Origin of the sequence: Brachymonas denitrificans, from assembly GCF_907163135.1 — a bacterium.
Lineage (GTDB): Bacteria > Pseudomonadota > Gammaproteobacteria > Burkholderiales > Burkholderiaceae_C > Brachymonas > Brachymonas denitrificans_A.
In genome coordinates, this window is the sequence record NZ_CAJQUA010000001.1 from 916,412 (window position 1) to 1,365,735 (window position 449,324).

The window sequence follows — 449,324 nt, forward strand, 5'->3', positions numbered from 1 at the left end:
GTGCGCCTGAACAAGGTGCTCCAGGTCATCCAGGCTTTGGGCGCGCGCCTGCAGATGCAGGGCGTCCCGCTGGCCGATGACGTTGCCGATACCGACGACGCCTGAACAGACAAGGAGAAGGGATGACCAGCCAAGCGCGTTCCACCATCAGCCTGCAGGTTCTGCTGCACGACGAGCCCGTAGGCCTGCTCACCAATCGTGGAACGCCGGCCAGATCATCCGGCAAGGGCAGTCCGCTGGCCGCGCCCAGCCAGGGCTGGCTGCAGTTCTCCTATGCGCCCGAATGGCTGGAGCGGACGGACGCAGTCCCGCTGTCGCTGCATCTCCCGCTGCAGGACAAGCCTTTCGATCACTGGGCCAGCCACGCGTTTTTCGCGGGCCTGCTGCCTACCGGGGCCTTGCGTCAGGCGCTGGTGAACCAGCTCCATATCGCTCCGGATGACGATCTGGCCCTGCTCGAAGCCCTCGGTGCCGACTGCCTCGGCGCTGTTTCGCTGCGAAAGGCACAAAGCGGGCGCAAGCGCTATGCCATGGATCTGGTCAGCAGCATCCTGCCGGCGGCCAGTGCCGCCCCGCAGTTGCCGCTGTTCGAAGAGGGACAGGCGGAATCCGGCCAGGGGCAGGCCGCAGAACAGGCCTTGCTCCATGCCTGCGGCGAACTGATTCTGGGCCGCGAACCCGCCCACCGTGCCGCCTGGCCCGCCGGCGACACCGTCGTGCCGATCTGGCAGGAGGACGAGGCAGGCACCGCGTCCGAACTGAGCAGCCATGTTTTGTGGATGGCCCCCGGGGGACAGGACGCAGCGCTGCTGCAGCGCGCCTTCACCCTGAAACTGCTGCAGAAGCTCGGTGTGCCGGTGCTGCCGGGCCAGTTGATGCAGTCCGAATCCATCACCACCTTGCTGCAGCTGCGCCCCGATCGCCAGCTGGGCGAGGATGGCTTGGTCACACGCGTGCAGACCGAAACCCTTGGCCAGGCCCTGGGACTGGCCCCCGGAGCCGCCACATCGCGCCAGGCTGCCGGCTGGGCCGCCAGCTTCGCCGTGCTGCGTGAACATGCCCATCCCAGCGTTCTGCCGGTGCTGCAACTGCTCGACATGGTGATCGCCTTTGCACTGGTGGGCGACGCCACGGCATCCCCGCACCGCCTGCTGCTGCAACGCGCGCAAACGTCCGGCAATTGGCAACTGGCACCGCTGTGGGATGTATGCAGCACGCTGGTAGCATCCGCTCCACACCTGCCCGAGCCCAGCCGCATGGCGCTGTCCATTGGCAGGCACAGCAGCACAGGGGCTCCCTCCGACGCTGCCTGGGACGAATTTGCCCAGCAGTGCGGGCTTTCGCCCAATCAGGTGCGCAAGCGCGTGCGCACACTGGCGCAAGCCATGCGTACCGCGCTGCCGCAGGTGCTTGAGGATGAAACCCACGCGCAAGCCTGGCAGCATCCTGCCGTCAGCCAGCTTGCATTGCACCTGCGCGCTCGTGCCGACCAGATGGCACGCAGCGCAGGCTGAAACCGCTCAGATATCTTCCAGCAGGGCGTAGGGCAGGGGCTGCAGCTGCAGTTCCGGGCCGTCCGCAGCACCTGCACGCAAGGTGGCGCGGCCTTGCACGGCATCGTCTGCACAGCTGTTCTGCAGCGAGGCCAGCAGGGCAAAGCCGCCATCCATGGGCGCCACCTGCGCAATGACACCGCAGGGCTCGGGCTCGCCGCCATCGCTGGCAATGCGCCATACATCCTGGCCGGCCTGGGGCAAGGCGGCACCGGCAGCCAGAGCACCCACTGCGGGATGGGCGCGACGCTTGATTGCGCCCCGGAACTGGCTGCGCGCCACCACCTCCTGGCCCGGGTAACACCCCTTCTTGAAGTTCACGCCGCCGACGCTCTCGTAGTTGACCATCTGCGGCACAAAGGCTTCATAGCTTGCCTGGCTCACCGTGGTCACGCCGCTGCGCACTTCCGCCAGCTCCCACAGCGAAGCATCCAGCGGTGCGCCGGCGGGAGCCGGCAGTTCGCTGGCCTGCACGCACAGCGCGCGCGGCAGACGCGCATCGGGTTCTGCGGCCGGATACAGCCACACCAGATGGCGTCCGTCGTGGTAGCGGTAGTCCCACGGCTGCGCGCCGGTGGCGCCCTCGCCCCAGGCCGTTTCGGCCGCTTCGCCCAGCAGGCCGTACAGGGACAGGCCCTCGCCCACTTCTTCCAGCGTGACCTTGCTGCGCAGCACGAACATGCGCAGGCGCTTGAGTACCGTCGCCAGCAGATCCTTGCGGCATACCAGCAGATAGCTCGCGCCTTCCGCATCCTGCGCCGTGCGCAGCGCGACGAAACTGGCCTGCATGCGGCCCTTGGCGTTGCAGAAGGCAGCCAGACGGGCCTGGTCTGGCTGGAGCAGGGCAAAATCGTGGGTGAGCTGCGCCTGCAGGAAGCGTGTGGCGTCCGCGCCCTGGACGCGGATCATGCCCCAGTTGCTGTCGGCGCCGCTGAGCAGCACCACGCCATCGGGGAGCGAAAGGCCGGCCAGCCCTGCTGCCGGAGGAGTCGGATTCGGTACGGAAGTCATGCGTGAATTATCATGTCGTTCCACCCGCTTCCCGGGTGGAACCGTAGAGTCATTGAATAGCAAGGATAACGCGTGCGCAAACTCATCATTACCATCGTGGCCTTCCTGCTGCTGGCTGCAGCCGCCGGCTACTGGTGGAGCGGGCAGCCCCTGGCCCTGAAACAGCCCGTGATCGACCTGCAGGTCAAGCAGGGCGACGGCGCCCAGCAGATCAGTGCCAGTGCCGTGCAGGCAGGCGTGGACACACCTTCCTGGCTGCTCGACCTGTGGCTGCGCATCGGCGGCCGCATGGGCAATTTCAAGGCGGGTGCCTACGAACTGAAACGTGGTGACACCCCGCGCAGCTTCGTCAACAAGCTGATCAAGGGCGAATTTGCCATGCGCAAGGTACGCATCGGCGAAGGCTGGAACATTCGCCAGGTGCGCGCCGCCCTGGCCAAGGCAGAAGCCCTGCGTCACGATACGCAGGACATGAGCGATGAGCAGCTGATGGAGGCGCTGGGCCGTTCCGGCCACCCGGAAGGCATGTTCTTCCCCGACACCTACAAGTACGCCAAGTATTCCTCCGATGTGGAGCTGCTCAAGCTGGCCATGCGCACCATGGATCGCAAGCTCGAAGCCGCCTGGGAAGGCAGGGATCCCGAACTGCCGATCAAGAACCCGTATGACCTGCTCAAGCTGGCCAGCATCATCGAAAAGGAAACCGGCCACAGCGCCGACCGCACACAGGTGGCGGCAGTTTTCAGCAACCGCCTGAAAATCGGCATGCGCCTGCAGACCGATCCCACGGTGATCTACGGGCTGGGCGAGAGTTTTGATGGCAACCTGCGCCGCAGGGACCTGGAAAGCGACACCCCCTACAACAGCTACACGCGCGCCGGCCTGCCGCCCACGCCCATCTCGATGCCGGGCGCCGCCTCGCTGGCTGCAGCAGCCAATCCTGCGGACAGCAAGGCCCTGTATTTTGTGGCGCGGGGCGACGGCACCAGCCAGTTCAGCGAAACCCTGACCGAGCACAACCGCGCGGTCAACAAGTACATCCGCGGCAGGTAAGGCATGAACGCTTCTTCCCAAGGCCTGTTCATCAACTTCGAAGGCATCGACGGCGCCGGCAAAACCACCCATATCGGCACCCTGGCCGAGGCCTTTGCACGCCAGGGCCGCGTGGTGCTGCGCACGCGCGAGCCTGGCGGCACAGCTCTGGCCGAAAAACTCCGTGCGCTGGTGCTGCATGATCCCATGGGCGCGTTGACCGAGGCCTTGCTGGTGTTTGCCGCGCGCTGCGACCATGTGCAGCAGGTGATTGCGCCCGCGCTGGCCCGCGGCGAAGTCGTGCTGTGCGACCGTTTTGCCGATGCCACCTTTGCCTACCAGGGGGCAGGACGCAATTTCGACTGGGACACGCTGCATGCACTCGAAGCCATGGTGCTGCGCCAGGAAGACGGCTCGCAACTGCAGCCCGACCTGACCCTGTGGTTCGACGTTCCCCCCGCCATTGCGGCCCGGCGTCTGGCCGATGCCCGCCAGCCTGACAAGTTCGAGTCCGAATCGGGTGCTTTCTTCGAGCGCGTGGCCTCCGGCTACGCACGCCGCATGCAGGAGGCGCCGGCACGCTTTGCGCGCATCGATGCATCCTGCACGCCCGGACAGGTCTGGGAGCAGGTAGCCGCTGTGATGAAGCGGAAAGGCTGGCTGGCATGAGCCGTACACGCAGCACAGCAGCAGAAGTGGCTCCGGTGGAGCGCGACCGGCCTTTGGCTCCCTGGCTCCGGCAGCAGGCGGTAGCCCTGCTGCAGCAGCGCGGCCATGCCTGGCTGCTGCAAGGGCCCACGGGACTTGGCCAGTACGATCTGGGCCTGGCGCTGGTGCAGGCCTGGCTGTGCGATCATCCCCAGCCGGACGGTATCGCCTGCGGCCAGTGCGAAAGCTGCCATGCCATTGCCGTGCGCACCCATCCCGATCTGCAGGTGCTGATGCCGGAAACGGACATGCTGGCCTATGCCTGGCCGCTCGACGAAAAGGCGCAGAAGGAACTGGACGACAAGAAGCGCAAGCCCAGCAAGGACATCCGCGTCGAGGCCATGCGCGATGCCATCGAGTTTGCCCAGCGCACCAGCAGCCGCGCGCGCGGCAAGGCGGTGCTGATCTATCCGGCCGAACGCATGAACCACGTTACGGCCAACGCCTTGCTCAAGACGCTGGAAGAGCCGGTCGGCAACGTGCGTTTCGTGCTGGCGACCGAGGCTGCGCATCTGCTGCTGCCCACCATCCGCAGCCGCTGCATGACGCATACCCTGGACTGGCCCCGGCAGGCCGAGGCACAGGTCTGGCTGAAAGAGCAGGGTCTATCGGAAGAGGACGCCCAGGTGCTGCTGCGTGCCGCCGGCGGGCGGGCAGCAGATGCCCATGAACTGGCCCGGTCCGGCGTGCGCGCCGCCGACTGGCGCAAGCTGCCGCAGGCGGCCTGCCAGGCGCACGTTCAGGCGTTTGCCGGCTTTGCGCCGGCGCAGGCGATCGACGTGCTGCAGAAGATCTGTCACGATGCGCTGGCCGTCAAGGCGGGCGCTGCGCCGCGCTTCTTTGCCAGCGAGGATTTTCCGGCAGCAGGGCGCCTGGCCGGCTGGCGCGCCATCAGCCAGTGGGGCAAGCGCCTGGCGCAGGATCGCCGCTCCGCCGAGCATCCCTACAACCCGGGCCTGTTCCTGGAAGACCTGGTGGCCCAAGCGGGCAGGGCGCTGCTGGCGCCGTCCACCGGCGCTGGCCAGCGGCCGCGGATGGGGCGCTAGAGCGCTGCATCACCAACCGGAAATACCCTCCAGATGGCCTGCGAAAGAACAATAATTTACTTGAAAAAATCAATCCAGAAGATTGATTGTTAATGATGTTTGTCGATTCCCACTGCCACCTCAACTTCCCCGAACTGCGTGACAAGATCGAGTCCATCCGTGATTCCATGAACGAGGCGCAGGTCGACCGTGCACTCGTCATCAGCACCACGCTGGAGGAATTTCCGGACGTGCATGCGCTGGCCATGCGCTACGACAACTTCTGGGCCACCGCAGGCGTGCATCCGGACACCGAGGGCCTGGAAGAGCCTACGCTGGACAAGCTGCTTGAACTCGGCAGCCTGCCGCGCGTGCAGGGTATCGGCGAAACCGGCCTGGACTACTATCGCCTCAACGGCCGCAGCCTGGCCGACATGGAGTGGCAGCGCGAGCGCTTCCGCACTCACATCCGCGCCGCGCGGCAGCTCGGCAAGCCGCTGGTCATCCACACCCGCAGCGCGTCCGAAGACACGCTGGCCATTCTGCGGGAAGAGGGCGAGGACGGCAGCGCGGGGTCTGCCGGCGGCGTTTTTCATTGCTTTACCGAAACCGAGGCCGTGGCCCGCGCCGCGCTCGACATGGGTTTCCACATCTCCTTCTCGGGCATCGTCACCTTCCGTAACGCCCAGGATCTGCGCGATGTGGCAGCATTCGTGCCGATGGATCGCCTGCTGATCGAGACCGACAGCCCCTATCTGGCACCGGTGCCGTACCGCGGCAAGATCAATACGCCCGCCTACGTGCCGCATGTGGCCCGCCAGCTGGCTGAAGTGAGGCAATGCTCCATAGAGCAGATCGCCGAGGCAACTTCACGTAATTTCGAGCTTTTGTTTCTCATGGAACAGGATCTCGAAAGAGCTTGAAGCAGGATCATGAATAAACGGCATCTTGATGATTTCATTGAAGTCAATGAAACCATGAAATGACGCCAAACCAGAGAAATTACTTTGGGAGTGAAATCGAAAGATGATGAAGAAAATCCTTTATTCCTTTGTTTTTATGTTTGTTTCTGCTGTCGCATTGGCTGCCCCGGTGGATGACCTGATGGTGGCGGTGAAACGTGACAGCGACGTCACCGCGCGTGAGCTGATCCGCCGTGGCGTCGACGTCAACGCACTGGACCAGAACGGCCGCACGGCGCTGACGGTAGCCATCCAGGAACAGTCGGCCAAGGTGCTGCCGGTGCTGCTCAACGCCCGCGGCATCAACCTCAGCACTCCGAACAAATTCGGCGAGTCGCCTTTGATGATGGCCATCATCGGCAACCAGACCGAACTGGCCAAGCAGCTGATTGCCCGTGGTGCCGCCACCAACAAGGGGGGCTGGTCGCCGCTGCATTACGCTGCCACGCGCGGCAACGTCGAAATCATGCGCCTGCTGCTGGCGCGCGATGCCTATATCGACGCCAAGGCGCCCAACCTGGCCACGCCGCTAATGATGGCGGCACAGTATGGTAGCGAGGATGCTGTGCGCTTCCTGCTCTCGCGCCAGGCCGACCCCTGGGATCGCGACACCCTGGGCCATACCCCGCTGGAATACGCGAAGCGAGGCGGCAAGGAGGACAGCATCGCGCTGATTGCAGCTGCCCAGCGCAAGCGCAGGGATCCAGGCAAGGTCAGGCCGCTCGCTCCGCTGTCACCGGCGTCTGCAGCCGAACTGCGTGGAGAGCCGATACCGGAAAATCCGGAGTCCATTCCCATGATCTATCCGCCCGGACAGGAGCCGGCAGCGCCCGCTCCGTTGCCCTGAGACCCTGCTGCGAAGGTCTTTCTACCGGGTCCTGTTCCTTGGGAAGGGAGCAGGACCTTTGTGCTTGCCGGTCCAGCCGAGGGCAGGGTACCCCTTGCCGGCCATTGCCGTTTACGTTGCTATTTCCTCACACAATTGCGCCAGATGCTGGTATTCAAGACCGCGAAAGTGAAAGAAGGGGAGGCAATTCACGATATATCTTGACATCAAGATATTGTGCGGCGCAACATCGGGAGTATAGTTACAAGAAAAGAAGTCTTCGGAGTATGCCCCCATGCGATCAGCTACCACTCCTGTCGTATCCGGCCAGCGCGCCTCAAGCTGGCCTGCCGCCCTGGATCTTGTCCAGAGTCTTTCCGGCCTGGCGCTCGGCCTGTTCATGTGGTTCCACATGGGCTTTGTCTCCACCATCCTGATCAGCGAGGACCTTTTCTGGATCGTGGCGCGCATGTTCGAAGGGTATTTCATCTTCGGCAAACCGTATTACTGGATTGTTTCCATTGTCGTGGCCGCGGTGTTCATGCTGCTCGGCCTGCACGCCTTGCTCGCGCTGCGCAAGTTCCCTGCAGACTGGGCCCAGTACCGCAGCATGGGCAGGCACAGCAGCCGCCTGCGCCACGGCGACACCTGGCTGTGGCTGATCCAGGTAGCGACCGGTTTTGCGCTGTTCTTCCTGGCCCCGGTGCACCTCTACACCATGATGAGCCACCCCGAACTGATCGGCCCGTACGAATCGGCTGACCGGGTCTGGACCGGCAATTTCTGGCCGCTGTACCTGATCCTGCTGTTCGCCGTCGAGCTGCACGCCACCATCGGCCTGTATCGCCTTGCGCTCAAGTGGGGCTGGCTGCCTTCGGCTGATTCCGAAGCAGGTCGCCGCCGTCTGGTGCGCATCAAGTGGGCGCTGACGGCCTTCTTCCTGGTGCTTGGTCTGGCTTCGCTGGCCGCCTACATCAAGCTGGGTATCGAGCATGCCCCCAACGCAGGTGAGCTTTATACGCCGGCATGGATCCAGGAGGAAGCGCAATGAAAATCCGGCATACCGATGTGCTCGTGATTGGCGGTGGCCTGGCCGGACTGCGCTGCGCCGTAGGGGCACGCCGCCGCGGGCTGGACGTGCGCATCCTCTCGCTGGTGCCTGCCAAGCGCTCCCATTCCGTGGCCGCCCAGGGCGGCATGCAGGCAAGCCTGGCCAACGCCATCAAGGGCGCCGGCGACAACGAGGATGTGCATTTCGAGGATACGGTGCGCGGCTCCGACTGGGGGTGCGATCAGCTGGTCGCCCGCATGTTCACCCACATGGCGCCCAAGGCCGTGCGCGAACTGGCCGCCTGGGGCGTGCCGTGGAACCGCGTGCGCAAGGGCGACCACGAAGCCGTCATCAACGGCCAGCGTGTCACGCTGACCGAGCGCGACGAAGCCCACGGCCTGATCACCGCGCGCGATTTTGGCGGCACGCGCAAATGGCGCACCTGCTACACCTCCGACGGTACCGGCCACGCCATGCTGTACGCGCTGGGTGACCGTGCCGTGGCGGAGAGCATTCCCGTGGACGAGCGCGTGGAAGCGATTGCGCTGATCCACGACGGCGGCCGCTGCCAGGGCGCGGTGGTGCGGGATCTGATCACGGGTGAACTGACTGCCTGGATGGCCGAAGCCACCGTGATGGCCACCGGCGGCCATGGTCGCATCTATGGCGTCTCCACCAACGCACTGATCAACGAAGGCATGGGCGCCGCCCTGGCTCTGGAAACCGGCGTGGCCCGTCTGGCCAACATGGAAGCGGTGCAGTTCCACCCCACGGCCATCGTGCCGGCCGGCATTCTCGTGACCGAGGGTTGCCGTGGCGACGGCGGCCTGCTGCGCGACGTGGACGGCCACCGTTTCATGCCCGATTACGAGCCGGAAAAGGCCGAACTGGCCTCGCGCGACGTGGTTTCGCGCCGCATGGCCGAGCATATTCGGCGCGGCAAGGGCGTTCCTGGCGATGCGACCAAGCCCGAGCACCTGTGGCTGGACATCACCGGCCTGGGCGCGGCGCATATCGACAAGAACCTGCGCGAAGTGAAGGACATCTGCCAGTATTTCCTGGGCATCGATCCCGCGAAGGACTGGATCCCGGTGCGTCCCACCCAGCACTACTCCATGGGCGGCATCCGCACCAACCACCGCGGCGAAAGCCCCTGGCTGCGCGGCCTGTTCGCCTGCGGCGAGGCGGCTTGCTGGGACCTGCACGGCTTCAACCGCCTGGGCGGCAACTCGGTGGCAGAAACCGTGGTCGCCGGCATGCTGGTAGGCGAATACGTCGCCGACTATGTGGAGCAGGAGGGCGGCCGACTGAGCATGAGCCCCGGACTGGCGCGCGAGGCGCTGGCCCGCGAGGAGGCCCGCATCGGCGCCATCCTGGCACGCCCGGGCCATGAAGATGCGCAGGCCATCCGCCGCTCCATGGAAGACATCATGACGCGCCAGGTCGGCCTGTTCCGCGACGAGGCCGGCCTGAGCGAAGCCGTTGACAGCCTGCAGAAGCTGCTGCAGCGCTCCGAACAGATCGGCACGCGCTACAAGGGCCGCGATGCCAGCCCGGAACTGGTGCTGGCCATGCGTCTGCCGCGCATGCTCAAGCTGGCGCTGGTCACCGCGCAGGGCGCGCTGGCGCGCCAGGAAAGCCGGGGTGCGCACGCCCGCGAGGATTTCCCGCAGCGCAACGACCGCGACTGGCTGTGCCGCACGCTGGTGAGCTGGAAAGAGGGCGGGGCGCCCGCCTTCGAATACGAACCCATTGCCATCGACACGATGGAACTGCCGCCCGGTTTCCGTGGCTACGGCGCCCGCAACATTCTTGAAAACCCGGCAACTGCAGACCGCCAGGCCGTGGTGGACGCGATCCGTGCCGACCACACGGGCCAGCCGCGTACCGCCGTGCAGGAGCAATTGCTGCCATTCCGCGAAAGTCTTCCGGCCCGTTACCGGGGAGACAACGCACGTTTGCCCGAGGTGCAGCCATGAGCCGAACCCTGACGTTCTCCATCTTTCGTCACAACCCGCGCGATCCGGCGTCCACGCCGCGTGTCGAAAACTACCCGCTGACCGAAGCTGCCGGCATGACGCTGTTCATCGCGCTCAACCAGATCCGCGAGAACCAGGCGCCCGACCTGAACTTCGACTTCGTCTGTCGTGCCGGCGTCTGTGGCTCCTGCGCCATGCTGATCAACGGCCGCCCGGGCCTGGCCTGCCGCACGCTCACGCAGACCCTGCCGGAGCAGATCACGCTCTATCCCTTGCCGGGATTTGCGCTGATTGCCGATCTGTCGGTCAATACCGGCATCTGGATGCGAGAAATGGCTGAACGCCTGCAGACCTGGGTGCATGGCCACGACGACCCCGACGTGGATGCCATGGAAACGCCCATGGAGCCTGAAATGGCCGAAGCCATCTACGAACTGGACCGCTGCATCGAGTGTGGCTGCTGCGTGGCAGCCTGCGGCACGGCGCAGATGCGCCCCGACTTCGTTGCGGCCGTCGGCCTCAACAAGATCGCGCGCTTCCGCCTGGATCCGCGCGACCAGCGTACCGATGCGGACTACTACGAGGTGGTTGGCAACGACCAGGGAATTTTCGGCTGCATGAGCCTGCTGGGCTGTGAAGACCTCTGCCCGAAGGGTCTGCCGCTGCAGACGCAGCTCGCCTATATGCGACGCAAGATGGCCATGCAGGGCGTACGCAAGTGGATTCCGCTTGCGCGCGCCTGATTAGATCATTCTGAAAAGAAATTTCTTTTCATAACAATGCGGTATCACGCACTGTTAAAGTAAAAGGCCATGACAAAAGTCATGGCCTTTTGCATGCAGGCGCCCGGAAACAGGGCGCTTGCGAAGAGGGCGCTCAGGCGCGTACCACCTCGATGATCTGGTACAGGCCGCCAAAGTAGGTCTTCTTGCTGATGCTCGCGGCCTTGAACTCGGCCGGGAACCAGTCGGTGATCTCGCGCTTCCACAGGTCAAGCGCATAGGGTTCGAGCGTCTTGAGCACCAGGTGCATCACCGGGTACAGCGGATGCAGGCGACTGGGCTTGTGATAGTCCACGAACACGATCTTGCCGCCGGGCTTGACCACACGGAAAGCTTCGCGCACGGTCTTCACGCGCACATCCTCGGGCTGCTCGTGCAGCAGGAAATACAGCAAGGCACGGTCGTAGCTGCCATCGGCCTGCGGCAACGCAGCGCTGTTGGCCTGGATGATGCCAACCTTGCTCTGCGTGCCCAGCTTGCGCTTGAGGTTCTCGATCTGCACCGGCAGCACGTCGATCACGTCCAGCTGGCTTTCGTCGGCGTGGCGGGCCGCCATGCGTGCCGTCAGGTCGCCGTAGACGCAGGCCACCTGCAGGCTGCGGCCGGCAAGCTGCTGGCCGAAGGCATCCAGGGCCATGTCGCGCAGACGCGGGAAGTTGCCCCACAGGATCAGGTTGACCAGCCACTGACGCTCGAAGCGCTGTACGGCTTCGGGCGTGACGTAGGCCCAGGAATACGTATCGGACAGGTACCGCGGCGGTGCAGACATGGCGCTTACGGCTACGGCTTGGGGATGAGTCTTGACGTCAGGCACGGGAGGTGGCTTTCCTATACTGCTTGTAGGGATTAGGGAAAACCATGTTTTACCATGCTGGCGTGACGGCTTTCCTCCTGAAGTGTAGTAGATGACAGTTTCAGTCACCCTGAATGACAATTTGCCGCACATTCGGTCGAAAGTTGGGCAGAAAGCGTTGCTGCAATGCAGCATAAGCCCGCCGACTTTATTTGATACGATGTATATTATGTCAAATTACATGTGGGACAGCGTCAGCAAGGCAATGCGTGGCTCACCCACAATCCGCCCTGTTCCTACATCACTCCACCGTTTCGACCAGCCACAATGGCGCCGTCAACAACACGGCACAGGCACCATGGCTGAATGGTTCTCCCGCTTCGACTGGCTGCAATGGCTGGCCATGTTCATCACCGTGGCTGCGGCCTGGTTCACCGCCTCGTCGCGCGAGGAGCGCCGCCGCATCGGTTTTTGGACCTTCCTGCTCAGCAACGCCGTATGGGCCTGGTGGGCCCTGCAGCACGATGCGCCTGCCTTGCTGGTGCTGCAGATTGCCCTGGCCTTCATGAATATCCGCGGCGCACGACGCAACGCCGATGACGACAGCCCCTGAAGCCCTGCGTGGAGCTTCACAAACCCATGAAAATCTCCTCAAGCGGGGTTTTCCCCGACCTGTCGTGCATTTCCGCCGGGTAACAGCGCTCTCAAGCCGTAAAATGCGTTGCTCCCCGTCATTGTGATGTCAGCTGACTCTGGCAGCCAAAATGCAATGCGCGGGCACTATGTAGTCGTTTTCCCGGAGACACCATGTCCTTGCTCCTGCAACTGTCCAGGGCCATTGATGCGCTCAACCGCTTCGTCGGCAAGTTCGTCATCTGGCTGATCCTGGCTTCCACACTGATCAGTGCCATCAATGCCGTGGTGCGCAAGCTGTTCAACGTCAGTTCCAATGCCTACCTCGAAATCCAGTGGTACCTGTTTGCCTGGGCCTTCCTGGTCGCCGCCGGCTACACGCTGCTGAATCAGGAACACGTGCGTATCGACGTGCTCAACAGCAAGCTCTCCAAGCGCGCCCAGATGTGGGTGGATATTGCAGGTTTTGCCCTGTTCCTCACACCGCTTTGCCTGGTGGTGCTGTATTTCGGCATCCCGATGCTGATCCAGCAGTACCAGACCGGCGAAATGTCCGGCAACCCCGGCGGCCTGATCCGCTGGCCGGTATGGGTCGCACTGCCACTGGGCTTTGTGCTGCTGTTGCTGCAGGGCTGGTCAGAACTGATCAAGCGCGTCGCGTTCCTGCAGGGTCGCATTCCCGATCCCACGATCAAGGAAGGCGAGAAAAGCGCCGAAGAAGCGCTGGCCGAGGCCATCCGCAAGAATGAAGAAAACAAGAATGCCTGAGCGGAGCGCCTGAACCATGGAATTCATTACCTCCAACTTTGCCCCGATCATGTTTGCGGGGTTGATCGTCTTTCTGCTGATCGGCTTCCCGGTTGCCTTCAGCCTGGGAGCCTGCGGGCTGTTCTTCGGCTTCATCGGTATCGAGCTGGGCGTTCTGCCCGCTTCGCTGATGCAGGCCCTGCCCCTGCGTCTGTTCGGCATCATGCAGAACGATACCCTGCTGGCTGTGCCCTTCTTTACGCTGATGGGCCTGATCCTGGAACGCAGCGGCATGGCCGAGGACCTGCTGGATACCGTCGGCCAGGTGTTCGGTCCGATGCGCGGCGGCCTGGCACTTGCCGTGGTGTTCGTGGGCGCCCTGCTGGCCGCAACCACCGGCGTCGTGGCTGCGTCGGTCATTTCCATGGGCCTGATTTCCCTGCCCATCATGCTGCGCTACGGCTACGACCGTCGTCTTGCCAGTGGCGTGATTGCCGCCTCCGGCACGCTGGCGCAGATCATTCCGCCTTCGCTGGTGCTGATCATCATGGCCGACCAGCTGGGGCGCAGCGTGGGCGACATGTACAAGGGCGCCTTCATTCCCGGCTTCATGTTGATGGGCCTGTATGCGGTGTACGTCATCGTGCTCGCGATCTTCAAGCCCTCGCGCGTCCCTGCCCTGCCGCCCGAGGCGCGCATTTACCGCGAGCCCAACGGCAGCGGCGGCTACCAGTCGCTGCTGGTGCTGACCGTGCTGTCCACGCTGGTGGCCGTGTTTCTGGCGCGCCACATGGCCGATATCCATACCTGGATCGAAGGCAAGCCCGTGACCAGCGTGCCCACCGACGAGAAAATCGTCGTCGCCATGTGTGGCGGCGTGTTTGTGGCCTGGGTGATCGCCATGGTCAACAAGGTGACCGGCATGGGCCTGCTGTCCAAGCTGGCCGAGCGCGTGACTTTCGTGCTCATCCCTCCCCTGCTGCTGATCTTCCTGGTGCTGGGTACCATCTTCCTGGGCATTGCCACCCCGACCGAGGGCGGTGCCATGGGCGCCGTGGGTGCCCTGATCATGGCGCTGGCACGCGGCCGCATGAGCTTCGATCTGCTCAAGCAGGCGCTTGCCTCCACCACCAAGCTGGCCAGCTTCGTGATGTTCATCCTGATCGGCGCAACGGTGTTCAGCCTGGTGTTCCAGGGGGCGGACGGCCCGCGCTGGGTGGAGCACCTGTTGTCCGACCTGCCGGGCGGCGCCGTGGGCTTCCTGATCCTGGTGAACGTCATGATCTTCTTCCTGGCGTTCTTCCTGGACTACTTCGAGCTGTCCTTCATCGTGGTGCCGCTGCTGGCCCCCGTTGCTGAAAAACTGGGTATCGACCTGATCTGGTTCGGTGTGCTGCTGGCGGTGAACATGCAGACCTCCTTCCTGCACCCGCCCTTCGGCTTCGCCCTGTTCTTCCTGCGCTCGGTGGCTCCGGCCAAGCCCTATCTGGACAAGGTCACACAGAAGGTCACCCAGCCGGTCACTACCATGCAGATCTACTGGGGTGCCGTGCCCTTCGTGCTGATCCAGCTGATCATGGTGGGCGTGCTGATCGCCTTCCCGGGCTTGGTGACGGGCAACCTGGATGCCAAACAGACCTACGATCTGGACAAGGTCGGTGCGCAAATGCGTGACAGTCTGGGCGCTCCGCCGCTGGAAGGCATGGATGCGCCGGCCGGTGGCACCACCATGCCCACGCCTCCCGCCGGCGGCGGTCTGGCCCCGGCGGACGATCTCGTGCCGACGGATCCGGTGATTGGTGCGCCGGGAGCAGCGTCAGCGGCGAGCGCGCCGGCCCCTGCCCAGGCGCCCGCTCCCGCTCCGGCGGCGAAATCCGGCAGTGCGGATCCGCTGGCTCCGCCTCCGGCCGCTGGCGATGGCAGCGGCTTCAGTGATGATCCGATGGCAGCCATGAAGCGCAGTGTGCCGAAGGCGCAGTAAGCGGCCTTGCCCCCCTCCCCTGCACGCCCCCTCGCGGGGCGTTTTTCATGCCTGGGGTAAAGATCCGCCCACAAAAAAGCCGCCCCGAAGGGCGGCTTGACTCTCCTGAAAGGCCGAAACGGCTTACAGGTTGTTCAGCGTAGCCATGTAGCTGTTGTAGCGGAACTCGGAGAAGCGGTTCCACAGGATCTGGTCACGCTGGAACGCGCGCATGTCCTGGTGCACTTTCTTGAATTCGGGCGACTTGGCCTCGTGCTCGGCGAACACTTCCATGGCGGCCTTGTAGCCGGCGTCCATGATTTCCTTGGAGAACGGCATCAGCTTGGTACCGGCTGCCACCAGATTCTTCAGGGCGATCGGGTTCTTGGCGTCGTACTTGGTGGTCATGTCGCGGGCAGCCACCTTCATGGCCGCAATCACGATGGCCTTGTTGGTCTCGGACAGCGCCTCGAAGGCCTTCTTGTTGACGAAGAACTCCAGGTCTGCGCCACCCTCCCACCAGCCGGGGTAGTAATAGTACGGAGCGACCTTGTTGAAGCCCAGCTTCTCGTCGTCGTACGGGCCGACGAATTCGGTGGCGTCCAGCGTGCCTTTTTCCAGCGCCTGGTACACATCGCCGGCGGGCATGTTCTGCGCCACCACGCCCAGCTTGGCCATGGTTTCACCGAAAATGCCGCCACCCAGACGCATCTTCAGGCCCTGCAGGTCGGCCACGGTCTTGATTTCCTTGCGGTACCAGCCACCCATCTGGGTGCTGGTGTTGCCGGCGCTGGCAGAGAAGAAGTTGTACTTGGCGTAGAACTCGTTCATCAGCTTGCCGCCATTGCCCTGCTCTTTCCAGGAATCCATCTGGCGGGCCGTCAGACCGAAGGGAACGGCGCAGCTGAATGCGAACAGCGGATCCTTGCCGGTGAAGTAGTAGGAAGCGGTCTGGGCCATTTCCACGGTGTTGTTCTGCAAGGCATCCACCACGCCGAAGGCAGGCATCAGCTCGCCAGCCGGGTGCACGGACACCTCGAACTTGCCACCGGACAGTTCCTTGACCGTTTTGGCGAACATTTCGGCGCTGCCGAAGATGGTGTCGAGCGATTTCGGGAAGCTGGAAGCCAGACGCCAGCGCACGGTGTCGCCAGTCTGGACGGCGGGAGCGCCGCCGGAAGCCGCTGCAGCTGCAGGAGCTGCTTCTTCCTTCTTGCCGCAGGCTGCCAGTGCGCCCGCAGCGACGGTAGCGCCAGCAATGCCCAGGTTTTTCACAAGTGAACGACGATCCATTCCAATCTCCGGTTACAACAAGAAACAGTCAAATTTGACTGCAAAATTATACGGTCGACGCTGTCAGTTTCTGTTCAGGGTTTTTTCTTAAGACGCACGTTCGATCGGAGATTTTTGCAGCAGTTCGCCGAAACGGCGCTCCACGCTGGCCCTGATGCCCGCTGCGTCCAAGCCCTGCAACTGCAGCAGCCTGGCCGGATCGCCATGCTCGATGAAGACGTCCGGGAAGCCCAGCTGCAGCACCGGGCAGCCAATGCCCTTCGCCTGCAGGTATTCAAGTACGGCGCTGCCGGCACCCCCCATGATGCAGCCATCCTCGATGGTGACGATGGCATCGTGCGTGCGCGCGACCTCATCCAGCAAAACGTGATCCAGGGGCTTGGCCCAGCGCATGTTGGCCACGGTGGCGTCGAGCTGCTCGGCGGCTTCGAGCGCGGGATACAGCAGCGTGCCGAAAGCCAGCAGTGCAATGCGCTGGCCCTTGCGGCGGATTTCTCCCTTGCCGAACGGCAGGTCTTCCAGGTTGGTGGCCGGCACCGTGCCCACACCAGCGCCGCGCGGATAGCGCACGGTCACCGGGTGATTCTGGCGATAGGCAGTGGTGAGCAGTTGACGGCACTCGGCCTCGTCTGCCGGGCAGGCCACGCTCATGTTGGGAATGCAGCGTGTAAACGCAATGTCGTAGTTGCCGGCGTGGGTAGCACCATCGGCACCCACCAGGCCGGCGCGGTCCAGTGCAAACACCACGGGCAGATTCTGCAGCGCCACGTCATGCACCATCTGGTCGTAGGCGCGCTGCAGGAAGGTGGAATAGATCGCGACCACCGGCTTGAGCCCTTCGCAGGCCAGACCACCGGCAAAGGTCACGGCATGCTGTTCGGCGATGCCGACGTCGTAGTAGCGCTTGGGGAAACGGTGGTGGAATTCCACCATGCCCGAGCCCTCGCGCATGGCCGGCGTGATGCCCACCAGGCGTTCGTCGGCCGCAGCCATGTCGCACAGCCACTGGCCGAACACCTGGGTAAAGGTGGTCTTGGGCGGCGTGGCAGGTTTCTGCAGGCCGATGCTGGGGTCGAACTTGCCGGGACCGTGGTAGGCGATCGGATCGGCCTCGGCCAGCTGGTAGCCCTGCCCCTTGCGCGTGACCACGTGCAGGAACTGCGGACCCTTGAGGTGCTTGATGTTTTCCAGCGTGGGAATCAGCGAATCGAGGTCGTGACCGTCGATGGGGCCGATGTAGTTGAAGCCGAACTTCTCGAACAGCGTGGCCGGCACCACCATGCCCTTGGCCTGCTGTTCCAGACGCTTGGCCAGCGACAGCAGCGGCGGCGCGTTCTTGAGCACGGTCTTGCCGACATTCTTGGCTGCCGCATAGAACTGGCCGCTCATGAGCTGGGCCAGATAGCGGTTGAGCGCACCCACCGGCGGGCTGATGCTCATGTCGTTGTCGTTCAGAATCACCAGCAGGCGGATGTCTTCCTCCACGCCGGCATTGTTCAGTGCCTCGAAGGCCATGCCCGCGGTCATGGCGCCATCGCCGATCACGGCGATGCTGTAGCGCTCGTCCCCCTTCTGGCGCGCGGCAATGGCCATGCCCATGGCGGCCGAGATGCTGGTAGAGGAATGGGCGGTACCGAAAGTGTCGTATTCACTTTCATCACGCCGCGGGAAACCGCTCAGGCCGCCGAGCTGGCGCAGCGTGCCCATGCGGTCGCGGCGACCGGTGAGGATCTTGTGCGGATAGGTCTGGTGGCCGACGTCCCAGACGATGCGGTCTTCGGGCGTGTTGTAGACATAGTGCAGCGCGACCGACAGCTCGACCGTGCCTAGGTTGGAACTCAGGTGCCCGCCGGTTTGCGACACGCTGTCCAGCAGGAATGCCCGCAACTCGTCGGCAAGGGACTGCAACTGCTGGCGCGGCAGATTGCGCAAGTCTTTCGGGGAGTGGATGCTGTCGAGCAATGCGGACATCGAGGAGGAATCCTGAAATTCTTGTAGTCGGGCCTGCCCTGCCCCGTGGCGCGGCGTCATGACACACCGGCCCCGGCTGCGGGCGCATGGCTGAATTGTACCGGTGGGCTGCGGCGCTTCGCTCAGAAAGCGCGTTCAATCACCAGATCGGCCAGGGCCCGCAAGATGTCTGTGCGTTCGAGGCCACTGGCCTGCAGGGCCTGCAGCGCTTCGTCGTGCAGCTGGCGGGCGTAGGCGCGCGAGGCATCCAGGCCCAGCAGCGAGACATAGGTGGGCTTGTCGTTCGCGGCATCCTTGCCGGCAGTCTTGCCCAGGGTCTGCGAGTCGGCTGTCACGTCGAGGATGTCATCGACCACCTGGAAGGCCAGGCCGATGGCGGCGCCATACTGCTGCAGCGCGGTATGGGTATCCGATGATGCATTGCTGCAGGCTGCGCCCATGACCACGCTGGCCTGCAACAGGGCACCCGTCTTGAGGGCGTGCATGCGCTGCAGCTCGGAACGGCTCAGCGCCACGCCGACACTGGCCAGGTCGATGGCCTGGCCGCCGGCCATGCCGTGGCCGCCAGCGGCGCGCGCCAGCAAACGGCAGAGGGTGGCCTGCATGGCGGAGGGAATGTCCTCTTCGGCAGCATCCGGCGTCAGCAGTTCGAAGGCCAGGGCCTGCAGGGCGTCGCCCGCCAGCAGGGCCGTGGCTTCGCCGTAGGCGACATGCACGGTGGGCTTGCCGCGGCGGAGCACATCGTTGTCCATGCAGGGCATGTCGTCGTGCACCAGCGAGTAGGCGTGGATCAGTTCAACGGCACAGGCGCCGCGCAGGGCTGCGGCCCGCAGGCCACCGGTGGCTTCGCAGGCGGCCAGCACCAGCAGCGGGCGCAGGCGCTTGCCGCCGTCGAGCACGGCGTAGCGCATGGCTTCGCCCAGGTCTTTGGGAGCGTCACGCCCTACCCAGTCGGACAGCGCCTGCTCGACGCGGTCGAGCTGCTGCTGCATCCATTGCGCAAATTCGGGAGTGGATGCGCTCATGTGTTGTCCTCTTCCAGGGCACGCGTGCCGATGCCTTGCGAACCGGACTCGAGCACGCGGATCTGGTCCTCCACTGCCGTGAGCTTCTGCTTGCAGAATGCCAGCAGCGCCGCGCCGCGCTGGTAGCTGGCGAGCAATTCGTCGAGCGGGGTCTGGCCCGATTCCAGGGTCTGGACCAGATTCTCGAGTTCGGTCAGCGCTTCTTCGTAGGTATCAGGCAATGGCGTGGCGGTGGAGGGAGGCAGGCTGCTCATCAGGGAGGGACTTCACTTTCGGATGGAAGGATGATTGTACGCCCCGCGCCACGTGGGGCAAGCTGCCCCATCGCCTCGCACGAAGCCCGCCAGCGGCCGCAACAAGGCCTTCAAGCGACTGTCATGTGACATGCATGAAAATCTGTCGCAAAAATCCATAAGATGTTGATTTCCATGCGAAATAGCGGCGTTTTGTGGCGCTCCCGCTGCACAAATCCGGGGGGCGGGATACAATACGCCTTCGCCGGTGGGGGCATGGTGGCATGTGCTTCCTTCGCATGTGGTTCATCCATGCTTCACACCTTTTCGCGCGCCAGCGCACCCTGCCCCTTCATAGGGGGAGTCTCAGGTCAGGACAAGATGTCTGATTTAAGTCTTCAATTACAGCAGGCCACAAGCCAGTTCCCCGTCAGCAGTTATTTCAGCGAGGCGCTTTTCAAGCGTGAACTCGAAACAATATTCGCCCATGGTCCGCGTTACGTGGGCCATGCTGCCGCCGTGCCGAACGTGGGCGACTATTACGCGCTGCCGCAGGAGAACGAAGGCCGTGCACTGGTGCACACGCCCAATGGCATCGAGCTGGTGTCCAACGTCTGCCGCCACCGTCAGGCCGTCATGCTCAAGGGACGCGGCAATCTGGGAGCCGAGGCCGGCGGCAATATCGTCTGCCCGCTGCACCGCTGGACCTACAACAGCAGCGGCAAGCTGCTGGGTGCGCCACATTTCAGCCATGATCCCTGCCTGAACCTGAACAACTACAAGCTGCACAACTGGCACGGCATGCTGTTCGAGGACAACGGCCGCGACATCCACGCGGACCTAGCCAACATGGGGCCGGCGGCCGCACTCGATTTCGACGGCTTCGTGCTGAGCCATGTCGAATCGCATATCTGCAACTACAACTGGAAGACCTTCATCGAGGTCTATCTGGAGGATTACCACGTCGGCCCGTTCCATCCGGGCCTGGGCAACTTCGTCACCTGCGACGATCTGGCCTGGGAGTTCAAGCCCGAGTATTCGGTGCAGACGGTCGGCATTGCCAACCAGCTCAAGAAGCCCGGCAGCGCCGTGTACCAGAAATGGCACGAAGTGCTGATGCAGTACCGCAACGGCGAACTGCCCGAGCATGGCGCCATCTGGCTGACCTACTACCCGCACATCATGGTGGAGTGGTATCCCAACGTGCTGACCGTCTCCACGCTGCACCCGCTGGCCGTGGACAAGACGCTGAACCTGGTGGAGTTCTTCTACCCCGAGGAAATCGCCGCATTCGAGCCGGAATTCATCGAGGCGCAAAAGGCTGCCTATATGGAAACCTGCATCGAGGACGACGAGATCGCCGAGCGCATGGATGCCGGCCGCAAAGCGCTGCTGGAGCGGGGCGACAACGAAGTCGGCCCCTACCAGAGCCCGATGGAAGATGGCATGCAGCATTTCCACGAATGGTATCGCCGCAAGGTGGGCAACCCCGAGGAACTGGCGACCGACGCCCTGCGCTGATCGCCCCGGACCCGCCGCGGTTCCTTACAATAGCCAGCAGACGCCAGCCGCTGCTGGCTATTTTCTTGCCCCCTTCCTTCTACTCCGCAGTTTCTTCATGCAAGCCCTCTGGATGGCGCTCGGCGCCCTGTTCTTCGCCATCATGGGGGTGTGCATCAAGCTGGCGGCGCAGGCGGGCTATGGCACGCTGGAGATCGTGTTCTACCGCGGGCTGACGGGGGTGGTGCTGTTCAGCGCCCTGCTCTGGCTGCGCGGCACTCCGCTGGCCACTCCCGTGCCTTTGCTGCATGTTCGGCGCAATGTGGCGGGCATCACGGCGATGTCGCTGTGGTTCTACGCGATCGGGCATCTGCCGTTTGCCACCTCGATGACACTCAACACCATGAGCAGTGTCTGGCTGGGTACGCTGGTGATCGTGGCTGCATGGTGGAAGACGCGGCGCATTGCCTATCCCTGGCTGTTCGTGGCGGTGCTGTGCGGTTTTGTGGGCGTGGTGCTGCTGCTCAATCCGCGCATGGCAGGCAATGACCCGCTGGCAGCCCTGCTGGGACTGGTTTCGGGAATGATGTCGGCGCTGGCCTATCTGCAAGTGAGCGCGCTGGGGCGTGCCGGTGAACCCGAGACGCGCACGGTGTTCTATTTTTCGCTCGGCACCACGCTGGTGGGACTGGTGGGTACCCTGCTGTTTGCCGGGTTTTCGTTGCTGGAATGGCGCACGGCCTGGCTGCTGCCGGCCACGGGGATCTTTGCCTCGCTGGGCCAGTGGTGCATGACGCGCGCCTACACGCGCGGCTCGACGCTGGTGGTGGCCACCCTGCAGTATCTGGGCATCGTCTATGCTTCGCTGTTCAGCCTGTGGCTGTTCCATGAGCGGCTGGAGCCGGCGGCCTGGCTGGGCATGGTTATCATTGTGCTTTCCGGCATAGCCGCCACCTGGGTGCGTCAGCACCAGGCCATGCAGCAGGCCGCCCGGAATGCAGGCTGACAGCCCCGACCAGAACAATAGCGGAGACACCGATGTACACCACCCTCATCACGCCCACCCAGCTGCACGAACTCCAGAGCCAGGGCAAGCCCCTGATGGTGTTCGACTGCAGCTTCGACCTGATGCAGCCCGATCTGGGCGTGCAGCAGTACCTGGAAGCCCATGTGCCGGGTGCCCTTTATGTGGACCTGGATACCTATCTCAGCTCCAGCGATCCGGACAATGCCGCCAGTGGCGGCCGTCATCCGCTGCCGGTACGCTCGGATTGCGTGCACGCGCTGCGCCGCGTGGGCTTTGCCAACGACATGCAGGCGGTCGTCTATGACCGTAGCGGAAACAATTATTGCGGACGCCTGTGGTGGATCATGAAGTGGCTCGGCCATGACAACGTGGCCGTTCTGGATGGCGGCCTTGCGGCCTGGCAGGAAGCCGGTTACCCGGTGGAATCCGGCCCGCACCCGATCAGCCAGCAGATGGAAAGCGGCGCCTACGCCATGGTGGACAAGCCCTTTGAGCTGAACAAGCCGCTGGTGCGTCTGGTCTCCACCGACGAAGTGGCGCAAAGCCTGGGCAAGGGGGAGTGCACGCTGATCGATTCCCGTGCAGCGGCGCGCTACAGCGGCGAGGAAGAAATGCTCGATCCGGTTGCCGGCCATATTCCGGGCGCGCTGAACCGGCCGTATGCCGAAAACATGGACGCCAGCGGTCGCCTCAAGCCTGCCGAGGTATTGCGCCAGGAATTCGAGGCCCTGCTGGCCGGGCGCGACGCCAGCCGCGTGACCGTGTATTGCGGCAGCGGCGTCAGCGCCATTCCGAACGTGCTGGCGATGGAAATCGCCGGCCTGCCCCGCCCTGCCCTGTATGGCGGCAGCTGGAGCGAGTGGTGCACGACGAAGCCGGAGCTGCCGGTGGAGCGCGGTTGAACTGTGTGCCTGACGCAGCGCGCTCTTGCCCCGGCGAAGCGCGCAGCAATGGAAGAACCGACCCCTGGTGGGGCGGCCCGGTTTCTTTACTGAGCCTGATTCAGGCTACTCCATGCTGGCGGAACCAGGCCAGCATGCGTTTCCAGCCATCCCTGGCTGCCGCCTCGCGGTAGCTCGGACGGTAGTCTGCGTGGAAAGCATGGGGGGCATCCGGATACACGACGAAGCTGCTGGCCGCTGCGGCGCGGTTGCCTTTCGCGCCCGCTTGCTGCAATGCCGTTTTCATGCGCTCAACGGTATCGAGCGGAATCCCGGTATCTGCGCCGCCGTACAGTCCCAGCACCGGACCGTGCAACTGTCCGGCCACATCGACAGGATGGCGCGGTGCCAGCGGTGAGGCATCGCCTGCCAGTCGCCCATACCAGGCCACGCCGGCCTTCACTGCGGGGTTGTGCGCGGCATACAGCCAGGTGATGCGGCCACCCCAGCAGAACCCGGTAATTCCGAGACGCGAGGTATCGCCACCATGTGACGCTGCCCAACGTACCGTGGCATCCAGGTCAGCCATGACCTGGGCATCCGGCACCTTGGCAATCACCTCCCTCATCAGCTTGGGGATTTCGGTGTAGCTGCCTGCATCGCCCTGACGCACGAACAAGGATGGGGCGATGGCCAGATAGCCTTCATGCGCCAGACGGCGGGCCACGTCCGCGATATGCGCATGGACGCCGAAGATTTCGGAGACCACCAGCACGACCGGCAAGTTGCTCTTACCCGCAGCAGCAGCCCGATAGGCCGGCATGGCAAAGCCGTTGATATCGATCAGCACATTGCCGGCGTCCAGTCCGATAGCAGAAGTTTGTTGCTGCGTGGGAGCGACGCAACCGGATACTGCAGCCGCCAGCACAGCACTCGCGGCGGCAGCGGTTTGCAGCATGCTGCGGCGCGTCGGCTCGGCTGCACCGGTCAGCAGGGTTTCGGCATCCTTTAGCTGGTTCTGGTTCATGCTTTTCTCCTTCCGGGGTTGAAAATCGGGGATCAATCCTTCCTAATCAACTGCATTAACGGGCTGGTGGACTGGAAATGCTCCAGCTAATCCCCCCCCGGCAATAGGCCGGTCAGCGACAGTATGAGGAAAGAGCGCCCCTCCCAGCCCACACTCTGATCAGTGCGCCTGCTCCCAGTTGGGACCGACGCCGATTTCGGCCACCAGCGGCACACGCAGTTCCGCCACGCCGGCCATGATGCGCGGCACTTCGCTGCGCACCCAGTCGACCTCGGCCTCGGGCACCTCGAACACCAGTTCATCGTGCACCTGCAGGATCATGCGGGTGGCGGCCTGGCGCTCGTCCAGCACGCGCTGCACCTCGATCATGCTCATCTTGATCAGGTCGGCGGCCGTGCCCTGCATGGGGGCATTGATGGCGGCGCGCTCGGCGCCAGCGCGGCGCGGGCCATTGGGGCTCTTGATATCGGGCAGGTAGAGGCGGCGGCCAAAGACGGTTTCGACATAGCCCTGCTCGCGTGCCTGGTCACGCGTGCGCTCCATGTATTCACGCACGCCCGGGTAACGCTCAAAGTAGCGCTGGATGTAATTGCGCGCCGCGGTGTTGTCGATGCCGAGCGACTTGGCTAGACCAAAGCTGCTCATGCCGTAAATCAGGCCAAAGTTGATCACCTTGGCGTAGCGGCGCTGTTCGCTGCTGACCTGGTCCGGCGCCACGCCGAACACCTCGGAGGCGGTGGCGCGGTGCACGTCGGCGCCGCTTTCGAAGGCATGGATCAGGGCGGCATCCTGGCTGATGTGGGCCATGATGCGCAGTTCGATCTGGCTGTAGTCGGCACTGGCAATCACGTTGCCGGCGCCGGCGACAAAGGCTTCGCGGATGCGCCGCCCTTCTGCCGTGCGCACGGGGATGTTCTGCAGGTTGGGATCACTGCTGGACAGGCGCCCCGTCACGGCCACGGCCTGTGCGTAGTTGGTGTGCACGCGCCCGGTGCCCGGGTTGGTCATGCCCGCCAGCTTGTCGGTATAGGTGTTCTTCAGCTTGGACAGGCTGCGGTATTCCAGGATGGTGCGCGGCAGCGGAAAATCCTCGGCCAGCTTTTCCAGCACTTCCTCGTCGGTGCTGGGGGCGCCGGTGGAGGTTTTCTTGATGACCGGCAGGCCCAGTTTGGTGAAGAAGATTTCGCCGATCTGCTTGGGGGAACTCAGGTTGAAGCTCTGCTCGGCCATTTCGTGGGCGCTGCGTTCCAGTTCCAGCATGCGCAGGCCGAGCTCGTTGCTCTGTCGCGCGAGTTGCTGGGCGTCGATCTGCACGCCGTTGCGTTCGATGCGGAACAGGATTTCGCTGGCGGCGATCTCCAGTTCATAGATGCGGCGCAGTTTCTCGTCCTGCGCGATCTGCGGCCACAGGGCCTGATGCACCTGCAGGGCAAAATCCGCATCCTCGCAGCCATAGACGGTGGCCTGCCCGACCGGCACCTGGCTGAACGGAATCTGGCTGGCGCCCTTGCCGCACAAATCCTCGTAGCTCAGGCCCTGGCGGCTGATATGGCGCTGAGCCAGGCTTTCCAGGCCATGCGGCTTGTGCGCTTCCAGCACGTAGCTTTGCAGCATGGTGTCATGCGCGTAGCCATGCACCTGGATGCCGTGATTGGCAAAGACATGGCGGTCGTACTTGATGTTCTGGCCGAGCTTGAGCTTGCCGGCATCTTCCAGCCACGGGCGCAGGCGCTGCAGCACCTCGTCCAGCGGGAGCTGTTCAGGGGCATCCGGGGCTTCATGCCCGAGCGGGATGTAGACGGCCTTGCCCGGCTCCACGCTCAGGCTGATGCCCAGGATGCGGGCCTGCATCGGGTTGAGCGAGGTGGTCTCGGTGTCGATGGCGGTGAGCGCAGCCTGGTCGATGCGCGTCAGCCAGGCATCGAAATCCGTCCAGGTGGTGATGGCCTGGTAGTCGGAGGCGTGGCCGGCGCTGTCGGCCCCGCTGGGGCGAGCCTCGCTGAACAGGTCGCCGGTGCCGCCCACGGCAGGCGTAGAGGGAGCAGCAGCGCCCTCTTTCTCCAGCAGGGTCTTGAGCAGGCTTCGGAACTGGAAACGCTCATAGAAAGCGCGCAGTTCCTCGAAGCGGCGGGGATGGCGTGCCAGCTGGCCCAGATCGGGCAAGCCGTGCACATGGCCGCTCAGGTCGCAGTCGGTCTTGATGGTGACCAGCTGGCGGCCAATAGGCAGCCAGTCCAGCGCCTTGCGCAGGTTTTCTCCCACCACGCCTTTCAGCCCGGGCGCCTCCTCGATCAGCTTGTCCAGCGAACCATAGGCATTGAGCCACTTTGCCGCAGTCTTGGGGCCGACCTTATCGACCCCGGGCACGTTGTCGACCGCATCTCCCACCAGCGTCTGATAGTCGATCATCAGCGACGGCGGCACGCCGAATTCGGCGGTGACACCGGCCACGTCGCGCTTCTTGCCCGTCATGGTGTCGATGATGGTGATGTGCTCGTTGACCAGCTGGCTCAGGTCCTTGTCGCCGCTGGAAATGATGACGCGTTTGCCCTGCTGCGCGGCCATGCCGGCCAGCGTGCCGATGATGTCGTCGGCTTCCACCCCCTCGATGCACAGCACGTGCCATCCGAGCAGCCGCACCACCTCATGGATCGGCTCGATCTGGCTGCGCAGGTCGTCGGGCATGGGCGGACGGTGGCCCTTGTAGTCGGGATAGATCTCGTTGCGGAAGGTCTCGCCCTTGGCATCGAACACGCAGACGGCGTAGCGCGTGGGATATTCGCGCTCCAGCGACTGCATCATGTTGATCAGGATGCGCAGCGCACCGGTGGGCTGGCGGGTGCCGTCGGGCAGCGTCACGCTCCAGTCGCCTCCGGCATGGAAGGCCCGGTACAGGTAGCTGGATCCGTCCACCAGCAGCAGGGTGTCGTCGGGCGCGTCCACCACGGGGGCGTTGTCGGGAGAAATCTGTTCTTGCATAGGCCTGCCATTGTGCCTGCAAAGCCCGGTGCGGCAATGCGGCATTCCCCGCCCTGTGCGCGCGGACGGCTGGGGAAAAGCAGTCTTATGCCCTAAAATCGCTGCATTGCGCCCCGTGCGGCGCCCTGTTCCGATCTTTCCAAGCACCATCGCCATGAAAACTCCCCTGTCCGTCTCCATCCTGCTGGCTGCCGCCGTGTTTTCCCATACCGCGTGGACGCAGACGCACGGAGTGGCTGCGGCCAGCGCCCCGGCTGTCGTGTCTGACCAGCCTGGCGTTGCCGAAGGCGACGGCCAGCTGCGCGGTGACCAGCGCATCGAGCGCCTGCACCACCAGGACAGCGGCTCCACCATCGACGAACTGCGCGTGGGTGGCGAATCGCAGATCATCACCGTCAAGCCGAACAACCGCGCACCGGCCTACGAGATCAATCCCGAACGCACCAATCCCACGGCCAACTCCGGCCAGCGCATGTGGAACCTGCTGAAATTCTGATTCTTGCGCGCTTGACTCCACCATGGCTGTATTTACCGAAGTCTCGCTCGAGGCTGCCCGTCCCCTGTTCGAAGAATTGCAACTCGGCACTCTGCTGGAGCTGCGCGGCATCCAGGGCGGCATTGAAAACACCAACTATTTCGCCACGACCGACCGTGGCGAATATGTGCTGACCCTGTTCGAGCGTCTGACGCACGCCCAGCTTCCGTTCTACCTGTACCTGATGCAGCATCTGGCGCTGCGCGGAATCCCCGTGCCGCAGCCGGCGAACAATGCCGAAGGCGAGGTGCTGTTCACCTTGTGCGGCAAGCCCGCTGCCGTGGTCAACAGGCTGGCCGGCAAGAGCCAGCTGCAGCCGCAGGCGGTGCACTGCGCCGCCGTTGGCACCACGCTGGCGCGCATGCATCTGGCCGCCCGCGACTACGAGCGCGAGCAGCCCAACCTGCGCGGCCTGCCCTGGTGGAATGCCACGGCGCCCGAGGTCTATCCGCACATGGACGAGGGTCAGCGTGCGCTGCTGCAATCCGAGCTGGCCTACCAGAACCACATAGCCGCCAGCGCCGCCTATCAGGCCCTGCCGCGCGGCCCGGTGCATGCCGACCTGTTCCGCGACAATGTGATGTTCGACGGAGAGACCCTGACCGGCTGCTTCGATTTCTACTTTGCCGGAGTGGATACCTGGCTGTTCGACCTGGGCGTGTGCATCAATGACTGGTGCATCGACCTGGCGAGCGGTGCACTCGATCCGGCACGCACCCAGGCGCTGCTGGATGCCTATCAGGCAGTACGGCCGCTGGAAGCGGCCGAGCGCGAACTGCTGCCCGCCATGCTGCGTGCCGCGGCACTGCGCTTCTGGGTATCGCGGCTGTGGGATTTCTACCTGCCGCGCGAAGCCAGCATGCTGGTGCCGCATGATCCCACGCACTTCGAGCGCGTGCTGCGCGAGCGCATTGCGCATCCGCTGACGCTGCATACGCCGCAGCATGCCTGAGCAGGCATGGCTGCACGGTTTGTTCCGCACCGCGCCTGACCGGGCCCGGCTGCGGAACCCTGACTGAATTTCTGCCCATGCGACTGAACATCGTCCCTGCCAGCCAGGGCATCCAATGGATGAAGCAAGGCATCGCCACCTTCCGCAAGAAGCCGCTGGCCATGCTCGGACTGTTCTTCATCTTCCCGACCGTGGTGAACCTGCTGTCGCTGATTCCGTGGCTGGGCATCGCCCTGGCGCTGGCCATGCTGCCGGCGGCCACGCTGGGCTTCATGACGGCGGCACGCGAAGTGGCGCAGGGCAACTACCCCATGCCCACCGTGCTGCTCACCGCCTTTCGCGCCGGCCAGCAACGCGTTCACGCCATCGCCGTGCTGGGCATGCTGTATGCCGTGCTGTTCGGCCTGAGCATGGCCGTGACGCAGTGGGTGGACGGCGGCCAGTTCGTGCGCATCTACCTGCTGGGTGAGAGCATCACGCCGGAAGCGCTGCGCGAGCTGATGTCCAAGGGCGATTTCCAGATGGCTGCCATGCTGGCCGGTACGCTCAACGTGGTGATTGCCATGCTGTTCTGGCATGCGCCGGCACTGGTGCACTGGCACGGCGTATCGCCGGTGAAAAGCCTGTTTTTCAGCATTGTGGCCTGCGTGCGCAATTTCCCGGCGTTTTTCGTCTACCTGATGGCCTGGATCGGCCTGACCATGCTGGTGGCGCTGGGCGCCTCGTTGCTGTTCACGGCGGCGGCCGGGCCAGTGATCGGCTCGGTGCTGATGCAGCTGACGCTGATGGTGATCACGGCCATGTTCTTCACGTCGCAGTACTTCAGCTATCTGGACTGCTTTGTCGAGGCGCGCGAGTCGGGCATCGAGGTCTGAGCGATCAGCGTTTGCCTGAGTCCGCGAAGCGCGCCAGGGTGGTCTTGTCTGCCTTGTCCAGCAGACCCTGGCTGCGGGCGCGCTCGATCAGTTCCGGGCGGTGCCGTGCGGTCAGTTGCAGGCTCTGGTCGCGTCGCCAGCGGGCGATGGCGGCATGGTTGCCGCCCAGCAGCACTTCGGGCACACCCTGCCCCTGCCATTGCTCGGGACGCGTGTAGTGCGGGCAGTCCAGCAGGCCATCGAGTGCGGGATTGAAGCTGTCCTGGATATGGCTGGCCTCGTCCTGCAGCACGCCGGGCTGCAGGCGCGCCACGGCATCCAGTAGCGCCACGGCGGCGATCTCGCCGCCCGAAAGCACGAAGTCGCCCAGGCTGAGCTGGTGCGTGACATGGGCATCGACAAAGCGCTGGTCGATGCCTTCGTAGCGGCCGCACAGCAGGATGGCGCCTTCTCCCTCTGCCCATTGCGTGACCACGCCGTGATCCAGCCGCGCGCCGATTGGCGTGAACAGCACCACGGGGGCCTCGCTGCCCTCGGCATCGGCACGGTCCTGGCGGATGGCCTGCAGGCAGCGTGACAGGGGTTCGGCCATCATTACCATGCCGGGGCCACCGCCAAACGGACGGTCGTCCACGCGACGGTAGTTGCCTTCGGCAAAATCCCGCAACTGCCACAGTTTGACCTGCACCTGCCCGCTGGCGTAGGCGCGGCGCGTGACGCCGGCCTCCAGATAGGGCTGGATCAGTTCGGGGAACAGGGTGATGATGTCGAAGCGCATGCGGTGCGATCAGTAGTCGGGCTGCCAGTCGACCACGATGCGCTTGCCGGGCACGTCCACGCTGTCGACGAAAGCATCGACAAAGGGAATCAGGCGCTCCTGCGCCTTGCCTTCGGCATCAGGGCCGGCGTCGAGTACCAGCGTGGTTTGCGGGCCGGTGGCAAGCAGGTCGCGCACGGTGCCCAGGGCCACGCCCTCGCGGTTGCTGACGGCGCAGCCAATCAGGTCGACCCAGTAGTATTCGCCCTCTTCCGGCGGCGGGAAGCTGGAGCGCGGCACCAGGATGCGGGCGCCCTTGAGCAGTTCGGCAGCGTTGCGGTCCATGATGGCGGCGGCGCCGGCCACCAGACCATCGCCATGTTCGCGCACCTGGCGGATCTGCAGCGTGCGGGCGCCCTCGAAATGGCGTGCGCCACGCTCGGCCGGCAGCAGGAACCATTGTTTGGCGCTGAACAAGGCCTCGGGCAGGCTGCTGTAGGGAATGATGCGGAACCAGCCACGCACGCCCCAGGCCTCGCCGATGCGGGCGACCTCGACAGCGTCTTCGGGCAAGGTGGCGGGTTCGAGAATGGAGTTCAGATCAGCGGACATGCGGTGATTGTGTGCGTGCGGAACAGAAAAAACAAAGCCCAGTGGCATGCACTGGGCTTTGCATCAGACCGGCAAGGTCTGTGGAGATCAGGCAGCAGCCTTGGCAGCTTGCTTGACCAGGCGTTCCACGGTGGGAGAAGCCTGGGCGCCAACGCTCTTCCAGTAGGCAATGCGGTCCTGGGCGATACGCAGGCCTTCGGTGCCTTCCTTGGCGCTGGGGTTGTAGAAACCAACGCGCTCGATGAAGCTGCCATCGCGGCGCACGCGCTTGTCGGCAACGACGACGTTGTAGAACGGACGGGCCTTGGAGCCGCTGCGGGAGAGTCGAATAACGACCATGTTGAAATCCTTCGGGTGGTAAAAATTCTTCCAGCGTTTGAGACACGCGACTGGCCACCCGGCCAGCGACACGCTGAAAACATTCAATTATAAAGCCAATCCGGTGCAATGAACAGGCGCAGCCCTGCTTTTTGCCGCTGCGCCCGTCATTTGTGTGGCGGCAAGGTCAAAACGCCCTGCCCACGCTCACTGGAAGATCAGCAGGCTGAGCCAGTACGCGCCTGCCGCCACAACGGCAGCGGCCGGAATGGTCAGGATCCAGGCCCAGACGATGCCGCCGGCCACGCCCCAGCGCACGGCACTGGCGCGCTGCGTGGACCCCACGCCGACGATGGCGCCGGTAATGGTATGCGTGGTCGAGACCGGAATGCCCAGCGCGGTCGCAAAGAACAGCGTGAGGGCCCCGCCGGTTTCGGCGCAGAAGCCCCCTACCGGCTTGAGCTTGGTGATCTTCTGGCCCATGGTGCGCACGATGCGCCAGCCGCCGAACATGGTGCCCAGGGCGATGGCGGCATAGCAGACCAGGATGGTCCAGGTGGGCGGACTGGCTTCGCCGGCCTTGGCGTAGCCGGTGGCAATCAGCAGCATCCAGATGATGCCGATGGTTTTCTGCGCGTCGTTGCCGCCGTGGCCCAAGCTGTAGGCGCCGGCCGAAAGCAGCTGCATCTTGCGGAAATGCTTGTCCACCTTGTAGGGCGAGGTACCGCGGAACAGCCGCGCCACCAGCACCATCATGACCGAGCCCAGCAGGAAGCCCAGCAGCGGAGAGATGACTATGAAGGCCACGGTCTTGCTGATGCCCTGCCAGATCAGGGCGTCGGTGCCGCCCTTGGCCATGACGGCGCCGACGATGCCGCCGATCAGCGCGTGCGAGGAGCTGCTGGGAATGCCGTAGTACCAGGTCAGCAGGTTCCAGCTGATGGCACCGACCAGAGCACCGAATACCACATGGGTATCGACCACCTCGGGCAGGACGATGCCCTTGCCCACAGTGGCCGCCACACTCAGGTGGAAGACGAAAATGGCGATGAAGTTGAAGAAGGCCGCGAACACGACGGCATGGCCGGGACGCAGCACACCGGTGGAAACAACGGTGGCAATGGAGTTGGCTGCATCGTGGAAGCCGTTCATGAAATCGAACAGGACGGCCAGGACCACGAGCATGATTACAACCCACAGCGCGCTTGGGATGACTTCCATGGGAAAGAGTCTTGTATAGGTTGGGGGGTGCAGGGGCAACGCGTGCCCGGTCAGGCGTTTTCCAGCACGATGCCTTCGATCAGCTCGGCAACGTCCTCGCAGCGGTCGGTCACGGCCTCGAGCAGGTCGTACATGGCCTTGAGCTTGATGAGTTCGCGCACGTCCGGCTCTTCGCGGAACAGGCGGCTCATGCCCTGGCGCATCACGTGGTCGGATTCGGACTCGAGCGCATCCACTTCGGCGCACAGCAGCAGCGCCTGCTGGGCAGCATCGCCCTTGCCCAGGCGCATGAGCAGCTTGATGGCCTGGTCCATGCGCTCGCAGCACAGCAGGCTGATTTCGCTGAGCTTGGCCAGCTCGGGGGTAACGGCCTGCAGGTCGTACATGGCCATGGTTTCGGCGCTGTCGCGCAGCAGGTCGATCACGCCGTCCATCAGGCCGATCAGCTGGTGCAACTGCTCCCGGTCGACCGGGGTAATGAAGGTCTTGTGCAGCGCCGTGTTGAACTCGCGCAGGATGGTGTTGGCACGGACTTCGGCATCGCTCACCTTGGCGGCCAGGGCGATGCGGACGTCGCGGTCGGGGTAGTTCACCACGAGCTGACAGAAGTTGCGTGCACCTTCGACGATGCAATCGGCGTGGCGGCTGGTCAGTTCAAAGAAGTTGCCCTCGTGAGGGAGCAGTTTGCTGAATATCATGAATGGGTTGCGGGTGATTTCAGGAGACAATCCCGTCGGCCTTCTTGGAGAGCCAATTTTTACGGTTTTGTGACAAATTTCAAGTTTATCCGTTCTTTTGCGCCGGCCACCAGTTGCCAGATTTTTTCATGTCCCCCAATTTTCCGGATACTGTTTTAACGCCTGACGACGGCACACGCGCGGCCGCATCAGGCGTTGTTATCCTGCATCAGGACGCCCACCTGATCGTGCTGGACAAGCCCGCCAATCTGCTGGCTGTGCCCGGTCGGGGTGAGGAAAACCACGATTCGCTCAGCGTGCGCGTGCAATGCCTGTTTCCGGATGCGCTCATCGTGCACCGCCTGGACATGGGCACGAGCGGGCTGATGGTGATGGCGCGCACCCCGCAAGCCCAGCGCCGGCTGGGCGATGCCTTTGCGCGGCGGCAGGTGCACAAGCGCTATGTGGCGATCGTGCAGGGTCATCTGCAGTCGGTCGGTGATGCCTGGCAAACCATCGATGCGCCCCTGTGCGTGGATTGGCCCAACCGGCCGCGCAGCAGGATCGATCGGGAACATGGCAAGCCGAGCATAACGCACTGGCGCACGGTGCCTGTGCCGGAGGTTTTTCCCGGCCTGGCTGAAGAATTCCTGCGCCCGCAGGGGCTGCACAGCGTGGTCGACCTGGAGCCTGTCACGGGGCGCTCGCACCAGTTGCGCGTGCACCTGCAATCGCTCGGCCATCCGATTGCGGGCGATCTGCTCTATGGCGATGCGGCCAATCAGGCAATGGCGCCGCGCCTGCTGCTGCATGCCTATGCCCTGTCGCTGCCGCATCCGGAGACCGGGGCGCTGATGCACTGGCATTGCCCTGCCCGCTTCGATCTGCTGGAGGGATTGCCGCAATATCGCACGGTGCAAGTCCCCCCGGCACAGAGGGGTTTGAACACTCCCCCATAAATGGGGCCACAATTCACTCCATGCAGGTATTGAACGACGTATCTTCTTCCTCCCGCCATCAGGACTCGCGCCGGCTTGTGGACCGCTTTGGCCGCAGCATCGATTACCTGCGCGTGTCGGTCACCGACCGCTGCGATCTGCGCTGCTCCTACTGCATCCCCAAGGGCTTCCGCGATTTCGAGGAGCCGGAGAACTGGCTGACCTTTGACGAGCTCACGCGTGTGGTGGCTGCCTTTGCGCGTCTGGGTACCACGCGTTTCCGCCTGACCGGTGGCGAGCCGCTGCTGCGCCGCAATCTGCCGGATCTGGCGCGGCGCATTTCGGCGCTGCCGAATGTAGAGGATCTTTCGCTCACCACCAATGGCACGCAGTTGGGCAAGCATGCCAAAGCCTTGCGCGAAGCAGGCGTGATGCGGCTGAACGTAAGCCTGGATTCGCTGCGCGGCGAATGCGTCGAGCAGATCACCGGCAGCGACAGCCTGCAGAAGGTACTGGACGGCCTGCGCAACGCGCGCGAGGCGGGCTTTGACCGCATCAAGATCAACATGGTGCCGATGCAGGGCGTGAACGATGGCGATATCGACGCCATGGTGGCCTTCTGCATGGAAAACGGCTTTGTGCTGCGCATGATCGAGGCCATGCCGATGGGCCATACCGGGCAGGACACGCAGGGCCTTTCGCTGACCGCCCTGCTCTCGCAACTGGAGAAGAAATACGAACTGGTGCCGACCACGGTGCGGCTGGGCGGTGGTCCGGCACGCTACTGGGTGAGCCCCGGTACCGGATTCACGCTGGGCCTGATCACGCCGATTTCGCAGCACTTCTGCGAAACCTGCAACCGGGTACGCCTGTCGGTGGATGGCACGCTCTATATGTGCCTGGGGCAGGATGAAAGTTTCGAACTGCGCCCCTTGCTGCGTGCGGGTTGCAGCGACGAGGAACTGGAAGCCGCCATCCGTGAAGCCATCGAACTCAAGCCGGAGCGGCACGAGTTTGTCGAGCGGCCGGAAAAAACCGTCCGCTTCATGTCGATGACGGGCGGCTGAGCCCGCTGCTTCTTCGAAGCTTGTGCACCGCCGCGATCCTGCGGCGGGCCACTGCGCTTACTTCTTCTTCGGCCGGAAGGCGTTGACGACCTCGCTGCGGGTGTCGATATAGGGGCCGCCCATCAGTTCGATGCAGTACGGCACCGAGGCGAAGATGCCATGCACCACCACCTGGCCGTCGGCGTTCTTCACGCCTTCCAGTGTTTCCTGGATGGCCTTGGGACGGCCCGGCAGGTTCAGGATCAGGCTGGTACCGCGGATCACGCCCACCTGGCGCGACAGGATGGCGGTGGGAACGTAGTACAGGCTGACCTGGCGCATCTGTTCGCCAAAGCCTGGCATGACGCGGTCCGCCACCGCCAGCGTGGCTTCGGGCGTGACGTCGCGCGGTGCCGGGCCGGTTCCGCCCGTGGTCAGGACCAGGGCGCAGCCTTCCTGGTCGGCCAGGGTGCGCAGGGTGTGCTCGATGACGGGCTGCTCATCGGGGATCAGGCGCTCGACAAATTCAACCGGGTTGCGCAGGGCACGTTCCAGCCAGGCGCGCAGCGAAGGCAGGCCTTCGTCCTGATAGACGCCGCTGCTGGCGCGATCGCTGACCGAGACGAGTCCGATGCGGATGACGGGCAGGTTTTCCATCAGAACCATCCTTTTCCTGGCAGGGGGTAGATCGTGACCGGATCGCCGACGGCGACCGGGGTGTCAGGGGTGATTTCGGCCAGGACGTTGGCCTGCACGCAGGCCGAGAGCATGGCGGAGCCCTGTCCTTGCAGCGCGTTGACGTGCCAGCGGCCATCGGGGCCGGCATGGGCCACGGCGCGCAGGAATTCGCGGCGCGGCTCGCGCTTGGTGCGCTCGAAGCCGGACACAGCCTGCACGGCCAGCGGTTCGGGCTGTGGCATGCCCTGCAGCTTGCGCAGCGCCGGGGCAACCAGCATGAAGAAGGTGACGAAGGTCGCGACCGGGTTGCCCGGCAGCATGAAGACATGCGCGTGTCCGGCACGGCCCCAGGCGAAGGGCTTGCCGGGCTTGATGGCGAGTTTCCAGACGTCGAGCTGCCCGATGTCGGCGAGGGCGGCACGGATATGGTCTTCTTCCCCCACGGAGACACCGCCGCTGGTCAGGATCACGTCGGCCTGCTGCGAGGCGGCCTGCAGGCGTTCGCGCGTGACGGCGGCGTTGTCGGGCAGGCATTCGCTGGACACCACCTCGACCGGCATGCCGGCCAGCCAGGCAAGCATCTGGTAGCGGTTGGCGTCGAAGATCTGGCCGGGGGCGAGTTCGGTGCCCGGTTCACGCAGTTCGTTGCCGCTCGAGAATACCGCCACACGCAAGGGGCGCAGCACCGGCAGCGTCGCATGGCCCTGGCTGGCGGCGAGTGCGACGGCGGCCGGATCGAGCAGCGTGCCCTGCGGCAGCAGCACGCCGCCAGCCGCGTATTCTTCGGCGCGATGGCGGATATGGGAGCCCACAGGGGCCGGTTTGGTCAGGACCACCGCTTCGCCCTCGGTCTGCACGTCCTCCTGTGCAACCACGGCGGTGGTACCGGCAGGGACCGGAGCGCCGGTGAAAATGCGTGCGGCCTGGCCGGGCTGCAGCGTCAGGGAGGTGCTTTCGCCGGCGGCGATACGGCCAGCCAGCGTGAAGCGTGTGCCGTTGCCATCGGGATCAGCCAGGGCGTAGCCGTCCATGGCGCTGTTGTCGAATTGCGGAGTGTCGTGCAGCGCGGGCAAGTCGGCGGCCAGCACATGGCCGCAGGCCTGCGCCAGCGGAACGGACATCGTGTCGGAGATCGGCTGCAGGGACGCCAGCAGCTGACGCAGGGCGTCGTGGTAGTCAAGCATCATGGGATAACAGGTGTTCGAGTTGAAGCAAGGCGGCAGGGTCGTTGGCGTTGGCAAACGCTGCTGCATCGTCGAAGGCAACGGCTTGTGCGGCGCGGCTGGCGATCCAGCCGCGCAGGCTGCGCTGGCCGGAGGCCAGATACGCCGGAACGCTGGCCAGTGTCGCGCATTTTGCCAGCGCCATGGCGGGTTGCGGGCGATCGCCGCATTGCGGGTAGGCGATTTCAAGCGCGGGGTTCTGCTGCAGAGTGGCGAGCAGATCGTGCACCAGATGGCCGGGGAGCAGCGGTGCGTCGCAGGGGGCCAGTTGCACGTAGCCGGGGGTATGCGCCAGCGTGGCAGCCAGAGAGGCAAGTGCAGCCATGGGGCCCATGCTCTGCCAACGGGTTTCGTCCGTATGCACCGGATAGCCGAGGGCGGCGTAATCGGGCAGGTTGCGGTTGGCGCTGATCAGCAATTGCTGCACCTGCGGGCGCAGGCGCGCGATCACGTGATGCATCAGGGGCTGGCCGGCAAGCCGGGTCATGCCCTTGTCCTGCCCCCCCATGCGCCGCCCTTCTCCTCCCGCAAGGATGAGTGCGGTGACCGGCAATGCGTCAGACATCGTTGATGCGTACCGGTGAAGCGGCAGCGGCAAGCGCTCTGCCCGGGGTGCTTGAGAAAGCCTGCTGCAATGTCATTGCGGTCCGGCCTCGTCGCTCCAGCGCGCGCGCGCGGCATCGTCGCTATCCTTGGCAGCCACCCAGCTGGTGCTGCCGTCGGCAAACTCCTCGCGCTTCCAGAACGGCGCTTCGGTCTTGAGGTAGTCCATCAGGTATTCGGCGGCGGCGAAGGCGGCGCGGCGGTGGCCCGAAGAGACCAGTACCAGTACGATGCCTTCACCCGGTTGCAGACGGCCCACGCGGTGCACCACGCGACAGGCGGTAACCGGCCAGCGCGCGCCGGCCTGACGGGCGATGCGTTCGATTTCGCTTTCGGTGACGCCGGGGTAGTGCTCGAGATGCAGGGCGGCCAGCGCATCGGCCTGGTCGTGCGCGCGCACCATGCCCTGGAATGCGACGAGTGCACCGGCATCCCCGGCATGCTGGCGCAGCGCCTGCTCTTCGGCACCAAGGTCAAAGGCCTGCTGCTGGACGGAAACGGTCAGCCACATGCTCAGCCTCCGGTAACGGGCGGCAGGATGCCGACTTCGGCACCATCGGGCACGGGCATTTCGCCATAGGCCATCTGGCGGTTGAGGGCCATGCGGAAGACCTGGCCGGGCGCCAGCGCCTCGGCCCATTGCGGGCCACGCTCGCGCAGGTGCTGCAGCAGCGCATCGGTGCTGCCGCCGTTCCACTCCAGTTCTTCGCTGTCGCGGCCGACGCGGTCGCGCAGCACGCCAAAATACAGAATCCGGATCATCTCGCTCCCTGATCGGTTGAGGACATGCCGGCCATCATAGGCGAAAGGCTGCGGCCCTTCACTCCGCCGGGCTGCCAGCAGGCTCCTTCGTTCGGCGTAGCTCCGGCGCGGGTGCCCTACTTCCTCCGGCGGGGACATGTCTTGTCTTGCAGCCCTGGGAGCGGTGTTGTGGCCCACCTGGGGGCAGCTGCGTGGAACAAGCCACTACACTAGGGCGCTACGCAACCCTTGCTACTGGAACCTCATGTCTTCCCTCACCCATTTCGATGCCACCGGCCAGGCCCACATGGTGGACGTGGGCGAAAAAGCGGAAACCCGCCGCCGCGCCACCGCCACTGGCCATATCACCATGCTGCCCGAGACCTTTGCCCTGCTCGACCAGGGGCAGGCGAAGAAAGGCGATGTGCTGGGCGTGGCGCGCTTGGCGGCCATCCAGGGCACCAAGCACACCGCCCTGCTGATTCCGCTCTGCCATCCGCTGGCGCTGACGCATGTGGGGGTGGAATTCGAGAAGGAGGTTGCACTGCACCGGGTGCATATCCGTGTGACGACGGAAACGGTGGGCCGCACGGGCGTGGAAATGGAGGCACTGTCCGGTGCCATGGCCGGACTGCTGACCGTGTACGACATGCTCAAGGCCGTGGACCGCGGCATGCGCATCGATGGCGTGCGACTGCTGGAAAAGCTGGGCGGCAAGAGCGGGCACTGGCAGGCAGGGGAAGGTGCTGCCGGCTGAACAATCCTGCTGGGGTCAATGACGCCCGGTAAATTTACCAGGAACGCACGCGGCCGGTATCGACGTGCACGAACTGGCTGTCAGGATAGTAACCAACGCCGCCTGCTTTCAGCGACTTGGCGGCATCGCGCAGTTCGGCCAGCGGCACGCCGGGCAGGCGCACGTCGATGGCCTTGCCTTCCATGTGCAGGCTCTTCCTGGCGACGCCACCACCGCGCGTATTGCGCAGGGTGCTGTTGGTGACCGGGCTGCGGTAGCCGGAAATCACATCGAAGGTCTGGCTGGTGCCAAGCGCCTGGCGCACGCGGTACAGCAGGTCGAACAGCGTGGGATCCATGGAGCCGACGATGCCGCTGTAGTGGTCGCGCAGGAAGGTGTTCAGGCGCGTCATGGATTGCGGCAGGAAATTGTCGCCCACGGCATAAACCAGCGAGATGCGCTCGTTGGTATGCAGATTGTTGAAGGAAAGGCCGCGGGACGAGGGAATGGAAGCGAGAGCGCTGCCGCTACCGACAGCGAGGGTTCCGGCGGCAGTGGCGCGGAGGGCGGAACCCAGAAAATAGCGGCGGGAAGGAGTCTTTGTCTGGATCATGAATTCAAGGCAACCTGGATAGCGTGCGGGACAACCTGACTTGGAGCGGCTTGTCGCGTCAGAAGTTGCATGCAGCGCACAAAAAACAGGAAAAAGCAGGTGGCCGATTCACTATTGCAACAGACTACCTGCCCCATGTAACAGTCATGAAAAACTGTCGATGGAGCTTATTGTAGGGATGGCGCGCTCGCGGCGCTACTGTTTTTTTGTAACGCCGTCGCTGACTTAGGCTGAATTCTTGTTGTTTTACCTTGAGCCAGCAAGTCGGCCAGCTTGCGGTCGTGGCCGTACAGGTCGGGGAAGAACAGCAGCTGCCCGTTACTGACCACGGTGGTCATGTAAGTGATCACAACCGGCAGCGGTTCCTTCAGGCGCACCGTGCTGGCCTTGCCTGCCCCCATGGCCTTGCGGATGCGTTCTTCCGTCCAGGCCGGGTCGTCCTGCAGCACGAATTTGGCCAGCTGCACCGGCTCCTCCACCCGGATGCAGCCGTGGCTGAAGTCGCGTCGGGTGCGGTTGAACAGGCCGGGCGACGAGGTGTGGTGCAGGTAGATATTCTGGTTGTTCGGAAAAACGAACTTGATGTCGCCCAGCGCGTTGCTCCGGCCGGGCTTCTGGCGGATGCGCGCCGTGCCGTTGAGCACGCCCTGCAGGCCGCCCTGCCCCACGATCTCGAAGCCGTTGCGGGCCATGTAGCCCGGATCGCGGCGGATCTTGGGGATGGTTTCGGAGCGCGCGATGGAGGGCGGCACGTTCCAGTAGGGGCTGAATTCGATGTAGCGCATGTCCTCGTCGAAAAGCGGCGTGCGCGTGTCCAGCGCCTTGCCGACGATCACGCGCATGGAAATCCTGGGTTCTTCCTGGCCATTGGCGTTGTCATAGGCGCGCAGGCGGAACTCGGGCACGTTGACCACGATGGTGCGATGGCCCTGCAGCATCGGCGTCCAGCGCAGGCGCTCCATGGCCAGCGCGATGCGGTCGGCACGCTGCCTGGGGGATTCATTCAGCTTGTCGAGCGTGGCCTTGTTGAGGATGCCGTTTTCGGGCAGGCCATAGCGCTGCTGGAAGGCTTTGACGCCGGCCTGCAGGGTGCTGTTGTAGGTGGCCGGGGCCGCGGTGCCGGCGGGCAGGTCGCCCAGGGCGATCAGGCGCTGCGTCAGCATGGGCAGACCGGCCCAGGCCTGGCTGTTGCCGAGTTTTCCGCCCTTGGGCAAGGCAGGGAGTGTTCCCGCCCAGGCGGGATCATTGGCCAGCTGGCGCTCGCGCTCGAGGGCCTTGCGCAGTTCGGCATACATGGGTACGCGCGGTGTGGCCGCATCGAAGGCGCTGCCCAGATTGCCCATGCCCAGGGCTTCGCGCAGGGCCGTCGGGGCATCGAAGGCCTTCCAGTCGGTCTTGTTGGCGTCGTAGTTCGTGCCGAGCTGGCGCGGATCGACGCGGCCGTTGCGCAGGTGATGCAGATACAGTTCGAGCTTGTCGGTCAGTTGTGCATCCAGACTGGCAGCGGTGGCAGGATCGAGCGCCCTGCCCTGGTTGGCCTGGATGGTCTGCAGCAGTTGTGCGCCACCATAGTGATTGGGGTTCATGCCGTCGTTGGCGGCATTGGCCAGACGCCGTGCAGCATCCAGGGCAACCGGGCGCAGCATGTTCTGCTCATTGACCCAGAGCGATGCCCAGGCCTGCGGAGCAGCCATCAGGCCGGCCAGGACAAGCGAAGCGGAAACCAGTCGGGAAGGGAGGTACGAGAACTGCGCCATGGATCTAACCTGAAAAAAAGCGGGCCGCAGACAAGAGTCCGGAGCCCGCAAAATGTAGCACACCCGTGCTCATTGACGAAGCAGGGTTAGCACCCTGCCCTTGTTTCGTTGCGCCCTTACATCCCCAGGTAGGCCTGGCGTACTTCATCGTTGGCCAGCAGCTCGGGGCCGGGGCCGCTCAGCGTGACCGAGCCGGTTTCCAGCACATAGCCACGATCGGCAATGGCGAGCGCCGCGGCCGCGTTCTGCTCGACCAGCAGAATGGTCATGCCGTGCGACTTGAGCGACTTGATGACGTTGAAGACTTCTTCCACCAGCAGCGGGGCCAGGCCCATGGAAGGTTCATCCAGCAGCAGCAGCTTGGGACGCCCCATCAGCGCGCGCCCAATGGCCAGCATTTGCTGCTGGCCGCCGGAGAGCGTGCCTGCGGGCAGATTGCGTTTTTCCTTCAGGATCGGGAACATGCCATAGACCTTCTCCATGTCCTCCTGCAGGTTCTCTTTAGGCTGGGTGAAGGCACCCAGGCGCAGGTTGTCCTCGATGGAGAGCGGCCCGAACACCTGGCGGCCTTCGGGGCTCTGGCAGATGCCGCGGCGCACGCGCAGGTCGGCACGCAGCCGGGAAATGTCTTCGCCTGCAAACATGATCTTGCCGGCCGACATGGGCTGCACGCCGGAAAGTGTGCGCATGAAGGTGGTCTTGCCAGCCCCGTTGGCGCCGACCAGCGCCACCAGTTCACCCTTGTGCACTTCCACATCCAGCCCCTTGAGCGCCTTGATGCGGCCGTAGCAGCTTTCCATGCCGCTGACGGAGAGCAGCAGCTCGCCGGTCGGTTTGGCCTTGCCGGTGGTGAGATTGCCGGCCTCGTGTGCGCCCAGACCCACGGATTCCGGTGCCAGGTTGACCAGGCGGTGGAACAGCTGGCGGAACTCTGCCCTGGCCTCGCCGCCGAAAACGGGATCGGCATTGTTGCCGAAGGCCTCGTCGATGGATTGCCAGTCGTCATCAGTGAGCGAGGCGCGGGCCAGTGGCATCACGTCCTTCTCTTCGGTGCGGATGTGCGCCTTCACGCTTTGGGCATAGGTACGCAGCGCCTCGACGAAATCGTTGCGGTGCGCCTCGCTCTGCATGGCGCTGCCCATTTTGCTGCGCAGTGCGAGCAGCATTTCCGGTCCGTTGCGGTGTTCGGCCTGCAGGCGATCCAGCACCGCCGCGGCTTGCGGGCTGCGCTGGCGCAGCGCCGGGAACAGGTGGTGGTCTTCCTTGGCATGGTGGCAGCCATCCATGAACTGGTCGATGTAATCGAACAGCGCCGTGAAAAAGCCGGCGTCGACTTGCTGGCCCTGCTCGATGTCGCCGGCGAGCGAGTCGAGCGTGGCCGCGACGCGCCACAGGTTCTGGTGTTCTTCGATGATGATGCGCAAGGCTTGCATGGGGTTTCCTTCGGCCGGCTCAGGCATGTGCGCCCAGGTAGGCGGCAATCACGTCCGGGTTGTTGCGGACTTCCTCGCGCGTGCCTTCGGCCAGCTTGCGGCCGTAATCGAGCACGAGAATGCGTTGGGACAGGTTCATCACCATCTTCATGTCGTGTTCGACCAGCACGCAGGTCACGCCGTTTTCGGCCACCTTGCGGATCAGCTCGTCGATTTCATGCGTTTCGGTGTGGTTGAGGCCGGCTGCGGGCTCGTCCAGGAACAGCAGCTTGGGCTGCATGGCCAGCGCGCGGGCAATTTCCAGGCGCTTGAGCGCGCCGTAGGACATGCTGTCGGCGCGGGCCTTGACCTGGCCGCCCAGGCCAACGAAGCGCATCAGCTCGGCCGCCTCCTCGCGCAATTCGGCATCGCGCCTGGTGATGGACGGCAGGTGCAGTGCGCCCTTGAACAGGTTGCGGTCCAGGCGCAGGTGCGCTCCCACCATCACGTTCTCCAGAGCCGACATGTTCATGCACACCTGCAGGTTCTGGAAGGTGCGCGCCATGCCGCGGCGGGCCAGTTCGTCGGACGATTTGCCCTGGATTTCCTCGCCATTGAGCTTGATGGTGCCGGTCGTGGGCTTGTACACACCGGTGATCAGGTTGAACAAGGTGGTCTTGCCGGCGCCATTGGGGCCGATCACCGCGTAGATCATGCCGGGGTCGATCGAGAAGGACACGTCATTGACGGCCTTGACGCCCCCGAAATGGATGGAGAGGTTCTTTACGTCGAGCATGGACATGGTCAATGGCCTTTCTTGCCGAACTTGCTGGCCAGCGTGGGGACAATGCCCTTGGGCAGGAAGATCATGAACAGCATCAGGATCGCGCCGAAGATAACGGTTTCCCAGCCTTCCAGGGTGGCCAGGGCCTGCGGCAGCGCCGTGAGCAGCGCAGCGCCCAGCAGCGAGCCCCAGACGGAGGCCATACCGCCCACCACCACCATGGTCACCAGTTCGATGGAGTGGAAGAAGTCGGCAAAGCCCGGCGTCACCATGCCGATGTAATGCGCCATCACGCTGCCCATGATGCTGGCAAACACCGCCGACATGGTGAAGATGCTGACCTTGTAGCGCACCACGTTCACGCCTACCACGCGCGAGGCCACTTCCGAGCCGTGCAGCGCACGCAGCGCGCGGCCGAACGGGGAGTCGATCAGGTTGAGCGAGGCCCACACGCTGACCACCAGGAAGGCGGCGACGACCCAGTACCAGTGGCGGTCGCTGCTCAGTTCGAAGCCGAACAGGCCCATGGTGGGCAGCGGCATGCCGTCCGGGCCGCCCGTGAGCTGCGCCTCGTTGCGCAGCACGATGTTGACCAGGATGCCCAGGCCCAGCGTGGCCATGGCGAGATAATGGCCCTTGAGACGGAAGATCGGGCGCGCAATCGCTGCTGCCAGCACGCCGCAGATCACGGCGCCCGCCCCCATCGCCAGCAGCGGATGCCAGCCGAAATGCGTGGGCAGAATCGCCGAGGCATAGGCGCCGATGCCCAGGAAGCCGGCATGGCCCAGGCTGATCTGGCCGGCAAAGCCGATCAGCAGGTTCAGGCCCAGCACCACGATGGCGTTCATGGCGATGCGGATCAGCAGGTCGAGATAGAAGGCGTTGCTGATGACGAAGGGAGCGATCACCAGCGCCAGCGCGAGCACCCCGATGGAAATGTACATGGTTGTCTTGCGCATGGTTACACCCGGTCGGTAGATTTGCCGCCGAACAGGCCGCGCGGCATGAAGAACAGCACCAGCAGGATCAGGATGAACGGGATCGCATCCTTGTAGGCCGAGGAGATGTAGCCGGCGCCCATGGATTCCAGGATGCCGACCAGCAGGCCGCTGACGACTGCGCCGAGGCCGTTGCCCAATCCGCCCACCACGGCGGCGACGAAGCCCTTCAGGCCGAGCATGATGCCGACGTCGTAGGAGGTCATGGTCACCGGCGTGAGCAGGATGCCGCCCAGGGCGCCCAGCGCTGCCGACAGCGCAAAGCTGACGAACAACACCTTGCTGGTGTTGATGCCGACCAGCTGCGCCGCCGTCTGGTTGACGGAGGTGGCCAGCATGGCCTTGCCGGACAGCGTGCGGTTGAAGAAGTACCACAGCGCCACCACCACGATGGCCGTCACGCCCAGCACCCACAGGCTCTGCGGCTGGATGGCGGCACCCAGGATGTAGATCGGCTTGTCGCCCGAAAAGGCCGGCAGGCTGAAGGTGCCCTTGCCCAGCCAGACCTGGATCAGGCCGCGGATGAACAGCGAGGCGCCGATGGTGATGATGATCAGCGTCACCGTTTCGGCGCCCTTCACGGGCTCGATGGTGACCTTTTCCATCACGATGCCGACGATGGCCGGAATCAGGATGGCGAGGATGAAGGCGACCGGCAACGGCAGGCCGGCGTTGGTGAAATACACCGCCAGCATGCCGCCCAGCATGATGAATTCACCCTGCGCGAAGTTGATGACGTTGCTGGAGTTGTAGATCAGCGTGAAGCCTAGGGCCGCCAGCGCGTAGGTCGAGCCTACGGTGATGCCCGAGAACAGGTACTGCAGGAACTCTGCCATGATGGGTCTCCCTTGGGTCGGTGGGTCCTGCAGCTCAGGCTTGCGCCATCCACTGCGGTGGGCGTTTGTCGAGGAAGGCGGTGATGCCGTCCTTCGCTTCGTCGGTGGCGCGCTGGCCGGCGATGCGGCGGGCGGTTTCCTCGGTGGTGGCGTCGTCGATCGGGCGCGCGGTGACGGCGCCGACGAGTTGCTTGGCAGCGAACTGGGCGCCAGGGCCGCAGGTCAGCAGCGTGTCGGCCAGTTTCTGCACGGCGGCGTCCAGATCCTGCAGCGGCACCACTTCGCCGACCAGGCCCATCTCGAGCGCGCGCTGCGCACCGATGCGCTCGGCGCTCTGGAAGTAGCGCAGGGCGTGGCGCGGGCCGATGGCGCGCAGCACATAGGGGCTGATGACGGCGGGAATGATGCCAAACTTGACTTCGGAGGTGGCAAAACTGGCGTCTTCACTGGTAATGGCCATGTCGCAGGCTGCCGTCAGGCCGGTGCCGCCGCCCAGGGCAGCGCCCTGCACGCGGGCAATGGTCGGCTTGCGCATGCCGGAGAGTGCGCGCAGCATGCCGGCAAAGCGCAGGGCATCGGCATGGTTCTCGGCCTCGGTATAGCCGGCGGCGCGCTTCATCCAGTTCAGGTCGGCGCCGGCCGAGAAATGCTTGCCGCGGCCGGCCAGCACGACGACGCGCACGGAAGCATCGGCGTCCAGCGCGGTGCAGGCGGCATGCAGATCGGCGATCAACTGCTCGTCGAAGGCGTTGAACACTTCGGGACGGTTCATCCAGAGCGTGGCGACAGCGCCCTGCCGCTCGATGTCAAGGGTTTGGTACATGACTCTTGTCGAAGGTCGGTGGGCCAGGGGCGCGTGTAGCGCCCTGCCCCGGGAATCTGGGGGAATCCGTGACAGGAGGCGGGTTCGGGTTGATCCCTGCCCCGCTGTCACGATCCCGTTATCAACGGCGCGGAGCCTGCCGCGCTGGCGTGGATCAGCCGATTACTCGACGAGCGTCCACTTGCCGTCCTTGACCTCCAGCATCTTGAATGCGGACAGGTCCAGGCCGTTGTGGTCTTCGGCAGACATGTTGAAGATGCCGCCGGTGCCGACAAAGCCCTTGGTGGCTTCGATGGCGTCACGCACCTTGGCCTTGTCGGTGCCGCCGGCGGTCTTGATGGCTTCCACCGCCATCATCAGGCCGTCGTAGGCGTGGCCACCGAAGGCGGACGGCTCCTGGTTCCACTTGGCACGGAAGGCATTGTTGTAGGCCTCGACCACGGGCTTCTGCTTGTCGTCGGCCTTGAGCGCTTCGGGAGCGAGCTGCGGGGAGGCAGGCATGCGCACGCCGTTGGCGGCATCGCCGGCCAGCTTCAGGAACTCGTTGGACGCCACGCCATGGGACTGGTACAGCGGCTGCTTGATGTCGAGCTGGCGGTAGTTCTTGGTGGCCACGGCCGGGCCCTGGCCCAGACCAAAGATCAGCACGGCCTGCACATCAGGCGTACCCTTGATCTTGGTGAGCTGGGCGCTCATGTCGGTGTCCTTCGGGCCGTAGGTTTCGTTGGCCACGATCTGGATGCCGGACTTGGCGGCCACGCCTTCGGTTTCCTTCTTGCCGGACTGGCCGAAGCCGCTGGTCTCGGACAGCAGGCCGATCTTGCTGATGCCGCGCTTCTTCATGTCCTCGAACACCTTCTCGGCCGCCATGCGGTCGGTGTGCGGGGTCTTGAACAGCCACTTCTGCGTCGGCTGCGTGATCACCACGGCGCCGGCCAGCGAGATCATGGGCACGCCGGCCTTGTCGACCAGCGGAGCGATGGCCATGGTGGAGCCGGTGGTGGTGCCACCGACGATCACGTCGACCTTGTCGTCCTCGATCAGGCGCTTGCCGAAGCCGTTGGCCTTGTTGGCATCGCTTCCGTCGTCATAGTGCACCAGCTGCAGCTGGCGGCCGTTCACGCCGCCCTGCTTGTTGATGTCCTCGACGTACATCTGCAGGGTTTTCAGTTCCGGATCGCCCAGGAAAGAGGCGGGGCCGGTCACGGACAGCACGGAGCCGACCTTGATCGGGCCGTTGGCGTCACCGCCGGCAGCCGGGGCGCCACCTGCGGCGCTTGTGCCTTCGGCCGGCTTGCTGGCCTCCTTGGAATTGCAGGCCGTCAGCATGGTAGCAGCGCCAGCCAGCATCAAGGCGGTCACAGCGAGCGAGCTGCCGGTCTTCAGGGTGTGCATGGTCATCATCTCTTGTCTCCTTTGGGTGGTTTTCTTCGTTCAAACGCGCTCGATAATCAGGGCAATGCCTTGCCCGACTCCGATACACATGGTGCACAGGGCGTAGCGGCCGCCCCGTCGTTGCAACTCGTAGGCGGCGGTGGTCACCAGGCGCGCGCCGCTCATGCCGAGCGGGTGGCCGATGGCGATGGCGCCGCCGTTGGGATTGACGTGGCCGGCGGTGTCCGGCAGGCCCAGATCGCGCAGCACGGCCAGTGCCTGCGCGGCAAAGGCTTCGTTCAGCTCGATCACATCCATCTGGTCCAGGCTCAGGCCGGTCTGGCCGAGCACCTTGCGCACGGCCGGTGCCGGACCGAAGCCCATGATGCGCGGCGCCACGCCGGCCGTGGCCATGCCGACCACTCGGGCGATCGGCTTGAGGCCGTAGCGGCCGGCGGCCTGTTCCGAAGCGATCAGCAGTGCACAGGCACCGTCATTCACGCCGGAGGCATTGCCTGCCGTCACCGTCAAATCGGGGCCGTTCACGCCCTTGAGCCTGGCCAGCATCTCCAGCGTGGTTTCGGGACGCGGATGCTCGTCGCGGGTGAACATCTTCGGGTCGCCCTTCTTCTGCGGAATGGCAACCGGAATCAGCTCGGCATCGAAACGGCCAGCAGCATCGGCGGCCGCCCAGCGCTGCTGCGAGCGCACGGCGAAGGCGTCCTGGTCCTCGCGGGAGATGTTGAAGTCCTGCGCCACGTTGTCTGCCGTCTGCGGCATCGAATGCGTGTCGTACAGCTTCTTCAGCACCGGGTTGGGAAAACGCCAGCCGATGGTGGTGTCGTAGATCTGCGCGCTGCGCGAGAAGGCGCTTTCGGCCTTGCCCATCACGAAGGGCGCGCGCGACATGCTTTCCACGCCACCGGCGATCATCAGGCCGGCTTCACCCGCCTTGATGGTGCGCGCGGCCAGGCCCACGGCATCCATGCCGGAGCCGCACAGGCGGTTGACGGTAGTGCCCGGCACCTCGATCGGCAGGCCGGACAGCAGCCCGGCCATGCGCGCCACGTTGCGGTTGTCCTCGCCAGCCTGGTTGGCACAGCCGTAGATGATGTCGTCCACCGCGGTCCAGTCGACGCCGGGATTGCGCTCCTGCAGCGCCTTGATCGGCAGCGCAGCCAGATCGTCGGCACGCACGCTGGCCAGGGCACCGCCGTAGCGGCCTATCGGCGTGCGGATGGCATCACAAATGAAAGCCTGCGTCATGACGGATTACCTTTCCTTGGCACGCTGGTCGAGGATGCGCACGGCCTTGCCGGTCAGGGTGCGCGGAATGCCGTCGGGCTGCATCACGGTGATCTTGGTCGAAACCCCGATCAGTGTCTTGATGTGGTGCTGCAGCTGCTTGACAATATCCCGGATATCGGCATCGGGCAGGTCGGCGGCATCGCGCTGCAGTTCGCAGCGCACTTCCAGGTTGTCCATGTGGCCATCGCGGCTCACCACCAGCTGGTAGTTGCCGGCCAGGCGCTTGTCGCGCAGTATCTGCTCTTCGATCTGTGTCGGGAACACGTTCACGCCACGGATGATCAGCATGTCGTCGGAGCGGCCGGTGATCTTGCCCATGCGGCGGAAGGAGCGCGAGGTGGGCGGCAGCAGGCGCGTCAGGTCACGCGTGCGGTAGCGGATGACGGGCATGCCCTCTTTCGTCAGCGAGGTAAAGACCAGTTCACCCAGCTCGCCGTCAGGCAGCACGCGGCCGGTATCGGGATCGATGATTTCGGGATAGAAGTGGTCTTCCCAGATCACCGGGCCATCCTTGGACTCGATGCATTCGCTGGCAACGCCCGGGCCCATCACTTCGGACAGACCGTAAATATCAACCGCATCCAGGCCCAGCTTCTTCTCGATTTCGGCGCGCATGCCCTCGCCCCAGGGCTCGGCACCGAAAATGCCCACCTTGAGCGAGCACTCGGCCGGATCCAGGCCCATCTTCTCGAACTCTTCCGCGATCACCAGCGAGTAGGAGGGGGTCACCATGATGATGTCCGGCTTAAAATCCTGGATCAGCTGCACCTGCTTCTCGGTCTGGCCGCCGGACATGGGCACCACGGTGCAGCCGGCGCGCTCGGCCGCATAGTGTGCACCCAGGCCGCCGGTGAACAGGCCGTAGCCATAGGAGATGTGGCAGATATCGCCGGGACGGCCACCTGCAGCGCGGATCGAACGTGCGCCGAGGTCGGCCCAGTTGCTGATGTCGTTCTTCGTGTAGCCCACCACGGTCGGCTTGCCGGTGGTGCCGGACGATGCGTGCAAGCGGCTGATCTGTTCACGCGGCACGGCAAACATGCCGAAGGGATAGTTGTCGCGCAGGTCCTTCTTGGTGGTGAAGGGGAACTTGGCCAGATCGGCCAAGGTTTTCAGGTCATCCGGATGCACGCCGGCTTCGTCGAACACCTGCTTGTAGTGCGGCATGTTCTCGTAGGCATGGCGCACCGTCCATTGCAGACGCTGCAGTTGCAGGGCCGCAATCTCGTCGCGGCTGGCGGTTTCTATCGGCTCAAGATCGCCGGGCTGGGGTTGCTTGACAGTCATGGTTCTCCTCCATCCTTGTTATTGCGGTGGGCCCAGGCTCAAACGGCCTGTTGCAGCCCCGCGATCACTTCGCCCTGAATGCGGTAGCTCTTGCCGCGGAACAGCGCCACGGTCTTGCCGCCGGCCACGCGCACGGTGATGTCGTACACGCCGGTGCGGCCCGAGAGCGAACGTTCCACCGCCTCGGCTTCGAGCAGATCGCCCTCCTTGCCCGGAGACAGGAAGTCGATATGGCAGGCCGAAGCCACGGTGTTGTGGTTGTAGCTGTTGCAGGCGTAGGCAAAGGCGGTGTCGGCCAGTGTGAAGATCAGGCCGCCGTGGCAGATGTGGTGGCCGTTGACCATGTCGGGCCGCACCTTCATCGTCAGCACCGCGTAGCCGGGGCGTACCTCGACAATCGCCATGCCCAATGCCTGCGCCGCCTGGTCGCGCGACCACATGGCTTCGGCCACATCCAGCGCGAGCTGCTGCTCTGCCGTGTTGTTATTCATGGAACTTCCTTCCTTCATCGATGCGTTGCTGCAGCAGCGGGGAGATGCGATAGCGATCCTCGCCGTAGATATTTCCAAGATGGGCCAGCGTGTCGCGCACGGCGTTCAGGCCCACCTGCTCGGCCCACAGCAAGGGGCCACGCGGGTAGTTCACGCCGAGCTGCATGGCGGCATCGGCATCGCCGGCACTGCATACGCCCTGGTTCACGGCATCGGCGGCCTCGTTGGCCAGCATGGCCACGGTCCGCATCACGGCCAGGCCGGGAACGTCCTTCAGCGGCGAAACCATCAGCCCGGCGGATTGCAGCAGGCCCACGGCATCCTGCACCGCCTGCTCGCGGGCGCTGGCGGCGGCCGTCAGGGCAACACGGCTGGCCTGGGTGTAGTCCAGCGCGAGGTCGATCAGCACGGTGTTGTCCACACCGTTCTGCGCGGCGCGCCGGGCGGCCGTGCGGCCATCCGTCAGGTAGATTACGGCTTCGCCGGCCTCGGCAATGCGCCCGTCCGCATGGACCGGCTTGCGCGAGAAATCGATGCCCTGCAGATGCAGGCGCTGCGCCAGACCAGCCGCGGCAGGCGACTCGCCCACGATGGCAACGTCTGCAGGCGCCGGCATGGCAGCAAAAGCCCGTGCTTCGGGACGCACGGCCCCTTCGCGGTAATCGAAAAAGCCCCGGCCGTTCTTGCGGCCCAGAAAGCCCGCCTCCACCAGCTCCTGCTGCAACAGCGAGGGCTGGAAGCGCTTGTCGTAGAAATAAGCACTCCACACCGACTTGGTCACGGCAAAGTTCACGTCGTGGCCAATCATGTCCATCAGTTCGAACGGCCCCATGCGGAAGCCCCCCGCATCGCGCATCACGGCATCGATAGTGGCATGGTCGGCAGCACCCTCCTGCACCAGGCGCAGCGCCTCGGCGTAGTACGGGCGTGCCACACGGTTCACGATGAAGCCCGGCGTGGACCTGGCATGCACGGCGCGCTTGCCCCAGGCGGTAGCCGTATCGAACAGGGTCTGCGCCACGCCAGCATCGGTCGCCAGGCCGGACACGATCTCCACCAGCTTCATCAGCGGCGCCGGATTGAAGAAGTGCATGCCCGCCAGCCGCTGCGGATGCTGAAGCGCCGAACCAATTGCCGTCACGGAAATCGAGGACGTGTTCGTGCCGAAAATGCAATCCTGCCCCACGATGCCTTCCAGTTCGTTGTACAGGCCTTGCTTGGCCTCCAGCTTCTCGACAATGGCTTCGACGATCAGACCACAACCGGCAAGCTCCTGCAGGCTATTCACGGCGGTGAGACGGCCGGCAGCAGCTGCAGCATCGTCCTGCGACAGCTTGCCCTTGACCGCCAGCTTGTCGAACTGCTGGCGGATGCCGGCCACGGCCTGCTCGGCCGCACCGGCGCGGTTGTCGAACAGGCGCACCGGATGGCCAGCGGCCGCTGCCACCTGGGCAATGCCGGCGCCCATGGCGCCGGTGCCCACCACGCCGATCACGGTTTGCAGAGGCAATGCCGCCATGCTCATTCCCCCTTGAACTGCGGCGCGCGCCGGGCCATGAAGGCGGCGACGCCCTCGTTGTAGTCGTGGCTCCAGCCCAGCTCGCGCATGAAACCGCCTTCCATGGCCAGTTGCTGCTCCAGCGTATGGCCGGCAGCGGCGTGCATGGCCTGGCGCGTACGCACCAGCGCCTTGGTCGGCGCCTGCACCAGCATTTGCACCAGCTTGTCGACGTGCGCCGCAAACTCCTCGTCGGCCACAGCGGCCCAGATCAGGCCCCAGTCGGCCGCCTGTTGCGCAGGCAGCTTCTCTGCCAGCAGCGCCAGACCCATGGCGCGCGCCATGCCGACGCGTTGCGGCAGGAACCAGGTGCCTCCGGTATCCGGCACCAGCCCGATCTTGCTGAAGGCCTGCAGGAACGAGGCAGATTGCGTGGCAATCACCAGATCGCAGGCCAGCGCCAGCGAGGCGCCGGCACCGGCTGCAATGCCATTCACGGCCGCCACGGTCGGCACGCGCAGGTTCTGCAGACGCAGGATCAAGGGCCGATAGTTGCGCTCGACAGCCGCTCCCAGATCCGCCGGCTTGCCGTCCACCGGGGCCACATCGGGATCCGCCAGATCCTGCCCCGCGCAAAAGCCGCGGCCGGCGCCGGTCAGCAGCAGCACGCGCACGCCGGCGTCCTGCTCCAGCTGGTCGAGCGCATGGCGGATTTCCGCATGCATGGCGCCAGTGAAGCTGTTGAGCTTGTCGGGGCGGTTCAGCGTCAGGCGGGCCACGCCATCCTGCACGCTGTAGAGAATGTTCTGGTAGTCCATGCCGCCCTCACGCATGCTCGCGGTACTGCACCACCACGAAGCGGTTGGCGACAAAACCCAGGTCGGTATAGGAGGCGTTGGCACCGGGGTTGCCGCCCGTGCCGTGGTAGTCGGAGAACGCCGCCGACTGATTCACGAACACGCCACCCGTCAGGTTGATCGACAGCGCCACCTTGGAGCGCTGCGTCGCCTTGATCATGGCGTTGATCACATCGCGGCTGGTGGAATACACGCTCACCGTCAGCGCACCGCACTCCTTCACCAGACGCTCGGACAGCGCAATCGAAGCCGCCGTATCCGCCGTCTTCACCACAAAGCTGATCGGGCCGAAGCGCTCTTCCATGTAAGCCTTCTCGTCCGCAGCATCCACGGCAATCAGCACCGGCGTGCTGACCGAAGCGTGCGGAAACTCGGGGTTGTCCAGCTTCTGCGGCGCCAGAATCACGCGACCATGGTGGCCGGCAGCCGCTTCGGCAATGCGGTCTGCCGTCGCGTCGGACTGGATCGCACCCAGCACCGCATGCGCCACTTCCGGCTTGGACAGGAAGCCGCTCACCGACTTGGCCAGGTCATTGCAGACATCGTCGTAGCTCTTGTGGCCTTCATCCGTCTCGATGCCGCCGGCCGGCACCAGAATCGCCTGCGGCGTGGTGCACATCTGGCCGGAATACAGCGACAGCGTGAACGCCAGATTGCGCAGCATCGCCTTGTAGGCATCGGTGGAATCGATCACCACGTTGTTCACGCCGGCCATTTCGGCGTACACGGTGGCCTGCTTGCAGTTGTCGATCAGCCAGTGGCCAAAGCTGTTGCCGCCGGTGAAATCCACCGACCTGACAGCCGGATGCGTCACCAGCTTCTGCGTATCGGCATGACCGCCGGTCACGCACAGGCTTACCAGGTTGGGATCGACGCCCTGCTCCTTCAGCACCTCGCGCATGGTGCGCACGGTAATGGCAGCCGGCAGGATCGAGTTGCTGTGCGGCTTGACGATCACGGCATTGCCCGTGGCCAATGCAGCAAACAGGCCCGGATAGGTATTCCACGTGGGGAACGTGCCGCAGCCGATCACCACGCCCACGCCCTTGCCGACCAGCTCGAAATGCTTCTTCATCACCAGCGGCGGATTCTTGCCCTGCGGCTTTTCCCAACGTGCACTGGGCGCAGACAGCATCTGCACCTGATGTGCCGCCACCACGGACTCCAGGCCGCGGTCCTGCGCATGCGGGCCGCCCGCCTGGAACGCCATCATCCAGCCCTGGCCAGTGGTCTGCATCACGGCGTGGGCAATTTCGAAGCTCTGCTTGTTCAGGCGCTCCAGCATTTCGAGACACACACCGGTACGGCCTTCCAGGCCCAGCGCCTGCCAGGACTCCATCGCCTTCTCGGCCGCAGCCACCAGCGTATCGACATCGCACGCCGGGTATTGCACGTTCAGCTCGATGCCATACGGCGACTTTTCGCTGCCCTGCCAGCCGCTGCTGCCGGGCTGGTCCAACTCGAACTGCTTGCCCAGCAGATCGTCAAAGGCCTGTTTGCCGGCTGCCGGTGCCTCTTCGCCATAGACCTTGGGACTGGGCATCTCGTTGTAGGCAGACCAGTAGCTGCGCTCGCCGAAGGCCTTGAGGCCTGCCTCCAGGGTGGCCTTGTGCTTCTCGTACAGGGGATGGCTCATTGTTCTCGTCTCCAGTTCAGCAGCAGTCGGTTCGCTGCGGGTTTGGCACTTGTCGTGCTACACGAATCGTTGTTGAGGCAAATTTTATAGTATCAATTGAACAAATCCACACTAGGGTTTACGATTAGTGAAACACATTTCGAAGGAAGTAAAAATAGCGTAAATCCATTGATAAATCATGTGGATAAATCATCATCAACACTTCTTAAGCGATCATGAAACCGGCCAAATTGGCTCTATTCTTTGCTTATGTGATACATGATCTTGTTGTTTTTATTTTTCTGTGTGTTATAGTTTTTCCAGACCAGCCGAGGCAGGCTGGCATTGCACCGTACCAACCTATGAGGAGATGAGACATGGCCAGCCATAAGGAACGCTTCGCGGACAAGATGGAATTTCCGCCCGAGATCGAACAACCCAACGTGTACCCCCTGTCGTGGGAATCGCACACCCAGAAGCTGCAGGAAGTCTGGGAAGCCGCCCTGCGCGAGAACTGGGAACCCGAAAAACTGCCTTGGGACACGCTGGACGTGGACAGCTACTCCTGGGAAGAGCGCGAGGCCATCGCCTACTGGTGGACCCTGCTCTCCGTATTCGACGCCTCCGCGCCGCCGGTTTTCGCCGAAGCCCTGATCAAGACCTACGAAGTGCACGAGGAAGATCCGGTGCGCAAGTGCTTCTTCTCCGTCCAGCGTGACGAGCAGAACCACGAAATCATGTGTGGCCTGGCCATCACCAAACTGCTGGGCCACCCGGATCCCATCACCTACGAGCCCAAGACCGAACTGGGCAAGCGTCTGCAGAAGAACACCAAGTGGCTGTACTTCAACGGCTCGCGCTACTGGACCGGCTACAAGCAGGCCGTGCCGAAGTACTCCCTGGCCGTGCTGTTCAGCTCCTTCCTGATGGGCGAAATCGCTGCCGCCACCATCTTCAAGCAGATGTACGAGAACAGCCGCGAGGCCGTGTTCAAGGAAGGCTTCAAGAACATCGGCCGCGACGAAGGCCGTCACATGGCCATCTGCATGGCCGTGATGGAGCGCGACTATCCGAAGATCGCCGAGGAAACCAAAGCCGTGGTCACCAAGCAGATCCGCGCCGGCTATTTGTTCCTGTCTGCCGTGCTGTTCGAGCCCCCGATGGAATTCTGGGACCTGCCCGAAGACTTCATCGCCAACCAGCGTGAAGCCGAGGAAGTGGCGCGCATGGCCGGTTTCGGCATCCCCACCTACGAAGCCAAGCTGGAAAACTGGAAGAACGCCATGCTCAACCTGAAAGGCGTGCTGGACCGCTACAACATCCCGTTCCCCGCCATCCCCGAAGTCGGCATCACCGGCCAGGAAGTGTCCGACATCGACATGGAAGACATCATCCCGGTGTTCTGATCCCGGAATACCGTCCGCAAGGTGCCGCCTCGCGCGGCATCTGCCGGTCACCGCCCTCGCGGCGGTTTCCCGGTGCGCTTCTTTCGCAGGAAGCGCACCCGAAAACCCCCACAAGCAGACGATAACCAGAAACATTCAGGAGACACACATGGCCCGCATCGTGATGCAGCCTTCCGGCAAATCCGTCGAGTGCGCTTATGGCGACACCGTGCTCATGTCATTGGAAAAGGCCGGCTTCGCCCTGCCCAACAACTGCCGCGCCGGCGCCTGCGGCGAATGCAAGGTCAAGGTTCTCTCCGGCCAGTTCGATCAGGGCATGGTGCTCGACATGGCCCTTTCGCAGGAAGACCGCCGCCAGGGCTTCGGCCTCATGTGCATGGCCAAGCCCATCTCCGACGAACTGGTGATCGAATGGGGCACGGAAGACGCCAAGCCCAAGCTATTCCCGCCACGCGAAAACGCCCTGTTCGTGGTGGTGGACAAGCGCATCGTGGCCGCCCGCGTGGTCGAACTGCGCCTGCGCCCGGTCGGCAAGCCGCTGCGCTACTGGCCCGGCCAGTACGTCACGCTCGGCCCCGGCAGCAACAACATCCCGGCCCGCGCCTTCTCCATCGCCAACGCCCCGCGTCCCGATGGCGAAATCACCCTGCAGATCGCCCGCTCCGATGACGGCCCCACCAGCCAGTGGGTGCACGACACCCTCACCATCGGCGACAACGTCAAGCTCTCTGGCCCCTACGGCACCTTCATCGGCGACCCGGCGGTCGATACTCCCATCCTCTGCCTGGCCGCAGGCACCGGCCTGGCCCCTATCATGGCGCTGGCCGAAACCGCGCTGCGCCGCGGCTTCCGCAAGCCTGTCACCCTGCTGTTCTCCGCCCGCACCGAGCCCGACGTGTACGGTCACGGCATGATGGCCTGGTGGCGCACCAAGCACCGCAACTTCGACTACAAGGTCACCCTCACGCGCGAACAGAAGGACGGTTTCCTGCACGGCCGCGTCAACGAGGTGCTGCCCTCCATGTTCCCCGACCTGTCCAAACACACCATCTTTGCCGCCGGCAGCCCGGAGTTCGTCGCCACCTGCGTCGATGCCGTCAAGGCGCTCGGAGCACAGGACGGCATGATCTACACTGAAGGCTTCTTCGCCCAGCAGCAGCCTACGGTGGCCGACGCCTCCCATCTGCTCAGCACGGCGAACTGACGCCTGCCCCCGATCGAGGCGCGGGGGCGGCTGTCTCCCCGCGAACGGTGCGGTGCCTCTGCACTGCACCGTTTTTTCATTGACCCAGGAGGATGCGCTTCATGATCCAGCCAGGAAAAGACAGCAAGAGCGGCGTGCAATCGCTGGAAATCGGCCTGTCCGTGGCGCGCGTGCTGGTCAACAGCCAGGGCCCGATGATGCTCAAGGACATCGCCCTGCAGGCCGACATGCCACCGGCCAAGGCGCACCGCTATCTGGTCAGCCTGATCCGCGCCGGCCTGGTCATGCAGGACCCCGCCACCTCCCACTACGATCTGGGCCCGTTTGCTCTCAACATCGGTCTGGCCGCCGTCAACCGCATCGACCGCATTCGTCTCGGCCTGGAAGCCATCTCCCAGCTGCGCAACCAGATCAACGAAACCACCGCCCTGGCAGTCTGGAGCGCCAACGGCCCGGTCATCGTGCGCTGGGAACGGCCCCGCCGGCCCATCACCGTCAACGTGGTCACCGGCGTCAGCGTAGAACTGCTCAACAGTGCCAGCGGTCTGGTGTTTGCAGCCTGGCTGCCCGAGCGCCGCACCTCGGCCCTGATCCAGGCCGAACTGGCCCGTCAGCCCGCCGACGCCCCCATGCGCACCATGGCAGACGTGCAACAGCGCCTCTCCCAGATCCGCGGACAAGGCGCCGTGTCCATCGGCGAGCACTACTTTGCCGGCGGCGTGCAGGCACTCGGCGCACCGGTGTTCAACTTCCGCAACGAAATCACCATGGCCCTGGTCGTCGTCGGCATCGCCGGCATGAGCGACCTGGGCGAAGACAGCCCGGCCATGCACGCCTTGCGCGAAGCCGCGCAAGCCCTCTCACGGCAGCTCGGCTCCACCGCTCCCGACCCCTCCGCAACCAGGCCAGGCTGACTCGCCCGCACGCATCGCGAGGGCATCGCCCATGCACAAGGGCATGAAACACCTTGGCACCTTCGCACCCGCCAGGCATCCAGGGTTCGTCCCTGCGCGCCGGCAAATCCACGCTGCCTTCCGCACCTCCCGTCCGCCCTGTCCGGAAGACCCTGGCGCTGCTCCGAAAAGCCAGCTGCCGCCTTCCTATAATGATGCATTTGACCCAGCGCAACCCGCCGCATGCCCGCCACCCTCATCCAGGCCCATCTCGACGCCTTCAGCCAGCAACGCCGCATCCGCGCCGGATCGCTCATCATCTCCGCTTTCGGTGATGCGATCTACCCGCGCGGCGGTCGCATCTGGCTTGGCAGCCTGATCCGCCTGCTGGAACCCCTGGGCGTGGGTGAGCGCCTGATCCGCACCACCGTCTTCCGCCTGGCGCAGGACGGCTGGCTGCGCACCGAAGCCTTCGGCCGCCGGGCCGACTACCTGCTTACCCCTGCCGGCCAACAGCGCATCGAAGATGCCGCGGGCCACATCTACGCCTCCAGCACTCCGGTCTGGGACCGCCGCTGGCGCCTGATGCTGGTCGTCGGCGACATCGCCGCGCGCCAGCGCGAGCAACTGCGCCGCGCCCTGTTCTGGCAAGGCTTCGGCCTGCTCGGCACCGACTGCTTCATCCACCCCAGCGCCGACCTGGACGCCGCCTCCGATGCCCTGATGGCCGACGGCCTCGGAGAACTGCTGCAGGAACTGATGCCGCTGCTCGCCGTGGAAAACCACTTCGGCAACTCCGCGCGCGATGTCGACATGGTGCTGCGCGCCTGGAACCTGGAGCAACTCGGCAACGATTACACCGCCTTCGTGGAGCGCTACCGCCCGCTGATCGAGGCGCTGCGCCAGAATCTTGGCGACGTGATCCCCGACGAAACCGCCTTCCTGCTGCGCACCGTGCTGATCCACGAATACCGCCGCCTGCTGCTGCGTGATCCCGAACTGCCCGCCGAACTGCTGCCGCACGACTGGCCCGGCAACGAGGCGCGCCTGATGTGCCGCGAGTTCTACCGCCGCCTGCTGCAGGCCTCCGAGCGTCATCTCGACCAGCACCTGCAATGCGCCAACGGCCACGTACCCCCGGCCCAGCCGCTGCTATACCAGCGCTTCCAGACCGAAGACCCGTTCCAGAACCTCCCACGCACCACACCCTGAGGGAGTTGCGCGAGCAGGACTTCGAGAGGGCCTCCTGCGCACAACACCCTGAATGTAAGGGGATGGTTTATGACAGGTCGGTCACAATAGTGACATGCAAGCTACCCAGAATTGTGCTTGAACTCCTCACCAGCACCTGGGTGCCATCATGCAAGAAAACAAAGACCTGCACTACCAGCTCGCCACCTGGAAAGCCATCGCATTCGCCGCTGCCGACTGCCTGATGGAACGTTGCGACAATCCCGGCCAGACCTACGCCGAAATGGAAGCCTCCCTGCTGGACTTCCCCTCCTCCACCGGCATGCCCGAACTGAACAAGCCGATCCAGCAAGCTCTGCGTGAACTGAAGGAAATGGCGCTGCGCGAAACCAGCGTGGCCTGACTATCCCCGCCTGCACGATTCGCAGGTATCACGCGCACCATTCATCCCCTGTCACCTCCCCTTGCATCAGTAGCGGAGCGCCCCGAGACGGATTGCAAATCCGTCCAGCCGGGTAGCCGTTTGCACGCATGCCGCACAGGCAAAGAAAAAGCACCCAGGCCATAAGACGCTAAGTGCTTGAATGTGCTGTGTTTTTTTGGAGGCGCGACCCGGAGTCGAACCGGGCTAGACGGATTTGCAATCCGTTGCATAACCGCTTTGCTATCGCGCCCTGTCTGGGACAATGCCCAGCCATAGGCTGGACAAAAAAGGGAAGCTTTTGCGAGCTTCCCCTTTGAATATGGAGCGGGAAACGAGGCTCGAACTCGCGACCTCAACCTTGGCAAGGTTGCGCTCTACCAACTGAGCTATTCCCGCGTGAAGCTAAGATTATAGCAAGAAATCAGCGAGTTTTACAAGTCTTCTGATTTTTTGCAGTGTGATGCCACTCACATCTCAACTACGCTTCGGCGCACATTTCTGCATCGCCGAAGCCTTAGATTATATACCGAATTTTCAGTGTTTTGTAGCCGGACGCTTGGCTCGCACGGTTTTTACCGGAGCCGTGGCCGCCGGGTCGATCGGCACACCGGCAGACTCCGCCATCTCCAGCGGCTGCGGCTCGCGCTCCAGCGCAATCGCCAGCACCTGGTCGATCCACTTCACCGGAATGATCTCCAGGCCTTCCTTCACATTGGCCGGAATTTCCTGCAGATCCTTCATGTTGTCTTCGGGAATGATCACCTTCTTGATGCCACCGCGCAACGCCGCCAGCAGCTTCTCCTTCAGGCCGCCGATGATGGTCACCTCGCCGCGCAGCGTGATCTCGCCGGTCATGGCCACATCGCTGCGCACCGGAATGCCGGTAATCGCAGACACCAGCGCCGTCGTCATGGCCGCACCCGCGCTCGGGCCGTCCTTGGGCGTGGCGCCATCCGGCACGTGGATGTGGATGTCCTTTTTCTCGAACACCTCGTCCGCAATGCCCAGGCGTGCCGCACGGCTGCGCACCACGGTACGGGCCGCCTCGACCGATTCCTTCATCACGTCGCCCAGCGAACCGGTACGCAGGATATTGCCCTTGCCCGGCATGATGGCAGTTTCGATGGTGAGAAGATCGCCGCCCACTTCCGTCCAGGCCAAGCCCACGACCTGGCCGATGCGGCTGGCTTCGTCGGCACGGCCATAGGTATAGCGGCGCACACCCAGATAGTCGTTCAGGTTATCAGCCGTCACCACCACCTTGTCGCTCACCTGCTTGAGTTGCACCGCCTTTACCACCTTGCGGCAGATCTTCGACAGCTCGCGCTCCAGCCCGCGCACGCCGGCTTCGCGTGTGTAGTAACGCACGATGTCGCGCACCGCGTCTTCGGTGATCTCCAGCTCCTCGGCCTTCACGCCGTTGTTCGTCATCTGCTTGGGCAGCAGATAGCGCGCGGCGATATTGACCTTCTCGTCTTCGGTATAACCGGACAGGCGAATTACCTCCATGCGGTCCAGCAACGCCGCGGGAATGTTCATGGAGTTCGACGTCGCCACGAACATCACGTCGCTCAGGTCGAAATCCAGCTCGACGTAATGGTCGTTGAAGGTATGGTTCTGCTCGGGATCCAGCACTTCCAGCAGCGCGCTCGACGGGTCGCCGCGGAAGTCCGCACCCAGCTTGTCGATCTCGTCCAGCAGGAACAGCGGGTTGCGTGCTCCTGCCTTGGTCAGGTTCTGCAGCACCTTGCCCGGCAATGCGCCAATATAGGTACGACGGTGACCGCGGATCTCGGCCTCGTCGCGCATGCCGCCCAGCGCCATGCGCACGTACTTGCGGCCCGTGGCCTTGGCCACGGACTGCCCCAGCGAGGTCTTGCCCACGCCCGGCGGGCCGACCAGACACAGGATAGGCGCCTTCACCTTGTCCACACGCTGCTGCACGGCGAGGTATTCCAGGATGCGGTCCTTGACCCGCTCCAGACCATAGTGGTCCTCGTTCAGGATGCGCTCGGCCTCCGCCAGATCCTGCTTGATCTTGGTCTTCTTGCTCCACGGCAGGCCGACCAGCACATCCAGATAGTTGCGTGCCACGCCTGCCTCAGCCGACATGGGCGACATCAGTTTCAGCTTCTTCAGCTCGGCTTCGGCCTTGGCCAGCGCCGCCTTGGGCATGCGCGCAGCCTTGATCTTGCGCTCCAGCTCTTCCAGATCGGCGCCCTCTTCGCCATCTCCCAGTTCCTTCTGGATCGCCTTCACCTGCTCGTTCAGATAGAAGTCGCGCTGGTTCTTTTCCATCTGGCGCTTGACGCGGCCGCGGATGCGCTTGTCGACGTTGAGGATGTCGACCTCGTGCTCGAGTTGGCCAAACAGCAGTTCCAGACGTTGCTGGATATCCATCTTCTCCAGCACTTCCTGCTTGTCTTCCAGGTTCAGCGGCAAGTGCGCGGCGATGGTATCGGCCAGGCGGCCGGCATCGTCGATGCTGCCGATGGAGGACAGGATTTCCTGAGGAATCTTCTTGTTCAGCTTGACGTACTGCTCGAAGGACTGCATCAGCGCACGGCGCAGCGCCTCGATCTCGCTCTGCGCTTCGCGCGACAATTCCTGCGCAACAGCCGCATCGGCTGCTGCAGGCAACACGGTGGCGGTAAAGAACTTCTCGCCCTCTGCAATGGACTGCACCTGCGCGCGCTGACGCCCTTCCACCAGCACCTTCACCGTGCCGTCCGGCAGCTTAAGCAGTTGCAGAATGGAGGCAATGCAGCCGGTGGCGAACATGTCGTCGATGGCGGGCTCGTCCTGGGCGGCCGTCTTCTGGGCCACCAGCATGACGGAACGGCCCGCTTCCATGGCTGCTTCGAGCGCAGCAATGCTCTTGGCGCGCCCGACGAACAGCGGAATCACCATGTGCGGGAACACCACCACGTCCCGCAGGGGAAGCATGGGCAGTTCCACGCTTTCGGGGGGCAGGTAGACAAAGTCAGACATCTCGAACTTCTTTCACAAAAGGGGCTGGATAGCCTGTTATGAGGCCATACACCCTGTTTTCAAGCAGTGCAACGCAGGCGCAACACCGAAAGCGCAGACCGCAAACCCAATGTCCCACAACTCCTCCGGCACGTCATCGCCCGGGGCAATAACCCTGTGCACGGGGCGTGTTGCGAGACCACGGCGCCGCACATGAAAACCGGCTCGCAGGGGAGCCGGTCAGACATCGGATGCAGCGGCTCAGGCCTGCTGCTTTTCCTTGTTGCGGTACACCAGCATCGGCGGCTTGGCGTCGTTGACCACGGATTCGTCCACAACGACCTTTTCCACATTCTGCATGCCCGGGAGGTCGAACATGGTGTCCAGCAAAGCCTGCTCCAGAATCGAGCGCAGACCACGGGCGCCAGTCTTGCGCTCCATCGCCTTGCGCGCAATCGCCTGCAGCGCCTTGGGCGTGATTTCCAGCTCCACGTCTTCCATCTGGAACAGCTTGCCGTACTGCTTGACCAGCGCGTTCTTGGGCTCGGTCAGAATCTTGATCAACGCCTTCTCGTCCAGCTCGGCCAGCGCCGTCACCACGGGCATGCGGCCGATCAGTTCGGGAATCAGGCCGTACTTGATCAGGTCTTCCGGCTCGATATTCTGGAAGATCTCGGTCAGCGTGCGGCTTTCCTTGCTGCGCACCTCGGCGCCAAAGCCGATGCCGCTGCCCGCCGTACGGCGCTCGATCACCTTTTCCAGGCCGGCAAAGGCGCCGCCGCAGATGAACAGCATGTTCGTCGTATCCACCTGCAGGAAATCCTGATTGGGGTGCTTGCGCCCGCCCTGCGGCGGAATGCTGGCCATGGTGCCTTCGATCAGCTTGAGCAGTGCCTGCTGCACGCCTTCGCCGGACACGTCGCGCGTGATGGACGGGTTGTCGGATTTGCGCGAAATCTTGTCGATCTCGTCGATGTAGATGATGCCGCGCTGCGCCTTCTCCACGTCGTATTCGCAGCTCTGCAGCAGCTTGGTGATGATGTTCTCGACGTCTTCACCCACGTAGCCGGCTTCGGTCAGGGTGGTGGCATCGGCCATCACGAAAGGCACGTTCAGCATGCGCGCCATGGTCTGCGCCAGCAGCGTCTTGCCGGAGCCGGTGGGGCCGATCAGCAGGATGTTGCTCTTGCTCAGCTCCACGTCATCCTTGCCGAGCTGCTCCTTGTGCATCAGGCGCTTGTAGTGGTTGTACACCGCCACCGCCAGCGTGCGCTTGGCGGCTTCCTGGCCGATCACGTAGTTGTCGAGGTTTTCCTTGAGCTGCGCGGGCGTGGGCAACTGCTCGCCGGCGGGCGCAGCGGCAGCCGCCTGGCTGGCATCCTCTTCCAGGATCTCGTTGCACTGGGAGATGCACTCGTTGCAGATGAATACGGACTGACCGCCGTAGCTGCCGGACACCAGTTTGTCCACCTCGTCCTGCGTCTTGCCGCAGAAGGAGCAGTGCATGGTCTTGCCGGGGGCGTCTTTTTTGCTAGTCATGGAGTGCGATTGTAGGTTAGAAAACGTTTCTAACCGTCAGTATTTACACAGTATTGTGGTAGATCAGGCCTGCCGCACCACAGCACGGCAAGCCCGACGGCAGCCGCGTCAGACGGCTTCGCCGCGATGCTTGATCACGCGGTCGACCAGACCGTAGTCCTTGGCTTCATGGGCAGCCATGAAGTAGTCGCGCTCGGTATCGCGCTCGATCTTTTCCAGCGGCTGGCCGGTGTTCTCGGACAGGATCTGGTTCAGGTCCTTGCGCAGGCGCAGGATCTCGCGCGCGTGGATCTCGATGTCGGTGGCCTGGCCCTGCGCACCGCCCAGCGGCTGGTGAATCATCACGCGCGAGTTGGGCAGGCTGAAACGCTTGCCCTTGGCACCGGAAGACAGCAGGAAGGCACCCATGCTGGCCGCCATGCCCATGCACAGCGTGGACACGTCGGGCTTGATGAACTGCATGGTGTCGTAGATCGACATGCCGGCGCTCACCGAGCCACCCGGGGAGTTGATATACAGGGAGATATCCTTGTCCGGGTTCTCGCTCTCGAGGAACAACAACTGGGCCACCACCAGATTGGCTGTCTGGTCGTTCACCGGGCCGACCAGGAACACCACGCGCTCCTTGAGCAGGCGGGAATAGATGTCGTACGAGCGCTCGCCCCGGCCGGATTGTTCGACCACCATCGGGATGAGGCCGAGGGCTTGGGCATCGAGGGCACTGTTGCGCGTGAATTGCATGCGTTGACTCCGGAAAATGGCTTTGTGGCAGATCATTCGCCGCATCTGCTGGCAGAAGACGACGCTGTCACATTATGGCAAGAATGATGCCCCAATAAATAAGGCCTGCGCGGCAGACTGCAAGCCCGCCGGCAGGCCTTTGGTTCGAGTGCGTTGCTATCGCAGGGACAGGACGCCTCGTCCAGGCGATCAGGCCTGGCCCATCAGCTCGTCGAAGCTCACCTTCTTCTCGCTGACCTTGGCCTTGCCAAGCACGAAGTCGGTGACGTTATTCTCGGTCACGACGGCTTCGATCTCGGCCATGCGCTGCTGGTCACCGGTGTACCAGCGGGCCACGTCCTCGGGCTTCTCGTAGCTGGCAGCCAGTTCCTGCACGTGGGCCTGCACCTGCTCGGGCGTGGCCAGCAGGTTGTTGGCACGCACCAGGTCGGCCACGATCAGGCCCAGGCGCACGCGACGCTCGGCCTGGTCCTTGAACAGGTCGCCGGGGATCGGAGCCTTGTCGGCGTCCTTGATGCCGCGCTGCTTCAGGTCGGCACGGGCATTGGCCACCATGTTGTTGATCTCGGCCTGCACACTGGCCTTGGGCAGGTCCAGCTCGGCGTTGGCCACCAGGGCATCCATCACAGCCGTCTTGTTGCGGGCCAGCACGCGGTACTTGACCTCGCGCTCCAGGTTCTTGCGGATGTCGGCACGCAGGCCGTCCACGGTGGCTTCGGCCACGCCCAGCTGCTTGGCGAACTCGTCGTTCACTTCGGGCAGGTGGGCGGCTTCCAGCTTCTTCACGGTCACCAGGAAGTCTGCCGTCTTGCCAGCCACGTCCTTGCCGTGGTAGTCCTCGGGGAAGGCCAGCGGGAAAGTCTTGCTCTCGCCGATCTTCATGCCGCGCACGGCGTCTTCGAACTCGGCCAGCATCTGGCCTTCGCCGACCAGGTACTGGAAGTCTTCGGCCTTGCCGCCGGCGAACACTTCACCGTCGATCTTGCCTTCGAAGTCCACGGTCACGCGGTCGCCGTCCACGGCCGGCTCGTCCTTGCCGCGCTGACTGAAGGTGCGGCGCTGCTTGCGCAGGATGTCGATGGTGCGCTCGACGGCAGCATCGTCCACCTCGGCGGTCAGCTTCTCGACTTCGGCTTCGGCCAGATCCTTGAACTGCACTTCGGGGTACACCTCGAACACGGCGTCGAACAGCATCTCGCCTTCGGCGGCACCTTCCTTCTCGCTGATGGAGGGCTGGCCGGCCACGCGCAGATCGGCTTCGGTGGCAGCCTTGAAGAAGGCTTCGCCAACCTTGTCGTTGATCACTTCATACTGGACACCGGGGCCGTACTGGTTGGCCACCACGCTCAGCGGCACCTTGCCAGGACGGAAGCCGTCCATCTTGACGGTGCGGGCCAGACGCTGCAGGCGCTTGGTCACTTCATCCTGCACTTCCTTGACGGGCACGGACAGGACGATCTTGCGCTCCAGCTTTTCCAGGGTTTCGACGTTCACGGACATGGGTGTGTTCCTTTGATCAGGCTAATGCAAGCGGCGCCGGGGACGGGCTTGCCATGAAAAGAATCTGTGGTGCGCGGGGGGGGACTCGAACCCCCACACCATTGCTGGCGTCAGGACCTAAACCTGGTGCGTCTACCAATTTCGCCACCCGCGCTTGCGTTTGCGGATCAGTCACACCTGGGGCGGCTTCACCGAAAACGGGTAACATGCGATTTTAGCTGGCAAAAAGCCCGGTTTAGGGGCCCGGACAGATAATTCTGCCCTGCCACCCCGGTTTTTACTGTTACCTTCCGCATCCGTGCCTTCTCCCACCCCGCCACCTGTCACGCATTACGAGAACTTTCCGGTGGCGAGCCTGCTGTGCCCGAAGCCACTGCGACCGGCGGTGGCAGCCATCTATCATTTCGCGCGCACTGCCGACGATCTGGCGGATGAAGGCGAACTGGAGGCCGGCGAGCGTCTGCTGGCGTTGCACCGCTATCGCCGGGCGCTGGAACTGGCCACTGCGCCTGCGCCCTACCCGGCTGATGGCGACTGGCCGGACGTGATGCCCCCCCTGCAGCATGCCGTGAGGCAACACGATCTGCCCGCGGCTCTGCTGCACGACCTGCTCACGGCCTTTGAACGTGACATCCTGCATTCGGAAGCCGTCGCCGTCTACCCCCGCCATGATGACCTGATCGACTACGCCCGCTATTCCGCCAATCCGGTGGGACGGCTGATGTTGCACCTGTATGGCGTGCGCTCGGAGCCTGCGCTGCGACAGAGCGATGCCATCTGCACCGCGCTGCAGCTGTTCAACTTCTGGCAGGACATCTCGGTGGACGTGTCCCGCGGCCGCTACTACCTGCCGCAGGATCTGGCGGATCGCCATGGCGTGGATTGCCGTGACCCCATGCATGCACCGGCAGCGCAGCGAGCAGCCCTGCTGCAAGAATTGCTGGAACGCGCGCGCGGGCTGATGTCGCAAGGGGCGGCGTTGCCGGAAGCCGTGGCTGGTATCGCCGGCCGCAAGGCCGCCTGGGAGCTGCGCCTGGTCATGCAAGGCGGGCTGCGCATCGGGGAAAAAACCGCGAAACTGGGAGCGGAAGCCTTCAGCAAGCGACCTCGCATCGGAGCCATGGATGGGCTGCTCATGCTCGCCCGCAGCCTGCAGCCCTTGCGCTGAACGTCCTGCACACGGCAGAGCAAGCCCCCCCCCGTCACGCCGGCGCCCCATTTGCATGGGACAATAGCCGCCACTCCCACTGAGCGCACCCATGTCCGAAACCACGCCCGCCACGCCCCAGCAGTACGTCCAGCAAAAAGCCGCCGCATCCGGCAGCAGCTTCTACTATGCGTTCCTGTTCCTGCCCGCCGAACGACGCGCCGCCATCACGGCCTTCTATGCGTTCTGCCGCGAAGTGGATGACGTGGTGGATGAAGTGAGCGACCCGAGCCTGGCACAGACCAAGCTGGCGTGGTGGGAAAACGAGGTGCGACAGTCCTTTGCCGGCAAGCCCACGCATCCCGTCATGCGCGCCCTGATGCGGCACGCCCCCACCTTCGGAATCGAGCAGCGTCACCTGATGGCGGTGATCGAAGGCTGCCAAATGGACCTGCAGCAAACGCGCTACCTCGACTTTGCCGGGCTGCAGCGCTACTGCCACCTTGTCGCCGGCATCGTCGGCGAAGTCTCGGCCCGCATCTTCGGCCAGACCGAACAGCAAACCACCGAATACGCACACCAACTCGGCCTGGCGCTGCAGCTCACCAACATCATCCGCGACGTCGGCGAAGACGCCATGCGCGGCCGCATCTACCTGCCCATCAGCGACCTGCAGCACTTCGGCGTCAAGGCCAGCTCCATTCTGGCACGCGAATACAGTCCGGAGTTTGTCGAGATGATGCGCTACCAGGCCCAACGCGCACACCAGTACTACGACAAGGCTCTGGCCCTGTTGCCCGCGTCAGAGCGCCGCGCCCAGAAACCCGGCCTGATGATGGCCAGCATCTACCGCACCCTGCTGCGCGAGATCGAACAGGAAAACTTCCAGGTGCTGCACCAGCGCATCAGCCTGACGCCGCTGCGCAAGTTCTGGCTGGCCTGGAAGGTGCAGGCGCTGGGAGCGCACCGGATCTGAGGGCGGGTAGCAGTGACTCGGAAGGCGAACAAAAGCCCGCGCACGTCCGGCGACCTGGGCCTATGCCGGAGCCACTGATATGAGAGTGCCACAGCCCGACACGTTCGCAACCGTGGGTCCGGAAATGCAAATGCCACTGCAAGTCGCGGTTATCGGCGCCGGCTGGGCAGGATGCGCCGCGGCCGTGGCCGCAACACGCCAGGGGCACGCGGTGACGCTCTTCGAAGCCGCTGCCGAACCCGGCGGCCGGGCGCGCAGCGTCACGCTGCCGGACGGCACTACGCTGGACAACGGCCAGCACATTCTGATCGGCGCCTACCGCGAATCCCTGCGTCTGATGCAGGAGCTTGGCGTGGATACACAGAGCGCCCTGCTCCGCCTGCCTCTGGATCTGCGCACACCCGATGGCCATGGACTGTGCATGCCTTCACCCGCCGGCCACCCGCAGCTCGATGTACTGCGCGCCATCCTGCGGGCGCGCGGATGGAGCTGGGCGGCGCGGCTCTCGCTGCTGCGGGTTGCTGCCCGCTGGCAATGGCAGCGCTTCCGCGCAGCGGAACGCGCAACGGTGCAGGACGTGTGCCATGGCCTGCATCCGCGCGTGATGGCCGATCTTGTCACGCCCCTGTGCATATCCGCTTTCAACAGCCAGCCTGCAGACACCAGTGGCTCGGTATTTCTGCGCGTACTGCAGGATGCCCTGCTGGCCGAACGCGGTGGTTCGGATGCGCTGATTGCACGCGAGTCGCTCGGCGAACTGCTGCCCCGCCCCGCCGCACAGTGGCTGGAACGCAAGGGAGCCAGCGTCCATCTCGGCTGTCGCGTACGAGTGATCCATCGATCACATCAGGGAATGTGGGAGCTTGCGCACGACTGCAAGGCAGCGGCCTCACAGGTCGGGCGTTTTGACCGCATCATTCTGGCCGTACCCGCACGTGAGGCAGCGCGCCTGGTCAGCAGCATTGCCCCGAAATGGGCCGACGTTGCCCGGACTTTGCAGCATGCGCCCATCGCCACTACCTACGCCCGGTACGTTGGCTCCAAACCGCTGCCCCCCATGCAGGCCCTGCGCGACACCCCGGAACGCCCCGCACAATTCGTCTTCAGCCACGATGCGCAGGCGAGAACAACAAGTGGCGGCCGCAAGGAACAACTGCTGGCTTTCGTGACCAGTTGCTGCGAACTGGAGCGAGACGCCCTGGAAAACGCCATCCGGGCACAGGCCAGCGAGCAACTCGGCCTGGAGCAGCTCGACATCATCGCCACGCTGGTAGACAAGCGTGCGACCTTTATGTGCCACGCTGGGGTGCTGCGTCCTCCGGCCGGTATCGCTGCAGGTCTGCAAGCTTGCGGGGATTACGTGGAAGGTCCTTATCCGGCGACTCTGGAAGGCGCCGTCCGTAGTGGCCTGGCTGCGGCAACAGCCTTGCCTGCCGCATCGGTTAACTGCTGACTACTGACTGCTGACGACAGACCGCAGACCGCAGACCGCCAGCTTACTCCTTGTCCGCGTACGGGTTGTGCGAGGTTTTCATCTCGATGCGCAGCGGCGTGCCGATCAGGTTGAACTGCTTGCGCAGCCGGCCTTCCAGATAGCGCTTGTAGGCATCGGTGACGTGTTCCAGCGAATTGCCGTGCACCACCACCACCGGCGGATTCATGCCGCCCTGGTGCGCATAGCGCAGCTTGGGACGGAACATGCCCGAGCGCTTGGGCGCCTGGAATTGCACTGCCTCGTGCAGCAGTCGCGTGAGCTGCGGCGTGGACATCTTGATGTTCGCCGCCTTGTGCGCCTGGATGATGGACTGCCATACCGGGCCCAGACCCTGGCGCTTGATGGCAGAAATATAGTGCAGCGCGGCAAACTTGAGGAATGCCAGCCGCGTCTCCACCGAACGCAGCACCAGCTCGCGCTGGTACTCGTCAACTGCGTCCCACTTGTTGATCGCCACCACCACGGCGCGACCACTTTCCAGGATGAAGCCGGCGATATGCGCGTCCTGGTCCGTCACGCCCTGCGTGGCATCCAGCAACAGCAGCACCACGTTGGCCGACTCGATCGCCTGCAGTGTCTTGACCACCGAGAACTTCTCGATCGCCTCGAACACCTTGCCCTTGCGCCGCAGGCCGGCGGTATCGATCAGCTCGAATTTCTGGCCGTTGCGCTCGAAAGGCACGCTGATGGCATCCCGCGTGGTGCCCGGCATGTCGAAGGCCACCAGGCGCTCCTCGCCCAGCCAGGTGTTGATCAGCGTGGACTTGCCGACGTTCGGACGGCCGGCCACGGCCAGCTTGATGACGCCTTCGCTTTCATCCGGCGCATCTTCGTCCGGCTCGGGCATGCCGATGCTGTCGAGTGCAAAATCGATCAGGCTGCGAATGCCCTGGCCGTGCGCCGCCGATACGGGGTACACCTCGCCCAAGCCGAGCTCGTAGAAGTCGACCAGTTGCTGGCCTTCCTTCATGCCCTCGGCCTTGTTGGCCACCAGGATGGCGGTCTTGCCCAGGCGACGCAGGTAGTTGGCAATGTCATGATCCTGTGCCGACAAGCCGGCACGCGCGTCCACGATGAACAGCACCACATCCGCCTCGGCCACGGCCTGCTGCGTCTGGCGCGCCATTTCGCGGAAGATGCTGCCTTCGCCCGCATCGGGCTCGAAGCCCCCCGTATCGATGACGATGTATTCGCGTCGCCCCTGGCGGCCGTTGCCATAGTGGCGGTCCCGCGTCAGGCCGGCAAAGTCGGCCACGATCGCGTCCCGCGACTTGGTCATCCGGTTGAACAGCGTGGATTTGCCCACATTGGGCCGCCCGACAAGGGCAATGACAGGTTTCATGACAAACAATCAGGATCAGCGGGCTTGAATGGCGGTGACGGTGCCCTTGCTGCCCACGACAATCACCGAGTTGCCGGCCAGCACCGGCGCCACCCGGATCGGGGCACCATCGGTGGCAACACGGTTCACCAGGGCGCCGCTCTGGCGCGCCAGCACATGCACATAACCCTGTGCGTCACCCACCAGCACCTGGTTGCCGGCCACCAGCGGCGCGCCCAGGCCGCGGTAACGCAGCGTGGTGTTGTTCCACACCGGATTGCCGTTGGCACGTTCCCAGGCCACCACGTTGCCGGAGTCATCGCTACCGACCACGATCTGGGCATCGCCGGAAATGCCGGTCGACCCCGTGCTGGGCTGGCTCCACACGGTGTTGCCGCCGCCACCCAGCACGGCACAGCTCACGCCGGCCTGGAAGGTGCGCGTGCACAGGCTGCCGCCCTCGCGCGATGCGGGAGCCAGCACGTCGCCCATGCGGGCCACGTCGGTACCGCCACGGGCGCTGGCAACGCTGACCTGCATCAGCGGGGTGCCGTCGTCGGGATTGAACGCCACCACGCGGCCAGACACGCCTGCCAGCAGCGCACCACCAGCGGCAGTCAGCAGCGAGCCCTGACGCAGCACCAGCCCGTCATCAGCGGCACGGGCCTTCTGCGTCCACAGGCGGAAGCCATTGCCGCCATCGTAGGCGGCCACGCTGCGGTCGGCACCCAGCACGAACACACGGCCACCCGCCACCAGCGGCGCAGTATAGACACGCGTATCCAGCGGGATGCGCCATTGCTCCTTGCCACCCCGCAGGGCGACCAGTTCGTTGCGGTCGGTCACCACGGCTGCCGTGGTGCCATCGCTGCCGACACCGGCGCTGATCCCCTTGCCGACGGAAGCCTGCCACAGCACGGAACCGCTGCCGGCCTGCATGGCCTGCACGTTGCCGCGGCTGTCAGCCACCACAATCTCGTTGCCAACCGTTGCTACCTGCAGCGGGAAATTCACCTCGGCAGGCAGCTTCTGGCTCCAGGCCACGCCGGCCGGCACGCTGGCCGGGTTGGCCTGCAGCGGCGACGGCGGCGGAGGCTTGTTGCCGGAACAGGCCGCCAGGACGGCCACCGTGCAGGATGCCAGCAGCCAGCGGCCAGCGGAGGACTTCAGGGAGCGACGCGGGATCATGCTGTCTCCTTCGGAAAATGGTCGGACGGATTCTTGGCGATCAGCCGGCAGAAGCCGGTGCGCTGGCAGGCGCAGCTGCGCTCGAAGCGGCAGCGGAGGCTGCGGGTGCTGTGATACTGGCCGGTGCTTCTGCAGGGGCAGCCTCCTCGGCAGCATCCTGCTTGCCGAAATTCGGATCGATGGTGCTGACGTCTACGCCCAGCGCCGTCAGCTTCATGGCGATCATCTGACGGTACGGCTGGCCGGCTTCGATGCCCTTGAACGCGGTGGTATAGGACTTGATGGCCTCGGCATTCTTGCCCTGCAGCGACTGCACATCACCCAGGCGATCGGCGGCCAGAGCGGCAAATTCGGGCTGGATGTCGGTGGAGAGCTGCTGCACGGCCTGATCGTACTGCTTCTGCTGCGTCAACAGCGAGGCCAGTTGCAGCCTGGCCAGGCTTTGCAGGCCCTTGTCGGTCGAGGAAGCGGCAGCAGCCGACAAGGCATTACGCGCCTGGTCCAGCTGACCCTTCTCGAAGAACACCTTGGCTGCCAAAAGGTTGGCCTGCTGTGCATAGGTGGTCGACTTGTAATCATCCTGCATGGCCTTGAGCGAACTGGCCAGCTTGGTCGTATCGCCCGCCTCGGCGTTGGCCTGCACCTGGTCGTACAGACCGGAAGCCTGGCCCGCCTGGCGCGACTGGTACCAGTCGTAGCCACGCCAGCCGGCAAAACCCAGCAGCGCCACGATGAGCACGCCGCTGATCAGGTTGCCCCAGCGCTCCCAGAAGTGCTTGAGCTTGTCGAGTTGTTCCTGTTCTTCCAGGTCGAGGTTCTGAATCTGAATCGCCATGCTTGTTCGAGCGTCCTGTCAAAAATGTCGTGATGCAAGGCCATGCCTTGCCCACGCGTCAATCCGATGATTGTAGGCGGTTCGCCCACTGCGCAATTTCGGCCAGCGGTTTTTTCTCCTGCGCGCCGGCTCCGTCACGCAGCGATTTCACCGTAACGCAGCCTTCGGCCACTTCGTCGGCACCGAACACGAGCGCATAACGCGCCCCGCTGCCGTCTGCCTTCTTGAATTGCGACTTGAAGCTGCCCATCTCGGCCGTGGCGCTGGCATGCATCTGCACCGAGACCCCCGCCATGCGCAGCTGCTGGATGGCCTGCATCGCCACCGGCAGGCTGGCCATGTCGGGAATCACGGCATAGGCATCCGGCACCGGGATGGCCGGCAGCAGGTTCTGCTCCTTCAGCAGCTCCAGCACACGTTCCACGCCCATGGCCCAGCCCACGCCAGGGGCCGGCTTGCCGCCCACCTGCTCGACCAGACCATCGTAACGGCCGCCGGCGCAGATGGTGCCCTGGGCGCCCAGGCTTTCTGTAATGAATTCAAACACGGTCAGGTTGTAATAGTCCAGACCGCGGACCAGACGCGGGTTGATGGTGAACTCCACGCCGTTGCTGCGCAGGATGGCCTGCAGCGTCTCGAATGCCTGCAACGAGGCTTCGCCCAGGAAATCCAGCAGGCGCGGGGCAGATTCCACCACCGGCTTCATCGCCGGATTCTTGGTATCCAGAATGCGCAGCGGGTTGCTGTACAGACGGCGCTTGCCGTCCTCGTCCAGCAGGTCGGCATGGGCCTCGAAATGGCGGATCAGCGCCTCGCGGTGCGCCTTGCGCTCGTCGGGCTGGCCCAGGCTGTTGATTTCCAGCCGAACATCGCGCACGCCCAACTGTTGCCACAGGCTGTGTGCCAGCAGGATCAGCTCGGCATCGACATGCGCACCGGCAAAGCCCAGCGCTTCGGCGCCTACCTGGTGGAACTGGCGGTAGCGGCCGCGCTGCGGGCGCTCATGGCGGAACATGGGGCCCATGTAGTACAGGCGCTTGCCACCTTCGTACAGCAGGTTGTTCTCGACCACGGCGCGCACCACGCCGGCGGTGTTCTCCGGGCGCAGCGTCAGCGCCTCACCGTTGAGCTTATCCTCGAAGGAGTACATCTCCTTCTCGACCACGTCCGTGACTTCGCCAAGGCTGCGCACGAACAGGCCGGTGGGCTCGACGATGGGGGTGCGGATGTTGCGGTAGGCAAAGCGCGCCATTACCTCGCGCACTTGCTGTTCCAGCCATTCCCAGTGCGCCGACTGCGGCGGCAGCACATCGTTCATTCCCTTGATTGCGGTAATTTTTTCAGCCATGGTATGCATTGCGGCCGGCTCTGGCGCGCAATGCGCACATCAGGCCGTGCCGGTGTTTTATTGGGCGCCGCTGGCGCCGAAACGGTTTTCGATATAACGGGTGACGAGCTGCTCGAACTCGGCAGCGATGCCCTCGCCGCGCAGCGTGAGGGCTTTCTCGCCGTCGATGTAGACAGGTGCAGCGGGCGCCTCGCCGGTGCCGGGCAGGCTGATGCCGATGTCGGCATGCTTGCTTTCGCCGGGGCCGTTGACGATGCAGCCCATCACGGCAACCTTCATCTTTTCCACGCCCGGATACTGCTCTCGCCAGACCGGCATCTGCGCGCGCAGGAAGTCATCGATCTGCTTGGCCAGTTCCTGGAAAGTGCTGCTGGTGGTGCGGCCGCAGCCCGGGCAGGCGGTAACGCTGGGAACGAAAGTGCGCAGGCCGAGCGCCTGCAGGATTTCGGACGCGATCACCACTTCCTGCGTGCGCGGCTCGCCCGGCTGCGGCGTGAGCGAAACGCGGATGGTGTCGCCAATGCCTTCCTGCAGCAGCACCGACAGGGCTGCGGTGGAAGCCACGGTGCCCTTGGTGCCCATGCCGGCCTCGGTCAGGCCCAGGTGCAGCGGGTAGTTGCAGCGCTGCGCCAGGGCGCGATAGACGGCGATCAGGTCCTGCACGCCACTGACCTTGCAGGACAGCAGGATCTGGTTCTTGGGCATACCCATCTCGACGGCACGCTGGGCGGAGCCGATGGCCGACGCCATCAGCGCCTCGTACATCACCTGCTGGCCGCTCCAGGGATTGGCGCGACGGCTGTTCTCGTCCATCATGCCGGCCAGCAGCTCCTGATCCAGGCTGCCCCAGTTCACACCGATGCGCACCGGCTTGTCCCAGCGCATGGCGGCTTCGATCATCTGGCCGAACTGCTTGTCCTTCTTGTCGCCCTTGCCCACGTTGCCCGGGTTGATGCGGTATTTGGACAAGGCTTGCGCACAATCAGGAAATTCTGTCAAAAGACGGTGGCCGTTATAGTGAAAATCCCCGATCAGCGGCACATCGATGCCCATTCGGTCGAGCTGCTCGCGCACATACGGCACGGCCTGCGCGGCCTCGGGCGTGTTGACGGTAATGCGCACCAGCTCGGAGCCGGCCTGCGCAAGCTCCTTGATCTGGATGGCCGTACCAACGGCGTCCACCGTATCGGTATTGGTCATCGATTGCACACGCACCGGCGCATCGCCGCCGATGGTCACCACGCGCTCGCCATGGCGCACAACGGCCTGCAGCGTGGCATGGCGGGCCGGAGCAGCAACCGGTACGGGATCGGTAGTCAGCAGCATGAGGAATATTCCGTTTACTTGAGTTCGAAACGTGCCACGCCGATCGAGGCCACGCTGGCCATGTCGAAGGGCTGGCCGCGGTCAGTCAGCTGCACGTTCTCGGCACGGCCGATGGTGACACGCACCGGATAGGCGGCAATGGCAACCTGATCGCTTTCGCCCGCCTTGAGCGTGCGCTCGTAGACAGTCTTGCCCGCGGCAGAACGCACCTGGACCCAGGTTTCGCCTACCGCGCGCAAAGTCAGGCCTTCGCCGGCGGGTGCCGGGGCCGCAGCAACGGCACTGGCGGCTGCGTCTGGTGCCGAGGCGGCCGGTGCCGGCTGCAGAGTCAGGGGCGCCGGCTGCAGGTTGGACGGAGCGGCCGCGGGCGAAGCCTGCAGATTGGTCAGCGAACCCTGCGCCGGCGCCGCGGATGCGGCATCAGCCGCCGGAGCCGCACTGGCAGCGCTGGCTGCAGCACGGGCACTGCCGAGCTTGCTGCTCAGCGTGGGATACAGGAACAGCACCAGCGCGCCTGCCGCCAGCACGCCGGCACCAACAATCGCCCAGGGCGGAATGCCGCCGGAGCGCATGCCGGAACCGAAGCGGTGCGGGCTGAACGGCGCGTTGATGGATTCGTCATCGGTGGCGATGCGTGGCTTGTCATCGGGCAGCTTGGCCAGCACCGGATGCGGGTCGGCATCGAGGTAACGGCAAATATTGGCCGACAGGCCGCGGGCAAAGTATGCCGGCAGCGAAACGAGGTTGTCCTGCTCCAGCGCCTCGATCTTCTGCGGCGGCACCTTCATCGCCGCGGCGAGCACCTCGAGCTCCACACCGGCATGCTCCCGCAGGCCGCGCAGCATCTGGCCAGCCGTCTGGCTGGAATCGAATTGGTAGGAAGCTTTGACTGCTTGATTCATGGTGCGTCGTTCTGTCGTTAATCGTTCCAAGCCTGGCGCTGGTAACGCTGCATTTCTGCGGAATCAGGAAACTGCTGCTGCAGGCGGCGGGCATAGTCGCTGACTGCCTGCGCATGGCCCAGCTGGTGTTCGGCACGCATGCCCAGCCACAGCGAGGCCGCACTCGGTTGCTGTTCGTTGGCTGCTTTGGCATGGCTGGCCGCCTGCGCCGCCTGCCCCGCCTTCAGCGCACAGGTGCCGGCTGCCAGATGGGTGCGCGGCTTGCCCGCATAGGCGGGCTCGGCCAATGCCTGCGCAAATTGCTGCACCGACTCTTCGTAGACGCCCTGCTCACACAGCAGCAAACCCAGATTATGCCGCGCGTCTGCGTCATGTCCGTTAAGGCGTACGGCCTGGCGCCAGCTGCGCTCCGCTCCGGCTCGGTCGCCCTGTTGCAGCAGGATCAGGCCCTGCAGGTTGTAGGCCGGACCATGGCGAGGGTCGGCAGCCAGTGCCTGCCGGACTTCTTCGAGCGCCACGGCGGATTGTCCGTTCTGGAAATAACCCAGGGCCAATTCCATGCGCAAGCGGGCACGCTGCTGCGCGCTGGTATCGGAAGCGACTGTGCCGGCGGTATTGCTGCACGCCCCCAGGCCCACCATCAGGACCAGGGCACCCAGCCAGAACGGCAGGCCCAGGCGCCGACAAAGCATTGCGCGAACCCGGCCCTCAGTCGCCACGGGCTTCCTCGCCTGCGGCACGGACAGCGATATCGGCCTTGCGCTGCAGCACGATGCGCTGCTCGACACGGGTGCGGTCCTTCACGTCGCCCGCCAGCTGGCCGCAGGCGGCGTCGATGTCATCCCCGCGCGTCTTGCGCACGGTGGTGACGATGCCCGCCTCATTGAGCAGGCGGCCGAACTCCTGCACCACGGCGTTGGAAGAGCGCTTCAGGCCCGATGCCGGGAAGGGGTTGAAAGGAATCAGGTTGAACTTGCACCAGGCGCCCTTGCCCGAACTGCGGACCAGATCGATCAGCTGGCGCGCATGCTCGGGCTGGTCGTTGACGCCATCAAGCATGCAGTATTCGAAGGTGATGAAGTCGCGCGGGGCGAACTCCAGATAGCGCTGACAGGCCTGCATCAGCTCGGCCAGCGGGTATTTGCGGTTGAGCGGCACCAGATGGTCGCGCAGCGCATCGTTCGGCGCGTGCAGCGATACTGCCAGCGCCACGGCGCAGTCCTGCGAGAGGCGGTCCATGATGGGCACCACGCCCGAGGTGGACACCGTCACGCGGCGGCGCGACAGGCCATAGCCATGGTCATCCAGCATGATGCGCAGCGCCGGCACCAGGGCGCCATAGTTCTGCAGCGGCTCGCCCATGCCCATCATCACCACGTTGGAGATGACGCGCTCATCGGTCTGCAGGTGCTTGCGCAGAAAATGTTCGGCAAACCACAGCTGCGCCATGATTTCGCCAGTGGTGAGGTTGCGGCTGAAGCCCTGGTGTCCGGTAGAGCAAAAGCGGCAACCCACCGCACAGCCCGCCTGCGATGAAACGCACAGCGTGCCGCGATCGGTTTCGGGGATGAAGACGGTTTCGACGGCGTTGCCGTCGCCCACGTCAAACAGCCATTTGATGGTGCCATCGGCAGACATGTGCTGCGACACCACGGGCAGCGGCTCTACTACCGCCACACCGGCCAGTTTTTCACGCAGGGATTTGGCCAAGTCGCTCATCTGCGCGAAGTCGGATACACCCTTCTGGTGGATCCAGCGGAACAGCTGGGTGGCGCGGAAGCGCTTCTCGCCCAGCTGGCCGCACCACGCCACCAGCCCTTCGAGGTCGAAATCGAGCAGGTTGATGGCGGTGGTCATGCGTACAAACTCCGGATTAACGGGAGTAGACGTTCATGCCCGGGAAGAAGAAGGACACTTCCACGGCAGCGGTTTCGGGGGCGTCGGAGCCGTGCACGGCGTTAGCGTCGATGCTGTCGGCGAAGTCGGCGCGGATGGTGCCCTTGTCGGCCTTCTTGGGATCGGTAGCGCCCATCAGCTCACGGTTCTTGGCAATGGCGCCTTCGCCTTCCAGCACCTGGATCATGACGGGGCCGGAGACCATGAAATCCACCAGATCCTTGAAGAAGGGACGCTCCTTGTGCACGGCGTAGAACTGCTCGGCTTCGCCGCGGGACAGGTGGGCCATCTTGGCAGCGATGACCTTCAGGCCGGCGCCTTCGAAGCGGGCGTAGATCTGGCCGATGACGTTTTTGGCCACTGCGTCGGGCTTGATGATGGAGAGCGTGCGTTCGATTGCCATGGTATTTCCTGTGGGTCGGTTATGAGGATTCGTATGGGATTTGCGCGGGCACGGCGGCTTCTGCCACCCTGCATCTGCAAACATTGCATTTTAGCGCGCGCAAGAGCCAAAGCACGGGACTTGCGCCACGGATTGGGGATTACTTGCGGCGCTTGCTGCCTTGGCCCATCCAGCCGCCGGGAGCGCTGCGGCCACCGCCACCCTTGCCGCCACGGCTGGCGCCGCGGCCATCCATGTAGCCGAAAGACGTCTGCATCGGATCGGGCTGCTGCTGTTGCGTGGAAGAACGCGGGCTGCGGCGCGGCGCGCTGGCACGCGCAGGCCCGGCTGGCAGCGAGGGGCGCTTCTTGCCGGCACCGCCCCGGTCGGGACTGCGGCGGCGCGTCTGCACTTCCTGGCGTTCCTGAATCGCCCGGCCGGGGTCCTTCATGCCCACCATGGCCATCAGGGCCTTGATGTCGCGATCGCCCAGCTCGATCCAGTGGCCGCGGCGCAGATTGCGCGGCAGAGCCATGGCGCCGTAGCGGATACGGATCAGGCGGCTCACCGCGTGGCCAACGGCCTCGAACATGCGGCGCACCTCGCGGTTGCGGCCTTCGGAGATGGTCACGCGGTACCAGCAGTTGGCGCCTTCACCGCCACCTTCCTCGATGCTGCCGAACTGCGCCATGCCGTCTTCCAGCTGCACGCCGTCGAGCAGGGTCTGCTTTTCTTCGTCGGTCAGGGCACCAAGCACGCGCACGGCGTACTCGCGCTGCAGGCCGAAACGCGGGTGCATCAGCTGGTTGGCCAACTCGCCGGAACTGGTGATCAGCAGCAGGCCTTCGGTGTTCAGGTCCAGACGGCCGACCGATTGCCACTTGCCCTGCGGCAGGCGCGGCAGCTTGCGGAACACCGTGGGACGGTTCTGCGGATCGTCGTGCGTGACCAGCTCGCCCACCGGCTTGTGGTAGGCGATCACGCGCGGCGGCGGGGGCGCAATGCGCAAGCGGATCGGTTTGCCGTTGATCTTGACGACGTCGCCGAACTGGATGCGCTGGCCGACGTGGGCCGGCTCGTTGTTGACGGAGATGCGGCCTTCGGTGATCAGCTGCTCCATTTCCAGGCGCGAACCCAGGCCGGCCTGTGCCAGCACCTTGTGCAGCTTGGGAGCGTCGGGCTGGGGCAGCAGCACGCGCTTGGCGGGGCGTTCGGCCTCGCCTTCATCGCCGCTGTCAAACTCGCCGGAGACGACGGCGGCGAACAGGTCTTCAGGTTGCCCGGATGTCTTGCCGGATGGAGCCGGAACGTGATCGCCCTCCTCCTTCGGTTGCGGATCGGGATGTTGCGAAGAACTGGAGGTCATGGTCATGGCAAGGGAAAACAGGTCTGCACGGGCATGGGCCGCGTGGACGGTCGATGAAAAACAGGACTGGCAAGGCACGGAAAATCCGGCCGGGTCATGCAGAAAGTATGGGCAAGGCCCGAGATAGAAGTACGAAGTCTGGCAGGAAGCTGCAGGAAAAACGTATCAGACCGGCCCGGAGCCAGTCGTCCCGGAATCGGGAGAATCAGACGCGACGGGCATGCCGTCCGGCGTCGGAACTGCTGAATGGTGCGATGGCGTATTGTCGCCTGCATCGGGCTGCGGGGCAACTGCCGGGGTTTCCGATGCAGCCCCGGTTGGCGTGGCCGCCACAGCGGGGATGGATTCGGCTGTCTCGGTGGCAGCTGGCTCTTCGAGCGGCAACGGGGTTTCCAGAGATTCGAGCTGGGCAAACACGGCGCCCTGGTCAATATCCTCGAGCGCGGGGAGCTGGTCCAGCGAGGCGAGACCCAGGTCGTCCAGAAACTGGCGCGTGGTGGCGAGCAGGCCGGGACGGCCGGCCGTTTCACGGTAGCCGATGGTTTCGACCCAGCCGCGGTCTTCCAGTTGCTTGATCAGTTGCGAGTTGACCGTCACACCGCGGATATCCTCGATATCGCCGCGCGTTACCGGCTGGCGATAGGCAATGATGGCCAGTGTTTCCAGAGTGGCGCGCGTGTAGCGTGGCGGCTTTTCCGGGTGCAGGCGATCGAGAAAGGGGCGCATTTCCGGTCGGCTCTGGAAACGCCAGCCGCTCGAGACGCACACCAGTTCCACGCCCTTCTGCTCCCACTCCTGCGCCAGCTCGTGCAGCAGCTGGCGCAGCGTATCGGCGCCCAGCGCGTCCTCGAACAGCGTGCGCATGTCGCGCAGCGTCAGGGGCTGCTGTGCGCAGATCAAGGCGGTCTCGAGGATGCGTTTGGCTTGCGCGGAGTTCATGGCTGGACAGGAAAGAATGCAGGCGCCTGCGGCGGCAGCCCCATGGCCTGCAGGGCATCGTGCATGTCGGCAGGCAGCGGCGCCACGCATTGTAAGGGCTGCCCCGTAACGGGATGCCGCAGCGAAAGCCGGAAGGCATGCAAGGCCTGACGCTGCATGCCCCAGGCCTGCGCACCGCCATAGGTGGCATCGCCCAGCAGCGGATGCCCCAGATGCTGCATGTGCACGCGGATCTGGTGTGTACGCCCGGTGTGCAGCTTGCACTGCACCCAGCAGGCCGGTGCGCCGCCGGTGGTGCTGTTGCCGACGAGCGTGATGTCGGTACGCGCGGTCTTGCCGGACTGGTGCGCCAGATCCACCACAGCCATGCGCAGCCGGTTGCGCGGATCGCGGCCGATGGCGGCATCGACGCTGCAGGCCTGCTCCGACCCGCGTTTCCAGTGCCCCTGGCCTATCGCCCAGTATTCGCGCCCGACTTCGCGTGCCGCAATCTGCTGCACCAGCTGGTCCATCGTGCTGCGGTCGCGGGCTACCACCATCAACCCGCTTGTGTCCTTGTCGAGCCGGTGCACGATGCCCGCGCGCGGCACCTGAGCTGCTTCCGCATAGCGGTGCAGCAAGGCATTGAGCAAGGTGCCGCTCCAGTTGCCGGCCGCCGGATGCACCACCATACCTGCCGGCTTGTTGATGATGACCAGATGCGCGTCTTCATGGACGATGTCGAGCGGAATGTCCTGCGCCACAAAGGCCTGCGACTGTGCCGTGGCGCGCAGCACCAGCGCCAACCGGTCGCCCGCCCGCAGCTTGGTCGCGGCCTTGCTGCAGGGCTGGCCATTGCGGGTCAGCAGGCCTGCCTCGATCAGTTGCTGCAGATAGCTGCGCGAAAACTCGGCAACGGCACCGGCCAGAAAGCGGTCCAGCCGCTGGCCGTTGCCGGCCGCGTCGACCATCAGCTCACGGGTTTCATCGTCGGCCTCGAGCGCGGACTCATCGGCCGCCGCGGCATCGGCCAACAGGGTGTCATCGACCATTTCAGGGGAATCGGGAAGCAAGGGAATGGGTCCTCCGGGCATGGAATCCGCCCGCACAGCGCGCTCGCCGGCAAGCTGCCGAACCGTGCCGGAGCAGTGCCGCAAACGCTTGCAAATTCATGGCTTAGCAGTGACAGGGAGCTGGCTATAATCTTTCGAGTACTTGACTGCCACAGAGCCCTATTCCATGCAAAAAACAATGCGTACCGGTCCATTATCCCGCGTTTACAGCCCGGCCCTGCTCGCCGGCTGCATGGCAGTGCTGCTGTCCGCATGCTCCGCACCGCCCACGCTGCAGGAAAAAACCTCCAGCTGGAGCCCCAACAAGATCTACAGCGAAGCCCGCAGCGAGAGCAACTCGGGCGGCTTCGAGCAGGCCATCCCCCTGTACGACGTGCTCGAAGGCCGCGCCGCCGGCACCCCCTTGGCACAGCAGGCCCAGCTGGAAAAGGCCTACGCCCAGTTCCAGAACGGCGACATCGCCGAGGCCAGTGCCACGCTGGACCGTTTCATCCGCCTCAACCCCTCCAGCCCGGCACTCGATTACGCCATGTACATGAAGGGTGTGGTCAACTTCAACAACAAGGAAGGCTGGCTGACCTTCCTGAGCACGCAGGATCTGGCCGAGCGCGACATGCAGGCCGCCAAGGACTCCTTCGAGGCCTTCCGCGAGCTGGTCACGCGCTTCCCGGATTCCCGCTATGCGGCCGATGCCCGCAAGCGCATGACCTACATCGTCAACGCCATGGCCAAGTCGGAGGTGGCGATTGCCTCCTACTACTTCAAGCGCGGCGCCTATGTGGCCGCCATCAACCGTGCGCAATCCACCATCAGCAACTACCAGGGCACGCCGGCCCAGGAAGAAGCACTGGCCATCCTGATGAGCTCCTACGACCGCCTCGGCCTGGAGCAGCCGCGTGACGATGCCCAGCGCGTGCTGGCGCAGAACTTCCCCGAGAGCCGCTACCTCGAGAAGGGCTACAAGGCCGAGCGCAAGTCCTTCTGGAAGCTCTGGTAATCAGTCCTGGCCGTGCCTGCAGGCCAGTTCCTGCAGCACGGCATCCAGCTCCGCCCTGCTGGCCAGCAGGCGCATCGGCGGCAAGGCCTTGAGCAGGCGCTTGCCGTAACTCATCTGCAGCAGACGCCGGTCGCACACCACCAGTACGCCCGTATCGTTCTCGCGCCGGATCAGGCGCCCTGCCCCCTGCTTGAGCATGACGGCGGTTTCAGGCAGGAAATAATCGCGGAACGGGCTGCGCCCCTCCAGCTCCAGCCGGCGCGATCGCGCCTCCACCAGCGGATCCTGCGGCGGCGGAAATGGCAGCTTGTCGATCACCACCAGTTGCAGGCCGTCGCCCGGCACATCCACCCCTTCCCAGAACGAGGCCGAAGCCACCAGGATGCAACCCGGCAGCCTGCCCTCGTCATCCCCCTGGCGGAAGCGCTCGATCAGACGGCGCTTGGTGGATTCGCCCTGCACCAGCACCTCGATACTGTCCTTGCCTTCGAAATGGCGACGCAGGGCTTCGCCAATCAGGCGCAGACTGCGCAAGGTAGTGGTGAGCACCAGGGTGCGACCACCGAGCTGGCCGGCAGCGTCGGCAACCAGTCCTGCCACGGCAGTCGGGTGATCCGGCGCATTCGGCAAGGGAAAATCGCCGGGCACATGCACCCCGGCATGCGTGGCATAGGCGAACGGACTTTCGACCTGCAGCGTGGCGACATCGCCCATGCCGCAAGGCTCGGTAAACCAGCGCAACTGAGGCTCGTCACCCAGGGTTGCAGAGGTAAAAATCCAGGCCCTATCCTGTCTTACTGGCAATTCTTCATGATTTTTTTCAACTTCGTCCCAGGCTGAATCCTGCTTGATGCTGGCGCCCCGTTTCAGCATCCGCGTACGCACCGTTTCTGCAATATCCAGCGGCGATTGCACCAGACGCAACTGGGCTGACACATCCACCCAGCGCACCGCGTCCGGCGGGCAGGGTTGCTGGAACAGGTCGATGCGCTCCTGCATGGACGTGGCGCGCTGGTGCAGGCGCACGAAGTCCGGACCCAGCTCCGACATCATGTCCAGCGATGCAGCGGCATCCTCCAGCGCCGCACGTACTGCACGCAAGGCGCCCGGCCACTCGTCCGGATTCAGGGTGTCGGGCACCGGCTCGGTCCAGCGCAGCTTGGTGCCGGCGGGCCGTTGCCCCACTACCAGGCGCAGTTCGCGCACCGCATGCTCCAGCTGGCGCGCCAGCGTCTGCCAGTCCGCCAGCCCGCGCGCCGACTGCATGCCGGTGGCGAGCATGTCGCGGCAAAGGTCCAGCAAATGGCTGCTGCCCAGCTGCATGCCCATGAACTGCGTGCCAATTTCGTTGAGTTGGTGCGCCTCGTCAAAGATCACCGTATGCACGGACGGCAGCAACTCGGCCATGCCCGATTCACGCACCGCCAGATCGGCGAAGAACAGATGGTGGTTGACCACCACCACGTCCGCTGCCAGAGCCTCGCGCCGCGCCACGTTGACATGGCATTGCCGGAAGTGCTCGCAGGAGCTGCCCAGGCAGTTTTCGCGGGTGGAGGTAACCAGCGGAATGGCTGGAGAACGCTCATCCAGCCCTTCCAGTTCGGACAGGTCGCCCGTGCGCGTGACCTGGGCGAAACGCTCGATGCGGCTGATGGTGTGCAGCAGGACGCCGTCCGAACGCAGCACGCTGTGCCGCGCCTGCTGCAGCCGGTGCAGGCAAAGGTAGCTGCCCCGCCCTTTCAGCAAGGCCAGGCGCAAGGGCAGCCCGAGCAGATTGGCCAGATACGGCAGATCGCGGGTGAACAGCTGGTCCTGCAGGGTCTTGGTCGCCGTCGATACCAGCACGCGCTCGCCGGCCAACAGCGCAGGGACCAGATAGGCAAAGGTCTTGCCGACGCCGGTTCCCGCCTCGACCACCAGTGCATCGTGCCCGGCAATCGCGCGCGCCACCGCCAGTGCCATGCGCAACTGGCCGCTACGTTCGCGGTAGTAGGGGTCGTGCTGGGCCAGCGCGCCGCCGGGCGCAAAAAACTCGATGACTTGCTGCTCGAGTGCGCTCGCCGGCACTGTCTGAGGAGGCTCGTGATGAACCTGATCCTGAAGACTGGACATCAACTGATCGGAGACTGGCGCTGCAGCTTCCACAACAGCTGGCGCTCGGCTTCCAGCTGGGCATGCAGCGACTGCAGCGGCGCCTGCCGCAGCAACTCGCGCGCCAGTTGCACGGTTTGTGCGGCATGGCGATTGAGGTGTGCAGCATCCGCCAGCGCATGATCCAGAGCCTCGCCCTGCCCCACCAGCATGCCGATCAGGCCTGCCTGCAGCAACTGCTCCGGCTGGATACGTGCCGCGCTGCCCAACAGCAACTGGCTGGCCAGCGATTGCGGCAGGTGCTGGCCCAGAAACCAGCTCAGACCGGAACCCAGGCCATGCTGCCCCGGCTCCTGCACCAGACGCATGGAGCGGCTCACCACCACGCGCTCGCAGGCCAGTGCCAGGGCAAAGCCCATGGCAGACACCTCGCCCTCAAGCGCTGCCACCACCGGCCGGGTGCCGGTATCCACCGTTTCGAGGACGGTATGCCATCCCTCGACCCAGGCCTGCGCCTCCTGCGCCGGCAAACCGGAAGGCAATGCCAGCGAGCGCAGAAATCCCTGATGGCCTGTCAGCACGATGCTGCGCACCTCCTCGCTGCGCTCTGCCTCGCTCAGGATCTCGACCAAGTTGACGAAAAGCTCTCCCGCCGAAGGCGCATGGAGGGTGTCGCTGATCCGGATCAGCAGCGTGTGGTCCTGGTAGTGGGTCGTGATATCGGCCATGGGGCAGGCGGGATGGTGGATGTGAGGGGATTTTGCCTCTGCAACGGACGGGCGGCCTGTTATTTTGCCGGCATGGGTGAGCGCGTACTGGCGGGAGCTGCGGCAAAAGCAGAAGTCCGTGCCGGGGCAACAGCCGCGCCAATGGGTGCGGGAGCGGATGCAGGTACGGCCGTTACCTCGGCCGCCGCCCCTGCTGCATCCTGCGCGTTCTGCTGGATGCGCAGCTGACGGTCGATTTCCTTGAGCAGCCGCTCCTGGCGATTGAGCTCCAGATCCTGCTTGCGCAGCACGCTCGCCTCCATACGATAGGTGCTTCGACTCTCGGCAATGCAGCGGTTCACGAAAAAGCGCTGGTAGCACTCCACCTTCTCGGCCGCATGGCGGGCTTCGATGGCCTGGCGGCGCTGCGCCACCTTGTCACGCCATTCGGCGATCTGCTCCTGGGTCAGTTGCTGGCCCAGGAAGGGAACCTCTTCCACCGTTGGCTGCAGGCTGGGCAGCTTGGGCGGCGTACAGCCAGCGAGAAAGGCCAGCGCAACCAGCCCGAATGCTGCCAGGCAGGAGCGGGCCGGGATATGCCAAAAACAATGCATGCAGGAAAATGCCTCAGGTCAGGGTGATATCTACCGCACGGTGCTCGAGCGCGAGGTATTCGGCCGACTGCATTTCTTCCAGACGGGATACGGTGCGCACGAATTCATGTGCCAGCATGCCCTTGGTGTAGAGCTGCGCCGGCGGCACGGCCGCGGAGATCATGAGTTTTACCCGCCTATCGTACAGCACGTCTACCAGCAAGGTGAAACGGCGTGCAATCGAGGCCATGCTTTCGTTCATCTCGGGCACGCCGGACAGCACCACGGTCTGGAACTCGGTCGCGATCTCGAGGTAATCGTTTTGCGAGCACGGTTTGCCACACAGTTCGCGGAAGTCGAACCAGATCACGTCGCCGGCACGGCGGCGCGCCTGAATCTGGCGCGAAGCCAGATGGAATACGGGCTCCTCGTCCTTGCCGGTCACCAGCTTTTCGAACGCAGCATTCAATTCTGCATCGGTCTCGGGCGTGAGCGGCGTGAGGTACAGATGCAGCTTTTCCAGCGTACGCTGGCGGTAGTCGGTGCCGTTGTCCACGTTCAGCACTTCCAGCCGTTCGTTCAGCAAGGCAATGGCGGGCAGGATGCGGTCGCGGTGCAGGCCGTTCGGATAGAGGTCGTCCGGCTTGAAGTTGGAGGTGGTGACAAAGCCCACACCATTCTCGAACAGCGCCACCAGCAGGCGGTGCAGGATCATGGCATCGGTCACGTCGGCCACGTGGAATTCGTCGAAGCAGATCAGCTTGAAGCGCCTGGCCATCTGCTTGCCGAGTGCGTCCAGCGGGTTCTCGGTGCCCTGCAGCTTGCCGAGTTCGCGATGCACCTCGCGCATGAATTCGTGGAAATGCAGGCGCGTCTTGCGCTTGATCGGCACGGCCTCGAAGAAGCAGTCCATCAGGAAGCTCTTGCCGCGCCCCACGCCGCCATACATGTACACCCCGCGCGGAATCGGCGGGTTGTTGAACATCTTCTTGAGCTTGCTCGAACGCTTGCTCTTGTAATGGGTCCACTCATGGGCACAGCGCTCCAGCGCCGCAATGGCGCGGAGCTGTGCCGGATCACTCTGGAAGCCGCGCGCGGCCAGCTCCCGCTGGTACACGCGCGCGACTGGTCCGTCCTTCAACGCAGCGGTCATCAGAAGTTCAGCGTGCGCTTGTCGACGGCCAGCGCCGCTTCCTTGGTGGATTCGCTCAGGCTCGGGTGAGCATGGCAGATGCGGGCGATGTCTTCGCTGCTGGCGCGGAAGGCCATGGCGACGCAGGCCTCGGCGATCAGTTCGGAAGCCATCGGGCCGACGATGTGCACGCCCAGGATTTCATCGGTGGTGGCATCGGCCAGGAACTTCACCATGCCGGTGGTATCACCCAGCGCACGCGCACGGCCGTTGGCCATGAACGGGAAGGTGCCGGCCTTGTAGGCCACGCCGTCGGCCTTGAGCTGCTGCTCGGTACGGCCGACCCAGGCGATTTCGGGGCTGGTGTAGATGACCCAGGGCACCAGAGCGAAGTCGACGTGACCGTGCTGGCCGGCAATGCGCTCGGCCACGGCAACGCCCTCTTCCTCTGCCTTGTGCGCCAGCATGGGGCCACGCACCACATCACCCACTGCCCACACATTGGGCAGATTGGATTTGCAATCGCCGTCCACGACGATGGCACCGCGCTCGTCCAGCTGCAGGCCCACGGCTTCGGGGTTCAGACCGTTGGTATTGGGCACGCGGCCGATCGACACGATCAGCTTGTCGGCTTCCAGCTTCTGGTCTTCGCCCTTGGCGTTCTTGTAGGCGATGCTCACGCCCTTCTTGCCGGTGGTGATGTCACCGACCTGCACGCCCAGCTCGATTTTCAGGCCCTGCTTGTCAAAGGCCTTCTTGGCCTCCTTGGCGATCTGCTCGTCGACTGCGCCCAGGAACGTGGGCAGGCCTTCGAGGATCGTCACGTCGGCACCCAGGCGGCGCCACACGGAACCCATTTCCAGGCCGATCACGCCGGAACCGATCACGGCCAGCTTCTTGGGAGCGGCGCCGATGCGCAGCGCGCCGTCGTTGGACAGGATGTTCTCTTCATCGAACGGAGCCTGCGGCAGCGGACGGGCGTTGGAGCCGGTGGCCACGATCACGTGCTGACCGGTGATGACCTCTTCCTTCTCGCCGGAGACCTTGACTTCGTAGCCACCCTCGACGGCCTTCACGAAGGAGCCGCGGCCGTGGAAGAAGGTGACCTTGTTCTTCTTGAACAGGTACAGGATGCCGTCGTTGTTCTGCTTGACCACCTCGTCCTTGCGGGCAATCATCTTGGCCACGTCCATGGACAGGCCCTTGACGGAGATGCCGTGGTCGGCGAAGTGGTGCGCGGCATGCTCGTAATGCTCGGAGCTCTGCAGCAGCGCCTTGGACGGGATGCAGCCCACGTTGGTGCAGGTGCCGCCGGGGGCAGCACCGCCCTTGGCGTTTTTCCATTCGTCGATACAGGCCACCTTCTTGCCGAGTTGTGCCGCGCGGATGGCTGCAATGTAACCGCCGGGGCCGGCACCGATGACGACGACGTCGAATTGTTGGGACATGATGAAATCCTTTGATCAATTACAAAAACGGGCGGCAGTGCCACCCGTTTGATGCCATGCAATGGCTTAGATGTCGAACAGCAGGCGAGCCGGATCTTCCAGCGCTTCCTTCATGGTGACCAGACCCAGCACGGCTTCGCGGCCGTCGATGATGCGGTGGTCATAGGACATGGCCAGATAGTTCATCGGACGCACCACGATCTGGCCGTTCTCGACGACGGCACGGTCCTTGGTGGCGTGCACGCCCAGAATGGCGGACTGCGGCGGGTTGATGATCGGGGTCGACATCATGGAACCGAACACGCCACCGTTGGAGATGGAGAAGGTACCGCCGGTCATCTCTTCGATGCCCAGCTTGCCGTCCTTGGCCTTGGTGCCGAACTCGGCGATTTTCTTCTCGATGTCGGCGAAGCTCATCTGGTCCGCATTGCGGATGATCGGCACCACCAGACCGCGCGGGCTGCCCACGGCGATACCGATGTCGAAGTAGCCGTGGTAGACGATGTCGTTACCGTCCACGGAGGCATTCAGCACCGGGTACTTCTTCAGCGCGGCCACGGCAGCCTTGACGAAGAAGCTCATGAAGCCCAGCTTGACGCCGTGTTCCTTCTCGAACTTCTCCTGGAACTTCTTGCGCATTTCCATCACGGGCGCCATGTTCACCTCGTTGAAGGTGGTCAGGATGGCGTTGGTGGACTGGGACTGCAGCAGACGCTCGGCCACGCGTGCACGCAGGCGGGTCATCGGCACGCGCTGTTCCGGACGGTCGCCCAGATTGGGAGCGGGAGCGGCAGCCTGCGGCAGCGCGGAAGTCGGCACGCCCGTGGGAATGACGGCAGCCGGAGCCGCCTTGGCACCACCGGCAACGGCACCCAGCACGTCGCCCTTGGTCACGCGGCCATCCTTGCCGGTACCCGGCACGGAGCCAGCGGCCAGGTTGTTGTCAGCCATCAGCTTGGCTGCTGCGGGCATGGCCACGCCGGCCATGCTGCCGCCGGTGGCAGCCGGAGCCGCAGGCGCTGCAGCCGGGGCTGCCGGAGCAGCGGCCGCAGGGGCTGCAGCCGCCGGAGCGGCGCCCGCCACGCCTTCGGTATCGATGCGGGCGATCAGCTGTTCGGCAGTGACCGTGGCACCGTCCTGCTCGATGATCTCGGCCAGCACACCGCCAGCGGGCGCAGGCACCTCGAGCACGACCTTGTCGGTCTCGATCTCGATCAGGATTTCATCAACGGCGACGGCCTCGCCGGGTTTTTTCTTCCACTGCAGCATCGTTGCCTCGGCAACGGATTCGGACAGCTGCGGAACTTTGACATCTACGATAGCCATGATTTTGTTCTTTCTCTTGAATCTTTGAAGTAATTACCAGCGGCGGGCCCATCAGCGGGTCAGCACGAAGCCTTTCAGGCGGGCGAAGGCACCTTCGACCAGCGATTTCTGCTGGTCCTGGTGCAGGTGCGCATAACCCACTGCCGGGGAGGCAGAGGCAGCACGACCGGAGTAGCCCAGCTTCTGGCCGGGAGCCATGTTCTCGAAAATCGAGTGCTGCACGAAGAACCAGGCACCCTGGTTCTGCGGCTCGTCCTGGCACCACACCACTTCCTGGCAGTTGGGGTACTTCTTGAGTTCTGTCGAGAAAGCCTTGTGCGGGAACGGATAGAGCTGTTCCACACGCAGGATGGCGACGTCGTTGTCCTTGCGCTCTTCACGCTTCTTGACCAGGTCGTAGTACACCTTGCCGGAGCACACCAGCACGCGCTTGACCTTGTCGGCCTTGTTCTGCACGTCGGCGTTCTGCTCGGGGATGACGGTCTGGAAGCCGCCCTTGGTGAACTCGGACAACGGAGAAGTGGCATCCTTGTTGCGCAGCAGCGACTTGGGCGTCATGATGATCAGCGGCTTGCGCAGATTGCGCACCATCTGGCGACGCAGCACGTGGAAGATCTGGCTGGCCGTGGTCGGCTGCACGATCTGCATGTTGGCGTCTGCGGCCAGCTGCATGAAGCGTTCCAGACGGGCCGAGCTGTGCTCGGGACCCTGGCCTTCGTAGCCGTGCGGCAGCATCAGCGTGATGCCGTTGATGCGGCCCCACTTCACTTCACCGGAAGCGATGAACTGGTCGATCACCACCTGGGCACCGTTGGCGAAGTCGCCGAACTGGGCTTCCCAGATCACCAGCGACTGCGGGTCGTTGGAAGCGTAGCCGTATTCGAAGCCCAGCACCGCCTCTTCGGACAGGATGGAGTCGATCACGACGAACGGAGCCTGGTTCTCGGAAATGTTCTGCAGCGGGATGTAGATGCCCTCGTCGAACTTCTCGCGCTTCTGGTCGTGCAGCACGGCGTGGCGGTGCGTGAAGGTACCGCGGCCGCAGTCCTCGCCCGACAGGCGCACCGGGAAGCCGCTGGCGCACAGGGAGGCAAAAGCCATGTGCTCGCCCATGCCCCAGTCCACCGGGATGTCGCCACGGCCCATGGCCGCGCGGTCATCCAGCACCTTCTTGACCAGCTGGTGCACGTTGAAGTTTTCCGGCACCGTGGTGATGCGCTCGGCCAGACGCTTCCATTCCGTGACGGGAATGGCGGTGTCGCCGGCATCGGTCCATTTCTTGTCCAGATACGGCGTCCAGTCCACTGCGTACTTGCTCTTGAAGTGGCTGAGCACCGGGTCGACCGTGTGGCGGCCTTCGTCCATGGCAGCGCGGTAGGCCTTGACCATGTCGTCGCCCAGCGTCTCGCCCATGCCCTGCGCAGCCAGCTTGTCGGCGTACAGCTTGCGCGTACCGGGGTGCTTGGCAATCTTGGTGTACATCAGCGGCTGGGTGAGCATGGGGGTGTCCTGCTCGTTGTGGCCCAGTTTGCGGTAGCAGACGATGTCCAGCACCACGTCCTTGCGGAACTCGCTGCGGTACTCCATGGCCCACTGCATGCACAGCGCCACGGCTTCCGGATCGTCGCCGTTCACGTGCAGCACCGGAATGTCCATCATCTTGACCACGTCGGTGCAGTACAGCGTCGAGCGGCTGTCGCGCGGATCGGAAGTGGTGAAACCAATCTGGTTGTTGATGACGATATGCACGGTACCACCGGTGTGGTAGCCACGCGTTTCGGCCAGTGCCAGCGTTTCCATGACCACGCCCTGGCCGGCAAAGGCCGCATCGCCGTGCACCAGCACCGGCAGCACCTGCTTGCCCTGGGGATCCTTGCGGCGGTCCATGCGGGCGCGTACGGAGCCTTCCACCACGGGGTTGACGATTTCGAGGTGGGACGGGTTGAACGCCAGGCTCAGGTGCACCGGACCACCTTCGGTGGACACGTCGGAGCTGAAACCCTGGTGGTATTTCACGTCGCCGCTGGGCAGGTCTTCGGGAGCCGTGTGGTCGAATTCTGCGAACAGGTCGCGCGGCATCTTGCCCAGGGTGTTGACCAGCACGTTAAGGCGGCCGCGGTGGGCCATGCCGATCACGATTTCCTGCACGCCCTTGGCGCCGGCCTGGTTGATCAGTTCGTCCATGGCCACGATGAAGCTCTCGCCGCCTTCCAGCGAGAAGCGCTTCTGGCCCACGTACTTGGTGTGCAGGAAGCGCTCGAGGCCTTCGGCTGCGGTCAGGCGCTCGAGGATGCGCTTCTTCTTCTCGGTGTTGAACTGCGGCTTGCCGCGGGAGGATTCGAGCTTCTGCTGCCACCAGCGCTTCTGGTTGAAATCGCTGGTGTGCATGAATTCGGCGCCGATGGTGCCGCAGTAGGTTTCACGCAGGGCGTTCAGCAGGTCGCGCAGGGCCATGCGCTCCTTGCCGAAGAAGGTATTGCTGGTGTTGAACACCGTTTCCAGGTCGGAATCGGAGAAATCGTAGAACGCCAGGTCCAGTTCGGGGATGTTGGGACGCTCGCTGCGCTTGAGCGGATCCAGATCGGCCCAGCGGGTGCCGGAGTTGCGATAGGCTGCAATCAACTGCTGCGCGGCGGTGCGCTTGCGGCCCAGTTCCACGTCAGGGTTGGCAAACACCACCTGGGTGCCACCCTGCTTGGCGCGCTCGGCAAACGCATTGATGACCGGCATGTGCGGAATGTCGCGGCTGTTGGTTCCGTCGACCGCAGGCAGGTGCTGCAGGTTATCGAAATACTCGCGCCAGCTGTCCGGCACGCTGCCGGGATTGGCCAGGTAGTTTTCGTACATTTCCTCCACGTACGGGGCGTTGCCGCCAAACAGGTACGTGTTGGACTGATAGGCTTTGAATACCGATGAATCGCTCATCTTGCGCTTACCTCCGTGCCCCTGCAGGGCACATTAGCTGGTTGGGAAAACCTTCCGCGACACGGCTGAACCGGTTGGCGGATGCGACAGTGACTGGGAAGGATGTGCGGAACGCGTACGCGTTGCGCCGAACTGGGGAGTGCAACCTCACGAGTCAGGCGAGTATTGTGCCACCGTTTGACTGACCACGCGCTTACTTTGCGCATGATCCGACGCTGGCCGCAAGGCAGGCTGTTGCCAGCCTGCCTGCCTTTCTGGGGTCAGACCATGCTCTTGATGGCCATCAGCGAAGACGGGTCGTCAATCGTGGTCAGGTCTCCCGGGTCGCGGCCTTCGGCCACGGCCTGCAGCGCGCGGCGCAGCAGCTTGCCGCTGCGCGTCTTGGGCAGGGCCGTCACGATCATGACGCGTGCCGGACGCGCCACCGCACCCAGGTCGCCATCGACCTGGCGCATGATTTCCTGCTCCATTTTCTTGACGCCTTCGGGCGTGTCCAGACCTTCGGAAGACTTGGCCGTGACGAAGGCGAGAGCCACCTGGCCCTTGACGTCGTCGGCCACCCCCACCACGGCCGCTTCGGCCACGTTGGGGTGAGCGGCAATGCTCTCCTCGATCTCGCGCGTGCCCAGACGGTGGCCGGCAACGTTGATCACGTCGTCGGTGCGGCCCAGGATGAAGTAGTAGCCATCGGCATCACGGCGCGCCCAGTCATAGGTGCTGTACACCCAGCGGCCTTCGCCCGTGGCGGCGTCTTCCATCTTGTTCCAGTAGGTGCTGACGAAACGCTTGTCGTCGCCCCACACGGTTTGCAGGCAGCCGGGAGGCAGCGGGCCCTCGACCACCAGCACGCCCTTGGCATCATCGCCCTCGACGGCCAGGCCGGTTGCCTCATCCACCAGGCGCACGTTGTAGCCATAGGTGGGAAAGCCCGGGCTGCCGAAGCGCGGCTGGTTTTTCTCGACGCCGTCAATGCCGTTGGAGATGCCCAGAATAGGCCAGCCGGTTTCGGTCTGCCAGTAGTTGTCGATGATCGGCTTGCCATTCAGGCCATCGGAAATCCACTTGGCCGTGGGCTCATCCAGCGGCTCACCGGCCAGGAACAGGGCCTTGAGGCTGGAGAGATCGTGCTTGGTGAGGTGCGCGGGGTCCTGCTTCTTGAGCACGCGGATGGCCGTAGGCGCGCTGAACATGACGCTGACCTTGTACTTGTCGACCAGGCGCCACCAGATGCCGCCGTCGGGCTGGTGATCAAAGCCCTGCGTGGGCAGGCCTTCGTACATGATGGTGGCCATGCCGCCCAGCAGCGGGCCATAGATGATGTAGCTGTGACCCACCACCCAGCCGATGTCGCTGGTGGAGAAGAAGGTTTCGCCGGGCTGGCCGCCGTAGATGTAGGGAATGCTGGTTGCCAGCGCCACGGCGTAGCCGCCCGTGTCCCGCTGCACGCCCTTGGGCTTGCCGGTGGTGCCGCTGGTGTACAGGGTGTAGCTCGGAGCGGTGGAGTCGAGCCAGACGCAAGGCACCTGTGCGTCCATGTGTCTGGCACGCAGATCACCCCACAATACGTCGCGGCCTTCGACCAGATTCATGGGGGTCAGGCCACGATCGACGAGCAGCACGGCGGCCGGCTTGTGCTGCGCCAGGTTGATGGCTTCGTCCAGCAGAGGCTTGTAGGGCACGGGCTTGGCGCCGCGGGAACCCCCGTCTGCACTCACGATGACCTTGGGCTGCGCATCGTCGATGCGGGTGGACAGGGAGCCGGAAGCAAAGCCTCCGAACACGACCGAGTGAATGGCGCCGATACGGGTGCAGGCCAGCATGGCAAAGCAGGCCTCGGCGATCATCGGCATGTAGATCAGCACGCGATCGCCCTGCTGCACGCCCAGATCCAGCAGCGTGGCGGCCATGCGCTCGACTTCACGCTGCAGCTCGGAGAAGCTATAGGTCTTTTCGGTATTGGTTTCGGTGGAAACCGCGATCAGGGCGGCATCGTTGGGGCGCTTGGCAGCGTGGCGATCCACCGCGTTGTGGCAGATGTTGGTCTTGCCGCCGACGAACCAGCGGGCAAACGGCGGGTTGCTGTAGTCGCAGATCTGCTGGGGCGGGGTTTCCCAGTCAATGCGCTTGGCCTGCTCTGCCCAGAAGGCGTCGCGGTTGTCCAGAGACTGTTGATGGAAGTCTGCGTAACTCTGCATGAGGGCTCCTTGTGTCCGTATTTTTATCTGCAGCATTATGTGACATCTTTTCTTGCGCGCGGCTGACACTCCAGAGGAGAAATGCTGCTTTCGTGGGCGCGCAAAAGCAGAAACCGGGTTAGTCCTTAGACCCGGCCGAATGCTTACTTGATGAGGGCCAGCACATCGCGGAATTGCGGATGCTCGGCAGTGCGCATCCATTCGAAGGCCACCATCTCGGTGGTCACCAGTTCGGCGCCGGCGGTGGCCAGGCGATCGAAGCCGGCATCGCGGTTGCGCTCGGTGCGGGAACTGCAGGCGTCGGTCACGACCCAGACGTCGAACTCGTCCTCCAGCAGGCCCAGGGCGGTCTGCATCAGGCAGACATGTGCCTCGCAGCCGGCGATCACGATGGTGTTGCGCTCGGCCGGCTTGTCGATGTTCTTCTGCAGGTGGCGCGGCAGGCTGCGTGCATTGCCCGAAACCGGCCGTGCCGGCGGACGCAGTGCGTCGGACAGGCCATCCTCGCAGGCATTGAAGTACATCTTGGACAGGGTCTTGTCGCACAGCTCGCGCACCTCGGGCGCATTCGGGCCCAGGCGCGAGGGGTTCTCTTCGGTGCCCCAGACGGGGACTTGCAGCATGCGGGCGATCTTGCCGAGGCGGACGGCGTTGCGCACCACCATGTCGCCTTCGTGGATGAAAGGCATGAGGCGTTCCTGGTAATCGACCAGGACGAGCTGGGATTCTTCGACGTTGAGCAGCATGGGCGTGTCCTTCTGTTCTGGTTCATTCGGGGTATCCATGGGATTATGGGCTGCTTTTCCCCTGCCCGTCCCGATGCGGCCTAGCGGATATCCCCTACGCACTTTGAGCGCAGGCATATATCACAAATCCTGACAAGGGATTGACGAAAAAGGGTACTGTCAGGCTTGTTTCAGGAAAAAATGGTCTTTTGATACAAAAAAGCGGGTAAAAGTCGGTTATCTCTGTGTATCCGTGTCGGATTTCACCTACATGTCCGATAAACTACGCTCCCATGAAGAAATTGCCTGTCCTCCTGTTCGTGGGTCTGTTCGCTTCCGTGGCCCATGCTTCCCCCTCCGATGAACTTGACAGCTTCCTCCAGGAACGCAGGATCAGCTCCCAGATCCAGAACGTAGGACAGAACGTACGCAATACCGCGTCCGACCTGGTCAGCACGGCCATGGGCTTCATCGGTGTGCCGTACCGATATGGCGGCACCTCGGCCGAATCCGGCTTCGACTGCAGCGGCTTTGTTCGCGCCACCTATGAAAAGACGCTGGGTCAGGTGCTGCCCCGTCGTGCTGCCGATCAGGCCGCGGCCACCCAGAGCATCTCCCGCTCCGAGCTGCGTCCGGGTGACCTGGTGTTCTTCAATACCATGCGTCGCGCCTTCAGCCATGTGGGCATCTACGTGGGCGACGGCAAGTTCATCCACGCGCCCCGCTCCGGCGCCCGCGTACGCGTGGAAAGCATGGATGGCAGCTATTGGTCTTCCCGCTTCAACGGCGCCCGTCGCGTTCCGGGCAGCGAAGGCGTGGCCGGCACCATCACCACGAAGACGGCATTCGATATTGCCTCGCAGATGGGCAACTGATCGCCCGGCGGCTTCACAGTTTCTTCACACGAAAGCGACCCTGGTGGTCGCTTTCCTGTTTCTGGAGCGGCAGGACATGAAAAACGCCGGCAGCCCTGGGGCGACCGGCGTTTCTTCTGTCAGGTCTTTCCGTACTTACTTGCGCCTCTGCGGCGGCAAGTCGGTACAGCTGCCATGCGCGGCTTCCGCTGCCATGCCGATGCTTTCGCCCAGCGTGGGATGCGGATGGATGGTCTTGCCAATGTCGACCGCATCGGCCCCCATCTCGATCGCCAGTGCGATTTCGCCTATCATGTCGCCCGCATGCGTGCCGACGATACCGCCACCGACGATGCGGTGCGTTTCCTCGTCGAACAGCAGCTTGGTGAAGCCTTCGTCGCGGCCATTGGCGATAGCGCGGCCGGAGGCCGACCACGGGAACAGGCCCTTGCTGACCTTGATGCCCTGTGCCTTGGCCTGCTCCTCGGTGAGGCCGACCCAGGCCACTTCGGGATCGGTGTAGGCCACGCTGGGAATCACGCGGGCATCGAAGGCGGCGGCTGCCAGATCCTTGTCACCCTTGAGTTCCCCTGCAATGACTTCGGCTGCCACATGGGCTTCATGCACCGCCTTGTGCGCCAGCATGGGCTGGCCGACGATGTCGCCGATGGCGAAGATATGCGGCACGTTGGTGCGCATCTGCACGTCGACCGAGATGAAGCCGCGGTCGCTGACGGACACGCCCGCCTTGTCGGCAGCGATCTTCTTGCCGTTGGGACTGCGGCCCACGGCCTGCAGCACCAAATCGTAGGTTTGCGGAGCCGGAGCCTGGCCGCCCTCTTCCGCTGGTGCAAACGTCACCTCGATGCCCGCTTCGGTCGCCTTGGCAGCCACCGTCCTGGTCTTGAGCATGATGTTGTCGAAACGGTGGGCGTTCATCTTCTGCCAGACCTTGACCAGATCGCGGTCGGCGCCCTGCATCAGGCCGTCCAGCATCTCGACCACGTCCAGACGCGCGCCCAGCGTGCTGTACACCGTACCCATTTCCAGGCCGATGATGCCGCCGCCGAGGATCAGCATGCGCTTGGGCACTTCCTTGAGCGCCAGCGCACCGGTGCTGTCGACCACGCGCGGATCTTCGGGCATGAAGGGCAGGCGCACGGCCTGGCTGCCAGCGGCAATGATGCACTTCTGGAAGCCGATGGTGGTGATCTTGCCCGTCTTTTCCTGGCTGGTGCCGGTGGTTTCCTCGACCTGCACATGGTTGGGGCTGACGAAGGCGCCGTAGCCGCGTACCACGGTGACCTTGCGCATCTTGGCCATGGCGGCGAGGCCGCCAGTGAGCTTGCCGATGACTTTTTCCTTGTGGCCACGCAGCTTGTCGATGTTGACGACCGGTTTGCCGAATTCCACGCCGAGGTCGGCCATGTGGCTGACTTCGTCCATGACGGCTGCCACGTGCAGCAGTGCCTTGGACGGGATGCAGCCCACGTTCAGGCAGACGCCGCCCAGGGTGGCATAGCGCTCGACAAGCACCACATTCAGGCCCAGATCGGCGGCGCGGAAAGCGGCGCTGTAGCCACCGGGGCCGCCGCCCAGCACCAGCACGTCGCATTGCTGGTCGACCTGGCCGGTGTAGCTGGAAGCTGCGGGCGCTGGCGCAGATGCGTCTGGCGTGGACGCGGCAGCAGAGCCGGCGGCCCCGCCTGCCTGGGCAGGGACGGCACTGGCCGTGGCTGCCGCTGTCTGTCCAGCCGCCGGAGCAGCGGCCGCACCCTGCTCCTGCACCTCCAGCGTCAGCAGCACGGAGCCTTCGCTGACCTTGTCGCCCAGTTGCACCGCCAGTGACTTGACCACGCCGGCATGGCTGGACGGGATTTCCATCGAGGCCTTGTCGCTTTCGACAGTGACCAGGCTCTGCTCCACCTTGATGGTGTCGCCGGGCTTGACCAACACCTCGATCACGGCCACTTCGGCGAAATCGCCGATATCGGGAACCTTGACTTGCACTTCGCTCATCTTCAGCTCCTTAGAGTGCCACGCGGCGGAAATCAGCCAGCAGCTGCGCCAGGTAGACGTTGAAACGGGTAGCCAGTGCACCGTCGATGACGCGATGGTCGGCCGTGAGCGAGAGCGGCAGCGTCAGGCGCGGCACGAACTGCTTGCCGTCCCACACCGGTTTCATGGCGCTCTTGTTGACGCCCAGAATCGCCACCTCGGGAGCATTGACGATGGGCGCAAAGTAGGTGCCTCCAATGCCGCCCAGGCTGGAGATAGTGAAGCAGGCACCCTGCATGTCGGCCGGGCCCAGCTTGCCGTCGCGCGCCTTCTTCGCCAGTTCGCCGGATTCCTGGGCAATCTCGAACACAGACTTCCGGTCGGCGTTCTTGATGACCGGTACCACCAGACCATTCGGGGTATCGGCGGCAAAGGCGATGTTGAAGTACTTCTTCAGCACCAGGTTGTCGCCATCCAGCGAGCTGTTGAACTCGGGGAACTTCTGCAGCGCCTTGACGCAGGCCTTGATCAGGAAGGCGAGCATGGTGACCTTGATGCCGGCCTTCTCGTTCTCTTTGTTGAGCTGGACGCGGAAGGCTTCCAGTTCGGTGATATCGGCATCCTCGTGGTAAGTAACCGCGGGGATCATCACCCAGTTGCGCGACAGGTTCTGTGCGGAAATCTTCTTGATGCGCGACAGCGGCTGCGTTTCGATTTCGCCGAACTTGGCGAAATCGACCTTGGGCCAGGGCAGCAGGTTGAGTTCGCCGCCACCGGTCACGCCGCCGCCGGCCGGAGCCTTGGCCGCCTGCGCCTGCGTCTGCAGCGCACCGGACATGACGGCCTTGGTGAAGGACTGGACGTCTTCCTGCGTGATGCGGCCCTTGGGACCAGTGCCCTTGACCTCGGCAATCGGCACGCCCAGCAGGCGCGCGAACTTGCGTACGGAGGGCGATGCATGTGGCAGCTTGCCGCTTGCGGGTGCTGCAGCAGGGTTATGTGCTGCGGCCGGGGCGGCTGCCTTGGGGGCTGCGTCCTGCGTTGCTGTCTGCACCGAGGGCGCTGCTGCCTGTGCAGGAGCGGCTGCGGCTTGCATCGGGGCTGCAGCACTCTCTGAATGTGCAGCGGCCGGAGCCGGCGCGGATGCGCCAGCGGCAGCCCCCAGAATCACGATCAGGTCGCCCTGGTTGATCTTGTCGCCCAGGTTGACCTTGACTTCCTTGACGGTACCAGCGTGGCTGGACGGGATCTCCATCGATGCCTTGTCGCTCTCCACGGTGAGCAGGCTCTGCTCGACCTTGACGGTATCGCCGGGCTTGACGAACAGCTCAATGACGGCGACATCCTTGAAATCACCAATATCGGGCACGCGCACTTCGACGCTGCCGCCCGGGGCGGCATGCGCCTGCTGTTGCAGCACGCCGGCGCCGGCCGTGTCGGCGGCGCGTGCTGCGGCAGATGCTTCGCTCGCCCCCGGAACCACTTCGCTGCCCCCCACCGGCGGCTCGGCATTGGCCGGGGAAGGCGCGGCCGCCCCCTGCCCTGCGTCTGCATCGGAGGCTTCCAGCAGCAGCACCACGGAGCCTTCGCGCACCTTGTCGCCCAGGCTGACCTTGACTTCCTTCACCACACCAGCATGGCTGGAGGGAATTTCCATGGAGGCCTTGTCGCTCTCCACCGTGATCAGGCTCTGCTCCACCTTGACGGTGTCACCGGCCTTGACCAGCACCTCGATCACTGCCACATCGGAAAAATCACCGATATCCGGCACCTTGACTTCGATCGTTGCCATAGTCTGTCTCCTTTCGCGCCGGATCAGGCGTACAGCGGGTTGATCTTGTCGGCGTCGATGCCGTATTTGGCGATGGCTTCTGCCACCTTGGCCACCGGCAGCTTGCCCTCGTCGGCCAGCGAGCGGAGCGCGGCCAGCACGATGTAGTGGCGGTCGATCTCGAAGTGCTCGCGCAGGCGGTAGCGGAAATCGCTGCGGCCGAAGCCGTCTGTGCCCAGCACGCGGTAGCTGCGACCGGCCGGGATGAACGGACGGATCTGCTCGGCGTAGGCCTTGATGTAGTCGGTGGAGGCAATCACCGGGCCGGTGCTGCCTTCCAGTTGCTGCTGCACAAAGGACTTGCGCGGCGTCTCCAGCGGGTGCAGCAGGTTCCAGCGCTCGGCGTCTTGGCCGTCGCGACCCAGCTCGTTGAAGCTCGGGCAGCTCCAGACGTCTGCGGCAATGCCCCAGTCCTGCGCCAGCAGGGCCTGCGCTGCGATGCTCTCGCGCAGAATGGAGCCGGAGCCCAGCAGCTGCACGCGCTGCTGCACGCCTTCGGCGCCGGGCTTGCACAGGTACATGCCCTTGATGATCTGCTCTTCCGTACCGGGCGTCAGGCCAGGCATGGCGTAGTTCTCGTTCAGCAGCGTGAGGTAGAAGAACACGTTGTCCTGCTTCTCGACCATGCGCTTGAGGCCGTGGTGCAGGATGATGGCCACTTCATGCGCGAAGGTCGGGTCGTAAGTGACGCAGTTCGGGATGGTGCCGGCCAGGATGTGGCTGTGGCCGTCCTCGTGCTGCAGGCCTTCGCCGTTGAGCGTGGTACGGCCGGAGGTGCCACCCAGCAGGAAACCGCGCGCCTGCATGTCGCCAGCCGCCCAGGCCAGATCGCCCACGCGCTGGAAGCCGAACATGGAGTAATAGACGTAGAACGGGATCATGATCCGGTTCGACGTGGAGTAGCTGGTGGCAGCGGCAATCCAGCTGGACATGCCGCCGGCTTCGTTGATGCCTTCCTGCAGGATCTGGCCGTCGGTCTGCTCCTTGTAGTACATCACCTGGTCGCGGTCGACCGGGGTGTAGTTCTGGCCAGCGGGGTTGTAGATGCCGATCTGGCGGAACAGGCCTTCCATGCCGAAGGTACGGGCCTCGTCCACCAGGATGGGCACCACGCGCGGGCCCAGGGCCTGGTCGCGCAGCAGCTGCGTCAGGAAGCGCACATAGGCCTGCGTGGTGCTGATCTCACGGCCTTCGGCAGTGGGCTCGAGCACGGCCTTGAAGGTTTCCAGCGAAGGCACGGTGAAGCTCTCGTCGCTCTTCGCGCGGCGGTGCGGCAGATAGCCCCCCAGTTCCTTGCGGCGGGCGTGCAGGTACTGCATCTCGGGCGTGTCATCCGCCGGCTTGTAATACGGAATGCTGGGCAGCTCGCTGTCCGGGATCGGGATGTTGAAGCGGTCGCGGATGTAGCGGATATCGTCATCGCTCAGCTTCTTGGTCTGGTGCACGGTGTTCTTGCCTTCACCGGCCTTGCCCATGCCGAAGCCCTTGATGGTCTTGACCAGCAGCACGGTGGGCTGGCCCTTGTGCTCGTTGGCAGCATGGAACGCGGCATAGACCTTCTGCGGATCATGGCCACCACGGCGCAGTTCCCAGATCTCGTCGTCGCTCATGTGCTCGACCAGCTTGGCCGTTTCGGGGTAGCGGCCGAAGAAGTGCTTGCGCACGTAGGCGCCGTCGTTGGCCTTGAAGGACTGGTAGTCGCCGTCCAGCACCTCCATCATCAGCTGGCGCAGCTTGCCGTCCTTGTCGCGGGCCAGCAGCGGATCCCAGTTGCTGCCCCACAGCAGCTTGATCACGTTCCAGCCGGAACCACGGAATTCGCCTTCCAGTTCCTGCACGATCTTGCCGTTGCCGCGCACCGGACCGTCCAGGCGCTGCAGGTTGCAGTTGATCACGAAAATCAGGTTGTCCAGCTTCTCGCGCGAGGCCAGGCTGATGGCGCCCAGGCTTTCCACCTCGTCCATCTCGCCGTCGCCCAGAAACACCCAGACCTTGCGGTTTTCGGTATTGGCAATGCCGCGGGCGTGCAGGTACTTCAGGAAGCGCGCCTGGTAGATGGCCATCAGCGGGCCCAGACCCATGGACACCGTGGGGAACTGCCAGAAGTCGGGCATCAGCTTGGGGTGCGGGTAGCTGGACAGGCCCTTGCCGCCGACTTCCTGACGGAAGTTGTCGAGTTGCTCTTCGGTCAGACGGCCTTCCAGGTAGGCGCGGGCATAGATGCCGGGCGCGCTGTGACCCTGGATGTAGAGGCAGTCGCCGCCGTGGTTTTCGCTTTCGGCGTGCCAGAAGTGGTTGAAGCCGGCCCCCAGCATGCTGGCCAGCGAGGCGAAGGAGCCGATGTGGCCACCCAGATCGCCGCCGTCAGCGGGGTTGAGGCGGTTGGCGCGCACCACCATGGCCATGGCGTTCCAGCGCATGAAGGAACGCAGGCGCTTTTCGATGGTGACGTTGCCGGGGTTGCGGGCTTCCTGCTCGGGCTCCAGCGTGTTGACATAGGCCGTATGGGCGGAAAACGGCATGTCCATGCTGTGCTGGCGGGCCGTTTCCAGCAGGTGCTCCAGCAGGAAATGGGCGCGTTCCCTGCCCTCGTTGGCGATCACCGCAGCCAGGGCGTCTACCCATTCCCGGGTTTCTTCCCTGTCGGTATCCGGAATGATGTGACCGTCCACCGGCATCTGTGCGTCTGGCATGGTTGTCTCCTGTGTTTGTGGTTCTCAAGGGATTGTGCATAAATGCACAGGCAGTATCTCACAAGGAAACCCCTATTTCAAAATATGATGATTGTTTTTATATTATAAAAATATGACCAATCGATCACATTCTGTAAGGCCCATACAAAGCTGGGCTGGCATGATGGGCGGCTGAGTTCTCTTCAAACCGTCGTCGCACAAGGTCAATCATCGTTTTCATGGGCAACAGCACCAGATCCCGGCGGGGCAAGCCCCTGACTTCGCTGCAGTGGTGGCGCGACCTTCCCGCGCACCGGCAGGACCGTTTCATGGGCCTGTTTCCGGTGCTGGCGGTGCTGCTGTTCGTGATGGCGGTGGTGGCCGCCATCAGCTATCTGCGCATGGAAGAGATGCAGGCCGAGCAGCAATCGGTGCAACGCGATGGCGAGCATTCGCGCCAGCGCGTCAACTTGCGCCTGTCCGAGCGCCAGGAGCAATTGCAGAAGTTCGGGCGCGAACTGGATCCCGCCCGGGTTTCAACCGGGATGTTCACCCAGCAGGTAAGCCGTATGGCGCTCGACAACCCCGAGGTGCTGGACATGACCTGGCTGGACGCCGACGGCAACACGCGCGCCTCGCGGGAAATGCATGATTCCGGGGCCTACACCCTGGCCCGTCCGGGCGCCACCCTGCCTCTGCCCCAGGAGCGCAGCCTGCTCGAGGCCGTGCGCGAAGCACGGCAGGCGCGCTATGTGCTCATCACACGCCACGAAGGCGAGGACGCATTCCTCGCTTTCATGCTGCCACTGGGGCAGCGCGACGCACCGAATGGCTATCTGTACGCGCGCTACAACCTGTCATCGCTGCTGTATTACGCCATCCCTTCGGACGTGTTCGCCCAGTACGCCGTCTCGCTGATGGATGCGCACAAGCGCGTGGTAGCCGGCCAGAACGTCGATCCCGATGAAAAAGTGGCCTGGTGGCAGCTCTGGTCTTCCATGCACAACAGCGTGTACAACGCCCCGCTGGCAACAGTGGATAACGTGCTGACCCTGCATTTGCGCGCCTACCGTGCCAGCAGCAGCATGACCAACCGCGGCCTGTTCCTGCTGGTGCTGGCCCTGAGTGCACTCACTGCCTGGATGCTGATCGCCAACTGGCGTCACCTGCGCCGTCGCCAGCGTTCGCAGCAGGAACTGCTGTCCGAAACCAGCTTTCGCCGCGCCATGGAAAACTCGCTGGTCATCGGCATGCGCGCACTGGATCTGGACGGACGCATCAGCTACGTGAACGCGGCCTTCTGCCAGATGACCGGCTGGAGCGCGGAAGAACTGATCGGGCAGCGCCCGCCCTACTCCTTCTGGCATGAGGATGACCATACACGCCACCACCGCATCCTGAGCAAGACCCTGCAGGACCAGATCCCGCAGGGCGGCTACATCATGCGTGTGCAGCGCAAGAACGGCACCACCTTCGAGGCGCGCATCTACATGTCGCCGCTGATCGGCGTGGATGGCCGGCAGACGGGCTGGATGTCGTCCATGACGGACATCACCGAACCGAACCGCATCAAACGCCAGCTCACGAACGCCTACGAACGCTTCACCCGCGTGCTGGATGCGCTGGACGTGAGCATTTCCGTTGCGCCGCTCGGCAGCAACGAACTGCTGTTTGCCAACCAGGCCTACCGCCATTGGTTCAGCGACGACAACGCGGCAGGCCACATGCGCATGCTGACCAAGGCTGGCAGCCCCGGTGGCGACGCGACCGGCACCCCCCGCAGCGGCGAAGACCCGCTCGCCGGACTGCCGACCGCCGCGCTGCACGATGCCAGCAACAACACGGAAATCTACCTGTCGCAGCTCGACAAGTGGATCGAGGTGCGTTCGCGCTATCTGGAATGGGTGGACGGCCGGCTGGCACAGCTGGTGGTCGCCACCGACATCACCGCTCGCCGCCAGGCCGAGGAGCAAAGTGCCCAGCACGAGGCGCGCGCCCAGGCCGCGAGCCGTCTGGTCACCATGGGGGAAATGGCCTCCAGCGTGGCGCACGAGCTCAACCAGCCGCTCACCGCCATCAACAACTACTGCAACGGCATGATCAGCCGCCTGCGCAACGGACAGATCGACCAGGAGGCACTGCTGGGCGCACTGGACAAGACCTCGCGCCAGGCCCAGCGCGCCGGACAGATCATCCAGCGCATCCGCACCTTCGTGAAGCGCAGCACACCCAACTATTCGGATGCCGACGTCGAGACCATGGTGGTCGAGGCCGTGGAACTGGCCGAAATCGAGATGCGCCGCCGCAATGTGCGCCTGCAGTACAGCGTGGAGCGCGGCCTGCCCATCCTGCGCGTGGACAAAATCCTGGTGGAACAGGTGCTGATCAACCTGCTCAAGAACGCTGCCGAGGCCATCGACCAGGCAGGCATGCTGGCCGACCGCCGCCACGTACGCCTGGAGGTTTGCAGCACCGTGCGCGAAGACCGCCCGGTGGTGGAATTCAGCATCCAGGACCAGGGCACCGGCTTGTCGCAGGAAACGCTGGACCACCTGTTCGAGGCGTTCTACACCACCAAGGCCGAGGGCATGGGCATCGGCCTGAACCTGTGCCGCAGCATTGTTGAATCGCACCAGGGCCGATTGATGGCCGAGAACATCTACAATGACAATATGGTGACTGGGTGCCGATTCACTTTCTGGCTGCCCATCCCCACCACCCCTGTTCCCAGCGACTCACAGACGATCACATCATGAGCTTGATTCCAGAAAAAGGCACCATTTACGTCGTGGATGATGACGAGGCCGTACGCGACTCGCTGCAGTGGCTGCTTGAGGGCAAGGGCTACCGCGTGCGCTGCTTCGACTCCGCCGAGACCTTTCTCAGCCGCTACGACCCGCGCGAGGTCGCCTGCATGTTCGTGGATATCCGCATGGATGGCATGAGCGGCCTGGATCTGCAGGATCGCCTGATCGAGCGCAAATCGCCGCTGCCCATCGTGTTCATCACTGGCCATGGCGACGTGCCCATGGCGGTCGAGACCATGAAAAAAGGCGCGCTCGACTTCATTCAGAAGCCTTTCCGCGAGGAAGACCTGGAAGCCCTGGTCGAGAAGATGCTGGATCGTGCGCGCGCCGCATTTGCCGAACACCAGCAGGCCAGCACACGCGAATCGCTGCTGGGCAAGCTCACCAACCGCGAAGCCCAGGTGCTGGAGCGCATCGTGGCCGGCCGCCTGAACAAGCAGATTGCCGATGACCTGAACATCAGCATCAAGACGGTGGAGGCGCACCGCGCCAATATCATGGAAAAACTAAACGCCAATACGGTGGCCGACCTGCTCAAGGTGGCACTGGGTTCCAACGCCCCCAAGTCCTGAGCACGCCCCACCCTGCACCAGCATTCCCGCCCGAGCGGGAATGTTTTTTTGATCAATCCATTTTTCCAGGATCTCCCATGACAGCCCAACTCATCAACGGTAACGAACTCTCCCGGAAACTGCGCGGCGAAGTGGCCGAGCGCGCCGCTGCGCTCAAGGCCAGGGGCATCACGCCCGGCTTGGCCGTGGTGCTGGTGGGCGACAATCCGGCCAGCCAGGTCTACGTGCGCAACAAGGTCAAGGCCTGCGAAGACAACGGCCTGCACTCCGTGCTCGAAAAATACGACGCCTCAATGACCGAAGCCGAGCTGCTGGCCCGCGTGGACGCCCTGAACAACGACCCGTCCATCCACGGCATTCTGGTGCAACTGCCGCTGCCTGCACACATCGATGCCCAGAAAGTGATCGAGGCCATCAGCCCGGCCAAGGACGTGGACGGCTTCCATATCGCCAGCGCAGGCGCCCTGATGACCGGCATGCCCGGCTTCTGGCCCTGCACGCCCTACGGCTGCATGAAGATGCTGGAAAGCATCGGCTACGACCTGAAAGGCAAGCACGCCGTGGTGATCGGCCGCAGCAACATCGTGGGCAAGCCGATGGCACTGATGCTGCTGGCCAAGGATGCCACCGTCACCATCTGCCACAGCCGCACCGCCGACCTGAAGGCGCAGACCCTGCAGGCCGATGTGATCGTCGCCGCCGTGGGCAAGCGCAACGTGCTGACGGCCGACATGGTCAAGCCCGGTGCCGTGGTGCTGGACGTGGGCATGAACCGCAACGACGAAGGCAAGCTCTGCGGCGACGTCGACTTTGAGGGCGTGAAGGACGTGGCCGGCTACATCACGCCGGTGCCGGGCGGAGTCGGCCCGATGACCATCACCATGCTGCTGGTCAACACCATCGAGGCGGCCGAGCGCGAGGCGGCTGCGCGCTGAATCAGCGCTCATGAACGCGGGCGGCTCTCTACCCTTGAAGGGCCGGCGTTCAGCCTTACATGGGCAGGATGACTGCATCCACTCCTGCCTCTCCCAGCCCTTCCTCCAACCCCCTGCTCGACTTCGGCGCCCTGCCGCTGTTCGACCAGATCCGGCCTGAAAACGTCGCGCCCGCCATCACCCAACTGCTGGCGGATGCCGATCAGGCACTGAGCACCGTCACGGCGCCGGAGTTTCCCGCCAACTGGCAGCAACTGGCTGCCACGCTGGACGTTGCCACCGAAAAACTGGGGCGTGCCTGGGGTGCGGTCGGCCATCTCAAGAGCGTATGCGATACCCCCGAACTGCGTGCTGCCTACAACGCCATGCTGCCGGCCGTGTCCGATTTCTGGACGCGCCTGGGTGCCGATGAACGCCTCTACGCCAAATACAAGGCGATTGACGCCAGCAGCCTGAACGCCGAACAGCAGCAAGCCCTGAAGAACGCCTTGCGCGGTTTCGTTCTGAGCGGTGCCGAACTGCAGGGCGCCGCCCGCGAGCGCTACGCCGCCATCCAGGAACGCATGGCCGAGCTGACGCAGAAGTTCAGCGAAAACGCCCTCGATGCGACCGACACCTGGGCCTATTACGCTAGGCTGGAAGAGCTGCGGGGTGTGCCGCAGGATGTGATCGACGCAGCACGCGCAGCCGCCGAAACCGACGGCAAGCAGGGCTACAAGCTGACCCTCAAGATCCCGAGCTACCTGCCCGTGATGCAGTTTGCCGACAGCAGCGCCCTGCGCCAGAAGCTCTATCGCGCCTACAACACGCGCGCCTCGGAGCAGGCCGAAGGCGATGCCGTGAAGTACGACAACAGCGCCGTCATGGCCGAGATTCTGGCCCTGCGCCAGGAAGAAGCCGCGCTGCTGGGCTTCACCAGCTTTGCCGAGGTCTCGCTGGTGCCCAAGATGGCCGACCGGCCGGACGAAGTCATCGGCTTCCTGCGCGATCTGGCCTCCAAGGCCCGCCCCTATGCCGAAAAGGACGTCGCCGACCTGCGCGAGTTTGCCGCCACGGAACTTAAGCTGCACGATCCCCAGCCCTGGGACTGGCCCTACATCAGCGAAAAGCTCAAGGAAGCGCGCTATGCCTTCAGCGAGCAGGAAGTGAAGCAGTACTTTCCGGCACCCAAGGTGCTGGCCGGCCTGTTCAAGATCGTCGAAAACCTGTTCGACGTCAGCATCCGGCGCGACCATGCGCCGGTCTGGCACGACAGCGTGGAGTTCTACCGTCTGGAACGCAACGGTGTGCTGGTGGGCCAGTTCTACCTCGATCCGCCCGCACGCCAGGGCAAGCGCGGCGGCGCCTGGATGGACGACGTGCGCGCCCGCTGGGTGCGCCCGGACGACGGCAGCCTGCAGACCCCGGTCGCCCATCTGGTCTGCAACTTTGCCGAAGGCGTGGGCGGCAAGCCGCCGCTGCTGACACACGATGACGTGATCACGCTGTTCCACGAAACCGGCCACGGCCTGCACCACATGCTGACGCAGGTGAACGAGCACGATGTTTCCGGCATCAGCGGCGTGGAATGGGATGCTGTGGAACTGCCCAGCCAGTTCATGGAAAACTTCTGCTGGGAATGGAGCGTGCTGCGCGACATGACGGCCCATGTGGATACCGGCGAGCCGCTGCCGCGCGAACTGTACGAGCGCATGCTGGCCGCACGCAACTTCCAGAGCGGCATGCAAACGCTGCGTCAGGTGGAATTCGCCCTGTTCGACATGCTGCTGCACAGCCAGAATCCGGCGCCGACCGACGTGATGCCGCTGCTGCACGCCGTGCGCCAGGAAGTAGCCGTGATCCTGCCGCCCGAGTGGAACCGCATGGCGCACACTTTCAGCCATATCTTTGCCGGCGGCTACTCGGCGGGATACTACAGCTACAAGTGGGCCGAGGTGCTGAGCGCCGATGCCTACGCCGCCTTCGAGGAAACCGCCGCCTTCGACGGCACACCCGACCCGGCCACGGCCCGCCGCTTCCGCGAGGAAATCCTGGAGCGCGGCGGCAGCCGTCCGGCCATGGAGTCCTTCAAGGCCTTCCGCGGCCGCACGCCCAGCATCGAGGCGCTGCTGCGGCATCAGGGCATGGCCGAGCCGGCCTGAGCGGTTTCGTCAGCCTGGCGTGACCCAGGGCATTGACTGAATCTCACCCCGGTCGCCGTAATACATCATGCAATCCCGAGCGCGCGTGGAGGCTTCCACGCGCGCTTCAGCGTATCGTCACGGCAACATTTTGGCTTGACGCATCCGTAACAATGGTGCGCTGCATCAATTCGTGGCCCAAAAGTGTCCATGGATGCTTTCGACGTCTGTAAAATTCACCTGCAAAGTGTGATGCGGACGAAGTTCTGACGGCCTTTGTGGCAGGTTAATACCTGCCCTGATCCGGAAAGAGCGCAGGATTGTGTCGTGTGTGTGCGGGACGGTGCGCCTCTCCGGGGGTTTATATCTCCTCACGATACGGGCACGACAAGATGCTACAAAACACCTCCCTCGACTCTTTCCTGGCCACGCTGATCAAGCGCGACCCCAATCAACCCGAATTCCTGCAGGCGGTCAAGGAAGTGTTGTCGAGCCTGTGGCCGTTCGTGCAGCAGAATCCGCGCTACGCCCAGCAAGCCCTGCTCGAGCGTCTGTGCGAACCCGAGCGCGTGATCCAGTTCCGCGTGAGCTGGCAGGATGACAAGGGCCAGACCCACGTCAACCGCGCTTTCCGCATCCAGCACAGCAATGCCATCGGCCCGTTCAAGGGCGGCATGCGCTTTCACCCCTCCGTCAACCTGTCCATCCTGAAGTTCCTGGCTTTCGAGCAGACCTTCAAGAACGCACTGACCACGCTGCCCATGGGCGGCGGCAAGGGCGGCTCCGATTTCGACCCCAAGGGCAAGAGCGACAACGAAGTGATGCGCTTCTGCCAGGCCTTGATGACCGAGCTGTACCGCCACATCGGCCCCGACACCGACGTGCCTGCTGGCGACATCGGCGTGGGCGCGCGTGAAGTGGGCTTCATGAACGGCATGATGAAGAAGCTGTCGAACAACACCGGCACCGTCTTCACCGGCCGCGGCCTGACCTACGGCGGCAGCCTGATCCGCCCCGAAGCCACCGGCTACGGCACCGTGTACTTTGCCCAGGCCATGCTGCAGCATGCCGGCAACTCCATGGAAGGCAAAACCGTCTCCGTGTCCGGCTCCGGCAACGTGGCCCAGTACGCCATCGAGAAGGCCATGGAATTCGGCGCCAAGGTGGTGACCGCTTCCGACTCCAATGGTACCGTGTATGACGCCAACGGCTTCACGAAGGAGAAGCTGCTGGCCCTGATGGACCTGAAGAACGAGAAGCGCGGCCGCATGAGCGAGTTTGCCGAGCAGTTCGGCCTGCAGTACGAAGAAGGCAAAACCCCGTGGCACATCCCGGTGGACATTGCCCTGCCCTGCGCCACCCAGAACGAACTCAACGAGGAAGACGCCAAGACCCTGGTGAAGAACGGCGTGATCTGCGTGGCCGAAGGTGCCAACATGCCCAGCACGCTGGAAGCCGTGGAAGTGTTCCTGGCCAACGAAAAAGTGCTGTACGCACCTGGCAAGGCCAGCAACGCCGGCGGTGTGGCCGTGTCCGGCCTGGAAATGGCCCAGGGCGCCCAGCGCCTGTACTGGAGCAGCCAGGAAGTCGACGCCAAGCTGCTGAACATCATGACCGACATCCACAGCAACTGCGTGGCTTACGGCAGCAAGGACGGCAAGGGCCGCGTCAACTACGTGGACGGTGCCAACATCGCCGGCTTCGTCAAAGTGGCCGATGCCATGCTGGCCCAAGGCGTTTGCTGATTGCCTGATGCGGCTGCTGCCCTCCTTCACGGAGGGCTGACAAAAGAAAAAACCCGGAAGGTTTGCACCGACCGGGTTTTTTCATGGGTTAATCGGGCGATCAGTAGAGCAGTGTCTCGACGCCCTGCTCCGTGCCCAGAAGGCACACATGCGCCTTCTGGTGCGCAAACACGCCCACGGTGACCACCCCTGGCCACTGGTTGACCAGATTCTCGAAGGCAAGCGGATCGGTGATGCGCAGGCCGTGCACATCGAGGATATGCTGGCCGTTGTCAGTCACCAGCGGCACGCCGTCCTTGAGGCGGACGCTGGCCTGTCCGCCCATTTCCTCGAACTGGCGCATGATCCGGCCGGCGGCCATGGGGATGATCTCGACCGGCAGCGGGAAAGCGCCGAGCGCCTCCACGCGCTTGCTGGCATCGACAATACAGACGAAACGGCGGCTTTGCGCGGCAACGATCTTCTCGCGCGTCAGCGCCGCGCCGCCGCCCTTGATCATGTAGCCGTGGCCGTCAATCTCGTCAGCGCCGTCGATATACACATCCAGCCATTCCACCTCTTCCGCAGGGAACACCGGAATGCCCAGCGCCTGCAGACGCTCGGTGGAAGCCACCGAACTGCTCACCGCGCCCTGGATCTGGTCCTTCATGGTGCCCAGCGCATCAATGAACTTGTTGACGGTGGAACCCGTCCCCACGCCGACGATGGTGCCGGGGGTGACGTAGTTGAGGGCGGCCTGGCCGACCAGGGTTTTGAGTTCGTCTTGGGTCATGGGCTGCTTTTCCTGCAAAGGATTTGGGACAATACGCATATTGTGCCCGCTGCAGCAGGCACACCAACAACTAGAACACAGCAATATGTCCCTGATCCCCTACTCCCTGTCCCGCTCCGTGCTGTTCCGCCTGGATGCGGAAACCGCCCACGAAACCACCATCGACATGCTGGCAAAGACCCAGCACTCCTCGCTGCTGCGCCGCGCCTATACGCAGCCCTTCGTGGACGATCCGGTGATGCTGTGCGGGCTGCGTTTTCCCAACCGCGTGGGCCTGGCCGCCGGTCTGGACAAGAACGCGCGCTGCATTGCGGCCTGGGAGGCGATGGGGTTTGGCTCGATCGAGGTGGGCACCGTCACGCCCAAGGGCCAGCCGGGCAACCCCAAGCCACGTATTTTCCGGCTGCCCAAGGCCAACGCGTTGATCAACCGGCTGGGCTTCAACAACGAGGGGCTGGAGGCCTTTGTGCGCAATGTGCAGCGCACACGGCCAGCCAATAGCCGCAGCCTGCTGGGCCTGAACATCGGCAAGAACGCGAGCACGCCGATCGAGCAGGCGGCGGACGACTACCTCATCTGCCTGGATGGCGTCTATCCCTGGGCCGATTACGTGACGGTGAACATCAGCAGCCCCAACACCAAGAACCTGCGTGCGCTGCAGAGCGACGAGGCGCTGGATGCCCTGCTGGACACCCTGATGCAGCGCCGCGCCGCGCTGGCGCAACAGCATGGCAAGGACAAGCCGCTGTTCATCAAGATCGCCCCGGATCTGGAGCAGGACCAGATCGAGTTGATTGCCACCACGCTGCGCCGCTATGGCTGCAATGCCGATGGCAGCCATGCCGGCAAGCTGGGCGTGATTGCCACCAACACCACCATCGGGCGCGAGGCTGTGCAGGGCCTGCCCCACGCGGAGGAAACCGGCGGCCTGAGCGGCGCACCCGTGCTGGAAAAGAGCAACCACGTCATCCGCGAGCTGCGTGCGAAGCTGGGCAAGGACTTCCCGATCATCGGCGTGGGCGGTGTGCTGAGCGGCGAGGATGCGCGCAGCAAGCTGGCTGCAGGAGCGGATCTGGTGCAGATCTACACCGGCCTGATCTATCGCGGGCCGGCGCTGGTGCATGAGGTGGCGAAAGCGTTGAAGCGTTAAAGCGCGGGCGCCCCCGGCCGGTCAGCGGCTCAGTCCTGCCGCTGCTTCAGGATATAGCGATCCGCCAGCACGCCGGTGATCAGGCTGCCGTCCTTGTTCAGCAGGCGGGCCGAGCCGCCCAGCACCTGGTAGCGGCGGTTCTGGGCATTCTGGTCCAGCTGCACCACGGTGTGATCGGCATTCCAACTGAAGGCTCCCCGCATGATGCTGGGCAGGCTGTTGCTGCCTTCGCGTTTCATGCTGAGGATATAGGTGTGGTTCTCGTACAGCGACAGTAGCGTGCGGATGCCCTCGCAATCGCCACAGGGCAGCATGCCGTCGTAGTGGCCGACCCAGGACAGGTCCTGCGCCTGGGCCTCCGGCTCGGATGCGACCGGAACGCGCGGCAAAGAAGCATCCTGCACCGGCGTGACGACGACGCCGGCATCTTCCAGCTGGTCCTGCACGGAGGGCGGCGGCGGAACGGGCGCTGGGATGCGGGATGGAGCAGTACTGCGGGTTTCAATGGGCGCGGAGCGGCGGCCATCGACCGGCGGCCAGCCCGGATTGTCGAGCGACACGGTGGCGCAGCCGGCCAGCCAGGCGGCTCCGGCCAGTGTCAGGGTCATTTGCAAGGTGCGGGACAGGGCTCGCATGGGGAATCTCTCCTGGTCAGTCTGATTCGTGCATCGGCCCTATTGTGCATCGCGCGGACGGGCCGGTGCCGGAACGGGTTCAGTCGATCGGCGTGAGCTTGGCGACGCTCAAGGCCAGCCACTTCACGCCGTGGCGGCTGAAGTTGATCTGCGCCTTGGCATCGGCGCCGCTGCCTTCCAGCATCTGCACCGTGCCTTCGCCGAACTTGGTGTGGAACACGCGCATGCCTTTCTTCAGGCCATGCGCCGGTTCGGTCTTGCGCACCACTTCGGCTGCGCCCTGCCCCACGGCCTGGCGCACGTCGCGGTTCCAGCTATCGCCCTGGCTGCCGCCCCAGCGGCCTTCGTAGCCCGGCATGGCATCGGCAAAGCCGGCGCGCTTGGGGGTGATCCACTTGAGGCATTCCTCGGGCAGTTCGTCGAAGAAGCGGCTGCGGATGTTGTAGCGCGTCTGGCCGTGCAGCAGGCGCGTCTGCGCGTGGCTCAGGTAGAGGCGCTGGCGTGCGCGGGTGATGGCCACATACATCAGGCGGCGCTCTTCTTCCAGACCGTCGTAGTCGTTGAGGGAGTTCTCGTGCGGGAACAAACCCTCTTCCAGGCCGCTGATGAACACGTTGTTGAATTCCAGGCCCTTTGCGGCGTGCACGGTCATCAGCTGCACGGCGTCCTGGCCAGCCTGAGCCTGGTTGTCTCCGGCCTCCAGAGCCGCATGGGTGAGGAAGGCGGCCAGCGGAGACAGGGTTTCGCCATCGGGCAGCACGTCGGCCGCACTGGCCGTGATCGCCGCATCCTGCGCGGCGGCCTCGCTCTCGCCGGGCCAGGCGGGTGCTGCGCTGGTATCGAGCTGGTGCATGCCGGCGCTTTCCTTGCCAAAGCCTTCCAAACTGACAAAGCTTTCGGCGGCGTTGACCAGTTCCTGCAGGTTTTCCACCCGGTCGGCGCCGTCGCGCTCGTTGCGGTAATGCTCCAGCAGACCGCTGTTTTCCAGCACCAGCTCGACGATTTCCTTCAGCGTGATCTGGTCTGCCTGCTCGCGCATGGCATCGATTTTGGCCACGAACGAGGCCAGATTGGCCCCGGCCTTGCCGGGCACCTGCTGCACCGCATCCACCAGCGCGGTATTGCCGCCGCGGGCGGCATCCTGCAACTGCTCCAGCGTGCGTGCCCCGATGCCGCGCGGCGGAAAGTTCACCACGCGCAGGAAGGAAGTGTCATCGCGCGAATTGTCCAGCAGGCGCAGGTAGGCCAGCGCGTGCTTGATCTCAGCTCGCTCGAAAAAGCGCAGGCCGCCATACACGCGGTAGGGAATCGCATGGTTGAACAGCGTCGATTCGATCACCCGGCTCTGCGCGTTGCTGCGGTAGAGAATGGCGACTTCCTTGCGCGCACTGCCGTCGCGCACCAGTTGCTTGATCTCGTCGACGATCCACTGTGCCTCGGCCAGATCGCCAGGCAGCTCCACCACGCGGACCGGCTCGCCGCAGCCCTGGTCGGTACGCAGGTTCTTGCCCAGGCGGCGCGTGTTATGACTGATCAGTGCGTTCGCACTGTCCAGAATGTTGCTGTAGCTGCGGTAGTTCTGTTCCAGCTTGATCTGGTGCTGCACTTTCAGTTCGGTGACGAAATCGTTCATGTTGCCCACGCGCGCACCGCGGAAGGCGTAGATGCTCTGGTCATCGTCGCCCACCGCGAAGATGGCATTGCGCGGCACCGGACTGCCCGCCTCGGGCACGAACTGCTTGAGCCAGAGGTACTGCAGGCGGTTGGTATCCTGGAACTCGTCCACGAGAATGTGGCGGAAGCGGCGCTGGTAATGCTGGCGCACCAGCGGATAGTCACGGAGGATTTCGTAGCTGCGCAGCATCAGTTCGCCAAAGTCCACCACGCCTTCGCGCTGGCACTGCTCCTCGTAGAGCTGATAGATCTCTACCTTCTTGCGGCTTTCGGCATCACGCACCGGCACGTCGCCCGGGCGCATGCCCTCTTCCTTGCAGCCGCCGATGAACCACTGCATCTGCTTGGCGGGGAATTGGTCATCATTGATGTTGAACTGCTTGTACAGGCGCTTGATGGCCGAGAGCTGGTCCTGCGTGTCCAGGATCTGGAAGCCCTGCGGCAGGTTCGCCACCTTGTAGTGCACACGCAGAAAGCGGTTGCACAGACCGTGGAAGGTGCCGATCCACATGCCGCGCACGTTGATGGGCAGCATGGCCGACAGGCGCGCCGCCATCTCTTTGGCCGCCTTGTTGGTAAACGTCACGGCCATGATGCCGCCGGGCGATACGCGCTGCTGCTGCAATAGCCATGCAATGCGTGTGGTCAGCACGCGCGTCTTGCCGGAGCCGGCACCGGCCAGAATCAGGGCATGCTCGTCGGGGAGCGTGACGGCCCGCATCTGCTCGTCGTTCAGGCCGCGCAGCAGGGCATCGCCGGCGCCTGCCATGGGGGCGGCGGGCGCAAAGAAATCATCGTCGAATAGGGAAGACATGGTGCTATTGTAGAAAGCTGAGCGCCCCATGCACGATGTGCCGATCAAGGCTAGAATCAACTACCGGGCCCAAGTATTTGCGCCCGGTTTTTTGTGCCTGCTTCACAGGCATGACCGGGGACCGCGGTGCAATCCAAGTGCCTTTCTTTTTGTCTGTTTCGTCGCAAGCAAAGGACTTGGAATTCCATGGAAATCTTCGACTACGACCACGTACTCCTGCTGCCGCGCAAATGCCGCGTCGAAAGCCGCAGTCAGTGCGACACCAGCGTGCAGTTCGGCCCGCGCAGCTTCAAGCTCCCCGCCGTGCCCGCCAACATGAAAACCGTGGTGGACGAGCCGCTGTGCATCTGGCTGGCACAGAATGGCTATTTCTACGTGATGCACCGTTTCGACCTGGATTCGGTCGCCTTCGTGCGCCGCATGCACGAACTGGGGCTGTATGCCAGCATCTCGCTGGGCATCAAGGAGGAGGACCGCGCCACCGTCGACACCTTGGCTCGGGAGGGTCTGGTGCCCGAATACATCACCATCGACATCGCCCACGGCCATGCCGATTCGGTCAAGCACATGATCGGCCACATCAAGGACAGGCTGCCGCAGAGTTTCGTGATTGCCGGCAACGTCGGTACGCCCGAGGCGGTGATCGATATGGAGAACTGGGGCGCTGACGCCACCAAGGTCGGCATCGGTCCGGGCAAGGTGTGCATCACCAAGCTCAAGACCGGCTTCGGTACCGGCGGGTGGCAGCTCAGCGCGGTGAAATGGTGCGCACGCGTGGCTACCAAGCCGCTGATTGCCGATGGCGGCATTCGCAGCCATGGCGATATTGCCAAATCCATCCGCTTCGGCGCCACCATGGTGATGGTCGGTTCGCTGTTTGCCGGCCATGAGGAATCCCCCGGCCGCACGGTGGAAGTGGACGGCGAGCTGTTCAAGGAATACTACGGCTCGGCCAGCGATTTCAACAAGGGCGAATATCGCCATGTGGAGGGCAAGCGCATTCTGGAGCCCATCACGGGCAAGCTGGCCGACACCCTGCTGGAAATGCAGCAGGATCTGCAAAGCTCCATCAGCTATTCGGGCGGACGTGCCTTGATGGATATCCGCAAGGTAAATTACGTCATACTGGGCGGCGACAATAATGCCGAACACCTGCTGATGTAATTGATGCACCGCTCCTTCAAACTGCTTGCCGCCCTGCTGCTGGTCCTGCTGCTGCAGGCCTGCGCCTCCGTCCAGTACCAGCCGCTGGCAACCATCGACCGCATAGCCCCTCAGGAAGGCTACCGCCTGCGCCAGGCCATTACGCGCCAGCAGTTGCCGGGCAATGCGGACGACATCTTCATGGTGGTGATGTTCTCCGGGGGGGGTTCGCGCGCGGCGGCGCTGGGCTATGGCGTGCTGGACGAACTCCGCAGGCAGCAGTTCGAATGGAATGGCAAGACGCACCGGCTGTTCGACCAGGTGGATCTGACCTTCGGGGTTTCCGGCGGATCCATCCTGTCTGCCTACTACGCGCTGCATGGCGAAGACATGTTCGGCGATTTCGAGCGGGATTTTCTCAAGCAGAACCTGCAGGGCAATATCGCGCGCAAGGCTTTCACCATTACCAATTGGTCGCGCCTGACCTCGCCCCAGTTCGGGCGCGGTGACCTGCTGGAGGAACAGCTGAACCTGGCCCTGTTCCGTCACGCCACTTTTGGCGATCTGGCGCACAGGCGCAAAGGCCCGTTCACCGTTATCGGCAGTACCGACATGGCCTCGGGCACGCGGCTGGATTTCACGCAGGAGGCCTTCGATCCGCTCTGCCTGGATCTCTCTGCCCTGCCGCTGGCGCGGGCCGTGGCGGCCTCCAGCGCTGTACCGCTGGTATTTTCGCCCCTCACGCTCAACAACAACGGCGGGCATTGCGGCTACGCCGTGCCTGGCGAGATGGAGCAGGCCGTGTTCTACGCCGACCCGAACGCCCTGCAAACCACCACCCGCCGCGAACTGCTCGACAATGTGCTGAGCTACGGCAACCGCGAGAAACGTCCCTATATCCACCTCCTCGATGGCGGCCTGGTGGACAACCTCGGCATGCGCAGCCTGCTGGACATGACGCAGCTCTACAGCAACAAGCAGCTGTATGACCAGTTCACGGTGCACAATACACGCAAGATCGTGGTCATCAACGTCAATGCGCAGAACCGCATGGACACCACCATCGACCGTAGTGCCGACGTGCCGCGCCTGCGCGAGGTGGTACAGGCCCTGATCAACATCCCGATCGACCGCAACTCACAGGAAAGCGTGCGCCAGTTCCGCCGCCTGGCCGACAACTGGCGCAAGGACGAGGAACGGCGCGTGCAGCTGCAAGGCGGCGAGCCGATCGAGTTGTACTTCATCAGCCTCACACTGAAGGATCTGGCCGACTCCGCATTGCGCGAGGAAATGCTGAATGTGCCAACCTCGCTCTACCTGCCGGGGCCGACCGTGGAAAAGCTCAAGCGCGCGGGGGCAGACCTGCTGAACCAGTCCGAGGAGTTCGGACAATTGCGCAAGGCGCTGGGCTTGCGACGCGACGAGCGCTGACGCGTACGGATCCAGCCGCTATCATTGCCGCATTCGCCGCCCTGCGGCGCCCCGCTTCTCCTGTTCATGACTGATTCCCCTTCCGATCATCCTGTGCTGGCCCTGCTTGGCACGGGTGCCATGGGCTTTCCCATGGCCCGCCGCCTGTGCCAGGCCGGCTTTGCCGTCCACGTCTGGAACCGCACGGCCAGCAAGGCCAACGGCCTGACCGAATATGGCGCCATCGTCCACCCCACCGCTGCCGAAGCCGCCGCGCGGGCTCATATCCTCATCAGCATGCTGGAAAACGGCCAGGTCGTGCGCGAAGTGCTATTCAACCAGGGCGTGGCCGATGCCATGCGTCCCGGCGCCCTGTGGATCGACATGGCCAGCATCGCCCCCACGGAAGCGAGGGAACATGCACAGCAGTTGGCAGTCCTTGGCTTACGTGCACTGGACGCGCCAGTGTCAGGAGGCACGATTGGAGCCGAACAGGGCACGCTGTCCATCATGGCAGGAGGGTCTGCAGCTGATTTTGCCGAAGCCCAAATCGTGTTCGCCCCCCTCGGCCGATCCACGCACGTAGGCCCGGCTGGCAGCGGCCAGCTTGCGAAAGTGGCCAACCAGATGATCGTCGGCACCACCATCGGCGCCGTTGCCGAGGCCCTCATCCTGTGCGCCAAGGGCGGCGCCGACATGGGCAAGGTGCGCGAGGCCCTGATGGGCGGTTTTGCCGACAGCCGCATCCTGACCCTGCACGGCGAGCGCATGGTGCAGCGCGATTTCGCCAAACGCGCCCGCATGGATGTGCAACTCAAGGACATGCGCAACGCCATGAGCACGGCAGCAGAGCTGGACTGCACGCTGCCCATCGCGTCGCTGGTGGAGCAACTGTATGGCGAAGCCATTGCCCACGGGCTGGCCGAACTCGACCATTCCGGCCTGTTCGTGGAACTGGCGCATCGCAATGGGGTGGAATGAATCAATGACCGATCTGCGCCATCAACCTTTGTTGCTAACGTGCCGTCTTGCGGCATATCGCGCCATGCCGCTTGGCACACCTTCCGTGGATAGATCGGGAACATATTCAACCAATTCCGTATTTGTTCCTGATCAGGGCTTTATTCTCGGTAACGGAGTCTATGGAAATAACCCAGAATCAAACTCACCCAGCCGATTTTCCATTCCGATGGCTGCCGAACCGGACGGCTGCGAATGGCATGAAACCTGGCTGAGCCAGACACCCGTCCACCCCCTGCAGTACGGAAATTACGCCTGCCGCCACAACACCGAAGTGCTGTGGGGCTGCACCTCCATCGTCATGCCCGAACAGGGTGCATGTGCGCCTGCAGTCGCGGCCGCCTACATGGAGCTGTTCCGGCTGCTGCAGGACAGCGGCTTCCCGCACCTCTGGCGTATATGGAACTACATTCCGCGCATCAACCAGCCCAACAGCGAGGGGCTGGAGGTGTACCGCGATTTCAACTCCGGCCGGGCGCAGGCCTTCGCCGCTGCCTACGACCAGGATCTGGTCCAGATGCCCTGGGCCACGCGCCATATGCCGGCAGCAACGGGCATCGGCTGCGACGGAGACAGCATCCGCATGTATTTCCTCGCAGGCCGCAACCCCGGCACGCATGTCGAGAATCCGCGCCAGGTTGCCGCCTACCGCTACCCGTCCGATCACGGCCCGCGGCCGCCCTGCTTTGCCCGCGCCAGCACTGCGCGGCTGCCGGGCGGTCGGCCCTTCTTCGTCTCGGGCACCGCCAGCATCATCGGTCACCAGACCGTGCATATCGGCGACATTGCGGCGCAAACTCGCACCGCCATCGATAACATCGCCCTCGTGGCGCGCAATGCCGGCTCCAGTCTGGAGCAGCTGACGCTGTACAAGGTCTACGTGCGTCATGCGCGTGACCTGGAACAGGTCCGCCGGATCTGCATCGAGCGACTGCCCCCACAGGCGCAGGTGGCCTATTTCGTGGCCGACATCTGCCGCTCCAACCTGCTGATGGAAATCGAGGCCATGCAGAACTGAGCTGCACCGGGCTCTGCCGCTTCGACCACACCATGAAAAACACCCCAAAGTTGGTGTCCAACTTTTGGGGTGCAGTTCAATCAGCAGGACTTCGTTTTTGGCCGGGTTGGCAACTGCGGCGGCCAACCCGTGATCGATTGCCTGGGCCACGAACCTGCGCGACCCGACACCTGTCAGCGGCCGCGCTTGCCCGAATGGTGGCCAGCTGCCATGGCACCGCCGCGCATGCCACCGCCTTCACGACGCGGGCCGTTGCCGCCGAAGGATGGACGGCCGCTGCCGCCAAACTCCTGGCGCTCCGGACGGCGACCGGCATGGTGTGCCGCCTCGCGTTGCGGACGGCCCCAGCTGCCACCACCCTCGGCACCGGCGCGAGGCTTGCGCGGAGCCGGCGCTTCGCCAAAGCCGCCGAAACCGGCCACACGACCCTGGCTGAAGCCCTTGCGCGGACCGTTGCCACCAAAACCACCTTTGCCGCGGCCGCCACGGCCTTCACCGCCAAAACCGGCGCGGCCCTTGCCCTTGGGCGGATGGCGCGTCGGCGTGCGCTGCTCGGGCTCCAGACCCGGCACCACGGCCGTCATGAACGGCTGCTTCGTATAGTCCTCGATGTCCCACACGCGGTTGCGGTCGCGGAACTCGGCAAAGGTCACGGCGATGCCGCTGCGGCCGGCACGGCCGGTGCGGCCGATGCGGTGCGTGTAATCCTCTGCCTTCATCGGCAGGCCGAAGTTGAACACGTGCGAAATGCTGGGCACATCGATACCGCGCGCCGCCACATCGGTAGCCACCAGGAATTGCACCTTGCCCTGGCGCAGCGCCATCAGGCGGCGGTTGCGCAGGCCTTGGCTCAGGGCCCCATGCAGCGCCACGGCAACAAAGCCGGCCTGCTGCAGGTCTTCGGCCAGGCCGTCGCACTCGATCTGCGTGCTGGCGAACACGATGGCCTGCTCAATGGAAGGATCACGCAGCCAGTGGTCCAGCATGGCGCGCTTGTGCGCGAAGTTGTCGGCCCAGTAAAGCTTCTGCTCGATCGAGGCGTGCTTCTCCTGCGGGGAATCGATCTGCACCTTCTGCGGGCTACGCATCACGCGCGCAGCCAGTTGCTGGATGCGCGGCGCGAACGTGGCGCTGAACATCATGGTCTGGCGGCGGTCGGCCGTCAGCTGGTGAATCTCGGCCAGGTCTTCCTGGAAGCCCAGATCCAGCATGCGATCGGCCTCGTCCACCACCAGAAACTGCACCTTGTCCAGCTTGATCTGCATGGAGCGCTGCAGGTCCAGCAGACGGCCGGGCGTGGCCACCACCAGATCGGCGTTCTGCAGACGCGCCACCTGCACGGCGTAGGGCATGCCGCCCACCACGTGCGCAATGCGCAGGCCCTTGCAATGCTTGACCAGGTCGATAGCATCATGCGCCACCTGTTGCGCCAGCTCGCGCGTGGGGCACAGCACCAGCGCGCCCGGCGTGGCCGCCTTGAAATGGCGGCGGTCGGTCGGGTTCTTGCGGCGCGGCCTCTTCGGCGGCTCTTCGCCGTTGGCGATGGCCTCGTCGATCTTGCGCTGCCACTCGGCCTTCTCGGCGGCGATGGCTGCCTGTTGCTGCTCCAGCAGCGTGTGCAGCACGGGCAGCAGGAACGCCGCCGTCTTGCCGGAACCGGTCTGGCTGGACACCATCAGGTCCACATAGTTGTGGCCCTCGGCATCCTGCTCGGCCAAGGCCAGCGGGATGGCGGTGTTCTGCACCACGGTCGGCTGGGTGTAGCCCAGGTCCAGACAAGCCTGTACCAGCGGCTCGGCCAGGCCCAGCTTGACGAAGCCATTGTCGCCGTCGGCTACCGGCGCCAGGGCGTCAGCCGCCAGCGGCGCATGCAGATGCGGATCCGGAATGGAATTGTTGGTCTCGGAAATGGCCTGCAGCGCGGCATCGGCCATGGAAGATTCGGACTGCGCCAATGCGGCAGCCCCAGTGGTCTGGTTTTGAGTCATTTTTTTTACTCGCACGCACGCAAAAAACCCGTTGCGGGCTGCGTGTGTCAGGGTTGAAAAAGTGCATCAACCGTCTGACAGCATTCACCACGAAAGATGTGGGAGAAGGCCAAGTGGCCTGAGGTGCTAGATGGGAGATGTACTGCGAATGGCGCGGGCATTTTGCACCGTGCTCGCCAAAGAGATGGGATTATCGTTCAGATTGGTGTTTTCACCAAGTATTTTTCTCGACGTTGTTTGTTGGCACATCGGACGCTTGCGTTGTGCGCAAAGTGACAGGCCTATAATTCTTGCCACATGGAAAGGAATCCCGTATGCACGCAACGTTCAGGTTTACGCGATCCAAAAACATTTTTTTCTGTACGCTGTTCCTGCTGGGCGCATCCGGGATGGCCTCTCAGGCCCATGCCTTGGATGCTGGCCTGGTCGCCGGCTCCGCAGTAGATGACGATGTGGCCAAGGTCGGGCTGGTGCTGGGCTGGGACCACTCCGCCGAACCGCTCTGGCAAGGCCGCAACTGGCATCTCGACCTGCGCCACGAAGTGACCGCCTCGCAGTGGCTGGTCAAGCAGCACAAAGATGTGTTCGAGGTCGGCTATTCGCCAGTGCTGCGCCTGTACCGCAACACGCCGCCAGAGCAGGGGCGCTTCTTCGCCGAAACCTCCATCGGCCTGCGCCTGCTGTCGCGCACGCAGGTAACGGCCGACAAGACGGTATCCACGGCATTCCAGTTTTCGGACATGATCGGCGTGGGCTATCAGTGGGGGCAGAACGCACGGCACACCGTCGGATTACGCTATCAGCATATTTCGAACGCCAGCATCAAAAAGCCTAATCCAGGCGTGAATTTTGGCGTGCTGTATTACCAGCAGAGTTTTTGAGGTGACTCGCCGTGCAGGAGTCACTCTGCATCAACAAATCCTGTGCCTTCTCCTCGGGAAGGCGCTGCGCCGGTGCTATGCTGCAATTATAAGGAGCAAAGCACTATGACGACACTTTCCAGTAACGCATTTTCCATCGCCCCTGACAACATCCGCACCCTGGCGCTGACCGGTGCTGTGGGCAGTGGCAAGACCACGCTCGCCGAAGCCCTGCTGGTGCAAGCCGGCGCCATCGCCTCCGCCGGCAACGTGGAGCGCGGCAGCACCGTCAGCGACCATGACTCGCTGGAAATCAAGGCGCAGCATTCGCTGCAGTCGTCCCTGATGCACATGCAATGCGGCGACACCCGCATCCACATGATCGACACCCCCGGCCTGCCCGACTTTGCCGGCCAGATCCTGCCCGCACTCGAGGCGGTGGAAACCGCCGCCATCGTGATCGACGCCGCCAAGGGCATCGAGCCGATGACGCAGCGCCTGATGCAGTACGCCGCCGGCTGCAAGCTCGACCGCATCATCATCGTCAACAAGATCGACGCCCCCGATGCCGACCTGCCCGCCCTGCTGCAGCAGATCCAGCAGACTTTCGGCAAGGAGTGCCTGCCGCTGAACCTGCCCGACGCCGGTGCCAGCAAGGTAGTGGACTGCTTCTTCAACCGCGAAGGCCACAGCGACTTTGGTGCGGTGGCCGATGCCCACCAGAACCTGGTGGAACAGGTGGTGGAAGTGGATGGCGACTTCGTCGAACGCTACCTGAACGAAGGTGATGTGGACGCCTCCGAACTGCATGCTCCGCTGGAACAGGCCATGCGCGAAGGCCACCTGATTCCGGTGTGCTTCGTCTCCGCCCGCACCGGAGCCGGCGTGGCCGAACTGCTGGACATCATCGTGAAGATGCTGCCCAACCCCTCCGAAGGCAACCCGCCCGATTTCCTGCGCGGCGAAGGCGACGATGCCGTGCCCGAGCACGCCACGCCCGACCCGGCCGCCCATGTGCTGGCCCAGGTGTTCAAGATCAGCATCGACCCCTACGTGGGCAAGCTCGCCATGCTGCGCGTGCACCAGGGCACCATCCGCCGCGACAGCCAGCTGTTCATCGGTGATGGCCGCAAGCCGTTCAAGGTGGGACACCTGTTCCTGGTGCAGGGCAAGGAGCATATTGAGGTGCCCCAGGCCGGCCCCGGCGACCTGTGCGCCATCGGCAAGGTAGACGAACTGCACTACGATGCGGTGCTGCATGATGCCGCCGAAGACGCGCATTTGCGCCTTGCCCCGCTGCCCTTCCCGGTGCCGGTGTATGGCGTGGCCATTTCGCCCAAGCGCCGTGGCGACGAGCAGCGCATGTGGGAAATCATGGGCAAGCTGGTGGCCGAAGACCCGTGTCTGCGCATCGAGCATGTGGCTACCACCAACGAGACCATCATCTACGGCCTGAGCGAATTGCACATGCGCGTCATGTTCGACCGCATGCGCGAGGTGTACAAGTTCGAGGTCGATACCAAGCCGCCGCGCATCGCCTACCGCGAAACCATTACCCAGGGCGCGCAGGCCCAGTACCGCCACAAGAAGCAGACCGGCGGCGCCGGCCAGTTCGGCGAGGTGCATCTGCGCATCGAACCGCTGCCGCGTGGCGCCGGCTTCGAGTTTGCCGACGAAGTCAAGGGCGGTGCGATTCCCTACCAGTTCATTCCCGCCGTGGAAAAAGGCGTGCGCGAAGCGCTGGCAACCGGCGCCATTGCCGGCTACCCGGTGGTCGACGTGCGCGTGGTGGTGCATGATGGCAAGCACCACCCGGTGGACAGCAAGGAAATCGCCTTCGTCACGGCCGGCCGCAAGGCCTTCCTGGAAGCCATGCGCGCCGCCCGCGCCGTGGTGCTAGAGCCGATCGCGAAGATGCAGGTCACTGCGCCTGAAAGCGCCGTGGGCGCCATCACGGGCGACCTGTCGACGCGCCGGGGCATGGTGACCGGCACCGACGGTGCCAATCTGGGCAATATGGTGGTGCAGGCACAGGTGCCGCTGGCCGAGATTGCCGGCTACCAGGCACGCCTGCATGCCATGACGGCCGGTCAGGGCACCTACTCGGTCTCGCTGTCGCACTACGAGATCGTGCCGCCGAACGTGCAGCAGCAACTGGTGTCCGAGTACAAGGTGCAGGACGAGGACTGAGGGTTCGCACCAGTCAGGCGCCAGCTTTTCTGGCGCCTGATGGATGAACTTGAGCGGTTAGCCTTGCTGTGACAGGCCGCTTCGTTGCGGGCTGCGCATCAAGCAGCAATCCTTTGGACCAATGGAGCGCGCAGCAGGCCTGCGCTTCGGCTTATCCGCGCTTGCCACGCCCGACAGGACTGCCGCGCTTGGCGTCGAGGCGCGTACGCGCATCCGGCGTGCGTGCGGTCTGGCCAGCCCGACCCTGCCGAGCGGGCGCCTTCGCTCCCAGTTCGCGTGGCGGCAGGCCCGTATGCTGGGTCAGCAGCGTTCCCTTGGCAGGCTTGCCGGCAACGCTGGCGCGCTTGGGCGTCGTGGCGCCCCCGGCCGGAGTGGCCACAGTCGCCCTTTTTCCGGGCATTGTCCCCGTCGTCGAGTTGGTGCGTCGCGGGCTTTGGTAGCCCCCGTCTCCCAGCGGCTGCCAGGTCGGAATCAGATGCTGCTTGCCATTGCCGATCAGGTCGGCACGCCCCATGCTCTTGAGCGCCTCGCGCAGCAAGGGCCAGTTGTTCGGATCGTGATAGCGCAGAAAGGCCTTGTGCAAGCGGCGGCGACGCTCGCCCTTCACCACATCCACCTCCTCGGCCCGGTCGGCATTCGGGCCATCCGGGCGGTGAATGCCCTTGAGCGGGTTCAAGCGCGAATGGTACATGGCCGTGGCAGTGGCCATCGGGCTCGGGTAAAAGGTCTGCACCTGATCGGCACGGAAGCCGTTGCGCTTGAGCCAGAGCGCAAGATTCATCATGTCCTCGTCGCTGGTGCCCGGATGCGCAGCAATGAAATACGGAATCAGGAACTGTTCCTTGTGCGCTTCCTTGCTGTACTTCTCGAACATCTGCTTGAAGCGGTCATAAGTGCCGATGCCCGGCTTCATCATCTTGGACAGCGGCCCCTGCTCGGTATGCTCGGGCGCAATCTTGAGGTAGCCCCCCACGTGGTGCTGCACCAGTTCCTTCACGTACTCCGGCGACTTCACCGCCAGGTCGTAACGCAGCCCGGAACCGATCAGCACCTTCTTGATGCCCGGCAGCTTGCGCGCGCGCTTGTAGATCGCGATCAGTGGATCGTGGTTGGTGGTCAGGTTCTGGCAGATGCCGGGGTAGACGCAGCTCGGCTTGCGGCAGGCGGCCTCGATTTCCTTGCTCTTGCAGCCTAGGCGGTACATGTTCGCCGTGGGACCGCCCAGATCACTCACCACGCCGGTGAAGCCCTGCACCTTGTCGCGCATCTCCTCCACCTCGCGAATGATGGAGTCTTCGCTGCGGCTCTGGATGATACGGCCTTCGTGCTCGGTAATCGAGCAGAAGGTACAGCCGCCGAAGCAGCCACGCATGATGTTGACCGAGAAGCGGATCATCTCCCAGGCCGGGATCTTGGTGGCGCCGTCGTGGCGGCCGTTTTCATCGGCATAGACCGGATGCGGGCTGCGCGCGTACGGCAGATCGAACACCCAGTCCATCTCTTCGGTGGTGAGCGGGATGGGCGGCGGGTTGAGCCAGACGTCGCGTGCGGTGTGGCCTTCGCCGTGCGCCTGCACCAGCGCGCGGGCGTTGCCGGGGTTGGTTTCCAGGTGCAGCACACGGTTGGCGTGCGCGTACAGAACCGGATCGGCCTTGACCTGTTCGTAGCTCGGCAGACGGATCACGCTGCGCTCGCGCGGAGGCGGGGCTACGCGATGCGGTTGATCTGCTCCTGATGGTGTGGCGCTGGAAGCAACCGCGCCTGGCTGCAGTTGCACCGCAGGACGATACGCATTCTGGTCTGCAGCTGTCTGCATGGGCATGGGTTCTGCCGACGGAGCATCCGCGTTCAGGCCTTTGGCATTCTTGCGGCGCACGACGCGCACCACCTGCTCGCCTGCCTGCTGCGACGAAGCGCAAGCCTGCTCCTGCGCACGCTCGCCCGTGGTCTGGTAGGGATGCACATGCGCATCCACCCTGCCCGGCTGGTCCACCTCGGTGGAATCGATTTCCTGCCAGCCTTCCGGGCTGCTGCGCATCACGAAAGCCGTGCCGCGCACGTCGGTAATGCTCTCCACCGGCTCGCGTTGCGCCAGGCGATGCGCCACTTCCACCAGCGCGCGCTCGGCATTGCCGTACAGCAGCAGATCGCACTTGCTGTCCACCACCATGCTGCGGCGGACCTTGTCGCTCCAGTAGTCGTAATGCGCGATGCGGCGCAGGCTGCCTTCGATGCCGCCCAGCACGATGGGCACGTCCTTGTACGCTTCGCGGCAGCGCTGGCTGTAGACGATGGCCGCGCGATCCGGGCGCTTTCCCGCGGCTCCGCCTGGCGTGTAGGCATCGTCGCTGCGAATCTTGCGATCAGCCGTGTAGCGGTTGATCATGCTGTCCATGTTGCCGGCCGTCACGCCCCAGAACAGGTTGGGCTTGCCCAGCGCCTTGAACGGCTCGGCACTCTGCCAGTCCGGCTGCGCGATGATGCCGACGCGAAAGCCCTGCGCCTCCAGCACACGGCCGATCACGGCCATGCCGAAACTCGGATGGTCGACATAGGCGTCGCCAGTCACCAGGACGATGTCGCAACTGTCCCAGCCCAGCTGCTCCATCTCGGCACGGCTCATGGGCAGGAAAGGAGCGGTGCCGAAACGCCTGGCCCAGAAGGGCTTGTAGCTGGTGAGGGGTTTGGCTGACGAACGGGAAGAAGAGGCGCGCGAAATACTGCGGGCGCTGGTAGCAATCATGCGCGCATTCTAGTTTGTGGCGGGTTTTGGCGCCAGCTGCAGCAGGCAACGCCCTTGCGCGGGCACGGCCATGCGCAGCGGTTTTGCTACACCACCCGTACTCCTCACGGCCCCTGCAGCCCCTAGCGCGGATTCTCGAAAAACACCATGTTGGTGTAATCGCTGATCTCGAAATACACCTTGCGTTCGTTCGGGTCGGCCACGAAATTCAGGTTTTCATCCAGCACACCGTAACCGAAGCGGTAGTTACGCGCGCGGCTATCATCCGTGCCCATGGCGGTGCTCATCTTGTCGATCTTGAGAAAGCGGCGCACCAGCTTGTCTCCCGCGTAGATCTCGAGCACGCCATTGGTGCCCGTCCAGTTCTGGATGTCGCGGCTGATCTTGTTCTGCTGTTCCTGCGTGCATCCGCCAGCCAGGGCCAGCGCAGCCACGCACGTCGCCAGGCACACCTGTCGCAATGTCATACGCCCTCCTCTGCTGTCACGCCCATCCGTGTCTCACCCAGCAGCAACTCAGGCAGGCATTCGGCTGCCTTGCAGCGGATCCCGCAGTCTGCCAGGTCATCCAGCTCGGTCGGGCCGGTGTTGATGATGACCACGCGCGCACCGGCGCGGCGCGCCACATCGGCCAGGCCGGCCGCCGGATACACCAGACCCGAGGTGCCGATTACCAGCATCAGGTCGCAATTGCCCGCCGCCTCGTCGGCACGGAACAGCGAAATCTCGGGCAGCGCCTCGCCAAACCAGACGACGGCCGGACGCAACTGGTTGCCGCACACATCGCATTTGGGCGGGCGCCCTTCCGTGGCGGTGGCCGGCTCGCAATCGCGCTCGGAGAAACGCTCTCGCGGACAGGGACGCAGCCAGCGGTCCTGCCGGATATTGCCATGCAGGGCCAGCACATCCTCGCTGCCCGCCTGCTGGTGCAGGCCGTCAACGTTCTGGGTAACCAGCGTCAGCCGGCCGGGATGCTGCCTGCCAAACTCGGCCAGCGCATGGTGCGCCGCGTTCGGGCTCACGTTGGCGACCAGCTCGCGACGCCAGGCATACCAATCCCAGACGCGCTGTGGATCGTGGCGGAAGGCCGCCTCCGTCGCCAGATCCTCGGGCTTGTAGCGCGCCCACAGACCGGTCTGCGCATCACGAAAAGTCGGCACGCCGGATTCGGCGCTGATGCCGGCGCCAGTCAACGCCACGACGCGCTGGGCCGACTGGATCCAGCCGCGCACCTTCTGCATTTTTTCCTGCAAGGGCATGGGGCTCTCCTTTTACTACTCCGGGTGGCTCAGGGCAACGAACGCTGGCGCAGGGCTTCGTACAGACAGACGCCGCTGGCCACCGACACGTTCAGGCTCTCCACTGCGCCCTGCATGGGGATGCTGACCAGTTCATCACAGGTCTTGCGCGTGAGCTGGCGCATGCCGGGGCCTTCGGCACCCAGCACCAGGGCCGTGGGCGTGCGCATATCGACCTGGTACAGCATCTTGTCAGCATCGCCGCTGGTGCCGATGATCCAGATATTGCGCTCCTTGAGCTCGTTGAGCGTGCGCGCCAGGTTGGTCACCATGAAATACGGCACCGTATCCGCCGCCCCGCTGGCCACCTTGGCCACCGTGGCATTGATGCCGGCGGCATGGTCCTTGGGCGCAATCACTGCATGCGCACCGGCGCCATCGGCCACGCGCAGGCAGGCGCCCAGGTTGTGCGGATCGGTCACGCCGTCGAGCACCAACAACAGCGGCGGTTCGTCGAGGCTGTCGAGCAGGTCGTCCAGCGACTGCTTGAGCTGGATCTCGCTCACGCGCGCCACCACGCCCTGATGACCGTGGCTGCCGCTCAGGCGCGACAGGCGCAGGCCATCGGCCTCCACCAGCTGCACCCTGGCCTCCTTGGCACGCTCGATGAACTGGCGCATGCGCGCATCGCGCCGGCTGGGGTCTACAAACACCTCCAGCACCGACTCGGGCGCCATCTTCAGGCGCACGCCGACGGCGTGGAAGCCGAAAACAATCTTGTGGGATGAGGACATGCTGGAATTATCGCCGCTGGGGCAATAAAAAACCGCATGCGATCCAAGGATCTGCATGCGGAATGAACCGCTCCAGGGTGGTTCCCCCACCCTGACGGGAGCTCAAACGCGGTGCTTATTGCTGGATGCCGGACACTTCCACGTCGACGCGACGGTTGGGTGCCAGGCAGGCAATCAGCTCGGTGCGGTTGCGCTGCGAGCATTGCACCACCGGCTGGCTTTCGCCCATGCCGGCGGCACGCATATTGCCGGCCGGCAGGCCCTGTGCGATCAGGTACTCACGCACAGTGTTCGCACGCAGTTGCGACAGGCGCTGGTTGTAGGCATCGCTGCCCAGGCGGTCCGTGTGACCGACGATGTTCATGCGGGCATCCTGCCCCAGTTCCTTCAACTGCCCAGCCAATTTGTCCAGTTCGGCACGGCCTTCGGGACGCATGTCGGCAAGGCTGTAGCGATCAAACGCAAACAGGGCATCGGCCTTCAGGCTGATCACGCGGGGAGCAACCGGAACGCCACCGATAAAGCGTGCGCACTCGGAGGGCTTCCAGTGGAAGGACTGGCCCTTCATGTTGCCATCGAAGATGACCTTGTACTGGCACACCGTCACCGGGCCGTTGACCGACTCGCGGAACTTCATGACGTAGTCCCACTCGCGGGCGCCCTTCATCTCGCGGAAATGCGGGCGACCGATCAGGTAGTACAGGTCATCCTTGGTAACGCCGGGGCCGATCTTGCGCATGTTCTCCACGTTGGGGAAGATGCCTTCCGGCACGCCGGAAGTCTTGTCCAGATCAGGGAAGACCACTTCCTGCGCCTGGCCCTGGTCGTTCACTCCCTTGCTCACCGTGGAGGTGCAGCCCACCAGACCCAGTGCAGCCAGTGCCATGCCAGTGGCAACCCATTTGATGCTTGTGTGCTTTTTCATCACAAATCCCTTCAATGTGTTGATTCAAAGAATATCCGGCATCCTGCCCCGGCACAGGCCGGGACAGGAATCAGGCAATTACCACTGGTATCCGGCACCCACGGTGGCGCCGACATGGCCCTTGTTGTTGCTGTTGACGCTGCCCTTGAGCACCCATTTGCCGTTGTCGGTAATGGTGGACACACCCAGCGCGAAACCGGTGGCGCCACGGTAGGTGGCACCACTCATGGCTACCATGCTCTTGCCGGGCAGGTAGGCCTGGGGCAGACCCGCTGCGGCCATGGCACTGGCGGTACCTGCGCGTGCTTCCTTGTCGAGGGTGTCATAGCGCTGGTTCAGGTTGTTGATGGCCTGGTTGGTCTGGTACAGCTGCGAGCCGTTGATGGCTTCCTTGCTGGTGGGAGACACCTCTCCGGGCGCAACACCGGTAATCTTGCCGCTGCCTCCATCGTTGATGGTGACCTCACCAAATTTGGGCGAATCCGCCATTTGAAGATTGATCGTTCCGGTCCGGGGATCGGTCACCGTCTTCAGGTTGGCGCCACTGTAAGTACCCGCAGTGGTAGCCTCTCCCTTGATCGTCAATGTCTGGCCGAGGTTACGGTGCACCGTGTCTCCGTCATTGCCGGCAAAGTCCATGCCCTTCTTAGTCAAGTCATTCGTGTAGTCTTTCAGTTGCCCCAGATTGACCGCATCACTATCTTTGACACCATCCGCCAGATTGGTAATCTTGTCACCGTTCATATTGATGCCATCCCCATTAAGGATGGGGCCATTTGTGATGGTCAGGCTGTCAGCAACCAGGTCCTTTTTGGTGCCGATAGTCACCGTAGTCGTCTTTCCATCGGTGCTCGTAGTCTGGGTAATTTCCATGTTGGTGCCGGCAGTCAGATTAACCGTGTCATTCGGCATGATGGTGGACGGCCCAGTGGTAGTCTCACCGGTCGTCGTTGTCAAATTCCAGCCGGTGCTGGTGCCATCGCCCAGCAGGGCATTAACGCAGGCTTGTTGTTCCGCAGCCGTCGCGCCTTTTATTACGCTGATTTTCAGCGACGCGTTGCCGTCCCAGGTAAATGTACATTCATCAGCAGCCATCGCTCCCGTAGGCCCGGCCAACAGCATGACGCCACAGACGATCGGAGCAATGCGCAGTACGTTTCGAGATTTCTTTGCGATAGAACGGGTTTTCATGATCTCCTCCTTAACAAATTCAAACCGAAGGACATATGCGCGCCAAGGCTGCTTGCCGAGCACTAACATACATTTACAATTCCATCATAACAGTTCTCGTTGCGACGAAACCAGTTGTATCTGCCACGTGTGCAAGATATCTATTGCATACGCGCTCGCGTATATGTACTGATAGCTGCGTACCGGCGCCGCATCAGGTCAATCCTCGCAATCCCCCACGTTACCCTCATGAATCCGCAGGCGCCTGCCACAACGGCTTGCCAGCGCCTCGTCGTGCGTCACCAGCACCAGCGTGGCCCCCTGCTCCACATTCAGTTCAAGCAGCAATTCCAGAATCCTTTCCCCCGTTGCGCCATCCAGACTTCCGGTAGGCTCATCCGCCAGCAGAATTTGCGGACGCTGTACAAACGCCCGGGCCAGCGCCACACGCTGCTGCTCTCCTCCCGACAACACCCGCGGATAGCTTTGCACCCGTGCAGCCAGCCCGACACGGTCCAGCATGGCAAGCGCCCTTTCCCTGGCATCCCGTTTTCCTGCAAGCTCCAGGGGGAGCATGGTATTTTCCAGCGCTGTCAGGTTGGGCATCAACTGGAAATTCTGAAAGACAAACCCCATGGTCTGCGCCCGCAGGGCTGCGCGTCCGTCCTCGTCCAGCGCAAACATGTCCTTTCCGCCCAGAAAAACCGTACCCGAACTTGGCGTATCCAGACCAGCCATGATGGCCAGCAGGCTGCTCTTGCCCGATCCGGATGCGCCGACAATCGCCGTCACGCTTCCACGCTCCAGTTCAAAACTGATGTTGCGCAGAATGTGCAGCGTGCCATCGGCTTGCGTCACACTCTTGGACACATCTCTCACACTGAGAATACTATTGCCGGGAGATTGTTTCATGACAATTTTCACTTGTATTTGCTGATATTGCGTCCATGGTAACCCTGTACCTGCCTGTGCCGTGGCTGCACAACCGCAAGGGAACTCGAAAACCTGTCGCTACTCCAAGAATCATGTCGCAATCTACCTCCCCCCGCCTTTCGCGCCGCAATGGTCTGCTCATTTCACTTGCCGTGCTGGCAAGCGCGTTGAGCGCACCGGCCCATGCCTCCAGTCAGGCAACGGTCCTTGTCGTTGGCGACTCCATCAGCGCCGAATACGGCCTGCCCCGCGGCACCGGTTGGGTCGCCCTGTTGCAGAATCAGCTCGACGCAGGCAGGATTCCGGCCCGCCTCGTCAATGCCAGCATCAGCGGCGACACCACCGCAGGCGGCCGCGCGCGCCTGCCGCAACTGCTCAAGACGCATCAACCCAAGGTGCTTTTGCTAGAGCTGGGTGCCAACGATGCCCTGCGCGGCCTGCCGCTGGCGCAAACCCAGGCCAATCTGACGGCCATGACGCAACTGGCACAGCAATCCGGCGCCAAGGTACTGCTGCTGGGCATGCAGGTGCCGCCCAACTACGGCGCCAGCTACACGCGCCAGTTCGCCCAGGTATTTGCCGACGTGGGCAAGGCGCAGAAGGCAGCCGTGCTGCCGTTCCTGCTCAAGGGCGTGGCCGATGCGCCCGATGCACTGCAATACTTCCAGTCCGACCGCATTCACCCGAATGCGAAGGCACAAGCCCGAATTGCCGGCAATGTGCTGCCCGAGCTGAAGAAACTGCTGCTGAAGTAAGCTGGCACGCAATCTGCCCTGCGCAGGGCCGCGTCGCCCCCCTCGATCTCCTTGCAACGCCGGTCCGCTCCGGACAATGGCTTCGGTCCCGGGGGGCCGCTAGAACCTGTTGCCTCAGACCGGCAAGGTCAGCAGCGCCTGTGCCAGATCCGCCTCCAGGTCGCGCGGGTCTTCCAGCCCGATGCACAGGCGCACCAGCGTGCCGCGCGCAATATGCTCCGGCCAGGCATCACGCATGGTTTCCAGTTCGTACGGCATCACCAGGCTGACCGGTCCGCCCCAGCTGTAGCCGATGCGGAACAGGCGCAGGCTGTCGCAGAAGGCATCGATTTCGTCCTGGGTATAGTGCGGCTCGAACACCACGCTCACCAGCCCGGCGGCCGCGCCATGCGGCTGCTCGGGCGTGACGCACAACGCTTTCCAGTAGTCGTGTCCGGGCGCATCAGGCAGGCTGGGGTGCAATACCTGCGCAAACTGCGGCTGCCCGGTACACCATTGCGCCACGTGACGCGCCGAGCGGTCGGCCGCCTGGTAGCGCAAGGCCATGCTCGGCAGGCTGCGCAGCACCGCTTCCACGTCGTTCATGCCCACGCCAAAGCCGAGACGCATATGGCTGAGCAGGATGCGCTTGTGCAGCGCCGGGTCGCGCGTGATCACGCTGCCCATCAATACGTCGCCGCCGCCGCTGGGATACTTGGTCAGCGCGTGAATGCTGATGTCCACACCGATTGCCTCCTCATCGCCACTGCGCAGCAGATCGAAAGGCTGGAAGGCCAGGCCGGCGCCCCAGGTGTTGTCCAGCGCAGTCAGCACGCCCAGTTCACGGCAGGTGCGCACCTGCGCCAGCAGATCGGGAAACTCCAACGTAACCGAGCCGGCCGCTTCCAGCCACACCAGACGCGTGTTGGGGCCGATCTTGTCCGCCAGATCGTTCACGTCCATGGGGTCGTAGGTGCGGTAGGCAATGCCCCAGTGGTCCAGCTCGCCGTCGGCCAGCGTTCTGCTGGGTCCATAGGCATTGTCCGGCAGCAGCACTTCGTCCCCGCTGTGCAGCAGGGCCATGTTCACGCAGGCGATGGCTGCCAGCCCGCTGGGCACCAGCACCGCGTGGCGCCCGCCTTCCAGCGCACACAGACGCTCTTCCAGCGTGTAGCTGGTGGGCGTGCCATGCAAGCCATAGGTGTAGCCGCTCTTGTCGAGCCAGGTGCGCTCGCGCATGGCGGCCACGTTCGGAAAGAACACCGTGGAGGCCTTGCAGACCGGCGGTTGCGGCGCCTCGAATTCTGCAGGAGGCTGGTAGTCGTGATGGATGAGGTCAGTGCTGGCGTGGCGTTTCATGCCGGCATGATAGCGCGCAACTGGTGTCAGCCGCCGAGACCTCTGTCACGCTACAGCAACTCCCTAGAGCGTCAGGCATGCAACTGGCTATTCCTTGCCGGAGCGCATCTTGTACCACTGATGCGCAGACCAGATCAGGCTGATCAGCACATAGGCGAGCAGCCCGCCGCTGACGGCAAGTATCGCCAGGCCGACCATCAGCGGCTTGCCCATCATCTTGATGCCTTGCCAGAAGCCGACCTTCTCGGAGCCGTGGATAGTCTGGTGCAACTCGGTGGCCTTTTGTTCGGCTTCGCTGTCTTTTTCCGAAGCGCTCTTGGGGGCAGTGGGCTCCAGCACCATGTTGCCCAGGCGATAGGCCAGGTAATACACCGGCGCAAAGGTGACCGGGTTGCTCACCAGCGTGCTGGCTGCTGCTGCCGGCAGGTTGGCACGCAGCACGATGGCCGCCACCGCCGAGGCCGGAATCTGTGCCACCGGCACCAGCATGCCGAAGAAGATGCCGATGGAAACGCCCAGCGCCACACCATGACGCGACCAGACCCACAAGGCAGGCTGCCCCAGCCAGGGAGCCAGCCAGGCCAGCCAGCGGCTGCGCTCCAGCGTTTCCTGATCGGGGATCCAGCGGCGGAAGAAGCTCATGGTCGCGTCGTTTTCACTGCAGGCTATGAGGCCAGCCTGGAGGCCAGCACATGGGGCCGGATCGAGTCGTAGTTCTCGAACGGCTGGTGGATCCACGGGCTGGTGGGCAGGTGTTCGACGGAGTAATCGGGCTGGTAGGCCGAAACGCCCTTGGTCCACAGCACGGCAGAGCGCAGCTCGACGATTGCGGGGTATTTCTCGCGCAGGTTCTGCACCACGGCCTGCAGCGTCACGCCGCTGTCGGCCAGGTCATCCACCAGCAGCACGCGCCCGGCAATCTGGCCGCGCGGGGTGGTAATGTAGTGGGCAATGTCCAGCGTGCCCTGGGTCTTGCCGTCGTTCTCGCGGTAGGAACTGGTGGACATGATGGCCAGCGGCACTTCGAAGATACGGCTCAGCACATCACCCGGGCGCATGCCGCCACGCGCCAGGCACAGGATGGTATCGAACTCCCAGCCCGATTCGTGCACCATCAGCGCCAGGCGCTCGATCAGGCGGTGGTATTCGTCGTTGGTGATATACAGATGCTTGCCGTCTTCCGTCAACATGGCCGGACCTCCCAGTGAAGAACCGGCCTTGTGGGCCGGTGTGTTTTTGTTATCAGCAGCCGGATGCAGGAGCTGCAAACGGATGCTGCATCATGATGGTGTGATCGCGATCGGGGCTGGTCGAGATCACGTGCACCGGCACGCCGGTGGTTTCCTCGATGCGCTGCAGGTACTTGCGTGCCTGTTCCGGCAGCTTGTCGTATTCGGTCACGCCCACGGTGGTGTCGGTCCAGCCCGGCAGGGTTTCGTACACCGGCTTGCAGCGGGCGATGTCATCGGCACCCAGCGGCAGGATGTCGACCTGTTCGCCGTCCAGCTCGTAGCCGACGCACAGTTGCAGTTCGGGCAGGCCGTCCAGCACGTCCAGCTTGGTGATGCACAGGCCGCTCAGGCCGTTGACCTGGGCGCTGCGCTTGAGCAGCGCGGCATCGAACCAGCCGCAACGGCGGCTGCGACCGGTGGTCACGCCCTTCTCCGCACCCACGGTGGCCATGTGCCAGCCGGGCGTGCCTTCGGTTTCCCAGTCCAGCTCGGTGGGGAACGGACCGCCGCCCACGCGCGTGCAGTAGGCCTTGGTGATGCCCAGCACATAGTGCAGCATTCCCGGGCCAACGCCAGCGCCGGCGGCGGCGTTGCCCGCCACGCAGTTGCTGGAGGTCACGAAGGGATAGGTGCCGTGGTCGATGTCCAGCAGCGTGCCTTGGGCGCCTTCGAACAGCAGATTGCCGCCCTCCTTGTGCACCTCGTTCAGCTCGCGCGAGACGTCGGCAATCATCGGCTTGACCTGCTCGGCCTGCTGCATGGCTTCGGCATACACGGCGTCGTACTGCACCTGGCCGTTGACCAGATAGGGCTTGAGCGCCTCGCCAAAGTCCACGTCGGCGGCGTGCAGCCAGCTGGACAGGATGTGGTTGTACAGCTCGATCAGTTCGCGCAGCTTGGCGGCAAAGCGCTCGGGATGCTTCAGGTCCTGCACGCGCAGGGCACGGCGGGCGATCTTGTCCTCGTAGGCGGGGCCGATGCCGCGGCCGGTGGTGCCGATCTTCTCGGCGCCGGCGCGCGTCTTGGCAGCTTCGCGGGCAATATCGAGCACAGCGTGGAACGGCAGGATCAGCGGGCATGCCTCGCTCACGCGCAGACGCGAACGCACCTCGACGCCGGCTTTTTCCAGGCCGGCGATTTCTTCCAGCAGCTTGGTCACGGACAGCACCACGCCGTTGCCGATGTAGCACTTCACGCCCGGACGCATGATGCCGCTCGGGATCAGGTGCAGCGCGGTTTTCACGCCGTTGATGACGAGCGTGTGGCCGGCATTGTGCCCCCCCTGGAAGCGGACGACGCCATTGGCGCTTTCGGTCAGCCAGTCGACCAGCTTGCCCTTGCCCTCGTCACCCCACTGGGTGCCGACCACCACGACGTTGCGGCCCTTGGCGGCCTGGCCAGCCAGATTGTTGCTCATTGCATGTTCCTTCAATCAAAACAAAGGGTTATGGGGATCGCGCGAACAGCGATCCGCTCAGGCGGCGGACATGGGCTGCACCACCCATTGTCCGCCTTGCTCGACCAGCGTACGGTCGCAGCAGGCAGTGTCTTCCTCGACGCCCTGCCCCGGGAAAGTGACGATCACGGTTTCACCTGCGGCACGCAGCGCGCGCACGGTCTGGCGCCAGTCCAGCGCCTCGCGCCACTCGGCGCGGATGGCGGCCGGGCGTGCCGGTGGCGTGGACATGCGCGCCAGCGCCTTTACGTCCAGGCTGAAACCGACCGCCGGACGATTGCGGCCGAACACGGCGCCCACCTCGTCATAACGGCCGCCCCGCACCAGCGCTTCGCTGCAACCTCGCAGGTAGAGCGCGAACCGCGGGCCGCTGTAGTAGGCATAGCCGGCGGCATCCGCCAGGTCGATCAGCAGGGTGATATCCGGATGGGTGCGCTGGATATGCTCGCACAGCCATTCGAGCTGGTCCAGCGCTTCGCCGATCTGCGGCAATGCCGGCAGGGCCTTGCGCGCCTTGCCGATCACGGACACATCGCCGTACAGGCCGAGCAAGGCATGCAGCTGCTGGCGCACCGCGGACGGCAGCGCCTGGGCCGCCAGCTCCAGCGCATCGGCGTTCTTGGAAATCAGGGCATTCTGCAGGCGGTCGATGTCGACCACCACTTCCGGGGCCTGCTGCAGCAGGGCCGGCACGATGCGCGCATCGGTCAGGTCAGCCACCAGGCCGCGCTCGGTGGGCGTGTGCACGCTCTTGAGCGAATCGAGCGCCAGGGACAGGATTTCAAGCTCGGCCCCGGAGCCACTGCAGCCGTAGATTTCCGCGCCGAACTGGAGCGGCTCGCGGCTGGCATGGGGTTGTTCGGGGCGGGTATGCAGCACCGGGCCGCAATAACACAGGCGGGCCACACCTTCGCGGTTGAGCAGGTGCGCATCGATGCGGGCGACCTGCTGCGTGGTGTCGGCACGGACGCCGAGCGTGCGGCCGGACAGTAGATCGACCATCTTGAAGGTCTGCAGATCCAGCGCCTCGCCGGTGCCGGACAGCAGGGAATCGATATGCTCGACCAGCGGCGGCACCACCAGCTCGTAGCCATAGCTGCGCGCAGTGTCCAGCAGGGTACGCCGGTAGTCTTCAATCAGTCGTGCCTGCGCAGGCAGCACATCAGCGATATGGTCGGGAAGTACCCAGGCGGACATTGGAAATATCAGGTCTGTTAAAAAACCGGATTTTACAAGCAATCCATCAGGTTGACACAAACCGTCACCCGATGCCCGAGTTCAGTTGCTGATGATCCAGTACAGCAGCAGCCCGCCGACCACACTCAGGAAGCCGAACAGGCGGATGCGCTGGTCCGGCAGGCGCGTGAGTTCGCTGAACACTTCGCGCCAGCGTGCCGGCATCAGCAGCGGGAACAGGCCTTCGAACATCAGCATGAAGGCCAATGCCAGCCACAGCACATCGTCCTGCATGTGGCCTGATCAGTTGCCGCCGCCCACAGAGGCGCCACCCTGGCGCAGCGACTTGAAGAAGTCATTGCTGGCCGGGTCGACCACCATCACGTCGTTCTTGTTCTCGAAGCTCTTGCGATAGGCTTCCAGGCCGCGGTAGAAGTTGGCGAACTGCGGGCTCTTGCCGAAGGACTCGCCGTAGACGCGGGTAGCCTCTGCATCGCCCTCGCCTTTCACGCGCTGGGCGTCACGGTAGGCTTCGGCCACGGTGATGTCGCGCTGGCGGTCGGCATCGGCACGGATTTTTTCGCCTTCGGCGGTACCGGTGGAACGCAGCTCGTTGGCCACGCGCTCACGCTCGGCCTGCATGCGTCGATAGACGGATTCAGTAATCGCCTCGGCATAGTCGGCACGGGTGATGCGCACGTCGACGATTTCCACGCCCCAGGTCTTGCCGCCGGTCGTTACGGCCTGCACCACTTCGGCCTTGACGTTCTGCATCAGGGCCTCGCGCTTGCCGGAGAGCAGCTCGCGCACGGTGTACTTGTTGATTTCTTCCTGGAAGGCGTTGCGCACCACGCGCAGCAACTGGTTGGCGCCCGCGGTTTCGTCCGTGCCCACGTTGCGGATGTAGGCCTGGGGATCGGAAATGCGCCAGCGCACGTACCAGTCGATCACCACGCGCTGCTTCTCGGCCGTCAGCATGGTCTCGTTGTCCTGGCTGTCGAGCATGAGCAGGCGCTTGTCGACGAAGCGCACGTTCTGGAACGGCGGCGGCATCTTCACGTAGAGGCCGGGTTCGGTGACCACGCGCTTGATCTGGCCCAGGGCATAGACCACGCCGAACTGGCGCTGGTCGACCACGAACAGGACGGAGCTGGCGGCCAACAGGGCAATCACGAGGGCCAGGCCGGCAGTAATGAGTTTATTCATCGGACAGTGTCTCTTTCAGCGGAATGCGGTTGTCGAGGCCATGGCTCAGCGTTCGCGCGAGCGGTCGGAGTCGCGCGCGCGGGCGTCGGCTGCGGGCGCTGCGGCAGGGGCCGGAGCCGGCGTTTCAGCCGCCGGGGCTGCGGGCTTGGGCGCCGGCGTGGAGCCGGATGCCGCGGCCTGGTTCTGCAGGATCTTGTCCAGCGGCAGATAGAGCATGCTGCCTTGCTTGGCATCCACCAGGATCTTGGTGACCTTGCTGTAGACGTCCTTCATGGTGTCGTTGTACATGCGGTCGCGCGTGGCCTGCGGCGCCTTCTGGTATTCGGGCAGGATGGCGGAGAAGCGCGAGGCATCACCCTCGGCCTGTGCCACCACCTGGGCCTTGTAACCCTCGGCCTCGGCCTTCAGGCGCGAAGCAGTACCGACGGCCAGCGGAATCACGCGGTTGGCATAGGCCTGCGCCTCGTTCTTGGCGCGTTCGCGCTCCTGGCCGGCTTTCAGCACGTCGTCAAACGCGGCCTGCACCTGTTCGGGCGGACGCACACCGCCCTGCTGCAGGTTCACGCCGACCACGTCCACGCCCAGCTTGTAGCGGTCGAGGATGACCTGCATCAGCTTGCGCACGCGCGGGGCGATCTGGTCGCGCTCTTCGGCCAGGGCGGCGTCCATGCGCATGCTGCCGATCACTTCGCGGATGGCGGTTTCGGCGGCCTGCACCACGGCCTGGTCGGGGTTGCGGCTGGCAAACAGATAGTCGCGCGCATTGCTCAGGCGGTATTGCACGGCGAACTTCACCTCGACGATGTTCTCGTCGGCGGTAAGCATGGCAGAGTCGCGCAGGCCGGTGCTCTTGATCACGGCATCGCCGCCGATGTCGACGGAGCGGATCTGCGTGACGTTGACGGTTTCGTGGCGCTCGATGGGATACGGCAGGATCCAGTTGATGCCGGCGCCCACGGTGGACTGGTACTTGCCGAAGCGCGTGACCACGGCCTGCTGCCCTTCCTGCACGATGAAGAAGCCGCTCAGCAGCCAGATTACCAGCGCCGCGCCGGCAATCATGCCGATGCCGATGCCGGCGCCCTTGCCGCTTGGAGGCTGGCCACCGGCAAACGGGTTCCAGCGCGGATCGCCACCGCCACCGCCACCGCCGCCGCTACCACCCTGGCCGCCACGGCCGCCGAACAGGTTGCCCAGCTTGCGGTTCAGGTCCTGCCACAACTCGTCCAGATCGGGCGGGCCCTGCTCGGGGCGCTTGCCGGGATGCTGCTGCGGGCGGTCGTCGTCCTGCTGGTTGCGCGGTTCGTGCGCGGCAGCCGGGCGGTCGTCCGCATCATCCTCGTTGCGCCCCCAGCGGGGATCGTTCAGGTTGAACATGCGCTGGAATGCGGGCGGCAGGGCCAGCGCCAGACGGCGCAGCCCGGAAGCGCCAGGTTTGGCGCGACCAGAGGAAGAGTAAGTGGTCTCGTTCATTGAATCCATGGTGTCTGGGGCGACTTCTCAGGAGCTGGCAGGCAGGTGCGCATGTTTCGCGCGAAGCAGGACGCTCCAGCACGGCCGGTGCCATGCACCGGTATGCGAAGGGATATGGGGCCGATCCGCCGGAACTAAAGACTATACCAGCAGGGAAAAGACAAATTCTGCGCAGGGATCAGGGCGCCGGAGGATTCGCGCGGCCATCGCCATCGCCATCGCCATCGCCATCGCCATCGCCATCGCCATCGCCATCGCCATCGCCCTGCCCCGGCCAGGCCTGTTCCCATTTGGCCTGGGCCGCCTCGGCCATCCGGTCGCGCAGCGCATCCAGCCCGACGCCCTTCCAGGCGCTGAGGTACAGGCGCGGCACCTGCACGCCGTCGATGGCATAGGTGTCTGCCAGCAATACCGGCGCACGGTCGGCCGTGAGGGCATCGAGCTTGTTGAACACCAGCAGCTGCGGGATCTTGTCGGCGCCGATTTCGGCCAGCACGCGCTGCACCTCGTTGATCTGTTCCACCCATTCCGGGCTGGAGGCATCCACCACATGCAGCAGCAGGTCGGCATCGACGGCTTCCTGCAGCGTGGCCTCGAAGGCCTCGACCAGGCCGTGCGGCAGATCGCGAATGAAGCCCACCGTGTCGGACAGCGAGATGCTGCGGCCGATCTGCGGCAGGAACAGCTGGCGCGTGGTGGTGTCGAGCGTGGCAAACAGCTGGTCGGCCGCATAACTGCGCGCCTTGACCAGGGCATTGAACAGCGTCGACTTGCCCGCGTTGGTGTAGCCGACCAGCGAGACGGCAAAGGTGTCGGTGCGCTGGCGCTGGCGGCGCTGCGTGGCACGCTGGCGCTTGACCTTTTCGAGCCGCTCCTTGATGCGCTTGATCGATTCGGAGATCATGCGGCGGTCCAGCTCGATCTGGGTTTCGCCAGGGCCGCCGCGTGTGCCGGTGCCGCCCTGCTGGCGCTCCAGGTGGCTCCAGCGACGCACGAGGCGCGTGCTCAGGTATTGCAGCCGCGCCAGTTCGACCTGCAGCTTGCCCTCGTGGCTGCGCGCACGCTGCGCGAAGATTTCGAGGATGAGCATGGTTCGGTCGTTGACCGGCATGCCGAGCGCGCGCTCGAGGTTGCGCTGCTGCGCGGGGCTGAGCGCCTGGTCGAACAGGATTTCGGAGGCGCCGGTCTGCTCGGCGAGCAGCTTGATCTCGTCGGCCTTGCCGCTGCCCACGAACAGGGCTGGATCGGGCGCGCGGCGCTTGCAGGTGACCCGCGCGACCGGTTCGAGGCCGGCAGTCTGGGCCAGCAGGCCGAGTTCTTCGAGTTCCGCATCGAAATGCGGAAGGCCAAAATCCACCCCCACCAGAACGGCGAGAGGGGCGGCATTCTTGTCTTGCATCAGGGAATCAGGGCACCAGGAGGAAGGTGGAGCCCGCCGCGCGAACGCGGCCGGGGCTGAAAATCACGCAGCAGCGGAACCGGCAGATTCGCTGGCCTCGGGCGCGACGGAAAAATTGACCGCGCGACCCGGAACGATGGTGGAAATGGCGTGCTTGTAGACCATTTGCGTGACCGTGTTGCGCAGCAACACGACATACTGGTCGAAGGACTCGATCTGACCTTGCAGCTTGATGCCGTTGACCAGGTAGATGGACACCGGCACGTGCTCGCGACGCAGGGTATTCAAAAAGGGATCCTGCAGCAATTGACCTTTATTACTCACGATATTCTCCGTGTTTGTTTATTGTGGAAAGAGGCACACGATAACATAGCTGGGGACAATTGCCTGCGCTGCAAGCAGATAGTCCCACTTTTTGTGCAACAGGCTGCGAATGCGGCGTGTCGGTGGGTGATTTGCCCGTCTGCGACAATAGGCCTCTTCTGCCGGCGCCGTCCGGCCTCCATTCTTATCGCCTCCCTCTGCATGACTTTTCGCGCTGAACCTGCCTACCAACACGGCCGCAAGGCCGGAACGGCCATTGTGCTCTGCAACCTGGGCACGCCCGATGCCCCCACGCCCGCGGCAGTGCGCCGCTATCTGGCCGAATTCCTCGGCGATCCGCGCGTGGTGGAAATCCCTGCCGCGATCTGGAAGCCCATTCTGCACGGGGTGATCCTGCGCACCCGCCCGGCCGTTTCTGCAAAGAAATACGAATCGGTGTGGATGCCGGAGGGTTCTCCATTGCTGGTCTGGACACAGCGGCAAGCGCAGCTGCTGCAGGAATGGCTGCAGGCACGCAACCACGCGGTGACGGTGCGCGCAGCCATGCGCTACGGGCAGCCCGGGCTCGATGCCACGCTGGATGCGCTCAAGGCCGAAGGGGTGCAGCGCATCCTCGTGCTGCCGGCCTACCCGCAGTATTCGGGCACGACCACGGCCAGCGTGCTGGACAAGGTATTCCAGTGGAGCGCACAGGCACGCTCGGTGCCGGAGTGGCGCTTCGTCAACCGCTACCACGACCATCCCCTGTATATCCAGGCGCTTGCCAACAGCGTGCGCCGGCATTGGGAAGCGAACGGCCAGGGCGAGCGCCTGGTGCTGAGTTTTCATGGCGTGCCCGAACGCACCCACGTGCTCGGCGATCCCTACCACTGCGAGTGCCGCAAGACGGCGCGGCTGCTGCAGGAAGCGCTCGGCCTGCCGTCCGAACGCGTGCTGATGACGTTCCAGTCGCGCTTCGGCAAAGCCAGGTGGCTGGAGCCCTATACCGAACCTTCCTTGATTGCGCTGGCACAGCAAGGCGTGCGCCATATCGACGTGATGTGCCCCGGATTTACTGCCGATTGTCTGGAAACGCTGGAAGAGATCAACATGGAAGTACGCCATGCCTTTACCGGGGCGGGTGGCGAGCGCTTTGGCTACATCCCCTGCCTGAATGCCGATGCCGACTGGATAGAGGCGCTGGGCGCGATCAGCGTGCAGCATCTGGCAGGCTGGGAGACGCTGCAGGGCAACGCACTTGCAAGGGAGCAGGAGCGTGACGCCCTGGCCGCTTCCGCCGCCAGGGCGCGGGCTCTGGGTGCCGCGCAGTGAGTGATGCAGGCGCTTCGCTGCTGCCGGGCTTCCAGCTGCCGGACGCAGGCGCCTTGCTGCTCTCGCTGGGCGCCTGGAAGCCGGTGCTGACAGCGCTTGTCCTGCCTCCCACACTGCCCCTGCTGGTGCTGCTCGCGGGCTTCTGGCTGCTGTGGCGTGCACGGCCTCTGGTGTACTGGCCAGGGCGTCTGCTGGTGTTCACCGGATTTGCCGCGCTGTGGCTGCTGTCGTGCCAGAGCGTGGCGGTGTGGCTGGACCGCACCCTGCTGCCGCAATATCCGGCGCAAACCGCGGCGCACTTGCAGCAGCGGCAGATACAGGCCGTGGTGGTACTCGGAGGCGGCATATCGGTGGATACTCCCGAACATGCCGGTCCGCAACTCAACGCCATGAGCATGGAGCGCCTGCGCTACGGCGCGCTGCTGGCACGTGCGCTGAAGCTGCCACTGGGCTACGCAGGCGGTGTGGGCTGGGGCAATGCCGACAAGACGAGCGCAGGTACGCTCACGGCGCCCCTGGCAGAAGCAACGCTGGCCGAACAGGCTGCGCCGCAGACCTATGGCATTTCGGTGGCGTTTGCCGACGCCCGTTCGCGCGACACGCGGGAGAATGGCGAGAACATGGCGCAACTGCTGCGCGAGCGCGGCATCACCCGGATCGCCCTGGTCACCCACGCATGGCATATGCCGCGCAGCATGGCGGCCTTTGCGGGCAAGGGGCTGGACGTGGTGCCGGCTCCGATGGGGTTTACCGGCCCGTATGAGCGCCCGCTGCTGGATGCTCTGCCCAGCGGCCATGGCCTGGCAGCGAGCCGGCGCGTGCTCCGGGAGTGGCTGGGGCTCCGGCTGGGAGCACATTGAGCCGGCGCGTCAGCGCCGTTCAGCACCCTTCATGCGCGCGGCTGACCGGGCCGTGCTCAGCTCCCACATCCGCTGACGCCACCAGCCAGGCCGGCTTGCCCCAGCAGCTGGCGGCGGATGCGTGATCCCCAATCCTGCATGAGTTGCTGCTGGGCCGCCACTGCATCCTGCACGGTGTTGCCGGACAACGGGCGCTGCCAGCTTGCACGGCAAACGACAGGTGCACCCGACATTCCGGCAGGCAGGCGCTGCAGGCTCCAGGTGGCGTCCAGCCGCGCGTACTGGCCCAGAGCCAGATCCATGCGGTCCACACCCAGATGCAGCGCGTATTGGGGGATGGCGCTGCCCTGTGCATAGCCGGCCGCTGGCGCCTGGGCGATGCGGCCATCGGCCAGGACGGCTCCCATTACGGCCGTCCTAACTTCTTCGCCGAACTGGCTGCGCCAGAGATCGGTCGGCAGGGGAATCACCTGCTGGGCACCGCTCAGCACCACCACTTCGGGCTTGTCCAGGGCATCCGGAACACGCACCGGGCCCGGAATCACCAGCACACTGGCGGCGCGCACGGCAGGGGTCATGGTCGCCTCCGCGGGCGATTGCAGGGTGTAGAAACTGGGCTCCTTGCCACCGGCACAGGCCACCAGCGCCAGCACGGCCATGCAGGCCACCACTGCCAGCAGCGGAGAGCGCGTCAGACCTTGCGCGGCCGCCCCCTGAACGCAGCGGCGCCCGGCACATGCAGCCCTTGTGCCCACTTGCTGTTCTGCGGTTTCGTGTATTCGCATGGCGACTCCTTACTCGCCGCCTTGCGGGGCATTGTTCATCGGAACAGGCGCCGGCGCAGGAGCCGAGCCGCTGCGTCCACGCAGCAGCGCGTCCGGATGGGTCTTGAGATAGTCGGTCAGGCTGCGCAGTGATTGTGCGGCCTTGCGCACCTCGAGCAGTGCTTCGTTGGCCTGATCCGGAACGCCGCCTGGGCCCATGGCGGGTTGCACGGCAACCATGGTGGATTCGGCCGACTTGAGCGCCTTCTGCGCATTGAGCAACATCACTCGCGCCTCGGGCGTGAGGTTGTTGAGCGAGCGGTTGGCCGTATCGAGCGCACGGCTGGCCGACTTGAGGCTGTTCTGCAGATCGCTGCCGATCTCGTCGAACTTGACCTTTTCCAGACGGTTGGCGATGTTGGAGAGTTGCGTCTGCAATTGCTCCATGTTTGCGCCCTGCACCGTCGGGAATGGCACCGGCAGCACGTCATAGCGGCCGGCGAACACAGGCGCTTTGGGCACGCGCTCGATATTCACATAGAGCTGGCCGGTCAGCAGGTTGCCGGTCTTGAGCTTGGCACGATAGCCGTGCTCCACCAGATAGCGGATGAAGGCACGGTCCTGGGACCTGGCATCCTGGCTTTTCGCACCCGCCTCCTCGATCAGGCGCAGGAAGGCATCGCCCATCTGGCGCGGGTACAGCAGCGCATCGACCCAGACGAAGAAATTCTTGCGCTCCTGATCGAAGTCCAGACTGGTTTCGAGCACTTCGCCGATGGGCTTGCCGCCCAACTCGACCGGAGCGCCAATGGTCAGGCCGCGCACCGACTGGTCATAGCGCATGCGCACCACCACCGGGGCTTCGGCACGGCTGGTCATGGCAATCTTGGGATTGTCATACAGCTGGAAGCGCGTGCCTTCCGGCGCGGTGTCGGCCTGCGCCCGGGCAGCCTGTTCGGCAGCGACCGGCACCGCGGGCTCGGGCGGCTCGCCAAACGCCACACCGCCTGCCACGATGGCGGCCAGCGATTCCGTATTGACCTTGACGCCATCTGAGCCAACCGAGAAGTCGATCCCCGAGGCATTCCAGAAACGCGTGCGCGGCGTCACGTAGGCATCGTAGGGCTGATCGATGAAAATTTCGACCCCGAGACCCTTGCCATCCTTTGCCAGGGCGTAGGACGTGACACGGCCGACCTGCACACGGCGGTAGAACACGGGCGAACCGATGCCCAGGGAGCCCAAGGTGTTGGTCATCAGGTAGTAGCGCTTGCCCTTGCTGTCACGCGTGACGGCGGGGGGCTGCTCCAGCCCGGTGAATTCGGTCTGTCTGGGATTGGCATAGTCGCCTGCGTCCGTCCCAATATAGGAGCCGGACAGCAAGGTGCTCAGCCCGGTCACGCCGCCCAGGCCCAGTTGCGGGCGCACCACCCAGAAGCGCGTTCCGGAGTTGGCCACCTTGGCCGCCGTGCCTTCCAGCTGCACCTGCACCACCACGCCATCGCCCCGCTCCGCCAAGGAAATGGCGCGCACGGTGCCGATCACTACCTCCTTGTAGCGCACCTGGCTCTTGCCGGCCACCAGCCCTTCGGCCGTCTGGAAGTGGATGGAAATGACCGGCCCGGTCTGCAACCAGTTGTGCACGGCCATCGACAGTGCGATCAGCACGGCAACGAGCGGCAGCAGCCAGATCAGCGAGAAACGCGGACGACGCGTCTGGGCGCGGATGACGGGTTGCGGCGGCAGCACCGTGTCGTGCTCGCCATTGCGCTGTCCGTCGATGCTGCAGCTGGCGGCATCCGTGCCCTGCTGTGCTGCCTGCGGGCCTGGCACGGTCCGGGCCGGCGCTGCACTGGCTGGCTGCGGTGCATCGTTCGGGGTGGAAGAATCTTGACGTGGGTCCATGTCGGCAGATCAGCGGGCTCGAAGCGCAGGCTTCATGCCCTTTCATGCATATCCGAAGCCGGATGCGAACGGTCCATTGTGCCGCGAGAGTCGCCGTTCTGCGCGTCGGCGCAGGCCTCGTCGTAGGCATCCCACAACAGGCGCGGATCGAAATGCTGGGCTGCGAGCATGGTGAACACCACCATGGTGCCGAAAGACCAGGCCGCGGCACCGATCCTGACTTCCATCAGTCCGTCGAAGTGCACCAGTGCGGCCAGCAGCACCACGACGAACACGTCCAGCATCGACCATTGCCCGATCAGCTCCATGGCACGAAACAGCACGGCATTCTGCGACACATTGCCCAACCACTTGAACTGGATGGAGAGCAGCAGCCAGCCAAGCACCAGGAACTTGATCACCGGCACCGCCAGGCTCGCCACGAACACCACGATGGCAATGCCCCAGGATCCGGAGCGATAGAGGTCGACCACGCCGGAGAGGATGGTGTGCTCGGTAGGCGGCTCGTTAAGCGTGCCGGTGGCCATGATGGGCAGCAGGTTGGCCGGGATGTAGAACACCAGGGCAGTGAGCAGCAAGGCCCAGCAACGCGCCAGACTGTGCTTCTTGCGGTGGCGCAGCGTGGCGCCGCAACGCATGCAGGCGGGCATCTTGCCCTGCTCCTGCAGATCCTCCTGCGGGGCGCTGTGCACCATGCCGCAACTGTGGCAGATCAGGTACCTGCGATGCCAGCGCGGATCGCTGGTGTCCAGATCGAGCGGGAGATGGCTTTGCGGCACCAGGCCGTTTTCTTCTGCCATGCGCCACAGGGTATGTGCATCCACGCGTGCCAGCACGGCCAGCAGCACGACCAGCACGGACATCGACACCAAGCCCAAGCCGATATCCAGAGAACCGATCGTGGTCAGCTTGATCAGCGCCACCAGCACCCCGAGCAGGAACACCGCCAGCATGTTCCAGTTGCGTGCCACCTCCACCGCACGCAGCGCCCAAACCAGCACGCGCGGGTAGGCGCGCGCGCTGATGCACCAGAGTGCACTGGTAATTACTGCCAGTTCCGACACCGGCAGCAATACGGCCGTGAGGAAGGTCATCCAGCCCACCACCATGTTGCCGCTTTCCCAGGCGAACAGGATGCTCTCCCAGATCGAGGTGGACTGCAGATTGCCGCGCACGTCGAGCGTGACCAGCGGATAGGCCAGAACGTGCACCAGCATGATCCAGGCGGTGAGGCACACGGCGAGCAACTGGCGCGGGCTCCAGCCGTGGAAACGCTCCAGTTCGTGTCCGCAACGGCCGCAGCAGGCGGTTTCGCCCTTCTGCAGCGCGCTCAGGCCCACCACGCTATCGCATTGCGAACACACCTCCAGCCGCGTGATGTCGTCGGCGAGCGGGGGCATGGCGGCGGAGGGTTGAACAGGCATGGTTCCGTTAAATGGGGGCGCCCGGCATACAATGAAAGCCCTCTTTCATCGGACAGCGAGCACCATGTTTACAGGCATTATTACCGGAGTTGGAAAAATCGTGGATGTGCAGAATCTGGGCGCAAGCAGCGCCCACGGCAAGCGCCTGGCCATCGATACGCCTGCCGGCTATCTGGACGACGTGGCGCTGGGCGACAGCATTGCGCTCAACGGCGCCTGCATGACGGTGGTGGCATTCGACGCGGCGGCCAACCGCTTCAGCATCGACATCTCGGCGGAATCGCTGGACAAGACGGCCGGACTGTCCGTGACAGGGCCGGTCAATCTGGAAAAGGCACTGCGCTCGCATGACCGCCTGGGCGGACATATCGTGAGCGGCCATGTGGACGGCATTGGCGAAGTGGCCAGTTTCGAGCCGGTGGGCGAAAGCATGGAACTGCGCATCCGCGTACCGGCTGCGCTGGCGCGCTTCCTGGCCTACAAGGGTTCGATTACCGTCAATGGCGTGAGCCTGACCGTGAACCGTGTGGAGGACATGCCGGTGGATACGGACGGCTTTGGTTGCGAGATCAGCATCAACCTGATTCCGCATACGGTGCAGAACACGGCGCTGCATGTGCTGAAAGCCGGCAGCCGGGTGAATCTGGAAATTGACCTGATTGCGCGCTATGTGGAGCGGATGCTGACGGCGGGCAAGTAAGCAGGCGGTTCAGCCCTGCATGAACGCAAGAGCCGGCCCTGCCCGGCTCTTTGCTTTGTGCGGCCCGCGGATGCCTGGCTGCCCTTACTGGTGGCCCCACACCAGCAAGCGATCACGGCCCTCGGCGGCCATCTCCACCTTGGCGCCCACAGGCAGCAGCACCTTGGTCGGCACATGGCCATGCGGCAGGCCGGTAAAGACAGGAGTTTTGGTGCGCGTGCGCAGCCACTGCACCACGGCCTTCATGCCGAAGCCCTTGTCATGCGGAATCAGCTTGTAATCGCTGAACTGGCCCAGCACGATGGCCTGCTGCCTGTCCAGCACACCGGCCAGCAGCAGTTGCGTGAGCATGCGCTCGACGCGGTAGGGATGCTCGGCCACATCCTCCAGAAACAGCACGCCCTGTTCCACCTGCGGGAAATAAGGCGTGCCCAGCAGGCTGGTCAGCACGCACAGATTGCCGCCCCACAGCGTGGCGTTGTCGATTGGCTCGGGCAGGGTCACCAGTTCGGCATCCGGCTCTTCGCGCTTCGTCACGTACCATCCTGCGCCTTCGCTGCTGCCGTCCAGCATCTCCTCGAAACAGGCCTGCGTGATTTCGTCCGGCTCTTCGGTCTTGCCCCAGTCGTCGATCAGCAGATTGCCGGCCCAGGTGACGGCCTCGTTGCCGACTTGCGCCAGCAGCGCCAGTTGCAGCGCCGTGAAATCGCTCAGACCGACGAAGCGGGTCCCCTTGTCAATGGCCTTGGCTAGCTGCTGGTAGGGAATGTCGGGCAGGATGCGCGTGAGGCCATAGCCGCCGCGCGTGGTCAGCGCCACATCGGCGCCACTGGCGGCAGCCCGGCCAATGGCAGCGAGGCGCGTGGCATCGTCGCCGGCGAAGCGCTGGAAGCTGGTGAGCGCATCAGGATCCACCTCCACCTCGTGCCCCAGCGCCTGCAGGCGCCTGATGCCACGGCGGAATGCCGTCTTGTCGCGCACTGCGCCGGAGGGGGAATAGATGTAGATGTGGGCCATGGTCAGGATGCGGACCGGGCAGCGCGGTGCTGCTCCAGCCATTGAAGGATCTGGGGAGTATTGTGCCGCAGGGCGGCGCGGATGCGAGCGCCGGGTTGCGGGAGCTTGACCGGGGCCGGCTCCAGCGGCTGCACGGGAAGGCGTCGGCCGTGGTGCTGCCACCAATCGAAATCATCCGCGCTCGGAGGCTGGCCAGCAAACAGCTGCCAGCGCAGCGCGCCACGGTGGCCCGGGTCGGGATAGCATGCTTGACACAGAACTTCCAGCGCAGGCTGATCGTCGAGCGCCCAGTGCTGCGGCAGATCGAAGCGCGGGCTGCGTTGGCAGCGCAGGCGCCAGTCCTGGGCGGCTGCCCGACCCGTCGTGTGGTCAGAAGAAGCCAGGATTGGGTCGTCTGGCCACGCAATGGGTGCCTCCCCCGATTCGAGTGCCAGGACACGGCTGGGGGGAAGATCCCCGGGTACAAGCAAGGCGGCCTGATCAAGAGTGACCAGCAACCAGCCTGTCGGCAAATTCTGGTGCTCCAGCCACGTCTGCAGCATCGCCTGATGCCACGGCAGACTATGCAAGGCCGGTTGGCGTGGCTTGTCACTGAGGCCATGGCCGGGCAGATCAGGAGCCAGCGTGCGCCAACCGGCGTGGGCCAGTTCATCACTGAGCTCCTGCCAGAGTCCGGCGTGGCCGGCGTAGCCATGCAGCACCACCACAGTGGGTGCAGCAGGATCGCCCTGCTCCAGGTGATGCACGCGCCAGGCAGCAGTTGTCGGGGTACCGGGGTCTGGTACCAGCGTCCATCGCGACCCGGGCTGCAGAACGCCCTCTTCTTTCAGCGACTTGGCCGATGGGCGAAGCGCATCTTCCCGCAGCGGCGCACTGGCTGCGTGCTGACGCTGCTGCGCCTGCTGCTGGCGGCGCGCGCGGAAAAAGCCGGTGAGCAGATCGGCGCATTGCTGCCTGAGTTGCAAGCCGCCCTCAGTGTCTGACAGCAAGCTGGCCGTGGTCTGATGATTGATGCCAGATGGAGCGAACAGGTCAAGCACAGACCCTGCAGCGCCCGTACGCGGATCAGGCACGGCGTAGATGACATGCTCCAGACGCGCGTGCAGCATGGCCCCACTGCACATGGCACAAGGCTCGAGCGTCACGTAGAGGGTGCAGCCGTCGAGCCGGTAGTTGCCCAGTGTGCGCGCTGCTTCACGCAGTGCCTGGATCTCGGCGTGGGCAGACGGATCATGATCGGCAATGCAACGGTTGTGTCCCTTGCCCAGAATGATTTCTCCGTCAGGAGCAACGACGACAGCACCTACGGGGATTTCGCCTTCGGCAGCGGCCTGGCGTGCCTGGGCCAGCGCCTCTTGCATGTGGCTCAGGGTCAAGGAAGTTTGCCTGCTGGACATGGCATGACTCTATCGCAACTTGGTTCACTCAACCGACTGCCAACGCGCCAAATTCGCCCTCGCGGCCAAAGACTGCGTCAACCATGCTGTGAGAGGATTTCATCCTGCGTTTTCGCATTGCCTTCTGCCAAATGCTACACTGGCCCCATCAGTTTTCAGCTGATCGCGGGCTTTATTGCACTACTTGGCGCCGCGTCACCAACGCCTAAAGGTCGCACGCCGAGCTCCTCCCCGCCTCGCATGCCTCCTGAATCAAGGCTCGCGGGGATCCACGGAGCACCTCATGGCAAACACCCAAACCACCCCGGCCTGTCAGCTCGACGCCATCGTCAAGCGTATCGACGGAGATCAACACCATCTGCTGATTTCGTCGTTTGTGCCTTCCGCTTGCTGGGCCGACCACCGGGTGCGCTTCAGCGGCATTCTTTCCACCGACGAGTTGTTGCGCTTGCGTGAGGCTATTGATGGCGCCTTGAACTTGCCCGCCTGATCGTGCGGGATGACTACAGAGCAAATCTCACTGAAAGCACAAAGCCCGCTGAGTCTTGACGCCCTCGAACTTGCCTTGGAACATACTGCTCGCCGCCTGCTTACGGCGGCATCGCACCGAGCGTTCTCGCCGCCTGCTCAAGCCCGCCCAGGATGGCATCGCCGACACGCGGTGAGAAGTCCGGTGGCATTTCGGCTTGCACTTCAGCAATGACCGCTGGAGTCAGGGCGAGAAGCTCTTCGATGATCGGCTCGGCAGTCGCGGCATAGCCAACTTTCTGTGCAGTGCCATTGAAGTGCCTGCGTTGGATACCGTGCATGTCGTAGTGCCGGTTTTTGCCGAGCAGCGCCATGGCCAACTTGATCTCATACTGAGACCACTGGTTGGGGCCATCGCCCAACACGGGGTAGACCGACATCACGTCATACAGCGGAGTCAACTGGAAACGCCCGCGTGGCAGGAGCTGGATGCTGAAGTTCTTGGCATGGCCGTCGGGCGCTCGCAGCAACCAGAACAGCACCTGCGCCGCCATCAGCGTTTTCATGTCGGCCTCGGCGTTCACCGATTGCCGCAGCGTGCCGAACAAGACCTTGAGCCCCGGACCGCCCTCGTTCTCGTACTTGCGCAATGGCGAGCAGCCCTGGACCTGGCAAAAGTCTTCCTGTGGCAGACGCATGAGCCACTGCCCATTGGGCGCGACCCGCCGGTCGAAACGCTCCACCACCAGCACACGCTGTCGGCCAAAGGTCGCAATGCGGGCGTCAGCCACGGGCAATCCATAGGCTTTCAGCAGTCGCAGGCACAGCCATTCGTTGTCCACGGACGTGTTGAAGTCCGCCCGCCGCCCGCCCATCAGGCCGAGCGGGAGTTTGAAGATGTGGCTCGTTGGCGTGGCACCACGCGGCACGAGCCATTGCCCGCCCCACCACAGAAAGGCCGTCTTCTCCTGCGCTCCGGCCAGAGAGATACGGAAATCGGCATCCGGGTCCTGGCCCGCAGCGAAGGCCTGCGGCGAAACGGTTTCGATCAGGTGCCGCTCGATATCGTCCTCGGACAATGGCACGCCCTCTATGCGATCGAAGTCGGCGGGCACCTCGTCCTCATCCAGGATTTGGACGGCGCCCACGCAATCGCGCCCGATGGCCTTCAACAAATCGAACGGGTCGGTCGAGCCCGTCCGGAATCGCTCGGCCACACGGCGGCGGATCGTGTCGCTGTCCGGAAGCAGGTTGTCGAAGTAGTTGGCAACCTTCTGGCCCTTGACCGGCAGATTCTGGAGATTGAACGGCAGCGACAACGACAGCGGTCGGCCGATATCAGCCCCCGTCCAGCCCGAGTCGTACTGCAGCTCCATCTCACCGCGGGCGGGGATCGTCCACCGCCCCACGCGAACACCGTTGGTCCAGATAGACAGGCTGCGGCTGTGCGATCGACGTCCCATGTCACCAATCCGTGGTCGGTATTGGCGACACTGCTGCGCTACCCCGGGTCCCGATTGCCAATTCCAGGTCCAACGCTGCGCACCATGCCAGAAGCTGCTCCACACTCAGTTCGTGGGCGTTGAGCTCCAGATGAGAGACCCGTGACTGGCTCAGACCGATACGACTGGCCAGCGCCGACTGGGTCAGCCCCTGAGCCTTGCGCGCAGCCTGCAGCATCGACCCAAGTTGACCTGTAGTGACCAGCGGATGTGACGTCGGCGGCATGGCCAATACCCGAGATGCAAATAAATGCAAGATATCCGAAAAACAAATATATGTCAAATATCTGAAATTCAACTACGATGCGTTCACAGCCCCCAGCGCCCGCTGTCAAGCTTCGCCAATCCTTGAAGGACCTAAATTCACTCCCACTCAATCGTCGCCGGCGGCTTGGAACTCACATCGTACGTAACGCGGTTAATCCCCCGCACCTCATTGATGATCCGCCCGCTCACCCGCTTCAGCAGGCTGTACGGCAGCTCCGCCCAGTCCGCCGTCATGAAGTCGCTCGTCTGCACCGCACGCAGCGCCACCACGTAGTCATACGTGCGGCCATCGCCCATCACGCCCACGCTCTTCACGGGCAGGAACACGGTAAATGCCTGCGAAGTCAGGTCATACCAGCTCTTGCCGCTGTTCGGTTCGATGGTGGAGCGCAGTTCTTCGATGAAGATCGCATCCGCACGGCGCAGCAGATCGGCGTATTCCTTTTTCACTTCGCCCAGAATGCGTACACCCAGGCCCGGGCCGGGGAAGGGATGGCGGTACACCATGTCGTGCGGCAGGCCCAGCGCCACGCCCAGTTCGCGCACTTCATCCTTGAACAGGTCACGCAGCGGCTCCAGCAGCTTCAGGCCCAGCTGCTCGGGCAGGCCGCCCACGTTGTGGTGGCTCTTGATGACCACGGCCTTCTTGCTCTTGGCGCCGCCCGATTCGATCACGTCCGGATAGATCGTGCCCTGCGCCAGGAAGGTGGCACCCTTGTGGCCGCCATCGCCCGCCTTCAGCTTCTCCGCCTCGGCCTTGAACACATCCACGAACAGGCGGCCGATGATCTTGCGCTTCTGCTCCGGATCGCTCACGCCGGCCAGTTCGCCCAGGAACAGTTCGCTGGCATCCACGCGCACCACCTTGGCGTGCAGCTTGCCCTCGAACATCTCCATCACCATGTCGCCTTCGTTCAAACGCAGCAGGCCATGATCCACGAACACGCAGGTGAGCTGGTCGCCAATGGCGCGGTGGATCAGCGCCGCCGCGACGGAAGAATCCACGCCGCCGGACAGGCCCAGAATCACTTCCTCGTCGCCCACCTGCTCGCGGATGGCCTTGACGGCCTCCTCGATATGGTCGCGCATGATCCAGTCGGGATTGGTCTTGCAGATGTCCAGCACGAAGCGATCCAGCATCGCCCTGCCCTGCACCGTGTGCGTCACCTCGGGGTGGAACTGCACGGCGTAGTAGCCGCGCGCCTCGTCAGCCATGCCGGCAATCGGGCAGCTCGGCGTGGACGCCATCAGCTTGAAGCCCTCCGGCAGCACGGTCACCTTGTCGCCATGGCTCATCCACACCTTGAGCATGCCGTGGCCTTCGGGCGTGGTGAAGTCGGCGATGTCCTTCAGCAATGCGGTGTGGCCATGGGCGCGCACTTCGGCGTAGCCGAACTCGCGCTGGTGCCCGCTTTCCACCTTGCCGCCCAATTGCAGCGCCATGGTCTGCATGCCGTAGCAGATGCCCAGCACCGGCACACCCAGTTCGAACACGGCGTCGGGTGCCTTGTCGGTGCTTTCCTCATACGCGCTGGCATGGCTGCCGGACAGGATCACGCCCTTGAGCTTGCCGTCGGCGGCAAACTCGCGCACCCAGTCGCTGCTCACGTCGCAGGGATGGACCTCGCAATACACATGCGCCTCGCGCACGCGGCGGGCAATCAGCTGCGTCACCTGGGAGCCGAAATCGAGAATGAGGATTTTGTCGTGTTGCATGGGAATGTCCGTTAAACCAAAAAGGGCTGAGCCACCATTTCAGGTGCGTCCCAGCCCGTGTTGACGCCGCATGGCGACTCAGTCCGCGCGATAGTTCGGCGCTTCCTTGGTGATCTGCACGTCGTGCACGTGGCTCTCGCGGATACCGGCTGCGGTGATCTCCACGAACTCGGCCTTTTCGCGCATCTCGTCGATGGTGGCGCAACCACAGTAGCCCATGGATGCACGCAGGCCGCCGGCCATCTGGTAGATGATGTTGAGCACCGAGCCCTTGTAGGGCACGCGACCTTCGATACCTTCGGGCACCAGCTTCTCGGTGTTCGGGTTGCCGCTGGTCGCTTCCTGGAAGTAGCGGTCGGCACTGCCCTGCTGCATGGCGCCGATGGAACCCATGCCGCGGTAGCTCTTGTAGCTGCGGCCCTGGAACAGGATCACTTCGCCCGGTGCCTCTTCGGTGCCGGCGAACATGCCACCCATCATCACGGTGTTGGCTCCGGCAGCAATGGCCTTGGCGATGTCGCCGCTGAAGCGGATGCCGCCGTCGGCGATCAGCGGCACGCCCGTGCCCTTGAGCGCGGTGGCGACGCTGTCTACCGCCATGATTTGCGGCACGCCCACGCCGGCCACGATGCGCGTGGTGCAGATGGAGCCGGGGCCGATACCGACCTTGACGGCGTCTGCGCCCGCCTCGACCAGTGCCTTGGCAGCAGCACCGGTGGCAATGTTGCCGCCGATGACCTGAATATGCGGATAGTTCTGCTTGACCCAGCGCACGCGGTCAATCACGCCGGCGCTGTGGCCATGGGCCGTATCGACCACCACGGCGTCCACGCCAGCGGCAGACAGCGCCTCGATGCGCTCTTCGGTGCCCGGGCCCACTCCCAGCGCCGCGCCTACCAGCAGGCGGCCGTTGTCGTCACGGGCGGCATTGGGGAAATTGGTCTGCTTGTTGATGTCCTTGACCAGGATGAGACCCTTCAGTTCGAAGGCATCGTTCACCAGCAGCAGGCGCTCCAGCTTGTGCTCGTGCAGCTTGGCCTTGGCATCTTCCAGCGAAATGCCTTCAGGCGCGGTGACCAGGCGCTCGCGCGGGGTCATGATGTCCTTGACCTGCACATCCAGGCGTGTTTCGAAGCGGATGTCGCGGTTGGTGACGATACCCACCACCTTGCCGCCATCCAGCACCGGGAAGCCGGACACGCCCAGCTCCTCGGACAGGCGCTTGACTTCCAGCACGGTCGTGGTCGGTGTGATCACCACCGGGTCGCGCAGAATGCCGCTTTCGTGGCGCTTGACCTTGGACACATGCGCGGCCTGGTCCTGCGCCGTCATGTTCTTGTGGATGATGCCGATGCCACCCTCCTGCGCCATGGCGATGGCCAGGCGTGCCTCGGTGACCGTATCCATGGCGGCCGACACGAGCGGGAGGTTGAGTTGGATGTTGCGGGTGAACTGGGTGCGCAGCGAGGTGTCCTTGGGCAGGACTTCGGAGTATGCGGGCACCAGGAGAATGTCGTCGAACGTGAGTGCTTTGCCGAGCAGGCGCATGGGGATTCCTCCAAAAGCAAGATTGTACTCGCAGGCGTCTGTCCCTGTAACAACGGAGGCTTTAGCGCCTGCCGGGGTGTTGCAGGCGGTCAACCACGGGCCGGTTTACCGGCGATGCAATGCACCTTTCATCGGTTCAGCGTATGCCAGTAGACCGCGCAGCCGGCCGGCATTTCCGGGGCGACGCAGTGCTCGCGCCTGAGCTGGCGGTTGACGTTGAAGGTGTAGCCCTTGTCGTTCATGCAGGCAAACTGGCTGGCGATGGCCTTGGTGCCGATGCTGAAGCGGTCGACGTAGCCGCAGGCCTGCAGCGCCTGTTGCGTATCCTGCAGCGTGGCACCGGGCTTGGTCCAGGTTTCGGCAGCCGCAGGCACAGGGCCCTGGCCCGGCAGGGTGCTGGCACAGCCCGCGAGCAAGGCGACAGCGGCAAGCGTAGACAGGGCGAGACTCTTGCGAAAAGCGAAGGGATGCAGCATGAACAGTCCTTTTCTGCGTGCAGGCACGCCGGGTTTGTCAGTATCCGGGCTTGGCCCCTGCCCTGCGGCGGGCAAACAGGCCAGCCGTGCGGGCGCCCTGGCTGGCAAAGCGCTCGCGCCGCGCCACCTTGGGGTCCACCTGGAGCATACGATACAACTCTACGCGATCCTGCGCACGTAGGACATGGTCCAGCGCCACCTTGCGGCCCCAGATGCCGCATTGCAGCGTTTCATCCGCACCATCGGCAGCCAGCCAAGCCTGGACTTCAGCATGCTGCCACAGCGCCAGTGCCTCCCGCACCGTGCTGCCCGCAGGCAGATCGGCATGCTGGCTGATCACCGAGCGCGGCGCCGGCGCATAGGCCAGTTCCACCGGAATGCAGCCAGTCTCAGCCATAGACCTTCTTGGCGCGCTGGATAAAGGCGTCGACAAAGGTGCTGGTAATCTTCTCGAAGATCGGCCCCACCAGCATGGCCAGGGTGCGGCTGGAGAAATCGTATTCGATATCGAAATGGACGCGGCAGGCGCGCTGCGTACCATCACCCACCGGCTCGAAGCGCCAGCGCCCCTTCAGGTGCGAGAACGGGCCGCGCACCAGATTCAGTTCCACCTCGCGGTCGGGAACGTGCACATTGCGCGTGACGAAGCTCTGCTTCAGGCCCGCCATGGCAATGCCGATTTCCGCCACCATGCCATCGGGCGTATGCTCGAGCACACGGCCGAAATCGCACCACGGCAGAAACTGCGGATAGTCTTCGCACTTGATGACGAGCTGGTACATTTCCGCCGGGCTGTACCAGATGAGAACGGATTTGTGGACTGTTTTCATAGAATGCTGCTTTATGCCATTGTAAACACGGCATATGACAGGTAGTATGGCCGGCTTTCCCTGTGGCTCGGGCGGCCGTGACCTGTGTCCTCCCGGACCGGTGCAGTCGGCTTGATCCTCGGCACATAGCCCCCACCTGCCACAGAAGCACCCGCTCCACGTTTCCGGCGCGGCAGACCAGAACAACAAGATTCGCGCATCCGTCATGGCCACCAAGAAAAAAGCCCCCCCGCAAACCCGCATTGCAGAGAACAAGAAAGCTGCCTTCAACTATTTCTTCGAGGAGAAATACGAGGCAGGCATGGTGCTGCAGGGCTGGGAAGTGAAAGCCGTGCGCGAAGGCAAGGTGCAGCTCACCGACGGCTACGTGGTGGTGCGCGATGGTGAACTGTTCGTGATCGGCTGCCAGATCAACCCGCTCAAATCGGCGTCCACCCACGTCACGCCGGATGCCGTTCGCACCAAGAAGCTGCTGATGCACAAGAACGAGATCGAGCGCCTGATCGGCAAGGTCGAGCAGAAAGGCTACACGCTGGTGCCACTCAACCTGCACTGGAAGAACGGCCGCGTCAAATGCGAAATCGCCCTCGCCAAGGGGAAGGCCGAGCACGACAAGCGCGACACCATCAAGGAACGCGAGGGCAAGCGCGAGGTGGAACGCGCGATGAAGAGCCGCAACCGCTGAAAACGCGTCCTGCGCCGCAGGACGACCGGCCCAGCCGTTCACCATGAAAAAGCCCCGCAGCAAATTGCTTGCGGGGCTTTCTTGACCGGGCTTCAGCGTCAGACGTTCTCGGGCACTTCCGGCAGATGCGCCATGGCCTCGGCCATCGCCTCTTCCGCGTACACCTCGTTCTGCAGATCGCCTTCGAAGTAGCGGGTGTAGGCCGCCATGTCGAAGTGGCCGTGGCCGCTCAGGCAGAACAGGATCGTCTCGGCCTTGCCTTCACGCTTGCAGCGCAGCGCTTCCTCGATCGCGCCCTTGATGGCGTGGTTGGATTCAGGCGCCGGCACGATGCCTTCGTGGCGAGCGAACAGTACGCCGGCCTCGAAACACTCGCGCTGGCCGTAAGCCACCGCTTCCATCAGGCCCAGTTCCTTCACATGCGACACCAGCGGCGCCATGCCGTGGTAGCGCAGACCACCAGCGTGGAAGCCCGGCGGCGTGAAGGTGGAGCCCAGCGTATGCATCTTGGTGATGGGCGTCATGTGGCCGGTATCACCAAAGTCGTAGGCGTACTTGCCACGCGTGAGCGACGGGCAGGCCGTGGGCTCGACCGCCACGATGCGCGGCTTCGGCCCGCCACGCAGCGCCTGGCCCATGAACGGGAAGGCAATGCCGGCAAAGTTGGAGCCGCCGCCGGTGCAGCTTAGCACCACGTCCGGATAGGCATCGGCCATCTCCATCTGCAGCATGGCTTCCTGGCCGATGATGGTCTGATGCAGCAGCACGTGGTTGAGCACGGAGCCCAAGGCGTATTTGGTGTCGTCGCGTTGTGCGGCAATTTCCACTGCCTCGCTGATGGCGATGCCCAGGCTGCCGGTGTGGTTCGGGTTCTCGGCCAGCACCTTGCGGCCGTATTCCGTCTCGTTGGAAGGCGAGGCGATGCAGCGCGCACCGTAGGTTTCCATCACGGCGCGGCGGTACGGCTTCTGGTCGTACGACACGCGCACCTGGAAGATTTCCACGTCCAGGCCATAGAGCGAACCGGCAAATGCCAACGAGGTGCCCCACTGGCCAGCACCGGTTTCGGTGGTCAGGCGCTTCACGCCGGCTTCCTTGTTGTAGAAGGCCTGCGGAATGGCAGAGTTCGGCTTGTGGCTGCCAGCCGGGCTCACGCCCTCGTACTTGTAGAAGATCTTGGCGGGCGTATCCAGCGCCTTTTCCAGTCCGTGGGCACGGTAGAGCGGCGCCGGACGCCACAGGCGGAACACGTCACGCACGGGTTCGGGAATCTCGATCTCGCGCTCGGTGCTGACTTCCTGCTGGATCAGCGACATGGGGAACAGCGGCGACAGGTCATCCGGACCCACCGGCTGCATGGTGCCGGGGTGCAGCACGGGCGGCAGCGGCACTGGCAGGTCGGCCTGGATGTTGTACCAGAACTTGGGAATCTGCTCTTCGTCGAGCACGTACTTGGTTTGCTTGCTCATGGGGAACTTTCAAAATCGGCGCAAGGACGCAACCGGGAGCGCTGTGGCTCCCGGTTCCGGCGTTTACTTCAGGGATGCGAGCGGGTGCACGCTGGCCGGCCAGGGGCTCTCGAAAAAGGCCTCGATCATCTCGGGCGTGACGTCCTCGACGCGCGGGGGATCCCACTGCGGGTTGTTGTCCTTGTCCACCACCAGGGCGCGGATGCCCTCGATGATTTCGCTGCTCACCGCCTTGCGGCCCATGTGCTGCGGGAAGAAGCAGTGGCGCACCAGATCACGCTCCATGCGCAGGTCTTCGGCCAGCGTCATGCCGCGGGCGCGGCGGATCTGCTCGAACACCACATGCAGCATCAGCGGCGAACGCTTGCGCAGTGCCTGGGCGGTTTTCTGTGCCCATGCGTTGTCGGTAGCGGCCTCCAGAGCCTTCAGGATGGCGTTGAAATCGCCGGCACCGAAGAATTGCTCGGCCTCCTCGCGCGCCTTGGTAAAAGCCTCGCTCACGGCGGGAGCCGGTTCGCACTGGCCGCGCAGCCATTGCCGGGCCGCCTCACCGGACGAAAAGTCCTGCTCGCCCAGCGCCTGCCACACTTCAGCCTGGCGGCTGCTGGAAAGGAAATGGTCACCCCAGCCGATGCTCAGACCGTCGCCGCCCATCACGTGGTCGCCAGCCAGACCCAGCCACTCTCCTGTGTGGCCCGGGCAACGGCTCAGGAAATAGCCGCCACCCACATCGGGGAACAGGCCGATCAGGGTCTCGGGCATGGCCATGCGCGTGCGCTCTGTCAGGATGCGGTCGGTACCGCCCTGGCTGATGCCCATGCCGCCACCCATCACAATGCCGTCCATGAAGGCGATATAGGGCTTGCCCAGGTTCGGGATCAGATTGTTGAGGGTGTATTCCTCGGTGAAGAAGTCCTCGATCTCGGGGTTGCCATGCTCGGCCTGCTCATGGAAAAAGCGGATGTCGCCACCGGCACAGAAGGCGCCGAAGGGGCCTTCCTTGTTGCTGCCGCGGATCGCGATGGCCTTGACTGCCGGGTTGTCCTTCCAGTCCAGCAGGATCTCGTACATGGCGCGCACCATGGCGAGCGACAAGGCATTGAGCGCCTTCGAACGGTTGAGGGTGATGAAACCGACACCACCTCGTACTTCTTCCAGCACGTCCGTGGTGGCCCATTGTCTCGCTTGCGTCATTCCGATTGTCTCCATCCGAGGATTTCATTGAGGGCGAGCGCGACTATGACCAGCGCGCCGCCGATGGCTACGTTGGGGCCAGGAATTTCGCCCGCACCCCACCAAGTCAGAAGTATGCCAAAAATTATCTCGAGCAAAGCCAGAAGCGACAGTTCCGGTGCATGCAATACGCGCGAAGCCACCACCGCCATGCTGCAAGGAATGGCCAACTGCACCATGCCGAGCAACGCGAGCCAGCCCATGTCCGCAAGAGTGGCCTGAAAGGGAATGGCAAATGGCAGACATATCAGTGCCGAAAGCGCGGCGCCGATCAGCAGTGCAGGAACCATGTCGCGGATGGCCGGAGCGGGCATCTGTTGAGGCAGGACGTCTTCTGTTGGTAGCACTTGCGCCTTGCTCCCTTGATCCGGCATAACGCCCTGCTCGATCAGCAATTCGGTCGTAAGCCGCTGTGGCGTCAGTCTACGAACGCGCTGCTGCTCGCGCTGCATCAGGATCCATTGCGCGGAAGCGCCCACCGGAACCAACAGCGCAATCAGCGAACCGATCAGCTTGCGATCGTGCCCCAAGGTAAGCTGCGCGGCGTAGATGTAGAAAATTCCAGCTCCTGCCGTCGCAATGGCCATCCAGGTGCGGCGCGGCAAGGGGTTGCCGAGTACGAAGCGGTTCACCAGCGCCGTGAATACCGGCCCGAGCGCCGAAAGCACCAGCACGTTGGCCACGGTGGTAAAACTCAGCGCCATCATGAAGGCGGTAAACATGGTGGCCCAGCACAAACCGGACAGCCACAGCACCGGTTCGCGCCATGGAATGCGGCCGAAAAATCCCGGCCCGCGCCACCAGCGAAGCAACAGCAGCATGGAAGCCAGCGCCAGCACGCTGCGCCAGAAGGTGATCTCGAAACCCTGTGCCCCCGTGATCTGGCGCGTGAACACCCCCGCCGTAGCCCACAGCAGCGTGGCCAGCGTCATCACGACAACCGCGCGCCGGTGGCTCATGGCGGCAGGCAACAGGGAACGCAACAACATCGCACACCAGACGGAAAAAAGCGGAGCCGAGGCTCCGCAGATTCAGGAAACCGGGAATCCTCCCGGTCGGGATCAGACGGCGCTCTCGCGACTGGCGCGCTTGCGTTCGTGCTCTTTCAGATGACGCTTGCGCAGGCGGATGCTCTTGGGCGTGATCTCCACCAGCTCGTCGTCCTCGATGAACTCCACGCCGTATTCCAGCGTCAGCTCGATCGGCGGCGTGATCTTGATCGCGTCTTCCTTGCCGCTCACGCGGAAGTTGGTCAGCTGCTTGGTGCGCGTGGCGTTCACCACCAGGTCGTTGTCGCGGCTGTGGATGCCGACGATCATGCCTTCATACACCGGGTCGCCGGCCTTCACGAACATGCGGCCGCGGTCGTCCAGCTTGCCCAGCGCGTAGGTGAAGATTTCGCCATCATCCATGGAAATCAGCACGCCGTTCTTGCGGCTGCCGATCTCGCCACGGTGCTCCTCGTAGCCGTCAAAGATGTTGGCGATCAGGCCGGAACCGCGCGTCAGGTTCAGGAATTCGTTGGTGAAGCCGATCAGGCCGCGCGCCGGAATGCGGTATTCGAGGCGCACACGGCCACGGCCGTCCGGCTCCATGTTCACCAGTTCGCCCTTGCGCTCGCCCAGGGCCTGCATCACGCCGCCCTGGTGGCCTTCCTCGATGTCGGCGGTGACCAGCTCGATCGGCTCGCACAGCACGCCGTCAATTTCGCGGAACACCACGCGCGGCTTGGACACGGCCAGCTCGTAGCCTTCGCGGCGCATGTTTTCCAGCAGGATGGTCAGGTGCAGTTCACCACGGCCGGACACTTCGAAAATGCCGTCCTCGTTGGTTTCCTTCACGCGCAGCGCCATGTTGGCCTGCAGTTCCTTCTGCAGACGGTCCCAGATCTGGCGGCTGGTCACGAACTTGCCTTCGCGGCCGGCCAGCGGGCTGGTGTTGACGCAGAAGTTCATGGTCAGCGTCGGCTCGTCGACCTTCAGCATGGGCAGCGGGCGCGGATCGTTGACGTCGGTCACGGTCACGCCGATGCCGATCTCGTCGATCCCGTTGATCAGCACGATGTCGCCGGGACGGGCTTCCTTGACCTGCACGCGGTCCAGACCCTCGAAGGTCAGCACCTGGTTGATGCGGCCCTTGGTCTGCTTGCCGTCCGGGCCTTCCATCACCAGCACATCCATGCCGGGGCGCACGGTGCCGGAGTTGACACGGCCCACGCCGATGCGGCCCACGAAGGTCGAGAAATCGATGGCAGAAATCTGCAGCTGCAGCGGCTCGCTGGCATCCCCTTCGTGCGACGGCACATGCTTCAGGATGGTGTTGAACAGGGCCGACATATCCTTGCCCCACTGCTCGCCCGGCACGCCCTCTTCCAGCGACGACCAGCCGTTGATGCCGGAAGCGTACACCACCGGGAAGTCCAGCTGCTCATCAGTCGCGCCCAGCTTGTCGAACAGGTCGAAAGCGGCGTTGATCACCTTGTCCGGATCGGCGCCCGGCTTGTCGACCTTGTTCACCACCACGATGGGCTTTAGGCCCAGCGCCAGCGCCTTCTTGGTCACGAAGCGTGTCTGCGGCATCGGGCCTTCCTGGGCGTCGATCAGCAGCACCACGCCGTCCACCATGGACAGCGCGCGCTCCACCTCGCCACCGAAGTCCGCGTGGCCGGGGGTGTCGATCACGTTGATGTGGGTGCCTTCCCAGCTCACGGCGCAGTTCTTGGCCAGGATGGTGATGCCACGCTCGCGCTCGATGGCGTTGTTGTCCATCACGGTGTCGACGACTTTTTCGTGATCGGCAAAGGTGCCGGACTGGCGCAGGAGCTGGTCGACCATCGTGGTCTTGCCATGGTCGACGTGGGCGATGATGGCGATATTGCGGATTTGGGTACTCATGGAAACAATGCTTTTTGGAAGATGGGAGATTTGTTTGTTATAGGGTGGCTCAGGCCGGCAAGTCGGGAGGGTGCTGCGCCAAGGCCTGGGTGATTTCGAGCGGGCTCAGCAGCCGAGTCGGAATCAGCTGGCCGGCGTGGGCATGGGCGGTGCCCAGCAACACACGCTCCACGGCAACACCGGGCGCAGGCGGCGGTCCGTACACAGCAAGGTGGTCGGCATCCGGCCATGTGCCGCGACGGCGCAGGCCGGTCAGAAAGCGTGCTGCATCATCTGCAGCGAGCATGACAGGAGCATGGCCGGTGAGCAGAATGTCCACCGGCTGCAACGCCTGCAGGCGCTCCGCCTCGTTCATGGCTTCGAGCGCTTCCAGCGTGACGCAGCCCTCCAGACCGAACACGCCGGTCTGCACGCGGCGCAGGCCGATCAGGTGGGCGCCACAGCCAAGTGCGGCGCCGATGTCTTCGGCCAGCGTGCGGATGTAGGTGCCCTTGCTGACGGCGGCATACAGCTTGATGACGGTGCCCTCGGGATGAGCCTGCAGGATGTTCTCCGGCACTGCCTGGCGCTCCAGGCGGAACACGGTGATAGAGCGTGCCGGTCGTTCCACCGTCTCGCCGGCACGCGCGTATTCGTACAGCGCCTTGCCGTCCTTCTTGAGGGCCGAATGCATGGGTGGCACCTGCTGCTGCGCGCCCGTGAAACGCTCAAGCACGGCAGCGATATCGGCATCGCTCACGGCAACCGGCTGCTCCTGCAACACCTCGCCCTCGGCATCGCCGGTGGTCGTGGTAATGCCCAGACGCAGCGTCGCCTCGTAGGCTTTGTCGGCATCGAGATGCATCTGGCTGAACTTGGTCGCCGCGCCAAAGCACAGCGGCAGCACGCCGGTGGCCAGCGGATCGAGCGTGCCGGTATGGCCGGCCTTCTCGGCGCGCAGCAGCCACTTGACCTTCTGCAAGGCCTGGTTGCTGGACAGTCCGAGCGGTTTGTCGAGCAACACCACCCCATGCACAGGGCGGCGCTGCACCCTGGTACGTGGAGCAGCAGTCATGGTTTATTCCTCGTCTTTGGAACGGGAAGAGACTGCCTTGGCAATCAGTGCGTTCATGTCGGCCGCGCGCTCCTGCGTGCGGTCGTAGATGAAGTGCAGCGTCGGCACGGTATGGATGTGCAGGCGCTTGAACAGGCCGTTGCGCAGATGGCCGGCCGCGTGGTTGAGGGCTTCCTCGGTCTGCACCGGGTCGCCGGTGAGCACGCTGAAGTACACCTTGGCATGGGCGTAGTCAGGCGTGACTTCCACGCCCTGCAGCGTGATCATGCCGACGCGGGGATCCTTGAGCTCGCGCGCGATCAGTTCCGCCAGATCGCGCTGGATCTGGTCGGAAACCTTGTAGCTGCGGTTGGTCGGGGATTTCTTCTGTGCCATTTACAGCGTACGCGCCACTTCCTTGACTTCGAAGAATTCGAGCTGGTCGCCTTCCTTGATGTCGTTGTAGTTCTTGAGCTTGATACCGCACTCGAAGCCTTCCTTGACCTCGCGCACATCGTCCTTCATGCGCTTGAGGGAGTCCAGCTCGCCGGTATAGATCACCACGTTGTCGCGCAGCAGGCGGAAGTTCGCGCTGCGCGTGACATGGCCGGAGGTGACCATACAGCCCGCCACGGTACCGATCTTGGACGCCACGAACACGGTACGAATCTCGGCGTGACCAATGATCTCTTCCTTCTTGTCCGGCGTCAGCATGCCGCTCATGGCCGCCTTCACGTCATCCACGGCGTCGTAGATGATGTTGTAGTAGCGGATGTCGATGCCGTTGCCTTCGGCCGCCTTGCGGGCGTTGGCGTCGGCACGCGTGTTGAAGCCGATCACCACCGCGTTGGAAGCGATGGCCAGGTTGATATCGCTTTCGCTGATACCACCCACGGCCGCGTACACCACCTGCACCTTGACTTCGTCGGTGGACAGCTTGATGAGCGAGGATGCCAGCGCTTCCTGCGAACCCTGCACGTCGGCCTTGATGATGATGGGCAGGGTCTTGACCTCGCCCGCCTCCATGTTGGCGAACATGTTTTCCAGCTTGGCGGCCTGTTGCTTGGCCAGCTTGGTATCGCGGAACTTGCCGGAACGGTAGGTGGCGATTTCGCGCGCACGGCGCTCGTCGGCCAGCACCTGGAATTCGTCGCCGGCCTGCGGCACTTCGGTCAGGCCCTGGATTTCCACCGGGATGGACGGGCCGGCCGACTTGGTCGGCTTGCCGTTTTCGTCGTTCATGGCCCGCACACGGCCCCAGGTCTGCCCAGCCAGCACCACGTCGCCGGTCTTGAGCGTACCGGACTGCACCAGCACGGTGGCGACCGGACCGCGGCCCTTGTCGAGCTGGGCTTCCACCACCAGGCCCTTGGCCATGGCATCGATCGGCGCCTTCAGTTCCAGCACTTCAGCCTGCAGCAGCACGTTCTCGAGCAGCTCGTCGATGCCCATGCCGGTCTTGCTGGACACGGCAACGAACGGCGAGTCGCCACCGAATTCTTCCGGCACCACTTCTTCGGCCACCAGTTCGCCCTTGACGCGCTCGGGGTTTGCTTCGGGCTTGTCTGCCTTGGTCAGTGCGACCACGATCGGCACACCGGCCGCCTTGGCGTGTTTGATGGCTTCACGCGTCTGCGGCATCACGCCGTCGTCGGACGCACAGACCAGAATCACGATGTCGGTTGCCTGGGCACCGCGGGCACGCATGGCAGTAAACGCCTCGTGGCCGGGAGTATCCAGGAAGGTGACGATGCCACGCTCGGTCTTGACGTGGTAGGCACCAATGTGCTGCGTGATGCCGCCAGCTTCTGCGGCCGCAACCTTGGCGCGGCGGATGTAGTCCAGCAGCGAGGTCTTGCCGTGGTCAACGTGTCCCATCACGGTCACGACCGGGGCGCGCGGCAGCAGTTCGGCATTTTGTGCTTCCACCTCTTCTTGGGTGAAAGCTTCCGGATCGTCCAGCGCCGCCTGCACCGCCACATGGCCCATTTCTTCCACCACGATCATGGCGGTGTCCTGGTCCAGCGGCTGGTTGATGGTGACCATCTGGCCCAGCTTCATCAGCACCTTGATCACTTCGGAGGCCTTGATGGCCATCTTGTGTGCCAGTTCGGCCACGGTGATGGTCTCGGGCACGTGGATCTCGAGCTGCTTGAACTCGGCCGGTGCCTGCGGCTCGCGACGCTCGTCACGGCCACGGTCGTTGCGGCGACCGCCGCCACGCGGGCCGGAGCGCCAGTTGCCACCGCCACGGTTGCCGGCAGAGGTGTCGCCACGGGTCTTGATTTCGCCCTTCTTCTTGCTGTCGCCGTCGCCGGCCCAGCTGGAGGAAAGCTTGGCGGATTTGACTTCCTTGGCGCCTGCGCCAGCGGCGGGAGCGGCTGTGGCACCCGCCTTGGGGGCGGGCTTGGCATCGGCCTTGGCAGCCGGCTTGTGCAGCGTGCCCTTGGCAGGCTTGGGTTCTTCCGGCTTCTTGGCCGTCAGCACCTTGGCCGGCGCATTCATCATGGCACGGATGGCTTCTGCCTCGGCCAGGGCCTTGCGGCGACGCTCTTCCAGTTCCTTGGCGCGCTTGGCTTCCTCGTCCACGCGTGCCTGGCGCTCGGCCTCGGCCTTGGCCTTGGCTTCGGCCACGGCAGCTTCCGCCTGGGCCTTGGCATCGGCAGCAGCGCGCTGGCGTGCTTCGGCAGCCTCACGCGCAGCCGCTTCACGCTCGGCGCTGGCAGCACGTGCACTCTGGATGGCAGCCACTTCGGCCTCGGCGCGGGCGCGGGCTTCGGCACGGGCCTTTTCCGGATCCACCGGCTCGGCGGCCTTGCGGGCCGCTTCAGCCTCGGCAGCGGCGCGCGCCTGGGCAGCAGCCTCGGCTTCGGCACGGGCACGCTCCTCGGCTTCGCGCGCTTCCTGCTCTTCGCGCTGGCGGCGGCGCTCGGCCAGCTCTTCCTCCTGGCGGCGGATCAGCTCGGCCTGGCGGCGGGCTTCTTCCTCGCGGCGCAGCAGCTCTTCCGTATCCACGGCAGGAGCGGCGGGTGCAGCAGCCTCGGTAACTTCGGCCTCGTATTCGTCACGCTTGATCAGCGTGCGCTTCTTGCGCACTTCCACCTGGATGGTGCGGGCACGGCCGGTTGCGTCGGCCTGCTTGATCTCGCTGGTGGACTTCTTGGTCAGCACGATCTTCTTGCGCTCGGCGCCCGTTCCGTGGGCGGCACGCAGGTAATCACGCAGCTTCAGCTTGTCGGACTCGCTCAGGGTATCGGAGGCGGCGTTCTTGTTCACGCCGGCGCTCTGGAGCTGGTCCAGCAGGGCCTGCGGCGTCTTGTTCAGTTCTGCTGCAAATTCGGCGACGGTTGTATTTGTCATATGGTTGCTCACCCCTTTCCTTACGCCTGATCCTGGTCGAACCAGTGCTCGCGGGCTTTCATGATGAGCGCAGTCGCCTCATCCTCAGTTTGGCCGGTCATCTCGACCAGTTCATCAGTCGCCAGATCGGCCAGCTCGTCACGCGTATGCACGTTGCCTTCGGCCAGCTTGGCCAGCAGTTCGGGCGTCATGCCTTCCAGGTCGCGCAGGTCGAGTGCAGCGTCTTCCACGCTCTCCTCCTGGGCGATTTCCATGGTCAGCAGGGCATCCTTGGCACGGGCACGCAGCTCGTTGACGGTGTCCTCGTCGAACGCCTCGATTTCCAGCATTTCCTGCAGCGGAACGTAGGCGACTTCTTCCAGGCTGGTAAAGCCCTCTTCGATCAGGATGTCGGCGATTTCTTCGTCCACATCCAGCTTGCTCATGAACAGCGTGCGCAGCTCGTGCTGCTCGTTGGCCTGCTTCTCGGCAGACTCGGCCGCGTCCATGATGTTGATTTTCCAACCGGTCAGGTCGGAGGCCAGACGCACGTTCTGGCCGCCACGGCCGATGGCCACGGCGAGGTTTTCCTCGTCCACCACCACATCCATAGCATGCTTTTCTTCGTCCACGACGATGGACTGCACGTTGGCCGGAGCCAGCGCGCCAATCACGAATTGCGCAGGATCTTCACTCCACAGCACGATGTCCACGCGCTCGCCGGCCAGCTCGTTGGTCACGGCCGTCACGCGGCTGCCGCGCACGCCGACGCAGGTGCCGATCGGGTCGATGCGCTGGTCATGGGCGACCACGGCGATCTTGGCACGGCTGCCGGGGTCACGGGCGCAGGATTTGATCTCCAGCAGACCCTGTTCGATTTCGGGCACTTCCTGGCGGAACAGCTCGACCATGAATTCGGGCGCGGAACGCGACAGCAGGATGGGCGCGCCACGCAGCGTGGTGTCCACTTCCATGATCATGGCGCGGATGCGGTCGCCGGTGCGGAAGTTTTCCTTCGGGATGGTTTCGCTGCGGCGCAGGCGGCCTTCCACGCGGCCGCTCTCGACGATCAGGTCGCCCTTGTCCATGCGCTTGACGGTACCGGTGAAGATCTTCTCGCCACGCTCCATGAATTCGCGCAGCAGCATTTCGCGCTCGGCATCACGGATGCGCTGCAGCACGACCTGCTTGGCCGTCATGGCGCCGATACGGCCGATCGGCACGGACTCGACCTGCTCTTCGATGAAATCGCCCACGGCGATATCGGCGATGCGGTCTTCCGCATCCATCAGCAGTTCTTCGGCATCGGGGTTCTGCAGGCCGGCCTCGTTGGGCACGACCAGCCAGCGGCGGAAGGTTTCGTATTCGCCGCTCTCGCGGTCGATGGCGACACGGATGTCAACCTCGCCGTTGTACAGCTTCTTGGTGGCCTGGGCCAGCGCCATTTCGATGGCGCCGAACACCACGTCACGCTCGACGTTCTTTTCGCGGGCAATCGCCTCGACCAGCATCAACAGTTCGCGATTCATTGTGGTTTACTCCGTATCTTGTGCGTCGTTCTCGGGACGGGGTTGTTCTTGCGCGGGGTTGGCAGCGGCCGGCTTGCGGCGGCCCTTGAAATCGACCACGGGAGCCAGACGGGCCTCGCGCACCTCATCGAGCACGAAACCCAGAGCCTGTAGCGGCGGCGGCGCCTTCTTCTTGCTGACGCGCTGACCCGGCTTGACCGGCGGCGCATCGCTCCACACGATCTGCCAGCCGCTGTCGGTCTGCTCCAGCGTGCCGCGGAACTTCTTGCGGTTGGCTGCGATGCTGGATTCGTTCGGGCCGATCGGCTCTTTCAGCGTGATGTCGACTTCCTCGCCGACGAAACGCAGGAAATCGTTGCCGTGGCGCAGCAGGCGATCAATGCCGGGCGAGGACACTTCGAGGCGGTTGTAATCGATGCCGTCCACTTCCAGTGCGTACTGCAACTGGCGGGTGACTTTCTCGCAATCCTCGATGGTGACGAACTGCTCGGGCAGGGCCGCGTGCTCGGGCATCCAGGGCAAATCAATGGTGATGCGCAGCAATCCGCCTGCCGAGCGTTCAATCTCGACCAGATCCAGGCCCAATCCTTGTACTGTTTGCTCGACCAGACTTTGTAGCGACACGCCTTGCCTTTATGTTCCCGTGTTTAGAAAATTACGGCAACCTGTTGATTCTGCAAACAAACTTCAGGCCGCCAAGCCCCCATTTCCGAGCATGAACAAAAAAAATGGGCGGGTAAAAACCGGCCCATTTTGCGTGCACGCTTGGTGGTGATGGACGAAATTATAGCCGAGGCGCGCCCTCTGTACAAGGGAGCCTGCACGTCTGTGCGTTGTGGCGACGCCATGCTTTTGGTGCCCTGCCACCCCGAACGCATGTCCCGAGACTTCCGATAGCCCTATCGGCCATGCTACAATGCACACTTTGCAGACCCGCGCACGGAGGCAGATGCTGTCTTCGGCTGGCATTGGTGCTGCCCGATTACCGCTATTTTCCCATTCAGACATTACAAGAGGAAGAATTCCATGGGTTTCCTGTCCGGCAAGAAACTGCTGATTACCGGCGTGCTCTCCAACCGCTCGATTGCCTACGGCATTGCCAAGGCCTGTCATGAGCAAGGCGCCGAGCTGGCCTTCAGCTACGTGGGCGAGCGCTTCAAGGACCGCATCACCGAATTTGCCGCAGACTTCGGCTCCAGCCTGGTGTTCGACTGTGATGTCGGCGACGATGCCCAGATCGAGAAGCTGTTTGCCGACCTGTCGCAAGTATGGCCCAAGTTCGACGGCTTCGTGCACAGCATCAGTTTTGCACCCCGCGAAGCGATTGCTGGCAACTTCCTGGACGGCCTGAGCCGCGATGCCTTCAAGATCGCCCACGAGATCAGCGCCTACAGCTTCCCGGCCATGGCCAAGGCAGCCCTGCCCTACCTGAACGACAAGTCGTCCATGCTGACGCTGACCTATCTGGGCGCCATGCGTACCATCCCCAACTACAACACCATGGGCCTGGCCAAGGCCTCGCTGGAAGCATCCGTGCGTTACCTGGCCGAAGCCGTGGGCCGCACCGAGGATGGCCGCTCCATCCGCGTGAACGGCATCAGCGCCGGCCCGATCAAGACGCTGGCTGCCAGCGGCATCAAGGACTTCGGCAAGCTGCTGGCCTTCATGGCCACCAACGCCCCGCTGCGCCGCAACGTCACCATCGAGGAAGTGGGCAACGTCGCCGCCTTCCTGCTGTCGGACCTGGCTTCCGGCATGACGGCCGAGATCAGCTATGTGGACTGCGGCTTCAGCCAGACGGCCGGCCTGAGCTCCGACTACGAGTAAGCGAAGCGACCGGTCAGGATGCCGAGGCGTCCTGGCAATCCGGCCTTTTGGCTGGGCCACGCCTCTCGGTGAGAGTGATTCGCGTAACCTTCACTGAAGACGCTGCGATTCAACTCTCCGCCCCAACAAAAAGCGCCTGGTGTCCCAAGACACCAGGCGCTTTTGCTTGGCCAAACCGTTCGTCAGAACTGGCTGGTGAACGGCGTGTGCTGCTGCGCGGCGATCATGTCGTCCATGGTCAGCGGGCGCGCGGCCTTGGAGCGCGAACGACGGCGGCCCGGCACCGGCTCTTCCATCACACAGTCGGCATAGAAGCGCACTTCGCCCTTCTCGTCCAGCTGCTTGACCAGACCGTGGATATCGGTCTCGAAGCCGGGGCACTGCTTGGCGAACTCACGCGCAAACTTGAGGTAGTCGACGATCTGGCTGTTGAACACCTCGCCCGGAATGAGCAGCGGAATGCCAGGCGGGTACGGTGTGACCAGTCCCACAGTCACGCGGCCTTCCAGATGGTCGATCTCCACACGCTCGGTCTGGCGACGGGCGATATGGTCGTAGGCGTCCGAAGGCGTCATGGCCGGCGTCAGCTCGGACAGGTACATGTCGGTCGTCAGGCGGGCAATGTCGTACTTGGCGTACATCTCGTGCACGTACTGGCACATGTCTCGCAGGCCCATGCGCTCGTAGCGGCGGTGCTGCTGGCAGAACTCCGGCAGGATGCGCCACATCGGCTGGTTCTTCTCGTAATCGTCCTTGAACTGCTGCAGCGCGGTGAGCAGCGTGTTCCAACGGCCCTTGGTGATGCCGATGGTGAACATGATGAAGAAGCTGTACAGGCCGGTCTTTTCCACCACCACGCCGTGCTCGGCCAGGTACTTGGTGACGATGCTGGCCGGGATGCCGTTCTGCTCGAATGTGCCATCCAGCTTGAGGCCGGGCGTCACGATGGTGGACTTGATCGGGTCCAGCATGTTGAAACCATCGGCCAGTTCGCCGAAGCCGTGCCATTGCTGCGACTTCTTGCCCTTGCCCTTGGAATGAATCACCCAGTCATCGGCACGGCCAATGCCTTCGTCGGCCAGCTCGTCCGGACCCCAGACCTGGAACCACCAATCGTTCTTGCCGAACTCTTCCTCGACCTTGCGCATGGCACGGCGGAAGTCCAGCGCCTCGACGATGCTCTCTTCCACCAGCGCGGTGCCGCCAGGCGGCTCCATCATGGCGGCAGCGACGTCGCAACTCGCAATGATGCTGTACTGCGGCGAGGTGGACGTGTGCATCAGGTAGGCTTCGTTGAACAGGTAGGTGTCCAGCTTGCGTTCCTGCGAATCCTGCACCAGCACATGGCTGGCCTGGCTGATACCGGCCAGCAGCTTGTGGATGGACTGCGTGGAGTACACCATGGTCTTCTGCGGACGCTCGCGCTTGCGGCCCATGGCATGGAAGGTGCCGTAGAACGGGTGGAAGGAAGCGTGCGGCAGCCAGGCTTCGTCGAAGTGCAGGTTCTCCACGTAACCGTCCACCAGGTTCTTGATGGTTTCGGTGTTGTAGAGCACACCATCGTAGGTGGACTGCGTCAGCGTCAGGATGCGGGGCTTGACCTTCTTGGGATCGACATCCTTGAGCAGCGGGTTGGCCTTGATCTTGGCCATGATGGCCTCGGGCTCGAACTCGCTCTGCGGGATCGGGCCGATGATGCCGTAGTGGTTGCGCGTGGGGCGCAGGAACACCGGGATCGCACCCGTCATGATGATGGCGTGCAGGTTGCTCTTGTGGCAGTTGCGGTCCACCACCACCACGTCGCCGGCAGCCACAGTGTGGTGCCATACCATCTTGTTGGAGGTGGAAGTGCCGTTGGTGACGAAGAAGCAGTGGTCGGCATTGAAGATGCGCGCGGCGTTGCGCTCGCTCTCGCCAATGGCGCCGTTGTGGTCCAGCAGCTGGCCCAGCTCTTCCACCGCGTTGCAGACGTCAGCACGCAGCATGTTCTCGCCATAGAACTGGTGGTACATCTGGCCGATGGGCGACTTCAGGAAAGCCACGCCACCGGAGTGACCCGGGCAGTGCCAGGAGTAGGAGCCGTCTTCGGCATAGTCCAGCAGCGCGCGGAAGAATGGCGGCTGGATGCTTTCCAGATAGGCCTTGGCTTCGCGGATGATGTGGCGCGCCACGAATTCGGGCGTGTCCTCGAACATGTGGATGAAGCCGTGCAGCTCGCGCAGCACATCGTTGGGCAGGTGGCGGCTGGTCTTGGTTTCGCCGTAGACGTAGATCGGCACGTCCTCGTTCTTGCGGCGCACTTCCTCGATGAAGGTGCGCAGGTTGAGCACGGCGGGATCTAGATCAGGGCCGGTGGAGAACTCCTCGTCGTCGATCGACAGGATGAAGGCGCTGGCGCGGCTCTGCTGCTGGGCGAACTGGCTCAGGTCGCCGTAGCTGGTCACACCCAGCACCTCGAATCCCTCGCTCTCGATGGCCTCTGCCAGGGCGCGGATGCCCAGGCCGGAAATGTTCTCGGCGCGGTAATCCTCGTCGATGATCACGATGGGAAAGCGGAATTTCACGGACAGACTCCAGTTCTGGAAAACAGCAATTAGACGATAAGGCAGAATGATACGTGCGTGCACCGTGTTGCAGCGCCGCAAACTGCAATTTCGTACCCTCGGGCAGTGGTAAACGCCCCGGGTTGCAGCAAGCATGCCACCATGGCGGCCGGATGCGCGGCCGCAGTGGCCTTTTTCCGTGGACAAGGAGCCTGCATGGACAACGCGACTCTCTGGTGGATCACTGCCGCACTGCTGGTTGGTGCGGAGCTGCTGACCGGAACCTTTTTCCTGCTGATGATTTCGCTGGGCGCCGTGATGGCCGCCCTGCTCTCCTATCTCGGGCTGCCGCTGTCGGGGCAGATTGCCAGTGCAGCCATCGTCAGCAGCCTGGCCGTGGTGATCTGGTTTGTGTTGCGCAGCCGGCGCAAGGGAACGCCTGCACCAACGCGTGCCAACGCAACGCGCAACAAGCTGGATATAGGCGGCACGGTGATGGTGGAGCAATGGCTGCCCGATGCTACGGCGCAGGTCTTCTACCGCGGTGCACCGTGGACGGCAGTTGCCGCCCATGCCGACGCCGGTGGGCAGCCCGGCCAGCACCGGGTGGTCGACATTGTGAACAACCGGCTGGTGGTCGAGCCAATTGCGCCTGCCGGGCCCGTGTGACGAGGCTTGTCACGTGCGTAGGCTATAGTGCAAGCCTTGTGCCGTCCTTGTGAACGGCGTTCCTGTTTCCAAACCGGAGATTTGCAGATGGAATACGCCATCGTCCTGCTCGCCGTCGCCGTCATCTTCATCGCACAGACGCTCAAGGTCGTGCCCCAGCAAAATGCCTGGGTGGTGGAGCGCCTCGGCAAATACCATGCCACGCTCAACCCCGGCCTCAACTTCCTGCTGCCCTTCATCGACCGCGTGGCCTACAAGCACAACCTGAAGGAAATTCCGCTGGACGTGCCCAGCCAGGTCTGCATCACGCGCGACAACACGCAGCTGACCGTGGACGGCATCCTCTACTTCCAGGTGACCGACGCCATGCGCGCCAGCTATGGCTCGAGCAACTACATCATGGCCGTGACGCAACTGGCGCAGACCTCGCTGCGCAGCGTGATCGGCAAGCTGGAACTGGACAAGACCTTCGAGGAGCGCGAGATGATCAACGCGCAGGTGGTCAATGCGATCGACGAAGCCGCGCTGAACTGGGGCGTGAAGGTGCTGCGCTACGAGATCAAGGACCTGACGCCGCCGGCAGAGATCCTGCGTGCCATGCAGGCGCAGATCACGGCGGAGCGCGAAAAGCGCGCCCTGATTGCCGCGTCCGAAGGACGTCGCCAGGAGCAGATCAACATCGCCACCGGTGAGCGCGAGGCCTTCATTGCCCGCTCCGAGGGCGAGAAGCAGGCTGTGATCAACAACGCAATGGGTGAGGCGGCTTCCATCACGGCGGTGGCAGATGCCACGGCCCAGGCGATCGAACGCGTGGCTGCAGCAATCCGTCAGCCGGGTGGCGAGCAGGCCGTGCAGCTGAAGGTAGCCGAAAAGGCCGTGGAAGCCTACAGCCGCGTGGCGGCGGACGCGACCACCACGCTGGTGGTGCCCGGCAACATGACGGAAGTGTCGACCCTGATTGCCTCCGCCATGAAGATGGTGCAGGCGCAGCGGCCACAGTGAGTGTCTTTTTTCAGAAAACTTGCGCGGCCGGTGACAAGCAGGGTTTTTCCCTGCTAGAATAGCGGTCTTCTGGAGAGGTGGATGAGCGGTTTAAGTCGCACGCCTGGAAAGCGTGTGTAGGTTAATAGCCTACCGCGGGTTCGAATCCCGCCCTCTCCGCCAGAACACGAAAACCCTTGCAAATCATTGATTTGTGAGGGTTTTTTATTTTGGCAATGGCTCGCCTCGCCGCTCGAAAGCTCCCACGTGGCGGATCAATGCAATCCGAATTGATATTGCATTGCAGCATCGCCACCACGCTTCACAGTTCTGCCACAGAAGCGTCACCCCGATTTAATACCACGCCGGTAACTTACCGGACATGCAACAAGTCCAGTCCATCTTCATCTCCGACATTCATCTGGGCACGCGTGCCTGCCAGGCCGATCGCCTGCTGGATTTCCTGCAGGAGCACCACGCGGAAAACATCTTCCTGATTGGCGATGTGGTGGACTTCTGGGCCATGAGCCGCAGCATCTACTGGACACAAACGCAGAACCACGTCGTCCAAAAACTGCTGCAGCGCGCCCGCGCCGGCACCCGCGTAGTGCTCATTCCCGGCAACCACGACGAAATCCTGCGCGAATACTGCCAGACCGTGTTCCTCGAGATCGACGTGCAGCGCGAACTGGTCCACCAGACGGTCGATGGCAAGCGCTACCTGCTGATCCACGGCGACCAGTTCGATCAGGTAACGCAGCACCACAAGTGGGTCGCCGTGCTTGGCGACAAGGCCTATGAAGCCCTGGTCAACCTCAATACCTGGTTGTCGTGGGTGCGCCGCAAGCTGGGCATTTCTGGCTACTGGTCCCTGGCCGGCTACGCCAAGCGCAAGGTCAAGACGGCGCTCAACTTCATCTTCGATTTCGAGGAGTCCGCCACCTATCACGCGCGCGAGCGCAATCTGGATGGCGTGATCTGCGGCCACATCCACTGGGCTACCATCCGCGAAATCGACGGCCTGCAGTACGTCAATTGCGGCGACTGGGTGGACTCCTGCACCGCCATCGTGGAGCATCTGGACGGCCGTCTGGAACAGATTACCTGGGATGACCGCGAAACCTCGCGCACGCCCGCAACTCCCATGGGTGCTGCGGTCGAGGCCTGAATGCGGGTCCTGATGGTATCGGATGTCTATTTTCCGCGTGTCAACGGCGTCTCCACCTCGATAGAAACCTTCCGCACCAGCCTGCCCAGGCATGGCGTGCAGGTGCACATGGTGGCTCCGCGCTACGGCAACGAAGCCGACACCGCAGACATCGAACGGGTCCGCGGCTGGCAGGTGCCCGGCGATCCCGAAGACCGTCTGCTGCACTGGCGTGCCATGCATCGCGCCGTGCTGCTTGCCGCCGGGGATTGCGATCTGATCCATATCCAGACCCCCTTCGTGGCCCACTATGCAGGCCTGAAGGCGGCACGCGCCCTGAACAAGCCTGTCATTGCCACCTACCACACGCTGTTCGAGGAATATCTGCACCACTATGCGCCCATGCTCCCTGCACGCTGGCTGCGCGGACAGGCGCGCGCCTGGTCGCGCCGGCAGTGCAATGCGCTCGATGCCGTCGTGGTGCCCTCCTCCGCCATGCGTGCGCGCCTGCAGGAATACGGCGTGACCAGCGCCATGCATGTGTTGCCCACGGGCATACCGGTGCAGAACTTCGCCAATGCCGACGGTACCGCGTTTCGTGCCAGGCACGGCATTGCGGCAACGCGGCCCGTGGCGCTGTTCATCGGCCGTGTGGCGCACGAGAAAAATATCGGCTTCCTGTTGCAGGCGCTTCAGCACGCCCTGCCCCTCCGCCCGGATCTGCTGCTCGTGATTGCCGGCGAAGGCCCGGCACGCACCAAACTGCAGCAGCAGGTGGCACGGATGCAGCTGCAGGATTCCGTGCAGTTTATCGGCTATCTGGAGCGCGAGCGCGAACTGCCTGCCTGCTATGCCGCCGCCGACGTGTTTGCCTTTGCCTCGCTCACCGAGACGCAGGGTCTGGTGCTGCTGGAGGCCATGGCCGCGGGCACGCCCGTGATCGCCCTGGCAGAAATGGGCACCGCCGACATTCTGGATGCTGCCCCCTGCGCTATCGTTCCACCGGCGGATCCCGCCGCTTTCGGCCAGCAACTGGGCGAGCTGTTCACCAAGCCACAGCGCCTGGACCGGCTGCGTCAGCAGGCACACGCCTATGCCAATGCCTGGTCGGACAGCGCCATGGCGGGCAAGCTGGCCAGGCTGTACCGCTCGCTGGCCGAAGCCTGACTGATCAGCATCAGGCCTCGCAGACGAAGCGCCCTGCACCCCGAGAGCGCGGAAGCAAGGGCGTAACGCCCACGCCCCCGCAATCAGAACATCAATACTTGAGGTTGAGCTGCATCACCGTAGTGCTGCCGCTCACTTCATTGCCCACCAGCAGCAGCGGCTTGCCATTGGGCGACTGCTTTGCCGGGATGAATGCCAGGCCCTCCGGGCCCAGATCGCCTGCCGCCACGGTGGATGGATCCTTGGTCGTCCAGTCCTCGCGCGTATTCAGGTAGTCGACAAACGTCGGCGCGGACGGATTGGTGATGTCATAGGCCAGCACACCCCCCATGCGCTCGAGGCCGACAAAGGCAAAGGTCTTGGTGCCGATCTTGCCAACCACCACGCCCTCGGGTTCCGGACCCTTGTTGTCGCTGCGGTTGTCCATCGAACTGCCTGCTTCGTGGTTGGAGTTGAAAAAGTCCTTGCAGGCGACGGTACGCCCCGCCCCCAGCTTGCAGGCATCGCTGGCAAAGAACTTCTCGATGGCGTCGCCCGAATCCCAGACGAGCTCGCCCTTGTCATTCCAGATCGAGAAGGAGCGCGCACCGTAGGCGTACAGCTTGTCGTACATCAGGCGATCGCCAGCCGGATCCTGCACTCCTTTGGCGTTGTAATACACCGGCTTGCCATCGGCACCCCTCTGGTAACCCTGGATCCAGGTAACCGTCAGGCGGCCGAGGTTGCCATCATCACGGCAGGCACCCGGATTGCCGGCGATGGCGCCGCAATAACCGAAGACAGCCGGATTGAGCAAACCACCCTTGGCCAGCGCATTGAGCTGCGGCGGCAAATCGTCTCCGGCACGGCCGCTCCAGCCCTTGGCATTGATCAGGTGCTTGACGCGGAATTCTTCCACAAACCCCTTGCCGGCATCCCCTGTCCAGTAGGCGTCGTCGTCTTCGCCCCAGGCGCGGGCATCCCCTTCGTTGGCAGTCACCAGATAGGTCTTGCCACCTGCACTGTAGGAGGCAATGGCATCGGGCAGATACATGCCCAGCACGCCCGGCCAGGTGCGGATATCGGCCTTCAGGTCGGCATCCGATGCATCCAGGCCCTTGCCCTCGGCACCATGGTCCTTGTAGCCAAACGGCACCACATCGCGCACCTTGGCGGCATCGATGTCGATGATGGCCAGGGCATTGTTTTCCTGCAAGGTGGCCCAGGCCGTCTTGCCGTCTGCGGAGACGGCGATGTACTCGGGCTCGAAATCGCTGGCGGCATTGGCGCCAGGACCGAAGATGCGGATACCCTTGGCGCGCAGCTCATCTTCACGCCCGTTGTAGGCAGTGAAGTCGGCGGTGCGCACGACCGGATTCCGGACGTTGTCGATATGGATGATGCTGACCGAGCCTTCCGGATCGGTCTGGTAATCGTTGCTGGGTTCGGCTTCGTTGGCCGTGAGTACGCGACGTCCATCCGGCGTAAATGTGATCATGTCGGGCTGCGCGCCAACGGCAACATGGCTGAGCAGCGTCAGGTCGGAAGCACGGAAAAACGCAACGCGGCCGCCTTCCGTCTTGGGCTGCGCCTGGATGGCTACGGCGACAATGCCGCCATGCACCGCAACGCTGTTGATTTCGGAATCAGCCAGTACCGCTGCGGATGCCAGTTCACCCACTTTCTTCGGCTTGGCAGGGTCGCTCAGGTCCAGCACATCCACCTTGCCGGACTGCGCATTGACCACGAACGCGCGCCTGGAGGCGGCATCATAGGCAGGAATTTCCGCCGCACTCTTGCCGAACACCCCAGTTTCGAAGCCACCGATTTTCTCCAGCGTGAAAGAGACCGGCGTTGCCTCCTCGGCCGGCTTGACCGGACCGACACCTCCTCCCCCGCCACAGGCAACAAGAGCTGCAGCAGACAACACGCTGATGGAAAACGCCTGGACAATGGAGCGTACTTGCATTGAAATGACCTCTTTGCTGGATGAAGTTCGGGAATGGTTACATACAGTAACCACTCCATGTTTCAGTCCGGTGACAGCTCTCCGTCCATGTCCTTCACTGCCGACCTTTTCGAGCCCGCCGACGCTGCCGAGCGCATTCCGCTTGCGGCCCAGGCCGTGCTGCTGCGTGGCTTCGCGCTGCCGCAGGCCGAGCAACTGCTGCGGGATATCGCCCGCCTGCATGCCCAAACGCCTCCGCGCTGCATGCAGGTTCCAGGAGGAAAAACCATGTCCGTCGGCATCAGTAACGCGGGCGCCGCAGGCTGGACATCGGACACGCGCGGCTATCGGTATACCGCCACCGATCCCGCCAGCGGCAATCCCTGGCCGGCGCTGCCTGAGAGCTGGAAAGTGCTGGCGCAATCCGCCGCACAGGCAGCCGGCTTTGCCGGTTACGAACCCGACGTCTGCCTGATCAACGAATACCCGATGGGCGCGCGCATGGGCCTGCACCAGGATCGTGACGAACGCGACCTGCAGGCGCCCATCGTGTCCGTCTCGCTGGGCATGAGCGCCACTTTCCAGTTTGGCGGCCTGCGACGCAGCGATCCCGTGCAGCGCGTGCTGCTGCACCATGGCGATGTGGTGGTGTGGGGAGGCGCAGACCGGCTGCGCTACCACGGCGTGCTGGCCGTGCGGGGCGAGCCGCACCCGCAAACCGGCGCGCGCCGGCTCAACCTGACCTTCCGCAAGGCGCTCTGAACACCTTTGTTGCCGAGCACAAAGCAAAAAGCCAGTGCAATTGCTTGCACTGGCTTTTCTTGTATGGAGCGGGAAACGAGGCTCGAACTCGCGACCTCAACCTTGGCAAGGTTGCGCTCTACCAACTGAGCTATTCCCGCGGAAGCCGCTATTGTATGCTGATTTTTTCGATTTTTGCAAGCAAGGCAAAAAATTCCGGAAAAATCTCAGGCGGCGGCCTTGGCGCCGTGGTGAACGATCAGCACGGAGTTGTGGGCGTGCGAAACCACGCGCTGTGCCACGCTGCCCAGCATCAGCTTCTCGACGCCGCGGCGACCATGCGAGCCCATCACGATCACGTCGGCGCCGACTTCGTCGGAGGTGTCGATGATGCCCTTCCACACGGCGTAGGCATCCACCGTCACGGTGTCGACCGTCACGCCTTCGGCTGCGAATGCTTCTGCCACTTCCTTCAGGGCCTGCTCGGCTTCGGTATTGACTGCGGACAGGTACTGGGCCTGGCCGAAGGCAAAGTCGGGGCCTGCGCTGGCGAAGGGATACGGATCGAGCACGTAGAGCGCCGTCACCTTGCTGCCGAAGGCCTTGGCCATGGCAAGAGCCTTGGTAACGGCCAGCGATGCAGTGCTGGAACCATCGACCGGCAGAAGAATGTGCTTGAACATGTTGACTCCTCTCTATAGTTGAAGGGCTGCGCACAGAGCCAGCCAATGCGTTGTTTCTGTGCCTAGTGTAACCGCAGCCGTCCCCCTGTTCCTGACCGGCATCAAGCGACGTGCACAACGCTGTGATTACACTATCGACTGACATCCGGAATGCATAGGGAGAAGCATGTGAGCACACTGCAATGGAGCGATGATCTGGCGCTGGGCGTAGGCGCCATGGACCAGACCCACATCGAATTCGTGGATCTGCTGGCCGAGGTGCAGCAGGCCCCCGACGACACCCTGCTGGCCAAGTGGGCAGAACTGATCGATCACACCCAGGTGCACTTCGACAACGAAAACCGCTGGATGGTGGAAACCCGTTTTGCCGCCGGCAACTGCCACACCACGCACCACAAGGCGGTGCTCGACGTGATGCGCGACGGCCTGCGCTATGGCCAGCAAGGCCACCGCAACATCGTGCGCCAGATGGCCGCCGAACTGACCACCTGGTTCCCGCAGCATGCCGACAGCATGGACGCCGCGCTGGCCTGGCACCTCAAGCGCGTGGGCTACGACCCGGTCAGCGGCAGCATCGCCCACCCCGAGCTGTTGCCCGGCGAGCTGATCCATGGCTGCGGCGGCGAAACCTGTTCCGACGAAAACGTGCCTGCCGCAGACACGGCCCCCACTCCTGCCAGCGCCTGACCCGCCGCCGCCTGCCGGCCAGATTGCTGTGCCCCTGATGCGCAGGCTGCGTGCCTGCGCCGCGCTGTATCATCCACGCCATGATGGAACTCAACTGGGAATGGCTGCCTCTGCTGGCGGCCTTGGCGCTGGCTTTCAGCCTGCGTCCTTGGCGCATGCTGAGCGGAGGCAATCTGGCCACTCCGCTGCTGGCCAGCCTGGTGTTCTTTCCGTGGCTGTGGGCGCTGCCGCGCATGCACAGCATGCCGATCCCCCTGATCCTGTCGGGCTCCTGCCTGATCCTGCTGATGCTGGGCTGGCCGCTGGCCGTGCCGGTGATCTGCCTGATTGCCGCCTTGTCCGGCCTGGTAGCCCCGGCTCCGGTTGAAGCGCTGATCGCCAACGCCTTCTGGATCGGCGTGCTTCCCGCCACCATTGCGCTGTGGCTGGGAGCCCTGCTGCGGCGCTATATCGGCCCGCATGTATTCGTGTATACGCTGGGCCGCGGCTTCATCGTGACGGCAGTGAGCACTTTTGGCGCCAGTCTGCTGGGCGAATGGGCGGGTGCCGATCTCCCCAATATAGAGCCCGGCCTGGTCACTACCGCGCACTGGATGATGGCCTGGGGCGAAGCCTTCATGACCGGCATGTTCAGTGCCATCTTCGTTGCTTTCCGCCCCCAGTGGCTGGCCACCTGGTCCGACAACCTCTATCTGCACAAATGACACACACTGCCTCCACCCTCCCTGACACTGGCTGCATCACCCGGGTGCGGGGATTGCAGGTGGGGCACTTCACTTCGGATCTGCGCCCGACGGGTTGCAGCGTGGTGCTGACGCCGCAAGGAGCGGTCGCCGCCGTGGATGTGCGCGGCGCCGCGCCCGGCACGCGCGAAACCGATCTGCTGCGCCCCGGCAATCTGGTGGAACAGGTGCACGCCGTCGTGCTCAGCGGCGGCAGCGCCTGGGGACTGGCAGCCGCCACCGGAGTGGCCGAATGGCTGGAAGAACAGGGCTACGGCCTGGATGTCGGCGTTGGCCGTGTCCCCATCGTGCCGGCGGCAGTGCTGTTCGACCTTACCGTGGGCGATGCGGCAATCCGGCCGGACGCTGCAGCCGGGCGTGCCGCCTGCCAGGCAGCCGGAAACACGCCCTGCGCGACCGGCAACGTCGGCGCCGGTGCCGGTGCCACGGTGGGCAAGCTGTTCGGCCATGGTTGCGCCATGAAGGGCGGCATCGGCTCCGCCAGTGTGACGGTGCATGGCGTGACGGTGGGCGCCCTGGTGGCGGTCAACGCCGTGGGCGACGTGCTGGCACCGGACGGCAGCATCCTGGCCGGCGCGCGTACGGCCGATGGCAGTGCCCTGCGCGACACTACGCGCAGCCTGCTGGAGGGAGAGCATCCGCAGTTTGCCTTGCCCGGCACCAATACCACCATCGGCGTGATTGCCACCGATGCACGCCTGGACAAGGCGCAACTGCAACGCCTGGCGCTGGCCGGGCATGACGGCCTGGCGCGCTGCATCACGCCGGTGCATACGATGCTGGACGGGGACACCCTGTTCGCTCTGTCCACCGGCGCTGCCGGTGCGGAGCAGGCGCCCGACATGATCACCCTGGGCGCCATGGCCGCCGAAGCCACTCAGCGAGCAGTGCAGGTGGCTCTGCGCAGTGCGCGCACGGTGCACGTGGGGGATCTGGCCTTGCCGGCGGCCAGCGACTGGCAGACGGTGTAAGAGCCGAAGGGACAAATGCTGCCGTGCATCCGGGGCGCACGCAAATCCGTGACACAATCGGCAACTAGTACGGCAGTCTGCATTGCCCCACCCTGATACCGCATGTTCCTCAATCTTCCCACCAGCCTGACCTGGGCGCGCATTGTTGCCATACCGCTGCTAGTTGCGGTGTTCTATCTGCCTCTGTCGCCGGGCGCACAGAACGTGCTGGCCGCCGGCCTGTTCATTGCGGCTGCCGTCACCGACTGGTTCGACGGCTTTCTGGCCCGCCGCCTGAACCAGACGTCGGCCTTCGGTGCCTTTCTCGATCCGGTCGCCGACAAGTTTCTAGTCTGCGCAAGCATGCTGATCCTGGTGCACCTGGGCCGTGCCGACGTCTTTGCCGCCCTCATCATTATCGGCCGCGAAATCGCCATCTCCGCGCTGCGTGAATGGATGGCGCAGATCGGCGCTTCGCGCAGCGTGGCCGTGCACATGATCGGCAAGCTCAAGACCACGGTGCAGATGGTGGCCATTCCGTTCCTGCTGTACGACGGCGTGCTGCTCGAGAGGATCGACACGCGCCTGTGGGGCTACTGGCTGCTGTGGGCTGCGGTGATTCTCACGGTGTGGTCCATGGGCTACTACCTGCAGAAGGCGCTGCCCGAAATCCGCGCCAAGGTGAAATAAGCGGCGCGCTGCCGGGCGCGTCGTCCAGTTGCAGCGGCCGGACCCGTCCCGCCGCATCGGGAGGGGGAGATGTTCGAAGGATTCACCCGCTTTGATGTGACACGCCGCGGCGTGCGGCTGCACAGCCGCATCCGCCGCCACAGCGATGACCATGCGCCCGCGCTGGTACTGCTGCACGGCCACCCGCAGACCCATGCGATCTGGCACCGGATCGCAGCTCCGCTGGCACAGCATTTCCACGTGGTGCTGATGGACCTGCGCGGCTATGGCGATTCGGACAAGCCGCCATCCGATGCCCAGCACCTGCCCTACAGCAAGCGCGAAATGGCGCTCGATGTACTGGCCGTAATGCTGCACCACGGCTTCGGACGCTTTCATGTGCTGGCGCACGACCGCGGCGCACGCGTGGCGCATCGCCTGGGCGTGGATCACCCCCATGCAGTCGAACGCATGATGCTGCTGGACATTGCGCCCACGCTTGCCATGTACCAGGGCACAACAGAGGCCTTTGCGCGTGCCTACTGGCACTGGTTCTTCCTGATCCAGCCTGCGCCCTTGCCCGAAACACTGATCGGCGCCGATCCGGTGGCCTATCTGCACAGCGTGATGGGCAGTCGCCACGCGGGCATGGAGGGTTTTGCGCCCGAAGCCCTGCGCGAATACGAGCGCTGTGCCTTGCAGGAAGGCTTTGTGCACGCCATGTGCGAAGACTACCGCGCCGCCGCCAGCATCGACCTGGAGCATGACCGCGAAGACGTGGCCGCAGGGCGCAAGCTCACGCAAACCCTGCGCGTGCTGTGCGGTGCGCAAGGCGTGGTGCATCCCAGCTTCGACGTGCTGGCGCTCTGGCAGCAGCGCGCCGAAAACGTCAGCTACGGCACGCTGCCCAGCGGCCACTACATTCCCGAAGAGGCACCGCAGCCCCTGCTGGACGAAGCCCTCGCATTCTTTCTGGAGACTTCCGCATGAGCAAGGCACACCGCATTGCCGTGATTCCCGGCGACGGCATCGGCCAGGAAGTGATGCCCGAGGGCCTGCGTGTGCTGCAGGTGGCAGCACGCCGTTTCGACATCCCGCTGGCGTTCGACCATTTCGACTTTGCCTGCTGGGATTACTACGAGCGTCACGGCCGCATGCTGCCGGACGACTGGAAGGAGCAGATCGGCCGGCATGACGCGATCTTCTTTGGCGCTGTTGGCTGGCCGGAGAAGATTCCGGACCACATCTCGCTGTGGGAATCACTGCTGCTGTTCCGCCGGGAGTTCGACCAGTACATCAACCTGCGCCCTGCCCGCCTGATGCCGGGCGTGATCGCCCCCGTGGTGCGCAAGGATGGAAGCCCGCGCCAGCCCGGCGAGATCGACATGCTGATCGTGCGCGAAAACACCGAAGGGGAATATTCCGCCATCGGCGGGCGCATGTTCGAGGGCAGCGAACGCGAACTGGTGATGCAGGAAACTGTCATGACGCGTGTGGGGGTGGACCGGGTGCTGCGCTTCGCCTTCGAGCTGGCGCGCTCGCGCCCCAAGAAGCACCTCACCAGCGCCACCAAGTCCAACGGCATTGCCATCACCATGCCCTACTGGGACGAGCGCGTGGCGGCCATGGCGAAGCAGTATCCGGAAGTGGTGGTGGACAAGTTCCACATCGACATCCTGACCGCCCACTTCGTGCAGCGGCCGGACTATTTCGACGTGGTGGTGGCAAGCAACCTGTTCGGCGACATCCTGAGTGACCTGGGCCCGGCCTGCACCGGTACCATCGGCATTGCACCGAGCGCCAACGTCAATCCCACGCGGCGCCTTCCCTCGCTGTTCGAGCCGGTGCACGGCTCGGCGCCGGACATTGCAGGGCGCGGCATCGCCAATCCAATCGGCCAGATCTGGGCCGGGGCGATGATGCTGGATTTCCTCGGCTATCGCGCTGCACACGATGCCATCGTGCGCGCCATCGAAGCGGTGCTGCAGCCGGACAGCGGGGCGCCACGCACGCCTGATCTGGGCGGCAATGCCCGTACCGGCGACCTGGGGCGCAGCATCGCGGAACAGCTGGAGCGTGGCTGAAGACGGTTTATCGGGAGCGCAAGATTGACTTGCGTCAAGCTGTCCGTGCGTTTGTCACAGGCATGTCGCAACGCCCTGCCAGCCCTGCCCGGAGAGGGGCAGAAAGCCGGCTACAATGCGTCATACTGCCGAGCGCTGGCACAAGCCGGCAAGCGGTTCGCCCAGCCGCCCGTGCCTGTGCGCAACGCGCCCTCGGAAGTACCGGTTTCGTTGCTATACTAGCCGACTTTCCCGCGGTGCCTCCCTTGCCGGAAGCACCCGACGGGCAACAAAGAACACAAGGGGATTTTTGTGAACAAGACCGAACTGATCGAGCACATTGCCAAAAATGCCGACATCTCCAAGGCTGCTGCCACGCGCGCGCTGGACGCTGCCATCGGCGCAGTGACCACCACCCTGAAAAAGGGCGGCACAGTGTCGCTGGTGGGCTTTGGCACGTTTGCCGTCGGCAAGCGCGCTGCTCGTACGGGTCGCAATCCTCGCACCGGCGAAGAAATCAACATTAAAGCTGCTAGAATTCCGAAATTCCGTCCCGGTAAAGGCCTGAAAGACGCCCTGAATTGATCGGTTTTCAGATGGGGTGCTTAGCTCAGTTGGTAGAGCGGCGCCCTTACAAGGCGTAGGTCGGCGGTTCGACCCCGTCAGCACCCACCATCCATCTGAATGTAAAAAAGGCGAACATCGGTTCGCCTTTTTTATTGCCCCACACACCCAAAACGCAGGATTCAATGCATGTTTGAAACGATTCGCAAGCACAACAAGTGGATGATGATCCTGCTGTTCGCGCTCATCATTCCCTCCTTCGTGTTCTTCGGCATCGAAAACTACCAGCGCATGAACGATGCCAGCCATGCCGCCGTGGCATTGGTCGATGGCAACAAGATCACCCAGGGCGAATGGGACGAACAGCACCGCCGCGAGGCCGAGCAGCTGCGTGCCGCCAACCCCGGCATCGACCCAGCCCTGCTGGATTCGCCCGAAGCCAAGTTCGCCACGCTTGAACGCATGATCCAGCAGCGCGTGCTGGCCGGCGCCGCCAACAAGCTCAAGCTCTACGTGAGCGACCAGCGCCTGGCCAAGGAATTGATGGCCGATCCCGCCATCGCTGCGCTGCGTGGCCCCGATGGCAAGCTGGATGATGCCCGCTACAAGGAACTGCTGGAGCGCCAGGGCATGACCCCGCAGGGCTACGAAGCGATGACGCGTGCGCAACTGGCGCAGCGCCAGGTGGTGCTGGGCGCCGTCAACGCCGGTGGCTGGATTCCGGCGGCTTCTGCCGATCTGGTGATGCGCCCATTCTTCGAGCGCCGCGAGATCCAGGTAACGCGCTTCAACCCGGCCGACTTTGCCGCACAGGTGAAAGTGGATGATGCCGCCCTGCAAGCCTACTACACGCAGCATGCGGCGCAGTTCAAGACGGCCGAACAGGCCAGCATCGAATACGTGGTGCTCGACCTGCCCGCCGTCGAAAAGCGCATGACCATTGCCGAAGGCGACCTGCGCACCTATTACGAACAGAACAAGGATCGCCTGGGCCAGGCCGAACAGCGCCGTGCCAGCCACATCCTGATCGAAGCCAATGCGGCTGTCGACCCGGCAGCCCGTGCCGCCGCACGCAAGAAGGCCGAGGAAGTGCTGGCCGAAGTGCGCAAGAATCCCGCAGCATTTGCCGAACTGGCGAAGAAATACTCGCAGGACACCGGTTCCGCTGTGAACGGTGGCGACCTGGGTTTCTTCGATCGCCAGGCCATGGTCAAGCCCTTCTCCGACGCCGTCTTCGCCCTCAAGCAGGGAGAGATCAGCGGTGTGGTGGAATCCGACTTTGGCTACCACATCATCCAGCTGACCGGCATCCAGGGCGGTGCGGCAGGTGATTTCGAAAGCCACAAGGCCGAAATCGAAGCCGAACTGCGCAAGCAGCAGGCACAGCAGAAGTTCGCCGAAGCCGCCGAAGAACTGTCCGACGGCGTGTTCAAGGATCCGCAGGCACTCAAGCCCATTGCCGACAAGCTGGGCCTGCAGGTGCACACCGCTTCCGGCATTGGCCGCGCTCCCGCTGCCGGCGCCGAGGGCGCACTGGCCAACACGCGCTTCCTGCAGGCCGTGTTCGCGCCCGAGTCCCTGAGCAAGAAGAACAATACCAACGCCATCGAGATCGGCCCCAACCAGATGGCCGTGGGCCGCATCCTGAGCTATGCACCGGCACAGACCAAGCCGCTGACAGAGATCAAGCCGCAGGTCACCCAGGCCTTTGTGCAGACCAGGTCTGCCGAACTGGCCAAGGCCGCTGGCGAAGCAAAGCTGAAGGAATGGCGCGCCAATCCGGCGCAGGCTGCTGCCGGCGGCGAAACGCTGACCGTCGCCCGCGTGATGACCACCAACCAGCCGTCTGCCGTGGTAACAGCCGCCCTGCGTGCAGACCGCGCCAAGCTGCCCGGATTCGAAGGAGCTGACCTGGGCAAGCAGGGCTACGCTGTGGTGCGTGTGAACAAGGTGCTGGCACCGGAGGGCGGCATGGCCGAGCTGCAGAAGCAACAATACCCGCAGGTGGCCCAGGCCCAGAACGAAGTGGAACTGCTGGCCTACTACGAGTCGCTGAAGAAGCTGCTCAAGGTGGAATACAAGGTGCAGAAGCCTGCCGCCAAACCGGCAAGTGCAGCATCTGCTGCCTGATCGCAAAAATTTTGGAAACTGGTAAAAATCAGGCTATAATTCTCTCTTTCTGGTGGCTGTAGCTCAGTTGGTAGAGTCCAGGATTGTGATTCCTGTTGTCGTGGGTTCGAGCCCCATCAGCCACCCCAGATAAAAAAGCCTTGCAATTCAATGAGTTGCAAGGCTTTTTCTTTTTCAGGATGGCTTGAATCCGGGCGGCCGGCCGCCCTGCTTTGCCGTTTTGGCTAAATCCGATCGCCAACGCCGCCGCGCCGACCACGTCCAGCCGGCTCCCCTCAATGCAATGCCCGGTAAATCTGACCTGCCAGCTCCTCGGAAATCCCCTCGACGCTCGCCAGATCTGCCTCGGAGGCTCGCGCCACCCCCGCCACACCGCCAAAGCGCTGCAGCAGGCGTGCACGGCGCTTGGGGCCGATACCGGGAATGTCTTCCAGCCGGCTGCCACCCGTGCGTACCTTGGCCCGGCGGGCACGCATGCCGGTAATGGCAAACCGGTGCGCTTCATCCCGTATCTGCGCCACGAGCATCAGCGCGGCCGAGTCCTTGCCCAGCCAGACCTTGTCGCGGCCATCGGCAAACACCAGTTCTTCCAGGCCTACCTTGCGTCCCTCCCCCTTTTCCACACCGACAATGCGGGACAGTTCGATGCCCAGTTCCTGGAACACCTCGCGCGCAACCGCCACCTGGCCTTTGCCACCGTCGATCAGCACGATGTCGGGCCAGCGCAGCGCAGAGCGGGACGTACTACCGGCCCCGGCATTTGCAGGGGCCGCTGCCGCCGTTTCCGGACTTGCAGCTGAATCCAGCGCAATCTCTGCGCCCACATTGTCTGCAGCGACTTCTCCGTCTGAAGGCAATTGCTCCTGCCCGCCCAGCTCCCGCATCTGCTCGGCCAGCTTGCCATAGCGGCGCAGCAGCACTTGGCGCATGGCAGCGTAATCGTCGCCTGGCGTGATGCCCTGGATGGTGAAGCGACGGTACTGGCCGGACTGCATGGCGTGCTGCTCGAACACCACGCACGAAGCCTGCGTTGCCTCGCCCGCCGTATGCGAAATATCGAAGCATTCGATGCGCAACGTGTCCAGTTGCTCGGTCTCCAGTCCCAGCGCGTCGGCCAAAGCCCGGGTTCGCGCCTTCTGCGAGCCTTCTTCGGCCAGCAGGCGGGCCAGTTGCAGCGCCGCGTTCTGTTCGGCCATCTGCAGCCAGACGCGGCGATGCTCGCGTGGCTGGTGGATGGCGGTAACCTTGTGGCCGGCCTGTGTTGCCAGGGCCTCGACCAGTGCCGGCGACAAAGGGACGTTCGTGACCAGCACCGGCGGCATGTCGGCCCCCAGGTAGTGCTGCGCAACGAAGGCCTCCAGCACGGCCTGCTCCAGCCGGTGCTCGGGCTGTTGGGCGCCCTCCTGCGCTTCCAGTTCCACCAGCTTGGCGGCGTCATCGAGCTGTGACGGAAAATGCGGCTTGTCGCCCAGATGACGCCCGCCTCGCACCATGGCCAGGTTGACACAGGCCTTGCCGCCCTGCAGGCGAATCGCCAGCACGTCCACATCCTTGTCGGACGAGGTGGACTCCACCGCCTGCTGGTGCAGGATGCGGCTGAGCGCCGCCAGCTGGTCGCGCACTTCGCCGGCCTGCTCGAATTCCAGCCGTTCGGAATGGGCCATCATCCGCTTCTGCAGCTTCTTCATCACGCTGTCGGTGGCGCCGTCGAGAAAATCGCGCGCATGGGCCACGTCCTGGGCGTAGTCTTCCGGCGTGATCAGGCCCACGCAGGGGCCGCTGCAGCGCTTGATCTGGTACAGCAGGCAGGGCCGCGTGCGGTTGGCAAACACCGAGTCCTCGCAGGTACGCAGGCGGAACACCTTCTGCATCAGCTGGATGGTTTCCTTCACCGCCCAGGCGTTCGGGTACGGGCCGAAGTAGCTGTGCTTGCGGTCAGTGGCGCCGCGGTAGTAGGCCATGCGCGGGTAGTCGCCGGGCTGCGGGGAGTCGTCGGCGCGCGGCGTGGCAGTGACGGCCGTGAGTTTCAGGTAGGGATAGCTCTTGTCGTCGCGGAACAGGATGTTGTAGCGCGGCTTGAGCGTCTTGATCAGGTTGTTCTCGAGGATGAGGGCCTCGGCTTCGGAGCGCACCACGGTCACTTCCAGCCGGGCAATCTTGCCGACCATGAAGCCGATGCGCGTGCCGCCATGGTCCTTCTGGAAGTAGCTGGACACGCGCCGTTTGAGATGCACGGCCTTGCCGACATAGAGCACCTGGTCATCGGCATCGAAGTAACGGTACACGCCGGGCAGCGACGGCAAGGCGGCGACCTGGGCGAGCAGTTCGGCGGAGTGGCGGGAGGGGGCCGGCGCCTGTTCTTGCTCCTGCACCTGATCCGCTCCATGCGCTCCTTCGGATGCGCCCGTCAACACCTCTTCGACTTGCGGCACGCGGTTCGGCGCAGGCAATTCGGGAGCTTCGGAGGGCGGTGCAGAGGATCGTCGCGGCATGTTCCGCATTGTAGAAGGCGGCGGCACCGACGATGCAATCAGGGACAATGCAGAGCATGCGATTTCCCGCTTTCATTCCCCTACCGTCCTGCATCCGAGAGTGTGCGGATTTTCGGTCCTGGCAATGGGACATTTTCTGCACCGTGATCGACAACTACGGCGACGCCGGCGTCTGCTGGCGGCTGGCGGCCGGGCTGGCGGAGCGCGGGCAACGCGTGCGCCTGTGGATCGACCAGCCGGAGTGCCTGCATTGGATGGCGCCGCAAGGGGCAGCCGGCGTGGACATACGTCGCTGGCAAGCGCCGCTGAACGCCCAAGAGCTGCCGGACAGGGCAGGCGACGTGCTGATCGAGGCCTTTGGCTGCACACTGGAGGACAGCGTCCAGGCCTGGTGGGCCGCCTCGCACGATCCATCCGGCCCTGCGCGAACAGGGCTGTGGCTGAATCTGGAATACCTCTCGGCAGAGGCCTACGTGGCACGCTGCCATGGCCTGCCTTCACCCGTCATGCAGGGGCCCGCTGCGGGTTTGGTCAAGCAATTCTTCTACCCCGGCTTTACCGCTGACACAGGCGGCTTGTTGCGCGAAATGGCCCTGCCGCAGCGACAGCAGCGGTTCCCGGCCTCCCGGTTTCTCGATGCCTTGAACGGTGAAAGTGCCACGCCTGTCGCTCATGATCCGGCGGCCGCCACGAAGCCGGGAGCCGAAGCCGAGCCTCTGGTCGTCAGCCTGTTCTGCTACGAGCCCCAGCCCTTGCCGGCGCTGCTCGCACAGCTTGCCGAGCGCCCGAGCACATTGCTGGTATTCCAGGGCCGTGGCCATCAGGAACTGCTGCGCATCCTGGGAACCAGCACCCTGCCCGAACACCATGGCCAGTGCCGGCTCGCTCCCCTGCCCTGGCTGGACCAGAGCGGATTTGACGAAGTGCTATGGAGCAGCCATGTCAACTGCGTCCGCGGCGAAGACTCGCTGGTGCGCGCGCTGTGGGCGGGCCAGCCCTTTGTCTGGCACATCTACCCGCAGGACGACGATGCGCACCATGCCAAGCTCGAAGCGTTTCTGGACTGGCTGCAGGCGCCGGACGATCTCCGCGAGTTTCACCGGATTTGGAACGGCATCACCGAGGGGCCGTTGCCGGTGCTCGTTCCGGCGCGTCTTCGGGATTGGCAATCCTGCGTGCAGGCCGCACGCACACGCCTGATGGAGCAGGACGATCTGGTGAGTCAAGTGCTGTCACTGGCTGGCAAGGCCCACGCTATGCCGCTTACAGGCACGGCATCGCCATAAGCCAGCCACGCAGAAGTCAGATGCTCTTCCAGCGGGCTTGCTCAAGCCCGCATGGTATCCGGCAGGCGGCGCGCGATCTCCGCCACCAGTTGCTGCGCCAGCACGCGCTTGCTGGCATGCGGCAGTTCGGTTGTGCCCTGCTCATCCACCAGCAGCAAGGCATTGTCATCCTTGCCGAAAGTGGCAGGCCCGATATTGCCCACCAGCAGCGGCACCTGCTTGCGCAGGCGCTTGGCCTGGGCATTGGCCTCCAGATCGTGGCTTTCGGCCGCAAAGCCCACGCAGTACAGCGTGCCGGCCTGCGCCTGCGGGGTGCGTGCCACTGTCGCCAGGATGTCGGGGTTTTCGACAAATTGCAGGGCCGGCGGCTGGCCGCTGCCGTCCTTCTTGAGCTTCTGCTCCGACACATTGGCCGTGCGCCAGTCGGCCACCGCTGCGGTTGCGACAAACACGCCATATTCCGGCAACACACGCTGCACCGCCTCCAGCATCTGCTGGGCCGACTGCACGTCGATGCGGATCACGCCCTGCGGCGTCGGCAGATGCACCGGCCCGGCCACCAGCGTGACCTTGGCACCCGCCTCCTGTGCGGCACGCGCAATGGCAAAGCCCATCTTGCCGCTGGAATGGTTGGTAATGCCGCGCACCGGATCAATCGCCTCGAAGGTCGGACCCGCAGTGACCAGAACGTTTTGCCCCGCCAGCACCTTGGGCGCAAAGCTGGCCACGATGAGGTCGTGCAGTTGCTGCGGCTCGAGCATGCGGCCATCGCCCACCTCGCCACAGGCCTGCTCGCCATGGCCCACGCCCAGCACCTGCGCGCCATCCTGCATGATCTGCGCCAGATTGCGCTGCGTGGCCGGATGCGCCCACATCTCGCGATTCATGGCCGGCGCCACCAGCAGCGGCTTGCCTGCCGGGCGCGCCAGACAGGTCAGGCTCACCAGTTCGTCCGCCCTGCCCTGCGCCAGCCGGGCAATGAAATCGGCACTGCAGGGGGCCAGCACGATCATGTCAGCCTCGCGGCCCATCCGGATATGCGGCATGTTGTCCGGGCTGCGCGCGTCCCACTGGCTCAGCACCACCGGCCGGCCGGACAGCGCCTGCATGGTGACCGGCGTGATGAACTGGCAGGCTGCCTCGGTCATCATCACCTGCACGGTAGCGCCGCTCTTGATCAGCAGGCGGCACAGCTCGGCCGATTTGTAGCAGGCCACGCCGCCGGTCAGCCCCAGCAGCACATGGCGGCCGTTCAGTTCGCTCTGGGCAGCGCCCAGCACAACGGGAGTAATGGTGTCCATGGCGTCCTCGCTCAAGCCTGCCACTGCTGCAGGCCCTCGATGGCCAGCGCATAGCCCTGCACGCCCCAGCCGCACATCACGGCCCTGGCGACAGGGGAAATATACGAATGATGGCGGAATGCCTCGCGTGCAAACACATTGCTGATGTGCAGCTCCACCAGCGGCACGCCGGCGCCCTTGATGGCATCCATCAGCGCAATGCTGGTATGCGTATAGGCCCCGGCATTGAGCACCACGCCTGCCAGTTGCCCTGCAGCGTGCAGCCGGCCCGCCTCATGGATGGCATCCACCAGATCGCCCTCGTGGTTGCTCTGGCGAAAATCCAGCGCCCAGCCGTGTCGCTCGCAGGCGCTGCGGCACAGCTGTTCCACGTCGGCCAGGGTGGCCGAACCGTACACGGCCGGCTCGCGCGTTCCCAGCAGGTTGAGGTTGGGGCCGTTGAGCACGACCACGGTCTTGGTAGCAGCTGATGTCATGTTCGGAACCACGAAAGTCATGCGCAGATGATACCCCGAGGCGGCTAGCGCCCCAGAACCTGGTCCACGCCCTTGTTGGCCAGCGCATCGGCTTTTTCGTTGCCGGGGTCGCCGGCATGGCCACGCACCCAGTGCCATTCAATCCTGTGCTTGCCGCCGTGCACCAGCGCATCGAGTTCCTTCCAGAGCTCGGCGTTCTTCACCGGCTGCTTGCTGGCAGTGATCCAGCCCTTCTTCTTCCAGCCGTGAATCCACTCGGTAATGCCCTGGCGCACGTACTGGCTGTCGAGGTACAGCGCCACGCGGCACGGGCGCTTGAGCGCCTGCAGGCCGCGGATCACCGCCATCAGTTCCATGCGGTTGTTGGTAGTTTCGGCCTCGCCGCCGAACATTTCCTTGCTGTGCGGCCCCGACTGCAGCCACACGCCCCAGCCGCCCGGCCCCGGGTTGCCCTTGCAGGCCCCATCGGTATAGATGGTCACGTTATCCATTGCACCTGTTCTCTTTGTTCGTCCTGGATGCCGGGGCCTGAATGGCAGCACGGCAAAGGCGCAGATTATGACCGGGGATTGGAGTCACGCGCCGGCGGACGGCAATGCGTGGCCTGGCGTTCGCCCTGAGCCAGCGGCACTGTTCCGCGCGCCTGCTTGGCCTGTTTCCAGCGCGGCTGGATCATGCGCACGCCGCGTACCCGCTTCACCGCCTCGATGAAGTACACCCCGCCCAGGATCGGCCACCAGCGGTCACCCGCATGCTCCATCCAGCTCAGGCGCTCGTACCAGCGGGCGCTGCGCAACCCCGGGCGGTAGCCGCCAAAGCGTCCGCCGTCCACCTCCAGGTTGAGCAGACGCAGCCAGTCGCGCAGGCGTCGGTGGCCAATGAGGTCGTCGATGTCCGGAATGAACGGCGGCGCCGCACTGCCCATGCGCTGGGCCCAGCGGCTGTGCCACTGCTGTGTGCCCCACAGGCTGGAGGGATTGAAGCCGATCACGATCAGCCGTCCCTCCGGCACCAGCACCCGCGCTACTTCGCGCAGGGTGGCATGCGGATCGGCGCTGGCCTCCAGCGTATGCGGCAGCACCACCAGATCCAGGCTGCTCTCGGCAAATGGCAGCGCCGTCGGCTCGACCACCAGGCTGAGCGGTATCTGCCCCTCGTGCGCCAGGTCGCCCATGCAGGCCTGGCCCTCCAGCTCCTCTGCCAGCGTGGCATCCACCGCCTGTGGCACCTCGACCGGCAAGCCGTGATCGGCAGCCAGCGCCGGCTCGGGCGTCTCGATACCGGCCAGCCAGCGCCGCTTGACGCGGCTGTTGCGCAGCAGGGGCAGCGTCTCGCCACCAATTTGCAACGCATGGTAACCAAAGCAGTCGGCCACCGCCTGATCGCAATGCCGCAGCTCCCACTCGCGCAAATAGCGGCCAGCGGGGGTATGGAACCATTGTGCCAAATCTATAATCTGCTCCGACATGCCCTGACTTGATTGAATCTTCCTCCGGACCCACCCCATGCATCTGGTTGCGCTGCCCGTACTGAATGACAACTATATCTGGATCCTGCACAACGGTGAAGCAGCCCTGGTGGTCGATCCGGCAGTATCCGAACCTGTGGCGGCAGCGCTGCAGCAGCACGGCCTGAAACTCGATGCCATCCTGATCACGCACCACCATGCCGATCATGTCGGCGGGCTGGATGGCCTGTATCAGGCCTGCGGCCATGCAGGCACGCAAGTCTTCCTGCCTGCCGGCGACGGTCTGGCGGTGACACAGTTCCCCTCCGTGCCTGCAGCCGCCATGCACTGGTGCAGCGGCGACGACACGGTCTCCGTGCTGGGTGTGGAGTTCCAGGTAATGGATGTGCCCGGCCATACCGCCGGTCACATTGCCTATTTTGCTGCGGCTCCTGCAGGTCAGGAGCCTTTGCTTTTCTGCGGCGACACCCTCTTCTCCGGCGGCTGCGGCCGCATCTTCGAGGGCACGCCGGCGCAAATGCACGACGCACTGTCCCGGCTGGCCGCCCTGCCGCCGCAGACGCGCGTGTGCTGCGCACACGAGTACACTCTGTCCAACCTGCGTTTTGCGGCCGCCGTCGAAACCGGCAATACCGACATGCAGGCCTACACCCGCCACTGCGAAGCCTTGCGCGCGCAGGGGCTCCCGACGGTTCCTTCCACCATCGGCCAGGAACTAGCCATCAATCCCTTCCTGCGGGTGTGTGAGCCTGCGGTGCAACAGGCTGCCCGGCAGCACGACACCGCCGCCACCGACCCGGTGCAGGTCTTCGCCGTGCTGCGCGAGTGGAAAAACCGTTTCTGAGCGCACACCGGCCCGATCCCGAGATTCCCCTTCATGTTTTTCCGTTATGTGATGAGCCTTTGCGCCATCGCCGTGCTGGCAGGCTGTGCCACCGGCGGCGGCCAGAATGCCGGCTCCGTCGGCATCCGCATGTCCGACGTGGACGGCAATGTCTTCAGCGGCAAGAGCTCCAGCCGCTTCGGCCTGAGCAGCCCCAACGACATGTGGGAACGCGTGCAGCGCGGCTTCTCCATGCCCGACCTGGACAACGCCGTGGTGCGCGACCGCGAAGCCTGGTACACGCGCAACCCGAACAGCATCAGCCGCATGCTGGGCCGCTCCGACAAGTACCTGTTCCACGTCGTCGAAGAGCTGGAGCGTCGCAACATGCCGACCGAGCTGGCCCTGCTGCCCTTCGTGGAAAGCGCCTTCAACCCGCAGGCGGTGAGCAGCGCCAAGGCGGCGGGCATGTGGCAGTTCATCCCCAGCACCGGCAAGCAGTACGAGCTGGCGCAGAACCGCTTCCTCGATGACCGCCGCGACGTGCTGCGTTCCACCCGCGCAGCGCTCGACTACCTGCAGCGGCTCTACACCATGTTCGGCGACTGGCACCTGGCCCTGGCCGCCTACAACTGGGGCGAGGGCAACGTGCAGCGCGCCATCAACCGCAACATCGCGGCCGGCCGGGGCACCAGTTACGAAGAGCTGACCATGCCGCAGGAAACGCGCCAGTACGTGCCCAAGCTGCAGGCCATCAAGAACATCATCCGCAACCCGGCCACCTTCAATACCGCGCTGCCCAACGTGGCCAACCATCCCTACTTCGACCAGGTGAAAATCTCGCGCGACATCGACGTGGCCATGGCTGCGCGCCTGGCCGAGATCAGCGTGGATGACTTCAAGGCACTCAACCCCTCGCTCAACAAGCCGATGGTGATTGCCTCGCTTACGCCGCGCATCCTGCTGCCCTGGGAGGCTGCCCCGCGCTTCCGCGAGAATCTGGCGCGCCTGGGCAACAACCGCCTGGCCAGCTGGACGCTGTGGACTGCCCCCACGACCATGACGGTGGCGCAGGCGGCCGAGCAAACCGGAGCCACCGAAGACCAGCTGCGTGAAATCAACCGCATACCGCCGCGCATGATGGTACGCGCCGGCTCTGCCCTGATGGTGCCGCGCCCGGACTGGCACAACACCGAAATCTCCAGTGCCGTGGCCCGCAGCAGCAGCATCAGCTTCGCACCCGAGGTGGTACTGCGCCGCATCACGCTCAAGGCGCAGGACGGCGACACGCTTGCCAGCTTCGCCTCGCGTCATGGCGTGCCGGTGCAGGATGTGGCGAACTGGAACAACCTGTCTGCCAACGCATCGCTGGCGGAAGAACAGTCTGTCGTGCTCAACCTGCCGCAGCAGCAGGCCACCCGCCTGCTCAACCAGCAGCGCGCCGAAGAAGCACTGGCAGCGCGCACCCAGCGCCTGGCGGAACGCCAGCGTCAGCGTGAGGAATCCATTGTCCGCGTATCTGCACGCAAGGCGGCAAGCCGCAACCGTGACAACGATCCTGATCAGGAAGAGACTGCAGATCGCAAGAGCGCTGGCAACAAGCGCAATGCAGTTGCCCAGACGAAATCCACGCGCAACGAAGAGCGCTCCGGCCGCAGCGCCAAGGCCGCACGCGAGGAGGAACGCAGCCCGCGCAACGCCAGGTCTGCACGCGACGACGAACGGAATGCGCGCAATGCCAAGGCGGCACGGGACGAGGAGCGCAGCAATCGTCGTGGCAAACCGGCCCAGGATGAGGATCCCCGTGCAGCCAAGGGCAAGGCCGCACGCGAGGACAGCCGCGACAAGCGCCGGAATGCGCCCGAGGACAAGCCGGAGCGCAACAACAGGAACCAGGCAGCCGACAAGCCAGCCAGCCGTCGCGCCAAGGACGCCGAGGCGGCTCCCGGCAGAGGTCGCAACACGGTAGCCGGCAAGGAAGAAAAGCCTGCCAAGGGCAAGGAAACCCCCAAGACTGCCAAAGGGGGCAAGGACAGCAAGGCCGACAACAAGGACAAGGCACGCAAGGGCAAGTAAGCCCCACCGCGCCTCAGAACGCCCCGAGCAGCAGGATGGCCACGTTCACGGCAAAAGCGGCCGTCCACACCAGGCTGCGCAGCGTGGCCTTGTCTGCGACATAGGCCCACACATACACCACGCGCAGCAGTACGAACGCTGCGGCGAGCAGGTCCAGCCAGGGCTGGCTGGCCTGCAACTGGTGCGCGATGATGACCGCGCCGATGAAGAAGGGCAGCACCTCGAATCCGTTCTGCTGGGCCGCATTGGCACGGGCGGATGCCCCCCTCTGCCGCTCCAGCCAGGCGCGTGGATCGCGGTTGTCGAAGCCGCCGCTCTCGCGTGCACCCAGCTTCTTGGCGATGCCGGCGCTGACGATCGGCAGCAGCGAAGCCACGAGCACCATGCCATAGGCCCAGGTGAAACCATCAGCCATGCGTCCCTCCTTCGGAAAAATGGGCGTCGAGCCGGCTGGCCAGCGCCTGCTCCAGCGCAGGCAGTGCCTGCACCACTGCAGCGATTTCCGGCTGGGGCGACAGGCGCAATTCCGCACCCCAGACCGGATTCGGAAAATGGCTGTCCCAGCCGAAGCGCGCAATCACGTGCCAGTGCAAATGCGGCACCACGTTGCCCAATGTGGCCAGATTGATCTTGTCCGGTTGCAGATGCTCCCGCAGGAGGCACTCCACGAGCGTTACCGCCTCCATGGCCAGGGCACGTTCGGATGCGGGCAGATCGCTCCACTCGGCCACATGCCGGTTGCAGATCAGGCGGTAGAACGCCGGAAACGCCGCTTCGCCTGCATGCACCAGCCGCCATCCCTCCGAGCGCCACACCACCCGGCCACCGTCTTCGTTGCACAAGGGACACTGCCCTGTCTGGCTCGCATGCATCGTTCTGCTCCGTTCGTACAAATGGATGCAGACGCAACACCCCATGGTGTGCGCCTGACGCTTTCCTATCTTAATATGCGCAGCAAGGCTGCCCTTTCCTGCCGGCAGCAAAGATTGACACTCCCTGCACCAACAAGAATGCGCTTTTCTGTTTCCTCCTCCCGCCGCCATCTGCTTCCCGCCGCCGTCGCCGCTGCCGGCATGCTCAGCGTCACCGGCTGTTCCGGCATGTTCTCCGGCGAGCAAACCGTCTTCATCGATGGCAGCAAGCTGCAGCAGAAGCTGGACACGCGTTTTCCGGTCGACAAGCGCCTGCTCGGCATGTTCGACGTCACGGTGAGCAACCCGCGCCTGAGCTTCGACCCTGCGGCCAACAAGCTGGGTACGCGCCTGACGCTGGCCACGCCCGCCGTGTTCGGCCTGATGCCGGCCATGAAGGGCAATGTGGACCTGGCCTACGGCCTGCGCTTCGAACCCAGCGACAACAGCGTGCGCATGACCAATGTGGAGGTCAAGTCGGTCGACCTGAAGGACGAAAAAGGCCAGGGCAACAGCCGCGCCAACAACGCACTGGCGATGGTTGGCGAGCAGATGTTCCAGGATTACACGCTGTACAAGTTCACCGCATCCGACCTGGAAAAGGCCAGCAAGTACAAATACACCCCGACAACAATTACGGTCAAACGTAATGGTGTCGACGTGCTTCTGGTACCGAAGAAATAATGGAAGGTGCTGCACCGGCCGTGGCCGGACTGCATGCCAGAGGCGGGCACAAGCCCGCTTTTCCATGAACCCTTTTCTTTTGCAGGAGTACCCATGAGTTTCTGGGACCAGAGCTACAGCGCCGTTGATGGCTACAAGTACGGCGAGGCGCCCAATGCCTTTTTGCGCGAGCAGGCAGCCCGGCTGGAAGCCGGCTCCCGCATTCTGGTTCCGGGCGATGGCGAGGGCCGCAATGGCGTGTGGCTGGCTGAACAGGGCCATGCCGTGCAGTCCGTGGACAGTTCTGCCGTGGGACTGGCGCGTGCGCGTGAACTGGCACAGCGCCGCGGCGTGAACCTGGACACCGTGCAAGCCGATCTGGCCAGCTGGCAGCCCGAGCCTGCCAGCGTCGATGCCGTAGTGCTGATTTACCTGCACCTGCCGCCCGCCCTGCGCCCCGCCGTGCATGCCAAGCTGGTCCAGGCACTCAAGCCGGGCGGCCTGCTGCTGCTGGAAACCTTCCATCCGAAACAGCTTGGCTACAGCAGTGGCGGCCCGAAGGACGAGGCCATGCTCTACACGCTGGACATGCTGCGCTCCGACTTTGGCGAAGGGATGGAAGAACTCATGGCCGAGGAAGGCCCGGCCACGCTGGACGAGGGTCCCGGCCACCAGGGGCCGGCCTGGGTCACGCGCTGGATCGGCCGCAAGATCGCGGCATAAGACTGCCCTCTTCCTCGCCTCGTCCGGGCCCAAAAAAGGAAAAAGGCTGAAGAAGCTCCCTGCTTCTCCAGCCTTTGTTTTCAGCAAGGCCTGTGTGCTTACACCAGCACGCGCTCGATACCGCCAGCGTTGGCGGCATCCACATAGCCCTTCATCCAGTCCTCCCCGAGGATCTGGCGCGCCATTTCCACGACGATGTAGTCGGCTTCCATCAGGCCGTTCGGCAGGTCTTCGCCGTAGCGGCTCAGGCCCTGGAAGCAGCTCGGGCAGCTGGTGAGCATCTTCACCTTCGGATCGCCGTTGCGCAGCGTGGGCGCCTTCAGGCCATGCTCTTCCTGCAGCCTGGCCAGCTCGACCGCGTTCTTGCGGATCTCCTCGGTCTTGCGGAAGCGCACCTGAGTGGAGATGTCCGGACGGCTCACGCCCAGCGTGCCCGACTCGCCGCAGCAACGGTCGCTTTTGACCACAGCATCGCCCAACAGACCTTTCACCGTCTTCATCGGGTCCTGCAGCTTGAGCGGCGTGTGGCAGGGATCGTGGTACAGATAGCCTTCCGGTTTGGGCAGCGTGATGCCCTTTTCCAGCAGGAATTCGTGGATGTCGATGATGCGGCAGCCGGGGAAGATCTTCTCGAACTGGTAATCCTGCAGCTGGTCGTAGCACGTGCCGCAGCTCACCACTACCGTTTTGATATCCAGATAGTTGAGCGTAGTGGCCACGCGGTGGAACAGCACGCGGTTGTCGGTGATCATCTTCTCGGCCACGTCGAACTGGCCGGCTCCGCGTTGCGGATAGCCGCAGCACACATAGCCCGGCGGCAGCACGGTCTGCACGCCGGCATGCCACAGCATGGCTTGGGTAGCCAGGCCCACCTGGCTGAACAGGCGCTCCGAACCGCAGCCGGGGAAGTAGAACACTGCCTCGCTGTCGACCGAGGTGTTCTGCGGATCGCGGATCACCGGCACGTACTGGCGGTCCTGGATGTCCAGCAGCGCACGTGCGGTACGCGTGGGCAAACCGCCCGGCAGCTTCTTGTTGACGAAGTGGATGACCTGCTCCTTGACCGGAGCCGTGCCCACCGTGGCCGGCGGGCGCGCTGTCTGGTGGCGCCCTGCCACCTTGAAGAAGTCCACCGCCGCGCGTTGCGCCTTGAAACCCACGTTCACCATGCCCGCGCGCAGCAGGTTGATGGTGGACGGCTCGGTCGCGTTCAGCATCAGCATGGCGGCCGACTTGCCCGGACGCGTGCTCTGCTGCCCCATCTTGCGCAGCAGGTTGCGCATGTTCATGGAGACATCGCCAAAGTCGATATCCACCGGGCACGGTGCAAAGCACTTGTGGCACACCGTGCAATGCTCGGCCACGTCCTCGAACTCGCTCCAGTGCTTGACGCTGATGCCGCGACGCGTCTGCTCTTCATACAGGAAGGCCTCGACCAGCAGCGAAGTCGACAGAATCTTGTTGCGCGGGCTGTACAGCAGGTTGGCGCGCGGCACATGGGTGGCGCACACCGGTTTGCACTTGCCGCAGCGCAGGCAGTCCTTCACGCTGTCGGCAATCGAGCCGATGTCGCTCTGCTGCATGATGATGGATTCATGCCCCATCAGCCCGAAGCTGGGCGTGTAAGCGTTGGTCAGGTCGGCCAGCGCCGTGGTGCCGGCATAGACGGCACGCTGCGTCTCGCTCATTACTACCGGGCGCAGCAGCTTGCCCTTGTTGAAGCGGCCCTCGGGGTCGATGCGCGCCTTGTAGTCGGCAAACGGCGCCAGTTCCTCGTCCGTCAGGAATTCGAGCTTGGTGATGCCGATGCCGTGCTCGCCCGAAATCACGCCGTCCAGCGAACGCGCCAGCGCCATGATGCGCTTGACTGCCTCGTGCGCCAGTTGCAGCATGTCGTAGTCATCGCTGTTGACCGGGATGTTGGTGTGCACGTTGCCGTCGCCCGCGTGCATGTGCAGCGCCACCCAGACGCGGCCCTTGAGCACGCGCTGGTGCACGGCATCCAGCGCCTCCAGCAGCGGCTTGAACACCTCGCCGCTGAACAGCGTATGCAGCGGGTTGCGGATCTGCAGCTTCCAGCTGGCGCGCAGGCTGTGGTCCTGCAGGGCCTCGAAATGCTGGTCGATATTGTCCAGCCAGCCCTGCCATAGCGCACGCACGCCGATGATCAGCGCACGCGCCTCGCGCACGCGCGTGGCCAGCAGGTCGGCCGGATCGCCCGGCTCCATGGCAGCCGTCTCGGCATCGAATTTGCCCAGCGGCAGGTGCGGCTGCTCGAAGAATTCCAGCAACTCGTCCGCAAGGCGGATCTTGTTGCGCAGGCTCAGCTCGATGTTGATGCGCTCGATGCCGTCGGTGTACTCGGCCATGCGCGGCAGCGGAATCACCACGTCCTCGTTGATCTTGAAGGCGTTGGTGTGGCGGCTGATGGCGGCGGTGCGCTTGCGGTCGGCCCAGAATTTCTTGGCGGCCTCGCGCGTGGTGGCAATGAAGCCTTCACCGCTGCGGCTGTTGGCAATGCGCACCACTTCACTGGTGGCGCGGGCCACGGCATCGGGATCATCGCCCACGATGTCGCCAATCAGCACCATTTTGGGCAGGCCATTGCCGCCCAGCTCGCCGGTGGCGCCACGCTTGCTCTTGGTGGCATAGCCCACGGCCTTGAGGTAGCGGTCGTCCAGGTGTTCCAGGCCGGCCAGCAGCACGCCGCTGCGCTTTTGCTCCTCGAACATGTAGTCGCGGATCTCGACGATGCTGGGCACGGCCAGCTTGGCGCTGCCGAAGAATTCCAGGCAGACGGTGCGGCTGTGCGCCGGCATGCGGTGCACGATCCAGCGCGCGCTGGTGATCAGGCCGTCGCAGCCCTCCTTCTGGATGCCGGGCAGGCCGCTCAGGAACTTGTCAGTCACGTCCTTGCCCAGGCCTTCCTTGCGGAAGGTGGCGCCGGGAATGTCCAGGCGTTCGGTGCGGATCGGCGTCTTGCCGTCGGCCTCGAAATAGCGCAGCTCGAAGCTGGCCACGTCCACATCGTGGATCTTGCCCAGGTTGTGATTGAGTCGATGCACTTCCAGCCATTGCGCATCGGGCGTGACCATGCGCCAGCTGGCCAGGTTGTCCAGCGCAGTGCCCCACAGCACGGCCTTTTTGCCGCCGGCGTTCATGGCAATGTTGCCGCCGATGCAGGAGGCCTCGATGGAGGTCGGATCGACCGCGAACACGAAACCGGCACGCTCGGCCGCCTCGGCCACGCGAATGGTGACCACGCCGGCGCCACTCCACACGGTGGGAACGGGCTCGGCCACGCCGGGCAGTTGCACCATCTCGACTTCGGTCACGCTGTCGAGCTTTTCGGTGTTGATGACGGCGCTCTTCCAGGTCAGCGGAATGGCACCCCCCGTGTAACCGGTACCACCACCTCGCGGCACGATGGTCAGGCCCAGGTCCACACAGCCCTTTACCAGATCGGCCATTTCGGCCTCGGTATCGGGCGTGAGCACGACGAAGGGGTATTCCACGCGCCAGTCGGTGGCGTCGGTCACGTGGCTGACGCGGCTGAGGCCGTCGAACTTGATGTTGTCCTTCTGCGTGAGCTTGCGCAGGCGGCGCAGCACCTGCTGGCGCAGCTCGATCGTCACGCCGAACGAGCGCTCGAAACTGTTGACGGCCTCATGCGCCAGGGCCAGCACCTCGCCCACCGCGTCGTCACGCTCCTTGTCCTGGGCAGCGGTGCGGCGTTTCTGGATTTCACCCAGGCGGTGGCGCATGGCCTCGATCAGCTGTGCGCGGCGCTTGGGGTTGTCGAGCAGGTCATCCTGCACGTAGGGGTTGCGCTTGATCACCCACATGTCGCCCAGCACCTCGTACAGCATGCGCGCGGATCGGCCGGTTTCGCGCTCGCCGCGCAGCATGTTCAGCAGTTCCCAGCCGTGGCGGCCAAGCAGGCGCTCGACGATCTCGGCGTCGGAGAAGCTGGTGTAGTTGTACGGAATTTCGCGAATACGCTGGGCAGCGTGCTGAAGAGCCAGCACGTTCTTGTGCAGTACGGGAGCGTTCATGGGCAGGTAAAGCCTCGTCGGCGCGTCAGGGAACAGGCCCGGGCGCGTGGTGGAAGGAGCACGAGTACGAATTTTAGTCCAGTAGGGACTGTCCCTACGCCGTCAGGGACATGCGATGCGTTCAAGGCATGGCGTGCGGCAGCACTGTGGTGTTAATGCCGCGGGGCATCTCCCTGGTGCCAGGAGGCAACAGGGATTTCACCCGTTCCGGCCTGCGGTTCGTCACTGCGGCGGAAGTGGCGCAACAGCCATTGTTGCATGCCGCCCATGCCCAGGGCCAGCGCTACATAGGTCAGCATGGCGCCATCGTGCTGCTGCAGCAGCAGGCCGAGCAGCAGGATCAGCACGCCACAGCCGAAAAGCCACAGCCATTCGCGCTGCCAGCGCAGCGTCACGTCGCGCCGGCGTGCCAGCACGCGGTGGGTAATCAGCAACAGGCTGGCCAGCCAGAGGGCCGGAAGCACGAAGTTGAGCAGGTGGTTGAGGAGAGCAAACAGTCCCATGGAACAGCATTTTCGCGCAAACGGGAGCACGATATGACACAGGTCCCGCCAGAGTCTAGAGCGTCGTCAAGACAGGCGGCCATCTTCGATTTTATAATCCCTGCCATGTCAGTCTGGGCTCTAGGCATCAACCACCACACCGCACCGCTGGATTTGCGCGGCCGCTTCTCGTTTGCGGTCGACCAGATGGGCCCTGCGCTGCACGGCCTGCGCCAGGCCTTTGCGCACCATCCCGAAGCAGCCATCATCTCCACCTGCAACCGCACGGAGGTGTACTGCGCCAGCGACCGCGTCGATATCGACCATACCCTGGCCTGGCTGGCCCGTGCCGGCAACGTGCCCGAGCACGCCCTGCGCGACTACACCTATACCCTGCAGAACGATACGGCCGCGCGCCACGCCTTCCGCGTCGCCAGTGGGCTCGACAGCATGGTGCTGGGCGAGGCGCAGATCCTCGGCCAGATGAAGGATGCCGTGCGCGCCGCCGAGGCAGCCGGCAGCCTGGGCACCACGCTCAACCAGCTGTTCCAGCGCAGTTTTTCCGTGGCCAAGCTGGTGCGCAGCAGCACCGAGATCGGCGCGCACAGCATCAGCATGGCTGCTGCCGCGGTGCGTCTGGCCTCGCAGCTGTTCGAGGATCTGAGCCAGATCCGCATCCTGTTCGTGGGTGCCGGCGAGATGATCGAGCTGGCGAGCACGCACTTTGCCGCGCGCAACCCGAAGCAGATGGTGATTGCCAACCGCACCATGGAGCGCGGCGAGGCGCTGGCCAAGCGCTTCGGCGCCAGCGTGATGAAGCTGGCCGATATTCCCGAACGCCTGCATGAGTTCGATGCCGTGGTGAGCTGCACCGCGAGCACCCTGCCCATCATTGGTCTGGGAGCTGTGGAACGCGCGCTCAAGAAACGCCGCCATCGCCCCATGTTCATGGTCGATCTGGCCGTTCCGCGCGATATCGAGCCCGAGGTGAAGGCGCTCAATGACGCCTATCTCTACACGGTGGACGATCTGGCCACCGTGGTGCAGACCGGCCAGGCCAACCGCCAGGCTGCCGTGGCGCAGGCCGAAGCCATCATCGATGAAGGCGTGCGCAACTTCATGCACTGGCTGCAGCAGCGCGATCCCAACTACGGGGCCGTGTCGCTGATCCGTCAGGTACACCAGCGTGCCGACGAATGGCGCGAGGCAGAAATCGCCAAGGCGCGCAAACGTCTGGCCAAGGGTGATGATGTGGAAGCCGTGCTCGAGGCGCTGTCGCGCGGCCTCACGCAGAAGATGCTGCACGGCACCATGAAAGAGCTGCAGAGCACCGAAATGTCGCGCCAGATCCAGGCGGCGGAAACGGTGCAGCGCCTGTTCCTGAACAAGCAGCGCTAGCTGCGGTCGCGCCTGGTGAGCCTTCGCAGGTGCGTGGCTCACCGCAGGCGTTGCGGCCACGCCCGCCGCAACGCTCCTCCCTCCGATTCCGGCGCAGCGCGCCCGTTCGCCCCCTTCCCGCCCAGCCCCATCCGCATGAAACCGTTTCTCCGCAACCAGCTCGCCCGCTACGCCGAACGCCTGCACGAGCTGGATTTCCTGCTCAGCCGCGAAGACATCATGCAGGACATGGCACAGTTTCTCGCGCTCTCGCGCGAGCACAACGAGATCGGGCAGATCGCCGGCCGTTTCACGCGTTACCGCCAGGTGGAGGCGGATATGGCCGCCGCGCGCGACATGCTGGACGACCCGGACATGGCCGAGATGGCCGAGGAGGAAATCAGCGGTGGTGAAGCCGAGCTGGCAAAGCTGGAAGACGAGCTGCAGCGCCTGCTGCTGCCCAAGGACCCCGATGCCGACCGACCGGCCTATGTGGAAATCCGCGCCGGCACCGGCGGCGACGAATCCGCCCTGTTTGCCGGCGATCTGGCGCGCATGTACACGCGCTATGCCGAATCGCAGGGCTGGCGTGTGGAAACCATGAGCGAATCGCCGGCCGAACTGGGCGGCTACAAGGAAATCGTGCTGCGCATGGAGGGTCCGGACAGCAGCGATACGCACCAGGGCGTCTACGGCACGCTGATGTTCGAATCCGGAGGCCATCGCGTACAGCGGGTTCCGGTGACCGAATCGCAGGGCCGCATCCATACCAGCGCCTGCACGGTGGCCGTGATGCCGGAGCCCGATCCCGCGCAGGCCATCACGATCAATCCGGCCGACCTGCGCATCGACACCTTCCGCGCCAGCGGTGCCGGCGGCCAGCACATCAACAAGACCGACTCGGCCGTGCGCGTGGTGCACCTGCCGACCGGCATCGTGGCCGAATGCCAGGACGGCCGCAGCCAGCACAGCAACAAGGCCAAGGCCCTGCAGGTACTGCAGGCGCGCATCCAGGAGAAGGAGCGCAGCGAACGCGCCGCCAGGGAAGCCGCCATGCGCAAGGGACTGGTCGGCAGCGGTGACCGCAGCGACCGCATCCGCACCTACAACTTCCCCCAGGGCCGGCTGACGGATCACCGCATCAACCTGACGCTGTACAAGCTGGGCTACATCATGGAGGGCGACCTGTCGGAAGTGCTGCAGGCGCTGCGCCATGCGCGCGATGCGGAGCAGCTGGCGGAGCTGGAAGTCAACGGCTGACCAGCCGCCCTGCGCCGGCAAGCCAGCCCCCTTGCCCCCGAATCAGGCATGCAAATCCCTGTTGACGTGCGCTTGTGTTTGCCGCAACAATACTTGCCAAAGCAATTATTGAATCAGCAACAAATGCAGCCTTCTTCCCCCGCGCGGCGCCAACCCGTTTCTCCCCAGCAGGCCGAATTGCTGGGCAGCACCCTGTTCCTGCTGCGCAACGGCCTGTCCGAAGCGATAGAGAGGGAGCTGGCACGCGGCGACTCCGGCTTGCGCATGAGCCAGGTGCAGGTGCTGTTGCGCCTGGGCAATCACGACAGCCTGACTGCCGGAGAGCTTGCACGTGCCATCGGCCACGACCCCGGCGCCCTGACGCGTCTGGTGGACCAGTTGGTGAAAAAACAGCTGGTGGAGCGCCATCCGCATGAGACGGACCGCCGCGCGCTTCGGATCGCCCTGACTGCACGGGGCCGCGACACCTATCGCATGCTCTACGGCCTGCGCATGCAGGTGATGGAGCGCATGTTGCAGGACTTTGACGAGGATGAACGCTACCGGGTGATGGACTTCCTGCAGCGCATGCTGCAGGGCTTGCAGGCGCACCCGCCCAGTTCAGGCTGAGATGCCGCCGTGAAACGCCGCCCGGGCGCGCCTTCTGCCGGGCGGCAGTGCATGCAAGGCCCTCAGGCAGTACCGCCCTTGTCCCTTTTCCCCGTCTTATCATGACCCACTCTTCCAGCGCCGCTTCCGCAGCGACCATTCCCGATGCCGCAGCATCACCGCGACACATCCATCTCGACCCCGACCACAAGCCGCCCGGAACCAGACTCTCGCGCGAGCAGAAGCGCCGCCGCGCGTTGACGCTGCTCACGCTGTTCGTGCTGCTGGCCGCAGGTGCGGCCATCGCCTGGTATCTGCTGGTGGGCGAGTGGAACGAAAGCACGGATGACGCCTATGTCGCCGGCGACATGGCACAGATCAATAGCCAGATCCCCGGCACGCTGGTGAGCGTGAAGGTGCGCGATGGCGATAAGGTGCAGGCGGGCGACGTGCTGGCCGAACTGGACCCCACCGACACCGCCGTGGCGCTGGCGCAGGCCAAGTCTGCCCTGGCCAATGCCGTGCGGCAATCGCACGGGCTGTTCAACCAGGCCAACAGCGCACAGAGCGACCTCGCCGCACGCGCACAGGCCCTGTCGACGGCGCGCAGCGACTATGAACGCCGCGTGACGCTGGCCAGGACCGGCGCCGTTTCCAGCGAGGAAGTGGACCACGCCCGCCAGTCCCTGGCAGCCGCTCAGGCCGCCTACAACGCAGCCCGCCAGCAATATGACGCCCGCCGTGTGCTGGTGGCCGGCACCGAGCTGAGCACCCAGCCGGCCGTGGAAGTTGCCGCCGCACAGCTGCGCGCCGCCTACCTCAACAGCCGGCGCAACGCCATCCTGAGTCCGCTCGACGGCTATGTGGCGCGCCGCACGGCCCAGGTCGGCCAGCGCGTGCAGCCGGGCCAGGCAATGATGACCATCGTGCCGCTGCAGGATGTGTGGATCGACGCCAACTTCAAGGAAACCCAACTGCGCAAGATGCGCATCGGCCAGCCTGCCACCATCGAAACCGACCTGTACGGCAGCAAGGTGCGCTACACCGGCAAGGTCGCCAGCCTGGGCGTGGGCACCGGCAGCGTTTTCGCCCTGCTGCCGGCGCAGAATGCCACCGGCAACTGGATCAAGATCGTGCAGCGCATCCCCGTGCGCATCACGCTGGACCAGCCGCAGCAGCTGGAGCAACACCCGCTGCGGCTCGGCATGTCCACCACGGTGGAGGTGGACATTCACAACCAGAGCGGCCCGCTGCTGGCACAGCAGCCCGCCCCCGGCGCGGTCCAGACCACCGACGTTTACGCCCGCTACAACGCGCAGGCCGACGCCCTGATCGCCCAGGTGATTCAGGAGAACCGCCCCGGCACCGCCGGCAAAAAAGGCTGATCCGTGCCGGAAGCCACCACCCTGCCCGGGAAGGGCACATCGCCGCCCGCACAGCCGGCAGCCCTATCCGCGGCAGCCCGGGGCGATGCGCCCGCCTTCGTGCCGCGCAACTTCGGCCTGACGGTGTTCGCGCTGTGCCTGGCCACCTTCATGCAGGTGCTCGACACCACCATTGCCAACGTCTCGTTGCCGACCATTGCCGGCAACCTGGGGGTGAGCATGAGTCAGGGTACCTGGGTGATTACCTCGTTTGCCGTCTCCAATGCCATCTTCCTGCCGCTGACGGGCTTTCTCACACGCCGCTTTGGCGAGGTGCGCCTGTTCATTTGGGCCACCCTGCTGTTTTCGCTCGCGTCCTTCCTGTGCGGCATTGCCACCCACATGACGGAGCTGATCATCTTCCGTGCGCTGCAGGGCGCAGTAGCCGGGCCGATGTACCCCATCACGCAATCGCTGCTGTACTCGCTGTTCCCGCCCTCCAAACGCGGCATGGCCATGGCCATCCTGGCGATGGTGACCGTGGTGGCACCCATTGCCGGGCCGCTGCTGGGCGGCTGGATCACGGAAAGCTATTCCTGGGAATGGATTTTCATCATCAACGTTCCGATTGGTATTTTTTCCAGTTTTGTGGTTGCCTGGCAAATGCGATCCCGTGCAGCCAGCACCGAGCGCCCGAAGATCGACTATGTCGGGCTGCTCACGCTGGTGCTGGGCGTGGGCGCGCTGCAGCTGGTGCTCGATCTCGGCAATGAGCACGACTGGTTTGCCTCGGGCACCATCATCTGGCTCACCGCCTTGTCGGTAGTCAGCCTGCTCGTGTTCCTGATCTGGGAGCTGACGCAGGATGATCCCATCGTGGATCTGCGCCTGTTCCGCCACCGCAACTTCCGCAACGGCACGGCGGCGCTGGTAGTGGCCTATGCCGCCTTCTTTTCGATCGGCCTGCTGGTGCCGCTGTGGCTGCAGCGCACTGTCGGCTATACCAGCATCTGGGCGGGCATGGCGGCAGCGCCGATCGGCATTCTGCCCATCCTGCTGACGCCCTTCATCGGCAAATATGCCGTCAAGACCGACCTGCGTCTGCTCGCCACCGGCGCCTTCATCGTGATGTCGGTAACCTCCTTCATCCGCTCGGGCTTCTTCATCGGGATCGACTTCTTCCACATCGCGGCGGCGCAATTCCTGCTGGGCCTGGGAGTGGCACTGTTCTTCATGCCGATGATGACGATCCTGCTGTCCGACCTCACGCTGAAGGAAATTCCGGCCGGCTCCGGCCTGTCCACCTTCCTGCGCACGCTGGGCGGCAGTTTCTCGGCCAGCATCACGACTTACGTCTGGGAAAAACGCGCAGTGGTGCATCATGCACATCTGGCCGAGCACATTTCCCCGTCCAATCCGCAAGCCATGCAGACCCTCGAACAGCTGAGCCAGGCCAACGGCGGCGACCCCGCCCCCGGCCTCGCCCTGATCAACCAACTGATCACCCAGCAGGCCTACCAGATCTCGTTCAACGAGCTGTTCCATGTGCTTGGCTGGCTGTTCCTGCTGCTGATTCCGCTGGTCTGGATGACCAAGCCTCCCTTCAGCGCCAAGCACGGCGGTGGCGATGGCGGGCACTGACACTAAGATAGTGTCCTCGTTCCAGCATCCGCTTTACCGCCCATGAGCCAGCCCCCTCTTTCCATCGCCGACGCCCTGCGCCAGGCGCAACTGCAGCAATTGCCCCGCCTGGATGCCCAGATGCTGCTGCTGCATGTGCTCGGACAGTCGCCCCGCGATCGCGCCTGGCTGCTGGCGCATGACGACGATCTGCTGGATACGGCCACGCAGGCGCGCTGGGAGGCCCTGTGCCTGCGCCGCCTGGCCGGAGAGCCCATGGCCTATTTGCTCGGCCAGCGCGAGTTCTTTGGCCTGGAGCTGCAGGTGGACGCCCGCGTGCTCGACCCGCGTCCGGATACGGAAATTCTGGTGGAGTGGGCGCTGGAGCTGCTGCCTTCCCTGGCCTCCAGCCCCGCCATTGCCGATCTGGGCACCGGCAGCGGCGCCATTGCCTGCGCCATAGCCGCGCATGCCCCCGGCGCACAGGTTTTCGCCTGCGATGCCAGCGACGATGCCCTGGCGGTGGCCCGCAGCAATGCGGAACAGCTGCAGCTTCCCGTGCAGTTTGCCCATGGCTGCTGGCTGCAGGCCTTCGCGCCAGCCACTCCGCGCTTCGACCTCATCGTGAGCAACCCGCCCTACATCCGCGCTGACGATCCGCATCTGCAGGCACTGATGCACGAACCCCTGTCTGCCCTGGCCAGCGGCATCGACGGGCTGGACGATATCCGCGCCATCATCGCGCAGGCCCCGGCCTGGCTCAAGCCGGGCGGCTGGCTGCTGCTCGAACATGGCTACGACCAGTCGGAAGCTGTACAGGCATTGTTGCGCCAGCAAGGATTTGCAGCCGTGCAATCACGCCAGGATCTGGCCAGTATTGCCCGCTGCACCGGCGGTCGCTGGGCTGCATCAAGCCCGCAGCTTGATCCAGAGCAGGCCAGCATCGTCTGAAGCCCCGCAACAAGCAAGGTCTGCCCCTCGCAGACGGGGAGATTGCCACAATATCCCTGATAATTGACCGACTCGGGCCAGCCCATGCTTGGCTGTGCCCATCTCCGAACATCTGATTTCCCAGCGAATACACCATGAACGAAACCCAACAACGCATCGACACCCTGGTCAAAGGCAGCCCCATCGTGCTGTTCATGAAGGGCAACGCCAGCTTCCCCATGTGCGGCTTCTCCGGCCGTGCCATCCAGATCCTGAAGGCCTGCGGCGTCGACCCCAAGGCGGTGCAGACCGTGAACGTGCTGGAAGACGACGAAATCCGCCAGGGCATCAAGGACTACAGCAACTGGCCGACCATTCCCCAGCTCTACGTCAAGGGCGAGTTCATCGGCGGCTCCGACATCATGATGGAGATGTACGAAAGCGGCGAGCTGCAACAGCTGCTGCAGGGCTGATCTGCCCCTGCCGGGCCGCTTGCCCGGCTTCGTGGTGACCGCAGGGAGTGAGCGATGGCACAGGCGCATCGCCGCGGTCACCGGTGTCCGACCCAACGGGACCTTTATGAGTTTTACCCAGAGTCTTGTCATCCTGCTGGCCCTGATCGCGGCCTCCTCCTTCTTTTCCATGGCGGAAATCTCGCTGGCTGCTTCGCGCCGCGTCCGCCTGCGGCAAATGGCCGATGACGGAGACCCCCGCGCAGACACTGTCATGCATGTGCAGGAACAGCCTGGGTATTACTTCACCGCCGTCCAGATCGGGCAGAACGCCGTCGCCATCCTGGGCGGCATCGTGGGGGAAGGCAGTCTTTCCCCCTATATCGCCGATGCGCTGTACTGGATCAACAATCCCGTCGTGCTGCGCCACCTGAGCGCCGCCCTCTCCTTCATCGCGATCATCTCGGCCTTCATCCTGCTGTCCGACCTGCTGCCCAAGCGCATTGGCATGAGCCAGCCGGAAAAATTTGCCGTGCGCCTGATCCGCCCCATGCAGGCCTGCGTTGCGCTGCTCAAGCCCATCGTGTGGTTCTATAGCCGCATCACCGATCTGGTGCTGCGCGTATCGGGCATGCCGGCACAGCGCGATGACCGCGTCACGCCCGACGACATCCTCTCGCTGGCCGAAGCCGGCGCACAATCGGGCCTGCTCGCGCGCAACGAGCAGCGCGTGATCGAAAACGTGTTCGAACTGGACAGCATCACCGTGGCCAGCGCCATGACCACGCGCGACCGCATCGCCTGGTTCAATGTCGACGACTCCGACACCATCATCCGCGTCCGCATCACCGAAGAGCCCTACTCCACCTACCCCGTGGTGCAGGATGACCTGGACCACGTGATCGGCTATGTGGATGCCAAGGACCTGTTCCAGCGTGCCCTCAAGAACGAAGCCATCGACCTGCACGACCCCGCCCTGCTGCACAAGGTGCTGGTGGTGCCCGCGCAGCTGACCCTGGCCGAAGTGCTGGAACAGTTCCGCCAGGTGCACGAGGACTTTGCCGTGGTGGTCAACGAATACAGCATGGTTGTCGGCGTGGTCACCCTCAACGACGTGATGAGCACGGTGATGGGCGATCTGGTGGCCATGGACGAAGAGGAAATGATCGTGCGCCGGGATGACAGTTCCTGGCTGATCGACGGCATCACACCCATTGGCGACGTGCAGCGCGCCCTGGGCATCGACACCCTGCCGGAAGACGACAGCTACGAAACCCTGGCCGGCTTCCTGATGGTGATGCTGCGCCGCATCCCCAAGCGGACCGATACGGTGACGGTGGGGAATTTCACGTTCGAAGTGATGGACGTGGACAGCTACCGGATTGACCAGGTGATGGTGACGCGCACCACCCTGCAAGATAGCGTGTGAATCTGGTAGGCCGTGCAGGACTTGAACCTGCGACCAAGGGATTATGAGTCCCCTGCTCTAACCAACTGAGCTAACGGCCCGCAGCGCAAGGCAGCCGCATATTGTACCTGCCAGCCGCCTCAGCCAGCCACTGTCACATCACGCGCAGCGGTCTGCTTAGTGCCTGCGTCATCGGTCCACACCATGTTCAGCGTGCCGGACTTGTCCGCCACGAACACGAACTCGATGTAGGGATCGATCGCCACCGAGATCTGCGGGTTCCATTCGAACAGCGGCTGACCACCGAGCGATGCCTCGAACCGGTTCACGATGTTGCGCAGAATGGCCTTGCCGCCATCGTCGTTGCGCAGGCCCGTTTCCATGCGATGCGTCACCTGCGCTCGCACGCGCACACGTTCGCCCTTGGCCGGGGTCGCATTGCTGATCCAGATACGTGGGGGTTTGATCATGCTTGCTCCTCTCTCACAGCCCGCAGCTGCCGGGTGCCACCTGGATGAACTGCCGCACCATCAGCACGCGGCCATCATTCATGCGTGCCAGGGCGCGGATATTCTGCGAGGCAATCAGACGCAGGCGAACCGCCGCCTCAGCCGTCCCCATGGCCGGGAAAAACCGGAAGCGGCTCGCCAGCGGCACCGGATTGCTCTCGGCAATCAGTATCAGCTCCTCGCACCAGTTCCTTGCGTCGATCGGCAAGGTCAAGCTCACCTTGATCGGCACCGAGGACGGGTTGTCGCCCAGCACCGGAAGGCCCAGCTTCAGGCCTTCGCCCAGCGGCTTTCCGCCCTTGAGAAAGTCATTCACCAGTGCAGTCACTGCCGGGCTCACCGGTGCATCCGCATTCTGCGCCAGCAACACCGGCGACAGCACGCCCAGCCCCGCCCCTGCCGCAGCGCCCTTCATCAGCTGGCGACGCATCGGCATCGCCAGCCCGCGCTCAGAACAGGAAGTCATCAAACCGCCCCTTGATCCAGGCAAAGTCTTCCTTCACCATCTCCGTGGTCCGCACATCGATGTCGACCTGCGTCTGGTGCACGTGGCCGCTGGCCTTGTCCACCTCATACTCGAACTTGACCGCAATTTCTTCCTGCGGATCGCCGTTCACCATCATGTAGCAGAGGTTGTCCGGCAGCCTTGCCACCACTTCCTTGCCAGCCACACGCTCCGAGATGTTACGCGCCACGATCTTGCCGATGGCGTTGGCCACGTGCCCGCTCTTGGGGTAGTAGCCGAACTGCGGCGAAATGGCACCCATCAGGTCGCCCACGAAATAAACGCGGTCGTCGGAGCGGGCCGTGTAGAAACGCGGATCCATGTCCGCCCAACCTGTCGGCTTGCCCTGCTCGGTCTTGCCGATCAGGCCGGCATGCCAGACCATGTCGGCCGCCTGGTGCTGTGGCATCAGGATGGCCTCGTCGAAGTCATATTCGCCAGCCGCAGTGACAATGCGCTTCTTGTACGGATCCAGGCTCTTCACGCCGGCATTCGGCACATGCGTGATGATCTCCGGATACAACTCCTCGAACGCCTGGCGGTAGCCCTCCCCGATCGGTCCGATCTTGGGCTTGGGATCCAGAATCACGATCTTGCCCGGAATTTTGTTCTTCTTGATATGCCATGCAATCAGGCAGGCACGTTCGTAGGGGGACGGCGGGCAGCGGTGCGGCGGCGGCGGCAACGTCATCACCAGCGTGCCGCGCTTGAAGTTCTTCACCCTGCTCTTCAGCGCCAGCATGCGGGCGTTGGGGATGTAGGCGCTGTTGAAGCGCTGGCTGGTATAGGCGATAGCTTCCCGGTCTTCACCCAGCCAGCCCTCGAAGTTGTCGCGGATACCGCCGGCCAGGATCAGGTAGTCATAGTCCAGCTGGCCATGCGCCGTACGCACGATACGCTTGGCGCGATCAAAGCCGCTGACCTCGGTCTGAATCAGGCGATAGCCATACTTGTTCGCCGCGTGCGACATGTCGTGGTGCACGAAATCGGTGTTGACAATGTCCACCAGCCACTTGTTGCTCATGGGGCCGGACCAGAACGTCGGGTTGCGCTCCAGCACCACGACATCGGCATTGGGAACCCACTGGCGCAGGTAGCGTGCAGCGGTGAGCCCACCCCAGCCGCCGCCACAGACGACGATGCGCGGCCCCTTGGCATGGCGAGGCAGCAAGCGGGTATCAGGAGTCAGGACGGCGGGAGCCGCCAGTGCGGACAAGGGTGTGCTCGCTGCGGCGCCCAGCGCAATAGCCGGCGGCGCAGCCATGAAGGTTCTGCGTTTCATAGTAAAGAATGAAGGTGTATGCAACAAAAGGGTGACAAGGCGACAGGGCAAGTCCCCGCCAGCAAGCTCGTCGCCCCCGATCATAGCCAGATTGAAGCCGGCTCCCGGGCCTGGCACCCTGAAAAATCAGGGACTTACCCTTGGTTCGATATCATCCGCCCCAGATATCGCCGGTAATGGCGCTGTACCAGCCTTGGCCGTACAGCGCCTCCATGCGGCGGAAACGGGCGTCTGCATCCAGCGGACTCACACCCCCCGAATCCGGTGCCTCGACCACCCGGCTTCCTTCGGCCTTGTAGACACCGGCAACGGAGATGCCGTAATCCGGCCCGATCAGGCTGTAGCAGGTATTGGAAAACGATGCCTGTGGCAACGCCTGGCCGCGCAGCTGCGCCGCAATCACGGCTGCCACCAGCTTGCCCTGCGTATTGGCCGCAAAGCCCGACTTCGGCATGGGAGCGGCAATGCTCGCATCGCCCACTACGAACACGTCCTGCACCTGGCTGGATTCGAAGGTGCCTCCATGCACCGGCACCCAGCCGCTTGCGTTGGTCACGCCGGCGCGTTCTGCGATCAGGCCCGCCTTCTGCGGCGGAATGACGTTGAGCACATCGGCCCGGTGCTTCTGGCCAAAGGCCGTCTCGACCTCGCGCCGGCGTGCATCCACGCGCACAACCTCGCCATCGTCCACCTGCCCCACCCATTCGATCATGTTGCCGTACAGCGCCTTCCAGCCCTGCATGAACAGTGCCTGCTTGGAGAACGCCGTCTTGGCATCGAGCAGGAGGATCTTGGACTTCGGCTTGTGCTGCCTGAAATAGTGCGCCACCATGGCCGCACGCTCATACGGGCCGGGCGGGCAGCGGAACGGATTCTCCGGAATCGTCATGATGAAGGTGCCACCATCCTTCATGGCCTGCAATTGGCGCTTGAGCAACTGCGTCTGCGCACCGGCCTTCCAGGCGTGTGGCGCATGCTCGGCGGCTGCCTGGTCATAGCCCTGCAGCTTGTTCCATTGCATGTCCACGCCGGGGGACAGCACCAGCTTGTCCCAGCGCAGGCTACTGCCGTTGGACAACTTCACCGTCCTGCCCCTGGCATCAAGCTGCTCTGCGCTCGCGTGCACCACCTCGATGCCCTGCTTGCGCAAGCCATCAAAGCCATGGCCGAGACTGTCCCACTCGCGCAATCCCGCCAGGTACAGATTGGAAAACGGGCAGGTGTAAAAGCGCTGCGCCGGCTCGACCAGAGTGATCTGCACATCCGGATGGTAGCGGCGCAGATAGCGCGCTGCCGTTGCCCCGCCAAAGCCTCCTCCGACCACCACCACGTGGGCAGATGCCTGGCGCGCCTGCACCAGCGCAGGAGCGCCCAGCAGCATGCCACCGGCCGCCATGCCGCCCAGAACCTGGCGGCGGGAGATGCTGTTGTCATGTGGTTTCATCGGGGCACCTCCGAAAAATATCCGGCGAGATCTCTCAACTCGTCCTCGCTGTAGCCTTTCATCAGGCGCGTCATCACCGTGGCACGCGGATCAATGCCGGCCTTGAAATCCTGCAAACGCTGCAACAGCCTGTCTTTCGGCTGACCGGCGATGGAGGGGATGATTCCGGGCGAACGGCCATCCGTGCCATGACAGTTGGCACAGGTGGCTGCCGCAACCGCCATGGACGACAAATGCGGCTGTTGCTGCGCCATCACCACAGCAGCCGGCGCCAGGCCCAGCAGCAAGGTCGCGATATGAACACTTGCGCTTCCGTAGCGCGCAAGCTTGAAAGGCGTTATTCCACGCCGGGGGGGAGATGAATGCAGATCCAACTGGACACCTCATGACTGATAACTGCGATGGCCGCCGGATCAAAGACGGCAGCCTGTCTGATGATTGCAAGCCGTATGCCCGCGTCGGGATCATAACTGTCTTGCCATGAGGAACCACGCCCTTCCAACTGTTCGTTCTATGCGTGGTTTTTTTAAAAAATCCTGGCTCCACCGCAAAAACTACGCTATACTTCGATGCTTCAGCGGCTGTAGCTCAGTTGGATTAGAGTACTTGGCTACGAACCAAGGGGTCGTGGGTTCGAATCCTGCCAGCCGCGCCAACATTGCAGAACGCCTATCCAGGCGTTTTGTTTTCCTTTCAGCGACTGTAGCTCAGTTGGATTAGAGTACTTGGCTACGAACCAAGGGGTCGTGGGTTCGAATCCTGCCAGTCGCGCCAGAAAGTTCAGAAACGCCTTGCAGCAATGCAAGGCGTTTTTGTTTTTTCCGCTCAGCGCTGGCTCAGCGCATTGCTCACCAGCCGTGAAGCGATGTCCACAATCTCCACCATGCGCTGATACGGCATGCGCACCGGCCCGATCACTCCCAGCGTGCCCACCACCGTGCCATCCACGCTGTAAGGCGCACTCACCACCGAGAGCTCCTCCACCGGCACCACCTGGCTCTCGCCGCCGATGTAGATATGCACGCCCGCCGCCTGGCTCGATTCGTCCAGCAGACGCATCAGTGTGGTCTTCTGCTCGAACAGGTCAAACGCGCGGCGCAACTGCGACATGTCGCTGGAAAAATCGCTCACAGACAGCAGGTTGCGCTCCCCTGCAATCACCACATCCTGCTCATGCTCCTGCATGGCCTCGGTGCTGGCCGCGATGGCGGCCTGCATCAGCGCGGCAATTTCACCACGCAGGGTTTCCACCTCGTCCTTCAGGCGCACGCTCACCTGCTCCAGTGCAAGCCCGCTGTAATGTGCGTTCAGATAATTGGCGGCTTCCACCAGCTGGCTCTGGTCGAAATCGGTTTCGGTAAACAGGACGCGATTCTGCACATCCCCTTCCGGCGAGACGATGATCACCAGCACCCGTTTTTCCGACAGGCGCAGGAATTCGATATGCCGAAAGACGGACCCGCGCCGCGGGCTCATCACCACGCCCACGAACTGCGACAGGCTCGACAGCATGTTGGCAGCATTGGCGATGACCTTCTGCGGCTGCTCGGGCGGCAGGGCGAGCGTGGGCATGGAAACGGACAGATGCGCCGGATCGGCCGTGAGCATGGTGTCCACAAACAGCCGGTAGCCGCGCGCCGTCGGGATGCGCCCTGCGGAGGTATGGGGGCTGGCGATCAGGCCCAGGTTTTCAAGGTCCGCCATCACGTTGCGGATGGTGGCCGGCGACAGTTCCAGCCCCGCGGTTTGCGAGAGCGTACGGGAACCCACGGGCTGGCCGTCCGCGATGTAGCGGTCGACCAGGGTCTTGAGCAGCAACTTGGCACGATCGTCGAGCATGGCGTCACATTTTAATGATCTAATGTAAGTATGAAGCCCCAATTTCACCACGTCGGACTGATTGGAAAATTCCTGCAAAGCAATAACCTGCAGCAGGCTTCTCATTCCGAAGGCACTCCCCCCGAAATCATGCTGGCCGTGGCCGAATGTCTGGAACGCAACGGCTGCCAGGTGGCCATGGAATTCCGCGCGGCCGAGATGACCGGCCTCAATGCCCGCTACCCCTCGCTGGAGATGGTCGAGATCGGCGAACAGTGCGATCTGGCCGTGGTGGTGGGCGGCGACGGTACCATGCTCGGCGCTGCGCGCACGCTGGCTCCTGCCAAGGTGCCGCTCATTGGCATCAACCAAGGACGCCTAGGCTTTATTACTGACATTCCCCTGGGCCGCATCTGTGAAACCCTGCCCCCCATGCTGCGCGGCGAATACATCGAAGACCACCGCAGCATGATGCTGGGCCAGGTCAAGCGTGGCGAAAGCACCGTGTTCGAGGCGATTGCCTTCAATGACGTGGTGATCAACCGCGGCAGCACGGCGGGCATGGTGGAACTGCGCATCGAGGTCGACGGGCATTTCGTGTCCAACCAGCGCGCCGACGGTCTGATCGTGTCCACCTCCACCGGCTCCACGGCCTATTCGCTGTCGGCCGGTGGTCCGCTGCTGCACCCGTCGGTGGCCGGATGGGTGCTGGTGCCGATTGCCCCGCACACCCTCTCCAACCGCCCCATTGTGCTCAGTGATTCGAGCGAAATCAGCATCGAGGTGGTCTCCGGCCGCAAGGCCAGCGCCAACTTCGACACGCAATCGCTTTCCTCGCTGCAATCCGGCGATCGCGTGGTGGTGCGCCGCTCGGATCACGAAGCTCTGTTCCTGCACCCGCGTGGCTGGAACTATTTCGACACCCTGCGCGAAAAGCTGCACTGGAACAGCGGGAGCAACTGACCATGGCGCTACGGCGTATTGCCCTGCAGGATTTCGTGATCGTGCAGGCTCTGGATCTGGACGTTCACAACGGCTTTACCGCGCTCACAGGCGAGACCGGCGCGGGCAAATCCATTCTGGTGGACGCCCTGCAACTGGTGATGGGCGCCCGTGCCGATGCCGGCTTCGTGCGCGAAGGCTGCAATCGCACCGACATCACTGCACATTTCGACATCACCCCTGCGCTGGCACCTCTGCTGGACGAATACGGCATCGAGGCGGATGCCGAAGAAGGCCTGCTGCTGCGCCGCGTGGTTGACAGCCAGGGCAAGAGCCGCGGCTGGATCAACGGCACGCCCGCCACCGCCACGCAGTTGCGTGCGCTGGGCACCCTGCTGGTGGACATCCACGGCCAGCACGCCTGGCAAAGCCTGATGCAGCCGGCAAGCACACGCGCCCTGCTCGACGGCTACGGCCGCATTGACACCACGGCCATCCGCACGCTCTGGCAGCAATGGCAAACTGCCCGCGAGCAGCTGGAGCAGGCCACCCAGGGCCAGGAACAGCGCCAGCAGGAACGCGAGCGCCTGCAGTGGCAGGTCGCCGAAGTCGACAAGCTCGGCCCCCAGGCCGATGAATGGCCCGAACTCAACAGCGAACACCAGCGCCTGGCCCATGCCCAGCAGTTGCTGGATGCCGCAGGCACCGCCCTGCAGGCACTGGAAGGTGAACAGCACGGTCTGCTCGACACCCTGCACACCGCCGTGCACGCACTGCAGGAGCAGGAGCATATCGAGCCGGCCTTTGCCGAATGGACTGCCCTGCTCGCCAGCAGCCAGACCCAGCTGGAAGAGGCCCAGCGTGGCCTGCACGCCTATCTGCACCGCACCGAACTCGACCCGGACCGCCTGGCCCAGCTGGACCAGCGCATGTCCGGCTGGATCTCGCTGGCACGGCGTTTCCGCGTGCAACCAGAAGAACTGGCCGCCACCTGGACCGGCTGGCAGCAGCAGCTGCAGGCGCTGGATGCCGCCGAGGATCTGGAGGCCCTGCAGCAAGCCGAACAGGGGGCCAGCGCCGCCTATCGGAAGGAAGCCACACGCCTGACCGGCCTGCGCAAGCAGGCGGCAGACCAGTTGGGCGAAAGCATCACCAGTGCCATGCAGCAGCTCGGCATGCAGGGCGGCCGCTTTGTGGTGGACGTTGCCCCGGCTGCGCAAGCCGGCAGCAGCGGCGCCGATGCCATCGATTTCCTGGTGGCCGGCCATGCGGGCAGCACGCCGCGGCCCATCGCCAAGGTGGCCTCCGGCGGCGAACTGTCCCGCATCGCACTGGCCATTGCCGTCACCACCAGCCAGCTGGGCACGGCGCCCACGCTGATCTTCGATGAAGTGGATGCCGGCGTGGGCGGCAAGGTCGCGCACACCGTAGGCCAGCTGATGCAGCAACTGGGGCAGGACCGGCAAGTACTGGCCGTCACCCACCTGCCGCAGGTAGCCGCGTGTGCCAACCACCATCTGCGCGTGTTCAAGACCGCGGGCGGCACGCAGCCCGCCACCGTCAGCAGCGCCGAAATGCTGGCCGAAAACGAACGCCTGCACGAAATCGCCCGCATGCTGGGCGGTGACGCCGAATCGTCCACCACCTTGGCCCACGCCGGCGAAATGCTGCTCAAGGCCCGATCCCGCACGCCCGCGTAATGCATCCGATCACTGGAAGCGACATGACCGAGACCTCCGCCCTGATCGCCCCCGAGCCGCAGACCGATATCCATCTGGTCATCATCAGCGGCATGTCCGGCTCCGGCAAGTCGATTGCGCTGCACGCACTGGAAGATGCCGGTTTCTACTGCGTCGACAACCTGCCTCCGGAGTTGCTGCTGCCATTCATCGAGGTCGAGAAAACCAAGGACGGCAACAAGATCGCCATCGCCATGGACGCGCGCAGCGCCACCTCGCTGCCACTGATTCCGGTACAGATCAACGCCTTGCGCCACAGCGGCATCCACGTGACGCCGCTGTTCCTGGACGCGAGCGACGAAACCCTGGTGCGCCGCTTCTCCGAAACACGCCGCAAGCATCCGCTCACCAAGGTCAGCACGCACGATCAGGTGCACGACCTGCGCGACGCCATCGCCCAGGAACGCCTGCTGCTCGCCGCCTACCGCGAACAGGCCGAGGTGATCGACACCACCATGACGCGCGCCTCGCAGCTGCGCAGCCAGATCAAGAGTCTGCTGGCCGTGCAGCACAGCCAGCTCACGCTGGTGTTCGAATCCTTCGCCTTCAAGCGCGGTGTGCCAACCGATGCCGACTATGTGTTTGACGTGCGCATGCTGCCCAACCCGCATTACGAGCCCGGCATGCGCGACCTGACCGGCCGGGATGCGCCCGTGATCGACTTCCTGCAGCAGCAGCCCGCGGTCACGCTGATGCGCCAGCACATCCGCGAATTCCTGCAGCACTGGCTGCCCGAGCTGTCCAACGACCATCGCAGCTATGTGACGGTCGCGGTGGGCTGTACCGGCGGCCAGCACCGCTCGGTCTATCTGGTGGAGCAGCTCTACAACGACTTCAAGGACGAGTGGGTGTGCATCAAGCGGCACCGGGAGATGGAGGCGGTCTGACGCGAAGCTGCCTGCCGAAAGACAGGCACCCTGCGTTCAGGCCACTCGACCAGGCTATACGCTCAATCCCATAGCTCGCGGGTGCCGGGCGCTGTTGCCTCCTGCTGTGCCTTCAGCCATTTGCGCAATGGTGCCGGCAGGCCCACCGTCTCCCAATCGGCAATCCAGCGGCCCTCCAGTCCAGCAAAGGGAACGGCTGGCGCAGGCTCTGCCACCACGTTGCCCTGCAATTCCAGCACGACGGGGTGCAGATAGAGATCCTTGTGCGTCAGCACATGCTTGAATGCCGGCAGATGCTGCAGCCTTGCCGCGCTCCCTGCCACCGCCTGTTGCAATGCCGACTCGTCCGCGAACAGCGGCACGCAATGCAGGCCGGCCCAGATGCCCTGAAGCGGCCTGCGCTGCAGCCAGATGCCCTGCGGTGAGTGCAGCACCAGCATCCACCAGTTCTCGGCAGAGCGCTTGAGCTTGCTGCTGCGCACCGGATAAACCAGCTGCGTGCCCTGCCCCGCCGCCACGCAGATGTCCTGCATCGGACAGGCGGCGCAGGCCGGCTGGCGCGGCGCGCAGATGGTAGCGCCCAGATCCATCAGGCCCTGGGTGTAGGCAGACATCGCATCCGGCCCCGCATCACCCGGAATCAGCGCGTTGGCCCGCTGCCACAAGGCGCGCACCGCCCTTACGCCGGACAAATCCTCGCCAAACCCAAGCACGCGGCTGAGCACGCGCTGCACATTGGCATCCAGGATGGAACTGCGCTCGCCAAAACAGAACGCTGCAATCGCAGCCGCCGTGGAAGGCCCGATGCCCGGCAGCGTCGCCAGCTCCGCACTGCTGCGCGGAAACTCGCCCCCATGCGTGCCGCACACCTCCTGCGCACAGCGCAACAGGTTGCGCGCCCGGCTGTAGTAGCCCAGCCCGCTCCACAAGGCCAGCACCTCGTCCTGATGTGCCTGCGCCAGCGCCTGCACATCCGGAAAGGCCTGCAGGAAACGCTCGTAATAGCCCAGTACCGTCACCACCTGGGTCTGCTGCAGCATCACTTCCGACAGCCAGACCCGATAGGGGTCGCGCGTCTGCTGCCAGGGCAAGCCGTGGCGGCCGTGGCGGCGCTGCCATTGCACCAGCCGCTCGAAGAACACACCCCCCAAGGATTCCGCCATCTCACGCCCCCTTGAAGCGCGAGGCCGGCATCTTCTGGCAGCGCGGACAGACGTAGGTGGAACGCTGTCCCTGGCGCAGCATGCGGATCGGCGTGCCGCATTCGCGGCAGGGCTGGCCGGCCCGGTCGTACACCATGGCCTGCAGCTGGAAATAGCCGTTGCGCCCTTCCGCGCTGGAAAAGTCGCGCAAGGTACTGCCGCCCTCGTCGATCGCCCACTCGATGATGTAGCGGATCGCTGCCCAGAGTCGCTCCACCTGCGGCCGCGTCAGCGCACGCGCGGGCGTGGTCGGATCGATACGCGCCCTAAACAGCGCTTCGGACGCATAGATATTGCCCACGCCAACCACCACATCCCCCGCCAGCAGCACCTGCTTGATCGGCGCGCTGCGCACCTTGAGCCGGGCGGCAAAGTACGGCAGGTCGAAGGCATCGTCCAGGGGCTCGGCCCCCAGGTGTGCCAGCAGCTTCTGCGCGCGCGGATCGCTCTCGGCCTGCATGTACATCACGGCACCGAAACGACGCGGATCATTCAGCCGCAGCAGGCCCAGGCTGGTATCCATCTCGAAATGGTCATGCACGCCTGGCGGCGGCAACAGCGTATCGAAGCGCAGACTGCCCGACATGCCCAGATGCACCATCAGCAATCCGCCACTCAGATCCAGCAGCAGGTACTTGCCGCGGCGGCGCACATCCTGCACCTCCTGGCCGAGCAGCACTTCCGGCTCGGCGCCCAGCGGCCAGCGCAAGGGCTTGCCCATGTGCACGCCGGCAACGCGCGCCCCTCGGATGCGGTCGACGAAACTGCGTCGCGTGACTTCGACTTCGGGCAATTCAGGCAAGAAAACTCCTCGGCACGGCGGCCCCACGGTTGCAACTGCATACGGACGCATCCCCCACTGCGCAGGCCTTGCGTCCAAGTTCCTTTATTATCCATGGGACGGTCGTCCGCCTTGCCCTGCAGGGGCAAGCGGCAGAGCTTACTTTCAGGACAACACCTTGCGCCTCTCGCCCATTGCCCTCAGCCTGGCCCTTGGCCTGGCAACGCTTTCCAGCCAGCCGGTGGTCGCAGCCCCGGCACGGCCTGCCGCCCTGTCGCCCGAGCGCACCAACACGCAGGTCGACGCCGACCGCCGGATTCGGCAGGATGCGGCACTCGACACCATCATCCTCAATTCCACCGCGCTCTACGATGCACTGGTTGGCGAGCTGTATTACCAGAGCCGCGAGCCTGGCAAGTCCTACGCCTACCTGATGGAGGCAGCGCGCCGCAGCGGCGATACCCGGCTCTATGCACGCGCTGCCGAGGTCGCCATCCAGGCACGCTCGCCGGATGCCGCGCTGCGTGCCGTGCAGGCCTGGCAAAAGCTCAAGCCCTCCGATTCCGAAGCCAGCAACTACCAGTTGCAGATCCTGCTGCTGCTCGGCCGTATCGAGGAAAGCGCCGGTCCGCTGGCCCAGGCCCTGAACAATGCCCCACCCGAGCGGCGCCTCAAGCTGATCCACGCCACCCCGGTGCTGTACGGCGAAATCCACAACCAGGAACTGGTATTGCGCACCGTGGAGCCGGTGCTGCAGACCTGGGCCGAACAGCCTGCCACGGCCTTTGTCACCAACATCAGCCTGGCGCGCATGCAACTGACCGCGCGCCAGTATGCACAGGCCATGGATTCGCTGGAGAAGGCGCGCGCCGCCCAGGTTCCTGCCGAGCGGCTGGGCACCGTGCTCCCCAACCACGAGTTGCCTGCCCTGGTGGCGCTCGATGTGATGCGCCTCTCGCGCACCACCACCCCCTACGCCGCCAGCCACGCGGAAGAATTCGTACGCCAGGCCGTGCGTCAGGCCGATGTGTCACAGGAACTGCGCATCAGCTACGCCAAGGTGCTGATCGAGTCTCGCCGCTACGATGACAGCCTCACCCAGCTGAAGGAGCTGCTGCGCAAGCATCCCGGCTACGCCATGGGCTGGCTGCTGCAAGGCGGCGTCCAGCTGCAGACCAGGCAATACAAGGCAGCCGAAAGCTCGCTGCAGCGCTACCTCACCCTGCGCAGGGTGGATGACAGCATTCAGCCGCACGGCGAAACCCCCTCGCTGCTGGGCATGGCCTCTGCCGGCAGCGACGTGCAGGCCTATCTGATGCTGGCCGAAATCGCCGACCAGCGCAACGACGCAGCTGCCGCAGCCAACTGGCTCAAGCGCATCCAGTCTCCCGCTGCACGCAACGCCGCCATCCTGCAGCGCGCCGAAGCACTCAACAACCAGGGCAAGCCAGAGCAGGCCCTGCAACTGGTCAACGCCCTGCCGGGCGACAGCGTGAAGGAACGCTCGCTCAAGGCGCTGGTGCAAGTGCAGATCCTCGAGACTGCCGACAAGCTGGCTCCCGCGGAAAAGGTTCTGGGCACCGCCCTGGCCGAAGATGCCGACAACGCAGAACTGCTCTATGCCCGCGGCATGATCCGCGAGCGCCTGGGCAACCGGGCCGGCGCCGAAGCCGACCTGCGCAAGGTCATCACCCTGAGCCCGGATACCCCGGCCGCCTACAACGCCCTCGGCTATTCTCTGGTCGAACGTGGCGAGCGGCTGGAAGAAGCACGCACGCTGATTGCACGCGCACTGGAACTGATGCCCAACAGCGGTGCCGTCCAGGACAGCATGGGCTGGGCCGAATACAAGCTCGGCCGCCTGAAGGAAGCCCGCCGCTGGCTGGAAAAGGCCTTCGACAACGAGCCCAATGCCGAAATCGCCGCCCACCTGGGCGAAGTGCTCTGGAAGCTGGGCGACCAGACCAAGGCGCGCGCCATCTGGCAGGAAGGCCTAAAGCTCGACGCCAAGGACGAGGTGCTGCTGCGCACCATGCAGGAGTTCGGCGTGAAGCCGGCACCATGAAACCGCCCTGCCCCCTGTTTAATCACTGATTTTTCCCATGAACGATTTCCCAGGCCTCAACCGCCGCCAGGCTGCCAGCCTGCTGACTGTTTCGCTGATCGGCGCCACGCTGGCCGGCTGCGCCACGCCGCCCCGCCCTGCCACGCCCGATGTTGCTGCCTCCACCTGGAGCGGCCGCCTGTCGCTCACGGTGGACCAGGAGCCGCCGCAGTCCTTCTTCGCCAGCTTCCTGCTCAAGGGCACACCGCGCCAAGGCACGCTGGACCTCTACAGCCCGCTGGGCAGCACCGTCGCCCAGGTGCGCTGGTCACCCACCGAGGCCATCGCCCAACAGGGCAAGATGGCACGCGAATATCCCTCGCTCGATGACCTGATCATCGACTTGACCGGTGCCAACGTGCCGGTGCCCGCCCTGTTCGACTGGCTCGCCGGCCGCAACACCAGCGTGCCCGGCTGGCAACCCGACCTGAGCCGCCAGCCCGAAGGCCGCATCAGCGCGCGCCGCCTGCAACCGCTGCCCACGGCGCGCCTGCAGGTCGTGCTGGACCAGAACCCGGCCTGACAGGGCGTTCCATGGCCGAAACCGCCTTTCACAAGCTCCCCGCTCCTGCCAAGCTCAACCTGTTCCTGCACGTGGTGGGCCGGCAGGACAACGGCTACCACCTGCTGCAGTCGGTCTTCATGCTGATCGACTGGCAGGACTCGCTCGACTTCACGCTGCAAGCCGGCGGCACCATCACCCGCACCGAAGAAAGCGAACTACCGCTGCCGGCCGAAGACCTCTGCGTGCGCGCCGCGCGCAAGCTGCAGCAGGCCACGGGCTGCACGCTGGGCGCCCATATCCACCTGCGCAAGCAGATTCCCGCCGAAGCGGGCATGGGCGGCGGCTCATCCGACGCCGCCACCTGCCTGATGGCGCTGAATCGCCTCTGGAACCTCCAGCTCTCGCCCGAACAGCTGGCCGCCATCGGCGTGGAGCTGGGCGCAGATGTGCCCTTCTTCCTGTTCGGGCGCAACGCCTGGGCCGAGGGCATCGGCGAGAAGCTGCAGCCGGTGGAACTGCCTGCTTCCCGGTGGATCGTGGCCAAGCCTGACCAGGGCGTGCCGACCGGACCCATTTTTTCTTCACCCGACCTGAAACGCGACACAAAACCTGCTACACTCTCGGCTTTCGTTGCAGACGCTGACCCGTTTCATTACGGACACAACGACCTGCAACCGGTCGCCGAAAGGCTTTGCCCGCCGATCACCCAGGCCATCGCCTGGCTCGATCAGCAAGGACTGCAGGCACGCATGACCGGTTCAGGCAGTGCAGTGTTTGCACAATTGCCCGCAGGGTTTGATGCCGACAAATTGCAACAGTCGGCCCCAGAAAAAAACTGGAAAATCAGAGTCTGCAGCAATTTGAGCCTCCATCCTCTGCTACAATGGAGAGCTTAACGAAACGCACAAACGCTGGTTGCTTGCAGCAGCTGGCGTGTGTAGGGGAGTAGCCAAGTCGGTTAAGGCACCGGATTTTGATTCCGGCATGCGAGGGTTCGAATCCTTCCTCCCCTGCCACACACCTTGTTCTCATCACCCAAAGTAAATCGGCCATCATCGTGTTTCCACTGTTGATGGCCTTTTGTATTGCCGGAAGCTGACATGCAAAACTTCGATTCCGATTTCCTCGTCTTCACCGGTAACGCCAACCCCAGTCTGGCGGAAGAAATCGTCAAATCGCTCGGCACCTCCCTGGGTGAGGTTCAGGTCGGCCGCTTCTCCGATGGCGAAGTCACCGTCGAGATCAAGCAGAACGTGCGCGCCCGCGACGTATTCATCGTCCAGCCCACCTGCGCCCCCACCAACGAAAACCTGATGGAACTGCTCATCATGGTCGACGCGCTCAAGCGTGCATCGGCCGAGCGCATCACGGCAGTCATTCCCTACTACGGCTACGCCCGCCAGGATCGCCGCCCGCGTTCCACCCGCGTGCCGATTTCCGCCAAGGTCGTGGCCAACCTGCTGCAGACCGTGGGCGTGCACCGCGTACTCACCATGGACCTGCACGCCGACCAGATCCAGGGCTTCTTCGACATTCCGGTGGACAACATCTACGCCTCCCCGGTGCTGCTGAGCGACCTGCGCCAGAAGAACTACGAAGACCTGATCGTGGTCTCGCCCGACGTGGGCGGCGTGGTGCGCGCACGCGCCCTGGCCAAGCAGCTGGGCTGCGATCTGGCCATCATCGACAAGCGCCGTCCCAAGGCCAACGTCAGCGAAGTGATGAACATCATCGGTGACATCGACGGTCGCAACTGCGTGGTGATGGACGACATGATCGACACCGCCGGCACACTCGTGAAGGCTGCCGAGGTGCTCAAGGAGCGTGGCGCCAAGAGCGTATACGCCTATTGCACGCACCCCGTGTTCAGCGGCCCCGCCATCGAACGTATCGTCCAGGGCACGGCGCTGGACGAGGTCGTCGTGACCAACACCATTCCGCTGTCGCCGCAGGCGCAGCAGTGCAAACGCATTCGCCAGCTCTCCGTGGCTCCGCTGATCGCCGAGACGATCACGCGCATTGCCCACGGCGAGTCGGTCATGAGCATGTTCTCGGAGTAATTCCACTCCGGAACCAATCGGGTGCACCGGATATCCGGTGCACTTTTACAACCTGGGTACACACTGGTCGCGGTGGTACCCCCAATGGAGAAAACCCATGAAAGTCGTCGCTTTTGAGCGCGCCAAGCAAGGTACGGGTGCGAGCCGCCGCCTGCGCAATGCTGGCAAGGCCCCCGGTATCATCTACGGTGGCACCGCCGAACCCCAGCTGATCGAGCTGGATCACAACGCCCTGTGGCACGCCCTGAAGAAGGAAGCATTCCACTCTTCCATCCTGGATCTGGAAGTTGCCGGCAAGACCAGCCAGGTCGTGCTGCGAGACGTGCAGTACCACCCCTACAAGCAGCAAGTGCTGCACGTGGATTTCCAGCGCGTGTCCGCTACCGAAAAACTGCAGTTCAAGGTGCCGCTGCACTTCCTGGGTGAAAACGACTCCCCGGCCGTCAAGCTGGAGCAGTGCATGGTCGCCTACATCGTGACCGAACTGGAAGTCAGCTGCCTGCCGGCCGACCTGCCCGAGTTCATCGAAGTGGACCTGACCAAGGTCGTCAAGGGCGACGTGGTCAAGCTGAGCCAGATCCAGCTGCCCAAGGGCGTGGAAGCCATCGCCCACGGCGAAGAAGACCCGGTGCTGGCCAGCGTTGTGGCCCCGAAAGGCCCCGGTGCCGACGAAGAAGCTGCCGAAGGCGAAGAGCCCGCAGCCGAGTAATTCCGGCCTGCATCGTCAGCAAGAAGCCCACTTCGGTGGGCTTTTTCATGCCCTGCACTTACACTATCTCGCCATGATTCAATTGATCGTCGGCCTGGGCAACCCGGGCCCGGAATACGAAGCCACCCGCCACAATGCCGGTTTCTGGTGGGCCGAAGCAGCAGCGCGCAAGCTGGGCATCACGCTCAACCAGGAGCGCAGCTATTTCGCCCAGGTGGGCCGCACCAACGTCGCCGGCCATCCGGTGTGGGTGATGCTGCCGCAGACCTTCATGAACCGTTCAGGCCAGGCTGTGGGTGCGCTGGCGCGCTTCTTCAAGATTCCGTCCGAGAACATCCTGGTGGTGCATGACGAACTGGACCTGGAGCCCGGCCAGGTCAAGCTGAAAAAAGGCGGCGGGCATGCCGGCCATAACGGGCTGCGCGACATCCATGCGCAACTGGGTACGCCGGACTACTGGCGCCTGCGCCTGGGCATCGGCCATCCTGGCGTGAAGTCCGAAGTGGTGAACTGGGTGCTGAAGAAGCCCTCGCTCGATCACCGCATTGCCATCGAGCAGGCCATCGACCACAGCCTGCGCGCCCTGCCCGACCTGCTGGCGGGCGACATGGTGAAGGCGACCAAGGACATCCATACGGCGCCTTGACGACGGCTGCCGCGCACCGATGGCGTGGCGCCTGCCTGCGTCAGGCGAGCGGCGCCCTGTACGCCGGGAGTCGCCCGGCCGAAATCAGCCGCGGCTCTTCAGGGTTTCCTGCTGCAGGCGCTCGTATTTCTGCATGAGCTGCTCGCGGCTTTCCACATGCTGCGGGTCGACCGGGATGCAGGCCACCGGGCACAGTTGCACGCACTGCGGCTCATCGAAGTGGCCGACGCATTCGGTGCACTTGTCCGGATTGATCTCGTAGATGTGCTCGCCCAGATAGATGGCTTCGTTCGGGCACTCGGGTTCGCATACATCGCAGTTGATGCAGTCGTCGGTGATGATCAGTGCCACAGTAGCCAGTCCTTCCTTTCAGGGGGTCCCTCGGTCGAAGGACAAAACGCCGCTATTATCGCAAGTGCGGCGGCGCCTTGCCGCCATTTGCTGTCCGTATCCACTTCTGCCTCATGGGTCTGTATCTTGCCAAACGCCTGCTCAGCCTGCTGCTGACCCTGCTGTTCACATCGGTGGTGGTGTTTGGCGTGCTGGAAGTGCTGCCCGGCAATGCCGCCCAGGTGATGCTGGGGCCGGACGCCAGCCCCGAAGCCGTGGCCGAGCTCTCGCGCCAGCTGGGGCTGCATCTGCCAGTGCATACGCGCTACCTGGCCTGGGCCGGCGGCCTGCTGCAGGGCGACATGGGCATCAGCCATGCCTACAGCAGCCCGGTCTGGCCGCTGATTGCCGAGCGGCTCGCACTCACCATCCCGCTGGCCGTGTTTGCCATGCTCATCACCAGCGTGCTGGCACTGGTGATCGGCATCTATGCGGCTTCTCGCCACAACAAGCCGGCCGATATCGCGGTGATGGGAATCAGCCAGATCGGCATGGCGGTGCCCAATTTCTGGTTTGCGATCGTGCTGATCCTGGTGTTTTCGGTGCAGCTGCAGTGGTTCAGCGCCGGCGGCTTCGATGGCTGGCGCGCAGGCTTCTGGAGCGGCTTGCAGAGCCTGTTGCTGCCGGCGATTGCGCTGGCGGTGGTGCAGACAGCGATTCTGGCGCGCATCACGCGCTCGTCGGTGCTGGAGGTGATGCAGGAGGATTTCGTGCGCACGGCACGCGCGCGCGGCCTGAGCGAGCGCGCGACACTGTGGCGCCATGTGCTGCGCAACGCCATGATTCCGGTGCTGACGGTGATGGGGCTGCAGTTTGCCAACCTGCTGGCGGGCACCATCGTGGTGGAGAACGTGTTTTTCCTGCCTGGGCTCGGGCGGCTGATTTTCCAGAGCATTGCCAACCGGGATCTGGTGGTGGTGCGCAACTGCGTGATGCTGCTGGCCGCGATGGTGATCGTGGTGAACTTCGTGGTGGATGTGCTGTATGCGGCGATTGATCCGCGCCTGCGCCACCGGGGGGGGAGCAGCCAGTGAACACGCCAGCCAAGGTTTCCGGCTCCCATGCCATGACACCCGCCGCGACCACCGTGACCAGTGCACCGCGCGTGAACCGCCTGCGTGCCCGTGCCTGGCGCCATCCGGGCCTGTGGATCGGTGGCGGGCTGACGCTGCTGCTGGTGTTGGCCGCCCTGCTCTCCTACGTCTGGACCCCTTGGCCGCCGCTGGAGATGCACCTGGAACGCAAGCTGCTGCCGCCCAGCGCCAGTCACTGGCTTGGCACAGACGTGATGGGGCGCGACGTGGTGTCGCAGCTGCTGGTAGGCGCGCGCAGCTCGATCTTCGTGGGGGTGATTGCCGTGGGTATCGGTCTGGTCATCGGCACGGCTCTGGGCCTGCTGGCCGCCGCGCGGCGTGGCTGGGTCGAAGAACTGATCCTGCGCATGACCGACGTCACCTTCGCATTTCCGGCCATCCTCACCGCCATCATGCTGGCCGCCGTATGGGGACCGGGCATGGTCAACGCCATGATCGCCATTGGCATCTTCAACATCCCGACCTTCATCCGGGTGACGCGCGCCGGCGCCAATGCGTTGTGGACGCGCGAGTTCGTGCTGGCGGCGCGCGCCTGCGGCAAGAACCGCTGGCGCATTACCTGGGAGCACATCCTGCCCAACATCCTGGCCATCCTGATCGTGCAGGCCAGCATCCAGTTTGCCATTGCCATCCTGGCCGAGGCCGCGCTGTCCTACCTGGGCCTGGGCACGCAGCCGCCGCAACCGAGCTGGGGCCGCATGCTGGCCGATGCACAGACGCTGATGTTCAGCCATCCCATGCTGGCGGTGTATCCGGGGGTGGCGATTGCGCTGGCGGTGCTGGGGCTGAACTTCCTGGGCGACGCCCTGCGTGACCTGCTCGACCCCAAGATCAGCGAGGGAGGCCGCTGATGGCATTGCTGGAAGTCCGCGACCTGAACGTGATGGTGCGCACCCATCGGGGTGTGGCAGCCGCCGTGCGCAACATGCGCTTCACGCTGGAGCGCGGCGAAACCCTGGGCGTGATCGGCGAATCGGGCAGCGGCAAGACGCTGGCCATGCTGGCCCTGATGGGCCTGCTGCCGCGCAACGCCTGGGCAGAAGGCAGCATCGTGTTCAATGGGCAGGAGCTGGTAGGAGCCAGCGAAAAGACATTGTGCGCCCTGCGTGGCGATGATTTGGGGATGGTGTTCCAAGAGCCCATGACGGCACTGGATCCACTGCAGCGCATCGGCGACCAGGTGGCCGAGCCGCTGCGCCAGCACCGCGCCATGGACCGGCGGGCAGCGTTGGCCCATGCGGTCGAACTGCTGGACCGGGTCGGCATTCCCGATGCACGTGAGCGGCTGAACGACTATCCGCACCAGTTTTCCGGCGGACAGCGCCAGCGCATCATGATCGCGGCCGCGCTGGCCTGTGACCCGGATGTGCTGATCGCCGACGAGCCAACCACGGCGCTGGACGTGACAGTGCAGGCGCAGATCCTGAACCTGTTGCGCGACCTGGTGGCCGAACGCGGCATGGCGCTGATCCTGATCAGCCATGACCTGGCCGTGATTGCGCGCAATGTGCAGCGCATGATGGTGCTGTACGCAGGTGCCGTGGCCGAATCGGGCAGCACGAGCGAAGTCTTTGCGCGCATGGCGCACCCCTATACCCGTGCGCTGCTGGCGGCACGCCCGCGCATTGGTGCGCCACGCGGTGCGCCCTTGCAGACCATTCCGGGTCGCGTGCCGGACATGTTCACGCCACCGCCCGGATGCCGCTTCGCCGGCCGCTGCAGCTTCGTGCAGGACGATTGCCGTGGGCAGGAGCCGCCGCTGTTCGCGGTACCCGTCCATGCAACCCCGCAAGCAATACACGGCGGCACACCAGAGATATTGTCAGCGCAGGCGGCCATAGCGGTAGACACAGGGCGCCAGACACCGTCTGTCCCTCATCTGGCGCGTTGTTATCACATGCAGCTCACGCCATGACGACTCCGCTGCTCCAGGTTACCGATCTCAAGCGCCACTACCGGCAGCGCCGGCAGAGCCTGTTCGTGCCGCCGCGCATCACGCGGGCGCTGGATGGCGTGACGCTCAGCCTGCAGGCCGGCCAGAGCCTTGGCATCGTGGGCGAATCGGGCAGCGGCAAGAGCACGCTGGCCCGGCTGGTGATGGCGCTGGACCAGCCGACCAGCGGCACGGTGGAGATTCTCGGGCGCAAGGTGCATGCGCTGCCGCCGCGTGAGCTGCAACAGGCCCGACGGGATTTCCAGATGGTGTTCCAGGATCCCTATGCCTCGCTCGATCCGCGCCAGGATATCGAGCGCATCGTGACCGAGCCGCTGCACACCTACGGCGCAGGAACCGAGGCGCTGCGCGCCCAGGCCATCGACGCCCTGCATGCCGTGGGCCTGCAGGAAGCCGACCTGGACAAGTATCCGCACGAGTTTTCGGGCGGCCAACGCCAGCGTATCGCCATCGCACGCGCGCTGATCAGCAGTCCCAAGCTGATCGTGGCGGACGAGCCGGTGAGCGCGCTGGATGTGTCGGTGCAGGCGCAGGTGCTGAACCTGATCCGGCGGCTGCAGACCGAACACGGCATCAGCTTCATGCTGATCAGCCACGATCTGGCCGTGGTACACCATGTGTGCGACCAGATCGCGGTGCTGTATCAGGGCAAGGTGGTGGAATATGCGCCGACCGAGCAGTTGTTTGCCGAACCGCAGCATCCCTATACGCGCCAGTTGCTGGCCGCCGCACCACTGCTGTAAGGCCGGGTTTCGGAAACGGAGAGGCACCCACAAGAAGTGGGCGCCTGTTCACGCAATGTCAAAAAGCGTCACCGCTACAGGCGGGCGCTCCGGCAAGCCATCAGCCCCACGACAGCGCCGACAGGTCGTTGACAAACACCGGCATGTCCTTCCACACGCCCTTGAGCTTGCTGCTGCCCACGGTGATCCACTGCGGCTGGTACAGGTAGGCGCTGACGGCATCCGACGCCACGAGGCGCTGCGCCTCGGCGAGCTGGCGCGCGCGCTGCTCGGGATCGGCCGTCTGGTTGATGCTGGCAAACAGCGCGTTGAAGGCCTCGGACTGGTAGTTCCAGTAGTAGTCCGGCTTGGCGAAGTTGCCGAAATCGAAAGGTTCGACATGGCTGATGATGGTCATGTCGTAGTCCTTCTGGCCATAGACGTTGCTCAGCCACTGGGCCCACTCGATGTTTTCGAGCCTGGCCGTGATGCCGACCTTGGCCAGCATGGCAGCGATCACCTCGCCGCCCTGGCGCGCGTAGGGCGGCGGGGGCAGCTTGATGGTGATTTTGAGGTCCTTCACGCCAGCTTCCTGCAGCAGCAGCCTGGCCTTTTCGGGATCGTAGGGGTTGACGCCGGTGGTGTCCACGTAGCCCAGCGCGCCCGGCACATAGTAGCTGCCGATCGGCACGCCAAAGCCGTCTGCCGCACCGTCGATCACGCCCTTGCGGTCGATGGCCGCGGAAATGGCGCGGCGCACGCGCACATCGTCCAGGGGCTTGCGCGCGTTGTTAATGGCCAGGATGGTCTTGGCACGCGAGGCACCCACCAGTACCTGGAAGCGCTTGTCGGTCTTGAACTGGTCCAGGCTGCGCGCCACCTGCACGCGCGAGAACAGATCCACGTCGCCGGACAGCAGCGCCGCAGCCTGCGCCGCGGTGTCGGAGATGAAGCGGAAGGTTGCGGCCTGGATGGCAATCTTGTCGGCCGCACGGTATTCGGGCCATTTCTTCAGCGACAGCGATGCGCCCTTGCGCCACTGGTCCAGCAGGTACGGGCCGGTGCCCACCGGAGCCGTGGCGTTGCTGGCCACGCTCTTGGGTTCGACGATGATGGCCGTGCCCTGCCCCAGCAGGAAAGGCAGATCCGGATTGGGCTCGGTGCCCTGCAGCACCACGGTGTATGCGTCGGGCGTGCTGATGCCGCTGAAGCTGGCAAACAGGCGCTTGTCCTTGTTGGTGCTCTTCTCACCGGCTGCGCGCTCGAAGGAGAACTTGACGGTTTCGGCATTGAAGGGCTCGCCGTTGTGGAACCTCGCATCCTTGCGCAGATGGAAGGTCCAGGTCTTCTGGTCGGCCGACTCCCACTTTTCCGCCAGCAAGGGCTGCACCGAACCGTCGGGCTGGATCTTGGTGAGCGTTTCGAAGATGTTGTAGAGCGTGATCTCGGAAATGGCCGAGGCCGCGCCGGCCGTGGGATCCAGCCCCGGCGGCTCAAGCACCATGCCCAACGTCAGGTCGCTCTTGCGCTCCTTGGCACAGCCCGCCTGCAGGCTGAGCGCACCCGCGCCCACCGTCCAGGCAAGACCCGAAAGCAGTACTGATCGACGATCCATTCCGATTCTCCCAATGGCCCGCCATGCGGGCATGCATGCTGCACTGCAGCGTTTGAGGGTTTTATACCACTGCTATGCCGCCCGGGAAGCCCGAAATGCGGATTGCGGGGGCGATGTGACTTATTGCACGATCCACAGGCCCGGTGCCCCGTTGCGGTGAATGCCTGGTGTGGCAGGGCTTCAACGCCCCCGCAATTTGCGCTGGTCGTAGCGCGGCTGCTCCGGCAGATCGGCCACATGGCGGGCATCGGCCCAGTCGTGCAGATGGAAACGCCGGCCATCCCAGCGCATGTGGTTGAGCCCCACGTTGGGAATCTCGCAGGTGCGCGGGCCGGACAGCGTCTGTCCGGTCAGGTGGCGCCAGGCCATATCCACCACGCCGCCGTGCGAGAACACCAGCACGCAGCTGTTTTCGGGGGCTTTCTGGTGATGCGCCAAGGCAATGTCGTTGAGGGCGCCCATCACGCGCTCGTGAAACTGGCGGGTGCTTTCGCCGGACGGCAGCGCGTAGTCGGCGCTGAATTGCATCCAGCTTTCCACGTCATCGGGATAGGCTGCCCTGGCCTCTTCGAAAGTCAGCCCTTCCAGCACGCCGAAGCTCTGCTCGCGCAGGGCCGGTTGCAGCATGGGAGCGGCATGCGGCGTCTGCTGCAGCGAAGTCTGGGCAGTCTGCACGGCGCGTTGCAGGTCGCTGCTGTAACTGGCGGCCACCCGGTGCAGGATGCCGTTGTTGCGAAAAGCCTGTGCCAGCCGGCCGGATTGCAGCAGGCCGGTGGCATTGAGCGGGATATCCGCATGCCCTTGGAAGCGCAAGGAACGGTTGGCATCGGTTTCACCGTGACGGATCAGGATCACTTCAAGCATGCCTTGATTCTACGGGAGGCGATGACAAAGATTTGTCAGGGTTTTGTGACGGTGTGGATGGTTGTTTTTGTTAAAATATTACTACTTTTATAGTATATTTATTGGGTATCATGCAAGCCCAGCCCCTGTTTCCCCATCGCAGCGCCCCGGGACCGTCCATCGTGCCTGCAGCCGCTTCCGACTCCGACGAAGCCTCGGTCGTCACGCTGCTGCACGACTTGCTCGAACAGGCCATTGCCCTGCGCAGTTCCGACCTGCATTTCGAGCCTTACGAGGACCGCTACCGCGTGCGTTTCCGCATCGATGGCGTACTGCAGGAACGCATGGCGCCGCCGCTGGCGCTGCGCGAGCGGCTGGCCGCGCGCATCAAGGTACTGGCCCGGCTCGACATTTCCGAGCGCCGCTTGCCGCAGGACGGGCGCATCAAGTTCCGCCTGGGACCGGAGCGCATGGTCGACCTGCGCGTGAGCACGCTGCCGACACTGTTCGGCGAGAAAGTGGTGATCCGGGTGCTCGATGCCGCGCATGTCGGCCTGACCCTGGAGGAACTTGGCTATCCGGCGCACGACCAGGCCCTGATGGAAGAAGCGATTGCACGCCCGCACGGCATGGTGCTGGTGACCGGCCCCACCGGCTCGGGCAAGACACTCTCGCTGTACGCTTGCCTGCAACGGCTCAACCAGCCCGGCGTGAACATCGCCAGCGTGGAGGATCCCTGCGAGATCCCGCTGCCCGGCATCAACCAGGTCAATGTGCACGAGAAAGCCGGGCTGGGCTATGCCAGCGCCCTGCGCGCCTTTCTGCGACAGGACCCCGACGTGCTGATGGTAGGGGAAATCCGCGACCTGGAAACGGCCGATATCGCGCTGAAGGCGGCGCAGACAGGGCATCTGGTGCTATCCACGCTGCATACCAACGATGCCCCCTCCGCCATGACCCGGCTGCGGCACATGGGCGTGGCGGCCTACCATCTGGCTGCCAGCCTGAGCCTGGTCAGCGCGCAGCGGCTGGTACGGCGCCTTTGCGAGCAATGCCGTAAACCGGTGCAGCTGTCACCGGAACAGATGCTGGCGGCGGGATTTGCACCGGAGGCGGTTGACGGGCCCCGCCTGGCTTATCGCCCGGTGGGCTGCCCGGCGTGCAGCAATGGCTACCGCGGGCGCACCGGCATTTTCCAGGTGATGCCGGTGAGCGATGCGCTGCGCACCCTGATGCTGGCCGATGCCCCGCTGACTGCCCTGGAGACGCAGGCACGCGCCGAAGGACTGCGTTCGCTGCGTCAGGCCGGGCTGGACAAGGTTCTGCAGGGCGCAACCTCGCTGGCCGAAGTGCTCACTGCCACACATGGATAAGCTGGCTGTTTCCCTTCATGCTGCGCCTGCCTTGCGCAACTTCCGCTGGCAGGCGCTAGACCGGCGTGGACAGCGCCAGCGCGGCCTCTGGCAGGCCGCCTCCCCCGCCGAACTGCGTACCCGGCTGCTGCGGCAGGGCATGCAGCAGATCCGCATCCGTCCCGCGCCATTCTGGGCCAGGCAGCGGAGCAGCGCTGCAGAGCTGGCCCGCTTCACGCGCCAGCTGGCCACCATGCACCGTGCCGGTGTGCCCCTGCTGCAATGTCTTGATCTGGCCGGCCGCAGCAGCCCGCCCGCCCTCGCCGGTGTGCTGCAGACCGTGCGCGAGGGCGTGGAACATGGTCAGCCGCTGCACCGCGTGCTGCGCCAGCACCCACGCCATTTCGATGCGCTGTACTGCAGCCTGGTGGAGGCCGGCGAGCTCTCCGGAACGCTGGATGCCGTGCTGGCACGCCTGGCCCAGGATCTGGAACAGGCTTGTGCCCTGCGTGCCCGAGTGCGATCTGCCCTGCTCTACCCGTTCACCGTGCTGCTGGTCGCCATCGCTGTCGTCACTGCGCTGATGCTGTGGGTGATTCCCTCCTTCGAACAGACCTTTGCCTCGCTCGGCGCCGCCTTGCCCTGGCCCACCCTGCTGGTGATCGAGGCCAGCCGCTGGGTGCAGGCGCAGGGTGGCTGGCTGCTGCTGGCTTTGGCTGGCAGCGTGCTCGCGTTTCGTGCAGGGCTGCGCCGCCATGCCACAATGCAGCACACCATGGATCGTCTGCTGCTGCATCTCCCGCTGCTTGGCCCCCTGGCGCGCAAGGCCGTGACTGCGCGCTGGGCGCGCACGCTCGCCACGCTGTTTGCTGCCGGCATTCCGCTGGCCGAGGCACTGCCTGCCGTTGCCGGCGCTTCGGGCAACCTGGTGTTTGCACAGGCCAGTTTGCGTATCCGCCAAGCGCTGCTCGGCGGGCGCAGCTTTTCGCAGGCGCTGGAGGAACAGCAGCTGTTTGCCCTTCTGGTGGTGCAGATGGCGGCTGTCGGCGAGGAATCAGGCGCACTGGACACCATGCTGGCCAAGGTGGCCGATTACGAAGGCAGCGAACTCGACGAAGGCCTGCGTGGTCTTTCCAGTTTGCTGGAACCGGTCTTGATGGTGGTGCTGGGCCTGCTGGTGGGCGGCGTGATATTGGCGATGTACCTGCCGGTATTCAGCCTGGGGCAGGCGCTGTGATGCCGCTGGGCTGGCCCCAATGGCTGCTGGCAGTCCTGCTGGGACTGATCGTCGGCAGCTTCCTCAATGTGCTGATCCACCGCCTGCCGCGCATGCTGGAAGTGGCCTGGGAGGCGGATCATGCCGCATGGCTGCTTGCACAGCAGGATGTGCCAGGGCATCGTGCAACTCACCAGACTGCACAGCGCTTCGACCTCTGGCTGCCCGCCTCGCACTGCCCTGCCTGCAACACCCCGCTGCGCTGGTTCGAGAACATCCCCCTGCTCGGCTACCTGTGGCTGCGCGGTCGCTGTGCGCATTGCCAGGCAAGGATTTCGCCCCGCTATCCGCTGGTGGAACTGTCCTCTGCCGCACTGGCGGCTTACTGCGCGTGGCGCTACGGCCTGACATGGCCGGCGCTGGCCTGGTTCTTCTTTGGCGCCATCCTGCTCAGCCTGGCACTGATCGATTGGGCCACCACTTACCTGCCCGACAGCCTGACCCTTCCCCTGCTCTGGGCCGGCCTGCTGGCCGCAGCAACAGGGCTCACGGGCACCCCCTTGCCGCAAGCCGTCTGGGGAGCCGCCATCGGCTATGCCAGCTTGCGTCTTGTGTACGAGATCTTCCTGCACCTCACCGGCAGGGAAGGCATGGGCCACGGCGATTTCAAGCTGTATGCAGCCATCGGCGCCTGGCTGGGCTGGCCTGCCCTGCTTCCCGTGTTGCTGGTGGCCTCGGTCAGCGGCCTCGTCGTCGGTCTGATGCTGAAATTCTACGGTCGCTTGGGCGAACAGGGACAGCTGCCGTTTGGCCCCTTTCTGGCCTTGGGCGGCGCACTCGGATGGATTATGGGCAGCAACTGGCTGCTGCAATTGCTGGCACAGGCCCGCTAGCAGTTATATTTGCAGCATGCGCCGCCCGCAGCAGGACGGCCCGCACAAGAACCATCCGCAGACGCGGGAGACACGACACATGCACACCTGGCATATCGGCCTGACCGGTGGCATCGGCAGCGGCAAGAGCACGGTGGCCGAGCTGTTCCAGCACCATGGGGCGTTCCTTATCGACGCCGACGCCATTTCGCGCGCCACCACCGCCGCGGGAGGCGCCGCCATTACGCCCATACGCCAGACCTTTGGCGACCGCTTCATCCAGCCCGACGGCGCGCTGGACCGCAACGCCATGCGTGAACTGGTGTTTGCCCAGCCCGATGCCAAGCGCCAGCTCGAGGCCATCGTGCACCCGCTGGTGCTGCAGCAGATCCAGGACAGCGCGGCGCAAGCCATCCACCAGCAGGCGCGCGTGGTGCTCTATGACATCCCGCTGCTTACCGAATCCAGCCACTGGCGCAAGCGCCTGCAGCAGGTGATCGTGGTCGATTGCGACACCGACACGCAGATCGCCCGCGTGATGCGCCGCAACCAGCTCGCGCGCGAGGCGGTGGAAGGCATCATCGCCAGCCAGGCCACGCGGCAGCAGCGCCACGCCATCGCCGATGCCGTGGTGCAGAACGGCAGCAACATCACGCTGGAGCGTTTGCGCGCACAGGTGCAGGCCCTGGCGCGCCATTTCCACCTTATCATTGGCCCCAAAGGAAACGCCGCGTGATCTTGTTCGAATACCCCTTCAATGAACGCATTCGCACCTATCTGCGGATGGAGCGCCTGCTCGACCGGTTCAACGAACTCGCCGCCCGCACCACGGCCATCGACCACCACTTTGCCCTGATCACGCTGTTCGAGTTGCTGGAAGTCTCCAGCCGCTCCGACCTGAAAGGCGAGATCATGCGCGATCTGGATCGCCAGAAGCAGCACCTGGCCGGCTACCGCGGCAATCCGGCGGTGGAAGAATCCATGCTGAACCAGATGATCCGCACCGCGGAAGACTGCTTCCAGCGGCTGGAGCAGATGACCGGCAAGATCGGCCAGCCGCTCACCGACAACGACTGGCTGATGACCATCCGCAGCCGCGCGGCGATTCCCGGCGGCACCTGCGAATTCGACCTGCCGGCCTACCACGCCTGGCTGCATCTGCCCGAGAGCCAGCGCCAGTACGCGCTCAAGGGCTGGATCGGCGCCTTCAAGGCGGTGGAAGACAGCGTGCGCATGCTGCTCTCGCTGCTGCGCAACAGCGGCCATACGCAGAAGGTCAGCGCATCGAACGGCCAGTTCCAGCAGAACCTGCCGCAGAACCGCAACTTCCAGCTGCTGCGCCTGAGCATCGACCCGAACCGCCGCGTCGTGCCCGAGATCAGCGCCAACCACCTGATGGTGGCCGTGCGCATGATGCGCGAGGATGCCGAAGGCCATCTGGCCCTGCATCCGGCCGACATCGATTTCCAGCTCACCCTCTGCGCCTGAAGTCGCCATGGCTGCATCGACCCCACCCCAGGAAGTCGCGCCGGCCAAGATCGTCGTCTGCCCGCAATGCGGCGGCGACAGCGTCTATGCGCCTTCCAACCCCTACCGCCCGTTCTGCAGCGAACGGTGCAAGAAAATCGACCTGGGTGCCTGGGCCAGCGAAAGCTACCGCATGGAGCAAAAGCCCGGCACCGAAGAGGAAGGCTACGAGCCGCCTGATTCCTGAGTTTTCCGGACAGGCGGCCATGGCTCCCGCAAGGAGTGCGGCCACTGTCCGCTTTCCTGATTTGCCCCATGTCCTCCCCTGAAATTTCCATCTCCTCCACCGGCGATCAATCTGCCCTCCCCGTCGTCATCGTGGGCGCCGGGCTTGCGGGCCTGGCCGTGGCCCTGCATCTGGCGCCCAGCGTTCCCGTCATCATGATTGCCAAGCGCAAGGTGGAGGAATCCGCCACCACGCGCGCCCAGGGCGGTATCGTCGGCGTACTCGGCGCCGATGACAGCATCGAAAGCCATGTGCACGACACCCAGGAAGCCGGCGCCGGCATCGTGGATGAAGACACGGCCCGCTTCATTGCCGAAAACAGTGCCGAGGCCATTGAATGGCTGGTACAGCAAGGCGTTCCGTTCACCCACGACCCGAGCGGCCCGCTCGGTCTGCACCTGACGCGTGAAGGCGGCCACACCGTGCGCCGCATCGCCCACGCGGCCGATGCCACCGGCAAGGCCATCCACGAAGCGCTGCTCGATGCCGTGCGCAAGCACCCCAACATCACTCTGCACGAGCGCTGGATGGCGATCGACGTGATTACGGACAAGCACCTGGGCGATGCCGGCCAGCACCCGATCAAGAACTGCTACGGCGTGTATGTGCTCAACATCGACGAAGGCAAGGTGCTGACGATTCCCGGGCGTGCCGTGGTGCTGGCCAGCGGCGGCGTGGGGAAGGTCTACCGCTACACCACCAACCCGGAAACCTCCACCGGCGACGGCATCGCCATGGCCTGGCGCGCCGGTTGCCGCATCGGCAACATGGAGTTCATCCAGTTCCACCCGACCTGCCTGTATCACCCGCTGGAGCGCAATTTCCTGATCACCGAGGCACTGCGCGGCGAAGGCGGCCTGCTCAAGCTGCCGCTCAAGGATGCGGATGGCAACATCCACACCGAGCGCTTCATGCCGGCGCACGACCCGCGCGCCGAGCTGGCACCGCGCGACATCGTGGCCCGCGCCATCGACTTCGAGATCAAGAAGCACGGCCTGGACCATGTGCTGCTGGATGCCACCCATCTGGGCGAGGCTTTCCTGAAGGAACACTTCCCCACCATCTACCAGCGCTGCATGGAGCTGGGCATCGATATTGCCAAGGATCCGATCCCGGTCGTGCCGGCCGCACACTATACCTGCGGCGGCGTGGTCACCGACCTGAACGGCCAGAGCGATCTGCACGGCCTTTATGCCGTGGGCGAGACCACCTACACCGGCCTGCACGGCGCCAACCGTCTGGCCAGCAACTCGCTGCTCGAATGCGTGGTGCTGGGCAAGAGTTGCGCCGAAATGATCATGCAGAAGGCCATTCCCAGCCAGCCGAAGCTTCCCGAATGGGATGAGAGTCAGGTGGAGGATGCCGATGAACAGGTGGTCATCGCCCACAACTGGGACGAGTTGCGCCTGGTGATGTGGAACTATGTGGGCATCATGCGCACCACGCGCCGTCTGGAGCGTGCACAACATCGCATCAACATGCTGAAAGCCGAGATCGACGACTATTACGCCAACTTCAAGGTCAATCGCGACCTGCTGGAACTGCGCAACCTGGTCGACTGCGCCGACCTGATCGTGCGCAGCGCCATGAGCCGCCACGAAAGCCGCGGGCTGCACTATGTGCGCGACTATCCTGATCTGCTGCCGGCCAGCTTCCCGACCATCCTGTTCAAGAACGTGAACAAGCGCGGCGGCAAGAAGGCCAAGAAGCTGCGTTGAGCATGGACATGCTGCTGTCTCCTGACGTCGCCATAGGGTTCTTCGGCATCGCCGTCCTGCTGGCACTTTCGCCCGGCCCGGACAATCTGTTCGTGATCACCCTCTCGGCCCTGCGCGGCGTGCGTGCGGGGCTGTGGGTGGTGCTGGGGCTGTGCAGCGGGCTGATCGTGCATACGCTGGCGGTGGCCTGGGGCGTGGCCGCCTTGTTCGCCGCCTCGGCCACGGCGTTTACGGTGCTCAAGCTGCTCGGCGCCGCCTATCTGCTGTATCTAGCCTGGGGTGCCTGGAACGCGCCAGCCAGCGTGGTGGACGATAGCGGCGGCCCGTCGGTGCCGGACATGACACCGATGCAGGCCTGGCTGCGCGGTGTCATCATGAACCTGACCAACCCCAAGGTGATTCTGTTCTTCCTGGCCTTCCTGCCGCAGTTCAGCAATCCCGCGCGTGGCAGCGTGGCCGTTCAGACCTTTCTGCTGGGATTGATCTTCATCCTCGCGGCCGGACTGACCTTTTCCACGCTGGCCCTGCTGGCCGGGAGCATCGGGCGCAAGCTGCAACGCTCCGCCAGCGCGCAGACCTGGCTCAATCGGAGCGCCAGCGTGGTGTTTGCCGGGTTGGCACTCAAGCTGCTGGTGTCGCAGCGCTAGGCGCTCAGCGGGCGCGCATCACCGGATCGGCAGCGGCCGTGAACAGCACGTCGGTCGAGGAGTTCAGCGCCGTCTCAAACGCATCCTGCAGCACGCCGATCACGAAGCCGACACCAACGACCTGCATGGAAATGTCGTTGGGAATGCCGAACAGGCTGCACGCCATCGGGATCAGCAGCAACGAGCCGCCCGCCACACCGGAGACACCGCAGGCAGCGATGGACGCCACCACGCACAGCAGCAACGTGGTGCCGAAATCCACCGGGATGCCCAGGGTATGCACGGCTGCCAGTGTCAGCACGTTGATGGTAACTGCCGCTCCGGCCATGTTGATGGTGGCGCCCAGCGGCAGCGAAATGGCGTAGGTGTCGCGGTTCAGGCCCAGACGCTTGGCCAGCTCCATGTTTACCGGAATGTTGGCCGCCGAGCTGCGCGTGAAGAAGGCCGTCACGCCGCTCTCGCGCAGGCACGTGAAGACCAGCGGGAAGGGATTGCGGCGCGTCATGACGGCAACGATGATGGGGTTCACCACCAGCGCCACCACCAGCATGCAGCCGATCAGCAGCCCCAGCAGGGTCAGATAATGCACCAGCACATCCCAGCCGGAAGTCAGCACGGAGTCGGCCACCAGACCCATCACGCCGAACGGCGCGAAGCGGATCACCAGACGCACCACCCAAGAGACGGCATCGGAGACGTCGACCAGGATTCTGTGCGTGGCGCGATCGGCATGGCGCAGGCCCAGGCCGAGCACGATGGCCCAGGTCAGCACACCGATGTAGTTGGCATTCATCAGGGCCTTGAACGGGTTGTCGACCATGCTCAGCACCAGGTTCTTCAACACCTGGATCACGTTGCCCGGGGGCGAGAGCTCTTCGGTGACAGGCTTGAAGGTCAGCTCCATCGGGAACAGGAAGCTGCCGCCGGCCGCGACCAGGGCGGCGGCAAAGGTGCCGACTGCATACAGGACCAGCACGGTGCGCATATTGGTCTGCACGCCTTTTTCATGGTTGGCGATGGAGGACATCACCAGCACAAATACCAGCAGCGGTGCCACAGCCTTGAGCGCCCCCACGAACAGCGTGCCGAACAGAATCGTGGCCCGGGCTGCATCGGGCCACAGGATGGCGAGCGCAATGCCCACCATCAGGCCCATGAAAATTTGCGTCACCAGCGAACCATGCCGGATGAAATGCTTGATCGAATCCATCATCAGAAAGCCTCCCTGGATGGCGGCCGGATCACGGGACGCCATCGGTCGTTATGCCAGCCGGGCCGGATGGGGGCCTGACCGGAGAAGCGGCAATTTTAGGGGAAACCTTTAACGAAACTGACAAATTTTCTTGCAGCCGGCACAGGCGGCTGTGGCTCGCACGCCACCACTCAGGGAAAACGCCTAAACGTTGCAGGGCGCTCCTGCCGTCAGCCGACGATACGCAGAGAGTAATCGGTGGCCACCACGTCCTTGGTCAGCTTGCCGATGGAAATGCGGTCAACACCGGTCGCGGCGATCTCGCGCATGGTATCCAGCTGCACGCCACCCGAGGCTTCCAGCAGAGCGCGGCCGGCCGTCAGCGCCACGGCGTCGCGCATGGCCTGCAGGGTGAAGTTGTCCAGCAGCACACTGGTGGCACCGGCCTCCAGCGCCTGCTGCAGCTGGTCGAGGTTTTCGACCTCGATCTGGATCTCCACGCCGGCATCGAGCGCGCGGGCGTTGTCCAGCACCTGCGGAATGCCTCCAGCGGCGGCGATGTGGTTCTCCTTGATCAGGATGCCATGCCACAGCGCCATACGCTGGTTCTGGCCGCCACCGACACGCACGGCGTATTTCTGCGCCTGGCGCAGGCCGGGAATGGTCTTGCGCGTGTCCAGCACGGCACAGCCCTTCTCCGACACGCCGGCAATCGCATCCACATAGCGGCGCGTGAGCGTCGCGGTACCACTGAGCAGTTGCAGGAAGTTGAGCGCCGCGCGCTCGGCGGTAAAGATGGAACGCGCCTCGCCGCGGATGTGGCAGACATCGGTGTTGGCGGCCATCCGGTCGCCTTCCTCGTAGTGCCACTCCAGCGTCAGGTCCGGATCGACCCCGCGCATGCAGCCCTCGAACCAGGCACGGCCGCACAGCACGGCCTCTTCCCGCACCAGCACGCGAGCTGTCACCGGCTTGGGAACCGGAACCAGCTGGCCGGTCCAGTCGCAGACACCGATGTCTTCCGTGAGGGCATCGCGGATATTGCGGATGCGGGCTTCGTCGAGGGATTCGTTGAATTCAAACATGATGGGCTACAGCAGATCAGGTAGAAAATCAGGCGGCGCCGATGCCGGGCGTCATGCCCGCCAGACGTCCGCCGTCCTTGACGACCAGCGCCTCAGGGTGCTCCTTGACAAAATCCAGCATGCGCGTAATGCAGCCCGCTGCCTTGCGGCCCACCTCGGGGTCGACAAATACCTCGCCGCTGCCCTGCTCCAGGCAATCGACCACGCCCTGCAGCGCGTTCATGGCCATCCAGGGGCAGTGCGCGCAGCTCTTGCAGGTAGCGCTGTTGCCGGCGGTAGGCGCCTCGATCAGCGTCTTGCCGGGTGCCAGCTGGCGCATGCGGTGCATGATGCCGTTGTCGGTGGCAACGATGAAGGTTTCGCCCTCGGCACCGTCGATCACGGCCTTGAGCAGCTGCGAGGTGGAACCAACCACGTCAGCCTGCTGCACCACGCTGGTGGGCGATTCGGGATGTACCAGGATTTTGGCGCCCGGATACTGCTTGCGCAGCAGATCCAGCTCCAGGCCCTTGAATTCGTCGTGCACGATGCAGGCACCCTGCCACATCAGCATGTCCGCGCCGGTCTGCTGCTGGATGTACTTGCCCAAATGGCGATCGGGCGCCCACAGGATTTTCTCGCCCTTGTCCTTCAGGTGGTTGACGATGGCGAGCGCACAGGAGCTGGTCACCATCCAGTCGGCACGCGCCTTCACCGCCGCGCTGGTGTTGGCATAAACCACCACCTTGCGATCCGGGTGGGCATCACAGAAGGCGCTGAATTCGTCGATCGGGCAGCCCAGATCGAGCGAACAGGTCGCGTCCAGATCTGGCATCAGCACGGTTTTTTCCGGGCTCAGGATCTTGGCACTCTCGCCCATGAAGCGCACGCCGGCCACGACCAGCGTCTGTGCCTCATGGTCGCGGCCGAAGCGCGCCATTTCGAGCGAATCGGATACACAGCCGCCCGTGGCCAGCGCCAGATCCTGCAAATCGCCATCCACGTAGTAGTGCGCCACCAGCACGGCATTGCGCGCCTTCAGCAGCTCGGCGCTTTTCTGCATCAGCGCATCGCGCTCGGCCTTGTTCAGCTGCGGCGGCACCTTGGCCCAGGCGTGGGCGGTGCATGTGACGCCTTCTGCGTTCTGCAACGGGTAGTCAAACTCCTTGCTGATGGGAATGGGCGTGGAAGCGGTCATGGCTTGTCTCTGGTCTCTCGATGTGTTCCGGCAACAGTTGCTCCGGCAACGTGCGTGGTGCGCTATTGTGACGCAGAAAGCCTGTGCCGGAAGAGAACAGGTTTGGTCGAAAGGACGCATTACAATGCCTCGCAGCACTGTTCCGTGATCACTTGCACGGATTTTTTCCTCCTTCTTGCATGTCCGCGCCGCAGCAGCCCGACCATCCCCCGCACCGCTCCGCTTCAGCCCCTGCCAGTGCCGGAAATCCCCTGCTGCGCCTGTATGCGCCGGTGGCCATGGTGATCGGCCTCGTCTCGCTGGCGGCGATCTGCCTCACCTGGTATCCGTTTGCCATGCTGGTGGGCCTGTTGCCGCTGCCGGGCACGCTGCGTCGCCGCATCGGCCGCGGCGCGATCTTTGCCGGCACACGCCTCTACACCTGGATCCTGCGCAGCCTCTGCTTTGTGCGGCTGGACCTGAGCGCGCTGCAACAGCTGCGGCAGGAGCGCGCGCTGGTCGTCGTGGCCAACCACCCTTCCCTGCTCGACGCCATCCTGTTCATGTCGCAGCTGCCCAATACGGTGTGCGTGATGAAGGCCTCGTTGCAGCAGAACATCCTGTTCGGCGCCGCCACGCGGCTGGCGCATTACGTCAGCAACGCCTCGCCAATGCAGATGGTCCGCCAGGCCTGCGACGAGTTGCGGCGCGATGCGCATCTGGTGATCTTTCCCGAAGGCACGCGCACCTCGCAGTGGCCGATCAACCCCTGCAGCCCGGCCAGCGCCATCATGGCGCAGCGCGCGCCTGCGCCCATGCAGCAGGTATTCATCGAGATGAGCACGCCGTACCTGGGCAAGGGCTGGCCGCTGTTCAAGCCGCCGGTGCTGCCGCTGGTCGTCACTATGCGGCTGGGCCAGCGCATCGAGGCGCCGGGCGAGCAGGTGGCGGCCGACATCGCCCGCCAGTTCGAGCAGGACATGCGCGAACATTTCGCAGCCCCTTCCAGTTCCAGCCATGTCTGATACCCCGAGCGCTGCCGGCGCGCCCCTGCCTTCACGCACCCATCTGGTGCTGATCCCGAGCTACAACCCCGGGCCGAAAGTGCGCGAAACCGTGCTGGGCGCGCGTGCGCAGTGGAATCCGGTCTGGGTGGTGGTGGATGGCAGCACCGATGGCAGCGCCGCCCTGCTGCAGCGCATGGCGGACGAGGACAGCGGGCTGAAGGTGCTGGTGCTGCCGCAGAACAGCGGCAAGGGCTCTGCCGTGCTGCACGGCCTGCGCCGCGCGGCCCAGGAAGGCTTCACCCATGCGCTGACCATGGATTCGGACGGCCAGCACCCTGCGCACCTGATTCCGGCATTCATGCAGCAGTCGCAGCAACAGCCGGAGGCCATGGTGCTGGGCAAGCCGGTGTTCGATGCCGGCGCGCCGCGCCTGCGCGTGAACGGGCGCAAGGTGTCCAATTTCTGGGCCAACCTGGAAACGCTGTGGAACGGCATCGGCGACTCGCTATACGGCTTTCGCGTCTATCCGATTGCCCCGCTGGCACGCATCATGCAGCGGCAGCGCTGGATGCGCCGCTTCGATTTCGACCCGGAGGCGGTGGTGCGCCTGTCGTGGAGCGGCGTGCCTGCGCTGAATATCGATGCACCGGTGCGCTACTTCCAGGCCAGCGAAGGCGGCGTGTCGCACTTCAAGTATTTGCGCGACAACACCCTGCTCACCTGGATGCACACGCGGCTGTTCCTGGGGTTTGTGCTGCGGCTGCCGCTGCTGATCTGGCGCAAGCTGGCGCGTTGAGCGCTAGTCCGCCGTCACTTCCTCCGGCACATGGGTCTTCACCTGCCGGTAGCCCAGCTTCGGCAGGTAATGCCGCAACACCGGCGTGGTGATCACCGTGCTCACGATCGCCATGATGACCAGCATGGTGAACACGTTCTTCGAGATCACGCCCAGGTCGTAGCCGATGTTGATCACGATCAGCTCCATCAGTGCGCGCGTGTTCATCATCACGCCGACGATCTGCGACTCCCCGTGCGACATGCCGGCTGAACGCGCGGCCAGGTAGGACGGCAGATACTTGCCGATGCAGGCGGCCAGCACCACGATGGCACACCAGCCCCACAGGCCCAGACTGTCCAGCCCGCCGATGTCGGTGCGCAGCCCGGTGTAGGTGAAAAAAATCGGCAGAAAGAACACGTTGACGAACTGCCCGATGTGACGCCGCCAGGCTTCCACGAATTGCGGCTGGTCGTGCAGCAGCACCCCCAGCATGAAGCCGCCGAAGATGGCAAAAATGCCCAGCTTGTAGGTCACGATGGCACTGAGGAACACCAGCACCAGAATCACGCCCAGCAGGTTGTTGCTCCAGTCTTCGCCCCCGCCCAGGTGGCGCACACACCAGCGCAGCAAGGGCCGCACGCCCCACCAGCACACTGCCACGTACAGCACCAGCAGCGCCAGGGTGGAGCCGAATTGCGCGGCATCGAAACCGGACACCGCCAGCATGGTCACCAGCGCCAGCAGCAGCCAGCCCACCACGTCATTGATGGCGGCCGCGCTGATGGCAATCACCCCCAGCGGCTTGCGCGCAATGTCGAACTCGATCAGCATGCGCCCCAGGATCGGCAGTGCCGTGATCGAGAATGCCGTGCCCACGAACAAAGCCGCTGCCGTGGGATTGGCCTGTGGCGTGAGGATGGGCGTCATCCAGTAGCCCAGCGCATAGCCGAAGCCGAACGGCACCACCATGCTGGCCACGGCGATGCGCGTCACGCTGCGCCGATGTTCCTTTTCAGCGAGGTGGGAGAATTCAAATTCCATCCCGATCTGGAACATCAGCAGAATTAACCCTATCTGTGAAAGAATCTGCATCGCGTCGCCCGGCGTGGAGCGGAACACGAAATTGAAGGCATCCGGCCACAGCCAGCCGAACAGCGTCGGGCCGAGAACAATGCCGATGATGATCTCGCCCACGGCGGCAGACTGTCCCCAGCGCAAGGCCAGGTTGGCACCAATGCGGCCGGCCAGCACGATCACGCACAGCTGCAGCAGCGTGAAGAACAGCAGCAGTTCGCTCTTGTGCACCCCGGACAGGGCTTCGCTGGCGACGCTCATGCGTACAGGCCCCCGTTGATGGAAATGGTCTGGCCGGTGATGTAGGCAGCTGCGTCCGATGCGAGGAAGGCGACCAGTTCAGCCACCTCTTCCGGCTTGCCGGCGCGTTTGGCGGGCACCATGTCCTTGATCAGCTTGTCGTCGAACACGCCTTCGGTCATGCTGCCGGCGATGATGCCGGGCGCCACGGCATTGACCGTGATGTTGCGGCTGGCCAGTTCCAGCGACAGCGCGCGGGTGGCTGCCTGCAGCCCGCCCTTGGCAGCGGCATAGTTCACCTGCCCACGGTTGCCGGCCAGCGCCGCCACCGAGGAAATATTGATGATGCGCCCCCAGCGCTGGCGCACCATGGGCATGGTCAGCGGCTGTGTGACATGGAAGAAACCATCCAGATTCACCTGCAGCACGCGCTGCCACTGCGCGGCCGTCATGCCGGGGAAGGCGGCGTCGTCATGCACGCCGGCGTTGTTGACGAGGATGTCGATGGGGTGCTGCTCCAGCAGGGTGGCGAGCGCCTGCTGTACGGCAGCCGCATCGGTCACGTCGAACACGACGGGATCGGCACTGCCGCCTGCCGCGCGGATCGCCTGCACCACGGCATCTGCACGGGCCGGCTGGCTGCTGGCATGCACCCAGACATGGCAGCCGGCCTGGGACAGACGGCGGGCGATGGCGGAACCGAGATCGCCGCTGGCGCCGGTCACGAGCGCATGGCGCTGACGGGAAGAGGAAGAGGACATTGCGGGAAAAGTTCAGGTCTGTAAGGGAGCCGCCACATCCAGCATGGCGGCAATGCGCCCCTGCACCAGCAGGCTCTCGCCGGCATGCAGGCTGAACTGGTACATGGCCGTCTGTTCGCTGGCGGCGATGCGCTCGGCGCGCACGGTCAGGGGTTCGGAGCTGGCATCCAGCGTTTCGGCATGCAGTTGCACGTCGCGCACGCTGGTCAGGTAGCCGCCACGCGGGCGCTCGCCCTGTTGCTGTTGCAGGGCGCAATGCAGGGCCATGGCCTGCGCTGCATACTCGATGCCCAGCGCAGCGCCCATGCGGCCGTTCTCGCGCATGGGGTTGGCGGCATCCAGATGGGTGCGGGTGGTGCAGACGATGTGCTGCTCATCCAGCTCACGCACTTCCTGCAGCAGGCACATGCTGCCCTGGTGCGGGATGCGTGCGGCGATCTCGCTCTGGCTCATCAGCATGGCGTGACATCCACCTGCAGCCACTGGCCGGGCAACGACGGCAGCAGCACCCTGCCCGCCTGGCCGCTGGCCAGTTGCTGCAGCAGCGGCAAGGCGCGCATGGCGGGAATGCTGGTGCGCAGTTGCTCCAGCGCGGGGTCGGGCAGGCTCTGGCCGTTCACGCTCGCCGCCTGCGCCGCGGCATCGCTTCCCAGCCAGCGGATATCCAGGCGCGCCAGCGCCCCGGCATGCGGCTGCGGGCGCAGCACCATGGCGAGACCGGCCGCGTCGGGCACCGGACGCGTTGCACGCAGGGGTTCGGGATAGTCAGCGTCATAGGCCACCAGCAGCATGTCGCGCGCTTCGCAAACACCCTGCACGGCTGCCTCCAGCAGGCCGGCGGCAAAGCTGGCATCGTAGGCCGCCAGCACCTGGCACGGGCCGGTTGCCTGCGCGGCAATGCACCAGTAGCCGGCTGCGGTGTTGTGCACCGAGTTGTGGAAACGGGTGGGCGATACGTCGCGCTGGTCGCTGGCCAGCACCTCGCAAATGGCATGGTAGTTGTGGCCATCGCCGGTGGACGAGCTGAACACCGATGCCAGCGCGGAGGGAGCCATGCCGGCTTGCGCACAGGCCTCGGTGCCCAAGGCCATCACGAGCTTGATGACGCGGCTGGAACGACGGCGTTCGGCCGGGGGCAGCATCTCGGGGACCGGCAGCACGGTGGCAGCGGGGACATAAGCCTCCTGCCCCGACAGAACCGCCTGTGCCTGCGGCCAATTGGCCAGCCCCGGTCCCAGTACGGCAAGGCCATGCACCCACAATTGCAGAGACGATGTGGTCATGCGCTACCTCCCACGCGGCTGAACACCAGACTGCAGTTGCTGCCGCCAAAGCCGAAGGAGTTGCTCAGTGCATGCTGCAGCGGCAGCGTTCGTGGCTGCAGCAGATAGTTCAACGGCGCAATGGCCGAATCCAGCGCCTGCGTACCGGCACTCCCCGGCCCCAAGCCGTGCGTGAGCGCCAGCGCACACACCACCGCCTCGACGCCGCCCGCGGCACCCAGCGTATGGCCGGTAAAACCCTTGGTCGAGCTGCAGGGCGTCTCCGCGCCAAACACTGCGCGCACCGCCTTGCCCTCGGCCAGGTCGTTGCTCGGCGTGGCGGTGCCGTGCAGGTTGATGTAGCCGATATCCTGCGGCTGCAGCCCGGCCATCTGCAGAGCGGCCTGCATCGCGGCCTGGGCACCTGCCCCTTCTGGATGCGGCGCCGACATGTGATGGGCATCGCTGGTTTCGCCATAGCCGGTGAGCAGAATGCTGCCTGCCGGCAATGCCTGCCGGTCTTCCGGTGCACGCTCCACCAGCGCAAAGGCCGCCGCTTCGCCAATCGAGAGGCCGTCACGCGCGCCGTCATAGGGACGGCAGGCGTTTGCGGAGGTCAGGCCCAGCGAGCGGAAGCCATACAGCGTTGTGAGGCACAGGGTGTCCACGCCCCCCACCACCACGGCATCGATCAGCCCGGCCTGCAACAGGCGGGCCGCACTGGCAAACACCTTGGCCGACGAGGAACAAGCCGTGGAAACCACCTCGGCCGGCCCCTGCAGGCTGAACCAGTCCTTGACGAAGGCGCCGACCGAATAGGTGTTGTGGGTTTCGGCGTAATGGAAATGTAAAGGCAGGACCCCGGTCTGTGCGTCGCGCTCACGGTAGGCCAGCTCCGTCGAATAGATGCCGGCGGTGCTGGTGCCCAGAACCACCGCCACCCGATCGGCGCCATGGCGCTGCATGGCCTGGCGCACGGCGTCGGCAAAGCCGTCTGCCTGCAAACCGAGCTGGGCCAGCCGGTTGTTGCGGCAATCGTAGTGCTGCAGGGCTTGCGGCAAGGCCACTTCGTCCAAGCTGGCGACGGTGCCGGCCCAGGTCGGAAAATTGACCGTATCGAAATCGCACGGCGCCAGCCCGCTGCGCATGTCGCGCAGGGCCTGCAGCAGCGCTGCATTGCCGACGCCCAGGCAGGTGGTGGCCGTGTAATGGGTGAGAAGGATCGGGTTCACGGATCTTGAGGTGAAAGGTGTGCGTGCAGGGGTTGTGCCGGGCTCATGGGTAGCGCAAGGGGCTGCGCGGCGAATGCCTGGCGCAAATGCACCGGCTGCAGCCCGGCGGCTTCCAGTTGCTGCAGCAATTGTGGCAGGACTTCCAGCACGACTGGCCGCCCTGCAGGCGTTCGGGCGCTGTTGCCGTCGTGCAGCAGCAGAATGTCGCCCGCTGTCAGCCCGCGCGTCAGCCGTGCCAGCACGCGCGAAGCATTGCCGTCGCGCGTGTCAAAACTGCGACGCGACCACATCGCCAAACGCAGGCCCATGCGCGCCAGCACGGGATCGAGCAAGGGATTGCGGAAGCCCGCCGTGGGCCGGAAAAATCGCGCCGGAGCCACGCCGGCCTCCTGCAGCGCTTGCTGCATGGCAAGCAGATCGCGCCGCATGCGCGCCATGCCCCACAGGGCAAATACGGGCGAATGGGCATCGCCGTGGTTTTCGACAGTATGGCCACGCGCGACAATCTCGCGCACCAGTTCCGGGTGCTGGCGCACATGTCGGCCAATGCAGAAGAAGCTGGCACGCGCGCCATGGCGATCGAGCAGATCAAGCACCTGCGGGGTGACTTCCGGGTCGGGACCATCATCAAAAGTGAGCGCCACCTGCGCACGCGCTGTGGCCTCGGCCGGCAGGCGCGTGAGGTTGCGCCCGATCCAGGCATTGCGCGGGAGAAAGACCAGCGCCGTCAGCAACAGATGATTGAGCGCAGCCAGGCCCAGCCACCAGGGCCATGCAGCCGGTTGACGGATCAGGCCAAGCAGGCAGAGACTGTGCCAGGCCACGCTGACCCATACCAAAGGGACAGGACGCCAGCGCGCCGCCGGGGCAACGGCGGCTGAGGCGGACTCCGGCGCCCCTGGTTCAGCACGGATTTCCGGTGCCACGCCACGATTGGCCGCTCGAAGCTCGGGCACGGCACTCATGCCTGCGCCTCCCCGCTGGACGCCGCTGCCCCCGTCTTGCGCGTCAGGATCGCCGCGAACAACAGCGCAATTACCGCCCCTGGCCCGACCGTGGCGCCAATGGCCCGGAGCACCGGCACCTGCGAAAACGCCAGCACGCCAAAGCCGAATACGGCAGCCAGGTTGGCAACCAGCAGCGACACCATGGTGATGGATTCGCTCTCATTTTCCAGATCGTAGCGGTCGAAGAACAGCGTGTAGTTGGAGCCCACGGCCACCACCAGCAGCAGGCCGATCAGGTGCAGCAGCGTCAGGCGTTCGCCCAGCAACACCAGCCCTGCGACCACGACGATCTCGGCCAGCAGGATGGGCGTCAGCACGCGCAGCAGGCGCTGGCCGCTCTTGAGTGACCAGGCCAGCAGCACCACGATGGCCAGCAGGCCGGCCAGCGACAGCAGCAGTGCCTCATTGAAATAGCGGGAATACAGGTCGCGCGTTTCGGTGGTGATGTCCAGGAACAGCACCTCCGTGCCGGGCAGCGGGGAAGCACCCGCATCCAGCACCCGCTGCACCGCAGCTCCATCGATCTCCTGCGACTTGCCCTGCGCATCCACCGGCGAGCGCAAGGGCAGCAAGGCCGACCAGCCGTTCTCGCGCTGCACCAGCATGGCTTCGAGCGTCAGCGCCAGCGCCGTGCCCTTGAGGCTCTCCGGCGTGATCAGCGGTTGCTGGCGCGCGCGCTCCAGATCCTGCGCAAAAGGCTGCAGGGTGTCGGCACGCACCGGCAAGGGCTCCAGCGCCTGCTCCAGGCGGGCCTGCAGTTCTGCAGGATCGGGCATGGCGGCACGGCGGGCATTCTGCGTGGCGGCACTGGGCAGGTAGCGCGTCGGCGTTTCAAAGCCGGAAATGGTCTTGTCGTCCACCAGTTGCAGCAGGCTGCTGCTCACCTGCTCGGTGCGACGCAACAGCGTCTCCTGATCCGGCGCAGACACCACCACCAGATAGCGCAAGTCCGGCTGCCCCAGGTCGCGCCGCAGCGACTCATCCAGATCCTGCGCCTCCTGCGATACCGGACTCAGGCCGGACAGAGCACGGTTCCAGATACTGCCATGCAGCGAGGTCCAGACCAGCACGCCCGCTGCAAGCAGCGCCACCAGCAAGACCAGCGGCCGCAGGCGGCGCAGGGCCGCCACACGCCGCGTCAGCCACTGCCCCAGACGGCGTGCCGGCCCCAGATTGACAGGCCGGGCAGGCAGCTCCGGCAGCACATAGCGCGTGACCAGCGCCGCCGTGCAAAGGCCGGTAATCGAATACAGTCCCAGCTGCGCCAGGCCGGGAAAGCCCGCAAACACCAGCGCGGCAAACCCGAAAACGGAAGTCAGCACTCCCAGCCGGATGGTGGGCCAGAAACGTTTCGCCCACGAGGCACTGCCCGCCGCCCCGCCAGAACCCGTTTTCCCGGACTGCACGAAATAGTAGATGCTGTAATCCACCGCCTCGCCGATCAGCGTGGTACCGAACCCCACCGTGATGCCATGCACCACGCCAAACACCAGGCTGACCGCGGCAATGCCCATCACCACTGCCGTGAACACCGGCACCAGGCTCATGCCGACCGTCAGCGGCGAGCGATACACCAGCAACAGCAGCGTCAGCACCGCCAGAAAGCCCGCCACCGACAGCCGCATGGCCTCGCTGCGGATGGTGTTGCGCGCATCCACCGAAAACACCGGTGCACCGGACAGCAGCAGCCTGACCGGCTGCAATGAAGCGTCCTTCGCCTGCACCTCGGCAAACGCCTGCCGCACGCTGGCCAGCGCCTGCTCCTGTGCATCCGTATCCGAGCCTGCGGCACGCGTCTGTGCCATCAGGATGGCCCGCCGGCCATCCTTCGACAGCCACACATTGGCTCCCGCCGGACGATCCGCACTGTCAAGCTCATCCACCAGCGCCAGCAACTCGCCCGTGGGATCACGGGGGAAAATCTCCTTGAGCAGCATGCCCGCAGGCGAGCCCAGCATGTCGACGGAGTGCGTGACGGACTGGCGCAGCCCCTCCACGCTGAAATGCCCTTCGCTTACAGCCGGGCTGAGCAGATAGCGGTTCTCGAACAGGAACACGCGGTCCTTCTCGAAGGCCTCTGCCGAACCATTGGCCACGATGGAGAAGCGGTCGCTGGCGCGCATCTGCCCCGCGAGAGCCTGCGATGCCGCCTCGCGCTGCTCCTGCGTACCGCCTTCCAGCCCCACCAGCAGCATGCGCGAGACGCTGCCCACGGTGATCTGGTCCACCAGCAATTGCTGCTGCTTGCTCGGGCTTTGCGGCAGAAAGGCCGACATGTCGGTGGTGAAGGTGCTGCGGACAATGACCAGCAGGCCGACCACCAGTGCCAGCATCCAGATCCAGACTACCCTGCTACGCCAGAAACCCATGAAGCCCTTCCCGCCTTGTGCGCCGAAAAGCCCACATTGTCACAGAGAAAGCGCTACCAAAGCCTGCACGACTGCCGGAATGCCGCGCGGCAGCCATCGCTCAGGCTGCCAGCAGACGCTCGTAAGTCTGCAAATCGCCCGAGGAGAAGCAGCAGAACAGTACGTGCTCCACGCCGGGCGCCTGCGTCAGCGTGGCGCGCACGGTTTGCACCGCAATCGCGGCGGCATCGGCGTGCGGATAGCCATACACCCCGGTGCTGATGCCGGGAAACGCGATGCTGCGTACCCCGTTGGCCTGGGCCAGCAGCAGCGCGTTGCGGTAGCAGGAGGCCAGCAGGCCGGCCTCGCCCTGAGCGCCCCCATGCCAGACCGGACCCACGGTATGGATCACATGCCGCGCCGGCAGCCGGTAGCCCGCCGTGATTCTGGCCTCACCGGTCGGACAGCCATGCAGCATGCGGCATTCCGCCAGCAACTCCGGCCCGGCGGCGCGGTGGATGGCACCGTCCACCCCGCCTCCCCCCAGCAGGCTGTTGTTCGCAGCATTGACGATGGCATCCACCGGCAGCGTGGTGATGTAGGCCTGGATCGCCTCAAGCACGGCAGCCATCGATGCCTCCTCAGCGCTTGGCCAGCGGCTCGATCACCATCACCGAACGGTCGCCGTCGGCCTGCTGGTACTCGATGGTGCGCACCTGCTCCTTGTCGCCGCTGGCAATCACCTTGCTGATGATGGCCTTCATTCTGGCATCCTTGGGCACCATGGCCAGCGTCCACTTCTTCGCCGTGCCCTTGAGCTCATAGTCGTAGCTGCGCTCCAGCTTGCCGGCATCGCCCGTCAGCAGGCCGACGATCACATCCACGAAGGCCGCCGCCTGTGGCTGGCTCGACAGGCGCACGTTGTAGGTCTTGCCACCGCGCTCCACGCGCAATGCATCGCCATCCACGCGCAGCAGTTCGGCCGCCGGCTCGACTGTTTTCTTCTCGAACAGCTGCGGCGCCACATAGCGCACCTCGCCACTGCTGCGCAGCGGCTTGTCCAGCACCTTCATGTGCCTGGTCTCGACGAAGCGGCCGGTGCGCTCCTTGTACTGGCCCATGTTCTGCATCAGCTGTCCCATGTCCAACGCCCAGGCGGGAGCCGACAGTGCAACACCGGCAGCCAGCAGCGCGGTGCGGCGCAGAAAACGGGAAAAAAGACCTTGTGCTTGCATGCGAAAAACCTCGGAAAAATCAGGAACGGGGATCAGGCGCCGTCACGCCCGGCACGGATTGGACAGGCTTCGGGGGCGAAGGTTTCCAGAAATCGAAAAAATTGAACCAGTTGTGCGGAGCAGCCCGGCACTGCGCCTCCAGCTCGGCCACATAGGCCTGCTGGGCCGCCTGCAGCCGCTGCCCACGCTCCGCGCGCGGGCAATCGGAAAAATCGGCCAGCGGCACGGCATGCACGCGATAGCGGTTGCCTTCCTCGTACACGCCGGCCAGAAAGAACACCGGACAGCGCAGCATGGCCGCCAGCCGCAAGGGGCCGGCGGGAAACGACGCTTCCTCGCCCAGAAATGGCAGGCGAACCACGTCATCGTCATCCAGCCCGCGATCCGCCAGCAGCCCCAGCATGTCGCCCTGCTCCAGCTTTTCGCGCGCCAGCAGCATGGAATCGACCCGGTTGAGCGCAATAATGTGGCGCGGCGCATCCGGATTGATGGCGGCCAGAATGCTGTTGATCTTGCTGGCGTTTTCTTCGTACATCAGCATGTGGGCACGCCGCTGGTGCGCATCGCCAAAGGCCTTGAGCATGGCAAAGCTGCCGAAGTGCGCTCCCATGATGATCAGCCCGCGCCCCCGCGACAGCGTGGCCTCCAGCGCCTCGCGTCCCTCCAGACGGATGTCGAACAGTTCCATCTGGCCGTTGAGCACGAACACGCGGTCATGAATGGTGGTGGCAAAGCTCAGGAAGTGGCGATAGAGCTGCCCCCAGCCGGCCGGCCGCTGCCACAGGTGCCGGTAGAACTGCTGCAGCGCCTTGCGCGCGCCCGGCGAGAACAGCAGGAAATACAGGGCGATGCCGCGCAGCACCAAGCGGCTCAGCGGCCGCCCCAGCAATAGCGACAGCCAGACCATGAAGCGCACCACCGGCACCTGGCTGCGCTCGCGGCGCGTGGCCCATTCGGCACTGGCTTCGCCCTGGCTACTCATGCGTTTTCCTGCGCTGGCGCAGACAATGCCCGCAAGGTGCCGCTGGCCACGGTCTCCTCGCCGCGAAGCACCCTGAAGCTGGCCGCAAACGGCTTGCCAGGCGCTTCCACAGGCTCCAGCCGGATGTCGAGAACATCACCCGGCCCGCAGGGCAGCAGGAACTTGGCCTGCTGCACGCTGCAGGCCTGTCCGCGTGCTTGCGGCAGCGCGCGCCACGCATCCACACAGCGCTGCAGCAGCAGGGCCCCCGGCACCACCGGCTGGCCCGGGAAATGGCCGGCGAACACTGGATGATCCACCGGCACCTGCCAGCGCAAATCGGGCTTGTGCGCAGCCGCATGCTGCCGCAACTGGTGCTCGGCATACAGCCCCTGCAGAGCCTGCTGCGGCAGCTTGCTCGTCTCGTTGCGCGGCATGCGCTCCACCAGAATCAGTGGACGCGGCAGGAACACCGCCTCCACATAGGGGTGCAGCGCATCCAGGATGTCACGCGCGCTCATGCCCGGCGCCTGGGCCACCAGACACAGCCGTTCCACCTCCGGCACCAGCGGCGCATGGCCACCCGGAACATCCACCGGCTTGGGGAGAAAAAAGGCACCATCCTGAATGCCAGGAATCTGTGCCAACTGATGATTCAGATAGGCCAGTGACGAGCGGCGCCCCGCGATATTCACCATGTCGGTCTTGCGGCCGTGCAGGATGAAGCCATCCTCTCCCACCAGCTCGATCACATCCGACATGGGCACCCGCCCCTCCACATGGCCGCCACTGGCAAAGGTCGTATCCCCTTGTTGCTCCAGCCGCACGCCCGGAAACAGGCGCCAGGCCGGGCCCTCCAGCGGCCGGCGCACGGCCAGCTGACTGGTTTCGGTGCTGCCGTAGATTTCGCGCAGCGGAGCGCCAAAGTGTGCCTCGGCCTGCCCGGCGAGTGCAGGCGCCAGCGGCGCCGTGGCGCAGAGCAACTGGTCCACCGGCGGATAGTCCAAACCGGCATCCACCAGCACGCGCAGATGCACCGGCGTGGTCACTAGCATGCGCGGCTGCGGCACGGATGCCAGCGCCTGCGCCACGTCTGCCGGGTAGAACGGCCTCCCCGTCCAGAGGCTGCAACCGGCCAGCAAGGCCAGCAGCATTAACGATTCAAAGCCATACATGTGCTGGGAGGGCACCGTCCCCACGATGCAGGTCTGCGACCCCTGATCCAGCCCCAGCATTTGCGCTTCGGCCAATGCATTGAGATGCAGCTTGCCCCAGGTCTTGGCATGCGGCACCGGCTGGCCGGTCGAGCCCGAGGTGAATACCAGCGACACCACCTGTTCCGCGGGAATCTGCGGAATCTCCACATCCTGTGCCTTCGACGGAACCAGTTGCCGCACGACCGGCAGCAAGGGCATCAGTGCCTCCAGCCCTTCGCTCTCCCCGTCATGCAGGCAGACCGGCCGGGGGGCGTGCTGCAGCAGGTGACGCACCGCCTCCGGCGCAAGCGACGAGGGTTGCAGACTGACACGTCCGCTTACGATGCCGGCGCCGAAACCGACCAGAAACAGGTAGCGGTTGCGACAGACGTTGAGGACGTGGGTGCAGTCCGCCGGCAACCCTGCCGCCAGCGCGTGCACGTCATGCAGCCACTGCCGGACCGTGATCGGCCCGTCGGCATCGCGTGCCAGCACCGCATCAGGCTGCGCATGGCCGCACAGGGGCCAGAAGGAACGTGCATTCATTGCTGGCGCTCCTCACCCCTGGCTTGCACCGTCTGCGACGGGCTGGCGGAAAAGGTGCGCCAGTCCACCGAACGCATGGCCCGCAGTGTGTCCCGCAATCCGCTGCGGTCTGCCGGCGGCAGCAGCCAGCGGCGCGCCAGCACTTCCAGCACGAACAGCGCCACCATCAACGCCGGAGACAGCACCGACGAATAAAACGCCCAGGCCGTCGGCGTCCCGAACACGAACAACCCGGCAGACACCAGCCATACCAATGCAATCGTGAGCGCCCACAGCCAGGTGATGGCGCGGGTGTAGCGCAACTGGGCCAGCGACAGCACCGGATGCACCATGCCCGCCATCGCCGTGCACAGCGGGGTATGGCCGGCTCGCAGCGTATGCGCAAAGGCCCAGAACACCAGCCCCAGCAGCAGGGTTTCCTGCAGGAAATAGTACAGGCGCACCTGCTGTGGCTGCACCAGGCCATCGTGACCCGCAGGCACCAGCCAGGCGAGGCCTGCAGACAGTGTCGCCAGCAAGCCCGCAGCCAGCGCGAATTGCCAGATCCGTCCCCCCAGGCGGGACCCTGCAAGCACCCCGCCCCACACCGCCAGCGGCGCCAGCATGGGCAGCAGCGACCACCAGCGCGGCTCACGCTGCACGCAGGCCCAGAACACCAGCGCGGCATACGCCAGTACGGCCAGCCCCTTCAACAGGGCCGGCAGGGACGGGCGCGGCAATTCCGCCGGAGAGGAAAGCATGTAGGAAGCAGGCATGGAAAACCGCCCCGCCGGACACGGGGCAACACGCCTCAGGCGGTGCGGTGCATCACGATATGGCCGGCCAGCGCACGCAGCGAGGCAAACACCTTGGCATTGTCGGCATCGCCAGCCTTGATCTGCAGGCCATAGCGCTTGGAGACCACCAGCGCGATCTCGAGGATGTCGATGGAATCCAGGCCCAGGCCGTCACGGTACAGCGGAGTATCCGGTTCGATCTCGGCTGCGGGAATATCTAGGTTGACTGCCTCGACGACCAGCTCTGCCAGTTCGGGCAGCAGCGCGTCAACGGCGGCGGCGTCAGGGGTGTGTTGTACGTCGCTCATGGCGGTTCCTGTGTGCTACAAAGTTAGAATTATAGGATTCGCCGGCGCCGAGCCAGTCCTTGCCCTGCCTTGCATCTGTTGCTGTTCATTGCAAACGTATCGCGTGAAAGCCGGCAGCCGGCACTGCCTTTCGACTTCTTACTGCCCAGGCCCTGACAGCCCGGTTTGCACCCATGCTGAAACAACTGATCCTCGACTATCTTCGCCAGCAACCCGACGTTCCGGTCGACAAGCTCGCCGATCCCGCAGCCAGGATGGGCGAACTCGGCCTCGATTCCCTGGGCCTGGTCGAAATGCTGTTCGAGATCGAGGACAAGTACGGCTTCCAGATCGAGGAGCCGATGCGCTACGGCAGCATGACGCTGGACGAAGTGGTCGCTGACCTGGAGCAGACCATCCGCGCCCGCAACAACGGCGAGATGCCCGAGCTCCCGGCCCAGGCAGGCCCTGCCGGCCATGCGTGAAGTCGTCGTCTCCGGCATCGGGCTGATCACCCCCTCGGGGCTGACGCGCGATGCCAGCTTCGCCGCCTGGCTCGAAGGCCGCAGCGCCGTCACCCAAGCACCCGAAGCCGTGCGCCGCTGGCTGCCCAACGCCCTGGCCGCCCCGCTGCCGCCCGGACTGGACGCCCGCCTCGACCGCGCCGACCAGGGCCTGGACCGCGCCACCCAGCTCGGCATGGTGGCCGCTGCCGAAGCCCTGCACGATGCCCGCTTCTCGCGCGACACCGTCAATACCGATCGCGCCGGTGTCTACGTTGGTGTGGGCCTGGCCGGCGCCGAAACGCTGGAAGCGCTCTATTCCACCTTCTACCAGCGCCTGTACGATCCCGAAGGCAACGGCCACCGTAACCCCACGGTGCTGCACCCGCTGACCGTACCGCGCCTGATGGCCAACGCCACGGCCGCAGCGGCCTCCATGCGCTACGGCCTCAAGGGCGCCTCGCACACCTATAGCGTGGCCTGCGCCTCGTCGGCGGTTGCCATCGGCGAAGCGTGGCGCGCCATTCTGGCCGGCCATGCCGACACCATGCTGGTGATCGGCACCGAGGCCCAGCTCACCACCGGCGCCTACCTCGGCTGGAACGCCCTGCGCGTGCTCGCCACGCCCGACACCGATGACATCGCCCAAAGCTGCAAGCCTTTCGACGCCCGCCGCAACGGCTTTGTGCTGGGCGAAGGCGCAGCCGCGCTGGTGCTCGAAACCCGCAGCACCGCCGAAGCCCGCGGGGCTCCCATCTACGGCGTGCTGTGCGGCTACGGCAGCAGCAGCGATGCCGCACATCTCACGGCACCCTCGGCCGACGGTCAGGCCCGCGCCATGCGCCAGGCCCTGCACGAGGCCCATATCACGCCCGAACAGGTCGGTTACATCAACGCCCACGGCACCGCCACCCAGGTTGGCGACGCCACCGAATCGCAATCGATCCAGGACGTGTTCGGCCCGCACGCCGCGCAGATTCCGGTCAGTGCCAGCAAGTCCATGCACGGCCATCTGATCGGCGCTGCCGGTGCAGTTGAATTCGCCAGCACCCTTCTGAGCCTGCACACCGGCTCCATCCCGCCCACGGCCAATCTGCAACAGCCCGACCCGGCCTGCCCGCTCGATTACGTTCCGCTACAAGCCCGTCACGGGCTTGCGCTAGAGTATGCGCTGTCCAACTCGTTTGCGTTCGGGGGCAGCAACGTCTCTCTGCTCGCGCGCAGATACCGGCCGCTGGCTGCCGCCTGACCTTCGCAGCCGCCGCCAAAAGGAAGCCCCATGACCCCAGAATCCTCTCCGCCGGCAACAGCTGTGCCCGATACCCTCTATGACGTGCTGGTGATCGGCGGCGGCCCCGGCGGCAGCACCGTGGCCCCGCTGCTGGCGCAAAAGGGCTACAAGGTTGCGCTGCTCGAAAAATCGCATCACCCGCGCTTCCATATCGGCGAATCGCTGTTGCCGGCTAACCTGCCGCTGCTCGACGAGCTCGGCGTCGGCGACGAGATCCGCGCCATCGGCGTACCCAAGCATGGCGCCGAATTCGTCTCGCCCTGGCACGAAGCCGGCAGCCAGACCTTCCAGTTTGCCGATGCCTGGGACAAGAGCATGCCCTCGGCCTTCCAGGTGCTGCGCTCGGAGTTTGACGAAATCCTGTTCCGCAACGCCACGCGCAAGGGCGTGCACACCGTGGAAGGCTGCAAGGTCACTGCCGTGGATCTGGACAGTGATCCGGAGCGTGTGACGGTCCAGGCCAGGCATGACGACGGCAGCACCAGCCAATGGCAGGCGCGCTTTCTGGTCGATGCCTCCGGCCGCGATACCTTCCTGTCGAACAAATTCAGGATCAAGCACCCGAACAAGAAGCACAACAGCACGGCGGTTTATGCGCATTTCACCGGAGCCCGGCGCCATGAGGGCAAGGCTGAAGGCAACATCACCATCTTCTGGTTCGACTACGGCTGGTTCTGGTTCATCCCGCTGCAGGACGGCGTCACCAGCGTCGGGATGGTGACCTGGCCGCACTATCTCAAGACCCGCGGCGGCCGCAGCCTGGAGCAGTTCCTGCTCGATACCATCGCCACCTGCCCGCCGCTGGCCAAACGGCTGGAACAGGCGCAGATCCATGCGCATGTGACGGCCACGGGCAACTTCTCCTACGTGTCCGAGCGCAACCACGGCCGCAACTATGTGATGCTGGGAGATGCCTACGCCTTCATCGATCCGGTATTCTCGTCCGGCGTCTGGCTGGCAATGAAGGGGGGCGTATTTGCCGCAGAAGCCATCGACACCTTGCTGGCACAACCCGCCCGCCGTGCCGCAGCCTTGCGCAAGTTCGACCGCCAGATGCGCCACGGCCCGCGCGAGTTCTCCTGGTTCATCTACCGCGTCACCAACCCGACCATGCGCGACATGTTCATGTCCCCGTCCGACAAATACCGCATGAAGGAAGCGCTGCTCTCCATGCTGGCCGGCGACATCTACGGCAAGACCCCGATCTGGAGCTCCATCCGCATCCTCAAGGGCGCGTACTACCTGCTCTCCACGCTCAACTACAAGCGCACCTACCGTGCCTGGAAAAAGCGCAGGAATGACATCGTCGCCATTCCGGGCCTGCTGCCCAACCAGACCGAATACTGAGCCGCCCGCAAGGATCACGCATGCTGCCTGCCCGCCTCCGCCTCTCCTCCGCCGGACTGCTGCTCGCCGCTCTGGCCATCGGCCTGCCGGCGCAGGCACAGACCGCCCTGCCCGCCAAGGATGCGGGCGCCACCCCGGCCGACAGCAGCAGCACCTCGCGCCGCCTGTTCGGCATCGAGGGACTGGAAGCCATCGGACTGGGCGCCGGAGTGGTGCATTTTCCCGCTTACCGCGGTGCCAGGACGACCCAGACCATGGTGCTGCCGGTACCCTACCTGCACTACGAAGGCGACTTCTTCAAGTCCGACAAGTACGGCATGCGCGGTGAACTGTTCAACAACGACCGCATCGAGCTGTCCATCAGCGCCTCGCTCTCGCCGCCCACCCGGGGCGACGTGCCCGAGCGCATCGGCATGCCCAACCTCAAGCCCACGGTCGAACTGGGCCCGCAGCTGGATTTCACGCTGATCGACGGCAAGACGCATCCCGTCAACCTGCGCCTGCGGCTGCCGGTGCGCCAAGCATTCACGGTCGAACGCTCTCCGAAGAATGCCGGCGTGGTGTTCTCGCCCAACCTCAACCTGGATGTGCCGCTGGGCCAATGGAACCTGGGCATGGTGACCGGACCGATCTTCGCCAGCCGCAAGCAGCACGCCTACTTCTATGACGTAGCGCCCGAATACGCCAGCACCAGCCGCCCGGCCTACCAGGCGGGCGCCGGCTACAGCGGCTCGCAACTGCTGTTCTCGCTCAGCCGGAAATATCGCAACCTCTGGTTCGGATCCTACATCCGCTACGACAGCCTGCATGGCGCCAAATTCGCCGACAGCCCGCTGGTGGCGCAGAAGCGCTACGTCACCGGCGGCGTGGCGCTGATCGGCATCTACGACTGATGGCGCAGCCGCCTGTACCGCCCGCCACCGGTCCGGCCCCTATCGCCAGCTGGCAGCGCCAGATCGGACAGCGCGTGACCACCCTGTGGTGGCTCAAGGCCCTGGGGACCACCGCATTCATGTGGGTGTTCTTCCTGTTCTATTTCGAACTGCTGCACCATCCGCGCTACCCGATCACGGTCATGCCTGATACCTGGATCGATCGTGCCGTCACCTTTTCGCCGGACTGGGTCATCATCTATTTTTCGCTCTGGGTATATGTATCACTGCCTGGTGCCCTGCAACGCGACCTGAGGGGGCTGCTCTGGCATGGCGCCAGCGCCTTGCTGATGTGTGCCGCGGGCCTGGCCTTCTATTACTGGTACCCTACGACTTTCATGCAGCCCAGGGTGTACTGGAGCAGCCAGCCACTCGGACAAATTCTGCAGAGCGTGGACGCGCCGGGCAATGCCTTCCCGTCCATGCATGTGGCCTATGCGCTGTTTGCCTGGGCCTGGATCCGTCATGAGCTGCATGAAGTGCGCGCCCCGCGCTGGCTGCACATCCTGAGCCTGCTCTGGTGCATGGCCATCGGCTTTTCGACGCTGGCCACCAAGCAGCATGTATGGTGGGATGTGCTGGCGGGCATCGTGCTGGGCCTGTCCGCCGGCAGCATTGCCGTGCTGGCCACACGCTGGCGCAAGGGCCTGCCACTCCGCAAACCCATCACGTCTCCGCTGGAACCATGACCGAAGAACTGCACTATCCGATCGATCTCGACCAGGCCGCCATCGCCGCCCTGCTGCCGCACCGTGCACCCCTGCAGCTGCTGCAGCGGGTGGAGGTGCTGGCCCACGACCACTACACCGGTGAAGCCTGCTGGAGCGCCGACGATCCGGTGCTGGCCGGGCACTTCCCGGGTTGCGCCATCGTTCCCGGCGCGCTGCTGCTGGAAGCGGCGGCCCAGCTGGCTGGTGCTGGCCTGCTGGCCGGAGACCCGATCGCACGCGCCATCGCACCCGGCCACCTCGGCATGCTCACGGGGGTACGCAAATCCTGGTTCAAGCGCCCCGTGTTGCCGAACGAGCGGGTGCTCTTCACCCTCAAATGCCGCCGCATGGGCGAAAAGGCAGTGCTGGCCAGCGCCACGGCCGAGGTCGACGGCCAGGAAGCCGCCACGCTGGAATTCATGGTATCGCATGTGCCGGCAGAAAGCCTGCAGCACCTTATCCCGGCCGAACAGCTCAAGGACCTGCTGGGAAGCTGAGTATCTTCAGGCTGTTCGCGTCGGGCTGCCGCCGCGCTCCGCGGCCAGCCATTCGAGCACCGGCAACGTGCCTGGCAACACCGGCTGCACCTGCACCGGCAGTTGCTGCCAGCTGAACTGCTGCCCTTCGTGCATGTGCAGCTCGCCCGTCCATTCGGTGACCTTGCAGAAATGCAGTTGCACCAAGGCATGCGGATAATCCACCACCGTATCGCGCCACGGCTGTGCCGTGCCGATCACGACGCCGATTTCCTCGCGCAACTCGCGCCGCAGCGCCTGCTCCACCGACTCGCCCTGCTCCAGCTTGCCGCCGGGAAACTCCCAGTAGCCCGCGTACACCTTGCCATCGGGACGACTGGTGAGCAGAAAGCTGCCATCCGGCTGCAGCAGCACTCCCACCGCCACCTGCACCAGCTTGCGCGGCGTGCCGTCCGTCGCATCCGCGCGCGGACGGTCGCCATCCGCCACCAGCGGCCGTTCTGCCGTGTGGCTCATGCCTGCCCCCTGCGGCCGGCATAGTCGCGCGCAAACTGCCAGGCCACGCGCCCGCTGCGCGAGCCGCGCTCCAGCGCCCACACCAGCGCCTGCGGATCGGCCGCGGCAATCTCGCCTTCGGGCACCTCCAGGCTGCGCAGCCACTGGTGCACGATGGCCAGATACTCGTCCTGGCTGAATGGATAGAAGCTGATCCACAGACCGAAGCGCTCGGACAGCGAAATCTTCTCCTCAACCACCTCGCCCGGATGCACCTCACCATCCGGCGTGTGCGTGTAGCTCAGGTTTTCCTTCATGTATTCCGGCAGCAGATGGCGCCGGTTGCTGGTGGCATAGATGAGCACGTTCGGCGTGCTCGCGGCCACCGAACCATCCAGCATGGACTTGAGCGCCTTGTAGCCCAGTTCCCCTTCATCAAAGCTCAGGTCGTCGCAGAAGATGATGAACTTCTCCGGCCGGCCTGCGACCAGCTCGGCAATGTCCGGCAGATCGACCAGATCGCCCTTGTCCACCTCGATCAGGCGCAGGCCCTGCGGCGCGTAGGCATGCAGGCAGGCCTTGATCAGCGAGGACTTTCCGGTGCCGCGCGAACCGGTCAGCAGCACGTTGTTGGCGGTGCGTCCGCTCACGAACTGCTCGGTATTGCGCACCAGGCGCTCCTTCTGGCCGTCGATCTCCTGCAGATCTTCCAGCCGCATTTCGGCAACGTGACGCACCGGCTCCAGCACACCGGTCTGGCCGGCGAAACCGCTGGAACGCTTGCGGTAGCGGAAGGCGATGGAAGCATTCCAGTCCGGCTGCTGCAACGGTTGCGGCAGCACCTGCTCCAGACGCTGGAGCAGTGATTCGGCTCGGGAAATCAGGGATTCAAGAGAGGAAGAGGACATGGATGGACAGCAATGGGAATCGCGGAAAACCGTTTAGCATACAACACCGCTGCCAGCTGTTCCACGCCCCTCACCAACAGAAAAGGCCGCCAGGTTGCCCTGACGGCCTTGAATGCGGTCGGTTGACCCGGATCGCTTAGGCGGTTTCGCCGTACACGGTCACGGTCACGTCCACCACCACGTCGGTGTGCAGGGCCACCTGAACGGTGTTGTCGCTCACGGTCTTGATCTGGCCGTTGGGCATGCGGATCTGGGACTTGTGGACCGGGAAGCCCATCTTGCCCAGTTCTTCGGCGATGTCGCCGTTAGTGACGGAACCGAACAGACGGCCGTCAACGCCAGCCTTCTGGGTCAGCTTGACCACGGCGCCTTCCAGCTTCTTGCCTTGTTCTTCGGCAGCAGCCAGCTTCTCGGCAGCCTGCTTTTCCAGTTCGGCGCGCTTGGCTTCGAACTCGGCCAGGGCTGCAGCGGTAGCGCGGCGGGCACGGCCGGAGGGGATCAGGAAGTTACGGGCGTAGCCATCCTTGACCTTGACGATTTCACCCAGATTGCCCAGGTTCACTACTTTGTCGAGCAGAATGATTTGCATGGTATGTGCTCCTTGGCTTAGATCTTGTGCTGGTCGGTGTACGGCAGCAGGGCCAGGAAACGCGCGCGCTTGATGGCGGTGTTCAGCTGGCGCTGGTAGATCGCGCGGGTGCCGGTCAGGCGAGCGGGGATGATCTTGCCGTTTTCGGAGATGAAATCGCGCAGGGTGTCAACGTCCTTGTAGTCGATCTCTTCGACCTTGGCGACGGTGAAGCGGCAGAAACGCTTGCGCTTGAACAGCAGGGATTGGGTATTGCGCTTCGGGCGCTTGTCTTTGTTGCTCTTGAAGGCCATGATGGACTCCTGAAAATTCTGTGTTTAAGGGGTGACTGTGGTCTGGAAAGCCTGGAGGTGAAAAACCAGCCTGGGCGTCTTGACGACCCCGCCGCGCCTGGCCGGAGTGGCCAGGAAACCGGCAAACCGGGCCTCGCGTCCCATCTCCATGCGCTCGAGCTGTTCGGCCAGGGGGCCTACAGCCAAGGTGCGGATCTGGGCATTCACCTGGCGTCTGCTGCCTGCTTCAACCTGTTCCGACTGGTGCTCAAGCACGCAATCCAGAACCGGGATGCCGGCGGGTGTCAGACGCAGGGGTGCGCGGTCGACCAGTCTGGCGGTCAGTTCCAGCCGGTTCAGTGCTGGCACGGACGCTGTTTCCACCTGCATCCGATCAGGATGCGTCAGCCTCGCTCGCCTGTGCGGACTTGCGGGCCTCTTCGCGCTCGACGGACTTCATCATGGTCGAGGGAGCGGTGTCGGCTTTCTTCTTCTGCACAGTCATGTGGCGCAGCACGGCATCGTTGAACTTGAACGCGTGTTCCAGTTCGGCCATCACAGCCTGGTCGGCTTCGATGTTGATGCACAGGTAGTGGGCCTTGTTCAGCTTGTTGATCTGGTAGGCCAGTTGGCGGCGGCCCCAGTCTTCAACACGGTGAATCAGGCCGTTGCCGGCCGTAACCATGCCCTTGTAGCGGTCCAGCATGGCGGGAACCTGCTCGCTCTGATCCGGGTGGATCAGCAGAATGATCTCGTAATGACGCATTGATGCTCCTTGTGGAATGGAATGCCGCCCGCAGCGTCAAAGCGCAGTACGGCAAGGGAAACCAAAGATTATAGCCACACGCGCATCAGATTGGCAAGGTGTCGCGTCGTATTTCGTGCGCACTGGTGTGCTGCGTCAACAGGCTGGCCAGCACCAGCACCAGGGCGCCGAAGGGCACCCCGAACACGCCGGCCGCGACTGGCTGGATGCCCCACCAGGGCTGCAGCTCCTTCAGCGCCGGCCAGGCTTCCCGCGTCTGCGGGGAGAATGCCACCAGATAGCCCACCGTCAGCAGCAGGCCAGCCATCATGCCCGCCACCGCACCGGCCCGGGTGGCCCGGCGCCAGAATATCCCCAGCACCATGGCCGGCACGAAGGTGGCGGCGGCAATCGAGAACGAGGCCGCCACCATGGCCAGAATGTCGCCCGGTTTCTGTGCCGCGACGTAGGCTGCCGCCAGCGCCATCACCAGCAGCACGAACTTGGACAGCATCACACGACGGATCTCGGGCGCGTTGCGATTGATCTCCCGGTAGTAGCCGTCATGCGCGATCGTGGTACCCATGGTCAGCAGCAGGCCATCCGCCGTGGACAGCGCCGCGGCCAGCCCGCCCGCCGCCACCAGCGCCGACACCACGTAAGGCAGGCCCGCAATCTCCGGCATCGCCAGCATGATCAGATCGGCATCCAGATGCAGCTCGGCAAACTGCAGCAGCCCGTCGCCGTTCACGTCCTGCGCCGAGAGCAGGTCTGGGTCCACCCGCGACCACTGCCAGATCCACTGCGGCAAGGCGTCGAAGCGCATGCCCACCAGGTTGTGCATGACTTCGTACTTGACCATGATGGCCAGTGCCGGGATGCTGACATAGAGCAAGGCGATGAAGAACAGCGTCCAGGCCACCGACGACCGTGTCTGCGCCACGCTTGGCGTGGTCAGGTAGCGCGTCAGCAGGTGCGGCAGCCCCAGCGTGCCTGCCATCAGGCAGAACATCAGCGCCAGGAAGTTGCGCCGCGACAGATCATGCAGCGCACGCTGCTCCTGCGGCCCATCCGGGTCGCCCGCATAGGCCTGCGCCGACAGCGGCATGCCCGACAAGGGCTGGCTGCGCGCCTGGTTGCTGGCCAGCGAGCGGCTCCAGAGCGCCCGCGCCTCCTCCTCGGTACGCGGCAGCTGCGACAGCGCACGGCTCATGGCAAAAATGGTGGACGTATCGGTCTGCTCGTTCTTCAGTTCCTGCAGTCGCTGCAGCAACTCCATGCGATCCTGGTACATGGAGGTTTTCACGTCCTGCAGACGCTGGGCGTCGTGCATGGCACGCTGCCAGTAGATCTGCCCGACCTCCGCCTCCTTGGGCGACGCGAGCAGCGCATATTCCAGCGAATTGACGCGGGCCAGCTGCTCGCTGTAGGCGGCCGGCGCCCAGGGCGTGCCCAGCTGCTTGTAGGCCAGCAGCGACACCGGCACCAGAAACGCCAGCAGCAGGATCACGTACTGCGCCACCTGCGTCCAGGTCACAGCGCGCATGCCCCCCAGGAAGGAGCAGACCAGCACCCCGCTCAGGCCCAGCAGCATGCCGATCTCGAAGCGCACCCCGGACAGGCGCGAGGCAATCAGCCCCACCCCGTAGATCTGCGCCACCATGTAGATGAAAGTGCAGACCACGGTGGCCAGCATGGCGATGCGGCGTGGCCAGTCGCCGCCGTAGCGCTGCTCGAAGAAGCCGGGCAGCGTATAGAGATTCATGCGCCGCAGGTATGGCGCCGCCAGCAGTGCCACCAGGCAGAAGCCGCCAGTCCAGCCCAGCAGATAGGCAAACCCGCCCGCCTTGGTCGCGCTGCCCGAAAAGCCCTGCAGATACAGCCCTCCCGCCAGGCTGATGAAGGTGGCGGCACTCATCCAGTCGGCCGCGCTGGCCATGCCGTTGTAGAAGCCGCTGATGCGGCGCCCCGCCACATAGTATTCGCTGATCTGGGTGGTGCGGCAGTAGATGCCGATCAGCGCGTAGCTCAGGATGGAGGCCATCAGGCAGATGCCGCCCAGCCATTCGCGCGACAGCCCGATCTGTTCGGCAAAGCCCATGGCCACCACGAACAGCATGGTGCCCACCACATAGGCCACAAAGATCAGGTGCACGCGCTGGGGCGACTGCCAGTCCATCAGACGCCCTCCCCGTCCGGCCCGGCCAGCGGGATGCGCCGGCGCCGCTCGCGCCGGTTGGCCAGCCAGGCATAGAAGGCCACGATACAGACGTAGCCGATGATCAGGCCCTGCGCCGCCAGCCAGTAACCCAGCGGCCAGCCCAGCACCGTGATCTGCTCCAGTTGCCGCACGAAATACATGCCGCCAAAGCTGCCCCCCACCCACAGCGCCAGCAGAAAGCCACGCCAGCCCCAGCCGACCGGTTCGGAGTCGGCCAGCGGGATATCGTGCGGGTGCTCGTTGCTCTGCATGCCGGTGGAACGCTGCAATGGAAATAAAAAAAGGGACTGCCCCGGGGCAGTCCCTTCCGCTTGAGGCCGGTCAGGCTGCCAGCTTCTTCCAGGTGTCGATCACGGTATCCGGGTTCAGCGAGATGGATACGATACCCTCTTTTGCCAGCCACTGGGCAAAATCCGGGTGGTCGCTGGGGCCCTGGCCACAGATGCCGATGTACTTGCCCTGCGCCTTGCACGCCGCGATGGAACGGGCGATCAGGAACTGCACGGCCGGATCACGCTCGTCGAAGTCGATGGCCAGCAGCTCCATGCCGGAGTCGCGGTCCAGACCCAGGCTGAGCTGCGTCAGGTCGTTGGAGCCGATGCTGAAGCCGTCGAAGTACTCGAGGAACTGCTCGGCCAGAATGGCGTTGCTCGGAATCTCGCACATCATGATCAGGCGCAGGCCGTTTTCGCCGCGCTTGAGACCATGCTCTGCCAGCAGCTCGGTCACCTTCTTGGCCTGACCCAGGGTACGCACGAACGGGATCATGATCTCGACGTTGGTCAGGCCCATTTCATTGCGCACGCGCTTGAGCGCCTCGCATTCCATGGCGAACGCTTCGGCGAAGTCCTCGCTCACGTAGCGCGCGGCACCACGGAAGCCCAGCATCGGGTTTTCTTCTTCCGGCTCGTAGCGGCTGCCGCCGATAAGCTTGCGGTACTCGTTGCTCTTGAAGTCGGACATGCGCACGATCACCGGCTTGGGCCAGAAGGCCGCGCCGATGGTGGCCACGCCTTCGGCGACCTTGTCCACGTAGAAGGCACGCGGAGAGGCATGGCCGCGCGCCACCGACTCGACCGCCTTCTTCAGATCGGCATCGATGTTCGGGTAGTCGATGATGGCCTTGGGATGCACGCCGATGTTGTTGTTGATGATGAACTCCAGGCGGGCCAGACCCACGCCGCTGTTGGGCAGCTGGCAGAAGTCGAAGGCCAACTGGGGGTTGCCCACGTTCATCATGATCTTGGTGGCAATCTCGGGCATGGTGCCGCGTTCCACTTCGGTCACTTCCATTTCCAGCAGGCCGTCGTAGATGTGGCCGGTGTCGCCTTCGGCGCAGCTCACGGTCACCAGCGTGCCATCCTTCAGCGTTTCGGTGGCGTCATGGCAGCCGACCACGGCCGGAATACCCAGCTCGCGCGCAATGATGGCGGCGTGGCAGGTACGGCCGCCACGGTTGGTCACGATGGCGCTGGCACGCTTCATCACCGGCTCCCAGTTGGGGTCGGTCATGTCGGTGACCAGCACGTCGCCGGGTTGCACGGTATCCATTTCGCTGGGATCGTTCACCAGACGCACCGGGCCGGTACCGATTTTCTGGCCAATGGCGCGGCCTTCGGCCAGCACGGTGCCCTTGCCCTTGAGCTTGTAGCGGTGCTCGACCTGGCCTTCGCTCTGGCTCTTCACCGTCTCGGGACGGGCCTGCAGGATGTAGAGCTGGCCGTCGGTGCCGTCCTTGCCCCACTCGATGTCCATCGGGCGGCCATAGTGCTGCTCGATCACCATGGCATAGCGGGCCAGCTGCTCGACTTCGGCGTCGGTCAGGGAGTAGCGGTTGCGCAGTTCGGCCGGCACGTCTTCGGTGCGCACCAGCTTGCCGCTGGCGGCCTTCTCTTCAGGCGTGGCAAACACCATCTGGATCAGCTTGCTGCCCAGGTTGCGGCGGATCAGCGCCTTGTTGCCGGCCTGCAGCATGGGCTTGTGCACGTAGAACTCGTCGGGGTTGACGGCGCCCTGCACCACGGTTTCGCCCAGGCCATAGCTGGAGGTGATGAACACCACGTCGCGGAAGCCGGATTCGGTGTCCATGGTGAACATGACACCGGCGGCGCCCAGGTCGGAGCGCACCATGCGCTGCACGCCGGCGGACAGTGCCACCTCGGCGTGGGTGAAGCCCTTGTGCACGCGGTAGCTGATGGCGCGGTCGTTGTACAGGCTGGCAAACACTTCCTTGATCTTGTGCAGCACGGTCTCGATGCCCACCACGTTCAGGAAGGTTTCCTGCTGGCCGGCAAAGGACGCGTCGGGTAGGTCTTCGGCGGTGGCGGAAGAACGCACGGCAAAGCTGGCCTGGTCGTTACCGCCGCTCAGGGTGGCGAAGGCTGCGCGGATGCCCTGCTCCAGGTCGGCCGGGAAAGGCTGGTTCTCGACCATGGCGCGGATCTCGGCGCCAGTGGCGGCCAGGGCGTTGACGTCATCGACGTCAAGCGCATCGAGCTTGGCATTGATGCGCGCATCCAGGCCGTCATGCTTGAGGAACTCGCGGAAGGCGTGGGCGGTGGTGGCAAAACCCGTGGGGACGCGAACGCCCTCAGGCAGCTGGGAGATCATCTCGCCCAGGCTGGCGTTCTTACCGCCGACGGTGTCGACGTCCGCCATGCGGAGTTTCTCGAAAGGAACGACCAGATCGGTCGCATTGAAAAGTGCAGACATTGCATGCTCCAAAAGTTAAACCGGTGCGGCCTTGCCTGTTTGCTTGTTCTGGTTGTGCGGCAAATGCCAAAAGCCGGCGGGCCCGATGGCCCGCCGCTTTTTGAATGCAGTTATTGTAGTGGCCACGACCACCTGATGCGGGGTCTTGCGGCCGGATGCAGCCCCCTGCGGTGCAGGATAGCGACAGAAAACAGTGAAATCCTTGCGCATTGCGGTGCAATCCCCGGCAATGCCTGTCCGGCCTGTCCGGGGAAGCCCTCGCATCAGGCGCACGGGCCAGCCTGCATCATTTGCGCAGGATGAACTTCTCGGCATCGGGGCCGGTAATCGGGGCCGCGTCCTTGCCCAGCATGCGCAGGCGGTTGGGGGGCAGGATGTCGAAACTGCGGTTCTGGCCATTCGCATCCAGCGTGATGCGCGTTTCGTCCCCGTTGAAGGTGAAGGAACCACGGCGCTCGAAACGCTTGTCGGAGCCGATCTGCTCCGTCTGCAGTTCGTAGGTGGCATCCTTGAACAGCGACAGGCTGATGCGCAGACCCTCGCAGTCGGGGCACGGCAGCATGCCGCGGTAGGTGCCGGTCCAGCTCGCAGCAGCGGAGGAAGCCGGCGGAACGCGATCCACCTTGATGACCGGGGCGGGGCCCGTGGAGGGAACGCGCTGCAGGCCTACCGCGCCGAGGACACCGTCCACCGTCGAGCAACCGGCGAGCATGCCTGCCACCAGAGTGGCAGCCATGGCCATACGCCAGGCTCCCTTGCGCGAATTTTTCGTCGTCGCTGCCATCGTTGTTCTCCTCGCTTGCAAACCGGCTCCGATTCTAACAAGGCGTTGCGGATGGTATTGTGACCAGGACGCCGACGCGCGACACCCTGACACACAATTGCGCTCGCGTCTTACACGCAGGCCTGGCGGATGATCTTCTTGATGCCGTCGGCATCCGCCTTGACAACCTGCACACGCTTGGGCAGATCCTCGATGCCGGCAAATTTGGCCGGCACTTCCGGCTGGCGGCCCAGCGCCTCGGTGATGGTATCGGCAAACTTGATCGGCAGCGCCGTTTCCAGCACGATCATCGGCACGCCGGCCTGCACGTGCTCGCGCGCCACCTTCACGCCGTCGGCGGTGTGGGTGTCGATCATGGTGCCGAGGCGGTTGTAGCAATCGCGGATGGTGTCCAGGCGGTCGGCGTGGGTGCTCTTGCCGCTGACGAAGCCGTAGCGGTTGGCTGCCAGCGGGAACACCGGATCCTGGCTCAGGTCGAAGAAGCCCTGGCTGCCCAGCTGCTTGCCGAACAGCTCCGCCGTGCGCTTGGCATTGCGGCCCAGAAGATCGAACACGAAGCGCTCGAAGTTGCTGGCCTTGCTGATGTCCATGGACGGGCTGGAGGTTTCGTAAGTGTCGGCGCTGGCACGCACGCGGTAGACACCGGTGCGGAAGAATTCGTCCAGCACGTCGTTCTCGTTGGTGGCCACCACCAGATGCGCAACCGGCAGGCCCATCATGCGCGCCACATGGCCGGCGCAAATGTTGCCGAAGTTGCCGCTGGGCACGGTGAAGCTCACCTGCTGGTCATCCGACTGCGTGGCCTGGAAATAGCCGGCAAAGTAGTACACCACCTGCGCCAGCAGGCGCGCCCAGTTGATGGAGTTGACGGTGCCGATCTTGTACTGGCGCTTGAATTCCAGATCGTTGCTGACGGCCTTGACGATGTCCTGGCAGTCGTCGAACACGCCTTCCACGGCCAGGTTGTGGATATTCTCGTCCTGCAGGCTGAACATCTGTGCCTGCTGGAAGGCGCTCATGCGACCGTGCGGGCTGAGCATGAACACACGCACGCCCTGCTTGCCGCGCATGGCGTACTCGGCCGCGCTGCCGGTGTCGCCGCTGGTGGCACCCAGGATGTTGAGCTGTTCGCCGCGGCGGCCCAGTTCGTATTCGAACAGGTTGCCCAGCAGCTGCATGGCCATATCCTTGAAGGCGATCGTCGGGCCGTTGGACAGGCCCTCGATATTCAGGCCACCCTCGAGCGCACGCACCGGCGTGATCTGCGGCGTGCCGAACACCTCCTCGGTGTAGGTCTTGTCGCAGATGGCCTTCAGGTCGGCCGCCGGAATGTCGTCGATGTAGAGCGAGAGGATGGCAAAGGCCAGCGCCGCATAGCCCTGCTCGGCGTAGAGCTTGCGCCACTTCGCCAGCGTGGGGCCGTTGACCTGCGGATAACGCACCGGCATGTACAGGCCGCCATCGGGAGCCAGGCCCTCGAGCAGGATGTCGCAGAACTTGCGCGGAGTGGCATCGCCACGGGTGGACAGGTAATGCATCAGTTCAGCTCTTCCTTGCGGATACGGACGATGGGCTGCAGCACCGTGGGCGCAGCCTGCATGGTGGCGATGGCGGCATCCATGGCCGCCTCGGGGCACTCGTGCGTCAGGATGATGACATCGGTCTGCTCGGCGCCCTCACCGGCCACTTCATCCGCCTCGCGCTGGATGATGGCATCGATGCTGATGCCACGCTCGGCCAGGATGCTGGCGATGCGTGCCAGCACACCGGTCTCGTCGGCCACGCGCAGACGCAGGTAATAGCTGGTAACGACCTCGCCCATGGGCAGGATCTGGATATGGCTCTGCATGGAATCCGGCTGGAATGCCAGATGCGGCACGCGGTTGGCCGGGTCGGAAGTGTGCATGCGCGTCACATCGACCAGGTCGGCAATCACGGCACTGGCAGTCGGCTCGCTGCCGGCGCCCTTGCCGTAGTACAGCGTGGTCCCCACGGCATCGCCATGCACCACCACGGCGTTCATGGCACCCTCTACGTTGGCGATCAGGCGCTTGGCCGGGATCAGTGTGGGGTGCACGCGCAGTTCCACGCCCTTGTCGGTGCGCTTGGTGATGCCCAGCAGCTTGATGCGGTAGCCCAGTTGCTCGGCGTAGCGGATGTCGGCGGACGACAGCTTGGTGATGCCTTCCACATAGGCCTTGTCGAACTGCACGTCCACGCCGAAGGCGATGGCGCTCATCAGCGTGACCTTGTGCGCAGCGTCCACGCCTTCGATGTCGAAGGTGGGATCGGCTTCGGCGTAGCCCAGTCGCTGGGCTTCCTTCAGCACCACGTCGAAGTCCAGGCCCTTGTCGCGCATCTCGGACAGGATGAAGTTGGTGGTGCCGTTGATGATGCCGGCCACCCACTGGATGCGGTTGGCCGTCAGGCCCTCGCGCAGCGCCTTGATGATCGGGATACCGCCGGCGACGGCTGCCTCGAAGGCCACCATCACGCCCTTCTTCTGGGCGGCGGCAAAGATTTCGGTGCCATGCACGGCCAGCAGCGCCTTGTTGGCAGTGACTACGTGCTTGCCATTCTCGATGGCCTGCATCACCAGGTCCTTGGCAATGGTGTAGCCACCGATCAGTTCGATCACGATGTCGATGTCCGGGCGCTTGACCACGGCGAACGCATCCTCCACCACTTCGGCACGGTCCCCCACGATGGAGCGGGCGCGCCCGGTGTCACGGTCGGCCACCACGGCAATCTCGATGCCACGGCCGGCACGGCCCTTGATTTCGGTCTGGTTGCGTTCCAGCACGGTGAACACACCGCTGCCAACGGTGCCAATGCCCAGCAGGCCAACTTTGATCGGATTCATGTCGCGTTCGTTTTCTGTTTGTCGTGATACGGGAAAGAGGTCTCAGGCGGCGGCAGCGGCAATTGCAGCGGTGGCAGCATGGCGCTTGCGGTAGCCCTCGAGGAATTTGGCCAGGCGGTTGATGGCCTCGCGCAAGTCATCCTCCTGCGGCAGGAAGACGATGCGGAAATGCTGATTGTCGGGGAAATTGAAGCCCGAACCCTGCACCAGCATGACACGGGTGGCCTTGAGCACTTCCAGGAAGAATTCGCGGTCGTCGGCGATCGGGTACACGGCCGGATCGAGGCGCGGGAACATGTACAGCGCGGCCTGCGGCTTGACGCAGCTGACGCCCGGAATCTTCGAGATCAGCTCGTGCGCCAAATCGCGCTGGCGGCGCAGGCGGCCGCCCTCCTTCACGAGATCGTTGATGCTCTGGTAGCCGCCCAGCGCGGTCTGCACCGCCCACTGGCCGGGCACGTTGGAACCGAGCTTGATGTTGGCCAGCATGTTCAGGCCCTCGATGTAGTCCCTGGCGATCGACTTGTCGCCCGAGATGTACATCCAGCCCGCGCGGTAGCCGCAGGCGCGGTAGGCCTTGGACAGCGAGTTGAAGGTGAGCGTGAGCACGTCGGTGGACAGGCTGGCCATGGCCGTGTGCTTGACGCCGTCATACAGCACCTTGTCGTACACCTCGTCAGCCATGATGATCAGGCCGTGGTCGCGGGCGATTTCGATGATGCCCAGCAGCAGTTCGTTGCTGTAGAGTGCGCCGGTCGGGTTGTTCGGGTTGATCACCACGATACCCTTGGTGCGCGGCGTGATCTTGCTGCGGATGTCGTCCAGGTCGGGCATCCAGCCATTGTTCTCGTCGCAGATGTAGTGCACCGGCTTGCCGCCCGCCAGGCTGGTGGCCGCCGTCCACAGCGGATAGTCGGGCGCAGGCACCAGCAACTCGTCGCCTTCGTTGAGCAGCGCGGTGGTGGCCGTGATGATCAGGTCGCTGGCGCCGTTGCCGATGTAGATGTCATCGAGCGTGACGCCCTGCACGCCCTGCTGCTGCGTGTAGTGCATGACCGCCTTGCGCGCAGCGAAGATGCCCTTGCTGTCGGAATAGCCGGCCGAATTGGGCAGGTTGCGCACCATGTCCTCGACGATTTCCTCGGGTGGCTCGAAGCCGAACGGCGCCAGGTTGCCGATGTTGAGCTTGATGATCTTGAGCCCCTCGTCCTCCATCTGGCGTGCCGCGTCGACGATCGGACCACGCACGTCGTACAGCACATTGGCAAGCTTGGAGGACTTCTGGATAGGTTTCACACCGGCTCCTGCAGGGTTTTTTGATGGGAAAACTATCATTTTTACACACGTTCGCGCCTCTGGGAAAATCTCTTGTGTTTCGGGTCAACAATACGTAACACCACATCAGGACTTACCGAAAACTTACGACATATGGCAGAGCGCGTAACGCCCGACCGATAGAGCCTCAACACTTCCGCTTTCTGATCATCCGTCAGCCGCTCAGGCCGTCCAAACCGAACACCCCGCGCCCTTGCCGCAGCGATCCCCGAAGCGCAACGCTCCCGAATCAACGAACGTTCAAACTGTGCAAAAGCAGCCATCACAGCCAGAAAGAATTCACCAAGTGCAGATGTGGTATCAAAAGGCTCCGTCAAGCTCTTAAAGCCACACCCCTTTTCGGCCAAAAAATCGAGCATTTCCATGATGTGCCGCACGCTACGACCGAGACGGTCCAACTTGTAGACCACCAGCACATCACCGCTACCCACCGAGGCCAACAACTTAGCAAGCTCTTTCCGGTCCCGATCCGCGCCACTCTTTTTTTCTTCATAGATGACTTCTGCTCCAGCCTTACGCAAGGCATCAAGCTGTAAGGCGGTGTCCTGTTCGTTTGTACTAACTCTTGCATAACCGTAAATCATTGCAATTATTGTATCAGTTTTGATAAATTAATTAGAACCAATACCCTGAAGAAATGACGGGCACGTGATTACGCGAGCGTTGACCCCCACCCTTGCGGGCGGGTCCCATTGCTTATCAAGAAGTAGGCGACGGCACCCTCTGGACCTCACCAGCCGCCATTCGTTTTTCGGTCCCCCCCTCCACTGCAGCGGGAATAGGTGCATCGCAGACCACCGTTCTTACCGAGCCATGGAAGTAAAGAGAGCCGACGCAGTGAGATATCGACGTCCACCTGTAACCCAACTTAGCCAGATCTTCCGCGTTGAGAGTGAACAGGCGTTTTCCGGCCTCGGTGACGCTGAACACCGATATGTCACGATCCCCAAACTTCACATGCGCCTGCAGATGGATGCCCTTGCCCCGTAACGGTTCTGGCACCCCCTGCACTGCTGGCCGACCCCCTACAGGCGCAGACGATGGCAAGGACCCCGCCCTAGCAGCCTTGCCCGACTGGGACACCTGAACCACCGCGCCGCCCGCTGCTTGATCTGCAGCTTTCTCATTCTTCGGCCAGAACGCCCAAGCGACGAACACCACCGAGAACGCCACCCATACCCATTTGAACCGGTTGAACTTGACGAGAAACGACGACACATCAGCCGCCCCGGACTCCTGCAACGCCGTGCCCTGCGTGTGCGACTTGTACAGCTTGAAATAACGAGACTGGTATTTTCGCTGCTGCGTCGAAACTTCACCGCCGCGCACGCCGTCATGCACTTTTCTGATATAGCCGTCAGACTTTCCAAGCGCCGTAGCTTTCCGCACCTTGTAGCAAACCTGCACCAGATCAATAATCGGCTTGCTTACCTTGCTGTGGCTTTGCGTGATTAGAAGCACATCGACGTTGTAATGGCGATGCATCGAATACCACTCTTCAACATCTTTAGACGTACCTTTTGCGGGCAGGCAAAAGTGACATTCGTCAATTACATAGAGCGGACCACGCCCGTTTTCATCGCGCCACGAATCCTGATAATCCGCCAGATTTGCAAATGGACGATCCACGAAAGCATTGGACCCGCTTACATCACGGACACCGAAACCGGTAAACGCAATTTTAGGTTCTGGCTTTTGCGCTAATGTCTTCTCCCGAATATCAATCAGCTTTGCAGCACCGGGCACCACAGCTTCCAAATGCTCCACGTTCAACGGAAGATTTGTAATCACCTTGCGCCCAGCTTCCAAGGCAGGAAGCACATGAAAGGAAACGGCCTCATAGCTTTTTCCACCACCCGGAGCGCCCAAGATAATATTAATCACGACCGTTAACTCCCCAAACGAGTGAATGGCACCAGCTGGAGCAGCAAGCGAATACCAATTGCAGACACAATAATGGCGCCAGCTTCACCAACGCCCAGCAATCCAAGGACATTAATAATCTCGGATGGCAAATCACCCCATGCCGCCACCCCCTGCAAACCGGACAGATCAAGCTGCGAGAGAGCCGAAATTGCAATGTCCAACATCCCTTCAAATAACCAAGACGCAAGGTCCCCCAGCATATCCAAAAAGGCATAAATGACTTCAATAACCAAATCATAAAGCCAGCTTGCAAACTCAATAATTCTAGACTTCAACCAATCCAGCATATTACCCCCCAAACACGATACGACGAGCAGCAACCAACGCCGTAACCATTAATATCGCCCTCAAAACACCCCATAGCCATTCAGGAGGTGCAAGGTCCACAGTTCCGAAATTCGCAAACCCTCCGAGATTCATATCCAACTGAAAACGCGGAATACTCCCCCCGGAATAACTCGGCATCATGGAAGCTGCCAAAGAGCCCAACGATGTTCCCTGTAGTTCTGCCGACTTCTGTTGCCAAACGCCTAAAAGTCCATCGGGGTAATAAGGTTCATATAGCCTGCCAATCGAACGCAACGGACCGCCTGCATTCACATCCGACGTGCCGACTTCGCCGGTGCCCGTGTCATCGCCTGTGCCCGTGCCATCGCCTGTGCCCGTGCCATTGCCTGTGCCTGTGCCATCGCCTGTACCTGTGCCCGTGCCATCGCCTGTACCCGTGCCATCGCCTGTGCCCGTGCCATCGCCTGTACCCGTGCCATCGCCTGTGCCCGTGCCATCGCCTGTACCCGCATCATCGCCAGACCCCGTACCCGTACCGTCACCGCCCGACCCCGTGCCCGTACCATCACCACCCGACCCCGTATCTCCACTAACAGCCGCAGGTGATGCCAACTTAGGTTGGGTCAGTTCTGTGGTATTCGTCGTGCATGCCCCCCCGGTGGAAACGCTGTTTACTTCATAATAAGTTGCATACCATCCCTGCTCATTCGGCTGAGTGTTATAAAGCGCCATTGATGCGTTTACCTGATCTTCAGGGATATATTCGCACTTATTATCGCAAATAGTGGTAACAGAGTTATAAACTTCCTCATATGTATAACCCCGGTATTCCAATTGAGTAGCCGGAGAGGTGCTAGTATCAACCCTAGACCAGCCACCATACAACGACTGCACTTTACGCTGATTCTGCGCGCACTGATTAGGAATCGCAGCACACTCACCTGACGAATAATTATAATCATAGCCGTTTGGGCACGCTGCATGCTGGAAAATCACATAAGCATGCGTCGTGCTTCTTTCATAAATCGGCGCCGTAGTACTATTAACAAACTGAATTGCCCAACGTTCATTCTCTTTAATCCACTGCTCCATATCTACATACGGATAAACCGGACCATAATCACTTTGCTGGAACAGTGTTTTTGCCTGCGAAATACAACTGGCCCATGTTCCAGTGCATTTTTCATAGCGATTTGGCGGAAGATTGATATAAAAATAATCTGCCAGCGCAGAACCGGAGAATACCAGCGCAACGAAGGCAAATAAAACGCGACTCATTCTCATATATCAGCACCCCGCATGAAAGCAAAACCGGCCAAAGCACCAATCAAGAAAAATATTGCGTAGTAAAGAGCCACCAGAGCCGCCAGCATAAAACCCCCAAAACAAAAAAGCCGCACCCATTTTTTACAGGTGCGGCGATCACATCATCAGAAGGCCGCTATTAGACCTTGGAGATAATGCGCTTGGCGATATCCGGGCCCTTCATCACAAGAGCGATGCCGACGATTGCCACCGCCAGAGCGCCCACCTTAGTTTCAAGGCCCGACAGGTCGATGGCACCAAAAACGGTATCCAGTTGAGTGTTTGCCATGGCCGAAGAAACGGCACCCAGCGTCAGAGCGGAGAAGGCGGCAACTTTTTTGTTGATGAAAGACATTGGAAAAATCCTCTTTAATAATCGGTGCGAAATTACACCGGCAAAGCACCAGCCTTGCCCCTGTAATCTCATATTTTGCGAATCATCCTTACAGCAAGGCCGACGACATAGCCGAACACCGCAAAGAACACCACGACACCAAAGCCAAACGCTACCGCCTGACCTGTTGTTTCATGCGTGATGCCAACAGCCGCAAAGTCCTCAACCGTCACCATTTGCGATGCAGTGGACCCGGTGTCAGAAACAGGATGATCCGAGTTATCAGCTGGGGACGTATAGGGCATTTGCAGTTCAAGCGCACACGGCGACGAGTGGCCCGAACAGATCAAAATGGTTTGATCAGGATTAAGCGCCGCCGGATCAAACTCATAGCCCGACTGATCCGATTCCGCGCACACCGATGCGCCCTGTACCGAGCAATTGAAGTAGTACATATCAACCCATGTAATCGTCAACAGTACCGAGCCGGTCAAGGTCTACGATGACGGCCCTGTCATCCCAATCCGTCCAGTCCTCCAGCGTCTGTTGTGCCTGCTCGGGATCCCGGAGAACCCCTGCACCTGCATCCCGGAGAGACTCGACCCATTCCGGCTGCCCGTCCGCGTCTGGGACGAGGAAGGCACGCCGCTTGAGGGAATGGATCAGGAGCCGCATTACTGTGCTTTCGTGGCTTGCGCTGTGGGCTTGAGAGCGACGAGCTTCAAACTGGTACTGTCTTCACGGCCCGCGCCGAGTTCGAACGTGGCATCAGCCTTGATCGGGAAGGACTTGGAGAGGTGCGCCCACTTGTCGAACTCTTCCGCGCTGCCGAGCTTGAAGGGGCGCGTTACGGTGCCGATGCTGCGGCCACTGCTGTTTTCCTGCAGATCCACTTCGATATGAAACGTGGTGCTGCTGTAGGCGCGGCCCTCAATCTGGCCTTTGCTTTCCTTGATGCCGTGAACGATGGCCGTAGTATTGAATTGCATGTCTGTTTCCTCTTTTCGCCCAGGTTGAAAAATGGCGTGGTCAGGCTGGGCAAGCCTGCGCCGGGTGGTTGTTCAGGATTCGATCGAAAGCTGCGCGACGTTCGGCAACCGAGAATTGCTGTAGGCGCTTCGGCAGCTTCGACGTTGTGACCAGATCGAGGAAGGATTCCCCGGCCAGATCAAAGGCCGTGGCGATGCTTGCCGCCGCCGTGTTGTTCAGCCAGCGCCACACGCGCGAGACTGCAGCGTCTGCGGTCTTGTCTTGCAGACGTTCCCGGCACTGGACAGGTTCGGGCGAAATTTCCGTGAGCTGAGAGTTAAATTCGCTCAGCATCGAGGCGTGCCAATCGCTGGCCCCGGCGAAGAAGTCAGCCGGACGGCGCAGCATGTCTGAGGGCAGATCGCGCAGCTTGTTGCCGTAGCGCAGTTCGATGCGCTGCCATTTGTCGCCGCTCTCACGCCCGAAAAGCTGATGGCCCTTTTCGTAAACGTTGGTCTGCTTGCCGGCCTCTTTGCTGCCGATGTAGAAGGAGCGTTCCGCGCCATTGCACCAGTCGCCGACCTGATTGCATTTAGGGCGCTTGCCCCTGCTGTCACACAGGCCAGTCATGTAGTCCTGCTGGACCCGAGCCATGCCCCCGGCGATGCCGCCGAAGAAGTCCAGCGCGTAATCGATTCGGGTGATGCTTGCCCGGTATTCGTCGATCAGATCGGCCACACGTTCCCGCCAGCCGGACGCCGCATAGGTACAGGCAGCGCCGTACAGGTTGCAGTGCAGGGTGTCCGCTTGCGCCTTCTGGCGTGGGCTGTCGCTGCTGGCACCGAAGCCAACCCAGCCGCATTCCTGCCCGTTCCGATGGATGGACCAACGCGCCTTATAAAAGTCATGGCCCTTGTTGATGCCCTCATGAACCGTGAAGCCCTGCCCGAGCAGTTCTGCCACTCGTTGCGCCAGTTCATGCGCTTGCATGGCTGGCGTCTGGTCGCAGTCGGGAACCTGCCGGATCAAGTGATTGATCAACGCAGTCCTGTATTCAGGCTCCCAGATGTTGTAATGCTGGTCCACCGGTGCCGGAAAGAGCATGTCAGCGGAAGGAGTGCCAGCGTTGCGCAGGCGAGCCGTGAAGCGCAGCCAATCCACATGCACCGGGCCAGAGTGTGCCCGTTCGGCTTCCAGCAGGGAACGAACTTCGCGCCCATCGAACGCAAGAGCATTTTTCCGGGTCATAGCAGGCCCCCGTTATTGTTCTCCCCGTGATTACCAAGGGGGAAGCCGCAGAGCGGTGCGGCCGCAGCGGCAGCCACTCCCCGCTGGGGCCCCTCTCCCGCCGCAGCCGCAGCGATACGCGCCATGTCCGAACGCATGAAGCGACCAACCCACTCATGGCCGCAGCAGCTGCACTCGATCAGGCGCTGCCCGCGATCATGGAAACCAGTCACAAAGTGCATGTCACGATCGTGGCAAGAAGGACAAGTACGAAGAACGAAAGTCATGATTAAGTCGGAAAATGTTTACACCGTGTAAACGGATACGATGATAGCATTGTTTACGTCATGGAAACATGACAACCTCATGTCACGAGCAAAAAAGGCCCGAGAAATGCCAAAAGCAGTAGATTTAGTTAACAAGGCGCTCGACATCGCCAGTGGTGCCGAGTGGGGGCGACGCTTAGGAATCAGCCGGACGGCTCTCCATGCAGCGCGGAATCGCGGACAGGTCAGCCCGGCAATTGCGTTCTGCCTTGCTGAAGAATTGGGAGAAAACGCCCTATACTGGCAGGCCATTGCGACCGCCGAAGGCGAGAAAGACAGCGCAGCAAAGGCCCGTATGCTGGCCCGGCTGGCAAAGATGGAACACACCTTTGTTGGTGTGGTCAAGTCATAATTTGACCACAATTTGCCGTTCTGGTGCAGCGCAGCAGTTGCGCCCCAACAAAGGACCCTCATGAAAATCCAGCCCGACCGCATGGATGTACAGGCCATCACTGCCCACGGACCGGGCTGGGTGGCCGTCGATCACCGCCAGTTCAAGGAGAGCCTGGTGCTCAGTTCCGACGGCTATCTGCAGCGCTGGAATTGCGACCGTTTCGAGGATCTCGGCCCCGAGCATTTCGGCGCGCTGGCCGAGCACGACTGCGAACTGGTGATCTTCGGCAGCGGCAACCGCCTGCGCTTCGTGCATCCACAATGGACAGCCGCGCTGCTGCAACGCCGCATCGGGATCGAAACCATGGATACCGCGGCGGCCTGCCGCACCTACAACGTGCTGGCCGGTGAAGGACGCAAGGTACTGGCAGCGCTGCTGGTCGAGCCCTCCGCCTGACATGGGGATTACACAGAGGCACGTTTTGGCAATTTGGTTTAAAATAGGGGTTTGGACAGCACTTGGCACCCGGCCTGCTGTCGTTTGAAGACGGGTCTGCGCCCAGCGTACAAACTGCGCCACCTCCGTTCAGGGCGATGGCGTTTCACCCCCCGATCCTGCCCCCGTCTTCCCTTACAAAAGAGAGATTGATACACACATGGCAATCGTCGTAGACAAGCTGATTCCCGAGTTCGACGCCAACGCTACCAACGGTGTAAAGGTCAGCAACACCTCCCACCTCGGCCAGATCGTTGTGCTGTTTTTCTACCCGAAGGACAATACCCCCGGCTGCACCACCGAGGCGATGGAGTTCCGTGACAAGTACAAGGACTTCGAAAAGGCCGGCGCCGCCGTCTTCGGCGTCTCGCGCGACAACATGACCTCGCACGACGGCTTCAAGGCCAAGCTTGAGCTGCCCTACGAGCTGATCGCCGATACCGAAGAGAAGATGTGCCACATGTTCGGCGTGGTCAAGAACAAGATCATGTACGGCAAGAAGGTCAAGGGCATCGAGCGCAGCACCTTCCTGATCGGCCCCGACGGCATCCTGCGCCAGGAATGGCGCGGCATCAAGGTCGCCGGCCACGTGGCCGAAGTGCTCAAGGCCGTCAAGGCCCTGAAGAAGACTGCTGCCGCTCCCGCTACGGCCGAACAGGCCGAGTAAGCGCCGAGCTCGGCCCGTCAGCAAGCCGCTCCGTGTGAGCGGCTTTTTTGTGCGCGCTTGCGCCTTGTGACAAGCCGGTGACAGAGGGCCGCGGCAACGATGTATATTGCAGGTGTATGAATGGCCGAGAACCCGGCGCATTCTTCCGGCATGCCAGCTGTGCATGTGTTCCATAGACTTGCGAGAGCCCTACCTACATGCCTTTGCCCCCCGCACCCAAGAAGCGTGCCAGTCTGCTGGATCCCAAGCTTCTGCCCGCCACCACTCCTGCAACCCTGGCTTCCGGCGCCCACACCCAGCGCCCTGCCGCCGAAGAAATCCCCGAAGCCGCTGCCGCTCCCGCAACCAGCCGCCGCACCCGCGCACCGCGCAAGAGTGATACCGTGCTGGCCGCCCATGCCGGCGAAGCCAGCGTGGCAGAAGTGCTGGATACCGGGGAAGCCGCGACCGGCTCCGTGGCAAGGCTGCCGGTAGCGGCGGTTGCTGCTTCCCAGCCCGCACCGGCGGCACGGCGCAAGAGCGGCGCCACGGCCAAGGCCGCGGCCACCGAGGTGGCAGAGTCCCCGGTGGCTGCCAAGGCTCCGGCGGCCACCCGGTCGGCTGCCAGTGCGAAGAAGCCTGCCGCCGCCCGCAGCAAGGCGCGCAAGGCCACGGACGAACCGGCCAAGCTGTTCGTGCTGGATACCAATGTGCTGATGCACGATCCGATGTGCCTGTTCCGTTTCGAGGAACATGACATCTTCCTGGCATTGATCGTGCTGGAAGAACTGGACAGCCACAAGAAAGGCGTGACCGAGGTGGCACGCAACGTGCGCCAGACCAGCCGTACGCTGGACGCGCTGGTGGCCACCGTGCCCAAGCAGGATCTGGCCGACGGCATGCCGCTGGATGCGACCGGCCACAAGGAAGCGCGCGGCTGCCTGTTCTTCCAGACCGAAACGCTGAATTACACGCTGCCCAACACGCTGCCGCAAGGCAAGGCGGACAACCAGATCCTGGGCGTGGTCTCCGCGCTGCAGCAGGCGCATCCGGGCCGCGAGGTGGTGCTGGTGTCCAAGGACATCAACATGCGCGTGAAGGCGCGCGCACTGGGCCTGCCGGCCGAGGACTACCAGAACGACAAGACGCTGGACGACGACGAGTTGCTGTACAACGGCGCCCTCGCCCTGCCGGCCGACTTCTGGGAAACGCAAGGCGACGAAATCGAGAGCTGGAACGAAGGCGCGCATACCTTCTATCGCGTGCATGGGCCACTGGCGCAGCAGATGCTGATCAACCAGTTCGTGTATTTCGAGCAGCCCGGCGAGCCCAGCCTGTACACGCGCGTGGTCGAGATTCGCGGCAACACCGCGGTGCTCAAGACGCTGCGCGACTGCACCCATCCCAAACAGGCCGCCTGGGGCGTGACGGCACGCAACCGCGAGCAGAACTTCGCCATGAACCTGCTGCTCGACCCCGAGATCGACTTCGTCACGCTGACCGGCACTGCCGGTACCGGCAAGACACTGCTGGCCTTGGCCTGCGGCCTGACGCAGGTGCTGGACGAACGCCGCTATACCGAGATCATCATGACACGTGCCACCGTAAGCGTGGGCGAGGACATCGGTTTTCTGCCCGGCACCGAGGAAGAGAAGATGGGCCCCTGGATGGGCGCGCTGGACGACAACCTCGAGTTCCTGACCAAGGGCGGCGACACCTCCAGCGGTGCCGGTGAATGGGGCCGTGCCGCCACGCAGGAGCTGGTGCGCAGCCGCATCAAGATCAAGAGCATGAACTTCATGCGCGGCCGCACCTTCATGAACAAGTACGTCATCATCGACGAGGCACAGAACCTGACGCCCAAGCAGATGAAGACGCTGATCACGCGCGCGGGCCCGGGCACCAAGATCATCTGCATGGGCAATCTGGCGCAGATCGATACGCCGTATCTGACCGAAGGCTCTTCCGGGCTGACCGCGGTGGTGGACAAGTTCAAGGGCTGGCCGCATAGCGGGCACATCATGCTGGCCCGCGGCGAGCGGTCGCGCCTGGCGGATTTTGCGAGTGAAGTGCTGTAAATCTTGGCGCGCTTGATTCCCGATCCGGAACGGCTGGTTTTCGTTACCGATTTTCCGCACAGCCGCGGCGGCGTGCAGCGGCTGCGCTTCAGTCGTCCGCGTGAGTTGCTGCTGGCCTGGCAGCCTGACGAGGTGTTGCCTGTGCTGGCGCGGCTCGAGCAGGCGACGGTGGCCGGCTTGTGGGCGGTGGGCTATCTGGCCTACGAGGCGGCTGCCGGGCTGGATGCGAAGCTGGCGCAGAGCACGGCGGCGCCGGAAGAACCGTTGCTGGCCTTTGCGCTGTTCGATCATCCGGATGGCGAGCCGGAGTTTGCACTGGGCAGCCAGTGCCATGCTGCCGGCCCCCATGCGCAGATGGCAGCGCCGGCGCCGATGCCATCGTGGCAACTGAGCGAAGATGGCGCGACCCACGCCGCAGCGGTGGAACAGATTCGCCAGGCCATTGCCGCGGGCGACTATTACCAGGTGAATCACACACTGCGCTCGCTGGCACAGGTGCCGGATGGCTATCCGCTCTGGCATTACTACGAGGCCTTGCGGCAGCGCCAGCAGGCCGACTATTGCGCCTTTCTCGATTGGGGCGACTGGCAGGTGCTGTCGCTGTCGCCCGAGCTGTTCTTCACCTGGAACCGCGCAACCGGGCAGATCAGCACGCGCCCGATGAAGGGCACCGCTCCGCGTGGCGCCACGCCGGAAGCGGATCTGGCGGCTGCGCAGGCCTTGCGCTCCAGCCCCAAGGAGCGCGCCGAGAACGTGATGATCGTGGATCTGCTGCGCAATGACCTGGGCCGGATCGCGGTCACGGGCAGCGTGCAGACACCCAAGCTGTTCGAGACCGAGCCCTACCCCACGCTGTGGCAGATGACGAGCACGGTGCAGGCCATCACGCGGCCGGAAATTGGCCTTGGAACGCTGATGCAGGCGCTGTTTCCCTGCGGCTCGATCACCGGGGCGCCCAAGCGCAAGGCGATGGAGGCCATAGCGGCGCTGGAAGGAAGCCCGCGCGGCGTGTATTGCGGGGCGCTGGGCATTGTCAGCCCTTATCGGGCAACCTTCAATGTGGCGATCCGGACGGTGTTTGCCCATGACGGACATTTGCGTGGCGGCGTTGGAGGCGGCATCACCTGGTCGTCGGATGCGGAAGCGGAATATGCCGAGGCGCAGCTGAAGGCGCGATTTCTGCAGACGGCCCCGGTGGCTGCCGCAGAGCCGGAGCTGCTGGAAACGCTGCTGCTGGTCGACGGGCGCTATGCGTTGCTGCCTTTGCATCTGGACCGGATGACGGCGTCCGCGATTGCCCTGGGATTCCGGCCGCTGTCGCCGGCAGCGCTGCAGCGGGAACTGAAGACGTATGCGTGCGCGCATGCTGCCGGCGTGTGGCGCGTGCGCCTGTTGCGATCGGCAGAGGGAGAGTTGCGGGTCGAAGGAGTGCAACTGGAAAGCGCCCGTTCTGACGATCTTCGCAATTGGGATACTACCGGCCTCGCCCCTGCTTCCTGGCTGCGCGCTCCCCGCATTGGTTCGGAGCTCGGCACCCTCCAGCAGATTGCACTGGCCAGCGCACCCAATGCCGAAGCCGACACCCCATGGCTACGCCACAAGACGACACAACGCAGCCACTATGAGCGCGAAACCGCCCAGCACGCGCATGCCTGGGATGTGCTGCTGCACACCCCGGGTGGCCATGCCACGGAGTGCACGCGCGGCAATCTCGTGCTGCAGATGGCGGATGGACATTGCATCACGCCTCCGCTGACCCACGGGCTGCTTCCGGGCACCTTGAGGGAAGCCCTGCTGAACCGCCGGTTGATCGAGGAGAGGCCGATTCCGCTGCAGCGCCTTTTTACACCAGAGCCTGGCGACCGCCTGTGGTTCATCAACAGCGTGCGGAGCTGGGTCGCTGTCAGTCTGCAGTCCAGCTGAACAAACGTTCCGCAGGCCTCGTTCCCGGTGGCATATGCTGGAAACAACCCTTCGCCGCCATGCCGCCATGAAAAATGATGATCAGGCTTTTCAACTCAATAAAACCCCGATCAGGAATCAATATTCATCTGCCATGCTCGCCAAACTTTCGAACTTGGTTAGCGGCTTGATAAATGCGAGCTTCACCGTTCCCGTTGGCCCGTTACGCTGCTTGCCGATGATGATCTCGGCCACGCCGGGTTCGCGACTTTCCTTGTTGTAGTAGTCGTCGCGGTAGATGAACATGATCACGTCTGCGTCCTGTTCAATCGCGCCCGATTCTCGCAGGTCGCTCATCATCGGCCGCTTGTCGGTACGCTGCTCGACGCTGCGGTTGAGCTGGGACAGCGCAATCAGCGGGCATTGCAGTTCCTTGGCCAGCATCTTCAGGCCACGGGAGATTTCGCTCAGCTCGGTCGCGCGGTTCTCCGCCGCTGCGCTGCCACTGCCGCTCATCAGCTGCAGGTAGTCCACCACGATCAGGCCCAGCTTGCCCTGCTGGCGCGCCAGTCGCCGCGCGTTGGCACGCAGTTCGCTCGGCGTAAGGCCCGGCGTTTCGTCGATGTGCATGGATACGGTGCGCAGCTTCTCGATCGCCTCGGTCAGGCGCGGCCACTCCTCGTCGTGCAGCTTGCCGGTACGCAGGCGACCCTGGTCGATGCGGCCGATGGAACCCACGATACGCACGGCCAGCTGCGCAGCGCCCATTTCCATCGAGAACACCGCCACCGGCAGCCCTTCGGCCAGCGCCACGTGCTCGGCGATGTTGATTGCGAAGGCCGTTTTCCCCATCGACGGTCGAGCCGCCAGAATGATCAGATCCCCCGCCTGCATGCCGCTGGTCATGCGGTCCAGATCGTAGAAGCCGCTGGGCACCCCGGTAATGTCGTTCGGGTTGTCCGCCATTTCCTGCACGCGGTCCAGCAGGTCGACCACCAGCGATTCCATCGGCTGGAAGCCCTCCTTCATGCGCGAGCCTTCCTCGCCGATCTTGAAGATCTTCTGCTCGGCTTCGTCGAGGATTTTTTCGACCGGCGTGCCCTGCGGGTTGAAGGCCTTGGTGGCGATTTCATCGCTGGCAGTGACCAGTTTGCGCAGAATGGAGCGCTCGCGCACGATCTCGGCATAGCGCCGGATGTTGGCAGCGCTGGGCACGAACTGCGCCAAGGCGTTCAGGTAGACAAGGCCGCCCACCTCCTCTGCCTTGCCCAGGCTCTGCAGAGCCTCGAATACGGTGATCACGTCGGCCGGCTTGGAGGCGTTGATCAGCTTGCCGATCGCCTCGAACACCAGCTGGTGCTCGTGCCGGTAGAAGTCGCTGGCGATCAGCAGGTCGGCCACGCGGTCCCAGGCATTGTTGTCGAGCAGCAGGCCGCCCAGCACGCTGGATTCGGACTCGATGGAATGCGGCGGCACGCGCAGCTGTGCCACCTCCCGGTCCACCGGTTGCTCGAAATCGTATTGCCCGTAATCCTCGTGGTCTGTCACAGCTGTTCCTGGTTCAATGCCCGTCAACCCTGCATCGTAATGCGTTTGGGGCCGGCGCGTTGTGCACAAGCCTGTGGACAAGCTGTGTGCGGAGCGTGCACAAGCATCGCCGAACCATCCCGCTCCCCAGGGGAAATCCTCCGACTTGTACACAGGCGCTTGCTTGCCCGGCCTGCGCACCAAAGCGTACAATCGTTCGATTATTCTCTCATCAGATATGCACGCCATGTATCAAGCCGCCATCAGCGGAACCGGCCTGTGGGTCGCTCCGCACACCATCAGCAACGCCGAACTCGTCACCGCCTACAACGCCTATGTGCACCAGGAAAACGAGAAGCATGCCGAGGCGATTGCCGCGGGTGAGCGCAAGGCCCTGCCGGAATCGAGCGAGGAATTCATCGTCAAGGCTTCAGGCATCAAGCAGCGCTACGTGATCGAGAAGGAAGGCATTCTGGATCCGACCCGCATGCGTCCGCGCCTGACGCCACGCCCGGACGACCAGCTTTCGCTGATGGCCGAAATCGCCGTGGCCGCTGCAACGCAGGCGCTGGAAAACGCTGGCCGCAAGGGCGAGGATATCGAGATGGTGGTCTGTGCCGCCTCCAACATGCAGCGCCAGTACCCCGCCATGGCGATCGAGGTGCAGAACGCCATCGGCGCAAAAGGCTACGGCTTCGACATGAACGTGGCCTGCTCGTCGGCCACTTTCGGGCTGGAGCAGGCGGTGAATGCCGTACGCACCGGCCAGGTCAAGGCTGCGCTGGTAATCAACCCCGAAATCACCTCGGCCCACCATGCGTGGATGGACCGCGACTGTCACTTCATTTTCGGCGACGTGTGCACCGCGCTGGTCATCGAGCGCGCCGATCTGGCGACCTCGGCGAACCGCTGGGAAGTGCTGGGCACGCGCCTGGCCACCCAGTTCTCCAACAACATTCGCAACAATGCCGGATTCATGAGCCGCAGCGAGGACCGCAATCCCGAAGACCGCGACCAACTGTTCATGCAGGAAGGGCGCAAGGTGTTCAAGGAAGTGTGCCCGATGGCCGCCGAGCATATCGCGAACCAGCTCGAAACCCTCGGCCTGACGCCGGCCCAGGTGCGCCGTTTCTGGCTGCACCAGGCCAACCTGAGCATGAACCAGCTGATCGGCAAGCGCCTGCTGGGCCATGAGCCGAGCTTTGACGAAGCCCCGGTGATTCTGGACGAGTTTGCCAATACGGCATCGGCCGGCTCCATCATCGCCTTCCATCGCCATAGCCAGGATCTGCAGGCAGGCGACGTCGGCGTGATCTGCTCGTTTGGTGCCGGCTACTCGATCGGCAGTCTGGTCGTGCGCAAACAATAAGCGCCGGACGTATATATTCTTTGGATATATATACATCATCATAAAATCGTTCCGAAAGATATAAAGAGTCGGTACAGTTCGTCCGTTCCTGACCGGTAACGTGCGCATGGTGCGCGCTTGCCGGAAGCAGGCGGACGGATTCATGTACCAGTACACCTCTTTCGATCAGCAGTTCATCGAACAGCGCGCGGCCCAGTACCGCGACCAGCTGCAGCGGCACCTGGCCGGCCAGCTTTCCGACACCGAATTCAAGCCGCTGCGTCTGCAGAACGGCGGGTATATCCAGCGCCATGCACCCATGCTGCGCATCGCCGTGCCCTACGGCGAGATTGCCAGCCGCCAGTTGCGCGTGCTGGCTCGCATCGCCCGCGAATACGATCAGCCCGCACCCGAACTGCTGCGTCATGCACAGGGCCTGCAGGATGCGCTGCAGGCGGCCCAGCCCGGCACGCTGACAGCGCCGCCCCTGCGCTATGGCTACGGGCATCTCACCACGCGTACCAATGTGCAGTTCAACTGGATTCCGCTCGAAAAGAGCGCGGACGTGATGGACCTGCTGGCCAGCGTGCAGATGCACGGCATCCAGACCAGCGGCAACTGCATCCGCAACCTCAATGCCGATGCCCTGGCCGGCATCGCCCCGGACGAGATCGCCGATCCCCGCCCCTTTGCCGAAATCCTGCGCCAGTGGAGCACGCTGCACCCCGAGTTTGCCTATCTGCCGCGCAAGTTCAAGATTTCGCTGACGGGCGGCGTGGAAGACCGCGCCGCCACGCACTGGTATGACGTGGGCCTGAAGCTCACGCGCAATGACGCGGGTGATCTGGGCTTTGTCGTGAGCGTGGGTGGCGGCATGGGCCGCACGCCGATCGTGAGTCCGGTGATCCGCGAATTCCTGCCATGGCAGCAGATGCTCAACTACCTGGAGGCCGTGCTGCGCGTGTACAACCAGTACGGCCGGCGCGACAACCTGTGGAAGGCGCGCATCAAGGTGCTGGTCAAAGCCGAAGGCCAGCGCTTCACCGACGCGGTGGAGGCCGAGTATGCCCAGATCCTGCACGAGGACGGCGGCCGCCACACCATCACCCAGGCCGAATACGAGCGCGTTGCGGCCTGCTTCGTGCAACCGGAACTGCAGGCTGCCAACTTGCCTCACGCCACCGACACCAGCAGCACCGCCTACCAGCGCTGGCTGGAGCGCAACGTGCGTGCGCATCGCCTGCCGCAGCTGCGCGTGGTGGCGCTGTCGTTCAAGCGTCCGGGCCTTGCCCCGGGCGATGCGGATGGCGACGTGCTGGACGCAGTGGCCGAGCTGGCCGAGCGCTTCAGCGCCAGCGAGGCGCGCCTGACGCACGAACAGAACATGGTGCTGCCCTGGGTACATGCCAGCGACTTGCCCGCGCTGTACGAGCATGCGCGTGCACTCGGCCTGGCGCGCCCCAACATCGGCCTGCTGACCGACATGATCGCCTGCCCCGGCGGCGATTTCTGCGCCCTGGCCAATGCCCGCTCCATCCCGATCGCCGAAGCGCTGGCGGAGCGCTACCAGGACCTGGACGAGCTCTGGGATCTGGGCGAGATCGATCTGCACATGAGCGGCTGCATCAACTCCTGCGGCCACCATCACAGCGGACACATCGGCATCCTGGGCGTCGACAAGGACGGCAAGGAGTGGTACCAGATCACATTGGGCGGCGCCGACGGATCGGCCCTTTCCGGGCCGGCCATGCCGGGCAAGGTTGTGGGCCCGTCCTTCAGCGCAGCCGAAGTGCCGGACGTGATCGAGGCCATTCTCGACTGCTATCGCCGCCAGCGTCACGAACGCGAAACCCTGATCCAGACCCTGCGCCGCACTGGCCTGGAACCGTTCAAGCAGGCCGCCAATGCGGCGCGCCACCCTGCCGCCGCTCCTGCCAGGACGGCCGATCTTGCCACCGCCTGAAACCATGCACACCCCAGCCCCTCTTTCCCTCATCCGCGCACAGAACTACCAGCCGGAAACAGCCGGTCGTCTGATCCTGAACAACGACCAGGACGCGTTGCAGGCGGACCTTGCCGGCATCTCCGTGGTGGAACTGCAGTTCCCCGCCCACACCGATGGCCGCGCCTACAGCCAGGCCCAGTTGCTGCGCCGCCGACGCGGCTTTGCCGGCACGCTCCGCGCCACCGGCGAAGTCCTAATCGACCAGTTGCCGCAGATGCAGCGCTGCGGCTTCGACCAGGCCGTGCTGCGCGCCGACCAGAACGCCGCACATGGCCAACGCCTGCTGGCGCTGTTCGCGCAAGGCTACTACCAGGGCGACGCACTGCATCCCCAGCCGCGCTTTTCCGGAGAAGGTAGCGATGCCGCCACGCTCCCGGTCGCGCCTGCTGCGGAGCAACGCACCGCGACCGCCCCGGCCAGCAAGGAGAGCACAGCATGAACACCTCGTCGGCCCCCTCGCTGCATGGCCGCCCTTCCCCGGCCTACGACGCCCATGTGGCGGAAGCAATCGCCACCCTGCGCACAGCCATTGCCGAATTCGGCTCCAGCACCCTCGTACAGGCCAGCAGCCTCGGCGCCGAGGACGTTGTACTGAGTCATCTGATCGAATCCAACGGCCTGGGCATCCCCCTTTTCGTGCTCGATACCGGCAAGCTGCACCCCGAAACGCAGGTGCTGCTGCAAGCCACGCAACAGCGCCGCCCGGAATCGGTCGCCATCTACCGCCCCAACCCGGCCAGCGTGCAGGCCTTTGTCGCGGCCGAAGGCGAAGAAGCCATGTACCGCAGCCTGGCCCTGCGCAAGCGCTGCTGCCACATCCGCAAGCTCGAACCGCTGGAGCGCGCCCTGCAAGGCAAGTCGGCCTGGCTTACCGGCCTGCGCCGTGAACAGTCCGGCAACCGTGCCACAGTCCCCCTGCGCGACGACAGCGAGCAGGCGGCAGGCCGTCCGACCAAGTTCAACCCGCTCGCCAACTGGACCTGGGGCGACGTCTGGCACTACATCGCCACCCATCAGGTGCCCTACAACCCGCTGCACGACCAGTTCTACCCCAGCATCGGCTGCGCTCCCTGCACGCGCGCAGTCACCCTGGGCGAGGACTTACGCTCCGGCCGCTGGTGGTGGGAGCAGGATCAGGCGCGCGAATGCGGCCTCCACCTTACCTCCGCAACTGCATCCGAAACCAGCCCGGCCTCCGTCCTCCAGGAGCAACAAGCATGAATGCCTCCCCTCCCGCTACGCAAGCCCTGCCTGCCAACCTCCTCCCACACTTGCACACACTGTCTGCGGCTACCCGCTCGCCCCTGCATGCCCCGGCCACCGGCGCGCTCTCCCACCTGGACGCACTGGAAGAGGAAACCATCTTCCTGCTGCGCGAAGTCGCCGCCAGTTTCGAACGCCCCGCCCTGCTATTCTCGGGCGGCAAGGACTCGCTGGTGCTGCTCGCCTGCGCCGAAAAGGCTTTCGGCCGTGGCCGCATCCCGTTCCCGCTGCTGATGATCGACACCGGCCACAACTTCCCCGAAGTCACTGCCTTCCGCGACCAGCGTGCGGCCGAGCTGCAGGCCAGGCTAATCGTGCGCAGCGTCGAAGATTCGATGGCACGCGGCACCGTGCGCCTGTCCCGGCCTGACGAGAGCCGCAACGCCCACCAGTCCGTCACCCTGCTGGAAGCAATCGAGGAATTCCGCTTCGACGCCCTCATTGGCGGCGCCCGCCGCGACGAGGAAAAAGCCCGCGCCAAGGAACGCCTGTTCAGCCACCGCGACAGCTTCGGCCAGTGGCAGCCACGCCAGCAGCGCCCCGAGCTGTGGACGCTGTTCAACACCCGCCTGCACCCCGGCGAGCACTTCCGCGTCTTCCCCATCAGCAACTGGACAGAGCTGGACGTCTGGCAATACATCGCCCGCGAACAGCTGCAACTGCCCAGCCTCTACTACGCCCACCCGCGCGAGGTGGTGCAGCGCCGCGGCCTGCTGGTCCCCGTCACCCCGCTGACCCCGCCAAGGGAAGGCGAACAGGTGCAGACCCTGAACGTACGCTTCCGCACCCTGGGCGACATCACCTGCACCTGCCCGGTCGAAAGCAGCGCCGCCAGCGCCCATGACATCGTGCGCGAAACCCTGGGCGCCAGCACCAGCGAACGCGGCGCCACCCGCATGGACGACCAGACCAGCGATGCCAGCATGGAACAACGCAAGCTCGAAGGATATTTCTGATGGACATCGCCCTGAACAACCACCCCGCCCAGGCCCTTGCCCCCGCCCTGCGCTTCATCACCTGCGGCAGCGTGGACGATGGCAAGAGCACCCTGATCGGCCGCCTGCTGCTCGACAGCCGGTCCGTGCTGCAGGACCAGCTCGCCCACATCACCCACCAAGCCACCGGCGAAGTGGACGCGGCCGTCCTTGCCCGTCTCACCGATGGCCTGCAGGCCGAACGCGCCCAGGGCATCACCATCGACGTGGCCTGGCGCTATTTTTCCAGCACGCGTCGCAAATTCATCATCGGCGATGCCCCCGGCCATGAGCAGTACACGCGCAACATGGTCACCGCCGCCAGCCAGGCCGACTGCGCCGTGGTGCTGGTCGATGCCACCAAGCTGCCCTGGGCCGTCACCCCCGACGCTCCCGCGCAGCTGCTGCCGCAAACCCGCCGCCACGCCCTGCTCGCCCAACTGTTACGCGTGCCACACTGCGTGTTCGCCATCAACAAGCTCGACGCCGTGAGCAACCCCGCTCTGGCCTGTGCGCGCATCTCCGAAGCTCTCACCAGCTTCACGCAAGCCGCCGGCATCACCCCGGCCGCCATCCTGCCACTCTCGGCTCTCAAGGGCTGGAATGTGGTCGATGCGCACGCAGGCTGGTGCGGCTACCATGGGCCCACCCTGCTCGATATCCTGGAACAGCTGCCCATCGCCGCCGCTCCCCGCCAGGCCTTTGCCCTGCCCGTGCAATGGATCGAATCCAGCGCCGGCAGTGCCCGGACCGAACAGGGCCGCCGCACGCTCTGGGGACGCGTGGCCAGCGGTTCGGTGCAGGCGGGCGATACAGTGCAGGTTTTTCCGAGCGGCCAGCAGGCCACCGTCGCCCAGGTCCTCGACCATGCCCGCCGCCCGGCTGACGGCAAGGAACAGCGCTCCCTCGGCCTGATCCTCGACCGTGAACTCGACATCACACGCGGCGACTGGATCATCGCCGCAGACCACCCCCTGCGAACCCGGCGCCAGTGCTCCGCCACCCTCACCTGGCTCGATAACGATGCCCTGGTGCCGGGTCGCCAGTACTGGGCGTTGCACGGCCACCGCTGGGTCAAGGCGCGCGTGCGCCGCGTGGAACACCAGCTCGACATCCACAGCCTGCAGCAGGGCCCGGCCGAACAGCTCGGCGCCAATGCCATCGGCCAGGTCGAGCTCGAATTCCAGGCCCCCCTGCCGCTGCAGCCCTATGCGCAGAACCGCCAGCTCGGCGCCCTGATCCTGGTCGATACGGCCACCCACGCCACGGCCGCCGCCGCCATGGTTCTTTGACAAAAAATAACCCTGATCGCCCAAGGCAGACCCGCTTGGGCGTATCGTTCGCATGGACGATACAGAATGCAGCACCAAGCTTGACCTGACGCAAGACGGAACCCGTTTGGACGGTTTACATTTCCCTTAAACCAGCCACGGCCCGCCGCAGCGGCTAAAATTCCAGGGTTACCCATCATTCCTGTCGTAATTCAGTTCCAGAAGAGAAGCCACCATGACCCACGTCGTCACCGAAGCCTGTATCCGTTGCAAGTACACCGACTGCGTCGATGTGTGCCCGGTGGACTGCTTCCGCGAAGGCCCCAACTTCCTGACCATCGATCCCGATGAGTGCATCGACTGCGCAGTCTGCATTCCCGAGTGCCCGGTCGGTGCCATCTACGCCGAAGAAGACGTTCCCGCCAACGAGCAGCACATGATCAAGCTCAATGCCGAACTGGCCCGCCTGCCCAGCTGGAAGAGCATCACCAAGCGCAAGGACGCGCTGCCCGATGCCGAGGAGTGGAAGGACAAGACCGGCAAGCTGAAAGAGCTGGTCCGCTGAAGCGTTCCCTTCCGTCGCGCCGGCGCGCCTGCGCCCCGGCACACCCACCCACGGCAGCGCAAGCTGCCTTTTTGACTTCATCATGACTACAGAACGCACTTTTCCCAACGCGATCGAGACAGATGCCGTCATCGTCGGTGCGGGGCCGGTCGGCCTGTTCCAGGTCTTCGAACTCGGCCTGCTCGAGGTCAAGGCCCACATCATCGATGCCCTGGCCTACCCCGGCGGCCAGCCGGTCGAACTGTATCCGGACAAGCCCATCTACGACATTCCCGCCATCCCGGTCTGCACCGGCAAGGAGCTGACCGACGCGCTGATGAAGCAGATCGAGCCCTTCGGCGCCACCTTCCATCTGGGCCAGGAAGTGACCGAAGTCGAGCGCCAGCCCGATGGCCGCTTCCACGTCTGCACCAGCAAGGGCACCGAATTCCTCACCAAGACGATCTTCATTGCCGCCGGCGTAGGAGCCTTCCAGCCGCGCAAGCTCAAGGTCGAGGGACTGGAGCAGTTCGAGGGCAGCCAGTTGTTCTACCGCGTCAAACGCCCGGAAGACTTTGCCGGCAAGAACCTGGTGATCGTCGGTGGCGGCGACTCCGCGCTGGACTGGACCCTCGACTTCACGGCCGACACCGCCCACAAGGCCGAAAGCGTCATCCTGGTGCACCGCCGCGACGGCTTCCGCGCGGCGCCTGCCAGCGTGCAGAAGATGAAGGCCCTGTGCGAACAGCACAAAATGCAGTTCCTGGTCGGCCAGATCACCGGCTACGAGGAAACCGGCGGCAAGCTCACCGCCGTCAAGGTCACCGGCGGCGACGGCGTCACGCGCTCCGTGCCACTGGACGTGCTGATGGTCTTCTTCGGCCTGTCGCCCAAGCTCGGGCCGATCGCCGAATGGGGCCTGCAGATCGAGCGCAAGCAGCTGGTCGTGGACACGGAAAAGTTCTCCACCAGCGAGCCCGGCATTTTCGCCGTAGGCGACATCAACACCTACCCCGGCAAGAAGAAGCTTATACTCTCCGGCTTCCACGAATGTGCCCTGGCCGCCTTCGGCGCCATGGACTACATCTTCCCCGAGAAGAAGGTCTTTCTGCAGTACACCACCACCAGTCCCAAGCTGCACAAGGTGCTGGGCGTGGAATCGCCCAACTTCGACTGAGCCGTTACGCCCTGCCTGCGCCCGCCAGGTGCAGCTTCAGCGCCGGCGCGCAATCGTCATGCGGCCGGGATACACGTCTCCGGCCGGCATGCCGAGGTCGTAATCGCCGCTGCAGACCACTTCGGTGGCGAGCGTCGAACACCGCAGGCGAATCTCCTTCTGCGCCACCTTCCACTCGCTGTTTTCCGGCAGCCTGGGAGCACAGTCGCTCATGCGCGACGGCTGGCCCTTGCTGTTGAAGCTCAGGTCGCATTCGAAGGAAAACTGATTGGCGATATGAACGCGGTAACCCGCAGCGCCTGCTTTGGGGGTAATCGTCACCCGCCGTGCCCGGGCCATCGCATTGTCGCCGCCATACAGCGGGGACTCCAGCCAGGCGCGTTTCTCGGCAGCGGCCAGCTCTTCGGGGGGAAATACTGGATCAGGCGTAACGGTACTTGTGCCTGATGCCGATGCCATGATGGATGGCGTCGGGCCAGTGCCAGTGCCAGTGCCAGTGCCAGTGCCAGTGCCAGTGCCAGTGCCAGTGCCCGATGCCTCTGCCGAAGCAGGCGAAGAAGCGGACGATGTTCCCGCCATCCCCCCGCTTGTGTCAGAAGGCGCAGTATCCGGAGTGGGCGCCGACGCCCCTGCTTCGGGCACGCCAGATGCCGCCCCCTCTGCCGCCTTGTCGCTCCGGTCCGAACATCCGGCCAGCACGGCGGCGGCCGCCAGGATCACTCCAGGCCATAGCTGCTGCATGGGAATTCTCCTCGCTTCAAACGCAGTCCTCCCAGCCTACCAACAGCGATCCCGATCGCACGTGAGATCAGGAAACTCGTGTAACAGTGCCTACAGGCGATCCATGCGCATCACACGTGGCGCAAAACCGTGATTCAGGGGACCGTTGCCGACACCGCCGGTGCGCACATTGGCTCCCGCCTCCAGCGCCTTGCGCACAAACTCGCGCGCCATGCGCACGGCATCGGGCAAGTCCTCGCCCAGCGCCAGATAGCTTGCTATCGCCGACGACAAGGTACACCCCGTTCCATGCGTATTGCGCGTGGCGATGCGTGCGTCATCCATCACCAACTCCTCGCCGTTTTCCAGCAGCAGCACATCGGCCACACGCTCGCCCGGCAGATGCCCGCCCTTCAGCAATACTGCACGCGCGCCCATGGCCTGCAGCTCATATGCCGCGCTGCGCATCTGCTCCACCGTTTCCAGCTTACGCCCCAGCAGCAGCGCCGCCTCATCCAGGTTCGGCGTGATCACGCTGGCCAGCGGAAACAGGCGCTTCACCAGCACGCTCACGGTGCTGTCTTCCATCAGTACCGAGCCGCTGGTCGCCACCATCACCGGATCCAGCACCACCTGTGCGAATGCATGGCGCTCCAGCGCCGCTGCCACCGCTTCGGCCACCTCGGGCGCATGCAGCATGCCGATCTTGACCGCCTCCACGCCGATGTCGCCTGCCACCGCATCGATCTGCGCCGCAATCACTTCCGGCGGCACGGAATGGATGGCCCTCACTCCTTGCGTGTTCTGCGCCGTGATCGCCGTGATGGCGGTCATGCCATACACCCCAAGCGCCGCACAGGTCTTCAGGTCGGCCTGGATGCCGGCACCGCCTCCACTGTCGGAACCGGCAATGCTGAGCACATGGATGTAGCTGAAATCGAAATCGGGGGCCTGCATGGCACAACTCCATCATGAGTGTTGAACGCTGCAAGCATACGCCATGAACCCGTCGACGAAAGCCGGAACGCCCATGGAAAAAGCCCCGCAACAGCTGCTGCGGGGCTTTGTCTGGCTCCTCAACCTGGGCTCGAACCAGGGACCTACGGATTAACAGTCCGGCGCTCTACCGACTGAGCTATTGAGGAATGTCGGCATGCTGCACAAGGCAACACATCAAATTGTTCTGGCTCCTCAACCTGGGCTCGAACCAGGGACCTACGGATTAACAGTCCGGCGCTCTACCGACTGAGCTATTGAGGAACAGAGACTGAAATTATATACCAGCTTTTCGCGGTTTTCCAGTCACGCGACATTTTCGTGACATCCGGCCGCCGAAAAAAGAAAGTCCCGCCGAAGCGGGACTTCCAGGCACTGACGCAAGGCGTCAGAAGCCGATCAGCTCATGTGCAGACCGCCGTTGCAGGCGAACTCGGCGCCGGTAGTGAAACCGGAATCCGGGCCAGCCAGCCAGCTGACGATGGAGCCGATTTCTTCCGGGGTGCCCAGACGCTTGACCGGGATGGTCGCCACGATCTTCTCCAGCACGTCTTCACGGATGGCACGAACCATGTCGGTACCGATGTAGCCCGGGCTCACGGTGTTGACCGTCACGCCCTTGTTGGCCAGTTCCTGGGCCAGGGCCATGGAGAAGCCGTGCATGCCGGCCTTGGCCGCGGAGTAGTTGGTCTGGCCAGCCTGACCCTTGGCGCCATTCACGGAGGAGATGTTGATGATGCGGCCGAAACCACGCTCCACCATGTCCGGCACGACCTGCTTGGTCACGTTGAACATGGAGTTCAAGTTGGTCTCGATCACGGCCTTCCAGTCTTCGGGCGTCATCTTGACGAACATGCGGTCGCGCGTGATGCCGGCGTTGTTCACCAGCACGTCGATCGGGCCATGCTCGGCCTTGGCCTTGGCAAAGGCTTCAACGGTGGAATCCCAGTCGCCCACGTTGCCCACGGAAGCGTAGAAGGTGTAGCCCTCTGCCTTCTGCTCGTCCAGCCATTTCTGGTAGTCACGGGTCGGGCCGCAGCCGGCGATGACCTTGAAACCATCCTTGTGCAGACGCTGGCAGATCGCGGTACCAATGCCGCCCATGCCACCCGTTACGTACGCTACTTTTTGAGTCATTGTCGTCTCCTCTGGTAAAAAAATCCGTTGCGTTCCAGTTTAGAAGCGGTGCCCACGGACTTCCGGCACCTCTCCGTAAAAATACGCCTATGGCTTACCCTGAGTGTCCTTCCCACCCAGGGTTGCCGCAGGAAATCACATCAGGCTGGCCTTGGCCTTCACGTAGCGACCCGGAGCCGGCTCGATTTCCTTGTACTTGGTGGAACCGTAGCGCTTGGGCGCCAACACCAGCTTGCCACCCTGCTGCTCCAGCCAGCCCGACCAGTCAGCCCACCAGCTGCCGGGATGCTCGGTCGCACCAGCCAGCCAGTCTTCGTGGCTGGCGGGCAGCTCGTCGTTGGTCCAGTAGCTGCGCTTGTTCTTCTTGACCGGGTTGATCACGCCGGCGATGTGGCCGGAAGCCCCCATCACGAAACGCTTCTCGCCCGGCAGCACCTGGGTGCTGGCATATGCACCTTCGATCGGCACGATGTGGTCTTCGCGCGAACCGTAGATATAGACGGGAATGTCGACCTTGTTGAAGTCGATCTTCTCGCCGCACACCTCGACCGCGCCGGGGGTGATCAACTTGTTCTCGAGGTAGGTGTTGCGCAGGTACCAGGCGTACATCGGGCCGGGCAGGTTGGTCGAGTCGCTGTTCCAGTACAGCAAGTCGAACGGGGGCGGGGTTTCGCCCTTGAGGTAGTTGCCCACCACGTAGTTCCACACCAGATCGTTCGGACGCAGGAAGCTGAAGGTGGTCGACAGGTCGCTTGCCGGCATCAGGCCACCCTGGCCGAACTGCAGTTCGCGCATGCGCACGAAACCCTCGTCGATGAACAGGTCGAGCACGCCGGTGTGGGTGAAGTCGAGCAGCGCCGTCAGGAAAGTGGCGCTGTGCACCGGCTTTTCGCCACGTGCAGCCAGCACAGCCAGCGCATTGCTGAGGATGGTGCCGCCCACGCAGAAGCCCAGCGCGTTGATGTCCGGTTTCCTGGTCAGGTCCTGCACCGTCTTGATGGCGGTGATGGCACCCTTCTCGATGTAGTCGTCCCAGGTGGTCTGGGCCATGCTGGCATCGGGGTTGCGCCAGCTCAGCATGAAGGCGTGGTGGCCCTGCTCGATCAGGTAGCGCACGACGGAGTTGTCGGGCTGCAGGTCGAGGATGTAGAACTTATTGATGCAGGGCGGGATGAACAGGAAGGGTCGCTCATGCACTTTTTCGGTGAGCGGCTTGTATTCGATCAGCTGGAACAGCTCGTTCTCGAACACCACGGCGCCTTCGGTCGTGGCGACGTTGCGGCCCACCTCGAACTTGCTCTCGTCCGTCATGGAGACGTGGCCCTGGCGCATGTCGTGCAGCATGTTCTGCATGCCCTTGGCAATGCTCTCGCCCTTGGTCTCGATCGCCTTCTTCTGCGCATCGGCGTTGAACACCAGGAAGTTGCTCGGTGCGGCAGCGGCAGCCCACTGCTCCACGGCGAACAGCACGCGTGCCTTGGTCTTGGCATCGCCCTGCATGGCATCGGCCAGGCCCATGAGCATGCGGGTGTTGATCAGGTGCAGGGCAGCGGCAAAGCCGGACACGGGCTGCTTCTGCCATTCTTCGCTGGCGAAGCGGCGGTCGGTCGCGATGCTGGGGGGAACCATGCCCTGCATCCACAGTTCGGTCAGATCCTTCATGTAGGCCTGCTGAAGCGCCTGCAGCTTGGTCGGATCGAAGCTGACCTGGGGTGCGCCCGGAACCGAGGGCACCATCTTGGCGAAAGTGCCCATCATGTCGGTCATGGGCATGGCACCCGGCATGCCGAACGGCATGGGCTGGCCCATTTGATGCATGGCATTGGCCCACATGGTCTGCATGGGCTGGGCAATGGCTTCCCAGGGGTTCTTGGGGGTCGTACTCATCGGCTCGTCTCCTTGATTCGGTTGGCAGGAACTCCTGCCCACATCATAGCTGCAGACGCCCACAGCTAACTGACAATATGGTGCTCCGGGGAGTACTCCAGTGTGCCGGGAATCGTCCCGCCGCATACACCAGTTCACAGGCGCTGGCAAAATATGCTGCGTCAGATCGGCTCCACGAAGACAACCATAGTAAGACACAATTTTGATAATTTGAAGGCAAACGAATGTACTTGATCATGTTGGGATGGCTTTATGTGGTCGGAATGGTTGCGCTGACCACCGCCACCCACCCCCGGGGCAGCGTGCTTGAGGCGGTGCTGGTCTTCCTGTTCTTCGGGGTGCTCCCCATGGGACTGGCGTACTACATCCTCGGCCATGGCGCACGCCGGCGCAAACGGCGGCTTGCCGAAAGTGCCGATGCCGATGCCGATGCCGATGCCGATGCCGATGCCGATGCCGATGCCGATGCCGATGCCGATGCCGGTGCCGATGCCGGTGCAGCCGCTACCGCGTCAGAGCATGCTGCACAAACCGCGCAGGGCTCGTTGCAGGACACGGAACCGCCGCACCAAAACCGCCCGCCGGAGAATCGCAATCAGGGCGGTTGACCCGGTCCGGATCTAATGCATCCGTTCGTTTTGCTCCGCGCCCCATGCACCGCACCAGACTGCCTCCCGAAGAGGCCGCGTACTCAGTCGGCCAGCCAGACGGCCGCCGCCATGCGCCCGGTGCGCGGTGCACGCCGGTAGGAGTAAAAACGCCCGGGCTGGCTGAAAGTGCACCACGCCGCGCTGCCATCATTGCCGTGCACCTCCACGCCCTGCGCCATCAGGCGCCGGCGTGCCAGACCAGCCAGATCGGCCTGCCACTTGCCCTCCCGCACCCCCGGCATGAAAAGCTGCGCCGACAATGCATCATGCGCGACGAAGGCATCGCGCACTTCGTCCCCCACTTCGAACGCCGCCTGCCCGATGCATGGCCCCAGCCAGGCCAGCCAGTCCGGGCCTGCGTCCGGATGCCTGTGCCGCAGCTGCGTATTCATCGCCTGCAGCAGTGCTTCGAGCACGCCCGAGCCTCCCGTTCTTGCAAGGCCGCGCCAGCCCGCGTGCGCCGCGCCGACCAGAGGCACCGTGCGGTGGCTGAACAGTACCGGCAGGCAGTCTGCCACCATCACGGTACAAGCGACGCCAGGCACGGTGCTGAAGCAGGCATCCGCCACCTGGCCGTCGGCAGAGGCCGCATCCAGCCGCAATGCCTCGCAGCCGTGCACCTGCTGCAGGAACACCGGATGCATGCCCCCCGCCTGCGCCAGACGGTCGCGGTTGAGCGCTACCGCAGCCGGATCGTCCTGCACGTGATCGCCCAGATTGCAGCTGTCGAACGGCGGCTGCGAAACGCCACCGGCGCGGGTGGTGAACAGCGCCTGCACGCCTAGCGGTGCAGGCCATTGCGGCTGGATCCAGTCGGCGGGAATGGCAGGGCTTGTTGTCATGCCGGCAATGTACCTGATCCTCGCCGGCTGCGCGCGGGGAGCCATGCTCGCGTGGTAAATTAGTCCGTCCAGAGACATACGAAAACAAGACGCCATGACCACCCCGCTGTTCCCGCCCCCGTCCGCCCCGCTGGTTCCCATCGCCGGCAGCACCCAGGCCTTTCCGGTGCACCGCATCTACTGCGTAGGACGCAACTACGAGGACCACGCGAAGGAAATGGGGTTTACCGGACGCGAACCGCCATTCTTCTTCATGAAGCCTGCCGATGCCGTGCTGGTGGCCAGCGGCGATACACCCACGCCCCTGCCCTATCCCACGCTCACGGAGAACCTGCATCATGAAGTGGAACTGGTGGTGGCCATCGGCAAGGGCGGCAGCAACATCCCCGCCGCCGAAGCCATGAAACATGTGTATGGCTACGCCGTCGGCCTGGACATGACGCGGCGCGACCTGCAGAACGCAATGAAGAAGGACGGCCGTCCGTGGTGCATCGGCAAGGGCTTCGACGCCTCCGCCCCGATCGGTGCGATTGTTCCTGCTGCCGAGGCTGGCAACGTGGCGCAAGCCGGCATCAGCCTCACGGTGAATGGCGAAACGCGCCAGAACAGCACGGTCGGCAAGCTGATCTGGAGCATTGCCGAAACGATCGAGCACCTGAGCCGCGCCTGGGCCTTGCAGCCCGGCGATCTGATCTACACCGGCACACCGGAAGGCGTGGGCGCCGTGGTGCGCGGCGACGTGCTGGAAGCCCGCATCGACGGCCTGCCCCCGGTCCACCTGCGCGTTGCCTGACCCTTTCCGGATCACCTGCCGTGTTCACTCCGACCCATCAGCCACCCCGCACCCAGACCCTGTACTGCCGCCACTGCGGCCATGCCACCGAGGAGCGCGTGCCGCCGGACGACATCACGGCGCGCAGCGTGTGTCCGGCCTGCGGAACCATCCATTACGTGAACCCGCTGGTCGTGGTGGGTACGGTGCCCTTCCTGGGCGACAAGGTGTTGCTGTGCAAGCGCAACATCGAGCCACGCAAGGGCAAGTGGACGCTGCCGGCCGGTTTCATGGAGCTCAACGAGACCACCGCGGAAGGCGCCGGGCGCGAGACGGTGGAGGAAGCCGGCGCGGAATTCGACATGGGCGCACTGTTCGGCGTGATGAACGTACCGCGCGTGGGCCAGGTGCATGTTTTCTACCTGTGCCAGCTGCACCACGACCGGTTCGAACCCGGCACCGAAACCATGGAAGCGCGCCTATTTGCCGAAGAGGAAATCCCCTGGGACGAGATTGCCTTTCTCACGGTGCGCCACATGCTGCAGGCCTATTTCGAGGACCGCCGGCGCGGTGTCTTCGACGTGCACACCATGGATTTTTCGGTGAAGGATTTTCCGCCCGATCGCAAGCCGGCCGGCTGATGCCGCCGGCAATGCTTCACAGCTTTTTCTGCATCATCACGGCCGTGCCCCAGGCGGGGTCGAGCGCATAGGGGGCAAAGCCCTCACGCTGGTACAGGCGCATGGCCGGCCGGTTGCCCTCGAGCACTTCGAGCGTGAGCTTGCAGGCCCCGCGCCGGCGCGCTTCCTGCTCCACCAGGGCGAGCATGGACTGGGCCACACCCTGGCCACGATACGCCTGCAGCACCGCCACATCGTGCACATTGACCAGCGGACGCGCGGCGAAGGTGGAGAAGCCCTCGAAACAGTTGATCAGGCCGATGGCACGCGGGCTGCCTGCTGCCGACGCATCCCAGGCCAGCACGCTGAAGGCATCAGGACGGCGGGCCATGGCAGCGACCAGGCCTTGCTTGACCGTTTCCGTCAGCCCTTTGCCGCCGCCTGCGGGATCGCGCGCGTAGGCATCCAGCACATCGACCACGGCCTGGGCATGGACCGGGTTCCCGTAGTCGGCCAGCGCCACCCAAAATGCCGGCTCCTGTCTTGCAGCGCCGCCGCGCTCCGCCGAGAAGGCCGGGGACGCAGCCGAATCCCGTTCCAGCGTCATGCCGCAGGCACCGTGTCGGCAATCAATTTCGCCCAGCTATCGGCCAGCGCCTTCTCGCGGGCCTCCACCATCACGCGCAGCACCGGCTCGGTGCCGCTGGCGCGGATCAGTACACGACCGTCGCTGCCCAGTGCCGTTTCGGCATCGTTGATGGCCTGCTGCAGCGAAGCGCTGTGCTGCCACGGCGTGCCGGGCGCCATGCGCACGTTGATCATGGTCTGCGGGAACAGGCTGGCATCCTGCAGCAACTCGGCCATGGTCTGGCGGCTGCGGGCCACCGCCTGCAGCACCTGCAGCGCACTGACCAGACCGTCACCGGTGCTGTGCTCATCCAGCACCAGAATGTGGCCGGAGCTTTCGCCGCCGATCAGCCAGCCGCGCTTCTGCAGCTCTTCCAGCACGTAGCGGTCGCCCACCTTGGCGCGCACCAGATCCACGCCCTTCTCATTGAGCGCCTGCTCGATCGCCATGTTGGTCATCAGCGTGCCGACCACGCCTTCCACCACGCGGCCCTGGGCCACGCGGTCCATGGCCAGCAGGTAGACCAGTTCGTCGCCATTGAACAGGCGTCCGCTGGCGTCCACCATCTGCAGGCGGTCGGCATCGCCGTCGAGTGCCACACCGTAGTCGGCACGATGCTGCTTGACGGCTTCGACCAGTGCCTCCGGATGCGTGGCACCACAGCCCTTGTTGATGTTCAGGCCATCGGGCTGGCAGCCAATGGAAATCACTTCCGCACCCAGTTCATGGAACACCATGGGCGCAATCTGGTAAGCCGCACCATGGGCGGCATCCACCACGATGCGCAGGCCATGCAGGCTCAGGTCATTGGCAAAGCTGCCCTTGCAGAATTCGACGTAGCGGCCGGCAGCGTCCTTCAGGCGCCAGGTCTTGCCCAGCTTCTCGGGCTCGACACAGACCATGGGCTGCTCGAGTTCGGCCTCCACGGCCTGCTCCCAGCTGTCGGGCAGCTTGGTGCCCTGGGAACTGAAGAACTTGATGCCGTTGTCGGCAAAGGCATTGTGGCTGGCGCTGATGACCACGCCGAGCGAGGCGCGCTGTGCACGCGTGAGGTAGGCCACAGCCGGGGTCGGGATCGGGCCGAGCAGGATCACGTCCACACCGGCAGAGTTGAAGCCGGACTCCAGCGCGCTTTCCAGCATGTAGCCGGAAATGCGGGTGTCCTTGCCGATGATGACGGTCGACCGCTGCGGGCTCTCGCGCTGCAGCACCCGGCCCACGGCATTGGCCAGCTTCATGACGAAATCCGCCGTCAGGGGGGAAGTGCCGACCGGACCACGAATGCCGTCGGTGCCGAAATACTTGCGTGCCTGGCTCATCGAATCTTTCCTGGATTTTTTTGGTTAATCTGTCGATTATCGCATTCGCACCGTGCCGGGAGCGAACACCAGATGAGCCGGCCGTGCGTCAGGCGGCCGACACCCGCGTCATGGCTTCCCATACCGCAAGCGCCTGGCGTGTGGCAGCCACGTCGTGCACGCGCACGATGCGTGCACCCTTCTCCACGGCCAGCAAGGCAGCAGCGACGCTGGCCAGGCTGCGTTCATGCGGCAGCAGACTGCAGCGGTGATCCACATCGGTGATGCCGGGTGGCAGCAGCTCCAGCACCGCGCCCAGGCTGGACTTGCGCGACCAGCCCGCCAGCACGGCATGGCCGCCCTCCTGCAGCACCGCCTGCTGCGCCAGCAGCGCCAGGTTCTGCGGCACCGTCTTGCCGAAGCCGATGCCCGGATCCAGCACGATGCGATCCTTGCTCACGCCCAGGCTGCGCAGCACGCTGGAACGTTTCTGCAGGAATTCGGCCACCTCGCGCACCACTTCCTCCACCGTGCCCTGCATGGGCTGCACCTGCATGCTTTGCGGATCGCGATGCATGTGCATCAGGCAGATGCCGCACTTGCCGTGCTGGGCGACCACCTGCTCACCATCCAGGCCATCCGGGCCGGATTTCCAGCGCAGCGCCCAGATGTCATTGATGATCGATGCCCCCGCGTCCAGCACCGCGCGCATCACCTCCGGCTTGTAGGTGTCGACCGAAATCGGCACCTTGTAGGCCACGGCGGCTTTCACCACCGGCAGCACGCGCTCCAGCTCCAGTTCAAGCGGTACGGCCGGCGAACCGGGACGGGTGGACTCGCCGCCGAAATCCAGGATCGTCGCGCCCTGATACAGCAGCGACTCGGCATGCAGCAAGGCACTGCCCGTGTCGGCATGCTGGCCGCCATCCGAAAAGGAATCGGGCGTCACGTTGACGATGCCCATGATGTGCGGGCGCTGCAGGTCCAGGCAGTAATCGCCAGCCTGCCACAGGGTTTGTTCGGTCATGGAAAGGATCTCCGGAAAACAAAAAAGCGGAGCCGGGGCTCCGCTGGGTGCGTGTGCTGCGCTTACACGCGGGTGGTGGGATTGGGCGTGGGCTTCACCTCGGGAGCGGGCGGCGCCGGCACGGTTGCCGGGGCGGTACCGCCGCCGGAGCCACCGTCGCCACGCGGGGGAACACGCGGCGCCCAGTCCTTGGGCGGCTGCGGCTGACGGCCTTCCATGATGGCATCGAGCTGCTCGCTGTCGATGGTTTCCCACTCGAGCAGGGCCTTGGCCATGGCGTGCATCTTGTCGCTGTGCTCCTCGATCAGGCGGCGCGCCAGATCGTACTGTTCGTCGATGATGCGGCGCACTTCCTCGTCCACCTTGCGCATGGTCTCTTCACTCATGTGCGTGGTCTTGGTGACGCTGCGGCCCAGGAACACCTCGCCCTCGTTCTCGGCATACACCATGGGGCCCAGGCGCTCGCTCATGCCGTACTTCATCACCATGTCGCGGGCCAGGTTGGTGGCGCGCTCGAAGTCGTTGCTGGCACCCGTGGTCATCTGGTGCATGAAGACTTCCTCGGCGATGCGGCCGCCGAACAGCATGCTGATCTGGTTCAGCATGTATTCGCGATCGTAGCTGTAGCGGTCCTGCTCGGGCAGGCTCATGGTCACGCCCAGCGCACGGCCGCGCGGGATGATGGTGACCTTGTGCACCGGATCGCACTTGGGCAGCAGACGGCCGATCAGGGCATGGCCGGACTCATGGTAGGCCGTGTTGCGGCGCTCCTCCTCGGGCATGACCATGCTCTTGCGCTCGGGACCCATCAGGATCTTGTCCTTGGCCTTCTCGAAGTCCTGCATCTCGACCAGACGGGCGCTGCGGCGGGCGGCCATCAGGGCAGCCTCGTTGCACAGGTTGGCCAGATCCGCACCGCTCATGCCGGGCGTACCACGGGCAATGACGGCAGCATTCACGTCCGGGCCAACCGGAATCTTGCGCATATGCACGTTCAGGATCTGTTCGCGGCCGCGGATGTCGGGCAGCGACACATAGACCTGGCGGTCGAAACGGCCCGGGCGCAGCAGAGCGGCGTCCAGGATGTCGGGACGGTTGGTGGCAGCCACCACGATCACGCCGAGGTTGGTCTCGAAACCATCCATCTCGACCAGCATCTGGTTGAGGGTCTGCTCGCGTTCGTCGTTGCCGCCGCCCAAGCCGGCGCCACGCTGGCGGCCGACGGCGTCGATCTCGTCGATGAAGATGATGCAGGGGGCATTTTTCTTGGCATTCTCGAACATGTCGCGCACGCGGGCAGCACCCACGCCGACGAACATCTCGACGAAGTCGGAGCCGGAGATGCTGAAGAACGGCACCTTGGCTTCACCCGCGATGGACTTGGCCAGCAGCGTCTTGCCGGTACCGGGCGGACCGACCAGCAGCAGGCCACGCGGAATGCGGCCGCCGAGCTTCTGGAATTTCTGCGGATCCTTCAGGAAGTCGACCACTTCCTTCACTTCTTCCTTGGCCTCGTCACAGCCGGCCACATCGGCAAAGGTGACAGAGTTGTTGTTCTCGTCGAGCATGCGCGCCTTGCTCTTGCCGAAGCTGAAGGCACCGCCCTTGCCACCGCCCTGCATCTGGCGCATGAAGTACACCCACACGGCAATCAGCAGCAGCATCGGGCCCCAGCTGATCAGCAGGCTGCCCAGCAGCGAGCCTTCCTCGCGCTGCTTCACGTCGAACTTGACGCCGGCATTCAGCAGATCACCGATCAGGCCACGATCCAGATAGGTGGCCGTGGTGCGAATGCGGCGATCCTCGTTGGTGACGGCCACGATCTCGGTAGTGCCGCCAGAACCTTCCTGAATGGTGGCGCTCTTGATCTTGCGGTTATGCACGTCGGCAATGAAATCCGAATAGGCCACGTTGCTGGAGCCGGCCGGTCCGCGCGCATCGAACTGCTTGAAGACGGTGAACAGCACCATGGCCACCACCATCCATACAGCTATCTTGGAAAACCATTGCTTGTTCAAAACCAGACTCCAATACCAATGCAAAACTGGGCACAGTCATGCCGACAGTGCCCATATGGGGGCATTTTAGGACTTTCAAGGCGGATCGCCTGTACCATTTTGTGCGCGTAACCCCTCAATCCGTGCGGTATTGTCCCGGTTTCAGGCTGCAGCAGGCTGCTTCAGCCGCATGCCGACGATGAAAGTCTCCGAAGACTTGTCGCGCGATGCCTTGGGCTTGACCGGCTTGACCACCTGGAAATGCTCCTTGAACAGCTTGACCAGCTGGCTGTAGCCACTGCCATGGAACACCTTGGTTACCAGTGCGCCCTCGGGCTTGAGGTGGCCCTGCGAGAACTCGATGGCCAGCTCGATCAGGTGCGCCACACGCGCCGAATCGGCCGATTCCACGCCGGACAGGTTGGGCGCCATGTCGGACACTACCACGTCCACCTTGCGTCCCTGCAGCGTGGACTGTAGCTGCTGCAGCACATCTTCCTCCCGAAAATCGCCCTGCAGGAACTCCACGCCCTCGATCGGCTGCATGGGCAGGATGTCGAGTGCGATAATCCTGCCATTGAGTGCGCCGACTGCCGCCCCGTCGGGTGACAGCTTGCGCCGCACATACTGGCTCCAGGCGCCCGGCGCCGAGCCCAGATCCACCACCAGGTCACCTGGCTTGATCAGGTGCAGGGATTCGTCGATTTCCTTCAGCTTGTAGGCAGCACGGGCACGGTAGCCCTCCTTCTGCGCCAGTTTCACGTACGGGTCGTTGACATGGTCGTTGAGCCATGCCTTGTTGACTTTCTTGCTCTTGGTTTTGACTTTCATCGGATTTTCCGGCGCAACCGCCGATTCACTGTTTTGAGGATAATACCCCCATGCCGCAAATTGTATTGACCGTGCAGGAGCGCAAGGCGCACCGTGCAGAAGCCCATCACCTGTCGCCCGTCGTGATGATCGGCGCCGATGGCCTCACCCCGGCCGTGCTGAAGGAGACCGACGCCGCCCTCAACGCCCATGGCCTGATCAAGATCCGTGTGCTGGGCGACGACCGCGCCGCACGCGACGCCATGTACCAGCAACTGGCAGACGAACTCAACGCCGCGCCGATCCAGCACATCGGCAAGCTGCTGGTGCTGTGGCGCCCGCAGCCCGAGAAGGAGCGCGAGGTCGACGAGGACCGCATGCCCGGCCCGCGCGAGATCAAGGTGATCAAGAACAGCAAGCGCGGCGGACAGCGTCCCGAAGTGCGCATGGTACGCGTTCTGGGCAATGAGCGCCTGACACCCGGCGGCAAGATCAAGCGCGCCAAGCCGCGCCAGACTTCCGTCAAGAAACGCCAGGGCGACTGATGAGCGAGCAGCAGCGCCTCATCCTGTGCATGAAATGGGGCAAGAAGTACGGCCCCGAGTACGTCAACCGCCTGTATGCCATGGTGCGCCGCCACCTGACGGGCGATTTCCGTTTCGTCTGCCTGACCGATGACGGCCAAGGCATACGCTCCGAGGTGGAATGCTACCCGATTCCCCCGCTGGACCTGCCTCCCGGCATTCCGGAGCGTGGCTGGAACAAGCTGACCACCTTCACGGCCGACCTGCACGGGCTGCAGGGCACTGCCCTGTTCCTGGACGTGGACGTGGTCATCACCGGCTCGCTGGACGAATTCTTCACCTATCCGGGCGAATTCGTGATCATCCACGACTACAAGCGTCCGTGGCGCATCACCGGCAACTCCTCGGTGTATCGCTTCAAGGTCGGTGCGCATCCGGACGTGCTGGATTATTTCCGCAAGCACTTTGCCGAAATCCGCAAGCAATACCGCAACGAACAGGCCTACCTGTCCGACGTGCTGCACAAGCAGGGCAAGCTGAGCTACTGGCCCAAGGCCTGGTGCCCGAGCTTCAAGTACCACTGCATTCCGAACTGGCCCACCAACTTCTGGAATCCGCCCTTCGTGCCCAAGGATGCGCGCGTGGTGATTTTCCACGGCGAATGCAATCCGCCGGATGCCCTCGCCGGCCGCCGCAACCGCCGCTTCCGCTTCATCAAGCCCGCGCTGTGGGTGGATGAGCACTGGCGCGAGTAAGGCAGGCTGGCAGCCGCTGTGCCAGGCTCAGCCCCAAACGACAAAGCCAGCTTCCCAGCTGGCTTCATTGTTTCCGGATCAGCAGTGACGGCAGACCGGCCCGGATACAGTCAGCATCAGCGACAGCAGGCCTGGCTATCAGGGTGCTTCCTGCTCGCCCTCTTCCGGCGCCTTGCTGATGCGCACGAACCAGCGCGAGCCCAGAATGCCGACTTCGTACAGCAGGCACATGGGAATGGCCAACGCCAGTTGCGACAGCACGTCCGGCGGCGTGACAATGGCCGCCACCACGAAGGCCAGCACGATGAAGTAGCCGCGGAAGGACTTGAGTTTCTCGATGGTGACCATCTCGAAACGCACCAGCAGCATCACCACGATGGGCACCTGGAACGCCAGCGCAAACGCCAGATAGAGCGACAGGATGGCCTGCACATAGGAAGCAACATCCGGCGTGGCGGCCACAGAAGCCGGCGTGAAGTGCTGGATGAAGTTGAACATCTTGTCCAGCACGAAGAACTGCACGAAGGCAATGCCGCAGTAGGCGAGCAGGCTGCCGAATATGATCAGCGGCAGCGCAAAGCGTTTTTCGTGCGTGTACAGGCCCGGCGCCACGAAGGCCCACATCTGGTACATGATCCAGGGCAAGGCGCCCAGCACCGCCACCATCATCAGCACCTTGAGCGGGATGAAGAAGGGCGAGAACACGTCCACCGCAATCAGCTTGGCATCGGGCGGCATGTGGGCACGGATGGGCTGGGCAACGAAATTGAGCAGGCCGTCGGGACCCGGGAAAAAGGCCAGAACCAGTGCGACGGCAGCAATACCATAGATGGCATACAACAAGCGGTCGCGCAGCTCGATCAGGTGCTCGACGAAGGGCTGTTCGGTGCCAGCCAGTTCATCGTCCTTGGAATTGGGGTCGGCCATGGTGGGTCAGTGAAATCGTTCTGGCAGTGCTTTGCGCCAGGGGCGCAGCTGCCGGGCTGCCGGTTCGGGCATGGGGGGATCAGAAGCGCTTTTTCGGGCGATGGCGCGCCACGCGTGCCGCACCCGATTGCACATGCGTGCGCACGCCGTTCTGCATCTTGTACCAGCGCGGCATCGCACCACGCTTGACACGCCAGTTCTTGCGCGGCGGCGTGTAGACGGCGGGACGCGGCGAAAACCAGCTGCGGTCGGCATCGGCTTCGGGGTCGGCGGAGGTGAAGTCGCTCTCGGACGGCATGGCGCCTTCGAGGTCGCTGCGCACGGTACTGGCGGTTTTCTCGAAGCTCTGCTCCACGTCGCGGGCAGCGCTTTCGACCGAATCCTTCATCTTGCGCAACTCGTCCAGCTCCATGGAGCGGCTGACCTCGGCCTTGACGTCGTTGACGTAGCGTTGCGCCTTGCCCAGCAAGGTGCCGACGGTACGTGCCACACGCGGGAGCTTTTCCGGCCCGATGACGATCAACGCCACCGTGCCGATCAAGGCCAGCTTGGAAATGCCGAGGTCAATCACGACGCGCCCTGCTCCTCACGCATCAGGACTTGGTCTTGGCTTCCACGTCGATGGCGCTGTCCTGCGCACCGGACGTCTTGTTGGCCACCTTGGGCTGTTCGCCAGCGGGGGTTTCCGGCTCGCTGCCGTCCTTCATGCCGTCCTTGAAGCCCTTGACGGCGCCGCCCAGGTCGGAACCGATGTTCTTCAGCTTCTTGGTACCAAAGATCATGACCACGATCAGCAGCACGATCAGCCAGTGCCAGATGGAAAAAGAACCCATGATGAATCTCCTGTTTCAGTAAATGCGATTGTACGTGTGCCGCGCGTGCCGTGCCGGCCGCCGTTGTTGCAGAACCTTGGCCGGCGTCAGGCCTTTGCCATCAGCCCTTGAGCCAGGGGCGCGGCCCGCCGATGACATGAACGTGCAGGTGGTGCACCTCCTGCCCGCCCTGCTCGCCGGTGTTGATGACGATGCGGTAGCCCCCTTGCGGATAGGGCTCGCAACCCTGTTCCAGCGCCAGCTTGGGCGCCAGCGTCATGATGCGGCCCATCAGGCCGGCGTCGGCCTCGGTGAGCGAGGCCATGGAGGGAATGTGGCGCTTGGGGATGATCAGGAAATGCACGGGCGCCCACGGCGAAATGTCGTGGAAAGCAAACAGTTCGTCATCCTCGTACACCTTGCGGGAAGAAATTTCGCCAGCGGCGATCTTGCAGAAGATGCAATCCGGATGCTTGTCCATGGGGATTTTCTGAGTGTCTGTCATCCGCGCATTATCGGACAGGTTCATGACAAGTTGTCACAAACCTGTATCGCAGCATTCACACACCCACCGGGCGGTTGTCGTTCATGGCGACCATGCCGCGCACGATGCGGTACAGGAACCAGATGGACACGATCGCCCAGGCCAGCATGCCCGGCAGCAACAACAGCAGGAACAGCGGGCTGGTCACCACGTACAGCACACCGGCCCACACCACGGAACGGATGCGCCAGGAGAAATGGCTTTCCTGCCAGGTGCCCGCGGCATCATCCTTCTTGACCAGATCGATCACGAACGCCACGATCAGCAGCGCGATACTGACCTGGAAACCCGGCACCACGGCCGCCACGGCCACGATCAGGTGCAGCAGGTAGCTGATCCAGCCCACGGTCTTCAGACCTTCGGCACGCTGCAGCGCGGCGCTGTCGGCCTGGGCCGCGGCCGAGCCGAAGCCGGTGCCGTTGGGCAGCTGCTGGCGGGTTTCGCGGGCTTTCACGTCGATCACATCATTCATCTCGCGCCTCCGTGCGGATTGCTCCGCCTGTTGCGCCCGCAACCGTGCGGGCTAGCCAGCCGGACGGCTGGCCTTCTCTTCAATGCCACTGATCCCCTCGCGGCGTGCAAGTTCCGCGACGACATCTTCCGGCCTCAGACCATAGTGCGTGAGTGCGACCATGGTGTGAAACCACAGGTCGGCCACTTCGTACACCAGCTTGGACTTGTCCGCGCCGGCATCCACGTCCTTGGCTGCCATCACCGTTTCGGTGGCCTCCTCGCCGATCTTCTTGAGAAAGGCATCGGGCCCCTTGTGCAACAGCCTGGCCACGTAGCTGGTTTCGGGATTCCCACCGCTGGATGGCAGGCGCGATTCCAGCACATCGGCCACGCGTGCGAGGATTTCGGTGGAGATCATCATCTCTGCCCCTTACTTGTAGATGGTTTCCGGGTCTTTCAAGACCGGATCGACGGCCTGCCACTGGCCATTTTGCAAGCTCTGGTAAAAGCAGCTGTGGCGGCCGGTGTGGCAGGCAATGCCGGGCTCGTGCCCGGTCTGCGTGATCTTGAGCAGCACCACGTCGTTGTCGCAATCGAGGCGGATGGCGTGCACGGTCTGCACGTGGCCGCTCTCTTCGCCCTTGAACCAGAGCTTGTTGCGCGAGCGGCTGAAATACACCGCGCGGCCCAGCTCGGCCGTTTTCTGCAGCGCTTCGCGGTTCATCCAGGCGAACATCATCACGTCGCCACTCGAGGCTTCCTGGGCAATCACCGGCACCAGGCCGCTGGCGTCCCATTGCACGGCGTCCAGCCAGTCGATCGGGTTTGTCATCGAAGAAATCCTTTGTGAAATCGGCAGGATCCGGCTCCGTCTGGCGGGCCGGCGCCGGGGCGTTGCCCCTGCGGAGAATCAGAGGCGCACGGGAATGCCGCGTGCCCGCAGATGCTCCTTGGCCTGCTGCACGGTGTATTCGCCGTAGTGGAAGATACTGGCAGCCAGCACGGCATCGGCACCGCCCTGCTGCACGCCGTCGGCCAGATGGTCGAGGTTGCCCACACCGCCCGAGGCGATCACCGGCACGTTGACGGCATCGCTGACCGCGCGTGTCAGTTCCAGGTCGAAACCGCTCTTGGTGCCGTCGCGGTCCATGCTGGTGAGCAGGATTTCGCCGGCACCGTAGTCGGCCATCTGGCGCGCCCAGGTGACGGCATCCAGATCGGTGTTCTTGCGACCGCCATGGCTGTAGACGTCCCAGCCCTGGCCGCGCGCGGCGATGTCTTCGGGAGCAACGCGGCGCTTGGCATCGATCGCCACCACGATGCACTGGGAACCGTAGCGGCCGGAGGTTTCGCGGATGACGTCCGGATTGGCAATGGCGGCCGAGTTGAAGCTGGTCTTGTCGGCGCCGGCGTTGAGCAGGCGGCGCACATCGTCCACCGTGCGCACGCCGCCGCCCACCGTCAGCGGAATGAAGACCTGGCTGGCCACGTCCTCGATGATGTGCAGGATCAGGTCGCGGCCATCGCTGGTAGCGGTGATGTCGAGAAACGTGAGCTCATCAGCGCCCTGCTCGTTGTAGCGCGCGGCAATTTCCACTGGATCGCCGGCATCGCGCAGTTCAACGAAATTGACGCCCTTGACCACGCGGCCACCGGTAACGTCCAGACAGGGAATGATGCGTTTGGCTAACATGCGTCGATTGTAGCGGCAGCTTTTGGCGTAGCGGCCTGCAGGCCCTGCGCCGGTGTGGGATAGCGCAGCACCAGACCCAGTTCGCGCTTGAGGCGGCGGTTGTGCAGGCGGCGCGATTCCTGCATGAAGCTCAGCAGTGTGGCCGGCAGTTGCTCTCGGGCCTGCTCCAGCGGCAGACGCGGCGGGCGCGGCAGGCCGTACAGGTCGGCAGCCAGGTCGAAATAATCGCCCATGCGGCTGCAGGAGTCGTCGTTGGCGTTGTAGACGCGCTGGGGGGCTCCCTTCCACAAGGCGCGCAGACAGGCGCGTGCCAGGTCATCGGCGTGGATGTGATTGGTGAATACATCGTCCTGCTGCACCAGCACCGGGGTGCCGCGCAACAGGCGCTCGCGCGGCGTGCCTCCTTCGCGGTCGGGCGCGTAGATGCCGGGGATGCGCAGGATGCACACCGCCGGCAGGCCCATGCCGGCGCAGCCCCACTGGCGCAAGGCCTGCTCGGCATCCACGCGGCGCCGGGCGCGCGCCGTGAGGGGAGCACAGGGAGCCGTTTCATCCGTCCATTGCCCGCCACGATTGCCGTAGACACCACTGGTGCTGCCGTAGATCACGCGTCGTGGCAGGCGTCCGCGTCGCAATGCGCCAATCAGCGCGCGCGTGCGCGGGTCGGCATCGGGCGACTCCGCGCCGGGGGGCGCCAGGTGCAGCAGGCTGTGTGCGAGACCGGCCAGGCGGTGCAGCGTGGCCGGCGCATCCAGGTTGCCGGACAGCACGCGGATGCCGGCGGCGCGCAGCATGGCAGCACGCTCCGGGGTGCTGTTCAGGGCCAGCACCTGCATGCGCTGCGTGTCCAGCTTGCGCACCACGCGCATGCCCACATCGCCACAGCCGACGATCAGCAGACGATGGCGGCGAAAGCGCGCCGGCAAGGCGCGGGAACGGACTCGGAAGATCATGAAACAGGCCCTGGAAACCCTGCTGGCCATGGGCTGGCGGCGCAGACGTTAAGCGTGGAGTCATCAGTCCGGGAGATAATACCGGCAATTGTTTCAGGATTGCAGGAGAGCGATTTTCATGGGTTATCAGGTCAATGTGCAGCCGAGCGGTCGGCAGTTTGAGGTGCTGGATGGCGAAACAGTGCTCGAGGCGGGCATCCGCCAGGGAATCGGCCTGCCCTACGGCTGCAAGGACGGCGCCTGCGGCTCATGCAAGTGCAAGAAGATCAGTGGCAACGTGGAGCACAAGCCCTACCAGCCGAGCGCACTGAGCGAGGATGAGGCTGCACAGGGTTTCGTGCTGACCTGCCGCGCGGTTCCGGGCAGCGATCTGGTGCTGGAATCGCGCCAGGTCACTTCCGAAGGCGCCTATCCGGTACGCAAGATGCCGGTGCGCGTGCTGGGCATGGAACAGCTCTCGAGCGACGTGATGCGTCTGACGCTGCAACTGCCGGCCAATGCACCGATGCAGTTCCATGCCGGCCAGTATCTGGATTTTCTGCTGGCCGACGGCCAGCGCCGCAGCTACTCGATGGCAACGGCACCACACCAGGTCGACCCGAACAAGCCGCAGGTGGAACTGCACGTGCGCCACATGCCGGGCGGCAAGTTCACCGATCACGTGTTCTCGGCCATGAAGGAAAAGGAAATCCTGCGCGTCGAAGGCCCGTTCGGCAGCTTCTTCCTGCGCGACAACAGCGCCGGCCCGGTGCTGTTCCTGGCCTCGGGCACGGGTTTTGCACCCATCAAGGCCATTCTCGAGCACATGACCCACACCGGCAACCAGCGCAAGGTGTTCCTCTACTGGGGTGCCCGTCGCCCGGTGGACATCTACATGCACCAGTGGATGCTGGACTACTGCGCGGCACACCCCAACGTCAGCTACGTGCCGGTGGTGTCCGACGCACTGCCGGAAGACGTGTGGGAAGGCAAGCGCGGCCTCGCGCTGAACCAGATGCTGCAGGATCACCCCGACATGAGCAGCTACCAGCTCTACGCCTGTGGCGTGCCCGCCATGGTGCATGCGGCCCATGCGCAGTGCGTGGGCAAGGCGCAGCTGCCGGAAGACTCCTTCTTCGCTGACGCTTTCACCTCGCTGAAAGACAAGACGGCACAAACTGCCACATCGGCCTGATGACGAACGGGCGCGCCGCCGCCGTTTACGCGGCGCGCGTCATGCCGATAGCTCCACCAGCCGGATGCGGTTGCCATCCGGGTCAAGCAGGTAGAGCATGCGCAACATATGCATGCTGCCCTTGCGGATCACCGGGCCCTCTACCGGAGAACGGCCGGCTGCCTGTATGCGCGCCCGGACATAGTCCAGCGGATAGCGCGAAAGAAAATACAGGTCCTGCGCCAGCGTTCCCGGAACACGACGCAACCGGGTGCGACGGATACGGCCGGCCTCCCGGGAAGAGGCCATGCTGATGGTTTCATCCCTGATCAGCAGCACATCGCAGGACCTGGCGACCCCACCCTCCCGCGACCGCACGGACTCCTCCTGGTCCGCTTGCCGCGGCACATACCGCAGTCCGACGACGTTCGTGTAGAAGTCGATCGACTGTTCGATATTGGTGGTGCAGATATATTGGGCGAGCATGACCTGTCCTGTGCATGCACAGTTTAGGCCCAAGCCCCCAAGAAATGAGGGCTTGCGCTCGTGCCACGCTCACAAAGCGTGAACTATGCAACATACATGCAAACGCATGCTGCCTGACGTTGCCGTTCAGCGAATTGCGCCGTCTTACTCGCCGAGATACGCAGCACGCACGCGCGGGTCGTTCAGCATCTGCTGTGCGTCGCCCGCCATGGTCAGAATGCCGGACTCCATTACATAGCCGCGGTCGGCAATACCGAGCGCGCGGCTGGCATTCTGCTCCACCAGCATCATGGTCACGCCCTGCTTGTAGACTTCTTCCACCACCTCGAAGATCTTGTCGACCATGATGGGCGACAGGCCCATGGAGGGTTCATCGAGCAGCAGCAGCTTGGGTTGCGCCATCAGGCCGCGCGCCATGGCCAGCATCTGCTGTTCGCCCCCTGACATGGTGCCTGCCAGTTGCGAGCGACGCTCCTTCAGGCGCGGAAACAGCGCGAACATGCGCTCGATGTCCTGCGCGATGCCTGCCTTGTCGTCGCGGATGAAGGCGCCCATCTGCAGGTTCTCGACGATGGTCATGCGCGTGAAGATGCCACGGCCTTCCGGAATCATCACCAGGCCTTCCCTGACCATGTCCCAGGCGCCCCGGCCCTTGATGCTCTTGCCGAGAAAGGCAATGTCCCCGGCTTTGATCGGCAGCAGGCCGGTGATCGCCTTCATCGTGGTGGTCTTGCCGGCACCGTTGGAGCCGATCAGCGAAACCAGCTCGCCCTCGCGCACCTCGAAATCCACGCCCTTGACGGCGTTGATGCCACCGTAGGCCACTTCCAGGCCGCTTACTTTCAACAATACATTTGCCATCTTGCTTGCCTCAGTGGTGGCCTGTGCCCAGGTATGCCTCGATCACTTTTTCGTTCTTCTGCACTTCGGCAGGGGTGCCCTCGGCAATCGGCTTGCCGTAATCCAGCACCGTCACACGGTCGCACAGGCCCATCACCAGCTTGACGTCATGCTCGATCAGCAGGATGGTGCGGTTGTCCTTGCGGATGCGGTCGATCAGCTCGCGCAGTTGCACCTTTTCGGTGGCGTTCATGCCGGCCGCCGGTTCGTCCAGCGCGATCAGCTTGGGTTCGGTGGCCAGGGCGCGTGCGATCTCGAGGCGGCGCTGGTCGCCGTAGCTCAGGGTTCGGGCGCGGAAATTGGCATATTTGCCGATGCCGACATAGTCGAGCAGCTCCTGCGCACGCTGGCGGATGGCGGCCTCCTCGGCCTTGAAGGCGGGCGTCTTGAAGATGGCGCCGATCACGCCCGAGCGTGTACGGATGTGGCGCCCGACCATCACGTTCTCGAGTGCCGTCATTTCGGCAAACAGGCGGATGTTCTGGAAGGTGCGCGCGATGCCCGCCTGCGCCACCTTGTGCACGGCCGTCGGCTCGTAGGGCTTGCCGCCGAGCTCGAAGCTGCCGCTGTCAGGCGTGTACAGCCCCGTCAGCACGTTGAAGAAAGTGGTCTTTCCGGCACCGTTGGGACCGATCAGACCGTAGACCTGGCCCTGCTCGATGTGCATGTGCACATCGCTCAGTGCCTGCAGGCCGCCGAAGCGCTTGGAAACGTTCTTGACGTTGAGAATGGTAGTACCCATGATGAATGCTGCGCTCCGGCTTCAGGGGTTGACGGTGTCCTGGCGGACTTCGATGGTGCCGGGAATCGCATCCGAGGGTGAATCCACGCCGGGCGGGTTCTGCTGGGCCGTGTCGGGGCGAATGTGGTCAGCCTGACTGTCGGCCTGCGACTTGCCCTGGCCGTGTTCGGGCGAGGGCCACAGGCCACGCGGGCGCAGCAGCATCACGGAGATCATGGCAAGCGCAATCAGCAGCTGGCGCAGGATGGCGGGGTCGAGTCGGCCATCGGTCATGGCCTGCAGCGGGTGCGCCACGTAGCGCAGCACTTCGGGCAATGCGGACAGCAGCACGGCACCCAGAATCACGCCCGGCAGATGGCCCAGGCCGCCCAGCACCACCATGGCCACGATCATCACCGACTCCATCAGGCTGAAGGATTCGGGCGACACGAAACCCTGGAAGCTGGCAAACATGGCACCGGAAATACCGCCGAAGGTGGCGCCCATGCCGAAGGCCAGCAGCTTCAGGTTGCGCGTATTCAAGCCCATGGCCTGCGCCGCTGTCTGGTCTTCACGGATGGCCATCCAGGCGCGGCCGATACGGGAGTCCTGCAGGCGATAGCAGATGATAACGGTAAATACCACCAGGATCAGGAACAGGTAGTAGTACAGCGAGACCGACTCGATGGTGAAGCCGCCGATCTTGAGCGACTTGGACAGCGGATAGCCGAACACCGTCACGGGGTCGATCTGGCCGATGCCCTTGGGACCATTGGTGATATTGACCGGTGCATCCAGGTTGTTCATGAAAATGCGGATGATCTCGCCGAAGCCCAGCGTCACGATGGCCAGATAGTCACCGCGCAGCTTGAGCAGCGGGTAACCCAGCAGCACGCCGACCAGACCGGCCAGCGCAGCCGCGATCGGAATCACCGCCCAGAGCGGCAGATGCATGCCGTTGGGAAAGCTCGCCGCAATGGCCGGGAAGGTCTCGATCAGGTGCGGCGAAGCGAGCAGGCCGAACAGATAGGCCCCTACCGCATAGAAAGCGACATAGCCCAGGTCCAGCAGGCCGGCGTAGCCGACCACGATGTTCAGGCCCAGCGCCAGCATGATGTACAGCAGCGCGAGGTCGGCAATGCGTACCCAGGCGTTGCCGAAATACTGCAGGACCAGCGGCAGCACGAGCATGCCCAGCGCCGCCAGCAGGAAAACAACCAGTTTGTTCTTGGAAGATGCCATGGTGCTCTCCTTCGTGATCAGGCGCGGTCCGCCACACGCTCACCCAGCAGGCCGGAGGGGCGCAGCGTCAGGATCACGATCAGCACGATGAAGGCCAGGATGTCGGTGTAGTTGCTGCCCAGCACGCCACCGGTGAGCGCGCCCAGATAGCCGGAGCCGATCGATTCGATCAGGCCCAGCAGCATGCCGCCGATCACAGCGCCAGCCAGGTTGCCGATGCCGCCGAAAACGGCTGCCGTGAAGGCCTTCAGACCCGGCAGGAAGCCCATGGTGTGCTGCACGGTGCCATAGTTGGCCGCGTACATCACGCCGGCAATGGCTGCCAGCACGGCACCGATGATGAAGGTGGCGGAAATCACCGTATCGGGCTTCACGCCCATCAGCGAGGCCACACGCGGGTTCTCGGCCGTGGCGCGCATGGCCCGGCCCAGCTTGGTTGCATTGACCAGATACATCAGCGCAGCCAGCGAGATGGCCGTTACCGCCAGTGCCGCGATCTGCGTCACGGTGATCACGGCGCCCCCCACCTGGAACGGCGTGGAGGACAGCAGCGTGGGATAGGCCTTGTAGTTCGGCTTCCAGATGATCATGGCCAGCGTCTGCAGCAGGATGCTCATGCCGATGGCGGTGATCAGCGGAGCCAGGCGCGGACTGTTGCGCAACGGCCGGTAGGCAACTTTCTCGATCGTGAAGTTGAGCACCGCCGCCACGATGCAGGCGATGACCATCGAGATGAGCAGGATCAGCCAGCCGGGTGTATCGGGCATGCTGCCCTGCATCAGTCCGATGATGGTCCAGCTGGTGAGAGCGCCGATCATCAGCACTTCGCCGTGCGCAAAATTGATGAGGTTGATGATGCCGTACACCATGGTGTAGCCAAGGGCTACCAGGGCATACATGCTGCCGAGGACGAGACCGTTGATGATCTGCTGCAGCAAGATTTCCATACGTTGTGACTCCGTGTCTGTCCCTGGCTGTAGCCCTGGAAGACTGCTATTGATTGTGGCATGCGCCTGCCTTGTGGGACGGCGCCGTCCTGCTGAAACAGGAGACGGCAAATTCACCGATATGGCAGTTTGTTAACCCCTCTGTTCCGGTGGGGCGATTGTAGCGACTGGACACGAAATGCAACCAATTGAATTTCAAGGGTTTGCCCTAGAAAAATAGGACGGTCACACACTTTTCACAACGGAATGCGGCACTTCTCACACATTGGCATTCACCGGGTTTCACCCTGCCCTGCTTGCCAGGCCTGGTCCAGATCACGCAAATCCGCCAGTTTGGCCGCGATTTTCGCCTCCAGTCCGCGCGGCGTGGGCTGGTACCAGCCTGGGTTTGGGTCGAGCGCATCGGGAAAATAGGTTTCCCCGGCCGCGTAGGCCTCCGGCTCGTCGTGCGCATAGCGGTAGGCCTTGCCATAGCCCAGTTCCTTCATCAGGCGCGTGGGGGCGTTGCGCAAATGCACCGGCACCGGATCGGAGCCGTGCTGGCGCACGAAGGCGCGCGCCGTGTTGTAGGCCTGGTAGCCGGCGTTGCTCTTGGGCGCCACGGCCAGGTAGATCAGGGCCTGGGCGAGCGCCAGTTCGCCTTCCGGCGAGCCGAGCCGCTCGTAGGTGGCGGCTGCCTCGTTGGCCAGCTGCATGGCGCGCGGGTCGGCCAGGCCGATGTCTTCCCAGGCCATGCGCACGATGCGACGCGCCAGGTAGCGGGCATCCGCCCCGCCGTCAAGCATGCGGCAGAACCAGTAGAGCGAGGCATCCGGATCGGAGCCACGCACCGACTTGTGCATGGCGGAGATCTGGTCGTAGAACTGGTCACCACCCTTGTCGAAACGGCGGGCGTTGAGCGCCAGCGTCTGCTGCAGAAAGGCGGTGTCGACCTTGTGGATGCCGCTGGCCTGTGCCGCGGTATGCGTCTGCTCCAGCAGGTTCAGCATCCGGCGGGCATCGCCGTCGGCGTAGCCGGCCAGCACCTCGATGGCACCCTCCTCCAGCTCCAGCCCCGGCAGTGCCGCCTGGGCCCGGTGCGCCAGTTCGCGCAGTTCATCCGCATTCAGGGCCTGCAGCACATAGACCTGGGCACGCGAGAGCAGCGCCGAATTCACTTCGAAGGACGGGTTTTCGGTGGTGGCGCCAATAAAGACCACCAGCCCCGATTCCACGAAAGGCAGCAAGGCATCCTGCTGGCTCTTGTTGAACCGGTGGATCTCGTCCACGAACAGAATGGTCTTGCGCCCCAGCGCCACGTTGCGCTCGGCACGCTCAATGGCGGCGCGGATATCCTTCACGCCGCTGAACACCGCCGAAAGCGCGATGAAATCGTAATCGAAGGCATTTGCCGTTAGACGCGCCAGCGTCGTCTTTCCCACACCCGGCGGGCCCCACAGGATCATGGAATGGGGTTTGCCGGAGGCAAAGGCCAGTTGCAGCGGCTTGCCCGGGCCGAGCAGATGCTGCTGGCCCACCACTTCCTGCAGCGACTGGGGGCGCAGCAGTTCGGCCAGGGGGGCGCCCGGAGCGGTGCGCCGGGAGTCGGGCTGGTCGCCCGACGCGGGAAGCGGCAGATCGCCGAACAGGTCACTCATGGCCTGCATATTACCCAATGCACCCGGCCAATTCCGCCCTCAGGACGCAAAAAGGCCGACTTGCGGCGGCCGGTACCCGTGATTGCAGGGCTTATTGCTTCAGCACATCGGCACCAGCCGGCACCTTGAACTTGAAACTCACCTTAGACGGCACGGTGGACACGAAGTTGCCGAAGGTCATCACCGAACGCTGGCCGAAGCTGTCCAGGATTTCCAGCTTGCGCAGTTGCTTGCCGTCAAAGCCGATCATCACGTTCTGCAGCTGTCCGTCCTTGTCCTTGGGCGTGGCCTTGACCCACTCCAGCTTGTCCTTGACCGGCACGGCCTCCAGCGTGAAGCGCTGCTTCAGCGATTCGATGCTGGTAGCCGAGGCCACCAGCGCGGCCGGAGTGGAATCCAGCACCTTGGACTGGCTGCGCTGCGTCACCTGGTTCAGGTCGGCATCGTACATCCACAGCGTCTTGCCGTCGGCGACGATGGTCTGTTTGAAGGGACGGCTGTAGTCGAAACGGAACTGGTTCGGTCGCTTGAAGGCGAACGTGCCGGTGCTCTGCTTGCCGGCACCCGGCTTGTTGGCATTGCTCACCACCTGGGTGAAGTCGGCGTAACCGGCACGCGTACTCTTGATGTAGCTGTCCAGCGTGGCCAGGCTGTCGGCATGGGCAGCGCCGGAGAAGGCCAGCAGGCTCACGGCCAGTACCGAAGCGGCATTGGCCGCCAGAGTCTTGCGATGCGGAATACGGGACACGGAAGTTGTCATTTCTGCTCCTTGCGATAAGGGTTCAGCAGCTGTGCAGCCTGTTTCGGCCTGCCTGCCAGGCCCTGAACGGATCGGCCATGGCTCGCTGCGACAAGGCCAGTGTAGGGGGTGGTGGCAGCCGTACCGTATCCTTGGCGACCGAATTTGCTACCAGCCCCGAAAAATGTAACAGACGCGGCCCGCCACCCTCTGAAGACCGTGCAAACCCCGAAAGTTGTTACACAAGAATTGCAGCAAACTGACAACAACCCTGCGCCAGCAGGCTCTTGTTGACCGTGCCGCATCTGCCGGTGCGATGCGGCACGAGCCGGTCATTCCTCGCGGTTCGGCACCAGAATGTCACGCTGGCCGCTGGTGGACAGGCTGCTGACCAGGCCCGCGCGCTCCATGTCCTCCAGCAGGCGCGCGGCACGGTTGTAGCCGATGCGCAGTTCGCGCTGCACCAGCGAAATACTGGCCTTGCGCTTCTTGAGCACCACCTCGACCGCCTGGTCGTACATGGGGTCCTGCTCGTTGCCGCCGCCCTCGCCGCCGGCATCATCGTCGCCATCGACGGTGCCACCTTCGAGCACGCCCTCGATGTAGTTGGGGCCGCCCTTTTCCTTCAGGAAGGTCACCACGCGATGCACCTCGTCATCGCTGACGAAGGCGCCATGCACGCGTGTGGGCGTGCCGTGGCCGGCAGGCAGGTACAGCATGTCGCCCAGGCCCAGCAGGCTTTCGGCGCCCATCTGGTCGAGAATGGTACGGCTGTCCACCTTGCTGGAAACCTGGAAGGCGATACGCGTCGGAATGTTGGCCTTGATCAGACCGGTGATCACGTCCACGCTGGGACGCTGGGTCGCCAGGATCAGGTGAATGCCGGCCGCACGCGCCTTCTGCGCCAGGCGGGCAATCAGTTCCTCGATCTTCTTGCCCACCACCATCATCAGGTCGGCCAGTTCGTCGATCACCACCACGATGTGCGGCAGTTTCTCCAGCGGCTCGGGCGATTCGGGCGTGAGGCTGAACGGGTTGGGGATCAGTTCCTCGCGGGCACGCGCATCCTCGATCTTGGCGTTGAAGCCGGCCAGGTTGCGCACCCCCACCTTGCTCATCAGCTTATAGCGGCGCTCCATCTCGCCCACGCACCAGTTCAGGCCATGGGCCGCCTGGCGCATGTCGGTCACGACCGGTGCGATCAGGTGCGGGATGCCCTCGTAGACCGACATCTCCAGCATCTTGGGGTCGATCATGAGCAGGCGCACCTGTTCGGGCGAAGCCTTGTAGAGCAGGCTCAGGATCATGGCGTTGATCCCGACCGACTTGCCCGAACCGGTGGTACCGGCCACCATCACGTGGGGCATCTTGGCCAGATCGGCCACCACCGGGTTGCCGACGATGTCCTTGCCCAGCCCCATGGTCAGCAGCGACTTGCCTTCATGATAGGCGTTGGAACCCAGCACCTCGCTCAGGTGGATGGTCTGGCGGCGCGCGTTGGGCAGTTCCAGCGCCATCAGGTTCTTGCCGGGAATGTTCTCGATCACGCGGATCGACGCCAGGCTGAGCGAACGCGACAGATCCTTGGCCAGGTTGACGATCTGCACGCCCTTGACGCCGGTGGCCGGCTCGATCTCGTAGCGCGTGACGACCGGGCCGGGCTTGGCGGCGACCACACGCACTTCCACGCCGAAGTCCTTGAGCTTCTTCTCGATCAGGCGGCTGGTCATTTCCAGCGTTTCGTGCGGGATCGATTCGCGGCTGGCCGGCGCCTCGTCCAGCAGGCTGATCTGCGGCAGATGGCTATCGGGCATGTCGGTGAACAGCGGCTTCTGGCGCTCCTTGGCCACACGCACGCTGGGCTCGACGGAGGTCGGCCGGGCCGGCGGCTCCACCACCAGCGGAATCGGGTGCTTTTCCTGCGTGTGCACGCGCTCCTGCTCGACCTGCTCCTCGCGCTGGCGCGCCGCCTCCTGCCCTGCTGCCACATCGGCGGCCACTTCACGGCGTTCGCGGGCCGCGCTCATGCGCTGGTCGATGAAGGCACCCACCGACTGCGCCACACGGCCCCAGGAAAAGCGGAAGACCCAGGACAGCGACAACAACAGCAACACGATGCCGACCACTCCGGAGCCGAGAAAGCCCAGCGCCAGCATGGAAGCCGGACCGGTGAACGCCCCCAGCATGCCGCCGGCACCGCCCGGGAGACTGGCCGCCGAGCCGTACAGGCGCGACCACTCCAGGCCGGTACATACGGCCATCAGCACGAACAGCGACAGCCACCAGAGCAGGCGTCCATCCATCCAGCCGAACCAGCGCGCACGCCAGCCCGGTGCAGCCTGCCCCTGGGCGGCCATCGCCTGCCGGGGCACCTCGCCCCGCATCCAGGAGCGCAGCAGGCGCAGCCAGACGCCGGCAAACGCGGCAAACAGCATCCACACGCTGCGGCCGAACAGGAAGTAGCTGATGTCGGACACCCAGGCTCCAACCGGACCCAGCCAGTTATCGGTGTAGTCGCGGGTGCCGGTGGTGCTCCAGGCAGGATCGGCCACATCATGGCTGATCATGGCCGCCAGCCAGAACAGCAGCAGAAGCATTCCCACGAACAGCGCACTTTCCTGGCTGAAGCGACGGAACAGGGCCGGCACCAGCGGCTTCTCGACGGGAGCCGGCGCGGGAGTCTGGGAATTGCGGATCAGATAGGACATGTCACTCGGAAAACTCATTCAACCGTATGGGCCTGCGTGGTCAGCAGGAAGGTGCCGTCACCGCGATCCACCACGGTGCCGTCATCCTCGAAATGCTTCATCACCCGGCTCACCATCTCGCGCGAGGCGCCGACCATCTTGGCGACGTCCTGGCGCGACACCTTTTGCCTGAGAATGAGCTGACCCTCGGCATCGGGCTGGGCCATTTCGAGCAGCACCGTATGCACGCGGCCATAGACATCCATCAGGGCCAGCGACTCGATCTGCTTGTCGGCGCGGCGCAGGCGGCGCACCAGGCCGCGCATCACGGCATCGGCCATGGAGGCGTTCTCGTGCAGGCAGCGCAGGAAGGTTTCGCGGTTGAGCGTGAGCACGTCGGTCTGCACTTCGGCACGCACGGTGGCGGAATGGGGTTCGCCGTCGATCAGGCTCATCTCGCCGATGCAGTCGCCCACCTCGAGCGTGGCCATGATGACTTCGCGGCCGCGCGCATCCTGCGACAGCACGCGGACCTTGCCGGACAGGATCATGAACAGGGTGCCGGAAATCTTGCCCTGCTCCACGATGTTTTCACCGCGCTTGAAGCGCTTCTTGTCGACGCTGGCGTACAGAATGCTCGACTGGCCAGCGGTCAGATCGCTGAACAGCGGCACACGCCGAATCAGGTCCAGATTGGACACAATAGCCATAGCTGCACCTCCTTGCGAATAGCGACTGGCCGGATTCCCATATTCTGCACTAATAAGAAGGCGTAACCGGATGATTTTTCTATCTCGCAAAACGCGCGCCTGTCGCACCCTGCCGCAATCGCCTGCCTCGTGCGCCAGCCCCGTGATCTCCGGTGCAAGGCGCAGACAAGGGGACGCTGCTATATTAGTCAGCCTGTCAAAGTCACTACCGATCCATCACCATGAGCACCACCCAACACGCCAAAGTCCTGATTCTCGGTTCCGGCCCTGCCGGCTATTCGGCCGCCGTCTATGCTGCCCGTGCCAACCTGAAGCCTCTGCTGATCACCGGCATGGCCCAGGGTGGCCAGCTGATGACCACCACCGAAGTCGACAACTGGCCGGCCGATGTGGACGGCGTGCAGGGCCCTGAACTGATGCAGCGCTTCCAGGCCCATGCCGAGCGCTTCAACACGCAGATCGTGTTCGACCATATCAACAAGGTCGAACTGACGCAGCGTCCGTTCACACTGACCGGCGACAGCGGCACCTATACCTGTGATGCGCTGATCATTGCCACCGGCGCCTCGGCCAAGTACCTGGGCCTGCCCTCCGAAGAAGCCTTCATGGGCAAGGGCGTGAGCGCCTGCGCCACCTGCGACGGCTTCTTCTACCGCGACCAGGACGTATGCGTGGTGGGCGGCGGCAACACCGCCGTGGAGGAGGCGCTCTACCTGAGCAACATCGCGCGCAAGGTCACCCTGATCCACCGCCGCGACAGCTTCCGCGCCGAACCCATCATGGTCGACAAGCTGATGGAAAAGGTCCAGTCCGGCAAGATCGAACTCAAGCTGTTTGCCACCCTGGACGAAGTGCTGGGCGACGCAAAAGGCGTGAACGCCGTGCGCATCAGGAGCACCAGGGATGGCAGCACGGAGGACATTCCGGTGATGGGCTGCTTCATCGCCATTGGCCATGCGCCCAACACCGAGATTTTCAACGGCCAGCTCGACATGGAGAACGGCTACCTGCGCACCAAGGGCGGACAGAACGGCTTTGCCACGCAGACCAGCGTGCCGGGCGTGTTTGCAGCCGGCGACGTGCAGGACTACATCTACCGCCAGGCCATTACGAGTGCCGGCACCGGCTGCATGGCGGCGCTGGATGCGCAGCGCTTCCTGGAAGAGCACGCCTGATTTTCATCCGGCCAATGCGGGTGCAGATCCGAAGCCTGGCCCCGCGCTGGCACCGATGTGGCCACGACGCTGCAGGCACCGGCGGTTTTTCACCGCACGGTCTTTTCTGCGAGCCAGAAATCCCATATAATCCAAGGCTTTGCTGAATCTGCTCCTTGCAGCAGGCCCGGCAAAAAAAGCAATCGACCGTCTGCAATAGCGTGCATGCAGGTTTTCTTGACCGGCATGCTCCGCAGGCGAGGTGCAGCTTCGGCCAGCGTTGTCGGGGCTGTTGATTCCAACAAACCAGTAAAGGAGTGCTCTTCATGGCACGCAAATGTGAAGTTACGGGCAAGGGCCCGCAGGTGGGCAACCATGTGTCCCACGCCAACAACAAGACCAAGCGTCGTTTCCTGCCCAACCTGCAGTCCCGCCGCTTCTGGATCGAGAGCGAGAACCGCTGGGTGCGCCTGCGTGTTTCCAGCGCTGCCCTGCGCCTGATCGACAAGAATGGCATCGAATCCGTGCTCGCCGACATGCGCGCCCGCGGCCAGGCCTGATCCACTCCATTACTGACTGAAAGGAATTCACCATGGCATCCAAAGGCGGACGCGAAAAAATCAAGCTGGAATCCACGGCCGGCACGGGCCACTTCTACACCACCAGCAAGAACAAGAAAACCATGCCCGAGAAAATGTCGATCATGAAGTTCGACCCCAAGGCTCGCAAGCATGTGGAATACAAGGAAGTCAAGCTGAAGTAATTCGGCCCCTTCCCTGCACAAAAACCGCCTGGCAATCGCCCGGCGGTTTTTTATGCCCTGCGGCTTTGCAACGCAGGAAGAAACGGGGGGCAGTCGCTTGCGCGGCTGCCCCTTTGCGCAAGCCTCAGGTCTTCTGCCAGACGGCGGCGAAGAAGCCGTCGGTGCCATGCAGGTCGGGCCACATGCGCAGGTAGCGCCCCGCCTCGACCGCGCCGCTGGCCGGGCTGCACAGTGTGGCTGCGTCCGGCACCTTGAGCTGCGTGAGCAGTTCGGCCACATTGAGCGGACGGAAAGCCGGGTTGGCCACGCCAAAGGCATCGGCGATCACCTCGTTCTCCATCGGCAGGACGCTGCAGGTGGCATAGACCAGACGGCCGCCCGGCTTGAGCAGGCGCGCGGCGCTGGCGAGGATAGCCGTCTGTTTGAGGGCAAACTCGCGCACGGTATCAGGATCCTGGCGCCACTTGAGTGCCGGGTTGCGACGCAGCGTGCCCAGCCCCGAACAGGGAGCATCGACCAGCACGCGGTCGATCTTGCCGGCCAGACGCTTGATGCGCTCGTCACGCTCGTGCGCAATGGCCGCCGGGTGCACATTGCTCAGGCCGCTGCGCGCGAGGCGCGGCTTGAGGTTTTCCAGGCGATGGGCGGAGACGTCGAAGGCATAGAGGCGGCCGGTGTTGCGCATGCTGGCACCGATCGCCAGCGTCTTGCCGCCGGCACCGGCGCAGAAATCGACCACCATTTCGCCGCGACGGGCGTCCAGCAGCAGAGCCAGCAGCTGCGAGCCTTCGTCCTGAATCTCGATGGCACCCTGCTTAAACAGCTCCAGACGCGTGAGCGCCGGCTTGCCCTGCAGGCGCAGGCCCCAGGGGGTCCAGGGCGTTGACTGGCTCGCGAGGCCCTCGGCATTGAGCGCCTTCTGCACATCGGCACGCTTGGCCTTCAGGGTGTTCACGCGCAGGTCCAGCGGGGCCGGCTGCAAAAAGCTCTCGGCCACGGCCATGAAACGCTCGCCCAGCTGGGCTTCCAGTTCGGTAGCCAGCCATTGCGGCAGGTTGTGCCGGTGCACCGGCAGCAGTTCGCTGTCCTGCACGGCGTCGCAGGCCTTGAGCCAGTCCTTTTCCTGCGCGCTCAGGGCGCCGGCGAGCAGGTCACGGTCGGCGGCAAAGCCGAGGATGGCGAGGCGCCGCTCCTTCGGGCCGCTGCCGCTGCGGGCCAGCATTTCGAAGCGGGCCTTGTACCGCAGCACGGCGAAGACGGTTTCTGCCAGAGTGCCGCGCTCGCGCTGGCCAAGCTGGCGGTTTTCACGGAAATAGCGCGACACGATGGCGTCGGCAGGATGGTCGAATCGCAGGACCTGAGCCAGCAATGCGGCACAATGGTCCAGAAGGGCTTTGGGATGCATAACTTGCTATTTTCTCATGCCCTGCAGTGCCGCGGAATGCCCCCGGCTGATTCCCGGGCGGGCGTCTGGCTGCGGATTGCCCCCTTTCTGATCTGACGCAAGAACTGCCATGCCCCACACCGCCCCCTCCTGTCCTGATGCCGCGGATTTCGCTCCTGGCCAAGCCGTGGCCGTCATCACCACCATTGACGATGGGGAGCAGGCCCGTGCGATGGCACGCGCGCTGGTGGAGCGGCGTCTTGCGGCCTGCGTGCAGATCAGCACCATCGAAAGCGTGTACCGATGGGACGGCGCGGTGGTGGCCGGACAGGAATGGCGACTGAGTTGCAAGACGCGCGGGGCCTTGTGCAGGCGACTGCAGGAGGCGATCCGCGCGCTGCACAGCTACGACGTGCCCGAGCTGCATGTGGAACGGCTGCATGCCGTCGATCCGGCCTATGCGCAGTGGCTGCAGGCGGAAACGGCTGCCGCCTGATTCAGCGGATGGCTTCGCCCAGCGCCTTGCGCAGCGCCTCGGGCGCGCCGAACAGATAGCTGTCCATCTGCAGCGAGCCGATCTGTTCACCCGGCAGGCGCAGGGACTGGCCCGGCCCATCACCTTCGGCAGCACCCCAGGCGAACATCAGCGGCAGCAGGTGCTCATCGGTGGGATGGCTGCGTTCCGCGGAAGGTGCCCGTGCCCGGTAATCGATCAGGGCGGCGGTGTCGCCCTGCTCCAGTGTGTCGGTCATCCACTGGACGAACGCGGCCACATAGCCGGTATCGTCGCTGCCGCCGAAGAAATCGCGCAGATTGTGCGTCAGGCTGCCGGAACCGATGATGAACACGCCCTGTTCGCGCAGCGACGCCAGCATGCGGCCGAGCGCATCGGCCTTTTCGGGCGTCAGGTGGCTGGGGAAGGACAGGTGCAGCACCGGCACATCGGCCTCGGGGTACAGGTGCATCAGCGGCACCCAAACGCCATGATCCAGGCCGGCCTCGGGTTCCAGTTGCAGCGGCACCTGGTGCGCCGCCAGCATACCGACCAGATGGTCCAGCAATTCTTTCGGCGCGCCCGGCGCCGGATACTGCAACTGGTAGAGCGCCTCAGGAAAACCGCCGAAATCATGGATGGTGGACGGCGCAGGATGGCTGCCGGCCTGCAGGTTGCGCGTCATCCAGTGCGGCGACAGCACCAGCACCGCGCGCGGGCGCGGCAGTGTCTGCCCCAGCGTGCGCAACGCGGCACCGGCCTGTCCCGGTTCCAGTGCAAACATCGGAGAGCCGTGCGATATGAACAGCGACGGGAAGACGGCGGAGCCGGACGACAGGGAGGCAGAATCGGACATGGAGCAACTCATCGCAGGCAAGGACGGGTCAGTCGCCAACGCTCAGTCCGCGTGCAGGGACGAAAGGGTTTCGAGCGCAGCAATATAGGCCGGCGTGCGCATCAGCACTTCCCACGGCAGTGCGGGCGACTGCGGCAGCAAGGCGCGGCGGCGCTCCTCGCTCACGTCGTTGAGCTCCCACTGGCCTTTCACCACCGCTTCGCTCACGCTGTCGAGCACCTGGTCCAGCACCTTGCCGCCGTCGAGGCTCTGGTTGCACAGCAGGGCCAGATCGCAGCCGGCGCGCAGGGCCGCCAGCACCGCCTCGGCATGGGTGAGCGACTGACCGCGGATCTGGCGTGCGCCCTGCATGCTCAAGTCGTCGCTGATGACGGCGCCATCGAAGCCGAACTGGCCGCGCAGGATGTCGTTGATCCAGCGGCTGCTGAAGCCGGCGGGCACGTCGTCCACCCTGGGATAGATCACATGGGCCGGCATCACGGCCGTCAGGGCGTTGTCGAGCCAGCCATAGGGCAGCGCATCGTCCTTGACGATGGCCTTGAGACCGCGCTTGTCGACGGGAATCGCCACATGCGAATCGGCCTTGACGTAGCCATGGCCGGGGAAATGCTTGCCGCAGTTGCCCATGCCGGCCTGCAGCAGGCCCAGCATCAAACTGCGCGCGAGCGAAGCCACCACGCGCGGATCACTGTCCAGCGCGCGATCGCCAATCACGCTGCTCTTGCCGTAGTCCAGATCGAGCACGGGGGTGAAGCTGAAATCGATGCCGCAGGCACGCAGCTCGGAGGCCAGCACATAGCCGCAGGCGGTGGCCGCACGCTGGGCCGCCAGCGCATGCTTGCCCAGGCGTGCCCTGCCGTCCTTGCCATTGCGCCACAACTGGCCCAGGGCGCGCATCGGCGGCAGCGGCGTGAAGCCGTCGGTGCGGAAACGCTGCACGCGGCCGCCTTCATGGTCGATGGCGATCAGCAGGTCGGGCCGCAGCGCCTTGATCTCGCTGCTCAGCGCAGTGATCTGCTCGCGGTCCTGCCAGTTGCGGCCGAAATAGATCACACCGCCCACCAGCGGATGTTGCAGGCGCTTGCGATCCACGGCGGTCAGGCGGGTACCGGCGATATCGATGATCAGGGGGGCGTGGTGCATGTCTGGCTGACTCTCTGGTAATCGGACTTGCGCCTATTGTGGCGCAAGGCAGAAGAAATCACCGCGCCGGGGGATTGTCAGGCGCGGTTTTTTCGACGACGACAAAGCTGGCGGCGTACTCGGATTCGTCCGTGATGCTGACATGGGCCTGCAATCCCTGTGCCTCGAACCATTGCTGCAACTGGCCATGCAGCACGATGTAGGGCTGGCCGCTGGGCCGGTTGAGGATTTCGCAGCGGCGCCATGTCATGGGCATGTGCATGCCCATGCAGATGGCCTTGCTGAAGGCTTCCTTGGCGGAAAAACGCGTCGCCAGGTAGCGCACGCCGCGGTCCGGCCAGCGCGCCTGGCGCTGGTGATAGACCTGCAGTTCTGACGGGCCCAGCACGGTCTCGGCAAAGCGCTCGCCGCGCCGCTCCAGCGTGGCGCGCAGGCGGCGGATGTCGCAGATGTCGTTGCCGATGCCGTAGATCATGCCCCTGCCCTCTTCGCCAGTCTCAGCGCCCGCCTTCGCGCAGGCAGCGCAGATAGTCGCGCACGGTGGCGGCGTAGCCCAGTTCCAGCGCATCGGCGACGAGCGCATGGCCGATGGACACTTCGCTCACCCCCGGCACCTCGCGCACGAAGGCGGCCAGATTGTCGCGGTTCAGGTCGTGGCCGGCGTTGACCTGCAGGCCGGCATCGAGTGCGGCCTGTGCGGCGGCGGCAAAGCGCTGAAGTTGCGCGCCCTGCTCTGCCGTGCCCCAGGCTGCGGCATAGGGTTCGGTGTAGAGCTCGACACGGTCGGCGCCCACTTCGCGGGCGGCGGCCATGGCTGCGGCATCGGCATCCATGAACAGGCTCACGCGCACACCGAGCTGGTGGCACTCGTCGATCAGCGGGCGCAGGCGTGCGCACACGGCCGGGTCGGTCAGATCCCAGCCATGGTCGCTGGTGAACTGGTCTTCGCTGTCGGGCACAAAGGTGGCCTGGTGCGGGCGCATGTCGCGGATGAAGCCCATCAGGTTCTGCGTCGGGTTGCCCTCGATGTTGAATTCGCGCTCGGGCCAGTCGCGCATCAGCGCGGCCAGTTCGGCCACGTCGCTGGCGCGGATATGGCGCTCGTCCGGACGCGGGTGTATGGTGATGCCGTCGGCGCCCGCCTCCAGGCATAGCGTGGCCGCGCGCGTGACACTTGGAATACCCAGGTGGCGCGTGTTGCGCAGCAGCGCAACCTTGTTCACATTGACCGAGAGGCTGGTCTTGCCCGGCTGACTCATAGTTTCTGTAGCTCCATCATCATTTGACGCGTACGCAGCGTCTCGACGCCGCAATGGTAATGCAGCACGCCGCGCAATTGCTGCTTGAGGGCTTGCGCCAGCTCGCGCCGCTCCAGGCACAGGCGCAGCAGCGCATGCAGGGGCGCGGCATCGTCCATGGCCTGTTGCAGGGACAGCCAATGCTGGCCGGCCAGGGCCTGACGTGCCTCGGAGGGCTGCGCCTGGCGCAGGCCGCTTTCAGGCAGCAATACATAGCGATCGCCCGGCTGCACCGGCATATGGGTCAGCGTCTGCACATCGAACACGGGCAGCACGCCCACTTCGCGCAACAGCGTCAGCTCGAAGGCGCGCAGCACGGCCTCCAGCACCTCGGTGGTCGCGGCAGACTCCTGCGCCAGCAGCGCCACGGCAGTGGTGTAGCCGTCGAACAGCGCTGCATGCGGATCGTCACGCGCCAGCAGGCGCATCAGCAGTTCGTTGAGGTAGTAGCCGGAGAGCAGCGCTTCGCCGGTCGGCATCACATGGCCGCCCACCCATTCGGCCGACTTGAGCGTGCCGATCTCCCCATCGCTGCTGTAGGTGACTTGCAAGGGCTGCAGGGGCAGCAACACCGGCCGGAAATTGGAACTGGGACGCTTGGCGCCCTTGGCCACCAGCGCGGTACGCCCGTGGTGGCGCGTGAAGACCTCCAGAATCAGGCTGCTCTCGCTCCAGTCATAGCGGTGCAGCACGAACGCCGGTTCGTGCGTGATGCGCTTCAGTGCCACGGCACCCTCCGCAATGCGAAGGTCACGGCTTATTCGTAACCGAACGAGCGCACGCGCGCTTCGTCATCGGCCCAGCCGGAGCGCACCTTGACCCAGAGTTCCAGGAACACCTTGGCGTCCATCAGCTTTTCCAGTTCCTGGCGCGCTTCCATGCCGATGCGCTTGATGCGCTCGCCCTTGTCGCCGATCACCATGGCCTTGTGGCCATCGCGCTCGACCACGATGGTGGCGGCAATGCGCACCATGCGCGAGACCTTCTTGCCCGGCTCTTCCTCGTACTTGTCGATCACCACGGTAGAGGTATAAGGCAGCTCGTCACCGGTCAGGCGGAACAGCTTCTCGCGCACAATCTCGCTGGCCAGGAACTTTTCGCTCTTGTCGGTCAGCTCGTCGGCGCCATACCACCAGTCCTGTTCGGGCAGGTACTTGGCGGTAATTTCCAGCAGGCGCTGGATGTCCTTGGCGTTCTTGGCCGACATCGGCACGAACTCGGCAAAGGGATGGCGTTGCTGCATATCGCGCAGCCACGGGGCAATTTCGGCACGGCGATGCACCGTATCGAGCTTGTTAGCAATCAGCAGCACCGGAACGTCGGCCGGCAGCAACGAAAGCACCTTGGCATCGGCCAGGCTGAAATGCCCTGCCTCCACCACAAACAGCACCACGTGCACATCGGCGACGGCGCCGGTCACGGCCTTGTTGAGCGACTTGTTCAGGGCATTGCCGTGGCGCGTCTGGAAGCCGGGCGTATCGACGAACACGAACTGGTTCACGCCTTCGCTACGGATGCCGGTGATGCGGTGGCGCGTGGTCTGTGCCTTGCGCGAAGTGATACTGACCTTCTGGCCCACCAGCGCGTTCAGCAGCGTGGACTTGCCCACGTTGGGCTTGCCGACGATGGCGACCAGGCCGCAATGCGGCGCGCCAGCCGCTTCGCTGGATGCAGCGTCAGCCGGCGCCCCGCCGGTGGCCGGTGCACGGCCCAGAATTTTCTCCAGCTGCTTGGCCACATCAGGAGCCAGCTCGCCTTTGTCATCGGAGCGGGAATCGGGAAAAACGGGATCTTGGTTCATGGCGCCTTGCGTTGCCCCGCGTTGCGGGAGCGGATGGTAAGGGTGCGGGCAACCGGCTTGCCCTGCGGATAGGCCTGCTGCAGACGTTGCAGCATCTTGCTGGCCGCGTCTTGCTCGGCGGCGCGGCGGGAAGGACCGCTGCCACGCTCGCGCAGTTGCAGCGCCTCGATCAGGCAGTCGACCACAAAGGTCTGCTGGTGTGCGGCGCCTTCGATATCGGCTACCTGGTAGCTCGGCAGTGCCATCTTGCGGCCCTGCAGCCATTCCTGCAACGCGGTCTTGGGATCCTTGCCGGCGGCAGACATGCTGCTGTTGATGTCCACGTCGGCAAACAGGCGGTGCACCAGGGCCTGGGCCGGCGCGAAACCGGCATCGAGATAGACGGCGCCGACGACCGCCTCGAAGGCGTCAGCCAGAATGGAGGGACGCTTGAGGCCGCCGGAACGCAGTTCGCCCTCACCCAGACGCAGGCTGGCAGCCAGATCGAGCTTGAGTGCAATGCGGTGCAGGCTGTCCTGCTTGACCAGATTGGCGCGGATGCGGGACAGATCGCCTTCGGGGGCCTGTTCCAGCCGGCTGTAGAGCAGGCTGGAGATGGCCAGACCGAGCACCGAATCGCCCAGGAATTCGAGCCGCTCATTGTGGTCTGCCGAGAAGCTGCGGTGCGTCAGTGCACGCTGCAGCAGGGCCGGGTTGGCAAACGCATGGCCGATGCGTTGCGCAAGCTGGTCCAGCGGCTGGGAGGATGCGGGTGTGCCAGGCAAGGAGGTAGAACTCGTCAAGAAGGACAATCCGTGTGCGGGAAACAATACACCATTCGCCGGGTGGCCGCAATGCAGCAGCCGCCGGCCCGTGGCGTCATTCGATGCGGCCGATGCGCTTGAGATCGCCCAGGTTCAACCAGACTGCCACGGCCTTGCCGACGATATGGTCATCCGGCACGAAGCCCCAGAAGCGGGAGTCGGCCGAGTTGTCGCGGTTGTCGCCCATCACGAAATAATGGCCGGCAGGCACCTTGCAGGTAACGCCCTCGATACTGTAGCGGCAGCTTTCGCTCTGCGGGAAATTCTCGAGCACCGGAATACCGGCGGGACGGTTGGCATCGATCAGGATGCGGTGCGTGTGCGTACCCAGCTGTTCCTGGAACTGCTGGTAGTACTGCATGGTGCTCTGGTCGAGATAGTCCGGCAGCGGCGTGTGGTCGATTTCCTTGCCGTTCACCATGAGCTTCTTGTCGATATAGCTCACCGTATCGCCGGGCAGGCCGACCACGCGCTTGATGTAGTCCACCGTGGGCTTGGGCGGATAGCGGAACACCATCACCTCGCCGCGCTGCACCGGCTCGCCCTGGGTGATCTTCTTGTTCAGCACCGGCAGGCGCAGGCCCCACTCGTACTTGTTCACCAGGATCAGGTCGCCGATCAGCAGCGAGGGAATCATGGAGCCCGAGGGAATCTTGAACGGCTCGTAGGCGAACGAGCGCAGCAGGAACACCGCCAGGATCACTGGGAACAGGCCGGCCGTCCAGTCCAGCCACCAGGGCTGGGCCAGCAGGCGCTCCCTGGTCTGGGCCACATTGACGTTGTCGCCCGTCACGCCCTTGGCGGCCAGGCTGGCTTCGCGCTGGCTCTGTGCAATCTCGAAATCGGCCGCGGCCTTGCGGCGGTGCGGCTGGAACCAGAATTTCTCGGCGATCCAGTAGACGCCGGTCACGCACACTGCCATGAACAGCAGCAGCGCCATATTGCCCTCGATGGCACCGAAGTACCAGCCCGCCATGTAGGCGACGAAGCCGCCGAGAACCAATGCAGTCAGAAAAGGCATGCGTTCAGTCTTCCACTTGCAAAATGGCCAGGAACGCTTCTTGCGGAACCTCGACCGAACCAATCTGTTTCATGCGCTTCTTGCCCGCCTTCTGCTTTTCGAGCAGCTTGCGCTTGCGCGTGATGTCTCCGCCGTAGCACTTGGCCAGCACGTTCTTGCGCAGCGCCTTGACGGTTTCGCGCGCGATGATGTTGGCGCCGATGGCGGCCTGGATCGCCACATCGAACTGCTGGCGGCTGATGATCTCGCGCATCTTGGCCACCACGGCGCGGCCGCGATACTGTGCCTGCGTGCGGTGCACGATGATGGACAGCGCATCGACCTTGTCGCCGTTGAGCAGGATGTCGACCTTGACCACATCGGATGCACGGTACTCCTTGAACTCGTAGTCCATGCTGGCATAACCACGTGACACGCTCTTGAGCTTGTCGAAGAAGTCGAGCACGATCTCGCCCAGCGGCAGCTCGTAGGTCAGCATGACCTGGCGGCCGTGGTACTGCATGTTCATCTGCACGCCGCGCTTCTGGTTGGCCAGCGTCATCACCGGGCCGACGTAATCCTGCGGCATGTACAGGTGCACCGTCACGATGGGTTCGCGCACTTCCTGGATGCGGCCGACATCGGGCATCTTGGAGGGGTTTTCCACCATGATGACCTCGCCGTCGCCCTTGACCACCTCGTACACCACGCTGGGCGCGGTGGTAATCAGGTCCATGTCGAATTCGCGCTCCAGACGCTCCTGCACGATCTCCATGTGCAGCAGGCCCAGGAAGCCGCAGCGGAAGCCGAAGCCCAGCGCCTGCGACACTTCGGGCTCGAAATGCAGCGAGGCATCGTTGAGTTGCAGTTTTTCCAGGCTGTCGCGCAGCGCGTCGTACTGGTTGGCCTCGGTCGGGTACAGGCCGGCAAACACCTGCGGCTGCACCTCCTTGAAGCCGGGCAGAGCCTTCTCGGCCGGGCCGAGGTTGTTGGGCAGCTTCTTCTCGAGCGTGATGGTGTCACCCACCTTGGCGGCCTTCAGCTCCTTGATGCCCGCAATGATGTAGCCCACCTCACCGGCATTCAGCACATCCCGCGGCTCGTTGGCCGGCGTGAACACGCCGATGTTGTTGGCATCATAGGCAGCGCCCGAAGCCATCATCTTGAAGCGCTCGCCCTTCTGCAGGCGGCCATCGACCACACGCACCAGCATCACCACGCCGACGTAGCTGTCGAACCAGCTGTCGATGATCATGGCACGCAGCGGTGCATCGGGGTTGCCGCGCGGTGCCGGCACCTTGGCGACGATCATCTCCAGGATCTCGTCGATGCCCATGCCGGATTTGGCTGAACAGGGAATGGCGTCGCTGGCGTCGATGCCGATCACGTCCTCGATCTCGGCCTTGGCGTTTTCGGGATCGGCCTGCGGCAGGTCCATCTTGTTGAGCACCGGCAGCACTTCCACGCCCAGGTCGAGCGCGGTGTAGCAGTTCGCCACGGTTTGCGCCTCCACGCCCTGGCTGGCATCGACCACCAGCAATGCACCCTCACAGGCGGACAGGGAACGGCTCACCTCGTAGGAAAAGTCGACGTGGCCGGGAGTGTCGATCAGGTTCAGGTTGTAGACCTTGCCATCCTGCGCCTTGTACTGCAGCGCGGCGGTCTGCGCCTTGATGGTGATGCCGCGCTCCTTCTCGATATCCATCGAGTCAAGCACCTGCTCGCTCATTTCGCGATCGGACAGGCCGCCGCAGCGCGAAATCAGGCGGTCGGCCAGCGTCGACTTGCCGTGGTCGATGTGCGCGATGATGGAAAAATTGCGGATGTGGTTCATGAACAGTGAATGGCAGGCCCAGGGGGCAGGATACGTCGGGGGAGCCACACCCCGGCCTGCACCGGTGCCTGTACGGGCGCCGGCGCGGGCAAAGCATTGAAGGGAAAACAGGGAAGGCTCCGGCCTGCGGCGCGACAGGGCCGGACATGCGCCTTCTTTTTGCAACCCGGTATTTTAGCCGGTTTGCCTGCCCGATGGGCAAACCCGCTGCGCTGGCGCATGCCGCCCCATCAGCGCGCTGCCGGCCGGATCATGGTGAACTGGGCAAATTCGCCGCGCTGGAACAGCAGGCTGGATGCGCGATTGGGTGGCAGCTTGCCCACGGCAGCGGCAAAGCTCGGCACATTGTCCACCTGCTGGTTGCCGATCGCCATGATGATGTCGCCCTGCTGCAGGCCGGCACGCTCGGCCGGGCTGCCCTGCTCCACCTCCTGCACCAGCACGCCGCCCTTGCCACGCAACTGCTGGCGCTGTTGCGCCGAAATCTCGGCCACGTTCAGGCCCAGCGACTTGATGGCCGCGGCGCCAGGCAGCTTCTCGCCGTTCTGACCCAGCAGGCTGCGCGGGGTGGCGTCATCCTCGGCCTTGGCGATGGTGATGCTCAAGTCCTTGCTACTGCCGTTGCGCAGCACGGTGATGGTGGCCGCGGTCCCCGGCTTGGTCTCGCCCACCAGGCGCGGCAGATCGGAGGTGCGTGCGATGGTGTTGCCGTTGAATCTGGTGATGATGTCGCCCGGCTGCACACCCGCCTTCTCGGCGGGCGAACCCGCTTCCACGCCACGCACCAGCGCGCCCGCTTCCTTGTCCAGACCCATGGATTCGGCCACATCCTTGCCCACGGCGCCGATCTGCACGCCGATACGGCCGCGCGTCACGGTGCCGGTGGCGCGCAGCTGGTCGGCAATCCGCACCGCCTCGTCGATCGGGATCGAGAAGGAGATGCCCATGAAGCCGCCCGAGCGCGAGTAGATCTGGCTGTTGATGCCAACCACCTCGCCCTGCATGTTGATCAGCGGGCCGCCGGAGTTGCCGGGGTTGATCGCCACGTCGGTCTGGATGAAGGGCAGGTAGTCTCCGGTGTCGCGCTGCATGGCACTGACGATGCCGGCGGTGACGGTGTTTTCCAGGCCGAAGGGCGAACCGATGGCCATCACCCACTGGCCCACCTTGAGCGTGTCGACCTTGCCGATGCGCACGGCAGGCAGGTCCTTGCCGTCGATCTTGACCACCGCCACATCGGTGCGCACGTCCTTGCCCACAACCTTGGCGCGGAATTCGCGCTTGTCGGGCAGGGTCACGAGCAGGTCATCGGCACCATCCACCACATGGGCGTTGGTCATGATGTAGCCGTCTGCCGACAGGATGAAGCCCGAGCCCACGCCGGTGGGACGCTCCTCGCCCCCATCGGGCGCCGGAGTGCCGCGACGCGGATGGCCATCCGGCAGCGGCACGCCGAAGAACTTGCGCAGCAGCTCTTCCATCTGCTCTTCGGGGGTGCCGCCACCACCCAGACGCGAGGTACGCACCTTTTCCATGGTGCGGATGTTGACCACGGACGGTCCGACGCGCTCCACCAGCGGCGTGAAATCAGGCAGGCCGGTAACCAGCGGGGCCGCCGGTGTGGCGGACTGGTTGATGGCAATGGGTGGCGTGGCCAGCGGCTGCGAGGCACTGGCTGCCGGAGCCGCAGGTTTTCCGTCTGCCGCCGGCTTGCAACCTGCCACACCCGCAGCCAGCATCACGGCCACGGTGGCGGCTGCCGTCAGGCGCCAGGGGGCACGGCCGGCACGCGCTGCTGCAGGGGCTTCGGAATCAGGAGAACGGAAACGGGAGAACATGGCGGAAACCTCAGGTCGGATCAGGGACTGCTGCACGCAGAGCCGCATGCACGGCCATCTGTCGCATCGCAGCATATGGTGCCACGAGGGCACGCAATCAAGATGTAAGCACGTGCTGTGGCCCTCCGGCTCAGCGCGGGCTGCGTTGCAGGTTGTCCAGCAGCTGTTGCAATGCTGCGGGAGGCACTTCGCCCACCGCCGTGACCTGCTGCCCGGCGATGGCCTGGCTGCGGATGCTGGTGGCGCCCTTGCTGTGTACGGCCGGCGGCCCTGCTGCGGCGCCCTCCCACAGGAACAGCGAGATGCTGCTGAGTCCGTCGGACAGCACGCATTGCGTCACGGTCGCGGCGGTCTGATTGGAGGCGGCACCGCTGCGCGCTGCAGGATCGGCATCCACCACCGGCCCCAGGCCGCCAGCGCGACGCGCATAGCAATGCGTTACAAAATACCCGGGCAAGGGCTTGCGCAAGCTCCAGCCCTGCTGCTGCAGGCTGGTGGTGCGCAAGGCGGCCTGCTGCACGCGGTAGCCCGCGGTTTCCTTCATCATGCCTTCCAGCAGCGCATAGGACAGCGGCGCCTGAATCTGCAGGTCGGAAAATGCCACCTCCCGCAGCACCTCGGCCTGTGCAGGCTGGGCGCCGGCCGGCAGCATCTGCCATTTCAGCAGCAGGCCGGTCTTCTGGTCACTCCAGAAACGGTAGGCATAACGCAGTCCATCCACCGGAACGAAGGCCACCACGTCGGCCAGATGGTTGGCGACCCGCTCCTGACCCAGAGAGCTGGCGCGATAGTGACGCGCGGCTTCTGCCAGCTGGTTCTCCGCCAGTGGCATCATGCCCGGGAACAGCGTGGTCTGGCGCGGCATGTTGGTGCGGATGCGCACTTCCTTGCGATCGCGCAGGAAGATGTGCACCGCATAGTCGGTCCGGAAAATGCTGCGCGGCGTGCCCGACAGATTGTCGACGCGCTCGATCTGCCGGCCATCACGCACCGCATGCCAGACCCGTGCACTGCGCAGATTGCCGCGCTCGCCGGACAGCGCCAGCGTGCCGGCATAGGACTGCTGCCGCGCAGCCTGCTGCCAGCGCTGCAGCCACTGCTGCGCCGAGCGGCTTGCCACTGCCTGCTCATTGGCGGCCTGTGCCGGCTGAAACCCGGTTGCGGCCGGCAGGGTCCACACCAGCAGGCCCGCGCCCAACGCGGCAGCGCCCATCGCCACGCGCAGCAATCCACGACGTATCCGGCCTGTCAATTTCATCTCTCCATCCATGGGCTTAACGCACATCGAGCGAAGCCACGGTCAGTTCCGGCAACAGCGACTGGCCGCCGACCTGCGCATGAGCGGCCAGCATTTCCTCCAGTTGCGTCTCGGGCAGCGATCCTGCGTCCGCAACAACTGCCTGGACCGGCAGCTCCGCCTGTGCCAGCGGCTGCTCTGGCGCAGGTGTTTGCTGTGCCAGCAATGCCATGCTGCCGTTCTGGTGCTGCAGCGTCAGCACATTCCACCCCAGCAGGGCCACCGCCGCCACGGAGGCGAAACCGGCTGCCAGCTTCCAGCGCCAGATGCCGTCGTTGGCCGGCTCGCGGCCCGTATCGAAACGGTCGATGCGTTGCGGCACCGGGGCTTGTTGCACTGCGGGCGGCTGCACCGGTTCTGCCGGAGACACTTCCTGCGCCCCGGGCCTCTCGGCCAGCACCTCCTCGTTCATGCTGGCCACGCGTGTCTGCGCCAGCGCCTGCTGCAAGCCCGCCATCCATGCCGGCGTCTCCACCGGCAGGGCCGTCTGCACCAGTTCATCGGCATGCGACTGGCGCAGCATGTCGCCGGCCAGATGCCAGTGCTGCCAGGCCATGCGGCCCGCGCCATCGCTGTCCAACCAGTCCAGCAGTTGCGCTTCTTCCACCCCGTCGGGCAGGGTTTCGCCGTCCATCCAGGCGGACAGGGCCTGCGCCATTGCTGCAGGATCAGGGGTCTGTGTTGTCCTGGCTGTCATGTTCATTCCTCGTTACCAGCGCTTGCCGCTACGGTTCTCCAGCATGGGCCGCAGCTTGCCTGCCACCGCCTCGCGCGCCCGGAAGATGCGCGAACGCACCGTGCCGATCGGGCACTGCATCAGTTCGGCGATTTCTTCGTAGCTCATGCCGTCGATCTCGCGCAGGGTGATGGCCCGGCGCAACTCCTCGGGCAAGGCGTCGATCGCCTCGTTCACGGCGTGGGCGATTTCCTTGGCTGCGTAGATCGCCTCGGGGGTTTCCTGGGTAGTTGGTTCGTTCTGACGCAGAAAAGTTTCGTCGTCGTCTTCGCTGCTGCCACTCAACGCCGCATCGCTCAGCGTCGGATTGCGCTTCATGTCCAGCAGGGCCTTGCGCGCGGTGTTCATGGCGATGCGGTGCAGCCAGGTATAGAACTGCGCGTCCCCCCGGAACTGGTGCAGCGCGCGATAGGCACGGATGAAGGTTTCCTGCGTGATGTCGGGCACGGCATCCACGTCGCGCACCATGCGTGCCACCAGGCGCTCCACCCGCTTCTGGTACTTGAGCACCAGCAGTTCGAAGGCCTTCTGCTCCCCGGCGAGCGTGCGCTGCACCAGCTGCCAGTCGACCTGGCGGTCGGCCGGCATGGTGTCGGGGACGGCGGGCTTGTCGCTCATGCGGACAACTCCGGAGACGGCACCGATGCCCGTCCCTGCTGCTGTTGCTCCCAGACCAGGGCCTGACGCAGGCCCTGCCAGGCAGCGGGACTGGCCGAGCGCCGGGCCCATACCCAGCATGGGCGGCGGGGGGTGCCTGCTGCCACGGCCGTGGCTTCAACCGGCCGCAGGTGCAGCAGCACGGCGGACTGGAGATCGAGCGTGATGGTGCACTGCCAGCGCGGGGCGTCGTGCGGGGAAAAACCGTCTGCCACCTGGCGCAACTGCCAGTGCTCACCCGTCCACACCAGCCAGCCACGGGCCAGCGCGTGCCACCAGTATCGGCCGAGCACGGCGGCGAGGGCCAGCCAGAGCCAGGCCACGCCCCAAGTCACTTTCAGAAAGGGAGAATGGAAATCCTGCTGCCAGCGCCAGAGCAGCAGCATGCCGGCGCCGGCCAGCAAGGCCAGAAACAAGGCGGCCGCAGGAATCCGGTGTTCCGCAAGGGGAAACCGGACCGCCGGCGGCCGTCGGTGCTGGCTCATGAGTCAGCCTGTGCCGGCAATGCCGGCCAGCAAGCAGTGACGTGCATCAGACGCGCTTGAACACCAGCGTGCCGTTGGTGCCGCCAAAGCCGAAGTTGTTCTTCATGGCCACGTCGATCTTCATGTCGCGCGCGGTGTTGGCGCAGAAGTCCAGGTCGCAGTCCGGATCCTGCTCGAAGATGTTGATCGTCGGCGGAGCCTTCTGGTGATGCAGGGCCAGCACGGTGAACACGCTCTCGATGCCGCCGGCACCGCCCAGCAGGTGGCCGGTCATGCTCTTGGTGGAGCTGACCACCATGTTCTTGGCGTGATCGCCCAGCGCTGCCTTGATGGCGTTGCATTCGTTCACGTCACCCAGCGGCGTGGAGGTGCCGTGTGCATTGAGGTAGTCCACCGCATCGGCGTTGAGGCCGGCATTGGCCAGAGCGGCCACCATGGCCCGGCGCGGGCCATCCATGTTGGGGGCCGTCATGTGGCCGGCGTCGGCGCTCATGCCGAAACCTGCCACTTCAGCATAGATTCTGGCGCCGCGCGCCTTGGCGTGCTCGTACTCTTCCAGCACCATGATGCCGGCACCCTCGCCCAGGACGAAACCGTCGCGGTCCTTGTCCCAGGGACGGCTGGCGGTGGCCGGATCGTTGTTGCGGGTGGACAGTGCGCGCATGGCGGCAAAACCCCCGATGCCCAGCGGAGACACGGTGGACTCGGAGCCACCGGCAATTACCACGTCGGCGTCGCCGTATTCGATCAGGCGGGCGCCCTGGCCGATGGAATGCAGGCCGGTGGTACAGGCGGTGACGATGGCCAGGTTCGGGCCCTTGTAGCCGAAGCGCATGGACACATGGCCCGCCACCATGTTGGTGATGGAAGCCGGCACGAAGAACGGCGTGATGCGGCGCGCGCCACGTGCCATGTATTCGGCATGGGTGTTTTCGATCAGCGGCAGGCCGCCGATGCCGGAACCGATCACGCAACCGATGCGCTCGGCCACCTCGGGCGCCAGCGCCTCGCCGAACGGCAGGCCGGCGTCTTCCACCGCCTGCTGCGCGGCAGCCAGGCCGTAGTGGATGAAGGTATCCATGGTGCGGGCTTCCTTGGTGGAGACGTATTTCTCCAGCTCGAAACCCTTCACTTCGCCAGCGATCTGGCATGCCATGGCGGAGGCGTCGAAGCGGGTGATCTTGTCAATACCGGAGCGGCCGGCGAGCAGGTTGGCCCACGCTTCGCTCACGGTATTGCCCACAGGGGACACACACCCCAGGCCAGTAACGACAACGCGACGACGGGTCATGGCAATTCTCAATCAGTAGACTGGCCGCACCCGGCTGCAGGGGCAACACGCGGCGTACGGACAGGAGCAGATAAACAGCAAACACGCGCACCCGAGCGACCGGCCTTGTTGCGAGGTCTGCTCAGATGCTGCATTTCAGGAAAAGGGAACAAGGGGCGCCGACTTGCATCGCGCACCCCATATGCCAATAGCCGGCAGAACCGGCTCGGCAGGATTCCGGCCTGCGGCCTTCCGAAAGAAAGGCCGCGGCACCGGACAACGCGCGCTCAGGCCTTCTGGTGAGCGTTGGCGTAGTCGATGGCGTTCTGCACCGTGGTGATCTTCTCGGCGTCTTCGTCCGGGATCTCGATGCCGAATTCGTCTTCCAGAGCCATCACCAGTTCGACGGTATCCAGGGAATCGGCGCCCAGGTCAGCCACGAATGCCTTTTCGTTGGTCACTTGCGCTTCTTCAACGCCCAGTTGCTCGGCGATGATTTTTTTGACGCGTGCTTCGATGTCGCTCATAGTTATCTCTATCTTGGTAGTGGAAAGGAAAGTTTGATTCTAGCCGTTTGCCGGTGGTTTTCGCAGACTGCTTGCATATCGATGCTGCATCCTGCCCCGCCGGCACGGCGCTATCTTATCAGGCCATGAACATGCCGCCGTTGACGTGCAGCTCCTGCCCCGTAATGTAACCTGCCTGCGGCGAGGCGAGGAAGGCGACCGCATGGGCGATGTCCTGCGGGCTGCCCAGATGACCCAGCGGAATCTGGCCCAGCAGCGCCTTCTGCTGCTCTTCGCCCAGTTCGGCCGTCATGTCGGTGGCGATGAAACCCGGTGCCACGCAGTTGACCGTGATGTTGCGGCTGCCCAGTTCGCGCGCCAGGGCACGCGTCATGCCGGCCACGCCGGCCTTGGCGGCCGCATAGTTGGCCTGGCCGGGGTTGCCGGCAGCGCCCACCACACTGGTGATGCTGATGATGCGGCCGTAGCGCTGCTTCATCATCGGCTTGATGGCGGCGCGGCTGACGCGGAACACGGCCTTGAGGTTGGTGTCCAGCACGGCATCCCAGTCCTCGTCCTTGAGGCGCATGGCAAGCATGTCGCGCGTGATGCCGGCGTTGTTGACCACCACGTGCAGACCGCCCTGTTCCTTGATGATCCCGTCCATCAGTGCTTCGACAGCCGGCAGGTCATTGACGTTGACGCAGGCGCCCTTGCAGCCTTCCCAGGCAGACAGGGCCTGGCTGATCTTCTCTGCGCCGGCTTCGCTGGTGGCGGTGCCGATCACGCGGAAGCCGTTTTCGGCCAGTTGCCGGGCAATCGCGGCACCAATGCCGCGGGAAGCGCCGGTGACCAGGGCCACCTGCGGAGTCGTGTTTGTCGTCATCGTTTGTCCTTGATCAGGTTCAGGCCAGTTGGGCCTTGGCATCGGCCAGGCTGGCCGGGTCGAAAACGGCAGCGCTGACCAGCGCGGGATCGATGCGCTTGTTCATGCCGGACAGCACCTTGCCCGGGCCGCACTCTACCACGTGCGTGATGCCGCGGGCCGCAATTGCCTGCACGCATTCCACCCAGCGCACCGGGCCGAAGGCCTGGCGGTACAGGGCATCACGGATGCGCTCGGGATCGGTCTCGACCGCCACATCGATGTTGTTGACCACCGGGATCTGCGGTGCAGACAGATGGGTTTCGGCCAGCTTGTGCTTGAGCTTTTCGGCCGCCGGCTTCATCAGGCTGGAGTGGAACGGCGCCGACACGGGCAGCGGCAGCGCGCGCTTGGCGCCCAAGGCCTTCAGCACTTCGCAGGCCTTCTCGACGCCAGCCTTGCTACCGGCGATCACGGTCTGTGCGGTGTCGTTGAAGTTGACGGCTTCGGCCACTTCACCCGGCATGTCGTTCATCGCGGCCGCGCAGCCTTCGATCACCTTGTCGGCCGGCAGGCCCAGGATGGCCGCCATGGCGCCGGTACCCACCGGCACCGCTTCCTGCATGGCCTGGGCACGGAAACGCACCAGCGGTGCCGCCTGCGCCAAGGTCAGCACGCCGGATGCCACCAGGGCGGAATACTCACCCAGCGAGTGGCCGGCCACCACGGCAGGCTCGGCGCCACCTTCGGCCAGCCAGGCGCGGTAGGCGGCCACACCAGCCACCAGCATCACGGGCTGGGTGTTGGTGGTGAGGGCCAGCGCCTCTTTCGGGCCTTCGTGGATCAGCCTGGCGACGTCCTCGCCGAGGGCATCGGACGCTTCCTGCAGGGTTTGCTGGACAACGGGATGGTCGCCCCAGGCATCAAGCATGCCGACAGACTGGGAGCCCTGACCGGGAAACACGAAGGCGAATTGGGTCATGATGGTAGAGAAAAAGAGTAATCAGGAAATGCGGAGCCGGCTAGCGCCCGCCTGTCAGTACTGCAGCAGCACCGAACCCCAGGTGAAGCCGCCGCCGACGCCCTCCAGCAGCAGCTTCTGGCCGCGCTGGATCTGGCCGTCACGCACGCCCGCGTCGAGCGCAAGCGGGATGGAGGCAGCCGAAGTGTTGCCGTGCTCGTGCACGGTCTGGATGACCTTCTCGGGCGACAGGCGCAGCTTGCGCGCCGTGCTCAGCATGATGCGGATGTTGGCCTGGTGCGGCACCAGCCAGTCGATGTCTTCCTTCTGCAGGCCGGCTTTTTCCAGCGCAGCGGCGGCGGTTTTTTCGAGCAGGCCCACGGCGAGCTTGAACACGGCCTGGCCGTCCATCTGCAGCAGCGGGTTGCCGCTGATCTCGCCCCCACTGACATGGCCGGGCACGTGCAGGATTTCGCGGTGGCTGCCGTCGGCATGCAAATCGCACGCCAGAATGCCGGGTTCGTCGCTGGCTTCCAGCACCACGGCGCCGGCGCCATCGCCGAACAGCACGCAGGTGGTGCGGTCATTGAAATCGAGGATGCGGGAGAAGATCTCGGAGCCGATCACCAGCGCCTTGCGCGCGGCGCCGCTGCGGATCATGCTGTCGGCCACCGTCAGCGCATAGATGAAGCCGGTGCACACGGCCTGCACGTCGAACGCCGGGCAGCCTGCGATGCCGAGCTTGTGCTGCACGATGCTGGCCGTGGAGGGAAACACCATGTCAGGTGTGGAGGTGGCCACGATGATCAGGTCGATCTCGCTGGCCGCGCAAGCTGCGGATTCGAGCGCCTGACGTGCGGCATGCACGGCCAGATCGCTGCTGAACACCCCCTCGTCGGCGAAGTGGCGCGCCTGGATGCCGGTGCGCTCGACGATCCATTGGTCGGAGGTTTCCACGCCCCGCTGCGCCAGTTGCTCGACCAGTTGCTGGTTGGTAACACGGCGCGGCGGCAGGTAGCTGCCGGTTCCGGTGATGCGGGAATACTGGGGCATGGACGGACTCTTCTTGGGGTGACCGGGCAGCGCCGGGCGGCGTCATGCCCCTGTCACAGGTTTAGTGTTAGCCATATATTTTAACCGCTATGCTCCATGGCCGCGCAGCTGGGGGCCATGAAGGCAGTATCAGGCAGCAGGCGCGGGAGCCGGCATCACGCAGGCCTGGATGCGCTGCTCGACACGGGCCAGCAGCTGGTGGCGTGCTGCCTCGTAGGCGCTTTCGAGCGCGTAGCCGAAGGCCAGCGCATCGGCAGAGCCGTGACTCTTGAACACCAGGCCGCGCAGGCCCAGCAGCGCGGCGCCGTTGTAGCGGCGGTGATCCAGGCGCTTCTTGAGCGCGGACAGCACCGGGTAGGACAGCACGGCCGCCACCTTGGAGAACACGCCGCGCGAGAACTCTTCCTTGAGGAAAGATGCGATCATGGACGCCAGGCCTTCACTGGCCTTGAGCGCCACGTTGCCGACGAAGCCATCACACACCACGATATCCGTGGTGCCCTTGAAGATGTCGTTGCCTTCGACGTTACCGTAGAAGTTGATTTCCCCACGCCCGCCTGCCGCCGACAGCAACTCGGCGGCTTTCTTGATAGTTTCGCTGCCCTTGATGGCCTCTTCGCCGATATTGAGCAGACCCACCGACGGACGCGGATCGTTCTTGAGCACGGACACCAGAGCCGAACCCATGATGGCAAACTGCAGCAGGTGCTCGGGCGTGCAATCCACATTGGCGCCCAGATCGAGCACGGTGGTGGCCGCACCCTTGGCGTTGGGCATTTGCGTGGCGATGGCGGGACGGTCGATGCCTTCGATGGTCTTGAGCACATAGCGCGCAATCGCCATCAGGGCACCGGTGTTGCCGGCCGACACGGCCGCCTGCGCCTGGCCTTCCTTGACCTGGGCGATGGCGACACGCATGGATGAATCCTTCTTCTTGCGCAGCGCGACTTCCACCGGATCCTCCATGGAGACGACTTCGGAGGCGGGCACGATACGCACACGCTCGGCGGCCATGCCTGCCGACTCCTTGAGGCGGGCCCAGCCGGCGCTGACCGCCTCGGGCTGGCCGACCAGCAGCAGGTTGACATCGGCATGCCGTTGCAGAAAACGGGCACAGGCCGGCAGCGTGGTGCTCAGGCCATGGTCGCCCCCCATGCAATCCACCGCCAGCGTCACTGGCGCAGAAGGTTCGCTCATTGAATGCGTCCTGGTATTGACGGATCAGGGAATGCCAGCCAAAACAAAAAGCCCGAGGCTACGAGAGCGTCGGGCCCGACTGGCAGCACGGGTGATCAGGCTTCAGACTTGTTCTTCAGCACCTGACGGCCACGGTAGAAACCGTTGGGGCTGATGTGGTGACGCAGGTGCTGCTCACCAGTGGTGGGCTCGACGACCACGTTCGGGGCAGTCAGTGCGTTGTGCGAACGGTGCATGCCGCGCTTGGAAGGAGATTTCTTGTTTTGCTGAACGGCCATGATCCGCTCCTCTAAAAAAGTTGATGGGTTCCGGGGCTTTGCCTGCAGCCACAGGACCCGGAAAATACCTTCCGGCTCCCCGTCATGCCCGTGGGCCTGGGGACTGTGCCGCCTGCTGATGATTGCCGCAAAGGCCAAATGCCTAAGCAGTAAAGCATGGAATTATAACCAGTTTTCATCCACGCTTGCAAGGAAGATGCGGCAAAAAATCCACCACATTGCCTGTCGCGTGGCGCGAACCCCCATTATGCGGTCTTATTCGCCGTTCTGCTTCTTGAGAGCCTTGAGGGCGGCGAAGGGGTTGGGCTTTTCCTCTTCCCCGGCGTCGAAATCGGGCGTCTGCACCTGCATCGTGGGTGCACTCGGGCAAACCTCGTGGCGCGGCGCCACGGGCAGATCCATCAGCAGTTCGTCCTCGATCAGCGCCTGCAGGTCGAAATCCTTGCGCCAGACCAGCACGTCATCTTCCAGCTCCTCGTCCAGTTGCTCGGCCGTGGCCTCGTCACGTACGAAGCGGAACGCGCGCTCGAACTGCAGCGGCTGCTGCATCGGTTCCAGGCAGCGCTGGCACTGCATGGCGAGGCGGGTTTCGGCCTGCAGGTCGAGCCAGATTTCGGGCGCACCGCCAGTCACCGCCTCGCTGCGGCCCTGCGCCTGCCAGCGTACCGTCGCGGCGCTGGCGTCGCCAAGGTCCTCTCGCGACAGGCGCGCGTAGTGCGACAATGGATCCTCGCCAGACAGGCTCGCGCCTGCCTCGGCAAAAGCCACGATGTCCAGGTGACGTGCATTGAAAGGCTGCGCCGCGCGCTTGCCGCCAGATTTGATGTCGTTTGCCATACCCCCGAGTGTAAGAGAATCCATGTCTTTCTCCTCCCCCGCTGCCGCCCCGCGCCAGCTCATTCTCGCTTCCACCTCCCCCTACCGCCGCGAACTGCTGCAGCGCCTGCGCCTGCCGTTCGATGTGGTGGCGCCCGAGACCGACGAGACACCGCATGTCGACGAACATCCGCGCAGCGTGGCACGACGCCTGGCGCTGGCCAAGGCCCAGGCAGTGGCCACACAGCATCCCGAAGCCGTGGTCATCGGCTCGGACCAGGTGGCCGATCTGCATGGCCGCCCGCTGGGCAAGCCGGTCACGCACGAACGCGCCGTGGCCCAGCTGCGCATGATGCGCGGCCAGACCGTGGTATTCCATACCGCGGTGGCGGTGGTGTGCCAGGCCAGCGGTTTCGAGTCGGTGGATGTGGCGCAGGTCAGCGTCACCTTCCGCGACAGCGACACCGGCATGAGCGATGCCGATATCGAGGCCTATCTGCTGGCCGAGAAGCCCTATGACTGTGCCGGCAGCGCCAAGAGCGAGGCGCTGGGCATCGCCCTGCTGGCACGCCTGCAGAGCGATGACCCGACCGCGCTGGTGGGTCTGCCGCTGATCAGGACAGTCAGCCTGCTGCGCGCTGCGGGGGTGCCGATCCTGGCGGGAGCGGCAGCATGAGCGGCACGCTCTATCTGGTGCCGGCACCGCTGGATTTCGGCTGCGAACCGCCGCTGCCGCCCGTCACCGATGTGCTGCCCCAGGCCACGCTCGAACAGATGGCGCGGCTGCGCTACTGGATCACCGAGAACGCCAAGACCACGCGCGCACTGCTCAAGCGGGTGAATGCCGTGGTACCGCTGGCCGCGCCGCTGCAGGAGTTGCAGATCGCCACCCTGCCGCGCGAAGTGCACAAGAAAGGCGACCACGTACCGGCACAGCAGGCCGGCGCGGAACAGGCCAAGGCAGTACGGGCCCTGCTGCAACCGGCGCTGGACGGTCACGATCTGGCTCTGGCCAGCGAAGCGGGGATTCCGGCCGTGGCCGACCCGGGCTCTTCCGTGGTGCGCGCGGCCCATGCTGCCGGCATCCGCGTGGTGCCGCTGGTGGGACCCAGCTCGCTGCTGCTGGCTCTGGCTGCCAGCGGCCTGAATGGGCAGAGTTTCGCCTTTTTCGGCTATTTGCCGCAGGAGCTGCCGGAAAGGGCAAAACGCCTGCAGACGCTTGAATCTCTGGCCATGCGCAGCGGCCAGACACAGATATGGATTGAAACCCCCTATCGCAATCAGGCGGTATTTGATCACGCTTTGCAGTGCCTGAAACCAGAAACCCGTCTGTGCATTGCCCATGGCCTGACATTGCCGCAGATGCAGATTCGCCAAGCCAGCGTGGCGCAATGGCGCAAGAATCCCCTGCAGCTGCCTCCGAGGTTGCCGGCGGTATTCGCGCTGGGCCTCTGATTAATACGCGCGTAGCAACCCGGGCACCTGATCACGCTGAAGGGAATATCCCGCTGCGAAAAGCCGGGACAATAAAAAAGCACCTGCTGGCAGGTGCTTTTTTGTATGCACGACAAGGGTTTTTACCCTGGCGTGAGTCGGATTTACTTGATCAGGAAATCCTCGCGGTTCTTATCCTGAATCCAGCGCGGCGGCTTGCCGCGGCCAGTCCAGGTTTCACCGGTTTCGTTGTTGCGGTATTTCGGGGCGACCTTGCTGCCGGTGGAGGCGGCACGTGCGCCACGACGGGCGCCGAACAGATCCTGCTCGGTCAACTCGTATTCAGCGATCAGGCGGCGGCAGGTAGCCACAGCCTCGGCCGTTTGTTCCTGGCGAGCCTGGCGGATGCGGGCTTCGAGTTCTTCACGCTGTTTCAGCAGTTCTTGCAGGGAATTCATCGGCACTCCTGTTCGTGTTGGTTTGAATATGCAATAACGGCATTATAGGACTGAAAATGCACTGAGGAATAATAACCGCAATCCCTGCTTAAGCCAATGCTGCCGGCGATTTGCGTGCAATCACCTTGTCGATGCGTTTGCCGTCGAGATCCACCACCTCGAAGTCCCAGCCGGTACAGAAGATGCGGTCGGTTTCCTCGGGCAATGCACCGGTAACGTACATCAACAGTCCGGCCAGGGTGTTGTAATGGTCTTTATCCTCGTCAGGCAGTTCGTCGATTTCAAGGCGGGCCTTGAGTTCGGCAACGGGAATCATGCCGTCGAGCAGCCAGGCGCCATCGTCCATGACTTGCGCCCAGGCTTCTTCGTGGGCATCCACTTTCAATTCGCCGGTAATGGCTTCAAGCAGGTCGCGCGGCGTCATGATGCCCTGGATTTCGCCATATTCATCCACCACAAATACCATGCGGCCAACATGGGTACGGAACTGTTCGAGCAATTCCATGCCGCTCAGGGTTTCCGGCACGAAAGTCGCCGGCATGGCGATCGATTCCAGCGTCTGGCTGGCATCGTCATTCTCGGCCAACATGATGCGGCCCACGTTCACCACGCCAATCACGTTATCCAGCGTTTCTCGGCAGACCGGATACCAGGAGTGGATATGGTGCTCGGCCGCCTGCTCCATGGAGCCGCGCAGCATCTGCAGGGCCTGGGACACGGTGGTCTGGGATTCGAACCAGTCGATCTCGTTGCGCGGCACCATGATGGAAGACAGCACGCGGTCATCCAGCAGGAACACGTTCTGCACCATCTGGTGCTCCTGCTCCTCGATCAGTCCGGCGTCCACGCCCTCCTCCAGGCTGGCGGCGATTTCTTCCTCGGTTACCTTGCGCGAGCCGCTGGTATCGATCGGCAGCATTTTCAGCACAGCGGTGGTGGAGGCCGACAGCAGCAGCACGAAGGGCTTGGTCAGGCGCGCCAGGCGGGCCATGGGGCGGGAAATCCAGCGCGCCACCAGTTCGGGATAGAGCTGGCCGATGCGCTTGGGCACCAGTTCGCCAAAGATGATGGTGGTGAAGGTGATGATGGTCACCACGATGGCCGTCGCCGTGATGCCTGCCGGGCCCTCCGGCATACCCATGTTCTGCAGCGCGCTGGCCACGATGGGACTGAATGCGGATTCCCCCACGATGCCGTTGAGCACGCCGATGGAGGTGATGCCGATCTGCACCGTGGAGAGGAAATGCGTGGGATTGTCGATCAGCCCCAGCGCGGCGGTGGCGCCGTGATCGCCCGAGGCGCTCATGGCGTCCAGTCTGGCCTTGCGGCTGGAGGCAATGGCCATTTCCGACATGGCGAACACCCCGTTGAGCAGGGTCAGGAAAATGATGAGTAAAAGGTCCATGGAGTCAAGGGATAATGCAGCGCATTATGGCAATGTACTGCATCGGGGATATTCAGGGCTGTGACGCCGCACTGGGAGATTTGCTGGACAAGCTGGCTTTCTCGCCCAGCCGGGACACGCTGTACGTACTGGGCGATCTCGTGAACCGCGGGCCCGAATCGGCCAGTGTACTGCGGCGCCTAATGGCAATGGATGGCAGCGCCTTCTGCCTGCTGGGCAATCATGATATCCATCTGCTGGCGGTGTCGCAGGGCATCCGGCAGATGGGACGCCGGGATACGCTGACCGAACTGCTGACTGCCTCCGACGCGTCTCTGTTGCTGGACTGGCTGCGCCGGCAGCCGCTGGCGCTGTATGCCAACCGCTGTCTGATGGTACATGCGGGTGTGCAGCCACAATGGGATGTGGCGCAGACGCTGGAATGCGCGGCGGAGGTGGCCGAACACCTGCGCAGCCGCCAGTGGACGGGTTTCCTGTCCGAGGCCTTTGGCAACCAGCCGGCACTGTGGCGCGAGAGCCTGCACGGCATGGCGCGTTGGCGCCTGATCATCAACACGCTGACGCGCATCCGTTTCCTGCATGTGGACGGGAGCTTGGATTTTTCGCACAAGCGCAGCATCGAGGAGGCGCCGGATGATCTGGTGCCCTGGTTTGCGCATCCCTTGCGCCGCACCGCCGATACGCTGGTGGCATTCGGGCACTGGTCGGCCCTGGGCCTGATCAAGCGGAACAACCTGCTCGCGCTGGACACGGGCTGCGTCTGGGGCGAAGAACTGACAGCCGTGGAGATCACGCCGGAAGGCACGCCGGGCGAGGTAATCCAGGTTACCAGCGCCACCAGCGCCGAATACTGAGCAGATTCAGTTGCCCGCCGTGCTGCCGTTGTTTTCGGAGGCTGCCGGACGGAACAGCGCGGCCACGGTGCGCTTGGGACGGATATTGGCGCTGAGGCCCGGGCGCGTGGCAACGCGGCGCGGCGCCTGCTCCCAGGACGGGGCTTCGTCGCGCTGCTGCGCCTCGTAGGGCTTGTCGAAGAAGGGATCGGCCATGCGCGGGGCACGACGATAACGGTCGCCCGTCGGTTCGCGCGAGCTGCCGGCATCGCCACGGTCGCGCTCGTGGCGCACACGGTTGCCCTCCTCGCGGCGCGGCGGCGGACGGCGGTCCGGACGGCCGCCACGGCTGTCGAGCGCGATGCTTTCGGGCTTGATGGTCTGGCGCGTGAGCTTCTCGATCTCGCCCACCAGCTTGCCGTCGCCATTGCCGACCAGGCTGATGGCCAGGCCATCGGCGCCGGCACGACCGGTGCGGCCGATGCGGTGCACGTAGTCTTCGGCGTTGAAGGGGATGTCGTAGTTGAAAACCGCGGGCACGTCCTTGATGTCGAGGCCGCGGGCCGCAACGTCGGTGCAGATCAGGAAATCGACCTCGCCGGCCTTGAAGGCGTCGAGCGACTTCAGGCGCTCGTCCTGGCTCTTGTCGCCATGCAGCGCAGCCGTCTTGAGGCCTTCGCGCTCCAGGTGACGCGCCAGGCGGGCGCAGCCGAGCTTGCTGTTGGTGAACACGAAGGCCTGGCGCAGCTGGTTCTCGCGGATCAGTTGCTGCAGCGCGGCGCGCTTGTCGTCGTCGTCCACGCGCACGAAGCGCTGCGTGACGGTAGCCGCCGTGGCGTTGGAACGCGCCACCTCGATGGTGACAGGGTTCTGCAGATAGCTGCCGGCCAGGCGCTTGATCTCGGGCGAGAAGGTGGCCGAAAACAGCAGCGTGGTGCGCTGCTTGGGCAGGTAGGCCAGGATGCGTTCCAGATCGGGGAGGAAGCCGATGTCGAGCATGCGGTCAGCTTCGTCCAGCACCACGTACTCGACCTGGTTGAGCACGCAGTTGCGTGCTTCGATGTGGTCCAGCAGGCGGCCGGGGGTGGCCACCAGCACTTCGACGCCGGCCTTGAGTTGGGCCGTCTGCGGCTTCATGTCGATGCCGCCAAACACTACGGCGCTGCGCAGCTGGGTGTACTTGGCATATTGCTTGATCTGCTGTGCGACCTGGTCTGCCAGTTCACGCGTGGGCAGCAACACCAGCGCACGCACCGGGTGGCGCGCGGGAGACACGGAGGTAGTCTGGTGCTTGAGCAGGCGCTGCAGCAGAGGCAGGGAGAACGCCGCCGTCTTGCCCGTACCCGTCTGCGCCGCGCCCATCACGTCCTGTCCGGCAAGGACAACGGGAATGGACTGGGCCTGGATCGGGGTCGTGTTCACATAGCCCATTTCGGCGACGGCGCGTTGCAGCGGCTCGGCCAAAGGTAGTTGGGCATAGGTTACGTTGGCTGTTTCTGTCATGCAGCAGAAGTCTCTTTACTGAGCGAGGGCAAATGCCCAAAAGCCAAGGCAGCAGAGCCACCTTGGCGGAAAAACACATTATCCGGCTGTTGCGCAGGCGAGACAAAGTCGCCTGCGAAGCACCTGTTACAGGTTGCTGGCGTTAAAGGTATCGCAAGCCTTGACGGAGCCGGTTTGCAGGCCCGTATTGAACCAGCGCACGCGCTGCGCGCTGGAACCGTGGGTGAAACTGTCTGGTACGGCATAACCCTGGCTGCGCTTTTGCAGTGCATCATCGCCGATTTTCGCCGCGGCGTCCATCGCGCGTTCGATATCGCCCTGCTCCAGAATATGGCGCGCACGGTCGGCATGGTTGGCCCAGACGCCTGCCAGACAGTCGGCCTGCAGTTCCACGCGCACGCTCAGCGCGTTCATCTGGCGTTCGCTCACGCGGCCGCGCATGGAGTCGACCTTGTCGGTGATGCCCATCAGGTTCTGCACGTGGTGGCCCACCTCGTGCGCGATCACGTAGGCCTCGGCAAACTCGCCGCTGGCGCCCAGGTCACGCTTGAGGGTGTTGAAAAAATCCAGATCCAGGTAGACCTTCTGGTCACCCGGGCAGTAGAACGGGCCCATGGCCGCCTGGCCGGTACCGCAGGCGGTGGCGGTGCGGCCGCTGTACAGCACCAGCTTGGGCTTTACGTAGCTGGCGCCGCTCTGGCGGAACAGGTCGGTCCAGACGTCTTCGGTATCGGCCAGCACGGTGGAGACGAAGGCGGCAACCGGATCCTCCTTCGGCGGAGCCGGTGCGGGTGCGCTCTGGGTGACCGGAGCAGAACCGCCCATGCCGGAAAGCACGTTGATGATGGTGAGCGGATTCACCCCGAAGATCATGCTGCCGACCAGCGCCAGCACAATGGTGCCAATGCCGATGCTGCGCCCGCCCAGCATGCCGCCGAAGCCGCCCCCGCCCTGGCCGCGGCGGTCTTCCACGTTATCGGACTGTCGATTGCCTTCCCATTTCATTGTGATATTTCCTTTACAGTCTGGACAGCCATTGCGACTCCGCTCTCCCTGCGGGTCGGGTCTCATGCACAACGATTATGCGCCAGAGTCCCTGGCGGCGTACGGCTCTTTCTGTAGGAAAGATGCCAAACTTCCGTTACCGTGACACGGGTCTCGCCGGCCGCCCGGCCAGTTCCGTTTTACAACAGCTCAGCCCATGAACAATACCGAACTCGCACTCCCCTACCCCGCCCTCGCCGACGAAATTGCCGTCCTGCTGGCCGATGCCAGCGTGAGCGTGCCGCCGCGCATCGTGGCGCCGCTGCATGGGGGCGGTTCGCTGTTCGTGATGCCGGGATCGGATACGCGCGTGGCCATGACCAAGGTGATCAGCTTCACGCCGGCCAATGTCGGTACGGCGCGGCCCACCATCCAGGGCGATGTGCTGGTGCTGGATGTGGCAACGGGCGAACGCCGGCTGATGCTGGACGGCCCCACCGTGACGGCACGACGCACGGCAGCCGTCTCGCTGCTGGCAGCGCAGCGCCTGGCACCCAATCCCGACGGGCCGGTGCTGATCGTGGGAGCGGGTGTGCAGGGCAAGGCGCATCTGGATGCGTTTGCCGCGGGACTGGGCAGCCGCCGCTTCCGCATCGCGTCGCGCTCCGCCGCCAGCGCGCAGGCCCTTGCCTCGCATGCGCACCTGCATGGACTGGAAGCAGAAGTGGTGACGGACCCGAACGCCGCGCTCGACGAGTGCCCGCTGGTGGTGACCTGCACGCCGGCGAGTCAGGCAGTGCTGCACGCCACGCCGCGCAAGGATGTGTTTGTTGCCGCCGTGGGTGCCTTCACGCCGGCGATGGTGGAACTCAGCCCGGGGTTCTGCCAGCATTTTGCCGCGCACGGACGCATCGTGGTGGATACGCCCGAGGCAGAGCACGAGGCGGGCGATCTGCTGCAGGCCGGGCTGGAGGTGGCCGGCATGCCGACGCTGACCGATGTGGTGTGCCGCGGCAGTGCCACACAGAAGGATCTGCCGGTGCTGTTCAAGAGCTGCGGCTGGGCCGGATGGGATCTGGCCGCGGCGCGGCTGGCCATGCGCGTGGCCGCGTCCGCGCAGTAAGACTGCTGCGGCCCGGGATCAGGTTTTGGGCAGCGTGACGCCAACCTGGCCCTGGTATTTGCCGCCGCGGTCCTTGTAGCTGGTTTCGCAGACTTCGTCGCTTTCGAAGAACAGCACCTGCGCACAGCCCTCGCCCGCGTAGATCTTGGCAGGCAGCGGCGTGGTGTTGCTGAATTCGAGCGTCACGTAGCCTTCCCACTCGGGCTCGAACGGCGTGACGTTGACGATGATGCCGCAGCGGGCATAGGTGCTCTTGCCCAGGCACACCGTCAGCACGTTGCGCGGAATGCGGAAATACTCGACCGTGCGCGCCAGCGCGAAGCTGTTGGGCGGAATGATGCAGACATCGCTGTGGATGTCGACAAAGCTCTTCTCGTCGAAGTTCTTGGGGTCGACCACCGTGCTGTGGATGTTGGTGAACACCTTGAACTCGGGGGCGCAGCGGATGTCGTAGCCGTAGCTGCTGGTGCCGTAGCTGACGATCTTGTGCCCCTCGGGCGAAAAACGGACCTGGTTCGGTTCGAATGGCTCGATCATGCCGTGCTGTTCGGCCATGCGGCGAATCCACTTGTCGCTCTTGATACTCATGCTGTGCCCCGGAAAGTGCTGCCAGTTGTCATGGGCGTGATTCTACGCGGGCGGACGGGCTTGCCACTGGCTGGCCTGCAAGGAAGCCGCCCGGCGGGATGGCAGACGCAAAAAAACCGGCTCACAGGGAGCCGGTCTGCTTGCAGGATCAGGCTGTCAGAACGACAGAATCCACTTCGCCAGTGTGCGGGCATCGGCCTCGCTCACGTTGGGGTTGGGCGGCATGGGCACGGCGCCGAAGCTGCCGGAGCCGCCTTCGCGGATTTTCTGCACCAGGGCGGCCTCGGCCGACTTGCCCTTGTAGCGGGCGGCAATGTCCTTGTAGGACGGGCCGACCACGCGCTTGTCGACGGTGTGGCAGCTCAGGCAGTTCTTGGAGCGTGCCAGCGCCTCGGACGCCTGGGCGCCCTGAACCACGCCGAACAGCAGGCCCGCTGCGACAGCGATGCTGGAGATGGTGGTGAGTTTCATGGAAGCTCCTTTGCTGGATATCTTGCAGGCCTTTGCGGTCTGCCTGTGCGTTTGGATCGGGCCCTGCGCAGAAAAGTTCCGCAGGGGATGCCGCCTTTTGCACCGCATCTTAGCGGTTTGCCGCCCCCGTGCGCGAGTGGCAAACACGCATTTGCGCAAGGTTACAGCATGGTGTCGCAGCTGCGAGACAGCGCCCGCTTACTTGCCCAGCGGCGGCGCCTGCACGCCCTGTGCCAGCCAGTTCATGGACAGCACCTGGGCATCGCTCAGCGTCTGGCCGGCGGGTACGCGCAGCTTGCCCTCGCGATCGGTGATGGGGCCGGCGAACGGCTGCAGCTTGCCAACGGCCAGCTCCTGCTGGCGGCGCAGCACTTCCTGCTGTACGGCAGCAGGCACCTTGCGGCCGAAATCGCCCACGCGGATCGCGCCCTGGCGCACGCCGTTCCAGACGTTCTGGCTCTTCCAGCTGCCCTGCTGCAGGGCCTTGATGCGCGAGACCTCGTAGTCGCCCCACAGGTGCGAGATGGACAGCAACTGATGGTCGGGCGCGTAGCGGCGCATGTCGGAGTGGTAGCCGATGACCCAGCGGCCGCGCTGCTGCGCCGCCACCGGCACGGCAGTGGAGCCGGTATGGAAAGCCAGCACGTCGGCGCCCTGGTCCATCAACAGCGTGGCAGCTTCGCGCTCGCGCGAGGGGTTGAACCATTCGTTGAGCCAGATCACGCGCACCTGGGCTTTCGGATTGACCGAGCGCATGCCCTGCGTGAAGGCATTGATGCCCTGCAGCACCTCGGGAATCGGGAAGCCGACCACGTAGCCGGCCAGGTTCGACTTGGTGACGCGGCCGGCGGCGATGCCGGCGAGATAGCGGCCCTCGTAGTAGCGGGCATTGGCCGTGGCGATGTTGGGCGCCTGGCGGTAGCCGGTCAGCACCTCGAACTTCACCTGCGGAAATTCGCGCGCCACTTTCATGGCCGGTTCCATGTAGCCGAAGCTGGTGGTGAAGATGATCTGGTTGCCCTGGCGCGCCAGATCGCGCAGCACGCGCTCGGCATCCGGGCCTTCGGCCACGCTGGCGACATGGGTGGTGCGCACGCTGTTGCCCAGCGCGCGTTCCACCTGCAGGCGGGCATCGTCATGCTGGCGTGTCCAGCCGGCATCGGTCACGGGAGTGACGTACATCCAGGCAGCACGAACAGGGGTGGAGGGAGAAGACCCGGAGGTCTGGGCGGAGACGCCGGGTACGGCGGACATGGCCAAAGCGGCCAGCAGTGTGGCCGCGAGGTTTTTATACATGGTGTTCCTCTACATGGCTCCGGAAAAGAAAAACTCTGCCGGCTGGAGCAAGGCCGTTGCAGAGGGCGGGATTTTACTGCCGTGGCGGATGCTGGAGGAGCACAAACATGCATGCGTGCGCTACAGACCACAAAAATGCCTGCTCGGAGCAGGCATTTGAAAAACACGGCCAGGCTTTACTTGGCACCCGGCACCTGGCCTTCGATGCCCTTCACGTAGAAGTTGATGCCGCGCAGGAACTTGTCATCGGCGACCTGGTCCTTGGCCAGCAGTTCCTTGCCGGACTGATCCAGCACAGGGCCTTTCCAGATGTGGAAGCTGCCGTCCCTCAGGCCGGCGCGCACTTCGTCCAGCTTGGCCTTGGCATCGGCAGGCACATCGGCGGCCAGCGAGACCAGGTCGATGGCACCTTCCTTCACGCCCCACCAGGATTCACCGCTCTGCCATTTGCCATCCAGCACGTCGCGCACGGTCTTGATGTAGTACGGGCCCCAGTTGATCACGGCCGAGCCCAGGTGCGCCTTGGGACCGTATTGCGTCATGTCGGAATCCCAGCCGAAGCCGCGCTTGCCCATTTTTTCGGCAGTCTGCAGCACGGCGGACGAGTCGGTGTTCTGCATCAGGATGTCGGCGCCGCCGTTGATCAGGGCTGTGGCCGCCTCGGTTTCCTTTGGCGGATTGAACCATTCGTTCACCCAGACGACCTTGGTGGTGATGGCCGGGTTGACGCTCTGCGCGCCCAGCGTGAAGCTGTTGATGTTGCGCAGCACTTCGGGGATCGGCACCGAAGCGACGACGCCAAGCACGTTGCTCTGGGTCATCTTGCCGGCGATCACGCCAGCCATGTAGGCGCCTTCGTAAGTGCGGCTGTCGTAGGTGGAGAGGTTGGCAGCGGTCTTGTAGCCGGTGGCGTGCTCGAACCTGGCATCCGGGAAGTCGCGCGCGACCTTGACCATGGACTCCATGTAGCCGAAGGTGGTGCCGAAAATCAGCTGATTGCCTTGCGACGCCATGTCGCGCAGCACGCGCTCGGCGTCAGAGGATTCGGGCACTTTCTCGACGAAGCTGGTCTGCACCTTGTCGCCGAATTCCTTCTCGACGGCCTTGCGGGCATTGTCGTGCGCGAAGGTCCAGCCGCCATCGCCCACCGGGCCAATGTAGGCAAAGGCAATCTTCAGCGGGCCCTTGCCGGCCGTTGCCGGGGCGGACGCGCTGGCGGCCGGTGCCGCGGAGGCGCCGGTGGCCGGTGCGTCCTTCTGGCCACAGGCGGCCAGGGTGAAGGCAGCCGCGGTGAACGCAGCGGCGCGCAGTGCGGTGCGCTTGGAAAAATCGATCATGAGCGAGGCTCCGTAGTGGGTGATTCTGGGGCGGCCGCCCCTGCGGTGCGGCCTTCAGCCGCCCGGATGGAACGGCTTGCCGAGTGCTGCCGGCATATTAATGCGAATCCATGTCGGATTGCGCGAGATCAGCGCCAGCACGACGATGGTGGCGACATAGGGCAACATGGTGAGCAGCTGGCTGGGCATGTCCACGCCCTGGCTCTGCAGCCAGAACTGCAGCATGGTAACGCCGCCAAACAGCCAGGCGCCCAGCAGCACGCGCAGCGGACGCCAGGTGGCGAAGGTGGTGAGCGCCAGCGCGATCCAGCCCTTGCCGGCGACCATGCCTTCCACCCACAGCGGCGTGTAGACGACCGACAGGAATGCCCCGGCCAGCCCACACAGCATGCCGCCGGCGACGATGGCAGCCAGGCGGATGCGGCGCACCGGATAGCCCAGTGCGTGCGCCGATTCGGGCGCCTCGCCCACGCTGCGCACCACCAGACCGGTGCGCGTGCGGTAGAAAAACCACAGCAGGCCGAACGCCAGCGCCACCGACAGATACACCACCGGATGCTGGCGGAACAGCGCGGTGCCGATCCAGGGCAGATCGGACAGCAGCGGCACGGCATGCTGGGCGCGCGCCGGCAGGCTGGCCTGCACGTAGCCGGTGCCGGCAAAGGCCGAGAAGCCGGCGCCGAACAGCGACAGCGCCAGTCCGGTAGCAAACTGGTTGGTATTGAGCCAGATCACCAGATAGCCCAGCGCAGCGGCGAGCAGGCCGCCGGCAATCATGCCGGCGGCAAAGCCGACCCAGTCGTTGCCGGTATGCACCACGGTGGCAAAGCCCGCCAGCGCGGCGCACAGCATCATGCCTTCGGCACCGAGGTTGACCACCCCGGCCTTTTCATTGATCAGCAGACCGAGCGAAGCCAGTGCCAGCACGGTGCCGGCGCTGAGCATGGAAGCGACGAGCAGTGCGGACTGTTCCATCACGCCCCTCCTTTCGCGGCAGCCTGCGGGCGCAGCCACTGCAGGCGGTAGTGGATCCAGGTATCGCAGGCCAGCAGCGTGAACAGCAGCAGCCCCTGGAACACGCCGGTGATGGACTTGGGCAGCCCCAGGCGCGACTGCGCCAATTCTCCGCCGATATAGAACATGCTCATGAGGATGGCCGACAGCACCATGCCGAAGGGATGCAGACGCCCGACAAAGGCGACAATGATGGCGGCAAAACCGTAACCCGCCGGCACGTGCGGCGTCAGCTGGCCGAGCGGCCCGGCCACTTCCAGGGCACCGGCCAGGCCGGCGGCACCGCCGGAAATCAGCAGTGCCGTCCACAGCGCGCGACGCGAGGAAAATCCGGCAAAGCGTGCGGCAGCCGGAGCCAGTCCGCCGACCTGCTGGGCAAAGCCGGAAATGGTGCGGAACAGGAAAATCCACAGCAGCCCGGCGCCCAGCAGCGCAATCAGCAGGCCCGCCGACACGCGCGAGCCTTCCATCAGGAGCGGAATCGCAGTCACGGCCTCGAACATGCGCGTCTGCGGGAAGTTGTAGCCCATGGGATCCTTCCAAGGGCCATAGACGAGATAGCCCAGCACCTGCTCGGCCACGTAGACCAGCATCAGGCTGACCAGGATTTCGTTGGCATGGAAGCGGTCGCGCAACAGCGCCACGATGCCGGCCCAGGCCATGCCGCCCAGCACGCCGGCCGCCAGCACGGCCAGCACGATCCAGCGGCCGGTCTGCGCATCGGCCATCAGCGCCACGCCACCGGCCGTGACGGCACCGAGAATGAACTGCCCTTCCGCCCCGATGTTCCAGACGTTGGAGCGGAAGCACACCGCCAGGCCCAGTGCGATGATCAGCAGCGGCGTGGCCTTGACCATCAGCTCGCCGATGGCATAGGCGTTCTTGAGCGGCTCGACAAAGAACACATTCAGGCCCTGCACCGGATCCTTGCCCAGCAGGATGAACAGCAGCACGCCGATCAGCACCGTCAGGGCCAGCGCCAGCACGGGCGAAGCGTAGCTCCAGAAACGCGAGGGCCGCGCGCGCGGCACGAGTTGCAAGGCCTTCATGCTGGCACCTCCATCGCTGCGGCAAGCGGAGACACGTCCCACAGGCCGCTCATCCAGGCACCCAGCTGCTCCACCGTGGCCTCGCTGGCCGGAATCGACGGCGACAGCCGTCCGCGCGCCAGCACCAGCAGGCGATCACTCAATGCAAACAATTCGTCCAGTTCCTCACTCACGACCAGAACCGCGCAGCCAGCGTCGCGCAAGGCCAGGATCTCGGCATGGATCTGCGCCTGCGCGCCCACGTCCATGCCCCAGGTCGGCTGCGACAGGATCAGCAGCTGCGGCCCGCCGTCGATCTCGCGTCCCACGATGTATTTCTGCAGATTGCCGCCGGACAATGCCCGCGCAGGCACATCCACGCCGGCCGCCTTGACGCCGAAGCGCTCGATGATGCCCTGTGCCTGCGCACGCAGCCGGCCCATGCGGATCCAGCCGCCCGGTGCCACCGCCTCGCGCCGCGTCAGCAGCAGGTTGTGTGCCAACCCGAGCATGGGCACGGCGCCGCGTCCGAGGCGCTCTTCCGGCACCACATGCATGCCGGCAGCGCGGCGACGGCGCGGGCCCCACTGGCTCACGTCCTGTCCGTGCAGGCGCACCATGCCGGGAGCGGCACGCCGGTCCTCGCCATCGAGCGCCGCCAGCAGTTCATGCTGGCCGTTGCCCGACACGCCGGCAATGCCCACCACCTCACCCGCACGCACTTCGAAGGAGATACCCTGCAGCTCGGTACCGAACTGGTGGCTGCTCGGCAGGCTCAGGCCATAGACCTCCAGCACCTGCCCGCCCGGCGTGCTGGGGCGTTTGCGCAGCGCCGGCGGCTCGGCCCCGATCATCATGCGGCTGAGGGAGGCGTTGCTCTCCAGCTGCGGATTGCATTCGCCGCTGACACGGCCGCCGCGCAGCACCGTGCAGGCCGTGCACAGGGAGCGGATTTCGTGCAGCTTGTGGCTGATGTAGAGAATGCTGCAGCCTTCGGACGCCAGCCGCCGCAGCACCTCGAACAGACCCTGCACTGCCTGCGGCGTCAGCACCGAGGTGGGCTCGTCCAGGATCAGCAGGCGCGGGTTGGTCAGCAAGGCACGGATGATCTCGACGCGCTGGCGTTCGCCCACGCCCAGTGTGTGCACGGCGCGATCGGGATCGATCGGCAGGCCGTAGGTCGCGGCCTTCTCGCGGATCATGGCGCTGACCTGCGCCAGGCTGTGGCTGCGGTCCAGGCCGAGCCAGACGTTTTCGGCGACGGTAAGGGTGTCGAACAGGCTGAAATGCTGAAACACCATGGCGATGCCCAGCGCGCGCGCCTGTTGCGGCGTTTCCACACGCACCGGCTGACCATCGATGGCGATGCTGCCTTCGTCGGCCTGCACGGCACCGTAGATGATCTTCATCAGCGTGGATTTTCCAGCGCCGTTTTCGCCGAGTACGGCATGGATTTCGCCCGGCTGTACCGTGAGGGAGACGGACTCGTTGGCAGTGACGCCGGGATAGCGCTTGGTGATGTCGGTAAGCTGCAGTCGGGGTGCGGGCATGGGTTGCGCGGACGGGCTGGGCTCCCTGCCTTGCAGGCAGGGTTGCTGAAAAGTGCCTATTGTCGGTGCAAACGCACGCTTTGTGACAGATCGTGTCGCAGTTTTCGGCACTGCATGCCCGCACCGCAAGTGCTGCCATCGGCCCCGGCTGGCATCCTGCAGCGCACAATAGGGCATCTTTGGCAAGAACCTGCAAACACCGTGGCTACTGTCCCCATTCTTGAACCGGGCCGCACCGCGCTGGCCCCCACCTTCGAACAACCACTGCACATGCTGCAGGCCTGCCATGAGCGCGTTTTGCGCATGTGCACACTGCTGGAACGGCTGCAGGCCCACGCGGCAACCCATGGCGCCGACGAGCAGGCGCGCCAGGCTGCGCGCGACATCCTGCGCTACTTCGACATCGCCGGACCGCACCATCACGAAGACGAAGAGCGCCACCTGTTTCCGCGCATGCTGGCCAGCGGCGATGCCCGCCAGGTGGAGCTGGCCGACACCTTGCACCAGCAGCATCTGGCGATGGCGGAGCTGTGGCAGAAGCTGCGCGCGGAGCTGGAGCTGCTGGAAGGTGGCGATGCAGCCCCCTTGCTGGGCAGTGCCGTGGCAGCGCCCTTCCTCGAGGCCTACCGCGCGCACATTGCCTGCGAGGAAGACGATGCCTATCCGCGCGTGTTCGCCGATGTGCCCGAGGAGCAGCAGCGCGCCTGGGGTGAAGAGATGGCGCAGCGACGCATCAGCCAGCCCAGACTCGCCTGAGATTTTCCGCCGCACGAGCATCCTCGGCGATGCCTTGATCGAGATGTGCCGGGCATGGGCTCAGGCCCGGCATGTTTCATTGTGCAACCGCGCATGCCGTGCTGTGCATGCGGACTACCATGCAGGAATCGACCGTCCAGCAAAATGACATCGATGCCGTCTTGCTGCCTGCCTCTTCTCCAGAAAGGTCCGCCATGCCGCTGCCAAGTGACATCCCTGCAACTCCTGATGCATCCGCACCCCCCCGCCGCATGCTGTTGCGCCTGGCCGCTGCAGCCGGCGCGCTGGGAACGGCCATTCTGGCGGGCTGCGGTTTCGGTGGCCGTCCGGCGGCACGCAGCGCGGCCGACATGGCCTTTCGCCGCCAGTCGGCGCGCCACCTGTACGGCCGCTATGCCAATCGCATCTACCGCGGCATGCTGCCACCCATGCTGTATGCCGTAGGCACGCTGGAGGTGAACCTGGCGGCCAATGGCCAGGTACGCTCGGTGCGCTGGATGCGCGGGCCGACCCATGTTCCGGAAGTGATGCGCGAAATCGAAACCATGGTGCGCGCCGCCTCGCCCTTTCCTCCTCCGGGCAGCGGCGGCGGACGCTATGTGGACACCTGGCTGTGGGATCGCAGCGGGCGTTTCCAGCTGGATTCGCTGACCGAGGGCCAGTTGCGCGCCTGAGCTGCGAACCCACCCCGCCGTCTGGCAAACGGAATCCCGCAGTACAATGACAGGTTCGGAAGCGTGGGAGAGTGGTTTAATCCAGCGGTCTTGAAATTTGTTGTAGGTAGGTACTAGGAAGCTTGGCAGAGTGGTCGATTGCACCGGTCTTGAAAACCGGCATACCGCAAGGTATCCAGGGTTCGAATCCCTGAGCTTCCGCCAGTTAATACAATCAGTTAGCGTATTTAAGCGCGGCGATAAGTAAGTGAGGAAAGCCTTGTAACTGACCACATGCAAGGGCAAATTCGGTGCCAATCAGCGTCAGGAACAAAACCTAGCGGTAAGCAGATAGTAAGTGCACCGCGAATCCGTAAGTGCCGCAGCAAGCGGCGACACAAGGCCCCGCTAGTCGGGGCTTTTTGCCGTACGGTAAAGCAGTTTCGTAACAGTGCGCCGCGGTAGTGGCAGGTCAAGGCTCCTATGCCCAACTCGGCAAGACAAGTACCATAGCCAGAGCAAGCAACCGAGATCCGAGAAATTGATGAATAAGCAGGAACCGTCGCGGAAGGATGTACCGATGTCACTAGACCAAATTGTCAATGGCGATTGCCTTGAGCTACTGCGCAGCTTGGATGATGAAACGGTTGATCTCGTAGTTTCGTCGCCGCCCTACAACATCGGTAAAGAGTACGAGGCAAAGCGAGAGCTTGAACACTACCTCGACGACCAGCGAGCGGTACTGCGGGAGTGCCACCGCGTGCTCAAGCCCACAGGTTCTATCTTCTGGCAGGTCGGTTCGTTCTCGCACAAAGGTACGCTCGTACCGCTGGACGTGAAATTCTTCCCTATTCTCGAAGACCTCGGCATGCTGCCGCGCAACCGTATCGTGTGGGTTCGTCAGCATGGCCTCCATGCCACAAAGAAGTTCTCCGGCCGACACGAAACCATCCTGTGGTTCTCCAAGGGGGAAGAATTTTATTTTGATCTTGACGCTGTGCGAGTGCCTCAAAAGTGGCAGAACAAGAAATCTCACCGAGGCGACAACAAAGGCGAATTGTCTTGCAATCCAGAGGGCAAGAATCCGGGCGACGTGTGGGTGTTCCAAAACGTGAAGCATAACCACGAGGAACAGACCATACATCCGGCCCAGTTTCCAGAGGGATTGATCGCTCGTATCGTCCTTGCGACAACGCCAGAGGGCGGAGTGGTGCTAGATCCTTACATGGGCACCGGAACCACAGCAGTAGTCGCTCGGGATTATGGCAGGCACTATATCGGAGCAGAGCTAGACGAGCGTTACCACGGTGTTGCCCTACGCAGGCTCAATGGCGAGCCGGATGAAAGCGGTATGTTCCCCAATCTCAAAACATTGCGAGCATATGTGGCGAGAACAGGAAAACCGATTGAAAATTATCGCTTTGACGTTCAAATTGGCAAGGTCGCGTCGGATGGAAGCAAGGCCAAAATTTACCCTGAGGAGTACCACGCGGCAGAGTTAGTAGATCGCTTGCAATACGAAGCTGATGCTTTTGAGGCGAAAATCAATGGACGCGAAATACCGGAGGCCAAAGACTTGAACGGCAAATCAGCAAAACCTCTTCGTGAAGTTATCCCGCCCCAGCCGCTCCCACTGTTTGGGGAGTAGCAAGAAAACCGTTGACGTTACTCCGCATCAGACGATCTTGCATCTTCCTGCGCGGCCTTGCGTGATAGTTACAGCTCTCTGGTAGCGGGCAGCCACAGTCCGAGAGTATCGTGCCGCAGCGTAGTCCGTCCAAGTGGCATTCACCTGCCCCACTGACTCAAACAAGCCGACGAGCCTGATTGGTACGGTGAAAACCCCATTTTGAGCGAGTGCATTAAGTTGATTCACTGCCTGCTCGTAATACAGGGTACTGTTCGACGAAGGGAACATTCCTGCCTTGGTGACGATAACTACAAGACCAGTTGGCGCACCATGAAAAACAGTACCTGCGTTGAAAAACAGTTGGGATCGGATGGTGTTGTTGAGCAGAAATGGATAGTTCGAGAACTGAATCTCTGCGAGCAACCCATTCTTGCCAAAATCAATGTCGGTCCCAAGGAATGAAAATGCAGGTGGGATTGGGATTCCGCCGCCCCAGCCGAGTGGAGTAAGTGCCGCAGCGATATACTCGTTAGTTCCAACCGGATCGAATATTGGCGAGCCTTGTTTTCCGTCTTGATCCGATGCTTTCAAGTGTAGTGGCATGTTCAAAAGAACCTGCTCAAGCTCCTGCCATTGGGCAGCATACGGTCCTGCAATAGCCGCTCCAGCGCCTTGAAAGTCTGTAATTTGTACCTGCATTTCTCCCGCCTACCTTCATCAAAAGCATGATGATAGGTCACAGGATGCCAAACGGGAACTTTTACCTTGGTTTGCCTGAATGCGCATTGCCCATACAGGCCTTGCATAACTGGGCCAACACCCTTGCGGCAACCTAGCGGTGATCGTGGCCCCTGTGGCCCACTACGGGGCTTATTGCCCTAACTGCCTTGGCTTAAGTACGCATCTTCCGTTTCGCGCACTAAGTCCGCTGCCGAAACACCAAGTGCTTGACCTATCCCGATCATGGTGAACCGCCCCGGGTTTCGAGGAGGCCCCAACTCTTGAGAAGATGGAGCCATGAACAAGTCCAACAAGTTTTCCCCGGAAGTGCGCGAGCGCGCTGTGCGCATGGTGCAGGAGCATCGAGCCGAGTACCCTTCGTTGTGGGCAGCTATCGAATCGATTGCGCCGAAGATTGGCTGTGCGCCGCAAACCCTGCACGATTGGGTCAAGAGAGCCGAGATCGACGCTGGCCTGCGTGCGGGTACCACGACCTCGGATGCGCGACGCATCAAGGAACTGGAGCGCGAAGTCAAGGAGCTGCGCCGTGCCAATGAGATCCTCAAAACTGCCAGTGCGTTTTTCGCGCAGGCCGAGCTCGACCGCCAGCTCAGGAAGTGAAGGCCTATATCGACCGCCACCGCGATGACTACGGGGTCGAGCCCATCTGCCGGGTGCTGCAGATGGCCCCGTCGTGTTACTGGCGCCATGCGGCCCGGCAACGCAACCCGCAACTGCGCAGCGCACGTGCCCAGCATGACGACCATTTGAAAGCCGACATCCAGCGCGTGTGGCATGCCAACTGGCAGGTCTATGGCGCCGACAAGGTCTGGCTGCAGATGAACCGCGAGGGCATCCGGGTGGCGCGGTGCACAGTCGAGCGGCTGATGCGTACCATGGGCTTGCAAGGGGCACGCAGAGGCAAGACGATGCGCACCACCACGCCGGACACATCAGTGCCGTGCCCGCTGGACCATGTCAACCGGCTGTTTAAGGCCAGCCGGCCCAACGAGCTGCGGGTGTCGGACTTCACGTACGTCAGCACCTGGCAGGGCTGGCTGTACGTGGCCTTCGTGGTGGATGTGTACGCCCGGCGCATCGTGGGCTGGCGTGTCAGCCGCAGCATGCACACGGACTTTGTGCTCGATGCGCTGGAACAGGCCCTGTATGAGCGCCAGCCAGCAGCGCATGCCTTGACGCACCACAGCGACAGGGGCAGCCAGTACGTCAGCATCCGTTACACCGAGCGGCTGGGCCTGGCAGGTATCCAGCCATCAGTGGGAAGCAAAGGCGACAGCTACGACAACGCGCTGGCCGAGACCATCAACGGGCTATACAAGGCCGAACTGATTCATCGCCGGGGCCCCTGGAAGACCAGGGAAGCCGTGGAACTGGCGACCCTGCAATGGGTGCACTGGTTCAACCACGTCCGACTGCTCACGCCGATCGGGGGTATCCCGCCGGCAGAAGCTGAGGCAAACTACTGGAGGCAACTTGCCGACAGCAACACCTTGGCAGAGGTGTCCACTTAAACCAACCAGCCTCCTCGAAACCCGGGGCGGTTCAGATTCTTGTTTTGAGGAGTTTCAGATGTGTGATGTTCTTGTCTGGTCCTTAGATGCAATACGCTGGCCTGAAACGATCAGTGCGCTTGCTGCTGTGGCCACAGCCATCATTGCCCTCTGCGCTCTGCAAACTTGGAGACACCAAGACAAGGCCAAGGGTAAAGCGGAATTCCTTGATGCGTTAATTGAGGCTGCCCACACCTACATCGCCGAGATGCCCAAGCCCATCACGCTCTTGGAGATGGCAAAGATCGGTATGCAAGGCCATGCGCCAACTTGGGAAAACGGAGAGCCGGAAGATATAGCGGTCAAAGGTGCTATTGCCTACATCCAGAAGAACGGGGAGCACGATGGAAAGCGCCTGCTTGAGGTGCTGGAGGCCGTCCAGCCTTCAGTGGTAAAGCTAAGGTCGCTGGCGGCGAAGGGGCAGGTATTCAAGTTCGATGACTATGCGAAATGCCAGAAGGCGGTTGCGGTGCTTACATGGCATTTCGACAGAATAGAGGCGTTCATGGCTGTTATCGGGTCGCCAACGTGGAACTGGGAACATCCCGAGGTTCTCAGGCACTTGAAGGACGTAATGGCTATCGACCCGGACGAGATTCGCAAGAGCATCCAAGAGAACAACGTCGCCCTCCTTGAATTTGCGAGTCAGGCCTACAAGAAGATTTACGGTTAGAGCTTACAGGCCACGCAGTACCCATGCCAATACCAGTACGGCACCGTTGCGGTGATCGCCGCCTGTGCTGGCCTGCTGCCCGGCTGGTGCTGTCTGTTGGTGCCGAAAACAAACCCGCCACAGTCGAGTGGCTGGGCGGGCTTGGCTGCATCAGGTTTCAGAGGAATCACCCTGCAAGCTGCGGAGGTTGGTTTAACGAGGAACTCACCGCTATGCCTCGCCTCTGTCTGACAGGGGGTTGGTTGAGGACTACCAGCTTTCTCGGCGCGTGCTGTCCTTGCACGGGCCACACAGGCGGATGCCCGCCACGTCACGACTAAAGAACTTGTGGCCGCAGCAGGTACAGGGTCTCCAGCCGACATATCGCACGACGCGGGGCGGGTTGTAATTCCGGTCTAGCACCGGCTCCCGCCTGTCGTCGCGCTGCGGCCATTGCGCCGGTTCGTTGATGTCGCGCCCCTCGCTCATTACTGCACCTGACGGCGGGCAATCTCTGCCTCTATCTGCGCCAGCGTGGGCAGCGTGACATATACGGCCTTCGGCTGGTGCAGCCCATACAGTTCTGCCAGCGCACCGAGCGCGGCAATGCGTTCCATTGCGTTGTCGTTGCGCTCTGGGCAAGCAAGCTGCCAGAGCGTCCAGATGATCCATTGCTTCATGTGCGTGGCGACCTGTTCCCGTGTAGGCTCGATGCCTGCATAGACGTGGGCTTGCCTGTGGGGGTTGCCACGAATGAATGCGGGGTTCTTCCATGTGGGGTCGCGCCGCTCTGCTTCGGTAAGACATTGGCGCATGTCCTGCACTGATGCCACGACGCGCTCCCACGTTGCGCCGGGGAACTCGCCATCCTGAGCGACCACATGCCTGTCCCTGCCTTCAATCCAAATGATGAAACGCTTGGCGGGTTCCGTTGCCTCGGTGTCGTGATGGACGACGATGTTCTGCTTGTGGTCGGTGTAGCTCGTAATCACGGTTCGTTCTCCTTCTTATTGGGCGGGTAGTGCGGGCGGGACGTACAGACCGCTCACGGTGTCGGCTGCGATGTACGGCACGTCCAGCTTCTTGAAAATCGCTTGCAGGGTGCCAATCTCAGCCGGTGTCAGCTTGGCCCGTACCTCCTCACGGAGCTTGGGACGCTCTACGCGGTCGGGGCTGTTGGGGTTGTGCATCTTCTCCAGCAGGTAGCCATAGAGATGCATTTCGTCCATGTCCAGCTTCTGGAGGTCGTAGCCAGATTGATCGTCAGTTGTGACGGTCACTTCCTGCTGGAGCTTGGTTGCGGCATCGAGGCCTAGCAGCTTGGCGCGTCGTTCCATGACCCGTACTGCTGTGGCAATCGCTGCCAGCTTCGGCGCTTTGTCCTCAAGCACTCGCGTCAGTACGTCGCCGTTTTCGGGGTTGCGTACAGGCTGGCCGGTGTTGTCCAGCATGGGTGCGCTGACCACACGACCAGCGGACACCAGCGGGTGAAACGCCTTAACGGTCTGCATTGCCTCGGTCAGCAGAACATCACAACGGCCTAGCTCAAGGTTAAGCAGTTCTTCGGCAGGTTCGCGGGTATGAGCGGCAAGTGCATTGCTAATGACACGCGACACGGTGGGCTTGCCTACCCCCATGCGTTCGCCGATTTGTTCCAGCGTCAAACCCTCAAGGCGGAGGGAGAGCATTTCAGCCCGTCGCTGTGCATCGCGGACGGCGCGTGCTGATGTGATGTTTCTGGAATCTTTGCCTGTTCGTGTCATTGGTTGCTCCAACGAGACAGGCACTTATGCGGGAGCGTTGCGCTGCCGCAGGTTACGCCGTTGTGTTCAGTTACATGAAAACCGATACTCGGCTCAGTTCCTTGCTGATGTTGGCAGCGCGGATCTTCGACATGCCCAACGATTCAACAATGCGCCCGACTTGCGCTTGGTTCTCAATGCTGCTGAAATCTTCCGGGGCCGCACCTGCTGCCTTGGCATAGTGCCGCGCTTCTTTCCAGTCGTTGAAGTCGCTTTCCAGTTCATCAACCAGCTTGGCAAGCGTAGCGGCCAGCGGTTCCATGTCTGCAATGCGTTTGCCAGCGCGGGCAAGGATACTATCGGCGGTCCCCTTCAGCTTTGCAGCAGCGGCGGCGCGTGCCACTTCTTCAGCATCGCCAAGCTCTTGCTCAAGGCTGGCGCGGCGCAGTTCAAGGCGCTGCATCAGTCGGCGCGTCTTTTCAATCTCAATTTCCAGCTTGTCGGCCTTCGCGTCGTCGCCCTTGGCTGCGGCGCTGTGCCAGTCGGCATGAAGCACGTCATAAGTGCCGCTGGCCTCGGTGTGCTTGGCAATAACGTCGGCAAGGGCTTCGCGGAGTTTTTCAGGGGTGTTCATTTGGATGGTTCCTTGTGGTTGGTTACTTCTTGAAATGCTGGTTGTTGGCTTGCAGCATCGCGGTGACGCGTTCCTTCTGGCTCATCGCAGCAGCGCCACCGTTGGCCTGCACATGGCGGGCGTCCAGTTCTGCGTTGATGATTGCGTTTGGCAGCGATGCCTTGAACTGCTCAAGTTCTTGATGCTCGGCTACCGTCATTTCAGACGGGCGTGCCGGTTCGGTCGTCGTGGTCATGGGTGATACGTCCTTTCGTGGGGTTGCTGGTTGGGAAACTGGTTTGACGGTGCGCGGCTTACTGACAGGGTCAGTGGCCGGGTCGTCGCGTCGGAATTGGCTTTGCATTGCTGCTCCTTTGTGCTGGTTGAGAATCGCTGTCTCGACTACTGCCCTGACGCTTGCACCCTCGCGCTCTGCCAGCGTTGTAAGTGCGGCGTGAGCGTCAGCCGAGATATGGGTGTCAAGCCGGAAGCTGCCCGCCGATGCGTGTCGGGCGCGGTAGCTTGCTTGGTGTTGAGCGTTGGTAGCCATGAGCGCATGGTAGGACGGTCTTACCCGGTAAGCACTACATCTAGTGTTTGATTCCGTCAAAGTCACTACGGGTAGTGTGTCGCGTCGTCCTTTGCCGGGGTGCTGGCGCTGGTGGCGATTCCTGCGGCTTGCGTGCAATAGGCTTACGCGCTGCCGCCCTCGCTGAATATCAGGAACAGTTCCAATCGCTTACGGGCGCAGTCCGTCAAATAAGGTATTTGCTGTTCCTTGGTTGCCGGACTAATCGCTTGCCGCTTCTCGGAGATGCATCCTGTAATTGCGTTGTCATCAACAACACACAGGAGAACGACATGAAGCAATCGACAACGACCTACACCAAGCGAGTGAATGCCCGTCGCGCTGGTGTCGCCGCTGGCATCCCGAGCGAACGGGTTGCCCTGACGGTGCATAAGAACGGCGACGAAGTGCGGTTCGGCTGGAAGGAGAGCGCGGCACCCGTCAATAAGGTGACCACAGCAAGCAAGGTGCCGAAGGTCGAGCAAGAAGAACGCAACGGGGTCAAGCGTCCGAAGGCTGGCGGTGCGTGCGCTGCTGTGTGGGCATGGCTGGACGCGAACCCGACTGCTACGCTCAAGGAAGCGAAGGCCGCTGCACCTGCCCACGGCTGGAACGAAAACAATGTGAGCTGTGAGTATTACGCTCGCCGGAAGTTCTTGGGCATCAGTAGAACGACCGCCCCGAACTGATGAACATGACAATTCGATACAGCACCCCGCCTCGTGCGGGGTTTTTTGTGACCTGCTGCCGCTGGCCGGTACAGGGTGCCACCCTTGCATTGACCACAGCGTGAGCATGGCCTGTGCCGCCCTGCATCCGGGTTGCGTCACTATGGTTTGCAGGGCTGGCCGTTGCCCCTTGCGGGGTGTAGCGGCTGTAGCAGGTGTAGCCGTAGCAGGTTGCCCAATGCAGGTACAAAATAAAGAAGATTTAGGACTTTCAGAATCCCCCGTACCGTTTTCGCTACACCTGCTACAGCTACAGTCGCTACACCGGCTACACCTATCGCCGGTACTCATTCGCCACCTCGGGGTTCAAGCAATAGAACTTCTTCGGGCCTTGGGTGACGAGCTTGGCTCGGTTATGGTCTTCCAGCACTGCGAAGGCTTCGGAGCTTGCCGCGCCCCGTAGTTCGTTCGGCGCGAACTGCTTAACCTCTCGGGTCGGCACCAGCGCCATGCCGCTGTAGAGCTTCCCGATCAGCCATTCCTCAAGCCGTTCCGCTTTCCGCAGGCTATCGGGAACCGCCAACTGACGGCAGAAGCGCAGCGCCTCATGCAAGTACCAGCGCATCAACTCCGTCCCGGCTTCCATGCTTTCCACGCCGATGGATGAAATGCTGTGCGTGTGGTCACAGAAGGCATGAAGGCAGGCCGCGAGGCGTGCGGCGTTGTCGGCGGCTTTGCTGGCTACGTCCTGAACGTCGTAATACTCGCGCCCCCGGCCCAGTTCTTCCTCTACCTCGTCGTGGAAGCTAACCCAGACTTCCTTCGCTTCGGGTGATAGGGGCAGGTAGGTAGTTTCCAGCCTGCCATCTGCATCAACCTGAGCCGGAATGTTGAGCAGTTGCGTGACCCTCGCATTGAATGCGGTCAGCGCGGGTTCCCCCGGCGCTTGCTCCCGGTAGTACCGCGTCCCCTGCGTTGATTCTGGATGTGCAACTAAGAACCGAGCGAAGAAGCCGATGCCCCGCGCCAGTGCCCCCTGTCTGCTGAGGAACGATTGCAGCGTATCGGGCTGCACCATCAAGCCCATCGTCAGGCGCATCCCCTCGACGTTGATGCTTTGGGTAGAGGTGCGGTCGCGTCGGAGGTGCCCACCATCCCAACACACGTTCAGGCCTGCCATGTTCCGCATGACCGATTCAGGGTTCATGCCGTGAGCACCGAAGATAATCCCCGCCTCGTTGCTCAACACAGCAGCCACAGGCCAGCGGGTCAGCGCAACGCCCAACGCTTCGGGCGTGTCGTCCATTCGGAGAATGGTCGGGATGCGCGGTTCAAGCGGCCTGTTGAGTTCAAGCTGCTTGAGCTGTTCCGCGACGTACTTATCAGGCATCCCGCCTTTCGCGCTCTGCTTGATGGCTTGCTTGTAGCCTTCCTCGGTGCATTGCCATTCGGTTGAGGCTGCACGATATGCAGCCAGCGCCGGTTTAGCCGCTTCCGCTTGCTGCGCTTCCCATTCGTGAATGGCTTGCGTGAAATACTTGTCGGCGCTGCTCTTGCGTTCGCCGCTGACCGCGAGCGTGAGAAAGAACAGTGAGGCAGGGCCACGCAGACTTGCTCCGCGTTCAACGCTGACCAGTCCTTGCACCGTTGCCGAGACTGCGGAGAGCGCAGACGCTGCAATCAATGCGGTCGGTGCCTGGGTGAATTGCTCAACTTCCTTGATGGCATCGCGGATGAGGGGCGGCAATACTTCCAGCGGATACGGTAGCGCCTTGATTTCTGCACGCAACGGCACCGGCTTTTCCCAGACGGGTGCGGCTGGTTGCCCGTCACCGCCAAAGATGCCGGAAAGTAGGTCTTTGGCCTTGTGTAGCTTTCGGGCTGCGGGCTGCACAGCGTCGGCAGGGGCGACGATCGGCACTGCGCCGCCAGTAGGGTGCTGACCACACTGCAAGGCCTGCTGTGTCGCCTGCAAACTGTCAAAGCCCTGCACGGAGACATTCGCTAAACTAGCTTCTGCTAGTCCATTCAGGGGACGGTTCTCTTTCAGCGGCAGGGTGTTGCGACCCTCGCCGCTGTTTTCTTGATTACGGTTCATGATTTGTCCTGATTCCTTACGCTGGGCTTTTGCGTGCCGTACCGACTCGCGCAAGTCCCGCGACTGCATTGGGTTTGATCGTTCAAGGCCATCGTTTTAGATGTACGCTGGTCGTTAAACGGTCGCATGCACCGGGCTGCGGCTGGGCAGCGGGTACTGGCTCGTATTGGTGCAGGTACGCTCTGCCAGCCACGCCTCAAGGACGGATTCGCGGTAGCGAATGGGCGAGCGCAAGGAATGCGGATTGATCTTGATGAACTCGGGGCCGGTGCCGTAGGTGCGCCAGCGTTCGAGGGTGTTGGGTTTCACGCCGATACGTTCGGCGGCTTCGGCAGTCGTAAGCAGCTTGGGTGCTGTGGTCATTTTGGTATGGCTCCAGAACTAACTCGTCTGGTCACCTGCCACTGACGTTACGGCGTGCCGGTTTTTCAACCGGCCCAAGGGTGTTGCACCCTTGAGGCTATCGGGTGAAGTGCAGAAACTTGTGAGTAACTGCACTGCACTTGCGGCAACTTTACCGGCCTAAGTTTGATGATGCAATTTGACGCACGTTACTTTCATCAAACGAATCACCATTGCATCGTCGGGTTTTCGCTTTCGTAGAGTTCTTGCAATCGAACCCACAGGTGCGCCTCGACAATGTCTTTCACGATGGCAATTGACAGCATGTCATTAGCATCCCTGAAGTCGCGCAGTGAGTCGCACGAGTCTTCAAATACTTCCTGAATCTGCTCAATGGGCAGAAAGCGTATCCTTTCAAAGTGGCTGGTTGGCATGTGGCCTCCGTATCGGTTGCCCACCCGCCGCGCAAACAAAAAGGCCGGCTGACGGTGGAGCGTCAATGCCGGCCTGCTGGTGCAGACTATTCAGGACGTGCAATCCGCACGTCAGGCGATCTGGTGAATCGAACTTTACGCCTCTGTCTGCGCGACCGCAAATCGGGCGCGGAATGAAATAGCTATCTCGTAAGTATGGTTATTCGACTGGCTCCGCTTCGGGCTGCTGCGCTGCCTCGGCTTGCGCCTTAACGGCCACAGCCTGCGCCTCGATCCAGTCAGCGATGCGCTGTGCTTCCGGTCGCAAGTATTGAAGCTGCTGCGTTTCGAGGTAGTGACGCTCGGTCACGGTCTTGGGTACATGGTTCGTCAGCAATTCCACCCTGTAGAGATCGAGGCGGCAATTCGCAAGTCCTATCGTCGTGAAGGTGCGCCTCAAATCATGCGGCGATAGGTGGAGGCCTGCAACCTCGCTGACCTTGTTCATGGTGTCGCGGGGGTCGCGGATATGGCCTGCCTTGCCCCAACTGGTGAAAACGAAGTCACTACCCTTGACGCGCTGCCGGGTCTTGAGCAGTTCCAATGCTTGCGATGACAGGGGCATCCAGACGGGATTTCTATTTTTCGGGTCGGGTATGTGCCACCAGCCCTCGTCGAGATTTACCCTGTCCCATGTCAGCGCGGACGCTTCGCCAATGCGTGCGCCGGTCAGCATCAGGAACATGACAAGGTCAATGCTTGCAAGGGTGTCGCGGTTGTAGGCGACTTCGCGCCACTGCTGGAGTGCTGACCACACCGCGCCGACCTTGCTATCGGGTATGCGGGTCGTCTTGGCCTTGATCGGTGCCCATTTCTTGTGCAGCACTTCGACAGGGTTGTCCTTGATGATCGCTGTACCGTCCGGCCTGCGGTATTCCCGAATCGCGTAATTGAACAGGGCGCGAAGCACGCTGAATCCCTGATTGGCTTGCGCTGGTGCGGGGCCGTCGCCTCGCAGGCCGTGATTCTTAATCTCGTTGAACCGCTTTGTGACCGCCTCGCGGGTAATGCTCGCCATAGGCTTCTTGAGCCATGCCTCAAAGGTTGTGGTCACATGGCGCTCGATCTCGGCCTTGCTGCTGTCCTTTAGCGGGCGGTCGCGCTTGTATGCGTCCGCTACGTCGCGCAGGCTCACTGTCTCGGCTGCTCGTTCCTTGGCAACGGTTCGCGGGTCAATCCCCTGCCTCATGCTCCGCAGGTGTTCGCGTGCAACCTCGCGGGCTTGGTCGGCGGTGAATACACCATGCGGCCCGATGCTGATACGGGCCTCCTTGCCATTGACGCGCCCCTGCACGATGTAGGTGATCTTGCCTGCGGGAGTGACGCGGATGCCGAAGCCGCTCACCTCGCTATCCCAATGCAGGTCATACCCGCTTGCCGGGGGTGTAATTTTGTCGATGTAGGTCTTTGTGAGCTTTGCCATTTTTGTTCTCCGGAAGGTGCGGTAAGTACCGCGTAAGCAGCTCCGGTAAAGTTATGACAAGCTACACAAAATGTAAATCCGGCGCAAATGCTTGTTTTCATGGAACTCGTAAAACTTACGCAAGAGGCGCACAGTAGCGTAAAATCAGCCTACGAGTTACTTGAAAACCGCCGACCAGCAATGGTCCGTGAGTTCGAATCTCACCGCTTCCGCCAAGGCGCGAGAACACCACTCTGGTGTGTTCCTAGCGCATCCGATGGAACTGCCTCATGAAAACCTGCGTGGTCCTGACCGGAGCCGGCATCAGCGCCGACAGCGGTCTGAAAACCTTCCGCGACGCCGGCGGCCTGTGGGAAGGCCACCGCGTACAGGACGTGGCGACGCCTGAAGGCTTTCAGGCCAATCCCCGGCTCGTTCTCGACTTCTACAACGCCCGCCGTCGCCAGCTGCAGCAGGTCAAGCCCAACGCCGCACATTTTGCGCTGGCCGAACTGGAGCGGCGCTACCGTGTCCGGATCATCACCCAGAACGTCGACAACCTGCACGAGCGCGCCGGCAGCAGCCAGGTGCTGCATCTGCATGGCGAGCTGACCAAGCTGCGCAGCACGCGCGATCCGGGTTACGTCATCGACTGGCACCACGACCAGTTGCCCGACCATGCCGATCCGATGGGCGCACCAATGCGCCCGCATATCGTCTGGTTTGGCGAGGAAGTGCCTGCGCTCGAGCAGGCGCTGGAACTGGTGGCAGAAGCCGATGTGGTGCTGGTGGTGGGCACCTCGCTCAAGGTATACCCGGCCGCCGGCCTGATCGCCTATGCTCCGCCACACGCCGACGGCTATCTGATCGACCCCAATCCGTCGCTGCAGGCTGCTGCTGCCTACGACCTGACGGTGATTCCCGAACGGGCCGCGCTCGGCGTGCCGAAGGTAGTGGACTACCTGCTGCGCAGCGACTGAGAGCGGCGTTTCAGTCCTTGTCCATCGTCCGGTGCTTGCGCAACGTCCAGAACCAGATGCCGGCCAGCAGCACTGCCGCCACGCCCAGTTGCACCGCCCCGGCCCAGGGCACATCCTGCGCCACGCCGCTGCCCACGATCACCGCGACCACGCCCTGCGGCAGGAAACCGATGACGGAGCCGATGACGAAGGCGCGGTTGCGCACCTTGCTCAGCGCCAGCCCGAGGTTGATGATGCCGTTGCTCACCGGCAGCATGCGGATCAGCACGACCGAAGCCACGGTGGGCTTGGCATGCACGATGCGGCCGAAGAAGCGGTTCTTGCCGAAGCGCTCGGTCAGCCACTCGCGCCCGCCCCAGCGTGCCGCGCGGAAGGCGACGAAGGAGCCCAGCAGGCTTCCCAGCGTGGACCACAGCAGACCCTGCCAGAAACCGAAGGCAAATCCCGCCAGCGCACAGAACAGCAGGCGCGGCACGCCCACCATGATGAGAAAGCCGCTGAGCAGCACGAAGTAGAGCTCCGCGCGCAGGCCGCCGCCCTTGAACATGCCGGCCAGCGTGTTCCAGTCGCGCAGCTGCTGGCCGAGCGGGGTGAACTGGATCAGCGCGAACAGTACCACGCCAATGCCCACCAGCGTGAGCAGCTTGCGCGAGGTGTTGTGGGCAACCTGTTCCAGTTCCTCCGGAGGGACATCCTCCAGCGCCTCTTCCAGGGCTGATTCGTGTTCGTTGCGCATGAATGGCGCAGTTTACAGGCGGTTGGAGCGCACGGCGCGCGCCAGATACCAGCGCACGCCGAAGCAGTCGCGGATGCCGCGCCACAGGCGGTTGTGCACGCCGTACTTGGATACGCCCCGCATGCGCTCGCGGTGATTCACCGGGGTTTCGATCACGGTAAAGCCCTGGCCGCGCAGCAGCGTCGGCAGGAAGCGGTGCAGGCCGTTGAATACCGGCACTTCGCGCAAGGCGCTGCGTTTGGCTACGCGCACACCGCAGCCGCTGTCGCTCACCTTGTCGCCGGTGATCCAGTTGCGGTAGCCGTTGGCCACGCGCGAGGAGAACTTGCGCAGCCAGGTATCCTGGCGCTTGGCCCGCACGCCGGTGACGCAGTCCACGCCCTGTTTTTCGGCCAGCGCCAGCATGCCGGGCAGGTCAGCCGGATCGTTCTGGCCGTCGCCGTCTAGCGTGCCGACCCATTCGCCGCGCGCCGCCTGGAAGCCGCTGGCCACCGCCGCGCTCTGGCCGGCATTGACGCGGTGGAACACGCCGCGCACCGTCGGATATTGCGCCTCGAGCTGGCGGATCACGCTGGCCGTCTTGTCGGTGCTGGCGTCGTCCACCAGGATCAGCTCGTAGCCGCCGGGCAGGTCGCGCAGGGTGGCGATGACTTCTTCAGCCAGCGGAATGACGTTTTCCTCTTCGTTGTAGGAAGGAATCACGACGGACAAACGCACACCTGCGTGAGGCGCCGGGCTGGCGGTAACTTGGGTCATTGTGAGGGGGACGCTGCATGCGCCCATGCTTGAGACAAGATTAGAATTTTATGCCAGCGTCCGCCATCCGTCAGGACATGCGCCGGTTTCAACTTGCTACGGTGATGGCGGCTGGTATATTGCGCGTGCATCATGCTGCAATGCAGCAACACCGCGCCGCCGCGCCAAGTGGCAGCGTCTTCTGGAGAATCCGAATGTCCGACCCCGCGCGTTCCCTGGCGCCCTCCCGGCAACGCCTGCTGTGGCTGTCCCTGGCCTTGCTGGCCGTGCTCACGCTGGTCGCGGTGCTCAGCCGTCCGCTCACCCCGCTGGATGAAACCCGCTATGTGGGCGTGGCCTGGGAGATGTGGCTGCGCGGCGACTTTCTGGTGCCCTACAAGAACGGCGCGCCCTACGACCACAAGCCGCCGCTGATGATGTGGCTGTTCCAGCTCGGCTGGGCGCTGAGCGGAGGCGTGAATGAATGGTGGCCGCGGCTGGTATCGCCGCTGGCTTCAGCCGCCAGCCTCTTGCTGACCTGGGGCCTGGCACGCCGGCTGTGGCCGCAGCGCCCCGGGATTGCAGGGCCGGCCGTACTGATGCTGCTGGGCGGCATGCTGTGGATGATTTTTTCCACCATGGCCATGTTCGACATCCTGATGGCGTTGTGCACGCTGATCGGCATGCACGGCATCGTGATGGCGGCCGACGGGCAGGCGCGGCGCGGCTTTGCCGTGCTCGGGCTGGCCATTGGCCTGGGGGTGCTGGCGAAGGGGCCGGTGATCCTGCTGCAGGTGTTGCCCGCAGCACTGCTGGCGCCGTGGTGGAACCGCGGCCTGCGCTGGGGGCGCTGGCTGGGCGGCATTGGCTTGTCGATTCTGCTCGGTGCCGCCATTGCGCTGGCCTGGGCGATTCCGGCCGGCTACTCGGGCGGCGAGGAATACCGCAACGCGATTTTCTGGGGCCAGACGGCCAACCGCATGGTGGAATCGTTCGCGCACCGTCGCCCGATCTGGTGGTATCTGCCCTTGCTGCCGCTGATGCTGTTTCCGTGGTTCCTCTGGACGGGACTGTGGCGCGCCACCCTGCCCTATCTGCGCCAGCGGCTGGACCGTGGCGGGCGTTTCTGCATTGCCTGGAGCCTGCCGGTGCTGCTGGCGTTTTCCTTCATCAGCGGCAAGCAGCCGCATTATCTGATCCCGATTTTCCCGGCCTTTGCCCTGCTGACGGCGCGGGCGCTGGACGAGGTGGAACAGGCGCGCGGGCTGTGGCTGCCGGCGTTGCTCGTGTTTGTGCTGGGCGGCGTGATGCTGGCGCCCGAGAAGCTGGGTATCCACCTGGATGAAGCCACCGTGCTGGCCTGGCCCGGGGTGGCGCTGATGCTGGCGACGGTGCTGATCTATGCGCTGGGCCGCCGCAGCGCCAAGCCGCTGGTGCCGCTGGCCCTGCTGGGCGTGGCGCTGGCGAGTGCCATCCAGCTGGCGGTGCTGCGCCCGCAGTACGACTCCTACGACATGCACCCGGTCGCCCGTGCCGTGAAGCAGGTGCAGGATGCCGGTGGCCAGGTGGGGCACATGGGCTTCTATCACAACCAGTACCAGTTTGCCGGACGGCTGGAGCAGCCGCTGGTGCAGATCGAGGGGCTGGAAGCGGTGCGCAGCTGGGTGGCGGCGCACCCGCAGTCGCACATCGTGCTGTACACGCGCGACATGCACCAGCTCGATGGCGTGCCGGTGCTGGCGATCCAGCGCTACCGCGGCGGCAGCGCGGCGCTGATGACCACGGCGACGGCCCGGGCCTTTCTGGCGCGCCCGCAGGCCGCCGACGAACTGAAATGGTAAGGATTTATGATGTTTCACGGCACATGCCTGTGCCACCGAGTTTTCATCCTGCAACCTGACGCGCTCCTTCCATGAAAATCGCAATCGCCGGCACGGGCTACGTCGGCCTGTCCAACGCCATCCTGCTGGCCCAGCACAACGAAGTCGTCGCCCTGGATATCGTTCCCGCCAAGGTGGACATGATCAATGCGCACAAGTCGCCGATTGCCGATGCGGAAATCGAGGACTATCTCGCGCACAAGCGGCTCGATCTGCGTGCCACACTGGACCAGCGCGAGGCCTATGAAGGGGCGGATTACGTCATCATCGCCACGCCGACCGACTACGACCCGGACACCAGCTACTTTGACACGCGCTCGGTCGAGGCGGTCATCCGCGATGTACTGGCCATCAACCCGCAGGCCGTGATGGTGATCAAGTCCACCGTGCCGGTAGGCTATACCGAGCGCATGCGCGCCGAGATGCAGTGCGACAACCTGATCTTCTCGCCCGAGTTCCTGCGCGAGGGCAAGGCCCTGTACGACAACCTGCACCCTTCGCGCATCATCGTGGGCGAGCAGTCGGAGCGGGCGCGCGTATTTGCGCAACTGCTGCAGCAAGGGGCGTTGAAGCAGGACATTCCGGTGCTGTTCACCGGATCGACCGAGGCCGAGGCGGTCAAGCTGTTTTCCAACACCTATCTGGCCATGCGCGTGGCCTACTTCAACGAACTGGACAGCTACGCCGCCATCCACGGGCTGGACACGCGCCAGATCATCGAGGGCGTGGGGCTGGATCCGCGCATCGGCACGCACTACAACAACCCCTCGTTCGGCTACGGCGGTTACTGCCTGCCCAAGGACACCAAGCAGTTGCTGGCCAACTACCGCGAAGTGCCGCAAAACCTGATCCGCGCCATCGTCGATTCGAACACCACGCGCAAGGATTTCATCGCCGACGAGATCATCAACCTGCGCCCGCGCGTGGTCGGCGTGTTCCGCCTGATCATGAAGGCCGGATCGGACAACTTCCGCTCATCCAGCATCCAGGGCATCATGAAGCGCATCAAGGCCAAGGGCATCGAGGTGATCGTGTACGAGCCGGCGCTGACCGACGAGCACTTCTTCAATTCGCGGGTGGTCAATGATCTGGAAGCCTTCAAGCGCGAGGCGGACGTGATCATCGCCAACCGGCGCAGCCCGCAGCTGACGGATGTGAATCACAAGATCTACACGCGCGACCTGTTCGGGAACGACTGAGCAACACGCACCAAGTCGATAGAGCGGGGCCGCTGCTGCGGCCCCTTGAACCTTAAGCATTCCATCAGCGAACGCTAAGGCATTCCTAAGCTTGCGTGACGATGATAGAGGCATCGACAGCAATCGTGCTGCGACAAACTCCCGAAAAGGAACATCATCATGAAACGCAACACTTCCATCGCCGCCCTGATCGCTGCAGCCACCATCGCCACCGCAGGCGGATTTGCCTATGCAGGCCAGGACGGCAAGCGCGCCGGCGATCGCTACGACGAACTGCTCACCTCCAAAATTACGCTGCAGCATGCCATCGCTTCGGCGCAACTGCAGCACCCGGACGGCCGCGTGATCAAGGCCGAACTGGAGCAAGGCAAGGATGCGCCGTACTACGAGGTGGACGTGGTCACGCCCGACAAGAGCGTGGTCGAGGTGCGTGTCGATGCCACCGATGGCAAGGTGATTGCCAGCGACGTGCAGAACCGCGATGCCCGCAAGGACAGGCAGGAGCGCAAGGACGCCAAGGAACGCAAGGACACCAAGGAACGCAAGGACGTACAGGAACGCCAGGAAGCCAAGGAGCGCAAGGACGCCAGGGAGCGCTCCTGATCCCAACCGGCCGCTCGCGGATTTTTTCCGGAGCGGCCGCGCTCTGCACCGCCAAATCCCGCTCGCTGCCTCTAAGATAGCGTGATGAAGATTCTCGTCACCGGCTCGGCCGGATTCATTGGCGCGGCGCTCACGCAGCGCCTGCTGGCGCGTGGCGACAGCGTGGTCGGTATCGACAACCACAACGATTACTATGATCCGCGCCTGAAGGACGCCCGCCTGGCGCAGTTCGCCGATCATCCGGGCTATACGCACTACCGCATCGATCTGGCCGACCGCGCGGCGGTCGAGCAGGTGTTTGCCACGCACAAGCCGCAGCGCGTGGCCAATCTGGGCGCGCAAGCCGGTGTGCGCTACTCGATCGACAACCCGCTCGCCTATATCGACAGCAATGTGCTCGGTTTTGCCCACATTCTGGAGGGTTGCCGCAACCACGGTTGCGAGCATCTGGTGTATGCCAGCAGCTCCAGCGTGTACGGCGCCAACACGGACATGCCGTACTCGGTGCACCAGAGCGTGAACCACCCGCTCAGCCTGTACGCTGCCAGCAAGAAGTCGAACGAACTGATGGCGCATGTGTACAGCAACCTGTTCCAGATTCCGACCACCGGCCTGCGCTTCTTTACCGTGTATGGTCCCTGGGGCCGGCCGGACATGGCGCTGTTCAAGTTCACGCGCGCCATCCTGCAGGGCGAGCCGATCAAGGTATTCGGCTACGGACAGCACAAGCGCGACTTCACCTATATCGACGATATCGTCGAAGGCGTGATCCGCGTGCTGGATCGCCCTGCTCCACCCGATCCGGCCTGGGACAGCCGGAATCCCGACCCGGCCAGCAGCAGCGCGCCCTGGCGCGTGTACAACATCGGCAACAACCAGCCGGTGGTGCTGCTCGACTACATCGCCGCACTGGAGCAGGCGATCGGCAGGAAAGCCGAGATGGAATTGCTGCCGCCGCAACCCGGCGACCTGCACGACACCTTTGCCGATGTGAGCGAACTGGTGCAGGAATTTGACTATCAGCCCGCCACACCCGTCACTGAAGGGGTGCAGCGGTTTGTGGACTGGTATCGCGGGTTTTACGGCGCATAATCCCGTCATTGCCAAGCGCAATTGCATTAATCCCGCATGACAGGCGTGTGATTAATCACACATGGCCCACCCGGAATATTTCCATATCCGGATTAATGGCTTTCATGCGCCTTTAAATACACTTTGGCTTAATTGTTCCCAACCCGCATCCAGCGGGCTGGAGCGCCCTGCGTTTTTGTCAGGAAGCGCTCCTTTCCTGCTGCTAAAATACTTGTTAAAAATCACCTATCTTATTGATTTATATTAATAAATTTGATTTTAAACAGGCAAGCCACCTGTCAGGGTAATCCTTGATCCGACCGTTCGGATTTTGCCCGTAGACTGCATCACTTCAACGCAAGCGAAGCAGCCATGAGCGATATTATTCTCGAAGCCAGAAACCTGACCAAGGAATTCAAGGGATTCGTTGCCGTCAACAACGTCAATCTCAAGGTCCAGCGCGGCAATATCCACGTCCTGATCGGCCCCAATGGCGCCGGCAAGACCACCTGTTTCAACCTGCTCACCAAGTTTCTCAAGCCCACCTCCGGCCAGATCCTCTTCAACGGCAAGGACATCACCCATGACGAGCCCGCCACCATCGCCCGCAACGGCATCGTGCGCTCCTTCCAGATCTCCGCCGTCTTCCCCCACATGACCGTGCTGCAGAACGTGCGCCTGGGCATGCAGCGCAGGCTCGGCGCGTCCTTCCACTTCTGGCGCAGCGAGAAGATGCTCGACCAGCTCAACGCGCGCTGCATGCAGCTGCTCGCCGAGGTCAAGCTCGAGCAGTTCGCCAACGAGCTCGCCGTCAACCTGCCCTACGGCCGCAAGCGCGCCCTGGAGATCGCCGCCACCCTGGCCATGGAGCCCGAGCTCATGCTGCTTGACGAACCTACCCAGGGCATGGGCCACGAGGACGTGGGTCACGTCACCGACCTGATCAAGCAGGTCTCTGCCGGCCGCACCATCATGATGGTCGAGCACAACATGAAGGTGGTCTCCACCATCGCCGACACCATCACGGTGCTCTCGCATGGCGAGGTGCTCGCCGAGGGCAACTACGCCGAGGTGTCGCAGAACCCGCAGGTGATGGAGGCCTACATGGGCACCACGGCCACCGAACTGCAAGGAGCCCACTGATGCATGCCGTTCTCGAACCCCAGGCCACACAGGCGGCCAGCACCGGCACTCCGGTGCTGGAGATCAGCGATCTGCATACCTGGTATGGCGAATCCCACATCCTGCATGGCGTGAACCTCACCGTGAACAAGGGCGAGGTGGTGAGTCTGCTGGGCCGCAATGGCGCCGGGCGCACCACCACGCTGCGCGCCATCATGGGTATGGCCGGCAAGCGCCGCGGATCCATCAAGATCAATGGCGTGGAGACCATCCGCATGCCCACCTACCGCATCGCCCACATGGGCGTGGGCTATTGTCCGGAGGAGCGCGGCATCTTCGCCAGCCTGAGCTGCGAGGAGAACCTGTACCTGCCCCCGCGCGTGCGCAGCAAGCAGCCGCAGCCTCCGATGCATACCAAAGAGATCTACGAGATGTTCCCCAACCTGGAGCGGCGCAAGCACAGCCCGGGCACGCGCCTGTCCGGCGGCGAGCAGCAGATGCTGGCGGTGGCGCGCATCCTGCACACCGGCGCCAACCTGCTGCTGCTCGACGAGATCTCCGAGGGCCTGGCTCCCGTGATCGTGCAGGCGCTGGCGCGCATGATCACCATGCTCAAGGCCAAGGGCTACACCATCGTGATGGTGGAGCAGAACTTCCACTTTGCCGCGCCGCTGGCAGACCGGCTCTATGTGATGGAGCACGGCGAGATTGTCGAGCAGTTTGCGGCCAGCCAGCTGCAGGAGAAGATGCCGGTGCTCAACGAGCTGCTGGGCGTCTGAGTCCTTCCGATTCCTTTTACCCACACCCTTCCCTCTCGAGAAAAACCAGGAGACAAACGATGAAACTGAACAAAGCAGCAAGCCTGACCGCGGTGGCCGCTTCCGTGCTAATGCTGGTGGCCTGTGGCAAGCAGGGCAGCAGCTCGGCGCCTGCGGCCTCTGGCGCCAGCGGCGCCACCGCCGCTGCTCCTGCCGCTGGCGGTGGCGGTGACGTAATCCGCATCGGCTTTACCACCGACATGTCCGGCGTGTACTCCGACGTGGATGGCAAGGCTGGCGCCGAGGCGATCCAGATGGCCATCGACGACTTTGGCGGCTCGGTGCTGGGCAAGAAGGTCGAGCTGGTGAGCGCCGACCACCAGAACAAGGCCGACATCGCTGCCTCCAAGGCACGCGAGTGGCTGGACCAGCAGAACGTGCAGATGATGGTGGGCGGCACCAACTCCGCCACTGCCCTGGCCACGGCCAAGATCATGGCCGAGAAGAAAAAGCCCTACTTCGTCATCGGTGCCGGCTCTGCCCGCCTGACGAACGAGGACTGCACACCCTACAACGTCCACTACGCCTATGACACCGTGGCCCTGGCGCGCGTGGCGGGCAAGGCGCTGATCGAACGTGGCGACAAGAACTGGTACTTCCTGACTGCCGACTACGCCTTCGGCCACTCACTCGAAAAGGACACCACCACCATCGTCGAGGCTGGCGGTGGCAAGGTGCTGGGCTCGGTGAAGGTGCCGCTGGGCAACTCCGACTTCTCCTCCTTCCTGCTGCAGGCCAAGCAGTCCAAGGCCCAGGTGCTGGGTCTGGCCAACGCCGGCGGCGACTTCATCAACAGCGTGAAGGCCGCCAACGAATTCGGCCTATCCAAGGACATGAAGCTGGCCGGCCTGCTGGTGTTCATCAACGACGTGCACGCGCTGGGTCTGAAGGATGCGCAAGGCCTGCTGGCCACGACGAGCTGGTACTGGAACCAGGACGACGATTCCCGCAAGTTCGCCAAGCGCTTCTTCGAGAAGTTCAACCGCATGCCGAGCATGCTGCAGGCAGCCGATTACTCGGCCACCACCACCTGGCTGAATGCCGTAAAAGCGGCCGGCACCACCGATGGCGATGCCGTGATGAAGGTCATCAAGAGCACGCCGATCAACGACATGTTCGTCAAGGACGGCAAGGTGCGTGAGGACGGCCGTCTGGCGCAGACCATGTACCTGATGCAGGTGAAGAAGCCTGACGAGTCCAAGGAGCCCTGGGACTACTACCAGCAGGTGAAAGCCGTGCCGGGCGACCAGGCCTACACCCCGCTGTCCGAGTCCAAGTGCAGCTTCGTCAAGAAGTCCTGATGCCGTGAGGCAGTGGTTGCCCTCCCGGAGGGCAGCCACTGCCGGCGCAAGCCGTGACCGGCTTTTCATCACCTGTTACTCCTGAACCCCCATGGAAATCTTCGGCATCCCCCTTGCGGGCGTCATGAGCCAGTTGCTGATCGGTCTGGTCAACGGCTCCTTCTACGCCATGCTCAGCCTCGGGCTGGCTGTCATCTTCGGCCTGCTCAACGTCGTCAACTTCGCACACGGCGCCATGTTCATGCTCGGCGCCATGATCGCCTGGATGGGCGGCCAGTACCTCGGGCTGAGCTACTGGGTCATGCTCTTTCTCGCTCCCCTGGTCGTCTTCGCCATCGGCATCGTCATCGAGAAACTCTTCCTCAAGCACCTCTACAAGCTCGACCACCTCTACGGCCTGCTGCTCACCTTCGGCATCACCCTCGTCGTCGAAGGCCTGCTGCGCACCCAGTACGGCGTCTCCGGCCTGTCCTACAGCCCCCCGGAGCTGCTGCGCGGCTCCACCGATCTGGGCTTCATGGTCCTGCCCAACTACCGCGCGTGGGTCGTCTTCGCATCGCTCGCCGTCTGCCTGGGCACCTGGCTCATCATCGAGAAGACCAAGCTCGGCGCCCTGCTGCGCGCCGGCACCGAGAATCCCAAGCTGGTCGAAGCCTTCGGCATCAACGTACCCCGCATGGTCACCCTCACCTACGGCCTCGGTGTGGCCCTCGCTGCCGTCGCCGGCGTGCTCGCCGCCCCCGTGCTGCAGGTCAGCCCCCTGATGGGCTCCAACCTCATCATCGTCGTCTTTGCCGTCGTCGTCATCGGCGGCATGGGCTCCATCCTCGGCTCCATCGTCACCGGCCTGGCCCTGGGCGTGATCGAGGGCATGACCAAGGTGTTCTATCCCGAGGCGTCCACCACCGTGGTGTTCGTGATCATGGTGCTGGTGCTGATGTTCCGCCCCGCCGGACTGTTCGGCAAAGAGAAGTGACGCAAAGGGATCCAACAAAATGAACAAGACCATCGGTTACGCCATCCTTCTGCTGGCAGCACTGGCTGCACCCTTTGTGGTGTATCCCGTCTTCATGATGAAGCTGCTGTGCTTCATCCTGTTTGCCTGCGCCTTCAACCTGCTGCTGGGCTACACCGGCCTGCTCTCCTTCGGCCATGCCGCCTTCCTCGGCGGGGCCGGCTACATCACCGGCTGGGTCATGACCCAGGTGATTCCCGATCCGGTCATCGGCATTCTGGCAGGCACCGCCTTTGCCACCCTCATCGGGGTCATCATGGGCTACATCGCCATCCGCCGTCAGGGCATCTACTTCGCCATGATCACGCTGGCGCTGGCGCAGATGTTCTTCTTCATCGCGCTGCAGGCCAAGTTCACCGGCGGCGAAGATGGCCTGCAGGGCGTGCCGCGCGGCATGATCGCCGGCATCCTCGACCTGGGCAATGACTTCGTGATGTACTACGTGGTGCTGGCCATCGTGGTGGCCGCCTTCCTGCTGATCTACCGCACGGTGCATTCGCCCTACGGGCAGATCCTCACGGCCATCAAGGAGAACGAGCCGCGCACCATCTCGCTAGGCTATGACGTGGACCGCTTCAAGCTGCTGGCCTTTACCCTGTCTGCGGCACTGGCCGGTCTGGCCGGTGCGACCAAGACGGTGGTGCTGGGCTTTGCCACGCTCACCGATGTGCACTGGTCGATGTCGGGTCTGGTGATCCTGATGACGCTGATTGGCGGCATGGGGACCTTGCTGGGTCCGGTGGTGGGGGCCACCATCGTGGTGATTCTGGAGAACCGCCTTGGCAACATCGGGCACTTCCTGGCCAGCCTGACCGGGGTGAACTGGTTCAACAGCCTGGGCGAGCAGGTCAACCTGGTGATCGGATTCATCTTCGTCATCTGCGTGATGCTGTTCCGCCGTGGCATCGTCGGGGAGTACATCGCACTCGCACAAAGATTCAAAAAGCGTCCCGCCTAACCCCTTGAGTCGATGCAAAACCCCGCCCAGGCGGGGTTTTTTCAATTGGAAACGCCGTTTGCCCCTCCGCGCACGGCCACAAACAGCCCCAGCCGTGACCCCTATCGTTTTCCCTGATCTCCTCGTTTTGAGCCAAAGCCGATATTTGTATTTTTGTATAAATATTAGGCAAAAAATCCGGAATAACCCGCGTTTTATCAGCATTTCCGGACAAGCCCATCCGAGCACATCAAGGAAAACCCCGATTCGCTATGCAAATTCGCAACTGAACAATGCAAATGACTCCATCGGGATGCAGATACGCTGTTTCAGAATGGTGACAGAGTCAAGCAGCAGACACATTTTGAACCTGGCTTGTACTCAAGAAGCATGACACCTTGCCCCGCTTCCGGAACACCAGAGCATTCCCACCCCTTCTTCGGAGACATCATGAGCACCATCATCGGCCACTACATTGCAGGCGAAATCCACGTCCCTCAGGGCGGACGCACGGGTCCTATCTTCAACCCATCCACCGGTGAGGAAATTGCGCGCTGTGCCTATGGTGATCAGGCGACGATGGATCAGGCTGTCCAGGCTGCCACCGAGGCAGCCCGCAAGTGGTCGCAGACCTCCCACGCCACCCGCATCGCCGTGATGTACAAGCTGCGCGAACTGATGATTGCAGCCACTGACGAGCTGGCAGAGGTGATCGGCCGCGAACACGGCAAGACCATCGCTGATGCCAAGGGTGAAATCGGCCGTGCCATCGAAGGCATCGAGTTTGCGACCAACGAGCCCCATGTGACCAAAGGCGAATTCTCCGTCAATGTCGGTGGCGGCATCGATGTTTTCTCCATGCGCGTACCGGTTGGCGTGGTTGGCTGCATCACCCCGTTCAACTTCCCGATCATGGTGCCCATGGTCATGATGGGCATGGCCATTGCAGTCGGCAACGCCATTGTCTGGAAACCGTCCGAAAAAGTGCCTGGCGCAGCCATGATCCTGGCCCGCCTGCTGAAGGAAGCCGGTCTGCCCGAAGGCGTGTTCAACATCGTGCATGGCGACAAGGTCGTCGTGGATGCCCTGCTGGAGCACCCCGGCATTGCCGCCGTCAGCTTCGTCGGCTCGACCGGCGTGGGCGAGTATGTGTACCAGAAAGGCACTGCGAACAACAAGCGCGTGGCTTCCTTCACCGGTGGCAAGAACCACATGGTGGTGATGCCCGACGCCGATCTGGATGCAGCTGCCGGCGCCTTCGTTTCTGCCGGCTTCGGCTCTGCCAGCCAGCGCTGCATGGCCGTCTCGCTGCTGCTGCCGGTGGGCGAGCAGACCGCCGTCAAGCTGCGTGAACTGGTGATCGAGAAAATCAAGGCGCTGCATGTCGGCCCCTACAACGACCCCAAGGCCGATTTTGGCGCCGTTATTTCCGCCCAGTCCAAGGCCGCCGTGGAAAAAGCCATCGCCGAGGCGATCGACGCCGGCGCCGAGCTGGTGATGGACGGCCGCGGCATCCGGATTCCCGGCCATGACAACGGTTACTACATCGGCCCCACGCTGTTCGACCATGTCACCATGGACATGACTTTCTACAAGGAAGAAATCTTTGGCCCGGCACGCGGCATCATGCGCGCCGCCACGCTGGACGAAGCCATCGCCATCACCAACGCCCACGATTACGGCAACGGTTCCGTGATTTTCACGCGCGACGGCAAGTCGGCGCACCGCTTCATGTCGGAAGTCGAGGCCGGCATGATCGGCGTCAACGTACCGGTGCCACTGCCGGTTTCCTATTTCAACTTTGGCGGACTGCGCCGCTCGAAATTCGGTGACGGCCATCTGTATGGCCCGGATGCAGCGCGCTTCTACACCAAGTTCAAGACCGTCTCCCAGCGCTGGCCGGATGCTGCTGCAGCCCCTGCTGCTGTCTCGCTGGCATTCAACCCGGTTTCCGACAAGTCCTGAGCGGCGTACCGCCTGATCCGCGAAGGCGAGCCCCCTCGCCTTCGCTTCAACACACAAGGAGACACCCTCATGAACATCGCATTCATCGGCATTGGCAACATGGGCGGCCCCATGGCCATCAACCTGCAGAAGGCGGGCCACACGGTCAAGGCCTTCGACCTGTCCCAGGCCGCCTGCGACACCGTCAAGGCCGAAGGCGTGACGGTGGCCGCCAGCGCCAACGATGCTGCCAGGGACGCCGAAGTCGTCGTCAGCATGCTGCCCGCCAGCGCCCACGTCGAAGCCCTGTACCTGGGCAAGGACGGCCAGCCCGGCCTGCTCGACGTGCTGCCGGCCGGCGCACTGATCATCGACAGCTCCACCATCGCCGCCGCCAGCGCGCAGAAGGTGGGCGCTGCGGCCGCCGCCAAGGGCTTTGCCTTCATCGACGCCCCCGTGTCCGGCGGCACCGCTGGCGCCGCTGCCGGCACGCTGACCTTCATGGTCGGCGGTGACGATGCGGCGCTGGGCCGTGCCCGTCCGCTGCTCGAGAAAATGGGCGCCAACATCTTCCACGCAGGCAGCGTGGGCGCCGGCCAGACCGCCAAGATCTGCAACAACATGCTGCTCGGCATCCTGATGATCGGCACCAGCGAAGCCATGGCCCTGGGCCTGGCCAACGGTCTCGACCCCAAGGCGCTGGCCGAGATCATGCGCCGCAGCTCCGGCGGCAACTGGGCGCTGGAAAAATACAACCCCGTGCCCGGCGTGATGGAAACGACCCCGGCCAGCAAGGGCTACGCCGGTGGCTTCGGCACCGACCTGATGCTCAAGGACCTGGGCCTGGCGCAGGAAAACGCCATGCACGTGCGTGCCAGCACCCCGCTGGGCGCCATGGCGCGCAGCCTGTACGCGGCGCACAGCCTGTCCGGCAAGGGCGGGCTGGATTTCTCCAGCATTATCCAGATGCTGCAGAAGGCAGATTGACGATTTCAGGATCCAGAAAATCGACGCAGGCAGACGATGAACAGCTTCAACTGGGACAACCTGAAAATCTTCCTGGCCGTAGCGCGCGCGCAATCGGCCTTGGAAGCTTCGGTCCTGCTGGGCATTGACCAATCGACCATTTCACGTCGCCTGCATCAGCTGGAAAAGGATATTGCCTCACGCCTGTTCGATCGCAATTCCCAGGGGCATCGCCTGACGGCTGCCGGTCACCGGCTGCTGGAGCATGTGGAAAAGCTGGAAACCTCCATTACCGCCATTGAATCGGAAGTGTTCAACGACAGCATGTCACTCACTGGCGACATCCGTCTGGGAGCAACCGAAGGTTTTGGCAGCTATTTTCTTTCTCCGCACCTGGCGCGATTCTGTGCCCGGCATCCGAATATCTCGGTCGAGCTGTTGCCGATGCCGCGCAATATCAACCTCTCCAAGCGGGAAGCCGATGCGTCGGTGTCGCTGGAGCGCCCCACGAACGATCAATTCGTGACCTCCAAGCTGTGCGACTACCGGCTCTTGCCCTATGCCACCGCAGAGTATCTGGATCGTCATGCTCCGATTACGACTGTCAGCGATCTGGAGCGGCAACGCTGGATCGATTATGTGGACGACCTGAAATTCACCAACCAGCAATTCACCTTGCATGACTGGCTGCCCGGTATCAAGCCATTTTTCTGCAGCACCAGCGTGATCGCCCAGTTCCAGGCCGCACAGGCCGGCGTCGGCATGGCATTTCTGCCCTGCTTTCTGGCCAATACCGTACAGAACCTGATCCCGGTGCTGCCGGATGACATTCAGGTCACGCGCACCTTCTGGTTGACTGCACCGGAAGACCGCCGGGAACTGGCCCGCGTCAAGGTGCTCTGGGAATATCTGCGCAAGGTAGCGGACGCCAATCAGGGCTATCTGATGGGCGCAGAGAAACATATCCGATGGGTGACGCCATGACACACCCCCGAGCAGGCACTCCGGCCCTCCCGACCATTTTCCGTCTCCTGAACAGAAGGATTACCAGCGATGAGTGACATCATTCTCGAAGCCAAAAACCTGACCAAGGAATTCAAGGGATTCGTTGCCGTCAACAACGTCAATCTCAAGGTCCAGCGCGGCAATATCCACGTCCTGATCGGCCCCAATGGCGCCGGCAAGACCACCTGTTTCAACCTGCTTACCAAGTTTCTCAAGCCCACCTCCGGCCAGATCCTCTTCAACGGCAAGGACATCACCCACGACGAGCCCGCCACCATCGCCCGCAACGGCATCGTGCGCTCGTTCCAGATCTCCGCCGTCTTCCCCCACATGACCGTGCTGCAGAACGTGCGCCTGGGCATGCAGCGCAGGCTCGGCGCCTCCTTCCACTTCTGGCGCAGCGAGTCAATGCTCGACCAGCTCAACGCGCGCTGCATGCAGCTGCTCTCCGAGGTCAAGCTCGAGCAGTTCGCCAATGAATTCGCCGTGAATCTGCCCTACGGCCGCAAGCGCGCCCTGGAGATTGCCGCCACCCTGGCCATGGAGCCCGAGCTGATGCTGCTCGACGAGCCCACCCAGGGCATGGGCCACGAGGATGTCGGCCACGTCACCGACCTGATCAAGCAGGTGTCCGCCGGCCGCACCATCATGATGGTCGAGCACAACATGAAGGTCGTCTCCACCATCGCCGACACCATCACGGTGCTCTCGCATGGCGAGGTGCTTGCCGAGGGCAACTATGCCCAGGTGTCCAGCAACCCGCAGGTGATGGAGGCCTACATGGGCACCAATGCCACCGAACTGCAAGGAGCCCACTGATGCATGCCGTTCTCGAACCCCAGGCCACACAGGCGGCCAGCACCGGCACTCCGGTGCTGGAGATCAGCGATCTGCATACCTGGTATGGCGAGTCGCACATCCTGCACGGGGTGAACCTCACGGTGAACAAGGGCGAAGTGGTCAGCCTGCTCGGGCGCAATGGCGCCGGGCGCACCACCACGCTGCGCGCCATCATGGGCATGGCCGGCAAGCGCCGCGGATCCATCAAGATCAATGGCGTCGAGACCATCCGCATGCCCACCTACCGCATCGCCCACATGGGCGTGGGCTATTGCCCGGAGGAGCGTGGCATCTTCGCCAGCCTGAGCTGCGAGGAGAACCTGTACCTGCCGCCGCGCGTGCGCAGCAAGCAGCCGCAGCCTCCCATGCATACCAAAGAGATCTACGAGATGTTCCCCAACCTGGAGCGGCGCAAGCACAGCCCCGGCACGCGTCTGTCCGGCGGCGAGCAGCAGATGCTGGCGGTGGCGCGCATCCTGCACACCGGGGCCAACCTGCTGCTGCTCGACGAGATCTCCGAGGGCCTGGCGCCGGTGATCGTGCAGGCGCTGGCGCGCATGATCACCATGCTCAAGGCCAAGGGCTACACCATCGTGATGGTGGAGCAGAACTTTCACTTTGCCGCGCCGCTGGCCGACCGGCTCTATGTGATGGAGCACGGCGAGATTGTCGAGCAGTTTGCGGCCAGTCAGTTGCAGGAGAAGATGCCGGTGCTCAACGAGCTGCTGGGCGTCTGAAGCCGCTTTCTTTCGTTTTCTTTCCTTTCTTTTTTTCCACACCCTTCCTCTAGAACACACCAGGAGACAAACCATGAAACTCAACAAAGCAGCAAGCCTGACCGCGGTGGCCGCCTCCGTGCTGATGCTGGTGGCCTGTGGCAAGCAGGGCAGCAGCTCGGCGCCTGCCGCAGCCTCCGGTGCCAGCGGCACCGCCGCTGCCGCTCCCGCCAGTGGTAACGTCATCCGCATCGGCTTCACCACCGACATGTCCGGCGTCTATGCCGACGCCGACGGCAAGGCCGGCGCCGAAGCGATCCAGATGGCCATCGACGACTTCGGCGGCTCGGTGCTGGGCAAGAAGGTCGAACTGGTGAGTGTTGACCACCAGAACAAGGCCGATATCGCCCTGTCCAAGGCGCGTGAATGGGTGGACCAGCAAAATGCCACGGTGCTGATCAGCGGCACCAACTCTGCGGTTGCGCTGGCCACTGCAAAGCTCGCAGCCGAGAAGAAGATTCCGTTCTTCTCCATTGGCGCGGCCACCGCTCGCCTGACCAATGAAGACTGCACCCCCTACACCGTTCACTATGGATTTGACACTGTGGCCCTGGCGCGTGTGACCGGCAATGCCCTGCTGGCTCAAGGCCTCAAGAGCTGGTACTTCCTCACCACGGACTATGCCTTCGGCCATTCGCTGGAGAAGGACACCACCGCCGTTGTGGAAGCCGGTGGCGGCAAGGTGCTGGGTGCTGTTCGCGCACCGCTGGGCGCCTCCGACTTCTCGTCCTTCCTGCTGCAGGCCAAGCAATCCAATGCACAGGTGCTGGCACTGGCCAATGCCGGTGCCGACTTTACCAACAGCGTCCGTGCGGCCATCGATTTCGGCATCAACAAGAATATGAAGGTCGCGGCACTGGTTGCCTACATCAACGACGTGCACGCGCTGGGTATCGACAAGGCACAAGGCCTGTTGCTGACCGAAACCTGGTTCTGGAACCAGAATGATGAAACCAAGGCCTTTGCCAAGCGTTTCGAAGAGAAGATGAAGCGTCCGCCCAGTTTCGTCCAGGCGGGCGACTATTCGGCAACCACCGCGTATCTCAATGCCGTCAAGGCCGTGGGAACCACCGATGGCACCAAGGTGATGGAATATCTGAAGAGCAACCCGATCAATGACATGTACGTCAAGAACGGCAAGATCCGCGAAGACGGCCGTCTGATGCGTCCGATGTATCTGGTGCAGGTGAAGACTCCGCAAGAATCCACCAGCCCGTGGGATCTGTACAAGACGCTGAAAGAGATTCCGGGCGAGGAGGCCTTCACGCCTGCAGCCGAGTCCAAGTGTTCGCTGCTCAAGAAGTCCTGATGGCCATGCGGTGACGGCTGTACCGCAGTCGTCACCCGTTCCCGCTCGACGCGGCTTCCGACAAGGGACGCTGCGTCCTGCCTCATGCCCCCACCTAGCTTAACAATCCCATGGAAATCTTCGGCATCCCCCTTGCGGGCGTCATGAGCCAGTTGCTGATCGGTCTGGTCAACGGCTCCTTCTACGCCATGCTCAGCCTCGGGCTGGCTGTCATCTTCGGCCTGCTCAACGTCGTCAACTTCGCACACGGCGCCATGTTCATGCTCGGCGCCATGATCGCCTGGATGGGCGGCCAGTACCTCGGGCTGAGCTATTGGGTCATGCTCTTTCTCGCTCCCCTGGTCGTCTTCGCCATCGGCCTGATCATCGAGAAACTCTTCCTCAAGCACCTCTACAAGCTCGACCACCTCTACGGCCTGCTGCTCACCTTCGGCATCACCCTCGTCGTCGAAGGCCTGCTGCGCACCCAGTACGGCGTCTCCGGCCTGTCCTACAGCCCCCCGGAGCTGCTGCGCGGCTCCACCGATCTGGGCTTCATGGTCCTGCCCAACTACCGCGCGTGGGTCGTCTTCGCATCGCTCGCCGTCTGCCTGGGCACCTGGCTCATCATCGAGAAGACCAAGCTCGGCGCCCTGCTGCGCGCCGGCACCGAGAATCCCAAGCTGGTCGAAGCCTTCGGCATCAACGTACCCCGCATGGTCACCCTCACCTACGGCCTCGGTGTGGCCCTCGCTGCCGTCGCCGGCGTGCTCGCCGCCCCCGTGCTGCAGGTCAGCCCCCTGATGGGCTCCAACCTCATCATCGTCGTCTTTGCCGTCGTCGTCATCGGCGGCATGGGCTCCATCCTCGGCTCCATCGTCACCGGCCTGGCCCTGGGCGTGATCGAGGGCATGACCAAGGTGTTCTATCCCGAGGCGTCCACCACCGTGGTGTTCGTGATCATGGTGCTGGTGCTGATGTTCCGCCCCGCCGGACTGTTCGGCAAAGAGAAGTGACGCAAAGGGATCCAACAAAATGAACAAGACTATCGGTTACGCCATCCTTCTGCTGGCAGCACTGGCTGCACCCTTTGTGGTGTATCCCGTCTTCATGATGAAGCTGCTGTGCTTCATCCTGTTTGCCTGCGCCTTCAACCTGCTGCTGGGCTACACCGGCCTGCTCTCCTTCGGCCATGCCGCCTTCCTCGGCGGGGCCGGCTACATCACCGGCTGGGTCATGACCCAGGTGATTCCCGATCCGGTCATCGGCATTCTGGCAGGCACCGCCTTTGCCACCCTCATCGGGGTCATCATGGGCTACATCGCCATCCGCCGTCAGGGCATCTACTTCGCCATGATCACGCTGGCGCTGGCGCAGATGTTCTTCTTCATCGCGCTGCAGGCCAAGTTCACCGGCGGCGAGGATGGCCTGCAGGGCGTGCCGCGCGGCATGATCGCAGGCATCCTCGATCTGGGCAATGACTTCGTCATGTACTACGTGGTGCTGGCCATCGTGGTGGCTGCTTTCCTGCTGATCTACCGCACGGTGCATTCGCCCTACGGCCAGATCCTCACCGCCATCAAGGAGAACGAGCCGCGTACCATCTCGCTGGGCTATGACGTGGACCGCTTCAAGCTGCTGGCCTTTACCCTGTCTGCGGCACTGGCCGGTCTGGCCGGTGCGACCAAGACGGTGGTGCTGGGCTTTGCCACGCTCACCGATGTGCACTGGTCGATGTCGGGTCTGGTGATCCTGATGACGCTGATTGGCGGCATGGGGACCTTGCTGGGTCCGGTGGTGGGGGCCACCATCGTGGTGATTCTGGAGAACCGCCTTGGCAACATCGGGCACTTCCTGGCCAGCCTGACCGGGGTGAACTGGTTCAACAGCCTGGGCGAGCAGGTCAACCTGGTGATCGGATTCATCTTCGTCATCTGCGTGATGCTGTTCCGGCGCGGCATCGTCGGGGAGTACATTGCGCTGGTGCAGCGGCTCAAGCTGGCTTCCGTCGGCAAGAAGCGATAAGAGCCCACTTCCACTGTCCAATGCCGGCCCCAGCGCCGGCATTTTTCATGGTGCTGCCATCTGCCTCCCCCACACTCCCACGTGGCAATTTTTTCTTGCCAAATGCGACGAATACTTTCTTACGCATGGCATGATAGGCACCTGCGGACGCAAGGCGACAGCTTCCCGTCTGCACCCCTTCCGGGATCGTCCAACGACACTCACAGGCAGACCTGGCACATGACTTCGCACCTCGGAACCCGATCGCCCCAGCCCGACGCGGCTGCTGACAATAATGCTTCTTCCCCATCCCGGGGCAGGAACGCCTGGCGGCTGGCGCTGCCCCTGCTGGCGCTGGCCGCGGGGGGGTCGGCGCTGGCCCTCAAGCCGCTGAGCATCTCGCCGCAAGGCGAAGTGAGCAAGGTACGCCAGTTCGTGGTGACCTTCGACAAGCCCGCCGTCACCGCCGGCAATCCGGAAGCACCGGCTCCATTCAGCATCAGCTGTACCAGCACCAACAAGCAGATTGCCATCCCGCGCTACAACGGTGCCTGGCGCAATCCGTCCTCATGGGCGGCGGATTTCGACGACTATCTGCCCGCCGATGTGCGCTGCACGGCCAAGAGCAGCCCCGGTTTCCGCTCACCCACCGGCGAAACGCTGGAAACCACCACGGCGCAGTTCCACACAGGCGCCCCCTTCGTGCAGACAATCACCCCCGGTGGTGGCAGTATCGACGAGAGCCAGGCCTTTGTGCTGCGTTTCAATGGTGCCGTCGATGCCGCCAGCGTGCAGGCAGCCAGCCATTGCGAAGTGGAAGGTATCGGCGAACAAGTGCCCACGCGCGTGATCAGCGGCGATGACCGCGCGGCCATCCTCAAGTCGCGCTGGTTTGCCAAAGAGGCCGAAAAGCAGCCCGACCGTTTTGTGGTGCTGCAGTGCAACCGCACGCTGCCGCAAAGCGCTGCCGTCTCCCTCACCCTGGGCAGCTATCGCAGCCCGGGCGGCCTGACCAGTCCGCAGCCGCAGAACTGGAAGTTCAAGGTACGCCCGCCCTTCGAAGCCACCTTCAGTTGCGAGCGGCCGAATGCACAGGCGGCCTGCCTGCCGATCCGTCCGGTACGGCTCGAGTTCAATGCTCCGGTGCCCATGAACTGGGCCAAACAGGTGGTGCTGCGCAGTGGCAACACCACGCTGCAACCGGATTTCAGCGCGGATGAAGCCAAGGCGGCCAGCGTGGAGGAGATCCGTTTCAAGCCCGCCCTGCCCGAGCAGAGCACGGCACAACTGGTACTGCCTGCCGGGCTCAAGGATGACGCCGGCCGCCCGCTGCAGAATGCCGACAGCTTCCCGCTCATGGTGCGTACCGGCCCCATGCCGCCGCTGGCCAAGTTTGCGGCCGCCCCCTTTGGCGTGGTCGAGCGCTTTGCCGAAGGCCCGGATGGCCCCGCCCTGCTGCCCATCACGCTGCGCAAGGTGGAAGCCGCCCCGGCCGTGAAGGCGCTGCAGCCGGGCGGTAAGGTACGCACTCTCACGCCCGAAAGCGACGCCGAAATCATTCGCTGGTACCAGCTCGTGCGCGACTATGACGGCGAGCTGGTGGAGCGCACCAAGGCGCGCAAGGACGGCATCCAGACGCTGCCGCCGGCACTGCCCGAGTCCAATGACGACGAGCAGACCGACATTCCGCCCAGCATGGTGCAGGCGCGCATGGTCTCGCTGCTGGCCCAGGCCGGCGGCGCCAAGGCCACCGAGCTGCCCAAGCCCGAAGGCGGCGATCCACGCCCGTTCGAGGTGGTCGGCATTCCGCTGCAGCCGGGCTTCCATGTGCTGGAAATCGCCTCGCCCATCCTTGGCCAGAATCTGCTGGACCCCCGTTTCAAGCAACGCACCATGTATGTACGCACCAGCGCACTGGTGACCAATCTGGGCGTGCACTTCAAGCATGGCCGCGCCGGCTCGCTGGCCTGGGTCACTCGGCTGGACAACGGCAAGCCCGTCCCCAACGCCAGCGTGGCGGTGAGCGGCTGCAATGGCAAGCTGCTGGCCTCCGGCAAGACCGATGCCAAGGGCATCTGGCGCCATGAGCAGGCCATCGAGGCGCCCAGGTGTGGCGAGTACGACCAGGAGAGCGCCCTGTTCGTCAGCGCCCGTGCCGCCGACGACAAGGGCGGCACCGACATGGCCTTCGTCTGGAGCGACTGGAACCGCGGCATCGAAAGCTGGCGTTTCGACGTGCCCACCAGCAGCGATCCCAAACCCGACCTGCGCGCCCACACCGTGCTCGACCGCACGCTATTGCGTGCCGGCGAAACCGTCTCGATGAAGCACTACCTGCGCACCGAAACCCTGCGCGGGCTGGCCGCCGCGGGACAGATGCCGACGCAGCTGCGCATTACCCACGTTGGCAGCGATGAAAGCATCGAACTGCCGCTGGTCTGGCGTACCACCGCCACGGGCGGGCAGACCGCTGAATCCACCTGGGAGACTCCCAAGGCGGCCAAGCTCGGCCACTACCGTGTGGCGCAAATCGGCAAGGACCGCAAGGGCGAGCCCTATGAACTCGACAGCGGCGAATTCCGCGTGGAGGAATTCCGCCTGCCCACCATGCACGGCAGCATCGCGCCGGTGCAGAAGGACACCCTGGTGGGCAGCACCGAGCTGCCGGTGCAGGTGCAGCTGGCCTACCTGAATGGCGGCGCCGCCAGCGGCCTGCCGGTGCAGGTGTCGGCCAGCATCAAGCCGGCCTATGCCTGGTTTGACGACTACGGCGGCTTCAGCTTCAGCAAGAGCGAACGCTGGTCGCGCCAGACCGAGGACGACAGCGAAGACGAGGACGCCCCCGCCAGCAAGACGCAGCTGCTGGCCGACCGCCTGACACTGACGCTGGGCAAGGACGGCGCCGGCCAGGTGAAGATTCCCAACATTCCCGAGAGCGGCCAGCCGCAGGACGTGACGCTGGAAGCCAGCTACAGCGATCCCAATGGCGAAATCCAGACCCTGCAGAGTCGGCAGCGCATCTGGCCGGCAGCGGTAGTCGCCGGCATCAAGACCGAGTACTGGGTGTCGGTGGACAAGGACCTGAAGTTCCAGGCACTGGCGCTGGATGTGCATGGCAAGCCGCTCAAGGACGTGAAGCTGGCCGTGCGCGGCGTGGCGCACAGCACCGTCACCAGCCGCAAGCGTCTGGTGGGCGGCTTCTACACCTACGACAACCAGGACAGCAGCAAGGACCTGGGCATCCTGTGCAGCGGCAAGAGCGACAGCCGCGGCCTGCTGGTGTGCAACGCCAGGGTCGATGAGCCCGGCGAGGTGGAGCTGGTCGCCAGCGCCACCGACGGCGAAGGCCGCAGCACCGAGGCCAGCACCAGCGTCACCGTCACGCGCCAGGGCGAGATCTGGTTCGGCGGCGAAGACCACGACCGCATGGACGTGCTGCCCGAAAAACGCGACTACCAGCCCGGCGAAACCGCCCAGCTGCAGGTGCGCATGCCCTTCCGCTATGCCACTGCCCTGCTCAGCGTGGAGCGCGAAGGCATTCTGCACAGCGAGGTGGTGGAGCTGAACGGCAAGGATCCGACCGTCAAACTGAAGATCCAGCCCGAATGGGGGCCGAACGTATACGTGAGCGTGCTCGCCCTGCGTGGCCGCCTGCGCGACGTGCCCTGGTACAGCTTCTTCACCTGGGGCTACAAGGCACCACGCGAATGGTGGCGCGCCTTCTGGCATGACGGCAAGGAATACGTCGCACCCACGCCGCTGGTCGACCTGAGCAAGCCCGCCTTCCGCCTGGGCATGGCCGCTCTGAACGTGGGTGTGGAAGGCCATGCCCTGCAGGTGAGCGTACAGCCCGACAAGGAAGCCTACCAGGTACGCCAGCAAGCGCAGGTGCTGATCAGTGCCAAGACTCCTGATGGCAAGCCGGCCGCCCATGCCGAAGTGGCCGTGGCCGCGGTCGACCAGGCCCTGCTGGAGCTCAAGCCCAACACCAGTTGGGACCTCCTGCATGCCATGTTCCAGCAACGCGCATGGGGCGTGGAAACCGCTACCGCGCAGATGGAAATCATCGGCCGCCGCCACTATGGCCGCAAGGCTGTGCCGGCTGGCGGTGATGGCGGCAACGGCGCCGCCACACGCGAACTTCTGGACACCCTGCTGCTGTGGAATCCGCGCGTGCAGCTCGATGCCAACGGCCAGGCCCGCATCACCGTGCCGCTGAATGACGCCCTGACCCGCTTCAAAGTGGTAGCCGTGGCCGACAGCGGCCAGGACCTGTTCGGCACCGGCGAAGCCAGCATCCGCACCACGCAGGATCTGCAGATCATCAGCGGCCTGCCGCCGCTGGTGCGCGAGGGCGACCAATATCGCGCCCAGATTACGCTGCGCAATACCACCAAAAAGGACATGCAGGTCGAGGTCACGCCCAAGGCCACCCTGCTCGAACTGAAACCGCAGAGCGTGACCATTCCCGCCGGTGGTTCGCACGAGATTGCCTGGGACGTGACGGCTCCCCCGCAACTGACCGCCACGCGCACGCAGGAGATCGTCTGGGAAGTGAGCGCACGCGACACCGCCGGCAGCAAGGCAGCCGATGCCCTGAAGATGAGCCAGCGCATCATCCCGGCCGTGCCACTGACGGTGCAGCAGGGCATGCTGGTGCAGGTGGATGACAAGAGCATCAGCCTGGCGCCGCCCCCGCAAAGCCTGGCCCTGGCCGATGGCAAGGCGGCCCAGGGCGGCGTGAAGATCGCGCTGCAGCCCTCGCTGGCCGAAAGCCTGCCGGGCGTGCGCGACTGGTTTGCCAACTATCCCTACGTCTGCCTGGAGCAGAAGGCGAGCAAGGCCATCGGCCTGCGCGACAACGCGATGTGGCAGGGCATTCTGAATGAGTTGCCCACCTATCTGGACGCCGACGGCCTGGCCAGCTACTTCCCGCCGCAGGAAGGCGGCCGCGCCCGCGGCAGCGATACGCTCACCGCTCACCTGCTGGCCAGTTCGCATGAAGCCGGCTCGCTGAATCCACGCTGGCAGCTGTCGCCTGCCGCGCGCGACAGCATGCTGGGCGGACTGACCAGGTTCGTCGAAGGCCGCATCGAGCGCGACTTCTGGAGCCCGCGCAACGACCGCGACGTGCGAAAGATCGCCGCCATCGAGGCGCTGGCCCGCTATGGCAAGGCGCAGCCGCGCATGCTCACCAGCATCACCATCGCGCCCAACCAGTGGCCCACGCATGCGGTGATCGACTGGCTGAGCATCCTGCAGCGCATGCCGTCCGTGCCCAACCGCGATACGCTGCTGACCGAAGCCAACCAGATCCTGCGCGCACGCCTGAGCTACCAGGGCACGCGCCTGCAGTTCAGCACCGAGCGCGATGACTACTGGTGGTGGCTGATGCAGAACGGCGACGTGAACAGCGCCCGCCTGATCCTGACCGTGGTAAACGATCCGGAATGGCAGAACGAGCTGCCGCTGCTGGTCAACGGCTTCATCGCGCGCCAGAAGAACGGTGCCTGGCAGACTACCAATGCCAACCTGTGGGGCGGCCTGGCGCTGGAGCGTTTTGCCGCCAAGGTGGAAGCCGGCCCGGTGAGTGGCAAGACGCTGCTGCGCATGGGCGGCAGCGAGCAGACCATCGACTGGAGCAAGGTCGCGCGCCTGGGTGCCAGCGCCCAGGCCCGTGGCAGTCACTGGTTCGGCGCCCCGGCGACCGAGCGCATGTACACCAACAACACTGCCTTCCTGCCCTGGCAGAACGCGCCCGGCGCGGCAGCCCAGACGCTGAGCCTGCAGCAGCAAGGCAGCGGCAAGCCCTGGGCCACGGTGCAGGCGCTGGCGGCGGTGCCGGTGAAGGCGCCCGTGTCGGCCGGCTACAGCGTGAAGAAGACGGTGACGCCGGTTCAGCAGGCCGTACCCGGCAAGACCAGCCGTGGCGATATCTGGCGTGTGCGCCTGGACATCAATGCGGCTACCGACATGACCTGGGTGGCAGTAAGCGACCCGATTCCGGCTGGCGCCACCGTGCTGGGCAGCGGCCTGGGCCGTGACTCGGCCATTGCCACCGAGGGCGAGCGCGCCAGTGGTCGCGGCTGGCTGGCCTTTGTGGAACGCAGCTTCGAGGCCTACCGCGCCTACTACGAGTATCTGCCGCAGGGCACGACCAGCATCGAATACACGGTGCGGCTGAACAACGTGGGCCAGTTTGCCCAGCCCGCCACGCGCGTGGAAGCGCTCTATGCGCCGGAAGTGTTCGGCGTGGCGCCCAATGCGGCGGTGAAGGTGGAGGCGCGCTGAGTTGGCTGACGGTCTGAAAGGATCGCTGGCGGCGAAAGCACGCCGCTTGTTGCAAGGCCCGGATTCGCCCTGGATTGCACAGGGTCGCGGCGCAGCCCTGCGCCGCGCGGAGTCCGGCGCACGACCGCTTGGCACAGGCGTCGGAGCGATCCTGCTCCAAGTGATCGGCCGTGCACGCATTCATGCATTCGGCTCGGCTCTGCTGGCAGGAAGTGCGGTGCTGTATACCCCCGCAGCCCACGCGCTGCCCAGCTTTGCCCAAGTACGGCAGGATTTCGTCTCCTCCGAATCCCTGCTGCTGGATCGCAACGGCGAGATCGTGCACCGGCTGCGTACCAATCCCCAGGTGCGACGCGGCCAGTGGGTGGCGCTGGCCGATGTGTCACCCGCCTTGCGCACCGCCCTGCTGCTGAGCGAAGACAAGCGCTTCTACGAACACAGCGGCGTGGACTGGCAAGCGGCAGGCGCGGCCGCTTGGGGCAATCTGTGGAACACCCGCACGCGCGGCGCTTCCACCATCACCATGCAGCTGGTCGGCCTGATCGACGACGACCTGAAGCGCGGCCAGGGTGGCCGTACGCTGCTGCAGAAGTTCGGCCAGGCGGCCTCGGCGCGCATGCTGGATGGGCGCTGGCGCAAGGACGAGATCCTCGAGGCCTATCTCAACCTGGTGCCGTTTCGCGGCGAGATCGTCGGCATCGACGCGCTCAGCCGCACCCTGTTCGGCAAGGCCGCGCACGGCCTGGATGCGCGTGAAGCCGCCATTACCGCCGCGCTGGTGCGTGCTCCCAATGCCGGGCCGGATGCCGTCGGGCAACGGGCCTGCGGCGTGCTGGCATCCATGCAGAAAACCCCACGCAGCGCCGTGCTATGCGACAGCCTGGGCTTGTATGCAGCCGGCGTGATGCAGCGCAAGGCCTGGGCGCCGAGCGATGGCAACGCGCCGCATCTGGCACGCAGGTTGCTGAGCGGGCAGCCGGCCGGCACCCGGTTGCGCAGCACGCTGTCCGCCCCCTTGCAACGCCTTGCCACGCAGCAACTGCTGCGCCAGATGCACGAACTTGCGGGCCGCAATGTGCAGGACGGCGCCGTGCTGGTGCTGGACACCGCCAGTGGGGACGTACTGGCCTGGGTCGGCGCGTCGGTGCGCACCAGCCACAGCCCCGAAGTCGATGCCGTGCTGGCGCCGCGCCAGCCGGGCTCCACGCTCAAACCCCTGCTCTATGCCCAGGCGATTGCCGAACGCCGGCTGACCGCAGCCTCGCTGCTGCACGATTCGCCCGCCGCGATTCCGACGCAAAGCGGCCTCTACATTCCGCAGAACTACGACCGCCACTTCAAGGGCTGGGTATCGGTGCGCACCGCACTGGGCAACTCGCTGAATGTGCCGGCCGTGCGCACCATCGGCATGGTGGGTGTCAATCCGTTTGCACGCCAGCTGCGGCAACTGGGCATTGCCCTGGCCCGCACTGGTGACTACTACGGCTACAGCCTGGCGCTCGGCAGCCCGGAGATGAACCTGCTGCAACTGACCAATGCCTATCGCGCGCTGGCCAATGGCGGGCGCTGGGCCGAGGTGCGCATGCAGCTCCCCAACGCACCGGCTGCCAACGCAGGGGATGGTGGCAACGCGGCTTCCGCCACCACAGGGGCAGGCGGGTTCTCCACCTCACAGCCTGCAACAGGCAACCCCGCCTTCCGCCAGGCCATCGACGAGCGCGCCGCCTTCATCGTCGGCCAGATCCTGTCCGACAACAACGCACGCCTGGTCACCTTCGGCCCCAACAGCCTGCTGCACACGCGCTTCTGGACTGCCGTGAAAACCGGCACCAGCAAGGACATGCGCGACAACTGGGTGGTCGGCTGGAGCCAGCGCTACACCATTGGCGTCTGGGTAGGCAATGCGCGTGGCGATGCGATGTGGGACGTGAGCGGCACCAGCGGCGCAGCCCCGATCTGGGCGGCGCTGATGCAGCACCTGCACGCCAGCACGCCCAGCCGGGCTCCAATGCCGCCGCCGGGCGTCGTCAGCCGCCAGGTGCGCTTCGACGTTCCCCCCAGCGCCGGAGCCTCACTGCGCGAACCGCCACGCACCGAATGGTTCATCACCGGTACCGAACAGGCCGTGTTTGCCGTCGCCCCACAGGCCGGGCGCACCTCCGCCAGCGCCCTCGCCCGCATCGACAGCCCGAGCGACGGCACCATCCTCGCCCTCGACCCCGACATCCCGCCCGAGCGCCAGCGCCTGATGTTGCGCACCCGGGTCCCCAACGCGCAATGGTGGATCAGCGGCAAGCGCATCGGCCAGGGGAACGCAGTCGGCTGGCTGCCCTGGCCGGGACGCCATAGCGTGGAATTGCGCCAGGGAGACGGCAAGGTGCTGGATCGGGTGGGAATCGAAGTGCGGGGGGCTGGCGTTCGGACCGGCGCAAACGGTACAAGCGGTCGCCCGTGACGGACCCCTGCAGCGCTGCGCCGCTGCACCCATGCGCGATGAATGTCGAGTGCCAAGTGCCAAGTGCCAAGTGCCAAGTGCCCCAGGAACGTAAACGGGAACACCTCGCAACCAGCCCGCAAGCCCTCAAAATTTCCTCAATCGCCTCTCGCGGATTTCATCCAAAAGTACCGCCTTTTTTTCCGGGATCGCACTACCATGACACGCCTTGTGCCGCACCCGCCGTTGTGCGACCATTCCCGTTAAACAATAAGCATCCCCGCATTGCCGGAGCCTGCATAGAGGAGATATTCCATGTCCGTCATCACCTGTATTGAAGACCTGCGCGTGCTGGCCGAGAAGCGCGTGCCGCGCATGTTCTACGACTACGCCGACGCCGGCTCCTGGACCGAGTCCACCTACCGAGCCAACGAGGCCGACTTCCAGCCGATCAAATTCCGCCAGCGCGTGGCCGTGAACATGGACAACCGCAGCACCGCTACCACCATGCTGGGCGAGCGCGTGGCGATGCCGGTAGCCATCGCCCCCACCGGCCTGACCGGCATGCAGCATGCCGACGGCGAAATGCTGGCCGCGCGTGCAGCCAAACAATTCGGCATTCCCTTCACCCTGTCCACCATGAGCATCTGCTCCATCGAGGACGTGAGCGAAGCCACCGGCGGCCATCCGTTCTGGTTCCAGCTCTATGTGATGAAGGACAAGGACTTCATGCGCAACCTGATCGATCGCGCCAAGGCCGCCAACTGCTCGGCGCTGGTGGTCACGCTCGACCTGCAGGTGCTGGGACAGCGCCACAAGGACCTGAAGAACGGCCTCTCCACCCCGCCCAAGCCCACCATTGCCAACCTGATCAACCTGGCGACCAAGCCGCGCTGGTGCCTGGGCATGCTGGGCACCTCGCGCCGCACCTTCCGCAACATCGTCGGCCACGCGAAGAGCGTGAGCGACATGTCCTCGCTGGCCTCCTGGACTGCCGAGCAGTTCGATCCAGCGCTGAGCTGGAATGACATCGAGGAAATCAAGAAACTTTGGGGTGAAAAAATCATCCTGAAAGGGATCATGGACAAGGAAGATGCGCGTCTTGCAGTGGAAAGTGGTGCCGACGCCATTGTCGTCAGCAACCACGGCGGCCGCCAGCTCGATGGCGCACCCAGTTCCATCAACGCCCTGCCGGCCATCGTCGATGCCGTGGGCAAGGATATCGAGGTGCACATGGACGGCGGCATCCGCAGCGGCCAGGACGTGCTCAAGGCCTGGGCACTGGGTGCCCGCAGCGCCTGGATCGGCCGTGCCTTCCTGTACGGGCTGGGCGCCATGGGCGAAGCCGGCGTGACCAAGGCGCTCAAGATCATCCACAACGAGCTGGATGTGAGCATGGCCTTCTGCGGCCATACCGACATCAACCAGGTGGATCGCAGCATCCTGCTCCAGGGAACTTACCCGGTGGCCTGATGGGCCTGCTGCGTGTCACAAGCGCATACCATTTGCTTTCCCGCGCGCCCCGCGGGCGGCGCTGCGAATGGGGCACAATAAGGTGTTGCCTGACTGGGCGCGGTTTCGATGCTGCCGCAGCGGTCGGGCGTTTCATGTAATCCTTTTTCCGGATCCATGCACATGACCCTGACTTTCACGCGCGCTGCCAGCCTGCTGCTGGCCACCTCCGCCCTGTCGCTGGCGGCCTGCACCAACATCAACCTGCCGCCGAGCACCGATAGCAATGTGCCGGTGGTCGATGCCAGCATCCATCCCGACGGCGCAGGCACGCCCGCTCCGGGTGCCACGACCAGTGCCGTGGGCAGCTCGCAGGTAACCGGCCAGCCGCTGGCCGGTGCTCCGCTGAATGGCCTGCACCTGCAGGCCGGCACCTTTTCCTCCCAGGCCAATGCCGACCGCGCTGCCGACAACATCCGCACCAAGGTGCCCAGTATGGCCGGCAAGGTCTTCGTGGCACCGCGCGGCGTCAATTTCCGCGTGCTGATCGGCCCCTTCGCCAACGACCAGGAACGCGCCGCCGCTGCCGGCACCATCCGCACCGGCACGGGCAGCGAGGTGGTCAACGCCGCTCCCTGATTCCGGCCCGATCCGCCTGCACAGCCACGTGCCCGCATCCAGCGGCGCGTGGCTGTCTTGCTTTGTTGCCCCATGAGCCAGCCCGCCCCGCTGACCCGCCGCATCGCGCACCTCGACATGGATGCCTTCTTCGCATCGGTCGAACTGCTGCGCTATCCGCAACTCAAGGGCCTGCCGGTGGTGATTGGCGGCAGTCCGAGCCGCAACGACCTCGCACTGCGCGAACAGTACGGCGAGCGCCATGCGGACATTCCCGTCGATGCGTTCGACCGCCTCGGCAGCTATACCGGTCGCGGCGTGATCACCACCGCCACCTACCCGGCGCGTGCCTATGGCGTGGGCTCCGCCATGGGCATGATGAAGGCGGCGCGTCTGTGCCCGCAGGCCATCCTGCTGCCGGTGAACTTCGAGCGCTACCGCCATTATTCGCGCATGTTCAAATCGGTCATCACACGCATCGCGCCAGTGATGGAAAACCGTGGGGTGGACGAGGTGTACATCGATTTCACCGAGGTGCCTGGCGGACAGGAGGATGGCGGCCGGGTGCTGGCGCAGCGCATCCAGCAAGCGATTTTCGAGACCACGCAGCTGACCTGCTCGGTGGGCGTGGCACCCAACAAGCTGCTGGCCAAGATGGCGAGCGAATTCAACAAGCCGAACGGGGTCAGCATCGTCCAGCCGGACGACCTGGAGAGCCTGATCTGGCCGCTGTCCTGCCGCAAGATCAATGGCATCGGCCCCAAATCGGGTGCGAAGCTGGAGCGGCTGGACATCCGCACCATCGGCGAACTGGCCGCGCGCGACCGCTTCTGGCTGATGGAGCAGTTCGGCAAGTCCTACGGCAGCTGGCTGCACGATGCGGCCTGGGGCCGCGACGACCGGCCGGTGGAAACGCACAGCGAACCGGTCAGCATGAGCCGCGAAACCACATTCGAGCGCGATCTGCATGCGGTGCACGACAAGGCCGAGTTGGGGCAGATTTTCACCGCGCTGTGCCAGCAGGTAGCGGCCGACCTGCAGCGCAAGGGCTATATGGGGCGCACCATCGGCATCAAGCTGCGCTATCCGGATTTTCGCATCGCCACGCGCGACCACAGCATCCGGCATTACACGGCCGACGCCCGCGAGATCCGCCATGCCGCCGGCCAGTGCCTCAAGCGTGTGGACCTGACGCGCCCGTTCCGCCTGCTGGGTGTGCGGGTGGGCAATCTGCTGCCCAATGACGAGGCCCTGCATCACAACGAGACGCAGGGACAGTCACGCGAAGACACGACTTTGCCGCTGTTCTGAGCCGCTCCCCCTCTCCATTTCCGTTTCGCATCAGGGGTGGGGCTGATTCGGGTGTCGGGGGGCGCTTCGGTTGGCGTTGGGTGCGGGTTGGGCTCATGCTCGCTGCGCTCACGAAATCGCCTAACCCGCACCCAACGCCAACCGAAGCAGGTGCCGTCCGCCCCGAATGACAGAGAGAGTGTATGGGGTGCACCACTGCCGCAGCTTTGGCTTGCGCGGGGAATGGGCCCGGGTCCGGATCAGGCGATTTCGTGAGCGCAGCGAGCCGGAGCCGGAGCCGGTGCCGGACCCGGGCCCATTCCCCGCGCAAGCCGAAGCGGCCTCAAAGCCCAGATCAACGAACGAGTCCCTCACACTTGCCACAGTAGCACCGTCACAACAGGAATTTCCCTACTTGCATCTGTAATGATATTGATTCGCATTCTTTTATGTATAATGGCACCCACGCGGCAAGAAGCCGTCACGACCAACCAGGAGTTTTTCCGCATCATGTCCCAGCGTTTTCTGAATCGCAAAACCCTCGCCCTCGGCTCTATCGGCGCCGCTGCCCTCGCGGCTGCCCTGGCTGCACCGTCCGTGCTGGCCCAGCAGAAAGTCCTCAACATCTACTCCGCCCGCCACTACCAGACCGACCAGGCCCTGTACGACGCTTTTGCCAAGGCCAACAACGTCAAGATCAACCGCGTGGACACCGATGATGCCGGCGTGCTGCAGCGCCTGAAGGCCGAGGGCAGCGCTTCCCCCGCCGACGTGATCCTGCTGGTGGACGCTTCCCGCCTGGCCAAGGCCGATGCCGACGGCCTGTTTGCCCCGATCAAGTCGCCCGTGCTGGAGAAAGCCATCCCGGCCCAATACCGTGACAACACGCATGCCAACGGCAGCACCTGGTTCGGCTTTTCCACCCGTGCCCGCGTGATCGTGTACAACAAGGCGAATGTCAAGGCGGCCGATGTGGACAGCTACGAAAAGCTGGCAGCTGCCAACAACAAGGGCAAGGTCTGCACGCGCAGTGGCTCGCACCCCTACAACCTGAGCCTGTTCAGCACCATGGTCGAGCACATCGGCGCCGACAAGACGCAAGCCGTGCTGCAGGGCATGGTGGGCAACATGGCGCGGGCACCCAAGGGCGGTGACACCGACCAGATCAAGGCCGTGGCAAGCGGCGAATGCGGCGTGGCACTGACCAACTCCTACTACCTGGCGCGCCTGATGCGCTCCAGCAACCCGGCCGATCGCGCCGTGGTCGAGAAAGTAGGCGTAGTGTTCCCCAACCAGTCGAGCTGGGGTACGCACATGAACATCGCTGGCGGTGCAGTTGCCAAGCATTCCAGAAACAAGGATCTGGCCCAGAAATTCCTGGAATACCTGGCCAGCCCGCAGGCCCAGCGCTACTTTGCCGATGGCAACAACGAATGGCCGGTGGCCAATGGCGTGGTCATCGACAACTCCGCGCTCAAGGCCATGACGGGCGGCAAGGCGTTCAAGTCCGAGACCATCCCGGTTGCCGTGGTGGGCAAGAATCAGGTGAAGGTGCAGCAGATGCTGGACCGCGTCGGCTACAAGTAAGCCGGCAGTTGCCCGGCGCCACACAGGCACGGGCACCGACGAAGTGTTCCCTTGGCGCCGCTTGCGGCGCCTTTTTTATATTCGATCGGGGCGCAAAGCACGAAGCGTGTAGCACGGGCTTGGCAGTTGGCTCGCCTCTTGGCGGCACAGCCACACCCTGCACAGTCTTGCCTTACAGCGCGCCGAACTGGCCTGCCTCAAGGTCCAGGCGGGCCTGCGCCAGTTCTTCCGCCGTGTTCAGGATCAGCCCGTCTTCCCCCGCCACTTCCTCGTTCAGCGGCTCGGCGCTCACCAGGATCAGACGCGTGTCTTCCCAGGCCGTGAGCAGCACTTCGTCCCCCACGCGGTCGATCACCACCAGCTGACGGTCGGTGACGGGATGGGGCCAGTAGCTGGCCTCGAGCCGGCCATCCAGCACCAGCACCACGGCATACCAGCCGGTGGGAAGCGGTACGGTGGCGCTGTGGCCCTGGCGCAGATCCATGGTCCACAATTGCACGGGGCCTACGGTTTCTGCCGGGCCCAGCTGACCTTCGTATTCGCCGGCAATCACGCGCAGCGTTCCGGCGCCTTCAGGCAACGTCACTTGCGGAATGGCCGCGCTGGCCAGGTGCTGGCTGTGCGGGGGTGTCATCTTGAATTGCGCGGGCAGGTTGACCAGCACATGGGTCAGCTCCACCGGCTCTGCGCCCTGCACCGTTTCGCTGCGCAGCAGGCCGCTGCCCGCCGTCAGCCACTGGGCATCGCCTTGCTGCAGCTGCACGCGGTTGCCGGCAGAATCCCGGGCCTCCACGCTGCCACGCGTCACCAGCGTGACGATTTCGCAACCGCGCAGTGCCTGCGCATCGGTGCTGCCTCCGGCCAGTTGCTGTCCGGCGGGCGGCACATGGTCCACCTGCGCGACCGGATTGATCTGCCGGCCCAGCCCCTGGCTGCCGAAGAAAACATGGCCCTCATAGGCATTGCCAAACTGGCGCGCAGCGGGGGCCATGGTGACCCCGATGACTTTCTTTTTCATGAACTTCCTGTGTGTTTACTACATGTTTTCGTGCATGGCGTGCGAACGGTCGCTCGACAGGCTCTTGAGGATGGAGGGCGTGATGTCGCCAAAGGCCAGCACCTTGCCGCCGCGCCGGCCGGCAAATTCCTGCGCCGCCTCGCGTGTGGGAAAGGCCGGCAGATCGCCCATGCGCATGGGGCCGAGTGCATCGGAGCCATGCACGTACCAGGCCTTGTCGTGCGCCAGCCACTGGCCGGTGCGGCCGTAGGTGACCCAGGCCGAGATGATGTCTTCCCGCGTGTAGCCGGGACTGAAACCGGGCACGTTCTTCAGGAACTGCAGCAGATCGACCGGCGAATCGAAGAAGTGCACGCCGCCGTCCTTGTAGATGACCTGCGCCGCCCAGGCCGGCGTGCGCTCCGGGTACATGCCGCATACGGGGCAGCGCGCATCCTTGGGAATGGCGCGCGGCGCTTCCATGGGCAGGCCGCTGGCGGGGTCATAGGGATAGGGAGGCGCCACCACGCAGACGTGCAGCATGTCCTCCTCCTCGTCGCCGCCGAGCAGGGACATCCAGTAGTTGCGCGACAGGCCAGCAGCTGCGCCGGCACCTGCCACCAGCGCCGCCCCGCCCCACCACAGCAGGCGGCGGCGCGACAGGCGCCGGTAGCTGGAAGAATCAGGAGGAAGGATGGCTGACATGGCACTCTCCGCTGCTGGTCGGTACGGGCTCCGGGCTTACATCCGGTCGTCGGTGTTCACGCCGCCGCGCAGGTCGACCATCTCGGGCTTGATGTCGGCCATGCGCACCAGGGTGCCGCCGTATTCGGCGATGAATTTCTGCGCGTCCTCTTCCTTCGAGAAGCTGGCAAAGGTCGGCCCCATGGAGCCCTTGCGCTTGCTGCCATGCACGTAGATGGCGGTGCGCGCGTCGATCCAGGCGCCCTTGGGGTTGTCCCAGTCGGTCTGACCCATGTCCTGCACGAAAGCGGCGTCCACCTTGCGCACCACCTCGGGGATGATGAGTGTGTTGAGCAGCTCCATGGTGTCGCAGAAGAAGGCAGGCTCCTTGGCATCGGCATAGTGGATCTGGCCCTTGGGGCCGGGGTAGTCCACCAGCAGCATGCCGTCCAGCTCGCAGGAGGTGCCCTGGGTGATCGGGGCCGGCTGGATGGCGCCGGATTTGCCCTCGCCCTCTTTCGAGCCGCACGCAGCCAGCGGGGCAATGCTGGCGAGCGCCATCAGGCCCAGGAACAGGCGGCGTTCGGAGAAGCGCTCGTCATGGTCGGTGCGCGGTTCGCGGCAGCAGCGGCACAGATAGGTTGTCTTGCTCATGGCTTGAATCTCCAGTTGGCCAGTGCCAGCGGCACGGCAATCCACACCAGCATGGCGCCGGTCAATACCCAGATGTTGGCCAGCACCGGCGGCACCACGTTCACCAGCCCGTAGGCGCTGCGGATGTCTTCGGTGCTGAATACGTTCATGATGCGGAAAATATCCGTGGGATTCATTAACAGCAGATAAGGAAATGCATCTCCGCCGTAATGTCCGCTGGTGGCCACCAGAACGCCGAGCAGCACCAGGTCGAACACCAGCACTAACAGGAACCACAGGATCACGGCGCCGCCCGAGGCGCGGGTGCGGTCGCGCGCGATCACGGACATCAGCACCGCCATGCTCAGGAACGCCAGCCCCATCAGCAGCGAACTCATGACGAAGCCGCCGTAATGGTAGACGGCCCGCGTGCCGAACTGCATGGTGAGCACCACACCCACCAGCGCCAGCCCCACCAGCATCGCCAGGGTCAGCGCGAGCGCCAGACCCAGGTACTTGCCGATCAGCAGTTCACCGCGCGTGATGGGCAGCGCCAGCAGCAGATCGAGTGAACCCCGTTCGCGCTCGCCCACGATGGCGTCGAAGCCGAGCAGCAGCGCAATCAGCGGTACCAGGTAAATCACCAGACTCACCAGGCTGGTGATGGTGAATTCGATGGAACGGATGCCCACGGTGCCCTGCTGGGCGCCACCGGCATAGGCTATGACCAGTGAAAATATGGCAAACACCAGCGCCACGGCCAGCACCCAGCGGTTGCGCAGGCGATCGCGGAATTCCTTGGAGGCGATGGTGGCAATCTGTCGCAGTTCCATCATGCCTCCTTGCCGGCTGTGGCCGTCGGTTGGACCGGAGTCGTCGACTTGCCGAAGAACATGTCTTCGAGCGAAGGCTCGCTCACCTGGATGTCCTGCACGGCGCCATTCCACGCCATCACATGCTGCAGCAGCGGCAGCTTGCTGGCACGTGGCACGCTGAACTGCAGGCCGTTGGCCTGACGCTCCACCGGCAGACCGGCCAACTGCGGCGGCAGGCCTGCGATCAGCGCATCACGCTGGGCTGTGGCCATTTGCGGCGAAAGCTGCAGCTGCACGATGATGGGCAGGTCATGCATGTCTCGCAGCGCTTCGACGCTGCCGAGTGCCTGTACCTTGCCGTTGGTCAGCACGGCGACGCGGTCCACCCGGTTCTGCAATTCGGCCAGGATGTGCGAGGTCAGCACAATGGTCAGGCCCTGGTCGCGCAATTCGGCCAGCGTGTCCCAGAAGAAATGGATGGCATGGGGATCCAGGCCGGTGGTTGGTTCATCCAGGAACAGCACCTGCGGCCTGCCCAGCAGCGCCTGTGCAAAGCCCAGGCGCTGGCGCATGCCCTTGGAATAGGCGCGCACCGGCCGCTTGCCGGCATGGCCCAGGCCCACGCGCTCGAGCAGCGGCTGGCATTCCGCCTTGTCGATGCGTTTGAGGCGGGCAAAGAAGTGCAGGGTTTCCAGCCCGGTCAGGTTGTCCCACAGCGCCACGTTCTCGGGCAGGTAGCCGATGTGACGGCGCACGGCGCGGGCGCCGCTGCCCGACACCGGCGCACCGGAAATCCGGATATCGCCGCTGCTCACGGCCAGCAGGCCCAGCATCATCTTGAACAGTGTGCTTTTGCCGGCGCCGTTGTGCCCGATCAGGCCGAACACTTCTCCGCGCACGATGTCCATGGACACGTCATCCACCGCCGTGAAGGCGCCGAAACGCCGCGTCACGTTGCGCAGGGTAATGACGGGCTCCCCGCCCGCAGGCGATGCCACGTTAACTTCTTGGGGCATGGGTAATTTTCCTTGTCAACATATAGCGCCATTTTTCCCAATCGGGAGTAACCGGCTCCATACGGGGGTTCTTTTCCACCACACTGGGTACGCGCAGCACCGGGAACTGCTGGCCCACCATGCGCAGCACCTGCACTGCGGGGCTGGCCAGCAACAGGCGCACCATGGGGTAGCGCCAGCTCAGGCGGTCCACCACGTCGTTGGCCTCGTAGGAGATGTCGCCACGGCCGTCGGTATCGCGGTCCCAGCCCCGGTAGTTGCTCCAGTAATTGCCGCGCTTGCCGCCCCACTGCGTGTCGCGCGTGCCGATGTACTTGATCTGCTCCTGGTTGCCGATGAAGTCGTTCCCGTCCACCTCGTTGCGGGCCGAACCCGACAGGTGCACGCCGATCTTGTTGTCGGCCACCACGTTGCCGGTGAGTTGAGTGTATTCCACGTCATAGACGAAGAAGCCGCGGCCGTTGCGCATCACCACGTTGTTTTCGACCACCGCATCCTGCAGGGTGCGCAACATGATGCCGTGGTCCAGGTTGTCCCAGGCGCGGTTGTTGCGCACCACCTGGTCGCGCACTTCCATCAGCGCCAGGCCGCTGCGGTTGGCCCAGGTATCGTTGTCTTCCCACACGTTGTAGTAGGAGTTCATGTAGTGCGTGCCGTAACGGCTGTGGTGCATGTTGTTCTGCTTGAACTCCGCATGGTGCGACACGTCGATGTAGAGCGCATCGCGCACGAAACTCACCTGGTTGCCGATGATCTTCGCGCCCTTGGTGTTGTAGAGCTGGACGCCGTTGCCGCGCTGAGCGCTGTCGAAATCGCGCTTGCCGGTGATGTTGTTGTTCAGCACCTGCACATCGTCGGCCTTCTCGATCCACAAGCCGAACAGGTTGTAGTTGAGCCAGCAGTTCTGCACCTTGGCGCGGTGCGCGCCGGGCTGGATGTAGATGCCGGCGTTCTGCTTGAGCAGGCTGCCGCCGGAGTCGGAGACGATCATGCCTTCGATCACGACATCGGGCGCCGTCACGCGGATGGTGTCGTCCTTGTCGCCGCCGCTCACGCGCGGACGGTTGATGCCGCGCAGCGTGATGGTCTTTTCGATGCGCAGGTTCTCTTCATAGCGGCCGCGCTGCACTTCGACCACATCGCCGGGCTGAGCCCTGTCGATGGCGGCCTGGATGCTCTCCCCAGGTTTCACGCCGATCACGGCCGCCTGCGCTGCCGGCAGCGCCAGCAGACAGGCCAGCAGCACGCCGAGGCGTTGGCGGGGGACACGGTGGGTACTGCTCCGTGTCATGGCTCAGCCTATCGTCATCAGGCCGGTGGCCTTCAGCGCCCAGAACAGCGCCGCACCGATCAGCAGGTTCTTGAAGCCGACATAGGCCAGCATGTCCATGATGTTGGCACGGCGATATACCGTGCCCCACCAGGGGCCATCCTTCACGTAACGCTTGCCTTGCAGACGGATCAGCACTTCGAACACACTCCATCCAAACCACCAGCCGATCACCATGATGGGCGAAGCACTGCCCTGCGCGGCCAATACCCACACCAGCGATGCGGCCAGTGCCAGGGCAATGCCGACGGCGGTGAGGATGCGGCTGCCTTTCCAGCTGTCGCGGTTGAAGGGCCACAAATGGTCCACGATCTCGATCCACAGGCGCTTGATGCCACGGGCTTCGGCCACGGGCGGCACTGCCACTTCGGTGGGCAGGCGCGGATCTGGCTTCTTCGCCAGCAGCGCAGCGGCGTGCTGCAACTGGCGGTCGTCCTGGATCGGCACGATCGGGATGAAGTAGCCGTTCTTGCCAATGGCGGTGAGCGGCTGGCCTTCGCGTTCACGCAGCTTGCGCTCCTTGGCCAGCGGCGGGCAGCCAGTCGTATCCGTATAGAGGATCATGCAATCCAGGCAGTGCAGGCACTCGCGGTGGTCGATGCGGCCGTCGGCGTCGATCGCCTGCGCGCCACAGCCCTTGGCACAGGCCTTGCAGCTGTTGCAGTCGGCCTTGCGCTTGAGGCCGAACCAGCGGAAGGTGCTCGGCATGGCCAGCGAGGCGCCCAGCGGACACACGTACTTGCAATACGGACGCTCGATGAAAATCGACAGACCGAAAATCACCGTCACGAATGTCACGTACGGCCAGCTGCGGTTGGTAATGCCCACCAGGAAGGTGGTCTTGAAGGGTTCCACTTCCGAGAGTTTCTCGGCCAGCCCCATGGAGAACAGCGACACCACCACCAGACCGAAGAACACCGCGTACTTGATCCACTTCAGGCGGTCATGCCAGACCTGCGGCAGCTGGAACTGGAAGCGCTTGAGGCCCACGGCGCCGGCCACCTTGTGGATGATCTCCTGGATGGAACCGAACGGGCAGGTCCAGCCGCAGAACAGGCCGCGGCCAAACACGAAGATGGTGATGAAGATGAAGACCCAGAACAGGAAGATGAACGGGTCGCTCAGGAACAGCGTCCACTCCCACTTGAACAGCAGCGAGTGCAGCCAGGTCAGCACCTGCGTGATGGACGGTTGCGCCATCATGATGAAGCCGACCCAGACGATGAAGATCATCCAGAATGAATACTTGAAGGCATTCACCGGCCACTTGTTCTTGTGCGTGGAGCGGCGCGTAAGCGGATCACGCAGCGCGTACACCACGGTCACGGCCACCAGCAGCAGCGCGAACAGGCTGATTTCAACAGCGCGCGATTTCCATACCTTGAGCCAGCTCGGATCCTTTTTCTCGATCTTGGGATGGCCGCCCTGCAGGTATTGCGCCGGCATCCAGTACGGCGTTTCGAAGTTGGCGAAAGTGCGGGTTCCGGTTTCGCGGTCCACCTTGTTGCCCAGGAAGGTCAGCTGCCACGGGTAGGCATCCGAAAAGGCCTTGGAGCGCACCATGAAGATGGCCGCCTCGGTGAAGGTCGGCGCGCCCTTGGCCGCCACGCTGTACAGATTCAGCGCATCGGTATCGCGGAAGGTGAAGGTGTCACCATCCTGGCGCACCTGCACGCGGTCATAGATGCCGCCGCGCACGAAGCCCGAACCCTTGAAGGATTCCTTGCCGGCGGTGCGGATCACAAAAATCGCCGTCTCTTCCGGCTTGAGCTGGCTCATCAGGTTCTGCCAGTTGCTCTTGCCGAGCACGGCCTGGCCCACGATGGGCGAATTGAGCGAGCCGAACCACAGCTCGATGAAAGGCTCGCCTGTCTTGTCCAGCCCCACCTGCTGCGGCTGCACCACGATGCGGCGCACGGCTTCCTGCTTGACCAGCGTGTTCCAGTCCGGCAGCTCGGCCCCCTCGGCCAGCGGCACGTACTTGGGCTGCGGCCGGATGGTCTGCGCCATGATGCCGACCTGCTTGGCAATCGCCGCGCCCGAGGTCATCAGCACCTGGTTCTGTGCAATCACGGTCACGGTGGCGCCGGAAATGGCATCCACGCCGATCACCTCGTCATCGGCATGCGAGGAGCCTACCTCGATCTTGTCCTTGACCGACTTGCCGACATACTGGTTGTTGAAATTGATCAGCGCCGACTCGGGAATGCCGAGCAGCAGGATGGGCTCGGAGTGCTTGAGCACCTTCACACCCACGAACTTGCCCTCGTTGTCCATGCCGATCAGCGTCACCACCGGCTTGCCGGAATAGGCCGGCGTATCGGTGATGTCGGTGGAGAGCATCACGTAGCCCAGCCTGGTCTTGCCGTCTGCGCCGTAGGCTTCCACGTAAGGAGGCTGCCCCTTGCGCTCCGAGAACGACGCCGCTCCCGGAAACACATCCTTGCACGGCAGCAGCGCGCACATGTCCTTGGCGGTGGCCAGATCGGCCGGCAGTTCGGCCTCATAGGCCTGCGAGCCGCCAGCGCCCGTGCCGCTGTTTGTCGACGCCAGTGCGGGCGATGCCGCCGCAACTGCCAGCCCGACCGCAACGGCCAGCCTGCGCGCAATGCTTAACCAGTTCATGACTACTCCACGCTTGCAAACAAGACCGGGGGCGGGCCCTTGTCAACCCGGCCCCGGTCTGCCTTGGCTCCCTGTCGGGAAATCAGGCTTCGACGATCATCCGTCCACGCATCTCCAGGTGCAGCGCGTGGCAGAAGTTGGTGCAGTAGAACCAGAACACGCCAGGCTTGTCGATCTTGAACGTCACCGACTTGGTCTCCAGCGGGTTCACCAGGAACTGCACGTTGTACTCGGGCAGGGCGAAGCCATGGGTCAGGTCTTCCACCTTGTCGAGGTTGGTCAGGATCAGCGTTACTTCGTCGCCCACCTTCACGTTGAACTCGATCGGGTAGTAGGTCGGTGCGATGGAGGCCATGCGCACAGTGACTTTCTTGCCTTCACGGGTGACACCGGTTTCCTTGGGCTCGCGCACGCCCTGCGGGAAGTCGTCCAGGCTGTACACCTGCTTGGTGTGGAGCCAGTCGCGCTTGAAGATCACGAAGTCGTGCGGCTCGGGGCGTACGGCGTTGTCGTGGGCCAGGATCATCTTGTCGCCGGTGATGTCGACCAGCTGGTCGTTTTCCGGGTGCATGGGGCCCACCGGCAGGAAGCGGTCCTTGGAGAACTTGTTGCCCACTGCCATCCAGATGCCGTCGGCCTCGATGGTCTCGGCCTGCGTGGCGTTGATGTGGCCCGGCTGGTACATCACGTCCAGACGGTCCACTACCGGGTTCAGCGCCTTGTCGCCGGCATGCTTCTTGATGGCGGTCTCGATGTTCCACTTCACCACCTGGCTGTCCAGGAACAGCGTGGTGTAGGCGTTGCCGCGACCATCAAATGTAGTGTGCAGCGGGCCCAGGCCGATTTCGGGTTCGGCCACGATGGCCTTGTCGATTTCGTCAAGCTTGCCGTCGAACCAGTCCAGCACCTTCTGCAGCTCGATCACGGTGGCCGTGGGCGAGAGCTTGCCGGAGCAGACGAAGTACTTGCCGTCGGGCGTGGCGTTCACGCCGTGCGGGTTCTTCGGCACGGACACGCGCACGGACAATGCCGTCTTCGGATCCTTGTTGGCTTCCACCGTGCAATCGACCACCGGCACCTTGGAGTCGCCGATGGTGGTGAACTTGCCATCCTTCACGGCCTGCTCGATGCGGGCGATGTTGAAGAACAGGCAGGCATCGCGCTCGGCCGACATCATCTCGGCAAAGTGCACGCCATTCTCGGTGTTGTACTGGTTGCTGGCCGCCAGCTTCCCATCGAACGAGGTGGCCACCAGGTCGCAGTTGCCGTCGATGCGTGCCTGCCAGCGCACTTCCATGCTCTCGGCGTCCACGCAGGTGAACAGGCAGTGGTACTTGGTCGGATCATTCACGTCCTTGCCCTTGTTGGGCATGGGCACGTGGAATTCCTGGCCGCAGAACACGCGCGTGGTGTGGTTGATGGCGGGATCGACCGGATCGCGCTTGTCCGGGAAGATGCCGTGGAAGCCCTGGATGTTCGGGATGGTGGTGATCTTGTCGCAGATCATGTAATCCAGGCGGAAACGCGCCAGACGGGCGTTGATCTTGTCGTTGATCCAGCAGTACTTGCCGTCGTAGATGCCATCCTTGTACGAGGCATGGATGTGGTGGGTATCCGCCACGGTGTACTGCAGAGAGCCATCCGGCTTGGTGCCCATGATGGCCTTGGACTCGTTGGTCAGGCCCCAGCCGATCAGCGGATCGGGCACGAAGCAGGGAATGCGCAGCAATTCGCGCCCGGACGGAATGCCCAGCACGCGCATGTCGCCCGTATGGCCGCTGCTCCACAGGCCGTAGTGGGTATCCAGCTGGCCGGGCTTTACCTCGACCGAACCGGCACCGCCGACCTTGTGCTCGCCGCCACCGCTGGCTGCCGCACCGGCACCGGAGGCTGCACCGCCTGCGGGACCCTTCTTGTCGTTACAGCCGGCCAAGCCGACCGCGCCCACTGCGCTGACGCCCACGGCCGCTGCAGAGTGCAAAAACCGACGACGGCCCAGACCGCTGACGGCACCCAATATCTTGCTCGTTTCCTCGCTCATGACACGCTCCTTGACATAGTTCAGTGCCTGTAACCAAGCTCCCCAGCCCGGCCGGCACTTAAACCATTTACATACTAAGCGCGATCGGGCATGTGCAACCAGATGCAAAATCCGTTCAGTTGATACAAGTCAAGCTATTGCCGCCCCATCCCGCCAACAGGGGACAGCTCAGACACAAGTCGAGACCATCTCATTAGAATGTGCCCTGTGTTTTGACGGTGGAAGATATGATTCCCTTACAGGGTTAAACCCGCCGCAACCCGGCGCTGCAGGAGCCGCATGCGCCCGGTCACTGATGGATGGAGAGCAAGCATGATGGGTAGTCCAGTCTTCTCCCGGCGCGCCGCACTGGCTGCGCTGGGCGCCGTCGCGCCGCTGGTGGTGCTGCCGGTTTCGGCCGGCGTCACCGCCCCCTACCGCGCACGCCGCACACTGATGGGCACGGCAGTCGACATCACCGTGGCCGATGAATCGCAAGCCGGTGTCGCGCAGAAGGTGGATGCAGCCTTCGAGGCCATGCAGCGTCTGGAAGGCCTGATGAGCCGCTTCGACGGCTCCAGCGCCCTGAGCCGGCTGAACCAGTCCGCTGGTGGCCCGGGCATCGCCATTCCGCGCGAGATGCTGGAGGTGCTGCAGCAGGGCCAGGCGCTGTCGCGCAAGACCGGTGGCGCCTTCGAGCCCCTGCTCGGCCAACTCACCGCCCAGGCCGATCGCGACGCCGGCCCGCTGGACAATGCGCAGATCCGGCGCCTGCTGCCTCACGCGCGCAGCAGCGCCCTGCACCTCGACAAACGCGCCTCCCGTGCCCGCCTGAGCGATCCGCTGGCCCGTATCGACCTGGGCGGCGTGGCCAAGCTGCCCATTCTGCAGGCCGGGCTGGATGCCCTCACACAATCCGGCCTGCGCGGCTGCATGGTCAATGGCGGCGGCGACGTGCTCGCCTCGCGCCGTGCCGATGGCCAGCCCTGGCGCATCGGCGTGCGTGACGGCCTGCAGCCGGATCGCCTGCTGGCAGTCGTGCCGCTGCGCGAAGGCATCGTGGCCTCGTCGGGAGACTATGAACGCTACGTCACAATCGGTGGCACCCGCTACCACCACATCATCGATCCGAAAACGGGCCGTCCGACGGCCGGCATCCACGGCGTGACGCTGGTGGCCGAAACCGTGGATCAGGTCAACGGTCTGGGCACAGCCGCCATGGTGGCCGGCCCGGCAAGGGCTTCGCGCAGCCTGCAAGGCTGGGGAGTACCGGAGTTCATCGTGATGCATGCCGACCGCACGGTGGAAATCGGCGATGCACTCACAGGCAAGCTGCAGCCGCCACCGGGACAACAGGCGATCCGCCGCGCCTGATTCGGAGACACAAATCACACTGGCGGGCTTGAAGCGAAAGCTGCACGCTCGTTTTCATCCGCTTGCGCCAAGGTGTCCGGAAAATTCCCCTGCCCGACTGCCAAGGGGGCGGACTCAGCCAGCCTTACCCATTGCTGCGTCGCAGCGAGCGGCTAAGCAGAATCACCGGCACCAGCCCGGCCAGCACCAGCGCCAGGCTGGGCAGGGCCGCTTCGGTGAGCCGCTCATCACGCGCCAGCTGGAAAGCCGACACCGCCAGCGTATCCATGTTGAAGGGGCGCAGCACCATGGTGGCCGGCAGCTCCTTCATCACATCCACGAAGACCAGCAGCAGACCCGCCAGCACCGGCCCGCGCAGCAAGGGCAAATGCACTTGTCCCAGCAGACGCCAGCCGCCCACGCCCAGCAGGCGCGCCGACTCGTCCTGGCTGGACGGAATGCGGGCATAGCCGCCCTGCACGCTCTGCAGCGCCACGGCAGTAAAGCGCACCAGATAGGCCCACAGCACCCCCAGCACCGTCGTCGTCACCAGCCCGCCGATCGTCCATTCGGGCTGCCAGGCCTGCAAGGCCGCCACCGGCAGCAGCAGGCCCACCACAATCACCGCTCCCGGCACCGCATAGCCCAGTGAGGCCAGCTGCAGCAAGCCGCCCGTCATGCGGCCGGGAAACAGCCGCGCGCTGCCCGCCAGCGCCAGTGCCAGCAGCGTTGCCAGCACGGCCGCAGACAGACCCAGCCGGATACTGTTCCAGGCCCAGGGCAGGAATTGCGCCCACATCACCTCCTGATCCAGCTCCAGTCCCTGCAGCAGGGGCCGCAGCATCATCAGCACCGGCAGCACAAAGCCCAGCAGCACCGGCAGCGCGCACAGCGCGTGTGCCAGCGCTTCCTGCATGCCCTTGAGCACCGGCACCCTGCCCTGCGTGCCGCCCTGGCGCTGGCCACGGCTGCTGGCAAAGCGCATGCGCCGGCGCGCGCGCCGCTCCAGCCACAGCAGCAAGGCCACCGTCGCCAGCAGCACCAGCGCCAGCTGCGTCGCCGCCACATGGTCGTCCATCACAACCCAGGCCTTGATAATGCCCGCGGTAAAGGTCTGGATGCCGAAATAGCTGGACACGCCAAAGTCCGCCAGCACCTCCATCAGCGCCAGCGCCACTCCCGCTGCCACCGAAGGCCGCACCAGCGGCAGCGCCACGCGCAGAATGCGCGTGCGCAAGCCCGTACCCAGCATCGCCGCCGCCTCCATCAGATGCGTAGCCCGCTCCAGCAGCGCCGTGCGCGCCAGCAGATAGACGTAGGGATAGAGCGTGACGATGAACAGGAAGGCCGCCCCCCACACCGTGCGCACCTCGGGCAGCATGCGCCCTTCGGCATCCAGCAGCGTGCGCAGCCAGGTTTGCGCCGGCCCGCTGAACTGCAGGAAATCGGTATAGGCGTAGGCGCTCACATAGGCCGGCATGGCCAGCGGCAGCAGCAGCAGCCACTCCCACTGCCGCCGTCCACGGAAATCGAACAGGGTCACCAGGCTGGCACTGCCCAGCCCCAACAGCAATGTGCCGATGGCCACCAGCACGCACAGCAACAGCGAAGTCCAGGCGTAATCCGGCAGCACCGTCAGCGCCATCTCGCGCACGATATCGGCGCTTTCGGCATTCCACTGCAATGCCGCCGCCACTACAGCCAGCACCGGCAGCACCAGCAGCACACCCACCGGCAGCAGCCAGACGCGCGCCAGCCAGGCTCCCGACAAAGCACGCCAGCGCCCCGGCGCTGCAAACGAAGCGCCCTGCTGCGCGGGTGGATCACCCCCGGCAGAGGCCGGCATGGAAAAAGCTGATGGATCACGCATGATAATTAATGAGAATTATATTCATTTAATCTATAATTCTGCGATCCGCTTTCCAGATTTCGCCATCGCCCATGCAACTGACTATAGACTCCCTCAGCGTGCACTACCCCGGCCAGCCTGCCCCTGCGGTGCAGGACGTCAGCCTGTCGCTGCCGGCCGGTCAGATCGGCGTGCTGCTCGGCCCTTCGGGCTGCGGCAAGACCACGCTGCTGCGCGCCGTGGCCGGGCTGGAAGCGGTGTCTGCCGGCAGCATCACGCTGGCGGGCGAAGTCATCAGCAAGCCGGGCTACGCCGTCGCCCCGGAACAGCGCCGCATGGGTATGGTATTCCAGGATTACGCCCTGTTCCCGCATCTGGATGTCGGCCGCAACGTGGCATTCGGGCTGCAGGCCCTGCCCAGGACAGAACGCCAGCGCCGCGTGACTGAAGTGCTGGAACTGGTCGGACTGGGCGGGCTGGAACTGCGCTACCCTCACGAACTGTCTGGCGGCCAGCAGCAGCGCGTAGCCCTGGCCCGCGCGCTGGCCCCGCGTCCGCAACTGCTGCTGCTGGACGAACCCTTCTCCAACCTCGACGCCGGCCTGCGCGACCGCCTCGCGCAGGAGCTGCGCGACATCCTGCGCTGCCACGGCACCACCGCCCTGCTGGTCACGCACGACCAGCACGAGGCCTTTGCCATGGGCGACCGCATCGGCGTGCTCTACCAGGGCCGCCTGCAACAATGGGCCGATGCGGCCACGCTCTACCGCGAGCCAGCCACGGCCTTTGTCGCCCAGTTCATCGGCCAGGGCATGCTGGTGCCCGCCCTGCAGGATCCCGCACGTTCCGGCTGGATGCAGACCCCGCTCGGCGCCATCAGCGGCCCGCTGGCCGCCGGCGACTCCTGCCTGCTGCTGCGCGCCCACGAGATCGTGCACGACGCCGCATCGCCGCTGCAGGCCGAGCTGCTGCACAAGGCCTTCCGCGGCAGCCACTGGCTCTACACCCTGCGCCTGCCCACCGGCGAAACCGTGCTGGCCGAAATGCCCACCGACATGAGCCATGCGGTGGGCGATCGTGTCGCGCTGCGGGCGCAGCCGGGGCAGCTGGTCACGTTCAGCGAACCGGTACAGAAGGCAGCCTGATCTCCATGCGCGGCCTGGTGCCGTTCACGCAGACACATCCGGCGAAGCATTCCGCTGCCGAGCGCTACTGCGACCTTACGCTTTGCCGTGTGCCCAGCGCTTGTGCAGACGGCGCGCCAGACTGTCGAGCAGCCAGCCCAGCAGCCCGATGAACAGCACCACCGCCATCAGCTCCGAATACGCCAGCCGATCCCGCGTATCCAGGATGAAATAGCCCAGCCCCTTGCTCACCCCCAGCATCTCGCACGGCACCAGCACGATCCAGACGATGCCGATGGCCAGACGCAAGCCCGTCAGCACATGGCCCAGCACGGCGGGAACAATCACGCGCGCCAGCATCTCGCCTCGCGTCGCGCTGAGCGAAGCCCCCAGCTGCAACCAGTTCGGATCGATGGCGCGCACCCCTGCGCTGGTATTGAGCAGGATCGGCCAGACTGCCGCAAAAGTCAGCAAAAAATAGATAGGCGCATCGCCCACGCCGAACAGCATCACCACGATCGGCATCCACGACAGCGGCGAAATCATGCGCAGCAGCTGGAAGGCGCCGCCAGTGGCCTGTTCCACCGCCCGGGAACGCCCGATCAGCAGGCCCAGCGGCACGCCGATCATCAGCGCCAGCACCAGCCCCACCAGGACGCGCTGCAGGCTGGCAAACACATGCGCCCACAGCTGCCCGCTGCCCAGCAGCCAGCCCAGGCTCTTGAAAGTCGGCCAAGGGGCCAGCAGGCTGGCGATCGGCATGGTCTGCTGGAGCAGCCAGGCACCGAGCTGCCACAGCAGCAACAGCACCAACAGGCCCAGCGCGGCGCGCAAGGCAGAAGAGAAACCTCCGGAATGACGGGCTGCAGCGCCACCGGGGAAGCCCGAAGCCCTGGGGCCGCCGGCATCTCCGGCAATGGCGCCAGCTGCGGGAGTCTGTGCGTCTGCAGAAGCAGCCACAACGGCCGGTGTGGAAAGAGGCAGGGTCGTACTTGTCATGAACTGAACTTCCGTTGTCACGCCAGCAGGGTTTCCTGCCGTGCAAAGCTGGCTGGCAGCGCAAAGCGGGCCTGACTGCCGGTTGCCTCGATGGCACTGCGCACAAAGCGCTCGTCGACCAGCTCGCCGGCCACCCGTGCAGGGTCAAGGTCGCGCAGGAACAGGTTTTCACCCGCAATATGGGTCTGCTTGAGCAGTTCCACCAGTTTTTCGGTATAGCTGGCAAAGGGGTAAGGCTGAAAATCGATACGCGACTGTTTCCACTCGGGATGGCGGATCGCGCCTGTCTCCACATAACGCTGCCAGTCCGCCTGCGGCGGCGCCAGCACCTTGCCCAGCACCGCCGGCTGGTGCGGCGTGTACTTGCCCGCCCCCGCATTCGACAGCAGCGTAGCCGCCTCCGCGCGATGGTCCAGCGTCCACAGCTGCGCCTTCACCAGCGCCTGCGTCACCTTCTGCACCCAGTCCGGACGGCGCTCCACATCATGCGCATGGGCCACCGTCACGCAGCATGCATGGTCGCGCCATACATCGCCGGTAAAGCGCAGCACCTTGCCCACCCCCTTGTTCTCGGCCACCGCATTGAAAGGCTCGGCCACGATAAAGCCGGCAATATTCTTCGCCGCCAGCGCCGCCACCATGTCGGACGGCGCCATCACGATCAGGCGCACCTGGCGCGGCCCCGGCGTATCGTTCTCGGTCACCTCCAGCCCGTTGCTGCGCAGCAGATACTGCAGCACCACGTTGTGCACCGAATACCAGAACGGAATCGCCACGGTCTTGCCACCCAGGTCTGCCACGCTGCCGATGCCCGGCTGCACCGTCAGCGCCGAGCCGGCCATATGGTTCCACATCAGCACCTTCAGCGGTGACTGGCTGCCATAGCGCGCCCACACCGTCATCGGCGACAGCACGTGCACCAGATTCACCTGCCCGCTGATGAAGGCCTCCACCAGCTGCGCCCAGCTGCGGAACAGCACCGGCTGGTCCACCACCACGCCTTCGGCCTCGAACAGCTTGCGACTGTGCGCCACCAGCAGGGGCGTGGCATCGGTAATCGGCAGATAGCCGATGCGCAGCGGAGCGTCCGGCTGCATCGCATGGCGTTGGCCACAGGCCTGCAGCAGTGGCAGGCTGCCGGCACTTGTAAACAGCGCAGCCAGTTTCATCCATTCGCGGCGGTTCAAGGCATGCTCCTCAGATCACGTACTCGACGGTCTCGATCTGCTGGCGTTGCAGACGCGAATCACGCAGCGACTGCAGAATCTCCACACGCAACGCATTCATCTGCAAGCCCACATCCTGGCGCGGGAACGGTGCCTGTAACTGCCACTGGCCAATCAGCCGTCCCGGGCTGTTGCCGATCAGCAGCACGCGATCGGACACCGTCAGCGCCTCGTCGATATCGTGCGTCACCAGCACCGCCGCAGCCTGGTGCTGCGTGGCGATGGTGCGCAGCAGTTCCTGCATCTCGGCCCGCGTCACCTCGTCCAGCGCACTGAAAGGCTCGTCCAGCAGCAGCACCTTGGGCTGACGCGCCAGCGCACGGGCCAAGGCCACGCGCTGCGACATGCCGCCGGACAATTCGCTCGGGTAGGCTGCAGCCGCATGGCCCAGCCCCACCTCATCGAGCGCAGCATCCACTCGGCGCTGCAGTTCCGCCTTGCCCAGTTCCGGCTGGTGCCTGAAATCGAGCCCGAAGGCCACGTTCTCGCGCACGTTCAGCCACGGGAACAGCGAGGCCTGCTGGAACACGAAGGCCGCCCGCGGATGCGGTTGCTGCAGTGGCTTGCCGAACAAGGCCACTTCCCCGCGCTGTGCCAGTTGCAAACCCGCCAGCACCCGCAGCAGCGACGACTTGCCCACCCCGCTCGGCCCGAGCAGCGACACCAGCTCGCCCGGCTGCAGCGCCAGCGAAAAATCCTGCAGCACCCATTTGTGCGAACCATCGCCCTGCGCATAGCCCAGGGCAATGTCGCGTGCTTCCAGCACCGTGGCAGCGTGTGTCGTCATGCGTCAGCGCTCCCCGTCTCCGTCCGGAATCTCGACGAAATCGTCTTTGCCGACGCCGCAATCCGGACAGGTCCAGTCGTGCGGAATATCCGCAAAACGGGTGCCCGGCGCGATGCCGTGCTCGGGCATGCCTGCGGCTTCGTCGTAGATCATTCCGCAGGGAATGCACATCCATTGGCTCATCAAAAACTCCTTCAAACGGCCGGGGTTTCGGTTGCGACGCATGGAGCTTGCCTGGCCGGATCCTGCTCGGCGTCCGCCCGCTGCCTGCCCGCAACCCCGTTTCCGGCCGCCGCTGCATGCGGAACCAATGCCGCAGGATTGGCTGCCGTCAGCACCGCAATGTCATGGCGCAGCTGCTTCAGCGCGGGCGTCACAATCGCCACGAACAGCGCCTCGCGGCTGCGGCGCTGCGCTGCATGGCGCATCAGGTAACCGCGCGCACCGGCATGCAGCGCGGCCGACTGGGCCGCACGCAGCGACAGCTCGCTCGCGTGCAGGCGCGCCTGCAGCACGGGCAGGATCTCCACCGTGCCCGCCTCCGCCTGCTGCGCCAGCTGCCGCGTCTGCACGCGCAGCGCATCCAGCTCTTCCTGCAGGTCGTCGTGCTGGTCATCCAGCCAGGCGTTCGTCACGCACTGCGTCAGGTTGCTCTCGCGGATCAGCTTCAGGCTGCCCTCGATCACGCCCAGCGCCATGCCGATCTGCAGCAGGATGAAGCCCGGCTTCACCCGCCCCAGAAAGGCGTTGAACTCGTTCGGTTGTGCCAGCACGTCGGCAAAGGGAATGTGCACCTGGTCGAAGCGCACATTCAGCGTGCGCGTGCCTTCCAGCGCGCAGAACTCGGGGCAGGGCTTGAGCGTCACGCCCGGCGCATTGCCACGCACCACGAACATCACGTAGCCGCCCTCACCCAGTTGTGCCGTGGCCGCAAAAATGTGCTCTTCCCCGATGTTGGACACCCAGGGCAGGCTACCACTCACCACATAGCCGCCCGCTTCCGGCTCCGCCTGCAGCAGATGCTTCTCGATGCCGCTCAGGTGCTTCACGGTGTTGGACATGCCCGTGCCCGCCAGCAGCTCGCCACGCAGCACCTGCGGCAGATAGCGCTCGCGCGCCACCGGATTGCCGCTCTGGCGCAGATACCAGGCAAACGTGCCCTGGCACCACAGCGTAAAGGCAGTCGCACCACATTCGGCACCCACGGCCGCCATCAGCTCGATCTGCGTCGCCAGCCCCAGGCCGGAACCCCCCTGCTCCGGCTGCGCCAGCGCGGCAAAACCACCCAGCGCACCGAGCTCGCGCAGCCAGGCTTCGGGGTACAGGCCCTGGCGGTCAATCTGTTCCACCAGCGGACGCAGGCCGGTCCGCACATGCGAACGGACTTGTCCCAGCAGGAGTTGAGCGGCGTCGGACATGATGTCTCCTTCATCAGCAGGCGGCCAACAAGGCAAAGGCCACCCCGGCACCCACACCGGCGGGTGCCTGCAATCAGATCATTCGGGGGGAAACGGGCAGGCGCGATAGCGTCGCAACTGCCTGGTACCGGTATGCCGGCCGCGCCTCGGGCGTGCCGCCACCAGGCACCCGGTGCAGCATCAGGCGTAAGGCTGCAACTCGGGGTTGATCGGCGTGCGCGCCAGATTGTTCGAGTAATTGCACAGCGTGGCCAGCGCCACGCCCAGCACCACTTCCAGCGCCTGCTGCTCGCTGTAGCCGGCGCCATGGAAGGCAGCCAGATCCTCGTCCGGCACATTGCCCTTGTGCTCCATCACGGCCAGCGTGAACTGCGCCAGCTGCTGCAGCTTGGGATCGTTGATGGCATTGGTGCCACGCAGCGCCTCCACCACCTCGTCGGGCAGCAGCTTCTTCTTGCGCGTCAGTGCGGTATGGCCCGCCACGCAGAAGCCGCAGCCATTCGTCACTGCCGCGGTGATCTGCACCACTTCACGCTCGCCGGCGCTCAGGCTGGTGCGGCCGTTGATGGCGCCGACCTCCTGGTACATCTCCAGCGCGGTGGGGGCATTGGCCAGCACACCGATCAGGTTGGGCAGGAAGCCATTGTTCTTCAGCGCCGTCTGCAGGCGCGGCTGGGCTTCGGGATGGGCGGAATCAACAGTGTGGATGGGCAGGCGGCTCATGCGAAGGGTCCTTCAAGAATTTGGCAATGCTTCGCATGGTAGGGAGGCTTCTAATAATTGAAAAATACTTTTTCCTGGTTTGCATATTCAAAAAATGACATATGAAAGTCACAGCACCCCTGGCAAAACGCACTTCGACAATCACGATCAGGGCAGCTACTCCCTGCAGTCAGTGGTTAAACCCGGCAAATGAAGGCTGTCCACCCGTATCTGCTTGCAACTTTCGTGACATTGTTCACAATTCCTGAATCCACTGTTCCGCCGCCCAGGAGCGCTACAACAGCCGCAAGGAAGCAGAGGCCTACCTCAAGAACCCCGTCACTCCTTTCATCAACACCGACGCGACAGCACGCGACATGGATTTGATCCGCGATCTGCTGGGAGAGGAAAAACTCAACTATCTCGGCTATTCCTACGGCACCTGGCTGGGCGCCTGGTATGCCAGCCTGTTCCCCGAGCGTGTCGGCCGCATGGTGCTTGATAGCTACATCGACTTTTCAAGACCGCTTGACATCATCGCCCCTCAGATTCCGGCACGCCAACGGGCGCTGGACGAAATCCTCATTCCCTATGCAGTGCGCCACGCCCGGCACTTCCAGTTGGGAACCTCCGAAGCTGCAGTGCGCACGCACATGGCCAATCTGAGCCCGCGGATGCAGCATACGATCGCCGTCCCCCTGTTGCTGACAGCCTACAAGCGTGACGGAGCCGACCAGTTTCTCGAGGTCATCGCCATCGCACGCGAACTGGATCAACTGTTCACGACAATGCCGAAACCGCTGGACCGGGCTACAGCAGAAAAGGCAGCGCAACGCCTGCCCTTCATCCGCAGGGACGCCGAACGCAAGGCAGGCAGGCAAGTCATCGCCCAAAGACTTCTGGCAAGCTATTTCGAGACATTGCCCCACCCCAGACGGGAAGGGCTCGACATGGACTTCAACGCCTCCACCTACGCGGCGATTCGCTGCAATGATGCACCGGCATCCACCGACTTGACCGCCTGGGAGAAGCAGCTCCAGGATGCGGCCGAACGCGCACCGCACTTCTTTTTCGGGCTGTACAACAACACCTGCGCTACCTGGGTACGTCCAGACCTGAAACAACCCGACCCGACTCCCCTGCAGTCACTGGATCTGATGCTGGTGCAATCCCAATACGACGTAGCCACCCCGGTGGAAGGAGCGAATGCCTTCTTTGCCCGGTTGCCACGCGCCTTCCGCGTCTACGTGCCCGGAGAGCTCGAGCGTGGCTTGTTCCCCTACCGCGACAGGAACTGCGTGGATCTGACGGTCACCCGCTACCTCCTTGGCGAACCGCCAGCGCAACGCGAGACCGTATGCTCCGCGCTTCCCTTGGAACAGGATGCCAGGAAGTAAAACCCTGTGAAGCCATCGAGCGGGCTCCTGACCCCACTCCGTAATTGTCACCTTCCAGCAAAAAGCCCCCTCGTGCAAGCACGCAGGGGGCTTATGGCGAAGGCCGGCACAAGACCGGCCCGTCAGGCAATCGCCAGTTACTCGATCGCCTTCACCATGTCCTCGACCACTTTCTTGGCATCGCCAAACACCATCATGGTCTTGTCCATGTAGAACAGCTCGTTGTCCAGGCCGGCGTAACCGGCGGCCATGGAACGCTTGTTCACGATCACCGTCTTGGCCTTGTAGGCTTCCAGGATCGGCATGCCGTAGATCGGGCTGCCCTTCTGCAGCGCAGCCGGGTTCACCACGTCGTTGGCGCCCAGGATGATGGCCACGTCGGCTTGTGCGAACTCGCCGTTGATGTCCTCCATCTCGAACACCTGGTCATAGGGTACTTCGGCCTCGGCCAGCAGCACGTTCATGTGGCCAGGCATGCGGCCGGCCACCGG

General features: G+C 64.0%; 418 protein-coding genes, 14 tRNA genes, 2 pseudogenes and 1 other annotated feature (2 of these 435 running past the window's edge). Of the genes and pseudogenes, 174 read left to right on the forward strand and 260 right to left on the reverse strand.

The annotated features are described in order from the left end of the window. Both KKQ75_RS04295 and KKQ75_RS04300 read left to right on the forward strand, forming a co-directional pair. A protein-coding gene (locus KKQ75_RS04295) for a helix-turn-helix transcriptional regulator (RefSeq protein WP_213360577.1) crosses the window boundary here: on the forward strand, positions 1-105 show its 3' portion. The gene continues 159 nt to the left of window position 1, outside the view; the window shows 105 of its 264 coding nt (coding positions 160-264); its start codon lies beyond the left edge, outside the window; its stop codon occupies positions 103-105. A gap of 17 nt (positions 106-122) precedes the next feature. Further along, on the forward strand, positions 123-1,514 hold the full coding sequence (locus KKQ75_RS04300; protein ID WP_213360579.1) for a HipA N-terminal domain-containing protein: 1,392 nt from the start codon (positions 123-125) through the stop codon (positions 1,512-1,514). Positions 1,515-1,520: 6 nt separating this feature from the next. Here the strand turns inward: KKQ75_RS04300 and KKQ75_RS04305 are convergent, their stop codons facing one another. After that, a complete protein-coding gene (locus tag KKQ75_RS04305; protein WP_213360581.1) occupies positions 1,521-2,564 on the reverse strand; it encodes a YgfZ/GcvT domain-containing protein in 1,044 nt (347 codons plus the stop codon). Positions 2,565-2,636: 72 nt separating this feature from the next. Here KKQ75_RS04305 and mltG point away from each other — a divergent pair, with 72 nt between their 5' ends. From mltG to KKQ75_RS04345, 8 genes are all read left to right on the forward strand, one after another. Then, on the forward strand, positions 2,637-3,617 hold the full coding sequence (gene mltG, locus KKQ75_RS04310) for an endolytic transglycosylase MltG (protein WP_213360583.1): 981 nt from the start codon (positions 2,637-2,639) through the stop codon (positions 3,615-3,617). 3 nt (positions 3,618-3,620) lie between these two features. After that, positions 3,621-4,265, forward strand: a complete 645-nt coding sequence (gene tmk, locus KKQ75_RS04315; protein ID WP_213360585.1) for a dTMP kinase — start codon at positions 3,621-3,623, stop codon at positions 4,263-4,265. Further along, positions 4,262-5,350 carry a DNA polymerase III subunit delta' gene (locus tag KKQ75_RS04320; RefSeq protein WP_213360587.1) on the forward strand — a complete coding sequence of 363 codons (1,089 nt, stop codon included), beginning with the start codon at positions 4,262-4,264 and terminating at the stop codon, positions 5,348-5,350. Before tmk ends, KKQ75_RS04320 begins: the two co-directional genes overlap by 4 nt. A 95-nt stretch (positions 5,351-5,445) precedes the next feature. Beyond that, positions 5,446-6,252, forward strand: coding sequence for a TatD family hydrolase (locus KKQ75_RS04325; protein ID WP_213360588.1), 807 nt, complete (start codon positions 5,446-5,448; stop codon positions 6,250-6,252). A 136-nt stretch (positions 6,253-6,388) separates the two neighbouring features. Then, entirely contained in the window at positions 6,389-7,138 is a 750-nt protein-coding gene (locus KKQ75_RS04330; protein ID WP_213360589.1) for an ankyrin repeat domain-containing protein, read from the forward strand. Positions 7,139-7,412: 274 nt separating this feature from the next. Further along, a complete protein-coding gene (locus tag KKQ75_RS04335) occupies positions 7,413-8,168 on the forward strand; it encodes a fumarate reductase cytochrome b subunit (RefSeq protein ID WP_213360590.1) in 756 nt (251 codons plus the stop codon). After that, positions 8,165-10,147, forward strand: coding sequence for a fumarate reductase flavoprotein subunit (locus tag KKQ75_RS04340; RefSeq protein WP_213360591.1), 1,983 nt, complete (start codon positions 8,165-8,167; stop codon positions 10,145-10,147). The genes KKQ75_RS04335 and KKQ75_RS04340 overlap by 4 nt, the downstream gene beginning before the upstream one ends. Then, entirely contained in the window at positions 10,144-10,890 is a 747-nt protein-coding gene (locus tag KKQ75_RS04345) for a fumarate reductase iron-sulfur subunit (protein ID WP_213360592.1), read from the forward strand. The genes KKQ75_RS04340 and KKQ75_RS04345 overlap by 4 nt, the downstream gene beginning before the upstream one ends. 133 nt (positions 10,891-11,023) lie before the next feature. Here the strand turns inward: KKQ75_RS04345 and rquA are convergent, their stop codons facing one another. Continuing rightward, positions 11,024-11,698, reverse strand: a complete 675-nt coding sequence (rquA, locus tag KKQ75_RS04350) for a rhodoquinone biosynthesis methyltransferase RquA (RefSeq protein WP_213360593.1) — start codon at positions 11,696-11,698, stop codon at positions 11,024-11,026. A 382-nt stretch (positions 11,699-12,080) separates the two neighbouring features. Here rquA and KKQ75_RS04355 point away from each other — a divergent pair, with 382 nt between their 5' ends. The 3 genes from KKQ75_RS04355 to KKQ75_RS04365 all read left to right on the forward strand — a co-directional run bounded on the left by KKQ75_RS04355 (position 12,081) and on the right by KKQ75_RS04365 (position 15,083). Further along, on the forward strand, positions 12,081-12,335 hold the full coding sequence (locus KKQ75_RS04355; protein WP_213360594.1) for a hypothetical protein: 255 nt from the start codon (positions 12,081-12,083) through the stop codon (positions 12,333-12,335). 194 nt (positions 12,336-12,529) lie between these two features. Then, a complete protein-coding gene (locus tag KKQ75_RS04360; protein WP_213360595.1) occupies positions 12,530-13,123 on the forward strand; it encodes a TRAP transporter small permease subunit in 594 nt (197 codons plus the stop codon). Between the two features lie 16 nt (positions 13,124-13,139). Next, positions 13,140-15,083 carry a TRAP transporter large permease gene (locus KKQ75_RS04365; RefSeq protein ID WP_213360596.1) on the forward strand — a complete coding sequence of 648 codons (1,944 nt, stop codon included), beginning with the start codon at positions 13,140-13,142 and terminating at the stop codon, positions 15,081-15,083. Positions 15,084-15,206: 123 nt separating this feature from the next. Here KKQ75_RS04365 and KKQ75_RS04370 read toward each other — a convergent pair whose 3' ends face one another. The 4 genes from KKQ75_RS04370 to xseB form a co-directional block, all read right to left on the reverse strand. Further along, complete coding sequence (locus KKQ75_RS04370) at positions 15,207-16,355, reverse strand: TRAP transporter substrate-binding protein (RefSeq protein WP_213360597.1); 1,149 nt, start codon at positions 16,353-16,355, stop codon at positions 15,207-15,209. 87 nt (positions 16,356-16,442) lie between these two features. Then, positions 16,443-18,326, reverse strand: coding sequence for a 1-deoxy-D-xylulose-5-phosphate synthase (gene dxs, locus KKQ75_RS04375; protein ID WP_213360598.1), 1,884 nt, complete (start codon positions 18,324-18,326; stop codon positions 16,443-16,445). A gap of 122 nt (positions 18,327-18,448) precedes the next feature. Then, positions 18,449-19,351: a polyprenyl synthetase family protein gene (locus KKQ75_RS04380; RefSeq protein WP_213360599.1), complete on the reverse strand. Its 903-nt coding sequence runs from the start codon at positions 19,349-19,351 to the stop codon at positions 18,449-18,451. Further along, positions 19,348-19,605 carry an exodeoxyribonuclease VII small subunit gene (gene xseB / locus KKQ75_RS04385; RefSeq protein WP_213360601.1) on the reverse strand — a complete coding sequence of 86 codons (258 nt, stop codon included), beginning with the start codon at positions 19,603-19,605 and terminating at the stop codon, positions 19,348-19,350. The genes KKQ75_RS04380 and xseB overlap by 4 nt, the downstream gene beginning before the upstream one ends. Positions 19,606-19,965: 360 nt before the next feature. Here xseB and KKQ75_RS04390 point away from each other — a divergent pair, with 360 nt between their 5' ends. From KKQ75_RS04390 to KKQ75_RS04400, 3 genes are all read left to right on the forward strand, one after another. Continuing rightward, positions 19,966-21,105, forward strand: coding sequence for an aromatic ring-hydroxylating oxygenase subunit alpha (locus KKQ75_RS04390; protein WP_213360603.1), 1,140 nt, complete (start codon positions 19,966-19,968; stop codon positions 21,103-21,105). Positions 21,106-21,202: 97 nt separating this feature from the next. After that, entirely contained in the window at positions 21,203-22,090 is an 888-nt protein-coding gene (locus KKQ75_RS04395) for a DMT family transporter (RefSeq protein ID WP_213360605.1), read from the forward strand. Positions 22,091-22,122: 32 nt separating this feature from the next. Further along, complete coding sequence (locus tag KKQ75_RS04400; protein WP_213360606.1) at positions 22,123-23,013, forward strand: sulfurtransferase; 891 nt, start codon at positions 22,123-22,125, stop codon at positions 23,011-23,013. Positions 23,014-23,113: 100 nt separating this feature from the next. Here KKQ75_RS04400 and KKQ75_RS04405 read toward each other — a convergent pair whose 3' ends face one another. Both KKQ75_RS04405 and polA read right to left on the reverse strand, forming a co-directional pair. Further along, positions 23,114-24,019: a dienelactone hydrolase family protein gene (locus tag KKQ75_RS04405; RefSeq protein ID WP_213360607.1), complete on the reverse strand. Its 906-nt coding sequence runs from the start codon at positions 24,017-24,019 to the stop codon at positions 23,114-23,116. A 159-nt stretch (positions 24,020-24,178) separates the two neighbouring features. Then, on the reverse strand, positions 24,179-26,998 hold the full coding sequence (gene polA, locus KKQ75_RS04410) for a DNA polymerase I (protein ID WP_213360608.1): 2,820 nt from the start codon (positions 26,996-26,998) through the stop codon (positions 24,179-24,181). Positions 26,999-27,152: 154 nt separating this feature from the next. Here polA and KKQ75_RS04415 point away from each other — a divergent pair, with 154 nt between their 5' ends. The 3 genes from KKQ75_RS04415 to KKQ75_RS04425 all read left to right on the forward strand — a co-directional run bounded on the left by KKQ75_RS04415 (position 27,153) and on the right by KKQ75_RS04425 (position 29,360). After that, positions 27,153-27,494, forward strand: a complete 342-nt coding sequence (locus KKQ75_RS04415) for a hypothetical protein (RefSeq protein ID WP_213360609.1) — start codon at positions 27,153-27,155, stop codon at positions 27,492-27,494. A gap of 22 nt (positions 27,495-27,516) precedes the next feature. Then, positions 27,517-28,485 (forward strand): homoserine kinase, encoded by a 969-nt coding sequence (locus KKQ75_RS04420; RefSeq protein ID WP_213360610.1) that lies wholly within the window; start codon positions 27,517-27,519, stop codon positions 28,483-28,485. Positions 28,486-28,562: 77 nt separating this feature from the next. Continuing rightward, positions 28,563-29,360, forward strand: a complete 798-nt coding sequence (locus tag KKQ75_RS04425) for a BPSS1780 family membrane protein (RefSeq protein ID WP_213360612.1) — start codon at positions 28,563-28,565, stop codon at positions 29,358-29,360. A 4-nt stretch (positions 29,361-29,364) separates the two neighbouring features. Here the strand turns inward: KKQ75_RS04425 and trmD are convergent, their stop codons facing one another. From trmD to KKQ75_RS04450, 5 genes are all read right to left on the reverse strand, one after another. After that, the gene (trmD, locus tag KKQ75_RS04430) at positions 29,365-30,138 is read right to left on the reverse strand and encodes a tRNA (guanosine(37)-N1)-methyltransferase TrmD (protein WP_213360614.1); all 774 of its coding nucleotides are present in this window, start codon (positions 30,136-30,138) and stop codon (positions 29,365-29,367) included. A gap of 9 nt (positions 30,139-30,147) precedes the next feature. After that, positions 30,148-30,729, reverse strand: a complete 582-nt coding sequence (gene rimM, locus KKQ75_RS04435; protein ID WP_371686416.1) for a ribosome maturation factor RimM — start codon at positions 30,727-30,729, stop codon at positions 30,148-30,150. A gap of 87 nt (positions 30,730-30,816) precedes the next feature. Then, positions 30,817-31,068, reverse strand: coding sequence for a 30S ribosomal protein S16 (gene rpsP / locus KKQ75_RS04440; protein WP_213360616.1), 252 nt, complete (start codon positions 31,066-31,068; stop codon positions 30,817-30,819). 186 nt (positions 31,069-31,254) lie between these two features. Then, the gene (locus KKQ75_RS04445) at positions 31,255-32,268 is read right to left on the reverse strand and encodes an inorganic phosphate transporter (protein ID WP_213360617.1); all 1,014 of its coding nucleotides are present in this window, start codon (positions 32,266-32,268) and stop codon (positions 31,255-31,257) included. A gap of 50 nt (positions 32,269-32,318) precedes the next feature. Continuing rightward, the gene (locus KKQ75_RS04450) at positions 32,319-32,966 is read right to left on the reverse strand and encodes a DUF47 domain-containing protein (protein WP_213360618.1); all 648 of its coding nucleotides are present in this window, start codon (positions 32,964-32,966) and stop codon (positions 32,319-32,321) included. A 128-nt stretch (positions 32,967-33,094) separates the two neighbouring features. On the opposite strand from KKQ75_RS04450, the gene KKQ75_RS04455 reads away from it, so the two are divergent. Continuing rightward, the gene (locus KKQ75_RS04455; RefSeq protein WP_213360619.1) at positions 33,095-33,904 is read left to right on the forward strand and encodes an RluA family pseudouridine synthase; all 810 of its coding nucleotides are present in this window, start codon (positions 33,095-33,097) and stop codon (positions 33,902-33,904) included. 20 nt (positions 33,905-33,924) lie between these two features. Beyond that, the gene (gene moaA, locus KKQ75_RS04460) at positions 33,925-34,950 is read left to right on the forward strand and encodes a GTP 3',8-cyclase MoaA (protein WP_213360620.1); all 1,026 of its coding nucleotides are present in this window, start codon (positions 33,925-33,927) and stop codon (positions 34,948-34,950) included. Positions 34,951-35,007: 57 nt separating this feature from the next. Here moaA and mog read toward each other — a convergent pair whose 3' ends face one another. The 5 genes from mog to KKQ75_RS04485 all read right to left on the reverse strand — a co-directional run bounded on the left by mog (position 35,008) and on the right by KKQ75_RS04485 (position 38,195). Next, the gene (mog, locus tag KKQ75_RS04465) at positions 35,008-35,586 is read right to left on the reverse strand and encodes a molybdopterin adenylyltransferase (RefSeq protein ID WP_213360621.1); all 579 of its coding nucleotides are present in this window, start codon (positions 35,584-35,586) and stop codon (positions 35,008-35,010) included. Continuing rightward, positions 35,586-36,794, reverse strand: coding sequence for a molybdopterin molybdotransferase MoeA (locus KKQ75_RS04470; protein WP_213360622.1), 1,209 nt, complete (start codon positions 36,792-36,794; stop codon positions 35,586-35,588). The genes mog and KKQ75_RS04470 overlap by 1 nt, the downstream gene beginning before the upstream one ends. After that, a complete protein-coding gene (mobA, locus tag KKQ75_RS04475; RefSeq protein ID WP_213360624.1) occupies positions 36,784-37,395 on the reverse strand; it encodes a molybdenum cofactor guanylyltransferase MobA in 612 nt (203 codons plus the stop codon). The genes KKQ75_RS04470 and mobA overlap by 11 nt, the downstream gene beginning before the upstream one ends. Positions 37,396-37,467: 72 nt before the next feature. Next, complete coding sequence (locus tag KKQ75_RS04480; protein WP_213360626.1) at positions 37,468-37,944, reverse strand: molybdenum cofactor biosynthesis protein MoaE; 477 nt, start codon at positions 37,942-37,944, stop codon at positions 37,468-37,470. Between the two features lie 2 nt (positions 37,945-37,946). Further along, complete coding sequence (locus KKQ75_RS04485) at positions 37,947-38,195, reverse strand: MoaD/ThiS family protein (RefSeq protein ID WP_250131000.1); 249 nt, start codon at positions 38,193-38,195, stop codon at positions 37,947-37,949. A 244-nt stretch (positions 38,196-38,439) separates the two neighbouring features. Between KKQ75_RS04485 and moaC the strand changes: the two genes are divergently transcribed. After that, positions 38,440-38,931 (forward strand): cyclic pyranopterin monophosphate synthase MoaC, encoded by a 492-nt coding sequence (moaC, locus tag KKQ75_RS04490; protein ID WP_213360628.1) that lies wholly within the window; start codon positions 38,440-38,442, stop codon positions 38,929-38,931. 34 nt (positions 38,932-38,965) lie between these two features. On the opposite strand, the gene KKQ75_RS04495 is transcribed toward moaC, so the two are convergent. From KKQ75_RS04495 to paaN, 15 genes and pseudogenes are all read right to left on the reverse strand, one after another. Next, positions 38,966-39,523, reverse strand: a complete 558-nt coding sequence (locus KKQ75_RS04495) for a DUF882 domain-containing protein (RefSeq protein ID WP_213360629.1) — start codon at positions 39,521-39,523, stop codon at positions 38,966-38,968. Positions 39,524-39,690: 167 nt separating this feature from the next. Next, positions 39,691-41,280 (reverse strand): L,D-transpeptidase family protein, encoded by a 1,590-nt coding sequence (locus KKQ75_RS04500; protein WP_213360630.1) that lies wholly within the window; start codon positions 41,278-41,280, stop codon positions 39,691-39,693. 116 nt (positions 41,281-41,396) lie between these two features. Then, a complete protein-coding gene (locus KKQ75_RS13035) occupies positions 41,397-42,098 on the reverse strand; it encodes an ABC transporter ATP-binding protein (protein ID WP_250131114.1) in 702 nt (233 codons plus the stop codon). A gap of 216 nt (positions 42,099-42,314) precedes the next feature. Further along, positions 42,315-42,740, reverse strand: a pseudogene (locus tag KKQ75_RS13040) (hemerythrin domain-containing protein); the annotation flags it as partial. Beyond that, positions 42,733-43,494 carry an ABC transporter ATP-binding protein gene (locus KKQ75_RS04510; RefSeq protein WP_213360632.1) on the reverse strand — a complete coding sequence of 254 codons (762 nt, stop codon included), beginning with the start codon at positions 43,492-43,494 and terminating at the stop codon, positions 42,733-42,735. The pseudogene KKQ75_RS13040 and the gene KKQ75_RS04510, both read right to left, overlap by 8 nt. A 2-nt stretch (positions 43,495-43,496) precedes the next feature. After that, positions 43,497-44,435: a branched-chain amino acid ABC transporter permease gene (locus KKQ75_RS04515; RefSeq protein WP_213360633.1), complete on the reverse strand. Its 939-nt coding sequence runs from the start codon at positions 44,433-44,435 to the stop codon at positions 43,497-43,499. Positions 44,436-44,437: 2 nt separating this feature from the next. Then, complete coding sequence (locus tag KKQ75_RS04520) at positions 44,438-45,310, reverse strand: branched-chain amino acid ABC transporter permease (protein ID WP_091814918.1); 873 nt, start codon at positions 45,308-45,310, stop codon at positions 44,438-44,440. Between the two features lie 34 nt (positions 45,311-45,344). Then, positions 45,345-46,133, reverse strand: coding sequence for an enoyl-CoA hydratase/isomerase family protein (locus tag KKQ75_RS04525; RefSeq protein ID WP_213360634.1), 789 nt, complete (start codon positions 46,131-46,133; stop codon positions 45,345-45,347). A 162-nt stretch (positions 46,134-46,295) separates the two neighbouring features. After that, complete coding sequence (locus KKQ75_RS04530) at positions 46,296-47,537, reverse strand: ABC transporter substrate-binding protein (protein ID WP_250131001.1); 1,242 nt, start codon at positions 47,535-47,537, stop codon at positions 46,296-46,298. Between the two features lie 30 nt (positions 47,538-47,567). Continuing rightward, a complete protein-coding gene (gene pcaF, locus KKQ75_RS04535; RefSeq protein WP_213360636.1) occupies positions 47,568-48,773 on the reverse strand; it encodes a 3-oxoadipyl-CoA thiolase in 1,206 nt (401 codons plus the stop codon). Between the two features lie 6 nt (positions 48,774-48,779). Continuing rightward, positions 48,780-50,102 (reverse strand): phenylacetate--CoA ligase PaaK, encoded by a 1,323-nt coding sequence (gene paaK, locus KKQ75_RS04540; RefSeq protein WP_213360638.1) that lies wholly within the window; start codon positions 50,100-50,102, stop codon positions 48,780-48,782. Positions 50,103-50,140: 38 nt separating this feature from the next. After that, positions 50,141-50,593, reverse strand: a complete 453-nt coding sequence (gene paaI / locus KKQ75_RS04545; RefSeq protein ID WP_250131002.1) for a hydroxyphenylacetyl-CoA thioesterase PaaI — start codon at positions 50,591-50,593, stop codon at positions 50,141-50,143. Continuing rightward, positions 50,586-52,112, reverse strand: coding sequence for a 3-hydroxyacyl-CoA dehydrogenase (locus KKQ75_RS04550; RefSeq protein WP_213360641.1), 1,527 nt, complete (start codon positions 52,110-52,112; stop codon positions 50,586-50,588). Before KKQ75_RS04550 ends, paaI begins: the two co-directional genes overlap by 8 nt. A 2-nt stretch (positions 52,113-52,114) precedes the next feature. Then, positions 52,115-52,909, reverse strand: coding sequence for a 2-(1,2-epoxy-1,2-dihydrophenyl)acetyl-CoA isomerase PaaG (paaG, locus tag KKQ75_RS04555; RefSeq protein WP_213360642.1), 795 nt, complete (start codon positions 52,907-52,909; stop codon positions 52,115-52,117). A 7-nt stretch (positions 52,910-52,916) separates the two neighbouring features. Beyond that, entirely contained in the window at positions 52,917-54,584 is a 1,668-nt protein-coding gene (paaN, locus tag KKQ75_RS04560) for a phenylacetic acid degradation protein PaaN (RefSeq protein ID WP_213360643.1), read from the reverse strand. 356 nt (positions 54,585-54,940) lie between these two features. Between paaN and KKQ75_RS04565 the strand changes: the two genes are divergently transcribed. The 5 genes from KKQ75_RS04565 to KKQ75_RS04585 all read left to right on the forward strand — a co-directional run bounded on the left by KKQ75_RS04565 (position 54,941) and on the right by KKQ75_RS04585 (position 59,660). Further along, complete coding sequence (locus KKQ75_RS04565) at positions 54,941-55,969, forward strand: hypothetical protein (protein WP_250131003.1); 1,029 nt, start codon at positions 54,941-54,943, stop codon at positions 55,967-55,969. A 148-nt stretch (positions 55,970-56,117) separates the two neighbouring features. Further along, positions 56,118-57,173, forward strand: a complete 1,056-nt coding sequence (locus tag KKQ75_RS04570) for a 2Fe-2S iron-sulfur cluster-binding protein (RefSeq protein WP_213360644.1) — start codon at positions 56,118-56,120, stop codon at positions 57,171-57,173. A gap of 101 nt (positions 57,174-57,274) precedes the next feature. Then, positions 57,275-58,087 carry an IclR family transcriptional regulator gene (locus KKQ75_RS04575; RefSeq protein ID WP_213360645.1) on the forward strand — a complete coding sequence of 271 codons (813 nt, stop codon included), beginning with the start codon at positions 57,275-57,277 and terminating at the stop codon, positions 58,085-58,087. Between the two features lie 222 nt (positions 58,088-58,309). Beyond that, the gene (gene paaX, locus KKQ75_RS04580; protein ID WP_213360652.1) at positions 58,310-59,278 is read left to right on the forward strand and encodes a phenylacetic acid degradation operon negative regulatory protein PaaX; all 969 of its coding nucleotides are present in this window, start codon (positions 58,310-58,312) and stop codon (positions 59,276-59,278) included. Positions 59,279-59,426: 148 nt separating this feature from the next. Beyond that, complete coding sequence (locus KKQ75_RS04585) at positions 59,427-59,660, forward strand: hypothetical protein (protein WP_213360654.1); 234 nt, start codon at positions 59,427-59,429, stop codon at positions 59,658-59,660. 197 nt (positions 59,661-59,857) lie between these two features. Here KKQ75_RS04585 and KKQ75_RS04590 read toward each other — a convergent pair. The 7 genes from KKQ75_RS04590 to KKQ75_RS04620 all read right to left on the reverse strand — a co-directional run bounded on the left by KKQ75_RS04590 (position 59,858) and on the right by KKQ75_RS04620 (position 66,585). Then, positions 59,858-59,931: transfer RNA gene (locus KKQ75_RS04590), tRNA-Cys, on the reverse strand. 70 nt (positions 59,932-60,001) lie between these two features. Beyond that, positions 60,002-60,077: transfer RNA gene (locus tag KKQ75_RS04595), tRNA-Gly, on the reverse strand. A 138-nt stretch (positions 60,078-60,215) separates the two neighbouring features. Beyond that, positions 60,216-62,672: an endopeptidase La gene (gene lon / locus KKQ75_RS04600; protein WP_213360656.1), complete on the reverse strand. Its 2,457-nt coding sequence runs from the start codon at positions 62,670-62,672 to the stop codon at positions 60,216-60,218. Positions 62,673-62,912: 240 nt separating this feature from the next. Next, positions 62,913-64,190 carry an ATP-dependent Clp protease ATP-binding subunit ClpX gene (clpX, locus tag KKQ75_RS04605; RefSeq protein ID WP_213360658.1) on the reverse strand — a complete coding sequence of 426 codons (1,278 nt, stop codon included), beginning with the start codon at positions 64,188-64,190 and terminating at the stop codon, positions 62,913-62,915. A gap of 108 nt (positions 64,191-64,298) precedes the next feature. Continuing rightward, entirely contained in the window at positions 64,299-64,931 is a 633-nt protein-coding gene (gene clpP / locus KKQ75_RS04610; protein WP_213360660.1) for an ATP-dependent Clp endopeptidase proteolytic subunit ClpP, read from the reverse strand. Between the two features lie 189 nt (positions 64,932-65,120). After that, positions 65,121-66,431 carry a trigger factor gene (gene tig / locus KKQ75_RS04615; RefSeq protein WP_213360662.1) on the reverse strand — a complete coding sequence of 437 codons (1,311 nt, stop codon included), beginning with the start codon at positions 66,429-66,431 and terminating at the stop codon, positions 65,121-65,123. 67 nt (positions 66,432-66,498) lie between these two features. Beyond that, positions 66,499-66,585 (reverse strand) — tRNA-Leu (locus KKQ75_RS04620). 144 nt (positions 66,586-66,729) lie between these two features. Here KKQ75_RS04620 and hpnC point away from each other — a divergent pair. The 3 genes from hpnC (at position 66,730) to hpnE (ending at position 70,007) form a co-directional block, all read left to right on the forward strand. Then, the gene (gene hpnC, locus KKQ75_RS04625) at positions 66,730-67,599 is read left to right on the forward strand and encodes a squalene synthase HpnC (protein WP_250131004.1); all 870 of its coding nucleotides are present in this window, start codon (positions 66,730-66,732) and stop codon (positions 67,597-67,599) included. A gap of 91 nt (positions 67,600-67,690) precedes the next feature. Beyond that, entirely contained in the window at positions 67,691-68,554 is an 864-nt protein-coding gene (gene hpnD, locus KKQ75_RS04630; protein WP_213360663.1) for a presqualene diphosphate synthase HpnD, read from the forward strand. A 130-nt stretch (positions 68,555-68,684) separates the two neighbouring features. Beyond that, the gene (gene hpnE / locus KKQ75_RS04635; RefSeq protein WP_213360665.1) at positions 68,685-70,007 is read left to right on the forward strand and encodes a hydroxysqualene dehydroxylase HpnE; all 1,323 of its coding nucleotides are present in this window, start codon (positions 68,685-68,687) and stop codon (positions 70,005-70,007) included. 43 nt (positions 70,008-70,050) lie between these two features. Here the strand turns inward: hpnE and der are convergent, their stop codons facing one another. From der to KKQ75_RS04695, 12 genes are all read right to left on the reverse strand, one after another. Beyond that, positions 70,051-71,391, reverse strand: a complete 1,341-nt coding sequence (der, locus tag KKQ75_RS04640) for a ribosome biogenesis GTPase Der (RefSeq protein ID WP_213360667.1) — start codon at positions 71,389-71,391, stop codon at positions 70,051-70,053. Between the two features lie 15 nt (positions 71,392-71,406). Next, positions 71,407-72,558, reverse strand: a complete 1,152-nt coding sequence (locus KKQ75_RS04645; RefSeq protein ID WP_213360669.1) for a PQQ-binding-like beta-propeller repeat protein — start codon at positions 72,556-72,558, stop codon at positions 71,407-71,409. Between the two features lie 40 nt (positions 72,559-72,598). Beyond that, on the reverse strand, positions 72,599-73,393 hold the full coding sequence (locus KKQ75_RS04650; protein WP_213360670.1) for a YfgM family protein: 795 nt from the start codon (positions 73,391-73,393) through the stop codon (positions 72,599-72,601). Positions 73,394-73,451: 58 nt separating this feature from the next. Beyond that, the gene (hisS, locus tag KKQ75_RS04655) at positions 73,452-74,741 is read right to left on the reverse strand and encodes a histidine--tRNA ligase (RefSeq protein WP_213360671.1); all 1,290 of its coding nucleotides are present in this window, start codon (positions 74,739-74,741) and stop codon (positions 73,452-73,454) included. Positions 74,742-74,798: 57 nt separating this feature from the next. Further along, positions 74,799-76,067 carry a flavodoxin-dependent (E)-4-hydroxy-3-methylbut-2-enyl-diphosphate synthase gene (gene ispG / locus KKQ75_RS04660; RefSeq protein WP_213360672.1) on the reverse strand — a complete coding sequence of 423 codons (1,269 nt, stop codon included), beginning with the start codon at positions 76,065-76,067 and terminating at the stop codon, positions 74,799-74,801. A gap of 14 nt (positions 76,068-76,081) precedes the next feature. Further along, a complete protein-coding gene (locus KKQ75_RS04665) occupies positions 76,082-76,969 on the reverse strand; it encodes a helix-turn-helix domain-containing protein (protein ID WP_213360673.1) in 888 nt (295 codons plus the stop codon). A 17-nt stretch (positions 76,970-76,986) separates the two neighbouring features. Further along, the gene (locus KKQ75_RS04670; RefSeq protein ID WP_213360674.1) at positions 76,987-77,661 is read right to left on the reverse strand and encodes a tetratricopeptide repeat protein; all 675 of its coding nucleotides are present in this window, start codon (positions 77,659-77,661) and stop codon (positions 76,987-76,989) included. 16 nt (positions 77,662-77,677) lie between these two features. Then, positions 77,678-78,826, reverse strand: coding sequence for a 23S rRNA (adenine(2503)-C(2))-methyltransferase RlmN (gene rlmN / locus KKQ75_RS04675; RefSeq protein WP_213360676.1), 1,149 nt, complete (start codon positions 78,824-78,826; stop codon positions 77,678-77,680). Positions 78,827-78,842: 16 nt separating this feature from the next. Continuing rightward, positions 78,843-79,268, reverse strand: a complete 426-nt coding sequence (gene ndk / locus KKQ75_RS04680) for a nucleoside-diphosphate kinase (RefSeq protein WP_091814852.1) — start codon at positions 79,266-79,268, stop codon at positions 78,843-78,845. A 139-nt stretch (positions 79,269-79,407) separates the two neighbouring features. Continuing rightward, a complete protein-coding gene (locus KKQ75_RS04685; RefSeq protein ID WP_213362676.1) occupies positions 79,408-80,613 on the reverse strand; it encodes a pseudouridine synthase in 1,206 nt (401 codons plus the stop codon). A gap of 165 nt (positions 80,614-80,778) precedes the next feature. After that, positions 80,779-81,552 (reverse strand): SMC-Scp complex subunit ScpB, encoded by a 774-nt coding sequence (gene scpB, locus KKQ75_RS04690; protein WP_213360678.1) that lies wholly within the window; start codon positions 81,550-81,552, stop codon positions 80,779-80,781. Then, entirely contained in the window at positions 81,549-82,583 is a 1,035-nt protein-coding gene (locus KKQ75_RS04695) for an RluA family pseudouridine synthase (RefSeq protein ID WP_213360680.1), read from the reverse strand. Before KKQ75_RS04695 ends, scpB begins: the two co-directional genes overlap by 4 nt. Before the next feature lie 187 nt (positions 82,584-82,770). On the opposite strand from KKQ75_RS04695, the gene KKQ75_RS04700 reads away from it, so the two are divergent. Further along, a complete protein-coding gene (locus KKQ75_RS04700) occupies positions 82,771-83,601 on the forward strand; it encodes an outer membrane protein assembly factor BamD (protein WP_371686253.1) in 831 nt (276 codons plus the stop codon). Here the strand turns inward: KKQ75_RS04700 and KKQ75_RS04705 are convergent, their stop codons facing one another. The 9 genes from KKQ75_RS04705 to KKQ75_RS04745 all read right to left on the reverse strand — a co-directional run bounded on the left by KKQ75_RS04705 (position 83,602) and on the right by KKQ75_RS04745 (position 96,764). Beyond that, entirely contained in the window at positions 83,602-85,713 is a 2,112-nt protein-coding gene (locus KKQ75_RS04705) for an ATP-dependent DNA helicase (RefSeq protein WP_213360682.1), read from the reverse strand. It abuts the gene before it with no gap. Then, positions 85,713-86,420 carry an enoyl-CoA hydratase-related protein gene (locus KKQ75_RS04710; RefSeq protein ID WP_213360684.1) on the reverse strand — a complete coding sequence of 236 codons (708 nt, stop codon included), beginning with the start codon at positions 86,418-86,420 and terminating at the stop codon, positions 85,713-85,715. Before KKQ75_RS04710 ends, KKQ75_RS04705 begins: the two co-directional genes overlap by 1 nt. A gap of 59 nt (positions 86,421-86,479) precedes the next feature. After that, positions 86,480-87,013 carry a hypothetical protein gene (locus KKQ75_RS04715; RefSeq protein WP_213360686.1) on the reverse strand — a complete coding sequence of 178 codons (534 nt, stop codon included), beginning with the start codon at positions 87,011-87,013 and terminating at the stop codon, positions 86,480-86,482. 13 nt (positions 87,014-87,026) lie between these two features. Then, positions 87,027-88,145 carry a cell division protein ZapE gene (gene zapE / locus KKQ75_RS04720; protein WP_213360688.1) on the reverse strand — a complete coding sequence of 373 codons (1,119 nt, stop codon included), beginning with the start codon at positions 88,143-88,145 and terminating at the stop codon, positions 87,027-87,029. Beyond that, positions 88,145-89,572: a dihydrolipoyl dehydrogenase gene (gene lpdA, locus KKQ75_RS04725; RefSeq protein WP_213360690.1), complete on the reverse strand. Its 1,428-nt coding sequence runs from the start codon at positions 89,570-89,572 to the stop codon at positions 88,145-88,147. The genes zapE and lpdA (KKQ75_RS04725) overlap by 1 nt, the downstream gene beginning before the upstream one ends. A 66-nt stretch (positions 89,573-89,638) precedes the next feature. Beyond that, positions 89,639-90,898, reverse strand: coding sequence for a 2-oxoglutarate dehydrogenase complex dihydrolipoyllysine-residue succinyltransferase (gene odhB / locus KKQ75_RS04730; RefSeq protein ID WP_213360692.1), 1,260 nt, complete (start codon positions 90,896-90,898; stop codon positions 89,639-89,641). Positions 90,899-90,949: 51 nt separating this feature from the next. After that, positions 90,950-93,823, reverse strand: coding sequence for a 2-oxoglutarate dehydrogenase E1 component (locus tag KKQ75_RS04735; protein WP_213360693.1), 2,874 nt, complete (start codon positions 93,821-93,823; stop codon positions 90,950-90,952). Between the two features lie 260 nt (positions 93,824-94,083). Further along, positions 94,084-96,054 (reverse strand): propionate--CoA ligase, encoded by a 1,971-nt coding sequence (locus KKQ75_RS04740; protein WP_213360694.1) that lies wholly within the window; start codon positions 96,052-96,054, stop codon positions 94,084-94,086. 107 nt (positions 96,055-96,161) lie between these two features. After that, positions 96,162-96,764, reverse strand: a complete 603-nt coding sequence (locus tag KKQ75_RS04745) for an isochorismatase family protein (protein ID WP_213362678.1) — start codon at positions 96,762-96,764, stop codon at positions 96,162-96,164. A gap of 272 nt (positions 96,765-97,036) precedes the next feature. Between KKQ75_RS04745 and KKQ75_RS04750 the strand changes: the two genes are divergently transcribed. Further along, positions 97,037-97,618: a C40 family peptidase gene (locus KKQ75_RS04750; protein ID WP_213360695.1), complete on the forward strand. Its 582-nt coding sequence runs from the start codon at positions 97,037-97,039 to the stop codon at positions 97,616-97,618. A gap of 135 nt (positions 97,619-97,753) precedes the next feature. Here the strand turns inward: KKQ75_RS04750 and lpdA (KKQ75_RS04755) are convergent, their stop codons facing one another. From lpdA (KKQ75_RS04755) to aceE, 3 genes are read right to left on the reverse strand one after another with little or no spacing between them, the layout of a single operon-like run. Next, complete coding sequence (gene lpdA, locus KKQ75_RS04755) at positions 97,754-99,616, reverse strand: dihydrolipoyl dehydrogenase (protein ID WP_213360696.1); 1,863 nt, start codon at positions 99,614-99,616, stop codon at positions 97,754-97,756. A gap of 10 nt (positions 99,617-99,626) precedes the next feature. Next, a complete protein-coding gene (gene aceF / locus KKQ75_RS04760; RefSeq protein ID WP_213360697.1) occupies positions 99,627-101,387 on the reverse strand; it encodes a dihydrolipoyllysine-residue acetyltransferase in 1,761 nt (586 codons plus the stop codon). A 23-nt stretch (positions 101,388-101,410) separates the two neighbouring features. After that, complete coding sequence (gene aceE / locus KKQ75_RS04765; protein WP_371686277.1) at positions 101,411-104,119, reverse strand: pyruvate dehydrogenase (acetyl-transferring), homodimeric type; 2,709 nt, start codon at positions 104,117-104,119, stop codon at positions 101,411-101,413. A gap of 218 nt (positions 104,120-104,337) precedes the next feature. Between aceE and KKQ75_RS04770 the strand changes: the two genes are divergently transcribed. From KKQ75_RS04770 to gdhA, 5 genes are all read left to right on the forward strand, one after another. Then, positions 104,338-106,854 carry a PAS domain-containing sensor histidine kinase gene (locus KKQ75_RS04770; RefSeq protein ID WP_213360698.1) on the forward strand — a complete coding sequence of 839 codons (2,517 nt, stop codon included), beginning with the start codon at positions 104,338-104,340 and terminating at the stop codon, positions 106,852-106,854. Beyond that, a complete protein-coding gene (locus KKQ75_RS04775; protein WP_213360700.1) occupies positions 106,851-107,477 on the forward strand; it encodes a response regulator transcription factor in 627 nt (208 codons plus the stop codon). Before KKQ75_RS04770 ends, KKQ75_RS04775 begins: the two co-directional genes overlap by 4 nt. Before the next feature lie 77 nt (positions 107,478-107,554). Next, positions 107,555-108,412: a bifunctional methylenetetrahydrofolate dehydrogenase/methenyltetrahydrofolate cyclohydrolase FolD gene (folD, locus tag KKQ75_RS04780; RefSeq protein ID WP_213360701.1), complete on the forward strand. Its 858-nt coding sequence runs from the start codon at positions 107,555-107,557 to the stop codon at positions 108,410-108,412. A gap of 68 nt (positions 108,413-108,480) precedes the next feature. Further along, positions 108,481-110,553 carry a M3 family metallopeptidase gene (locus KKQ75_RS04785; protein ID WP_213360702.1) on the forward strand — a complete coding sequence of 691 codons (2,073 nt, stop codon included), beginning with the start codon at positions 108,481-108,483 and terminating at the stop codon, positions 110,551-110,553. Between the two features lie 371 nt (positions 110,554-110,924). Beyond that, a complete protein-coding gene (gene gdhA / locus KKQ75_RS04790; protein WP_213360703.1) occupies positions 110,925-112,277 on the forward strand; it encodes an NADP-specific glutamate dehydrogenase in 1,353 nt (450 codons plus the stop codon). A 100-nt stretch (positions 112,278-112,377) separates the two neighbouring features. Here gdhA and rpiA read toward each other — a convergent pair whose 3' ends face one another. Continuing rightward, a complete protein-coding gene (gene rpiA, locus KKQ75_RS04795) occupies positions 112,378-113,049 on the reverse strand; it encodes a ribose-5-phosphate isomerase RpiA (protein ID WP_213360704.1) in 672 nt (223 codons plus the stop codon). An 85-nt stretch (positions 113,050-113,134) separates the two neighbouring features. Here rpiA and KKQ75_RS04800 point away from each other — a divergent pair, with 85 nt between their 5' ends. Further along, entirely contained in the window at positions 113,135-114,199 is a 1,065-nt protein-coding gene (locus tag KKQ75_RS04800; RefSeq protein WP_213360705.1) for a quinone-dependent dihydroorotate dehydrogenase, read from the forward strand. Positions 114,200-114,228: 29 nt separating this feature from the next. Here the strand turns inward: KKQ75_RS04800 and KKQ75_RS04805 are convergent, their stop codons facing one another. Both KKQ75_RS04805 and KKQ75_RS04810 read right to left on the reverse strand, forming a co-directional pair. Then, entirely contained in the window at positions 114,229-114,834 is a 606-nt protein-coding gene (locus KKQ75_RS04805) for a copper resistance protein NlpE (RefSeq protein WP_213360706.1), read from the reverse strand. Between the two features lie 79 nt (positions 114,835-114,913). After that, positions 114,914-117,322 carry a UvrD-helicase domain-containing protein gene (locus KKQ75_RS04810; protein ID WP_213360708.1) on the reverse strand — a complete coding sequence of 803 codons (2,409 nt, stop codon included), beginning with the start codon at positions 117,320-117,322 and terminating at the stop codon, positions 114,914-114,916. Positions 117,323-117,508: 186 nt separating this feature from the next. Between KKQ75_RS04810 and KKQ75_RS04815 the strand changes: the two genes are divergently transcribed. The 4 genes from KKQ75_RS04815 to KKQ75_RS04830 all read left to right on the forward strand — a co-directional run bounded on the left by KKQ75_RS04815 (position 117,509) and on the right by KKQ75_RS04830 (position 121,913). Further along, on the forward strand, positions 117,509-118,486 hold the full coding sequence (locus KKQ75_RS04815) for a GMP reductase (RefSeq protein WP_213360710.1): 978 nt from the start codon (positions 117,509-117,511) through the stop codon (positions 118,484-118,486). A gap of 3 nt (positions 118,487-118,489) precedes the next feature. Continuing rightward, the gene (locus KKQ75_RS04820) at positions 118,490-119,896 is read left to right on the forward strand and encodes a patatin-like phospholipase family protein (RefSeq protein ID WP_213360712.1); all 1,407 of its coding nucleotides are present in this window, start codon (positions 118,490-118,492) and stop codon (positions 119,894-119,896) included. 66 nt (positions 119,897-119,962) lie between these two features. Beyond that, on the forward strand, positions 119,963-120,856 hold the full coding sequence (locus KKQ75_RS04825) for an NAD(P)-dependent oxidoreductase (protein ID WP_213360714.1): 894 nt from the start codon (positions 119,963-119,965) through the stop codon (positions 120,854-120,856). 208 nt (positions 120,857-121,064) lie between these two features. Further along, complete coding sequence (locus KKQ75_RS04830; protein ID WP_213360715.1) at positions 121,065-121,913, forward strand: hypothetical protein; 849 nt, start codon at positions 121,065-121,067, stop codon at positions 121,911-121,913. A 173-nt stretch (positions 121,914-122,086) separates the two neighbouring features. On the opposite strand, the gene KKQ75_RS04835 is transcribed toward KKQ75_RS04830, so the two are convergent. Further along, the gene (locus KKQ75_RS04835; RefSeq protein WP_250131006.1) at positions 122,087-123,901 is read right to left on the reverse strand and encodes a DEAD/DEAH box helicase; all 1,815 of its coding nucleotides are present in this window, start codon (positions 123,899-123,901) and stop codon (positions 122,087-122,089) included. A gap of 314 nt (positions 123,902-124,215) precedes the next feature. On the opposite strand from KKQ75_RS04835, the gene KKQ75_RS04840 reads away from it, so the two are divergent. Next, complete coding sequence (locus KKQ75_RS04840) at positions 124,216-124,782, forward strand: acyloxyacyl hydrolase (RefSeq protein WP_213360716.1); 567 nt, start codon at positions 124,216-124,218, stop codon at positions 124,780-124,782. A gap of 105 nt (positions 124,783-124,887) precedes the next feature. Continuing rightward, complete coding sequence (fusA, locus tag KKQ75_RS04845) at positions 124,888-126,951, forward strand: elongation factor G (protein ID WP_213360717.1); 2,064 nt, start codon at positions 124,888-124,890, stop codon at positions 126,949-126,951. A 151-nt stretch (positions 126,952-127,102) separates the two neighbouring features. On the opposite strand, the gene KKQ75_RS04850 is transcribed toward fusA, so the two are convergent. The 7 genes from KKQ75_RS04850 to KKQ75_RS04880 all read right to left on the reverse strand — a co-directional run bounded on the left by KKQ75_RS04850 (position 127,103) and on the right by KKQ75_RS04880 (position 134,732). Next, positions 127,103-129,694 carry a YgiQ family radical SAM protein gene (locus tag KKQ75_RS04850; RefSeq protein ID WP_213360718.1) on the reverse strand — a complete coding sequence of 864 codons (2,592 nt, stop codon included), beginning with the start codon at positions 129,692-129,694 and terminating at the stop codon, positions 127,103-127,105. A gap of 122 nt (positions 129,695-129,816) precedes the next feature. Next, positions 129,817-130,161 (reverse strand): hypothetical protein, encoded by a 345-nt coding sequence (locus KKQ75_RS04855; RefSeq protein WP_213360719.1) that lies wholly within the window; start codon positions 130,159-130,161, stop codon positions 129,817-129,819. Continuing rightward, positions 130,158-130,952 carry an SIR2 family NAD-dependent protein deacylase gene (locus tag KKQ75_RS04860; protein WP_213360720.1) on the reverse strand — a complete coding sequence of 265 codons (795 nt, stop codon included), beginning with the start codon at positions 130,950-130,952 and terminating at the stop codon, positions 130,158-130,160. Before KKQ75_RS04860 ends, KKQ75_RS04855 begins: the two co-directional genes overlap by 4 nt. A gap of 29 nt (positions 130,953-130,981) precedes the next feature. Beyond that, positions 130,982-131,725, reverse strand: coding sequence for a 23S rRNA (guanosine(2251)-2'-O)-methyltransferase RlmB (gene rlmB / locus KKQ75_RS04865; RefSeq protein ID WP_213360722.1), 744 nt, complete (start codon positions 131,723-131,725; stop codon positions 130,982-130,984). A gap of 115 nt (positions 131,726-131,840) precedes the next feature. Further along, on the reverse strand, positions 131,841-132,650 hold the full coding sequence (locus KKQ75_RS04870; protein ID WP_213360723.1) for an OmpA family protein: 810 nt from the start codon (positions 132,648-132,650) through the stop codon (positions 131,841-131,843). A 78-nt stretch (positions 132,651-132,728) separates the two neighbouring features. Continuing rightward, a complete protein-coding gene (locus KKQ75_RS13120; protein ID WP_213360724.1) occupies positions 132,729-133,841 on the reverse strand; it encodes a YadA-like family protein in 1,113 nt (370 codons plus the stop codon). A gap of 198 nt (positions 133,842-134,039) precedes the next feature. After that, the gene (locus tag KKQ75_RS04880; RefSeq protein WP_213360725.1) at positions 134,040-134,732 is read right to left on the reverse strand and encodes an ABC transporter ATP-binding protein; all 693 of its coding nucleotides are present in this window, start codon (positions 134,730-134,732) and stop codon (positions 134,040-134,042) included. A 113-nt stretch (positions 134,733-134,845) separates the two neighbouring features. On the opposite strand from KKQ75_RS04880, the gene KKQ75_RS04885 reads away from it, so the two are divergent. Next, complete coding sequence (locus tag KKQ75_RS04885) at positions 134,846-135,508, forward strand: arylesterase (RefSeq protein WP_213360726.1); 663 nt, start codon at positions 134,846-134,848, stop codon at positions 135,506-135,508. Between the two features lie 114 nt (positions 135,509-135,622). Here KKQ75_RS04885 and KKQ75_RS04890 read toward each other — a convergent pair whose 3' ends face one another. From KKQ75_RS04890 to hfq, 10 genes are all read right to left on the reverse strand, one after another. Then, a complete protein-coding gene (locus KKQ75_RS04890; RefSeq protein WP_213360727.1) occupies positions 135,623-136,846 on the reverse strand; it encodes a PLP-dependent transferase in 1,224 nt (407 codons plus the stop codon). Positions 136,847-136,933: 87 nt separating this feature from the next. Further along, entirely contained in the window at positions 136,934-137,488 is a 555-nt protein-coding gene (locus KKQ75_RS04895; protein ID WP_213360728.1) for a DUF2062 domain-containing protein, read from the reverse strand. 23 nt (positions 137,489-137,511) lie between these two features. Then, entirely contained in the window at positions 137,512-138,036 is a 525-nt protein-coding gene (locus tag KKQ75_RS04900) for a phosphoribosyltransferase (RefSeq protein ID WP_213360730.1), read from the reverse strand. Positions 138,037-138,088: 52 nt separating this feature from the next. After that, on the reverse strand, positions 138,089-139,495 hold the full coding sequence (locus KKQ75_RS04905; protein WP_213360732.1) for an adenylosuccinate synthase: 1,407 nt from the start codon (positions 139,493-139,495) through the stop codon (positions 138,089-138,091). 57 nt (positions 139,496-139,552) lie between these two features. Beyond that, positions 139,553-140,731 (reverse strand): ATP phosphoribosyltransferase regulatory subunit, encoded by a 1,179-nt coding sequence (locus KKQ75_RS04910; protein ID WP_213360733.1) that lies wholly within the window; start codon positions 140,729-140,731, stop codon positions 139,553-139,555. Between the two features lie 81 nt (positions 140,732-140,812). Continuing rightward, the gene (locus KKQ75_RS04915) at positions 140,813-141,004 is read right to left on the reverse strand and encodes a DUF2065 domain-containing protein (RefSeq protein WP_213360734.1); all 192 of its coding nucleotides are present in this window, start codon (positions 141,002-141,004) and stop codon (positions 140,813-140,815) included. A gap of 9 nt (positions 141,005-141,013) precedes the next feature. Next, complete coding sequence (gene hflC, locus KKQ75_RS04920) at positions 141,014-141,916, reverse strand: protease modulator HflC (RefSeq protein ID WP_213360735.1); 903 nt, start codon at positions 141,914-141,916, stop codon at positions 141,014-141,016. Positions 141,917-141,961: 45 nt separating this feature from the next. Then, positions 141,962-143,398, reverse strand: coding sequence for an FtsH protease activity modulator HflK (gene hflK / locus KKQ75_RS04925; protein WP_213360736.1), 1,437 nt, complete (start codon positions 143,396-143,398; stop codon positions 141,962-141,964). Between the two features lie 169 nt (positions 143,399-143,567). Continuing rightward, positions 143,568-144,788 carry a GTPase HflX gene (hflX, locus tag KKQ75_RS04930; RefSeq protein ID WP_213360737.1) on the reverse strand — a complete coding sequence of 407 codons (1,221 nt, stop codon included), beginning with the start codon at positions 144,786-144,788 and terminating at the stop codon, positions 143,568-143,570. A 63-nt stretch (positions 144,789-144,851) separates the two neighbouring features. After that, positions 144,852-145,112, reverse strand: coding sequence for an RNA chaperone Hfq (gene hfq / locus KKQ75_RS04935; protein WP_213360738.1), 261 nt, complete (start codon positions 145,110-145,112; stop codon positions 144,852-144,854). A 201-nt stretch (positions 145,113-145,313) separates the two neighbouring features. Between hfq and hemH the strand changes: the two genes are divergently transcribed. Beyond that, complete coding sequence (gene hemH, locus KKQ75_RS04940; RefSeq protein WP_213360739.1) at positions 145,314-146,423, forward strand: ferrochelatase; 1,110 nt, start codon at positions 145,314-145,316, stop codon at positions 146,421-146,423. After that, positions 146,420-147,283, forward strand: coding sequence for a YdcF family protein (locus KKQ75_RS04945; RefSeq protein ID WP_250131007.1), 864 nt, complete (start codon positions 146,420-146,422; stop codon positions 147,281-147,283). The genes hemH and KKQ75_RS04945 overlap by 4 nt, the downstream gene beginning before the upstream one ends. Before the next feature lie 56 nt (positions 147,284-147,339). Here KKQ75_RS04945 and KKQ75_RS04950 read toward each other — a convergent pair whose 3' ends face one another. From KKQ75_RS04950 to KKQ75_RS04960, 3 genes are read right to left on the reverse strand one after another with little or no spacing between them, the layout of a single operon-like run. After that, the gene (locus KKQ75_RS04950) at positions 147,340-148,068 is read right to left on the reverse strand and encodes a PqiC family protein (protein ID WP_213360740.1); all 729 of its coding nucleotides are present in this window, start codon (positions 148,066-148,068) and stop codon (positions 147,340-147,342) included. 9 nt (positions 148,069-148,077) lie between these two features. Next, positions 148,078-149,952 carry an intermembrane transport protein PqiB gene (locus KKQ75_RS04955; protein WP_213360741.1) on the reverse strand — a complete coding sequence of 625 codons (1,875 nt, stop codon included), beginning with the start codon at positions 149,950-149,952 and terminating at the stop codon, positions 148,078-148,080. A gap of 32 nt (positions 149,953-149,984) precedes the next feature. After that, positions 149,985-151,376, reverse strand: coding sequence for a paraquat-inducible protein A (locus KKQ75_RS04960; RefSeq protein WP_213360742.1), 1,392 nt, complete (start codon positions 151,374-151,376; stop codon positions 149,985-149,987). Positions 151,377-151,440: 64 nt separating this feature from the next. Between KKQ75_RS04960 and KKQ75_RS04965 the strand changes: the two genes are divergently transcribed. Continuing rightward, entirely contained in the window at positions 151,441-152,076 is a 636-nt protein-coding gene (locus KKQ75_RS04965) for a riboflavin synthase (RefSeq protein WP_213360743.1), read from the forward strand. Positions 152,077-152,160: 84 nt separating this feature from the next. On the opposite strand, the gene KKQ75_RS04970 is transcribed toward KKQ75_RS04965, so the two are convergent. Together KKQ75_RS04970 and tadA are read right to left on the reverse strand one after the other, a co-directional pair. Further along, entirely contained in the window at positions 152,161-153,093 is a 933-nt protein-coding gene (locus KKQ75_RS04970) for an LD-carboxypeptidase (protein WP_213360744.1), read from the reverse strand. A gap of 2 nt (positions 153,094-153,095) precedes the next feature. Beyond that, positions 153,096-154,490, reverse strand: a complete 1,395-nt coding sequence (gene tadA / locus KKQ75_RS04975; RefSeq protein ID WP_213360745.1) for a tRNA adenosine(34) deaminase TadA — start codon at positions 154,488-154,490, stop codon at positions 153,096-153,098. Between the two features lie 283 nt (positions 154,491-154,773). On the opposite strand from tadA, the gene KKQ75_RS04980 reads away from it, so the two are divergent. Then, positions 154,774-154,980 (forward strand): hypothetical protein, encoded by a 207-nt coding sequence (locus tag KKQ75_RS04980; protein WP_213360746.1) that lies wholly within the window; start codon positions 154,774-154,776, stop codon positions 154,978-154,980. A 100-nt stretch (positions 154,981-155,080) separates the two neighbouring features. Here KKQ75_RS04980 and KKQ75_RS04985 read toward each other — a convergent pair whose 3' ends face one another. From KKQ75_RS04985 to KKQ75_RS05015, 7 genes are all read right to left on the reverse strand, one after another. After that, entirely contained in the window at positions 155,081-156,421 is a 1,341-nt protein-coding gene (locus KKQ75_RS04985; protein ID WP_213360747.1) for a type II toxin-antitoxin system HipA family toxin, read from the reverse strand. Between the two features lies 1 nt (position 156,422). Further along, positions 156,423-156,686: a helix-turn-helix domain-containing protein gene (locus tag KKQ75_RS04990; RefSeq protein ID WP_213362682.1), complete on the reverse strand. Its 264-nt coding sequence runs from the start codon at positions 156,684-156,686 to the stop codon at positions 156,423-156,425. A gap of 137 nt (positions 156,687-156,823) precedes the next feature. Beyond that, positions 156,824-158,443: a glutamine-hydrolyzing GMP synthase gene (gene guaA / locus KKQ75_RS04995; RefSeq protein WP_213360748.1), complete on the reverse strand. Its 1,620-nt coding sequence runs from the start codon at positions 158,441-158,443 to the stop codon at positions 156,824-156,826. A gap of 78 nt (positions 158,444-158,521) precedes the next feature. After that, a complete protein-coding gene (guaB, locus tag KKQ75_RS05000; RefSeq protein ID WP_091814694.1) occupies positions 158,522-159,991 on the reverse strand; it encodes an IMP dehydrogenase in 1,470 nt (489 codons plus the stop codon). 128 nt (positions 159,992-160,119) lie between these two features. Beyond that, the gene (locus KKQ75_RS05005; protein WP_213360749.1) at positions 160,120-160,467 is read right to left on the reverse strand and encodes a hypothetical protein; all 348 of its coding nucleotides are present in this window, start codon (positions 160,465-160,467) and stop codon (positions 160,120-160,122) included. A 37-nt stretch (positions 160,468-160,504) separates the two neighbouring features. Continuing rightward, positions 160,505-160,864: an RnfH family protein gene (locus KKQ75_RS05010; RefSeq protein WP_091814688.1), complete on the reverse strand. Its 360-nt coding sequence runs from the start codon at positions 160,862-160,864 to the stop codon at positions 160,505-160,507. Then, the gene (locus KKQ75_RS05015; RefSeq protein WP_091814685.1) at positions 160,857-161,297 is read right to left on the reverse strand and encodes a type II toxin-antitoxin system RatA family toxin; all 441 of its coding nucleotides are present in this window, start codon (positions 161,295-161,297) and stop codon (positions 160,857-160,859) included. The genes KKQ75_RS05010 and KKQ75_RS05015 overlap by 8 nt, the downstream gene beginning before the upstream one ends. A gap of 205 nt (positions 161,298-161,502) precedes the next feature. On the opposite strand from KKQ75_RS05015, the gene smpB reads away from it, so the two are divergent. Continuing rightward, complete coding sequence (gene smpB / locus KKQ75_RS05020) at positions 161,503-161,982, forward strand: SsrA-binding protein SmpB (RefSeq protein WP_091814683.1); 480 nt, start codon at positions 161,503-161,505, stop codon at positions 161,980-161,982. 98 nt (positions 161,983-162,080) lie between these two features. Here the strand turns inward: smpB and KKQ75_RS05025 are convergent, their stop codons facing one another. From KKQ75_RS05025 to rimP, 9 genes are all read right to left on the reverse strand, one after another. After that, on the reverse strand, positions 162,081-163,451 hold the full coding sequence (locus KKQ75_RS05025) for a TrpB-like pyridoxal phosphate-dependent enzyme (RefSeq protein WP_091814680.1): 1,371 nt from the start codon (positions 163,449-163,451) through the stop codon (positions 162,081-162,083). Positions 163,452-163,514: 63 nt separating this feature from the next. Further along, entirely contained in the window at positions 163,515-164,645 is a 1,131-nt protein-coding gene (locus KKQ75_RS05030; RefSeq protein WP_091814677.1) for an enoyl-CoA hydratase/isomerase family protein, read from the reverse strand. Continuing rightward, on the reverse strand, positions 164,642-165,643 hold the full coding sequence (locus KKQ75_RS05035; protein WP_234969983.1) for a DMT family transporter: 1,002 nt from the start codon (positions 165,641-165,643) through the stop codon (positions 164,642-164,644). Before KKQ75_RS05035 ends, KKQ75_RS05030 begins: the two co-directional genes overlap by 4 nt. Before the next feature lie 102 nt (positions 165,644-165,745). After that, positions 165,746-167,578, reverse strand: coding sequence for a translational GTPase TypA (gene typA, locus KKQ75_RS05040; RefSeq protein WP_091814674.1), 1,833 nt, complete (start codon positions 167,576-167,578; stop codon positions 165,746-165,748). 49 nt (positions 167,579-167,627) lie between these two features. Next, positions 167,628-168,632, reverse strand: a complete 1,005-nt coding sequence (gene truB, locus KKQ75_RS05045; protein ID WP_213360750.1) for a tRNA pseudouridine(55) synthase TruB — start codon at positions 168,630-168,632, stop codon at positions 167,628-167,630. Between the two features lie 3 nt (positions 168,633-168,635). After that, the gene (rbfA, locus tag KKQ75_RS05050; protein ID WP_213360752.1) at positions 168,636-169,007 is read right to left on the reverse strand and encodes a 30S ribosome-binding factor RbfA; all 372 of its coding nucleotides are present in this window, start codon (positions 169,005-169,007) and stop codon (positions 168,636-168,638) included. After that, on the reverse strand, positions 169,008-171,971 hold the full coding sequence (gene infB / locus KKQ75_RS05055; RefSeq protein WP_213360754.1) for a translation initiation factor IF-2: 2,964 nt from the start codon (positions 171,969-171,971) through the stop codon (positions 169,008-169,010). Positions 171,972-171,991: 20 nt separating this feature from the next. Continuing rightward, on the reverse strand, positions 171,992-173,479 hold the full coding sequence (gene nusA, locus KKQ75_RS05060; protein ID WP_091814665.1) for a transcription termination factor NusA: 1,488 nt from the start codon (positions 173,477-173,479) through the stop codon (positions 171,992-171,994). Between the two features lie 6 nt (positions 173,480-173,485). Continuing rightward, positions 173,486-174,103 carry a ribosome maturation factor RimP gene (gene rimP, locus KKQ75_RS05065; RefSeq protein WP_091814662.1) on the reverse strand — a complete coding sequence of 206 codons (618 nt, stop codon included), beginning with the start codon at positions 174,101-174,103 and terminating at the stop codon, positions 173,486-173,488. Positions 174,104-174,505: 402 nt separating this feature from the next. On the opposite strand from rimP, the gene fabI reads away from it, so the two are divergent. After that, positions 174,506-175,306 carry an enoyl-ACP reductase FabI gene (fabI, locus tag KKQ75_RS05070; RefSeq protein ID WP_213360755.1) on the forward strand — a complete coding sequence of 267 codons (801 nt, stop codon included), beginning with the start codon at positions 174,506-174,508 and terminating at the stop codon, positions 175,304-175,306. A 182-nt stretch (positions 175,307-175,488) separates the two neighbouring features. Here fabI and KKQ75_RS05075 read toward each other — a convergent pair whose 3' ends face one another. Next, a complete protein-coding gene (locus KKQ75_RS05075) occupies positions 175,489-177,870 on the reverse strand; it encodes an arginine/lysine/ornithine decarboxylase (protein WP_091814657.1) in 2,382 nt (793 codons plus the stop codon). Positions 177,871-178,065: 195 nt separating this feature from the next. Between KKQ75_RS05075 and KKQ75_RS05080 the strand changes: the two genes are divergently transcribed. The 5 genes from KKQ75_RS05080 (at position 178,066) to KKQ75_RS05100 (ending at position 181,813) form a co-directional block, all read left to right on the forward strand. Further along, positions 178,066-178,518, forward strand: coding sequence for an NfeD family protein (locus KKQ75_RS05080; RefSeq protein WP_213360756.1), 453 nt, complete (start codon positions 178,066-178,068; stop codon positions 178,516-178,518). Between the two features lie 87 nt (positions 178,519-178,605). Continuing rightward, positions 178,606-179,520 carry an SPFH domain-containing protein gene (locus KKQ75_RS05085; RefSeq protein WP_213360757.1) on the forward strand — a complete coding sequence of 305 codons (915 nt, stop codon included), beginning with the start codon at positions 178,606-178,608 and terminating at the stop codon, positions 179,518-179,520. A 71-nt stretch (positions 179,521-179,591) separates the two neighbouring features. Beyond that, positions 179,592-179,682 (forward strand) — tRNA-Ser (locus KKQ75_RS05090). Between the two features lie 199 nt (positions 179,683-179,881). Next, positions 179,882-180,667, forward strand: a complete 786-nt coding sequence (locus tag KKQ75_RS05095) for a UDP-2,3-diacylglucosamine diphosphatase (RefSeq protein WP_213360758.1) — start codon at positions 179,882-179,884, stop codon at positions 180,665-180,667. Beyond that, the gene (locus KKQ75_RS05100) at positions 180,668-181,813 is read left to right on the forward strand and encodes a glycosyltransferase (RefSeq protein WP_213360759.1); all 1,146 of its coding nucleotides are present in this window, start codon (positions 180,668-180,670) and stop codon (positions 181,811-181,813) included. A gap of 91 nt (positions 181,814-181,904) precedes the next feature. Here the strand turns inward: KKQ75_RS05100 and KKQ75_RS05105 are convergent, their stop codons facing one another. Next, the gene (locus KKQ75_RS05105; RefSeq protein ID WP_213360760.1) at positions 181,905-183,761 is read right to left on the reverse strand and encodes a choice-of-anchor I family protein; all 1,857 of its coding nucleotides are present in this window, start codon (positions 183,759-183,761) and stop codon (positions 181,905-181,907) included. A gap of 57 nt (positions 183,762-183,818) precedes the next feature. Here KKQ75_RS05105 and alkB point away from each other — a divergent pair, with 57 nt between their 5' ends. After that, positions 183,819-184,502, forward strand: coding sequence for a DNA oxidative demethylase AlkB (gene alkB, locus KKQ75_RS05110; protein ID WP_434087719.1), 684 nt, complete (start codon positions 183,819-183,821; stop codon positions 184,500-184,502). A 64-nt stretch (positions 184,503-184,566) separates the two neighbouring features. On the opposite strand, the gene KKQ75_RS05115 is transcribed toward alkB, so the two are convergent. Beyond that, a tRNA-Gly gene (locus KKQ75_RS05115) sits at positions 184,567-184,642 on the reverse strand. A gap of 66 nt (positions 184,643-184,708) precedes the next feature. After that, positions 184,709-185,164, reverse strand: a complete 456-nt coding sequence (locus tag KKQ75_RS05120; RefSeq protein ID WP_213360762.1) for a universal stress protein — start codon at positions 185,162-185,164, stop codon at positions 184,709-184,711. A 168-nt stretch (positions 185,165-185,332) separates the two neighbouring features. Here KKQ75_RS05120 and KKQ75_RS05125 point away from each other — a divergent pair, with 168 nt between their 5' ends. The 10 genes from KKQ75_RS05125 (at position 185,333) to KKQ75_RS05170 (ending at position 193,098) form a co-directional block, all read left to right on the forward strand. Further along, entirely contained in the window at positions 185,333-185,851 is a 519-nt protein-coding gene (locus tag KKQ75_RS05125) for a hemerythrin domain-containing protein (RefSeq protein WP_213360764.1), read from the forward strand. Between the two features lie 83 nt (positions 185,852-185,934). Continuing rightward, positions 185,935-186,555, forward strand: coding sequence for an energy-coupling factor ABC transporter permease (locus KKQ75_RS05130; RefSeq protein ID WP_213362684.1), 621 nt, complete (start codon positions 185,935-185,937; stop codon positions 186,553-186,555). Next, the gene (locus tag KKQ75_RS05135) at positions 186,552-187,565 is read left to right on the forward strand and encodes a P1 family peptidase (protein WP_213360766.1); all 1,014 of its coding nucleotides are present in this window, start codon (positions 186,552-186,554) and stop codon (positions 187,563-187,565) included. The genes KKQ75_RS05130 and KKQ75_RS05135 overlap by 4 nt, the downstream gene beginning before the upstream one ends. Before the next feature lie 102 nt (positions 187,566-187,667). Beyond that, positions 187,668-188,234, forward strand: a complete 567-nt coding sequence (pgsA, locus tag KKQ75_RS05140) for a CDP-diacylglycerol--glycerol-3-phosphate 3-phosphatidyltransferase (protein ID WP_213360768.1) — start codon at positions 187,668-187,670, stop codon at positions 188,232-188,234. Positions 188,235-188,303: 69 nt separating this feature from the next. Then, positions 188,304-189,203 carry an alpha/beta fold hydrolase gene (locus KKQ75_RS05145; protein ID WP_213360770.1) on the forward strand — a complete coding sequence of 300 codons (900 nt, stop codon included), beginning with the start codon at positions 188,304-188,306 and terminating at the stop codon, positions 189,201-189,203. After that, on the forward strand, positions 189,200-190,297 hold the full coding sequence (locus KKQ75_RS05150; RefSeq protein WP_213360771.1) for a tartrate dehydrogenase: 1,098 nt from the start codon (positions 189,200-189,202) through the stop codon (positions 190,295-190,297). The genes KKQ75_RS05145 and KKQ75_RS05150 overlap by 4 nt, the downstream gene beginning before the upstream one ends. A 291-nt stretch (positions 190,298-190,588) precedes the next feature. Continuing rightward, the gene (locus KKQ75_RS05155) at positions 190,589-190,861 is read left to right on the forward strand and encodes an HU family DNA-binding protein (RefSeq protein ID WP_213360772.1); all 273 of its coding nucleotides are present in this window, start codon (positions 190,589-190,591) and stop codon (positions 190,859-190,861) included. A gap of 14 nt (positions 190,862-190,875) precedes the next feature. Next, positions 190,876-190,951 (forward strand) — tRNA-Val (locus tag KKQ75_RS05160). A gap of 78 nt (positions 190,952-191,029) precedes the next feature. Then, entirely contained in the window at positions 191,030-192,970 is a 1,941-nt protein-coding gene (locus KKQ75_RS05165; protein ID WP_213360773.1) for a SurA N-terminal domain-containing protein, read from the forward strand. Positions 192,971-193,022: 52 nt separating this feature from the next. Further along, a tRNA-His gene (locus KKQ75_RS05170) sits at positions 193,023-193,098 on the forward strand. A 147-nt stretch (positions 193,099-193,245) separates the two neighbouring features. Here KKQ75_RS05170 and uvrC read toward each other — a convergent pair. Further along, positions 193,246-195,462 carry an excinuclease ABC subunit UvrC gene (gene uvrC, locus KKQ75_RS05175; RefSeq protein ID WP_213360774.1) on the reverse strand — a complete coding sequence of 739 codons (2,217 nt, stop codon included), beginning with the start codon at positions 195,460-195,462 and terminating at the stop codon, positions 193,246-193,248. Positions 195,463-195,518: 56 nt separating this feature from the next. Between uvrC and earP the strand changes: the two genes are divergently transcribed. Further along, entirely contained in the window at positions 195,519-196,748 is a 1,230-nt protein-coding gene (gene earP, locus KKQ75_RS05180) for an elongation factor P maturation arginine rhamnosyltransferase EarP (protein ID WP_213360775.1), read from the forward strand. 41 nt (positions 196,749-196,789) lie between these two features. Here the strand turns inward: earP and coaBC are convergent, their stop codons facing one another. The 4 genes from coaBC to KKQ75_RS05200 all read right to left on the reverse strand — a co-directional run bounded on the left by coaBC (position 196,790) and on the right by KKQ75_RS05200 (position 199,993). Then, on the reverse strand, positions 196,790-198,049 hold the full coding sequence (gene coaBC / locus KKQ75_RS05185; RefSeq protein WP_213362685.1) for a bifunctional phosphopantothenoylcysteine decarboxylase/phosphopantothenate--cysteine ligase CoaBC: 1,260 nt from the start codon (positions 198,047-198,049) through the stop codon (positions 196,790-196,792). Between the two features lie 11 nt (positions 198,050-198,060). Further along, positions 198,061-198,525 carry a type II 3-dehydroquinate dehydratase gene (aroQ, locus tag KKQ75_RS05190; protein ID WP_213360776.1) on the reverse strand — a complete coding sequence of 155 codons (465 nt, stop codon included), beginning with the start codon at positions 198,523-198,525 and terminating at the stop codon, positions 198,061-198,063. 44 nt (positions 198,526-198,569) lie between these two features. Further along, positions 198,570-199,016 (reverse strand): ribonuclease HI, encoded by a 447-nt coding sequence (rnhA, locus tag KKQ75_RS05195; protein WP_213360777.1) that lies wholly within the window; start codon positions 199,014-199,016, stop codon positions 198,570-198,572. 65 nt (positions 199,017-199,081) lie between these two features. Beyond that, positions 199,082-199,993 (reverse strand): class I SAM-dependent methyltransferase, encoded by a 912-nt coding sequence (locus KKQ75_RS05200; RefSeq protein ID WP_213360778.1) that lies wholly within the window; start codon positions 199,991-199,993, stop codon positions 199,082-199,084. 37 nt (positions 199,994-200,030) lie between these two features. Between KKQ75_RS05200 and gloB the strand changes: the two genes are divergently transcribed. Both gloB and KKQ75_RS05210 read left to right on the forward strand, forming a co-directional pair. After that, positions 200,031-200,837, forward strand: a complete 807-nt coding sequence (gene gloB / locus KKQ75_RS05205) for a hydroxyacylglutathione hydrolase (RefSeq protein ID WP_213360779.1) — start codon at positions 200,031-200,033, stop codon at positions 200,835-200,837. Between the two features lie 33 nt (positions 200,838-200,870). Continuing rightward, positions 200,871-202,892, forward strand: a complete 2,022-nt coding sequence (locus tag KKQ75_RS05210; protein ID WP_213360780.1) for a transglycosylase SLT domain-containing protein — start codon at positions 200,871-200,873, stop codon at positions 202,890-202,892. Positions 202,893-202,905: 13 nt separating this feature from the next. Here KKQ75_RS05210 and KKQ75_RS05215 read toward each other — a convergent pair whose 3' ends face one another. Together KKQ75_RS05215 and KKQ75_RS05220 are read right to left on the reverse strand one after the other, a co-directional pair. Beyond that, entirely contained in the window at positions 202,906-203,307 is a 402-nt protein-coding gene (locus KKQ75_RS05215; protein ID WP_213360782.1) for an MAPEG family protein, read from the reverse strand. Beyond that, a complete protein-coding gene (locus tag KKQ75_RS05220) occupies positions 203,300-203,764 on the reverse strand; it encodes an HIT family protein (RefSeq protein ID WP_213360784.1) in 465 nt (154 codons plus the stop codon). Before KKQ75_RS05220 ends, KKQ75_RS05215 begins: the two co-directional genes overlap by 8 nt. 138 nt (positions 203,765-203,902) lie before the next feature. Here KKQ75_RS05220 and KKQ75_RS05225 point away from each other — a divergent pair, with 138 nt between their 5' ends. Together KKQ75_RS05225 and KKQ75_RS05230 are read left to right on the forward strand one after the other, a co-directional pair. Next, positions 203,903-204,487, forward strand: a complete 585-nt coding sequence (locus KKQ75_RS05225) for a DUF1439 domain-containing protein (protein ID WP_213360786.1) — start codon at positions 203,903-203,905, stop codon at positions 204,485-204,487. Between the two features lie 93 nt (positions 204,488-204,580). Next, positions 204,581-205,189 carry an SAM-dependent methyltransferase gene (locus tag KKQ75_RS05230; protein WP_250131008.1) on the forward strand — a complete coding sequence of 203 codons (609 nt, stop codon included), beginning with the start codon at positions 204,581-204,583 and terminating at the stop codon, positions 205,187-205,189. Between the two features lie 98 nt (positions 205,190-205,287). Here KKQ75_RS05230 and KKQ75_RS05235 read toward each other — a convergent pair whose 3' ends face one another. After that, a complete protein-coding gene (locus tag KKQ75_RS05235) occupies positions 205,288-209,244 on the reverse strand; it encodes a DUF3683 domain-containing protein (protein ID WP_213360790.1) in 3,957 nt (1,318 codons plus the stop codon). Between the two features lie 152 nt (positions 209,245-209,396). Then, positions 209,397-209,747, reverse strand: a complete 351-nt coding sequence (locus KKQ75_RS05240; protein ID WP_213360791.1) for a hypothetical protein — start codon at positions 209,745-209,747, stop codon at positions 209,397-209,399. Positions 209,748-209,852: 105 nt separating this feature from the next. On the opposite strand from KKQ75_RS05240, the gene hemA reads away from it, so the two are divergent. From hemA to KKQ75_RS05280, 8 genes are all read left to right on the forward strand, one after another. Further along, positions 209,853-211,124: a glutamyl-tRNA reductase gene (hemA, locus tag KKQ75_RS05245; RefSeq protein ID WP_213360792.1), complete on the forward strand. Its 1,272-nt coding sequence runs from the start codon at positions 209,853-209,855 to the stop codon at positions 211,122-211,124. 135 nt (positions 211,125-211,259) lie between these two features. Next, positions 211,260-212,363: a peptide chain release factor 1 gene (prfA, locus tag KKQ75_RS05250; protein WP_213360793.1), complete on the forward strand. Its 1,104-nt coding sequence runs from the start codon at positions 211,260-211,262 to the stop codon at positions 212,361-212,363. Positions 212,364-212,486: 123 nt separating this feature from the next. Beyond that, positions 212,487-212,972 (forward strand): MarR family winged helix-turn-helix transcriptional regulator, encoded by a 486-nt coding sequence (locus KKQ75_RS05255; RefSeq protein ID WP_213360794.1) that lies wholly within the window; start codon positions 212,487-212,489, stop codon positions 212,970-212,972. 101 nt (positions 212,973-213,073) lie between these two features. Beyond that, positions 213,074-214,336 (forward strand): HlyD family efflux transporter periplasmic adaptor subunit, encoded by a 1,263-nt coding sequence (locus KKQ75_RS05260; RefSeq protein WP_213360796.1) that lies wholly within the window; start codon positions 213,074-213,076, stop codon positions 214,334-214,336. Between the two features lie 3 nt (positions 214,337-214,339). After that, positions 214,340-215,956: a DHA2 family efflux MFS transporter permease subunit gene (locus KKQ75_RS05265; RefSeq protein WP_284069725.1), complete on the forward strand. Its 1,617-nt coding sequence runs from the start codon at positions 214,340-214,342 to the stop codon at positions 215,954-215,956. 42 nt (positions 215,957-215,998) lie between these two features. Then, complete coding sequence (gene prmC, locus KKQ75_RS05270; RefSeq protein ID WP_213360797.1) at positions 215,999-216,886, forward strand: peptide chain release factor N(5)-glutamine methyltransferase; 888 nt, start codon at positions 215,999-216,001, stop codon at positions 216,884-216,886. Positions 216,887-217,020: 134 nt separating this feature from the next. Further along, entirely contained in the window at positions 217,021-217,338 is a 318-nt protein-coding gene (gene grxD, locus KKQ75_RS05275) for a Grx4 family monothiol glutaredoxin (RefSeq protein WP_213360798.1), read from the forward strand. Positions 217,339-217,444: 106 nt separating this feature from the next. Then, positions 217,445-218,746: a hemolysin family protein gene (locus KKQ75_RS05280; RefSeq protein ID WP_213360799.1), complete on the forward strand. Its 1,302-nt coding sequence runs from the start codon at positions 217,445-217,447 to the stop codon at positions 218,744-218,746. Positions 218,747-218,749: 3 nt separating this feature from the next. Here KKQ75_RS05280 and KKQ75_RS05285 read toward each other — a convergent pair. From KKQ75_RS05285 to KKQ75_RS05310, 6 genes are all read right to left on the reverse strand, one after another. Further along, positions 218,750-218,826: transfer RNA gene (locus KKQ75_RS05285), tRNA-Ile, on the reverse strand. 39 nt (positions 218,827-218,865) lie between these two features. Next, positions 218,866-219,195 carry a thiosulfate oxidation carrier complex protein SoxZ gene (locus tag KKQ75_RS05290; RefSeq protein ID WP_213360800.1) on the reverse strand — a complete coding sequence of 110 codons (330 nt, stop codon included), beginning with the start codon at positions 219,193-219,195 and terminating at the stop codon, positions 218,866-218,868. Between the two features lie 13 nt (positions 219,196-219,208). Next, positions 219,209-219,700 carry a thiosulfate oxidation carrier protein SoxY gene (locus KKQ75_RS05295; RefSeq protein ID WP_213360801.1) on the reverse strand — a complete coding sequence of 164 codons (492 nt, stop codon included), beginning with the start codon at positions 219,698-219,700 and terminating at the stop codon, positions 219,209-219,211. Continuing rightward, positions 219,684-221,021, reverse strand: coding sequence for an FAD-dependent oxidoreductase (locus KKQ75_RS05300; protein ID WP_213360802.1), 1,338 nt, complete (start codon positions 221,019-221,021; stop codon positions 219,684-219,686). Before KKQ75_RS05300 ends, KKQ75_RS05295 begins: the two co-directional genes overlap by 17 nt. 151 nt (positions 221,022-221,172) lie before the next feature. Next, entirely contained in the window at positions 221,173-222,465 is a 1,293-nt protein-coding gene (locus tag KKQ75_RS05305; RefSeq protein WP_213360804.1) for an NAD(P)/FAD-dependent oxidoreductase, read from the reverse strand. Next, positions 222,462-222,752: a c-type cytochrome gene (locus KKQ75_RS05310; protein WP_250131009.1), complete on the reverse strand. Its 291-nt coding sequence runs from the start codon at positions 222,750-222,752 to the stop codon at positions 222,462-222,464. Before KKQ75_RS05310 ends, KKQ75_RS05305 begins: the two co-directional genes overlap by 4 nt. A 290-nt stretch (positions 222,753-223,042) precedes the next feature. On the opposite strand from KKQ75_RS05310, the gene KKQ75_RS05315 reads away from it, so the two are divergent. Continuing rightward, positions 223,043-223,120, forward strand: a tRNA-Arg gene (locus tag KKQ75_RS05315). Between the two features lie 41 nt (positions 223,121-223,161). Beyond that, positions 223,162-223,239 (forward strand) — tRNA-Arg (locus tag KKQ75_RS05320). Positions 223,240-223,290: 51 nt separating this feature from the next. On the opposite strand, the gene hrcA is transcribed toward KKQ75_RS05320, so the two are convergent. Further along, positions 223,291-224,304: a heat-inducible transcriptional repressor HrcA gene (gene hrcA / locus KKQ75_RS05325; protein ID WP_213360806.1), complete on the reverse strand. Its 1,014-nt coding sequence runs from the start codon at positions 224,302-224,304 to the stop codon at positions 223,291-223,293. Between the two features lie 30 nt (positions 224,305-224,334). On the opposite strand from hrcA, the gene KKQ75_RS05330 reads away from it, so the two are divergent. From KKQ75_RS05330 to rapZ, 3 genes are read left to right on the forward strand one after another with little or no spacing between them, the layout of a single operon-like run. Beyond that, positions 224,335-225,246: an NAD kinase gene (locus KKQ75_RS05330; protein ID WP_213360808.1), complete on the forward strand. Its 912-nt coding sequence runs from the start codon at positions 224,335-224,337 to the stop codon at positions 225,244-225,246. 2 nt (positions 225,247-225,248) lie between these two features. Further along, positions 225,249-226,925, forward strand: coding sequence for a DNA repair protein RecN (gene recN, locus KKQ75_RS05335; RefSeq protein ID WP_213360810.1), 1,677 nt, complete (start codon positions 225,249-225,251; stop codon positions 226,923-226,925). 23 nt (positions 226,926-226,948) lie between these two features. Beyond that, entirely contained in the window at positions 226,949-227,851 is a 903-nt protein-coding gene (gene rapZ, locus KKQ75_RS05340) for an RNase adapter RapZ (RefSeq protein ID WP_213360811.1), read from the forward strand. Between the two features lie 62 nt (positions 227,852-227,913). On the opposite strand, the gene mutY is transcribed toward rapZ, so the two are convergent. Together mutY and mutM are read right to left on the reverse strand one after the other, a co-directional pair. Further along, a complete protein-coding gene (mutY, locus tag KKQ75_RS05345) occupies positions 227,914-229,014 on the reverse strand; it encodes an A/G-specific adenine glycosylase (RefSeq protein ID WP_213360812.1) in 1,101 nt (366 codons plus the stop codon). A 1-nt stretch (position 229,015) separates the two neighbouring features. Beyond that, positions 229,016-229,855, reverse strand: a complete 840-nt coding sequence (mutM, locus tag KKQ75_RS05350; RefSeq protein WP_213360813.1) for a bifunctional DNA-formamidopyrimidine glycosylase/DNA-(apurinic or apyrimidinic site) lyase — start codon at positions 229,853-229,855, stop codon at positions 229,016-229,018. 157 nt (positions 229,856-230,012) lie between these two features. On the opposite strand from mutM, the gene KKQ75_RS05355 reads away from it, so the two are divergent. From KKQ75_RS05355 to pth, 7 genes are all read left to right on the forward strand, one after another. Beyond that, positions 230,013-231,899, forward strand: coding sequence for a tetratricopeptide repeat protein (locus tag KKQ75_RS05355; protein ID WP_213360814.1), 1,887 nt, complete (start codon positions 230,013-230,015; stop codon positions 231,897-231,899). A 37-nt stretch (positions 231,900-231,936) separates the two neighbouring features. Then, positions 231,937-232,461: a lipoprotein insertase outer membrane protein LolB gene (locus tag KKQ75_RS05360; RefSeq protein WP_213360815.1), complete on the forward strand. Its 525-nt coding sequence runs from the start codon at positions 231,937-231,939 to the stop codon at positions 232,459-232,461. 11 nt (positions 232,462-232,472) lie between these two features. Then, positions 232,473-233,339, forward strand: coding sequence for a 4-(cytidine 5'-diphospho)-2-C-methyl-D-erythritol kinase (gene ispE, locus KKQ75_RS05365; protein WP_213360816.1), 867 nt, complete (start codon positions 232,473-232,475; stop codon positions 233,337-233,339). Between the two features lie 43 nt (positions 233,340-233,382). Further along, a tRNA-Gln gene (locus KKQ75_RS05370) sits at positions 233,383-233,459 on the forward strand. 84 nt (positions 233,460-233,543) lie between these two features. Continuing rightward, positions 233,544-234,503 carry a ribose-phosphate pyrophosphokinase gene (locus KKQ75_RS05375; RefSeq protein ID WP_213360818.1) on the forward strand — a complete coding sequence of 320 codons (960 nt, stop codon included), beginning with the start codon at positions 233,544-233,546 and terminating at the stop codon, positions 234,501-234,503. A 97-nt stretch (positions 234,504-234,600) separates the two neighbouring features. Continuing rightward, positions 234,601-235,212, forward strand: coding sequence for a 50S ribosomal protein L25/general stress protein Ctc (locus KKQ75_RS05380; protein ID WP_213360819.1), 612 nt, complete (start codon positions 234,601-234,603; stop codon positions 235,210-235,212). A gap of 73 nt (positions 235,213-235,285) precedes the next feature. Next, positions 235,286-235,858: an aminoacyl-tRNA hydrolase gene (pth, locus tag KKQ75_RS05385; protein WP_213360820.1), complete on the forward strand. Its 573-nt coding sequence runs from the start codon at positions 235,286-235,288 to the stop codon at positions 235,856-235,858. An 84-nt stretch (positions 235,859-235,942) separates the two neighbouring features. Here the strand turns inward: pth and KKQ75_RS05390 are convergent, their stop codons facing one another. Then, positions 235,943-236,209, reverse strand: coding sequence for a YfhL family 4Fe-4S dicluster ferredoxin (locus KKQ75_RS05390; protein WP_213360821.1), 267 nt, complete (start codon positions 236,207-236,209; stop codon positions 235,943-235,945). Between the two features lie 113 nt (positions 236,210-236,322). Here KKQ75_RS05390 and KKQ75_RS05395 point away from each other — a divergent pair, with 113 nt between their 5' ends. Genes KKQ75_RS05395 through KKQ75_RS05410 form a run of 4 tightly spaced genes read left to right on the forward strand, consistent with a single transcriptional unit; the run spans position 236,323 to position 240,039 of the window. Continuing rightward, positions 236,323-237,282, forward strand: coding sequence for an ABC transporter permease (locus KKQ75_RS05395; protein ID WP_213360822.1), 960 nt, complete (start codon positions 236,323-236,325; stop codon positions 237,280-237,282). A 32-nt stretch (positions 237,283-237,314) separates the two neighbouring features. Then, the gene (locus KKQ75_RS05400; protein ID WP_213360823.1) at positions 237,315-238,193 is read left to right on the forward strand and encodes an ABC transporter permease; all 879 of its coding nucleotides are present in this window, start codon (positions 237,315-237,317) and stop codon (positions 238,191-238,193) included. Beyond that, entirely contained in the window at positions 238,193-239,257 is a 1,065-nt protein-coding gene (locus KKQ75_RS05405; protein WP_213360825.1) for an ABC transporter ATP-binding protein, read from the forward strand. The genes KKQ75_RS05400 and KKQ75_RS05405 overlap by 1 nt, the downstream gene beginning before the upstream one ends. Next, complete coding sequence (locus KKQ75_RS05410; RefSeq protein ID WP_213360827.1) at positions 239,254-240,039, forward strand: ATP-binding cassette domain-containing protein; 786 nt, start codon at positions 239,254-239,256, stop codon at positions 240,037-240,039. The genes KKQ75_RS05405 and KKQ75_RS05410 overlap by 4 nt, the downstream gene beginning before the upstream one ends. 100 nt (positions 240,040-240,139) lie before the next feature. Here the strand turns inward: KKQ75_RS05410 and KKQ75_RS05415 are convergent, their stop codons facing one another. Together KKQ75_RS05415 and KKQ75_RS05420 are read right to left on the reverse strand one after the other, a co-directional pair. Continuing rightward, positions 240,140-241,633: an ABC transporter substrate-binding protein gene (locus tag KKQ75_RS05415; protein ID WP_213360829.1), complete on the reverse strand. Its 1,494-nt coding sequence runs from the start codon at positions 241,631-241,633 to the stop codon at positions 240,140-240,142. A gap of 180 nt (positions 241,634-241,813) precedes the next feature. Next, positions 241,814-242,497, reverse strand: a complete 684-nt coding sequence (locus tag KKQ75_RS05420) for a histidine phosphatase family protein (RefSeq protein ID WP_213360831.1) — start codon at positions 242,495-242,497, stop codon at positions 241,814-241,816. A 170-nt stretch (positions 242,498-242,667) separates the two neighbouring features. Between KKQ75_RS05420 and KKQ75_RS05425 the strand changes: the two are divergent. The 8 genes and pseudogenes from KKQ75_RS05425 to KKQ75_RS05460 form a co-directional block, all read left to right on the forward strand. Continuing rightward, positions 242,668-243,849 (forward strand): annotated as a pseudogene (locus KKQ75_RS05425) (GspE/PulE family protein); the annotation flags it as partial. Further along, positions 243,842-245,065 (forward strand): type II secretion system F family protein, encoded by a 1,224-nt coding sequence (locus tag KKQ75_RS05430; RefSeq protein WP_213360833.1) that lies wholly within the window; start codon positions 243,842-243,844, stop codon positions 245,063-245,065. The pseudogene KKQ75_RS05425 and the gene KKQ75_RS05430, both read left to right, overlap by 8 nt. Continuing rightward, positions 245,065-245,937 (forward strand): prepilin peptidase, encoded by an 873-nt coding sequence (locus tag KKQ75_RS05435; RefSeq protein ID WP_213360834.1) that lies wholly within the window; start codon positions 245,065-245,067, stop codon positions 245,935-245,937. Before KKQ75_RS05430 ends, KKQ75_RS05435 begins: the two co-directional genes overlap by 1 nt. 79 nt (positions 245,938-246,016) lie before the next feature. Next, on the forward strand, positions 246,017-246,652 hold the full coding sequence (coaE, locus tag KKQ75_RS05440; protein ID WP_213360835.1) for a dephospho-CoA kinase: 636 nt from the start codon (positions 246,017-246,019) through the stop codon (positions 246,650-246,652). Then, on the forward strand, positions 246,649-247,404 hold the full coding sequence (zapD, locus tag KKQ75_RS05445; RefSeq protein ID WP_213360836.1) for a cell division protein ZapD: 756 nt from the start codon (positions 246,649-246,651) through the stop codon (positions 247,402-247,404). The genes coaE and zapD overlap by 4 nt, the downstream gene beginning before the upstream one ends. 7 nt (positions 247,405-247,411) lie before the next feature. After that, a complete protein-coding gene (locus tag KKQ75_RS05450; RefSeq protein WP_213360837.1) occupies positions 247,412-247,630 on the forward strand; it encodes a DNA gyrase inhibitor YacG in 219 nt (72 codons plus the stop codon). A gap of 68 nt (positions 247,631-247,698) precedes the next feature. Beyond that, positions 247,699-249,387, forward strand: coding sequence for an L-aspartate oxidase (gene nadB, locus KKQ75_RS05455; RefSeq protein WP_213360838.1), 1,689 nt, complete (start codon positions 247,699-247,701; stop codon positions 249,385-249,387). Between the two features lie 8 nt (positions 249,388-249,395). After that, positions 249,396-250,034, forward strand: a complete 639-nt coding sequence (locus tag KKQ75_RS05460; protein ID WP_250131010.1) for a LysE family translocator — start codon at positions 249,396-249,398, stop codon at positions 250,032-250,034. A gap of 4 nt (positions 250,035-250,038) precedes the next feature. Here the strand turns inward: KKQ75_RS05460 and sstT are convergent, their stop codons facing one another. The 3 genes from sstT to nadA form a co-directional block, all read right to left on the reverse strand. Continuing rightward, positions 250,039-251,247, reverse strand: coding sequence for a serine/threonine transporter SstT (gene sstT / locus KKQ75_RS05465; RefSeq protein WP_213360840.1), 1,209 nt, complete (start codon positions 251,245-251,247; stop codon positions 250,039-250,041). 209 nt (positions 251,248-251,456) lie between these two features. Continuing rightward, positions 251,457-252,311: a carboxylating nicotinate-nucleotide diphosphorylase gene (gene nadC, locus KKQ75_RS05470; RefSeq protein ID WP_213360841.1), complete on the reverse strand. Its 855-nt coding sequence runs from the start codon at positions 252,309-252,311 to the stop codon at positions 251,457-251,459. Positions 252,312-252,339: 28 nt separating this feature from the next. Further along, positions 252,340-253,488: a quinolinate synthase NadA gene (gene nadA, locus KKQ75_RS05475; protein WP_213360843.1), complete on the reverse strand. Its 1,149-nt coding sequence runs from the start codon at positions 253,486-253,488 to the stop codon at positions 252,340-252,342. 179 nt (positions 253,489-253,667) lie between these two features. Between nadA and KKQ75_RS05480 the strand changes: the two genes are divergently transcribed. Together KKQ75_RS05480 and KKQ75_RS05485 are read left to right on the forward strand one after the other, a co-directional pair. After that, positions 253,668-254,492: a lysophospholipid acyltransferase family protein gene (locus KKQ75_RS05480; RefSeq protein WP_213360845.1), complete on the forward strand. Its 825-nt coding sequence runs from the start codon at positions 253,668-253,670 to the stop codon at positions 254,490-254,492. After that, positions 254,485-255,270, forward strand: a complete 786-nt coding sequence (locus KKQ75_RS05485; protein ID WP_213360847.1) for a glycosyltransferase family 2 protein — start codon at positions 254,485-254,487, stop codon at positions 255,268-255,270. Before KKQ75_RS05480 ends, KKQ75_RS05485 begins: the two co-directional genes overlap by 8 nt. A 3-nt stretch (positions 255,271-255,273) precedes the next feature. On the opposite strand, the gene KKQ75_RS05490 is transcribed toward KKQ75_RS05485, so the two are convergent. The 13 genes from KKQ75_RS05490 to KKQ75_RS05550 form a co-directional block, all read right to left on the reverse strand. Next, positions 255,274-256,587 (reverse strand): cation:proton antiporter, encoded by a 1,314-nt coding sequence (locus KKQ75_RS05490; protein WP_213360848.1) that lies wholly within the window; start codon positions 256,585-256,587, stop codon positions 255,274-255,276. Then, on the reverse strand, positions 256,584-257,327 hold the full coding sequence (fabG, locus tag KKQ75_RS05495; RefSeq protein WP_213360850.1) for a 3-oxoacyl-ACP reductase FabG: 744 nt from the start codon (positions 257,325-257,327) through the stop codon (positions 256,584-256,586). Before fabG (KKQ75_RS05495) ends, KKQ75_RS05490 begins: the two co-directional genes overlap by 4 nt. A 12-nt stretch (positions 257,328-257,339) precedes the next feature. Next, on the reverse strand, positions 257,340-257,786 hold the full coding sequence (locus KKQ75_RS05500; protein WP_213360852.1) for a hydroxymyristoyl-ACP dehydratase: 447 nt from the start codon (positions 257,784-257,786) through the stop codon (positions 257,340-257,342). Then, positions 257,780-258,610: a beta-ketoacyl synthase chain length factor gene (locus KKQ75_RS05505; protein WP_213360854.1), complete on the reverse strand. Its 831-nt coding sequence runs from the start codon at positions 258,608-258,610 to the stop codon at positions 257,780-257,782. The genes KKQ75_RS05500 and KKQ75_RS05505 overlap by 7 nt, the downstream gene beginning before the upstream one ends. Then, positions 258,607-259,821, reverse strand: coding sequence for a beta-ketoacyl-[acyl-carrier-protein] synthase family protein (locus KKQ75_RS05510; RefSeq protein ID WP_213360857.1), 1,215 nt, complete (start codon positions 259,819-259,821; stop codon positions 258,607-258,609). The genes KKQ75_RS05505 and KKQ75_RS05510 overlap by 4 nt, the downstream gene beginning before the upstream one ends. Continuing rightward, positions 259,818-260,786, reverse strand: coding sequence for a polysaccharide deacetylase family protein (locus KKQ75_RS05515; protein WP_213360859.1), 969 nt, complete (start codon positions 260,784-260,786; stop codon positions 259,818-259,820). The genes KKQ75_RS05510 and KKQ75_RS05515 overlap by 4 nt, the downstream gene beginning before the upstream one ends. Continuing rightward, complete coding sequence (locus KKQ75_RS05520) at positions 260,783-263,197, reverse strand: MMPL family transporter (RefSeq protein WP_213360861.1); 2,415 nt, start codon at positions 263,195-263,197, stop codon at positions 260,783-260,785. The genes KKQ75_RS05515 and KKQ75_RS05520 overlap by 4 nt, the downstream gene beginning before the upstream one ends. A 100-nt stretch (positions 263,198-263,297) precedes the next feature. Continuing rightward, positions 263,298-263,807 (reverse strand): O-acetyl-ADP-ribose deacetylase, encoded by a 510-nt coding sequence (locus KKQ75_RS05525; protein WP_213360863.1) that lies wholly within the window; start codon positions 263,805-263,807, stop codon positions 263,298-263,300. A gap of 10 nt (positions 263,808-263,817) precedes the next feature. Next, positions 263,818-264,411, reverse strand: a complete 594-nt coding sequence (locus KKQ75_RS05530; RefSeq protein WP_213360864.1) for a LolA-related protein — start codon at positions 264,409-264,411, stop codon at positions 263,818-263,820. A 19-nt stretch (positions 264,412-264,430) separates the two neighbouring features. After that, positions 264,431-265,393 (reverse strand): acyl-CoA synthetase, encoded by a 963-nt coding sequence (locus KKQ75_RS05535; protein WP_213360865.1) that lies wholly within the window; start codon positions 265,391-265,393, stop codon positions 264,431-264,433. Beyond that, positions 265,390-267,114, reverse strand: a complete 1,725-nt coding sequence (locus KKQ75_RS05540) for an AMP-binding protein (protein WP_213360866.1) — start codon at positions 267,112-267,114, stop codon at positions 265,390-265,392. The genes KKQ75_RS05535 and KKQ75_RS05540 overlap by 4 nt, the downstream gene beginning before the upstream one ends. Continuing rightward, complete coding sequence (locus tag KKQ75_RS05545) at positions 267,111-267,869, reverse strand: hypothetical protein (protein ID WP_213360867.1); 759 nt, start codon at positions 267,867-267,869, stop codon at positions 267,111-267,113. Before KKQ75_RS05545 ends, KKQ75_RS05540 begins: the two co-directional genes overlap by 4 nt. A gap of 35 nt (positions 267,870-267,904) precedes the next feature. Next, positions 267,905-268,198, reverse strand: a complete 294-nt coding sequence (locus tag KKQ75_RS05550) for a phosphopantetheine-binding protein (protein ID WP_213360868.1) — start codon at positions 268,196-268,198, stop codon at positions 267,905-267,907. Between the two features lie 173 nt (positions 268,199-268,371). On the opposite strand from KKQ75_RS05550, the gene KKQ75_RS05555 reads away from it, so the two are divergent. From KKQ75_RS05555 to KKQ75_RS05580, 6 genes are read left to right on the forward strand one after another with little or no spacing between them, the layout of a single operon-like run. Continuing rightward, on the forward strand, positions 268,372-268,662 hold the full coding sequence (locus KKQ75_RS05555; protein ID WP_213360870.1) for an acyl carrier protein: 291 nt from the start codon (positions 268,372-268,374) through the stop codon (positions 268,660-268,662). Next, the gene (locus KKQ75_RS05560; protein ID WP_213360872.1) at positions 268,655-269,929 is read left to right on the forward strand and encodes a beta-ketoacyl-[acyl-carrier-protein] synthase family protein; all 1,275 of its coding nucleotides are present in this window, start codon (positions 268,655-268,657) and stop codon (positions 269,927-269,929) included. The genes KKQ75_RS05555 and KKQ75_RS05560 overlap by 8 nt, the downstream gene beginning before the upstream one ends. 30 nt (positions 269,930-269,959) lie before the next feature. Further along, the gene (locus tag KKQ75_RS05565) at positions 269,960-271,318 is read left to right on the forward strand and encodes an NAD(P)/FAD-dependent oxidoreductase (protein WP_213360874.1); all 1,359 of its coding nucleotides are present in this window, start codon (positions 269,960-269,962) and stop codon (positions 271,316-271,318) included. Positions 271,319-271,338: 20 nt separating this feature from the next. Further along, positions 271,339-272,211 carry a MipA/OmpV family protein gene (locus tag KKQ75_RS05570; protein ID WP_213360876.1) on the forward strand — a complete coding sequence of 291 codons (873 nt, stop codon included), beginning with the start codon at positions 271,339-271,341 and terminating at the stop codon, positions 272,209-272,211. Beyond that, positions 272,211-272,939: a phosphatase PAP2 family protein gene (locus KKQ75_RS05575; RefSeq protein ID WP_213360878.1), complete on the forward strand. Its 729-nt coding sequence runs from the start codon at positions 272,211-272,213 to the stop codon at positions 272,937-272,939. The genes KKQ75_RS05570 and KKQ75_RS05575 overlap by 1 nt, the downstream gene beginning before the upstream one ends. Beyond that, on the forward strand, positions 272,936-273,457 hold the full coding sequence (locus tag KKQ75_RS05580; protein ID WP_213360880.1) for a 3-hydroxyacyl-ACP dehydratase FabZ family protein: 522 nt from the start codon (positions 272,936-272,938) through the stop codon (positions 273,455-273,457). Before KKQ75_RS05575 ends, KKQ75_RS05580 begins: the two co-directional genes overlap by 4 nt. Positions 273,458-273,463: 6 nt before the next feature. On the opposite strand, the gene KKQ75_RS05585 is transcribed toward KKQ75_RS05580, so the two are convergent. From KKQ75_RS05585 to KKQ75_RS05685, 21 genes are all read right to left on the reverse strand, one after another. Then, entirely contained in the window at positions 273,464-273,952 is a 489-nt protein-coding gene (locus tag KKQ75_RS05585; protein ID WP_213360882.1) for an NUDIX domain-containing protein, read from the reverse strand. Further along, the gene (locus KKQ75_RS05590) at positions 273,949-274,839 is read right to left on the reverse strand and encodes an ATP-binding protein (RefSeq protein ID WP_213360884.1); all 891 of its coding nucleotides are present in this window, start codon (positions 274,837-274,839) and stop codon (positions 273,949-273,951) included. The genes KKQ75_RS05585 and KKQ75_RS05590 overlap by 4 nt, the downstream gene beginning before the upstream one ends. A 136-nt stretch (positions 274,840-274,975) precedes the next feature. Beyond that, positions 274,976-275,428, reverse strand: coding sequence for a 50S ribosomal protein L9 (gene rplI, locus KKQ75_RS05595; RefSeq protein ID WP_091814424.1), 453 nt, complete (start codon positions 275,426-275,428; stop codon positions 274,976-274,978). Positions 275,429-275,445: 17 nt separating this feature from the next. Beyond that, positions 275,446-275,721 carry a 30S ribosomal protein S18 gene (gene rpsR / locus KKQ75_RS05600; protein ID WP_091814421.1) on the reverse strand — a complete coding sequence of 92 codons (276 nt, stop codon included), beginning with the start codon at positions 275,719-275,721 and terminating at the stop codon, positions 275,446-275,448. Positions 275,722-275,745: 24 nt separating this feature from the next. Continuing rightward, on the reverse strand, positions 275,746-276,069 hold the full coding sequence (gene priB, locus KKQ75_RS05605) for a primosomal replication protein N (protein WP_371686634.1): 324 nt from the start codon (positions 276,067-276,069) through the stop codon (positions 275,746-275,748). A gap of 25 nt (positions 276,070-276,094) precedes the next feature. Further along, on the reverse strand, positions 276,095-276,466 hold the full coding sequence (gene rpsF / locus KKQ75_RS05610) for a 30S ribosomal protein S6 (RefSeq protein ID WP_213360885.1): 372 nt from the start codon (positions 276,464-276,466) through the stop codon (positions 276,095-276,097). Between the two features lie 85 nt (positions 276,467-276,551). Continuing rightward, the gene (locus KKQ75_RS05615) at positions 276,552-278,624 is read right to left on the reverse strand and encodes a VC_2705 family sodium/solute symporter (RefSeq protein ID WP_213360886.1); all 2,073 of its coding nucleotides are present in this window, start codon (positions 278,622-278,624) and stop codon (positions 276,552-276,554) included. Then, on the reverse strand, positions 278,624-278,935 hold the full coding sequence (locus KKQ75_RS05620) for a DUF4212 domain-containing protein (protein ID WP_213360887.1): 312 nt from the start codon (positions 278,933-278,935) through the stop codon (positions 278,624-278,626). Before KKQ75_RS05620 ends, KKQ75_RS05615 begins: the two co-directional genes overlap by 1 nt. Before the next feature lie 52 nt (positions 278,936-278,987). Then, a complete protein-coding gene (gene ppsA, locus KKQ75_RS05625) occupies positions 278,988-281,378 on the reverse strand; it encodes a phosphoenolpyruvate synthase (protein ID WP_213360888.1) in 2,391 nt (796 codons plus the stop codon). A 286-nt stretch (positions 281,379-281,664) separates the two neighbouring features. Continuing rightward, positions 281,665-282,114 carry a copper resistance protein NlpE gene (locus KKQ75_RS05630; RefSeq protein ID WP_213360889.1) on the reverse strand — a complete coding sequence of 150 codons (450 nt, stop codon included), beginning with the start codon at positions 282,112-282,114 and terminating at the stop codon, positions 281,665-281,667. A 158-nt stretch (positions 282,115-282,272) separates the two neighbouring features. Continuing rightward, positions 282,273-283,700, reverse strand: coding sequence for a threonine synthase (gene thrC, locus KKQ75_RS05635; protein ID WP_213360890.1), 1,428 nt, complete (start codon positions 283,698-283,700; stop codon positions 282,273-282,275). Next, a complete protein-coding gene (locus tag KKQ75_RS05640) occupies positions 283,700-285,025 on the reverse strand; it encodes a homoserine dehydrogenase (RefSeq protein ID WP_213360892.1) in 1,326 nt (441 codons plus the stop codon). Before KKQ75_RS05640 ends, thrC begins: the two co-directional genes overlap by 1 nt. Before the next feature lie 42 nt (positions 285,026-285,067). Further along, positions 285,068-286,321, reverse strand: a complete 1,254-nt coding sequence (locus KKQ75_RS05645; RefSeq protein WP_213360893.1) for a pyridoxal phosphate-dependent aminotransferase — start codon at positions 286,319-286,321, stop codon at positions 285,068-285,070. A gap of 41 nt (positions 286,322-286,362) precedes the next feature. After that, the gene (locus tag KKQ75_RS05650; RefSeq protein ID WP_213360895.1) at positions 286,363-286,944 is read right to left on the reverse strand and encodes a recombinase family protein; all 582 of its coding nucleotides are present in this window, start codon (positions 286,942-286,944) and stop codon (positions 286,363-286,365) included. Between the two features lie 115 nt (positions 286,945-287,059). Continuing rightward, on the reverse strand, positions 287,060-288,244 hold the full coding sequence (locus KKQ75_RS05655) for a zonular occludens toxin domain-containing protein (protein WP_213360897.1): 1,185 nt from the start codon (positions 288,242-288,244) through the stop codon (positions 287,060-287,062). A 5-nt stretch (positions 288,245-288,249) separates the two neighbouring features. Then, on the reverse strand, positions 288,250-288,573 hold the full coding sequence (locus KKQ75_RS05660; protein WP_213360898.1) for a DUF2523 family protein: 324 nt from the start codon (positions 288,571-288,573) through the stop codon (positions 288,250-288,252). 1 nt (position 288,574) lies between these two features. Beyond that, positions 288,575-289,858, reverse strand: coding sequence for a hypothetical protein (locus KKQ75_RS05665; RefSeq protein ID WP_213360899.1), 1,284 nt, complete (start codon positions 289,856-289,858; stop codon positions 288,575-288,577). Positions 289,859-290,018: 160 nt separating this feature from the next. After that, positions 290,019-290,234: a hypothetical protein gene (locus KKQ75_RS05670; RefSeq protein ID WP_213360900.1), complete on the reverse strand. Its 216-nt coding sequence runs from the start codon at positions 290,232-290,234 to the stop codon at positions 290,019-290,021. Between the two features lie 68 nt (positions 290,235-290,302). Further along, a complete protein-coding gene (locus KKQ75_RS05675; protein WP_213360901.1) occupies positions 290,303-290,668 on the reverse strand; it encodes a hypothetical protein in 366 nt (121 codons plus the stop codon). A gap of 219 nt (positions 290,669-290,887) precedes the next feature. Further along, entirely contained in the window at positions 290,888-291,202 is a 315-nt protein-coding gene (locus tag KKQ75_RS05680; protein ID WP_213360902.1) for a hypothetical protein, read from the reverse strand. A gap of 40 nt (positions 291,203-291,242) precedes the next feature. Further along, entirely contained in the window at positions 291,243-292,430 is a 1,188-nt protein-coding gene (locus KKQ75_RS05685) for a replication initiation factor domain-containing protein (RefSeq protein ID WP_213360903.1), read from the reverse strand. Between the two features lie 306 nt (positions 292,431-292,736). Between KKQ75_RS05685 and KKQ75_RS05690 the strand changes: the two genes are divergently transcribed. From KKQ75_RS05690 to pabB, 5 genes are all read left to right on the forward strand, one after another. Then, positions 292,737-293,087, forward strand: a complete 351-nt coding sequence (locus tag KKQ75_RS05690; RefSeq protein ID WP_213360905.1) for a hypothetical protein — start codon at positions 292,737-292,739, stop codon at positions 293,085-293,087. 60 nt (positions 293,088-293,147) lie between these two features. Further along, positions 293,148-293,525 carry an Mth938-like domain-containing protein gene (locus KKQ75_RS05695; protein WP_213360907.1) on the forward strand — a complete coding sequence of 126 codons (378 nt, stop codon included), beginning with the start codon at positions 293,148-293,150 and terminating at the stop codon, positions 293,523-293,525. A gap of 199 nt (positions 293,526-293,724) precedes the next feature. After that, positions 293,725-294,231 carry a peroxiredoxin gene (locus KKQ75_RS05700; RefSeq protein ID WP_213360908.1) on the forward strand — a complete coding sequence of 169 codons (507 nt, stop codon included), beginning with the start codon at positions 293,725-293,727 and terminating at the stop codon, positions 294,229-294,231. Between the two features lie 197 nt (positions 294,232-294,428). After that, on the forward strand, positions 294,429-296,288 hold the full coding sequence (locus KKQ75_RS05705; RefSeq protein WP_213360909.1) for a PhoH family protein: 1,860 nt from the start codon (positions 294,429-294,431) through the stop codon (positions 296,286-296,288). A 3-nt stretch (positions 296,289-296,291) separates the two neighbouring features. Further along, on the forward strand, positions 296,292-298,211 hold the full coding sequence (pabB, locus tag KKQ75_RS05710) for an aminodeoxychorismate synthase component I (RefSeq protein ID WP_213360910.1): 1,920 nt from the start codon (positions 296,292-296,294) through the stop codon (positions 298,209-298,211). Between the two features lie 117 nt (positions 298,212-298,328). On the opposite strand, the gene dnaB is transcribed toward pabB, so the two are convergent. Further along, positions 298,329-299,738: a replicative DNA helicase gene (dnaB, locus tag KKQ75_RS05715; protein ID WP_213360911.1), complete on the reverse strand. Its 1,410-nt coding sequence runs from the start codon at positions 299,736-299,738 to the stop codon at positions 298,329-298,331. A gap of 226 nt (positions 299,739-299,964) precedes the next feature. On the opposite strand from dnaB, the gene KKQ75_RS05720 reads away from it, so the two are divergent. From KKQ75_RS05720 to KKQ75_RS05755, 8 genes are all read left to right on the forward strand, one after another. After that, entirely contained in the window at positions 299,965-301,086 is a 1,122-nt protein-coding gene (locus KKQ75_RS05720) for a beta-ketoacyl-ACP synthase III (protein ID WP_213360912.1), read from the forward strand. A gap of 142 nt (positions 301,087-301,228) precedes the next feature. Next, positions 301,229-303,028 carry a nitrite/sulfite reductase gene (locus KKQ75_RS05725; protein WP_213360914.1) on the forward strand — a complete coding sequence of 600 codons (1,800 nt, stop codon included), beginning with the start codon at positions 301,229-301,231 and terminating at the stop codon, positions 303,026-303,028. Positions 303,029-303,032: 4 nt separating this feature from the next. Next, positions 303,033-303,509 carry a DUF934 domain-containing protein gene (locus tag KKQ75_RS05730; RefSeq protein ID WP_213360916.1) on the forward strand — a complete coding sequence of 159 codons (477 nt, stop codon included), beginning with the start codon at positions 303,033-303,035 and terminating at the stop codon, positions 303,507-303,509. Continuing rightward, a complete protein-coding gene (locus KKQ75_RS05735; protein ID WP_213360918.1) occupies positions 303,506-304,291 on the forward strand; it encodes a phosphoadenylyl-sulfate reductase in 786 nt (261 codons plus the stop codon). Before KKQ75_RS05730 ends, KKQ75_RS05735 begins: the two co-directional genes overlap by 4 nt. After that, complete coding sequence (cysD, locus tag KKQ75_RS05740) at positions 304,288-305,289, forward strand: sulfate adenylyltransferase subunit CysD (RefSeq protein WP_213360919.1); 1,002 nt, start codon at positions 304,288-304,290, stop codon at positions 305,287-305,289. Before KKQ75_RS05735 ends, cysD begins: the two co-directional genes overlap by 4 nt. Next, positions 305,289-306,599 carry a sulfate adenylyltransferase subunit 1 gene (locus KKQ75_RS05745; RefSeq protein WP_213360920.1) on the forward strand — a complete coding sequence of 437 codons (1,311 nt, stop codon included), beginning with the start codon at positions 305,289-305,291 and terminating at the stop codon, positions 306,597-306,599. The genes cysD and KKQ75_RS05745 overlap by 1 nt, the downstream gene beginning before the upstream one ends. Positions 306,600-306,813: 214 nt before the next feature. Further along, the gene (fdxA, locus tag KKQ75_RS05750; RefSeq protein ID WP_213360921.1) at positions 306,814-307,143 is read left to right on the forward strand and encodes a ferredoxin FdxA; all 330 of its coding nucleotides are present in this window, start codon (positions 306,814-306,816) and stop codon (positions 307,141-307,143) included. An 82-nt stretch (positions 307,144-307,225) separates the two neighbouring features. Next, the gene (locus KKQ75_RS05755; RefSeq protein ID WP_213360922.1) at positions 307,226-308,299 is read left to right on the forward strand and encodes an NAD(P)/FAD-dependent oxidoreductase; all 1,074 of its coding nucleotides are present in this window, start codon (positions 307,226-307,228) and stop codon (positions 308,297-308,299) included. Positions 308,300-308,335: 36 nt separating this feature from the next. Here the strand turns inward: KKQ75_RS05755 and KKQ75_RS05760 are convergent, their stop codons facing one another. The 6 genes from KKQ75_RS05760 to phaC all read right to left on the reverse strand — a co-directional run bounded on the left by KKQ75_RS05760 (position 308,336) and on the right by phaC (position 313,039). Beyond that, on the reverse strand, positions 308,336-308,758 hold the full coding sequence (locus KKQ75_RS05760; RefSeq protein WP_213360923.1) for a hypothetical protein: 423 nt from the start codon (positions 308,756-308,758) through the stop codon (positions 308,336-308,338). 372 nt (positions 308,759-309,130) lie between these two features. After that, a complete protein-coding gene (gene thiD / locus KKQ75_RS05765) occupies positions 309,131-309,976 on the reverse strand; it encodes a bifunctional hydroxymethylpyrimidine kinase/phosphomethylpyrimidine kinase (RefSeq protein WP_213360925.1) in 846 nt (281 codons plus the stop codon). Positions 309,977-310,088: 112 nt separating this feature from the next. Further along, a tRNA-Asn gene (locus KKQ75_RS05770) sits at positions 310,089-310,164 on the reverse strand. 39 nt (positions 310,165-310,203) lie between these two features. Further along, positions 310,204-310,279 (reverse strand) — tRNA-Asn (locus KKQ75_RS05775). Positions 310,280-310,414: 135 nt separating this feature from the next. Then, positions 310,415-311,152 (reverse strand): acetoacetyl-CoA reductase, encoded by a 738-nt coding sequence (gene phbB / locus KKQ75_RS05780; RefSeq protein ID WP_213360927.1) that lies wholly within the window; start codon positions 311,150-311,152, stop codon positions 310,415-310,417. A gap of 135 nt (positions 311,153-311,287) precedes the next feature. Further along, entirely contained in the window at positions 311,288-313,039 is a 1,752-nt protein-coding gene (phaC, locus tag KKQ75_RS05785; RefSeq protein ID WP_371686280.1) for a class I poly(R)-hydroxyalkanoic acid synthase, read from the reverse strand. 236 nt (positions 313,040-313,275) lie between these two features. Between phaC and KKQ75_RS05790 the strand changes: the two genes are divergently transcribed. Beyond that, positions 313,276-313,647 (forward strand): hypothetical protein, encoded by a 372-nt coding sequence (locus KKQ75_RS05790; RefSeq protein WP_213360929.1) that lies wholly within the window; start codon positions 313,276-313,278, stop codon positions 313,645-313,647. An 83-nt stretch (positions 313,648-313,730) separates the two neighbouring features. Here the strand turns inward: KKQ75_RS05790 and pgeF are convergent, their stop codons facing one another. After that, the gene (gene pgeF / locus KKQ75_RS05795) at positions 313,731-314,531 is read right to left on the reverse strand and encodes a peptidoglycan editing factor PgeF (protein ID WP_213360931.1); all 801 of its coding nucleotides are present in this window, start codon (positions 314,529-314,531) and stop codon (positions 313,731-313,733) included. Positions 314,532-314,625: 94 nt separating this feature from the next. On the opposite strand from pgeF, the gene KKQ75_RS05800 reads away from it, so the two are divergent. Further along, positions 314,626-315,324: a fumarylacetoacetate hydrolase family protein gene (locus KKQ75_RS05800; RefSeq protein WP_213360933.1), complete on the forward strand. Its 699-nt coding sequence runs from the start codon at positions 314,626-314,628 to the stop codon at positions 315,322-315,324. A 20-nt stretch (positions 315,325-315,344) separates the two neighbouring features. Next, positions 315,345-315,944, forward strand: a complete 600-nt coding sequence (locus tag KKQ75_RS05805) for an NUDIX hydrolase (protein WP_250131011.1) — start codon at positions 315,345-315,347, stop codon at positions 315,942-315,944. A 16-nt stretch (positions 315,945-315,960) separates the two neighbouring features. Here the strand turns inward: KKQ75_RS05805 and KKQ75_RS05810 are convergent, their stop codons facing one another. The 5 genes from KKQ75_RS05810 to KKQ75_RS05830 all read right to left on the reverse strand — a co-directional run bounded on the left by KKQ75_RS05810 (position 315,961) and on the right by KKQ75_RS05830 (position 321,704). Then, positions 315,961-316,530, reverse strand: coding sequence for a GNAT family N-acetyltransferase (locus KKQ75_RS05810; RefSeq protein ID WP_213360935.1), 570 nt, complete (start codon positions 316,528-316,530; stop codon positions 315,961-315,963). Further along, positions 316,527-317,870, reverse strand: a complete 1,344-nt coding sequence (gene glmM / locus KKQ75_RS05815; protein WP_213360936.1) for a phosphoglucosamine mutase — start codon at positions 317,868-317,870, stop codon at positions 316,527-316,529. The genes KKQ75_RS05810 and glmM overlap by 4 nt, the downstream gene beginning before the upstream one ends. Positions 317,871-317,958: 88 nt before the next feature. Continuing rightward, positions 317,959-318,876: a dihydropteroate synthase gene (gene folP, locus KKQ75_RS05820; protein WP_213360937.1), complete on the reverse strand. Its 918-nt coding sequence runs from the start codon at positions 318,874-318,876 to the stop codon at positions 317,959-317,961. 62 nt (positions 318,877-318,938) lie between these two features. Next, positions 318,939-320,894 (reverse strand): ATP-dependent zinc metalloprotease FtsH, encoded by a 1,956-nt coding sequence (ftsH, locus tag KKQ75_RS05825; protein WP_213360938.1) that lies wholly within the window; start codon positions 320,892-320,894, stop codon positions 318,939-318,941. A 141-nt stretch (positions 320,895-321,035) separates the two neighbouring features. Beyond that, positions 321,036-321,704, reverse strand: coding sequence for an RlmE family RNA methyltransferase (locus tag KKQ75_RS05830; protein WP_213360939.1), 669 nt, complete (start codon positions 321,702-321,704; stop codon positions 321,036-321,038). Positions 321,705-321,754: 50 nt separating this feature from the next. Here KKQ75_RS05830 and KKQ75_RS05835 point away from each other — a divergent pair, with 50 nt between their 5' ends. Continuing rightward, the gene (locus KKQ75_RS05835; RefSeq protein WP_213360940.1) at positions 321,755-322,228 is read left to right on the forward strand and encodes a YhbY family RNA-binding protein; all 474 of its coding nucleotides are present in this window, start codon (positions 321,755-321,757) and stop codon (positions 322,226-322,228) included. Continuing rightward, on the forward strand, positions 322,228-322,962 hold the full coding sequence (locus tag KKQ75_RS05840; RefSeq protein ID WP_213360942.1) for a glycosyltransferase: 735 nt from the start codon (positions 322,228-322,230) through the stop codon (positions 322,960-322,962). The genes KKQ75_RS05835 and KKQ75_RS05840 overlap by 1 nt, the downstream gene beginning before the upstream one ends. 138 nt (positions 322,963-323,100) lie before the next feature. Here KKQ75_RS05840 and tatC read toward each other — a convergent pair whose 3' ends face one another. From tatC to KKQ75_RS05885, 9 genes are all read right to left on the reverse strand, one after another. Then, positions 323,101-323,889, reverse strand: coding sequence for a twin-arginine translocase subunit TatC (gene tatC / locus KKQ75_RS05845; protein WP_213360944.1), 789 nt, complete (start codon positions 323,887-323,889; stop codon positions 323,101-323,103). Between the two features lie 79 nt (positions 323,890-323,968). Next, on the reverse strand, positions 323,969-324,460 hold the full coding sequence (gene tatB, locus KKQ75_RS05850) for a Sec-independent protein translocase protein TatB (RefSeq protein ID WP_213360946.1): 492 nt from the start codon (positions 324,458-324,460) through the stop codon (positions 323,969-323,971). Between the two features lie 22 nt (positions 324,461-324,482). Next, positions 324,483-324,722 (reverse strand): Sec-independent protein translocase subunit TatA, encoded by a 240-nt coding sequence (gene tatA, locus KKQ75_RS05855; protein WP_213360948.1) that lies wholly within the window; start codon positions 324,720-324,722, stop codon positions 324,483-324,485. A 100-nt stretch (positions 324,723-324,822) separates the two neighbouring features. Further along, complete coding sequence (locus tag KKQ75_RS05860) at positions 324,823-325,206, reverse strand: histidine triad nucleotide-binding protein (RefSeq protein WP_434087720.1); 384 nt, start codon at positions 325,204-325,206, stop codon at positions 324,823-324,825. Positions 325,207-325,261: 55 nt separating this feature from the next. After that, positions 325,262-325,717, reverse strand: a complete 456-nt coding sequence (locus tag KKQ75_RS05865) for a DUF4870 family protein (RefSeq protein WP_250131012.1) — start codon at positions 325,715-325,717, stop codon at positions 325,262-325,264. Between the two features lie 51 nt (positions 325,718-325,768). Beyond that, positions 325,769-326,116 (reverse strand): phosphoribosyl-ATP diphosphatase, encoded by a 348-nt coding sequence (locus KKQ75_RS05870; RefSeq protein ID WP_213362694.1) that lies wholly within the window; start codon positions 326,114-326,116, stop codon positions 325,769-325,771. Positions 326,117-326,128: 12 nt separating this feature from the next. Next, positions 326,129-326,530 (reverse strand): phosphoribosyl-AMP cyclohydrolase, encoded by a 402-nt coding sequence (gene hisI / locus KKQ75_RS05875; RefSeq protein WP_213360950.1) that lies wholly within the window; start codon positions 326,528-326,530, stop codon positions 326,129-326,131. Positions 326,531-326,608: 78 nt separating this feature from the next. Beyond that, positions 326,609-327,391, reverse strand: a complete 783-nt coding sequence (gene hisF / locus KKQ75_RS05880) for an imidazole glycerol phosphate synthase subunit HisF (RefSeq protein WP_213360952.1) — start codon at positions 327,389-327,391, stop codon at positions 326,609-326,611. Further along, positions 327,385-328,344 carry an SDR family oxidoreductase gene (locus tag KKQ75_RS05885; protein ID WP_213360953.1) on the reverse strand — a complete coding sequence of 320 codons (960 nt, stop codon included), beginning with the start codon at positions 328,342-328,344 and terminating at the stop codon, positions 327,385-327,387. The genes hisF and KKQ75_RS05885 overlap by 7 nt, the downstream gene beginning before the upstream one ends. A 118-nt stretch (positions 328,345-328,462) precedes the next feature. Between KKQ75_RS05885 and KKQ75_RS05890 the strand changes: the two genes are divergently transcribed. Then, positions 328,463-329,518, forward strand: coding sequence for a CDP-6-deoxy-delta-3,4-glucoseen reductase (locus tag KKQ75_RS05890; RefSeq protein ID WP_213360955.1), 1,056 nt, complete (start codon positions 328,463-328,465; stop codon positions 329,516-329,518). 39 nt (positions 329,519-329,557) lie between these two features. Here the strand turns inward: KKQ75_RS05890 and KKQ75_RS05895 are convergent, their stop codons facing one another. The 9 genes from KKQ75_RS05895 to KKQ75_RS05935 form a co-directional block, all read right to left on the reverse strand. After that, complete coding sequence (locus KKQ75_RS05895) at positions 329,558-329,983, reverse strand: VOC family protein (RefSeq protein WP_213360956.1); 426 nt, start codon at positions 329,981-329,983, stop codon at positions 329,558-329,560. Between the two features lie 144 nt (positions 329,984-330,127). Continuing rightward, on the reverse strand, positions 330,128-330,844 hold the full coding sequence (locus tag KKQ75_RS05900) for an ABC transporter ATP-binding protein (RefSeq protein ID WP_213360957.1): 717 nt from the start codon (positions 330,842-330,844) through the stop codon (positions 330,128-330,130). A gap of 10 nt (positions 330,845-330,854) precedes the next feature. Beyond that, positions 330,855-331,625, reverse strand: coding sequence for an ABC transporter ATP-binding protein (locus KKQ75_RS05905; RefSeq protein ID WP_213360958.1), 771 nt, complete (start codon positions 331,623-331,625; stop codon positions 330,855-330,857). 21 nt (positions 331,626-331,646) lie between these two features. Then, positions 331,647-332,846, reverse strand: coding sequence for an ABC transporter permease subunit (locus KKQ75_RS05910; protein ID WP_213360959.1), 1,200 nt, complete (start codon positions 332,844-332,846; stop codon positions 331,647-331,649). A 17-nt stretch (positions 332,847-332,863) separates the two neighbouring features. After that, on the reverse strand, positions 332,864-333,793 hold the full coding sequence (locus tag KKQ75_RS05915; RefSeq protein WP_213360960.1) for a branched-chain amino acid ABC transporter permease: 930 nt from the start codon (positions 333,791-333,793) through the stop codon (positions 332,864-332,866). Positions 333,794-334,065: 272 nt separating this feature from the next. Next, positions 334,066-335,439: a replication-associated recombination protein A gene (locus tag KKQ75_RS05920; protein WP_213360961.1), complete on the reverse strand. Its 1,374-nt coding sequence runs from the start codon at positions 335,437-335,439 to the stop codon at positions 334,066-334,068. Between the two features lie 82 nt (positions 335,440-335,521). After that, complete coding sequence (gene lolA / locus KKQ75_RS05925; RefSeq protein ID WP_213360963.1) at positions 335,522-336,190, reverse strand: outer membrane lipoprotein chaperone LolA; 669 nt, start codon at positions 336,188-336,190, stop codon at positions 335,522-335,524. Positions 336,191-336,501: 311 nt separating this feature from the next. After that, positions 336,502-338,877, reverse strand: a complete 2,376-nt coding sequence (locus KKQ75_RS05930; RefSeq protein WP_213360965.1) for a DNA translocase FtsK — start codon at positions 338,875-338,877, stop codon at positions 336,502-336,504. 14 nt (positions 338,878-338,891) lie between these two features. Then, on the reverse strand, positions 338,892-339,566 hold the full coding sequence (locus KKQ75_RS05935; RefSeq protein ID WP_213360967.1) for a Crp/Fnr family transcriptional regulator: 675 nt from the start codon (positions 339,564-339,566) through the stop codon (positions 338,892-338,894). A gap of 221 nt (positions 339,567-339,787) precedes the next feature. On the opposite strand from KKQ75_RS05935, the gene trxB reads away from it, so the two are divergent. The 3 genes from trxB (at position 339,788) to rpmG (ending at position 341,483) form a co-directional block, all read left to right on the forward strand. Further along, positions 339,788-340,741, forward strand: coding sequence for a thioredoxin-disulfide reductase (gene trxB, locus KKQ75_RS05940; RefSeq protein WP_213360969.1), 954 nt, complete (start codon positions 339,788-339,790; stop codon positions 340,739-340,741). A 305-nt stretch (positions 340,742-341,046) separates the two neighbouring features. Next, on the forward strand, positions 341,047-341,280 hold the full coding sequence (gene rpmB / locus KKQ75_RS05945) for a 50S ribosomal protein L28 (RefSeq protein WP_213360970.1): 234 nt from the start codon (positions 341,047-341,049) through the stop codon (positions 341,278-341,280). 32 nt (positions 341,281-341,312) lie between these two features. Continuing rightward, a complete protein-coding gene (gene rpmG / locus KKQ75_RS05950) occupies positions 341,313-341,483 on the forward strand; it encodes a 50S ribosomal protein L33 (protein ID WP_091814280.1) in 171 nt (56 codons plus the stop codon). Between the two features lie 124 nt (positions 341,484-341,607). Here rpmG and KKQ75_RS05955 read toward each other — a convergent pair whose 3' ends face one another. Further along, positions 341,608-342,888: an RsmB/NOP family class I SAM-dependent RNA methyltransferase gene (locus KKQ75_RS05955; RefSeq protein ID WP_213360971.1), complete on the reverse strand. Its 1,281-nt coding sequence runs from the start codon at positions 342,886-342,888 to the stop codon at positions 341,608-341,610. A 109-nt stretch (positions 342,889-342,997) separates the two neighbouring features. On the opposite strand from KKQ75_RS05955, the gene cutA reads away from it, so the two are divergent. Then, a complete protein-coding gene (gene cutA / locus KKQ75_RS05960) occupies positions 342,998-343,363 on the forward strand; it encodes a divalent-cation tolerance protein CutA (protein WP_213360972.1) in 366 nt (121 codons plus the stop codon). A 1-nt stretch (position 343,364) separates the two neighbouring features. Here the strand turns inward: cutA and KKQ75_RS05965 are convergent, their stop codons facing one another. From KKQ75_RS05965 to KKQ75_RS06070, 22 genes are all read right to left on the reverse strand, one after another. Continuing rightward, the gene (locus KKQ75_RS05965; protein ID WP_213360973.1) at positions 343,365-344,216 is read right to left on the reverse strand and encodes a dioxygenase family protein; all 852 of its coding nucleotides are present in this window, start codon (positions 344,214-344,216) and stop codon (positions 343,365-343,367) included. Between the two features lie 42 nt (positions 344,217-344,258). Then, positions 344,259-345,359: a beta-N-acetylhexosaminidase gene (gene nagZ, locus KKQ75_RS05970; RefSeq protein ID WP_213360975.1), complete on the reverse strand. Its 1,101-nt coding sequence runs from the start codon at positions 345,357-345,359 to the stop codon at positions 344,259-344,261. A gap of 58 nt (positions 345,360-345,417) precedes the next feature. Next, the gene (gene acpS, locus KKQ75_RS05975; RefSeq protein WP_213360977.1) at positions 345,418-345,834 is read right to left on the reverse strand and encodes a holo-ACP synthase; all 417 of its coding nucleotides are present in this window, start codon (positions 345,832-345,834) and stop codon (positions 345,418-345,420) included. A gap of 22 nt (positions 345,835-345,856) precedes the next feature. Continuing rightward, positions 345,857-346,618 (reverse strand): pyridoxine 5'-phosphate synthase, encoded by a 762-nt coding sequence (locus tag KKQ75_RS05980; protein ID WP_213360979.1) that lies wholly within the window; start codon positions 346,616-346,618, stop codon positions 345,857-345,859. Continuing rightward, positions 346,615-347,385 (reverse strand): DNA repair protein RecO, encoded by a 771-nt coding sequence (gene recO / locus KKQ75_RS05985; RefSeq protein ID WP_213360981.1) that lies wholly within the window; start codon positions 347,383-347,385, stop codon positions 346,615-346,617. The genes KKQ75_RS05980 and recO overlap by 4 nt, the downstream gene beginning before the upstream one ends. A 29-nt stretch (positions 347,386-347,414) precedes the next feature. Further along, positions 347,415-348,458, reverse strand: a complete 1,044-nt coding sequence (gene era, locus KKQ75_RS05990; protein WP_213360983.1) for a GTPase Era — start codon at positions 348,456-348,458, stop codon at positions 347,415-347,417. Then, positions 348,455-349,192 (reverse strand): ribonuclease III, encoded by a 738-nt coding sequence (gene rnc, locus KKQ75_RS05995; protein WP_250131121.1) that lies wholly within the window; start codon positions 349,190-349,192, stop codon positions 348,455-348,457. The genes era and rnc overlap by 4 nt, the downstream gene beginning before the upstream one ends. Before the next feature lie 124 nt (positions 349,193-349,316). Then, the gene (gene lepB, locus KKQ75_RS06000) at positions 349,317-350,282 is read right to left on the reverse strand and encodes a signal peptidase I (protein ID WP_213360987.1); all 966 of its coding nucleotides are present in this window, start codon (positions 350,280-350,282) and stop codon (positions 349,317-349,319) included. Between the two features lie 4 nt (positions 350,283-350,286). After that, the gene (gene lepA / locus KKQ75_RS06005; protein ID WP_213360989.1) at positions 350,287-352,095 is read right to left on the reverse strand and encodes a translation elongation factor 4; all 1,809 of its coding nucleotides are present in this window, start codon (positions 352,093-352,095) and stop codon (positions 350,287-350,289) included. A gap of 230 nt (positions 352,096-352,325) precedes the next feature. Continuing rightward, on the reverse strand, positions 352,326-353,834 hold the full coding sequence (locus KKQ75_RS06010; protein WP_213362695.1) for a DegQ family serine endoprotease: 1,509 nt from the start codon (positions 353,832-353,834) through the stop codon (positions 352,326-352,328). A gap of 229 nt (positions 353,835-354,063) precedes the next feature. After that, positions 354,064-355,191, reverse strand: coding sequence for a MucB/RseB C-terminal domain-containing protein (locus KKQ75_RS06015; protein ID WP_213360991.1), 1,128 nt, complete (start codon positions 355,189-355,191; stop codon positions 354,064-354,066). A 16-nt stretch (positions 355,192-355,207) separates the two neighbouring features. After that, positions 355,208-355,927: a sigma-E factor negative regulatory protein gene (locus tag KKQ75_RS06020; protein ID WP_213360993.1), complete on the reverse strand. Its 720-nt coding sequence runs from the start codon at positions 355,925-355,927 to the stop codon at positions 355,208-355,210. Between the two features lie 12 nt (positions 355,928-355,939). Beyond that, on the reverse strand, positions 355,940-356,584 hold the full coding sequence (gene rpoE / locus KKQ75_RS06025; protein WP_250131015.1) for an RNA polymerase sigma factor RpoE: 645 nt from the start codon (positions 356,582-356,584) through the stop codon (positions 355,940-355,942). Continuing rightward, a complete protein-coding gene (locus KKQ75_RS06030; RefSeq protein ID WP_213360995.1) occupies positions 356,581-357,108 on the reverse strand; it encodes a hypothetical protein in 528 nt (175 codons plus the stop codon). The genes rpoE and KKQ75_RS06030 overlap by 4 nt, the downstream gene beginning before the upstream one ends. A gap of 46 nt (positions 357,109-357,154) precedes the next feature. Beyond that, complete coding sequence (gene fabF / locus KKQ75_RS06035) at positions 357,155-358,399, reverse strand: beta-ketoacyl-ACP synthase II (protein ID WP_213360997.1); 1,245 nt, start codon at positions 358,397-358,399, stop codon at positions 357,155-357,157. 266 nt (positions 358,400-358,665) lie between these two features. Beyond that, entirely contained in the window at positions 358,666-358,905 is a 240-nt protein-coding gene (acpP, locus tag KKQ75_RS06040) for an acyl carrier protein (protein ID WP_091814240.1), read from the reverse strand. Between the two features lie 118 nt (positions 358,906-359,023). Further along, complete coding sequence (gene fabG, locus KKQ75_RS06045; protein WP_213360999.1) at positions 359,024-359,770, reverse strand: 3-oxoacyl-ACP reductase FabG; 747 nt, start codon at positions 359,768-359,770, stop codon at positions 359,024-359,026. A gap of 19 nt (positions 359,771-359,789) precedes the next feature. Then, positions 359,790-360,731, reverse strand: a complete 942-nt coding sequence (gene fabD, locus KKQ75_RS06050; protein ID WP_213361001.1) for an ACP S-malonyltransferase — start codon at positions 360,729-360,731, stop codon at positions 359,790-359,792. A gap of 54 nt (positions 360,732-360,785) precedes the next feature. Then, positions 360,786-361,763, reverse strand: coding sequence for a beta-ketoacyl-ACP synthase III (locus tag KKQ75_RS06055; protein WP_213361003.1), 978 nt, complete (start codon positions 361,761-361,763; stop codon positions 360,786-360,788). A 129-nt stretch (positions 361,764-361,892) separates the two neighbouring features. Then, positions 361,893-362,960, reverse strand: a complete 1,068-nt coding sequence (plsX, locus tag KKQ75_RS06060; protein WP_213361005.1) for a phosphate acyltransferase PlsX — start codon at positions 362,958-362,960, stop codon at positions 361,893-361,895. 95 nt (positions 362,961-363,055) lie between these two features. Beyond that, positions 363,056-363,238 (reverse strand): 50S ribosomal protein L32, encoded by a 183-nt coding sequence (rpmF, locus tag KKQ75_RS06065; protein WP_213361006.1) that lies wholly within the window; start codon positions 363,236-363,238, stop codon positions 363,056-363,058. A gap of 255 nt (positions 363,239-363,493) precedes the next feature. Continuing rightward, positions 363,494-364,099 (reverse strand): YceD family protein, encoded by a 606-nt coding sequence (locus KKQ75_RS06070; RefSeq protein ID WP_250131016.1) that lies wholly within the window; start codon positions 364,097-364,099, stop codon positions 363,494-363,496. On the opposite strand from KKQ75_RS06070, the gene KKQ75_RS06075 reads away from it, so the two are divergent. Then, the gene (locus tag KKQ75_RS06075) at positions 364,098-364,730 is read left to right on the forward strand and encodes a Maf family nucleotide pyrophosphatase (protein WP_250131017.1); all 633 of its coding nucleotides are present in this window, start codon (positions 364,098-364,100) and stop codon (positions 364,728-364,730) included. The genes KKQ75_RS06070 and KKQ75_RS06075 overlap by 2 nt on opposite strands. After that, the gene (locus KKQ75_RS06080) at positions 364,727-365,509 is read left to right on the forward strand and encodes an SAM-dependent methyltransferase (RefSeq protein WP_213361009.1); all 783 of its coding nucleotides are present in this window, start codon (positions 364,727-364,729) and stop codon (positions 365,507-365,509) included. Before KKQ75_RS06075 ends, KKQ75_RS06080 begins: the two co-directional genes overlap by 4 nt. A gap of 143 nt (positions 365,510-365,652) precedes the next feature. Here the strand turns inward: KKQ75_RS06080 and KKQ75_RS06085 are convergent, their stop codons facing one another. Then, positions 365,653-365,946: an H-NS family nucleoid-associated regulatory protein gene (locus KKQ75_RS06085; RefSeq protein WP_213361010.1), complete on the reverse strand. Its 294-nt coding sequence runs from the start codon at positions 365,944-365,946 to the stop codon at positions 365,653-365,655. An 88-nt stretch (positions 365,947-366,034) separates the two neighbouring features. Beyond that, entirely contained in the window at positions 366,035-367,351 is a 1,317-nt protein-coding gene (locus tag KKQ75_RS06090) for a hemolysin family protein (protein ID WP_213361011.1), read from the reverse strand. A gap of 26 nt (positions 367,352-367,377) precedes the next feature. Here KKQ75_RS06090 and KKQ75_RS06095 point away from each other — a divergent pair, with 26 nt between their 5' ends. After that, positions 367,378-368,205, forward strand: coding sequence for a symmetrical bis(5'-nucleosyl)-tetraphosphatase (locus tag KKQ75_RS06095; RefSeq protein ID WP_213361012.1), 828 nt, complete (start codon positions 367,378-367,380; stop codon positions 368,203-368,205). Between the two features lie 6 nt (positions 368,206-368,211). Here the strand turns inward: KKQ75_RS06095 and KKQ75_RS06100 are convergent, their stop codons facing one another. Further along, a complete protein-coding gene (locus KKQ75_RS06100) occupies positions 368,212-369,687 on the reverse strand; it encodes a DEAD/DEAH box helicase (RefSeq protein ID WP_213361013.1) in 1,476 nt (491 codons plus the stop codon). Between the two features lie 126 nt (positions 369,688-369,813). Further along, positions 369,814-370,692, reverse strand: coding sequence for a KPN_02809 family neutral zinc metallopeptidase (gene ypfJ / locus KKQ75_RS06105; protein WP_213361014.1), 879 nt, complete (start codon positions 370,690-370,692; stop codon positions 369,814-369,816). 196 nt (positions 370,693-370,888) lie between these two features. On the opposite strand from ypfJ, the gene KKQ75_RS06110 reads away from it, so the two are divergent. Beyond that, entirely contained in the window at positions 370,889-371,794 is a 906-nt protein-coding gene (locus KKQ75_RS06110) for a delta(1)-pyrroline-2-carboxylate reductase family protein (protein ID WP_213361015.1), read from the forward strand. Between the two features lie 18 nt (positions 371,795-371,812). Here KKQ75_RS06110 and dcd read toward each other — a convergent pair whose 3' ends face one another. The 3 genes from dcd to KKQ75_RS06125 form a co-directional block, all read right to left on the reverse strand. After that, positions 371,813-372,382, reverse strand: coding sequence for a dCTP deaminase (dcd, locus tag KKQ75_RS06115; RefSeq protein ID WP_213361016.1), 570 nt, complete (start codon positions 372,380-372,382; stop codon positions 371,813-371,815). A gap of 156 nt (positions 372,383-372,538) precedes the next feature. Continuing rightward, positions 372,539-372,853, reverse strand: a complete 315-nt coding sequence (locus KKQ75_RS06120) for a c-type cytochrome (RefSeq protein ID WP_213361017.1) — start codon at positions 372,851-372,853, stop codon at positions 372,539-372,541. A 198-nt stretch (positions 372,854-373,051) separates the two neighbouring features. Continuing rightward, positions 373,052-374,149, reverse strand: a complete 1,098-nt coding sequence (locus KKQ75_RS06125) for a BMP family ABC transporter substrate-binding protein (protein WP_213361018.1) — start codon at positions 374,147-374,149, stop codon at positions 373,052-373,054. Between KKQ75_RS06125 and KKQ75_RS06130 the strand changes: the two genes are divergently transcribed. Then, the gene (locus KKQ75_RS06130) at positions 374,148-374,309 is read left to right on the forward strand and encodes a hypothetical protein (RefSeq protein WP_213361019.1); all 162 of its coding nucleotides are present in this window, start codon (positions 374,148-374,150) and stop codon (positions 374,307-374,309) included. The two genes, KKQ75_RS06125 and KKQ75_RS06130, sit on opposite strands and share 2 nt — an antisense overlap. 16 nt (positions 374,310-374,325) lie before the next feature. Here the strand turns inward: KKQ75_RS06130 and KKQ75_RS06135 are convergent, their stop codons facing one another. From KKQ75_RS06135 to KKQ75_RS06150, 4 genes are read right to left on the reverse strand one after another with little or no spacing between them, the layout of a single operon-like run. Beyond that, entirely contained in the window at positions 374,326-375,486 is a 1,161-nt protein-coding gene (locus KKQ75_RS06135) for a BMP family ABC transporter substrate-binding protein (RefSeq protein ID WP_213361021.1), read from the reverse strand. Positions 375,487-375,540: 54 nt separating this feature from the next. Then, on the reverse strand, positions 375,541-376,461 hold the full coding sequence (locus KKQ75_RS06140) for an ABC transporter permease (RefSeq protein ID WP_213361023.1): 921 nt from the start codon (positions 376,459-376,461) through the stop codon (positions 375,541-375,543). Next, positions 376,461-377,549, reverse strand: coding sequence for an ABC transporter permease (locus tag KKQ75_RS06145; protein ID WP_213361024.1), 1,089 nt, complete (start codon positions 377,547-377,549; stop codon positions 376,461-376,463). The genes KKQ75_RS06140 and KKQ75_RS06145 overlap by 1 nt, the downstream gene beginning before the upstream one ends. Further along, positions 377,546-379,078, reverse strand: coding sequence for an ABC transporter ATP-binding protein (locus tag KKQ75_RS06150; RefSeq protein ID WP_213361025.1), 1,533 nt, complete (start codon positions 379,076-379,078; stop codon positions 377,546-377,548). Before KKQ75_RS06150 ends, KKQ75_RS06145 begins: the two co-directional genes overlap by 4 nt. A gap of 201 nt (positions 379,079-379,279) precedes the next feature. On the opposite strand from KKQ75_RS06150, the gene KKQ75_RS06155 reads away from it, so the two are divergent. From KKQ75_RS06155 to KKQ75_RS06170, 4 genes are all read left to right on the forward strand, one after another. Continuing rightward, positions 379,280-379,834, forward strand: coding sequence for a hemerythrin domain-containing protein (locus KKQ75_RS06155; protein WP_250131018.1), 555 nt, complete (start codon positions 379,280-379,282; stop codon positions 379,832-379,834). A gap of 194 nt (positions 379,835-380,028) precedes the next feature. Then, on the forward strand, positions 380,029-380,508 hold the full coding sequence (locus KKQ75_RS06160; RefSeq protein WP_250131019.1) for a hypothetical protein: 480 nt from the start codon (positions 380,029-380,031) through the stop codon (positions 380,506-380,508). 116 nt (positions 380,509-380,624) lie between these two features. Then, positions 380,625-380,712: transfer RNA gene (locus KKQ75_RS06165), tRNA-Ser, on the forward strand. A 319-nt stretch (positions 380,713-381,031) separates the two neighbouring features. Continuing rightward, positions 381,032-382,135: a DNA-methyltransferase gene (locus KKQ75_RS06170; RefSeq protein WP_213361027.1), complete on the forward strand. Its 1,104-nt coding sequence runs from the start codon at positions 381,032-381,034 to the stop codon at positions 382,133-382,135. 27 nt (positions 382,136-382,162) lie between these two features. Here the strand turns inward: KKQ75_RS06170 and KKQ75_RS06175 are convergent, their stop codons facing one another. Further along, positions 382,163-382,816, reverse strand: coding sequence for a hypothetical protein (locus KKQ75_RS06175; RefSeq protein WP_213361028.1), 654 nt, complete (start codon positions 382,814-382,816; stop codon positions 382,163-382,165). A 318-nt stretch (positions 382,817-383,134) separates the two neighbouring features. Between KKQ75_RS06175 and KKQ75_RS06180 the strand changes: the two genes are divergently transcribed. Both KKQ75_RS06180 and KKQ75_RS06185 read left to right on the forward strand, forming a co-directional pair. Next, a protein-coding gene (locus tag KKQ75_RS06180; RefSeq protein ID WP_213361029.1) for an IS3 family transposase occupies positions 383,135-384,369 on the forward strand; the annotation gives its coding sequence in 2 pieces (ribosomal slippage) (positions 383,135-383,423 and positions 383,423-384,369; 1,236 coding nt in all). After that, positions 383,413-383,529 (forward strand) — a sequence feature (AL1L pseudoknot). Its footprint overlaps the gene before it by 117 nt. Positions 384,370-384,427: 58 nt before the next feature. After that, positions 384,428-385,081 (forward strand): hypothetical protein, encoded by a 654-nt coding sequence (locus tag KKQ75_RS06185; protein ID WP_213361031.1) that lies wholly within the window; start codon positions 384,428-384,430, stop codon positions 385,079-385,081. Positions 385,082-385,548: 467 nt separating this feature from the next. On the opposite strand, the gene KKQ75_RS06190 is transcribed toward KKQ75_RS06185, so the two are convergent. The 4 genes from KKQ75_RS06190 to KKQ75_RS06205 all read right to left on the reverse strand — a co-directional run bounded on the left by KKQ75_RS06190 (position 385,549) and on the right by KKQ75_RS06205 (position 387,671). Beyond that, positions 385,549-386,052, reverse strand: coding sequence for a hypothetical protein (locus tag KKQ75_RS06190; protein WP_213361033.1), 504 nt, complete (start codon positions 386,050-386,052; stop codon positions 385,549-385,551). 15 nt (positions 386,053-386,067) lie between these two features. After that, on the reverse strand, positions 386,068-386,823 hold the full coding sequence (locus KKQ75_RS06195) for a helix-turn-helix domain-containing protein (protein ID WP_213361035.1): 756 nt from the start codon (positions 386,821-386,823) through the stop codon (positions 386,068-386,070). 70 nt (positions 386,824-386,893) lie between these two features. Continuing rightward, complete coding sequence (locus KKQ75_RS06200; RefSeq protein WP_213361037.1) at positions 386,894-387,436, reverse strand: hypothetical protein; 543 nt, start codon at positions 387,434-387,436, stop codon at positions 386,894-386,896. Between the two features lie 22 nt (positions 387,437-387,458). Beyond that, entirely contained in the window at positions 387,459-387,671 is a 213-nt protein-coding gene (locus KKQ75_RS06205; protein WP_213361039.1) for a hypothetical protein, read from the reverse strand. A gap of 605 nt (positions 387,672-388,276) precedes the next feature. On the opposite strand from KKQ75_RS06205, the gene KKQ75_RS06210 reads away from it, so the two are divergent. Then, positions 388,277-388,672 (forward strand): hypothetical protein, encoded by a 396-nt coding sequence (locus tag KKQ75_RS06210; protein WP_213361041.1) that lies wholly within the window; start codon positions 388,277-388,279, stop codon positions 388,670-388,672. A gap of 313 nt (positions 388,673-388,985) precedes the next feature. On the opposite strand, the gene KKQ75_RS06215 is transcribed toward KKQ75_RS06210, so the two are convergent. The 4 genes from KKQ75_RS06215 to KKQ75_RS06230 form a co-directional block, all read right to left on the reverse strand. Continuing rightward, positions 388,986-390,749, reverse strand: coding sequence for a YfjI family protein (locus KKQ75_RS06215; protein WP_213361043.1), 1,764 nt, complete (start codon positions 390,747-390,749; stop codon positions 388,986-388,988). A 114-nt stretch (positions 390,750-390,863) separates the two neighbouring features. Then, on the reverse strand, positions 390,864-391,112 hold the full coding sequence (locus tag KKQ75_RS06220) for a helix-turn-helix transcriptional regulator (RefSeq protein ID WP_213361044.1): 249 nt from the start codon (positions 391,110-391,112) through the stop codon (positions 390,864-390,866). Positions 391,113-391,318: 206 nt separating this feature from the next. Further along, a complete protein-coding gene (locus tag KKQ75_RS06225; RefSeq protein ID WP_213361045.1) occupies positions 391,319-391,525 on the reverse strand; it encodes a hypothetical protein in 207 nt (68 codons plus the stop codon). Between the two features lie 199 nt (positions 391,526-391,724). Further along, positions 391,725-392,987 (reverse strand): tyrosine-type recombinase/integrase, encoded by a 1,263-nt coding sequence (locus KKQ75_RS06230; protein WP_213361046.1) that lies wholly within the window; start codon positions 392,985-392,987, stop codon positions 391,725-391,727. 269 nt (positions 392,988-393,256) lie between these two features. Between KKQ75_RS06230 and KKQ75_RS06235 the strand changes: the two genes are divergently transcribed. Further along, positions 393,257-393,946, forward strand: coding sequence for an SIR2 family NAD-dependent protein deacylase (locus KKQ75_RS06235; protein ID WP_213361047.1), 690 nt, complete (start codon positions 393,257-393,259; stop codon positions 393,944-393,946). A 10-nt stretch (positions 393,947-393,956) separates the two neighbouring features. Here KKQ75_RS06235 and KKQ75_RS06240 read toward each other — a convergent pair whose 3' ends face one another. Together KKQ75_RS06240 and KKQ75_RS06245 are read right to left on the reverse strand one after the other, a co-directional pair. Further along, positions 393,957-394,682, reverse strand: a complete 726-nt coding sequence (locus KKQ75_RS06240; RefSeq protein WP_213361048.1) for a TVP38/TMEM64 family protein — start codon at positions 394,680-394,682, stop codon at positions 393,957-393,959. Between the two features lie 12 nt (positions 394,683-394,694). Further along, positions 394,695-395,438, reverse strand: a complete 744-nt coding sequence (locus KKQ75_RS06245; RefSeq protein ID WP_213361049.1) for a glycosyltransferase family 2 protein — start codon at positions 395,436-395,438, stop codon at positions 394,695-394,697. 194 nt (positions 395,439-395,632) lie between these two features. On the opposite strand from KKQ75_RS06245, the gene KKQ75_RS06250 reads away from it, so the two are divergent. From KKQ75_RS06250 to KKQ75_RS06360, 23 genes are all read left to right on the forward strand, one after another. Then, complete coding sequence (locus KKQ75_RS06250) at positions 395,633-397,258, forward strand: ArnT family glycosyltransferase (protein ID WP_213361050.1); 1,626 nt, start codon at positions 395,633-395,635, stop codon at positions 397,256-397,258. 71 nt (positions 397,259-397,329) lie between these two features. After that, complete coding sequence (locus KKQ75_RS06255) at positions 397,330-398,496, forward strand: nucleotide sugar dehydrogenase (protein ID WP_213361051.1); 1,167 nt, start codon at positions 397,330-397,332, stop codon at positions 398,494-398,496. A gap of 159 nt (positions 398,497-398,655) precedes the next feature. Beyond that, complete coding sequence (locus tag KKQ75_RS06260) at positions 398,656-399,099, forward strand: PepSY domain-containing protein (protein ID WP_213361052.1); 444 nt, start codon at positions 398,656-398,658, stop codon at positions 399,097-399,099. Between the two features lie 84 nt (positions 399,100-399,183). After that, positions 399,184-400,191 carry an NAD-dependent epimerase gene (locus tag KKQ75_RS06265; protein WP_213361053.1) on the forward strand — a complete coding sequence of 336 codons (1,008 nt, stop codon included), beginning with the start codon at positions 399,184-399,186 and terminating at the stop codon, positions 400,189-400,191. Positions 400,192-400,542: 351 nt separating this feature from the next. Then, complete coding sequence (locus tag KKQ75_RS06270; protein ID WP_213361055.1) at positions 400,543-401,313, forward strand: ABC transporter ATP-binding protein; 771 nt, start codon at positions 400,543-400,545, stop codon at positions 401,311-401,313. Then, positions 401,313-402,071 carry an ABC transporter ATP-binding protein gene (locus tag KKQ75_RS06275; protein WP_213361057.1) on the forward strand — a complete coding sequence of 253 codons (759 nt, stop codon included), beginning with the start codon at positions 401,313-401,315 and terminating at the stop codon, positions 402,069-402,071. Before KKQ75_RS06270 ends, KKQ75_RS06275 begins: the two co-directional genes overlap by 1 nt. 110 nt (positions 402,072-402,181) lie before the next feature. Then, a complete protein-coding gene (locus KKQ75_RS06280; protein WP_434087730.1) occupies positions 402,182-403,411 on the forward strand; it encodes an ABC transporter substrate-binding protein in 1,230 nt (409 codons plus the stop codon). A gap of 91 nt (positions 403,412-403,502) precedes the next feature. Continuing rightward, positions 403,503-404,387: a branched-chain amino acid ABC transporter permease gene (locus KKQ75_RS06285; RefSeq protein ID WP_213361061.1), complete on the forward strand. Its 885-nt coding sequence runs from the start codon at positions 403,503-403,505 to the stop codon at positions 404,385-404,387. A gap of 19 nt (positions 404,388-404,406) precedes the next feature. Continuing rightward, positions 404,407-405,384 carry a branched-chain amino acid ABC transporter permease gene (locus KKQ75_RS06290; protein ID WP_213361062.1) on the forward strand — a complete coding sequence of 326 codons (978 nt, stop codon included), beginning with the start codon at positions 404,407-404,409 and terminating at the stop codon, positions 405,382-405,384. Positions 405,385-405,813: 429 nt separating this feature from the next. Beyond that, positions 405,814-407,328 carry a CoA-acylating methylmalonate-semialdehyde dehydrogenase gene (locus KKQ75_RS06295; RefSeq protein WP_213361063.1) on the forward strand — a complete coding sequence of 505 codons (1,515 nt, stop codon included), beginning with the start codon at positions 405,814-405,816 and terminating at the stop codon, positions 407,326-407,328. Between the two features lie 69 nt (positions 407,329-407,397). Next, positions 407,398-408,294, forward strand: coding sequence for a 3-hydroxyisobutyrate dehydrogenase (mmsB, locus tag KKQ75_RS06300; RefSeq protein WP_213361064.1), 897 nt, complete (start codon positions 407,398-407,400; stop codon positions 408,292-408,294). Positions 408,295-408,330: 36 nt separating this feature from the next. Beyond that, on the forward strand, positions 408,331-409,257 hold the full coding sequence (locus KKQ75_RS06305) for a LysR family transcriptional regulator (RefSeq protein ID WP_213361065.1): 927 nt from the start codon (positions 408,331-408,333) through the stop codon (positions 409,255-409,257). Positions 409,258-409,326: 69 nt separating this feature from the next. Further along, positions 409,327-410,097, forward strand: coding sequence for an ABC transporter ATP-binding protein (locus KKQ75_RS06310; protein WP_213361066.1), 771 nt, complete (start codon positions 409,327-409,329; stop codon positions 410,095-410,097). Further along, positions 410,097-410,855: an ABC transporter ATP-binding protein gene (locus KKQ75_RS06315; RefSeq protein WP_213361057.1), complete on the forward strand. Its 759-nt coding sequence runs from the start codon at positions 410,097-410,099 to the stop codon at positions 410,853-410,855. The genes KKQ75_RS06310 and KKQ75_RS06315 overlap by 1 nt, the downstream gene beginning before the upstream one ends. Positions 410,856-410,928: 73 nt before the next feature. Next, entirely contained in the window at positions 410,929-412,203 is a 1,275-nt protein-coding gene (locus KKQ75_RS06320; protein ID WP_213361067.1) for an ABC transporter substrate-binding protein, read from the forward strand. 110 nt (positions 412,204-412,313) lie between these two features. Continuing rightward, positions 412,314-413,198, forward strand: a complete 885-nt coding sequence (locus KKQ75_RS06325) for a branched-chain amino acid ABC transporter permease (protein WP_213361068.1) — start codon at positions 412,314-412,316, stop codon at positions 413,196-413,198. A 19-nt stretch (positions 413,199-413,217) separates the two neighbouring features. Then, positions 413,218-414,207 carry a branched-chain amino acid ABC transporter permease gene (locus KKQ75_RS06330; RefSeq protein ID WP_213361069.1) on the forward strand — a complete coding sequence of 330 codons (990 nt, stop codon included), beginning with the start codon at positions 413,218-413,220 and terminating at the stop codon, positions 414,205-414,207. Between the two features lie 219 nt (positions 414,208-414,426). Next, complete coding sequence (locus KKQ75_RS06335; protein ID WP_213361071.1) at positions 414,427-420,477, forward strand: alpha-2-macroglobulin family protein; 6,051 nt, start codon at positions 414,427-414,429, stop codon at positions 420,475-420,477. A 217-nt stretch (positions 420,478-420,694) separates the two neighbouring features. Further along, positions 420,695-422,932: a penicillin-binding protein 1C gene (gene pbpC, locus KKQ75_RS06340; RefSeq protein ID WP_250131020.1), complete on the forward strand. Its 2,238-nt coding sequence runs from the start codon at positions 420,695-420,697 to the stop codon at positions 422,930-422,932. A gap of 294 nt (positions 422,933-423,226) precedes the next feature. After that, on the forward strand, positions 423,227-424,384 hold the full coding sequence (locus KKQ75_RS06345; RefSeq protein ID WP_213361073.1) for an alpha-hydroxy acid oxidase: 1,158 nt from the start codon (positions 423,227-423,229) through the stop codon (positions 424,382-424,384). A gap of 162 nt (positions 424,385-424,546) precedes the next feature. After that, positions 424,547-425,002, forward strand: a complete 456-nt coding sequence (locus KKQ75_RS06350; RefSeq protein ID WP_213361074.1) for an SPOR domain-containing protein — start codon at positions 424,547-424,549, stop codon at positions 425,000-425,002. Between the two features lie 72 nt (positions 425,003-425,074). After that, complete coding sequence (gene dinB / locus KKQ75_RS06355; RefSeq protein ID WP_213361075.1) at positions 425,075-426,292, forward strand: DNA polymerase IV; 1,218 nt, start codon at positions 425,075-425,077, stop codon at positions 426,290-426,292. Positions 426,293-426,781: 489 nt separating this feature from the next. Beyond that, complete coding sequence (locus KKQ75_RS06360; protein ID WP_213361076.1) at positions 426,782-427,858, forward strand: extracellular solute-binding protein; 1,077 nt, start codon at positions 426,782-426,784, stop codon at positions 427,856-427,858. Between the two features lie 172 nt (positions 427,859-428,030). Here the strand turns inward: KKQ75_RS06360 and KKQ75_RS06365 are convergent, their stop codons facing one another. From KKQ75_RS06365 to nosZ, 8 genes are all read right to left on the reverse strand, one after another. Further along, a complete protein-coding gene (locus KKQ75_RS06365; RefSeq protein WP_213361077.1) occupies positions 428,031-428,876 on the reverse strand; it encodes a pirin family protein in 846 nt (281 codons plus the stop codon). Positions 428,877-428,894: 18 nt separating this feature from the next. Further along, on the reverse strand, positions 428,895-429,560 hold the full coding sequence (locus tag KKQ75_RS06370; protein WP_250131021.1) for a nitrous oxide reductase accessory protein NosL: 666 nt from the start codon (positions 429,558-429,560) through the stop codon (positions 428,895-428,897). A 36-nt stretch (positions 429,561-429,596) separates the two neighbouring features. Beyond that, a complete protein-coding gene (locus tag KKQ75_RS06375) occupies positions 429,597-430,193 on the reverse strand; it encodes a nitrous oxide reductase accessory protein NosL (RefSeq protein ID WP_213361078.1) in 597 nt (198 codons plus the stop codon). Then, positions 430,190-431,005, reverse strand: a complete 816-nt coding sequence (locus KKQ75_RS06380; RefSeq protein WP_213362700.1) for an ABC transporter permease — start codon at positions 431,003-431,005, stop codon at positions 430,190-430,192. The genes KKQ75_RS06375 and KKQ75_RS06380 overlap by 4 nt, the downstream gene beginning before the upstream one ends. After that, on the reverse strand, positions 431,005-432,003 hold the full coding sequence (locus KKQ75_RS06385; RefSeq protein ID WP_213361079.1) for an ABC transporter ATP-binding protein: 999 nt from the start codon (positions 432,001-432,003) through the stop codon (positions 431,005-431,007). Before KKQ75_RS06385 ends, KKQ75_RS06380 begins: the two co-directional genes overlap by 1 nt. Further along, a complete protein-coding gene (locus KKQ75_RS06390) occupies positions 431,987-433,294 on the reverse strand; it encodes a nitrous oxide reductase family maturation protein NosD (RefSeq protein WP_213361080.1) in 1,308 nt (435 codons plus the stop codon). Before KKQ75_RS06390 ends, KKQ75_RS06385 begins: the two co-directional genes overlap by 17 nt. A 3-nt stretch (positions 433,295-433,297) precedes the next feature. Then, positions 433,298-435,958 (reverse strand): NosR/NirI family protein, encoded by a 2,661-nt coding sequence (locus tag KKQ75_RS06395; RefSeq protein ID WP_213361081.1) that lies wholly within the window; start codon positions 435,956-435,958, stop codon positions 433,298-433,300. A gap of 82 nt (positions 435,959-436,040) precedes the next feature. Next, the gene (gene nosZ / locus KKQ75_RS06400; protein ID WP_213361082.1) at positions 436,041-437,999 is read right to left on the reverse strand and encodes a TAT-dependent nitrous-oxide reductase; all 1,959 of its coding nucleotides are present in this window, start codon (positions 437,997-437,999) and stop codon (positions 436,041-436,043) included. A gap of 312 nt (positions 438,000-438,311) precedes the next feature. Here nosZ and KKQ75_RS06405 point away from each other — a divergent pair, with 312 nt between their 5' ends. Next, positions 438,312-439,352 carry an FAD:protein FMN transferase gene (locus KKQ75_RS06405; RefSeq protein WP_213361083.1) on the forward strand — a complete coding sequence of 347 codons (1,041 nt, stop codon included), beginning with the start codon at positions 438,312-438,314 and terminating at the stop codon, positions 439,350-439,352. Positions 439,353-439,476: 124 nt separating this feature from the next. Here the strand turns inward: KKQ75_RS06405 and KKQ75_RS06410 are convergent, their stop codons facing one another. After that, a complete protein-coding gene (locus KKQ75_RS06410) occupies positions 439,477-441,177 on the reverse strand; it encodes an ABC transporter permease (RefSeq protein WP_213361084.1) in 1,701 nt (566 codons plus the stop codon). Positions 441,178-441,272: 95 nt separating this feature from the next. Here KKQ75_RS06410 and KKQ75_RS06415 point away from each other — a divergent pair, with 95 nt between their 5' ends. Then, a complete protein-coding gene (locus tag KKQ75_RS06415; RefSeq protein ID WP_213361086.1) occupies positions 441,273-442,325 on the forward strand; it encodes an ABC transporter ATP-binding protein in 1,053 nt (350 codons plus the stop codon). Positions 442,326-442,400: 75 nt separating this feature from the next. Here the strand turns inward: KKQ75_RS06415 and KKQ75_RS06420 are convergent, their stop codons facing one another. The 6 genes from KKQ75_RS06420 to KKQ75_RS06445 form a co-directional block, all read right to left on the reverse strand. Further along, positions 442,401-443,303 (reverse strand): ABC transporter permease, encoded by a 903-nt coding sequence (locus tag KKQ75_RS06420; RefSeq protein WP_213361088.1) that lies wholly within the window; start codon positions 443,301-443,303, stop codon positions 442,401-442,403. A gap of 17 nt (positions 443,304-443,320) precedes the next feature. After that, positions 443,321-444,472, reverse strand: coding sequence for an ABC transporter substrate-binding protein (locus tag KKQ75_RS06425; RefSeq protein WP_213362701.1), 1,152 nt, complete (start codon positions 444,470-444,472; stop codon positions 443,321-443,323). A 28-nt stretch (positions 444,473-444,500) separates the two neighbouring features. Then, the gene (locus KKQ75_RS06430; RefSeq protein ID WP_213361089.1) at positions 444,501-445,316 is read right to left on the reverse strand and encodes an ABC transporter ATP-binding protein; all 816 of its coding nucleotides are present in this window, start codon (positions 445,314-445,316) and stop codon (positions 444,501-444,503) included. Between the two features lie 3 nt (positions 445,317-445,319). Next, positions 445,320-445,499 carry a rubredoxin gene (locus tag KKQ75_RS06435; protein ID WP_213361091.1) on the reverse strand — a complete coding sequence of 60 codons (180 nt, stop codon included), beginning with the start codon at positions 445,497-445,499 and terminating at the stop codon, positions 445,320-445,322. Between the two features lie 11 nt (positions 445,500-445,510). Further along, complete coding sequence (locus tag KKQ75_RS06440) at positions 445,511-446,734, reverse strand: acyl-CoA dehydrogenase family protein (protein ID WP_213361093.1); 1,224 nt, start codon at positions 446,732-446,734, stop codon at positions 445,511-445,513. A 180-nt stretch (positions 446,735-446,914) separates the two neighbouring features. Then, positions 446,915-447,457 (reverse strand): carboxymuconolactone decarboxylase family protein, encoded by a 543-nt coding sequence (locus KKQ75_RS06445; RefSeq protein WP_213361094.1) that lies wholly within the window; start codon positions 447,455-447,457, stop codon positions 446,915-446,917. Positions 447,458-447,813: 356 nt separating this feature from the next. Here KKQ75_RS06445 and KKQ75_RS06450 point away from each other — a divergent pair, with 356 nt between their 5' ends. Next, positions 447,814-448,833 carry an alpha/beta fold hydrolase gene (locus tag KKQ75_RS06450; protein ID WP_213361095.1) on the forward strand — a complete coding sequence of 340 codons (1,020 nt, stop codon included), beginning with the start codon at positions 447,814-447,816 and terminating at the stop codon, positions 448,831-448,833. 137 nt (positions 448,834-448,970) lie between these two features. Here KKQ75_RS06450 and KKQ75_RS06455 read toward each other — a convergent pair whose 3' ends face one another. Then, positions 448,971-449,324 carry the end of an NAD(P)(+) transhydrogenase (Re/Si-specific) subunit beta gene (locus tag KKQ75_RS06455; protein WP_213361096.1) on the reverse strand. The gene runs 1,068 nt beyond the window's last position, so the window shows 354 of its 1,422 coding nt (coding positions 1,069-1,422); its start codon lies off the right edge, out of view — the gene reads right to left on this strand; the stop codon is at positions 448,971-448,973.

Excerpts from the sequence above, each read along its gene's own strand:
- KKQ75_RS04710 (WP_213360684.1), bottom strand. The coding sequence starts at position 86,420 with ATGGCCGATATCACGACCCACTACCAGGACCACACGCTGCTGATCCGG.
- KKQ75_RS06265 (WP_213361053.1), top strand. The coding sequence starts at position 399,184 with ATGAAGATTCTCGTCACCGGCTCGGCCGGATTCATTGGCGCGGCGCTC.
- KKQ75_RS04515 (WP_213360633.1), bottom strand. The coding sequence starts at position 44,435 with ATGCGCAAGACAACCATGTACATTTCCATCGGGGTGCTCGCGCTGGCG.
- KKQ75_RS05290 (WP_213360800.1), bottom strand. The coding sequence starts at position 219,195 with ATGATCAAACCCCCACGTATCTGGATCAGCAATGCGACCCCGGCCAAG.
- KKQ75_RS06185 (WP_213361031.1), top strand. The coding sequence starts at position 384,428 with ATGTGTGATGTTCTTGTCTGGTCCTTAGATGCAATACGCTGGCCTGAA.
- dxs (WP_213360598.1), bottom strand. The coding sequence starts at position 18,326 with ATGTCCGCATTGCTCGACAGCATCCACTCCCCGAAAGACTTGCGCAAT.
- KKQ75_RS04330 (WP_213360589.1), top strand. The coding sequence starts at position 6,389 with ATGTTTGTTTCTGCTGTCGCATTGGCTGCCCCGGTGGATGACCTGATG.
- KKQ75_RS06095 (WP_213361012.1), top strand. The coding sequence starts at position 367,378 with ATGGCAATGTACTGCATCGGGGATATTCAGGGCTGTGACGCCGCACTG.
- KKQ75_RS04650 (WP_213360670.1), bottom strand. The coding sequence starts at position 73,393 with ATGGCGATTCAGATTCAGAACCTCGACCTGGAAGAACAGGAACAACTC.
- KKQ75_RS06250 (WP_213361050.1), top strand. The coding sequence starts at position 395,633 with ATGTCCGACCCCGCGCGTTCCCTGGCGCCCTCCCGGCAACGCCTGCTG.
- KKQ75_RS04405 (WP_213360607.1), bottom strand. The coding sequence starts at position 24,019 with ATGAACCAGAACCAGCTAAAGGATGCCGAAACCCTGCTGACCGGTGCA.
- folP (WP_213360937.1), bottom strand. The coding sequence starts at position 318,876 with ATGACCGAACAAACCCTGTGGCAGGCTGGCGATTACTGCCTGGACCTG.
- KKQ75_RS05665 (WP_213360899.1), bottom strand. The coding sequence starts at position 289,858 with ATGAGAATGAGTCGCGTTTTATTTGCCTTCGTTGCGCTGGTATTCTCC.
- KKQ75_RS04500 (WP_213360630.1), bottom strand. The coding sequence starts at position 41,280 with ATGGCGCAGTTCTCGTACCTCCCTTCCCGACTGGTTTCCGCTTCGCTT.
- zapE (WP_213360688.1), bottom strand. The coding sequence starts at position 88,145 with ATGACCGCTGCGTTGAAGGACGGACCAGTCGCGCGCGTGTACCAGCGG.
- KKQ75_RS05405 (WP_213360825.1), top strand. The coding sequence starts at position 238,193 with ATGGCATTGCTGGAAGTCCGCGACCTGAACGTGATGGTGCGCACCCAT.
- pcaF (WP_213360636.1), bottom strand. The coding sequence starts at position 48,773 with ATGACGCAGGCTTTCATTTGTGATGCCATCCGCACGCCGATAGGCCGC.
- KKQ75_RS05305 (WP_213360804.1), bottom strand. The coding sequence starts at position 222,465 with ATGAAACCACATGACAACAGCATCTCCCGCCGCCAGGTTCTGGGCGGC.
- KKQ75_RS06420 (WP_213361088.1), bottom strand. The coding sequence starts at position 443,303 with ATGACAAGTACGACCCTGCCTCTTTCCACACCGGCCGTTGTGGCTGCT.
- KKQ75_RS04355 (WP_213360594.1), top strand. The coding sequence starts at position 12,081 with ATGGCTGAATGGTTCTCCCGCTTCGACTGGCTGCAATGGCTGGCCATG.
- pth (WP_213360820.1), top strand. The coding sequence starts at position 235,286 with ATGATTCAATTGATCGTCGGCCTGGGCAACCCGGGCCCGGAATACGAA.
- KKQ75_RS04530 (WP_250131001.1), bottom strand. The coding sequence starts at position 47,537 with ATGATGACCATGCACACCCTGAAGACCGGCAGCTCGCTCGCTGTGACC.
- KKQ75_RS06235 (WP_213361047.1), top strand. The coding sequence starts at position 393,257 with ATGAAAACCTGCGTGGTCCTGACCGGAGCCGGCATCAGCGCCGACAGC.
- KKQ75_RS05580 (WP_213360880.1), top strand. The coding sequence starts at position 272,936 with ATGACCGAAGAACTGCACTATCCGATCGATCTCGACCAGGCCGCCATC.
- KKQ75_RS06195 (WP_213361035.1), bottom strand. The coding sequence starts at position 386,823 with ATGACACGAACAGGCAAAGATTCCAGAAACATCACATCAGCACGCGCC.
- clpP (WP_213360660.1), bottom strand. The coding sequence starts at position 64,931 with ATGCAATTCACGCGCAACAGTGCCCTCGATGCCCAAGCCCTCGGCCTC.
- tatC (WP_213360944.1), bottom strand. The coding sequence starts at position 323,889 with ATGGCCGACCCCAATTCCAAGGACGATGAACTGGCTGGCACCGAACAG.
- KKQ75_RS06380 (WP_213362700.1), bottom strand. The coding sequence starts at position 431,005 with ATGGAACTGCGACAGATTGCCACCATCGCCTCCAAGGAATTCCGCGAT.
- KKQ75_RS05145 (WP_213360770.1), top strand. The coding sequence starts at position 188,304 with ATGTTCGAAGGATTCACCCGCTTTGATGTGACACGCCGCGGCGTGCGG.
- KKQ75_RS04885 (WP_213360726.1), top strand. The coding sequence starts at position 134,846 with ATGTCGCAATCTACCTCCCCCCGCCTTTCGCGCCGCAATGGTCTGCTC.
- KKQ75_RS06230 (WP_213361046.1), bottom strand. The coding sequence starts at position 392,987 with ATGGCAAAGCTCACAAAGACCTACATCGACAAAATTACACCCCCGGCA.
- KKQ75_RS05565 (WP_213360874.1), top strand. The coding sequence starts at position 269,960 with ATGACCCCAGAATCCTCTCCGCCGGCAACAGCTGTGCCCGATACCCTC.
- KKQ75_RS05660 (WP_213360898.1), bottom strand. The coding sequence starts at position 288,573 with ATGCTGGATTGGTTGAAGTCTAGAATTATTGAGTTTGCAAGCTGGCTT.
- guaB (WP_091814694.1), bottom strand. The coding sequence starts at position 159,991 with ATGCGCCTGCTCGGCAAAGCACTCACGTTCGACGACATTCTCCTGGTG.
- KKQ75_RS04470 (WP_213360622.1), bottom strand. The coding sequence starts at position 36,794 with ATGATGCTTGACTACCACGACGCCCTGCGTCAGCTGCTGGCGTCCCTG.
- KKQ75_RS05900 (WP_213360957.1), bottom strand. The coding sequence starts at position 330,844 with ATGGCAAATGTATTGTTGAAAGTAAGCGGCCTGGAAGTGGCCTACGGT.
- KKQ75_RS06365 (WP_213361077.1), bottom strand. The coding sequence starts at position 428,876 with ATGAAAAAGAAAGTCATCGGGGTCACCATGGCCCCCGCTGCGCGCCAG.
- KKQ75_RS05235 (WP_213360790.1), bottom strand. The coding sequence starts at position 209,244 with ATGAACGCTCCCGTACTGCACAAGAACGTGCTGGCTCTTCAGCACGCT.
- dinB (WP_213361075.1), top strand. The coding sequence starts at position 425,075 with ATGAGCCAGCCCGCCCCGCTGACCCGCCGCATCGCGCACCTCGACATG.
- KKQ75_RS04805 (WP_213360706.1), bottom strand. The coding sequence starts at position 114,834 with ATGCGAGCCCTGTCCCGCACCTTGCAAATGACCCTGACACTGGCCGGA.
- phbB (WP_213360927.1), bottom strand. The coding sequence starts at position 311,152 with ATGACTCAAAAAGTAGCGTACGTAACGGGTGGCATGGGCGGCATTGGT.
- hisS (WP_213360671.1), bottom strand. The coding sequence starts at position 74,741 with ATGGCTGAAAAAATTACCGCAATCAAGGGAATGAACGATGTGCTGCCG.
- KKQ75_RS05955 (WP_213360971.1), bottom strand. The coding sequence starts at position 342,888 with ATGCATCCCAAAGCCCTTCTGGACCATTGTGCCGCATTGCTGGCTCAG.
- der (WP_213360667.1), bottom strand. The coding sequence starts at position 71,391 with ATGAAACCTGTCATTGCCCTTGTCGGGCGGCCCAATGTGGGCAAATCC.
- hisF (WP_213360952.1), bottom strand. The coding sequence starts at position 327,391 with ATGTTAGCCAAACGCATCATTCCCTGTCTGGACGTTACCGGTGGCCGC.
- KKQ75_RS05360 (WP_213360815.1), top strand. The coding sequence starts at position 231,937 with ATGAACGATTTCCCAGGCCTCAACCGCCGCCAGGCTGCCAGCCTGCTG.
- KKQ75_RS06270 (WP_213361055.1), top strand. The coding sequence starts at position 400,543 with ATGAGCGATATTATTCTCGAAGCCAGAAACCTGACCAAGGAATTCAAG.
- mmsB (WP_213361064.1), top strand. The coding sequence starts at position 407,398 with ATGAACATCGCATTCATCGGCATTGGCAACATGGGCGGCCCCATGGCC.
- KKQ75_RS05005 (WP_213360749.1), bottom strand. The coding sequence starts at position 160,467 with ATGCTGCATCCCTTCGCTTTTCGCAAGAGTCTCGCCCTGTCTACGCTT.
- KKQ75_RS05760 (WP_213360923.1), bottom strand. The coding sequence starts at position 308,758 with ATGGCATCGGCATCAGGCACAAGTACCGTTACGCCTGATCCAGTATTT.
- KKQ75_RS05480 (WP_213360845.1), top strand. The coding sequence starts at position 253,668 with ATGTCCGCGCCGCAGCAGCCCGACCATCCCCCGCACCGCTCCGCTTCA.
- fabG (WP_213360850.1), bottom strand. The coding sequence starts at position 257,327 with ATGTCCTCTTCCTCTTCCCGTCAGCGCCATGCGCTCGTGACCGGCGCC.
- rnhA (WP_213360777.1), bottom strand. The coding sequence starts at position 199,016 with ATGGATAACGTGACCATCTATACCGATGGGGCCTGCAAGGGCAACCCG.
- KKQ75_RS05225 (WP_213360786.1), top strand. The coding sequence starts at position 203,903 with ATGCGCTTTTCTGTTTCCTCCTCCCGCCGCCATCTGCTTCCCGCCGCC.
- lpdA (WP_213360690.1), bottom strand. The coding sequence starts at position 89,572 with ATGTCCCAACAATTCGACGTCGTCGTCATCGGTGCCGGCCCCGGCGGT.
- KKQ75_RS04745 (WP_213362678.1), bottom strand. The coding sequence starts at position 96,764 with ATGCTGCTCAACGTCGAAGAATCCCAGCTCGTCCTGGTCGATTACCAG.
- KKQ75_RS05220 (WP_213360784.1), bottom strand. The coding sequence starts at position 203,764 with ATGCATGCGAGCCAGACAGGGCAGTGTCCCTTGTGCAACGAAGACGGT.
- earP (WP_213360775.1), top strand. The coding sequence starts at position 195,519 with ATGCGATTTCCCGCTTTCATTCCCCTACCGTCCTGCATCCGAGAGTGT.
- KKQ75_RS06385 (WP_213361079.1), bottom strand. The coding sequence starts at position 432,003 with ATGCCCCAAGAAGTTAACGTGGCATCGCCTGCGGGCGGGGAGCCCGTC.
- hflC (WP_213360735.1), bottom strand. The coding sequence starts at position 141,916 with ATGAATAAACTCATTACTGCCGGCCTGGCCCTCGTGATTGCCCTGTTG.
- KKQ75_RS06150 (WP_213361025.1), bottom strand. The coding sequence starts at position 379,078 with ATGCCCGCACCCCGACTGCAGCTTACCGACATCACCAAGCGCTATCCC.
- KKQ75_RS05255 (WP_213360794.1), top strand. The coding sequence starts at position 212,487 with ATGCAGCCTTCTTCCCCCGCGCGGCGCCAACCCGTTTCTCCCCAGCAG.
- KKQ75_RS06145 (WP_213361024.1), bottom strand. The coding sequence starts at position 377,549 with ATGAAGGCCTTGCAACTCGTGCCGCGCGCGCGGCCCTCGCGTTTCTGG.
- rapZ (WP_213360811.1), top strand. The coding sequence starts at position 226,949 with ATGACCGAGACCTCCGCCCTGATCGCCCCCGAGCCGCAGACCGATATC.
- hemA (WP_213360792.1), top strand. The coding sequence starts at position 209,853 with ATGTCAGTCTGGGCTCTAGGCATCAACCACCACACCGCACCGCTGGAT.
- KKQ75_RS04480 (WP_213360626.1), bottom strand. The coding sequence starts at position 37,944 with ATGTGGCTGACCGTTTCCGTCCAGCAGCAGGCCTTTGACCTTGGTGCC.
- KKQ75_RS06015 (WP_213360991.1), bottom strand. The coding sequence starts at position 355,191 with ATGAAATTGACAGGCCGGATACGTCGTGGATTGCTGCGCGTGGCGATG.
- KKQ75_RS05280 (WP_213360799.1), top strand. The coding sequence starts at position 217,445 with ATGAGTTTTACCCAGAGTCTTGTCATCCTGCTGGCCCTGATCGCGGCC.
- mog (WP_213360621.1), bottom strand. The coding sequence starts at position 35,586 with ATGGAAAACCTGCCCGTCATCCGCATCGGACTCGTCTCGGTCAGCGAT.
- nadB (WP_213360838.1), top strand. The coding sequence starts at position 247,699 with ATGTCCTCCCCTGAAATTTCCATCTCCTCCACCGGCGATCAATCTGCC.
- KKQ75_RS04700 (WP_371686253.1), top strand. The coding sequence starts at position 82,771 with ATGCAAAAAACAATGCGTACCGGTCCATTATCCCGCGTTTACAGCCCG.
- KKQ75_RS05790 (WP_213360929.1), top strand. The coding sequence starts at position 313,276 with ATGTTGGGATGGCTTTATGTGGTCGGAATGGTTGCGCTGACCACCGCC.
- acpS (WP_213360977.1), bottom strand. The coding sequence starts at position 345,834 with ATGATCTACGGCATCGGCAACGACATCTGCGACATCCGCCGCCTGCGC.
- KKQ75_RS05375 (WP_213360818.1), top strand. The coding sequence starts at position 233,544 with ATGCAAAACTTCGATTCCGATTTCCTCGTCTTCACCGGTAACGCCAAC.
- KKQ75_RS06335 (WP_213361071.1), top strand. The coding sequence starts at position 414,427 with ATGACTTCGCACCTCGGAACCCGATCGCCCCAGCCCGACGCGGCTGCT.
- rimM (WP_371686416.1), bottom strand. The coding sequence starts at position 30,729 with ATGTCCGCTGATCTGAACTCCATTCTCGAACCCGCCACCTTGCCCGAA.
- paaI (WP_250131002.1), bottom strand. The coding sequence starts at position 50,593 with ATGAATAACAACACGGCAGAGCAGCAGCTCGCGCTGGATGTGGCCGAA.
- KKQ75_RS04960 (WP_213360742.1), bottom strand. The coding sequence starts at position 151,376 with ATGCCTGTTCAACCCTCCGCCGCCATGCCCCCGCTCGCCGACGACATC.
- KKQ75_RS05430 (WP_213360833.1), top strand. The coding sequence starts at position 243,842 with ATGGATAAGCTGGCTGTTTCCCTTCATGCTGCGCCTGCCTTGCGCAAC.
- KKQ75_RS05490 (WP_213360848.1), bottom strand. The coding sequence starts at position 256,587 with ATGAGCGTCGCCAGCGAAGCCCTGTCCGGGGTGCACAAGAGCGAACTG.
- KKQ75_RS05500 (WP_213360852.1), bottom strand. The coding sequence starts at position 257,786 with ATGCTGATGAGCCAGAGCGAGATCGCCGCACGCATCCCGCACCAGGGC.
- KKQ75_RS05935 (WP_213360967.1), bottom strand. The coding sequence starts at position 339,566 with ATGGCTATTGTGTCCAATCTGGACCTGATTCGGCGTGTGCCGCTGTTC.
- KKQ75_RS04425 (WP_213360612.1), top strand. The coding sequence starts at position 28,563 with ATGCGACTGAACATCGTCCCTGCCAGCCAGGGCATCCAATGGATGAAG.
- hflX (WP_213360737.1), bottom strand. The coding sequence starts at position 144,788 with ATGCAAGACAAGAATGCCGCCCCTCTCGCCGTTCTGGTGGGGGTGGAT.
- nusA (WP_091814665.1), bottom strand. The coding sequence starts at position 173,479 with ATGAATCGCGAACTGTTGATGCTGGTCGAGGCGATTGCCCGCGAAAAG.
- cutA (WP_213360972.1), top strand. The coding sequence starts at position 342,998 with ATGCCCCACACCGCCCCCTCCTGTCCTGATGCCGCGGATTTCGCTCCT.
- KKQ75_RS05545 (WP_213360867.1), bottom strand. The coding sequence starts at position 267,869 with ATGCCTGCTTCCTACATGCTTTCCTCTCCGGCGGAATTGCCGCGCCCG.
- KKQ75_RS05575 (WP_213360878.1), top strand. The coding sequence starts at position 272,211 with ATGGCGCAGCCGCCTGTACCGCCCGCCACCGGTCCGGCCCCTATCGCC.
- mutY (WP_213360812.1), bottom strand. The coding sequence starts at position 229,014 with ATGGCGGAATCCTTGGGGGGTGTGTTCTTCGAGCGGCTGGTGCAATGG.
- rpmF (WP_213361006.1), bottom strand. The coding sequence starts at position 363,238 with ATGGCCGTTCAGCAAAACAAGAAATCTCCTTCCAAGCGCGGCATGCAC.
- KKQ75_RS06425 (WP_213362701.1), bottom strand. The coding sequence starts at position 444,472 with ATGAAACTGGCTGCGCTGTTTACAAGTGCCGGCAGCCTGCCACTGCTG.
- lpdA (WP_213360696.1), bottom strand. The coding sequence starts at position 99,616 with ATGAGCGAAGTGCAAGTCAAGGTTCCCGATATCGGCGATTTCGCCGAA.
- gdhA (WP_213360703.1), top strand. The coding sequence starts at position 110,925 with ATGCTACAAAACACCTCCCTCGACTCTTTCCTGGCCACGCTGATCAAG.
- KKQ75_RS05200 (WP_213360778.1), bottom strand. The coding sequence starts at position 199,993 with ATGTCGGAGCAGATTATAGATTTGGCACAATGGTTCCATACCCCCGCT.
- KKQ75_RS05615 (WP_213360886.1), bottom strand. The coding sequence starts at position 278,624 with ATGGACTGGCAGTCGCCCCAGCGCGTGCACCTGATCTTTGTGGCCTAT.
- aceE (WP_371686277.1), bottom strand. The coding sequence starts at position 104,119 with ATGCCAGACGCACAGATGCCGGTGGACGGTCACATCATTCCGGATACC.
- guaA (WP_213360748.1), bottom strand. The coding sequence starts at position 158,443 with ATGCAACACGACAAAATCCTCATTCTCGATTTCGGCTCCCAGGTGACG.
- KKQ75_RS06440 (WP_213361093.1), bottom strand. The coding sequence starts at position 446,734 with ATGTCCGACGCCGCTCAACTCCTGCTGGGACAAGTCCGTTCGCATGTG.
- KKQ75_RS04980 (WP_213360746.1), top strand. The coding sequence starts at position 154,774 with ATGGCAAACACCCAAACCACCCCGGCCTGTCAGCTCGACGCCATCGTC.
- KKQ75_RS04335 (WP_213360590.1), top strand. The coding sequence starts at position 7,413 with ATGCGATCAGCTACCACTCCTGTCGTATCCGGCCAGCGCGCCTCAAGC.
- KKQ75_RS06175 (WP_213361028.1), bottom strand. The coding sequence starts at position 382,816 with ATGCAGGTACAAATTACAGACTTTCAAGGCGCTGGAGCGGCTATTGCA.
- KKQ75_RS04575 (WP_213360645.1), top strand. The coding sequence starts at position 57,275 with ATGATCCAGCCAGGAAAAGACAGCAAGAGCGGCGTGCAATCGCTGGAA.
- KKQ75_RS04830 (WP_213360715.1), top strand. The coding sequence starts at position 121,065 with ATGGCTGCCGAACCGGACGGCTGCGAATGGCATGAAACCTGGCTGAGC.
- nagZ (WP_213360975.1), bottom strand. The coding sequence starts at position 345,359 with ATGCACCACGCCCCCCTGATCATCGATATCGCCGGTACCCGCCTGACC.
- KKQ75_RS05630 (WP_213360889.1), bottom strand. The coding sequence starts at position 282,114 with ATGGCTGCCACTCTGGTGGCAGGCATGCTCGCCGGTTGCTCGACGGTG.
- KKQ75_RS06140 (WP_213361023.1), bottom strand. The coding sequence starts at position 376,461 with ATGGAACAGTCCGCACTGCTCGTCGCTTCCATGCTCAGCGCCGGCACC.
- KKQ75_RS05295 (WP_213360801.1), bottom strand. The coding sequence starts at position 219,700 with ATGACTTCCTGTTCTGAGCGCGGGCTGGCGATGCCGATGCGTCGCCAG.
- KKQ75_RS04815 (WP_213360710.1), top strand. The coding sequence starts at position 117,509 with ATGGAAATCTTCGACTACGACCACGTACTCCTGCTGCCGCGCAAATGC.
- KKQ75_RS06390 (WP_213361080.1), bottom strand. The coding sequence starts at position 433,294 with ATGACACGGAGCAGTACCCACCGTGTCCCCCGCCAACGCCTCGGCGTG.
- KKQ75_RS04860 (WP_213360720.1), bottom strand. The coding sequence starts at position 130,952 with ATGCCCTTGCAGGAAAAAATGCAGAAGGTGCGCGGCTGGATCCAGTCG.
- KKQ75_RS05730 (WP_213360916.1), top strand. The coding sequence starts at position 303,033 with ATGCACACCCCAGCCCCTCTTTCCCTCATCCGCGCACAGAACTACCAG.
- infB (WP_213360754.1), bottom strand. The coding sequence starts at position 171,971 with ATGACAAATACAACCGTCGCCGAATTTGCAGCAGAACTGAACAAGACG.
- KKQ75_RS04665 (WP_213360673.1), bottom strand. The coding sequence starts at position 76,969 with ATGAATCAAGCAGTCAAAGCTTCCTACCAATTCGATTCCAGCCAGACG.
- KKQ75_RS05830 (WP_213360939.1), bottom strand. The coding sequence starts at position 321,704 with ATGAAAGTCAAAACCAAGAGCAAGAAAGTCAACAAGGCATGGCTCAAC.
- mobA (WP_213360624.1), bottom strand. The coding sequence starts at position 37,395 with ATGTCTGACGCATTGCCGGTCACCGCACTCATCCTTGCGGGAGGAGAA.
- prmC (WP_213360797.1), top strand. The coding sequence starts at position 215,999 with ATGAGCCAGCCCCCTCTTTCCATCGCCGACGCCCTGCGCCAGGCGCAA.
- rpoE (WP_250131015.1), bottom strand. The coding sequence starts at position 356,584 with ATGAGCGACAAGCCCGCCGTCCCCGACACCATGCCGGCCGACCGCCAG.
- KKQ75_RS06370 (WP_250131021.1), bottom strand. The coding sequence starts at position 429,560 with ATGTCAGCCATCCTTCCTCCTGATTCTTCCAGCTACCGGCGCCTGTCG.
- KKQ75_RS05555 (WP_213360870.1), top strand. The coding sequence starts at position 268,372 with ATGCTGAAACAACTGATCCTCGACTATCTTCGCCAGCAACCCGACGTT.
- clpX (WP_213360658.1), bottom strand. The coding sequence starts at position 64,190 with ATGACTAGCAAAAAAGACGCCCCCGGCAAGACCATGCACTGCTCCTTC.
- KKQ75_RS04365 (WP_213360596.1), top strand. The coding sequence starts at position 13,140 with ATGGAATTCATTACCTCCAACTTTGCCCCGATCATGTTTGCGGGGTTG.
- moaA (WP_213360620.1), top strand. The coding sequence starts at position 33,925 with ATGCAGGTATTGAACGACGTATCTTCTTCCTCCCGCCATCAGGACTCG.
- scpB (WP_213360678.1), bottom strand. The coding sequence starts at position 81,552 with ATGAACTCCGCGCAAGCCAAACGCATCCTCGAGACCGCCTTGATCTGC.
- rquA (WP_213360593.1), bottom strand. The coding sequence starts at position 11,698 with ATGTCTGCACCGCCGCGGTACCTGTCCGATACGTATTCCTGGGCCTAC.
- KKQ75_RS04985 (WP_213360747.1), bottom strand. The coding sequence starts at position 156,421 with ATGGGACGTCGATCGCACAGCCGCAGCCTGTCTATCTGGACCAACGGT.
- KKQ75_RS04670 (WP_213360674.1), bottom strand. The coding sequence starts at position 77,661 with ATGCTTTGTCGGCGCCTGGGCCTGCCGTTCTGGCTGGGTGCCCTGGTC.
- KKQ75_RS06310 (WP_213361066.1), top strand. The coding sequence starts at position 409,327 with ATGAGTGACATCATTCTCGAAGCCAAAAACCTGACCAAGGAATTCAAG.
- KKQ75_RS04305 (WP_213360581.1), bottom strand. The coding sequence starts at position 2,564 with ATGACTTCCGTACCGAATCCGACTCCTCCGGCAGCAGGGCTGGCCGGC.
- fabF (WP_213360997.1), bottom strand. The coding sequence starts at position 358,399 with ATGACCCGTCGTCGCGTTGTCGTTACTGGCCTGGGGTGTGTGTCCCCT.
- KKQ75_RS06010 (WP_213362695.1), bottom strand. The coding sequence starts at position 353,834 with ATGCTGGCTGCGGGTGTGGCAGGTTGCAAGCCGGCGGCAGACGGAAAA.
- KKQ75_RS05260 (WP_213360796.1), top strand. The coding sequence starts at position 213,074 with ATGACCCACTCTTCCAGCGCCGCTTCCGCAGCGACCATTCCCGATGCC.
- KKQ75_RS06445 (WP_213361094.1), bottom strand. The coding sequence starts at position 447,457 with ATGAGCCGCCTGCCCATCCACACTGTTGATTCCGCCCATCCCGAAGCC.
- KKQ75_RS06240 (WP_213361048.1), bottom strand. The coding sequence starts at position 394,682 with ATGCGCAACGAACACGAATCAGCCCTGGAAGAGGCGCTGGAGGATGTC.
- hflK (WP_213360736.1), bottom strand. The coding sequence starts at position 143,398 with ATGGATTCAATGAACGAGACCACTTACTCTTCCTCTGGTCGCGCCAAA.
- hisI (WP_213360950.1), bottom strand. The coding sequence starts at position 326,530 with ATGACAAACCCGATCGACTGGCTGGACGCCGTGCAATGGGACGCCAGC.
- KKQ75_RS06345 (WP_213361073.1), top strand. The coding sequence starts at position 423,227 with ATGTCCGTCATCACCTGTATTGAAGACCTGCGCGTGCTGGCCGAGAAG.
- smpB (WP_091814683.1), top strand. The coding sequence starts at position 161,503 with ATGGCCACCAAGAAAAAAGCCCCCCCGCAAACCCGCATTGCAGAGAAC.
- KKQ75_RS05410 (WP_213360827.1), top strand. The coding sequence starts at position 239,254 with ATGACGACTCCGCTGCTCCAGGTTACCGATCTCAAGCGCCACTACCGG.
- KKQ75_RS06075 (WP_250131017.1), top strand. The coding sequence starts at position 364,098 with ATGTCTTTCTCCTCCCCCGCTGCCGCCCCGCGCCAGCTCATTCTCGCT.
- dcd (WP_213361016.1), bottom strand. The coding sequence starts at position 372,382 with ATGAGTATCAAGAGCGACAAGTGGATTCGCCGCATGGCCGAACAGCAC.
- KKQ75_RS06225 (WP_213361045.1), bottom strand. The coding sequence starts at position 391,525 with ATGCCAACCAGCCACTTTGAAAGGATACGCTTTCTGCCCATTGAGCAG.
- KKQ75_RS05675 (WP_213360901.1), bottom strand. The coding sequence starts at position 290,668 with ATGTACTACTTCAATTGCTCGGTACAGGGCGCATCGGTGTGCGCGGAA.
- KKQ75_RS04325 (WP_213360588.1), top strand. The coding sequence starts at position 5,446 with ATGTTTGTCGATTCCCACTGCCACCTCAACTTCCCCGAACTGCGTGAC.
- KKQ75_RS04570 (WP_213360644.1), top strand. The coding sequence starts at position 56,118 with ATGGCCCGCATCGTGATGCAGCCTTCCGGCAAATCCGTCGAGTGCGCT.
- KKQ75_RS06295 (WP_213361063.1), top strand. The coding sequence starts at position 405,814 with ATGAGCACCATCATCGGCCACTACATTGCAGGCGAAATCCACGTCCCT.
- KKQ75_RS05400 (WP_213360823.1), top strand. The coding sequence starts at position 237,315 with ATGACACCCGCCGCGACCACCGTGACCAGTGCACCGCGCGTGAACCGC.
- KKQ75_RS05530 (WP_213360864.1), bottom strand. The coding sequence starts at position 264,411 with ATGCAAGCACAAGGTCTTTTTTCCCGTTTTCTGCGCCGCACCGCGCTG.
- paaX (WP_213360652.1), top strand. The coding sequence starts at position 58,310 with ATGCCCGCCACCCTCATCCAGGCCCATCTCGACGCCTTCAGCCAGCAA.
- nosZ (WP_213361082.1), bottom strand. The coding sequence starts at position 437,999 with ATGAGCGAGGAAACGAGCAAGATATTGGGTGCCGTCAGCGGTCTGGGC.
- KKQ75_RS05890 (WP_213360955.1), top strand. The coding sequence starts at position 328,463 with ATGGGTTATCAGGTCAATGTGCAGCCGAGCGGTCGGCAGTTTGAGGTG.
- KKQ75_RS05015 (WP_091814685.1), bottom strand. The coding sequence starts at position 161,297 with ATGAAAACAGTCCACAAATCCGTTCTCATCTGGTACAGCCCGGCGGAA.
- KKQ75_RS05735 (WP_213360918.1), top strand. The coding sequence starts at position 303,506 with ATGAACACCTCGTCGGCCCCCTCGCTGCATGGCCGCCCTTCCCCGGCC.
- KKQ75_RS05980 (WP_213360979.1), bottom strand. The coding sequence starts at position 346,618 with ATGAGTCAGCCGGGCAAGACCAGCCTCTCGGTCAATGTGAACAAGGTT.
- odhB (WP_213360692.1), bottom strand. The coding sequence starts at position 90,898 with ATGGCTATCGTAGATGTCAAAGTTCCGCAGCTGTCCGAATCCGTTGCC.
- KKQ75_RS05930 (WP_213360965.1), bottom strand. The coding sequence starts at position 338,877 with ATGTCCTATCTGATCCGCAATTCCCAGACTCCCGCGCCGGCTCCCGTC.
- KKQ75_RS05095 (WP_213360758.1), top strand. The coding sequence starts at position 179,882 with ATGCAACAAGTCCAGTCCATCTTCATCTCCGACATTCATCTGGGCACG.
- KKQ75_RS04345 (WP_213360592.1), top strand. The coding sequence starts at position 10,144 with ATGAGCCGAACCCTGACGTTCTCCATCTTTCGTCACAACCCGCGCGAT.
- rpsF (WP_213360885.1), bottom strand. The coding sequence starts at position 276,466 with ATGCGTCATTACGAGATCATTCTGCTGATCCACCCGGATCAGAGCGAG.
- KKQ75_RS06245 (WP_213361049.1), bottom strand. The coding sequence starts at position 395,438 with ATGACCCAAGTTACCGCCAGCCCGGCGCCTCACGCAGGTGTGCGTTTG.
- rpsP (WP_213360616.1), bottom strand. The coding sequence starts at position 31,068 with ATGGTCGTTATTCGACTCTCCCGCAGCGGCTCCAAGGCCCGTCCGTTC.
- KKQ75_RS05460 (WP_250131010.1), top strand. The coding sequence starts at position 249,396 with ATGCTGCTGTCTCCTGACGTCGCCATAGGGTTCTTCGGCATCGCCGTC.
- acpP (WP_091814240.1), bottom strand. The coding sequence starts at position 358,905 with ATGAGCGACATCGAAGCACGCGTCAAAAAAATCATCGCCGAGCAACTG.
- KKQ75_RS04445 (WP_213360617.1), bottom strand. The coding sequence starts at position 32,268 with ATGGAAGTCATCCCAAGCGCGCTGTGGGTTGTAATCATGCTCGTGGTC.
- fdxA (WP_213360921.1), top strand. The coding sequence starts at position 306,814 with ATGACCCACGTCGTCACCGAAGCCTGTATCCGTTGCAAGTACACCGAC.
- aceF (WP_213360697.1), bottom strand. The coding sequence starts at position 101,387 with ATGGCAACGATCGAAGTCAAGGTGCCGGATATCGGTGATTTTTCCGAT.
- KKQ75_RS06305 (WP_213361065.1), top strand. The coding sequence starts at position 408,331 with ATGAACAGCTTCAACTGGGACAACCTGAAAATCTTCCTGGCCGTAGCG.
- KKQ75_RS06215 (WP_213361043.1), bottom strand. The coding sequence starts at position 390,749 with ATGAACCGTAATCAAGAAAACAGCGGCGAGGGTCGCAACACCCTGCCG.
- paaK (WP_213360638.1), bottom strand. The coding sequence starts at position 50,102 with ATGACTGTCAAGCAACCCCAGCCCGGCGATCTTGAGCCGATAGAAACC.
- rplI (WP_091814424.1), bottom strand. The coding sequence starts at position 275,428 with ATGCAAATCATTCTGCTCGACAAAGTAGTGAACCTGGGCAATCTGGGT.
- KKQ75_RS05030 (WP_091814677.1), bottom strand. The coding sequence starts at position 164,645 with ATGACGCAAGCGAGACAATGGGCCACCACGGACGTGCTGGAAGAAGTA.
- KKQ75_RS05695 (WP_213360907.1), top strand. The coding sequence starts at position 293,148 with ATGAAAATCCAGCCCGACCGCATGGATGTACAGGCCATCACTGCCCAC.
- ndk (WP_091814852.1), bottom strand. The coding sequence starts at position 79,268 with ATGGCAATCGAACGCACGCTCTCCATCATCAAGCCCGACGCAGTGGCC.
- KKQ75_RS04360 (WP_213360595.1), top strand. The coding sequence starts at position 12,530 with ATGTCCTTGCTCCTGCAACTGTCCAGGGCCATTGATGCGCTCAACCGC.
- lepA (WP_213360989.1), bottom strand. The coding sequence starts at position 352,095 with ATGAACCACATCCGCAATTTTTCCATCATCGCGCACATCGACCACGGC.
- KKQ75_RS04950 (WP_213360740.1), bottom strand. The coding sequence starts at position 148,068 with ATGCGAATACACGAAACCGCAGAACAGCAAGTGGGCACAAGGGCTGCA.
- KKQ75_RS05810 (WP_213360935.1), bottom strand. The coding sequence starts at position 316,530 with ATGACGCTGGAACGGGATTCGGCTGCGTCCCCGGCCTTCTCGGCGGAG.
- KKQ75_RS05165 (WP_213360773.1), top strand. The coding sequence starts at position 191,030 with ATGTTTGAAACGATTCGCAAGCACAACAAGTGGATGATGATCCTGCTG.
- thrC (WP_213360890.1), bottom strand. The coding sequence starts at position 283,700 with ATGCATTACCTGTCCACCCGTGGCGATGCCACTCCGCGCAAGTTCTGC.
- KKQ75_RS05535 (WP_213360865.1), bottom strand. The coding sequence starts at position 265,393 with ATGAGTAGCCAGGGCGAAGCCAGTGCCGAATGGGCCACGCGCCGCGAG.
- ispE (WP_213360816.1), top strand. The coding sequence starts at position 232,473 with ATGGCCGAAACCGCCTTTCACAAGCTCCCCGCTCCTGCCAAGCTCAAC.
- KKQ75_RS05560 (WP_213360872.1), top strand. The coding sequence starts at position 268,655 with ATGCGTGAAGTCGTCGTCTCCGGCATCGGGCTGATCACCCCCTCGGGG.
- lolA (WP_213360963.1), bottom strand. The coding sequence starts at position 336,190 with ATGACAACTTCCGTGTCCCGTATTCCGCATCGCAAGACTCTGGCGGCC.
- KKQ75_RS06055 (WP_213361003.1), bottom strand. The coding sequence starts at position 361,763 with ATGCCCCAGTATTCCCGCATCACCGGAACCGGCAGCTACCTGCCGCCG.
- KKQ75_RS04970 (WP_213360744.1), bottom strand. The coding sequence starts at position 153,093 with ATGGCCCACATCTACATCTATTCCCCCTCCGGCGCAGTGCGCGACAAG.
- KKQ75_RS04525 (WP_213360634.1), bottom strand. The coding sequence starts at position 46,133 with ATGTACCAAACCCTTGACATCGAGCGGCAGGGCGCTGTCGCCACGCTC.
- fabD (WP_213361001.1), bottom strand. The coding sequence starts at position 360,731 with ATGACCCAATTCGCCTTCGTGTTTCCCGGTCAGGGCTCCCAGTCTGTC.
- KKQ75_RS05705 (WP_213360909.1), top strand. The coding sequence starts at position 294,429 with ATGCCTTTGCCCCCCGCACCCAAGAAGCGTGCCAGTCTGCTGGATCCC.
- KKQ75_RS04715 (WP_213360686.1), bottom strand. The coding sequence starts at position 87,013 with ATGCATTGTTTTTGGCATATCCCGGCCCGCTCCTGCCTGGCAGCATTC.
- KKQ75_RS04705 (WP_213360682.1), bottom strand. The coding sequence starts at position 85,713 with ATGTCCAGTCTTCAGGATCAGGTTCATCACGAGCCTCCTCAGACAGTG.
- KKQ75_RS05105 (WP_213360760.1), bottom strand. The coding sequence starts at position 183,761 with ATGCAAGTACGCTCCATTGTCCAGGCGTTTTCCATCAGCGTGTTGTCT.
- KKQ75_RS04880 (WP_213360725.1), bottom strand. The coding sequence starts at position 134,732 with ATGAAACAATCTCCCGGCAATAGTATTCTCAGTGTGAGAGATGTGTCC.
- coaBC (WP_213362685.1), bottom strand. The coding sequence starts at position 198,049 with ATGGACACCATTACTCCCGTTGTGCTGGGCGCTGCCCAGAGCGAACTG.
- KKQ75_RS06090 (WP_213361011.1), bottom strand. The coding sequence starts at position 367,351 with ATGGACCTTTTACTCATCATTTTCCTGACCCTGCTCAACGGGGTGTTC.
- KKQ75_RS05150 (WP_213360771.1), top strand. The coding sequence starts at position 189,200 with ATGAGCAAGGCACACCGCATTGCCGTGATTCCCGGCGACGGCATCGGC.
- KKQ75_RS05420 (WP_213360831.1), bottom strand. The coding sequence starts at position 242,497 with ATGCTTGAAGTGATCCTGATCCGTCACGGTGAAACCGATGCCAACCGT.
- KKQ75_RS06110 (WP_213361015.1), top strand. The coding sequence starts at position 370,889 with ATGAACAATACCGAACTCGCACTCCCCTACCCCGCCCTCGCCGACGAA.
- KKQ75_RS06125 (WP_213361018.1), bottom strand. The coding sequence starts at position 374,149 with ATGTATAAAAACCTCGCGGCCACACTGCTGGCCGCTTTGGCCATGTCC.
- fusA (WP_213360717.1), top strand. The coding sequence starts at position 124,888 with ATGACGACACTTTCCAGTAACGCATTTTCCATCGCCCCTGACAACATC.
- KKQ75_RS04890 (WP_213360727.1), bottom strand. The coding sequence starts at position 136,846 with ATGAAACGCCACGCCAGCACTGACCTCATCCATCACGACTACCAGCCT.
- KKQ75_RS06085 (WP_213361010.1), bottom strand. The coding sequence starts at position 365,946 with ATGAATTCCCTGCAAGAACTGCTGAAACAGCGTGAAGAACTCGAAGCC.
- KKQ75_RS04840 (WP_213360716.1), top strand. The coding sequence starts at position 124,216 with ATGCACGCAACGTTCAGGTTTACGCGATCCAAAAACATTTTTTTCTGT.
- KKQ75_RS06410 (WP_213361084.1), bottom strand. The coding sequence starts at position 441,177 with ATGCCGGCCTCTGCCGGGGGTGATCCACCCGCGCAGCAGGGCGCTTCG.
- KKQ75_RS06260 (WP_213361052.1), top strand. The coding sequence starts at position 398,656 with ATGAAACGCAACACTTCCATCGCCGCCCTGATCGCTGCAGCCACCATC.
- KKQ75_RS05540 (WP_213360866.1), bottom strand. The coding sequence starts at position 267,114 with ATGAATGCACGTTCCTTCTGGCCCCTGTGCGGCCATGCGCAGCCTGAT.
- KKQ75_RS05860 (WP_434087720.1), bottom strand. The coding sequence starts at position 325,206 with ATGACAGACACTCAGAAAATCCCCATGGACAAGCATCCGGATTGCATC.
- KKQ75_RS06285 (WP_213361061.1), top strand. The coding sequence starts at position 403,503 with ATGGAAATCTTCGGCATCCCCCTTGCGGGCGTCATGAGCCAGTTGCTG.
- KKQ75_RS06415 (WP_213361086.1), top strand. The coding sequence starts at position 441,273 with ATGCAACTGACTATAGACTCCCTCAGCGTGCACTACCCCGGCCAGCCT.
- rpmB (WP_213360970.1), top strand. The coding sequence starts at position 341,047 with ATGGCACGCAAATGTGAAGTTACGGGCAAGGGCCCGCAGGTGGGCAAC.
- xseB (WP_213360601.1), bottom strand. The coding sequence starts at position 19,605 with ATGAGCAGCCTGCCTCCCTCCACCGCCACGCCATTGCCTGATACCTAC.
- pgsA (WP_213360768.1), top strand. The coding sequence starts at position 187,668 with ATGTTCCTCAATCTTCCCACCAGCCTGACCTGGGCGCGCATTGTTGCC.
- KKQ75_RS04750 (WP_213360695.1), top strand. The coding sequence starts at position 97,037 with ATGAAGAAATTGCCTGTCCTCCTGTTCGTGGGTCTGTTCGCTTCCGTG.
- typA (WP_091814674.1), bottom strand. The coding sequence starts at position 167,578 with ATGAGTACCCAAATCCGCAATATCGCCATCATCGCCCACGTCGACCAT.
- aroQ (WP_213360776.1), bottom strand. The coding sequence starts at position 198,525 with ATGACATCAGCTGCTACCAAGACCGTGGTCGTGCTCAACGGCCCCAAC.
- grxD (WP_213360798.1), top strand. The coding sequence starts at position 217,021 with ATGAACGAAACCCAACAACGCATCGACACCCTGGTCAAAGGCAGCCCC.
- KKQ75_RS04740 (WP_213360694.1), bottom strand. The coding sequence starts at position 96,054 with ATGCTGCAGATAAAAATACGGACACAAGGAGCCCTCATGCAGAGTTAC.
- KKQ75_RS05920 (WP_213360961.1), bottom strand. The coding sequence starts at position 335,439 with ATGCAGGCCATGAGTGACCTGTTCGGCGATCTGCCGCTTCCCGCGTCG.
- hrcA (WP_213360806.1), bottom strand. The coding sequence starts at position 224,304 with ATGCTCGACGATCGTGCCAAGTTGCTGCTCAAGACCCTGGTCGACCGC.
- glmM (WP_213360936.1), bottom strand. The coding sequence starts at position 317,870 with ATGAGCCAGGCACGCAAGTATTTCGGCACCGACGGCATTCGTGGTCCG.
- KKQ75_RS05525 (WP_213360863.1), bottom strand. The coding sequence starts at position 263,807 with ATGGCTGCCGTGCTTGAGGCGATCCAGGCCTACATCACCACGCTGCCG.
- lepB (WP_213360987.1), bottom strand. The coding sequence starts at position 350,282 with ATGCCTTTTCTGACTGCATTGGTTCTCGGCGGCTTCGTCGCCTACATG.
- KKQ75_RS06160 (WP_250131019.1), top strand. The coding sequence starts at position 380,029 with ATGCCGCTGCCAAGTGACATCCCTGCAACTCCTGATGCATCCGCACCC.
- rpmG (WP_091814280.1), top strand. The coding sequence starts at position 341,313 with ATGGCATCCAAAGGCGGACGCGAAAAAATCAAGCTGGAATCCACGGCC.
- nadC (WP_213360841.1), bottom strand. The coding sequence starts at position 252,311 with ATGTTTGAATTCAACGAATCCCTCGACGAAGCCCGCATCCGCAATATC.
- KKQ75_RS06275 (WP_213361057.1), top strand. The coding sequence starts at position 401,313 with ATGCATGCCGTTCTCGAACCCCAGGCCACACAGGCGGCCAGCACCGGC.
- KKQ75_RS04785 (WP_213360702.1), top strand. The coding sequence starts at position 108,481 with ATGACTGCATCCACTCCTGCCTCTCCCAGCCCTTCCTCCAACCCCCTG.
- KKQ75_RS06220 (WP_213361044.1), bottom strand. The coding sequence starts at position 391,112 with ATGACCACAGCACCCAAGCTGCTTACGACTGCCGAAGCCGCCGAACGT.
- KKQ75_RS04550 (WP_213360641.1), bottom strand. The coding sequence starts at position 52,112 with ATGGCGGCATTGCCTCTGCAAACCGTGATCGGCGTGGTGGGCACCGGC.
- ypfJ (WP_213361014.1), bottom strand. The coding sequence starts at position 370,692 with ATGAAATGGGAAGGCAATCGACAGTCCGATAACGTGGAAGACCGCCGC.
- KKQ75_RS06210 (WP_213361041.1), top strand. The coding sequence starts at position 388,277 with ATGAAGCAATCGACAACGACCTACACCAAGCGAGTGAATGCCCGTCGC.
- KKQ75_RS04395 (WP_213360605.1), top strand. The coding sequence starts at position 21,203 with ATGCAAGCCCTCTGGATGGCGCTCGGCGCCCTGTTCTTCGCCATCATG.
- KKQ75_RS04450 (WP_213360618.1), bottom strand. The coding sequence starts at position 32,966 with ATGATATTCAGCAAACTGCTCCCTCACGAGGGCAACTTCTTTGAACTG.
- coaE (WP_213360835.1), top strand. The coding sequence starts at position 246,017 with ATGCACACCTGGCATATCGGCCTGACCGGTGGCATCGGCAGCGGCAAG.
- KKQ75_RS06030 (WP_213360995.1), bottom strand. The coding sequence starts at position 357,108 with ATGAGCCAGCACCGACGGCCGCCGGCGGTCCGGTTTCCCCTTGCGGAA.
- KKQ75_RS05585 (WP_213360882.1), bottom strand. The coding sequence starts at position 273,952 with ATGAGCCACACGGCAGAACGGCCGCTGGTGGCGGATGGCGACCGTCCG.
- KKQ75_RS05085 (WP_213360757.1), top strand. The coding sequence starts at position 178,606 with ATGGAATACGCCATCGTCCTGCTCGCCGTCGCCGTCATCTTCATCGCA.
- KKQ75_RS05690 (WP_213360905.1), top strand. The coding sequence starts at position 292,737 with ATGATAGCATTGTTTACGTCATGGAAACATGACAACCTCATGTCACGA.
- KKQ75_RS04645 (WP_213360669.1), bottom strand. The coding sequence starts at position 72,558 with ATGATCCCGCGTCGCTCCCTGAAGTCCTCCGCTGGCCGCTGGCTGCTG.
- KKQ75_RS05035 (WP_234969983.1), bottom strand. The coding sequence starts at position 165,643 with ATGAGCCACCGGCGCGCGGTTGTCGTGATGACGCTGGCCACGCTGCTG.
- ppsA (WP_213360888.1), bottom strand. The coding sequence starts at position 281,378 with ATGTCTGCACTTTTCAATGCGACCGATCTGGTCGTTCCTTTCGAGAAA.
- KKQ75_RS05380 (WP_213360819.1), top strand. The coding sequence starts at position 234,601 with ATGAAAGTCGTCGCTTTTGAGCGCGCCAAGCAAGGTACGGGTGCGAGC.
- KKQ75_RS05870 (WP_213362694.1), bottom strand. The coding sequence starts at position 326,116 with ATGATCTCCACCGAAATCCTCGCACGCGTGGCCGATGTGCTGGAATCG.
- KKQ75_RS04520 (WP_091814918.1), bottom strand. The coding sequence starts at position 45,310 with ATGGCAGAGTTCCTGCAGTACCTGTTCTCGGGCATCACCGTAGGCTCG.
- KKQ75_RS06350 (WP_213361074.1), top strand. The coding sequence starts at position 424,547 with ATGACCCTGACTTTCACGCGCGCTGCCAGCCTGCTGCTGGCCACCTCC.
- KKQ75_RS04955 (WP_213360741.1), bottom strand. The coding sequence starts at position 149,952 with ATGGACCCACGTCAAGATTCTTCCACCCCGAACGATGCACCGCAGCCA.
- KKQ75_RS05025 (WP_091814680.1), bottom strand. The coding sequence starts at position 163,451 with ATGAGCAAGCAAACCAAGTACGTGCTCGACGAAGAGCAGATTCCCAAG.
- KKQ75_RS05965 (WP_213360973.1), bottom strand. The coding sequence starts at position 344,216 with ATGTCCGATTCTGCCTCCCTGTCGTCCGGCTCCGCCGTCTTCCCGTCG.
- trxB (WP_213360969.1), top strand. The coding sequence starts at position 339,788 with ATGAGCACCACCCAACACGCCAAAGTCCTGATTCTCGGTTCCGGCCCT.
- KKQ75_RS06200 (WP_213361037.1), bottom strand. The coding sequence starts at position 387,436 with ATGAACACCCCTGAAAAACTCCGCGAAGCCCTTGCCGACGTTATTGCC.
- KKQ75_RS05895 (WP_213360956.1), bottom strand. The coding sequence starts at position 329,983 with ATGCTCGCCCAATATATCTGCACCACCAATATCGAACAGTCGATCGAC.
- tatA (WP_213360948.1), bottom strand. The coding sequence starts at position 324,722 with ATGGGTTCTTTTTCCATCTGGCACTGGCTGATCGTGCTGCTGATCGTG.
- hpnD (WP_213360663.1), top strand. The coding sequence starts at position 67,691 with ATGTCCGAAACCACGCCCGCCACGCCCCAGCAGTACGTCCAGCAAAAA.
- KKQ75_RS05800 (WP_213360933.1), top strand. The coding sequence starts at position 314,626 with ATGACCACCCCGCTGTTCCCGCCCCCGTCCGCCCCGCTGGTTCCCATC.
- KKQ75_RS04320 (WP_213360587.1), top strand. The coding sequence starts at position 4,262 with ATGAGCCGTACACGCAGCACAGCAGCAGAAGTGGCTCCGGTGGAGCGC.
- KKQ75_RS05680 (WP_213360902.1), bottom strand. The coding sequence starts at position 291,202 with ATGCAATTCAATACTACGGCCATCGTTCACGGCATCAAGGAAAGCAAA.
- KKQ75_RS04990 (WP_213362682.1), bottom strand. The coding sequence starts at position 156,686 with ATGCCGCCGACGTCACATCCGCTGGTCACTACAGGTCAACTTGGGTCG.
- fabG (WP_213360999.1), bottom strand. The coding sequence starts at position 359,770 with ATGACGACAAACACGACTCCGCAGGTGGCCCTGGTCACCGGCGCTTCC.
- KKQ75_RS05650 (WP_213360895.1), bottom strand. The coding sequence starts at position 286,944 with ATGATTTACGGTTATGCAAGAGTTAGTACAAACGAACAGGACACCGCC.
- KKQ75_RS05720 (WP_213360912.1), top strand. The coding sequence starts at position 299,965 with ATGTATCAAGCCGCCATCAGCGGAACCGGCCTGTGGGTCGCTCCGCAC.
- KKQ75_RS04585 (WP_213360654.1), top strand. The coding sequence starts at position 59,427 with ATGCAAGAAAACAAAGACCTGCACTACCAGCTCGCCACCTGGAAAGCC.
- KKQ75_RS04485 (WP_250131000.1), bottom strand. The coding sequence starts at position 38,195 with ATGATCCGGATTCTGTATTTTGGCGTGCTGCGCGACCGCGTCGGCCGC.
- KKQ75_RS04855 (WP_213360719.1), bottom strand. The coding sequence starts at position 130,161 with ATGACATTGCGACAGGTGTGCCTGGCGACGTGCGTGGCTGCGCTGGCC.
- tig (WP_213360662.1), bottom strand. The coding sequence starts at position 66,431 with ATGTCCGTGAACGTCGAAACCCTGGAAAAGCTGGAGCGCAAGATCGTC.
- KKQ75_RS04850 (WP_213360718.1), bottom strand. The coding sequence starts at position 129,694 with ATGATTGCTACCAGCGCCCGCAGTATTTCGCGCGCCTCTTCTTCCCGT.
- KKQ75_RS04835 (WP_250131006.1), bottom strand. The coding sequence starts at position 123,901 with ATGACTCAAAACCAGACCACTGGGGCTGCCGCATTGGCGCAGTCCGAA.
- KKQ75_RS05865 (WP_250131012.1), bottom strand. The coding sequence starts at position 325,717 with ATGAATGATGTGATCGACGTGAAAGCCCGCGAAACCCGCCAGCAGCTG.
- KKQ75_RS04965 (WP_213360743.1), top strand. The coding sequence starts at position 151,441 with ATGTTTACAGGCATTATTACCGGAGTTGGAAAAATCGTGGATGTGCAG.
- KKQ75_RS05120 (WP_213360762.1), bottom strand. The coding sequence starts at position 185,164 with ATGTTCAAGCACATTCTTCTGCCGGTCGATGGTTCCAGCACTGCATCG.
- folD (WP_213360701.1), top strand. The coding sequence starts at position 107,555 with ATGACAGCCCAACTCATCAACGGTAACGAACTCTCCCGGAAACTGCGC.
- KKQ75_RS05515 (WP_213360859.1), bottom strand. The coding sequence starts at position 260,786 with ATGAGTGCCGTGCCCGAGCTTCGAGCGGCCAATCGTGGCGTGGCACCG.
- KKQ75_RS06135 (WP_213361021.1), bottom strand. The coding sequence starts at position 375,486 with ATGATCGATTTTTCCAAGCGCACCGCACTGCGCGCCGCTGCGTTCACC.
- KKQ75_RS13120 (WP_213360724.1), bottom strand. The coding sequence starts at position 133,841 with ATGAAAACCCGTTCTATCGCAAAGAAATCTCGAAACGTACTGCGCATT.
- rpiA (WP_213360704.1), bottom strand. The coding sequence starts at position 113,049 with ATGACCCAAGACGAACTCAAAACCCTGGTCGGCCAGGCCGCCCTCAAC.
- KKQ75_RS06130 (WP_213361019.1), top strand. The coding sequence starts at position 374,148 with ATGGTGTTCCTCTACATGGCTCCGGAAAAGAAAAACTCTGCCGGCTGG.
- KKQ75_RS04695 (WP_213360680.1), bottom strand. The coding sequence starts at position 82,583 with ATGGTCGATGACACCCTGTTGGCCGATGCCGCGGCGGCCGATGAGTCC.
- KKQ75_RS05520 (WP_213360861.1), bottom strand. The coding sequence starts at position 263,197 with ATGGGTTTCTGGCGTAGCAGGGTAGTCTGGATCTGGATGCTGGCACTG.
- hpnE (WP_213360665.1), top strand. The coding sequence starts at position 68,685 with ATGCCACTGCAAGTCGCGGTTATCGGCGCCGGCTGGGCAGGATGCGCC.
- trmD (WP_213360614.1), bottom strand. The coding sequence starts at position 30,138 with ATGCGCTTCGACATCATCACCCTGTTCCCCGAACTGATCCAGCCCTAT.
- rbfA (WP_213360752.1), bottom strand. The coding sequence starts at position 169,007 with ATGGCACAGAAGAAATCCCCGACCAACCGCAGCTACAAGGTTTCCGAC.
- KKQ75_RS05130 (WP_213362684.1), top strand. The coding sequence starts at position 185,935 with ATGGAACTCAACTGGGAATGGCTGCCTCTGCTGGCGGCCTTGGCGCTG.
- KKQ75_RS05885 (WP_213360953.1), bottom strand. The coding sequence starts at position 328,344 with ATGATCTTCCGAGTCCGTTCCCGCGCCTTGCCGGCGCGCTTTCGCCGC.
- KKQ75_RS04910 (WP_213360733.1), bottom strand. The coding sequence starts at position 140,731 with ATGTCCGCCTGGGTACTTCCCGACCATATCGCTGATGTGCTGCCTGCG.
- tmk (WP_213360585.1), top strand. The coding sequence starts at position 3,621 with ATGAACGCTTCTTCCCAAGGCCTGTTCATCAACTTCGAAGGCATCGAC.
- KKQ75_RS05080 (WP_213360756.1), top strand. The coding sequence starts at position 178,066 with ATGGACAACGCGACTCTCTGGTGGATCACTGCCGCACTGCTGGTTGGT.
- KKQ75_RS05485 (WP_213360847.1), top strand. The coding sequence starts at position 254,485 with ATGTCTGATACCCCGAGCGCTGCCGGCGCGCCCCTGCCTTCACGCACC.
- KKQ75_RS06315 (WP_213361057.1), top strand. The coding sequence starts at position 410,097 with ATGCATGCCGTTCTCGAACCCCAGGCCACACAGGCGGCCAGCACCGGC.
- KKQ75_RS04420 (WP_213360610.1), top strand. The coding sequence starts at position 27,517 with ATGGCTGTATTTACCGAAGTCTCGCTCGAGGCTGCCCGTCCCCTGTTC.
- KKQ75_RS06290 (WP_213361062.1), top strand. The coding sequence starts at position 404,407 with ATGAACAAGACCATCGGTTACGCCATCCTTCTGCTGGCAGCACTGGCT.
- KKQ75_RS06170 (WP_213361027.1), top strand. The coding sequence starts at position 381,032 with ATGAATAAGCAGGAACCGTCGCGGAAGGATGTACCGATGTCACTAGAC.
- ispG (WP_213360672.1), bottom strand. The coding sequence starts at position 76,067 with ATGCTGCTGACTACCGATCCCGTACCGGTTGCTGCTCCGGCCCGCCAT.
- KKQ75_RS05435 (WP_213360834.1), top strand. The coding sequence starts at position 245,065 with ATGCCGCTGGGCTGGCCCCAATGGCTGCTGGCAGTCCTGCTGGGACTG.
- uvrC (WP_213360774.1), bottom strand. The coding sequence starts at position 195,462 with ATGCCGCGACGATCCTCTGCACCGCCCTCCGAAGCTCCCGAATTGCCT.
- KKQ75_RS05745 (WP_213360920.1), top strand. The coding sequence starts at position 305,289 with ATGGACATCGCCCTGAACAACCACCCCGCCCAGGCCCTTGCCCCCGCC.
- KKQ75_RS04300 (WP_213360579.1), top strand. The coding sequence starts at position 123 with ATGACCAGCCAAGCGCGTTCCACCATCAGCCTGCAGGTTCTGCTGCAC.
- rlmB (WP_213360722.1), bottom strand. The coding sequence starts at position 131,725 with ATGTCCTCATCCCACAAGATTGTTTTCGGCTTCCACGCCGTCGGCGTG.
- KKQ75_RS05100 (WP_213360759.1), top strand. The coding sequence starts at position 180,668 with ATGCGGGTCCTGATGGTATCGGATGTCTATTTTCCGCGTGTCAACGGC.
- KKQ75_RS05415 (WP_213360829.1), bottom strand. The coding sequence starts at position 241,633 with ATGGATCGTCGATCAGTACTGCTTTCGGGTCTTGCCTGGACGGTGGGC.
- phaC (WP_371686280.1), bottom strand. The coding sequence starts at position 313,039 with ATGAGTACGACCCCCAAGAACCCCTGGGAAGCCATTGCCCAGCCCATG.
- hemH (WP_213360739.1), top strand. The coding sequence starts at position 145,314 with ATGACTTTTCGCGCTGAACCTGCCTACCAACACGGCCGCAAGGCCGGA.
- KKQ75_RS05840 (WP_213360942.1), top strand. The coding sequence starts at position 322,228 with ATGAGCGAGCAGCAGCGCCTCATCCTGTGCATGAAATGGGGCAAGAAG.
- KKQ75_RS06020 (WP_213360993.1), bottom strand. The coding sequence starts at position 355,927 with ATGACAGCCAGGACAACACAGACCCCTGATCCTGCAGCAATGGCGCAG.
- paaN (WP_213360643.1), bottom strand. The coding sequence starts at position 54,584 with ATGAGCCATCCCCTGTACGAGAAGCACAAGGCCACCCTGGAGGCAGGC.
- KKQ75_RS06435 (WP_213361091.1), bottom strand. The coding sequence starts at position 445,499 with ATGAGCCAATGGATGTGCATTCCCTGCGGAATGATCTACGACGAAGCC.
- KKQ75_RS05395 (WP_213360822.1), top strand. The coding sequence starts at position 236,323 with ATGGGTCTGTATCTTGCCAAACGCCTGCTCAGCCTGCTGCTGACCCTG.
- KKQ75_RS04770 (WP_213360698.1), top strand. The coding sequence starts at position 104,338 with ATGGGCAACAGCACCAGATCCCGGCGGGGCAAGCCCCTGACTTCGCTG.
- paaG (WP_213360642.1), bottom strand. The coding sequence starts at position 52,909 with ATGGACTACCAGAACATTCTCTACAGCGTGCAGGATGGCGTGGCCCGC.
- alkB (WP_434087719.1), top strand. The coding sequence starts at position 183,819 with ATGTTTCAGTCCGGTGACAGCTCTCCGTCCATGTCCTTCACTGCCGAC.
- KKQ75_RS04455 (WP_213360619.1), top strand. The coding sequence starts at position 33,095 with ATGTCCCCCAATTTTCCGGATACTGTTTTAACGCCTGACGACGGCACA.
- KKQ75_RS06405 (WP_213361083.1), top strand. The coding sequence starts at position 438,312 with ATGATGGGTAGTCCAGTCTTCTCCCGGCGCGCCGCACTGGCTGCGCTG.
- polA (WP_213360608.1), bottom strand. The coding sequence starts at position 26,998 with ATGCAAGAACAGATTTCTCCCGACAACGCCCCCGTGGTGGACGCGCCC.
- KKQ75_RS04390 (WP_213360603.1), top strand. The coding sequence starts at position 19,966 with ATGTCTGATTTAAGTCTTCAATTACAGCAGGCCACAAGCCAGTTCCCC.
- KKQ75_RS05755 (WP_213360922.1), top strand. The coding sequence starts at position 307,226 with ATGACTACAGAACGCACTTTTCCCAACGCGATCGAGACAGATGCCGTC.
- KKQ75_RS06360 (WP_213361076.1), top strand. The coding sequence starts at position 426,782 with ATGTCCCAGCGTTTTCTGAATCGCAAAACCCTCGCCCTCGGCTCTATC.
- KKQ75_RS05570 (WP_213360876.1), top strand. The coding sequence starts at position 271,339 with ATGCTGCCTGCCCGCCTCCGCCTCTCCTCCGCCGGACTGCTGCTCGCC.
- KKQ75_RS06255 (WP_213361051.1), top strand. The coding sequence starts at position 397,330 with ATGAAAATCGCAATCGCCGGCACGGGCTACGTCGGCCTGTCCAACGCC.
- KKQ75_RS05505 (WP_213360854.1), bottom strand. The coding sequence starts at position 258,610 with ATGACCACATCGTCTCTGCAATTGTGGGTGCATGGCCTTGCCGTACTG.
- lon (WP_213360656.1), bottom strand. The coding sequence starts at position 62,672 with ATGTCTGACTTTGTCTACCTGCCCCCCGAAAGCGTGGAACTGCCCATG.
- KKQ75_RS04510 (WP_213360632.1), bottom strand. The coding sequence starts at position 43,494 with ATGTCCATGCTCGACGTAAAGAACCTCTCCATCCATTTCGGGGGCGTC.
- KKQ75_RS04900 (WP_213360730.1), bottom strand. The coding sequence starts at position 138,036 with ATGTTGACGGAAGACGGCAAGCATCTGTATATCACCAACGACGAATAC.
- sstT (WP_213360840.1), bottom strand. The coding sequence starts at position 251,247 with ATGATGGATTCGATCAAGCATTTCATCCGGCATGGTTCGCTGGTGACG.
- pgeF (WP_213360931.1), bottom strand. The coding sequence starts at position 314,531 with ATGACAACAAGCCCTGCCATTCCCGCCGACTGGATCCAGCCGCAATGG.
- KKQ75_RS04400 (WP_213360606.1), top strand. The coding sequence starts at position 22,123 with ATGTACACCACCCTCATCACGCCCACCCAGCTGCACGAACTCCAGAGC.
- KKQ75_RS05330 (WP_213360808.1), top strand. The coding sequence starts at position 224,335 with ATGAAGCCCCAATTTCACCACGTCGGACTGATTGGAAAATTCCTGCAA.
- rpsR (WP_091814421.1), bottom strand. The coding sequence starts at position 275,721 with ATGGCCTTCAAGAGCAACAAAGACAAGCGCCCGAAGCGCAATACCCAA.
- KKQ75_RS06100 (WP_213361013.1), bottom strand. The coding sequence starts at position 369,687 with ATGACAGAAACAGCCAACGTAACCTATGCCCAACTACCTTTGGCCGAG.
- era (WP_213360983.1), bottom strand. The coding sequence starts at position 348,458 with ATGAACCAAGATCCCGTTTTTCCCGATTCCCGCTCCGATGACAAAGGC.
- KKQ75_RS06070 (WP_250131016.1), bottom strand. The coding sequence starts at position 364,099 with ATGGATTCTCTTACACTCGGGGGTATGGCAAACGACATCAAATCTGGC.
- KKQ75_RS06120 (WP_213361017.1), bottom strand. The coding sequence starts at position 372,853 with ATGAAACTCACCACCATCTCCAGCATCGCTGTCGCAGCGGGCCTGCTG.
- KKQ75_RS05640 (WP_213360892.1), bottom strand. The coding sequence starts at position 285,025 with ATGAATCCGATCAAAGTTGGCCTGCTGGGCATTGGCACCGTTGGCAGC.
- tadA (WP_213360745.1), bottom strand. The coding sequence starts at position 154,490 with ATGTCCAGCAGGCAAACTTCCTTGACCCTGAGCCACATGCAAGAGGCG.
- KKQ75_RS05450 (WP_213360837.1), top strand. The coding sequence starts at position 247,412 with ATGGCTGCATCGACCCCACCCCAGGAAGTCGCGCCGGCCAAGATCGTC.
- KKQ75_RS04810 (WP_213360708.1), bottom strand. The coding sequence starts at position 117,322 with ATGTCTTCCCTATTCGACGATGATTTCTTTGCGCCCGCCGCCCCCATG.
- KKQ75_RS06430 (WP_213361089.1), bottom strand. The coding sequence starts at position 445,316 with ATGACGACACACGCTGCCACGGTGCTGGAAGCACGCGACATTGCCCTG.
- nadA (WP_213360843.1), bottom strand. The coding sequence starts at position 253,488 with ATGACCGCTTCCACGCCCATTCCCATCAGCAAGGAGTTTGACTACCCG.
- KKQ75_RS04685 (WP_213362676.1), bottom strand. The coding sequence starts at position 80,613 with ATGACCTCCAGTTCTTCGCAACATCCCGATCCGCAACCGAAGGAGGAG.
- KKQ75_RS06280 (WP_434087730.1), top strand. The coding sequence starts at position 402,182 with ATGCTGGTGGCCTGTGGCAAGCAGGGCAGCAGCTCGGCGCCTGCGGCC.
- plsX (WP_213361005.1), bottom strand. The coding sequence starts at position 362,960 with ATGAGCGAACCTTCTGCGCCAGTGACGCTGGCGGTGGATTGCATGGGG.
- KKQ75_RS04800 (WP_213360705.1), top strand. The coding sequence starts at position 113,135 with ATGTCCCTGATCCCCTACTCCCTGTCCCGCTCCGTGCTGTTCCGCCTG.
- KKQ75_RS05240 (WP_213360791.1), bottom strand. The coding sequence starts at position 209,747 with ATGGGACTGTTTGCTCTCCTCAACCACCTGCTCAACTTCGTGCTTCCG.
- KKQ75_RS04825 (WP_213360714.1), top strand. The coding sequence starts at position 119,963 with ATGACTGATTCCCCTTCCGATCATCCTGTGCTGGCCCTGCTTGGCACG.
- KKQ75_RS04565 (WP_250131003.1), top strand. The coding sequence starts at position 54,941 with ATGGCCAGCCATAAGGAACGCTTCGCGGACAAGATGGAATTTCCGCCC.
- KKQ75_RS04820 (WP_213360712.1), top strand. The coding sequence starts at position 118,490 with ATGCACCGCTCCTTCAAACTGCTTGCCGCCCTGCTGCTGGTCCTGCTG.
- KKQ75_RS05010 (WP_091814688.1), bottom strand. The coding sequence starts at position 160,864 with ATGGCTGAGACTGGCTGCATTCCGGTGGAACTGGCCTATGCGCCGGCG.
- KKQ75_RS04495 (WP_213360629.1), bottom strand. The coding sequence starts at position 39,523 with ATGATCCAGACAAAGACTCCTTCCCGCCGCTATTTTCTGGGTTCCGCC.
- gloB (WP_213360779.1), top strand. The coding sequence starts at position 200,031 with ATGCATCTGGTTGCGCTGCCCGTACTGAATGACAACTATATCTGGATC.
- thiD (WP_213360925.1), bottom strand. The coding sequence starts at position 309,976 with ATGCAGGCCCCCGATTTCGATTTCAGCTACATCCATGTGCTCAGCATT.
- KKQ75_RS05700 (WP_213360908.1), top strand. The coding sequence starts at position 293,725 with ATGGCAATCGTCGTAGACAAGCTGATTCCCGAGTTCGACGCCAACGCT.
- KKQ75_RS06205 (WP_213361039.1), bottom strand. The coding sequence starts at position 387,671 with ATGACCACGACGACCGAACCGGCACGCCCGTCTGAAATGACGGTAGCC.
- KKQ75_RS05725 (WP_213360914.1), top strand. The coding sequence starts at position 301,229 with ATGTACCAGTACACCTCTTTCGATCAGCAGTTCATCGAACAGCGCGCG.
- KKQ75_RS04340 (WP_213360591.1), top strand. The coding sequence starts at position 8,165 with ATGAAAATCCGGCATACCGATGTGCTCGTGATTGGCGGTGGCCTGGCC.
- KKQ75_RS05905 (WP_213360958.1), bottom strand. The coding sequence starts at position 331,625 with ATGGGTACTACCATTCTCAACGTCAAGAACGTTTCCAAGCGCTTCGGC.
- KKQ75_RS06080 (WP_213361009.1), top strand. The coding sequence starts at position 364,727 with ATGAGCGGCACGCTCTATCTGGTGCCGGCACCGCTGGATTTCGGCTGC.
- KKQ75_RS04370 (WP_213360597.1), bottom strand. The coding sequence starts at position 16,355 with ATGGATCGTCGTTCACTTGTGAAAAACCTGGGCATTGCTGGCGCTACC.
- KKQ75_RS06375 (WP_213361078.1), bottom strand. The coding sequence starts at position 430,193 with ATGAGCAAGACAACCTATCTGTGCCGCTGCTGCCGCGAACCGCGCACC.
- KKQ75_RS05915 (WP_213360960.1), bottom strand. The coding sequence starts at position 333,793 with ATGGAAATCTTGCTGCAGCAGATCATCAACGGTCTCGTCCTCGGCAGC.
- moaC (WP_213360628.1), top strand. The coding sequence starts at position 38,440 with ATGTCTTCCCTCACCCATTTCGATGCCACCGGCCAGGCCCACATGGTG.
- KKQ75_RS05910 (WP_213360959.1), bottom strand. The coding sequence starts at position 332,846 with ATGGCATCTTCCAAGAACAAACTGGTTGTTTTCCTGCTGGCGGCGCTG.
- KKQ75_RS05215 (WP_213360782.1), bottom strand. The coding sequence starts at position 203,307 with ATGGCTGATGGTTTCACCTGGGCCTATGGCATGGTGCTCGTGGCTTCG.
- KKQ75_RS05685 (WP_213360903.1), bottom strand. The coding sequence starts at position 292,430 with ATGACCCGGAAAAATGCTCTTGCGTTCGATGGGCGCGAAGTTCGTTCC.
- recN (WP_213360810.1), top strand. The coding sequence starts at position 225,249 with ATGGCGCTACGGCGTATTGCCCTGCAGGATTTCGTGATCGTGCAGGCT.
- KKQ75_RS04735 (WP_213360693.1), bottom strand. The coding sequence starts at position 93,823 with ATGAGCGATTCATCGGTATTCAAAGCCTATCAGTCCAACACGTACCTG.
- KKQ75_RS05300 (WP_213360802.1), bottom strand. The coding sequence starts at position 221,021 with ATGAAACGCAGAACCTTCATGGCTGCGCCGCCGGCTATTGCGCTGGGC.
- KKQ75_RS04915 (WP_213360734.1), bottom strand. The coding sequence starts at position 141,004 with ATGCAGGACGATGTGCTGTGGCTGGCATTGGCCTTCATGCTGATGTTC.
- KKQ75_RS06325 (WP_213361068.1), top strand. The coding sequence starts at position 412,314 with ATGGAAATCTTCGGCATCCCCCTTGCGGGCGTCATGAGCCAGTTGCTG.
- fabI (WP_213360755.1), top strand. The coding sequence starts at position 174,506 with ATGGGTTTCCTGTCCGGCAAGAAACTGCTGATTACCGGCGTGCTCTCC.
- KKQ75_RS04870 (WP_213360723.1), bottom strand. The coding sequence starts at position 132,650 with ATGAAAAAGCACACAAGCATCAAATGGGTTGCCACTGGCATGGCACTG.
- KKQ75_RS06320 (WP_213361067.1), top strand. The coding sequence starts at position 410,929 with ATGAAACTCAACAAAGCAGCAAGCCTGACCGCGGTGGCCGCCTCCGTG.
- KKQ75_RS05670 (WP_213360900.1), bottom strand. The coding sequence starts at position 290,234 with ATGTCTTTCATCAACAAAAAAGTTGCCGCCTTCTCCGCTCTGACGCTG.
- rlmN (WP_213360676.1), bottom strand. The coding sequence starts at position 78,826 with ATGACCACCGCCATCAACCTGCTCGATTTCGACCTCGAAGGGCTGGTG.
- KKQ75_RS04415 (WP_213360609.1), top strand. The coding sequence starts at position 27,153 with ATGAAAACTCCCCTGTCCGTCTCCATCCTGCTGGCTGCCGCCGTGTTT.
- prfA (WP_213360793.1), top strand. The coding sequence starts at position 211,260 with ATGAAACCGTTTCTCCGCAACCAGCTCGCCCGCTACGCCGAACGCCTG.
- cysD (WP_213360919.1), top strand. The coding sequence starts at position 304,288 with ATGAATGCCTCCCCTCCCGCTACGCAAGCCCTGCCTGCCAACCTCCTC.
- KKQ75_RS06395 (WP_213361081.1), bottom strand. The coding sequence starts at position 435,958 with ATGAACTGGTTAAGCATTGCGCGCAGGCTGGCCGTTGCGGTCGGGCTG.
- truB (WP_213360750.1), bottom strand. The coding sequence starts at position 168,632 with ATGACTGCTGCTCCACGTACCAGGGTGCAGCGCCGCCCTGTGCATGGG.
- KKQ75_RS04775 (WP_213360700.1), top strand. The coding sequence starts at position 106,851 with ATGAGCTTGATTCCAGAAAAAGGCACCATTTACGTCGTGGATGATGAC.
- KKQ75_RS06330 (WP_213361069.1), top strand. The coding sequence starts at position 413,218 with ATGAACAAGACTATCGGTTACGCCATCCTTCTGCTGGCAGCACTGGCT.
- KKQ75_RS05835 (WP_213360940.1), top strand. The coding sequence starts at position 321,755 with ATGCCGCAAATTGTATTGACCGTGCAGGAGCGCAAGGCGCACCGTGCA.
- KKQ75_RS05210 (WP_213360780.1), top strand. The coding sequence starts at position 200,871 with ATGTTTTTCCGTTATGTGATGAGCCTTTGCGCCATCGCCGTGCTGGCA.
- KKQ75_RS04380 (WP_213360599.1), bottom strand. The coding sequence starts at position 19,351 with ATGAGCGCATCCACTCCCGAATTTGCGCAATGGATGCAGCAGCAGCTC.
- KKQ75_RS05230 (WP_250131008.1), top strand. The coding sequence starts at position 204,581 with ATGAGTTTCTGGGACCAGAGCTACAGCGCCGTTGATGGCTACAAGTAC.
- KKQ75_RS05135 (WP_213360766.1), top strand. The coding sequence starts at position 186,552 with ATGACACACACTGCCTCCACCCTCCCTGACACTGGCTGCATCACCCGG.
- KKQ75_RS05550 (WP_213360868.1), bottom strand. The coding sequence starts at position 268,198 with ATGAGCGACGTACAACACACCCCTGACGCCGCCGCCGTTGACGCGCTG.
- KKQ75_RS04905 (WP_213360732.1), bottom strand. The coding sequence starts at position 139,495 with ATGAGCAACAATCTGGCTGGCCAGGCCGCCAAGGGCCGCAACGTCGTG.
- KKQ75_RS06450 (WP_213361095.1), top strand. The coding sequence starts at position 447,814 with ATGGATTTGATCCGCGATCTGCTGGGAGAGGAAAAACTCAACTATCTC.
- KKQ75_RS05590 (WP_213360884.1), bottom strand. The coding sequence starts at position 274,839 with ATGTCCTCTTCCTCTCTTGAATCCCTGATTTCCCGAGCCGAATCACTG.
- KKQ75_RS04895 (WP_213360728.1), bottom strand. The coding sequence starts at position 137,488 with ATGAGCTTCTTCCGCCGCTGGATCCCCGATCAGGAAACGCTGGAGCGC.